Source organism: Marinomonas sp. G8-14, from assembly GCF_055808935.1.
In genome coordinates this window covers 346029-807401 of record NZ_CM147891.1, presented here as the reverse complement: position 1 = coordinate 807401, position 461373 = coordinate 346029, and the positions used below count along the sequence as shown (strand labels likewise).

Below are 461373 nucleotides of genomic sequence, written 5' to 3'. Positions count from 1 at the left end.
TGTTAACAAAGTTGCCGCTAAAATAGGCAACGCAGCGTTTTTCGCACCGGAAGCACGAACAACACCATTAAGCCGAGTACCACCGGTAATCAGAAGCTTATCCATATATTTAATCTCTTATAATCGCATTTATAGCTTGCTTATTTGTTCTGGCGTATAGGTTTTCATTGTAACGGCATGAATGGCGCCACTGGATATAGCCTTTTGAAGGTGTGAGTATACAAGCTGCTGCCTCTTCACTGTTGACAGGCCCTCAAATTCACTTGTCACTACAACCACTTGGAAATTACAACCTTCCCCTTCTGCAACCACTTCACAGTTAGGAATAGAGGATTCTAAAAGTGCTTTAACTTCACCTGCGTTCACAGTCGCTCCAATAGATAAAGATACTTGATCGCACTATTCTACATGAGTACAGCCAACTACTTAACACCCAGATGCCTAACTCTGAATAAAAAACCACTTGTTTTCCAAGATTTTAATCCAGACTGACAATACCAGACAAAAAAACCAAAAAAATCCGAACTCATATAATGAATTCGGATCCTTAGAGAACAAAAAACAAACAACGATAATCGTTAAGACTTTTTCGCCAAAGAGTCACGCCAAGCAGAAATAGCCGCATCAATATCGTTTCTATTTTGTTCCATCATCACCGCAAACTGCTTGCGAAAAGTTAAACCAAAATTAATATTATTAATAACGACATTACTAAGCATCCATTTATTCGCCTTGGACTGCTCCATATAGAAACTAATATTCAACATACCACCAGCTTCCATTTGGAAATCCACATCGACTTTCGTTTCACGCCCTTGACCTTGAGGACCCAGTGGCAAAACATTGATACGATTTGCATCAAGCTCAAGAAGAGAGGCACCATACGTTTTCAATAAGGTATCTTTAGTGACAGTAGCAAAACGAACTCTTTGCTCAGCCGTCGCCCTGCGATAATACTTTCCCATTACTTTCTTTGAAAAATCATCAAAATCCACAACATCTTCAAGAATAGCGTTGACACGCTGCTCAAGCAGAGCGGGATTTGAAGCTAAAACAGTTTTTTCAGCGACAATATCCTTACGAAAAGCATCCACCACATTAATAACGGCATCCCTTGCACCATCCACATTAGACCAGACTAAACTTGAGACTCAGCATGGTAAAAGCAAGCAAAAAACTCATCAAAATTCTAGACATATCTTACTTCTCCGAGTCACCAGCTTTAAACAAAAACTGACTAATCAAGGTTTCCAAAACAAGTGCAGATTGCGTATCGTATATTTCACTGCCATTTTTCAGCATTTCATCGTCCGCACCAATCGATATCCCCAGATACTTCTCACCCAACAAACCGCTGGTTAATACTGCAATTGAACTATCCGTGGGAATATTATTAACATCAGAATGGATATTCATCGTCACCAACGCCATATACAAATCTTTATCAAACGTAATGGACTCAACACTGCCCACCGTTACACCGGATATAGATACTTTCGCTCGACTTGTTAAGCCAGCAATGTCATCAAATCTCGCAACCACTTGATAAGTGTCTTTCTTACTGGAAAAAGCCAAACCACTCACTTGCACTGCCAAATAGACAAGGGCAGCAACACCCAGCACAATAAAACACCCAACCAATAACTCAGCTCGCTTACTTCTCATCCTAAAAATCTCCAAACATAGCAGCGGTCAATACAAAATCTAACGCCAAAATAGCCAATGAACTTAGAACCACAGTACGAGTGGTCGCTTTACCAATCCCCTCAGAAGTAGGCACACATTCATACCCCTGATAAACTGCGATCCAAGTCACAACGACAGCAAAACACACCGCCTTAATCACACCATTCATGATATCAGTGTCAAAATGCACGGATTGCTGCATTGATGACCAAAACGCGCCATCATAAACACCTAACCAACCAACTGAAACCAACTGCCCACCCAGAATCCCAGAAGCAGAAAAAATCAAACTCAACAATGGCAAACAAATAACACCAGCAATAAATCGTGGCGCAATCACTCGCCGAAGCGGGTCAACTCCCATCATTTCATAACTGGATAACTGTTCAGTGGCTTTCATTAAGCCAATCTCAGCGGTCAAAGAGGAGCCAGCCCGACCAGCAAACAAAAGCGCTGTCACAACAGGTGAAAGCTCTCGTAATAGTGACAAGGCCAACAACTGCCCCACCGCCTCTTCAGAGCCAAATTTGGCTAAAATACTGTAACCTTGCAGTGACAGCACCATACCAATAAACGCCCCCGAAACAAGAATAATCACGAGGGACAACACACCAACTGAATAAAGTTGTTTCACAAGCAGATTAACGGACTCGCCAAACCGAACAGGTAAACGACAAACACTTTGCACCAAAAAATGCCAGCGCGTCCGACAGCTTCAAGCCAATTAAAAAGCCACGCCCCCAAAGAAATAATCGCTTTCACTGTACCGCTCCATCTTTATTAGACTTACTAGCAACAGATATAAGGCTGTCGTTCTCACCAATATCGTCAACATTATTATCTTCTGGATAATGAAATGGCACAGGCCCATCCGGCTCACCATTTAGAAACTGACGCACTTGAGGATCTTCAGAAGCACGAATTTCATCAGCGGAACCTTCGGCAATCACACGCCCACCAGCCAAAATACACACATGGTCAGCAATGGAAAGTGACTCTTTTACGTCATGTGAAACCAAAACAGAGGTAATCTTCGCGGAATCATTAAGCTGGCGAATTAACTTCACCAAGACCCCTTTGGATATTGGATCTTGTCCTGTAAATGGCTCATCATACATAACCAGCTCTGGATCTAATGCAATCGCTCTGGCCAATGCAACACGTCTAGCCATACCTCCCGACAATTCTGCCGGCATCATTTTCGCAGCGCCCCGAAGACCAACGCTGTGCAGCTTATCGGAAACAATAGCCGCAATCTCTTTCACGCTCAGCTTCGTATGCTCCTCCATGGGAAAAGCCACATTTTCAGCCACAGACATGTCGGTAAACAATGCACCACTCTGAAATAACATCCCCATTTTTTTACGCACTTTGTAAAGCTCAGAACGAGACAAAGCGTGTATATTTTGACCATCTACAAAAATAGTGCCTGTATTTGGTGCCAACTGTGCCGCAATCAAACGCAACAAGGTGGTTTTTCCCGTTCCACTGAGTCCCCATGACAGCTGTGATTTTTCCTTTAGGTATCGTAAGGGAGACGTTTTCATAAATTGCACGATCTCCCCTAAAAAACTCAGATCATTGACCCTTATATAAGCATCTACCACTGACACACCTTTATCACTGTAAAATATCGTCTGATACTATCACTGCACTCCAATAAATAAAATCATGGCGCCATCAAATGCACCTTGTTTGTTAGATCAAGTCTTGAATTCGAACGTCAAACCTCATTAAATGGTAACTCCTAAAATCTATGAGTAATTTCAATACCATGCTGCTATTCTCTGTTGCCCTCATCGCAGGACTCGTTTTATTAATCATGAGTTCGGATAAATTCATCGAACACTCTGCGTTAGTGGCCGAAAAATTGAATGTCAACCCCATGGTCATAGGGATCACACTTGTTGCATTTGGCACATCGGCACCAGAAATGGTCGTCTCAGCCATAGCAGCATTAGATAACGCTCCAGAAATCGCAGTCGGTAACGTACTAGGGTCAAACATCGCCAACATTGCATTGGTCTTTGGCATCACTCTTTTGTTCTCTGCCGTCCCTATAGCAAAAGGCCTCGCTAAGAAAGAAGTTCCCCTTGTACTAGCAATTACACTGCTTACAGGGGCTTTGCTTTATGATCAAACTCTCGATTTATGGGACGGTATCATTTTGCTGGCCGCCTTTGTTGTTATATTAACTATTTTGTTAAAGGGTAATAAAGATCTTGAAAGTGAACTGGCAGGCGAATTACCTGAAGACGATGGCGCACCTGTGGGAAAATCTCTCCTTATCGCACTAGTCGGGCTAGCCGTGCTCATTGGTAGCTCTAAGTTACTGGTGTGGGGAGCAATAGGAATTGCGACCGCTCTTGGTGTTAGTGAACTAGTCATTGGTCTCACCATCGTTGCTGTAGGCACGAGCCTACCTGAACTGGCAGCCTCTGTAAGCAGTGTTAGAAAAGGCCATCACGATATCGCCATTGGTAATATTATTGGCTCAAATATTTTCAACTTGGCCACAGTATTGCCATTGCCTGCGCTCATTGCACCAGGACTCGTAGACGCCAGCGTTATTAGCCGAGACTACCCTTGGGTTCTTGGTCTAACCGCCGCCCTTGCCATCGCTATCTTTGTCTTCAAAAAAAGCAAAAACAACAGTATTCCACGTTGGATAGGGTTACCCCTTGTCGCGTCATATGGTGTGTATTTGTTTATCATTAGCACAAACGGCTCGGTGTAATGTTTTTTTTGACAAAATTCATTTCGGCACGAAATCTCTTTTTAAGTGGAGCTGCGCTCATTTTGTTCGCTCTCACCTTCTGGTATGGGACGATGCCGACACAAAACCTGGTTGAAACAGACTCTCTGAGAAGCTCGCCTGATTATTTCATTACGGAAGTGAAAGTGAGAGAGTTTGACAATAAGGGCAATCTAATTGAAACCTTAGATGCCGAACAAACGCTTCATTACATAGCAAAGTCCAGGACGCTATTAGAAAAACCCAGCGTTGAACGTCAATCTGCGTCAGGCTCTTGGAGCGCAAAAGCAGATAAAGGGGTTATTGAAGATGGAAGTAATGATATTCTATTAACAGATAATGCTCGAGCTACCAAAAAATATCTTCAATCTGAAGACATAAAGCTTAGCGCAGACAATGTGCATTACCTAGACAAAGATCAATCATTAACCAGTTATGGGAATGCAACCCTGATCTCTTCTCAAGGCGACACTTCTGCTGGCAAAATTACTACTTACATCAATTCAGAAGAAGTCGTTATGACAGGATCGGTAAGAGGAAAATATGAAACAAATCGCTAATATTGGCTTATTGATCACCTCAGTCATGATAGCCCAACACGCTTACGCATTGCCTGACGACGTAAATAAACCCCTAGAAATCCAAGCTGACGAGGCTTCTTTTAACCAAACTACTGGTGAAGCTATTTACAAAGGTAACGTGTTTGTTAAACAAGGCACTATTGAAATTCAAGCGCAATATCTCAAAGTCTCGACCAACGTAAATACAAGAAAGTTCAGTAGTTTAGAAGCAATAGGCAAGCCGGCCAAATTCAGCCAACAAATTGACTGGAGTGGTAATATCGTCATCAGCAAAGGCGCTAAAATCCATTATTTGACCAGTGAATCAAAACTAGAGATCATCGGTGATGGTTACCTAAGCCGCATGCAAAACTCTATTACGGCGGATTACATTCTGTACATGATCAATGACGGCACGTTCAGTGCTGAGAAAAAAGATTCTGGGCGCGTCAATATGACTTTGCAACCACAAGCACCTGAGGCGAAGAAATAGATGGCATTACTAGAAGCAAAACACTTAGCAAAAAGCTATAAAAAACGGCAAGTAGTAAAGGATGTGTCTATTGCCGTCGAATCTGGTGAAGCAGTAGGCCTACTAGGGCCAAATGGTGCGGGAAAGACCACTTGCTTTTATATGATTGTTGGCATGGTAGCCAATGATGCAGGTGGTATTTTTATCGATGGTCAAGATATCACTCACGATGCTATGCACACACGTGCACAAAAAGGCATTGGCTACCTTCCACAAGAAGCCTCAATTTTCAGAAAAATGTCTGTGGAAGACAACATTCTGGCTATTTTAGAAACTCGCAAAGAGCTAAACAAAGCCCAACAATGGGAAAGACTTGAGGAACTATTAGAAGAATTCCATATCAATCATATACGCACCAATCTTGGCATGGCACTATCTGGTGGAGAAAGACGCCGAGTTGAGATAGCCAGAGCGCTTGCCATGAACCCCAAATTCATCCTCCTTGATGAACCGTTCGCAGGCGTCGATCCCATTTCAGTTGGCGACATTAAACTGATCATTAAACACCTTCAAGAAAGCGGAATTGGTGTATTAATCACCGATCACAACGTCAGAGAGACCTTAGATATTTGTGATAAAGCGTATATTGTTGGTAATGGTTATATCATCGCGTCAGGCGATGCCAACACTGTTATCAATAATGAGCAGGTAAAAAAGGTTTATTTAGGCGACGACTTCCGCCTGTAACCCCTTATCATTGCTGTAGAAAGGGAGTAGTATGCATAACTCGTTCCAATTCACTCAAACTGAAAGAGTTGCTCTATGAAGCAGTCTTTACAATTAAAGCTCGGTCAACAGCTGACCATGACACCGCAACTGCAACAGGCCATTCGCTTGCTGCAGCTTTCTACGTTGGATTTAAAACAAGAAATACACGAATTTCTTGAGTCTAATCCACTTCTTGAGGCTCGACGATGATGAGCAAATGCACATCGACATTCCGGCCAGCATTGAAGCAAAAAGTGCAACCGACCAAACAGTAGATCACAATAGTGAAGAAGCTCGCGTAGAGTCAGAATGGACTGAAAGCATCCCTGAAGAACTGTCAATCGACAGTAATTGGGATGACACCTACCAGAGTTCCGCTGCTGTTAGCGACCATAATAACTATGAAGGTGATGGCGACTTCGAAAGTCGCAATGCGCCTGCAGAAAGCATCCAAGATCATTTAATATGGCAATTAAACCTGACTCATATGTCTGATAGAGACATAGAGATTGCCTATGCCATCATTGAATGCGTGCAGCCTGATGGTTATTTAAGCATATCTCCAGATGAAATATGCGAATCACTGGCCGCTGAACTAGAAGATCTAGACATAGAAGAAGTCATTGCTGTGCAGCATAGATTGCAGCGCTTTGACCCTGTTGGTGTTTGCTCAATTGACTTGCGTGATTGTTTATTAGTGCAACTTGAGGCATTTAGTAACCACCCACTTTATAAAAGCACCCACAACATTATTGATCACTATTTACCCTTGTTAGGCAATCGAGACTTTGCACAACTAAGCCGTAAGACTAAGTTAAAAGATGAAGCCCTAAAAGAGGTTATCGATCTTATACAGCAACTCAACCCTCGCCCTGGCTCTGTCATAGATGCGGATGACACTGATTATGTTATTCCTGACGTATCGGTGAAAAAGCGTCATGACGTTTGGCAGGTAGAGTTGAATAATGAAGCGCTACCACCAATAAAAATCAACGAAACCTACTCGGCTATGGCAAGCACCGCTGCGACAGCAGAAGACGCAACTTACATTAAAACGTCGCTTCAAGAAGCTAAGTGGTTTATGAAAAGCCTGCAAAGCCGAAATGAGACGCTTCTTAAAGTAGCAAGCTGTATTGTCAGTCGACAAATCGATTTTTTTGAGCTCGGTGAGGAAGCCATGAAACCTATGGTTCTTCATGATGTTGCTGAAGAAGTAGGCATGCACGAATCCACAATATCAAGGGTGACAACGCAGAAATATATGCATACCCCTAAAGGCATTTTTGAGCCTCAAGTATTTTTTCTCAAGCCACGTAAACACAGCCGCGGGCGGGGAATGTTCTTCTACAGCCATACGAGCTATGATTAAAAAGCTAGTGGCAGACGAACCAGCCAAAAAACCACTGAGTGACAATAAACTAGCGGCTATTTTGGCCGAACAAGGCATCCAAGTCGCAAGACGGACTGTTGCCAAATACCGTGAGGCGATGAATATCCCTCCCTCCAATGAACGCAAACGACTGATCTAAACGGAAAACATTTTATCATGTCCTTGAAATCATTATTAAAAGCGGAACTCGTTCTCGCAAAACAAGATATTGTTAGTAAAAAGCGCGTCCTTGAAAGTATCGCTGAAGTCGCTTCAAATCGCTTACACTGCGATAACGAAGCGGTATATGACGCGCTGCTGGGCCGTGAAAAACTCGGTAGCACAGGAATAGGCAATGGCATTGCCATCCCTCATTGTCGACTAGAGTCAGCAAACCATACCGCCATCGTCGTTATGTCTCTAGACACACCTATCGACTTTGATTCTATAGATAAGAGAGCGGTGGATCTTATATTTGCCCTTATTGTTCCACCTCACGAGTGCGATCAACACCTTGCGACTTTAGCTCAAATCGCAGAGTTAGCTCAGTCACCAGAATCATTAGACAAACTACGCACAGCAAAAACTAATCAAGACCTATTCACTATCTTCGATTCATTAATATAGGAAAAGTACATGCAGGAAGAGTCCATTACCATTATCAATAAGCTTGGCCTGCATGCTCGTGCTGCAGGCAAGCTGATTGAAACGACTACTCGTTTCTCGTGTGATATCACCATAGAAAAAGATGGCCGAAATGTTGACGGAAAAAGCATTATGGCCATGATGATGCTAGCTGCAGGGAAAGGAACAGAAATTCGTATAAAAGCCAATGGTGAAGATGAAAGCGACGCCGTTAAAGCCATTGTTGAACTGATTAATAACCGCTTTGGTGAAGACGAGTAACACTCTTCTATGTCAGAACAAAATACGCTTAATCATCTGCAAACAGTAACCGAATCTCTCGAATCGGGTGAGACCATGCAGATTCGTTATTTGCTTAATGGCGCATTACCCGCACAAGATGTGGCAAGGCTATTAGAGTCCTCCCCACCAAAAGAACGTAAGCTTTTGTGGGAATTAGTCGAAGCAAAAAACGAAGGCGAAGTATTACAGTATCTAAGCGAAGATATTGGCATACAGTTCATGAAAAACATGGATACAGAGCGACTTATCGCAGTATCCGAGCATTTTGAAAGTGATGACCTTGCAGACTTACTGCAACACTTACCAGAAAAAATTGTAAAAGAAGTTCTCGCGTCCATGTCAATACAAGACAGGACGAGAGTCGAAGGATTATTAAGCTATTCGGAAGACTCTGCCGGTGGCTTAATGAATACGGACACAATCACTATCCGTCCCAATATAACCGTGGATATCGCTTTTCGATACTTACGCAGACACGCCTCCCTACCGGACATGACTGACAGCTTACTGGTTGTCAGTCGATCTGATCGATTGCTTGGCACCTTACCTTTGACCAAACTATTGGTCTCTGACCTCAATGCCACAATACGTGACATTATGGAAACAGAGTTTACTGTCATCGTAGCTGAAACGCCCGCCAGTGAAGTAGCACAACTGTTTGAAAAAATGGACCTAGTCTCAGCCCCTGTTATTGATAGCAATACCAAAAAACTTTTGGGGCGCATCACCATCGATGATGTTGTGGATGTCATTCGGGATGAAGCTGAGCACTCTATGCTAAGCATGGCAGGCCTTGATGACGATGAAGACACCTTCTCACCGATTATGAAAACCACAAAACGGCGAGCAGTCTGGCTAGGCATCAATCTCATCACTGCGTTTATTGCTTCTTACGTCATTGGGCTGTTTCAAGCCACGCTTGACCAAGTCGTTGCGCTAGCCATTCTAATGCCAATAGTCGCTAGCATGGGCGGTATTGCAGGCTCCCAGGTACTTACCTTGGTGATTCGCGGGATTGCCCTAAACCAAATTGGCGCAACAAATACGCGCTGGCTACTGAATAGAGAACTGATCGTAGGCCTACTCAACGGCTTACTGTGGTCTACCGTTATTGCCATCCTGACTGCGCTTTGGTTTGACAACATCAAGATTGCCTATATCATAGCGGGCGCTATCGTAATAAACCTGCTATTTGCAGCAGCCACTGGTACACTTCTGCCGATTTTGTTAAAAAGAATAGGCATAGATCCAGCCCTAGCTGGCAGCGTAATTTTGACTACCGTGACCGATGTGGTGGGATTTTTATCCTTCCTTGGTCTTGCTACTATTTTTCTAATATAGGTTCCCATGACAGACTTTGATCAATTTGAAAACGACGACGACATTCCTAAGAGCAAAACCCAGATCAAGCGTGAAATGGAAGCCCTGCAAGATCTTGGAAAAAAATTATTAGGCCTTAGCAAAAATCAGCTTAAAAAAGTGGAAATGTCTGACACATTACGCGAAGCCTTTGTCGAAGCAGGCAGAATAAAGCAACATGAGGCCATGAGAAGACACTTACAGTACATTGGTAAAATTATGCGCACGGAAGACCACGAAGCCATTGCGCACCGTGTAGCAATGTTCGACTCCACTTCTGCTGCTTACAATAAGCTGTTTCATCAGCTTGAAATTCGTAGAGATCTACTTATTGGGGAAAACAGCAAAGAAGCATTGTCAGAGTATTTAGAGGAAAACCCTCAAATTGAAGACATCCAATTACTAAGACAGTTAATCCGCCAGTCTCAAAAAGAAGTTTCGCAAGAAGGCAACACCTCAAACCGCAAAAAACTTTTCCGCTTCTTGCGAGAAACAGAAGAAAAACGCCTTGGTCTAAAAGAGTAAGGTCGCACAAAGATAGTAAAAAGCCCCAATATCCAGGCCTACAATGAAGGCTTGGAAAATGGGGCTTTTTACTTTAGCCAGTTATTTTAACTTAGATCAGCCTTCGATGAGAGAAACAAGGCATTTTTTGTCTACTTTCGCTAATCTGCTGTTTGTCTACAGCAAAAACAAAATAACCCGGCGCTTCACCCAAATTGGCTAAACACTCCCCCCAAGGGGAATACAGTGCACTGTTTCCATAAGTTTGTCGCGTCTCATTATGCCAACCACACTGCCCTACACCCAGAACATAACACTGATTCTCTATGGCCCTCGCAGCCAATAAAATACTCCAATGCGCCTTGCCAGTAACATAAGTAAATGCCGCTGGAACCAGCAATATCTCCGCACCCAATGTAACCAGCGCCCGATAAAGCTCAGGAAAGCGCAAATCGTAGCAGATACTCAAACCCACTTTGAAACCATCCACTTCAACCACTTTTAAAGCAAGCTCTCCGGAGCTCAATGACATCGGATTCTTTATAGGACGCCGCCTTATCATTGACTGTCACATCAAATAAATGAATCTTGTCATAACGTTCCAGTAAGCAACCGTCTGGACGAATCACCCAACAGGTTTGCCGGACTCGTCGATCACTCACTTTGTCACCATTTGGCCTTAGTAAGGATGGATGGGAACCAACAACAAGATAAATAGCATGCTTTATTGCCAGGCCACGCATCTCTTCAAATAATGCTGCTTGATCAGGTGATTCGGCTAAATCCCGCATTCCTTTACCATTAAACAAGAAAACATTTTCAGGCAGCACAACAAGACGAGCACCATCATTTACTGCTGCCGCCACTAGCTGCTTCACCTGATTCAAGTTGTCTTGCCAACAATTGGTACTGGTTAGCTGAATAGCAGCAACAGTTAAGGTAGTAGTCATTATTTTGCTTTTTTCTCTAGGGGGCGATAACGAATCGGAGTCATCACCGGATCATTAAAAGAGCCTTCTACCTTATATTGCACACTGGTCACCTTTGAAAGTTGGTCACCTATGAGTTTGTCCGTTATAAATAACAAACCCGCTAATTGTGGTGTCCCCCATAATAAACCAGCCAAAGGCAAGGTTCCGGATATCGGAAAAGTAGCCGTAAGCCTTTCGTTCAAGGTTTCATTAACAATATCAGCCTCTCCCTCTATAGATAATTCTGCCGTAGGTGAGACAATCGAGATCGGTGAAGTGGTTTTAAGAAGCCCTCTTTCTAAGGAAAGTGTTCCTTTAAACTGGTCATAAGTCAAACCAGGTTCATACACATCGGAAAAATCTAACAGCAGACGTCGACTTAACGCTCCAATATTAAAGATACCTAACGCTTTAAGAAACGCTGGCAACTCATCTACTTTACTGAAATTTCCATTCTCAGCCGAAAAAGCAATACGCCCAGAAACCGACTTACGATCAAAGTAGAAAGGATGACCATCCCAATTCAAACCAACATCAATACTGTATTTTTTCGAAGACACAATAGCCTCGTTGGAAAATTTTCTTGTCAATTCAGCCAAATCGGCACCATTCGCCGCAATGACTAATTCAACACGAGAATCTTTACCTTTGTCTTGCCATATCAGACTACCTTTGAAGTCACCTGTCTGCAATTGTGAGGAGATAGGATCAATACGTACAACATCTCCATTGCGAGAAATAGCCAACTGCCAATCACCATAAGGGCTTTCATTCAAATACAACTGATCAATCGACAGCATCATATTAGGAATTTGCTTTGCCGATATAGGTGCTCCCTTCGCTACCGAAGCATTAGAATCAGAAGTTGCCGTATTCCAACTTAAAAAACCAAAATGCAAATTAGGTGTCCCATTATCATCCAGCAAAGAAAAATTCATCTCGTCAGAGGCTCACAAAAAGTGACCTATTTGTCGCAACATCATAGGCAATCTTGAAGTTATGCCATGTGTTATTGTCGTCAACAATGACATCGTCCACAATCAAATCAACCCTACTCAACCACTTAGGAATCTCAGGGATATCAACCGTCTCGACAGACGGTGCTGATTCTGCTGACAAATCACTAAACAAAGACTGCCAATCTTTAACATAAAAGCGGTCAACACCACCAGACAACACTAGGCCTTTTGGGATCTGCGAGCTCAAAGCCTGATTTTGATTTGCATTTAACAGCACCTCCCCACCAACGAATTCATTACCGTTTTGCAACAACAGCCTTGCTTCTACTAAGGTAGAGTAATCAACATCAACAACCAAATCTTTTTCGTGCTGCATCACCTTAAGTTGCAAAGACTCAGCCTCCCCAATTTTTTTACCAATCGGTTCAGGCAAATCTATTTTTATACCCTGTAAATTACTGTTAATGGTTAAATCAACCTGCCCATCTTGAGATTTATTGACAGATAGCGCACCAGAGTAGGCGGCGTTGCCTGATACTTTGTTACTCAAGGCAACAGGCAATTTATGCCAAGCAGCGACTTTTTTAATATCCACATTGCCTGCTATATCACCATTAACTGCGAGTCCACCACTTGGCGTTGCTTCAGATGACAAGGAAAGATGCGACCTCCCCCTAACGCTTCTACATCAAATTCAGAACCCGTTACACCAAGATCGGAACTGTAATTCAAACGCCCTAATTTAACCCGTGTGGAAAGATCAATATCGCTAATAAGCAAAGGATTGTCCTTAAAATCCAAACTCAATTGCACCTTAGGATCAACTCCCTCTTTGAATGGAACAGCAATATCGAAACGTCCCGCCACATTCCCCTCTAACTGCCAATTCGAAAAAGGCTGTAATACAGAATCAGCCAGAGGAGTAGCCTTCAGCATCGCTAAAATCAATGGAGCGCTGTCACTGACCTCACCTTTAAGGTTTAACCAATCTGCAGAGCCCTTTGAGATAGGAACCGTCAATAACAAATTACTAATCGGCAAATCCAGCATATAACCCGATGCGACTTCGACGCTTACACCCGCCCCATCAAACTCAAAAAAGCCATTCACTTTGTTTGCTGTCGGCCAATTAGGATCAAATGTTACGCTAGCATCACTTACCGCCAACTGAACTCGAACATGAGGCACAGCCCCATCCGACAACTCACTTTGCACCAAAACATCTACAGTCTCTACTTTACCAGTATCTGTAAATGCTTCTTTTATCCAAGTCATCACATCTGGACTAAGCGCCGTTGGCGGAAGATAAGTTAAACGATCGGCAACAGACAAATTGCGACCATGCAAATCCAACGCTATCCAATCAGGCTCTGCTTCACGAATCTCTAATCTAAACCCTCCTTGAATATCCGCATTATTACGCTGAACCAGTAAGTCTCGACCACTTATCAAAAAAGCATCTGAAACTTTTTGCCAACTGACATAACCCGATAAAAAATCAGCAGACCAAGACTCCTCATACAGCGTATCAAAAGCGATATCACTGTTACGTCCACGAAAATCAATATAACCACTATCCTCAGACAAACTAAAAACAGCATTAATATTGCTTGCTTTAGGGATACCGTTATAACTTTGCACAGAGGCTGAACGCAAATTACTTAAAAATTGAAAAGCCAAATCATCGTTTTCACGCCACAAACGAACAGAACCATTCTGAGCCAATCCAGTAGGATTCAACCCCGCTAATATTTGAGCAGCATCCGATTTTTCAGGCAAAAAATACCTAGAAATCTGTTGCGCCAAAGCAATATCGACCTGGTTAAACGCTAGGTTTGACCGATCAGTCACAGAAGACCAATCGAAAGCCATATCGGTTGAAGGGTAAGATCGCCCATCTTGATCTACAACCAACATATTATGCGCATCCACACGAAGGCTAGGCTGCGTTAAAGAGTAATGAAGGCGAAGAGAAGGGGTGATTTTGTATTGCTGACCATCATCAAATGCGACGTTAAGCTGAACAGACTCCGCGCGGACCTCAAGCTCTTTACCAATCAGCACATCTAGCCAAACATCGCCCCCAAGCTCAACAGACGACAATGAATACGCCTCCGCTGGTAACATGTTTTGCAACGGCAATGTAACTTGAGGTGCTCGGAGAAAGGCCTTTACTCGGTAATTACCCAACAAACTACGAGTCTCATCGATACGCGCACTCATCTGAAATGGTGATAAATTGTCATCCAGATAAAAATTAGCGCTCAATAACGATTTAAAAGCTTGTTTAAAAAGATACACATGAGGAATTTTGACAGAATGCTCACCCAGCTGCTCACTAGTAATATGGAGTTTTGCATCGAAAACAGAAAAATTACGCTGCGCGGCAAGATAATCTAACACTCGCTCAACCCCAACATCATTTTGCATGTCACGAGATGGCATCGCACCATTTAAGCGCCACTGCCCCTCACTTTCTTGCAACAGAATAGAGGGACGCACAAATCGAATATAGGTAAACTGAGGACTCAAACTCAAAATGGTCTGGACAATGTCCAAGCGAACACGCATTTCATCTATCGTAATGGCAGGCTGCCCATTGACAAACAAATCAAAGCCACTCACAGAAACGGTCGGATCAATCCCCTCTAAACGCCCATCTATTTGCTCTAAAGAAACGGGGTACCCTGTGATTTGCTGAAGGTTACGCTCTATTTGAGGCCGATAATGATCTAAATAGGGAAGCAATCTCTCAACGCTAACAGCAAATACCGCAAGCAGGGCTATAAAAGCCACCCCACCCCAAAAAAACACCAAGATCAGTTTACGCAATAGCCAACGCATATTAAGACCTTTTACTGCTAACGCAGAACCACATCATATTGATCTTGTGTATAAATAGAGTCCACTTGAAAGCGAATTGTCTTGCCAATAAACGCCTCTAACTCTGCGACCGCCGCACTTTCTTCATCAAGAAAACGTTCGACAACAGGACTGGCCGCCAAGACCGTATAAGTTTGAGAATTATAAGCACGATCCGCCCTTAAAATCTCTCGAAACACTTCATAACACACTGTTTCTGGTGTTTTTACCAAACCACTACCACGACAAGAACGACAAGGCTCACAAAGCGTTTGCCCAAGACTTTCTCGTGTTCTCTTCCTTGTCATTTCCACCAAACCCAACTCAGAAACACCGGTAATTTTGGTTTTAGCGTGATCTGCATCCAATATTTTTTCAAGCATTCTAAGCACTTGACGTTTGTGCTCTTCATCTTCCATATCAATGAAATCGATAATAATAATGCCACCAAGATTTCTCAATCTCAGTTGTCGACCAATAGCGGTTGCTGCCTCAAGATTCGTCTTGTAGATAGTCTCCTCAAGATTCCGACTGCCCACAAAAGCGCCTGTATTTACATCAATGGTTGTCATTGATTCAGTTTGTTCAACCAATAAATACCCACCCGACTTCAATTGCACCTTTCTATCTAGCGCTTTTTGAATTTCATCTTCAACACTATACAGATCAAAAATCGGACGCTCACCCGGGTAATACTCTATACGATCTCGCAACTCAGGAATAAAGTCTTCAGCAAAGGAACGCAATTTGGCATAGTTTTCTTTGGAATCGATGCGAATTTTCTCTGTCGACAACCCCACCAAATCACGCATAGTACGCAAATGCAAAGGGAGATCTTCATAAATAATAGAAGGAGCTTTTGCATGCTGCATACGACGTTTCACAGACTGCCATAGTCGAGTGAGAAATTTAATATCAGCCAATATCTCCTCTTCACCTGCTCTTTCAGCCGCTGTTCGTAATATATAGCCGCTGTTTTCATCAGCATCGGTCAAGGCTTCAGAAACCAGTGACTTAAGACGCTCACGCTCAGCTTCATTTTCGATTCTTTGGCTTACACCCACATGAGATTGGTCTGGCATGTAAACGAGATAACGAGAAGGAATAGAAAGATGCGTTGTCAAACGCGCCCCTTTTGTACTAATCGGATCTTTCGTTACCTGCACCACTAATGATTGCCCTTCACGCAAGTAATCACCAATTTGATCACTTGGGTTAACAGCATCGCGATCTGCTACTTCTGAAACATGAATAAAAGCCGCACGTTCTAAACCTATGTCGACAAAAGCTGCCTGCATACCCGGAAGCACTCGAACCACTTTTCCTTGATAAATATTACCTACAATGCCTTTACGACTAGAGCGCTCAATGTAAACCTCTTGCAACACACCGTTCTCAACCAAGGCAACACGTATCTCCATCGGAGTCACATTTATGAGTACATCTTCACTCATGGGATAATCCCTCTAATGGATGAATTCCAAATTGAGCCAACATCAGTGCCGCCTCATACAAAGGCAAACCCACAATCGCCGAATATGAACCAGACATTGAACGAACAAAAACAGCACCTAATCCCTGAATGGCATAAGACCCCGCTTTGTCATGTGGCTCACCTGTTTTCCAATACTGTTCTATTTCAACATCGGAAATGTCACGAAACGATACATCATTTACAATGCACTTTGTTATGACATGGTCGAATCTAAGATCACTAAGACAAAGAGAAGTAATTACTTGGTGGGAACGACCAGAAAGCCGTCTAAGCATAGAATGTGAGTCGTCAAGAGAAGCCGGTTTACCTAAAATGTCCCCATCAATCACAACACTCGTATCGGATGACATAATAATAGCAGAGGAATCAGCATCCGGTTGCACTTTATATTTATTAATGGCTGCCTTGGCTTTCTCAACCGCCATACGAACGACATAATCTTTTGCTGCTTCTTGATGATGTGGTGTCTCATCAATATCGGCAGGCAGAACCTCAAATTCCTTCACCAAGAGACTAAGCAGCTCTTTCCTTCTCGGCGAAGCGGAAGCCAAAACAAGCATAAACTCTTCCTAAAAACAGCCTAACGGATAGCATAAATGCGTCGCACGCTACGCAAAATAATAAATGACCAAGGCCACAACAAACCAGTAATAACCGCTGGCATAAAAATCATCAAGGTGGGCTCTGCATACCCAAGATAATGATCAATCCAGAAATCCAGTAACTGATTAATACTGACCAACATACAGATAAAAAAACCTTGCTGCCAGCGGTGATACATTCTTAAACGCTTGTAAAAAACAGCACAGGTATAAGCAATGATGACATAAGTTAGGGAATGTTGACCTATTATGCCACCTTGCAATAAATCCACCATCAACCCTAAGAACCAAGCTAAACCGACTCCCACTCGAAATGGCAAAGCGATCACCCAATACAGTATGACCAGCAAAGCCCACTCTGGACGGAACCAAACAAATTGCTCAGGAAAAGGCACAGCTTCAAGCATTAAAGCGGTTAATAGCGTGATACAAAAAACAAAAATTGGCTTCATTCTCGCTCAGCCTCGGGTTTTTCAATCAGCATTACGTGGCGACTACGACCTAACTGAGCCAAAGGAACCACATCAACATCCGCATAAGCTTTTCCTTGGGTGTATTTTACACTTCGTACCACACCAACTGGGTAGCCACTAGGAAAACGCTTATCCAAACCCGACGTTGTCAAAATGTCGCCCTTTTTGATATCCACGGATCGAGGAACACTCATTAACTCCATACGCTTCAAATCCCCTGTTCCCCGCAAAATCCCCCTAAAACCAGTTCGAGATAATTGCACAGGAACAAAATGGCTCGCATCAGCAATCAGCAATACTCGACTACTGTATGCCGCCGTTTCAACGACCTGCCCAAGCACGCCAGTAGCATCTAAAACAGGCTGTCCCACATAAGCGCCAGAAGAAAAGCCTTTATCAATCATCAAGCGATGGCTGTAAGCATTCTGATCAAAACCAATCACTTCTGCCATGACGATTTTTTCATCAACACGTTGAGAGGCGTCCAATAATTCTCGCAATCGAACGTTTTCGGCCTGAAGCGAATCAAGACGTTGCTGACGACTACGCAATAACAATATTTCAGCTTGCAAAGACTGATTTTCCTTAACCAATCCTTCGCGGCTGGCAAGGTGCTCACCCGCCCAATTAAACATTTTTTGCGGCGTATTAACCACCACCTGAATCGGTGTTACAAGCAAGGTCAAATATGGCCTTACTTGCGAAAAAACAGAATAACGAACATCGGCGACAATCATTGCAGCAGACAAAAATACCAACACAAGAAAACGTGCACTGGATACCTTACCGCTAAAAAGAAGCGAATTGTTAATGGGACGCTCCTAACTTTTACTCGTTATCAACAGTAAACAATTCAGACGCATGCTTATCCATTAACTCTAAAGCCATACCACCACCACGAGCAACGCAAGTCAGTGGATCATCAGCAATAATAACAGGCAAACCTGTTTCTTCACTGATTAAGCGATCTATCTCACGCAACAAAGCGCCACCACCGGTAAGTACTAATCCCGTTTCGCCGATATCAGCAGCCAATTCTGGTGGAGATTGCTCAAGAACACCTTTAATAGCCTGAACAATTTGTGCCAGTGGCTCTTGTAATGCCTCTAGAATCTCTGTGCTACTGAGTACAAATGAACGAGGAATACCCTCAGCTAAATTACGACCACGCACATCGATCTGCAACTCTTCACCAGTATGGTAAGCCATACCAATCTCTGTCTTAATTCTTTCAGCCGTTGCATCACCGATTAAACTACCGTATTGACGACGAACGTAAGTCACAATCGCTTCATCAAAACGGTCACCACCAACACGAATAGATTCCGACGTCACGATACCGTTTAAAGATATGATCGCGATTTCTGTGGTACCGCCACCGATATCAATGACCATAGAACCAGACGCTTCAGCAACAGGAAGGCCGGCACCAATAGCCGCCGCCATTGGCTCTTCGATAATATACACTTCACGAGCACCTGCACCCAATGCTGATTCTTTGATCGCACGACGCTCAACTTGAGTCGACTTACATGGCACACAAACCAAAACGCGCGGACTCGGTTTTAGCCAGCTGTTCTCATGAACTTTCGCAATAAAGTACTGTAGCATTTTTTCAGTGACATGAAAGTCAGCAATAACGCCGTCTTTCATGGGTCGAATAGCCGTAATATTGCCTGGGGTACGACCCAACATACGCTTAGCATCTGTACCAACAGACGCCACTGTTTTCTGGTTTCCGTTGTGACGAATAGCGACAACAGATGGCTCATCAAGCACAATCCCGCGATCACGAACGTAAATAAGGGTATTTGCCGTTCCTAAGTCAATAGACAAATCACTTGAAAACATTCCCCTGATTTTCTTAAACATGAATTCTTACACCCTGATAATACGAAACGAACAGCGTCAAAATGTAACAATCACGGGACCATTGGGCAAGTTGATTCCGCGTAAATGTTGAAAAAGTTCCCCAGTATTTCGTTGTTTCCTAAAATTTTTTTGATAAATGAAAAATAAGCTAGATTTTTCACACTGTTAGCTTTATAGCCTTACAACTAAGGGATACAATAAAAGCCATTTACGATAATCAAAATATCAGGTGGAACATGTCCATAGACAAACAAGACGTGCAAAAGATTGCACACTTGGCTCGCCTCGCCCTTACTGAGGCAGACGCCGATCAATACCAACATTCTCTGTCTAGCGTTTTATCGCTTGTCGAGCAAATGCAATCTGTTAATACCGATGGTGTTGAACCGCTTTCCAACCCGCTTGAAATGACTCAAAGATTAAGAGAAGACGTAGTCACCGAGGAAAATCGTCGTGACGCATTCCTAGCGAACGCGCCGCAAGCCGAAGCAGGCCTTTTCCTCGTACCAAAAGTGATCGATTAAGAGAGATAAGCATGTTCGAACAAAGCATCGCGACATTAGCAAAAAAATTACGCAACAAAGACATTTCTAGCGTTGAATTGACCCGTCTTTTCTTAGCGCGCATAGCCAAGCTTGATCCACAACTAAACAGCTTCATCACCGTCAGCGAAGAACGCGCCCTAGAACAAGCAGCGACTGCTGATGCCCTACTTCAAAGCGGAAAAGGCACAAGCCTTACAGGCATTCCTGTTGCCCATAAAGATCTATTCTGCACCGAAGGCACATTAACGACGTGCGGCTCTAAAATGCTGCATAACTTTGTACCGCCATACGAATCAACAGTCACCAGTCGCATCCAACAAGCTGGCGCAGTTATGCTTGGCAAGACCAATATGGACGAGTTCGCTATGGGACTCTTCCAACGAAAACAGTTTTTACGGTGCGGTTAAAAACCCTTGGAATTTAAACATGGTTCCTGGTGGTTCATCAGGCGGCTCCGCTGCCGCGGTTGCTGCTGGTTTAGCGGTTGCTGCGACAGGAACTGACACTGGCGGTTCAATCCGACAACCCGCTTCATTCTGCGGCATCACGGGCCTTAAACCGACCTATGGTAGAGTCTCGCGCTTTGGCATGATTGCCTATGCTTCAAGCCTAGACCAGGGTGGCCCAATGGCAAAAAGTGCCGAAGATTGCGCACACTTAATGCAAGCTATGGCAGGATTCGACGAAAAAGATTCGACATCGGCAGATAAACCAGCCGACGATTATTTAGCAAACCTAAATGCACCATTAACCGGCTTAAAAATTGGCTTACCAAAAGAGTACTTTGGCGATGGCTTAGACCCAAAGGTAGCCGATGTCATTATGTCAGCAGTCAAAGAGTTTGAAAAACTCGGCGCTACAGTGAAAGAGATTTCACTGCCAAATCTACAGTTGAGCATCCCGTCTTACTACGTGATCGCACCCTCTGAAGCGTCTTCCAACCTATCTCGTTTTGACGGCGTACGATTTGGTCATCGCTGCGACAATCCCAAAGACTTATTAGATATGTATATGCGTTCAAGAGCGGAAGGCTTTGGCACAGAAGTTCAGAAACGCATCATGATTGGTACTTACGCCCTATCTGAAGGCTACTACGACGCTTACTACCTTAAAGCGCAAAAAATTCGTCGCCTTATTAAAGAAGACTTTGTTAAAGCCCTTGAAGAAGTCGATGTGATCATGGGACCTGTCGCACCCACTACTGCATTTGGACTCGGCAGCAAAACCAATGACCCTGTTGCCATGTATTTAGAAGATATCTACACATTGTCGGTGAATCTTGCTGGTATTCCAGCCATGTCTGTTCCTGCTGGCTTTGCTGATGGCATGCCGGTTGGCCTGCAAATCATGGGCAACTACTTTGCCGAAGCCAAGCTACTCAACGTAGCGCATCAGTATCAACAACACACTGACTGGCACTTACAAACACCCAACATGGCAAAAGGAGCATAACAATGAATTGGGAAGTCGTTATAGGCCTTGAGATTCATACTCAGCTCTCTACAAAATCAAAATTATTCTCTGGTGCAGCAGTAGGATTTGGCGCGGAGCCAAACACACAAACAACCCTTGTTGACCTAGGTATGCCAGGTGCGTTGCCGGTGTTCAATAAAGAAGCGCTACGCATGGCAGTTATGTTTGGCCACGCCATCAACGCAGAAATTGGTATGAAATCTGTTTTTGCTCGTAAAAACTATTTCTACCCAGATCTACCAAAGGGCTACCAAACCAGCCAAATGGATCATCCCATTGTTGGAAAAGGCTATCTTGACGTTGTGCTAGATGATGGCACCACATCACGCATCGGCATTACTCGCGCCCATTTAGAAGAAGATGCTGGCAAATCCTTGCACGAAGACTTTCAGGGCATGACAGGTATCGATCTAAATCGCTCCAGCACGCCTTTGCTCGAAATCGTATCCGAACCAGACATTCGCTCAGCAAAAGAAGCCGTTGCTTATGTCAAGATGATTCACTCTATCGTCACCTATCTTGGTATTTGTGACGGCAACATGGCAGAAGGTTCTATGCGTTGTGACATCAACCTTTCTTTACGCCCTAAAGGCCAAAAAGAATATGGCACTCGCACCGAAATCAAAAACGTTAACTCGTTCCGCTTTATCGAAAAAGCCATTTACACTGAAATTGAACGCCAAGCCGATATCCTAGAAGACGGCGGTCGCATCATTCAGGAAACTCGCCTATACGATCCGGAAAAAAATGAAACGCGCAGTATGCGCTCCAAAGAAGACGCTAACGACTATCGCTACTTCCCATGCCCAGATTTACTGCCTGTGGTATTAACACAAGAATACGTTGACAACATCAAAGCTAGCCTACCCGAGCTACCAAATCAGAAAGCAGCACGCTTTCAAAGCGAGTACGCACTCAGCGAGTACGACGCCAACGTTCTATCCTCTTCTAGAGCCATGGCTAGCTACTTTGAAAATGCCAACCAAGCGGTTAATGATCCAAAACTAACCGCCAACTGGGTAATGGGCGAACTAAGCAAGCTACTTAACCAAGAACAGATTGACATTGAAAACGCCCCCGTAGATTCAAAGGCATTTGGCGAACTGTTGGTTCGTGTAAAAGACAACACAATCAACGGCAAAACAGCCAAAGACGTACTGCAAGCCATGTGGGATGGCGAAGGCTCTGCCGATGAGATCATCGACAAAAAAGGCCTGAAACAAGTTACCGACACAGGCGCAATTGAAGCTATGATCCAAACTATTTTAGACGCCAATGCTGCTCAAGTTGAGCAATATCGAGCCGCTGACGAAGACAAGCAGAAAAAGATGATTGGCTTCTTTGTTGGACAAGTTATGAAGGCATCACAAGGCAAAGCAAATCCCGGCTTAGTTAACCCAATCCTAGCAAAAATGCTGAAAGGCTAACCACTAAGACGTTTGTCACACAACAACCCCCAGTAATTGCATCATTCAATAAATGGGGGTTGTCTTTTAATCGATTCACAAAGCATCACCGCTATAAATCAGAAACAATCCTGTCTCGACCTTGCCTTTTAGCCTCATAGAGATTCGCGTCAGCCACCCGAACATACTCCTCCAAAAAACCAGAGCCTCGTACACAAACCCCAACACTACAAGTCAGAGCGATTTTCGCTTCCGTAAACTCCTTAGATCTAAGACTCTCTAAAAAACGATTCAATCTAGCCATTAACTCGCCGGCATCAATTTCGGTCATCAAACAAAACTCTTCACCACCGAAACGGCAGGCCAGCATATCAGGAAAAGCACTCGCGATTTCAAGACCCATAAACTTTAACAAGTCATCACCAACGATATGCCCGTATGTATCATTAACCGCTTTAAAGTGGTCTATATCCATCATAACCAACGAAACAGGGCTTGAGGCGTTCCGAATAAGCTGCTCTCCCTGCTCAAACAAATAACGCCGGTTTTTAAGTTTTGTTAATGGATCGACATTCGCTAGATTACGTATGGTTTCCAGCATTTCTTGCGCTTCTAAACTACGCACAATACGACAATGAAACTCTTCATGAAAAAAAGGCTTTTTGAGAAAATCATTGGCTCCAGCTTTGATAAATTTAGCTGACAATGTGTTATCGCCTTCAGCAGATAAACCAATAATAACTAAATCTTGAAAACGAGAGTTGTACCTCAGCATGCGAACCAAATCATAACCATTCACCAATGGCATATTATGATCGGTAATCAACATCCGAATACTCGGATCTCCTTCTAATTTGGCAAGTGCCTCTTGACCATTTTCAACCTCAATAACATTAAAACGATATTGCTGAAGAAGGCTATTAATAAAACGACGGCTAGTCGCAGAATCGTCTGCTACCAAGACCTTAGTACCCTGATTTTTACTGAGTCGCTCCACTACCTTGATAACGTGCCCAAAAGAATAACGACTATCCTTGGTGACGTAATCCAACACCCCTTTATTTAGTAACCGCAACCGCAAGCTATCATCAAAAGTGCCTGTCAACACAATGCAAGGCACTTTGCTCGCTAAAATAAGATCAACAATCTCACCGTTTTGGGCATCTGGCAAATTAAGATCAACGATGGCAGCAAAATACGTGTCCTCTACCCCCGTAAAGTTTTCCTGCGCTTCTTTATAGCAAGCGCATAACACTGGCGTAAAAAGAGGGTTTTGGGACAACAAATGATGCAATACTTTTGACACCATAAGGCTATCTTCGACTACTAGTATTTTCTTTTCTGCCATCATCTGCAAAACTCTACCTTAAAAAACAATATCTGTACGCGCCCAAGTGTATTTTTTTTATTATCCTCTATGACCCAAGATTGCGATACTCTAAAATAGTTAATCAAAGTGTTGTTTTGTAAATATTATGCAAAGCAAACACGAAGAATTGCGACTAAAATCAACGCTACAATAAGAGTATCAACTATGCAATGTCGACCAAGTTGTGGCGCTTGCTGCACGGCACCCTCGATCTCCTCTCCAATTCCCGGCATGCCAAACGGGAAAGCGGCTGGGGAAACTTGCGTGCAACTTTTGGACGACTATCGATGTGCCATTTTTGGCGATCCACTAAGACCCAAAGTATGTTCAGATTTTCAAGCAGAAGAATACACTTGTGGCAACAACAGAACAGAGGCACTCCATATTTTGTCGAATTTGGAAGACGACACAAAACCAATACACAGCCATTTATTTAAAAGGAAAGACAAATGACATTAGCAAAACAACTCCTCCCTATTATTTGCGCCAGCCTACTATTGAGCGCTTGCTCTACTGGCTCAAATAAGTCATTTGTTCTTGTCCCTCCAAGCGAGTCACAAATAGAAGACAGCATTAAAAACCAAGTCTCACTCACACTTAACGCCTTCACCCCCGTTGCCGGCCAAGCACTGCCAAATGAAACCGTTCTTGATGCTTACCAATCACGCGATTATGAACCAGTGTGGATTAAAGATGAAAAAATCAATATGTCTATCTATAAGCTTGTCGACGTACTTGAGCAATCCCATACCCATGGGTTAAACCCTATTCATTATCACTCAGATATCATTAAAGAATATTTAGCACTAAAACAACCCAGTTCCCAACAACTGGCGGAAATGGACGTTATCGCGACGATTGCATTAACAAGCTACGCTCATGACCTAAGTAATGGCCGCTATGAGCCTCAACTTATCGATCCAAATTGGCAGCTAGACGCCCCCAACAATAATTGGAAAGAGGCTCTTATATCTCGACTCTGCAACCGACATGGTAAATGCCCTGCCATTATTTGCTCCACGCAGCCCGCAATACCAAGTACTACAAAAATGGCTCGTGTATTACCAAGAGCTGGCCGCCAAAGAAAAAGATATATTAGTGAGTGCGGGAGTGCCTTTATCAGCTGGCGACACAGGACCCCGAGTTGCACAGCTAAGGGCACGCTTAGTTCAACTCGGCGATATACGCTTCTCTACACGCAAGGTAAATGAAGAGCAATTTGACTCATCCTTAAAAGAAGCATTGATACGTTTTCAACAACGCCACCATATTACTGCGGACGGTGCCGCTGGATCAAAAACCATTGAAATGCTTAACATCCCATTAAAATCTAGAGCAAAGCAAATTGCCTACAATCTAGAAAGATGGCGCTGGCTACCAAGCGAATTAGAAGCAAATCGCATCTGGGTTGACTTAACCAACTACACGGTAGACATGCACTTAAACGGTGAACTCACTTCCATGAAAGCCGTCATTGGCAAGCCTGACCGTAAAACCCCCGTGTTCAAGGGGTTAATGACTTATATGGTCACCAACCCGACGTGGCGTGTTCCCCATCGCATTGCCAGAGAAAATCTACTACCTAAACTTCAGGCGGACCCAAATTATCTTATAAAACATCGCTATAAAGTGTATTCAAGCTGGAGTATCGGTGCAAAAGAGCTGGACTCCACCAAAATAAACTGGAAAGAGATTAGTGAAGACAAACTTGCTTTTCGCTTTGAACAAGAACCTGACGAGGGGAACGCGCTAGGCCAGTTTAAATTCATGTTTCCCAATAAAAATGAAATATACTTGCACGATACACCAGCGAAACATCTATTCCGTGAAGCGGAGCGGGCTTTTAGTTCAGGATGCGTTCGACTAGAAAAGCCTATGGCGTTTGCTGAAGCAATCACCAAAGGCAACAAACAGTTTAATGAAATGAACAACGCACTAAAAACAGGCAGCAACACGGTTATCAGTTTACCTAACTACATTCCGGTTTATTTGGTGTATTTTACCGTTGTGCCAAACGCAAATGGCATGCTGGAATTTCGTAATGACATCTACGCAAGAGACAACCTAATGGAAGAAGCCATGGGATACTCTCCGATCGACCCTAGAGACTCCATCTAATGCAATAAACCCCATGAACCTACTGTGAGGTTATGGGGTTTATTAAGACTTAAAATTGCACGCGTGTTTACGCGTCACTATCTAACCATAATACAAACGGTCACTTCTTCACGATCGTGATAAAGGTGTTTTACCTGATAATGGTAACCCACCCCCGCTTTTTTCAACATCGCCTCAATGGTTTGTAAACACAGCGAGACTTCTTGATATCGCTTTTTCATTGGCAGTTTTAAATTAAAAATCGCACGCCTTGTCCAGCCATTGGCCAACCACTTGGCCATCAGTTCAGCCACCTTCATAGGACGCTCAACCATATCACACACTAACCAATCAACCGTGTAAGGGGGTTCAAACTTAAACCCATCAGCCTTCTCATGCTGCACCAAGCCAGTAGACATGAGTTCTTTTTGCATAGGACCATTATCAATGGCAATTACATGAATGCCTTTTTTAACAAACTGATACGTCCAGCCTCCAGGGGCAGCCCCTAAATCAACCGCCGTCATTCCTTCCGTTAAATCTGCCTCAAGAGTGCGTTCTGGGACAAATTGTAAAAAAGCTTCTTCTAGCTTTAGAGTTGAGCGACTTGGACTCGCTGCGGGAAAGCGCAAGCGACGAATGCCCATGGGAAACTCACTACGGCACGCAGCATAAGACACGCCCAAGTATGCGGATTCTCCATCAAGCATAAACACATGGTGACGCACACCAATCGCTTTGTTACGCAAAACGCCCGATTTTTTCCAGCCTTCCCGTAGGGGTTTTTCGAGTTTTTTAATCAAATTCGATAACGCTTTCGCATCATTAGTATCGGCGGTTTCTATCCAAATATCTTCAGCCAATGGCAACTCACGAGCCGCTTCAAGCAAAGACTCAACTCGACCACCCTGCTCCAATGCAATAACATCATTAACCGCAACAATCTGGCGTGCAAATATGAGACGATTAAAATCCAGCTGCTGAATTAATAGCTCTCCTGCATCCGTCTGATCAAAGTTATACACAACATAACCAGCATCCGGAACAACCTTCGCATAGCCGTAAAACCCTTTGCTACTTGCAATCTCAGACAACTCTGCCGCACAATCTTTTTCGAAACCTTGACGGCAATAAACCAAAACATTTTTCATTACAATTCCTTCTCAAGTAGGCATCATTCCTACCGAGTTATATTAATGACTTTCTAGAGGGCCATTTTACAACAGACTCAGCCAATTGGGCCGTAACAAAAGCAGATAATTCAGGTGAAAAATATGACCCAAATTTAGGCAAGCTAACATAACGCACTTCCTCTCCCTGCCAATCAAACTGCAAAGAATAAGCATGTAAATACCCCCTATCCGCTTCTTCTCCACCATACCTAAGATCTCCTAGAATAGGTGATCCGAGACTCTTTAGCGCCACGCGAATCTGATGGGTTTTGCCAGTCAAAGGCCTGACAAGAAATACTCTATTCCCTTGAAAAGAAAGAGAAAAAAACTGCGTAATCGCCAAATTCTCCCTAGAGTTAGTTAATTTCCATTGCCCTCTTCTACTGGGCACCATACCACCCACAATAGTACCTTGTTTTTTCTTTGGCTTTTTTGCAGACAACGCCAAGTAACGTTTTTCCATCTCATGATTTTCAAACATTTTACCAAACGTGGCGGCAGCTTTAGCATTACAAGCAACAATCAATAATCCAGATGTCATTTTGTCTAAACGGTGCACAGGATAAAAAGAGCACTCAGGGAAGGAGCTGGCCAAAAACTGCATAACCCCAACAGCTTCAGATTCTGCATGAAAACTCATACCCGCAGGCTTTTCAATGACCCAGTAGTCATCACTACGAAACAATACTTCGAGCAAAACGGCCTCATCACGAATAAATAAAGGAAAAATAGATTAGCCAACAAGTTTATCCACAGAGAAAGTGGACAACTCATATGTCAACAAAAAGAAGCGATTATATTTTAGTTTTGATAATTAGAAAGCGCAGAAAGCCTATTTCGACCACTACGCTTAGCTTCGTATAGGCCTTTATCAGCTTGAGCTAATATCTCTTCATAACGAGAAACGCTGGACTCTATTGGCGCCAAACCAATGCTGATAGTGACTGGGATAACAATGCCATGCTCAGTCTCGATCAACATATCTTCGACTGACTGCCTCATATTCTCCATGATCCGCTCAGCCGCACTCAAGGTAGTGTTGGGCAATATGACAATAAATTCTTCACCGCCATAACGACCAATCTTATCTTGGGGGCGAATCACTGACGCCATCAGTGTAGATACCTTGGACAGCACCAGATCACCTGCCTCATGACCAAAAGTATCGTTAATTTTTTTAAAGTGGTCTAAATCCACAATTGCAAACACACAGGATTCTCTATTGATTACCGAGTCTGCAAAAATATTGACTGCATCGGCCAATACCTTCCTTCGATTAGACAGCCCCGTTAACTCATCTTTTTCGGCTAAAATACGCAAGTGTCGATTCACCGACTTAAGCCTGTTCATGACCAGATGGATCACCATGGCAAAATTAAAAGATACGGCAATAAACACCAATACAATCACTATATTTTGATCAATACTAGTAAGATAAATACCCCTTGTGTCTAATAGTTCACAAACTAAAAACAAAAGAGTAGATACACAGACAATCCAATATTTGATTGAGCGCTGATCAGAGCGAAAAACCACAAAAGAATAAGCAATAACATTCACAAAAAGCCAATGAAGACCGCTATCTGTGCCAAAGTAAAACAGACTAAGAATGCCAATCTGTACAATCTTAATAATCGGCATTATTACTTGCGCGCGATAGAAATACCCTCTGTAGTTATAACGCAAACCAATTAAGCCTAAGAGCAATCCAGCAAAACAAAAAATCGCAACAGCAGGCAAGCATCGTGATGTAAAGACAACCAGCATAAGCACTGAGCTAATGCAGAACATCATGTAAGAAAAATTCACCACATGCTTTTGATTAAGATCGTTACCAAACTCATCTTCAAAACCGAGATTCAAAAGCTTTTCTATGATTTTTTTTATTGAAGAAAACACTATACCCCGCACTTACATTCCGTATTATGAGCAATTAGACTCAACCAGAGTATTTGCAACTTTGTGTTCGCAAAAAACAACTAGACTTACAAAAGGTTTCAACTGTCAAAAGACTAAAACTCGTATTCTACAGAATAGCCTTTCTTTTTCCTATTCATTTGAGCAAATAAACATCACTCTAAATAATTAGCATTCTTATAAAACAGTCTAAGACAAACACCTGAAACTTTCGTATTCTACGCCACAATATTTGCCAGCCCCATTGGCATGAATATTGATTAGCATAAAGCCAGTATATCTGTTTCAGACAGCAAACATTAACTAATCGGTCAAATAAGTAAAAAATAAACATGATGCGCACCACAATAGAGCAGACAACATCCAAAAAAGTGCATTCTTTCATCTATGTAACCATGAATAATAAGGTGCCGAAACATTGAAAACACACAACTCGGTATCACGCCTTGAGCTTGCGAACATTACCAAGCAATACCCAGGCTGCCTTGCCAACGACAATATAAGCCTGACTCTGATGCCAGGAGAAATCCATGCTTTACTTGGAGAAAACGGCGCAGGAAAAAGCACCCTGGTGAAAACCATTTATGGTGTGGTCGCACCAGATAAAGGCGACATTATTTGGGATGGTAGAGAAGTCAGCATCAAATCCCCTTCTATCGCTAGAGACCTAGGCATTGGCATGGTATTTCAGCATTTTTCGCTGTTTGAAACGCTGACCGTCAGCCAAAACATTGAGGCTCTGTCTAAGCAAAGCTCAATTGAATAACATTGGCGATTTGGCGGATAGGATCAAAAAACTATCAGCAGAATATGGTTTAAACGTTGATCCAAGTCGCTATATACATTCTCTTTCTATTGGCGAAAGACAAAGAGTGGAAATTATGCGTTGTCTTGTACAGTCGGTGAAACTACTGATATTAGATGAACCGACTTCAGTACTAACACCACAGGAAGTATCTGGACTGTTCGACGTCTTACGCACCCTTTCAAAAGAAGGCTGTAGCATTCTATTTATCAGCCATAAATTGCATGAAGTCACTGAAATTTGCCATAAAGCCACTATTCTCCGTGGCGGAAAAGTAGTGGATACCTGTATCCCTAATGAAGAAACGCCTGCCACCATTGCCAAAATGATGGTGGGCGAGCTGGCCGAACAAGAAGCGGGATACGTCAAAAGAGAAGGGACAAACATTGTATTCAGCATCACCAATTTGTCTCTGCCATCCAAACACCCTTTCGGCACAACGCTAAAAGACATCAATCTTACGTTAAAAGCTGGTGAAATATTAGGCATTGCTGGAGTAGCGGGTAACGGACAAGACGAACTCATGGCCATAATTAGTGGCGAGGACGCTCGCAATGTCAAACAGGCTATTTCACTGAATAACCTCGACATTGGTCATTTGCATGCCGGCGAAAGGCGAAAACTGGGCATGGCTTACGTCCCTGAAGAACGTTTAGGTCGGGGAGCAGTGCCAGATATGAGCCTAACAGAGAACACCCTTTTAACACACAGCGACGGCTTTATTAAAAACGGACTTGTACAGTGGCAAAGCATCAAAAATTACACTCAGACGCTTATCACCAAATACAAAGTGAAATGCCATGGTGAGTTTTCTGAAGCGAAAAGCTTAAGTGGCGGCAATCTACAAAAATTTATTATGGGTCGCGAAATTGGTCAAAACCCAAAAGTATTGATTTGTGCCCACCCAACGTGGGGAGTTGATGTGGGCGCCGCGCTCGCCATTCATCAAGCATTACTCGAGCTTCGAGATCAAGGGGCCGCCATTTTGCTCATCTCAGAAGACATAGACGAGCTGTTTTTATTGGCTGACAGAATGGCCGCCGTTTGCAACGGACATTTATCCCCCTTAGTGAAAACAGAACACACCAACATAGACCAAATAGGTCAATGGATGGCAGGAACTTTTATCAATAACACATCGGTGTGTGCACAAGAACAAGAGGCTAAGGCATGATCCGCATTCAAGCTCGCACTGAGCCAAGCTCATTAATGAAAGTAGCCTCTCCGCTACTGGCTATTTTGTTAACCTTGATTTTTGGCGGCATTCTATTTTCTGCTATTGGTAAATCTCCCTCACAAGCATTACACGTGCTACTGATCGCGCCATTAGCAGACAGTTATAACATTGGCGAAATGTTCGTAAAAATGGGCCCTCTTCTGCTTTGTGCAGTAGGATTATCCCTATGTTATCGCGCAAACATGTGGAATATTGGTGCAGAAGGACAATTATTGGCGGGGGCATTAGGCGGTTCCGCCATGGCCATTTACTTCATCGACTCGGATTCGGCATTGGCTTTGCCCATTACCCTACTGGCAGGCATTGCTTCCGGAATGATTTGGGCCGCCGTTCCTACCTTTTTAAAGCTGCGCTTTAATTCAAATCTCATATTAACCACCATTATGTTCAACTACATCGCGCTGTATTTATTAATTTGGGCGGTGCATGGACCATTAAGAGATCCCCAGGGGTTTGGCTTTCCAGAATCCGCCATGTTTACCGATGCCACTTTACTGCCCACGCTGTTTGAAAATAGCCGCATCCACCTTGGTATTGTTTTTGCCATTCTGTCTGGCATCATCGGATGGTTTATCTTGAGTAAAACTCACCTAGGCTTTCAAATACGCGTCTTTGGTGCCGATGAACCCGCGGCAAGATACGCCGGTTTTAATAGTAAAAAATTAAGCTGGTTCGTCATGCTATTTGCGGGCTCATTGGCTGGCCTAGCAGGGGTCAGCGAAACCATAGGCCCCATCGGACAGCTGGTACCGAATGTGTCCCCAGGCTACGGTTATTCCGCCATTATTGTCGCGTATTTGGGTAGGCTCCACCCGCTGGGGGCTATCATTGCCGCTGTTTTTATGGCCGTTATTTACATGGGTGGCGATCTGGCTCAAATCGAAATGGGCATTCCTGTTGCCGTGGTCAGTATGTTTCAAGGGGTGTTACTTTTCTTCCTCTTGGCCTGTGACTTTTTCATCAATAACCGTCTCAGCTTTTCAAATCAAGCGACAAACTAGGAGCACATCTTGGATTCAGATCTTATCGTACAAATCTTATTTGCCGCTGTTAAAACAGGCACGCCACTGCTCTTTATTGCCCTTGGCGAAGTCATTTGCGAGAAATCAGGAATATTAAACCTTGGTCAAGAAGGCATGATGTTAATGGGCGCTGTAGTTGGCTTTTTGGCCGCCTACTCTACTGGAAACATGGGATTTGGTGTTCTTGCCGCGATAATAATGGGCAGCACCATGAGCCTGATTTTCGCCGTATTAGTCTTGCAGCTTGGTGCTAATCAAGTCGCCACTGGACTGGCCTTAACGATTTTTGGTACGGGCCTAAGTGCTTTTGTGGGGGCTGGCTTTGTCGGTCAAACCATTCAAGGTTTCCCCCATCGCCATCCCATTATTGTCCGACATACCTTACATAGGACGCATTCTTTTTAACCATGATATTTTAGTGTATTTTTCTTTTGGCATGACCGCAGTGTTGTTTTACGTGGTCAATAAAACCCGCATTGGCTTAACGCTCAAAGCCGTAGGGGAGAATCCTAACGCGGCAAACGCGATTGGCATACCGGTACTTAAAGTACGCTATTTAGCCATCATGTTTGGCGGCGCCATGGCGGGGATTTCAGGGGCTTACATGTCGCTTGTTTATACCCCTATGTGGGTAGAGAACATGACCGCTGGGCGAGGATGGATTGCCCTGGCACTGGTTGTTTTTGCCTCATGGCGAATTGGACGAATCATGCTAGGAGCCTATCTATTTGGTTTGGCGAGCATTATGCATCTGGTATTACAAGGCATGGGATGGTCTATTTCTCCCAACTTACTGGCCATGTTGCCTTATGTGGCGACCGTCGTTGTCATGGTGATTATTAGTGCCGACCATTTCAAAGAAAAATTGCTAGCGCCTCGTTCATTGGGCAAACCCTTTGACCCAAGAAACATGGCTTAACCAACACAATTAACGATTACTTCACTATTGAAGACAATAAAGCCTTAGGGCATAAAAGGAGCGAAAAATGAAACTGAAAAGTTTGCTGGTTAGTTTGGGGCTTTTAGCGGGGGCAGCTGCAGTTCAAGCAGAAGAGCCATTAAAAGTTGGTTTCATCTATGTTGGCCCAGTTGGCGATTTAGGTTGGAGCTACGAGCATGACATGGGCCGTAAAGGCTTAGAAGAGTATTTTGGTGATAAAATCAAAACCACTTTTGTTGAAAACGTGCCAGAAGGTGCCGATGCAGAACGTGTTATTACTCAGTTAGCAAAAGCGGGAAATGATCTTATTTTCACAACCTCTTTTGGCTTTATGAACCCAACAGTGAAAGTTGCAAAACGCTTTCCAAATGTGAAATTTGAACACGCAACAGGCTATAAACTAGACAAAAACTTAGGTACTTATGTATTGCGTACCTATGAAGGTCGTTATATCTCTGGTGTAGCGGCAGGAATGATGACCAAAACCAATACCATTGGCTATATTGGTTCTTTCCCAATCCCAGAAGTTATCCGTGACATCAATGCGGCTTACATGGGAGCAAAGAGCGTTAACCCTGATGTAAAAATGAAAATTGTCTGGGCGAACACTTGGTATGACCCAGGTAAGGAAACCGATGCCGCAAATGCACTGATGGACCAAGGTGTTGACGTCATGCTGCAACACACAGACAGCCCAGCTCCGCTCATTGCTGCAGAGAAACGTGGTCTACGCGCTATTGGACAAGCTTCGGACCAAAGTAAATTTGCGCCTAATGCGCACATTTTCTCTGTTCGTGACAACTGGACACCTTACTACATCAAAGAAGTTCAGGCCGTTATGGATGGCACTTGGAAATCTCAGGATTTCTGGGGTGGATTCCATGATGATATGCTAACATTAGCTTCTATTAACCCAAATCTACCAACTGAAGTACGAGCCAAAATTGATGCCACTCACGATGCCATCAAATCCGGTGCATTCAAACCCTTCACTGGACCAATCAAAGACAACAAAGGCAATATCGCCGTACCAGCTGACCACTCATTAACCGATGTAGAACTTGCTCAGGTTAACTGGTACGTGGAAGGCATTACCGACGAAATCCCACGTTAATACGTTTGTAGTAATTTTTTATATACGGCCAGCTCTGCTGGCTGTATATTCCCCTGTTTTTTTAAGCCACACTCACACAACACTGCCAGCCATTCTTTTTCATCTTCGCTTTTATCGCTATATTTAAGAATTCAAGGCACAGCAACGAAAGGGAAACCTATGGAAACACTGATCGAACTATCAAAGAAAATGCCTAAAACGGAACTTCACTTACACATAGAAGGAACCTTTGAGCCAGAGCAGATGTTTGCCATTGCACAACGAAACCAGGTTGAACTGAAATACCATACCGTTGAAGCATTAAAAGCGGCCTATCAATTCACTAACTTGCAAGATTTTTTAGATTTGTATTACCAAGGCATGTCAGTACTGCTTCATGAAGCGGATTTTTACGACCTAACCATGGCATACCTTAGCAAGGTCCACAGCGAAAACGTCGTGCATGTGGAAATCTTTTTTGACCCTCAAGGACACCTTTCTCGTGGCGTCCCTTTTGATACGCAAATCAACGGCATTTATAGCGCCCTCAAAGACGCAGAAACAAAATGGGGCATGACATTTAAACTCATCATGTCTTTTCTCAGACATTTAAGCGAAGAAAGTGCTTTTGAAACCCTTGAACTCGCCAAACCCTTCCTACATTTAATTGACGGTGTAGGCTTAGACAGTTCTGAAGTGGGTCACCCACCAGAGAAATTCTTGCGTGTTTTTGAAGCCTGCAAAAACCTTGGCCTAAAAGTCACCGCCCATGCGGGAGAAGAAGGTCCGCCAGAGTACGTATGGCAAGCAATCGATCAAATCGATGTCGATAGAATTGATCATGGCAATAGAGCACTGGAAGACGACCAACTTATTGAAGAAATCAAAAAGCGCGGCCTAACATTAACGGTATGCCCTTTATCCAATTTAAAGCTTTGTGTTGTTAATGACATGAAAGACCACCCAATTAAAACCATGTTAAAACGTGGTCTGAACGCCACAGTCAACTCAGACGACCCTGCGTATTTTGGTGGCTATATGGCCGATAACTACGCGTCATTAATTACTCATACAGGCATTAGCAAAGAGGAATTATTCCAATTGGCGCAAAATGGTATAACAGGGAGTTGGATGGAGAACAATTTAAAAGAAAAACACCTAGCGCAGTTACGTACACTGTTCGCCTAACATTTTATCCGCCACATTGACTAAAGATAGATTGAATGGATCACTCCTTTTCGTCAATGTGGTAATATTTCGTTTTTTACGACTGAATTGAGACCATCCCATGTCAAACCCAATCCCTCTTGATGATACTTTTTATCGTTTGCCCAGCAGTGAACGCTATGAGCATGTTATAAAACTCGTAAAAAAAGGCTCGTCTGTATGGACACTCGCTGACACTGAAGGCTGCTTGATCATTGATCTTGGCAGCGATAAAGTATTACCCATTTGGCCAACGGAAGCCTTAGCAGTGGCTTGGGGCGAAAAAGATTATACTGGGTTCAATAGTCTAGAAATCAATGCCGTGGATTGGGCCGAAAAATGGCTGCCAGGCATGCAAGGCGATGGTTTTTCAGTAGGTATTGCACCAAATTTTGCGGGTGAATGCATTGTTGCTTCCGCGGAAGAACATGCAGCCGATTTAATCCGTTAACTTTACGCTTTAATCTAAGATAAACACGCCGTGAATTTTCAATTAAAAAGTCTTCCATGCGAAGACAGAAAATTAAAAATGCGTCGAAATAAGCTAACACACTTTGCCATGTGTGTTAGCTTATTTGCTGTTTTTCTTATTTATTTTGGTCCGCTTTTCTCTCAAATAAGCAATGCTATTGCACCCCAATCAAGCATGATGCCGATGGGGGGCGTGTCAATGAACATGCACGCCTCAGGGCACGACCATGCCCAAATGCTTTTAGAGCAAAGCAAAGACAAGCAAGTAGCAACTGTCTCTGCCCACATCAGTCATCATGGACATCACAATCATGGTGAAAGCGCAAACCTTCTAGAGGCTTGTGGTTACTGTTCCCTACTATTTCATTTAAACTGGATAGATGCCAAAACCTTTGAGCCTCATCCCGCTAATACAAGAACGTTACCTAAATAGGGTAACGACGCCTATTTCGCACAAATATAATGTGCCCTTCACTTCCATTCTCCCCAGAGCACCACCAACCATTTCGGTCTAACTCTCAACACTATATCGAAAAAATGACACTGCCAATTCAGGTTCGCCATAGAACCAGCAAAATTATGCATGTCTTTAATAATAATGGAAAAGTGAGCGTTTCGCTCAGAGGCGTTGTTTTTCCCTTTTCCACCAAACGAGAAATAAATAATGTCAATAAAAACCAATAGCAAGACGTCCGAGTCTTCTTCAAACGCAATGTTGCTATTAATTACACGATTGCACTTCTATATTGGTCTGTTCGTCGGCCCCTTTATCTTTGTCGCCGCCCTTACAGGGACGATTTATGTGATTACCCCGCAAATAGAAAACGCCCTCTATAAAGATGTATTAACCACACAAAATATAGGAGAAAGCCAACCGCTTTCCTTACAAATCGCGGCCGCAAAATCGTCTCTGCAAAGTGATTTGACGTTGTTTGCTGTTCGCCCTGCACCAGAACTTGGCGATACGACGCGTATCATGTTTTTAGATGAAACAGCACAACATTCCGGTGCTAGAGCGGTGTTTATCGATCCAATCACACTCGAGGTCAAAGGTAATCTGCCTGTCTATGGAACCAGCGGCGTTTTACCACTTAGAACCACAATAGATTTTATGCATCGTCAACTGCTTTTAGGCGAAGTTGGACGCTATTACAGTGAATTAGCCGCTTCTTGGCTATGGATCGCTGCACTTGGTGGCGTATTTTTATGGTACAAAGGCGGTAAGAAAAATAAGGCCGAATTGGCCAACAAAACAGCGCATCTTCGGAAACGTAGACGCCATTATCAACTAGGTTTGTTGCTTTTTGCCGGTTTAGTCTTTGTCTCCATTACTGGATTAACTTGGTCTAAATGGGCTGGAGACAATATCAGCACATTGCGCAATAGCATTGGCTGGGTCACACCGTCAGTCTCACAAGACCTCACAACCATAGATCACAATATGATGATGTCTGACGAACATGCCGATCACCTAAATCATTCAAGTCACCATAATATGCCGGCAAAGAAACCAGCAGCAGAAAAATTTGAAGATGTTGATGCTCTGTTTGATGGGGTTTTGAAAGTAGCAAGAGACGCTGGAATCGACGCGAATAAGCTCGAAATAAGGCCCTCCTCAACCAAAGATAAAGCTTGGCGGGTGAGTGAAATAGACCGCTCTTGGCCAACCCAAGTTGACAGTGTCGCGGTAGATGCCAGCACCATGACCGTCACCAGTCGTGCTGACTTTGCCACCTTCCCTGTGGTTGCAAAGTTAATTCGCTGGGGGATTGATGCACACATGGGCATTCTGTTTGGCATTACCAACCAGATCATTTTGGCATTTTTTGGACTCTCTTTGTGCCTTATGATTATTTGGGGCTATAAAATGTGGTGGCTACGTCGCCCACAGGCAGGCTCTTCAGCCAAGCCACTGCGACAAGCATGGAAGAAACTCTCCGGCACGCAAAAAACCATCACGCTGCTGATTGCCATTATTTTAGGTGTTAGCATGCCCGTAATGGGCATTAGTTTGCTTGTCTTTTTAATCATCGACGCTCTTCGCTGGAAATATCAACAGTAAGGCTTTCAGTACTCTTATGCTCATCAAACTCCTTGCGAACTTGATGAGCATTATCGATGCTTTAAATCAAGCGGACAGACACCCTAAATGGTTTTTTCTCTGGCCTATTGGCATGTTATCAGTAGAATATTGGGTTAATTTTATCATCTGAACGATTTTTAAAGACATCCAACTGCTTATAAAAGGTGGAGCAAGCCTTAGTCACAATCACCAACGATGGCAACATGACCTAGAAAATACTTTCCAAACTTAAGATTTCTCTCTCATTTTTAAAATGATACATTAGATAAACTTCATAAATACATTATCAATTTGACCGTAAATGCCAAATAGACCATGGGCGAAACAAAATCTCTTTTGCTTAAGGTCAGGGAAGGTCTGATATTTCAAACGTCAACATACATTCATTAACATAGGATACTAATATGTCTAAAACCACCGTAAAATTCGAGTATGAGAAAGAAACTAAAAACAGCGTACGCTATCAAGAAGTACCTGAAGAAGGAAAAGCCCCAATCATGGGGACGCTGTACGTGCAAAAGTGGTTCGCGGGTAGCAGTAAAACATTAGAAATCACCCTAGAGAAAAAAGACTAAGCGCAAATTTTCACTCTTCACTGTATAAAAACACTCTTTTGCCCTTCCCTTCTACTATCCTATTTTAGACATTTCGGAATAAGATAGTAGAGAAACAACCCTTCTATTCGTCTGGAACTAGATGATATCCCATTCACCCATAAAAACGCACTCAATATATGAAAAAAATATAAAAAAATTAACAAAAATAACAAAAACACACCTTAAATATTTTTAAATTCACAAAATAAAATTTGCTATAATTAAATTAGAAACTAAGATTGAGGTGATTGTTGAACTAGTAAAAGCGAAATGGAAAAAATGGAATTTAAATTAGAATCATTATCAATCAAGATTGAAATCACGTATTTTAAATTAACGATATTAACTGCTCTATACTATGCATTAGTTATAAACATCCCATTCTATATACATCTTTATGATGCTTTAGAACGATCAAACTCTATGGATATTGGTCTCTTTTTATGCATGCCAATTTTCATTTTTTTATCACATACATCTTATTCAGTCTCATTAGTTGGCCTTATATCACCAAGCCAATTTTTATTGTCTTATTATTAACATCAAGTATCGTAAGTTATGTAATATATAATTATGGTATCTCCGTCGATTACGGAATGATTCAAAATGCATTTGAAACCGATACTGGTGAAGCTACATCTTATATAAGTTTTTATTCCGTATTTTGGGTGGTTATCACAGGCATTATCCCTTCTTTAATGATAGTAATAGTAAAAATTAGTCCTGAAATTAGCGTGAAAAAAATTTCTTTCCATCTTAGTATCTGTCTTTATCATTTTATCTATCATCTTTTTTTACTTTAAAGATTTAAGCTATATTGGTAGGAAAAACAGTGAATTAAAAGAAATGATAGTTCCAACCTACTACCTTTCAAGTTCTTACAAATACATAAGAAACACCTACTTTTCCAGCCCTGTTATTTACAAAAAAATCGGTGAAGATGCAAAGCAAATCTCTAGCAACTCATCCAAAAAACCAACGCTATTTTTCTTTGTTCTGGGCGAAACAGCACGCTCACAAAACTATCAGTTGAACGGCTACCCAAGACCAACCAATGAGTACACAAGCAAACAAAATGTTATCTCATTTAAAGATGTCGCCTCTTGTGGTACAGCAACTGCCGTATCTGTACCTTGTATTTTTTCCGCTCTATCAAGAGAGGAATACAAGGAATCTATTGCTAAGCATCAAGATAATGCTATCGATATTCTTAAAAGAGCAGGTGTTTCATTACTCTGGAAAGAAAATGATAGCGGCGATAAAGGTGTCGCTGACAATATAACTAAAACAACGTTAAACCGTGAAGAAATAAATGAATTCTGCAATGGCAACAGCTGCTACGATATGGCTCTATTGGAAAACTTAGACTCCGACATTAAAAGCATGAAAGGCAACAGAGTTATCTTCATACATTTGATGGGAAGCCATGGACCAAACTACTTTAAACGCTATCCAGACAATCAAAAAAAGTTCGCTCCAGATTGTCAAAGAAATGATGTTGAAAATTGCTCTTCAGAAAGCATTATAAATTCTTATGATAATACCATTCATTATACCGATTTTGTCATCAGCAAACTTATTGAGAAACTTAAAGGCGTTAGTGACCAGTATAATACTGGGCTTTTATATCTTTCAGATCACGGTGAGTCACTAGGCGAAAATGGCGTATTTTTGCACGGCCTTCCCTACTCATTTGCCCCAATTTACCAGCGCAGAGTTCCGCTCATGCTATGGATGTCTGACGACTTCGTAAAAACCAAAAATATAGACCAAGCTTGCCTAAAAAATGAAGCTCAGAACAGTAGCATATCGCAAGATTACATCTTTCACTCCCTACTTGGCATAATGGATGTGACAACATCAGCCTATAAGCCAGAGTTGGACCTTTACAAAAAATGCCGAACAATCAGGTATAAAGAATAAAAGCATACATCATTTTTACCTTTTTTTTACTTTATATACTATAAATTAGTGCATATATAACAATTTATAGAGATAAGATATGCCAAAAGAAAAAAATGAGGTTACGTGTTCTGTCTCCTCTCAAACCGTATTTATGTTTTTTAGCTCTCGCCCTTCTCTGTTTATCACTTAGTCGTTTGTTGCTAATGACCTGGAAATATGAACGAATCGACAGTGCTGCCGATTGGATCACGTTGCTTGGTTTCGGCTTACGCATTGATATCGCTTCCATCTCATACATAATCGGCATACCTGCAGTCATCAGTTTACTTATTTCAGGCATTCCCTATATCAATCGTATTTGGGATTTCCTCACTCGAATCTGGCTAACATGCACCTTTGTTTTGCTGATTTTTATGGAAGCCTCTACACCTCCTTTTATTGAAGAATACAGCTTAAGACCAAATCGACTTTTTGTAGAATACTTACTCTATCCGAAAGAAGTATTTTCTATGCTTATCGAAGGCCATAAGCTCACTTTACTTTTGACATCAGTAATTTCCACTATCACTGTCATTGTGGCCTACCAGTTTTTCCGTAAACAAAGCATAACCAACACCCCACAACCTAAATGGTTCGAGCGTCCAATATTAGTCGTTATCATTTTCTGTCTTGCCTTTCTTGGCGCTCGGTCTAGCTTGCAACACAGACCAATCAATCCAAGCTATACGGCATTTACTAATGACCCTCTAGTAAACAGCTTAACGCTGAATTCGACTTATTCACTTATGTATGCGGTGAGTCAAATGGCCGATGAAGTAAGCTCATTTGAGCTCTATCCGAAGATGGATCAAGACAGAGTGACCGCCGAAATACATAAAGCAATGGGGATTGAGAAAAGCCAGTTTACCTCAGCAGAATTACCAACTTTGCACACACAACAAGCAACGCTACATTTTGATCGCCCGAAAAATCTTGTCATTATTCTTGAGGAAAGCTTAGGGGCACAATTTGTTGGCAGTTTAGGTGGACTTCCTTTAACGCCTGAGTACGATAAATTAGTACCTGAAGCATGGTCATTCAACAATTTATACGCCACAGGAACTCGCTCTGTACGCGGTATAGAAGCAGTGATCACAGGCTTTGTTCCTACTCCAGCACGTAGCACGGTCAAACTCCCCAATTCACAAACCAACTTTTTCACTATTGCCAAACTGCTCGGCAAGCAAGGTTATGACACAAACTTCATCTATGGTGGTGGGGCGCATTTTGACAACATGAAAACCTTTTTCTTGGGTAACGGCTTCAACTCCATCATCGAAGAAAAAGACTTTGTTAGCCCTGAATTTGTTGGTTCATGGGGTGTGAGCGATGAAGATCTTTTCACGAAGGCCAATCAAGACTTTGTTGAAAAATCCAAAATGGGGAAGCCTTTTTTAGCCTGGTTTTCAGCTCATCAAACCATGATCCGTACGAATTTCCTGACAACAAAATTGAGGCTCTACAACTCACCAAAAGCGACCCGAGAGAACGCGGTAAAATACGCCGATCACGCTATAGGCCACTTTTTTAGACTGGCGAAACAAGAAGGTTATTGGAAAGATACCGTATTTTTAGTGGTTGCAGACCATGATGCTCGCACAACTAGATCAGACTTAGTGCCTATTCCAAGCTTTCACATACCCGCTTTAATCCTAGGCGATGGGATAACACCTAAAAGTGATAGCCGATTGACCAGCCAAATAGACTTGGCACCCACACTTTTATCATTAATTGGTGTTGATTCCGAACACCCAATGATTGGGCAAGACTTAACAAAAGTCGGTGATGATTATATCGGGCGAGCGATAATGCAATTCAATGAAAACCAAGCGTTTTTAAAAGACGGTAAAGTCGTTATTTTACAGCCCAAAAAATCACCCGCTACCTTTACTTATGTAAACTCAACCCTTACCCCAAGCAACAGTATCAGCGAAGACTTAATCAACCAAGCTATCGCGCATCCATTACTGGGCACTTGGCTTTACAATGAGAAAAAATACGACATGCGCAGGAATCATTAAACCGCTTTAGATTTCTGCAACCCTTTTTGATAGGTCAGAACTTGTCCTTTAAAAGGCGTTGACAAATAACCCGTTGTAATCGGCTTTCGCTGATGATGGGAATAGCCCATGGCAACCATTTTCTTACTGAACGGTGCATGATGACCACGACCTGGGTCCACCAGCAATACAGAACAACTGTCTGCGGCGTGCTTTTCAATAAAAGCCGCCAAAAGATCGACGTGAAAACGCTCATACAATATGTCGCTGCCGATAATACAGTCGTATTTTCCTAGATAAATACTCGTGTCTTGCCAACTCGCCCTAATGAAAGGAATCACTCTATCGCCATTTAACAAAGCGTTCGTATTAAGAAAGCCACCTGCTTCTGGGTGATAGTCCGTGGCGGTAATGTTAGCCAAACGATGGTTTAACACCAAGCTTGCCAGACCAATACCGCAGCCCACTTCCAATATTTTTAACCCTTCCACCTGATATTCAAACATAAGGTGCGCCAAGACCTCACCAGAAGGCCAAATCACACCAAATAAAGGCCACACAGCGGATGAAATACCCAAATTCAAGGCGACATCGTCATCATCTGAAAATTCTTGATTATCACGCAACGTGCGTACATGAATATCGGTCTTATCAAATTCAAACGTTTGATAACGGACACGAAAGTGAGACATAAACGTCCTAGCAGTGCTCGAAAATAGCAAACGCTATTAAGCTGAGGCATCATACTAGCTTGCTGATGCATGATTGCCTACGCTTAGTTTGATTAACCGCTTACATCCCTTATTTGCCCGCATTAATCAACAGACCAATGCTCCAACAGAATGTTAATAAACAAATCTGCGGCAGGTGATACCGATGTTGAACTGCGTTTGACAAGGCCAATCGAGCGGTCGATTTTTTGCCCTTTAAGCGGCCTAGAAGTCAACACGGAGGCACTGCTCAGTGGCATGGCGAGCTTAGGAACAATCGATATCCCCAATCCCATTTCGACCAAACCGAGTGATGTCGAAAGGTGTTGCACTTCATAAAAACTGTTTAACTGCACTTGGTCCCTTGCTAAAGATTTATCTAACAAAATTCGGTTACCACTGGCACGCCCAACACTGATTAATTTGTAAGGTTCCATGTCTATCCAAGACACTTCTTCCAACTCGCATAATGGATGATCTTTGCGCAGACACACCACAAAGGGATCGTCCAAAAGTGGGGTAAAAGACACTTCTGGGTGTTGAGCAATAGCCATGTTGATACCAAAATCTGCATCTCCGCGAATAACAGACTCTAAACCATGATTCGCACTCTCATCTAAAATTTGAATACGAATACCGGGATAACGCTCATTAAAAACATTGATAACACTTGGCAAAAAGTAAAAGGCGGCGGTGGGAATACAGGCAATAGTAACCTTGCCTTTTTGCTGTGAAGCCATGTCTTTTATCCCCAAAACAGATAGCTCAAAATCTTCCACCATACGTCGAGCTTTTGGCAAAAACTCACGTCCTACGGAGGTTAGCCAAGTTTTCCGAGTGGTTCTTTCAAATAATTGAGCGCCAAGAATTGTCTCTAATTTTTGCATACGGCGGCTTAAAGCAGGCTGCGATAAAAAGGTCAATTCTGCCGCATCATGAAAGTTTCCCGTTTCTGCAATGCGTATAAAAATAACCAAATCTTTGAATTCTATTTGATGCATCATTCACCCCACTGATTCGTTTTACACATCAATTATGCACTATCTTTGCATTTGATGCACGAATACCGGTTGTGAGACTTTAACCGCATGCTCTTACAACAACAAAGGTTTAATAAGAATGTCACAAACCATATCTTGCATCATAATGCGTGGCGGCACTTCTAGAGGTCCATACTTGCAAATTTCTGACCTTCCTCAGGATCGTAGTGCCTGCGCAGACGTTTTGCTAAAAATCATGGGATCAGGCCATGAACTCCAACTCGATGGCATTGGTGGTGGCAATAGCCTCACCAGTAAAGTTGCGATGGTTGGCGCCTCTACCCACCCCGATGCAGATGTTGATTACCTATTTGCCCAAGTTGGCGTGCTAGACAAAACCGTTGATTTTTCACCCAATTGCGGAAACATGTTGGCAGGTGTTGCTCCCTACGCCATAGAAACTGGATTGTTTCCAGCAAGCCAAGGCACAACCACCGTCCGCATTCATAACCTTAATACGGGTAAAATTATCCATTCGACGGTACAAACCCCGCAAGGCAAAGTAGAATACACGGGCAACACTATTATCAGTGGCACCAATTCACCTGGCGCGCCAATTCAATTGACTTTTCTTAATGTAGAAGGCGCTAAAACCGGTAAATTATTACCGACTGGAAATGCCGTAGATGTTATTAACTCAACAGAGGTAACCTGCATTGATGCGGCAACACCCGTGGTTTTAATTAAGGCAAGCGACCTCGGAAAAACGGGAAATGAGACACCAAGCGAGCTAGATAACGATACTGAATTTATGAGCCGCTTAGAGTCCATCCGTTTAAAAGCGGGCGAACTCATGGGATTGGGCGACGTTGCAAACTCGGTTATTCCTAAGCCAATTTTGCTGTCTCCTGCGAACCATGGAGGCACTATTAATGCCCGCTATTTTGTTCCTCACAAGTGCCATAAATCATTGGCCGTAACAGGAAGTATTGCCATCGTGACCGCCTGCTGCCTTCCCGGCACCGTAGCGGCCAAACTCATCGGTAATAAAGACTCCGAATCTTATTTTACCCTTGAACATCCTTCAGGAAAAATTGAGCTTAATGCTCAACGCAAGGAAGACAATTTATCCGCATTGAATAGCGTATCGGTAATTCGTACTGCCAGAAAAATACTGTCAGGTACGGTTTATCTTAATTAACTATCAATACAACAATAATAAACGTATTGAATATTCATAAAAACAAGAAAGGAAAAAATCATGAAAAAACTTTCTAAGCTCTTAGGTGTTTCCATCCTATCTCTTGGCTGTTTGCTGTCTATCCCTGCAAAAGCGCAGGAAACAGAACTCCCTTCCACAATAAACTGGACGATTCCATTTGGCGTGGGCGGCGGTACGGATGTGTGGGCTCGCTTTGTTGCGCCGCATCTAACAAAAAATTTACCGGGTAACCCAACAGTTGTGATTAAAAACCAACCGGGTGGTGGCTCAATTACAGGGACCAACTTATTCTTCCAACGTGCAAAGAGCAATGGTGAAGATATCCTGGGAACATCAGCATCAACATTGTATCCATTCATGTTAGGCGATAAGCGTGTACGCTATAACTTCGATAAATGGATTCCTCTATTGGCTAGCCCTACCGGTGGCGTTGTTTATGTCCAACCAGATCTTGGCGTGTCTTCAGCTGACGATATTAAGAAATTAGATGGCGTAACGTTGCCATTTGGCTCTCAAAGCCCAACTGGCTTAGAGCTACCTGTCTTTCTGGCTTTCGAAATGCTAGGGCTTGATATCAAACCCGTTTTTGGTATGAAAAGTCGTGGGGAAGGTCGTCTTGCTTTCGAGCGTGGTGAGGCCAAAATTGATTTCCAAACCTCTTCTGCTTATTTAAGTTCTGCCCTTGATCTAGTTAACAATCAAAAAGCCGTACCTTTGTTTTCATTAGGCATTCTGAATAATCAAGGTAAGATCGTACGAGACCCAGCCTTCGCAGATCTTCCAACATTTGAGGAAGTCTATGCTAAAAAGTTTGGCAAGCAGCCTGAAGGGATTGAATATACCGCTTACAAAAAATTCTTAGCGGCAGGTTTTGCCTTCCAAAAAGTGATTTTCATCCCAGCGGATACGCCTAGTGATGTTATCAATACTTACCAAACATCCATTAGAACCATGCTAAAAGACCCAGCCTTCATCAAAGACTCTGAAATCCAAGTAGGGCCTTATGAAAACATTGTGGGTATTGACGCGGCCCAATACCTAAGCGAAGCCATTACTGTTTCTCCTGAGTTATACACTTGGATTTCCTCTTGGTTAAAATCAAAATTTGATTACACGCTGTAATTTTGTAGCAGGAGTTATTGTTAATGATTGAGTTCCTCAGCGCCTTGGATCAAATATTGTCGGTTACCCATCTTACTTACCTAATTGCTGGAGTATTAGTAGGATTAGTTGTCGGCATTATTCCCGGACTTGGTGGCATCGCCGGCATGTCTTTACTCTTACCTTTTTTGTATGGGATGGAACCTTCTGTTGGTCTTGGGATGCTGATGGGACTTGTTGCTGTCATTCCCACCGGAGATACATTTACCTCCGTGTTAATGGGAATTCCAGGTTCAAGTTCGTCACAAGCGACTGTCATGGATGGCTTTCCTCTAGCCAAAAAAGGACAAGCAGCACGTGCACTTTCCGCCGCCTTCCTATCTTCAATGATAGGAGGCGTAGTGGGTGCTATTGTATTAAGTGTGTTTATACTCGTCGCGCGCCCCGTTGTGTTGGCTTTTTCCTCCGCAGAGCTATTTATGCTTACGCTGTTAGGATTGAGTGTGGTGGCAGCGCTTTCAGGTGGCAATGTTTACAAAGGCTTGGCAGCTTGTGGCTTTGGTCTGTTAATCGGTGCCATTGGTGGAGCACCGGCAACAGGAGAGTTTCGTTTTACCCTAGATATTGACTATCTTTACGATGGTATTCCCTTAGTCGTTGTCGGTTTAGGTATTTTTGCTTTACCCGAGATAATCAGCTTACTAGTCAAAAATAGCGCTATCGCCTCTTCGCCAAATAAACTTGGTCACGGCTTAAGACAAGGTTTTAAAGATGTGTTTGCGAATCTTCCACTCGTTGGTAAGTCTTCCATTTTTGGTAGCTTGATTGGCGCGATTCCTGGACTGGGCGGTTCTGTCGTGGATTGGATGACCTATAGCTTTGCCATAAATTCTAGCAAAGACTCGTCTCAATTCGGAAAAGGTGATATTCGCGGTGTCATCGCTCCTGAGTCAGCAAACAATGCTTGTGCTTCTGGCAGCATGATCCCAACTATTCTATTTGGTGTACCGGGTTCTGGTGCAGCTGCTGTATTTCTTGGTGGCATGCTATTGCTGGGTATCCAGCCCGGTGTGTCAATGATATCAACTCACCTTGATTTGACATACACCATTATTTGGTCACTAGCTTTGGCCAACATTCTTGGTGCCCTATTCTGCATCTGCTTTACACGTCCAATATCACTACTAACTTATATCAAGTTTTCAATACTGACCCCCATTATTTTAACCTTGATACTCTTCGCCGCTTATCAAGCGACACGCAGTCTGGGTGACTTTATTTTCTTGGGTATTGTGGCTGCTCTCGGTGTCATGATGAAAGGGGCAAATTGGCCTAGACCCGCTTTTTTGATCGGCTTTGTCTTGTCTTCAGGGGCTGAAAACTACTTTTTCCAGAGCATCCAATTCTATGGCTACGAATGGTTCTTGCGTCCCGGTGTTATTACCATAGCCGCACTCATTATTGTCGGTTTTGTGCTACCTCCGATTCTGAAGAAAAGAAAACAAAAGATGAAGCCAGAGCAGCTCATACAAGAAAAAGAGCAAAACAGTATGGCCAACACTGTTTCTTGGACAGATTTAGGAATCATTACGGTGATGGGAGGCTGTGCAACCTATGCACTAGTGAATATTTGGGATGCCTCAACGCTAACAAAAGCGTTCCCCATTATAGCCATCACGATCGTCTTGTTTTCTATCACAATGGTTGTTAGCAAATACTTGAGAGAGAAACACACTAAGGTTTCATCAGATCTCACCATGAATATGGTATATATTGTAGGCTTTTTTGCGATTGCCTATGGTTATTATCTATTTGGCTTTATTTCAACTACCTTTGTGTTTTCACTCTTATTTTTGAAATTCCTAGCAAAAGCGTCATATGTTAAATCAACAGCCATTGCACTTGGTCTGGTCGTCTTCTTAGTGACGATGGGGAGAGTGATGAACGTAGACTTCCCTGAAGGCCTATTTGACCCGTATCTCTTAAGCACCATTAAAACCTTTATTTAGGCACTCCCGCCTTGAGTCCCGATGCATCGTTCTTTGCATCGGGCTTTTTTTTATGAAATATATAACTTCCTGACCTTTTACAAATAGATCTCATTTCTTTTTCATGCTAAATTTGCCCCACTTAGGTGCACTTTTTATGCGTAATGTTACAAATAGTAAGTGTAAGATTACGCATAATATCAGCGACTATCCCCACAAACGCAGCACCTTAGTAATCAATACAACAACTAAAAAAGCTCTCAGAGCTAATCTTATCGAGGACTATCTATGCAAGCATTCATTGATTTCTTGAACGGAGTCATTTGGAGCCCTGCCCTAATTTACCTATGCCTAGGGGCTGGCTTATTTTATTCAATACTGACGCGCTTTGCTCAAGTTCGTCATTTTAAAGAAATGTGTTCACTTTTATTCAATTCCAACGATTCAGACAAGGGCATCTCTTCTTTTCAAGCGCTTGCAGTATCGTTATCCGGACGTGTCGGTACTGGTAACATTGCAGGGGTTGCGGCCGCTATTGGTTTTGGTGGTCCTGGTGCTGTTTTCTGGATGTGGGTCGTTGCTTTCTTAGGCGCAAGCACGGCTTATGCGGAATCAACATTAGGTCAGCTTTATAAAGTCAGTGAAAACGGTCAATACCGTGGTGGTCCAGCATACTACTTTGAGCGTTGCCTAGGCTGGCGCTGGTTAGGCGTGCTTTTCGCGTTATCTTCTATTATTGCCTGCGGTATTTTCCTACCTGGCATTCAAGCCAACTCAGTCGGTAATGCAGTAACACAAATATTCGGTGAAGGCGTGATTGTTTCCAGCTCGTTTGGTGAAGTAGGTTCCACTAAATTAGTTGCCTTAGCCGTTATCTTGATTGTATTAGCCTTCATTATTTTTGGTGGCATCAAACGCATTGCTAACTTCACTCAAATCATTGTGCCATTCATGGCGCTTGGTTACATCGTAATGGCACTGATCGTTGTTTTCCTAAATCTAGACAAAGTACCAGGCATCTTTGGCTTGATTTTCTCTGACGCTTTCACTGCACAAGCAGGTTTTGGTGCGGCTATCGGTTGGGGGGTAAAACGTGGAGTTTACTCTAACGAAGCAGGTCAAGGTACCGGTCCTCACGCTGCCGCTGCTGCAGAAGTACAACACCCAGCACAACAAGGTCTTGTTCAAGCCTTCTCAGTCTACGTTGATACTCTGTTCATTTGTACCGCAACGGCTCTAATGATTTTGATCACGCAGCAATACAACGTGCAAGGAACATTACCTGATGGTCAATTCATTGTACAAAACGTTGACCCTTCAACTATTATAGCATCTCCTGCTTTCACTCAGATGGCACTAGCAAGCGTATTTGGTAGCTCAGGCCCTGTGTTTGTAGGTATCGCATTGTTCTTCTTCGCTTTTACGACGATTTTAGCGTATTACTATATTGCCGAGACAAACGTCGCATACTTACGTCGCGCATTGAATATCAACGTTTCATTGACTTTCGTAAAACTGCTTATCATGTTCATGGTAGCATACGGTACGGTTAATACTGCAGGTTACATCTGGAACCTAGGTGACGTTGGTGTAGGCCTAATGGCGTGGCTAAACATCATTGGTATCCTAACCATTTTCTTTATGGCAAAACCTACAATGAAAGCCTTGCGTGATTATGAAGACCAAAAAGCAGCGGGTGTAACAGAGTATACTTTTAACCCGAAAGCACTGGGTATCAAAGGCGCTGAATTCTGGGAAAAACGTTACGACAAGCAACAAGCTGAAAAAGCGGCAAACAAATAACGCTCGTCCTATAACTCAGGGTACGATAAAAAGGGTCACACATAAGTGACCCTTTTTTGTGCTATTAAATCTATTTTACAGATAAACGCTTCTAAGGCTTAATATAAGCAAAACCATCCGCCTGCTTCTCGATCAACGACAAAACCCCAACAGGCACCACCGTTACATACTCAGGCAACAAATCATCAGTGATGCCGGCCCCATTCAGTGAATTCTGACACACAACAAACTCAACCCCATTAGCGACCAATTCTTGTATTAAGTCCGCATAATTTAATGAAGCACTATCACCAAAAACCAATACCGCTTTCGAGTTTGACACCACCGTAATATTCGATGAAACAGGATCTACTGCCTTCACAAGATTACGCACGTTCGCCAACAACAAAGACCATTTGTCCACTTCATCAATATGAAATACTACGTTTACTGATTGCATTAATCCTCCTTAATACTTTCCAAAATACACGGTCAATAAAGCCTTATCATAGAAAACAATGCCGCTACCAGAGCATAAGCCAACATAGGGATTATCGTGCGTTTAATAATAAAACCCTCTTTGTTATTCACACCTAGGATCGTCGATACCGCAATAATATTATTAATACATATCATGTTTCCCATAGCGGCACCGGCCGACTGCAACGCAAGCACTAACGTAATGGGCAGGCCCACTTCTTCTGCAATACCTAATTGAATACCACCAAAGGTTAAGTTGGATACCGTTGCCGATCCAGAAAAGAAAGAGCCTAACGCCCCAAGTAACGCCGCTGTGTAGCCCCAGCTATCGCCCAATAACCGAGCAAAAGCTTGGGCTAATAACAACATTGGCGCCTGACTGCCACCCTGCATCATCACATTCACCATGACCAAAGCGCCCATTAGAGACAGCGTAGGCAAGAACAAACGCTGCCCTGTGTCTCGTACGGATGTTAAAACAAGCGCCCGTGACATACCAAACAAAGGAATACACACCAACACCACAAGCAAGAATGGGATCAAGGCAGGCACATAAAGACTTTTATACTGCCAACTCACCTCTGTGCCAAAAATATTATTGAAGCTCAATACTAACGCCTGACTTATTTCAAACTTTGTTGCACCAAATTGCCAAGCCCATAAAGGCGACATTGCATTCAGTAAGTCCTTTATTCCCCACTGTGGGACACGAGTAACAATTAAAATGGCAATCAACAGAGCAAATGGTACAAATACTTTAACAATCTTTCGCGCCGCCAATTTAGTATCGTCTGGTTCTCTTTCTATCGCTAAAGACAAGCCGATACCGCTCTTTGCCAACCAAACGCTTAGCGCCAATCCTATCGCGCCACCAATAAGAGCGGGGAATTCATAATTCCATTGAGCAAAAAAAACATAAGGCACAACACATGAAAGCACGCTCAGTAAAATAAACCCTGCATTGCGTCTAATTTCTGACCATCCAAGAAGAAATCTCAAAGCAATAAAAGGGATAACCAAAGCCGCCGCACTATTCAGCAACGCTGTTTGCATCGCGATGTCCATCAGCTGCACATCAGACAAAGACAAACCAGATAAACCAAACCAAATAGGTGTGCCAACGGCTCCAAAAGACACTGGTACAGAATTCATTGCAAGCGTAAAAATGGCCACAGGAATCGCAGGAAACCCCAGACCAACTAAAATAGGGGCGGCAATCGCCGCCGGTGTACCAAAACCCGATGCTCCTTCAATCATAAAGGCAAACGCCCAACCAATGATCATCAATTGAGCGACTTTATTAGCACTGATACTTTTTAACCATTGACTCAATACTGCTTCCGCGCCAGAAAAATGCAACACCCGATTTAATAAAATAGCGCCAGCTACAATAGAAATAGGTGTCAATACAGACAATAAACCAGCCAAAACGGTTGCCGCCAATAAAACCACATCGGCCTGAAAAAATAGCCATTGAATCAATACAACCATTAGTGCGGTTGCTGGTAAAGCTACATGAGAAGGCACCGCATGACGTTTTGTCATTGCCCAAATCAATAACACAATCGGCAACCCCGATATAAAGATACCCATCTTCATGCAACCTATTAAAAATGTGTAATATCAATCAATACGCTTTACAAGACTGGAAAAATAGCGTCAAAAGCCCTATTGTTTAAGACTGGCATAATCTATTGCCACAGAAAATCAGCCACTCCAAAGTCAGTGCCTAATTTTCTTTTATATTACTGCATAAAGAAAAGAGAACAGGTGACATGAAGCAAAAAGACTTTCGAAAACTTGGCTGCACAGAATGTTCTACAGCTTGCGACTTAGGTTTCGACTTCACTATGGCATTTCAGCCAATTATCAATAGCCAAACCAAAACGGTTTTTGCACAAGAGGCACTTGTTCGTGGTTTAAATCAAGAAGGCGCATTCCACGTTTTCAAAAACGTTAACGACACTAACCGTTATCGATTTGACCAAAGCTGTCGTGTGAAAGCCATCAAACTAGCGGCAGAATTAGGCGTGCATGAAAAGAGCTTTTTAAGCATTAACTTTTTACCGAACGCCGTTTACAAGCCTGAACTATGTATAAGAACGACACTAAACGCTGCTGAAGAGTACAAATTCCCTAAAGAAAAGATTATTTTCGAATTTACCGAAAATGAAAAAATAACCGATAGCACGCACTTAGAATCTATTATTCAACATTACCAACAACAGGGCTTTTTGACCGCGACCGATGATTTTGGCTCAGGATTCAACGGATTAAACCAGCTAGCTGATCTAAAAACTGACATCACAAAAATCGACATGGCACTGATCAAAAATATAGACCAAGACAAGAAACGCCAGATCATTGTGCGTAACTTGGTGAATTTATTTCAGGATCTCGACATGATGATTGTCGCCGAAGGTGTCGAAACAAAGGCGGAATATCACACACTCAGAGACATGGGCATCCACCATTTCCAAGGCTATTACTTCGCTAAACCCAGTTTCGAATCCCTCGCGGAAATCAATTGGGATTAAGCCAACTCTTTATTGAAAAACCACTTCGAATCGTTCTAACACCAACAGCATATCCTCTGTTGGTTCAATACCTAAAGCTTTGCACTCCACGGAAAAAAACGCCCAGTGCGCTTCTCACCGAAAACACTTCCTCTAGAGAAATACCTTCAAATCAATAACATTTTACATACTGTCGCCAATTATGCTGCTCTTTGAAACCAAGCACTTCACGAATTTTACGGTTTGAAAACAATGCCTCATGCTCCCCCATTTCTCGGGTCATAGGCACACCCGGAAAAAGCGCTCCGCTAATTCTTGGGTAGGAATAATCGCGCCATTATGATCGTTTCCGGCGTTAAAAATCTGAAAACCCAAGCCGTCTTTTTGCAAACATAAATCGACAATTTGACCCAGATCTCGAGCATCAATATAACAAAATGCATTGCGACGACGTACTTCAGGGTGTTCAAAATAATTCGGAAACAGCTCAGCGTATTCATGAGGTTCAATCACATTGCCGATACGAAGCGCATAAATATCAATGCCTGATCGACGTTGAAAACTTCGTGCTGTTTTCTCGTTTACGACTTTAGACAGGCCATAGCTGTCCATTGGATCAACATCGTAATCTTCTTCTAATGGCAAAGAATGTGGATCGGTTTGGCCATCAGAAAAACAAATACCGTAAGTGGTTTCTGATGATGCAATCACCACTTTTTTAATACCCAGCTTGACCGCGGCTTCAATCACATTGTAAGTCCCGATGGTATTGACTCGAAACGTTTCATTATCAGGGTTGATTAAGATTCTTGGCACGGCGGCAAAATGCACTACCGCATCAAACACTGGCACTCCGGTCCCTGGCTCTAACTCATCAAATCCTGCATAGGCTGTCATCGCGTTGAACATTTGGCCGGAGTCCGTAATATCAGCCACTAAGTTGTCCACTCCTGGATAATCCAAAGGCACTAAATCAACATTCAACACTCGATGTCCTTGCGCAAGCAAATAAGCAACAACATGCTTACCCGCTTTACCTGAACCACCAGTGAACAATATGCGTTTTGATGTCATATACCTACCTCAATCAATTGGGATATTTGTGGAAAGACGCCACTTCCTTTTGGGTTAAATAACGCCACTGCTCACTCTCTACATCAAGGCAAACATCACCTATTTGCTCTCTATGCAGCCACGCCACTCGATTCTGTACAGCCGCAAACATACGCTTTACCTGATGAAATTTGCCTTCTGTAATGGTCAGTCGCACTTCGTTTGGCGCAATCACCTCTAACATAGCAGGCAATGTTAACTGCGTCTCCCCTTGCAATTTGATGCCTTCTAAAAATCTCTCAGCCACCTCTTCCGCTTGCTCATGGCTTAACGCTTTAGATAAACCAACACGGTAGACCTTTCGGCAGCCATTGCAGGGGCGCGTAATATCAAAAGACCAGCGACCATCGTCCGTAATCAACACCAAGCCTGTTGTGTCCGCATCTAGACGCCCTGCAATGTGTAATTCAGAAACTCGCTCCACCTGTAGATAATTAAACAACGATGGATAAGCTTCATCAATATTAGAGCAAACCGTGTTAATCGGTTTATGCAGAAGAATATAGCGAAAATCGCGAGCCTTCAGCCTGTCGCCATTCAACAACACGGTATTGTTTTCATGCACTTGAACCGACTCATTCGTCACCACCTCACCGTTAACGCTCACTTTCCCAGCATGAATGTATTGGGTGGCAGCGTCCTTGCGTAGCTCGGTACTTTTACAAATAAACTTATCAAGGCGCATACTAAAATTCTTATTTCTTAACCATCAAATCTTCAAGCTTCAACCCTGTGGCTTTATGGATACTGCGCCACAGGTAATAAAATATCGCCATCATCATCACCATAGAAGGAATCGCAATCATAGGATAACTGTATAATGTCATTTGCCCCAGCTCCTCATTGAACGCTTCGGTTCCCGCTGGGCTGGTAACAATCCACTTAGCAAGCACATAATTCATAATCGCAGAGAAAGCAAAAGACCCTGCCACAAAATAAGTGGCCTTCATCAACTTTCTCTCAAAGACCTGAACACTGTTATTTTCTTCTAACTTATTTTGGATCGCCTCTACATCCATTATGGCGGCGTTAAATAACAAAGCTCGCACCAAAGGATAAGGTGTAAAAGTCGACACTAATACCGCAATACCAATAATGGCAGGAATAGACGCTTCTTTAATCGCCAGCCACTTATTATCCAGTTCAAACAAGCCGATACTGCCGGTCAACAACACACTAACCAACCCTAACAAAGCAATAAAATTGAATTTCCTGTATTTGACCAGCTCAAACACCCCCCAACCAAGTGGAAAAGCAAGAGCAAGCATAAGACCACCACTCACCCCCAACTTATCTTCACCGCTTAACTTCATCAAAATAAAAGACGGCAAAATAACACTAACAATAAGGTCCACCATAGGACGCGGTTTATGCTCAGGAGAACGGTTCATAGATTTACGATTCCAAGTTAAATATAAAGACGAATGATCAGGCCATTATACAGAAAAAAACCTGATCGATGCTCAGACCTCAAAGATAAACCTTTTGTTCAGTGATTATTCGCCTATTCAAACAACGCCGCGGCGTTTTTTACGCTATACTGCAGCACATTTGTCTTTTGACAAACCCAACCCCTTACGACAATCTGTCCGAGCGCCTATGCCATTTGCAAAACTGGGATTATCCGTCCCCCTAGTACAAGCCACTAAAGAAATGGGGTATACCACCCCAACACCGATCCAAAAACAAGCCATTCCCGTCATTCTTTCTGGGAAGGATCTCATTGCCACCGCGCAAACTGGCACAGGTAAAACGGCCGCTTTTGTATTGCCCATATTAGAACGGTTAGGCAACCTCAAACAAAACCATGAAAAACCTACCTTACGTGGTAAACGTGTTCGCGTTCTAATTCTGGTTCCAACGCGCGAATTAGCCATACAGGTGGCATCTAGCGTCAAGGACTACAGTAAGCATCTCAAGGTTAGCTCCATGGTGGCTTATGGCGGCGTAGATACTGAACCGCAAAAGCAGCGCTTAATTGAAGGCATCGATATTTTAGTGGCAACACCAGGTAGGCTTTTGGATCTAGCTCACCAACGTGCGGTCCATTTTGACGAGCTGGAAGTGCTGGTTCTAGACGAAGCAGACAGAATGGTCGACATGGGTTTTGTAGGTGACATAAATAAAATCATCGAGCGACTACCTGAAAATCGTCAAAACTTGTTGTTTTCAGCGACAATGACCGACGATGTGCGCGCCCTAGCTTACGATTTCTCCGATAGCAAAATGACCGATCTCGCCGCAGAAATAGCCATTTCTCCGAATATCCGAGCAGCAGCCAATATCAAACAATGGCTCATCACAGTCGATAAAGACACAAAATCAGCCCTACTAAGCCATTTAATCAAGGAACACGACTGGGACCAAGCGCTGATCTTTATTGAGAAAAAACACGGTGCAGCCAAACTTGTCGATCAACTCGCAAAGCGTGGCATTAAAGCCGATTCCATACATGGCGACAGAAGCCAAGCCATGCGCGAAAAGATTTTAGCGCAATTCAAATCCGGTGAACTTAAATACTTAGTCGCCACAGGTGTGGCTGCTCGAGGACTCGACATTGGCGAACTAAGCCGCGTCGTGAATTACGATTTGCCTTTTAAACCAGAAGAATACATTCATCGCATAGGCCGAACAGGGCGAGCCGAGTCCAAAGGGGAAGCCATCTCTTTTGTCGCCATGGGGGATTTCAAAAACCTCTGTGCAATTGAAAGTAGATTGAAACATGTCATTGACCGCAAAGAGATTGCGGGCTTCCCAGTGAGAAAAACTGTACCTGTCTCAATCTTAAATTATGTGCGTAAACACAACCGCTAACACAAAATCAATATCTTTTAGATACAAAAGTTTACAAAGATAGATAAAATGCTGTATATCTAAGAAATACATTATGGCAGTGGTAAAAACTAAGGCATGAAAGATCATATAACAATATCGATTTCTTCAATCCATGGAAGTAAGCACTTTAGTTTGGGAAAAAGAACTCGCCATACTGTTAAATTTATCAGTGGAGTAATTTTTCTTTGCATACTCATAACCGCTGCCATTATTTATTATCTAGTGAATGATGCGGAGTTTTCTAAATTAAAGCTCCGCGAATTAGAAGATAAATCTTTGTCTTTAAGCAAAGAAATTAAATCATTAACCGCACTAAAAATAAATTTAGAACAAGATTTATCTGAACGTGAAGAGCGTATGCAACTCGTCTCAGATCGACTGGATGATCTGGAAAAACTTCTCGGCATGGAAAACCTAGTCGAGGAACGGTTTGAATCGCGCCTAAATGTTGCCACTATTAACTCATCAATACGGGTCGCCATGTTAACCCATATTCCAAGTGGTCCGCCGGTCAAACATGCCAGAACGTCTTCGGGTTATGGTGAACGAAAACACCCTGTCACAGGCATTGCCGCGTTTCATCGTGGGCAAGATTTTGCGGTCAATGTCGGCACCCCTATTTATGCGCCAGCAGATGGGGCAATTGAATCCGTCCGACCAAGCAGCAAAGGCTCTGGCAATTATATTCGCATACTTCATGCCTACGGATTTTCGAGCTCATATTCTCATTTAAGCAAATTCGTCGTCAGCCGAGGCGATTTTGTTAAAAAAGGTGATTTAATCGCCTATTCAGGGAACAGTGGGCTGTCCTCTGGACCACACCTGCATTATGAAGTGAGGTTTATTGGACGACCATTAAATCCAAAGCCCTTTGTGGATTGGAGTGTTGATAATTTTGATACCATTTTCAAAAGCATAAGAGGTATACAATGGGAATCTTTGGTGGGCAAAATAGAGTCAAGAGTCAGTCATCAACTACAACGCTCATCGCAGAAGGTTGTTCAGTCAAAGGACATCTCAAAGTAGCGAACCAGCTGCAAATTGATGGCTATGTAGAAGGTCAAGTTGATGCGATTACTCAATTAAAAATCAGCGAATCAGGAAAAGTACTTGGAGAAATAACCACCGAACGCCTGATTATTAATGGTCATTTCGAAGGCACTTGTCGCGCTAACTACGTTGATATTCTAAGTAACGGACGCATTAGCGGCACGGTTTACAGCGATAATCTAAGCATTGAACCTGGCGGAAAGTTTACTGGAGTCACTCACCCAGCTGAAGCTACCGCACCTAAGCCAGAAGCAAAAGCCAAGGAAACCCAACAGCTAAATAAAAAGATCGCCTTGATTAGTAATGATCCGCCTATTAGCTGAAGAAATGGCTTTATTCAGCAACAAAATGCTCGAGTAACTCAGAATTGGTAGGGTAGGTTTGCAATAAATCCACCAGTTTACTGGCGCCTTCTACAGGCTTCAAATGGGTAAGTGATCGTCGTAACGCTCGTACCTTTTCGATATCCTTGCTATCAATTAGCAACTCTTCACGGCGCGTGCTGCTTTTTGCTATGTCTATCGCTGGGAAAATTCGGTGGCTTGCCACTTCACGTGACAACACAATCTCCATATTGCCCGTCCCTTTGAACTCCTCAAAAATTACCTGATCCATTCGACTCCCTGTGTCCACTAAAATCGTGGCAAGAATCGTTAATGAACCACCATTCTCGATATTTCGTGCCGCACCAAACAGTTTGCGGGGAATTTCCAACGCTCTGGTATCCAACCCACCAGACATGGTGCGACCACTGCTTTTACGATCTGCGTTATGCACACGCGATAATCGAGTCAACGAATCGATCACAATCATCACATCCTGACCAGCACCAGCCTGAGCACGTGCTTTATCAAGCAGCTCATCGGCCACTCGAACATGCTGCGCATAACTTTCATCTGAAGAAGATGCATGTACCTCAGCCGACACCCCACGTCTAAAATCCGTTACTTCTTCTGGCCGTTCATCAATCAGCAAGGCATACAACTTAATATCAGGATAAGCGTCACCAACGGCCTGACAAATATGCTTCAAGATGGTTGTTTTACCAGACCCAGGTGGCGCCACAATCAAACCTCGCTGCCCCAAACCAATTGGCGTAATTAAATCCATCGCTCGCATGGACAACTGCTGAGATGCAGACGCCAAATGAATGCAAGGTGCAGGGTGAATGATCACACCATTTAAAAAACGCTTTTGTGGATCACTTTCAAACACCTCATGCCGCCCCTCTTCTACAGAGTTGACGTCAGAGGCACGTTTGCCTTTCAAGCTTAAGATTTTTCTCGTCATGGTATGGGTTACAGCCTTAATAATGAAATGTTATTGCTAACGTCACGTAATGACGTCATTAAGAACTTAACCTAAAAGAAGATAAAGGTTACTCATCTTCCAATCGATTCAGATGCCGCCCTCTGGGACTCATCTCCAACACGAAGCACAATATCAGAATGCAAAAACTCAGCCGCCGCGGCAGAATCTTTTACTTTCACCGCACTGCGCTCTAGCATTTCGGCTTCAAACTCTGCCAATACAGCTTGTCTAACTCCCACGTCCCGCCAATTGGAACCAATCCTACAACCAGCCGCAATGCTTCGAGCCAGCGCCAGCGCATCCAACAACGCTTGATTCGCCCCTTGACCTTTGAATGGACTCATTGGGTGAGCGGCATCGCCAATCAAGGTAACATTATTGCCCTTTGCCAACCATTCAGGTTGCAGCAAAGTACGGTCATACACAGGATACCCCGACACCAACGATGAGGATGTGGCCGTTAAAATCTGAGGAATCGGAGAATGCCACTGGGTTCTTCGACAAGCCTCTTCTTTCAACGCTTGCGCACCTTGCGCACTCAATGTTTTCGCATCGCTTTCTGACATCGGAAAACTCAATTGCCACATCACGGAATCTGCGGCATAGGGCATAATATAAATTCTTTCGTTGCCATTGGCGGTTTGAAAAACCGTGGCCGAATCCAACAGATCACTCTCAATATCGCCCAGATCCGCCAATGAGCAAATCCCTAAGATGACGATGCAACCTAAGTAACGCAGCGGTGTGGCTTCCTCAGTGATTAGCAAACGACGCACCACACTTCGGATACCATCCGCGCCCACAACGAGATCCGCTTTCGCGCTTTTTATCTCGCCACCGACTTGAAAGCGTAAATCAACACCCCCTTCAGACTCTTGAAAATCAACCAATTGATGACCCCAATGCAACGCATCGTGACCACCAAGCTGATCAAGCAAAGCCAAGCGCAAAGCCTGACGCGCAATATGAATATTGGTTCGCTTCGGCGCGGTTTTCGTACCAGAATGCACCCACTTTCGCATTCCCCACTCACCGACCACGTCACCTTCCGGTGTATGGACCAAATGCCGCGTGGACACCACACCCTCTTCTAAAGAGAAAATCCCCAGACCTTCAATCGCCTTACTCGCCTGCTGCAGGGTCAGTCCATAGCCTTGAGATCGAACATCAAAACCACTATCGCGCTCATAAAGCGTAAAAGGAATACCACGGTGCAGACACGCCACCGCCAGAGCCACACCCCCTATGCCACCACCGATGATAGCAACGTGAGGATAATGTTCCGTGTCTGCCACGGGAAAGTGATCAGACGGCAACAACCCAGAACCTGCACACTTCAAGCACAACTCAAGATGCGCTTTAGGACGAATAGGCGCAGGCCCCTGCCCCTTCATCTGCTCAAACTCGGTTAATTCTTTTAAGTACGATAAACGTACTTTTTTACGTAACCTTCGACTGCGCTTTCCTCGCCCTTGGCAATAGGTACAGGCAATCCAATAACTCTCTTTAACGTCCAATCTATTCACTTCTTCTCAAAAAGAACCAACGCTTTATCCCATAGTACTTAGGCAAAGCCTTACATTAATGCTCGTTGATGCAAATAATAGCCGATACCAGCCAAGCGACCACCACCTTTTTTAACATTCGATCAAATTAATACCCGATCGCCCTCAAAAGGCACGCAGCGGTTTTATCCTGCATTCATCATGTTACTAAGACACCTCATAGGACGCTTTTCAACCGTCAAACTATTTACTATACTCTTCAGTCTATTAATTGGATATAAGGTTTAACCGTTGGAAAATTTTATTGTTACTGCTCTGATACACCCTCTAACTGTTGTTATTGCTAAAGTCCTACTGACCTTTGTGTTTTGGATGGCTGGGGCTCTTTGGTGTATTCAATTTCAAAGTCATTGTTCAAGAAATGGTCGATGTTAACTTACCGTATCCACGTCTTTTTGCTCTGGCCACGATCACCACACAATTAGTAGGCTCATTACTTGTCATTACCAATTTCAGTGGTCTTGGCTGGTTAGGTGCAGGATGGTTGGCGGTATTTCTTCTGCTAACCATTCCGCTAGGCCATGCATTTTGGACATTTGAAGAACCCAAACGAACGCACGAATTCCACATTGCGCTTGAGCATGTAACGGTAGTCGGAGGGCTTATATTGGCAGCTATTCTTTCTGCATTGCCAATGTGACATCCCCTATTTTGACAGGCGAGATAAAACTCAAGGAAAAGATATGGCTCATGGAAGAGGATTATTTGTCATAAATACGCCTAATATGCTGGTTCTGGAGCAAGCTCACGCTCTGTATCGTTCCCGAATCAGCATTCTTTTTTCATTCTTTCAAGGCTTTTAAAGGTCAATATCTGAACAGTAGAACATCACTCCAAATTACCCACCCATCAAATATCCAAATATTATTTTAAAGAGTCTGTTTCTTTTGACTGACGGATTTGATGCTATTATAGGGCTGATATAATGTGTTTAACTTCTGCCATGCTAACAAGGCTTAGTAGACATATATCCCTAGATAGACCAGATCGGAGTGAAAGTGACGTTAGAGAAAAAACAACGAGGCAGGCCAAAAGACAATGCTAAAAAAACCGCCATACTCGACAGCGCCCGCAATTTATTTCTCGCAAAAGGCCCAGATGTCAGTTTGGACGAAATAGCCGCCTCTTCTGGCGTTGCAAAGGCGACCCTGTATGCAAAATTCACCGACAAAAAAGCGTTAATAGAAGCGGTTATTCGTCGTGAATCAGACCTCACCGTGACCGAAGAGCAGTTCACTAACTTCAGCCAAATCCCCATTTCCGATGCGTTGTATGCTTTCGGTCTGCAATATTTAACATTTATTAACAACCGAGACTTATTAAATTGGGATAGGCTAATTTCGTCATTAGAATCACAAAATAGTGATTTGCAAAAACGTATTTTTGATTTAGGTCCCGGTCGTGGTCAGAACCTCCTCACACAATTAATTGAACAAGCTGTGGCCAAAGGGCAATTACCACCATGTGATTCCACTCAAGCCGCGGATATACTAACCGGCCTCTGGCTCGGCTTTGTCAACCTTGAAATCAAGCTAGGTGTTCGTCCACCTCTGACGGATATTGAGATGGAAGAACGCGTGAAACAAGGCATCGAAAACCTCTTAAAAATACTCAAAACTTAGGTCAACTGGGCAGAATACCACTTACACAACCCTACTAGCGACCTTACTCCCCTGCTTAATCAACACGTTTACCTACACTCAGTTGCTTAACATTAGATCGCGCGGTATCAGAAGGTCAGCCAGGATTGACCAAAGAGGCGGGCGTATTCACGGCTGAAATGAGATGAACTGTCATAGGACAACCCAAGACTATTCAGTTAATCCCTTGATATAACGGGGTTCTAGAGATAGGTAGCTTGATAAAATGGTGGCTTAATAAAATGCCTAAAAATCTACACTCTAACCTCCTCCATCTCGGGATGCATTTTTAAATACGTCGCCCAAGACGAATCAATCGCCTTCACTTCCTGTTCAATCCAGCGTTTGAACGTCATGACTTTTTGGTACTTAAAATGCGGCGCTGGCGCAACAAGATAAAAGTCATACTGAGACTTCATGTAAATAGGCAACGGGCAAATCAACTGCCCCTTCTCAATCAGCTCATACACCAAACCATAGCGCATCATCGCCAAGCCTTGGCAAGACAGCAAGGCTTCCACCAACGACGTCGAATCCGCCACATGCAAATGCGACTTCATCGGCATATCATAAAGATCTAAAAAACGCTGCAACACAGGCCACACATGTCGGACATCCGGTCCAGTATCAGTAATAATAGGAATATTGAGCAACTGCTCCTTGATTGGCTGATCAACATTAATCATCGACGGATGACACACCAACACCAAATACTCTTTGAACAACAATTGCGATGTCAGCCCAGCATACTGACCACGACCTAAACGAATGCACAAATCCAAATCACTGTCCGCAAAGGTCGATAAATCAATACTCGGACTTAAACGCAGATTAATCTCCGGCTGCTGCGCCTGAAAGCGCCCCAAACGCGACACCAACCAACGACTCGAAAACGACGGCACCGAACTGATGACCAAGGTATTGGGCGTCGGATCTTCCATAATGCCTTTCACACCTTCTTCCAATAAACCAAATGCCCTCTCAACGTAGTCAAACAAATACTGCCCTTCCGACGTCAGCACCACTTGGCGAGTATGTCGCTCAAACAACTCAACACTCAGCGCCTGCTCAAGGGTCTTAATCTGCTGACTCACCGCCGCCTGCGTCACAAACAAAGACTCCGCCGCCTTCTTAAAACTCAACGTCTGCGCCGCATAACGAAACGCCTGCAAAGATTTCAGCGGCGGTAAAACTCGATTAGAAGACATGGAAGGCACCTTTTATAAGTAAGATTTTCTTAACTATAAAACACTTTTTCTCGTTTGTCGCGGTGCAATGATTAGACGATTATTTGCACATAAAGCAAACAAACTCATTAACATAGAAAAGGATAGCGCTATGAAAAATTGCACCTCAGAAGCATTAAACAATATAGAAAACAGCCAACTAAACGTAAGCCAATGCTGCAAAGACACATTAGATAATCTGAAAGAAAAGCCATGGAAAGGGATCTTCAAAAAAATCGCACATAACTGGCGCACTAGAAGCCGACTCAGCTACCTAAACGAAGCGCAACTGAAAGACATCGGCCTCACCGCTGCGGATGTGGATCACGAAGTGAATAAAGCACTGTGGAAGTGAGTTTTTTGATTGAGTGCGGGATAAGCAAGGGCGCTTTGGGGAGTGCCCTTATTGCAGGGTTGTGGTTTCTATAGACAGATTTGGGTTGTATTTTGACGCCGCGCTCTGCGGAAATTTAGGAGCGCCAGCGAGTAAATTTTCCGTAGCAGCGTTTTGTTAGGCATTCTTGATCCAGTCATAAAACGTTTTAAAGGATTCATCTCGCTCCGATAGTTCTTCAAGGTCTAGGTCGTTAACAAGCTTAGTTAACATCTCGCGCATCTCTGTTCCTCGATACCGGCGACGGAATTCCTTAGGGTGGTCCAAACCAAGCCAAGACTCTATTTCTGGATCTGGAATCGAACACCGCCAGCTATCCAATTCAACTCCTCGGTTTAGCATGTCACGGGTTTTGCCAATGTCATTATCTGAGTCTGTAACGATTAGAACAGGAGCGTTTGTGATGATGTTGCTAGCGGCATTTGCAACACGGGGGATAGTCATTTTACCCATGGCGACAATAATATTGATTTTCTTGGTCAGACCAAACTTATTGAGAATTTTAGTTGCCAAAAGTGACAGTAGTTCTCGGTCAGTGGTTCCTTCACAGACAATGACCAAGTCAGAATTTGCTTCAAAATTTAAATCCTGCTTAACAAGCATTGATGACCTACTGTCGTAAGTGAAGGCTTCGATGATGGTTTGACCATCTTTTGAAACTTGTTCCATTTCAGTTGAATGATAGACAACACCCTCTTCAGCTGCAATTCTAAGCTTAGATTTCAGAACACTTCTGAAACTACTCCCTCCGATGATTGCCGCGTCGATATCTTCCTTGCCGAACAGAATTACATTTAGAGACTTTCCAAGTGTTAAAGCATCAACTGCATCTTTGGAGTAACCAGACATGGAGATAAAAACCCCAATTGTCCCAGCTAGTTTGCCGTCAACTTTTCCCTTGAACTGATAAATTGCTGAAGCTGGCAACTCATTTTTATGCCATTTTGCCTCTAGCAGAAAAACACTGCCATCGAGAAAGAATGATCCATCAATCTGTTCCCCTTCGGCTTTAAAACTTGCGCGAGGATCTAGTTGCTCATGCTCTAAACAGCTTTTAAGTATCTCCTCAAATGCGTAGCCCCTTTTTCGATACCATGTGGGAGGAGCATCGTCAGCCGGTTCAAGCAATTCTTTATATTTTTCTCTGAAATCCATAGCCCTTCATGCTTTCTCTGATGGCTGCCTAACGCCGCAATAAGCGGTGAGTAATAGTTGGCTAAAATGGAGCGAAGCGGAACGAGCCAACTGTTACGAATCCGACTTGATTGCCTTGTTATGTGACTTGTTCTCGACACTTATACATTGTTGGCATTAACCTGACATACAGTTTTTTATTACATCCATCACACTTCAATTCGTGGCTGTAGCGCGTCGCGAAGCTTGAGCATCAAAGCCTAGAATTTTGCGCATTTTATAAAGTGACCAGAATTGTAGACTTAGGGAAGGAAAAGAACAAAGGGCCAAATGGCCCTTTTATTATGCTAGCAAAGCTGGCCATTCAATTGTTGTGGGGAAACCTGCTTGCTGCGGAACATCTGCTAATGCTTGGGCGTATGCGTCCAATGCTGATAACGAGTCTGTTGTCTCAATACCCAACCGCGCCTCGCGCGCGTGTCGCTCGTAGCGCCATGTAAACTGTTCTAACAAAGCATCACGCTGTGCTCTAGCTTTTGCCGCGAGTTGTTCGTCCGAAATCGTGGGATTTAAATGCGCGTAAATCTCGTCATCTGTCATTTCGACAGCGTCTTCCGGAATCCATATTTTTGTTGATTTCAGACGCTCTAACTCAATGTATTCCGGACACGACTCGTACGATAGTTGTGCGCTTTCGACGCGCTGCACTGCAATTTGATACTGTTCAAGAGCTTTTTTATCAGCTTCAAGAGCAATGTATTCATCACACGATTCGTATGCCGCTTTTGCTAGATCAAGAGCAGCTTGATTATCATCAGACTGTTCTAAATCGTACGTGCTTTTCGCCTGCTCAAAATCGTGAGCAAACGTCGAACTGTCTAACGCAGATTGAGCCGCCTCAACATTAATAGTATTAATATCAATCGCGTCTAGCGCTTCCACTGCTTCTTTCCAATCTGAATAATGCGATGTACTCAGCAGATCCGTATTTAAATTCTCAATCCACGCTGCTTTTTGAGAGCACGTTAATTGATCATCACTGACCGCGTAAACCCTACCGCCCACATTTCTGAAATATCTAGTCATCTGATGTAACTCCAACTTCTAATTCCGTCCGGTGCCGCCACGACCTCATATTCTTCCCCTGGTAAAATACATACAGAGATAGAACTCCACGCTGTGACGTCCCCTTGATCAGATACACTTTGCGGTGCTAACTGACCAACCCTAATTGTCAATCTATTAAAAAATACCAACCTCCACTCAATTGCAGCATCTGTCATGTTTATGTATGTAGTACCAACAGCACGAAACGACGGCGTGCCGTCGTCGAACGTCGCCCCTGTATCAGTCAACTCTGCTTGCTGTCGAGTTTGGCCGACTCCGAACAGAATATTGGCATCATGAAGCGATTTTGGCGTAATGTATGTCGTGTCATTCGTGCCTGCTACCACTGCCGACACAGCGGCCTTAGCTAAGTTCGCACTATGATAAACTTCGCGCCACGGCGCACTTAAAACTGTACTTTGGGCCGAATTCTGATGTCTAAAAAGCATTCTATCGCCATTTCTATCAACAAAAATTTCAGCAGATAATGTTTGCGATAATGAATTAATACGATCAGCTGTCTTGTTTACCATCAGCCAGCCGCCCAGACCAGTTGGAGAATCGGGTACTGCATCTGATATGTACCGAGATACACGATGCAATGGAGTATTAAAACTTTCGAACGGGAGATCACCTCCAATCCCAAAATCCCCTACTTTTAACAGTTTACCTTGGGTTGTATCTGTCGCGCTGGATGTCACATCATAGCCAACTGCATTACCTGTGTTGCCTGCGTGGAGGATTTCTCGCCAATCGGACCACACACCGTTGTTTTTGAAGCGAAAAAACGTGTTAGCGTTTTGCATGCGAGTAAATCGCTGTATTGCGTACGTAGTGACCGACGGTGATGCGTTTATATGCTCCAAAACCCCTTGATTTGCACCGTTTGCCCCAGGGTACGGCGATCCAGTCCACGTTGCCGGCACACAGTATAAACCAGCAATAATTAGCGTGTTTGCATCTCCGGATGCCAACAAAACGCCTTTTGTTGACAATAGCCCACCGTCACCCACTTTCAACAACTTATCTGGTGTGCCGTCTGTCGCATTCGTTGTAACTGGCAAACGTGCCAGCGCAACTGTTCCTGCGTTTAGATTTGATGCGTTGCGCAGGGCTTCGACTGTTGATTTTAAGTTGGTGATTTTTGTAGGGTCGTATGTGACACCAGCGGCTGTGACGGCTTGGACGATTTCATCAATGAGGTCATTAAACCAGTCTTGACCTGGATAGCTTGGTTCACCGCTATCGTTACTTTCTGAAAAGTAGCCCGCTGTGCCAGCGGTGATTTTTCGGGCGGGTCGGGTGGTTACTTGCGAGCCGTTTCGTAGTTTAGTCATGCATTGTCTCCATGCTATTCGTAGATGTATTCATAGTATTTACCCGCCATTTTGATCTTCTCTAGAGAGCAAATCAGAGCTGTGGCTGATTGTGATGTAAGCGGCGTTAAGCAGTCGTCTAGGCACGTTGCGTAGGCGTTTGGCACGCCTTTTACAATAACGCGCATTACATGGCGATATTTGGCTTCGTAAAGCGGGTACGTACAGCCACGCAAGCAGTGGTGCGGGTAGATTTCTTGCACTTCGATTGTGAATCCCAGTAGTGCCGCTAGTTCTTCAATTGCCCAGCTCTGTAAGCCGCCTTTACGATGATATTTCTCTACGACTGCATTGCGTCGAGTATCGACTGTTTGGCCTGTCAATGAGCACTCAGGAAGCCCTAAATAGATTTCCCATTCGGCCAATAATTGCTGGGTCGTTTCTGGTCGCATTTCGTCTAAAAGCTGGTCAGCGCTTTGTTCTACACGCTGTAGTCTTGATGCATAGCCAGTCGCATATTTATAAAGCGGCCCTGTCTGATCGCGTGACCAAATATCACCGCGCGGCATTTGCAGCATGATTGCATTTGTCCAATCCGCTACGCTGTGACTCATGCGTTACCCCAGCTAATAACCCCAAGACTATGCAACTCGTTTGCCACCGCTGTTACGTTTGTTGTGAGTGCTAGCGTGTAGTCTGTTAAGCCAGTGACCGCACCAATTGCGGTGCGTAAGCTGCTTAACAATAGTGTTGAGCCTGGGCTTAATGACGCAATGTAATTCGACATTGCCTTGCTGACTGATGAACGTAATTCTGTGGTGTCAGGCACGATGTTTAACGCAGTTGAAAGCGGCTTTAATGTCAGCCCGATATAAATGACTTCAATACCCGCAGGACGACCTACATAAGAACCCGTCGCTGGGTCTTGGTGACGGAAGATATACGCATCCATTGCCGTTGCATCGGTAGACGTTGGGATGATATCGGGGCGACCATCGAACACGAATGCATAACCAACTGTTGAGCCGCCTTGATAAGCGTCATAGGCCCAAGCGCGGGTAACGCCCGACACTTCTCGACACCACGCTACATAATCAGCGACCGCGCCGCCCATTGGTGGGTTGCGCTTGCGGAACAGTAAACGCTCTAGCAATTCGCTGACGTTTTCGATCTCTGCACCACCTGATATAGCAGCGGTAACGCTACCTTGTGGCGATACTCCTGGCACAGTGGAAACCAGTGTTAGCGCTTCACCTTCTGGCACATTATAGCTAACGCCAGTGTCTTCGGATTGCACGACCGCGAGCACGCTAGAGCCATTTAATGACGACGATGTGACGGTATAAACACGACCATCGCTGTGAGTCATTTGTGTGTCTTCTGGAATAGTATTTGTGCCCGAGAATGTCACGGTACCGCTGGCGTACGTTGCCAGCTTACGAACAACGCCTTCGGACTGTGCTGTGTCGATAATGGTCTGGTCGTCGGACTCAGACGTAGGGATGATTTGGCGAACGATCCAGCTTTGATAATCGTACAGATCTCGCACAGAACCGCTTACTGCACTGTTCAATGCTTGCTCAATGCCGAACTTAGGTAAGACGGTATCTAACGAGCTTTGAACGTCGATTAAACCCTGTTCGATAATGGTTTTAAGTGTTGGGACGTTATACGGCATTTTGAGCCTCCCAACGCTGTGACACGCTGACCGTCATAGTTCGGTTGTCTGACTTGGTGATAACGATTGTAAGCGCAAGAGTGTTGATGCGAGGAATAGAACCGACAACCGAAACAGACTTGGCCATGATGCCGTCGCCAGCGTCTACGAGCATCCAAGCAAGGGCATTTTCAGCGTACTTAACAGCAAGGTTTTTTACATCGCTGATCAGTTTTTCGCGTTTGAGCAACCATAATTTACCACCCCAAGGGGTGGTACTGTAGGTATCGCCTGGCCAACCACGCAAGTCACTGGAACCGTCAGGTAATTCGTCAGAATCTGAGGCGCGGGAATCGGTAAAAAGCGAGATCAAAACCAGCTCAGCAACACTACTATCGACAAGATCACCATCGATAATAATGTTTAGTTGTTGCTTGAGTTGATCTAACAAAATACTCATTGTGGCCCTTGAGTTAATTGGTCTGTATCGTAAAGATGTTTATGTCCTAAATAGCTGATGCCGCCCGCTGTTAAATCCGATCCAGATACAACAGCAGACGAGCTAATCGCGCCCGTCGCTGTTACAGATCCAGTTGCCACAATATTGGCGTCGGTTTTAATGTTTTCGGTTACATGCAGCTCACCCTCGATCTTAGTTTTTGGGGAAATAATCGTGGTTTCAGGGGATACAATAGTCACACTCTCGCTAGCAGTTAAATTAACCTTGTTTGCTGTTATATTGATCACGCCATCTTTCGTAAGCTGCACACGATGGCCTTCCATGTGATACAAAAACACGTCTCCCATCTCGCCTTTAGGACGGTACTGTTTGTTCTCTACTGCAATGGCGACAAGTTGACCAAGGTTGCCGCCTAGTGCAGCAAGTATGGCCTCTGATCCAAGCGGTGGGTTGCTGCTTGTACCGTAATTTTGAAAGCGTTCGATGTCGTCCGCTGATTCATCCGCGCGCATTTTCACTTGCAGAGTTTGACGCTTCACACCTTCATTAACCGATGTTACTAGCGCACGAACCAGCATTTGACTGATACGACGACGAAGGGGCGCAAGGGCTTTATCAATCAATCTATTCATTACCAGCTCTTACTAATTGTTGTGGATTTTTCCGCAACAGCGGGGATATTTAGCGCGTCTGGATCGACAACAGACAGCACGACTAGACGCCCCGTGTCGTTGTCTTCTGAGTACAGAATATCGCTAATCAACATATCTTTATTAATACCCATGATGTCGTCAGTGACAGGCACAATACGGTTAATTTGATAAAGATTTCCTGTGTTCGGGTTACGCCACCCCGTTAATGTATACTCGGCTGTATTGCTGGCACTGATCGCCCGTTGTCGTTCCCATTGTCCGCGCAAACTTGCCCCCGCTGCTGTGGTGACTTCGTCGTTCACAATGATTAACGGACGATAACGCTTTACATCCTGGTCTGTGATTGTCGATTTTATACCGCCGACATTTTCAAGCGGCTGATCGTCTTCCCAGCCAGCACCGCCCGTGGCTTTGACGATGTACTCACTAAAGCGTTGCTTGCGTGAAAATCGGCCACGTCCTGCTTTGATATTAACACCCAGTTTCAACGCGACTTCACCGCGCTTTTTACTGGCGCGAGTAATAACGAGTTGGCCTAGTCCGTTAGTCGTAAGCAGTACACCGCGCTGTTGTGCTAGGCGTGTCAAAAACTCGCCAGCGGTTTCACCTTGCTCTACTTGTACGCGCTGGAACGCTGCACCCACGTCTGTTTCGTTAATCACCGATATACCAAACGGGGCCGATACAATGACAGCTATTTGCAGGAGGCTTTGGTTTTTGAATTGGCCGCTTTGCTGGACGACGGAACAGTCGACTAGATCCGCTGTTTTGTCGCGTCCTGTCACGTTTATCGTAATCGTCTCGTCGTCGTAGCTAGGAATAAAATCATCTAAATAGCCAGTTATCAGTCGATCTTTACCAATATCAACGGTGCATTCTGAGCCAGTTAATAGCCCATCAATAAAATCATCATAGCCTTTAACATCGCCTTGAAATTGCCATGTTAGTTCTAAGTCAAACGTGCCAGCCATAGCCGTTAATGAGCGATTGATTCGCACCTTTTGCCAACCTTCGTAAGCATTACCCGCCGCCTTTAAAATGACCTTATCCATTGATCAGCTCCACGGTTTGGCCAGCGGGAACGAACGATGGGTTAGAGATTCCGTTACGACGAATCACGCTTGCGCGACTTTCAGCACTTCCGGTTTGTTGCCAGGCTAAAAGCGCCACTGGCATTGTGACATTTGGGCGAGTCGTAGAAAGATTTGGTAACTGTTGCGCACGAATGCGCGTGTCTTCTAATACTGCAATTCGCAAGGCTCTAAATGTGCGCCATGTGTCACTATCGCCACGCTCCACGGCGGCCTCGGCTGCAATCGCTAAATTACTAGCAATGCCATTGCCGATTGCGGTTAACTGGCTACCAGTAATCACGGCTTGGCGACCCACACCCGTCAGACTATCTATCGTGTCGATGTCTGTATTGACATTAAAATCTGAGTTGGCCATGGCGTCGGCTTTTTCGATTAGCGAACTATCTAAAAGCAGCGTATTAAACGCACTGATATTGTTGTCTTGTGCTGCAATGGTTTCTGCATCCGACACCGTTTGTACTCCACTTGCAAAACCGTCAGCGGATATAATCGAACGACCTAAGCCGCCACGGATCGTCAACTCTGCACGCATACCGTTCCAACGATTGCGCACATTATCGTAAACAGACAGAGCTTGAATTGGGTCTGTGACTAAGCTTTTCACATCTTCAATTAGCCCCATGGCTTCTCGTGCTAAATCACCTGGCTTGGCGAGTAAGTTACCAACAGAGTACTTCAAGTTCGTTAGTCGGTTTGTCCAGGCTTTCAGCTCACTAGGAAGGCTTGGAATAGAGCGAGTAAACTCATCAAAATCTTGCAATGCCTGGTCAAACAAATCGCCCAGTCCAGCGGCTTGTGTGGTGGCTTTTTTATAGCTTAATACCGAGCGAGCGAAGGCGGCTTGTGATGCGGCCCTTGCTGATTCAGCAGCGGCTTTTACTGATTCGCTGGTATCGATAGTGGTATTGGGGAAGAGGCTTTCACCTGCGTTGTATGCGTCAAATGAGAATGTCGCAACACCGTCTTCTTTTAGATCCAACTTGTGCGAGACATTACCGACTTGAATTTGAATCACGCCAAACCACGGATGAACCAATTCACCTGGTCCAGATTGATTCAGGGCAACTAGTAGCGTCTGCAAGCGCGATACATAATCACTGCCAACGATCTTGCCTTCGATCTTCTCTTGTTTGAATACTGCGCCGTTATCTTCTGCATAACCGCTCTCGCGTTTGGGATATGAATGTGCAATGGCACGACGGCCAGACGTGCCATTCACCATATCGAGTTCAAATTTAACGCCTCGAAAACTGGCCATTAAACGATCTTCAAATGCCATATAAAGCTCCTTTAATTTTGCCCAGCGTCGGGGTCTTTCTCGATGCTAATAAATGGGGATCGACTGCGAGCCGTGGCACGCACACGATCATCAGAGACCTGCACATCGACAGCGATCTGACCGTTTAATGGGCTGGTTGCGGCTGGGTTAGCGATGTTCTGAATGATTTGAGTAGCGAACGTGGACACGTCACCATCTTGGCCACCTAGATTGTTGGCCATTTCTGAAATAGAGGGACGGTTGCGAGTTCGTGGTTTAAATTCTCTTTTTGAATCTTCATCCCACCATTTTTTTAAACCGTCATACGCATCTAATAGACCAGGCATACTAGCCACCAGATCATTAGGATCTGCGCCTTCGTCGCGGCGCATTTTCGGCAACGCATCCGGCACCATCGACAAGCCATAGGCCACAATGCCGCCTTTCAACAAATTGTTTACAGCGCCACCCGTTTTGCTGGCGGATTTAGTTTGCTTTCCACTGCCAGCATCGACACCGCCAGTGCCACCATCTAAACCACCTAAACCACCTTGACCCATGTTGACGACATAAACAGGCGTTGCACCAAGGCTATTGATGCCACCTTTGTTACCGCCAGCGATACCGCCAGCGATACCGCCAGTGCCAAAGGTTTTCTTTGCCCACATGCCAGCATCAAGCGCTTTCTTAGCAACAATGACACCACCGATGGCCCACACCGCCGCTTCGCCCCATTTGAGCCAGCTATCAATGGTTTCTTGGTCGACACCATTGATGGCATCAGCCAGCTCTTTGATTGGGCCTGATAGCTTTTCATCTGCGAATTTATCAAAAGAGTTATTGAGTGATGCCATGGCGCTGTTAAATGTTGCTGCATTACGAGCGGCCGCTTGCTGTGTCGCGCCTAGCTCTGCCGTACCGGACACCATTTCTAACAGCAAGTTTTTGTTGTCTTGGCTGTATAAGGCAGCAAGACCTTGCAATGAAGTTTGGTCAAACACGTCGCCCAGTTTAAGCGGGTCGTTTTTCGCTTTGTCTAGCACTTCTAGTAACAGCTCAACAGGCTCACGCAGTTGATTTGTGCCGTCTTGAAAAACCTTGATGCCTTGCTTGTCTAAGAATTCGACTTTCTTTTTATCTGAGAAGGTCGCGAAGATACCTTGGATAGATGTTAATGCCTCGCTGGCATTGCCTTTTGATTTTGCAATGAGCTGGACTAGCGCGCCCATTTGAGTGATCGCACCAGGGCCGTTAGCTTGGTATGTTGCAAACAGTTGCTCACTAATGCCAGCAAGATCTTTTACGCTGACACTACCAACTGCAAACTGCCCATACAATTGATCAAGCACGTTCATGACTTCTTTAGCGTCTTTAATGCCTTTTTCGCGAAACTGTGCGAACAATGCGCCCGTGCTTTCTGCATCAGCACCGAACGCTTGCATAAACACACCCATGTTTTGCAAATTGTCGAGTGTGAATTTTAAATCACCTGATTTACCCAACAAGACATCGACACCCGCTGCGATCTGTGTCGTATCGATACGTACATCTGCTTGGTTAGATACATCTTGTACGGACTTAGTCAGCGCCTTGACTTGCTCTTCTGACAGCTTTGCGTTTGTGCCGATACGCGTCATTTGCTCTTCGAAGTTGCCCACTCCACGCACGGCCGCACCAGTTAATAACGCAGTACCCAGACCCACGTAGCGATTCCCCAAGCTGTCTATACCACGACCAGCGGCGGCAGTCGTTGTACGAACTAACGTCATGGCGCGTTCGTTCTTACGCGCAAAGTCACTCATTGAGTTACCATAGCGTTTGGCTTTCGCTGCTAAGTTACCCGCAAGGTTTACAACAATGTCGGTTTCGAGTTTTTGCGCCATGGGATTCTCTATTTCTGGTTTTTAGGTCTAAAAAAGTCAGCGCATTTAAGCAGCTTGTCGAATGTCATTTTGCGAGTAGTTTCAATGGGGATGCGGGCGCTAAGCGCCCAGGTGAGTTGTTCGCAAACATCACCCATCCCCGCCAGATCGCCCCCGCTGTGCTAGCGCCTCGGCCAGCTGATTGTCCAGATTTTCAGATTCTTCTTGAATCAACTGAAAATCTTCAGGCTCTAATTTACGAAAATCTTTAATCGTGAACGGGCCTTGAACAGAGCCTATGTATTCAACTTGACGACACAGTAATTCAAGCCCCAAGAGCACGTCAGATGTATAAGCCAGCGCTTTACCGTTTTGCACAACAGCTTTCTCAGCAGCTAACTGAGCGTCTATATAGTCGCCCGTTGCTAGCTTACGAAGACCCACTTCCGTGTGTATCGATTCGCCCACTTTGAAGCCATGAATGAGATCAAACGTCATGATGGCCATTAGACTTTCTCCGCCTTCATACCATGAAACGTGCCAGTGATCTCGCCCGCATCGGTCATTGAAAATGGCTCTTGCGGCTCACAGCCCGTCATCATGTAATTAAGCCCATTGTCACCTTCAAACGTTAACGTCACGTTCGTCATGGCGTTAATCTCCATCAGATCAACATCTTCATCCGCCACGATAGTGACCTGCATGGTTGGCTTAACGAATGTTTTCGAAAACCCCCAAATCTTATTTGGACCTGCATGTTCGGTAGAGGTGTAGCCACCCGGACTAAACACAGTGCCTGGCTTGGTTTTTAACTGCTTGCTGTTTGCACGAATTACCGCGCTGCCTAAAATAGCCATATTGAATTACCCCTTATAGCTTGAACTGAGTGAGTGCCGCGAATACGCGCAACTGATTCACGATGTCTGGTTTCCATACGCAGTTGAGGCGGTTCTTATTCGACTCATCACGATAGACAGACAGTGACGCTTTGAAGCCTTCCATATCTTCCATCAAACCCTTTGGCACCCAATCGATACGTGCTTGCTCAATGATTGCGTTACGCATGATTTTTGGAGTAACAATCGGTTGACCTGGATCGATAAAATCAAGCACATCGTCACCCGCCAATTTGTGGCGAGGGAAGCGATTCGTCACCATGGCTTTCAAGGAATAGCGCAGGTAGCCAAGTGTTGCTGGCGTGGTGATATCCAAGTAACTAGGATCAGGATCGCCATAGCTGTTGACTTTATATGTGCTGACTTCACGCTCGATGGCCACTTCGTCACCCGCCGTTACCATGTAAGTGGCAACACCGCTTTGTAATAGCAAGTTGCGCTCTGTCCAGTCCCAACGGTCTGTCTTTGCAGGCGGTAAAATGCCTGTTAACACGAGGGTTTGCAGTGGGCGCGCTGGATCAATCGCCAGCGAGTAGCTAGCACGCGCACCATAAGCGGCGGCAAAGTCCCAAGGCGAACTTGGTGATTTGTTGGTACCCATGCAGGTAATCAGGTAATCGTTTCGACCTTCGCCCCATGTGCTGGTTTCTGAAAACGTGCCGCGCATTGCTGTGTACGCAGTACCTTCCATCATCTTCAGTGGGCCGTATCGATCAACCAGCTCATCACGCAAACCGTTTAAGCTTTGTGTGTCTGAATATGGAATAACGATATGGTTGTACCATTCGTCAGGAATCGCGGCGACGATAGCGCTGATGTCTGGCGTACCCGCACCGCCCGTCATAGCTGTAGTTGTTACCGTTACACCTTTAGCTAGAAGCTCGCCATCGTAGTAGTTGTAACGCACATCAATATCGTTACCCGTTTCGCCTTTCCATTTGCATGTCAGTGTGACCACTCCAGCGGCAGCGGATGCGGTAATAGGCAAATCGGTTTTAGCTGTAACGGCGGCAACGATAGAGGTCGCAATCACTGTGGCATCGTCGCCAGCTTTTACCGCGACTTGCATGCTCACACCGTCGATCAACAAGGCAACAATACCCGCGCTCGCTGTACCCACCGTGACCGTAATGGTTGCAGTAGCGGCTGAGCCTGTCAGATCCGCGACACCAAGTGCATACATATCTGTTGATGGGTTGATCTTGCGAAATCGCTTTAGCATCTTCGCCAGCATAGAGCCTTTGCCATAAGCGTTGTCCATGTCTGCCTCAGACGTGCCGATGCGACGAGTGTCTAGCGCTGTAGCCGTGCCACTCGCCAGCTGCTGGCCTATAATGAGCACTTTGTTTACCAGCGTTGGCGTACCTGTTAGTGCGCCGCTGTTATCGATATCGATGTAAACGAGCGGTACGTAAATGTCTTCTGGAATATTACCAAGTGGCATAGTTACTCTCCTTTCTTAGCAGCGGTTTTCGCTTGCTGTACGATAGCGATATCGCCATCAGATAGACGACGAACCCAAAAAGCCGATCGCTTTACAGTCTCGCCATCATTCGCTAAATGTGTGCCGTCTGGCTTGAGTACGTTCACGCCAGCTTTCGCGGGTTTGATCGTGATCATTTCTTGAGTGCTCATTTTGTTAGTCCTGTTTGCTGGTCAATTTATTTACTGATCAAGAGTAATGTCGCTGTCCATTGTTGGCGCACCATCGGCAATCTCTGCCGTGGCATACATAGTTACAAAGTCGTCTAGGTCTGCGGCGGTAATGGGTTTGTCTAGCACCCAGTTTTGTGTCCAGCTGACTGACCAAATGGCAAGGCCTAAGCCGTCTACATCACCGCTGTACAAGTTGTCCATGTTTAAGCTTTCGGCTTTCTTGTTCGCAGTGGGTACACCTTTGTTTGCTAACAGCAACTTTGCTAATCGCCCCGCGATCACTTCCGCGCGCTGGTCGCGTGAGTAGCCGAACTGCTCGGTACAAAACACATAAGCTACTAAATCCACATCCCCCGTCATCTGTCCGGCTGACTGATCGATATTGCGAACACGTAGAGCGGCAATGCGAATACCGCCATCTTTTCGACTCATCCAATTCTTAATCTCGTCGGGCTTATCAAAGCGCCCAACGTGACGTGTAATTTCTGACACTTTATCAATGTCGTCTTCGTTGCCTGTCAGCTTTGGCGTTAGATAGCTGACGATCTCATTGACGGCGTAGACCGTTGAGCCTGTTGTCACAAAATCAGGACGCATCGCTTAAAACTCCATTCCAAAAATCGCCAACGGTATCAAGCAGCTCGGTTTTGTTACTGCCGCTCAATCCTAAAAATTCGCGCTTCGGCATGTTCATCGCGCGAGTGAATGCGCTGACCGTTTGATTCACTGGGAACTTGAGCGCCTTACCAAACGCTTGTGTAATGCGTCGGTTATGAGCCGATATACTGACAGGCCCATCAAAACCATCTTGGATCGTTCTGGCGTATGGCAATGGCGAACCTACGTGTACTTTGCTGCCTTTGACCTGGTATTGAATTGAATCCAGCAGGTCACCATCGCCTTGCAACAGAGACTGATTGCCATGGCGCGTTTTCGCGTAGCTTGCTGACCAGGCTTGCCAGGGTGTTCCATCCGGTGCGGTTTTCTCTGTGCTAATGCGTCGGCGTGTTTGGCTCTCTGCGACGGCACCAATGGTTTCTAACAACTCACGTTTGTGCGCTGGATTGCCTAGCGCGTCTATCATTCGCTGATAACGTGCCAGCTCTTCTTGGCCGCGAACTTGAACAGAGATACCCATGATTTACAGAATCCCGCCCAATGACTTACGAGTGAACAAACGTTCACCGTCTTGAATGAGTTCCACTTTACCCACCGCGCCTTCGGTCGGGGTTTCCAGCGTTGGCAAACCTAATTCACGCTGACCATTTGAAATCTCTTTCAGTGTTTTTAATGCCGAGTTATAGCGCTCGGTCATCATATTTGTGGCTTGCTGATCTCTGTCAGCCAGCCAATAAAAACTTATAGTAATGGCCAACTTACCCAACAAACTTGGTACCGTCTCAAGCGGCAAAACATAGCGGCGGGCGAGGTATGAATTGATCTCGTCATCCGCTTGCTCTAATGCTTCGTCGATAGCCGTGTCGTTTAGATCGTCAGTGTTTCTATCGATAGCGAGGTTCCATACCATGCTGCTATCACGATCTAATAAGTCTTGCTTGGTTGCGTAAGTGGCCATTGGTTTTCCTATTTCACTTTCAGTTCGTCGAGATCAATCTCGGTTACGACGAGGTTCTTTTCGTTGTAAATACGCTTTGCCTTGGCAGCTGAGAGACAAACAACTTGAGACGACTCGTAACCCACGATTTCCACGTCATCAATCGCGCTTTCGTCTTCTGCCAGCACCAGTACCAAGGTCTTTTCCAAGCGTTTGAACTTGACACCCGAACGCCAAAAGCCCACGTCAGTTTTCGCAGTGACGACAAACGCGCCTTTAAAGTGTTCTCCCAATGCTGCGGAACTGGCATTATCACTAGCGCCATTAATGACAACGTCACTACTAGCAACACTATTCTGTGAGCCATCATTTCCTGTGGCATTAGCGCCCAAATCAGCACCAGCTCCATCAGCACCAATAGATTCTTTATTGAGTTCACCATCGTTATTCTTTCCTTCAATTTTCGAGTCTGCCTTCTCAGCATCTGATTGCTCCAGCTTGTCGGCCTCACCCGTAGACGGGGTCTCTGGCGTAGACTCGGTTGGTTTGGTTTCGTCTACTTTCATAGCCGCGTCCGGTTTGGCTTCCGTTGCTTGCTCGGTAGCACCTTTAGCCACTGTTTTTGTAGCTGTTGCATTGCGCTTTGCTTTAGCTGCTGCGGTTTTGTTAGTTGCTTCACTCACGAAAAACTCCTGTTTTTTTAAAAATGGCGGCGCATTGAACCGCCATTTTTGATTGGCTTAGTTGATCAACGACTTACTTGATGAATGAACTCACTACAACTTCCACATCGTTGTAATAGACGTTGGTATCGCCACCATTTACCAGCTGCGTAAGAATCAGTTTCTTAGCGACTGCATCGTTTGCAGTACCAACGGTAAGGACTTTTGCTTCTGTACCAAGTGGCTTGCCGTTTACGCTAAGCATGTCAGCTAAAAGCTTTTTCGCTGCAATGTAGTTGGCTTCTGTTAGCGGTGCTTTAGAACCCACACACATCTGCGGGAAGCTAAAACCAAATCCCGCACGGCCATCGACGCCCTGGGCAACCATGTTGTTGAACCATGCGTACTCAGACGTTGCGCCCATGAATTCTAATTTCAGAGGGCGGCGATCTTGGTAAATTACGGGTAACAGAATCTGAGTGTTATCAAAAACAAACCAGGGTTCGCCCGTATCCGTTGCCGGATCGCCGATCACGTTTGAATAGGTATCGCCTGTATCACCAAGTGGGTGATCGGTATCAAAGAAATTCTGTCCGTCATGGCAAAGCGTAGTAAAACCAGCTGCTAACAGCGGGAACGAATGCTTGTCTGGGAAGATCGCAGTGTTACGCCCCCATGATTTAGCAATGATCGCGTACTTGCCGATTTTGTCGTCTTCTAAATCATCACGCTTAATTTTGATAGACGCTTCGTAAGTTTTGTTTGGGATGGAATATCCATGACTCGCCAGCTCTTTTAACTGACGTTCAGTGACCCATTCCTTAATCTCTGGAAGGTCTTCAAGCCAGCCATAAAACTCTGAGCTGCCAGTACTTGGAACCTTACTTGCGATCTTGTCCCATTTTGGAGAAACTAGCCCCAGACCCTCGGTAAACGCGGCATTGGAGCCGACGGTTAACGCTTCAATAACTTGTGCTTCAGTAAAAGGCATGATCTAACTCCAATTAATAAGTTGCTTTATGGTGGCGGTTTGCTTTCCACGATTCTTCGCTGACGCCCATCTGACGGCACAAAGCGATTTCATCCTTGGTTAGCTCTTCGCTTTGTTGCTGGGTTGGTACTTTCTTTGGCTTAGCGTCAACGATCTTCGGCGCTGTCTCAGCGAACTTTTCAAACTTTTCACGCCCACCTTCAGTACGACAAAGCGCAACATACATTTCTTTATTCGCTGGGGCGACTTTGCCAGCAGCAATCGCCACATCTACCAGCGCTTCTGTTTCTTTGTCTTCGATTTCCTTCAAAGACGCTTCAGCCGCCGTGGCACGATTCAGCGCAATTTCATACGTGTCGTTCGGTACAAACTTGGTGAGATCAGGTTGAGCCGCACGATTCAGCGCGATCTGTTCAGCAGACTTCAGCGCACCAATAGCGGTGACTGCGTCTTGCTCGGTGGCGTTTTCTGGCAATGCGAGTGCATCGGCCAATGCTTTAGGCAACGGCATGGTTGTATCCTCTTTGTTTTCAGAACGGTTTAAGGCGGGAACTCTAAAGTTCGGTTTGTTTGTTAGGCCTGCGCTGCTCATCGCAACGATGTTGCCTTTGTCGTCATAGCTAAATGCGGGGGAATAGAAACCATAGCGCTTGTCTTTGATCTTATAGATGCCGTTATCATTCCACTCGACACCTGCCCAGATTTCACCATTGCGGTTTTCTAGCGCGACGATCCAGCCGTAAGCATCGGCGTCTTCGCCCTGAGGGCCTTTGATTTCTGTTGAGTGCTCCACATCAAAAGGAAGCTTAGAGTCGAACGCGGCAACCACTGCATCAGGATTGTTGTTAAACCACTTGCGACCATCGCGACCCTCAGCGGTACCCGCTGGAATCATTGGTAACCACTGAATGTCAGAATCCTTTTCCTCGCTTTGAACGAACTGAGGCATTTGGAAACATAAAGCGGTGAGTGCGACTTGCGACATTGAACTGACTCCAAAAATTTATCTATTGGAGTCAGCTTATGAGAGAGGAAGGATTAACTAGAAATAACGTCTGTTGTTCAATTTATGATATTAGCTCTCTAAACCATTTTTGTACTTTTATATAGTCATCATCATTGTCTACTTTACGTTCATTTGTTTGAACGTAAATATATAAATACTGGAGTTCTTTGAAGTGTATCTGTGTAAGTAAATGAATAGGCGCTAAAGTATGAAGCTCTTCATACAAATCCTTAAGCCTTGCCAATGCACTCTCTAAATTCAGATCTTTGTGGGGATGTTTAATGCAACAGAAAATAGAGTTTTGTTCAACAAAGACAGTCTCTTGTTTTTCAGTTGTAATAAGTTTTAGCTTTCCTGATCTATCAAACTGATAGACCTCTGTAGGATTTCTAGCATATACCAACAAGGGATTTTCAAAATACATGCCACACTTTTTGTAGTAGTTTCTCGCTTCCGGCTCGGTACCATAGTAAACCGTATATACATTTTCCACTTTGTTTTCGCTGTTCATAATTTGCTCACTTGTTTTTTTGTATTGGAGCTTGATCATTATCCACGAAACGATTTCATCTGCATTATGTTTTATCGTATGCCACAAACCACATTTAAACCGTGTTTAATTTCTCGTAGAAACGTTTAAACATTTTTTTACGTTGTGACATTGCGCCTAGGTGATTAAATCGCTTAGGCGCGTTCTGAGGCGTTCGGCTCGTTGTTTATTCTGTAGGATCAAACAGGGCTTTTTCTTTGGTTGCGAGGGCGTCTTTCAATTCCTGTTCTCTGTTTATGCCAGGATTGTAATTCCAGCCTGGATCAATTCCGGCTGGTAGTGTTTCCACTTCACCCGTCCGTTTGTTGATCCATTCTTTTGTACCATCGTTTGGGGCTTCTGTTTTGATCTTGCCATCTTTTACGAGCTGCTCGTATTCACTTCGAGACACTTGGCGTACACCACACTTACAACCCCAGCCGTTTGGCGTCATGTGGGTTTTCCACCACGGGTCGTCGATAGGTAAGCAAGTGCCAGCCCATTTCTCGTGCTGGTGCCTATGATTCTCGGACGGGCCAAGTTCATAGATGAGATAAGGCATCACGCGCTTAGTACGTTGTGCGCGTTCCCACTGACCAGCGGCGCGAGCGGTACGCATGTTGGTTTTGTAGATGGTTTTAATACGGCCTGTACTACCAAGCTGTACGGGTTGCGTTTCGTTTGTTAGCGGGTCGACCATTTCTTGAATACCCCACCATCCCTTTTTAACGAGTAGTGGTTTTAGTACATCGCGGAACTGGGCAAAGGTCTGTCCGCTAGCAATAGCGTCGGCAACCATAACCTGCACATCAAGCAGCAAATCTGCATTGGTCATTTTGGCAACCGTGAATGCGTTGCCGTGTTCCGCTTTCCAAACGTCACGGTAATCAAAGCCTGGCTTTAAATCTTTGTCGATTAAATAGCGTAGCGCCTCTTGATTGATGACGTTATCCGGCATTGTTTACATCTCCCAATGCTCGTGCCTGGAACATAACTTTTGCAAGCTGTTCAGTAAACTGCTCCGCTGTTAAGCTCTTTTGCAGCTCTGGCAACAGTGCTTGAAACTCTTCAAAGCTGCTCACAGACTCAGCCGCTTTTAGAATCGGATTCATAAACTCTTCACCACCGACTTCGACCCAGTCAGTCATGACTTCATCTGTCATGTCGTCGATCTCGGTATCGAGATTAGTCTGTGTGCGGTTCATTGCAACAGGGCGAGTAAATCGATTTAACGCTGTGCCGTTTAAGCCCTGTTCACTGCTTGGATAAACAGGCGTTAAACTACCTTCTGGCACCAATACCTCTTCGCCATCGGCTGGCGGCTTCAATCCGAACTTGTCATAGACTTGCTTTGTTGAAATTTTAAATCCGCGATCAATCAATGGCGTGGCAGCATCAACAAAAGCTTTTAGGTCTTCTGGCTTTGGTAGTCTGATTTTGACGCGTGGATAATGTTCTTGTAGACCCCAGTTTAAAATTATGTAGGGCTTGACCAGTTGTTCGTTAATTGTCGCCTCTAACTGTCGTGCGTCCCAGTCTGCAATATCTTCACGTACTTCATTATGCACTTCGGCTTGACTGCGTGAGCTGCCATTATCGCTTGTCATTGTCTGGCCGAGCACAGCTTTACTGATCTGTTCGTCACACCATCGAGCCATGTTCTCGAATAGTGTATCGCCCCCCTTAGCCGCCCCTGACTCGATGATTTCCATTTTCATAGAGTCTGGAATGGCCGCACCTGCATCGCTAGAGATTTTGCCGATGGCGTTAATCAGTGTGGCGATGTCGTCTTTCGTAGCATTCGGGCCATACTTACCGATGCGGATCGGGATCCCGAACACTTCTGCGAATGACCACCAATCTCTAAGCGTGTAGCTTTTCAGCATGTACATAACAGCGACTAAGCGAGCCAACCCATTACGCCACACGCTACCCGATTTCGAGCGCGGTGTGTGGACGATGAATTTGTATGGCTGCAATGGTGCGCCCATTGGCGCATCGTCACTGATCAACAAAATCTCTTGCAGGGTCTCTTGATCTGGACGCAAGTAACGAGGGTCTACCCATTTATATTCGCTCGGTGTCCATGGCATTTTATTGGTGTTCCATAGGATCTCAGATACACCAATGCCTTTACCAAGGCCGTCTAGCAAATCAAAGAACAGCTCTGGCATGGCGTCTTGATGGAGGATCGCACGCACACGATCTGCCATTGCCACATCAGCAGGGGCATCGCTGGCTGCTTCGACGGTTGGCATGATAGACGCAACAACGAGCTTACGCGTTCTAAGCTGTGCTGCGTAATGCAAGTCTCGCTCTTCCATTTCTTCTGCGAGCGTCATGTACTGTTCAGGATCGTTGCCGTCCACCACACCACGCAACAACCCAGCCAAGCGGCTGGGCGTTAACATACTGGCAACACTAGCGGGTCGTGGGTTACGAATGCCAGTTGTATAGGCTCGGCTGACTTGCTCGCTTAACACTTCTTTCTCTGCTTCGAAGGCCTTGCCGTTGTGGTCTAAAATTGGGCTGATCATAATCGTATTCCTTGTCGGCCTGATGCTTGGTCAATGTCATCATATAAGTCATTTTCTTTGGCACTGCCGAAGAAGCGGCGGTTGATATCGTCGCCACGGGTGCCGATGGTGTGGAGTTCGTAACGGGTCATTTCTTGTTTCGAGACGACATAGCCGAGGAAGATGGCGATGGCGCTATCGCCGTGGCGTTTGTTTCCGTCGCTGCCTTTTGTTCGGCTGTCATCTATGCCTGGCACACCGCGAATGATTTGGATTTGTCCCAAGTCGGTAATGATGTCTTCATGCTTTGGCAATAGGATATCGTCGTCTTCAAAGGCCGCTTTAAATATCGGCATGTTCTCGCGGTAGTAACCCACGGACAGCATGACCTCGACCACTTCATCGCCGTATTTGTATTTGGCTTGCTCGGCTAAGTATTGGCCGTTGCCTCGTGCATCCAGTGCGATACCGTCACGCTTAGGCAGACGATCGCAGATAAAATACAGGGCTTGTTCTTGCTGCTTGAATGGCACGTTTGCAAGTTCAACTAAAAAAGGCACGATGCGTTTGGTGTTGGCTTCGACCGTTATCGGGGCGAATACCGTTAAGTCTCCGTTCCTTGCAAAGTCTTCCCCAAGACAGTGGCGTAAATCAGGCGGCAGCTTTTCCAGTTCTGGCAGTACGAACTCTTCTAACCATTCTTGCATTTCACCTTTGCGTGCGTGTTCGCTCGCGGTGTTGAATGTTGCGGTTCCAGTGAATCGTAAAACAGGCGCATCAAGCAAACGCGCAGCACGATCACGCAAGCCGCGAGAGATATAAGCGCCGCCGCCGTTTTTAGGCACACAGTAATATTCTTCTAGGGCGTCTTCTTCTGTCGCCGTGTCTTTGATTAAGTTGGCTTTCCATTCGTCTTCGAGTTCTTGTGTCCATTCTTGCTTCTTGACCTGGCAGATACGTTTGTACAGACCATCAGCACAAGCATCGTCTAACGTAATGGTGTGGATCGAAAAACGTTTCTTACCTGCACGACTGTCTTGGATAAGCTGATTGAATAGATTTTCGATACCGTTATGAGTGGAAATAATGCGGACTTTAGAACCCCACATTGTCAGAGCAAGCGCAGCTTTTAAAACCTCGGCTAACTTTTCATGGAACGCGCCTTCATCGATAACCACCGTCCCTTGCATACCGCGCATATTCTTTGGGTTGGATGAAAGCGCTTTGATTTTAAAGCCCGACGCAAAATAGATCACATAGGTCAGAATGTCTTTATCTTCATCGGTAAAGACTTCTTCACCCACATCGCCACAGGCTAAGTTGTATGCGTTGGCCCACATCGCACAGGCGTCGATAAACTCCCGCGCCATGTCTTTATTGCTGCCGATATAAAAGACATCTTCACCGCCTGCCTCTGCCGACAATGAAGCCGTAAGCGCGTCGTCTGCGGCTTCGGCCCAGGTCAAACCGCAACGTCGAGTTTTCTCTCCAATCTTCAATTGGCTAGTGTCTGCAATCCAACGCTTTTGATAATCCAACAACACTTCATCAGGGTTGAATTCTTTTCTCAGAATTGCAGCGGTGGATTGGTTTGTGAGTTGCTTTTGCTCGGCCGTGATCATACTAACGCCCGAACAGCCGCATCTTTTGACTCAAGCAGCTTACGAAGCGCCACAGCTCTCTCGGCACTGTCGGGCAAGCGCTCAACGATCAAATCAGCCATATCAGAAAAAGGTTTGCTGACTAGCTGCAAGTGCTCTGGCAAGTGCTGCCATTTAAAGAACTTTAAAATCTCAGGTGTCATCATGCGATCCCTAGAATGTGTTTTTTAATGTCGGCGGCGGTATCAGCTGAGATACCGGCTTTTTTAACAACGGCTTCCACTTCGCTGGCGGCTTGTTCTGCAAAGGCTTTACGAATTTCTTTTTCGACTTTTGTGCTCATCATTGCCGCGCTCTCGATGCGCTGTACAACTAGGGCGAGTTGGCCAAGGGCTTTTGGTGGGATAGGTTTACCGCCGTCTGAAGCTTCGTCCATCATTGACATTGAGGTCTCAAACGCCATGGTTCGAATAAACTCTTGCAGTAGTTTGCCGACTTCTGAAACGGGTGCTTCACCAAATTTTGTAACCCAAACCTCTGCCATGGCGCGGGCGTCGCGGATACGCTCGCCATTCTTTTCCATGCGCTGTGCATAGCGGTTGAATGACGTGCGGCTAATCTTTGCGTCTTCGGGCAAGCCTGCTTCGTCGATCATTTCATTGATCGCGGCCAGGATGTCTTTTTGCGTCATATCGCCAGAACGAATCAAAGCGCCGATGCTGGCGCGTATTTCCTCTGGTAACAGTTCTACTTTTGACTTGCGGTTCTTTGCTCGCTTTAACATAGCCGCCCCTTATGCCCGTGGGCGTTTTACGCCTGGCACGATGGCTTGGCCTGTTACTACATCTTGACCGCGACCTGTTAGCTTGGCGATTTGGCAACCGCTCATTTCACGGATTGTTATCAAGTCTTGTTCTTGCAGCCAAGCAAGATGTGTACGAACGGCATCGCGGCTAATGTTATGGCCATAGCTTTCAAGGCAAGTATCTAAAATAGATTCGTTGGCTTCGTAGGCTGGCATCTCTTCGAGAGAGCGCAAGATGACAAGCCGTTGGTCTTCTTTTAAAAGGTCTTTAAACGACATTTAATTACTCCTGTTTATTTGTCATCTTTGAGTCGCTGCTCTAACAGCAGACGAGATAGGTGTTCAACGGGTTGAATCTGGGCGCGTAGTTCTTTCATTTCGCCCCGTGTGTTGGCTAGCTCGATAAGCAGGTCGGTCATTTGTTGTTGTGTCGCCATGCTATCCAGCTTGCCTTCTAAGTGATCGACTTTTTTAGAGACCGCTTGCACGTCTTCTTTTTTGGCGTAGGTCTTCGCTAGAAACGCCATGACGATAATCGCGGCTGTGGTCAGTAGCGCCCAGATGGGTGCCCAATATTTCAACAACAATTCACCCACGCTGGCGCTCCTTTTTGTTTTGACATGACACACAACGCACGGCGGTTGGTACGTACTCGATGCGCTGCTTCGGTATGATGTCACCGCAATCTAGGCAGTAGCGAACGCCGTTGGCGTCTTCGTCTGGAGCTTCGATTGGGCGGTTGCGTTGTGCTGCTAGTGCGCGGTCTCTGTGTTCCTGCTCTAGCTCTGAAGCGCGATCAAACTGGTCGGTCATTTGCGCCCCTTAATTACGTTTGCAATAGCGCCTGTCACTTTGTCGCCACTGCTTTTTGAGTAAGGCGCAAAGCCATCAAGAGAGCGTAAACCGTGATAAGAAAATGCCAGGGCAAACAACGTTAGTGCGATAGCAACATCGGGGCCGTCAGCGGTAAGGCCGAAGGCTTTAGTAAGCGACATTCCAAAAATATAAGTGGTGCCAGCCCAAAAGCTTTGGCGTGCTTGTAATGGTCGTGTATGACGGACGTATTCGTCTGTCGCTTTATCACCTGCACGCACTGTTTCTTGAGTTTCGTGGTGCTCGGCTTGCTTGTCTGTCAAGTCGAGTTCTTGACGGCGGGTAATTTGTTTTTCTAGTTCGACTTTGATTCGTTCTAGTTCAATCATGGCTTCTGGCGGCAAGTTCTGTAACTCACGAGTCACGGCGATCTGCTTAGCGTCTTTGCTTAATCCAAGCACCGCATCGGCTTTCTCTACTGCACTGGCTACTTTCTCGGCTGTATCGCTACCACCAAATAAATGCGCCACACCACGAATAGCCGCTGGGCCAAGATCGACAGCAAGGGACGCAAGCCCTGTAAGTAATGACAACATAATTTACTCCTTGATTTCCCATGCGGCGTTCGTGAGATCGACTAGGCGGTTATGCCAGCCCTCGATAAAACGCACTTGTGATGTGTTGTTCTGGATGATGCGAGCATAGAAGCGCGCACGACGTAGCCCGAAACGGGCGAGTAGATATTCTTGATCTAGCGAGGTAACAGCGGCGCGCGTCTTTGGCCCCACCATGCCGTCGTCTTTACAGCCGCTAATCTCTTGCAGCAGCGTAATGGACGTGATCGCGCCATGTTGAACCGCTGCATCGAACGCATACAGCGCCACGGCTGGCGACCATTCTGGACAATACGCGGCACGCCAATAACGGGTGTGGTAGATACGCACAATGTCATCAAGGGTAAGAGAAGCGATATCAAGATTAGGAAAGGCGCGTTTACTAATGCCGCCTTTTGTTTCACCACCTAAGTCTTTCGGATCGTTAACATAACCAAGGTCTGGCTTTGGAGTACCATCGTTATTCAGTGCGCCTTCTTTGATCAGCACAAAGACAACAGCGAACAGAAAGGCTTCTGAGTAGGGCTTGGTGTTAAAGCAGTAATATGTAGACATAAAAAAAGCACAATCAAATTAGTTCATTTGATTGTGCTTTTTTAAGAGTGAGGACGCGGATTAACCTTGTTTGCTGTTTTATCTCAGTGCGCAAATAGCTAGAGTGCCGCCATTATGTTTCGCTAATTCTGTCTTAAAATGATAACCCCATGCTGGGGTGGTTGCTCTGTTTTCATAAGCCGTTAATGAGCTGTTGAAACTCTCGCGCATCATTTGGCGAAGTGTTGTGTTTTGAGCCATATCAATAGAGTCTAATGCACCAGACACACAAACATTATTTGCTTTAAGAAAAGACAATTCCAATTCGCTGTCGCTAGTTTCGACCAACTCCATTGCAGCCGCAAAACCGTCTTTCGTTATCACAATCGTACCGCCATCAATACGCTGAGCTATGCCATCTTGTGAGTCATTCCATTGACCCACTTTTGTTAGGCCGCTTGCATCTAATCGTGCTTGTATTAACTCTGTCGACGGCATCTCTTTAGCTTGAGATAATGCCGAAAAAGCAAGGCAAGACAATATAAATAGCGTTTTCATTTTTTCAATCCTTAAAAAAGTTGCGCTTGGCGCTTGTTGGTTTCGTGTCGACGCATATTGGCGATCACTCGGTATATTTGCTGCATCGATAGTTTATATTTTTGACACAGCTCTTGCACGTTGTGGCCGTTAAATTCATTCCAGATCCTAAGGTGCTTGAGTTCTTTTTCTAATCTGTGGCCGCGTGGTAAGTAAAACTGCATGCCGCCAAACGCATCACAAATGGCGCTGAGCTGAAGCAGCGCAATGGTTTCGTCTTGCTCTGCTTTATTTAGTTCGTGTTTTAGTATGTCGTAGATTTGGCGCATGGCTTCGGGCCAGCGGCAATTCTCGTCATCAATGTGCTCGATTGCATCAATGGATACATTGCTGTATCCGAATGCATCTATGGTGGTTTCGTCTCGCTCTTGCTGTCTTGGTTTCATGGTTCGCCCCTCAGCTCACACTCAATAAAAAAGCCTTCGTATTAGGAAGGCTTCTATTGTAAGTCCGGCTGGTGTGGGATTCAGTCTTTAGACACCTTTGTAGGGGGCTGTGTATTCTTCATCTTCATAAATACCAGTATATGTAATTTCAATTTCTATTAAACCAATCGTTTTCATGTATTCAGCAAATGGTTTATCAATAACCATATGTAAGACAAGAATTTCTTCATTTACTTTAATCAAGCGGTTGGCTGGTATAATAGTTGAATTCACTCCTGGTTCAGCCCCAAGGAACTCCTGTATAGCATATGTATAATCCTTTTCCCCCTTGTTATCCGCTATGAGAACATTTTCATCTCTGTTGCCTTGCCTATATATTGGATGCCCATCAACATTAAACTTAATATTTTTAACCATTGCTGGTCCAAGACCATCGTTAGCTAGCTTTAAAGAAAAAATCCTCCTATTTGAACCTTGTTGTGCCAGCCTATTTTCATGTTGGAATTGAAGTAGCGGTTTAGCTGATAGTCGATGGTGCTCTCTTGTTTTAATGGCTTCATCGCGTGATAAGTAGTGAGATTTGGCCGCAATAATAACACCAGCGATTGCGGTCACTGTGCTAAAGAATACCCCTGAGATTGTCCACCAATCTGCACCTCTAGACGCCAGTAGATCAGAATTAATGTAAATGCTTTGTCCTACGGCTGACGCTAAGTTCCAGTATTCGTCCATTTGTTTTTGTCCTGCTAGTCTACTTAATTGGTTATAACGACTTTTGATAGTCTGCGCTTAACGCTTCGTAACTTAAACCTGAGTTTACATTGTGACCTTGTTTCTCGAAAGCTTTCTTCATCAATCGATAGTGCCAGCGTTTGAGTGATTCGAGGACGCTTTGTGCTTGCCAATTGTCTAACCAGACTAGGTACTGTACGCCTTGGCCGTTGGTTGTTTTCGTCATGCGTTGGCAATATGTATCTAAAGCTCGGTCACTGCCGTTTTCAATAAAGCCTTGTTTGTGCATGGTGATCCAGATCGCTCTTATCTTACTAGCCGCTGGTGAGCGTGGCTTTGGTTTAGCATTGTTCTTGGTGTTGGCTTTTGGTGGTGCGGGAACAAAGCCAAGGGCGTTTTTAAAATGGTCTAAAACAAGGCTTAACTGATGCTCGGTCATCAATTTTAAACTCTCTTGCCCCGTTAACCTTTTCAGCATTGGGCGATAGATGTCATCGTCTAGCTCTAATGATTTCTTGCCAATACTGATGGCGGCAATCATTCTGTTTCGTCTTGTGCTGTCGTGTTGTGTTTGCATTGTATCCACACTCCCCAAAGGTTTTGTCCTGCGTCGCTTTCTTCTGATATTTGAGCCTGTAAACAGTCAGGTAAAGGCGCGTTAATCTGTACTTGTGAGCCGTTGGGTTTGGCACGTACTGCGATCACGTGCGCCCCCGCTAATTCTAATGTTTTGATCACCCCAGCTGTCTGGGCCATGAGTTCATGCATCGATACCCGCCGCAAGTTTGGCTTGCTTGATATAGTCACCACGCCAGACCAAAGCATTGTTACAAGCTTCTTGATATGTATCTGCATAAATCCATTTATTCATGTAACTACCCCAAGAGATAGAGTAACCATGGCGGCTTATGTCTTTTGGAATAGGTGTCGAAAACCTTACTAAGAACCCTTGTTTCTTCACTTCGTTTCTAAAGTAATCGACAATAAAATCTTCATCTTCATGCTCCGGTTGATCGCAGCCAATAGCTGTAAAAATATTTTCCCAATCAAACTCTAGTGCATCTCTAACTTCAGAAGACACAGCACCATCTATGAACATAGTGCCTATGTGAATTATTACTTCAGCCCTAACAGATTCTTCTAAAAAAAGATCATTTGTTTCTTTTTCAATAGTCATTTCTATCTCCTAAGCGGCGTTGCGCTTTTCTCTGGATTTACCCAACTGACAGGCTTTGCATGTGCTTTGCAGGCCGTCGGGTTTGTGTATTGATATTCCCCAAAACAGGGTGTCTTGCGGCCAGTACTCTTTGCAATCGGGACACCACTTTTGCAAACCCAACTCTGGGTCGAGGATGCCCTTGCCATTTGCTAGCCGCTTACTCAACAACTGCGGCGGCATGAGTGGTGTGTATTCACCAAACATAAAAGCCTCCCGCGCTTAGCGCTGTGCTCTAAGATCTCTTAGCAACTGGTTGGTAATCGGTGCGCTGGATCGTTTGCTAAAATTCAAACCCGCTTCATTGAGAAAGGATTTTTCTAAACGGCCCCAGTTACGAATGATCGTCATCCACTCAGGTGATAGCTTGGCAATTGTCGAAAAATGATCACGCACTTCTGGCACTTCATGAACGAGGTTTAAACAGCGATTAAAGTCACCTGTATCGTATGGTTCTGTTTTGTGGTGACATTCGATATTAGCTGCGCAATACGCCATCGTTTGAGAGCCTCATGCCTGTATCACTAGATGCCATCCATTCCAGTATTTTTCTTTCTAACATTTCATTCTCCTTAGCTGCTCATCAGTGCATGACCACAACGCCATGCAGACGCGGCGGGGCCGCGTTTCGCTTATTAGTTTTAAAGCCTCACAAAGTCAGTTCTCACAAACTCCAAGTCTTCGATCTTTTTGTACTTGCGCTGCATTGATGCGAAAGTTTTAAAGAAGGGTTCGTACCATTCGTACTTCTTATCTAAATCTTCGATCTCTTGCTTAACTCGTCTCTTACCAAATATTTTTATGAACTTTTGCTTTCGAGCTGGGGAATAAACAGAGCGCGATCGTTTATTCCAAATTGGCTCAATAGCTGGATCGTAGTCATCGCCTGGCCACCCAAGTTTTTGATCTAGTTTTCCGTTAATGAAGACACAGATCACCATCACGTTCTCTTTGATGAAGCGTTTTTCGAGCGCGATTTGTTTATCGCCTAACTTGAATTTGACGACTCCCATAGAGCCTTTCAGCGCCTTTTCGATTTCTTCCCATTGGTCTTTTGTGATCATGCTTCTCTCCTTGGTGGCTCGATCATGTAGCCAATGCCATTGAGATAAGCAGCGGCGTATTCTGGTGTTTCTAGTTCGCTAAGGTTTGCACTAGCTAGAGCGATGACATGCATCAAAAACTGTTTGTATTCGCCAACGGCAACGGGCTGGTTAAGCGCGTTTTGTGCGGCATGTTGAACTGCGTTATTAGCCATAAACTGCTCCATTACAGTGATGCGATATCTAACGAGATAGGTTTGTATTGGTCGGTGGTGCCGATGCGTTCGTACACGCGGATATAGACGGCGGTACCGTTGGATTTGAGTGCGTCTTTCAATGCGGCCATGGCTCGGTTCCATTCCTCGTCGTCTATTTCCATGCGCATCAGATCCAGCACTTTGCCTGTGCTGATTTCACCATTACGGTTCTTGCGGAATGCTTGAGATACCACGGCACGAATGTTGGCGTTTGCGCCTTCACTCCAACGGATTAGGCAAGAGTCGATCAAGGCTTTGGCGGCTTCGATCTCTTCTGTAAAAGCGACCACTTCACGATAGGTACGTTGGATTTTGTAGCGACCATCGAACGACACGAGGCTGACGTTGCCTTTCTTGCCGCCCAGTTTTGCGCCGTAGCGATCGGCGGCAATTTCGATCAGATCCGAGATATCGTTGAGGGCTTTTGCTTTGTAAGCGGCCATGTCACGACTAAGAGAAAGTGCCTCTGGTACCAGTGCCATAACGATCTGATCGCGCAATAGATCTTGTTCGCGAATGCTGGCTTCTGGCACGAAGTGTCCATCAGCGTTTACGCGCATTCCGGCTGGTACTTTGATGACGTTATCTTGTTGTTGGCTAGTGGACATTTTTGCTCTCCCATTCGATGTTGCAGTTGTTTAGTTGTGCGCTGTAAACGCTGGTACGAGTACCGTTAAAATTGCGGGTTTTGATGATCGCGCCGCTTAGCTTTTTGGTTTCCGCTGTTGCCAAGACTAAGATCGTCGGGTGTGCGGTACCCATTACTGTGCCTGTGATCGTTATGCCCATTTTTACAAGCTGATGCGTTGTCTTGCTGACGTTCAAAAGACTTTCCAGCATGTGGGCGTTTTGTTGGTTTGGCTGGACGTGCCAGCCGTCATAGCGTGTTGATTTAGTCATTCTGATAAATCCCCTTTAATAAGCTTTCTAATCCACCGAACTTTTCAACTAACGTCTCCCAGTCCGATTCGTCGCAATGTGTTTCATCAAGCGACATCATTTCTATGATTAACTTTGCAGCTTCTAGACTTTCATGCGATGCAATAGCGGCCGCATTCCAGCCTGTTACTTGGTATTGCTCTATATCTGCCATCAGACACCTCACTCGTTACTCGTTGTTTTCTAGTTCATTGAAAGCAGCACGCAGGGCTTTCTCTGTAATGAGTTCGCCTTTGCAAAACATGGCTGCAAGTTTCAAAGTCTTGGTTAGTAGGCGAAGCCCCCTGGGCGCTCGCTGATTTGTTGCATCAAGGCGCGTTCTTTGTCGCCCGTAACGCTCCATGCATCAGCAATGGCTTTCACGTCTGCAATTTTCGTTTTGTGGATGCCACGTTTTTTGGCGATACGCGAAAATAGACGGGCAAAATCCTCATTGCGTCGACCGCCTGTTAGTTGCGTATAGACTCGGTTGTTACCGACTAACACCATTCCGACACCTGTTTCTTCTTGCAGAATGCGAAGCTCTTCTAGAGTCGGATAATCAAGGTGGTCGGCTTCGTCGATGACGATAAGCCCCTCAGTTCCCATTAGACGTTTGCGGATCACGCGAGACAGTGGCCCTTTACGACGTGGGGCTTGTTCCATGTCCAGTTCCATGGCGAGTTCGTATAAGCACTCGGTTAGGCTGCTTCGGCTAGGGCTGGCGGTAACGTGCCAAACGTTGTTGTTATTGCGTTTGTATTCGCGCAATGCTTCTGATTTGCCAACGCCAGACGCACCGAATATGACTACGATGGATTCGCTGATTTGCGCGTATGTCATGTCGTCCATGATTTGTTTGGCGGTTGTTGTCATAACAAAGCCAGGGTTAACCACTGGGCTAGATTTCTTTTCTTCATCCCGTGCTAGCCATTTCGCTAATTTGGTGACGATGGCCGTGGCATCGGCTTGGTATTTGCCGTTAAGTATCTGGCTCACCGTGGCGGGTGATGAACTAATTTCACGAGCAAGCTGGGCGCTGGTTACTTCCTTTGCATCGAGCTTTGCTTTGATGCGCATGAGCACAGTGGTTTGGTCTGCGGCGTTGCTGCTCTGTAGGTTCAATACGTTTGTCATTTTCTGATTTCCTTACAGTTTGTTTTTCTTTAGTTGTTCGCGGTAGTCGGCAATAGATGCCGCGAAGTTTTGTTCGTACTCTGTTTCTTCGTCGTATTGCGGCTGTTGTGCAACGGCTACGTTTCCGTAGGCCACAGCTGGGCGGAACGGCATAACGACCTTAGTGTCTGGAATGATTTCTTCTTCCAGCGGTGACATTTGTGCCGCCAATTCGAGCGCGTCCATTGCTTGATGTGCTTTCGCAGCCACCTTGGTTGCTTTGGTGAACTGAGTGCGGTGGCGTTTTGTTTCGCGAGCGGCTTGAGTGTCGCCAAAGCCCACTTTTTGCTGACACTCTGCACGGCAGATATGAACGCCATCTAGGGTGTAGATCTCGACAGCATCGTGAAGGCGGAGTGGATCAAATCGTGCAACCAGTTTTTTGCCGACCATGTCCATCATTGACTGATGGTAGTAGCGGTTCTTCTGGCCCTTGATCGATCCGCCAGCGTCTAGCGTGATGGTGCCGTGTTTGTCGACAGTGACGGCTTCGGCTTGCAGCATCATCATTTGCAATTGTGCGGTTGTCGCTTTACGAATCGCGGCATGCTGGTAGCTGGTGTTAAACACGTCGTTAAACGACATGAAGCCGTGGGCCATTTCTGTGTTGCGGTTGGCTTTGGCGTTGTACATTTCGACGCCTTTGGCAATCGCCGCCAGGAACACGTCCGCTTCAATGGCTTTCGATCCGTAGTTGTCTGGTTTTGCCATTGGGTTTGGGCCTGTGTAGGCACCCGCAAGGCTTGGGTGTTTGTCGATGTATTCTTCTAAACCGCCCACACCGAATGCGCGCTCGATTGGCTTGGCTTGGCCGTGACCTTTGCCCAAAATCACGCTAGACCAATGCAGCTTCATACCAAGCATGGGGATGATGCCTAGCGGGTCGTCTTCTTTGACTTTGAAGCGGTAACGGTTTGGTACACCGCCCGTCATCCATTTGTTTGCAGCGGCGCGGGTGTTATCTATAGTGACTTCTTTAGGGATGCCGTACTTCTCGCACACGTCCATCATGGATAGACGAATAGAGTCTGTGTTCTCGCTCACATCACAACGCCAGCCCACAATTTTTCGACTGTAGATGTCTTGCCAAAACCATGTTTTAGGGCGAATAACTTCACCGTTAAACCAGCGCACAAACACGTTATGTTGGTAGCCGTCGCCGTTTATCCATTCCATTGCATGTAGATCTGCAACGGTTCGCTCTTGCGGCGGATACAGCATGGCTAAAGCGTGTTCGCCTTTTCGCAAAAGAGTGCGGTGCTCTTGTGGCACTTCAAAGTACATACGACGTTCTAGTGACTTTTTGGAAGGAATAACCCAGTCTGGATTTCTCTTAGCCGCATCTTTCAAGCGCTCATAACAAACGCTAAACGTTGGCTCTTCTTGACGTAGATAATCAGACTTGATGAAGTCCCAAGCGGCTGGCGTGATGAAAGCAAAGCGAGCCTTACGAGCACTGACAGCAGCTTCTTTGTTCTTAGGTAGAAGCACTGGCAACCAGTCTTGCTCTGCGAAGTTTTTAAGGCTGGCGAACTCACGACGAACGCTAGCGAAAGCAACGCCATATTCTTCGCATACGGATTCGTAAGCCGTCATTTTCGGCACGCCGCTATTAACAAGCTGTTGCAATACAGTCAGGTAAGACAGTTTTGCTTTGGCCTTGGCTTGCGCTTTGCTGCCAGCGTTGTTCCAACGTGACCATAGCGCTTCGCGACAATAGCGATCTGATTTTGGTTGTGGCACATCAAAGACTTTTTCACCGACTTTGATTTGACCCGCACGCTTGAACAAAGCCGCCTGAGTGGCAGCGGGTAATATGCTGATGTGATACTCAAAGGCTTTGGTGCCTTCGCGTTTTCTAGCAAGTTCCGGCTGTGACATTGCAAGCTGCTTTAACTTTTCACGAGCATTTCGCTCTGTTGCTGGCATGCCTGCGGCACCCGCTATTTCAGTTGCTGTTAACCACATACTGATCCCCTCACACGGCCGCTTGTAATGCTTGGTAACGGCTAGGCCAAATGTCTTGCGGTGTCACTCCGATCGCGTCGGCAATGATTTTTTCACCTTTTGGCCATGGCGAACGCAGGGCATTGGCGAGGGTGTTTTCGGCAAGGTTCGCATCACGCGATAACTGACGAACGGACAAGTTGCGTTTTTTTAATTCCGCAACAATGTCTGCTCGATGCCAATCGCTGGCGATTTCGTCCGTTTTCTGAGAAACTGCGCTCTTACTCATCTTGGTAACTCCATTGTGTTGCTCAACTTAGTAACTACATAATGGACACAACGGACGAATTTATCAATACAAACGGATGTAATATTTTGTAAGGCATCCGTTTAATGGATGGTTAAAATTAGGGCTTTATATGAAAAACTCAATAAATAACAGCAACTTAATAGAAAAAGATGCAAAGGACGGCAAAACGGATAAACCGTCTTTTTCTTATGGCGACAAACGGATAGAGTGGGTTGTTGCGTCCGAAGTGGCTGGTCACGCTGGTTTTCCCACATCAGACAGGTGGACTAGAGATCAACTAAAAGACCTGGCAACGGACAAACCACATCTGTCTCGCAAGAGGAAAGGGACGAAAGCGTTTGAATATCATGTAAGTCTATTGCCGAAAGAAACACAGGAGAGCTTGCTGGGCGGTCATGTAATAGAGGAACCCGCATCAAAATATGAACAGAATGTATTGCCGATTAGTCAGGGCGATTTTTTGGCAGAGTTCGCTCTGATACCAGGCTACTCGATTCAAGTGTCAGCGGGCAATGGTGCGTTAAATATAGATCAGCTAGAACCCTCTAGATATCTGGCGTTCAGAAGGAAGTGGCTAAAGTTTCGAGGCTTCGCTGAAAAGGATCTCGTGATAGTTTGGGCAAAAGGTGACAGCATGGAATCGACGATAAATAACAACGATACGCTCGTCGTTCACACTGGCCGTAACCGTCCGCAAGATGGGCACATCTACATATTTAGACATGATGATGAACTATTCGTAAAACGTTATCAGAGCATCGTGGGGGCGTGGCGTTTGATTAGTGACAACGCCATGTATGCGCCACTCGAAATCAAGAAAGAAGAACAGCATCAGTTTGAGGTTATCGGACAAGTCGTTCATATTGCCAAAGACATCGGCGATTGATTAAATGTTTAAACGGTGTTTAAAGACTCGTTGCGCATCCGTTGCGGTTGCTCAACTAACAAGACTCAAAATGCTAATTTTAAAACCACTGCTCAAACTAGCGTAATTTTTACACGCTGCTAAAATGCAAACGGGGCCAACGTCTAAACAGACCTCAACCCCGCTAATCCACTGGCTTTCTAGTTTTTAATCCCGTCTAATCTTTCATAAGTCCGGTTAATCCCTAGATTGATCATTTAAGTAGTCCCTATACAGTGGCATTCCTCTACATTCATATTCCTAAATAAATTTTTAGGAACAAGAGATGCCGTACCACAAGTATCACAAGGTACTTCATATACATTGCGAGAGTGAAAGATTTCCCCATCACTTATAGATATTAAGTAACTTTCAATGCACGAATTACAGTGAACTATCTTACCATCGTGTAATGCAGAAACCTTTCGGGTTATTAAAGAATCACATGCTAGACATTGAAACTTGTACTCTGGTCCGATACCTCCTAATACAAGATTACCGCAGCTAACCGCTCTAAGCTGAACAAGAGCTTCTTCTAATTTCCGCTTAATTTTTTTAGCGTCACCATATGTCTGAATTGTTTGATTTTTGGGTACAGAAACATGAAGGGCTAAATTAGATAAAGCTTGGTAAGATCTAGCTAACTTATTTATATCTAACTCTGATTGCGTACCAAGCTTAACATATGACTTTGCCTTAAATTCCTCCAAAGATGGGTTATCATCAGATTCTTCATTAGGCTCAGTTGAAATTGAAAGTCTTAACTCCTGAGTCGCGTTTGGGTTTTCTTCTGCCAAAATTTGTCGGATTACTTTCTTAGGTTGCCAATCGACTTCATTTTTAGACATTTTTCCTATTGATACTTTTAATCTTTCGTAACAAATCAATTCGATTGCTAGTCTACATTCAAGAGCAGCGTAGACTAGGCTTTGAGGTGTATCATCCAAAATTAATTTATCTATTATTTTAATTTTTCCTTTTAAATTCCGCATAAAAACACCTCTGTAAAGAAAGTACTTGGTAGTCACATAACGCCAGTATTTGTGGCGGGTTTGGAGCGCAGCGGAAAACCAGTCCGACAACATGCGTTTGTTATAAGCACGCTACGCCAATGCTCGGCGCAGACTTGCTGAAACATTATATATACGAACCATGCCACCAATAGTTTTGGATAATTTAACATGGTTATTTGACTCTAATACGTTCAATACGTGATTGATAATTAAGATAGGTTTATCAAATTTTTCTTGAATGCCCGCATTTGAATTTACGTCTTCATTGACGATAAGGCTAACGATCTTTTCCAGTGTTTCTGAATAGTCGGGGATATAGGACCTAGCGTAGTTATCTAGACCATATGTAGTTATTTTGAAATGGCATGAGTAAGTGTTTCCACCACCTCCAAGATATCGAGATACATCAAGGTATCCATTCTGTTCCAATACTTCAATGCAGTCTTTGATTTCAGCTCGACTGAATCCTAATTTTTCTCCATCCCCAAACAATGACTCTGGGTTGATCATAAGGTCATCATTTTCAATGGCGTATTCACAAGATTCTTTTAAAACCAAATTATCCGCCTTGGTTAAGCCTCCAATCTCATGATACACAGATGTCGTATGTCCAGGAGTCTTGCCCAGCGCTGGTTTATCTGTAGCGCCAAAAATTGAAGACAAGACTCGCTTAAAGTTTTGATCGTAATTTTTTAGATCAGGAATTGACTCCCAAAGAGTTGATGTTAGCGATTGAGGAACCTCACAATCATCTAATACAATTGGAATTATTTTTGTACCTTTAGATAGTTTGGCAACAATGCTTGCATTTAACTCTTCACGAACCCACGGTTTTTTTATGCTGTAATTTGAAAGCACTATAATCACTGCTTGAGCTTCTTTTAAGCCTTCTTCAAAGATCTTATCAACTAGGCTGTCACCTGGTAGCATTTCCCACTTGTCTAGCCAAGCATCTACACCATTTTCACGCAACTTTGTTGCGAAATTTGTTACGAACCTTTCTTTATCTTCACTTGCGTGACTTACAAAAACTTTGGGATGCATAAATACTCCATTTTGTGCTTATAACGCCGCCAGCAGGGGTGAAAAAACAATAGAGAAGAGGCGGTTTTTGCATCCCTCTGGCTGGCCTTGTTAGGCATTTTCTCTGTTACTTGGATGAATTCGCTCTTTAAGAATGCGGGTTAAATCATCTACAGATAATGGGCCAAAGTTCATGTTTTTTCGAATTTTTTCAAAAACTGAAAGCATTCTTCCATGCCCATCTAAAGATGGGCAATGAGAATTAAAATTTCTACCTTTGAATTCTTCAAATCGCTCTAATTCATTAACAATAAAAGATGCAATTCCCATATAGGAAGATTCATTGTTTCCATCAAACCCAGGAAACTTAGGGTCTTTTCCAAACGGTTTCGCAGCCTCTTCTAGATGTGCTTTTTCTTCTGCTGACAGCTGCTCATAACTATGCTCAATAAAGCTCCACATATCCAGTATATCAAGGACCTCTTTAACAATTTCTGGATCATCTTGATCTTCAAAAGGTATCCCAGAATATTTCCAAGGTATTGCCCATAAGTTATTACTAAAGATTGCAGACTGTATAAATTTAGGCTCAATTTCACCGTCTATTTCTAAATTTTCATACAGCTCACTTAGCATCAGGAGTATTAACTTTTCACCATCTGATATTTTCATATTACCTTCCAAATTATTTAGCTGAGACAGGACGTTCCTGACGCTCGTCAGCGAGATCTTTCACAAAGGGCATGAAGCTATTAATCTTGTAATAAATCCTCTTCCCAACTTCTTTAATGGATTCGGGGTCAGAAGCATCTGATAATGCTTCAATATCCTCATTTAACTCACTACACAGTGAGCTAGCTTTATTTTCAAAAAGTTCAGAGAAATTTGAGCTTTGCTCATTCAGAAACCTTGCATACTCCTCCACTTCCTTTGCAATACCATGAAAGTCGACGCCTTTTAGCTTTTTGATATTACATGAAGGCCCTATCTTCGATACAACGGATAAAATTCTATCTGTTTGGGCATGAACTTTTGAAACCTCAACTAAACGCCTACGATCGATCATCTCGTCTCTAACTTGTACTGCCTGAGACGCGGAATCAGCAGCCTTACCAGCTTCAATAAATGCCCATATCGCAGCCCCAATAGATGCAACCGATCCTAGTATTGACAATATACTTTCCATTTATTCCCCAGGTTGTTCTTTAGGATTGCCTAACGCCGCCAACACGCGCAGTTTTGTAGTGAAGGCGAAGCCGCAAGGAAAAAGCTGTCGCTGTGCTTGGCATTGTTAACCCTTACCACTCATTAAAATTAAGAATTGATTCAAACTGCAACAACTCAACTTTACGACCTATAACCCCTCTCCAAAAACTGAGCCTCTCTGCATTCTTCCCAGTACCATCCCACTCAACAACCCTCACACACCTTGTTTCCGAATAAGGCTGAAGAAGCTTATTCAAGTGCTTATCCAGCCCTGAATATCCAAACAATATAATTTCATCTGACTCCCCGAGGCAAAAGCCAAGATATCGCCAGTATGCAGAAAGAACTTCCGAGCTATTTATGACTGAAACTTTATGCTTTACATGAGTAAGCACGATATGGCGGCCATGCTCTTGCTGATTTACATTTAAGTAGTAACGCGATAGCTTTCTCGTGACACCATTATCATCATAGAATAAAGGGGACCCGTGCAGGTGCATATAGTAACCGAAGTTATTCCCATGACGGCGTTCCAATGCATTTTCTGAAAAACCGCTATCAAGCATCCCATCAATGAGAAATCCATTGTAGCCATTCAAAATACCGCTTTCTATAAACCTATCATAAATCAAAGAATCATAATTAAGCGTCGCAACATGTGATTTAGTTTCTCTCACGAACTCAACAAGAGGATCGGCAAAGAATTCTGGTAAAGAAACGTTTCGCCCATGAAAATAGCTGGAAACTTTATGGATATAATTCCTTGTGGCTACTGGAAAACGTCTACCTATCTCAGACAGCCAATGAATGTTGTGCTCTGGCTCGGCTATGCTTTCAAGCAGATCACAGGACGCAACCGAAAGATGCAAAACATCTAACTCATCTTCACTTCTTGGCGCGCCATCGTGTCTAATACATTTGGAAATCAGCTTTTTATCATCGTCAGTAAGTATGTGCTCTTCATCCCAGACTTCCTGCAATGCGGTACTTAAAGAAAAAGCTCGTGGATTAATTGCCATGCCTAATCCATTGCCAGTTATTATTGTCTTCCTTACCATTCCCTTCACCACATCGCATGATTGTTCAGTCTGGTTAACAATTAAGGGTTATACAGCAGCGTAGCTGCGGCTATAACCCACTGTTGAACGGCTGCGTTGTCTATATAGGGGATTTGCTTTTTTCATGGTAGGACTTCCCTGTTATATAACTCGCTAGATACCAAAATCTGTTTGGACGATGCCGCTTCAGATGGTCTTTGATCGCCGCTATGTCGATTCTTTATTTGCTCTTTTGTAGCGCGATTTAACCAAAGAGGCAAGTAATTCCCTCAGCCAGTATGACCTGATCCGCTTTATACACTGATAGCACCAAGTGCTAACGATTGCTATTTTTCATCTGACCCTAAATTCCGGAAAATAGCTAACACCTCAATAAGGCACCCAAAGAAGCGCAGCGTATTGAGATAGGATGCATTGGTTTGCTAAATACCGTAGTCGCGCTCTACCTTCGATATGCGAGTTTTGAATGATGAGTACCATTTTTCATGGCCAAGTTTTTGGGCTTGTTGATGCTCGGCATGTGCTTTCCACTGCCTGATGGACTCAAGATCAGACCAATATGACACTGTAATTCCAACATCCTCTCGTGCCGATTCTATGCCTAAAAAACCTGGTTGTTTTGAAGCTAGTTCGACCATTCGATCTGCCATTTGACCATAACCGCTATCACCTTCAGTGCGGTGAGATGTAAAAATTACCGCGTAGTATGGCGGATTAGGTGTGTTCGCGATGAGAGACATCTTTGCTCCTTTGGGTATTCAACATTATGTTCATACGCATGCGCGCTATTCTCTTTATCCATTGATACTAAGAGACTTTCTAATCAGTCACCAGTAAAAGCTCGCAGTTTTTGATTACTTATCAAACAAGGCAGTCAAAAACCCTAGTGATAAAGAATCAATTGTATATTCAAGTTGTGCACAAGGATTGAAGATAGCGATTGATGTGATGCAAGGCGAACGCAAAGAGAGAGTTAAAAAAAGCAACATTAACCTTTACTCAAATCCTGGTGGGTATTTTTCCGATACTTCTTTGATGAGTTCTTTGACTTTTTTGATGGCGAGGGTCAATTGCCCGTGCGGTGACATAGATAATGCTAGGTATCGTTTAATGCCTGGTGCAATGATACGAGAAACGGATAAGCCCAATAGATTACGCGCGGATTCACTGGCGTAAGCACCTAGCATTGCATAGCATTTATCAGAAGCGACCGCATGGGTCTGAAGTGATAATGAGTCGGCTTCCAGTACCACATTCAGTTCGATCTCGTATCGTCTTGCTAGTACGTCCAATCTATCTCTCCAGCTACTAGGACGACAAAATAACGTTAGTGGAATGCCATTTATTTCGCTGAACTCAATGGTAGGATTCGCCGTTAATGGGTCATTGGGAGGGCCAACTAAAAAGGTCGCAGTGTCACGTAAGTAAATATCGCCACCTTTATCATCGATGGAATGTCGAAACAGTAACGCCAAGTCAACACGCCCTTCTTCTAGCCAGTTTTCCAATTGATTGCCCTGCGCTTCTCTAACCTCTAGCTGTATTCCTGGGTAGCGCTCTTTGGCAAGTTTATACACTTCTCTTAGCCATGGCGCCGCCGTTGATGGCATAATTGCCAATCTCACTTTGCCAATAGGAATGCCCGAGGTGTTTCGGATGCTGTTTTCAAGCTGTTCCGTATGCTGTAACCAGTTCCTGACCTCGGGTTCTATGCGTTTTCCCAAGTCAGTGAGTTCGACCCCTCTGCCCGTTCGTATAAATAGCTGACAATTAAACGCCTCTTCAATTGTCTTCATTTGGCGACTCACTTGCGGCTGGCTAATACCATGAAGCGACGCCACTTTACTCAAGCTCCCCAGTTCACAAACGTCGACAAAGGTTTTCCATACTTCGTAATTCATGCCCTACAACCCATACGTTTTATACATATCAGAAATACTACTTTCACAGTATTCACATAGCAAAACAAATTCTATCCTAATTTACGTGCTCTTAACCCAAACAGAGCCACACAAAACCAACAACATAATAATTAAAGGTAAATCTAATGAATAAAATTGATATAGACCTTCGTGGACTGAACCCTGCTCCTGTCACTCCTTTTAATCGCGATGGCACTGTCGACTTCAAGGCAATTCAAAAACTTGGTTCATGGCTGAAAAGTGTTGATGGCGTGAAAAGCCTTACTGTTTTGGGGCATGCTGGTGAAGGCACATTCCTATCTGAAAAAGAACAAATGAAAGTGATCGAAGCATTTGTTGAATCGGTTAACGATGAAATCCCTATCATCGCGGGCATCACCAGAGAAGGCACAGAAGTCGCGGCGGCAGAATGTCGCAATGCGGTGGAAGCAGGTGCAAAAGCCGGTTTATTGTACCCTTCACACGGCTGGCTACGATTTGGTTATCAAAAAGGCGCGCCACAAGACAAATACAGAGCCTGCTATGAAGACAGTGGTTTACCGCTAATCCTATTCCAATATCCAGACGCGACAAAATGTACTTACGATCTAGAAACACAGCTTGAAATTTCCGCTCAACCTGGTGTTTTTGCGATGAAAAACGGTGTCCGTAATATGAAAAGATGGGACACTGAAATCCCAGTGATTCGTGCAGAACGACCAGACCTGCAGATTCTAAGCTGCCATGACGAATATCTATTGCACACTATGTTTGATGTCGATGGTCTTTTGGTTGGTTACGGTAACGTGGCACCAGAATTATTGGTTAAACTGATCGAAGCGGGTAAAGCCAAAGATTACCCTACGGCTAGAGCCATTCACGATCAACTTTTGCCAGTCACTAAAAACGTCTATCACCGTGGATCTCACATGGAAGGTACTGTGGCACTAAAACACGCCTTGGTTGCTCGAGGCATTTTGGAGCACGCAACGGTACGTTCTCCGCTTTTACCTCTTGCCGAAGGAGCAGACGTTGAAATTGCGGACGCATTACGCTCTGCAGGTATAATTTAATAGAAAAATTATATTGCCTTAAATACACTGAAATACATTTTCATAAGGGCGGTCACGGCTGCCCTTAATTAAGGAGAACAAGATAATGAAAATAATTAATAAGTTTTCTCTGCTTGCTTCAGCTCTTATTTTTACAAGTGTACTTTCGCTACCTACCCAAGCTGAAGAATTAAAACTAGGCGCAATGCCTGTTGGATCAGGTTGGTATGTTGGCGCTGCGGCCATCCAAAGGATGGTGCAAGAAAAAGATTCCAAATTAAATATTGAGATCATTGCCCGCGGCGGCGGTGTGGCCAATCCCATGGTGGTTGAATCTGGCAAGGCAGATATTGCGTTATCAAACGTGGCCACTTCTCGCTGGGCTTCTGAAGGTATGTTGCTGTACCAAGGAAATTCAGCGACACATATTCGTTCTTTAGTAGGCGGCCTCAATCCTGTTTATATCGGCGCCATCGTTCGCAAAGAATATATGCAAGAAAATGGTTTCAAGTCTTTGGATGATATTTTGAAATCAGACCGTCCAGTAAACATTATGATGAAACCTGCTGGCTCTAATATTCCTCCCGTTGTGGAAGCCATTCTCGCTGCCTATGGCTTAGATAGAGATAAGATTAAATCCCAAGGTGGCAGTATCCTCCAAGTGGATTCCTCACAAATGTCCGGGTTAATCAGAGATAAACGGGTAGATCTTTATTTTGATACCATTTTACAAGGACACCCGTCTATTACTGAAATCAGCTTAACTGGTGACATTGAGTTCTTAGACATGTCAGAAAGAGCGTTGGACGTCATGGCCTCGCTAGGTCTACAAAAAGGCAGCTACGGAAAATGGTTTGATGCACAAACTGACAGTAATATTGGCGGAGATTTTGGTACGCACTTAATCGTCAGTTCGAAAATGAGTGATGATACCGCCTACTCAATCACCAAAATTGTCATTGAAAATATGGACCAGCTCAGCAATGACTTTAAAGCTTGGAAGGCATTTAAGCTTGAAGATGCGGCTAAGCCGGAAAAAAATGGTATTCGTTTGCACCCAGGCGCCATTCGTTATTACAAAGAAATTGGCCTGTTAAAATAATGTCGTGCTAAGCCTCAACAATAAATATAAAAATCAGGTGTAAAACATGCAAAAATTTGTTCGTAGATACATGCTCGACCCTTGTGCTTGGTTAGCACTTGGGTTGTTGGCTTACCAATACTGGATTTTATTTAATCCAGATCTTCCCTTAGTTGAGCGCGCAACGCATTTAGTACTGACTTTAGCGATCGCTTTTCTTTCCACACCCTTTTTAAAAACCAAACCATCATCAACCTTAAACAAAGCCATTTCGGTGCTTATGTTTGCCTTGGTCGTTGTGGTTGGTTGTTACTACTACTTCGAAAGTGAAAGGCTTTCTAGCCGAATTGAAAATGTCTCCCCCATTGAAACTTATGACATTGTCATTTGTACCATCTTGATCGGCTTACTTTTAGAAGCCGTTCGAAGAACCGTTGGCTATGTTCTGTTAATTGTCATTATTACGTTTTTGCTCTATGGCGTGTTTGGCTATTTGCTACCAGGACAAATGAGCTTTAGCAATATTTCGTGGACAGAATGGAGCGAGATTTTTGGCATGACAACCAGTGGCATCTTGGGTGTCACCACCGCAACCTCTACCAACTTTATTTTTTACTTCATCGTCTTTGGCGTGGTTTACAGTTCAGTTGGTGGTGGACGGCTCTTTATAGAGCCTCGCCATTAAGCTGGTTGGAAAATCCAAGGGAGGCGGTGCCAAAGTGGCCATTATTGGCTCTAGCTTGATGGGGACCATTTCTGGCAGTGCGGTCGCCAATGTGACAGCAACAGGCGTATTTACCATCCCATTAATGAAGCGAACAGGCATAACACCAGAAAAAGCAGCGGCTTATGAGGCCATTGCTTCCACAGGAGGTCAACTCATGCCGCCCATCATGGGGATCGCGGCCTTCGTGATGGCAGAAATGCTTGCCACCTCTTATACCAATATCGCATTAGCGGGCATTTTCCCAGCACTTGCCTTCTACTTTTCCTTGTTTGTCTTTGCGGGAATCCATGCCAACAAAACCAATACCGGTACGCTTAATGATGAAGATATCAATGAAATTAAATCCATCTTCCCCAGATTAAACATGCTACTGCCACCTGTGGTACTGGTTATTGGCTTAGTCATGGGATATTCCGCACAAATTTCTGTTGTGTGGGCCACGATAACCTGTTTCATCGCGCCATTTTTAAGCAAGGACACACGCTACGACCTAAAAAACATCCCACAAATGGTACTGGACTCTGGTATTCAAGCGGCAAAAATCGCTTGTCCCATTATGGCAATAGGGTTAGTTGTCTCAGTCGCGATACAATCTAACCTAGCACTGAAATTTGCCTCAGGACTCATTGATATGGGAGGCGGTTCTTACACGGTTTCTTTAATCATGATAGTGCTTGGCTGCATCATCATGGGAATGGGACTTCCTACTGTTGCGGCGTACATTATTGGCGCAGTATTGTATGTTCCAGCCCTTAAAGAGCTTGGTGTTAGTGAGCTGCAAGCGCATTTCTTTGTTATGTATTTTTGCGTCCTTTCGATGGTAACACCGCCGGTATCATTGGCGTCTTTTGCCGCGGCCGGCGTTGCTAATACAGATGCCATGAGAACCAGTGTAGAAGCCTTTAAAATCTGTGCTGTGGCCTTCCTCATTCCATTTGCCTTCCTTGCTGACGAGGCGCTCCTGTTTATAGGAAGTTATGTAGATATTTTATTGGCTGGCGTTGGATTGATATTTTCAACCGTCATCTGGGCAATTGGTGTCATAGGGTTTGCAAAAAGAAGAATGAACAAACTGGAACGCATCATAATGATGGCATGTGGATTCTTCGCAATGATTTCTCAAACAGCAAGTGTTATCTGGCTTATAGCCATTGGAACCAGCCTTGTTTATTTGGCTTATCACTGGTTAACAAAAAATAAGGAGCCCGCATTAACTCATTCGTTAAATCACACTAAATAAAGGGTATATTCAAATAACCTAAAAAAGCCCTTTCGGATTGAAAGGGCTTTTTTTGGATTAGTGTCAGATGAAAATAAAGTTTAATTTACATCTGGCACTAATTGTTATTGGCTGGAATTTAGGGTCAGATGAAAAAACACTATTTTCATCTGAGCTTAAATTCCATTAGTCGCACGACTTATAATTACCAAGTGTATTTTATAGGATTCGAAGCACCTTTTTTTCGGTACTCATCTGGAACTCGCTTACCAACATATTGCTGTTGTATATTTATTGGCGCTTCGCCACCTTTAAAGCCATAACGTCCTTCAACACTTTCCCTGCCTGAGAAATTGTCTGAATTTGCTTCGAGCCACTCTTCTGCAATAAAAGCACCTACAATCAAGCCTTGTACTGTAGCCAGTACAACCTCTGCCTGACTCGCTTTCTTTTGACTCAAGCGCCAAGCATAGCGAGTTGCTTCATAAAGGGAACTGTCCAATGCAGTACGGTTAACACTTATAAGTAGAACCTTGTGCTCAAACTTAGCTGTTTCTGCAGAATAGCGCTTTATAATCTCAGATGAGTGCATCGCACCAAAATCACTGTTTCCATGCCCATCCATGATATTAGTGATTCCAGGATAGGCGTCAATTAGTGCGGCTTCAACCTCAAAGGCTGAGCTTTCGGATAAACCATGTCGATGAATAACATGGGCAACATCAAAACCTGCGAGATGAATAGATCGGATTCTAGTCATTTTCTCCGATAACGAATCATCTTCTATATCACCTCGCACGTGAGCAAAGACACGATTACCTTTTCCCTTACCAATATAAAAAGTTTCTCCATTTCTAGGATCAATCAATCGATAGACATAGTATTGGAGTTTTTCAGCCACTTCTGGGGGAAATGAATCCATTTTTGAGTCTGTCATAAACATCCTTATTCTTTAATAACGTGAAAGCACACTCAACCTGAAAGGATGAAGTAGCCAAATGATTAATTGAAACTCACATTAAACTATTCAAGAAAATCAGTACAGAAAAAAGGTACAGCCGTTTTTAATAAGCCATAAATTAACGAAAAAAGCGCCTTGTAAGCGTTACGTTTATCCAAAAAAACCTTTAAAACACTGGCTCATAAAATAGATTATGGGGTGGTAAAATAACTATTTACATTAAAGAAAGCTTCGCTTTCGCGGCACATTACGCTCCGCTTACGATGCCCTACGGGTGGGTTGGGATGCGAAGTTGTTTGCTTATGTTTCATTTTCTGTCAATTCAAGCTGCCGCTCACTTCGCCAGACGCGTATGAGCACAATCTCTTTAGCTTGTCTGAGGTAGACAACCCGAAATGGCGCGTTTATCAGTTCGCGAATATGATCCATGTTGAATTCAGGAACAATTCGGCCTGCATCGGGGTGAATTTGAAGCATGCCGCAACGCTTCAAGATAGCAGTTACGAAGTCCTCACCGATATGTGGCACACCCTCCTCTCTGTAATACACCTGAATAGCCTGTAAATCTTCAAGAGCAGACTGTGCAATGCGTATTTCCATTTACTTGATACCCAAGGTTTTCTTGGCGTCCTCCAAGGAGACAGTGTTGCCTTCGCGAACATCCATAAGTCCCTTTGCTACCGCTTTTACAAACTGCAGTTCCTCCGCGTTTTTCTCATAATCTTCTAGCCCCTGAACAACCGCTACGCCACGGCCACGACTGGTAAGCAAAATTGGGCGATGCGTTTCCTGCGTTCGACCAACTACCTTTCCAGGGTTGATTTTAAGGTCTGATAGAGGAATGACATCCTCGGAAAATTTAATCTGCATAGTGGCTACCTAGTGGGCAATTAAGTGCTATTAGTAGCACCCGTTAACAGGTGCGGTCAAGGAGCATAATGCTCGCGGAAGTCGGGTCAAAGCCCTTTTCCATAAAGGCTTGTTGTTTCTGATAGTACGTTGGAGGAAAAGGGGACTCGACACTTTGGGTTATTGAAGCACTTTGATACAGATTTTATATTTTGCCATCAATTTTTAATTCACTCAGAAAGTCTTCATAAGACATTTCTGGCTCATCTGAACGCTCTGATATGGCTATAAGGTCTTCTTGATCTTCTCTCATCAGCAAGCGTACCGCTTCATCAATTAGTTCTGAAATAGAGACATCCGATGATGCCGCTCGCATTTTTAGCGCTTTGAGGGTATCTGGTTCAAAATAAACGGTTGAACGCTTTGATAAATTACTCATGTTATGCCTCGACGATTCCTTTGTAGCCTTTACATTGTAGCGTTATAACGTAAAAGCACCAAAGTAATAACCCCTCCCTCGCCCTCCCCTTGGAAGACATAAGGGGAGGGAAAAATTACGTTGTCGGGCTAACGCCGCGACTTACAAAAAAGTTAAATCAACAACTTACAAGGTTGATGTGGAGCAAGGCCAACGCCAAGAACGAGATCAAAAGACTTTAACCACCGCTAAACAAGCTAGAATTGAAAAATGACATTCCTACGAGGTAGGCGGTACTTTTCTTTAAAAATACAGCGAGGAAGGAATGTCATTTGTTTCAATTCAACCCCAAAAGCTCATTTTAATCTGCTAACTAAACCACTGAGCTTTCTTTCACGTCACTTAAAGCGTTGTTGATTTCTTTCCAAGTCAGTCCGCTGCGCTTTTTCGTTTCTGTTTTGGTTTGGGTGATTTGGATAATCTGCCCTGCGATGGAGATGGCGATTTCGAAGGGCTTTTTGCCTGTAATTTCGTTTAGTCCTACTGGGCAATGTACTGAGTCGATTTCGGCTTGGCTGAAGGAGGCGCTGACGAGGCGTTTTTTGAAGCGTAGGGCTTTGGTTTTCGAGCCGATTAGGCCGATGAATCGGCAGTCTTTTCGATCCAATAATGCTTCCACTAGCTGATAGTCCAAGGCGTGGTCGTGGGTCATGACTAAGGCGATTTCGTTATGGCTCATGTGGTCGATGTGTTCCAACATGGATTCATACAAAAACGGTGTGACGTTGCTCGGAAGACCTTTAATATTGTGGTCTTGAGCTAGGTTCTCACGGCTGTCGACCCATGAGATTTTCGCCTGCATGTTGCCCAATACATTGACCAAGGTGGTCGCTACGTGTCCCATACCAAAGATGGTAATTTTGTCGGCGGGTTCTGGAAAATATTCCAACAATACGCTGACCGCGCCGCCGCAACATTGGTTGGTTTTGGCGGCGAGGGGAAAGTGTTCCAGCAGATGAGAAGGCGAAGACGCATCTTGCAACATGGCGCGGGCTTTTTGGCAGACAGCGTATTCCAGCTGTCCGCCGCCGATGGTGTCGAAGCTGTGTTCCTCGGTAATGATCATCTTGCTGGAGGATTCCCGCGGCGCAGAACCTTGGGTGCCGATCACGGTGGCGATCACCCAAGCCTGCCCTGCTTTTTCTACTTCCTGTAAAGCATGAACCCAACTCATGGAAGACATCATAGGCTGGCTTCCTTAGCCGCTTGCATGGCGTAAAATACCGCTTCTGGTGTCGCTGGCACGGCCAATGGTGGCGAGAATTTATGGTCAGCGACCGAAGCACAGGCGTCTTTTAACGCGCACCAAACGGAAATCCCCAGCATCAATGGCGGTTCACCCACGGCTTTAGAGCGATAGACGGATTCTTCGCTGTTGGCACGATCAAAGAGTTTGACGGTGAATTTTTCTGGAATGTCCGCCGAGGTTGGGATTTTATAATTCGCTGGGCTGTTGGTGGTGATACGGCCTTTATCATCCCAGCTGAGTTCTTCTGAGGTGAGCCAGCCCATGCCTTGCACAAACGCGCCTTCGATTTGTCCGATGTCGATGTCCGCGTTAATTGAATCCCCCACGTCGTGAAGGATATCCACTTGAGTGACTTTGTATTCGCCGGTAAAGGTATCGACGATCACTTCTGCCACTGCGGCGCCATTGGCGTAATACAAGAAGGGTCGACCTTTGGCGGCTTTGCGGTCGTAACCAATTTTTGGCGTTTTATAAAAACCGGTAGACGATAAAGACACGCGGTTCATGTAGGCCAGTTTGATAAATTCAGGGAAGCTCATGGTCTCGCTGCCTAAAATGACTTGATCGTCTTCAATAGCGAAGGCATCGGCGGCGATACCAAAATGCTCCATGGCGAATTCTTGCAAGCGACCTTTAATCGTCATCGCTGCATCCAATGCTGCCATGCCGTTCAAATCCGTGCCTGCTGATGCCGCAGTGGGCGAGGCGTTGGGGACTTTGTCGGTACGAGTCGAGCCGACGTTAACGCGCTGGTAATCTATACCAAAGGCTTTGGCAACAATTTGCGCTACCTTGGTATAAAGCCCCTGCCCCATTTCTGTTCCGCCGTGGCTCACATGCACGCTGCCATCGGTGTAAACATGCAGCAAGGCGCCGCCTTGGTTTAGGTGTTTCGAGGTAAAGGATATACCGAATTTTACGGGTGTCAGCGCCAGTCCCTTTTTCAAGAAAGGGTTTTGCTTGTTAAAGGCATTAATCGCTTGGCGACGCGCACGGTAATCCGAGCTGGCTTCCAATTCTTCCATCAGCGTCAGCAACACATCGTCGTCAACTTTTTGCCCATACGGCGTGGTGTCTTTACCGGCTTGATAACAATTCAGTTTGCGAATATCTAAGGCATCTTTGCCTACCGCACAGGCGATTTCTTCGATGACGTTTTCCGCCAACAAAACGCCTTTAGGTCCACCAAAACCTCGGAAAGCAGTATTAGACACCGTATGCGTTTTGCCGCGATAACCACTGATGCGAGCATTCGGTAAAAAGTAAGCATTGTCGGCATGAAACATCGCGCGGTCGACCACGCCGTCGGACAGGTCTGCCGTACAGCCACATTTGCCGACCATGTCGTATTCTGCCGCGAGGATTTCCCCTTCATCGGAAAAGCCCACTTGGTAGCTGTTCCAAAAATCATGACGTTTGCCCGTTTGTACCATGTCATCTTGGCGTGGCATACGGTATTTCACCGGACAACCATTACGCACAGCCAATACGGCAGCGGTACAGCCAAGTACAGCGGCTTGCGATTCTTTACCGCCAAAGCCGCCGCCCATACGACGCACTTCAACAAGCACCTGCGCAACAGGCAAACCCAAAACTCGAGCCACCAGCTTTTGCACTTCGGCAGGATGCTGGGAAGACGCAAATACCTGCACTCCGCCGTCTTCATTGGGAACGGCCACACTGATTTGCCCTTCTAGGTAAAAATGTTCTTGGCCTTTGATATACAAATCCGACTTAATCCGACGCGGCGCCGCTGCCATGGCTTCCGTGGCATTACCACATTGAATGGTATGGGTGGGTAGCACAAACTCTTGGCGCTCTAATGATTGACGAGGATGCAAGGTTGCTTCTCGCGGTTGATAGACAATCTCGGCTAACCGTACGGCTTGTTTCGCCGCGCGCAAACTGGTGGCAGCCACGGCAAAAATCGGTTGCCCAATGTAATGCACGAAATTACCCGCCAACATTAAATCCCCGCTTAATACGGGGGAAACGTCTGGATCACCAGGAATGTCTGCTTGCACAATCACATCCACCACGCCGGGATAGGCACGGACTTTATCCAAATTGATCGACACAATATCCGCGTGCGCTTCCGTCGATAAGCCCGTCGCCACATGCAATTCATTTGGCCATTCCGGCATATCGTCAATGTAAATCGCTTGGCCTGTTACGTGTTTAATCGCCGATTCATGGATCGGCAAAAGGCCTTTTTGAGAAGAGATAGCAAAATCTTGTGGCAGTTTACGCATGAGTGCTTGCCTCCAAACCTGTCGATAAAATTGAGTCACTGACAGCATGGCCTGAGAAAGTCACCACGTCGGTACCATTCAGCTCTAACCATGCCTTGCGAATCAGGTTGCATGCCATGTCTAAACGATATGCCGCGCTGGCTCGCATATCGCTCATGGGGGTTAATTCACTGCGCAATGCTTCGATGGCCTGGTTTAACGCGTGCTCGTCATTAATGCGTTTGCCTGTCAATGCGGCTTCGGCTTTGCGTCCTCGAATCGGCGTCGCTGCCATGCCGCCAAACGCCAAACGCACATCGCTTAATTCGCCATTATCGACTGCAAAACGAACCGCCAACATAACACTGGAAATATCGTCTTCCATGCGTTTCGAGACTTTATAAAAACGATGGAATTGCGCGAGCTTATCGAGGGATACATCAAACGAGGCGATCATTTCATCGCTTGCTAATTGAGTTTTCTTATAACCTAGGTAAAAGTCCGAAATGTTCACAGCTCTGGTGCTGCCGTCATTTTTCAATAATTGGATGTCGGCATCAAACGCCAGCAATAGCGGAGGTAAATCGGCAATCGGTGAGGCGTTCGCCACGTTGCCGCCAATGGTGCCACGGTTACGAATTTGTCGAGAGGCTATGCGACTTAACAAAGCGTTCATCTGTGGATACTGCGTCTTACTGAACGCTTCCAGCTCGCTGTAAGTGACGGATGCGCCGATGGTCAAGGTGGTTTCTGCAACGTGTAGCTGTTTCAGCTCGGCCACGCAAGATACATCGATCAAGGTGTCAAAATCACGATAGCGTTGCGTGTTTTCTAGCATCAAGTCTGTTCCACCCGCAATCAAGGTCGCTGCTGGATTCGCTTTTAATGCCTGAGCAAGTTGTTCTAAATCTGTCGGCTGTAAGTAATTACGACTGTTTTTGAGGCTCTTTTTGCAGGCTTGCTAACTGAGTTTTGACTTGATTATTTTGGCTCATTAGCTCAGTGAAGGGTTCCACTGAGCTTGCCATGTCACTCATAGACAAGCCCGCATCGATGATCGGACGATAGCCTGTGCAACGGCATAGATTCCCAGAAATTGCGTCGCACACCGCTTCGCGGTCGATTGATTGCTCGGCGCGCTGCGCGTTTTCATAAAGCCCCGCCAATGACAACACAAAACCCGGTGTACAAAAGCCGCATTGAGAGCCGTGATGCGTCACCATGGCTTGCTGAGCTGGGTGCAATTCACCAGCTTTTGATAAATACTCCACCGAAACAATGTGTTTACCCGCCAAGGATTGAATCGGCGTAATGCACGAATTGAGTGTCGAGTACCTAAGTTCGCCGTCTTCCAACGCACCAACAAGTAGCGTACATGCACCACAATCGCCAGATCCACAGCCTTCTTTTGTCCCCGTTAAGCCACGCTTTTCTCTTAAGTAGCGCAACGCTGTAAAGTCGCTAGGGAGCGTGTTATCGTCGATGAGGCTCATCGTTTAGTATAAATTGCAAAGCGCTCTCCTTAATTAAAATAGTCTCTATGATGGTGGTTATAATAATAGTCGAAATGCAAAAACCTGACCAATCGTACAAAGTTTAATTAAAAACTAATCTCCTCCCCCGAACAATCAATTTTGCAACGCTAAACACACTATATCCAACCGAAACATACATTGAATGCTCAAAAAAGGTTTACCAACCTAGAAAAAATTGCAAATGAGTTTTATTATCATTAAGTGAATTTAAGCAAGTAACCCAAGGTGGACATGATGAATAAACTTAATATTAGGGAACAATTTGCTCTGCTATCAGAAGAGTGGGCACCAAAAGTCATTGCCAAGCCAAATGGACAATCCATCAGAATTCTCAAAGGCAGCGGTGAACTTGGCTGGCATCAACATGAGAATGACGAAAAAGTCATCATTGTCTTCAAAGGCCAACTCACATTAAAACTCAAATCTTCCCACGACATCATCCTTAATGAGGGCGATATGTATGTGATGCCAAAAGGTGTCGATCATTGCCCAGTCGCACAGCCCGACACACACTTCATGATGATAGAGCCAACTTAGTCTGCACTCCAAGGTGAGCATCAAAGATAAAGCCAGAGCGATAAAGATATAGCACTGTTAAAAATTTAGGTCTAAAATAAGACTTAAATTTAGTACTTAATTGAGGTTCCTATGAGACAAGTCTTAGCCAATTACACAGCCAGTATTTCTGAATTAAAGAAAAACCCAACGGCTTTACTTAACGAATCTGGTGGCTCTGCTATCGCCATTTTAAACCACAATAAGCCAGCGGCTTACCTCGTCCCTGCTGAGGCCTATGAGCTTTTAATGGAGATGGCCGATGATATTGAACTAGCAAAACTGGTTGAAGCTCGCCGTACTGATTTATCCAAAGCCATCGAAGTGAGTTTAGATGACTTATAAATTAAAATTTCTTCCTGCTGCTCTAAAAGAATGGCGCAAATTAGCACCACAAATTCAAACACAATTTAAAAAGAAGCTAGCGGAGCGACTAGAAAACCCGCATGTCCCTGCCTCAAAGCTACGCGGTTATGATTCTGTCTATAAAATAAAACTAAGAACCTCAGGCTACCGCCTAGCTTATGAAGTCATAGACGATGAAGTCGTCGTTTATGTGCTGGCAATTGGCAAACGAGACAACGACGCGGTTTATAAAAAACTCGCCTCTCGAGTGAGTTGATATCGCACCGTTTTGTTTCACCTCCTCGATAAAAAACCTCATAGGTTTTTCTACACCCCGCTATAAATGTCTGTTTATTCCAATGAATTCAATGAGTTAAATAAACGGCTATGATTCTATAAAAATATGGAACGATTGTTGCTACATACAAACCATATGAAACAAGTGGGTCTTTAACCCCTATTAATTGTATGGAGTAAAGCTATGAGTAAGGCAAAGAAAACAGCAATCCGTTTAACGCTTCTAGCCAGTCTTGTCTCCAGTGTTTCTGCCATGGCGGCAGATCAGGTGACATTTCAATTAGATTGGTTACCAGGTGGCGACAAAGCACCTGTCTATGTGGGAATTCAACAAGGTTTCTTTGCGGACGAAGACTTAGAGGTCAAGATCGCCAGCGGTCGCGGTTCCACCGATGCGCTAACCAAAATGGCAACAGGTCAGTCAGACATTGGTAGCTCTGATATTGGAGCGTTAATGGCAGCCAAAGCCCTTGATAAAGTACCTGTTGTAGCGGTTTACCCATACTTCACTCAAGCACCACACGCCTTTTTCGTACTTAAAAGCAGTGGCATCACCTCCATTAAAGATCTGAAAGGCAAAAAAGTCGCCACCTCTCCTTTCACTTCATCCAATGCTTTTTTACCCTTAGTCTTGAAGCAAAATGGCTTAAGCGAAACGGACATTCAATTAGTGAAATCCGATCCGGGTGCGCTCGCGCCAATGATGATAACAGGCAGCACCGATGCCATTATTGCTTGGGTTACTAATACCGCGCTTTATGACGCACAAGCAAAAGGCGCAGGCAAAGAGCTGATCGAAATGCCGTGGTCGAATTCAGGCTTGTCTCTTTATAGTTCGTCTGTTTTGGCTTCTGAGAAATTCTTAACTGAACGTCCAGATGTCGCCAAACGCTTTATCAAAGCCTTTGCCAAATCCATCGAGTTTACTTACGCCAATCCAGACCAAGCCGGTATCGATCTGCACAAAATGGTGCCAGAAGTGGACGCCAGTATTGTTTCTGCACAAATTAAGAGCATTTATAACCTGGTCTACAACGATGTGACGACACAAGACGGCTTTGGTAATTTTACCGATGAACGCATTCAAAAAACCTGGGAGTACGTGGCAGAAGCCAATGGCCTATCAAAAGACGCCCTCGACCCTGCAACAGCAGTAAACAACACTTTTAAGCCGGAGTAACGGCATGGATAACCAAACACCAATAAACGACAACGGCAAAGCGGCTTATGTCAGCATGAAAGGCGTGGGGCATAAATATGACCCACGCCCAGAAACGCCCATGGTAGTGCAAGATATTAACTTGGACATTCATCGCCACGAGTTTGTGGCGGTGGTAGGGCCGTCTGGCTGTGGCAAATCCACCTTATTACGCATGGTGGCGGGATTACTTATTCCGTCTCATGGTCAGGTATCCGTGTTCAATTTGCCCGTGACCGAGCCACGTGATGACGTGGGTATTGTTTTCCAAAAAGCCAATTTATTGCCTTGGTTAACCGTACGCAAAAACGTGCTGTTTCCGCTTAAACACAAATATGGCCGCTATTCTGCCAGCGATGAAAAACGCGCCAATGAACTATTAGAAATGGCCGGATTGACTCAGTTTGCTGACAAGATGCCAGACGAACTCTCTGGCGGCATGCAGCAACGTGTCGGCATTGTCCGCGCACTGTTGCTCAATCCAGACATTCTATTGATGGATGAACCCTTCTCGGCGCTCGATGCCTTGACGCGAGAGCAAATCGGTTTTGACCTGCTCGATATCTGGAAAGAGCATCCAAAAACCGTGCTGTTTATCACCCATTCCATTAGTGAAGCGGTGTTACTGTCTGATCGCATTTTGGTCATGAGCAAACGTCCTGGCACGGTGTTGGATCTGATCGAGGTGGATTTACCACGACCTCGTTCATCTAAAACCATTAACTCGCCACGCTTTGCCGAGCTAACTGACAAAATTAGAGGCTATATTTATGAACCCAACGTACCAGCCTAACTCTTGGCTTGCCCAACAAGCGAATCGCTTTGCACCAGCTTTATTCTTTATCGGCCTCGTGCTGCTTTGGGAACTTATCTGTCGCGTTGGCGGTGTACCCAACTATATTTTGCCATCGCCCTCGGCTATTTTTATGGCCTTTTTCGATGTAGAGTTTTCCCGCTGGTTGACACACCTTTGGGCAACATTACGTGTGGCTTTGATGGGCTTTGCCTTGTCAATCATCATTGCCATCCCACTGTCGATTGGCATGATGCGCTCACAATTGATGAACCGTGTGCTCTATCCTGCGTTGATTGTCATTCAATCTACCCCAGTCGTCGCCGTGGCGCCTTTGATCATCGTATTGCTTGGCACCGATGACCCATCTCGTGTACTCATCACCTGCCTAATCACCTTCTTCCCTTTGGTGGTTTCCACCACAACGGGCATGCTGGAAACGCCACCCGAAATGATTGAGCTGAGCCAGTCCTTGCGAGGCTCCGCGTTATCGTGAAACCTGGCAGATTCGCATTCCGTATGCGATCCCGCACATTTTCAGTGGCCTTCGTGTCTCTATCACCTTGGCGATTATCGGGGCTGTGGTGGCCGAGTTCGTCGCGGCGGAAGAAGGCTTGGGCTATTTCATTCAATTTTCCACGTCATTCTTTAAAATTCCACAGGCGTTTGCTGGGCTGATCTTTTTGTCGATTATCAGTTTGTTACTGTTTAAATCGATCCAGTGGATTCAGGCTTGGTTTTTTCCGTGGAGCCTTCCTAAGAAGAAATAACTTACGATTATTGCGCTCTTAAATACTGCGTTAAAAATGAACTCAAAATGCTCATTTATAGCCAATAGACTCCGCTTTTTCGTTCATTTTTGCCTTGTCTTTAATTCGCTCATGACATCGTAAAAACCTCAACTATAGAGACAGATATGACATTAAATACTAAAGACACAGACTTTTTACGCCAAAGCTTTGCCCTTGCGGATGAAGCCAAACAACAAGGCATTCACCCGTTTGCAGCGATCTTGGTCGACGATGAAGACAATGTGTTGATGAGCCAAGTAAACGGCTACCTGCCCGACTTCGATATGACAGGCCATGCGGAGCGTAAGTTAATGACCCGCGCCAGCAAAGCCTATCGCCCTGACTTTTTGGCAAAGTGCACTATGTACGTTTCCGCCGAGCCTTGCGCCATGTGTGCCGGTGCCGCCTATTGGGCGGGATTAGGACGCCTTGTGTATGGGTTAAGTGAACACAGCTTGAAACAGATCACTGGCAACCATCCAGAAAACCCAACCTTGGCCTTACCTTGTCGTACTGTGTTTGAATCGGGGCAACGAGAAGTGGAAGTCATTGGACCTTGCCTTGAAGAAGAGGCAGCAAAATTGCATGAAGGTGTTTGGTAAGCAATAGAACAATATTACCGTAATACAGAAGTAATCGGAGTAGAAGCAGTCAAGCGCCTCAAAACGCTGGGTCATTGCTCCATTTTCCATTAGGAGGAGACCATAATGACTCATTCATACGTACTTGAAGAACTGCAACGTGAAACCACGTTTGGTGGCGCAGGCGAAGACACCAACGATCGCGAAATTCGTATCATCGACATGAGCGACTTTGACAATCGTCGCACAGAAATCACCGAGCAACTCTGGCTCGCAGCCACTGAAATCGGCTTTTTTCAATTAAGTAACCACGGCATTGATCCACAAGAAATAAAAGCCGCATTCAGCGAATCCGAACGTTTCTTTAACCTTCCAGAAAGCATTAAAAGCCAATACCCAAGACCCAAAGGTGTCAACGCTGGCTGGGAAAGCCGTAGCCAAATTCGCCCTTCCACTGGCACCAAAGATCAAAAAGAATCCTATCAAATCACCCAATACCACATGGATAACTTGTGGCCGACTGAAAAAGAGTTGCCACACTTTCAAGCCAATGCACTGCGCTTTGAAAAACAATGTTGGGAAGTGGGCATGAAGGTGTTGTCTTGCTTTGCGGACAAACTAGGCTTTGATCGAGATTTCTTTACGAAAGCCCATGACCCACGCCTGTCGGATTACCAAAGCACGTTACGTTTGTTGCACTATTACGCCACCGAAGGGGTCACAGAACAGGGCAGTATTTGGCGAGCTGGCGCCCATACGGATTTCGATTGTTTGACCTTATTGTTCCAACACGAAGGCCACGGCGGCTTACAAGTTTGCCCAGGCGCCGAAGCAGAAACCCAACGCTGGACCAGCATTCCTCCCTATGGCGATGTCATCACTTGTAATATTGGCGATATGCTCATGCGCTGGAGCGACGATCAGCTTAAATCCAATCTGCACAGAGTCCGCTTGCCACGAATCGACGAATACTGCGGCAGCCGACATTCCATCGCCTTTTTCTGCCAAGCCAATAAATCACAGATCATCCAAGGTCCAGCGAAACGCTACCAACCTATCAGCGCAGCGGATTTTCTGACTCAACGTATTCAGGCTAACTTTGTCGATAAGTAAGTAGAAAATAAAAAACCATCATAGACACCCTATGATGGTTTTATTAAGACTCGATTCAAAATATCAAATGACAATATCTTCTTGGCTGTTAAATTGTATTAAGGCATTTTCAAACAAAGAAAGGCCTTGTTCAAAATCCACTCTTGAGTTAAATCCTCCTAAAGACACTCTAAAACAATTTATTGAAGGTAAAGATGCCGTAGGGCAACGAAATAAATCCGCGGTTCTAACTTTGATATTCTTCGATGCTAGGAAGTTGTTAAACTGATTCACATTAATATGGTTTGGTAATTCCAACCACGCATTCAAACCACCACTCCGAGAACGAAAACCAAATTTCTCAGCAAGGGCTTGGAAAGCGCCTTGTCTGTAACGCATTTCTTCTTCTAAAAGGGATTGATTGTGTTTGAAATTTTCACTGTTTAAGAAGCGTGTTGCCAACTCAAAGTTCAGCGTCGATACCATCCAGCATTGGCTGTGTATACTCAAGTTAAAAGCTTGTTGCCATTGTTTAGGTACCAAGCAGTAAGCGATTCTTAAACCACCTGCCACGTATTTAGACAAGCTAGAAAGGTAAAATATTCGATCTGGTGCTTGCTGTTGTAAGGGTACATTCCAGTGTTCTGGCAAGCAGTAATTCACATCATCTTCAATGATATAAAAATCATATTTCTCACTCAGTTCTATGATGGCGCTTAGTTGCTGTTGTGAATATTTAATATTGGTCGGATTTTGAATATTGGGGGTTATATACAAAACCTTAGGACTAAATTTCTGACAGTATTCTTCCAGAACCTCTAAGTCCAAGCCTTGTGCCGTCAATGGCACACTTAAGGGGTTTATTCGGCTCGCTTGTGCTGCTCGAAATAATCCAGGGTACGCTAATTCTTCATGAAGAATATAATCATTTTCTTTGGTGAGAATTTGCAGGCAGGTATACATTCCTTGCTGAGCACCTTGAGTGAAAGCAATATCATTGGCATCGATCTTAATCTTTTTAACAGCCAGCCAATCGGTAAAAAATTGCTTGTGCTTTTGTATACCTTGCGGCGAATAGGTCATCACCTGCTCTATTGCAAGAAGATCTTGAGCCAGTTCATTTAGCGCATTTTTGATCAACATTTGCTGACCCAACATGGGCTGCATACTGGATGCAAAATCGTATTCTTTGATAGCAGAATCATTAGTAGCAATGAAGGAACTTGGAAGGTTCACATACGTACCAGCGCCCAGCTTCGCATTCACTAGACCCTTTTTTTCAAGCAAGTCATAGGCTCTTGTTACTGTGCCATGGGTAATTTCTAGCTTATCCGCCAAAAGTCTTTGAGCTGGCAATTTTTGTCGATCGGGTAACTCGCCAGACTGAATCGCTTGCTCAATAAGCAGGGCCAATGCTTTGTACTTTGGATGCGCCAAACAAGCTTTATCGAATGTGTCTTTACTAATTTCTATAATTATATTCATAACAATAAATAAATTGCCCACAATTGTATTGTATGTAAATCTATATAGGTACATTAAACCAATAATTGTATTAATACAATTATTGGCTGAATTTTTCTAAGAAGGAAAGGAAATGATAAATAGCGCCCTATTGGAGCTCGCTCCCGCTCTGATGCTTTTTTGCCTAATAAGCACCATAACACCTGGACCCAACAACATCCTGCTGGCTAACTCAGGTGCCAATTTTGGCATTAGAAGAACCTTGCCTCACGTGATTGGCATTCGTTTTGGCATGACAATACTGCATATAATGATTTTATTTGGCTTGGGTGAAATGTTTAAGCATTGGCCTTACCTTCATAAGGTATTCACCTTTATTGCAGCAAGTTACATTGTTTATATGTCTATAAAAATCGCTTGTTCAAAAATGCCTTCAGACAAAAAGAGCCTTCAACCAATGGGCATTTTACAAGCCGCATCATTTCAGGCAATTAACCCTAAGTCTTGGGCCAGCTTAATGACAGCAAGCTCTGTATTCACATTGACTGGGGAGCTTTATTGGTCATCGGCTTTGCTATGCATCATGATGTTTAATATCGCTACGCTACCTGGGACATTCATGTGGATTACCATAGGCAAGCTCGTATCTAAGAGGCTTCAAGAACCTAAATTCCACCGTTACTTTAGTGTATCAATGGGATTATTACTGCTTGCGACCTTACCTATGATATTTATCTAAAGATCGGCCAATCTAAACCCCGCGATCTTATGCACTTCGCTCATGGCTCGGTCAAACTCGGTTTGCCAGTCATTGGGCGTTCTGGCTTCAAACCCGGCGAGTATTTGCGCCTTGGTAGCGCCTTTCACGGCCATGATGAAAGGAAAGCCAAACTTCTCTCGATAAGTATCGTTCAGCTGTAAGAAGTGCGCCAGTTCTTCCTCTGAACATTGGTCTAAGCCTGCTCCTGCTTGTTCAGAAGAGGATTCTTGCGTCAACTCACCCGCCAGTGCGGCCTTACCTGCCAAATCAGGGTGAGCGCGTAACAAGATCAATTTTTGCTCATCGCTACTGTGTTCTACGATATTGGCCATGGCTGTTTGTATTTTATCGATACTGTCAAAATACTCACTGGGATGCGCGGCTTTTTGACGCCACAGTTCTTCTGCCACCCAAGCAGAGTGCTCATAAATACGGCTGAATAACGCGATAAAATCCGCTTCATTTAAATGACTAAAAGTCGTTAACGGGTCGTGCATAAAAAGACTCCAAATTCCAACAATTCGACAAAAGTTGCACTAACAAACAAAATCTCTTCACCACAGAAACACATGGCACAAATATTGAAGCCTATGAAACAATATTTTCAGGCACTTTTCACTTACTACTGTACTGCTTGCAAAAAACAGGCAAGATAAAGCCATCATTAAAAAAAACCGTTAAGGAAAAACAATGGGATACTTAACCACGCATATTTTAGATACCACAAAAGGCATCGCGGCAGCCGGTGTCAAAATACACCTTTATAAACATACTGCAGACGGTCAACGACAATGGATTCACAGCACGCTGTCCAATAACGATGGACGCTGTGATCAGCCCTTACTGCAAGCCGACGACTTCTCTGTGGGTGTATATGAGCTGGAATTTGCCATAGATGAGTATTTTAACGCCTGCAACCTTCGTAGCGACGGCGAGACCACAACCCCTAACTTTTTGAATACCGTGGTGATTCGTTTTGGCATCAGTGATGAAAACGCCCACTACCATATTCCATTGCTTGTTTCGCCTTATTCCTATAGCACTTATCGCGGCAGCTAGTTCTCGATAACGTAGCAATCACAAACGGCTGAACGAGCCAGAATAGCGCAGCCTTTAAAAGAATCGCACCAAGATACATCACTTTCTGTCTCATCGGTCAAAGAAGAAAATTGACCACCTTCTTCTTTGACTCGACTCTCATAATAATCAATCGCCCTAAAACAATGGTTTCATAAAATAAAACTTAGACTCATTTGTTTCATGGCATATTTATTGCCAATTACTTCTTTAATCAAAGATTAAAAATGCGCCAAGACAGCTCAAACAAGGCGCAAGATTAAAGGAGAATGAGATGAAAGCACTTATTATCGGCGCCGGCATCGGCGGCCTATCTGCGGCAGCAGCACTAAAACAACAAGGCATTGAATGCGAGATTTTTGAAGCTGTAAAAGAAATCAAACCCGTTGGTGCGGCACTCTCTATTTGGTCTAACGGCGTAAAATGCATGAACCATCTAGGCATGGGCAGCATCATGGACGAACTCGGTGGGCCAATGCACCACATGGCTTACCACGATGGCTTCACTGGCAGCGTGATGACACAGTTTAGTCTTGCGCCATTGGTTGACGCCGTGGGTGAGCGCCCTTGCCCGGTATCACGCGCCGACCTACAGAGCCAAATGGTCGATTGGTGGGGGCGCGAGACCATCCAATTTGGCAAACGCATAGAAAAAGTAGATCAAACCGACACAGGAGTCACGGCGTATTTTACCGATGGCACCCACGCCGTTGGCGACTTTATGATTGCCGCCGACGGCACACACTCAGCGGTTCGCGCTGATGTGATCGGCTACCAAACTGAACGCCGCTATGCAGGCTATGTGAATTGGAACGGGTTGGTAGAAATAGACGAAAGCATCGCACCAGCTGAGCAATGGACGACGTTCGTTGGCGAAGGCAAACGCGTTTCCATTATGCCGATTGCTGGTGGTCGCTTTTATTTTTTCTTTGATGTGCCATTACCAAAAGGGCTAGCAGAAGACAGAAGCACCGTGGTGGCGGATCTCACCCGCTACTTTGCCGGTTGGGCAGATCCCGTTCAAAAACTGATTGCGGCCATTGACCCTGACACCACAAACCGTATTGAAATTCACGACATCGAGCCATTTGATACCTTGGTAAAAGGCAACATTGCCCTTCTTGGCGATGCCGCTCACAGCACCACACCAGACATCGGCCAAGGCGGCTGCTCAGCATTAGAAGACGCCGTTGTACTGGGTCAGTGCTTTAGAGAACAGTTTTGGTCAGAAAAAACCAAAACATTATCTGGGGTAATTGAGGCCTTGAAACACTATGAAGAAGCACGTCGCTTCCGTGTCAAAGACCTCGTTTTAAAAGCCCGTAAACGCTGCGACGTTACCCACGGCAAAGACATGCAAGAGACCCAAGCTTGGTACGACGAACTAAGACGCGAAACGGGAGAAAACATTATTGCTGGCCTACGCTCCACTATCGTAGGTGGACCACTGGCTTAATTTAGCGGGATTATTACTGATCGCATTATCTCAAATAATGCGATCACCACTTACTTTCCGTAACAATCTATCAGCAAGTTAAACTTGATAAGAATCATAAAACTCGATATAAATACATCTTCAACTGGAGATAACGATGAGTAAAAAGTTCTTATTGCTTACCCCTGAAGATGGGTCCAATGTATTAAAAAGCTTAGCAGCACCAGCCAGATTGGCGATTCTTACCTTGCTGCATGAGAAAGGCCCCATGAATGTTAATGATATTTCAGACCTGCTAGAACTGCCGCAATCATCGACCTCCAGTCATATCAATTCCCTCGAAAGTGCCGGCTTAATTACTACCGAAAGCCAAAAAGGTCGCAAAGGCAGTCAAAAAATTTGCCGCGCGACACACGAAGAAATCGTCTTATCTTTCAGTCATACCAAGCAGAAACAAAGCAATGTCATCGAAGTCTCCATGCCGGTTGGCTTGTATTCTGAATTTGATGTTATGGCGCCTTGTGGTTTGTGCTCAGACTCCGGCATTGTGGGGTATTTAGACAGTCCAGATACTTACCTCTCGCCAGATCGTATGCGTGCCAGCTTGTTATGGTTCACTAAAGGTTACGTGGAATATCAATTCCCCAATAATGCCCGTATTGCAGGCCAGACAGTAAAAGAGCTAGAGCTGGTGATGGAACTATCATCGGAAGTGCCAGGCACCTCTGAAAATTGGCCTTCTGACATTCATATTTCCATCAATGGAACAACGGCCGCTGTTTGGACAGCGCCCGGTGATTACGGCGACCATCGAGGCAAATACACACCAGATTGGTGGAAATTGGCTGGCAGCCAATATGGTCATTTGAAAAGCTTTCGTGTCACCCATGACGGCACCTATATCGATGGTATTCGAGTCTCCAATGTTTCCTTACAAGATATCGCATTAGAAGACCATAGATCAATTCGTGTACGAATCTCTGTACCAAATGATGCCAAACATCCCGGTGGTATTAATATTTTTGGCAAACAGTTTGGTAACTACGACCAAGATATTATATTACGCCTTCAATCTTAGCCTCATACACAACATCTTATTTTCTGATGTGTATATCCATAATCCTGCTTTAATCAATCAATATTAAAAAAATTATATATTTCAATATCTTAGTAGAATTTCAAATACTTGCCTCATTCTTTTTTCATTACCGCCTCCACTTAGACATACCAATTTTGGTATTTAATCGCACAAAAAATAAACGTCTTATTGATTGACCTCGAGTCAAACATGCTTTTAATATCCACTAATCAGATAAGAAACAAAAAAACAGATACTTAATAAATCTTAATATCCTACAAAAATAAGAAAGGAGTAAGCATGCGCGCTAACGTGACTGCACACAAAGATTATGTGATTGCTAAAATAGACCCTCGCCTTTACGGCTCTTTTATCGAGCATTTAGGACGCGCTGTTTACAGCGGTATCTACGAGCCAGGTCACGCAACTGCTGATGAACATGGTTTCCGTCAAGATGTCATCGAATTAGTGAAAGACATTGATGTACCTGTGACACGCTACCCTGGTGGCAACTTCGTTTCTGCTTACAACTGGGAAGATGGAATTGGACCAAAAGAAGACCGCCCCACTCGTCTCGACCTTGCTTGGCACACATCCGAAAGCAACGAGGTTGGTATCCATGAATTCGCCGAGTGGGCTGAACAAGCAGGTACAGAAATGATGTTGGCGGTGAACCTCGGCTCACGAGGCTTAGACGAAGCCCGCGCTTTTCTAGAATACGTCAATCATCCCGGTGGCTCCTATTGGTCTGACCTACGCAAACAAAACGGTCGCGAAGCACCTTGGAATGTCAAACTCTGGTGCCTTGGAAATGAAATGGATGGCCCTTGGCAAATCGGCCAAAAAACCGCAGCGGAATACGGTCGAGTTGCCTTTGAAACGGCCAAAGCCATGCGCGCTTTTGATAAAAATATTGAGTTGGTCGTTTGTGGCTCGTCTTCCCCTAAAATGGCGACCTTGTATGATGAATTTAATGGTTATTGAGGTGTATTATTTAACCATTATCGGGAGGCCGCGGCGACCTTGAGGCAGTGTACTGACCTCGCGTGTAGAGTGGCTCCCGCCTCATTTACTCATCTCGAAGAGTATCAAGAAGCACACTTAAGTGACTTCGCGTTACAAGGTTGAGCGGTAAAAAAGTGCGAGGTCGGGAACCGATAATTATTATCCAACCAAATTAGCGAGTACGCAAATTATGAGCACATTTGTAGGTATTGATATCGCAGCAAAAACCGTTGACCTTGTCATACGCCATGACAATAAAAATAGTCTAGTAAAAACCTTTGAGCAGACGCCAAATGGGCGAACAGAAATACTTACTCTCCTGCAACAACATGCGCCGCAATCTGTCGTTATGGAAGCCACTGGAATCTATTATTTGGATTTAGCTGTCGCGCTTCATGATGCCGACATACCTATCAGTGTGATTAACCCTAAAAGCTTTAACCACTTCGCTCAAATAAAACTAGAACACAGCAAAACTGATAATATTGATGCTGGCTTACTGGCTGAATATGCACAACGAATGGCACCTGAAAAGTGGACGCCTCCCCAGAAAAATAAATTAAAAATACGAGATATATCAAGGCAGATCAATCGTTTAACAGATGATTGCACCAAAGCGAAGAACCGCTTACATGCTATGAAATCTTATGAAGACACCTCTGATCTAGTCATCCATGATGAGCAAGATGGCATTGCGTACCTAGAAAGTCGTATTCAACGCTTGCGAATGGCAGCCCTAGAAATGATTAAAAGCGATACTGAAATAGCACAGCAATTTAATAATATTCTAGCGGCTAAGGGCATTGGAGAAGTCTCTGCTATTGCGATGCTAGGAGAGCTGATTATTTTACCTGAAACACTTAAGGCCAATCAGGTTAGTCGCTATGCAGGTTTGGATGTCCGACTTAACCAATCTGGTAGCAGTCTCAACCGTCCAGGTAGACTCAGTAAGGCTGGAAATGCTTATTTGCGTAGCGCGCTCTTTATGCCTGCCATGTCGGCTGTACGTCATGACCCAAATGTAAAAGCGTTTTACGAGGCATTAGTCGCACGAGGTAAGAAAAAGATACAAGCCATGTGCGCAGTTATGCGTAAAATGTTAACAGGGATATGGGCGTGTTTAAAATTAAACACACCCTATGACTCCTCAAAATTATTCAGTGATGAGCATAAAAAAGCTTGCGCTTAAACAGAGTATCTACCCTGAATGGGAAAGCACGGTTCTGGATTATACCTATGACACAGTTGACTACATTTCACTGCACATGTATTTCGATAATCACGAAAAAAACATGGCAAATTATTTAGCGAAGGCTTGCCTACTCGATAACTACATCGACACTATCGCCGCTGTAATTAAAGCCACTAAGGCCAAAAAACGCTCCAAACACGATGTGTATATTTCCTTTGATGAATGGAACGTCTGGTACCACTCGAATGAGCAGGACAAGAAAATTCTCGGCGGCAATGATGGCTGGCCACATGCTCCGGCTTTATTAGAGGACATCTACGACTTTGCCGACACCTTGCAAGTAGGTTGTATTCTCAATACCTTTATCCGCCACAGCGACGTGGTCAAAATTGGCTGTTTGGCACAATTGGTTAACGTTATTGCGCCCATCATGACCGTTAAAGGCGGCCCAGCTTGGCGCCAGTCTACTTACTATCCCTATTTATACGCATCACAATATGGTCGTGGCACCGCACTGAATCTTGCGGTGAACTCTCCGAGCTATGACACCGAGTTTGCTAAAAATGTGGCTTACTTGGATATTTCCGCAGTGGTATCCGATAAAGACGGCGCATTGACCTTCTTTATTGTGAATCGCCACCCAGACGAAAACATTGAGTTAGACCTATCTCTGCAAGGCTTCACACATCATCGCATCATTATGGATAAAGTCATATCAGGTCATGCACTCGACGCCAAAAATGGTCCAGAAGCAGAACCCGTCGCGCCAAAAGACGGCCAAGGTGCTGCTGTGACACAACAGAAACTAACGGCAAGCATTGCTCCTATGAGCTACCGCATGATTCGACTTGGGGTGTAATCCCCCAAGTTCTTCCGTTTAACACTGGCTGAGAGAGAAAACCATGTCTGCATCTATCTCTATAAAAAATATAATAAAGCGATATGACAGCGTAACCGTATTAGATGACATCAACTTGCACATTGAAGACGGTGAATTTGTTGTCTTCCTTGGCCCTTCTGGCTGCGGAAAATCTACCCTATTACGCATGATTGCGGGGCTAGAATCCATCACAGAAGGCAGCATTGAAATTGGCGACAAACGCATTGATACCTTGCCACCTGGTCAACGCGGTGTGGCAATGGTGTTTCAGTCCTATGCGCTCTACCCTCACATGACGACCCGTCAAAACATGGCATTTGGCCTCGAAAACGTGAACGTCGCGCAAGACGATATTGACCGTCGCGTCAATGACGCGGCAAGAATCCTCGAAATAGATCATTTACTGGATCGTAAACCTGGAAGACTGTCTGGTGGTCAACGCCAGCGTGTTGCCATTGGCCGCGCCATCGTCAAAGAACCAAAAGCTTTCCTGTTTGATGAACCCTTGTCTAACCTAGATGCCGCTTTACGGGGTAGAACTCGATTGGAACTAGCGCAGCTCCACCAGCGCCTTGGCTCAACCATGATCTTTGTAACCCATGATCAAGTGGAAGCCATGACACTGGCCGATCGCATTGTCATCATGCACAAGCAAAAAATCGAGCAAATCGGTACACCGATGGAAATATATCAACACCCTGTCAGTCGTTTTGTCGCGGAATTTGTCGGTTCTCCACCCATGTCTATGTTGCCGATTAACCATATTGAAAACACAGTGGATGGCGTCACCGTAGAAGTCAGTGGCGCAGGTAAAGTCGTTACCGCGATCACACTACCACAGGATTTCAATGCCAAAGATGCCGTGATCGGAATTAGGGCAGAAGACACCGCCATTGTATCCCCACAAGAAGAAGGACTGGATCTAACCATCAAGGTTGTCGAACGGCTGGGGGATCGAACACTTCTGTATGGCACCTTAATTGATGGCACAGAGCTTATTGCAGAAGATACAGGTCGCTCTAAAGTAAAAGCAGGTGAAACGGTGAGAGTGTCTATTTCCCCCCATGCCGCGCATATTTTTGACGGTAATGGCTTGGCTCATCACAGCCAAAGGGAGGTGTAAGATGGCAGAAAGCTATCGTCGTTCTCGCTGGTCAAATGGCCTATTTGTCGTGCCCTATCTTAGCGTTTTTTTAACGTTACTCGTTTTTCCCCTAGGCTGGGGGATTTGGCTTTCTCTCAATAAAGTCGATCTTTTTGGCGGGGAACGCTTTATTGGCTTAAAAAACTACGCGCGGGTATTGAGCGATCCGATTTTTGCTCAAGCGGTAAAAAACACCGTCATTTTTGTTGGTGTGTCTGTACCGACCTTAGTCATATTGGGGTTATTTCTGGCCTTAGCGCTCAATAAAACCACCAAAGGGTCGTCTTTCTTACGAGGTTTGTTTTTTGCTTCTTCCATCTTATCGGTCACTATAGTCACGCTCATTTGGCGAATCGTTTTCATCCCTAATGATGGCTTAATGGCACTGATCTTTGAATATTTCGGTTGGCAGCCAATTGGTTTCCTCTCAACCACTGGTTGGTCGTTATTTTCGGTTGGTGTCGCAACGGTATGGTGGTGTATCGGTTTGCCCATGATGCTTTTTTTGGCGGCATTGCAGCAAATCCCCAAAGACCTTTATGAAGCCGCAGCACTAGACAACGCCTCCCGCTGGCGGGTGCTCACACGCATCACACTGCCTTCCATTAAATCCACTATTATGCTGGTTGCCGTGATTCAAGTGGTCATGCAATTCCAGTTGTTTGGTCAAGCTCAATTAATGACCAATGGTGGTCCAGCGGACTCCTCTCGCCCAATCGTTATGTACATCTATGAAGTAGGTTTTTTACGCTGGGACATTGGTATGGGTGCGGCGGCATCGCAAATTCTGTTTTTAATCATCCTATGTGCCGCCATGCTGCAATACTGGATCAGCACTCGTAAAGAGGAGGCAGACGCATGAAAACCATGAATTATTCTCCTGAGCATTTAACCTCAAACCGCCATCTGTTTTGGATAGCGGCTGTGCTTGGCGTCATTATGATGGCACCAGTAGCGTGGATCGTCGGCTTGTCTCTAAAAGACAACGCCGAATTGCTCAAAGGCACCGAAGCCGTTTTTGCCATGCCGTATACCTTGGTGAATTACGCCAATATTCTGGAATCATCCAGTGTGTTTGGTTGGTTTATAAATTCGATGATAGTGGCCATCGGCCAAACCATCGGCGTATTGCTGCTGTCTTCTCTTGCTGGCTATGCCTTTGCAAGACTGGAGTTTCCATTCCGCAGAACATTGTTCATCATTGTATTATTTGGCTTAGCGGTACCAGAACAAGCCGTCATTATTGCACGCCATCAAATGTTCAACTGGTTTGATCTGCATAACACGCACATAGGCTTAATATTGCCTAACTTGTCTTCTGCGTTTGGCGTTTTTCTGATGACGCAATTCTTCCGAGCCATCCCCAAAGAAATCGACGAAGCCGCCATGCTCGACAACGCTTCGACCTTTCGTATTTTTTGGAAAGTGTTATTGCCACTGACGCTGCCCGCCCAAGCAACGTTAGGTATTTTCACCTTTTTGCAAGCTTGGAATGATTATTGGTGGCCACTCATCTCAGCGACCAAAGCCGATATGTACACACTCACCATAGGCATCGCCTCCTCGCAAACCAACTTTGCGCAGTCAGAAGGCTTAGGCTTTTTAGGCGCTCAAGCCGTCTTTGCCTCTTTACCTGTGGTGATCGTCTATATCTTTTTCCAACGCCACATCGTCACAGCGGTCTCTGGCGGTGCCGTGAAATAACACACTCACAATGACAAGTAAAAAAAGAAAACAATAACAACCAAGGAGAAAAAAATAATGAAAAGATTACTTCTCGGAACAACAGCAATAAGCTTATTGGCGCTATCACCCTTAGCCAATGCCAATACCACCATAGAGTTACAACGCTTCTTTGGTGCCTGCGAAGCAGAGTACGGTAAAACAACCGACGTATCTGCTGCCGTTGGTGAATGTGGCATTATTACAACGCTCGTCAATAAATTCGAAGCAGACAACCCTGATATCAAGGTCAATGTCACCACCGTAGAATGGCCAGGATACGATCAGTTAAACGCACAGTTAGCCTCTCGCTCTGCTCCAGATGTAGTGTCGATGCATTATTCTGCTATGTCAGATTATCAATCCCGTGGATTGTTGGTGCCGCTTGATGATGTGTTAAAAGGGCAACATATTAAAGCATCCGATTTCACCGATGCCGCTATCTCCAGTGTTACGAAAGAGAACAAAGTCTACGCTCTACCTTTTGACAACTGGACCATGCTCTTTCACGTTAACAACAACCTAATGAAAAAGGCAGATCTGCTGACAGCGGATGGTAAACCCATATTGCCCGACAGCAGCGATACGCTTTTTGCCCAAGGTGAGCAATTCAAGAGCGCGACAAACAAGCCTTACCTTATACAAATTTCAGCCAATGAAACCGCCGCTTATGCACGTATTTTTTATACCCTCATGATGCAACAAAACAGTAAGTTTTTTGATGACCCAAATCGCATCGACTTAAGTGGTAAAGACGCCAAAGCCGCCCTTACATTGATGAAAAACATCATGGACAAAGGACTCAGTACAAAAAATATGGATTACCCTGCTGCCGTATCGGCTTTTGCCAATGGCGACGGAGGTATCGCTGTGAATGGAACATGGCTAATTGGCACGTACGATGCGCAATCAAAAGAGCCGAATAATGCCTTGTCTGATGGCTACAGTGTTTTCCCTGTGCCACAATTTTTCCAACAAAAAGATGCAACCTATGCGGATGGCCACGGTTGGGTTGTGCCTCGCGGGGACCGAACGGATGAAAAAATGGCCGCCATTGGTAAACTGTTTAAGTTTTTCTATGACAACAACTATGAATGGTCTCGAACAGGCCACTTACCAACGGTGAAAAAAGTCATTACCAGTGAGGCGTTCAAATCCTTACCTCATCGCAGTGATATTGCGAAAGTGGCCACAACAGGACAAGCCTTGCCGGCTGAGGTATTACGTCAATTTGCCATCCAAGATATTATCGGAGAAGAGTTGGGTTCTGCGGTTAATGGTGACAAATCGATAGACGATGCTCTAAAAACAGCGCAATATCGTGTTAATGACTTGTTAGAAAATATCTAATTTATTCTTAACGGGGGCTTCGGCTCCCGTTTATTTCAATAAAAGAGCTTTTACCATGAACCTAGCGCCAGACTTAAACCAAGTTCAGTGCATTACACTTACTAACGCACAACTTAAGGTCAACATCTTAACCTTAGGAGCCAGTATCCAATCCATTTATCTAAAAGGGTATGCGCACTCGCTCGTCTTAGGATCATCGAATCTATCCGACTATCTTGGTGACGCCAAGTATTTCGGAGCTGTTGTCGGACGCGTCGCCAATCGGACCGCCAAAGGCCATGCTGTCGTCGATGGTAAAACTTATCAATTGCCACTGACATTACCAGAACCTCATCATTTACATGGTGGTCCTGCAGGCACAGGCAGTAAAAATTGGTCGGTCGTCGAGCAAGCCGATGATAGAGTGCAACTACAGACACGACTTAGCGACGGTGAAATGGGGTATCCCGGTAACATGGTGGTTAATGTTGTCTATCAATTACTCGATAACAGTTTAGAAATGGACATTACTGCGACCACAGATCGCTTAACGATTTGTAACTTTGCAGGTCACAGCTATCTTAACCTAGATGGCACCGGCTCAATTCTGGACCATCAACTTCACATCAAAGCTGACCATTATTTGCCTGTCGATAACGAGCTGATTCCTACCGGCGAAGTCACTCCTACTGAAGGAAGCGCCTTTGATTTTAATCAGTTACGCCGTATTGGTCGTGAAGATTATCCAGGGCTTGATACGAATTTCTGTCTTTCACTTCGCAATCGCCCATTGCAAACCGTAGCGACGCTCAAAGCGCCCATTACTGGGCTAACTCTGGATTACCAAACCACCGAGCCAGGATTGCAGGTCTACGATGGACGACACATTCAGCTCAGTGCAGCATCCAACATCAACCCAGGCAGGCTGACAGCGTACGCCGGTCTTGCCCTAGAAGCACAACATTGGCCAGATGCGGTTCACCAGTCTCATTTTCCGCCTATTTTGTTAGCACCAGAAGATCGCTATCAACAAATTACGCGTTATGTCTTTAGGTAGTTGTAACATTACACCATCCAAAAACGAAAAAGAGACGCTGCGACCGAAATGGTACCAGCGTCCCTTTTTTATCAATGAAAGCTGCGCCTATAACGCTAAGGTAAAAGTACCTTCAGGGGTTACTGGTAGGTACTTTTTATAAAAGTCTAAGTACGCTTGCTCAGGATTTAAATCTGAGAACAATTCTGGATACATGGCTTTTGCATAAAACTCGATCATCGCAGCATCTAAAATAGTACGGCATGCGCCATGATAAGCACCAAATAAACGATTATTTTGCACCGCCGAAATGGAAGACCAACCCAAGCGATCCTTATACCCGGCCAAACGTTTACGAGCTTCCGCTGTGTCAACACCTTGTCCCATCAGCATAGAATCCGTCCCCTTGCCTGTCTCGTAGCCAGTGATAATGATCACATCTGGGTTTGAAGCAATAACTTGCTCAGGATTCAATCGACCCCACCACTCAACAAATGGTGCGGAAATATTATCGCCACCCGCCATGGTTGAAATCGCGCCCCACATGTTTTTACCAAAGGTAAAACCCAGCTCCTGCACACCCGATGCACCAAACTCCGTATACACTTTTGGCTGCGGTAAATTGGCATCGGCAAGACGCTTACTGATGCTTTCTACAGTTTGCTTATACTCAGCAGCAATTTTTGCGGCTCTCGCTTCTTGTCCGGTGATCAAACCAATCAGCTCGGTACTTTTAACATGTCGCTCCACCGTTTGAGCATTATAATCGACCACAACAACGGAGATACCAGCATTCTCAAGACGCTCAATATCTGTACCCAGCCCTTTAAACTGCCATTCAGCTAACATCAACACATCTGGGTTTAAACTAATGGCTTTTTCCACCGAGAAAGTTTGCGTATCAACACGGCCTATTTCAGGAATATCTTGTAATGAAGGACGGTGCTTCACATACATTTCCCAACTAGCGGAGCGCGCTTCCCATATATACTTAGACATGGCAACAACCTTGTCATAAGCCGCTTCCGTACCAATGGCCATATAATCTTCAGGATAAAAACCCACGATAACTCGCTGGGCGGGCGAATTAAACGTCACATCACGGTCAAGAACATCTTTTACCGTCACTTGACCGGCCCAAGACGAACTTACCCATAGAGTAAATACAAACATCACAAACGACTTAATCATGATAATACCTTATACAAGAAACATTAGGCGGGTATGATAATCGTTATCACTTTATTTTAATATTACTTCTTGCTCTTTTTATGCCTAAGTCGACAGAAAAAAGGACATAAAAAAACAAAAGCCACCTTAGGCAGCTTTTGTTTTACAACGCATTTTATAACCGTACAAATTACTCGGTGCGGAAGCGAACCACCATTGAATGCAGCTCTTTGCTTAGCTGGTCTTGTTTACGACACAGTTCAGCAACGTCTCCGGATATACCCGATACCCTATGGGCCGATTCACTGATGGCGTTGATATTTTCATTCACCCCTTCGGTAACAGCACGTTGTTCTTCTGCAGACGCCGCAGTTTGCATGGTCATATCACGCATTTGTTTAACGACCTCTTCAATCTGCTCAAACGAATCAAGCGCTTGATCAGACAAACTAATGGCACTTTCCGATTCAGCCAAACTCGTCACCATAGAATCCGACGCTTGTTTGGTTCGACTAGCAAGCAAGCCTAAAATATGGCTAATCTGTTCCGTCGATTCTTGTGTTCGACCCGCCAAGGTCCTTACTTCGTCCGCGACTACGGCAAAGCCACGACCTTGTTCACCCGCACGAGCTGCCTCAATGGCCGCATTTAAAGCAAGCAAATTGGTTTGCTCTGCAATGCCTTGAATCGTCGACAAAATTTGATTGATATTCGTGGTTTCTTTTTGCAGCTCGGTGATAATCTGATTCGATTCTTTTAAACGCGTGCCTAAACGATTTACGCCTTCCGCACTGTGCTTAAGAAGGTTTTTACCTGCTATCGTGGTTTCCAAACCTTTCTCGGAAAACTGAGCCGAATTCGCACAACTTTCTGCGGCTTCATTAGAGGCAATCAGCATTTGTTGTCCCGCTTCTGCAATCAGCTCAATAGACTGTAATTGGTCTGTCGCAGCTTGGGCAACATCACTTGCTTTGGAAGACGTTTCCGCGGCAATCTTATCAATTTGCATACTGGATTTTTTAATCCCAAGAATCAATGCGCGAGTAGACTCAATAAACTGATTAAACCAATTAGAAAGAGTGCCCGTTTCATCGTTGGTTTCAATGTCAATTTTCGATGTTAAGTCGCCTTCACCTTCTGCTAAAACGCGCAAATGGCTAGAAACAGATTCAATTGGGGTAATCAAACTTTTCGCCATCAAGTAAGCAACAACGGCAAATACCAGTAATAACAAAATACAAACAATGGCCGTGGTTTTGACCAATTCCATAGTACTGGCATAGATTTCAGACGCCGGCATCAAACCGACAAACTTCCATTTAAGATTTGGGGAGGTGTACACATTGGCATAGTAGTCAGCACCATCGAGTGTAAAACGAATTAACCCCTCTGACGTTTGTGCAATTTTTTGATACGCTTCACCAGAGAGGCTCACCAATTTTCTTAAAATTGTTCTCGGCATGCAGTGCATCCACCAAAATTGTACCCGTATTCTCCACAACCATGATGCTACCAGAATTGCCTAGCTTGGTTTTATTGGCCATTTCAGTCAAGGTTTTGATGGACACATCCACCGCAACAACGCCACCGATTGCATTACCCTTATTGTAAGTACGAACAGCAGACACATAAACAGCATCGTCTGGTTCCCAATAATAAGCATCACGCAGAGTTACCCTTCCAGGGGTTTCCATCGCTCTTGAGTACCACCCCCGTTGTTTAGGGTGCCACTCTGCGTACTCATAGGTACCGGGCCATTCTAGATAGCCATCACCGTCATCTCCCATGTAGACATACACATAATTTGAGTTGTTTTTACCAATGGCTTCAAACAAATTAAAAATGTCAGCCTCGCGTCCACCATTTTGCTTAGCGACGCTACTGGGCGCTTTGCCTTGTTTTTCATGATACGTCGTTAATGGCATCGCATTAGGATCGGTAACAGGATCGCTGTCAGCCATAAATCCTACAACCGACTTTATGTCACTCATAAATTGATCAAAAGATTTCTCTACTGCACTTAAGGTTTGCCCACTGTTCTGTGAAAAAGTCTTAAGTGCCTGATCAGAGGCGAGAAAGGCAGTAATCGAACTAACGATTAAAACAGGTAAAACGGTGGCAATTGAAAAAGCAATCAATAACTTTGTTTTAATTTTCATATCATATTTCCAAGTATATTAATGTCCATATTAATAAAATAAATTCGGATCAAAAAACGGGTCATTAAAGAGTTTATAAATCAAAAACCATATCCGATCAAAGAAATAAGGTTATTGATAATAAATTACTATTAAAAACCCACAAACTGATTAAATCTTTACTTTCTAAACAAGGATAAAATACTGGATTCTGAGAATATAAACCATCACTTCCATTAAAAAATATAATGTAAAAAATCGCTTATTGATAATATGTTAAAAAATAAAAAGACACCTTTCGAATTTGCACTTTTTTAGAGCGTGACATCAACATTTAACCAAAAGCCGCCATTACACTAGATACTTCAGGCAAAACCGTCGTGTTGTCTTTTTGCATATCGCGGCAAAGATCTTTTACGAAAGGTGTTTGCTCTGGGTAAGCTTGCAGCCATGCTAAAATGGCAGCCTGCACGTCGGCTAAACTTTGCTCTTGTGTGACAGGTGCACCAAGCGCGATGAGCCTTTCTTTAAAATCGACTTCGTCGATCAAATCTACGATCATCATATTGTATACCTATAAACAAACATTTTATTTTGTTCAATCAATTACTATGGGAACTTATAGCTTATACCTAAGTAAGCTCTTAGCGCACCACTTTTTCTTCAAGTAGCAAATCAAATATGGCCTTGGCTTTTTCCTTTGAGGTTTCATTCTTCATGATCTTACCACCGCCACCAACTGGTTTTGCTGTCGCGGCTTTCATTCGATCCGCTGCCGTTTTCGCTTTTACAACTTTAATACGCTTAGGACGTGGCTTGGCTGCGGTTATCTGCCAGTGACTGGCCTCTTCATCTTTCTCTGTCATAACCGTTAATACATCAAACTCTGCTCGCTGGCCAGGACCGAATGCCGTTTGACGGGCCTCTTGCGCCGCATTATCCACACTGGCAATAAAAGGCAGTGACACTTCTACTGCGCGACGCTGACCTCGTGGCAATGCCATGAGTACTTCCGCTTTGCCATTCTTCACACTCAAAATTTCCGCAATGCGAGGAACCAAAGGCCAGCCAAGTTGCTCTGCCAACAAATACGGCAACATACCAGATGACTCGCCACCTTCTGAACGAACACCTGTCAATACAACCTCTGCTTGGTTTTCCTTTAAAAACGACATGAGTACTGGCAGCGCATCGCAATCACTTTCTTGTGATAAGACCGTTAAGGATGACAAGCCCATACCAGCATATTGCCGCAAAATAGGCTCATCTTCATTGCCCGCGTGAACAACAGTTAAAGCACTACCAGCCAACTTCAAACCCAATTCAACGGCACGACCATCCTGTTCAGCCCGTCTAGCACGACCAGATTGAGGATGGCGACCAATTGATATCAAAGACACCACATTGACATTAGGCTGCATTACTTTTCTCCTCATTAAGCTTAGTGGCTGCATGTTGCTGAGCAAGCTGAATAAGCGCCTCTAGCATCGCTTCGCTATCAGCAATCACAGCTAAATCTGCACGCTTCACCATGTCGCATCCCGCGTCTGTATTGATAGCAACCACCTTATCGCACTGACCAATCCCCTGCATATGCTGAATAGCGCCAGAAATCCCCACCGCCAAATACACCCTTGCTGTAACCCATGTTCCAGAAGCACCTACCTGACGAAAACGTGGCATAAAGCCATCGTCCACCGCCACACGACTGGCACCTTCGGTAGCTCCCAGCGCGGCAGCAGCGGCGTGGAATTGCTCCCAATTGTGAATACCATTCCCTGCCGACAAAATAAATTCGGCTTCCGCTAGCGGTACCGCATTGGCATCCACAGGTATTTGGCCTTTATCCAACACTCGAGGCGTGATACTAGCTGTAAATTCGCCTGTCACATCCAGTGGCAATACTTGATGACGAGTCTCTTCAATGGCATTCGCACACTCTTCCATTAGCATTACAATGCGGGGCGTTTCACGCTGTATATCTTGGCTGGCTGATGCACCACGACAAACGGTTGTCGTACTGTTAACTTGCCATGCTTGCACGGCTGGCCTTTCGCCTAGTTTGGCTGCCAATCGGCTCCCCAAATCCGCGCCCCCGTGGACACTGTCCGGAAAAAGCCAATGTTCAGGTTGGTATTGAGACTCTATTTGCATAAGAGCGGCTAACTTGGCTTCAGGGGCATAACCATCAAAATAGTCAGCGCTTAAATGAATCAAGCGATCCACACCCGCCACATCAAGATGGCTATCTTTCATGTCACCGAAACACACCAGGGTAACCGCACCATTGCGCTTCGCCATAAGCTCATGGGCTAACCCTAAAATGTCTTTATCATGCGCCGTTAAACGTCCACCAATCATATCTGGCACGACCATGATATAGCGCTCTGGATTCTCTACCACATGCAAAGGCAATTGGATTTCTTTTTCTTTATTGCCGCGCTTTTTACCTGCAACATTTGCTGCCGACACATTCGCTCGGTCAATTCTCTTAATACCGTTTGGTCCAATAAATCCCACTAAATGCGGATTTTTTCGCAATAATCCTGATGGCCCTCGCACTTCAGTTTGTCCTACAGACACCATACTGTCATGCAGCGGGTGCAAGCGGTTACGCGCAATCCATTCTGCTCTAGGGTCGCGACGTAGCAAATTATCTAAAGAATCATCATTCATGACACCTACTCCGCTTCTACTATTTGCCCAGCCAGAATTTCAGCAATGTCTTTCACGACAGGTCTGGGTTCAACAACCCCCTCCAGCATCGCTGTACATTGCTGACAACCCACTGCCACCATATCGGCACCTGTGCTAACGACGTCTTCCATGCGCATATCCGCAATACGACGCTCACCTGGAATATCTGTGATGGGCGCACCGCCACCGCCACCGCAGCAACGAGAACGGAATTTTGATCGCTCCATTTCTGCGACATCAATACCCAAACTTGCGAGCAACTCACGAGGGGCTTCATATTCGCCATTGTAACGCCCTAGATAACAAGGATCGTGATACGTCACCTTACCGCCTTTAAACGCATCCAACTGTAAACGGCCTTCTTTTACTAGCCTATTCAAGAAGGTTGTGTGATGCAGTACTTCTACTGGCTCACCAGACAATGACGTCCATTCATTTGAGCCAAAATCACCGTATTCGTTGCGCAAACAATGGAAGGCATGAGGGTCTGTGGTCACAATCTTGTTGAAACGATATTTCGATAAAGTAGCGACATTGCGCTTAGCCAGATTCTGGAAGGTCGCATCATCACCCAATCGACGTGCCACATCGCCACTGTCTAACTCTTCATCACCTAAAATCGCCACATCCACATTAGCCGCTTTCATTAATTTAACAAAAGCTCGAAGAATGCGCTGGCTACGCATATCAAAAGCACCATCCGATACCCAGAATAAGACATCAGCTTGTTTGACGTCCCTCATGACAGGCAAGTTTTGATCCGCCGCCCAATTCACACGACCCGCTGGTGCGTAACCATTAGGGTTATCTGTTGCAATAATGTTTTCGAGAACTTGTGCCCCTTTATTAGGTGTCTGTCCCTTTTCCAAGGTCAAAAAACGCCTCATATCCACGATGGCATCAACGTGCTCAATCATCATTGGGCATTCTTCAACACACGCTCGGCAAGTAGTACAGGACCACAAGGTATCAGGATTCACCAAGCCTTCGGTGATAATTTGATCAGGAGAACCTTTGGCATTTCCTACTTCAATATTAGGATAAGGACTGCCTGCGTATTTCACATCGGTTCCACCCGCAAAGCCAACCACCATGTCTTGTATTAACTTTTTGGGATTTAATGGCTGCCCTGCAGCAAACGCAGGACACACCGCTTCACAACGACCGCACTGTACGCAGGCATCGAATCCAAGTAGTTGGTTCCACTTAAAATCGGTTGGTTTGGCTACCCCGTGAGAAGCGCCGCCTAGTACTGCGGGTTTGAGGCCAGTAGATCGACCACCGCCAAATCGTTCAGGCCGACGATGAAAGGCAAGATGCAAAGCACCAGCAAAAGCATGCTTCATTGGCCCGCCCCACGTCATGCCAAACAGCATTTCACCAAGACTCATTAGGATCAACACTGACAAAGCCAAAGTGAGCAGCCATCCACCAAAACCTGCTGGTAACACACCAGCAGCAGGTAAAGTCAGTACAAAAAAGGTGATCGAAAAGGTCAGCAGACTTTTAGGTAAACGCATCCACGGCCCTTTTGAAAGGCGTGAAGGCGGATTCAAACGGCGCTTATAAACAAACAAGGCACCACTGAACATCATCACCAAAGCAGCTAATAATGCCCACGCCAGAACCTTACTGTCGACACCAAACAGGTGAACAAACAGCACCAGCACCATCGCCAATACAAAACCACCACCCGTTGCAACGTGTGTACGAGACATGTATTTATCTCGCTCAACAACATGGTGAAGGTCATGTAAATAGCGTTTCGGCATGGCGAATAAACCAGCCACAATATGGACTTTTTCAGCCTGCCCTGCACGCCATAAATTGATGCGGCGAACCGCACCAATCACCGCTAACACAAGGAGGACACCAATCAATGTTGGAGGTAACCAATCAAGAATCATCTTAAACCCCTTATTGGATTAGAGGTCTTTACATAGACGCAAAGCATCATACATCGCCGCATGGACATTTCGCTGAGACACACAGTCTCCTAAACGCCATAAGATCATGCCTTCGCCATTCTGATCTTTAAGAACAGGTTGAGGTTTCACATCGAACAGCGCTTCGTTATCAATCTGACCTTTATTACGCGAACTGGCTTTCAAGGCGTAATACAAGTCTTCATTAGGACGTGTACCGTTTTCAACCACGATCTGATCCACCACACGCTCTTCTTTTTGCGCGGTGTATTCGTTTTCCAAAACAGCCACCAGCTTGTCGCCCTCACGGTACACTTTGTCGAGCAACATATCCGATGTCATGATGACTTCTTTTTCATAAAGCGAACGATAGTAAGTTGGGAAAGTCGTACCGCCGATACCCACACCCGGTTTGATGTCGTCTGTTACTAACTCCACCAAAGAACCTTTCGACGCCAAATAGTCGGCAGCCGACATACCAGAGAACTCACAAATGGTGTCGTAAACCAGTACATTTTTAGCTGGCTCAACTTTGCCGCTAAGAATATCCCACGTAGAGACAACCAACCCTTCTGCTGCGCCCCACTCTGGATTTTGCTCTAAGAATGGACGGCCGCCCGTTGCCAAAATACAGACATCTGGATTCAGCTCTTTAATCAAGGCTTCGTCCGCAGCCGTTCCTAAACGAACGTCAACCCCTAAACGCTCTACTTCCATCACCAACCAACGAGTAATACCCGCAATTTGGTCACGCTGTGGCGCTTTCGCCGCAAACACTAATTGCCCACCCAGCTCATCGGCCTTATCAATCAAGGTCACTTTATGACCACGCTCAGCCGCGACACGAGCCGCTTCCAATCCACCAGGGCCACCGCCAACCACAACCACGTTACGAATGACGCCTGATGTTTTTTCAATGATATGAGGCAATCCCATGTATTCACGGGAAGTTGCTGTATTTTGGATACACAATACGTCTAAACCTTGATACTGACGGTCAATACAGTAGTTGGCGCCAACACATTGACGAATTTGATCCACCTGATCCATTTTGATCTTGGCAATAAAGTGAGGATCGGCGATGTGTGCACGTGTCATACCGACAAAGTCCACATAGCCAGCTTCGATAATACGCTTCGCTTGGTTTGGATCTTTGATGTTTTGTGCATGAATGACAGGCACATTCACCACTTCTTTGATACCTGCCGCCAAATACAAGAAAGGCTCTGGCGGATAACTCATGTTTGGAATAACGTTCGCCAAAGTATTGTGTGTGTCACAGCCTGATCCAACGACACCAAAATAATCCACCATGCCAGTAGCATCATAATATTGCGCGATTTTTTTCATTTCTTCATGGTTTAAGCCATCTGGATGAAACTCGTCCCCTGTAATTCGCATCCCCACCACAAAGTCCGGCCCCACTTCCGCACGCACCGCTTTTAGTACTTCCATACCGAACTTCATGCGACCTTCAAATGTACCACCCCATTCATCGGTACGTTTATTCACGCGTGGTGACCAAAATTGGTCAATCATGTGTTGGTGTACTGCGGACAACTCAACACCGTCTAGTCCACCTTCTTTGGCACGACGTGCCGCTTGAGCGAAATCCCCAATAATGCGCCACATTTCTTCAACTTCAATGGTCTTACACGTAGCACGGTGAACAGGCTCACGAATACCAGAGGGCGACATCAAGTTTGGCCAATTTTCACCATCCCAACGGGAGCGGCGTCCCATGTGAGTAATTTGAATCATGATCTTGCCGCCGTGCTTATGCACCGCATCCGCAAGATTTTGAAAGTGTGGGATAATGCGATCTGTCGATAAATTAACAGAGCTCCACCAGCTTTGTGGGCTATCGATAGAAACCACACTCGAGCCACCACAAATACACAAGCCACAGCCACCTTTGGCTTTTTCTTCGTAATACTTAACATAACGATCGGTTGTCATACCGCCGTCAGTCGCATAAACCTCAGCATGAGCCGTACTGACAATACGATTGCGAATGGTTAATTTATTAATGTTAAGTGGTTCGAACAACGCATCATACTGGGACATAACATCCTGCCTTCTTGGAAACGAGGTTTAACTAAATTCTGTTGTGGTCATCACCTGCCCGTGATGACCCCACGCATTTACGTTCTGATAAAAAAACTAAAGTGGAGAAACTTGGAAATACCCTACATCACAGCCTTCCTCGGCTGCACTCTGGGTTTGAATGGCTTTCGTTCGAGTCGCCAAACCTTTACTTTCTAAGATCTGATCCAACGCACCGGCAAACCATCCCGTAAACATGTAGTCCACCTTGCGGTTAACTTTCTTACCGTGGATTTTCTCGTAGTGATAAACAAAGGCCGAGTTTTCTAAACGCACTTTGGCTGTGCCCTTCTCAATGTCTAACTCTTCGGTAATGAAAAATCCCCAGCCACGCTGAGACAATCGCTTCAAATAGTGATGCCAAATCTCTTCGCCATAAATTCCATGGCATTCAGATTCTTGTTCACACCAGAAATAAGCGGACTTGTAACCCGCTTTGTATAAGATTTCTGCGTAACGCTCGGCACCGATTTCATCTTCAATCCCCATGTGATTGTTGACAAAAAAGTGGCGTGGTACGTACAGCATAGGCAACGCATCGGTTGTCCAAACACCGGTTTCGTCATCCACTAAAATTGGCATTTCTGGAGCGTGAGAACTCATATCTAATTCCTTAAATTCTTTTCGTTAAGATCAAATACTGTAAAGCGTTACGAGCGCAGTAGCTTTACTCACCCCAAACTTCATGCAGAAGGTTTACCCAGTTTTCACCCATAATTTTCACCACCTGACGCTCACTAAAACCGTGCTTCAACAACGCCTCAGTCAAGTTCGGAAAGTCCCCAACGGTGCGCATACCCAGTGGGTTAATAATCTCGCCAAAGCGCGTTAGACGGCGTGCGTAACCTTTGTCGTGAGTAAGATATTCAAAGAAGTCGTAACCATGACCTTGAGTAAAGTCTGTACCGATACCGATCGCATCTTCACCCACAATGTTGTAGATGTACTGAATGGCTTCAACATAATCATCGATGGTGGCATTGATGCCGGCTTTTAAGAAAGGAGCGAACATGGTGACACCCACAAAGCCGCCATTATCAGCGATGAATTTCAGTTCTTCGTCAGTACGGTTACGTGGGTGTTCTTTAAGACCTGAGGGCAAACAATGAGAGTACGCGACAGGCTTTTTGGATTCGATGATGACTTCTTTGGCTGTGTTAGGGCCTACGTGCGACAAGTCACACAACATACCCACACGGTTCATCTCTGCTACGATTTCACGGCCATAACCAGACAAACCACCGTCGCGCTCGTAACAACCTGTGCCGACCAAGTTTTGCGTGTTGTAGCACATTTGTACTATGCCGACGCCAAGGTCTTTAAAAATCTGAACATAACCAATTTGATCTTCAAACGCATGGGCATTTTGAAAGCCCATCATCACACCGGTTTTGCCTTCGTCTTTAGCGCGCTGAATGTCTTTGGTGGTGTAAACCTTAAGCAACAAATCGCTATTGGCTTCGATCAACTGATTCATTTCTACAATATTACGAACCGTACCTTCGAAGTTTTCCCAAAACGACACCGTGCAATTCGCCGCCGTCAGCTTACCCTTCGCCATGTCTTCAAATAACTCGCGATTCCACTTCGCACAAATCAAACCGTCAATAATAATGGACTTGTCGTGTAGCTCTGCTGCGTTCATTGTTTTTCCTTACCTATCACATGGGTAAAATATCAATGAACTCAGTGTAATTTTTCGCTACGGGTGGGAGGTGGCTGGAAACGACTAGAGGTAGACTAAAAGCGACTTTCTCTCTTTTGCTTCGTCAAGAAAGAAAACAAGCTCAGCTCCGTAGTACTTCGAGTTTTATTCCGCCCTTGCTGGGCGTGTAACTTTTTGCTAGCGCCCAAAAAGTAACCAAAAATTCGCTTTAAGATCTTTAATGCCTGATTTTCTTCAGAGGCACATAATTGTTACCTACGCTCGTTATATCGTAAGGCATAGATTATTTTTGGTGTGATGAGGAAGGGTATTTTTAACTGACTCTGAAACGCCATAAAGTCGCGCAATCAACTCTCTAACAAAATGACGCGTCGAACTAACGTCATCGGGATTTCAAGCGCAGATGGTAACGTTTACCAATCACTAAGCCCAACAAGACGTAATTTGTTGTGTTTAAATTTTTTGTCGGCATAAATACCGACCTACAAGTGATTGATTTGTAGTGGTTTTTGTAGGTCGCGGCTTTAGCCCGACAACGTAGACTAAGAGACCAAGGGGTCAAAAAAAGCTCTGACCCCAACCTTAGGGACGGGGTTATTTCTTAACGATCAGCTCTTCAAGCGTCAAACCAGTGGCTTTTTGGATGCTGCGCCATAGGTAATAAAAAATCGCCATCAGCATGATCATCGATGGAATGGCAATCATTGGGTAACTGTATAACGTCATCTGCCCTAACTCTTCATTAAAGGCTTCGGTTCCCGCTGGACTGGTCACTATCCATTTTGCCAAGATGTAATTCATGGTCGCGGAAAAAGCGAATGAACCGGCAATAAAGTACGTGGCTTTCATCAGACGTTTTTCGAACATTTCTGTGCTGTTGTTCTCTTCCAGCTTTTGCTTGATCTTATCCACGTCCATGATAGCGGCATTGAAAAACATAGCACGCACCAAAGGATAAGGCGTAAAAGTCGAAATCAACACCGCAATGCCAATGATCGCAGGAATCGCCGCTTCTTTAATCGCCAACCACTTATTGTCTAACTCAAACAAACCAATGCTGCCCGTCAGCAATACACTCACCAAACCCAACAAAGCAATAAAGTTAAACTTGCGGTACTTAATAAGCTCGTAAATCCCCCAGCCCAAAGGAAACGCCAGCGCTGTAATCAAACCACCGGTCGTACCTAACTTATCTTCGCCACTTAACTTCATCAAAATGACCGATGGCAAAATGACACTAACTATAAGATCAACCATCGGACGTGGTTTGTGTTCAGGAGTGCTGCTCATAAATTTCGGATTCCAACTTAAATTCAAATTCTAATGGCGACTATCATAAAGGAAAAATTCGCATGGAAGTGAATAGACAGTGATTTTTGGCAGAAGTGCCGAAGATTTGTGGATGTCATCCCGATCTCGTCAACCTCAGAACCAATGGTTCCCTCCCCTTTTTCTTCCAAGGGGAGGGTTAGGGAGGGGTTAATCTCTTCTTTGAGTTCCATTCGAATGCTTTGTATTCCCGACCTTTATTCCGCTATTTAATTCAGGGAAAGCTGGGCGTGTAACTTTTGCCAAACGATGCAAAACGTTCCCTTAAAAGAAAAGCAAAAAATCTTTTATCGGGCTGTCGCCCAAACGTCTCATTTGCTTTGTTTACGCAACCTTTAGCAAGACGATTTAAACCGTAAGGCATGGATTGTTTATTGGTTGAGAGATAGATCTTCAAACACTGACTCAGAAACTCCATAGGGTCGCGCAATCGGGATTGCGTCGAAGTAGCTTCTTCGTAGCTAATCATAGGCCACAATTAGGGAGGGACGACCTCTTTTCTGAAATAAATAACGCCGCTGAAAGCAAAGCTTTCATGTGCTCATTTATTTGTTGACCACTCACCAGCGTACTCTCCATAGACATCTCATTCCACTTGAATTGAATGTACTTACTGTTAATCAGCCGACAACTTCAAAACTTCGATTCTACGTCCATACTTTTATGAAGTACCCGAACAATAAAGATTGAGTCTCTTTGAATTTCATAAAATATAGTATGACTTTCATGTCGATGTTTCCGTAAGCCTGAGGCTACGTAGTCACATTGCACTCCTGATATAGGATTCTCAGCTAAAAAAAGCATCGCTGAATCTAATTCTTTGATGTAAGTTCTACGCTTGCCTGAACCCCATACTTTCTGTGTATAGGTAGCTATTTGCTTTAAGTCGGCACGTGCCGACTTCGACAGAGTAAACAAATTCATTTACCCAATTCGTCATCAAGTTCTTTCATCAAGCCTTCATAGCTGTATTCGGCAGTGCCACTAGCAATACCTTCTTGTATTAAACTTTGCAGTGTTTTAAGTTTTTGATCATCATCTTCAAGTTTACGCAATCCTGCACGGATGACTTCGCTAGCGGAGGCATATCGCCCATCTGCTATTTGCTGTGCAATAAACTGATCAAAATGACTACCTAAACTAATGCTTGTATTTTTAGGCATTCTTTTCTCCTTTCATACCAATATTTATTACATTTTGGTACAGAGAGTGTAGTAAGTCAAAATCATGATTAAACGTAGATGTGGCACAAACACTTCGATACTACTCCAGCGTTTAACAAACCCAATAACGAAAAAGGCCGCCAATTGCTTGGCGGCCTATCTGGTTTCGCTGGTCATGATGTTATTGAACTACTTTTCCGTCACCCGAATGCAGTTGCGGCCACTCTCTTTGGCTTGATACAAGGCGGCGTCTGTTTGTTGGAATAGTTGTCGCGGGTCTTCAATCAGTTCGGGCCAGCTTGAGATGCCGATGGATATGGTGATATTTTCGAGCAAATTTCCTTCATATTCTATTTGAGTTTTTTCAACAGCAGCTCTTAATTGCTCAGCCTTGCGTAGGCAGGCCTCACTTCTGACTCTCGGCATGACAACGACAAACTCCTCCCCCCAAACGACAAACAATATTGTCTTCATCGAAAAAGTGGCTCAATAAGCTAGCAAGGGTTTTCAGCGCTTCATCACCGGCAGGGTGACCATAGGTGTCGTTGAATTTTTTAAAGTAATCGATATCACAAATCAGGAGGGATAACGCTTCTTGATTTTGTTCAGCCGCTGCCATTTCACATTCCATAACTTCGGAGAAAAAGCGTCGGTTTTTTAATCCAGTGAGCCTCATCTTCATAAGAAAAGCGTTGCAGTTCCTCACGTAAGGCTATATTTGCTAAGGTAATGTTTATTTTTTCGATGGCTCGCTTTAGCAATTTCATAAAGTGAGCAACGGGATAACCATTGAGCGCTTCTGTTGCCTGAACTTGCAGTAGTGCAACATAACAAACAGAACCTTGCTGATTAACGAATCTAAATGGAAAAACGCCCTGCTCGTTATTAAACTTAAGCTTGATCAGCTCCGCATTATCAGGAAGAGATGTGTTCATTTTCTGCCCCCAGCTGTGGGCTTTTTGCCAGCCATCGGTACTCGCTATACTAAATACACCAGCAAAAGGCATGCAAAGTGCTTCGATGCTACTCGCTATCTTTTCAATTCCCATTTGTAATGTATGACAGCTTTCCAGCTCGACGATGACATCACTGACAATTTCATTTTTTTCCTGTTGAAACAACAGCCCATTAGCGCGAAGTGCTTCTTGCTTTACCATAATACTAAGCTGCTCAGTACGCTCATTGACTTTAGACTCTAATGAGATATTCAGCTCCTCTAATCGACGCTGAGTCGATAGATAATGGTTAAAAGATAAGCCAATGATCGCAATAGAAAATAGCAGCGCACCACTGGAAACAGGAACAGAGCTCCACGAGATCCAATTATGGGCAACCGCCATATCAAGCATCATGACAGCGCAAAAACCAAAGTAAGCCAGGATAAGCAGTTTTTGCTCGAACCGAACACGGTTAAACACCAATAAAACAGAGACGACCAACAAGAGTGAAGTCACGATAAACATGCCATCGAATACTGGATAAAGTTGGGTAAGGTGAATAAGGCCAAACACACTTCCAATTGCGGCCACCAACAAAAACAGAACATGAGCGCGCCATAACCAATGAAAATGACGAACCTCTAAACCGGCGTCTGACAACCACTCAGCCAACAACATAAACATAGGAATCGGCAGTAAAAAATACGCATACGCACCAATATAATTCCACAGTAAAGGTTGATCCCAGATAAGCTTCATGGCGGGGATGTCTCCCAATACTAACCCCGCTGCCGCAAGAGAAAAGAGACATACATTCAGAAATTGGCGCCGCTGACCTTTTAACATGACAAAAACAACTGCCATAAAAGCAATAAATATCGTCACACCAGCGACAATAAAACCCTGTAATGATTCTTCAATAACTTGTGAGAGAGCATCAACTCGCTCGGTGAGCTTTAACTCTCCCCAAAAACCAATATTAATATAATCTGAATAGACTCGAAAATAGAGTGTTTTACCCGAAAAATCCTCAGGCAAAGTAATCATATGCCAAGGCCAACCAGCAAATTCTCCTACGCCATTCTGATCTAACTGACCATGTTTATAAATAAGCTCACCATCCAAATACACTTCAGCCAATAAATCAATACTGGATGCGTAAAATACAGGATCTCTATAAACATGTTGCGGAAGTGTTATACGAAACCAAATAATATTATGTCCACCACGAGCAGGTGGATCGGCCGGAAAAGCAATGGAGTGCCAATCAGCCAGGCTATTTTGTTGAGTCCATAAGGGAACACCATCAGAATTAAACGCAGAGTCACCCCATGCATATTCCCAACCATCATCTAGATTCACAGCCTGCGCAGATACATTTGCCGACGAGCATAATAATGCGGTAGCAAAAAACAACGAAATGAAATAAAAACATGCAGTCTGTAATTGCTTCAAAATATTACTCAACCAAAGTGTAAATTAACGAAACGAAATGCATCATATGCATCTCAATACTTTAGTCGCTTTCCTTGCATTAAAAAAATATTCTCCACTATCCTAACTTAAAGTCGATATTAGCATTGTAAAGAATCGTTTACGATTTTAGGGACAAGTTTGAACGAAACACTAGATCAATTTATAAAGCAGCTCAGAGTCAAAATGTTTGATCCTACATAATGTTGACGAATGTTTTCCCTAGCTCTGACAAAGCCTCTGACAAACGAGCTTATCTACATTTGCTTCTAACGAAAGCCCTTCTCTATAATAGCGGTTATTTCCAACAGTCCATGCAGTTTTTTCAAGGCGGTTTTACGATGATGTTTATGAAGGTTTCTTTTAAAGCGGCGCTGGCAGCGGCGCTTGTTGTGATGGTGGGTTGCAGTTCGTCGCCAACAGGACGAAAGCAATTTGCCGTGTTGCCCGACAGTCAGATGGATGAAATGGGGGTTCAGTCTTTTACCGAAATGAAGAAGGAGATTCCTACCTCATCAAACCCCCAACTAGGCAAACAAGTACAATGTGTGGCGGACACCTTGATCGCAGTATTACCAGAAAAATATCGCAACCAAGCTTGGGAAATTGTCTTATTTGATGATGAACAAGTAAACGCCTTTGCCTTGCCAGGTTATAAAGTGGGTGTTTATACAGGCCTTTTAAAGGTCGCCGAAAACCAATCTCAATTAGCCGCTGTCTTGGGCCATGAATTGGCCCATGTGATAGCAAGACACGGTAATGAAAGGGTCTCGACTCAGTTGGCAACAAGCCAAGCGCTGTCATTGGGTTATCAATTAAGCGGTGAGGAAACGCCAGAAAAAATCGCCATTTTTCAGGCATTGGGCATTGGTGCACAAGTCGGGATTATCTTACCTTTCAGCCGTGCTCATGAGTCAGAAGCCGATTTACTGGGTTTAGAATACATGGCCAAAGCTGGCTTTGACCCTAGAGAAAGCGTTGCATTGTGGCGTAACATGAGTGCCGGTGGAGAGAGCAAAACACCAGAGTTGCTGTCCACGCATCCAGCTAACACGACTCGTATCAAAGATTTAGAAGCCAATTTACCAAAAAATCTTGCTATTTATGAACCTCTTGTTGAACAAAACAAACAAGCAAAATGCTACTAATCATTAATTAAAACTCAGCTGAGACAAGCTAACCGCCAAAATGCATTTTTGGCTTGTCTCCGTTGTCTTTTTACAAACTATATTTTCAGACAAGGTTGTCATCTACTACTGCGCGCAACAATTTTCATTAAGTTAATATTAAGGAGACACTCTTTATTGAGTGCTCACCTATATATAAACACTTCCCCTCAATAGATTTAAGACGAACTCTCAGCACCACGTATAATTTATACTGAATGTTCAGTAACATTTAGAAACATTTTTTGTAAATTCTTCATGATACCATCCAGCCTATCTGTAAACCTTTGTGTCATGCCGTTTTGATGCTTATTCCATATTAAAAATACACAAGACAAAACGCTATAAATTTGACGTCGTTTTAGAATCCTAACAGTTCAAAGAAACAATGTTACTAACGCGTATAAGCAAGAGGGAAAAAAGAAATGCACGCTAGTCTGCAAAAAGCACTGCCATGGTGGTTAACAATGGTGTTAATGTGCTCTGCAAATATTGCTCATGCGACAACCCCTCTTGCCGATTACTTCACTGACACTTGGTCTACCCAAGACGGCCTACCACACAACAGTATCAATGCCATAGAACAGACCTCCGACGGATATTTATGGTTCGCCACTTGGGAAGGTGTTGCACGTTATAACGGTCGTGATTTTCGCTTTTATGAACGCTCCGCCCAAACTGGCATCATAGACTCTGGTACGCGAGCATTAGTATCGGATGATCAAAATGGTTTATGGGTTGCAGGAGCCAGAGGAAGTGTAACCTATCGCAAAGATAATCAGTGGCAGCCGCAATCGGTAGCCCGTAGCATGGTGAATCATTTACTCAAAGACAAAGCCGGCAATCTTTGGCTGGCCACAGAAGGTTTGGGCGTTTTTTATCGCGCAAAATCAACAGCGACGACCTATACCGAAGATGATATTTGGCTACTGCCAAATATCAGTGCTTATCGATTAATGGAAGATAGCCAAGGTCGGATTTTTGCTGCAACAGATAAAGGTTTATTTCACTTAAATGGACCAGATAAAAAAGAGCTATTAACACAATATGGTTTGCCTGAGTTACGAGTATATGCCCTTTTAGAAACCCAAGATAACCGTCTAATCATTGCAACCAGCCGAGGGGCTTATGTACTAGAAAACAACCAAGCGTATTTATTACACCCAAGTTTAGCCGGTGAAAGTATTACTTCCTTAATGGAGGACAATGAAAATAATCTCTGGTTAGGCACCATGAATAAAGGCCTACTAAGATTAAATAAACAATTTATTGAAACCTTAAATGTGAAATCTGGCCTGCCGAATAATCGTGTTTTATCAATACTACAAGATTTAGAAGGCAGTATTTGGGTTGGGACGAACGGTGGTTTAATGCGTTTACGCAAAGCGCCATTTACGACCTGGACAAAAGAACGCAGGCTCGTGGGTGACTATGTCCGCAGTATCCTTGAAATAAGCCCTAATATCATATTAGTCGGCTCTAGCGAAGGACTGAGCATCATTGAAGACAACACCGCACACAATGCAAGACTGAATGCAGGTGCTTCTATTTCTGTGCTTAGCCTTGGTAAACGCCGACAAGGTGGCGCATGGGTCGGTACTTATCTGAATGGCTTAATGCTTTGGCAAGACAACCAGCTCTCTCCTTATCTTAATCAACAAAACGGCTTACCCAGCGACGAAGTAAGAGCCGTATTAGAAGACCACCACGGTAACGTATGGATTGGCACCACAAACGGATTGGTCAGACAAGATCTAACAGGACAACAACAAATATTCACCCGTGAGAATGGCCTACCTGATAATTATATTATGGCGCTGGCCGAGGACGATCGCGGGCAACTCTGGGTCGGAACTGGGGTTGGCGCGGCAAAATTGACGACAGATGGATTTGAAAATATTCCCATCAACACCATGGAAGATGCCGAGTATGCCTTTGGTTTCTGGATGGAAAGTGGCTATGTTTGGATAGCGACAGATCGTGGCTTAGTGCGTTATCGTCAAAAAGATGGTCAGTTAGGCTTAGTCGGCCGTCATGCCGGATTACCCATCGATAAGCTCTTCCAAGTTATTTATGATGGTTCAAACAGTTTGTGGTTAACCAGTAATCGTGGCATTTGGCAAATAAGTTACCAAGCCGCCCATGCTGTTGCCGATGGTCGCCAACAACATCTTGAGTTCGAACATTTTACCGAAAGCGATGGCATGGCCAGTGCCCAAGCAAACGGAGGCTCCAACCCAGCCGCTATTGCAATGGCAGATGGTCGATTATGGTTTGCCACCGCCAAAGGCGTTGCCATGGTCAACAGTTCCCGTGTGCTACAAAAAAATACTGCCCGCTTGCCTCTGGTGATTGAATCCATGTCGGCTGATGGACACGCCTTGCCAGTCAACAAAAAACACGTCCTGCCAGCTGGCACCAACCGAGTACTCTTTGATTATGCTGGCTTGGGCTATGTTATGTCGTCGCGCATAGAATACCGCACTCGCCTCGTCGGCTTTGAAAAAAACTGGGCCACCAGAGGGAAAAATACCATTGCCGAATACACCAACCTAGAACCTGGTCACTATCAATTTTTAGTCAGTGCACGTTATCCATACAGTGACTGGCAAAATGCTGAAGATATTTACGAATTCCAAATCTTACCCTATGTCTGGCAACGACTCGACGTACAAATTGCCTGTGCACTGTTCACCCTAATACTCTTAGCTGGCGGACTTCGTTGGCGCTTGCAGCGTTTAAGACAAAGTGAAGTACGTTTAAAAGCCCTTGTAGAATCACAAACCTATGCTCTGCGTCAACAATCAGAAGACTTCCAGCGTCAAGCCAATGAAGATCAACTGACCGGATTACCTAATCGACGTGCTTTTGATCAATGGCTTAGTGAGAAGTTCGTGGAAGCCAAGCAACAGAACACGCCCCTCGCTTTGGTGATCATGGATATCGACTACTTTAAAAGGATCAACGACCAGTATTCGCACCTCACTGGTGATAGGGCCATCCAAGCACTTGCTAAACAGCTAGAAGCACTAATCAATCATCAGGTACATGCCGCTCGCTGGGGCGGTGAAGAATTCACCTTAATGATAAAAGGCATGGATGACACCGACGTAATGGCTTACTGTGAAGCATTACGCCATCGCATAGAAACGTATAACTATCTCGATATCGCTACGAACCTCACCATGACCGTCAGTATGGGCGTCGCGTTTTCTCATCAAGTAGAGAACTATCAGGACCTACTTAAACTGGCAGACCAAGCTCTATACAAAGCCAAGGAACAAGGAAGAAACCGAGTAGAAATGTGGTCGTAATGACTACTCAGAAGAAGGATTACTCAGAAGAGTGTTAGCTCAAGCCATGTTTAGCTGCCCTAAAAGCAGCTAAACATGCACATAGACAGCCAAATCTTATTAAGGCTTTTCTTTCAATACTGGCATACTTTGTTCAGTAACCAGATGCAAAGTACGCTGAGGGAACGGGATAGTTAAACCCGCCTCTTCGATGGATTCTTTCACACGTTTATTTAAATCCCAGTAGGCTGGCCAATAATCTTCGTTTTTTGCCCACGCTCTAAGCTGAAGGTTTACCGAACTGTCCATCATAGACACCACCATAGTCTGCGGCGCGGGATCTGATAACAATCGTGATTCACTTGCGATGATTTTTTGCAGTACAGACAACCCAACATCGATGGAATCTGAATACGATATTCCGACAACAATATCCATTCGTCGCTTACCATTTCGGGTGAAGTTTTTAATACTGCCGCCCCACAAAACACTATTAGGCGAAGCAATATATAAGCCATCAACCGTTTCAAACACGCAGGTAAACAAATTGATTTCTTTTACCGTACCTTGCGTTGAGCCAAACTCAATAAAATCACCCGCCTTAAATGGACGCAATATCAGCAGCATAATACCCGCAGCGATATTGCTTAACGTGTCTTTTAACGCCAACCCGATTGCCAGACCGGCCGCACCAACTAACGCAATAAGACTGGCAGTATTGACCCCAAAAATGTCTAAAATAAACACACCACCAATAATATACACCGCATAACTGGCAACGGTTGAAAAAATTGGTATTAAAGTCGCGTCTAATTTATTTAGCTTAGAATTGGCATTCAATATCGCCTTTCGTACCGCTCTTGCGATGAACGAACTGGCAGTGAATATCACGACAGCTAATACTAAGTTATAACAAAGTGAAATAATCGTATCCGAATGATTTTGCCAAAATTGAATCAGTGTCTCTTGCATAAGCATCTCTTCTTCGTTTTATCCTAACCAATACAGTATTAAATTACACAATAACAGAGGAAACCAACCAAATGTTATAAGCCACAAACGCCAGCAGCAGACCCGCACCTTCAAATCGATTGATACGACCCGCCCGGCGGAAACCATATGCCATAACCAGCAACATCACCGTCATTCCCATCATCACCAGCCAATCCCGAGACAACACCTCGGCAGACAAATTTGTCATCGGCGAAATACTCCCCGCAATCCCTATGACGGCAAGTATGTTAAACATATTCGATCCCACCACGTTACCAATGGCAATATCATGCTCGCCCTTTCTAACCGCAATAATAGACGCCGCCAATTCTGGTAACGAGGTTCCCAATGCCACAATGGTCAAGCCGATAATCAAATCGCTCACCCCAAACGCTTGGGCAATATTCACCGCTCCCCACACCAATACTCGAGAACTGATGATCAACACAACAAGACCAAATACCAACCAAAAAATGGCTCTGGATTTAGACATAGTATGAGTCACCAGCTCTTGTTCCATTTCGTCTTCGAGTGCATCGCCTTTGCCTTTCATCGCAGAGTAAATACTCCAGCCAACCAAAGCAAAAAAACCAACCAACAAAAGCGCAGACTCAAAACGTGTCAACGACCCATTCCAAATCAAATAACCAAATACCAAACCAATTAACAACAACAACGGAAGTTCTTTTCGAACAATATTAGATTGCACCATAATCGGCGCAATCAGGGCCGTCACACCCAGAATAAGCCCTGTATTGACAATATTCGAACCCAGCGCATTACCTAAAGCAAGATCAGGATTTCCATCCATCGCCGCCATGGCAGACACCACCATTTCAGGTGCCGAGGTCCCAAAACCAACAATCACCATACCAATCAGTAAAGAAGGCATACCGGCGTATTTTGCCGTAACCGCCGCCCCTTCCACAAAACGATCGGCACTCCATACCAATAGAACAAAACCGACTAATAAAGCCAGAATAGCAAGCGTCATAACCTTACCTCAGATTTGAAAAAAGAAACGATGCAAAATATCGAGGGTTTAGACCGAACCGATCCAAACAAGATGAAATGAGAATAACAGAGGCGTGTCGCTTTATAAAAAGCCACAGCACAAACATTGACATTATTCATTCCCAACTCCTCCTACGAAGGACAGAGCAAGGCAAACAGTTAAATTAAACACACGAGCGCCCTCGGGGTGGAAGAGACAAAAGGCAAACATTGTTCTCCACCCCGAAAACAACACTTGCCTTAGGTCTTGTCAATCCAAACAAACAGGATATAACCGCCACGAACGACTGTTCGGAGACTGTTGACGATTATCTCAGACAACGCTGAGAGACTACTCCCCTAAGGTTTTAGGAATCATATTCCTATTTATCTCGCTTAACAATACGCGTTTCGTACACAAGCCTGTCTTAAATACAATTGAAACGAAGGGTGTCACCCAGTATAAAAACCCCGTAAAATGCTGCCCCTTGGTACGTATGTACTGTGAAGTGACGTGTGTGCTGTTAAGTGAAATGACATCAATCAATGAGGCTGTAAAATGACCGAACAAGTTCAAGTAATCGCAACGCACAATGGAAACTTTCATGCTGACGACGTATTCGCAATCGCCGCACTGAAAAGCATTTTCCCATCGGTCGAATTGATCCGCACACGTGACTTAGACACCATCGCCAAAGCCGACATTGTGGTTGACGTAGGCGGTATTTACGACGCTGAGCAAGGCCGTTTTGACCACCACCAAAAAGGCGGTGCTGGAGCGCGTGAAAACGGCATTCCTTTTTCGTCCTTCGGTTTGATCTGGCAAAAATACGGCCTAGCGATCTGCGCAGGGGACAAAGAAGTGGCAGACGCGCTGGACAAGAACCTCGTCTCTGTTATCGATGCCATTGATTGCGGACATGTGGAAGGCGTACAAACCGGCGTTAGCCTGAGTCAAACCATCTCTATGTTTAACCCAACATGGCAAGAAGAAAGCGATTTCGATACCTGCTTTGATGAAGCCGTTGCCTTTGCCTCACGCATCTTAGCGCGATTCATCGCCGCAGCCAGCGGTGGTGTAAATGCCAAAGCCATCGTCGCCCAAGCCATCGAAAAAGCCCAAGACCCAAGAGTCATTGTGTTAGAACAGTACACGCCATGGAAAACCACGGTACTCAGATTATCGCAAGACGCCTTGTTCATGGTGTACCCCTCTCAAACAGGCGAATGGCGCATACAAACTGTTCCCGTCGAGCTTGGCTCCTTTGAAGACCGCAAAAAACTGCCTGCGCCATGGGCTGGACTGTCAGATAAAGAACTGCAAGAGGTAACAGGATTAGATGATGCCATGTTCTGCCATAACGGCCTGTTTATCGCTGGCTGTAAGTCTTTTGAAAACACCATGAAAATGGCTGAAATGGCACTGGCGTATTAAGCCATTAACGTCATACGGGGGTTGGAATTTCTCAGCCAGCCCCCAGTTCCTGTGTTAACCATTCATTAACACAAGGGAGTACAAATATGAGTCGTCATTTTGAACAAGCTGAAGGCCTGTGCGAAGAAAAAGACCCAGCAACAAACGGGTTTGTGTTCAACCAAACCATGTTACGCATTGCTGACCCTGTGCGCGCTCTCGATTTTTATACCCGAGTCATGGGTATGACGCTATTAAAGAAACTCGACTTTCCTGAGATGAAATTCAGTTTGTATTTTCTGACTCACGGTGAAGACTTTTCTGATATTAGTGCTGATGATGCAGAGCGAACAGCACAAACCTTTGGCCGCCCTGCTATGTTAGAACTGACCCATAACTGGGGCGATACCCCAGAGAATACGCAATACCACAACGGTAACAGTGATCCCCGTGGGTTTGGGCACATTGGTTTTCACGTGCCCGATCTAGAAGGCGCTTGCCAGCGTTTTGAGGAACTTGGTGTACCATTCCAGAAAAAACTCAGTGATGGCAAGATGAACAACATTGCCTTCATCAAAGACCCAGACGGTTATTGGATTGAAATATTCAATGCAAGCCGCATGGCAGGTTAAGTAACATTAAGCAAAAGGCCCCTTTGAAACATGACAAAGGGGCCTTTTTTCTGAAATATACTTTACTGCTAACCCTTGTTAACACCACCTTTGTTGGTTCTGGCATTTCTCTTCTGCTTCTTACGTTTGTTTTTCTCAGTGACGATTTTGATGGCTTCATCTTTGGTTAAATGAGGATGCTTAGCGATCAATTCTTCCACTTTGGTATCAAATGCGGTCATTTATAAATCTCATGTAGTAAAGTACGAACAAGGTTTGTATTTTAGCTCAGGAAGCGTATAGAAGATAACAATTCTTAGCAGTGACTGATGTGTGTTTTTTGAATCTAGGTAAAAAATGAATATTGTCTTTCTTGGAACCTCGGCAGGCGTTCCCACCAAAACACGCAATGTAACAGGAATCGCGGTGCGCGAAGAAAGAGGCAACGGCTGGTACCTTGTCGATTGTGGCGAGGGCACGCAACATCAGATACTTCATACCAATTTATCGATCAATGCCTTACAAGCCATCTTCATCACTCACATTCATGGCGATCACTGTTATGGCTTGCCAGGCATATTGGCAAGCGCCGCCATGAATGGCCGCAAGGCGCCATTGAAAATTATGGCACCAAGTGGTGTAAGAGAATGGGTGGAAGCGACTCAGCAACATACACAATTGTATCTGCCCTATGACATTGAGTTTGTCTGTACTGATGAGCTACCGTCTGTCGAGTTCAGGAAGATTCGTGTGGAAACGGTCGCCCTATCTCACAGAGTCCCTTCTTATGCCTATTGTTTTACCGAAAAAGACATCAACCCGTGCTTGGATGTGGAAAAACTGGAACGGCACAACATCCCCAGAGGCCCACATTGGGGGCAGCTACAAAAGGGGCAAGATGTTAAATTAAACGGCAAATTAATCCATTGTGAAGACTATTTGCTCTACGATCAAAACCCGCAAAAAATCATAGTGGCAGGTGACAATGACCAGCCAGAGCTATTGGCTCAAATAAGCCATGGAGCCAGTGTACTGGTTCATGAAGCCACCTACACCAAAGACCTCGTTGAGAAGTCAGGCAACAGCTACGGTCACAGTTACGCGGGGCTTGTGGCGACCTTTGCCGAGCAAGCCAGCATCCCCAACCTAGTGTTAACGCACTTTAGTCCTCGCTACCAAGCTAACCCGAACCTGTCCCCTTCCATCGCCGACATTTATCAAGAAGCCAAAGCCCATTATTCGGGCAACCTGTTTCTCGCCAACGACCTTGATGAATATCAGCTAAACAAAAGCAATGAATTAAAAAAGCTTTAAAGAGGATTTACAGACTTGGGCTTTAAATCCCCACACGCTTTTCAACCCAGCCACGGCGGTGTTCAAAGCTTTCGCCAGAAATTGGATCCTCTCCACACAAAAACGCCCTACGAACACAAAGCACTCTCTACAAAGGAATCTACAAAGGAAAATACAGTGATAGTAAGACGTATCGTGGTAACTGACTTGCTGACGTCTGGCTCTTGGCCTAACAAACCTCTCTTCCACGAGAAATGTGCTAGCTAAATAAACGGTATAGAGAGGAATCGTGGTGTGTGTGGAGGTCTTGTTAGTTGTTTACGGAGACAAACATCCGTCTTGAAATCTAGTTAGATTGCTTCGTTAGGAAGCTTCGCTATAATGCTGACCATCTTCAATTTGATGTCGATTTTCCCAGAGCAGAAATGAAACAATTGTTGTTCAGTTTATTCTTCACTTTGAGTCTTTTTACCCTAGCACACGCTGAAGACGAAACGCGTTCCAGTGCGGATCTACGTCAAATCCGCACGGGATATTCTCCCATTCAGCTTAATGCCGTTGGACGTCTTATTGTCACCTTTAAAAACGGCAAAGATTTTACCTGTACCGCAAGTTTATCGGATACCATTCCTGGGCGCGCATCAAGATTATTAACGACTAATCGCCATTGTATTTTTCATCAAACCTCTGGTGAACAGGCAGTAAAGCTAGTGTGGAAAAATCTCCTTGTGGATGGCTCAAGGTTGGAATATCCCGCCTCATTAGTGTATGAGAACAGTGACTACGACACAGCCTTGCTGTCTATTCCCAAAAAGATTCCCTTTAGTCGAATAAAGCCGCTGTTACTCGAAACAGAATTAACACTCGACCCAAATGAGATGATTCTGTATTCGCAAAAAGTCTACGCCGCTGGCTACTCTTCTGATGCAGATTTAGGCTACAACGGAAAAACCTTAACCTATTCAGATATTTCAACCCGCCAATGGTTTAAAAGAGGTGCCCATAACAGCGTTGTTGTTGAAACTTTTACTTTTGGTGGTGCCAGTGGCGGGCCATTATTCTCGATTAGCGATCTCTCTGAAGAAGACATCGAAAATCCCTTCGACCAAGCCTATTTATTAGGCACGCTACATGGGGGGACAAACGTTGCAACCGATGTATTTATCAGTAAGAATGGCGTCTATGGGAGTAACTCTTCGCTGTATACCAATTATTCGAACTTTTTCATTAACGACGGTTTTATTATGTTCGACAAATATAACGCTCCTTAGGTTATCTAAGCCTCCCCCACTCTAGCCTAGAAAAAGCTCTAGGCCCTAATGGGTATAGCTACATGCCACTAAGGCTTTCGTCAGGCGATTCCACCAACGCCATAGCATAATCAGGCAATGACTCACCTCGCATGAATTGCTGAGTAAACACGGTGCCTTTACGTAACTTCTGCCACCTTTGCAAAACCTCTAATGTAGACCACTTCGCGCTTTTCTGCATGGATATGCAACACCACATGCAGATGGTTACTCATTACCGCATAGGCACAAACATCGATAGCAAAGACACTGGCTAAAAATAACAAACGCTTTTCAGCCCAGCCACGGCGGTGTTCAAAGCTTTCGCCAGAAATTGGATCCTCTCCATACAAAAACGCCCTACGAACACAAAGCACTCTCTTCAAAGGAATCTCCAAAGGAATCTACAAAGAAAAATACAGTGATAGTAAGGCGTATCGTGGTAACTGACTTCTGGCTCTTAACATGACAACCCCCTCTTCCATGAGAAATGTGCTAGTTAAATAAACGGTCTAAAGAGGAATCGTCGGGGTTATGTGGGTGTCTTGTTGATTTCTTCCCTAATTATCCACGGAGAGATGTAAAAATCACAGCATAGTAAGGTGGCTTTGGTGTATTTGCAATCAGGGACTTTTTTACTCCTTAGGCATTTGACATCTTAATAAAAATCGCATACTACTCATCCAACCGAAATGCAAAATTAGTTACCTCCCCTAATATCCCCAGTACTAGCAGGCCAGTATATTCAATCATACCGCCTATTAAAAAGTAATTAGAACCATGGTTTTTTCAAACTCTGACTTTTAAATAAGTCACAAATCAGTCTGCGGAGTTCAAGTGTATTTTTTCCTATAGTGTCACTCCGAAATATCATTTCGATCTGCATATTAAAATATCTACCTGGCAATTCGTTAATTCTTATTTTATCACTATAAATTTTACTCAAGGCGCTTCTGAGAACTAACGAAATACCTTTACCCGCTGCGACCTGAGAAAATAATATAGGATATGAGCCACACTCAACTATTTTTTTAGGGCATACACCTTTATCACGTATTAAATGGTTAATGTTTTTTCTAGATGCTGCTTTCTCACTACTTAATAAAAAAACTTGATCTTGCAAATCATAAAAACTAGTTATTGGAGATAGAGAAATTGAATTTACAACAACTAATTTATCTTGAAATACAGGCGTTCTTATAAAATTGGATGAAGCGAACCCAGCACCAATAATTATGATGTCAAAATCCCCCTTTTCAAAAAAGTCTAGAAGATTATGTGAACTTCCGATAGAAACACTAATATTTAAATTGCCGTTGTAATTAAGATCCAATATATTATCAACGATATAAGAAGGAAGACATTCAACGACACCCACCCGTATTCTTTCATTATCGTAGTTACAGCGCTCTATTTTTTCCTGACATTCGCGCATAGCATCAACAATCTTAACTGCATATTCGTAAACCATTACCCCCTGTAAAGTAGGTTTCACACCATCAGCCTGCCGCTCAAGTAAAGTTGTATTTAACTTCCTTTCAAGATTTTGTATACGCTGCGAAATGCTAGACTGAACTCGATTTAACCGAAGTGCGGCTTGAGTGAGGCTTCCTGATTGTACTGCGGCAATAAAAGCCTTCAATTCATTTATATTCATAAACAACCCTCACGGTCTTTCCTTGACATAGGTATCGATTTTTCCGATTTGCTTATCGATATTACTCGCTAGTGCCGCTTTACGTAAAGACATATATTCCAAGTACAGACTACGACCCACCGCGATCATTACCTTTAGATTGGAAGCTTATTTCAACCTAAAAGCAATAAAAGCAGTCTTTTATCAGACTAAATCATATTATCAATATAGTAGTCAGTGTTTCTGAAAAGTTACCAGAATATGAAAAAGGTCGATCATTTTATAGAAGGAAGTACTTATGGATTTAGATAAATTCGACAATGTAATGAAAACACTTGTTGACTATGCTTTTGATGAAACAACGTTTGATGATTACAAACGCTTCTATACGTTAACTGTCCTTTGCTTTTTACGAAGCATTCGGATCAATGGTGACTTAAAAGAATGGAAGGCACCACAATCCCCTAGAACAGCCACACCTTCAGAAATATTATTTTTGGGCCTTCATTATTACCTAGAAAGCCTTCCTGCCAACACACATCAATAGTTATACGTTCATAGACCACTCTATTCTTCGTAAAACTACTATGTAGGGCCTCCACTATCATTAGGGAGGCCTTTACCTACAACGACTAAAGGATATAAGAAATGTCGTCCGCAGAAAAAGCACAAGGTTACCCCACTCCACAAAGATATTACGCAGCAGCAGCTATATTAATAGGCGTTGTCATGGCTGCATTGGATAGCTCTATTGTTAACATCGCATTACCAAATATTGCCGACTCACTAGAGATAAATGCTGCGACTGTAATATGGGTTGCAAATGGCTATCAAACAGCAAGTGCAGCAACCATGCTTATTTGTGCATCTCTAGGTTCCCGAATTGGTGAGCGGCGCTTCTATAAAATTGGCATAATATTTTTCACATTGTCATCAATCGGATGTGCACTCTCGCCAACATTTTCAATTCTTTTAACAATGAGAATTATTCAAGGTATAAGCTATGCCGTGATGATAAGTGTAGGCCTTAGCTTATATAGGGTAATTTTCCCTCCCAAATCCCTAGGTTCAATTTTTGGCCTCAATGCCTTGGCTTTCGCAATTGGAACTGCTACAGGTCCGGTCTTTGGCGGATTAATAATGTCTTATCTATCTTGGCCATGGTTATTCTATATAAATATTCCTCTAGGAGGGATTGCCATTTATTTCGCTATCATGGCACTTGGAAAAGACACTTCGACCAAAAGCGGATTTGACTTTATAGGCGCTATGACATCTGCTCTCGCTTTCGGATTACTCACAATTTCAGTAGATCAAATAGGAAGATGGAATGACATACTTGTATGTTTTTTAATCTCACTTTCGGCAGCGTTAATAGTGTTTTTCGTTTCATGGCAAAAGCGAGCAAAATACCCACTTATGCCGCTTGATATATTTCATTCTAAAAGATATTCATTTGCTGTTCTATCGTCTATTCTGATGTTTATAGCACAAGGCATCGGGTTAATATCCATCCCTTTCGTATTACAATACACCTATTCATATAGTGTACTAGAGTCAGCACTTATTTTTACACCCTGGCCAGTTGCAGTAGCAATTTGCGCGCCTTTATCTGGAAAACTCTCAAACAAAATAAACGCAACTCAAATCTCAACTATGGGGATAATAATATTTTGCGTTGGGCTGGGATCTTTAGCTCTGATTCCTAATAATACTTCCTATCTCGATTTTATATGGCGCGTAGCTATTTGCGGTATTGGATATGGTCTATTCCTCCCACCAAATAACAAAGAAATGTTCTCAAATGTCGAAGAAAAATATACAGTAACTGCATCAGGTATTCTATCGACGGCTCGTACTGCTGGCCAATCATTAGGTGCTGCACTAGTCGCAGTTATAATTGTAGTTCTATCAAAATTTTCTGGAAACTTCGGCGATTATTTCTCTGACTATGCTTTTGGTTTAGCATGCCTAATCGCAGGGGGAGCTTCCATAGCAAGCCTTTTTCGTATCAGCAAATAAAAAAGTAAATTAGAAAGCATCATATGAATTTAGGGTCAAATGAATTTAAGATGAATTTAGGGTCAGATGAAAATAACGTTCTTATCCCTACTGTTTTACCGAAAAAGACATCAATTCTCGCTTGGATTTGGAAAAACTGGAGCGGCATAACACCCCCAGAGACCCACATTCGCTATTTTTCATCTGACCCTGAGGTATCCCCAAAAATTTGATATAAATAACAATTAGTTAACGAAATAAGGGAACGTTCATGGCCCTTGGTGATCAATAATTTCGCCAAAAACAACCAAACACGAGAGCCATGAACGCGACCACTATTCTGAACAAAATCCTTCCGATTGTCAGCCCAAACATGCATAAAACTCGCCGCAAGGCGTTATCGGCTTGTGTACTCAGCTTAGCGCAAGGCAATCTTTGCACCGTGACGAGTATCGGTCGAGGCATCCAATCAAAAGCGTATGAAAAGCACTGCATTAAACGATCAGACCGATTGCTCTCCAATCCGAATTTACGCCGCGAAGCATTATCGATTTACGCTTATATATGCCGACTCTTTGTAATTCAAACGCGTCCAATCATTAGCGTGGATTGGTCTGATTTAGATGCTCGTGGACAACACTTTCTAATTCGTGCCAGTATGGCTTTTGAGGGGCGATCCATTACGCTTTATGAAGAAGTGCATGACAAGCTCACAAAAGAAAAGCCTAAAACACATAGACAATTTTTAAGCGTTTTAAAAGCACTGCTTCCAAGTAAAGCAAAGCCCATCATTGTAACGGATGCTGGATTTAAGACACCTTGGTTAGATGAAGTTGTGAAACAGGGCTGGGATTATGTCGGACGAGTCAGAAGGCCGCGTAAGTACCATGATGACTCGCTTCAAGCCTGGCGTTGCATATCCACTTTGTTCTCTAGTGCTAATCAAAAACCTAAGCATCTAGAGCTTAAACATCGTCAATCTAGCCCAATCACTAATCAGTTTGTCCTTTACAAGAAGCCCACCTAAAGGGCGTCACTCCATCAATCAAAAAGGTAAAAGACGTGCTTCTTTATCTTCGCTTACCGCAGCCAGAGGAGCAAAAGAGCCTTGGTTATTAGTGTCTTCTTTTCCTGTGAACCGTCTTTTTGCGAAGCGTTGCGTCAGAGCATATGAAACGAGAATGCAAATTGAAGAAGGGTTTCGCGATATAAAAAGCAGCCGATTCGGACTAGGATTTGAGTTGAATTTTACATCAAAGATAGAGCGGCTGAGCAACTTAATCCTGCTTACAACTGTCACTGCGCTTCTGCTTGTTTTAATCGGTAAAGTCATAGAACTGGCAGGCTATGCAAAACGCTTTCAGGTGAACACTCTACGTAAGCGAAGAGTTCTGTCACACTTTTACCTTGGGAAACGAGCCATTATGACCCGTTTCCAGATACCAAAAAAGGAATGGCAGGACGGCATAAGGCAACTCGTTCAGCAGCTCGAACAAGGAAGCTATTTATGAGTAAATTCATGGGGATACCTCAGACTCTGACCCCAGTTATTAAATCACCTAGGGACATAAGTGAGGGGCAAGCGTTATCTACGTTTACTTAGGGTAGCGCTTGTAAAATTGAATATTGGAGTGAGTATGGAGTAGATTTTATTTACTTTACCCCTAATTACTTCTGTTTATATTTTAGTCTTTGCCTAAGAAAAGCTACCCCCCAATTGAACATACCACATATAAGTAAAAAATATTTATACCCTTCTTTATCAGGAAAAAAATTTATAATTTTATTAACTGATGACGGCAAAAAAATAAAATTCAACATCAAAAAAATTCCAATAGAAGAAATAACTATCACATTCAAAATAACTATTATTGTTTCCTTTCTTCCTTCAATACACAAAGAATAAAAATAAAAATACAACTTAGCTATAAAATGGCAGATGTAAAAATGTAAGAAAAGAAGTAGTACGCCTATTAACGCCATCATTTTTCTTTATCCTTTTCTTTAATCTTATTGGAGACACTATCTGTTCCACCAACTATAATACCTTGCAATACAGAAGAAGCGGTTGTGCCAACATTACTCAAAGGTAATGGTTTCCCAATAGGAGATTTAAGAATATCTGCAGGCTTCACGTAGATTTGACTTCCAATGGCATTTCCAAATTTCTGTCCACCTACATTAGCAAGGCCTGAAAAAATAGCAACATAAGGATCGATCTCAAAAAGATTTGAGCCATAATCTTTCAGCTTATTACTAGTAACTTGACCTGCGACATTAGAACCGATACCTAGTAGAAATGTATTGACTACCGTAGGCTCACTTATAAAAAAAGACTTGTAAGCGCACCTGAATTTAGGGTCAGATGAAAATAACGCTATTTTTTAACCCTTATTTTTCATCTGACCCTAATAACCCTTTATTTTTTAACCCTTATTTTTCATCTGACCCTAATAACCCTTATTTTTCATCTGACCCTAATAACCCTTATTTTTTAACCCTTATTTTTCATCTGACCCTAATAACCCTAATAATAACCCTAATAACCCTAATATCTACGCTTTGTCAACCTAAACACTATTTTTATCTGGCCTAATATCTAAGAAATAGCTATCCATCACTTCTTATGTCTCATCAATCATTAACGCAGGCCAAAAAGCAGGATTAATGAGATACTGAATATCTCCTTTCTTCTTTATTATTCCTTCCATTAATTTCATGCTGTAATTGAAATCATAAATATACTTAGTTTCATCATTAATTTTCAAACCAAGAAAACCATACCAAAGTAGAAGTTCAAATATCTTTTCATAGAATTGGCTATCAACACCAAATTCTTCTAAAACTAATTTTATTTCATCTTTTTTAACAGTAGCCTTACTTCCAATGAAGGCATAAAGAACATCGTCAATATCATTCTCAACATCATGTATTTCATAACCAATATCAGTCAAAAGATCTGTAGAGTATGCTGCTAGTCCTTTTTCAATATCTTCATCAAAAATACGATCATGATTAAGGTTAATAGCAAAGCTCTTGCATTGACTAATCAAATTTAAAAGAAATCGAGGCCTCATTAAAGATCTTTCAATAAGATATTGAGAGCTTTCCTCCCCAGAATAATGGCTGACACATATTTTCGGCCATAATGAATTAAATGAGTCATCTCCATTAACATTATTAAAAACTATTCTTAAGCGCACTAGTTCTCTTAACAAATCAGGATCAGTCCAATCAAGAAGAACACTAGCCTCTTTTCCTCGATCTGAAGTTTCCTTAACAAGTAACTCATAAACATCATTTCTTAAAAATAATATTGTATTTACAACAACACTTGATTTCGCGAACTGACGCTCAATTTTTTTTGTTGCATCTATTAATGCTCTAATTATTAATAGGTCTTCATGCTCAAGACCTGAAGTCGGCCACCCTTTATCAATGTTGTCAAAAAGAAGCCAACAGACCTCCTTTTGCCTCATATATTCGATTACCTGCTTAGATAGATCTCTAACATCGTGACAATAGAGCATTTCGGTTAAACTAGATGCGTTTAATCGAACATTAGTCTTATCGCCATGCTTTGATCTATATTCTGATGATATTTTTTCCATTAGGGAGGCTCATCCTCTCGGAAAAGTCACCTTCGGTTTCATAGCCCTCAGCGTGATATAAATCAGCTAGGGCACGGTACGGTTCATACAAAGTATGATCATGTTTATGCTGTTCTCGGTCTTTTTCTAATATTTTGTAGCATATTTCTAAAAGTAATACATATTCCCAAAATGCCATAATTGTATGCTGAAATGTACCTTCTTCAAGAAAAGACAAAATCAGCTCTTTAAATTTAATTAGTTTGTATCCATCAGGCTTAAGGTCTAAAACAATATTCCCTTTCTTATTTCTTTCTCTATCTCTTACTTGTAAAAATATTGCCGACTTACCGGAACCTTTTCGCCCTACAACTATATTTGCTTCACCTCTCAAGGACTTTAGAAACTGATCGGTTTTTAAGTAATAGCTTTCTAGAGTGCGCATCTCGTTTTCTGCTGAAGTCGATCCCAAGTCAATAGATTGAAGAAAAGTATCTTCATTAGGCGTGATAACACTCGTATCTTGCTGAAATGCTTCAGCCACTTCTCCTGCAAAACTGGCGATATACTCATTTATGTCGTCCGGATGATATGACATACGAACAAAATCACGATAATCCAGAGGTACTGGATCATCCTCATGCTGAAGAATACAAAGTGCTTTAGACATTCCATCAGCTAATCCAGCAATGAACGCTCCTCTCATATTGTGAACTTCATAGCCAACGGTTGCACTAGATAAAAGTGGAACAACTATGCCATGAGATTGAGCAACTTGATTGATAGCATCATTGGCAGACAACCTTGGCTGTTCATTCGGGTCAAAAGACCTAAACAAATAGCGTGCCTTCTTAATCCGCGAGACTATACGTGTCGCCCAATCCGTCTTGTGCATGCCTTCCAGTAGATATACTGGTGACTTAATATTAATTTTGCTGGGAATACTTAGCGGATCAGCCGGAACGGCTGTAGTAAGAAAACCACTCAATTCTAAAGAGTTCTGATATTCTTTATATCCAAGAGTGTCAAAAATCCCTACTTCTCTAATTGAGGGACTTCCTTCCTGTATGCTCCTATTTTTTGTCAAAAGCACACGCTTTCCTTTACCTATTGCATAACCTATTTCATAAGTGACATTAAAATTCAACACAGAAATATCTGCTACAAGAAAACTGCAAGAGTCAATACCCTCTAAAACTTTCTCTGATATAAAATGACCTGGTATATCTAACGATATCCATGTTTTTATTTCTGAAAGAGAGCTATTAACAGCCTGCTCAATCGTTTGTCCAATTTCAGTTGGAGATGAAGCGTACGCATAAAACCCTGATTTACTTTTTCCCACAAACGACTCCCTTATAAAATTATTATTCGTGAGGCATGGTAGACATAACACCCTCGCCCATCCTTTTACAGGTAAAATAGAAATCTCAAAAAGGAGGCTTCACTGCCATATACTCGACTTGTTAATAAAGTTTTTTAGTTTTTATCCCTGATGAATTCAGCTATCTTGTCATCACTTTTTTTTACTAAGCAAAACTTGGTGTACCACTCTTTTAAATTTAGATCGTTTGAGCCTGATATTTTTGACCTCGTGCCAATATCGGCCAAGCAACGCTTACTAAATCTTTCATGACGATAAACTGACAATACAATGAAAAAAACAGAAAAACCATAAGACCTTTAGGGGATTGTGGAAATTAGAGAGTTGGAACCCCACCTTCCGTCTTCCCCTTGAAGAAAGGGGAAGAGGCTTGGCAGCTGTATTCAATGAGTTATGCGTGTACGAACAATGGCAGATCACGCTTCGCTCATCGTGCCCTACATTTTGGGGTATTTATATTCAGCAGCAAGGAGCAAAGCGAACGCCAAGAGCGAGGTCAAACGACAATTAATACAAGTAATGTCGAGCGGTGGCATTTGTTTTTTTACATGCCAAATCACTAAAGTCTGCCTCACTTTCAAGGCTTGCTAACTACAAGTATCGCCCTTCTAGGTGTTTTCTAAAATGTGCGGCATTCAGCGTCTCGCCTGTGGCGCGTTTGACGAGTTCATCTGTGGTGTGGAGTGAGGCTTGTGTCCAGATGTTGTCGCTTAGCCATTGGAAGATGGGGCTTAGGTCGCCGCTTTGGATAGCTGCCTCGAAGTCGAGGTTTTGTATCATGGTGGCTTTGTATTGGGCGGCGTACATGGCGCCAAGTGTGTAGCTTGGGAAGTAGCCAAATGCGCCATCTGTCCAATGGATGTCTTGCATGCAGCCGTTTTTGTAGTTGTCTTTGGTGGAGATGCCAAGAGACGCTTTCATTTTCTCATCCCACAGCGCTGGTACGTCGGTGTGTTCTATGACGCCGTTGATGAGGTCGCGTTCGATTTCGTAACGCAGGATAACGTGCGCTGGGTAGGTTAGTTCGTCGGCATCCACACGAATAAAGCCTTTTTCTACTTGGGTGTAGATTTTGTAGAGGTTGTCTTCGGCAAACACGGGGTCGTTGTGGGCGTTAAAAGCGTCTGCAGATAAGCGTGATAAGTGAGAGATAAAGGGTTTGCTGCGCCCTATTTGCATTTCAAAAAACAAGGACTGGGATTCATGAATCCCCATGGAACGCGCTTCACCGACTGGTAATCCGGCAAAGGCTTTTGGCAAGCCTTGTTCGTAGCGGGCGTGGCCGGTTTCATGAACGATGCCCATTAAGGCTTGTACAAAGTCTTGCTCGTTGTAGCGTGTGGTAATGCGCACGTCGGTTGGTACGCCGCCACAAAATGGGTGAACACTTTGGTCGAGGCGGCCACGGTCAAAGTCGAATTTCAGTAGTTTCATGACTTCTAAGCCAAGGGCTTTTTGCGTCGCGGTGGAGAAAGTTCCAGACGGTAAAATGATGGATTCAGACTTCTGCTTTTCCAAAACGTTTTCAATCAGTTCTGGCAACCAAGTTTTTACATCGGTAAATAAAGTATTTAGCGACGCGGTGGTGGTGCCTGGTTCGTATTTGTCGAGCATGGCGTCATACGGTGTAAGGCCAAGTGCTGCACCGCGAATTTTTGCTTCTTCACGAGATAAGGCGACCACTTCTTTCCAGTTCTTTTCGAAGCCTGTCCAATCGTTCTCTTGGCGCTGAGTACGCCACGCATGTTCGCATTTGGAACCGGCGATGGATTGCGCTTGTACTAGGTCTTCTGGAACGATGGTCGCTTGCTGCCATTGGCGTTTCATTTCCCGTAGGCTGGCTTGTTGTTCTGTGCTTAAGGATTCTTGCTCGGCATTACCAAACCATTCTTCTAGCTGTGGTTGCGTCGATAAACGGTGAATGTGGACCGATAGTTCCGCCATGGCATTGGAACGGGCTTCGCTACCACCCGATGGCATGTTCGCCGCCGCATCCCAGCCAAGCATGGCTTGAGCATGGTTAAAGTGACTGAGTGTTTGGTAGTGTGACGTTAACTTGTCGTAATGAGACATGGTCGTTTTATCCTTTGTAAGAGTTGTTCTGCTTGTCGGATCGATATAAATGAGTGATAGCAGGGCAAACATTGTCATCAGTTACATTTAGTCTAAATCGTTTTATACTTCTAGACATGAAATATTGCTAGGTGACCATGATGAAACTAAATGATTTAACAGCGAGCGAAAAAGTGACACTAGCTCAGCAGCTTTGGGACTCTGTCGCAAGTGATCAAGATGCCATAAAGCTCACTACAGCCCAAAAAAATGAATTAGACAATAGACTGGCACAATTCGAATCCGATCAAAATATCGGCTCAGATTGGAACACAATAAAATCTAAAATATTAGGCTCATAATGCTATATAAAGTAAGGATACGCCCAGAGGTCGAGGACGACCTGAAAGAAGCTTACTCATATTTCGAACATTGCAGAGCAGGACTTGGCACTGAATTTATGCTTTGTATTGAGGATACGTTGTTAAAAATTTCAACCCATCCAAAACAATACCCGATTACTCACAAGACACTTCATAGGGCTTTAATAAATAAATTTCCATACGGTATTTTCTATACTATTCAGCAAAATGTGGTTGTTATTTTTGCTGTCATGCATTGCGCTCGTGACCCCAAAAAATGGATGTTGAGAAGCTAAACTAAAGATTTAAACTCACAACTTATCAAAAAAAGCCGAGACATCTTTAAAAGAAAGGTCTCGGCTTTTTTGTATTTAATGTTGTTCTAACGCTTATTTATGACAACCACAGCCTTTATGTTCGTGGCTCAGTTCTTGCCAGTTTTTCAGTTTGCTGGTGCCGCCGATGCCGACATTGAAGCGGTTGGTCGGGTCGTTTTTCTGGTAGAACGCTCGCAGTGCGGGTTTGGCTAGGTATTCGTGCCCTACGTTGTGTTCCGCTGGGTATTCGGCACCGCGGGCGTCGTAGCTGGCGAGAATTTGGTTCTTCACGGCTTTGGCGTCGACGCCTTTTTTCATGATGTAGTTTTGGTGCATGACGTGGCAGAAGAAGTGTCCGTAGTACATTTTTACGGCGACTTTTTCTTCAATGTCTTGTGGCAATTCTTCAAACCAGTCGCGCTCATTACGTGGGAAGGCTACGTCGATGGTCATGATGGAACCTAGGTCTTTGCCATTCATGATGTGGTAGCGGGTCAAGGCGCCGCCGGTGACGAAGCGATGCAAGATGGCTTGGTCAGCTTCGCGTTTGGTACAAGCAAAGTAGCCACCTTCGTTGTCTTTGAAGAAGTTGTCGAGGTAGGCTTGTGCTTCGGCAACGCCTTCGTTGCTGGTTTCTACGATCCAATGATGTTCGTATTTTTCACGGTATTCTTCCATGCGTTTCGGCAGGTGATTCGGAAACAGCTGGCTGATGTATTGCATCACGCGGTCAGAAAATTTGTTGGGCATGAATTTGAATTTACCAGCCCATCTGTCGACGGTACGTTTCATGGCAAACATTTTTGGAATGTATTTGGTGCCCAGTTTGTCGATAACTAAAAAGCTGTCTTTGCCGTATTTTTTGCTGATGTCGTAGCTGCTGCTGTGCATGTACTCACCTGACACGGGCAAGTTTTTGAAGGTAGACAACATGTCGCGACGCATTTGTTCCATGACGGCTGGGTCGTTGGTGCCGATGTAGAAGACTTGGTACTTTTCAGGAATGGGGAAAGTGTCGATGCGTACCGCAAATACAGCAAGTTTACCCGCACAGCCTGATGCTTCGTACAAACGACGTGGGTCGTTGTTAAAGCGGGACGGTGTGTCTGCATCCACATCACGAATACGTTCGTGGTATTCGTTGTCAGACGCGCGTTTATCAGGGAAGTGAATGTCTTTTTCTTGGTAGTTTTTGTTTTGTAGGTTGTTCAGGATTTCTTCTGGGTCTGACCCTAAATCAATACCAAGGTTGTTGACCAAGCGCAGTTCGCCATCGCTGGTTACTTGGGCAAACAAGGACATTTCTGTGTAAGCTGGGCCACGTTGAACTAACGCGCCGCCAGAGTTGTTACATACACCCCCAACAATAGACGCACCAATACAGGAGGAGCCGATCACAGAGTGTGGTTCACGCCCGTAAGGTTTCAAGGTGTCTTCTAAGCCAAATAGAGTACTACCCGCAAAGCCGACAATTTGCTTGCCTTGATCCAATAGTTGAATGTCATCAATACGCATGGTGCTGATGATCACGATGGGACGGTCGTAGTCGTTGCCATTGGGTGTGGAGCCACCTGTCAAACCTGTGTTGGCCGCTTGCATGATGACAATCACATCCGCTTTTACGCAGGCTTGCAAACACTTCCAGATCTCAACCAAGCTACCGGGACGCACCACAGCGTATGCTTTACCGCCACCTAGGCGAATACCTTGGCTGTAAGGTTTGGTTTTATCTTCGTCGGTGAGTGTGTATTGGCTGCCTACGATGGCTTTTAGCTCTGCGGCTAACTCTATAGTGGTTTCCGTGGTTGTCATATCAGCTACTTCATAACAGGTTTAGGGGAAAGTGGGCAGTATACTAAACGTAAAAATGACCAAAAAACACCCCAAAGCAATAGATAACCTGTTCTTAATAAGGAATGCTTATGAGTGCTGTAAAGCTACTTATTCACGAAGTGAGAGCAATATAAACCTCAACGCTATGCTCACTGGTATAGCATTCAAAGTCCACCGTATAAGCTCGTTGGTGTGGGCAATTATCACGACTAAAATACGCCCAAATCTCTTCCCAAACAGAAACGACCACTTGTGGCATTTGCCCTTCTCCAGAGAAAACCAAATAGGTTCCTGCTGGCAAAGAGACTGTCTCTAACGCAATGTCTGAAGAAACAAAGTCAGGCTTTGCCCCCACTAACACACTGAAATCACCGGTATAGTCGGATTCGTATTGGTGATAAACGCCATATAGGCAAGCCCCTGCTCATAAGCTACTTTTACTTGCTGAGCAAATCGTTGGTGTAATGTCCCTATTTTGGCCGTAGCAGGCTGCATTTCATTGGCATTATTGGTGCGTACACTCAACCCAACTAGGGAATCTGCATTTAAGGTTACTTCTTTCATTACTGCTCTCCGTGAATGTTTAAGCACCTGTTCACTATATCGACATCTATGACAGTTTATGTCACATTAAAATCATGACACGAGCCAATACCACCCAAAGAATGGACAGATTAGAGCAGCTCACCGCGCTGTTAAAATCGCACGCTGCGCTGACCACTAAAATGGTCGCGGCTGAGCTTAATATTAGCGAACGTACTTTATTTCGAGATATTGCTATTTTGCGTGAGCGAGGCTTACCAATAGAGGCAGATAAAGGTCGCGGTGGTGGGATAAGGCTGCATCATCAATGGGGTGTGGGTCGTGTTTCATTAGGAAACCATGAAATCATCGACTTACTGATCAGCCTTGCCATGGCAGAAAGTATGGGATCAACTCTGTTTGTTGATAACATCAAGTCACTACGCCATAAACTCATGGCCTCCCTTTCGGCACAACAAAAACAACAAATACACCAGCTACGCCAGCGTATTCATGTGGGCGAACAAGCTTCTCCCGATGTCATGGTTTCCTTTAATAAACAAAAACAACATACTGGATTAACAATAAAGGTTTTGCAGGAAGCGTTCTTGTTCAAAAAGCGTCTCAGGATCGTTTATCAAGATTATTACGGACAAGAGACAGAACGGGAGATTGAGCCCCATTACTTGTATTTGGGCTTTCCCGTTTGGTATCTGTTGGTGTGGGATGATCTAAGAAAGGACGTGCGTATTTTTCGTTATGACCGAATTTTGCAAGCGCACATTTTAGACAGGGAGTTTGCGCTAAAACCTTTGTCTGATTTTAGCGCGGTACTCACCAAACAAAAGGTTAAGCAGCTCTAATCGCCATCTTTTACCGCGTTTGCTCCGTTGCGTTGGAAAAAATCGTTTATGTCTTGTGCAATAGGCGCTTTGCTCTTGAAGAACCACATCAGGCTAGAAACCATGCCCACATGATCTACGTCTTCGTATACCTTACTCTCAACTTGCCCTTTCTCTGCCTGTATTTTCTCAATCAACTTGTCCATATTGCTTTTACCCACTAAGGTATCGTCTGCCCCCCAAAGCAGTAGCATAGGCGGCTCGGTTCCATCAATGAAAGTAGGCACTTGCATATTGGGGTAATTCTCTGGTGGCCCAAACATGTCTTTGTAGTCTTCTTCTAATGGAACGAAGTCATAAGGCCCCGACAACCCTGCAAAGCCTTTAATAATTAAGGGAGACAATCCATTTGCTTCTAAATAATGCTTATCGGCAGTGACTAAGGCACCTATGTGCGCGCCAGCAGAATGCCCTGCGATATACAGACGCTCTGGATCACCTTGATAATCAGCAATATTACGATAGGTCCAAGCTACTGCTTGGGCACCATCTTCTACGAAAGCAGGGAATTTTACTTCTGGGTATTTGCGATAGTCAGCAATGACGGTCACATAACCGTGCTTAGCAAAGAGTTCTCCCACAAAGGGATACATGTCTTTGGAGCCATCTTTCCAGCTCCCACCATAAAAGAAGACAATGACAGGCTTGGATTCTTGAGTGTCATTTGGCAGCACATATATGTCTAGCTTCTGCCACTTCTTAGCCCCGTAGGCTATATCTTTTGTTGATTTGGTATCACTAAAGTGACTGGGTAAATTAGCGACGCTCAACCCGACTTTCGTACAGGCAACCAGCAGTAAAGAACTCAGCGCCACACAGACTTTTGTTATCGTCAAAATTGACCTCTTGTGTTTATTGAAATTCATCCATCAAGAAATCATACGCAGCAAAGAGAAAAATAGACCAGAATTCTTATACTGTAATTTGCACCCCAAAATCATCAAACGGTTGAATTATCAAAGCATATTACCTAAAATCCTTAATATGCGGTTGGAAACAACTCAGATTGGCGGGCTGCCTTAATGCGGAGCGCTGAGCGATAGCTCTTTCCCCCGCCTTCTTTTTTGTTCTTCATAACGCAAACACATACTTAGTAAGTATCAACCATTGCTAAAAAGCCGCTCCCCCGAACGGCTTTTTGCTTTCGCCAATCGGCTGCTAGATAAGTAGATCAACCACCAAATACCACGGTGCGTTTGCCATTCAAGAACACGCGTTTTTCCACGTGGCATTTCACGGCGTTAAACAAGGTAACGCGCTCAATGTCTTGCCCTTTCGCCACCAGATCTTCTGGGTAATGCGCGTGGTTTACCACTTGAATGCCTTGGGAAATGATTGGGCCTTCGTCGAGGTCATTGTTCACATAGTGAGCCGTTGCGCCCACCATTTTCACACCTTTTTCCCATGCTTGATGATAAGGACGAGCGCCTTTAAAACCTGGCAGTAAAGAATGGTGAATGTTGATTGCGCGACCATCAAGGTATTCGCACATGCTGGGTGAAAGCACCTGCATGTAGCGAGCTAATACGACCAATTCGGTGTCGTATTGTTCAATCAAGGCACGCACTTGCGCTTCTTGTTCTAATTTCGTCTCAGCGGTAATGGGCAAGTGGTAATACGGAATACCGTGCCATTTGGCGAGGTCTTCCAGATCCGGATGATTGGAGATAATGACTGTGACGTCGATGTTCAATTGCCCAGTCCGAAAGCGATACAACAAGTCATTCAAACAATGGTCGTATTTTGACACCATGATCGCGACTTTTTGTTTATGGTTCGGCGCGGTTAACGACCAATCCATTGAAAACTCTGCCGCACGTTCGGTAAATTCAGCGTTAAAGGCTTCTTCACTGAAGTTTGCGTTCTGAGGCAAAAATTCTATACGAATAAAAAAACGTCCCGACTCTCGATCATCAAAAGAATGAATCTCATCAATGTAATTACCGGCCTGAGCCATGTATCGAGTCACTACATCGACCGTTCCGATGATGCTTGGGCAGCTGGCGGTAAAAATCCAAGGCGCGGTTTTTGATTTCATAAAATAGTCTCTTATTGTCTTAAGCTTTTTACGTCACGAAAAAGGCCGACCACCAAAACAGTGGCCAACCAAAACCGTGAAATACATAAGTGAGTAAGTGAGAAGAAATTAGGCTTTTACGACCAAACCATATTCACGGCTCGCGTCTTGAATCCACAGCCATAGGTAATCTGCAAAACTGCGACGAACCACCAATTCGAATTGGTCCTCTGCCACACGACAAATCATCGCACCGCTTTTAGCAAATACGGTAGACACCACTTTACCGACTGGGAACTCACTCGCATGCAAATCCACTGGCGTGGATTTTTTCAGCATATCCACCACATGGCGGCCAGACACATCAAAAATCGTTGTGCCGCCACTGATATTTACCAATGAATAGTGACCCATTAGCTTTTCAAAAAAGCTCGTTTCCAATTCAAACGCTTTTTCACCCGCCATGATAATCAGCCATTCATCTGGCGATACCCAGCGAACTGAAACCTTACCTATTGGTGAATCATCCGCTGTGACTGACGTCAATGGCTGCATTGGCAATGCCACGCCCAATAAGGATTTGATTACTTCTTGCTGCTCTGCGGAGGGCATGCACCGCAGGGTTAATAATCCCATCAACTTACGTTCATGAAAGTGCACACCGCCCTCTTGTGGGCCATGTTTTGCAACACTTTCTAGATCCGCATGGTGTAATGGGCTTTCCCCCATTATCTCGGCCGCGGGTAATTGGTTTGTTACCAACTTAGGTTCCGTTTTTAACTCAGCCGCTACAGTGACATCAGACATGTTGACGCTCCCCTTTTGGATCTAAAAATACTGGGCTACAAATTTCCGCTTCGATCACTCGACCATCCGCCAATGGGTAAAAGACTTTTTGCCCCATTTTATCTAAGCCGCCTTTGACAAAGCCCATGGCAACGGAACGATTTAAGTTCGCGCTCCAGTAACTAGACGTCACATGACCGACCATTGGCATAGGAATCGGCGCTTTCGGATCGAATACGCCTTGCGCGCCTTCTGGCAATACCACATTTGGGTCTAGGGTTTTCAAACCCACCAGCTGCTTACGATTCTCACGAACGCAGTCTTCACGCTGCATTCCGCGCTTACCGATAAAGCTAAAGGGTTTCTGCATCGACACAGCCCACGACATGCCTAAGTCAAACGGATGCACAGAACCATCGGTGTCTTGACCTGCAATAATAAAGCCTTTTTCCGCCCGCAAAATATGCATGGTTTCGGTGCCGTAAGGCGTTAAATTGAACTCTTTGCCCGCCTCAAATAAGGCTTTCCAAACGTGCATGCCATAGTTGGCTTGAACGTTGATTTCGAACGACAACTCGCCCGTGAAAGAAATGCGGAATACTCGTGCTGGCACGCCCGCGACCGTCATGGGTTTCCAATCCATAAAGGCCATGTTGTCTTTGGATACATCGTAGTCGGTTAATTTTTCCAACAATTTACGGCTATTTGGCCCAGAGATCGTCATGGTTGACCAATGATCCGTCACACTGGTGAAGTAGACTTCCAATTCTGGCCATTCGGTTTGATGGTAAATCTCTAACCAAGACAACACACGGGCGGCACCGCCCGTCGTTGTGGTCATCAAGAAATGATTTTCCGCTAAACAAGAGGTGACGCCATCGTCGAAGACCATGCCGTCTTCACCACACATCAAACCATAACGGCATTTACCGACGGGTAATTTCGCCCAAGCGTTGGTGTAAACGCGCCCTAAGAACTCCCGTGCGTCTTTGCCTTGAATATCAATTTTGCCCAAGGTAGAGGCGTCTAATATGCCGACCGATTCACGCGTTGCCAAACACTCACGATTCAAGGCCTCTTGCATGGTTTCATTGCCTTGCGGGTAATACCAAGCACGTTTCCATTGACCTACGTCTTCAAATTTCGCTCCGCGTTCCACATGCCAAGCGTGCATGGCTGTGTAGCGCTTTGGATCAAACAATTCTCCGCAATCCCGTCCAGCAATCGCACCAAATGTCACCGGCGTGTAGTTAGGACGGAAAATGGTTGTGCCGGTTTGAGGGATGGTTTGCTTAAGCATTTTCGCGGCAATTGCCATGCCGTTAATATTGCCCAACTTACCTTGGTCCGTACCAAAACCCATGGCGGTATAGCGTTTCACATGCTCAATGGATTCAAAACCTTCACGACACGCTAATTCAATACCCGCAGCCGTCACGTCGTTTTGATAATCGACAAACTGCTTAGGCGCTTTTGATGTCGGTTTGGTATGAGGAAGGTGGAACAAAGCCATGGCTTTGCTCTCTTGAATTTGTTCGGCTTCAGGCAATACTCGCTCAGGTTTAGCCAAGCCCAAGTGAGACAAGGCGTCTGATGCGGCGCTGAACCCCTCGGACAGTGCGGCAGCGGTTGAAAAGGCGCCATTAATTGCACCAGCAGTAAGCTGTTTTTGATAGGTCTTACCTGGTGTAAAACCGAGAATATCGTCGTTCCAAACCGGACGAGCGCCCGTATGACAAGACAAGTGAATCACCGGACTCCAACCGCCGGAGGTGGCCACTGTGTCTGCGGCCATTTTGACGATAGGCCCCACCACGGCATCGCCGGCTTCGTTAAGCGGTGCAATAGAAACGCCTGTCACTCGCTTATTGCCGTGCGCTTCAATGACGCCAGACCCCACCAAAATACTGATGCCACGTTCCCGCGCCGCTTCAACAAAGGTCCCTTTTGGGTTCTTACGCGAGTCCACAATGGCGACGACGCGACGGCCTGCGTCGTGCCAATCTAGTGCGGCGCGATAAGCATTGTCATTGGAAGTCATTAAGACCAAATCCTTGCCCGGCACCACACCATAACGGTTGATATAAGTCGATACCGCATTCGCCACCATGCAACCAGGTATATCGTTGTTGCCATACACCAAAGGCCGTTCATGAGCGCCCGTTGCCAAGATCACCCATTTGGCACGCACACGATGCAAGCGCTGAGCGATTTGACCATTGGGCGCACGATCGGCAAATTGATCGGTACAATGCTGTTGAATAGTTAAAAAGTTATGATCGTGATAGCCGTTTACCTGAGAGTTTGGCAGCATCAAAACATCCGCGCAGCCAGACAATTCTTGCACGACTTCTGCGATCCATTCGGTGGCGGGTTTATCGTCCAGCGTTTCTTTGCTGCTTAATAAACTGCCACCAAATTCACTTTGCTCATCGGCAATAATCACGCGAGCACCGGCTCGTGCGGCACTTAACGCCGCCGCCAAGCCGGCTGGGCCTGCGCCAACGATGAGCAGGTCACAATGTTGGTTCATCTTGTCGTAAATGTCTGGATCATTTTCCTTTGGCGCACGACCAAGACCTGCGGCTTTACGAATATAGGATTCGTAGGTTTCCCACATGGATTTTGGGTACATAAAGGTTTTGTAATAAAACCCTGGTGGCATCATTTTCCCACCGACTTTCCCCACCAAGCCCATCAAATCCATATCGACGTTGGGCCAACCATTGGTACTGCTCGCCACTAATCCCGCATACAGCGACTGCTGGGTGGCGCGCACGTTTGGAATTTGCGTGGCTTCGGTCGAGCCAATTTGCATGATGGCGTTTGGTTCTTCCGCGCCCGCAGCGACAATACCGCGCGGACGACTGTATTTAAAACTGCGACCCACAATATCAACGCCATTTGCCAACAAAGCTGAGGCCAAGGTATCGCCTTCGAAGCCTTTGTATTGTTTGCCATTGTAAGTAAAAGTCAGCGGTTTAGCGCGATCGATTCGTCCACCTTCTTGAAGACGATTAGACTGCTTGCTCAAATCTTGTGTCATAATATCGCGCCTCTATTTCACGTCGTCGGCTACAACAGAGGGCTTTTCGCCCACCTTGTAGACTTCTTTGATTTCGTAAGTTTGGGTGTCACGTGTGACGTTAAAGTATTTACGACAACCCGCCCCATGCACCCACAGTTCATGATGTATGCCACGTGGATTCGCACGAAAATACATAAACTCACCCCATTCTTTGTCTGTGCAGGCATCGGGATCTAATGGTCGTGCAATATGCGCCTGACCTGCCACATGAAATTCTTCTTCCTCGCGGTATTCACAACAATGCGGGCAATAAATATGAAACATGGTATTTCTCTCCTAATTCGGTCTTCGCCCGCTTAATGTGCTACGCCAGCCGCGCCGTGTTCATCCACCAGCGCGCCGTTATGGAAACGGAACATGGAAAAAGGTTTCGCCAATGGGTGCATTTCGCCTTTCGCCAAAGACGCAGCAAACACATGACCTGAGCCTGGCGTCGCTTTAAACCCGCCCGTTCCCCAACCACAGTTGAAAAACAAGTTCTTCACCGGAGTCTCGCTGATAATCGGACAGGCATCTGGACAAGTGTCGACGATACCGCCCCATTGGCGGTTCATGCGCACACGACTGAAAACCGGAAACATTTCGACAATCGCTTGAATGGTGTGCTCAATAGTGGAATAAGAACCTCGCTGACCATAGCCGTTGTAACTGTCGATCCCAGCCCCGATCACCAAATCGCCTTTGTCTGATTGCGACGCGTAACCATGTACTTGGTTCGACATGACCACTGTATCGAGAATCGGCTTGATGGGCTCTGACACCAAAGCTTGTAAAGGATGAGATTCTAGCGGCAATTCAAAACCCGCCATTTTTGCCAAGACGCTGGAATTTCCTGCGACGACACAACCCACTCGGTCAGCTCGGATTTCGCCATAACGGGCCGTACGCACACCAACAACGGTGCCATCTTCGATAATGAGATCTTCCACTTCGGTTTGCTGGATCAAATCCACGCCATGGGCATCCGCGCCACGAGCAAAACCCCATGCCACGGCATCGTGACGAGCGACACCCGCACGCGGTTGCCAAGAAGCACCCAACACGGGATAACGTGCGCGATCAGAACAATCCAGCACAGGGACAATTTCTTTGACTTGCTGCGTATCTAACACTTCACCATCAATGCCATTTAAACGGTTGGCGTTGACGCGACGTTGAATATCGCGCATGTCTTGCAAGGTATGACCTAGATTCAAGCAGCCACGTTGAGAAAACATCACGTTGTAGTTCAAATCCTGAGACAGACCTTCCCATAATTTCATGGCATGTTCATAGAGGTGAGCCGCTTCATCCCACAAATAATTAGAACGTACAATCGTGGTATTGCGTGCCGTATTACCACCACCCAAAAAGCCCTTTTCAATCACCGCAACATTGGTGACACCAAACTCTTTCGCCAAATAATACGCTGTCGCCAAACCATGGCCGCCACCGCCTACAATGATCACATCGTATTTCTTTTTCGGGGTCGGATTACGCCACACCCGCTGCCAGTTTTCATGATGGCTAAAACTGTGCTTTAACAACCCAAAGCCTGAATAATGCTGCATCAGATCAGCTCCTTATGTGGACAAAAAAATGTGATGAATGAAAGCGCATTAACCACCTGTTACGACTGATGATAAAGACAATGATTTTTTATCTAATGCTTGGAAGCGTCCAGCGAATGACAAATTACGACAGCGGGCATGACGGCTTTGGATATGGCCATGAACTAGGTGAGTTTATGATTTAATGGCTCATTCTTATGGAAAGCCAAAGCCCCCCATTTGACGAGTCCGTCAGCAGCATGTTTGAGGAATTAACAGAGGCAAGGTAGCCGACAATGTATCAGCTTGTATATTCAACACAGTTCAAAAAAGATTTTAAGAAAATCACCAAAATGCCCATTGCCGACATCATTGAAGTGGGGAATATCATTTCCCGCCTACAGCGCGAAGAAAACTTAGATACTAAGCACGTAATACCAAGTCAGATTACTAAACTATTTCTACCATCAGACAGCTCGATAGAGTGGCAGTAAAATACGCTTTTTCTTTATCGACTACGATACAACGCAGCATGCTCAAGGCCATACTCGCCAGCTAGCTCCTGCATGACCTGCACACCTTCTAGCATTTCTGGTGGTTTACCATAGGCTAGGACAGGTATCTCATCGCCAGTTTCTAGGCAAATAACAGACATTCTCACCTTGCGATAACCATCTGACGCCGTGATTCTTTCCAACGTATCCATTTCCACTAAGACGTCATCTGACACATCAAATACCTGTCCTCTCACACAATGCCCTTCCCCTGCGATCAAAACCAACCACGGCGAAAAACGTTCACCAACAAGGTATAACGGATAGCGTTCTTTGGTTTTAAAATCTCCCCGATAACGAACGCCTTTATTGGTTTCAAAGTTAGGAAAACCTTCTTTCAACGTCCCAAAGACAAAAATCTTGTGCATGTCATAGGCTCCTATAAAATACAACCATCCATATGAAATTGTTTAGGCTATCTAGCAAGATATCCTTTCAACTTAAGCGTTAAATTGTTCCATCAACCAAGTCGAAAATACAGCGATTCTTGCGTCTGACTTTGGGTCTGCCAATGTTAATAAAACATAATCATGTCCCGTGGGCTGCATGCCTAGTGGTGCAATAAGGCGTTGTATTTTTAGGTCATCAGCAACCAAAGGAATAGAACCAATGGCAATGCCAAGTTGGTCTTGAGCTGCCTGTAAGGTGTAAAAAAAATGATCAAAGTGCTGTTCACTTTTTGGCGTCAACTTTTCGATGCCTTGTGAGACTTTCCAATCATCCCATGCATTGGGCCGAGTCCGGCTATGTAGCCAATTGGCTTCGCTTACATCTTGGTGAATATGCTTGTCCCAATAGACTTTAGTACAAACAGGACCTGCCCATTCAGAACAAAGCGTTGTTATTTGATAATTTTCTTTGATACCAAAATCCATACGTCGAATGGCGATGTCACAATTTTCCGACAGCAAATCAATCGGGCCACCTGCCATTCTAAGATCGATATTCAATTCCGGACACCGTTCTCGAAACTCACCTAATCGTGGCATTAACCAACGCATCGCTAAGCTTGGTTCACAAGACACGGTAAGAAATGGCGAAGCACTATCGTGACGATGAATCTCCTCGACAGTGAGACTTAACGCATCTAGGGCTTCAGATGTCGTCTTTAACAATCGTTGCCCTGCTGTCGTGAGGTAAACTCGACGATTACGACGTACAAATAAATCTACCCCGATACGCTCTTCAATTTGGGCTACGGCCCGACTGATCGCACCATGAGTTAGATGAAGTTCTTGCGCTGCGCGAGAAAAGCTTTGATGGCGTGCCGCTGCTTCGAAAGCTGTTAAAGCGCCCAAAGGCGGTAGGCGTCTTTTTATGTGATTATTACTCACAATATCCACCATTAATTATCGATTTTATTTGCTTTCATAGCAATTCATACTCTCATTATTCACAGATAAGAGTATTTTACCATGTTAAATATAGATCAATTTGAATTGTATTCCGTTGCTGTTATCACATTACTAGCGGTAATGAGTTCCAGGACCAGATTTTGCCATGGTGTCGAAGATCTCGTTGTTAAAAGGACGACGAGAAGGCATCTTGTGTGCGTTCGGAATTAGCACCGCCATCAGCGTACACTTGGCTTATACACTCTTGGGACTGGGGGTCGTCTTTGCAAACAATATCTGGGTTCTGAATACCTTACGAGTTCTTGGCGCCATGTATCTTATTTGGTTGGGTATTTCAGCTTTATGGCCAGACATCAAAACAATCATCTTTACATTGAAACATAAGCAACCATCTACGCCATTGAAAAATGAACAAACACCAAAAAATACATTGGCAAAAAACAGTTCAGCTTTTTGGTCTGGTTTCGCCTGTAACGCACTCAATCCAAAAACCATGTTGTTTATTGTGTCTTTATTTAGCCAAGTCATTTCAGCAGACACCTCTTTACTGATGGAGCTTGGCTATGGTGCTTATATTGCTTTAGCGCATTTCGTCTGGTTTGCTTTAGTGGCTTGTTTGCTAACATCCGCGAGAATTCAACAAAAAGTATTCATCTTTAAAATATGGGTTGAACGAGTGACGGGCCTATTAATGACGTCTCTCGGATTAAGGTTATTAATAAGCTGATTCTAAAATGAAATATCTTTGACACCAAACTCGAATGATTAAAAAATGCTCCGATTATTAACAATAACCGGAGCATTTGGGCAACTAAAGCGCTTCACCCAGCGCCATAAAATGACATATTTTCTGCCTCTTAAGGGAAGGCTTAAGCGTCTGCACTCTTTACAAAAACATGCGCTCGTTCTGGATCAAAATGCAGACGGATGTTTTCACCTATCTGAAATAGCTGATCCTGACCAATCGCGGCAATGACTTTTTTACCATCTGTAAGACTAACGTCTAAAATCGTTTCAGTGCCAAGGCGCTCTGTTAATGACACTTGTCCGTGCAAAGAGCCTTTCACATCGCCATGCTGCGGCTGTAGGTACTGTGGACGAATACCCAGCTCGACAGTTTGACCAAACTGTAACGCGAGCTCTGGTTTTGGCAGCACAACAGGGTCCAACACCGAGGAACCAAGGGTAATGGTTTGAGCATCGATCGCCAGTACCTCAGCCTCAACAAAGTTCATCGATGGTGAACCGAGGAACCCTGCCACAAAGCGATTTGCAGGGTGATGAAACAATTCCATCGGGCTGCCAATTTGTTGTACTTCTCCACCTTTTAATACAACTATCTTGTCCGCTAATGTCATGGCTTCCACTTGATCGTGCGTCACATAGATCATGGTCGCACCAAGTTTTTTGTGTAATTTGGCAATTTCCATACGCATGTCCATACGCAATGCGGCATCTAAATTGGAAAGGGGCTCGTCGAATAAAAATACCTTGGGATTACGCACAATGGCACGCCCAATAGCCACACGCTGACGTTGACCGCCTGAAAGCTGGCTGGGTCGACGTTCTAATAGATGCTCCATTTGCAAAACTTTAGCGGCTTCATTGACCTGTTGGTCTTTTTCTTGCTTTGAAATGCCAGCAATCGTCAGGCCAAAGGCCATATTTTCCCTCACTGTCATATGAGGGAAGATAGCATAGGATTGAAAAACCATGGCAATACTGCGGTCTTTGGGCTGTAGGTGATTCACTACCTTACCATCAATCGATAGGGTGCCGTCTGTGATGTCTTCAAGCCCCGCAATCATGCGTAGCAAGGTGGATTTTCCACAGCCAGATGGGCCCACAAATACCGTAAACTCACCATCTTTGATGTCTATGTCCACGCCTTTAATAATATCGGTTTTATCGTAGCGCTTTACCAGCTTATGTAATGTGACGTCCGCCATTAGTCGTTATCCTTTTTGTTCTCTGTGACGTTTAATAGACCCGCTGCGTCCACCTCTATTGCAACTGGATCGAGAATTTCGCCAACAAAACCTTGCTTGTCTTGATCATGAAAACCCAGGATACAGTGGCCCTTTTCGGTTTCTAATATTCTCGCGGCATAGCGGTGACAAGGATTCTCGCCGTCAAAAAAAGCCCCAGGAGCAACTTGCCAAGGTCCTCGCGGATGATCAGCGATCAGGTAATGATTGCCCGTCACTAATTTACCCGCTTGACTCGCCGTATACGCCTCACTCCAGTGTTGGCCAGACGTACAAAACAAACAGTACCAGCGTTCACCAATAGCAAACACTTGCGGCACTTCTAATTGACCAAAGCACCCAACAAATACAGGAGGCTGTAACTCCCAGTCATATAAATTATCGGAGGTAGCAAAACCAATCGCGCCACCGGCGTTGGCTTCATCAATGCCCGGCGCTCTGGCGGTAAAAAACATCAACCAACCCTCCCCTTTTGGGTCTTTCATCACCCAAGGATCGCGCATGGCTCGATCGTGCCAAAAACCTTTTTGATGTTGATGTTCGTAATGAGCGGCATTTTCTCCCACCAAATCTAAACACAAGCCATCGCCGACACGTTGCCAATGATGTAAATCCGTACTGGTGGCATGGCCTACGCGTTGATAAAGGCTATTTTCTGCTAAGCAGGTTCCGGTATAGAACAAATGATATAAGCCTGATTCATCACACACGACACTGCCCGTCCAAGTGGTAGAATCGTCCCAAGCTGGGGACTTCGCTGGCGCAAAACACGTACCATGATGCTGCCAATGAACTAGGTCTGTAGAAGTAGCATGCCCTTGGCTAACGTTTAAATGACGTCGCTCAGGATCAAGTAACGCCTTATCGGCTTTCAAAAAATAACCATGCCATGTGTCGCCTTCACGAAAATACCAACTGTCCCAAATCCACTGATCTTTTAATGCGATTGTCATTATATAACTCCTAAAAATTAACCCTTGACGCCTGTTGAGGCAATGGAAGCGATAAAAGCTCGTTGCAATACCAGATAAAACGCTAAGACAGGCATAGTGATCAGTGTTAAGTACGCCATCACTTCTCCCCACGCGGTATTGAGCTGGAAAAAATACTGTAAGCCGACCAAAACTGGCCGGTATTGTTCTTGTTGTGTGACCATAATCGGCCATAAGTACTGGTTGTACATGACCAAGAATTTCAAAATGGCAGCCGTCGCAATCACGGGGCCAGATAGTGGCATCACAATGCGCCAATACACTTGCCACCAGCTACTACCTTCCACACGTGCCGCTTCAATCAACTCTCTTGGCAAGTCTTTGAAATATTGCGTAAACAGAAAAATAGTTAATCCATCTGCAATAAAGGGCACAATTTGCACTCTATAGGTATTCAACCATCCCCAAGTCAGACCCTCCAAACCCAGCCAAGGCAGCTTAGAAACCATGAGCAGCATGGGAATCGCAATGGTTTCAAATGGCACGATTAATGTGGCCACAATGATGGAAAAAGCCAGCTGTTTACCACGCCAATTTAGATAAACAAATGAGAATCCCGCCATTGAACACAACAACAAGCTCAGCACCACAGTCACAGCGGTGACGAGCAAAGAATTAAACATAAACAAAAAAATAGGAGCCTCGTTCAAACGCCTTGTCGTAATTGCTCAGACTAATATCCCCAACGGGCAAAAATGCTCGCAATGAAGCCGTGTCAGCCAGCAACTGATGATCAGGTTTAAACGAAGAAACCAGCATAAAAATCAGCGGAAAGATAAAAATGAGTGCGATTAATGACAACAAGGTATAACGCACAATAAGACGAAGTCGGTGATTATCTATCGTAATATGAGCCATTTAATGTTTCTCCCGAGTGAAATAGCGTTGTAACAGAGAGATACTCAACACAAGGATAAAGAGCACAACTGAAATAGCCGAGCCGCCGGAAATATCCTGCTTGCCGTAGCCTCGCTCAACCGCTTGAAAAACAATGGTTTGAGTGCTGTCCAATGGGCCGCCGTTGGTCATAACATCAATCTGGGCAAACAACGCAAACGCCTGCATTGTAATGACGATCAAGACTAAAATGGCGGTGTTCTTAAGACCTGGCCACGTCACGTAACGAAAGGTTTGCCAGCCGGAAGCCCCTTCAATTTTGGCGGCCTCGTACAATGTGGGCGAAATGGTCTGTAAACCAGAAAGCCAAATCACCATATGAAAGCCCACCGCCTGCCAAATAGACATCACCATGATAGAACCCAATGCTGTATTTGGGTTACCCAGCCAGTCCACAGGCACAAAATGCCCAAATGACAAGGTGTGCAATAAGTTGTTCAGCAAACCATTTTGGCCGTCATAAATAAAACGCCAGAGAATTGACACCACGACAATCGAGACCACTACCGGCATAAAATAAATCGCTCGATAAATATTAATCCCCTTTAAACGCTGATTAATTAACAAGGCTAACGCCAACGCTAGAGCGCCCTGTAGTGGCGCGACAACAAGGACAAAAAGAAAGGTATTCACCACGGCTTTCATAAAAACCGGATCGCTGGCTAAAACAACGACCTTTTGGTCAGACCATTGCCAAGAGAACCACTCTTTCATACCTTGTAAATGCGCATAATCTGGATTGTTGCGGGTATAAGAACGGATACGTGGGTAGGTAATATCGCCTTGATTGTCGCGCTTTATTTCACCGGTATCCGTCATCTCTGGTGCCAGGACTAAACTATTGACGCTCAATAGTTGTCGATAATTTTCTAAACCTACAAACTGCGTTGGATTGGGTGAAATCAAGCGTTGATTTGTCATCGAAAAGACAATGGCAAACACGAATGGCACCACGATAAATAGCATCATCAGACCGAAGCCGGGCAGAGCAAATAGCCAGCCGCTACGGTTATGTTGCGTGAGTGTTGAACATGTTTTTTGCATAATTGAATAGCCTTTCCTGGCGGTTACTAACCTTGGCGCTGAAGAACACCCATTACTCATGTTCCTCAGCGCCATTTCCGTATCGCTAATGTCCATGTTATTAATGGAATTAATTTATTGAATGGCCATAGCCTAAATTACGGCGGATATCGTTATTGATTTCATCCGCTGCGTTATCCAATGTGTCTGCGACGTCAGCGCCATCAGCTATATCGGCCAATGCTTTCTCTAGCACCTTAGCCGCGACCACATAGCCTGGGGTGACAGGTCTAAGCACAGCTTGTTGTGCTGATAATTCAAAGAAAGTCGCCATCGGAGCACCTTGACGATAATGCTGACTGGTCGCAGCCGCGGTTTTGGTGGGTGGAATAAGCCCAATCGCATCAGAAAACGCCGTCATATAACGATCTTGCGTGGCAAATTTAATAAAGTCAGCGGCACCTTGAGCGTGTGGAGTCGTAGCCGAAACACCAAACTGCCAGCTTGCTGCACCAATTTTAGGTACCTGACCTAAATCAGGTGCGGGTAAAAACAAGACATCATCACCGAATGCCTTAAGCATATTTAAGGCTGTCCAGTTACCATTCCATTGAATCGCGTATTTACCATCCACCAATCCAGTTTCGCGATCAGCGGTATCTTGTGAGTTGCCTGGGGTATAGCCTTCTTGAAACAGCATTTGCCACCACTCTCCAAAGGCGATGGCGGCATCGCCATTCAACACCCCTTCTGCGCTCTGATAGGTGCTACGATCGACAATATCCCCACCAAAGCTTTGCAAGAACGGACTAAACGCGTAAGGAAACCATTCGCCTTTCCAAGCCAAACCAAGATCAAGCGGATAGTCGTATTTTCCCGTTTGTTTTAACGTTTCAAGCGCGGCATTAAATTCATCCAAACTCCAAGGCTGATCTAACGTTGGAATACGAATATTGGCGTCAGTCAATGTAGACTTGCGGGTAATCATGGCGACAGCCGCATCCCACAGTCCCAAGGAATACAATTTCCCATTCCAATATCCCTTTGTACCGGGCAGAAAGTCGGCTATGGCGGCTTCATCAATGTTGAGTGGTTGTAAATAACCTGCCCAAGCCCAGTTAGGCATCACAGGGCCATCCACATCAAGAATATCGGGTAAATTACCCGCTAAAGCGGCCGCAATAACTGAGTCGTTATAGGACTCTTGCGGGAAACTTTGCAACGCCACTTTCCAATCCGATTGGCTGTTGTTGAAGTCATCCACTATCTGATCGATAATTTTTGCCTCCACAGGATTGCCCGCACCGTGATACCACAGCGACAAATTCGTCTGCGCGTATCCATTTATTGCTCCCAGGCTCAACAGCGATGCACTCGCCGTCATCAGCACGTTTTTCATTATTATTGTTTTCATATTTAACGTCTCCAAGTCGATTTATAAAAAATGACATCGATGTCATTTCAATGGATAAAAAAAGACATCAATGTCTTTTTTTATCCATCTTATTCCCTTGTTACTAATGATCTATCATCGTCCGTTGATCGTTTTTTAGTGTCGTATGGCAATACGGAATGACGCCACACAACAGGACTGGCAACACGAATGGGTGCCGCTAGTAATTGAAATTGTTTGTCTTGAATTTGCTTGAGTAATAAACGCGCGGCTTCAGCGCCAATTTCTCGATAAGCCAAATCTACAGTCGTCAGAGAGGGGTACAAACTTTCCGTGATCGATAAATAGTTATCATAACCCGCCACTGAAATCGCTTCCGGAATACGAACCCCACGGGAACGCAATATTCCATAGAGTTTTAAGGCCATTTTATCATTACCACAACATATAACAGACGGAGGCTGAGGCAAGGCTAAAAGTCGATCCACAGCCTGTTCAACCAAGGCTTTATTATCGACTTGCTCTAGTGTATCGGCACACAAAATTAAGGCAGGATCGATATCAATCCCCGCTTCATTGAGTGCTTGGCAATAGCCCTTAGTTCGTAAGTCAGTCGCGACCATCTGTTCATCAAGACTAAGGTACGCAACGCGTCGATGCCCTGCTGACAAGATACGTTTTAATAAATGGTACTGACCCCACTCATCGTCTGGCACCACAGCTGGGGTCTGTTGAGCATCAAAGCAATTTGCCAACACGATGGCCATATCTTTACTGTGGACTGGCAAACTGACTTGTTGATGATAATCTGCAACATAAATAATGCCTTCCACACGATGTTCTTGAAAAGTTCGAATTAAATGCGCAACACGGCGACTATCGTCACCCGTATCAGCAATTAACAGTGTTTTACTTGACGCTTGAATAACAGCCTGAATGCCCTGCACAATAAAAAGATCAGGCAGCCCTGTCGGTCCAGCCGTCGCATTATGGGATATTGCCCCCGTTATAACACCGATTAAACCCGACTTATTAGAGCGCATCGCTCTCGCCGCCGTACTTGGAACATAGCCTAATTGGTCAATAGCGGCTTGAACCTTTAAACGTGTTGCTTCACCCACTGGCGCGTCATTATTCAGAACCCTAGAAACGGTCTTGGGCGACACATTGGCGATTTTAGCCACATCGTAAATAGTAGACATTAAGCATTAACCTTAAAATGACATCGATGTCATAATAGTATTAAAAAAGACCTTGTCAAGAAAAATCTGGGTAAATAACAATCAGGTGTGTCGATACCAATTCGTTAAATGCTCGTTACATCAACAAAACAGCAAAACAAAAATACCCCGATGGGGTTGCACCATCGGGGCTAGAAACGTTATCCGATTACTTTGCTGGACCAGTGCGTAAACCAATAGTCACAGAGATAGCGGCTGCCAACAAAATGATGGCAGCGATGCTGAATACGCCCAAGGCACCACTGATGTCGAACACAAGCCCGCCCGCTGCGGCACCCAGTGCAATGGCCACCTGAATGGTGGCGACCATAAGCCCGCCACCACTTTCCGCTTCGTCGGGAACACTGCGTGTAATCCATGTTGACCACGCGACTGGCACGCCACCAAACGCCATTCCCCAGACAGCCACCAAAATTGCCGTAGGTACAATGCCTTGAAAGCTCACCATGCCTAAGCCAGCCAGCCCCATAATCAATGGCATAAGAGCCAAGGTTAGACGCAATGATCTGCCGATCAACGTACCTGCAATGTGGGTACCGATGAAATTAGCCACACCAAAACCCAACAGAATCCCTGAAATACCCGCCGTCGCTACGCCCGTCACGTTTTCAAGAAATGGTCGTACATAGGTAAATAAGGCGAAATGACCCGTAAAAATAAGCACTAACACAAACAGACCAAACTTCATCCTTGGACGATTCATTACCGCAATCAGCGTACCTAATGTGGCCCGACCTCGCGGAGGAATGCTTGGCAGTGTGAAAAACTGCACCACAAGCGTCAAAACACCCAGCAAGGACGCCAGTAAGAAAACATGACGCCAGCCAATAATTCCTCCCAGATAGCTGCCCAAGGGAGCCGCAAAAATCGCCGCAGCGGACACACCGCTAAACATAATAGCCAAAGCTCGTGGAACACTGCTGTCCGGCACCAACCTTATAACGGTGGCCGCCGCCATGGTCCAAAAACCACCAAGAGCAATACCAAGCAGTACGCGCCCAGCCAGCAGCAGAACAAAGTTCGGCGCGAAAGCAACCAAAATATTCGAGACAATTAGCAACACCGAAAATCCCAATAGGACATAACGACGATCTATCCCACGCGTAACCGTGGCGGTTAAAAGGCTAGCAGCCACGGCAAGAAGTGCTGTCGCGGAAACGGCTTGACCTGCCATGCCTTCTGTAATGGAAAGATCCGATGCCATGGGGGTTAATAGACTAGCAGGCAAAAACTCCGCTGAAACTAGCCCAAAAACCCCTAATGTCATAGCGATTACGGCCCCCCAAGCAGGTACATCTTGTTGTGCCTGTGACGGGGACACATTTACTGTATTCGTCATTAAACGTCCTCTTAACTGAATGTTGATAAATTACGTACAGAATAATATGGACAGGCCGGACGATATATACCAATATATCTTAAATTAATACCATATCGTCCGGAGTAGCTATGTCACTTTCCTCGCTGAACAACACACATCATGAAAACCAACACGATATGGTCAATGCGCTTTTATCTGGTGTTCGTCTTAAGGGGCTTGAATACAGACGAGTCGATATTTCTGCGCCATTTGGCCTACGATTCGGAGAAGGTGCCGATAAGCAATTGGCGTACTTTCATTTTATCGGTCAAGGTTCTGCCTTTTTGCGCACCCGAAATGGCACGGTACAACAACTTGCCTGTGGCGATGCGGTGTTAATTCCTTGTGCTGGAGTCCATGATCTTTACAGCGAAGACGATGTCTCGTTAGTCAGTATTGACGCTTTTGAAAAAGTTCCATTGTGTGACTCCACCGCGGAAATCAGCGCCTGTGACCTTAAAGTCTGCCGCTCAAGAGACAACTTCATTTTCAGCTGCGCCATGGAGTTTGATTTGGGTTGGCTGCACCCGCTAGCGCACTTAAAGCCCGAGGTGATGCATATTGAAACCGTGCCCAATCACGACCCACAAATCCCCATCCTTCTTGATGTCATGACAAAAGAAATCATGGCCAAGCGGCCTGGCTACGGGGTGATATTGACTCGACTTGCCGATGTTGTCGCGGCGGCTATATTACGTCGTTGGGTAGAAACTGGCTGTAATGTCTGTGGCTGGGTCGAGGCAATGCGTGACCCCAAGTTAGCGCAAGTTTTATCCGCTCTACATCGTGACCCCGGAAGACAGTGGTCCGTTGCAGATATGGCCATCGAGATGGGGGTTTCTCGATCTGTGTTTGCTGAGCGATTTACAGAGTTAACTCAATATACGCCCCAGCAATACCTTGGTAACTTACGCATGCGCCTTGCCAGCCAATGGATCAGCCATGACAACCTCTCACTCGATGACATTGCTAATCGACTTGGTTACAGTTCTACGGCGTCATTTAGCCGAGCCTTCAAACGCATGACAGGAATACCTCCCGGTGCGGTAAGACGCGGTGTGTATCCAGAATAAGATACATCCTAAGAAGGTTTACCGACCTCTTTCATAAGCTGCACCTAGCGCCTTACAGACAAATCAATCTAAAACGGCGCTAACAGGCTTCCATGTTAGATTGATTCGTTATTCAAACACGTCAATTAACGGTGATACGAGTGACAAATCATCTTCCAGTATTGCGGCAATACCCTATTGTCTCCAATCACGTCTACCGTTTGGGTGAACAAAATATTGGTGGCAGATTTACCAATCATGATATCGAACTCGCCCGCTTCCACTATGCGCTGGTGTGCTGCGTTAGTGAAGTTCAACATGTCGACAGGTAACTCAAACACGACAGTGGTTGAAGCACCCGCGGCTAACTCAACACGCTGAAAACCTTTCAGTTCACGAATCGGCCGAACCAAAGAACACAGCTTATCTTTCACGTAAAGTTGCACAACCTCACAACCAGATCGATTGCCGATGTTTTCAAGCTCGACTGATACTCTAATCACGCCATCTTCAATCGACACCTGCTTGTTTTCGATCTGCATATTTTTATAGGCAAAGTCAGTGTAAGTCAGGCCGTAACCAAAGTTATATTTCGATCCAAAATGATAGGCAATGGGCGTGCCACCGCTTTTGAGTTTATGGTTATAAAAATACGGCACAGCGCCAGCATTTTTAGGAATCGATAGGGTTAATCGCCCAGAAGGTGATTGTTTACCGACAATAATATCCGCAATCGCTCTTGCGCCTTCTTGCCCCGAGCCCCAACCGAATAACACCGCAGCAGCTTTTTCTTCTGCGCCATTTAAGTTGTATGGCCTTCCACCCGTAACCAAAATAATCACCGGTTTACCTGTGGCAATCGCTTCGTCAATTAACTGCTGTTGCACGCCTGGCAAATCTAAACTGTCGGTATCCGATCCTTCGCCCACGGTGCCTGTTTGGAACAAACCAGCAAGATCCCCCACACATACAATCGCCACATCCGCTTGCTCGACCATTTCAATCGCTTGTTTAATTTGGCTAGTATCTCGTGAGACTGGAGACGTCATGGTTTGATTCATGGCCAAATCCACATCACCAGGGAAAACCGGAGCATTGCTATGACGCTCCGTTAAAATATCGCAACCTTTGCTGTATGAAACCTGTGCAAATTCATTTTGCAGCGCTTCTAAAATAGTCGGACACACCTTGCTACTGTCGTCAACGCTGCTCAAGATAAGATGCACTGGAAAACTGTATCCACCAAGCAAGGCCAATTGGTCATCTGCTGTTGGGCCAATGACGGCGATTTTTTGTTGGCTATTTAAGGGTAAGCCAGCGTTGTTTTCTAACATGACGACCGATTGTAAAGCGACTTGATAGGCAAGCTCTGTGGCTTTTTCGCTTTGGAGGCTCAATGGGAGATTCATCGCAATATGGATGCTCAAATAAGCCCATTTCAAATTTTACTTTCAAAATTCGAGCGACGATCTCATCGATTTTCTGCTCATCAATCAGCCCTCTTTGCAGTGCCGAGGCTAACTGACTGGAACAAGCATCATCTGGCAATTCAATGTCTAATCCAGCATTGAACGCCAACGCCGCCGCATGGGCATTATCCGCTGCAATGCCATGATGACTCGCCAATAACTCAACACCGCCATAATCCGCCACAATTAAGCCATCAAAGCCCCATTGATTTCGCAGCACTTCGGTTAATAAATGGTATGAGGCATGGCAAGCTTCATTATCTATATCGTGATATGCAGGCATCAACGAACCTGCTTTGCCGAGTTTTACCGCCATTTCAAAGGGCAACAAAAAAGTGTCGTTTAACTCTTTAAAGCCCAAATGCACAGGTGCATGGTTGCGTGCGCCTTCGCTAAAAGAATGGCCGACATAATGTTTTAAGGTAGCAAGAAGATCACGTTTTTCGCCTTGCAGGCCTTTAACAAACTCTGTCGCTAACACACCAACATGGTAAGGATCTTCACCCAGCGTTTCTTCCGTTCTGCCCCAGCGTACATCGCGAGATACATCCAACACTGGTGCTAAGCCATGATGGGCGCCAACACGGCGAGTCTGCTCGCCAATCACTTGTGCAACCTGATGAATAAGCGGCGGATTCCAAGTGTGGCCATAGTTAAGAAAGGAAGGAAACAGAGTCGAGCCTTTCGCCATCAGCCCAACTAAACACTCTTCGTGTGACATAGCGGGAATGCCCAAGCGTGTTTCTTCGACGAGATACTTTTGCAATTGATTTAACGCTTTGACGCCATCATTGGGGCTAATGACTTGTGTACCCAATGGACGAGTAATTTGACCTAAACCATGTTTTAGACGCTCTTGAATCGGTTTACGCTCCCCTTGAGCACCCATCTCAAAATCTCGGTCTTTGTGGTCGCCCGTAGGTTCTAAAATTAACCATTGCGCGCCCAGTTGTGCAATTTTTTCCTCCAACGTCATGCGAGCCAGTAAATCGTCAACGCGCTGCGAAACGCTAGCATTTGAATTTTTATAAACGTCCATCTATACGGCACCCTAATAAGAAAACATGAAATCTATTTATATTAATTATCTTATTGCGATAAATTGAAAATCGGCATCAACTTTTTTATTACTCTGCATATTCTATAGACAACACTGTGTGTTGTATTTTAATCAGCAAATGAATAAGAATTTCCCATAAGATTAAAGAGTTTCAAATTATGTTATGTCACATCTTCACTATGTTATTTAACATAAGCAATATGGTATACCTCTTCATTCCCCCTCTCATAAAAAAGCATCACAGCCAACACCACTATCTACCAATAAAAAATATCAACTTTAAAATCAAACCCTTAGTAGAACCATTCACACCACGAGAGACGACTATTTATTAGTCATTAAGCACCATCAACAAATAAATGAACAGGATTATCAAATTTCATAATTGAGCAAAAAACCATATACAGCAATGATCAACTCATTGAAATTTCACTAAAACAAACACCACAAAGAATACTTAATATTAACTTAACATCTTAATATTCGGTTTATTTTTAGATGACGTTTAGATTCATAGTCTTTGAAACCAAGAAATGAAATCTATTCATTTTAAAAAAGTACGATCACATTAATAATAAAAAAGGACGTTCTTTATGCGTTACCAAAATACAAATACCATCCGCAACACTCAAAAAAACTGGAAAAATCTCTTTTATCCAGTTGCCATTGCGGCGTCTTTGACGTCGTCATTCGTTTGGTCTGATACCACTATTCGCATGCTTCACCTTGAAGCCGACCCAAAAGTCGTCGCCATCTGGGAACAAGTGGCCGATGACTACGAAAAAGCCAATCCAGGTCAACACGTCAAATTGGAATATTTAGAAAATGAGGCCTTCAAGCAAAAGCTGCCGACACTGCTTCAATCTGAGCAACGTCCTGACATTTTCTACAGCTGGGGAGGTGGAAACTTTCAAACACGTGTTGATGCGGGATTGTTAAAAGATGTCACCAAAGAAATGAAAGACATTAAACCTAGGTTCTCAGAGGCTAGCTTTAACGCTTTTAATTACCAAGGAAAACAATACGGTCTTCCTTACATGGTTAGCCAAGTCGGCTTTTGGTACAACAAAAGCTTATTTCAACAAGCCGGTGTTGATGCTGAAAAAATCATCACTTGGGATGATTTCCTAGAGGCTATCCAAAAACTCCACGCAGCCGGCATTACTCCCATTACAACCGCTGGTGGTGATAAATGGCCTGTGCAGTTTTATTGGGCGCTACTGACTATGCGCCAAGCTGGTCAACAAGGCATTCAAGATGCCATCGACAAAAAAGGCGATGGCTTCGGTGGCGAAGACTTCATTAAAGCGGGTGAAGAGCTTAAACGGTTAGTCGATTTAAAACCCTTCCAAGCAGGGTATTTAGCCGCTTCCTTTGGCGATTCCTCTGGTAACTTTGGCGATGGCAAAGCTGCGATGCAGCTAATGGGGGATTGGAACTATCTCTTCCAAGCTCAGCAATCCATCAGTGGTAAAGGTGTTGGAGATGACAACCTAGGCTGGATGAATTTCCCTGTTTTAGAAAGAGGCAAAGGCAAAGCCACGGATACTCTGGGTGGTATTGCTGGCTGGGTACTTACTTCTGAGGCCAGCCCAGAAGCGGTTGAATGGCTAAAATATTTTTCTAACATTGAGATGCAAAAACACTTAGCCAAAATCAACATGATCATTCCTGTAGTAAAAGGCGCGGATGTATCCATTGAAAATCCGTTTAAAAAACGGATTGCGCAAAACATCGCTAACTCTTCATGGCATCAATTGTTTTATGACCAAGCATTTGGTGCCAATGTTGGAAGCGTCGTGAATGACATTTCCGTTGGGATTATCAGTGGCTCACTTTCACCTCAAGAAGCCGCTGAACAAGTGCAAGAAGCGTGGGAATTTGAATAACGCTGAATAAGCTTTAATCATCCATACAGCCAACGCAGGTTGGCTGTTTTTATCTTCACGAGGCTTGCTATGAGTAACGATGTCACCACCATTGAGAAGCACCCCAATACGTCTTCAAAACAAAACATTTCCCGCTGGTTCAAAAAAAACAATCACGGTAACCGCTTACTAACCTTGGTTATATTTTTGCCACCTGCTCTATTGCTGTTTACCGTTTTCGTTATGTTGCCTATTGGTGAAGCCGGTTATTACAGCCTATTCCGTTGGAATGGCTATGGAGAGCCTAGCCAATGGGTAGAATTTAGTAATTATGTACGTCTTTTTAATCACAGTGCGTTCGACACTGCAGTATGGAACACACTCAAGATCATTGTTATTTCTTTGGTGATTCAGTTGCCTTTGGCTCTCATTATTGCCCTATCCATTTATAAAAAAAGCTGGAGTAACAGCCTATTCCGACTCATTTTCTTCTTGCCTTATATTTTGGCAGAAGTGGCGGCAGGTCTTATTTGGCGTTTTGTGTTCGACGGTGATTACGGTGTAATGGCAAGATTTACAGAAGCATTAAATACCGATTCTTGGTACATATTGGCCGATAAAAACTGGGCCTTTGTGGCCATTCTTGTTGTGCTAGTTTGGAAGTATTTCGGCTTCCACATGATGATTTACATTGCCGCCTTGCAAGGCGTTCCCAAAGATTTAATCGAAGCCAGTAAACTCGATGGTGCCAGTCGCTTTCAGGCCATTTGGTACGTGAAGATCCCTCTGATCATGTCAGGAATCAGCATCTCCATCTTTTTCAGTATATTAGGAGCACTGCAAACTTTCGATCTCATTATGCCTCTCACTGGAGGCGGGCCGTCCCACAGCACTCATACCTTGGTGTCTTATTTGTATTCATTTGGCATCACTAGAATGAATGTAGGGTTTGGCAGTGCGGTGGGTGTAGTGCTGTTTATTTGCTGTGTGATTTTTGCGTTCACATACCAAAGCACCATTATGAAAGATAAAAAATAAAGGAGCGACTTATGTTAGCAATACAAAAAATGCCTTGGGGGAAATACATCTTCCTCATACTTGTCGCCGGTTTTGTTTTAGTTCCCATGTTTGCCACCGTGCTTGGTGGATTTAAAAGCTTAGGGGAGTTACGAACCAATCCATTCGGCTTACCTGATGTTTGGGAGTTTGAGTATTACGCACAAGTGTTTGCCGATGGCTCTATTTGGTCTCTGATGAAAAACTCTCTGATTATTGCGTTTTTCTCGGTCGTACTCACCTTAATCATCGGTACTATGACCGCGTTTACTTTTTCTCATATCAAGTTCGCTGGCTACAAATACATTTATAACTATTTTTTAATTGGCATGATGTTTCCTGCGGCTGCCGCGATTTTGCCACTGTTCTTAAAGATTCGAGATCTTGGCTTACTTGATAGCCTATCGGGTGTGGTCATTCCACAAGTGGCTTTTGGTTTGGGTTTTAGCATTCTGTTATTCCGAACCTTTTTTGAGCAGTTACCTTCTGAACTCTTTGACGCTGCACGTGTTGATGGCTGCAGCTACATCAAGTTTTACTGGCATGTCATTTTGCCGTTATCCACCCCCATACTCGCTACCGTCGGTGTCTTTGTCTTGGTCGCAAGCTGGAACAACTACTTGCTGCCATTGCTGGTGTTGAACACTGAACAACAATACCCATGGACTCTCGGCATCATGCAATACCGTGGCGAATATGGCATTGAATGGAACCGCATACTGGCCTATGTCACCGTCACCATCACCCCTGCCATCGTATTTTTCTTGTTTGCGCAAAAATACATTGTTGAAGGCTTAACCGGTGGTGCCGTAAAAGGCTAACCCAATTAAATAGAATAATAAGGAAGAATCCCGTGGCTTCTGTTGAATTTAAACATATTGAAAAAATTTACCCAGGCAATGTACACACAGTTAAAGACTTTAACCTAAAAATTAATGACGGCGAATTTATTGTCTTTTTGGGTCCATCTGGGTGCGGCAAATCAACGACATTGCGCATGCTAGCTGGCCTAGAAGACATTTCCGGTGGCGACATTCTTATCAATAACAAAGTCGTTAATGAGCTTGAACCCATTGAACGAGACATAGCCATGGTCTTCCAAAGCTATGCGCTTTATCCGCACATGACGGTGTATCAAAACATTGCCTTTGCACTGAAACTCGCTGGATTAAACAAAACGGAAATAGAAGAAAAAGTACGACCCGTCGCTGACATGCTGCAACTGACGCCGTTACTGGATCGCAAACCTAGAGCACTATCTGGTGGGCAACGTCAGCGTGTGGCAATGGGACGCGCTATGGTGCGAACACCAGAGGTATTTTTATTCGATGAGCCGCTCTCTAACCTTGATGCCAAACTGCGTAATTCAATGCGTACCGAGATCAAAACGCTGCATAAGAAAATGCAGAAAACCACCATCTATGTGACACACGATCAAGTGGAAGCCATGACGCTGGCTGACCGTATCGTGATATTGCGCGATGGCAAAGTCGAACAAGTTGGTACGCCAAGGGAGATCTATCACTCCCCTGCAAATAAGTTTGTCGCAGGGTTTATTGGCAGTCCAGCCATGAACTTTATTCCAGTTGATTTAAGCAAAGAGCAAGGCTGGCATGTTGATCTTGCAGGACAAAAACTCAACTTACTCGGCGATGTTGACGACAACCAAACTGACACAAAAGCGTCCCTTGGAATTCGCCCTTGCGACATTCACATCACGCCAGATTTGCTTACCAATCCATTGGTCATCAAAGGCACAGTCGAGAACTTAGAACTGCTTGGTTCAACCATACAGCTGACAAGTCGGTTAGGGGATAGTCAGATTACCGTTGAAGCACCATCAAGCCACATAGTAACCGAAGACGAAGTGGCCAATTTCTATATTGATGAATCTCGCCTGCACCTGTTCAGTGATCAATCAGGATTATCGATGTACACACCTAAAAATATTCTCAAGTAACGAATCATTATGAACAATGGCAAGTTCCTTAAGAGCTTGCCATTGTGGCATTCCACCAAGATCCGCGCGACAGACCAATTCAAAAATAATGTATCCCATTGAAAATAGTGGAGGAGAGATCACTAAAAATGCACATTAGTGTGGATGATAAGAGCTTAGATAGAGTTCATCCTAAACGACTGGTAGAATTGCTGAGTCTCATTTTTCACAAGGCTTAAATGCATGACTAAATTCATAAAGTACCGTTTTAACCGCATTTCCTTAGGAGGAATCTGCGCCTTATTTATGACTGCATTTCTAACGGGATGCAGTGAACCACCCAAAATAGAAAGCATTGAAGGCTATGCACAAGGCACAACGTACCAGATTCTATTCTGGGCGGAAGATGCACCCCCTGTTAGTGAGGTACAAACAGAGTTTGACACTACTCTTGCGCAAATTGACAAAGAGCCTCTCCACCTATCGTCCAGATTCCTACATCTCTGAATTCAATACCAGCCCCTCTATGGCATGGCAACCTGCTTCGCAAGACTTTATCGACTTAATCAAGATATCTAAAGAAATCCACAATCGCTCGGCAGGTTGTTATGACCCAACGGTTGGTCCTCTGTTTGATTTATGGGGCTTTAAAAAGGCCACGCTTCACGTTCCAACAAACGAAGAACTGGCAATGGTCAAAGCTGAGTTGGGGATAGATAAAATTGAAGTAGATGATAAAAACAACCGTATTCGTAAAACTCGACCATTTTTACAACTTGATTTTTCTTCCATGGGTGAAGGCTATACCATTGGTAAGCTGAGCGAAGTACTCGAATCGAAAGGCTTTCAGAATTATATGGTGCAATTTGGTGGTGATATGAAAGTCAAAGGACACAAACCAAATGGTGATGAATGGCGCATCGCCATTCAGCAACCCATTCCGTCAAAAGATGGCCTACCTAAAATCCATAAAATCATGACAGTAACCAACTACCAAGGCATTACGCTAGATACCTCTGGGACTTATAATCGCCACTTTGACGATAACGGCGTGGAGTACTCCCATATTATTAATCCAAGCACAGGTAAACCGATTAAACATGATCTTGTCTCAGCATCTGTCTTTGGAACCGATGGTAGAGTCAGCGACGCATGGGCAACAGCTATGTTATGCCTTGGCCTTGATGAAGGCGCTAAAATCGCCAAAAACGAAAACTTAGAAGTCTTCTTCATCGAAAGAAAACAAGATAAATTAATCGATTCCAGCAGCACCGCCATGCTAAAAACAGACAAAGTTGAATTTGATTAATTCGTTATTTTATAAAAAAGACTGGGTAGCAATGTTATTTGGTCTTTTTTATTATCTTACTTAATTTTTTTCGTACTAATAAACCATAAAAAATCGAATTATTCCCAAAAATAGACCATTGATTAAAATAAAATATTAGAAATCAATCACCCAGCCCAAACCTACATGCTGGAATAATTATATTCCTTAGAAAAAAGTTAATTAAAAAAGAGCAAGTAGGATAACCACTCACTCTTATCATTATTTCTTAACTACTTACTGTAAAGTCAGCTTTTGTTTTTAAAACTCTACTTATATAAATAAAGTTAAACTAAAGCTTAAAGCGATTCGTTAAACTATTTAAATTTACGGCCAATCTAGCAAGATCTAAACTCGCTGCACTGGATTGATTCGCTCCAGCTACAGCCTCATTTGCAATATCACGAATAATTAATAAGTTTTTATCCACTTCACGCGCAACAAGAGCTTGTTCTTCGGCAGAACTCGCAATGGCAATGTTTTGATCATTAATACGTGATACAGAGTCTGCAATCGATTTAAGCGCTTCTCCAGACAAATTCGCTATATCCAATGTCGCGTTGGCTTTGTCATGACTACGCTGCATAGAACTTACGGCAAGATCAGTGCCAGTTTGCACTGATTGAATCATTGCTTCAATATCCTTTGTAGACTCTTGAGTACGATGTGCCAATGCACGCACTTCGTCAGCCACAACAGCAAAACCTCGTCCTGTTTCACCCGCTCGAGCCGCTTCGATCGCTGCGTTTAATGCCAACAAGTTCGTTTGATCGGCGATACCGCGGATTACATCTAACACTGAGCCAATACTGCTCACTTGCCCTGCTAGATCATTAATACCTTGAGTCGTAATCTTCAACTCTGTCAATAGAGACTGAATGGTTTTTATGGTTTGTTGGACCTGATCACGACCTAATTCAGCGCGTTCATCAGCAATATCTGAATCTTTTGAAGTAGCGACTGCATTACGCGCTACATCTTCAACGGCTGATGTCATTTCAGTAACAGCCGAAACGGCTAATTCTAACTGCTCATTCTGCAGATGCATATCTTGTGTCGATTTTTCCGTGACAACACTTAACTCTTCCGAAGTAGAAGCCAGTTGAGTCGCGGCTTCTTGAATCTCATTTACCGTTTCTGAGAGTTGCTCAACTGTTTTATTGAAGTGGCCAGCTAAGATACCTAACTCATTACGGGAAACATTTTCTAAACGGAAGCTCAAGTCACCACCCGATAAATGTGTCATGGCATTTTGAATATAAGCAACTTGCTGAGTTAATGTACGTGTAATATAAAATGCAATAATAAGCACAGCGACAATAACAGTGACTGCAACGATACTAAGTACAGAAGTCGACTCTTGATAAACAACATCACCATTTTCACTGGCCAACATAGCTCCTTCGCTATTTACGTCTGAAATTTTATCTAAAATAACAATATAATTACGGTAGATATCTAAGCTTGACGTACCAAACAACGTTCGAGCTGCGACTAAGTCTCCTATATGTGACATCCGAAAAATTTCTTTCTGTATGTTTAAATACTCTTGGTACTGTATTTCAAAGTCACTTAATAGTTTTCTTTCTTCAGATGAGGAAATGAGGCTTTTATACTTCTGAATGCTATCTTCTATAGATTTTTTTCTTTTATCAGCCATGCTTTCAAGCATAGTTTTACGTTGTGGATCATCATTTAAAATATGTACTGCTTCAGTATTACGAAAATCCGCTATTTGAGCCTTTATGTTTTCTATAGCTTTAACTGAGGGTAGCCAATTCTCTGAAATAATGGTGGATTGATCATTAATGATACTCATGCGAGTAAAAGAAAATATCAGAATTACTATAAGACCAAAGACAATCAGACCATAACTAGAAAAAAGCAAAACACTTAGCTTAACGTTCTTCATTATATATTTACACTCCATTATTAGAATATTTTTTCCATAGACTCATTTCAAAGAATAAAATGTTTAAATTTACATCCCCATATAAATTTACATTTTGTTACAATGAAATTCTCGCGGATAATATCGTCTAACCTGGCCGTATTCAATAGGTCTTAGAAAAGATACAAGAACCACCTCTTATTGATACTTTTTAGATGCACTTTTAAAAATAGTATTGAAATGCCACAACTATTCGTTGCATTAAATGATTGATATTAAAGAATTTAATAGAGGAGAATTTAGAAAAATGCTTTTTACCTATCGACAAAAAGCATTTTTTGCATTTAAGCTAAATAATTAACGAGATTAAAGTGTGCTTTTTAAGCCCAGTTCTAAGCCACGAACTTCCGCCAAACCTTTCATTCGACCCAGTTTTGAATAACCCGGTTTAGTATTTTTTTCTAGGTCGTTAAGAATTTGGTGGCCATGATCTGGTCGCATTGGAATCAAACTCGGCGCATTGTTGTCATTACGCTTTTTCTCTTCGACAAGAAGCGCACGAACTACGCCCACCATGTCCACATCACCACCAAGGTGAGACGCTTCATGGAAGCTTCCAGCCACCTCTTCACGCTTAGTTGAACGTAAGTGAGTAAAGAAGATACGTGATCCAAAACGGTTCACCATGTCCACTAAGTCATTGTCTGCACGAACGCCGTAAGACCCTGTACATAAGGTAATGCCATTTGCAGGGCTTGGCACTGATGTCACCAGCCAATCAATATCGTCTTTCACAGACACCACGCGTGGTAGGCCAAGAATCGGACGTGGTGGATCGTCAGGGTGAATCGCCAAGCGCAAACCACCTTGTTCAGCAGCAGGTACAATTTCTTCTAAGAAAAGTTTTAGATGCTCACGCAGCTTGTCTTTGTCGATACCTGCGTATTCATCCAATTTTTCACGGAACTGCTCTAGGGTGTAGCTTTCCTCTGAGCCTGGAAGACCCGCAATAATATTCGCGACCAAACGGTCTTTGTCTTCTGGCTTTAGGTTTTCTAGAAACACTTTTGCTCTGGCTTTCTCGTCATCACTGTATTCAGATTCTGCGCCTTTGCGCTCTAGAATGTACAATTCAAACGCAGCAAAAGCGGTTTGGTCAAAACGTAAAGCGCGAGAACCATCTGGTAATTCGTAATCCAAATCGGTACGAGTCCAATCCAGTACAGGCATAAAGTTATAGCATACAGTGTCGATGCCACATTCAGCTAAATTCAGCAAAGTTTGCTTGTAGTTTTGAATGTACTCTTTGTAATTGCCTGTACGCTTTTTAATATCTTCATGGACAGGGACACTTTCCACGACAGACCAACGTAATGAATGAGCTTCTATCATGGCTTTGCGCGCTTTAATCGCTTCCACAGGCCAGACTTCGCCATTGGGGATTTCATGTAAAGCCGTGACGACACCCGTTGCCCCAGTTTGACGAATATCCGTCAAAGTTGTTTCGTCGTTTGGTCCAAACCAACGCCAAGTATGTTCCATTTTATCCTCCGAAATTCGCAGTGTTGTTATTTGATAGTCTGTTGTTGAATAACAGACATTCTGTAACACCGCTTGAAATAATTGTTTGATAAGCATTCAATACAGCACGAGAAAACATCTCGCTTTGACTGAGTGTTGTTGAAAAAATATCGTTCAGTTTTAGCGCTTCGCGCACCAAGCTTTCAGGGTCAGCACAACGACCATGAAGCTCACTTAATGTTTGCGCCATGGGGTCATCAACCTTGTGTTGATTGCCTTCAAGGTCTTCACCGCGCACATAAAATAGCCATGCCGCTACACCTAACACCGTTGCATTTAGATCGCCCTGTTTTGCATCATTCGCCAAACGCTCTTCCGCACCATTTAACCAGCGCTGAGGAATTTTTTGCGATCCATCCATCGCAATTTGCGATAACTGATGCTGCAAACTGTCGTTGGCAAAGCGGCTCACTAAACTGTCAATATAGGTTTGAACCTGTACGTTTTCAGGCAAATCCAAAGTTGGTGCCGCTTCAAAACTCATATAGTGACAAATCAAGTTGGCAAACTTTTCATCCGCAACCGCTTGCGCCACGGTTTTGTATTTGGCCGCTAACCCAACATAAGCAAGCAAAGAGTGACTGCCGTTTAACAAGCGCAGTTTCATGGTTTCAAACGGGTGAACGTCTTTCACCATTTGCACGCCGTCATGCTCCCAATCTGGTCGACCTTGCGGGAAATTATCTTCTACTACCCATTGACTAAAGGCTTCACACATCACGGCATTTTGATCGTGACAATTAAGCTCCTTCTGCAATCGCTCACGGGAAACCTCCGACATGGCTGGCACAATTCTGTCCACCATGGAGCTTGGAAATGCCACGTTGCCTTCAATCCATTGAGCAAACTCTGCTGAACGATGAGATGCCAACTCACAGACCGCACGACGCGTTAAACTGCCGTTATTCGGCATGTTGTCACAAGACAAAATAGTAAACGGCGGTAGATTCAATTCTTTTCTGCGATACAAGGCTTCAACCAAGATCCCCGGTGCCGTTTTCGGTGTCGTTGGGTTCTGGATGTCATGCTGAATACTGGGATCATCCTGACGCAATGTTTTGTCCGCGGGCGCTAGGTAATAGCCTTTTTCAGTAACGGTTAGCGTTACAATTTTGGTCTTTGGCGACACCAGCTTTTCAAACAAAGGCTCTTTATCTGTCCCAGCAAACAAGGCATCACGAATCGCGTTGATTTCACGCAATTCGACATTCTGGCTGTCTTGGTATTCCGCAATATGGTAGCGGCAGCCATTGGCTTTAAGTTCGTCAACCAGTTGGCTATTCGAGCGAATATTCACGGCACAAATACCCCAATTACCACCTTGATTTCGGTTGAGATTTTTCTCTATATAAACGGCTTGATGCGCACGATGAAAAGCGCCCAATCCAATATGAACAATGCCAACATCCACCATTTCTGGTGCGTATAAGGTATTTGTTGTTTTTATGCTAATCATGATGATTCCTTATGTTTTTAGAGACCAGTACCTTAAAAACCAAAGTACTTCTTGGCATTTTCCGAACAAATCCCTTTTACCATCTCGCCCAATAACGCCATGTCTGCTGGCGCTTCGCCTCGTTCAACCCAACCACCAATCATCTCGCACAACAAACGACGGAAATATTCGTGGCGAGTGTAAGATAAGAAACTACGGGAATCAGTTAGCATGCCCACAAATTGGCTCAATAACCCCATTTGCGCGACACTGGTTAATTGGCGCTGCATACCATCGAGCTGATCGTTAAACCACCAGCCAGAGCCAAATTGCACCTTGCCTGCCACACCACCACCTTGGAAGTTGCCAATCATGGTCGCAAGCATTTCGTTATGCATAGGGTTCAAGCAATACAAGATGGTTTTTGGCAGCTCATCAGTTTGATCTAGTGCATCTAAGAAACCCGCCAAAGGTTCTGCAAAAGCGCGGTCATCCATGGAATCAAACCCAGAATCACCACCGACCAACTTAAACATACGAGTGGCATTGTTACGACGGGCACCAATGTGCAACTGCATCACCCAACCACGCTTGGTGTATTCTTTGCCCAGCCACACTTGTACTGCCGCGGAAAACTGGGCGATTTGTAGTTCGCTCAGTGGTTTGTCATCCATACGCTGACGGAAGATAGCATCTAAATCCGCCTCACTCGGCTCTTTCGCAAAGCGCATGATCTCAATACCATGATCCGCACTTCGACAGCCGTGCGCATCAAATACGTCAAGGCGTTGTGCTAAGGCATCGATTAAATCGCGATAACAAGTGATGTTTTTGTTGGCCGCTTTGCCTAACTTTTCCATGTAGTCTTTAAAGCCAACATGATCTACCTTGAAAGCACGATCAGGACGCCAACTAGGCGTTACGGCAATATCAAACGTGGAATCATTAGCAATAAACTTATGATGCTCCAGGCTGTCGGCTGGATCGTCCGTTGTGCCAACCATTTTGACATTCATCTGCTCCATAATACCGCGAGCAAAAAACGCTGGCTGTTGGAGCATTTCATTGCATTGATCCCAAATGGCATCCGCTGTCTTAGGTGAAAATAAGATATTGCTAATGCCAAAAGGACGACGCAGCTCTAGATGTGTCCAATGGTAAATTGGATTACCAATACATTGCGGGACGGTTTTCGCCCACGCTTGGTATTTTTCTTTAAAACTGGCGTTGCCTGTTACTAAGCGCTCTTCAATACCCGCTGTGCGCATAGCGCGCCACTTATAGTGATCGCCTTCTAGCCAGATTTCTCCTAGGTCGGAAAACTGGCGGTTCTCAGCAATTTCTTTTGGGCTTAAGTGACAGTGATAGTCGTAAATTGGCTGGTCAGCCGCGTATTCATGATACAAACGTCTCGCCGTTTCGCTGGTCAGTAAAAAATCTTCGTTCATAAAGGGTTTCATGTCATCTCCTTCGCTTACAACACGTCACTGAATGCAATGTCTTGATTCGGCATGACACGCTTACCATTGACATAGAAAGGACGTCGTTCTGTTTCTGGCAATACAAAACTCACCTCTTTGTAAGCAGGCTGCCACTGCCCTTCACGGGATACCTTCAAATCAATGCGTTCCAAGCTAGAAGAAAGAGTCATATTCAGTTGCAGATATTGACCATCAAGATAATTTGTTGATACACCATCATCATCAAATACCGACAAATCACGCTGCCCCGTTCCCTTGAATGGGAACACTAGAAATTCGCGATGGGTGTCCTGCTCGGCATCCACATGAGCAATACGACGACTGGTGGTAATCACACTGCCGGCGCGCGCCAACAGCGGTAACTCTTCTAGAGCCGCTGACAAGGAGATATCCTGACCGCCCGCATACCAGTTTTTACGGTGGAAGTCATACCAACCGTCGCCGTTATCTGGCAAATACACAGGACGTACCCGCTGGCCTTGCTCAACCACAGAAGCGACCAAAAGGTCTTTACCTAGCATGAAGTCATCGCACTCTTCATAGGTGCGTGCATCGGCTTCGTGATCCAAGAAAGTTGGACGTAGCATAGGTTCGTGGTGTTTGTGAGCTTGCCATAATAAGTCATATAGATACGGCATGAGGCGGTAACGTAGCGTCATGGCATCACGAATGATGGACGTCACTTCTGGATACATCCACGGTTCGTTAACCGTTTTATCGTCGTTCCAAGAGTGAATGGTAAAACGTGGGTGCATGACACCATTTTGTACCCAACGCACAAACAATTCAGGGTCTGGACGATCGCCTGAGAAACCGCCTACGTCATGACCGACGTTGTACAAGCCAGATAAGCTCATGCCGACACCCATGCGAGTGTTGTAGCGTAGGGTTTGCCAGTTAGTGCGATTATCACCGCTCCATGTCTGAACATAGCGCTGCATGCCCGGACAACCAGAACGGGAAATCAAGTAAGGACGTAGGTTAGGTGCAAACTCGGTTTGAGCTTCAAAGGATGCGCGCATCATTAACAAAGGCTGCAAAGGACGAATCAATTTAATAGGGATTTGCTTACCAAAGCCCATACAACGTGCATTACTGTCCCAAACTTCATACTCGTTGTTATCATTCCAAGTAGAATCAATGCCCTTTTCTAGCAATTGTTCGGTGACATTCTTTTTCCACCATTGGATGGTATTTGGGTTAGTAAAATCCAAATGTGAGCCAGAATCATCCCAAAACTGAGAAGACTCAGGTGCGTCGAATTCAGAGTCTTGAATGAATAAATTTTGCGACGCCACTTCTTCGAATCGTGGGTGATCTTGCAACAAACAAGGCTTGATGTTAGCCGCTAATTTAAGACCAGCTTGATGGAAATCTGCGCTCAGCTTATGAGGGTCTGGCACTTTACTGGTATTCCAGTTAAATACGTAACGCTTGTTACCAATCGAGGTGTAACCCGATGACAACTGGAAAGAATCGCATGGCATACTGTGATTATCGCAATGCTCAATAAACTCCCCCAACTGCTCTTGGGCATTGTCGGCGTCGGTATAAGACATAGTAGAACCACTGTAACCAAGGCTCCATTTCGGCCCAAAGATAGTACGCCCTGTTAGACCAACATAGGTTTTAGTGACGTCCACCACCTTTTCACCATACATGAAGTAGAAATCGAGATCGCCTTCTTCTGCATGGTAACTACGGTAGTAACCATGGTAATTGTCTAGCTCATTACCCAAGTCGAACCAGCTAGTGGACAAATTGTCATAAAAAATACCAAAGCTGGCTGCCTCGGTTTTCGTAATGTAAAAAGGAATATGCTTGTACAGTGGATCGGTGTGTTTGGCATCGTAACCCATGGCATCGATATTACGCATTTGGTAGCGAGAGCCATGACGGTTTAGGTCACCAGTTTTTTCTCCCAATCCGTAATACTTTTCAGACAAATCACGCGCCATATAATGATGAATGTCGTTGCTTTGAACACCCAACATATAAGCACCACTATGACGATCTGCAGCAAGATAATGCCAATTGCCAGCCGCGTCAGCGTATTCCCATGTTAACTTCAATGGCTTCGATAAGGTCACACGCAGTGATGCGGTGGTAATGCTGAGCTGGTTATCCTGTTCTGCGACGGTGAATTCTGGACAAGAAAAGCCTTCCGTGCTCATACGGTCGCGGCCTTGCCAGCTCATTTCACTGCCATTTAGACTGTCATTTGGGGAAACACACCAGCTGTTTTCGAGTTGTAGCTTACCGTTCTTTTTCAGTAATACTCGAATCACGTTGGATTCTAAAACGAAAAAATGCAAAACATGACGGCCATCGCATTCAATGTCCACACGGTTATTTTCAGCGCCAAGAAGCTTCCAATTATTAATCGGCTTCATAAAAATCTATCTCCAAACATCGTTAAAATCTGCAAGCTTCTAAACTAGTATCCAAGCAAAAGAGAAGGTAAAAATAGGCTAATTTCAGGAATGAAAGTCACCGCCAACAACGCCACTATTAACAAACCAAAAATAGGCAATAATGGCTTAATCACTTGGTCAATTTTGACACCACTTACCGAGCAGCCAACAAACAGCGCACTGCCTACAGGTGGCGTACAAATACCAATACATAGGTTAAATGTAAGAATGATGCCGAAGTGAACAGGATCGATACCCAGTTCTAGGGCAATGGGTAGAAAAATAGGTGTAAAAATTAACAACGCTGGTGTCATATCCATGAAGATACCGACAATCAGCAAAATTAAGTTAATGATTAACAAAATGATAATTGGATTATCAGACAAGGCCAATAACGCATCGCTCACTGCATAAGGAATATCTGCGTTGGCCATCGCCCATGCCATGGACATGGATGCGCCAATTAGCAACATGATCATCGCTGCCGTCATAACCGAGCCAAGAATGATATTCGGCATATCTCTCAAGCTGACCTCACGATAAATAAGCGCCAACAACAAAGAATAAACAACAGCAATCGCTGAGGCTTCTGTGGCGGTAAAAACACCGCCGATAATACCGCCCATAATGACCACAATAAGTCCCAAACTAGGCAAAGCTCTGAAGGTAATCTTACCGGCCTCCCCTAAAGTAACTTTCTCTGATACTGGATAGTTTTTCTTTTTCGCCACCACAGCAACAGCTAACATTACACAAGCGCCCATCAACAACCCGGGTAAATAGCCACCTAAAAACAAAGCACTGATAGAGGTGCCGCCTGAAATAAGCGAGTAAACAATCAAGGCATTACTAGGAGGGATCAACAGCCCAGCAGGACTAGAAGTAATATTAACGGCCGTTGAAAAAACGGGATCATAACCGCTTTTTTCTGCAATGGCGCCATGGTACCACCCACCGCGGCGGCGGCGGCCACTGCTGAACCAGAAATCGACCCAAAAAGCATGTTTGCAATCACGTTCACGTGCCCTAAAGAACCCGGCAAGCGACCAGCAAGTAACTTAGAAAACTCAATGAGACGAAGCGCCAATCCTCCTCGGTTCATTATATTGCCAGCAAGAATAAAGAATGGAATTGCAAGCAAAGTAAAGCTATCCATGCCCGAAGCAAGCTTTTGTGACACCACCGACAGCGACGCATCAAAAGGCAGCGATACCATGATAGACAATAACGAGGCAATCGCGATGGAAAAGGAAATGGGTACACCAAGTACCAACATAGTAAAAAAACTACCGAATAAAACGAGTGCTACTAACCATTCCACGTTTTTTATCCTTATTATTAGAATTTATGAAGAACTAAACAGGCTACGAAAAGACGCTATTATTTAGCCTGTAAAGCATTTTAATCTTGCGTTGGAGCAAAAATATCCCGTAATAAATAGAGAATCATGCAGATACCGCTGATCGGAATGGCAGAATAAACCAACCCCATCTCCAACCCTAAAACCGGTGAAATCTGCCCAACACTTATCGTTTTAAGCACTAAAGAGCCGCCACCAAACACCATAATCACCAAGGCAAAAAACAAACCAATTAGAGTAATTACCAATTGCAAGATGGCCTTTTTTCGCCCATCCAACGCGAGCAACATAAAGTCCATTGCTAAGTGCTTTTTCTGACCTAAGGTAAACGCCGCGCCTAACAAACCAACCCAAATAAATAGAAATCGAGCCAATTCATCCGTTGACGTACTGGGTGCTCCCAATACATAACGAGAAAACACTTGCCAAACCACACAGGCCACAAGGGTCACCATCAAAGTGACGCAAACAGTCGATAATATGCGGTCTACCACATAAATAAATTTCGTCATTTACCACCTCCAGAAGGGATAAAAAGCCCACAATGGCTTTCACCAATCGACAACATATTGAACCAAACATTAATTTTGGTCAACTAACTAAACCAGATTGGTTGACCAAATTGAATATGCGTGCAATTATGCAGACTCATAACGACACACCCTACTTATCCGAAAACGTTAAAAATAATATAAAAATACTAAAACGGAGATTTACAATATGTTAAAAATCAAAAAAACTAAGCTGCATGTTGCCTCAGCACTACTATTAGGTGGTTTGATGAGTGCTTCATCAATGAGTTTCGCAGAAACTCTAAAGCTGAGTCACAATGGCGACACTAAGTCTCCAGTTCATAAAGCACTTAAATTCTTTGCAGATGAAGTAGAAGAAAAAACCGATGGAGATTTAAAAGTACGTGTCTATCCAAATGGCCAATTAGGTACACAGCGCGAGTCTTTAGAATTGTTGCAAAGCGGCGCACTAGATATGGCTAAGTCAAATGCCAGTGAACTTGAATCATTTGACCCAGTTTATGGCGCTTTCAACATTCCTTATATCTTTAGAGACCGCGAACATTTCTATCGCGCACTAGAGAGTGAAGATGTTGGACAAAAAATTCTAAGCTCTTCTGAAAAATACGGCTTTGTGGGCGTCGCTTATTTTGACGCAGGTTCACGCAACTTTTACACATCGAAGCCTGTTCACTCTCCTGCTGATTTGAAAGGCATGAAAATTCGTGTTCAACCAAGCCCTAGTGCAATCAAGATGATGGAGCTAATGGGAGCCTCTCCTACGCCACTACCATTTGGTGAGTTGTATACCGCTCTTCAACAACGAGTTGTTGATGGCGCAGAGAACAACATAGGTGCAGTAACAACCTATCGACACGGTGAAGTGGCCAAATACTATACTCGTGATGGTCATGCGATGATTCCTGATGTGCTAGTGATTAGTACTAAAACGTGGGAAACACTGTCAGATAAAAACAAAGCTGCCGTTTTAGATGCTGGTAAAGAAGCTACCGCTTACATGAAAAAGATTTGGGGTGAATACACTGAGGAAGAGTTGGTAAAAGCAACTAAAATGGGCGTTGAAATCATTGATGTTGATAAAGACCCTTTCATTGAAGCCGTTGCTCCAATGTTCCAGGAAGCAGAGCAAAACCCTGTTATTGCTCCTTATGTCAAGGCGATAAAAGCACTCGACAAATAAGTTAAATCAAGCGACTCTTATCTTAGTGCTATTGTTGTAGTGGTAAATAAGAGTCGCCCATCATTCGCACGTTTCTTTTTAAAATACAACTGTCTCTAATTTCTTCATCGAATTGGCTAAAGTAAAGTAGAAAGCTATGATAAATACTCTTGTAAAACCAAAGCGCCTATACCAAGAGGTGGGACTTAAGTTATACGAGGAACTTAAGCAAGGCCAATATAAGATAGGAGACCGCTTACCGCCCGAACGCGATATTGCTGAGCAATTAGGCGTGAGCAGAACCTTACTTCGTGAAGCATTAATAATGCTTGAGCTGATGGAGATTGTCGAAGTTCGCAAAGGCAGTGGCATTTATCTTCTAAACCAACCGACTAACATTAAATCATCTAACAAGTTTGAGGAATCTCTAGATAATAATGATGTTGGTCCTTTCGAGATGATGCAGGCAAGACAATTACTCGAAAGCCATGTTGCAGAGTTTGCAGCCACTCAAGCGACCAAAAAAGATATCATAAAAATGCGTGATGCATTAGAGCTTGAAAAACAAAACATTGATATTCTTGATAATGATCATGCCGCTGACAAACTGTTTCATCTAGCCATTGCAGAAGCAACGCAAAACAGTGTTTTAGTTGATCTGGTTGAAAACCTCTGGGAGCGACGCGAAAATAGCCCTATGTGGAAGCAATTACACTCTCATATTACAGATCAAGCTTACCGTAAAAAGTGGTTAGTTGATCATGAGAATATTCTCTTAGCCATACAACAAAGAAAACCCGATGGTGCCCGCATGGCAATGTGGCGACACTTAGAAAACGTGAAAGATACGTTAATGCTATTATCTGAACATCAAGACCCAAATTTTGATGGCTATTTATTTAGCTCTAACCCTGTTCAACCACCATGTGGCTAATCAGATAAACTTCCCTTATTGACTAATAAGGGAAGTTTATCCCTCACCCATCCTTTTTAAGATACTCTTTTTAACAAATCTCGCTCTCCCCTTCATTGCCGTCTATGCATTCTTAGTCTATCTATATTAAAGAGAGATTTTTATAAATGGAATGAATGATGGATCATAATGTAACCACAGAAAATTCCCTTCTTTTTAGTAACAAACAATTAATGGACGATCGCTTCTTACAGCAATTGGTTGGCTGTTTGCCTATGGGTGCTATGATCGTTAACACAGAAGCACACATCCTATTCGTGAATGATTCATTGGCTGAAATATTGGGCTATTCGACCACGGAATTAATTGGTAGGGATATTGATTTTTTACTACCTGACGAACTTAGATCAAGCCACAAACATCTAATGAGTCAGTATTTTAGCCAACCTCGCAAACGGCAAATGGGGGCAGGCCAAGCGCTGCATGCAAAACGTAAAGATGGTGTGTTGATTCCCATAGAAATTGGCCTAAATCCGGTTGAGCAAGATGAGCACACACTGGTATTGGCGACTTTAATTGATCTGACACCAAGACTGCGCGCCAATAATATGTTCCAGCGTTCTATACAGGACGCACCTCATGGTGTATTGGTGGTTGATGAAAGTGGCATCATTCGTGTCACAAATAATATGCTTTGTGAGTGTTTCGGCTACCATCCTGAAGAGTTACTCAATCAGCCTCTTGATCTCTTATTACCGGAACGCTACCGACACCATCACGGTGATTTGCGTCGCTCTTTTCATCAAAACCCAATGCCTCGGATGATGGGCATTGGACGTGATTTAACGGCTTTGCACAAGGACGGGCGTGAATTTCCAGTTGAAATAGGCCTAAGTCCTTTTGAAGATGAGCACAACAACAATATGGTGTTCGTGTCTTTATTAGACATCACAAAACGTAAAAGAATGGAGCAGGAACTGCGTGAAATTAATACCAATTTAGAGGAGTTTACCTATGTTGCATCCCATGACCTACGTTCACCATTACGCGGTATTGCGGATTTATTAGAGTGGATTAAGGAGGACCTAGGAGCAAACACCTTACCAGATGTGAGCAATAACCTAGATCGCATTGGCATTCGTATTCAACGCATGGAGCAGCTGATTGATAATTTATTAACTTATGCCCGTGCAGGAAAAAAAGACGCCACTCCCCAACAAATTGATCTAAATATTCTGTTAGATAACGTTTTTGAGTTACTTGAAATACCAGAAGGTATGCTTTTAGAACGCGATATTCAAATAACACACTTTATTTCGACATGGATTCCGCTTGAAACCGTCATGCGCAATCTTATTAGCAATGCGATTAAACATCATGACACACAAGTAGGAAAAATTTTAATACGCTGCGTTGTAGAAAATAATTTCTGTCATTTTTCAATTTGCGATGATGGGCTTGGGATTCCCACTGCGTCACATGAACGTATTTTTCGATTATTTCAAACAATCACGGCAAGCGAGCGTGGTGGAACAGGTATTGGTCTTTCCGTCAGCCGGCGGCTAGTTGAGTCGCATGGCGGACGCATCAGCGTAGAAGCCAATCAACATCAGCGAGGTGTAACTTTCCACGTCTGGTGGCCCCGTTATTTAAGGAAGGATAACCATGATTAGAGAATTAAGTGTTTTAATCGTTGAAGATGATGACGTCGCTGCAGAATCAATTACTCGTGGACTGCGAAAAGTGGCTCCAGATATCCATTTGGTCTATGCAGAAAATGGTCAAATTGCCATAGACATTTTAAAAAAGCAGCATCCAACTCGGGCCTTAAAAACCCCCTATTTAGTATTATTAGATTTAAACATGCCAATTATGAATGGCTTTGAGTTCTTAGAATACATTCGAGATGATGAGGCATTGCAGGATACTGTTATTTTCATTCTTACCACCTCAAATGATGATAATGACCGATCTCGTGCCTATGACAATAATGTCGCGGGCTATATGGTTAAATCTTCAGTTGGTCCGCAGTTTGCGAAGCTAGCTGCACTTTTGCATGCTTATAAAAATGCAGTCGAACCAAATCGCTGATTCAGGAGGAATCATGGAAGCAACCATAAACGACACTGGGCATATTTTAAAACTTCTGCTTGTTGATGACGACGATGTGGATAGAGAACGTCTTCGCCGCATGTTGTCAAAATCGGACATTGAAACTCATGTATTAGAAGCATCATCGATTGAAGACTCGATGGTCTATTTAAAAGAGGGAGATTTCGACTGTGTCATTGTGGATTATCGATTAGGACTTAATTCAGGTTTAACCCTTCTCAATCATATCCGCACTATTTTAGAAAAACGTTGCGCTGTGATCATGGTAACAGGACTAGGCGATGAAGAAGTGGCCGCCCAAGCGATGCGTCTAGGTGCAAGTGACTATTTATTAAAGAATCATCTGCAAAGTACTCAGCTTATCCGCGCTATTATTAGCTCAGTCCATCGAGCTGAAATAGACAAAAAACTCCACGACATGGCTCATTACGACAATTTAACCGGATTGGCTAGCCGCCCTCTTCTTTTAGAACATTTACAGCAGGCTATTACTCATGAAGAATCGGCTGCGGTCGCCTTTCTTGACTTAGATAACTTTAAGCCGGTAAATGACAACTATGGACATGATACAGGTGACTATGTATTGGTAACCATCGCCAACCGACTAAAAGGTCTTCTTCGCAAAAGTGACACCTTGGCTCGGATTGGCGGGGACGAGTTTGTTCTGTTGCTGCGTGATGTATCAAGCAAAAAAGAATGCGATGATTTCCTCAAACAACTAATTGATTTGGTCAATACGCCAATTGAACTAGAGGCCTTCGATTGCCATGTTCAAGTATCTGCCAGCATCGGTGTTGCTTTGGTTTCAAATGACAGCCTTGATGCTGACACCATTTTACGGCGCGCAGATCAAACAATGTACCAAGCTAAAAACTTAGGCAGTAACAATATTTTATTTTTCGATCCTGAAGAGGAACGTCGTCAATTTGCACGCCGAGCGATGTTACAAGCAGCAGAAAAAGGCATTATAAACAATGAGTTCGAGCTGCATTATCAGCCACAAATCAATATGGTAGAGCATAAATTAATCGGCGTAGAAGCGCTTATTCGATGGAATCACCCAACCATGGGGTTTCTTTATCCGGCTGATTTTACAGAAGTTCTAGAGCACCCTAACACGGGTATATTAATCGGTGAATGGGTTCTACAAGAAGCGCTCAGCCAACATGCCTTATGGAAAATAAAAGATCTCATGATCAGTGTTAATATCTCACCAGCCCACTTACTCAGCAAAGATTTTGCCCAGCGCCTTAGCCTCTTACTACAAAGTATGCCTAACATTAATCCGCAATCATTAGAACTTGAAATCTTAGAAACGGTTTCAATATGCGATATCAACCAAGCCGTAGAGGTGGTAAAAGCCTGCTGTCAATTAGGGGTTCATGTCGCATTAGACGATTTTGGAACAGGGTATGCTTCGTTAAATTATCTGAAAAAATTGCCTCTTAATACCTTAAAAATTGATAAAGGATTTGTACAAAACCTTCTAATAAATCAAGAAGATCGCTCCATTGTGAAATGCATTGTGGCACTAAGCCAAGCTTTTCATTACAAGTTAATCGCCGAAGGCGTGGAATCACTTGAGCACGAGCAAACACTGATTGAAATGGGCTGCCAACTTGGCCAAGGTTATTTCATCGCTAAACCTATGTCTGCTGATAAAATGAGTGATTGGATTCTATCATACAGACAAAAATATCAGCTTCACTAAAAACATGACGCCAAAACCGGGCACTATTTTCCTCTAAGACAAAGATATTTTAACGCCTTCCAATGGACTTAATCATGACAAAATACGCAGCCGATTGTGCAAAAAACCACCAAGACAAAGCATTACAAAAGTTTCAAAACCACTTTTTAGTTTCATTAAAGGAAAAGTAACTTCCGCTTATAAAGAAGGTTGGTAGACTTCCGCGCACATTAAAACAAGCAAAAAAAGAGAGTCTATCATGATCACTAACGATGTTATGACGGTGCAGGATCAGCGCACCAGCAAAATCATATTGGCCATAGCCGCTATCACTATTTTATTAGCTACCTTTGCAGGCAAGATGCCAGGTGGCATGATAGGGGCATTAGGAATTATGGTCATTATTGGCTTTATTCTTAACTATATTGGAGACAGAACTCCGATTATCAACCAATTTTTTGGTGGTGGTGCCATCGTTGTCATTTTCGGCTCTGCTTACTTATTTCACAGCGGCCTATTTCCCTCCAGTGCAGAAAACAATGTCACAACCTTTATGAAAAGTGGCGGTTTCTTGTCTTTTTATGTGGCAAGCCTAGTGACTGGCTCTATCTTTGGTATGGACACTCAAACACTCAAGAAAGCGGCATTAAAATATATCCCTGTCATTTTAGGATCGGCTTTCTTTGCTTGTATATTCACCGGTTTAGTCGGCATGTTGGTCAGTAAAAATTTTTATGACTCGGTTATGCTGATTGCTCTTCCTATCATGGGTGGCGGTATGGGCGCTGGTGCTGTGCCACTTGTTGAAATCATGTCTGGTAAAACAGGAATGAGCGCAGAATCCTTAATGTCGCAGATGGTACCGGCCCTAGCAATTGGTAATGCTATTGCCATCGTCATGGCTGGCTTACTACACAAAGTTGGCCAAATGGCACCCAGTCTCACCGGTAATGGCCAGCTTATTCGTGGTCAAAAGCCAATCGAGGAAGAAGACCAGAAAGGCTCAGAGGCTCAACGTGACCATTTTAGGTGTTGGTGCATTGTTAGCTGTCAGTATGTATTTTCTCGGTACGCTACTATCAAATTATATCAGCATGCACACTTATGCCTTGATGATACTATCGATTGCTTTGATTAAAGTATCAGGCATCATGCCAAAAGCACTAGAACAAGCAGCATTCTCTTGGTACAAGTTTGTAGTTAGCAACTTAACTCCTGCCCTATTGGTAGGTATTGGTGTGGCTTATACGGATCTAAACCAGATCCTTGATGCGCTGTCTCCTATGTACTTCTTCCTAGTACTCATCACTGTACTGGGCGCGGTATTTGGTGCTGGCCTGATTGGTTGGTTAATGGGCTTCTATCCTATCGAAGCGGCCATTACTGGCGGTCTTTGCATGGCAAACATGGGCGGCACAGGCGATGTGGCTGTTCTTGCGGCAAGTAAGCGCATGGAACTAATGCCTTTTGCACAAATATCCTCTCGCATTGGTGGCGCTTTCATGCTGATACTGGCAACAATCGTGGTTCAAGCGATCGCTTAATACCAAACGGGTAAACACATGAAAAGGCAAAACATCCCCTGTTTTTGCCTTTTCTATTTTTGCCTTTTCTATTTTTGCCTTTTGTTTAGCCCTTAGTCTGTATGTTGTATAATCACGCTTCTTTTTTTCATGTTAATGAAGCGCCGATGACACTCAAGTCTTACCTTGCCTTAATAACAATCTCGACTATCACCATTATTGTAGTGGCTGTCGCTTTAGTCTTTGGCTACTCATTACAAAATGCGTATTTAGATGGCATTGGCAAACGCGGATTAGAGCTGGCCCGCGTTATCGCTCAAGATGATAAAGTCATTCAGGCAGCTCGAATCAGCAATAGCGGACAACCAGTCTCTATCGAAAATCATATCGAAAATTTACGCAGCAAAACCGATGCCTCTTATATTGTGGTTGTTGACCAAAATGCCATCCGTCTAAGTCACCCCACAGAATCACTTATTGGTAAAAAGTTTATCGGTGACGATGTCTACCCAACCTTACGGCAAGGCATAGACTCCACCAGCATTGCCAGCGGTTCACTGGGTGAGGCCATTCGTAACTTTACCCCAATCAAAGACGAAACAGGCATTATCGGTGCCGTTAGCGTTGGTTACCTTACAAAGACTACCAGCGAGTTGATACACCAACATCTTCGCGAAGCGGGCTTGTTGGTTATTTTTGTCTATCTACTTGGTGTCATTATCGCCATCGTATTAATTGCCAAATTGAAGCGTACTTTTTTAAGTTTAGAGCCAGAAGAAATTGTTCGAAAATTCAAAGAACACGAATTAATTTTAGACAGTATTCGAGACGGCATTGTGGCGATTGATCATCAACAATATGTGACTGCGATTAATAGCATGGCTATTGAGTGGCTAACGATGAATGTGCTCAGTGCCTCACAAGTGGTAAACAAACCATTAAGCGAACAATCACAAAGCCTCTCCCACTTTGTTTTGGAAGCAAAAGGGCAAATGACTCAAAATAAGTTCAATTTGGGCAAACTGGAATTTATTGCCAATCTATACCCTATTAAAAGTCCAAAAGGTGATATCGGTTATGTGATTGTATTTTTTCCAGATCATGGAAAAAAATCATTAGAACAAGAACTAACGACAACTAAAAACTATGCGGATTTATTACGCGCTAAAACCCATGAATATGCCAACCACCTAAACGTGCTATCAGGAATGCTTCAAGCAGAACGCTACCAAGATGCCATAGAATTTTTACAACAAGAAAGTGATGGAGATCAGGCGGCGTTAAGACGCATCATTAAAACAATAGAAAACAGTGCAGTAGCTGGGCTAATTTTCGCCAAACACAATAAAGCAAAAGACTTAAAAGTGGATATGTTAATCGAAAGTGATTGTCAGCTCGGTAAATATCCACCTAAAGCCAATGAGGCATTGGTAACACTGGTGGGAAATCTAATAGACAATGCTTTACTAGCGGCTTGGTCTAATAGATTACTGACTACTCCATTTGTTAAGTTCTATATTAGTGATCGCAATGCGCACATCATGCTTCAAATAGAAGACAGCGGCGCAGGCGTGGATGAAAAACTAGAAAGCCGTATACTTGACTTTGGAGTCAGTAGCAAACACAACACAGAACAACACGGCATAGGACTGTATTTGGTCAAGAAGGTGGTTGACCAATACCACGGCAGCCTTGATTGGGAGCGCAGTGAGGTGAATACCACTGTGTTTAGTATTTATTTAGATAAACGAGCGCTAACAAGATGAATCGAATTCCTGTGATGATAGTGGAAGATGACCTACGTGCTAGCTATGTATTAGAAAACACCATAAATCAGCGCACGGATTTTACTGTCGTCGCTGTCTGCGAAAGCCTGCTTGAGGCAGAATTAAAAGCAGAGGCCTTCGAACCTGAATTAATTATGGTCGACATTAGTTTGCCAGATGGTAATGGCATTGATCTAATAGCACGGCTTAAAAGCAAGAACATAAAAAGTGCTTTTATCATGACCACAGCAGAAAGAGAAGCCACCACAATTGAAAGAGCCATCCAACTGGGAGTAATGGATTATCTGGTAAAACCCATCCGTATGTCTCGTGTCTTGCAAGCTCTGGATGACTATTTAGACTTTAGAAAGCGCCTAACTAGACACAACAAAATAGACCAACAAGATATAGATGCCTTATTTAGAAAAAACGCTCCCTCTGATGGCAGTAGAAAAACCCCAAAGGGTATCGATGAAAACACCCTTGAAAAGCTAACACAGCACCTAAAAACCCTAGATGAAACGCCCTTTACTGCAGAAGACATAGGTGACGCAATTAAGCTTAGTCGAATTACAGCCAGACGCTACCTTGAATATTTGGAAGCTCAAGGTCAAGTTAGTATGACACTTGATTACAAAACAGGTGGCAGACCCAAACAACGTTATAGTAAAACGGTGTAGCAACGCATGCTGAATCAGTTAAAACGCTTATTTTTCAGCAAACCCAAGCCGACAAAAGTCATTTTTATTGGTATCGATTACCTATGTTTTTCATTGGCTCGAGTCCTATTAGATGATAATAGGCATAGCGAACACACCATCGAAATCACCGCATTTATTGATGACGAGCCATGGAATAACAGAACACAAGTGCATGGCTCAACGGTCTATTCACCTAGCGAAATTTCCGCCCTAGTGCGTAAACATGACGTGAAATTGATCATACAAATTCAGGGAGAATCGATCAGTATTGCCGACAATATTTGGGAAGGTATTTTTAAGACGAAAGCCAAGTTGATAACACTGGAAACAGGACAAGATATAAAGACCATGCAGACAATAGTATATCAGGCACTATAACACCAAATCTTTAAATTAAATGTTTTCATTTTAGTTTAAAGATTTGGTATTAATATCATAAAGATTATTGAACCAAGGCAACTTGTTGGTTCGACAAATTCATAGCAGCCTTAAGAGACTGAGTCGATGACATGGTTAACACATTTAATTGATCTGTGTAGACGTCTTTTGGCAATGCAATATCGCTACGCTGCGCCATCACTGTTTTAAACTTCTCAACATCTATCGAATCAGATCCATTTTTAATCGAATTCAATTCATCATTGGTTAAGCTTGCTACACCACCGCCCGGCAAATAAATAGCTCCTGTGATGAAATCGACACCAAAAGCGACCACACCAGGAACAAAGAAGAACAATAAACCAATTGCGTCTAATGCTGCCACACCCACATCGATTTGACCATTTGTTTGACCACGACGTTCAGGGTAAAGTAACGTACCACATGCCGTAACTTGAGTAATAAATAAGGCGGCTGCAATACCACGTGCCAGATGAGTAAAACCTAGATTGTTCTTTAAACCTATCATACTTATTCCTTATAAATGATTACCAACATGACACTCTACAGTGCTGTTAATCACAACACAAACTTAGCCACCTTTATTTCACAATGCTTTCGCACTACACAGATGTCATTTTCTCATCTAGCTTATCAACGATGTATTCACCAATTGGAAAAGCACTTGTCGCTGCTGGCGAAGGCGCATTACAAACATGCAGCGTTCTCGTGCTCTGAGCAAACAAAAAGTCATGCACTAAACTACCATCTTTCATCACCGCTTGAGCTCGAATTCCAGCAGGATATGCCTGCAAATCATCTAAAGACACAAGGTCACAATACTTTCTTACTTGCGCCAAATAACCCGGTTTATACCAAGAATTTTTTGTTTCCGTTAAACCCGTCCGCCAATGCGACATCAGCAACCGCCAGAAACCAGGAAAACGTATCATGTCAACGATATCTCGCATATTGATATTGATACGGCCATAGCCTTCTCGCTTCCATCCTTGTACCGCATTAGGACCAACCGTCACAGAGCCATCTATCATGCGGGTCAAATGCACGCCTAAAAACGGCAGATCTGGATCTGGGATGGGATAAATAAGGTGGTTAACAATACGATTATGTTTTGCTGGCAACTGATAGTATTCACCACGGAATGGAATGATCTGGAAATCAGTCGGGATATTCAACATCTTAGTTAATCTATCCGCCATCAGACCGCTACAACTGACCAGATAAGACGTACTCACAACATCATTATTTAAGGTAATAGCCACACGCTCATGACTTTCATCAAGGTTCTGCACCTCAGAATTTAAACGTAACTCGCCACCTTTTTGAACAAACAATTCTGCTAATTTTCGGCAAATATTTCGATAATTCACAATGCCAGTCGACGGAACAAATAACGCGCCAATCCCTTTTATGTTAGGTTCACGTTCATTTAGTTGCGCCTGATCCAGCTTATGAACTTCCAAGCCATTATTTTGACAACGAAGAAACAGAGCTTCCATGCGCTCATATTCCAGTGCATTGGTGGCCACCAGTAACTTACCACACTCCTCAAAATCAATATGATGCTGGAGACAAAATTCTTTCGTTGCTTTTGCGCCTCTTTGACAAAAATCTGCTTTAAGACTGCCTGGCGCATAATAAACACCCGCATGGATCACACCAGAATTATGCCCTGTTTGATGCAATCCAACCTCAGCTTCCTTTTCAACCAGCAATATACGATATTTTGGATAACGCTTAAGTAACTGCCAGGCTGTTGACAGCCCTACTATACCGGCCCCGATAACCGCTATATCGTAAACTGAATGTTGAGACATGTTTGCCAGTACTCCCATCTTGTTTTATTTTTTCGCTGATTTATAAGATTGTGCAAATAAACACCTTAGAAGCACATCCATACCAGCATACTTAGTTTGCGTACTTCAAAAGAAAGCCCCGCCGGTCTGTTTTATAAAAGTGAATACAGGCCGAACAAATACAAACCCTTTCTTTTCCTGCTAACCTTGTTGACGTAGAAATCCATTCCAACATGTCACTAGGAATATGAAGAGTAAAACACCAGCATCCATCATGACTGTCTACGGTACAAGCATTATCACCCAAACAAAAAGGACACTTCATTTTTAACACCTATTTTCGTGCCTATAAAGCAAAAAAATCCCCGCCGAAGCAGGGATTTTATAATCAGTCACACTGTAAAGTACTCGCTTACCAGCCAGTGATTTCTTTAAGTGCAGCACCGATGTCCGCTAGAGAGCGAACAGTTTTAACACCAGCGTCTTGTAGCGCTGCGAATTTTTCGTCAGCTGTGCCTTTACCGCCAGAAATGATCGCGCCAGCGTGACCCATACGCTTACCAGCAGGTGCAGTCACACCAGCAATGTAAGAAACAACAGGCTTAGTTACGTTTGCTTTGATGTAAGCAGCCGCTTCTTCTTCCGCTGTACCACCAATTTCACCGATCATAACGATCGCTTCAGTTTGTGGATCGTTTTGGAACATTTCCAATACGTCGATGAAGTTAGTACCTGGGATTGGGTCACCACCGATACCTACGCAAGTAGATTGACCGAAGCCTGCATCAGTCGTTTGTTTAACCGCTTCATAAGTCAATGTACCAGAACGAGATACGATACCTACTTTACCTGGCAAATGAATGTGACCAGGCATGATACCGATCTTACACTCACCTGGTGTGATAACACCTGGACAGTTAGGGCCGATTAGACGTACGCCTAGCTCGTCACATTTAACTTTACAGTCAAGCATGTCAAGAGTCGGAACACCTTCAGTGATACAAACGATTAGTTTGATACCAGCGTTCGCCGCTTCTAAGATAGAATCTTTAACAAAAGGTGCTGGAACGTAAATAACAGACGCTTCCGCACCTGTTTGTTCAACCGCTTCTTTCACTGTGTTGAAAACAGGTAGACCTAGATGAGTTTGACCACCTTTACCTGGCGTCACACCACCAACCATCTTCGTTCCGTAAGCAATCGCTTGCTCAGAGTGGAACGTACCTTGTCCGCCAGTGAAACCTTGACAGATTACTTTAGTATCTTTATTGATTAAAACAGACATTATTATTTGCCCTCCGCAGCTTTAACAACTTGTTCAGCTGCGTCTTTTAGACTTGTTGCAGCGATGATGTCTAGACCTGAGTTTGCTAGAACTTCACGGCCTTTCTCTGCGTTAGTACCTTCAAGACGAACAACAACAGGCACGTTAACACCGACTTGCTCAACCGCACCGATAATACCTTCAGCGATCATATCGCAACGAACGATACCACCGAAAATGTTAACCAATACCGCTTTAACATTGCTGTCAGAAAGGATGATTTTAAATGCTTCAGCAACGCGTTCTTTTGTTGCACCGCCGCCTACGTCTAGGAAGTTAGCAGGTTTACCGCCGTGTAGGTTAACGATATCCATAGTACCCATTGCTAGGCCGGCACCGTTTACCATGCAGCCAACGTTACCGTCTAGCGCTACATAGTTAAGTTCCCATTTAGCTGCATGTGCTTCACGCTCATCTTCTTGAGAAGGATCGTGGAACTCTTGCATCTTCTTCTGACGGTAAACAGCGTTACTGTCGATACCGATTTTGCCATCTAGACAGTGAAGGTTGCCTTCTTCTGTAATAACAAGTGGGTTGATTTCAAGAAGCGCGAAATCGTAATCATGGAACATTTGTGACAAACCAAGGAACACGTTAGTGAACTGCTTGATTTGTGTAGGGTTAAGACCCAATTTAAATGCCAACTCACGAGCTTGGTATGGCTGAGCGCCCACAAGCGGATCAATGATCGCTTTATGGATAAGCTCTGGGGTTTCTTCTGCTACTTTCTCGATCTCAACACCGCCTTCTGTAGACGCCATGAAAACAACGCGACGAGTAGAACGGTCAACTACTGCACCTAGGTACAATTCGTTAGCAATGTCAGTGCAAGATTCTACAAGAATCTTCGCAACAGGCTGACCTTTTGCATCAGTTTGGTAAGTAACAAGATTTTTACCAATCCAGTTTTGTGTAAACGCAGCAACTTCTTCATAAGAATCAACAAGCTTTACACCGCCCGCTTTACCGCGACCACCAGCGTGAACTTGAGCCTTAACAACCCACTTGTCACCACCAATTTTTTTCGCTGCTTCAACTGCCGCTTCTGGCGTGTCTACTGCGTATCCTTTAGATACTGGCAGGCCGTATTCAGCAAAAAGCTGTTTAGCCTGATATTCATGTAAGTTCATTTGATTCTTCCGCTCATCTGAATGATTGACATAAGCTCTGCCTGCTAAGACAGAAATTGCCGGCTCTAGGCCGGCAAATCTAATTTTTATTAACGCTTTTTACGGTTTGCGATATGGATCGCATGGTTGTCTACCGCTAATGCTGCTTCGTGAACCGCTTCACTCACTGTTGGGTGAGCAAAAACAGTCAAAGCGATATCTTCTGCAGTAGAACCGAATTCCATTGCAATAACCGCTTGCGCGATCAAGTCAGCCGCGTGACCACCAATAATGTGGCAGCCTAAAATACGGTCTGTTTCTTCACAAGCAATTATCTTAACGAAACCATCAGTGTCATTTGCCGCCATAGCACGACCAGACGCTGCAAATGGGAATTTACCCACTTTAAACTTAACACCTTCTGCTTTTAGCTCTTGCTCATTTTTACCAACCCAAGCAAGTTCTGGGTGAGTATAAATAACAGATGGGATGCAGTCATAATTCATTTGTGCTTTATGGCCAGCGATGATGTCTGCAACCATAACACCTTCTTCAGATGCTTTGTGTGCCAACATAGGACCACGTACAATGTCACCAATCGCGTATACGCCTGGAACAGATGTACGGCACTGCTCATCAACGAAGACAAAGCCACGTTCATCTAGCTTCACGCCAGAATCTTCAGAGAAACAACCTTGAGTAAATGGCTTACGACCAACGGCAACAATCAGCTTATCAAAGGTTTGCTTCTGCTCGTTACCTTCTTTATCTAGGTAAGTCACTTCCACTTCTTCACCGTTGATTTGGCTGCCAGTAACACGCGCACCAAGACGAATGTCTAAATGCTGTTTCTTGAAGATTTTAGCCGCTTCTTTCGCTACATCCTGGTCACAAAGGCTTAGGAAAGCGTCTTGCGCTTCAAGAACCACAACCTCAGAACCTAAACGAGTCCCATACAGAGCCAAGTTCTAGACCGATAACACCAGCACCGATAACGCCTAGACGTTTTGGCACAGCACGGAAATCAAGCGCACCTTGGTTATCAACGATAATATCACCCGTACGTGGCGCAGGTGGAATATTCACTGGCACTGAGCCTGTCGCTAAAATAACGTTCTCAGTTTCAATAACGGTTACCGTACCGTCATGCGCTGTGAATTCGACTTTTTTGTTCGCTAATACTTTACCAAAACCTTCGAAACTTGTTACACCGTTAGCTTTGAAAAGGCCAGTGATACCACCGGTCAACTGATCTACGATTTTATCTTTACGATCAACCATAGCATCAACGTTCATAGCAACGTCACTCATACTGATACCATGTACGCCAAAAGTTTCTTTCGCATCATGGTATTTTTGTGAAGAGTCTAACAGTGCTTTAGAAGGAATGCAGCCAACGTTTAAACAAGTACCGCCAAGGCGAGGCTTATTGTCTTTGTCTAACCATTTTTCGATACAGGCTGTTTTCAAACCTAGCTGAGCAGCGCGAATAGCGGCTACATAACCACCAGGGCCGCCACCAATTACAACAACATCAAATTTATCAGACATAAGAGATCCCATTTTTCAGTAAAACTGAACGACCTAATCGGGCCGTTCAGTATTCAATTCATACAATTCAGAGGGTACGAATAGTTAGATTTCAAGCAAAAGACGTGCAGGGTCTTCAAGCAATTCTTTGATCGTTACTAAGAATTGTACGGCTTCTTTGCCGTCAATCATACGGTGATCGTAAGACAAGGCCAAATACATCATCGGCTGGATTACGACTTGACCATTAACCGCCATTGGACGATCTTGGATTTTATGCATACCCAAAATAGCCGTTTGTGGTGGGTTAATGATAGGCGTAGACATCAAAGAACCGAAAGTACCGCCGTTAGTGATAGTGAAAGTACCACCTTGCATGTCATTCATTCCCAGTTTGCCATCACGACCACGAAGAGCGAAGTCCATAATAGTCGACTCGATGTCAGCAAGCCCCATTGCTTCTGTATTGCGAAGTACAGGCACCATTAAACCACGATCAGTGGACACGGCTACACCAATGTCTTGGTAGCCATGGTAAACCATGTCATTGCCATCAATCGATGCGTTCACTGCTGGGAAGCGTTTAAGCGCTTCAGTCGCCGCTTTCACGAAGAATGACATGAAACCAAGTTTAGTGCCGTTGTGTGTTTTAGCAAACAAGTCTTTGTACTTAGCACGCAATTCCATGACAGGTGCCATATTGACTTCGTTGTAAGTCGTCAACATAGCAGCGGTTTGCTGAGCTTCGACCAAACGCTTCGCAATCGTGGCACGAAGACGTGTCATTGGAACACGTTTTTCAATACGGCCGTCCGCACCTAGAGCGGCTACTGGCGCAGCAGCTGGTTTAGATGCTGGAGCAGGTGCAGCTTTAGCTGGCGCAGCAGGAGCAGAGGCTTTTGCCTTCACAGCCGCGTCTACGTCTTCTTTTGTGATACGACCACCTTTGCCAGTTCCTTTCACTTGAGAAGCCGTTAAACCCGCTTCAGAAAGTGCTTTACGAGCAGCAGGACCAGCCACACCATCTTCATCACCATCTGCAGCAGAAGCAGATGAAGTGGAAGACGCTGTATTAGCAGGCGCTGCTTCAGTAGCAGACGCTCCAACCAAGAAGTTAGCAAGAACCTCATCACTAAGGACAGTATCACCTTCGTTTTTCAAGATGTCGCCAATTACACCATCAGCAGGCGCTACGACTTCTAAAACAACTTTATCCGTTTCAATGTCAACAATGTGCTCATCACGTGAACACGCTTCACCTGCTTTCTTGTACCAAGTTGCCACGGTGCCATCGGCAACAGACTCAGGGAAAGTAGGCGCTTTAATTTGAACCGTTTCTTTTGAAGAAGACGCCGCTGCAGCTGGCGCTGCTTTCTCCGCTTGCGCTGGTGCTGCAGAAGCCGCACCTGATTCAAAAATAGCCAACACTTCGTCACTTAGTACGATGTCGCCTTCTGCTTTTAAAATTTCTTTCAAAACGCCATCAGCAGGTGCAACAACTTCTAAAACAACTTTGTCTGTCTCGATGTCAACAATGTGCTCATCACGTGCACAGGATTCACCTGGCTGTTTGTACCAAGTGGCAACGGTACCGTCTGCTACCGATTCTGGAAAAGTAGGTGCTTTAATTTCAATGCTCATTTTATACCCTTATCTCTCTGACAGGCTATGGTACTAACCAACTAATGCGTCGTTGACCAGCGCTTCTTGTTCTTCAACATGGATAGACATGTAACCAGCCGCTGGGGCAGCAGACGAAATACGTCCTGCAAAACGGATTTTTAGCTCTGGGTACAGTTTTTCCAATACTCGATTCATACGGTGACGATTGGCATGCCAAGCACCTTGGTTTTTCGGCTCTTCTTGACACCATACCAAACTCTCAACATTGTTGTACTGCTCTAACACAGACTCTAGGTCAGCGTATGGGAACGGATACAACTGCTCCAAACGAATCACAGCAACATCATCTTTTTGCAACTCTTCACGACGGTTAATCAAGTCGAAATACACTTTACCGCTACATAGGATAATGCGTTTCACTTTATCCGCAGCAATGTTTTCATCCGACTCGGGAAGAACCGTTTTGAAACTGCCTTCTGCCAAGTCTTCTAATGTCGAAATCGCTTGCTTATGACGCAACAAACTCTTCGGTGACATTATGATCAGCGGACGACGCATAGGACGAATCGCTTGACGACGAAGGATATGGAAAATTTGTGACGGCGTAGTCGGAACACAAACTTGAATATTGTATTCGGCACACAACTGCAAGAAGCGTTCTAAACGTGCAGACGAATGCTCTGGTCCTTGACCTTCATAACCATGTGGCAACAACATAGTCAGACCGCATAGGCGACCCCATTTATGCTCACCACTGGTAATAAACTGGTCAATAACAACCTGTGCACCGTTAGCAAAGTCACCAAACTGCGCTTCCCATATGACCAAACCTTTTGGAGAAGTGCTGGCATAACCGTACTCAAAAGCCAATACCGCCTCTTCTGAAAGGTAAGAGTCGTAAAGATCCATTGTAGGCTGATCTTCTGACAAATGCTTAAGAGGAATATAGGTACTACCGTCTTTCTGACTGTGAATAACCGCATGACGGTGCGAGAATGTACCACGACCAGAGTCTTGACCCGTAATACGAATCGGATAACCCTGTTCAAGCAAGGTCGCAAAGGCAAGCGTTTCTGCATAACCCCAGTTAAGAGGTAAGGCACCCGCCGTCATCTTGTCGCGGTCTTGGTAAATTTTCTGCACTTGACGCTGAACAACAATACCATCAGGTATATTAGTTAACTTCCTAGCAACTTCCTGTAATTTGGAAAGCGGGTAAGTTGTATCGCCAGCATCTGTCCATTCAACACCAAGGTATGGTTTCCAATCGACAAATGAACCTGTTTGAGATTCAAGAACCAAGCTTTTCGCTACATGACGAGCGTTATCAAGGTCTTCTCTGTTCTCAGCGACCATTTGGTCAGACTTTTCTTGTGTAACCACAGATTCTGCAACGAGACGCTCAGAATAAAGAGTACGTGTCGTTTTTAGATTGTTGATCACATTGTACATTAATGGCTGAGTACCTGATGGCTCATCCGTTTCATTGTGACCACGGCGACGGTAACACACCATGTCAATCACAACATCACGACCAAACTCATAGCGGTAATCTAGCGCAAGCTGAGTGACAAACAACACGGCTTCTGGATCATCACCATTGACGTGGAAAATAGGCGCTTGAATGATTTTAGCAACATCTGTGGCATATTCCGTAGAACGCGAATCTTCTTGACGGTTCGTGGTAAAGCCCACTTGGTTGTTAATAACAATATGAACCGTACCGCCTGTACGATAAGCGCGAGTTTGAGACATCTGAAACGTCTCCATAACCACACCTTGGCCTGCAAAAGCTGCATCACCGTGAATCGAAATAGGCACAACACTTTTACCCGTTGTATCTTTACGACGATCTTGGCGAGCACGAACAGAACCTTCTACTACAGGAGAAACGATCTCCAAATGCGATGGGTTAAATGACAGAGCAATGTGTACTTCTCCGCCAGCCGTCATCACGTTAGAAGAGAAACCTTGGTGATATTTAACGTCGCCAGATGTGTTAACAAGCTTCTTACCTTCAAACTCGTCAAATAAATCTTTGGGATTTTTACCAAGCGTATTAACTAATACGTTAAGACGCCCACGGTGAGCCATGCCGATAACAACTTCTTTGGCACCAAGTGCACCGGAGCGCTGAATCAACTCGTTTACCATGGGGATTAAGCTTTCGCCACCCTCAAGACCAAAGCGTTTTGCACCAGGATAACGACTAGCAAGGTATTTCTCTAAGCCTTCCGCTGCTGTTAAACGTTCCAATAGGCTTTCGCGAGTTTCTTGGGAATATTCTGGACGAGAACGAACGGATTCGACACGCTGTTGAAGCCAAGCTTTTTCTTGAGTATCAACAATGTGCATAAACTCATAACCAATGCTACCGCAATAGGTTTTTTCAAGTTCCGATACAATTTCACTTAATTTAAGCGAATCTTTATTAAAGAATAAAGAGCCAACATTGAATACTGTATCTAAATCAGCGCCCGTTAATTGGTGATAGCCAATATCTAAATCAGCTACTTTCTCACGTTTTTGTAATCCAAGCGGATCAAGTGTTGCATGTTGATGCCCACGAACGCGGTAAGCATTAATCAACTGCAAAACACTAATTTGCTTCTGTTCATGATCAGAACTTGCAACATTACCTGTAGAAACAGGCATTGAGCGAAATTTATTCTTACCAATCTGTAGAAACTGCTCTTGAATCACTGAATGAGGTAGATCAGTTGATTGCGCTTCGCTTACACGAGGCAATTGATCAAAACATTTACGCCATTCTTCCGACACTGAGTTCGGATCGACGAGGTAGCTTTCAAACAACCCTTCAACATATTCCAAGTTTCCACCTGAAAAGTGAGAGGTGCTCCACAGCAACTCCATTAAACTTTCGTGCATTCTCGATCACCCTTATGTTCGAGCCAGCTACCGGGGTCCCGGTATCAACCTATTGATTAAGGTCGATCATTTTATCAGGCCCGTAAGGCTATTAAAGCCTCGATTTTTTGTTTATTTCCAGCCACTTCCGCCCTTCTACGTTTAATACTCAACCACTACAAACACTTCATTCATACAAACAAACAAAGCACTTTGAATCCGTAATCACTAAGGCAGTGGTCTTTCTTAGGCGCTTCCTTGCCCGTAAAGATCGAATTTTAAATCGTTTTTTCCATATTCTCTACATCAGAATATGAAAAAATGGCGGCATTGAACCATTATTCAAGCCGCCGAGTTTATGCGATCACATTAAAACAACACGATGGATCACACAACACATCATCAGGTCGCTCTCTGCAAAAGCATAGAACGAATATTACCAATGGCCTTAGTCGGATTTAATCCTTTAGGACATACATTTACACAGTTCATAATACCATGGCAACGGAAGACACTAAATGGATCATCTAGATCACTAAGACGCTCTTGCGTGGCCGTATCACGACTGTCCGCCAAGAAACGGTAAGCTTGCAACAATCCTGAAGGCCCTACAAACTTATCTGGATTCCACCAGAAAGATGGACATGCAGTTGAGCAGCAAGCACACAAGATACATTCATAAAGACCATCAAGCTTTTCACGTTCTTCTGGGCTTTGCAAACGTTCAATTGCTGGCGCTGGTGTATCATTTAGCAAATAAGGACGAATCTTCTCATATTGCTTGTAGAACTGACCCATATCAACCACAAGATCACGAACCACTGGCAAGCCAGGAAGAGGACGCAATACCAATTTACCTTTTTTTACAGCCTCAGAAACCGGCGTAATACAAGCCAAGCCATTCTTTCCTGACATATTCATGCCATCAGAGCCACATACACCCTCACGACATGAACGACGGTATGAAATACTTGGATCTTGCGCTTTAAGCAAATTCAAAACATCAAGCACCATCAAGTCTTTACCTGCTGGCAACTCAATCTCATAATCCTGCATGTAAGGAGCGTCGTCCTTCTCAGGATTGTAGCGATAGATACTAACTAACATTGACATAACTCCTTAGTATGAACGAGCCTTAGGTGGGAAAGCTTCCATGGTCTTTGGCGCAAAGTTTACATCACGCTTGGTTACAGTCTTACCTACTGGATGGAATAAAGAATGTTTCAACCAGTTTTCATCGTCACGTTCAGTAAAGTCATTGCGAGCATGAGCACCACGACTTTCCTTACGGAATTCAGCCGGAATAGCTGTCGCTTCAGCAACTTCAAGTAAATTTTCAAGCTCTAAAGCTTCAATACGCGCTGTATTGAATGCTTGACTCTTATCTTCAAGATACAAATTTTCAACACGAGTACGAATTTCTTTTAACTGCGCAAGACCTTTTTGCATTGCTTCGCCATCACGAAACACACCAAAATAAAGCTGCATTACACGCTGCAGATCAGCACGCACCGCTGCAACACTTTCGCCGCCTGTGGAACTATTCAAACGATTCAGGCGAACCAATGCTTTTTCAATATTGGTGTCATCAGCATCCAATGAATCAAAACCTTCATCCAATGACTTCTTAACCTGAATACCAACCGCACGCCCAAACACAACTAAATCTAGCAGCGAGTTACCACCCAAACGGTTAGCGCCATGCACCGATACACAAGCCGCTTCACCACAAGCATAAAGACCATCAATAATAACGTCTTCACCAGCTTCGTTAACTTTAATTGCTTGACCGCCAATATTAGTTGGAATGCCACCCATCATGTAATGACAAGTTGGAATAACAGGAATCGGCTCTTTTACTGGATCAACGTGAGCAAAAGTACGAGATAACTCAAGAATACCAGGAAGACGCTTATTCAACGTTTCTTCACCCAAGTGATCCAACTTAAGCAATACGTGATCACCATCAGGACCACAACCACGCCCTTCCAAAATCTCAAGAATCATTGAACGAGCAACCACATCTCGACCGGCAAGGTCTTTTGCGTTTGGAGCATAACGCTCCATGAAACGTTCACCATCTTTATTGATCAGGTAACCACCTTCACCACGACAACCTTCCGTCACTAGTGTACCAGCACCGTAAATACCGGTTGGGTGGAATTGCCACATTTCCATATCTTGCATTGGGAAGCCAGCACGCAAAGCCATACCAACGCCATCACCCGTATTGATGTGAGCATTCGTCGTAGATTGATAAATACGACCTGCGCCACCTGTAGCAATAACCGTTGCTTTCGCTTTCAGATAAACGGTCTCACCGCTCTCGATACAAATCGCGATAACACCAACAACAGCGTCTTCTCTGTTTTTTACAAGATCAGTGGCGTACCATTCGTTGAAGAATGTAGTACCACCTTTAAGGTTGCCTTGATACAGTGTATGTAGCAGTGCATGACCAGTACGGTCTGCAGCAGCACAAGTACGGGCAGCCTGACCACCTTTACCAAAGTCTTTAGACTGACCACCAAACGGACGCTGATAAATACGACCCTGCTCAGTACGAGAGAATGGCAATCCCATGTGCTCTAATTCAAAAACGGCTTGAGGACCGACAGAACACATGTATTCGATTGCATCTTGGTCGCCAATATAATCCGACCCTTTTACAGTGTCATACATGTGCCAGCGCCAATCATCGTTTGGATCATCACTTGCAATGGCACAAGTAATACCACCCTGCGCAGAAACCGTGTGTGAACGAGTTGGAAATACTTTAGTAACGCATGCCGTATTCAAACCAGATTCGGTCAACTGGAGCGCAGCACGCATACCTGCGCCGCCCCCACCAATAACAATGGCATCAAAAGAAATAGTACGAATATTTGCCATTACTTATAGCCCCCAAAGAACTTGAACACCCCATACGATGTAAACAAACATTACAAAACCGCATAGAGATTGAAAGAAGAAACGTGCACCCGTTGCTTTAATATAGTCAGTTGAAACAGACCATAATCCAATCCAAGAATGCATACCAATCGACAAAAGCACCATTAGACTGAATATTCGCATCCATGTCGCTTCAAATAAAGCACTCCACTGATCGTATGTAAGATCAGGATTCAGCAACAAATAACCAATGATAAAAACCGTGTACAAAGACAATACAACAGCAGACACTCGCTGCATCATCCAGTCGTAAAGACCAGAGCGACCAAAACTTGTGATTTGAGTTACCATATCCACACTCCTGCTAACACGATTAGAACGGCAGCAATCGCAATATTTGCAATAGCAGCATTACGCCCACTCTCTAACTCTTCAAAATAACCCATATCCATGAACAAGTGTTTCACACCTGCTACAAAGTGGTACATCAGCGCAGAAACAACACCCCAAATAACAAACTTTACTAGAAAACTAGTTTGTAGTGCATTAACCACCTGATCAAAACCTTCTTGCGACTCTAAAGAAAGATCGAATGCATAAAACAAGAAAGCCAACCCTACAAAAAGGATGATTCCTGTTACACGGTGAAGAATAGACACGATTGCTGTGACTGGCTGAGATATGGTTAAAATATCAAGGTTGACTGGTCTTTTTTTATTCACGACTTTTACACCATTTTGTGTTGATTGAATGGTCAATCACGACCCAATGTCTATACGTGCTATATTCAGCTCTGGATCAGAGTAAAATAATGACGTCATAGGCCTACTTTGAAAATCCCATCGATTTGCAAACAAATGTTTAAAAGCGACTCTCTTTTATCCATTAGCATCAACAAATCAATGAAATCGTCTGAGGCGCAATTATAGACCAGCCAAAAATACTAAGACAAATAGACTGAACGAGAGGTTTTCAATGGTCACCATTCATCAAATGAATGTAACCATAAGCCGAAACAATAATGGTATAAAATTACATAAAAAACCACACTAAAAAAACGACAAAAAACCCATATAATCAACAAGTTAATTGTTTTTGAGCATTTTCTTGACTTTACATCAACCCCTTGTTTTGTCAGATAATTACAAAATAACACAACCTAATGTAAATAGAGTGCAAATGAACAAGATTGACTTTTATAGTCTAGAGACAGTATTTTTTCCGCACCTTCTGGGCCAGGTGGAGTCAACCTACGACGTCTTAGCCCCGAACCAGAATACGAAGGAGACCATAAATGGCTGATAAAAAAGCGCTACTCAAAGTGGATGGGATCGATAAAGCTATCGAACTTCCTGTTCTTTCAGGCACCCTAGGTACAGACGTTATCGACGTTCGAGGCTTAGGTGCGAACGGTGTATTCACCTACGATCCAGGATTTATGTCTACCGGCTCTTGTGAATCCTCTATTACTTACATAGATGGAGATGCTGGCATTCTTTTGCATCGCGGCTATCCTATTGCCCAACTTGCAGAACACTCAGACTATCTAGAAACCTGCTATTTATTACTTTACGGGGAATTACCCGACAAAAAACAAAAAGCAGAATTTGAAAGAACGGTTGGCAAACACACCATGGTCAACCAATCAATGCACAAATTCATTGAAGGTTTCCGAAATGATGCCCACCCTATGGCCATCATGTGCGGTCTTGTTGGAGCTCTATCGGCTTTTTACCAAGATCACATGGACATCAGCAACCCTAAGCATCGTGAAATTGCTGCGTTCCGCCTGATTTCTAAAATGCCAACGCTCGCTTCAATATGCTATAAGTATTCTAAAGACCAACCAGTTATGTACCCACGTAACGACTTGTCTTATGCTGAAAACTTTTTGTACATGATGTTTGCAACACCTTGCGAGGATTACAAAGTAAACCCCGTTTTCGCCAAGGCTATGGATAGAATATTCATCCTGCACGCAGATCATGAACAAAATGCCTCAACCTCCACAGTTCGTCTCGCAGGCTCCTCAGGCGCCAACCCGTTTGCGTGTATTGCAGCAGGCATCGCGACACTTTGGGTACCCAGCTCATGGTGGTGCCAACGAAGCGGTACTAACTATGCTGGAAGAGATTGGCGACGTTGAGCACATCGACAAATTTATCGCCAAAGCAAAAGATAAAAATGATCCTTTCAGATTGATGGGCTTTGGTCATCGTGTATACAAAAACTTTGACCCTCGTGCCAAAGTGATGCGCGAAACCTGTGATCAGGTATTGGCAGAACTTGGTCAATCAGACGATCCTTTACTAAAAATCGCTAAACGCCTTGAACAGATTGCTCTAGAAGATCCTTATTTCGTAGAACGTAAGCTTTATCCAAACGTTGATTTCTACTCAGGCATCATCATGAAAGCAATTGGCATTCCAACCAGTATGTTTACTGTTATCTTCGCCATGTCTCGTACTATTGGCTGGATCTCTCACTGGAATGAAATGATCAGTGGACCTTATAAAATTGGCCGTCCGCGCCAACTTTATGTCGGTAAACCACAGCGCGATTATCCGACTAAAAAGTAATACACCAATATCGTGGTATTACAAAAAACGCGCCTTTCGGCGCGTTTTTTTATCACTCTTTTTTAAATAGCATTCAGTATAGGATACTAAGAATCACTCCTCATCCTCTTCTACAATCTCTGTAACCGTAGAATGACCGCACTTAATGCAGTCACCTTCAATCCAAACTCGATCTTTACTTTCAAATTCCTTTGGGTTGACCATCCCTAAATCCACTTCCATACAATGGTTGCACCAAGTTTGCGCCAAAAAATCTCTTTGCTCTTCTTCAGGACGAGCGAAGAAATCTCTTTCTACTATGTTTTCTTCTAGTTCATCTGTCATTCAATTTACTCCACTGTATTGATAGGATGCGACTCGATTTGCATCAGGATCTAACGCATTTAATGGAGCACTGATTAGCAAACGACTCAAGGATATGCTGTTAAATAGCTTCTGCTTGTCCCCATCAATTTCTAGTGCAAACTCAATGGTATCACCATCCACTTGAAGCAAAGTCACATTACGCACAACGCCAATACTTTCTAAATATGACTGAACCTTACTCATAACATTGTAGCTTTCTACACCTGCCACTCGAACTGTTAACTGACTAACAGAACCACTATTGCGCACGGAAGCGTAGCGAGAAGAAAACACTTTCGCCAATTTAGTCGTTGCTTGATCAACCACCGCTTTTAGAGTATTTCCCGACAATACAAATCGCTCTGACTCCCCTCCCTTCAGTAACACCAACAAATTCCCGCTCATTTGCCCGGCATAATTACTAATCCTTATGGCGGCAACAGAATCTGTTTGATAACGCGTACTCGCTCGGGCAATACTATCCTCAAAAAAGCCCCATACGTCTGCTGTAGAAATGGTTCTTTTGTCAACCTCGTCCTGCAAAGGTGCGTAGATAGGCAAACCTGCCAAATTGGCCGATTGTGCAAATTCATTCAATACAACCGACGGCTCTCTTGAGCCAGACAAACTTCTTACGCCATTGGTTTCACTTACTAACCACACTAAGACAGAAGGTCTGTTTTCCCCCCATACCGGTAAATTATTTTGTGATAAAAAGCGATCAATAGACTCTTGGTAGAACGTGACCCGAACTTGTTTACCAGGCACTAATCCCCCATCAGAGGATATAAGCTCACTGAGCGAAGCAACTGAGTGTTGTGCAACCCACGCTGACGCTTGACGCTTAGCTTGAGCCATCACACTATTGGTGATGGCTTCTTTATCACCTGATACTTTTATCAGTACTTCTTCTGCCGCCAAACCAAACGCTTGGCTTAACATCTGATCTTCTGATTGAGTCACAGGCAAATTAATTTCAGCACTATAAAGCCCCTGAACAGGGACCGCATTGGCTGTCGGAATCAACAAAACACTAATGAGTAATAAAAATATACGAGAATTCATAGCCTTTCCTTCGTTTATTTGCCTATTCTACTGTCTTAATTGCAAAGAACCATAGCCCTAATGCGCCACTATGCTAAAATGCCTTTTTTTCCTCGTACCATGATAAGGCATAGGCAATGACCAAGTCAGATAAACCATCGATTAGTTATAAAGACGCAGGCGTAGATATCAACGCTGGCAATCAACTTGTTGAACGTATTAAAGGCGTAAGCAAAAAAACTCGTCGCCCTGAAGTAATGGGTGGTCTGGGAGGCTTTGGTGCTTTGACACGCCTTCCCACAAAATATAAAAACCCCATACTTGTTTCTGGCACAGACGGTGTCGGTACCAAGTTGCGCTTAGCTATGGATCTTAATCAACACGACACCATTGGTATCGATCTTGTCGCAATGTGCGTGAACGATCTCGTTGTTGCCGGCGCTGAGCCTCTATTATTCCTAGATTACTACGCCACTGGCAAGCTAGATGTTGATGTCGCCGCCAATGTTGTCACAGGTATTGGCGAAGGCTGTATACAAGCTGGTTGCGCACTCGTTGGTGGCGAAACGGCAGAAATGCCAGGCATGTATCATGATGGTGATTATGATCTCGCTGGCTTTTGTGTTGGTGTCGTTGAAGAAGAAAACATCATCGATGGCAGTAAAGTAAAAGCAGGCGACACATTGATCGCATTAGGTTCATCTGGCCCTCACTCCAATGGCTACTCCCTAATTCGTAAAATCCTTGAAGTCAGCAAAGCCGACCTTAACCAAGAAATCGACGGTGTCGCCCTAAAAGACGCTCTAATGGAGCCAACTCGTATTTACGTCAAATCCATTCTTAAGTTGATGGAATCCGTTTCAGTTAATGCTTTGGCTCACATCACCGGTGGCGGGCTGCTAGAAAACATTCCTCGTGTATTACCTGAAGATACCGCTGCTCGTATTGATGCCACTAGTTGGAAACGTCCTGCTGTGTTTGATTGGCTACAAGAACAAGGAAATGTTAAGCAAGAAGAGATGTATCGTGTTCTAAACTGCGGCGTCGGCATGGTACTTTCTATTGATGCAGAAAAAGCAAATGAAGCACTCGCTATTCTAAAAGCAGAAGGTGAAAATGCTTGGATCATTGGTGATGTTTGTCCTCGTAATGGTGGAAAGGAAGTATTAATCTCAGACCTTGAGGCGCAGGCATGAGTTTTCCGATCGTTGTCTTAATTTCTGGCAGCGGCAGCAACTTGCAAGCTTTGATTGATCAAAGCTTGCAAGGAAAACTCGACATCAATATTTGTGCGGTGATCAGTAATAAAGCACAAGCCTACGGACTTGAAAGAGCCAAGATGGCGGGTATTCCCACTCATACACTCGACCATAAGTTATTTGCGAGTCGAGAAGAGTTTGATGCCGAGCTGCAAGCGATTATTGATCAGTACCAACCAAAGTTGGTTGTTCTTGCTGGCTTTATGCGTATTTTGACTGAAACGTTTGCGAAACATTACGAAGGTAGAATGCTCAACATTCACCCATCGCTGCTTCCTAAATACAAGGGTTTGAATACGCATCAACGGGCAATTGATGCAAATGAGAAAGAGCATGGTGTGTCAGTACATTTCGTGAGTCCAGAATTGGATGCTGGTGCCGTTATACTTCAAGCAAGTACAAGTATAGCCACTGACGATACGGCAGAATCTTTGGCTGCAAAGGTCCATGCCCTAGAACATATTATCTATCCTCTGGCCGTAAAATGGTTCAGCGAGAAAAGATTAACATTTGAGAACGGAAAAGCTTTTTTGGATACGAATGCACTACCACAAAGCGGCATTCTATATAATGAAGCGTTAACATGATGTAGGAGAAAGTATGAGAGCCTCGTAAAATTCCAATATTATTAATGGTTATTTTTATGAGTATTCCCATGCTTTCTCTTCTCTCAGCAAAAGCAAATGCCACGCAAACGCAAACGCAAAACACGTTTCTAAAACCCTACTCCGCCGTATATAGCACCATCTGGAAAAAAGGCATTAGCTTAAAAGTAGAAGGCAAGCAAACCTTGTCAAAAAAATCTGGCGACCTGTGGCAGTTTGTTTTTACGGCTGACAGCATGATTGCCTCACTCAACGAGTCCTCTACTTTTCATGTCAGAAATCACCAAATAATTCCAACCAGCTATCATTACAAAAGTTCAGCGCTAGGAAAAAAACGCAGCGCCACCTTGACCTTTGATTGGGACAACAACCTCGTTCGTAACGATATAAAAGACAAACCTTGGAACCTCACCATCCCTTTAAAAACACTTGATAAATTATCTGTGCAACTTCAAGTTAGACAAGACTTAAAGCTGGGGAAAAACGAATTTGATTACCAAATTGCCGACGGTGGATATATTAAAAATTGGCGATTCAAACGTGACAAGACAGAAGATATTAACACCAAATTGGGTCGATTCTCTGCCATTAAAATCATTCGTACTGATAATCTCGAAAAAGGCAAAAAGACATCTTTTTGGTTTGTCCCAACACTTGACTACTTGTTGGTTAAACTAGAACACCAAGAAGATGGCGAATCTTATCAACTTGATATTGAATCCGTTAAATAAACTTAGACTAAGTCTCTAGGTGTATTAACGTTTAACAAGTCAGCGTCGTTAGCCCAAATAACAGACTGACAACCAAATTTCTCATAAAAAGCTGAAACATTATATATCAGAGTTTCCTCTAGAAATTGGCTAAGCGCGTTGTGAGTCCTTTCTACAGGTAAAATAGCATGCAGTGGATGAGTACCAGAGCCACTTTCTAAAAAATGGATTTTTTCTGGAGCCAACAGACTGGCTTGTTTCAGTTTGGCAAAGGCATCACTATTGATACACGGAGTATCACAAGGCGATATCAATAAATGTGACGTTTTCGCAAAGGCCAAACAAGCTAACAAACCTGACAATGGCCCTTTTCCTTGATAAGCCAGATCATCGGCAATCACCTCATAACCAAGCGCGGCATAAGCGTCAAAATTCCGGTTCGCATTAATAAACACGCTATCAGCCACTTGCTGCAAAGCTTGCCCGACCAACAGGGCCATAGGGGTATTCCGAAACAACAGCAAACCTTTGTCTTGACGTGACATCCGCTCAGCGTTGCCCCCCGCTAATACCGCTGCTGATAATGAGATAAACGCCATACAACCTTCTTTTATATCTGAGAATCAAAGTACGCTTTGTCACGTTTTAACCAAATACTGTCTGCTAAAACGAGACACTCTTCATGAGAAGTCACACCATAAAGAAGTCCAGCCACCGACGCAATGGTTTGCCTTACCGCTTGTTGTCCGAATGGGTCCAACTGATCACCACGCCAATGATCGGTTAATCGAGACAAATCTACATTGTCTTTTAGGCGTTTATGCTCTTGTTCTGCTTTGGGCCAATTCGACCAACTCGCCATCCCTTGCTGCCATTTGCCTAGCGTCACATCTCGCTCAGGATTGACCTCTGCTTCCCCATTCCCTCCTCTAAAAACCAAGACGGATGCATCTCCTAACTGTTCGCAGGCAGAAAGATGCAGCTCATCATAACCGCGATGAAAAACACCATGCACACTATGAGCGGCAAAAAATGGATTCATCATACGGACTACAGTATTAACGGGCGAACGCAATCCCAATACGTATTTGAGATCCATCATACTAGCCAACGTTTCATCCACTTTACCCAATGGCATATAAGCAAAACACCGTGTCTCAAGCATTTGGCTTAACTGCTCTCTTGACTGACAGACCTGCAACCCCAATTGCTCAATCACCTCCTCCACGTACAGACGATTTTCCCCTTCAAAGGTATGTCCATGCATGACAATTTTCGTTCCGATATTCGCTAAAGCCACAGCAGCGAGCAAAAACCAAGGTAATTCATTTCGTTTACCAGCGTAGGCAGGCCAGTCTAGGTCAACCTTAATAGATAATGGCTTTTTTTGAGATAAATACCGCCTAGTGGCTTTGGTAAAACCAACCGTTTCGTCTACTGTCTCCTCTCTGATTCGAATCAACATCCAAAAAGCCCCTGATTGCTCTGGTGCGACCTGACCAGACAACATCAAGCCCATAGCATGCTCAGCTTCATCAACCGTTAAACTGCGCGCGCCTTTCTTGCCACGACCCAATATTTTAACGTATTGCGTAAAATCATTACTTCGGATCGTACTACTCATACAGACACCTCCAGCCTAACAGAGAAAAAGCGTTTTAACTCCGGCAAACAAGAACCGCAATTCGTGCCACATCTTAATGTGGAACCCAATCCTTCAACCGAATCAACGCCGTTAGAAACCGCCTTCTCAATCTGCTTAGTGCCCACCTGATAACAGGAGCAAACGATTTCTCCTTTTTCTTCGATATTGGCAGGCATACCCACCAACATAGCCAAACGCTCTTGTGCTGACAGCGCAGTATCAATAGTCAATGTCGAAATCAACCAATCTGCAACAATGGACTCAGGTTGTGAATGCAGGTACATCAGTAAATTCAATTTTTGATCCACCAGCTTCGCCAGTCGAATCTGCTGAGTGACAGGGTTTAAATATTCCAACCACTCCACTGACTCAGCGTCATCTTGATAACCTTGTTTCAGCGTCTCATGGGTTTGTCCGGCAGGCCATACGACTTCATAATGAAAGCCTTGCTCCGAGGGGACATGGCACCAATATAGGCAATCCGATAAGATCAAAGACTCTACAGAAACCACCATGCCGTAACACACGTTCGTAACCGCTTCGAGCCTTACTTGAGCATGTTTCGATTCAGGCTGACCAGATAACGGATCAACAATTTGTGGTATCAGATTAGATACCACAGAGACGTTGGCAAATTGTTGCGTCCAGTGAATGGGAACAAACACATTTCCAGGCGCAACAGCTCGGCTCCATTTGGCTTTTAATAACACCTCACCATTGGCAGAGGTTATACGCACCAAAGTTTTATCTTTGATACCAAGGTGTTGCGCATCTTTGGGATGAATCTCTACATAAGGTTGCGCGGTATGTTTAGCCAGTGACGCGGCATCCCCCGTTCTCGTCATGGTATGCCACTGATCGCGCACACGCCCGGTATTCAAGGTAAACGGCCATTCTTGTGAAGCTTGGGCCTTTGGCAAGCTTGGTGTAATTGCAATAAACCTTGCTCGGCCGTCGGGGGTAAAAAACCGTCTATCTTCAAACATTCGCTTGGTGCCTTCAGGGCGACCTTTTGGAACCGGCCATTGCACCGGAGTCAGCGCATCGTATTCCATCTTGGTCATCTGGCTAAAATGCCCAATATCGAAATCCCGTTTGCCATTATTTTCAAATGCCGATAACGCGGCATGCTCAGCAAAGATCTCATGAGCATGTTGATAAGAAAAGGCTGCAGCAAAGCCCAAACTTTTTGCCACTTCACAGATTGCCCACCAATCATGCCTAGCGTCACCTGGAGCAGGCAACAAACCACGCTGACGCGATATACGTCTCTCCGAATTGGTCACTGTACCGTCTTTTTCACTCCAACCCGTCGCAGGCAATAGAACATCAGCCATGGCGGTTGTGTCGGTATGGGCTTTACAGTCACTGACAATCACCAACTCACATTTTTCCAATGCACGTCGAACTTGAGCCGTGTCAGGCAAACTTACCATGGGATTGGTCGACATAATCCACACCACTTTCACCTTACCTTCTTCCATGGCCTGAAATAAGTCGACGGCTTTTAAACCATTCTCTGTCGCCATATTGGGCGCTTGCCAGAAGCGCTGTACCAAATCTTGGGCGCTCGGTGTGGCAAAATCCATATGAGCTGCCAACTGATTCGCCAAACCACCCACTTCTCGCCCCCCCATAGCATTAGGCTGTCCGGTAATAGAAAAAGGCCCAGCACCTTCTTTGCCAATACGACCAGTGGCTAAATGACAATTGATAATCGCGTTGCATTTGTCCACGCCCGACGATGACTGATTCACGCCTTGAGAGTAAAAGGTGATGGTCCTCGGGGTGTCATGCCACCAACGGACGAAACACGCTAACGCTTGCTCATCAACCCCACAAAAACCTGCCGTGAAAGACAAGCTTGGAGTCGATGCCGTTGCTTGCGCTAAAGCAACCTCAAACCCATTGGTATGATTAGCGATAAAATTACTATCAAGGCTTTTTGCTAATACGGAGTCGTGTAGTAAAAAAGAAAATATCGCCGCATCACTACCGGGCTTAATGGCCAAATGTAAATCCGCAATATCGCAAGTAGCGGTTTCACGCGGATCAATCACCACAACTTTCATGTGTGGTCGCTGCTGTTTTGCCGCCACGATTCGCTGATACAAAATAGGATGTGTCCACGCAGCGTTTGACCCCACCATGATCAATAGGTCGCACCGCTCTAAATCCTCGTAGTTACAAGGCACAGTGTCTGAACCAAAAGCACGTTTATAGCCAACGACGGCAGACGCCATACATAAACGAGAATTGGTATCGACATTTGCCGTCCCGATAAAGCCTTTGGCAAGCTTATTGGCTACATAATAATCTTCCGTGAGAATTTGACCTGAAAGATAAAACGCAAAGGCATCAGGTCCATGGTCTTTGACAACTTGAGCAATTTTTGCGCTCACAGTATCAATGGCTGATTGCCAAGTGACTGGCTGACCATCCACCACAGGCGTTAATAAACGGTCGTCTGATCGAATAGTTTGCGCAAGACTGCTGCCCTTCACACACAAACGACCAAAATTAGCAGGATGATCCATATCACCGGAAACTGATGGCATTCTTACATTTTCTGATTGCGCGTCGATTAAATTGACACCACAGCCAACACCACAATATGGACAGGTCGTTTTCACACTCGTTGCTGTTCTATTTGCTACTGGCATAGACCCTCTTCACTCTTTGTCACGCTTTTTGAGCAAAAAAAAGCCCAATCACTTTTTAAAAAAGTGATTGGGCCTCGTTGCCTTTTGTAATATCTGAATGCTTTATGAGTAAGCCATCGTCGGTTTACGGTGCATCAGTAATATTAATAAAGCAATAAATAAGCCAAGTTTTAAAAGCATCAAAAAATCACACTACTCCTTACACATTATGGATGAGTGGTTAATTTTCCGAACAGTATGCAGTCGCTACAGCGTCAATAAGGCTCCTAAATAGTGCACAAGCACTCTTTTGGTACTGTTATCAATAACTCGCGACGAACACTTCCCCACCTTCTAACTTTGCATCCCAATGAGGGATCTTGATATCCTCTTCAAGACATTGGCCTGATGACAGTACAAAATGTTGTTTGTACAAAGGACTTGCCACCACCCATTGCTCCTGTAGATGAGCGATCAAACCACGCGACAACACATTCGCCTTGCCTATCGGATCCCAATTACTAATAGCAAATACTTTTTGCTCTGATTCTGGAACGTAAAAGAGGGCCACTTGTTCACCACTGACCATAGCCGCTACTCCAGCACCTTCCACCAAATCTTCTTGCTTACAAATCAATTTCCATGGGGTCGTCATTGTATTAGCCCACCTTAGCAATTAATTGCTGTTTTTCTGATTCCGTTGCTGGGCGCATCTGGTTACGCTCTTCAACAAATACCACATTGCTATCACTTCCCTCATAATTCACAAACTGGCGAAATGTTTTTAGGGCCTCTGGATCTTGCAACGTTGTTTTCCATTCGCATTGGAAAGTATCTACGACATGTTGCATCCGCGCCTCCAGCTCGGCACACAGTCCCAGCTTATCGTGTATCACGACATCTTTTAGATATTCCAATCCTCCATCTAAACTTTCCATCCACACAGAAGTTCGCTGTAAACGATCAGCGGTTTTCGTGTAAAACATGAGCACGCGATCGATATATTTAACTAAGGTTTCATCGTCTAGGTCTTTGGCAAACAAATCACCGTGGCGTGGTTTCATCCCTCCATTGCCGCACACATATAAGTTCCAACCCCTTCCGTTGCGATCACGCCGATGTCTTTGCTCTGCGCCTCAGCACACTCTCGCGTACAGCCAGATACCGCAAACTTAATCTTATGAGGCGAGCGCAATCCCTTGTAACGATTCTCTAAATCAATCGCCATTTTCATGCTGTCATTTACACCATAGCGACACCAAGTACTCCCGACACAGGATTTCACGGTACGCAAAGATTTCCCATAGGCTTGGCCTGTTTCAAATCCAGCAGCGATTAACTTTTCCCAAATTTCGGGCAATTGCGACAAGGTCGCACCAAATAGATCAATCCGCTGACCACCTGTTACTTTGGTATATAAACCGTATTCTTTTGCCACTTGCCCCAAAACAATCAATCTATCAGGCGTTATTTCCCCACCGGGAATTCGCGGCACGATGGAATAAGTTCCGTCTTTTTGCATGTTGGCAAGGAAACGGTCGTTAGTATCTTGGAGGCTAATGTGTTCTTTTTTCAACACATAGTCATTCCAGACACTGGCTAAAATTGACCCAACCGCGGGTTTGCAAATCTCACAACCATGACCTTTACCATGCTTCTTAATAAGCTCGCTAAAGGTTCTGATCTCACCCACTTTAATAAGGTTGTATAAATCTTGGCGGGTATAAGCAAAATGCTCACAAATGTCTGTACTGACTTCCACCCCTAAGGCCAGCAACTCATTATCAACGACTTTTTTCAATAACGCCGCACAACCGCCGCACCCTGTCGCGGCTTTGGTGACGCCTTTCACATCACCAACGGATAAGGCTCCATTACACACCGCGTCGCTAATATCTTGCTTAGAGACATTATGACAACTACAAATCGATGCCGTCGCAGGTAAGGCATATACACCTAAACCAACGGATACACCATCCATCGCAGGTAAAATAAGCGCTTGAGCTTGTTCAGGTAAATCAATGGCATTGAGATAGTATTGCAGCAAGGTATCGTAATAATGATTATCTCCCACCAAAACCGCGCCCAATAGCTTCTTGCCGTCTTCAGAGACCACCATTTTCCGATACATTTGGCCAATTTCATCTTGATAAACAAAGACTTTACAGCCTTGAGATTGAGCGTGGGCATCACCAATCGAACCTACATCACAGCCTAACAGCTTCAATTTGGTACTCATGTCCGCACCCGTGAAGGTAACCGCAGCATTCCCCAATAAATGGCCCGCTGCGGATTTCGCCATGGCGTAACCCGGTGCCACCAAGCCAAAGATACGATTATTCCAAAGCGCACATTCACCAATAGCATAAATGTCTTCATCACTGGTTTGGCAATGATTGTTCACACAGATACCGCCACGCTCACCCACCGCCAAACCAGATTGATGCGCCAAAGCATCTTGTGGTCGAATCCCCGCAGAGAATAAAATCAGGTCGGTTTCTAGATGAGAGCCATCAGCAAAGTTCATGCGATGGAAAGCATTCTCACCATCAATTATTTCTTTGGTCGCCGTGTCAGTGTAAACCTTCACATCTAAGCCTTCTATCATTTCTTTTAGAACTGCACCGCCCTTTTCATCAAGCTGGACCGGCATTAACCGTGGTGCAAATTCCACAACACTGGTTTCCAAACCAAGATTTTTCAGCGCATTAGCTGCCTCCAACCCAAGTAAACCACCACCGACAACCGTGCCTCTTGTTACTTGTTTCGCACAAGCTCTAATCGCGTCAAGATCATCAAGAGTACGATAAACAAAGGTGTTATCACGTTTATGACCTGGAATAGGTGGAACAAAAGGATAAGATCCGGTCGCCAGAACCAGTTTGTCATAAGACAAAGATTCACCATCTTGCAATGTTAATTGACGAGCATCGCGGTCAATAGCGATCACCAAGCTATTGGTAAAATAACGCACACCGTGTTCGTAGTATAAAGTGCCATCTGTCATGGCTAAATCAGCCGCGCCCTTACCAGTGAAATATTCACTGAGATGCACACGGTCGTAGGCTAAATATGGCTCTTCACCAAACACGGTTATTTGAAAAACGTCATGCCCACCTTGCTCGATCATTTGTTCCACAAAATGGTGACCGACCATGCCATTGCCAATAACAACGAGATGAGGTTTTGTGGTCAGAAAAGACACTGTAGAAGTCATTGTGTTCCCCTTGCAATATTAGTTTGCCTAACGGCTAGCAACGTCTAAAACACCTTGATTTAGGCCACTTGTGAACAGCAGTACGCTTCACCAAATACCAGTAAATCCAGCATGTCAGAGACATTGGTCTTATTTTGAATTAGCTGGAAATACCAGCTGCCATCGGCGACGTTGCCATAAAGAATTACACCAACCAGTAAGCCGTCGTTGACCACCAGCTTGCGATAATGATTTGCGCTAACATCTTTAAAAAAGATGCAGCTGTCTTCTTTTGAAGGCTGAATCCTGCCTACGGAAAAAAGATTCACGCCTGATACTTTCAACTTAGTCGGGGTGGGCTTCTATCGCAAACGCAGACTCCTCCCCAACTAACACCTTCATCAAAACGTTAATTTGTGTCCAGATTGGCGCAACTAAGCCAAAGGTCTGCTGGTCAAATTCGCAGCACTCCCCTAGCGCATAGACATCAGGATGAGAGGTTTGCATGTGTTGATCGACCACAATCGCTCGGTTAATGTCTAATCCCGCCTGCTTTGCCAGCGTGATTTCCGGCGTAATACCAGCCGCCATAACAACTAAACTCACCGCTAACAACTCGCCATTTTCACAGACAATATGAGAAACACGACCATCGGCTGCTTGTAGACATTCTCTGGGAGATTCCTCCAGACGAAACTCAACCCCCATTTGTTCAAGCCTATTTAGCAAAAGCCCGGCTGATTCCTCGTCCAACTGTCGATTTAACAACCAATTTGAGCGATGAAAGACCACAACCTTGTGCCCACGCTTCACCAACCCCACTGCCGCCTCTAACCCAAGTAAGCCACCGCCAATAACACAAATGGAGTGACTACCTTCTAGCTGAGTCATAACTTCCACATCATCAAGCGTACGAAACCCCATCACATTTGAGGCAGACATTCCTTTAATAGGCAATACACTGGCTCTAGACCCTGTTGCCAAAACTAATTGGTCATACGCTATTCTTTCCCCGCTGGATAAATTCAGGCTTTTCGCTTCTAAATTTAGACTTGCCACAGGATCATTTGAGATAATCTCAACACCATCTTTTTGCATTTTCTGCGTATCAACTAATGGCATATCAGCATGAGAAATATCGTTCGCCAATAACGAAGACAACATGATTCGGTTATAGCCAACGTTAGACTCTTCTCCGATCAAAATAATCTGATAAATGTTCCCATACGCATGGCATAAATCCTGCGCCAATTTACTGCCCGCCATGCCAGCACCGACGATAACGAGGCGGCACTTATCTTTCTGGCTTATAAGATTACGCATTGGCAACCTTGGCATTAGCGGTCATTTTTTTGCTCTTAGCGGCTGCTTGAATCGGCTCTACTTTGCGTTGTTTCTCATACAAAAAGGTCAACACTTGAGTTCGATAATCTACGTATCTTGGGTCATTCGCCAAGGCCAATCGATCACGGGGACGTTCAAGGTCAACATGAAGAATTTCACCTACAGTTGCCGCTGGGCCATTGGTCATCATCACAATACGATCCGATAGCAGCACAGCTTCGTCTACATCGTGAGTAATCATAATCACGGTATTATTTAAGTCTTTTTGAATCTCCATCAACGAATCTTGGAGGTGTGCCCGAGTCAAAGCATCCAATGCGCCGAAAGGTTCATCCATCAGTAAAACACTAGGCTCCATCGCCAAGGCTCGGGCAATCCCCACCCGCTGCTTCATACCACCTGAAATTTCATCTGGTCGTTTGTCCGCTGCGTGAGTCATATGCACCAATTCGAGGTTATGCATAATCCAGTCATGCATTTCTTTCTTTGATTTTGTTTTACGAAATACTTGCTTTACCGCTAATTCCACATTTTGGTAAGAGGTTAACCAGGGCAACAATGAATGATTTTGAAATACCACCGCGCGCTCAGGCCCCGGTCCTTTTACCTCTCGGCCATCCAGTAAAATTCCACCTTCCGTCACATCGTATAATCCAGCGACTATATTAAGAACCGTCGATTTACCACAACCTGAATGCCCGATCAGAGAGACAAACTCGCCTTTCTCGATTTTTAAACTGACATTATCCAGCGCTTTAAACGGCCCTTTTGGCGTAGGGAACTCAATCGAAATGTGACTAATATCTAAATGTGTTGCCATGTTTCTCTCCAATCTGTTTCTAATAAAAATCTACTTAACGCAATATCTGAGTTTTATCCCAAGAAACAAAACGCTGAATCGTCAACATGACTCTGTCTAGCAAATAGCCGATGAAGCCAATCATCAATACTGCCACCATGATTCGACCCAATGAGTTCGAACTACCGTTTTGAAATTCATCCCAGACAAACTTCCCGAGTCCTGGGTTTTGCGCCAACATTTCCGCTGCGATCAACACCATCCAAGCAATGCCAAGCGACAAGCGCAGACCGGTAAACATCAGAGGAATAGCCGACGGAATGACGATTTTCATCACATGTGTCATCCAGCCCAAACGCAATACTTTTGACACATTCAGCAGATCTTTTTCCACAGCTGCCACACCCACTGCCGTGTTAATCAAGGTCGGCCACATACAACACAAGGTGACAGTAAACATAGAAGTTAAAAACGACTTAGAAAACATGGGATCATCAGACACATAACTGGCACTCACCACCATGGTAACTAAGGGCAACCAAGCCAATGGAGAAACCGGCTTAAATACTTGAATCACTGGATTTAATGCACTATAAACGGCGCGATTAAGGCCGATTAAAATGCCTAACGGAATCGCAATCAGACTCGCTAAACCAAAACCTGCTAATACGGTATATAGACTAGTAAATATCTGATCGAAAAAAGTAGGCTTGCCGGTATAATCTCTCAAAGTACCCACGTAGCTTGGGTCTTTGGCTTGGCGCTCGGCGATACGCTCTTCTTGGCGCTCATAAAATTTTTCTTCTTTTACACGCTCTCTCTGATGCTCAGCGACGAGACTATTCCATTGTTCATATACCACGACAGGGCCAGGAAATTCCCCTAAAGAAGTATGAACACGACTCGCTCCCACCTGCCACAATAAGATGAACACTAGAATGCCAAAGACCGGCAGCAAGATTCCTTTCAAGGAAAAGGCGCTGATTTTGTCCTTTAAAGAAGCCATAGTTACGCTGGATATCATCATCTGTTTCTCACTCCATTTAACTCAAGACCCATACGAATAAAGCGACCACATCTGCGGCCGCTTTACCCTATTGGGTTTAGATTTGGTCGTCGCCTTTTAAGCCGATTTTGAAGCTTTTCAAATAATCATTAGGGTGTTTGCCGTCATACGTCACGCCATCAATAAAGTCACTTTGTGGTGGCTTGAATCCATCTTCTTTATCAAAATCAGGAAATTCAGAGGCCATCATCACTCCATCCTCAATCAAAGCTTTGGCGGCTTGTGCATAAATGTCTGGGCGATAAACCTCTTTCGCCGTTTTCATAAACCACTCATCAGATTTTGGTTCGGCAATTTGCCCCCAACGACGCATTTGCGTGAGATACCAAATCGCATCGCTGTAATAGGGGTACGTTGCGTGATGTCGGAAGAAAACGTTGAAATCAGGTATCTCGCGTTTGTCGCCTTTCTCGTACTCAAATGTTCCCGTCATACTGTTGGCAATGACATCATAATCCGCGCCAACATACTGACTGCGTGAGAGTATTTTTACCGCTTCAGGACGATTGGCGTTGTTGTTTTCATCTAACCATTTCGCGGCACGAATCATGGCTTTTACGACACGGATATGAGTATTAGGGTATTTTTCAGCCCAATCACTACTCACGCCAAATACTTTCTCAGGGTTATTTTTCCAGATTTCATAATCCGTAATGACAGGCACACCAATCCCTTTAAACACAGCTTGTTGGTTCCAAGGTTCGCCAACGCAGTACCCCGAAATGGTTCCCGCTTCCATGGTGGCAGGCATCTGTGGTGGCGGTGTCACCGACAACAAAGCATCAGCATTAATTTGACCACTGGTATCCCCTCGCGCTGGTGCGTAATAGCCAGGATGAATGCCACCAGCAGCAAGCCAATAACGCAATTCGTAATTATGAGTAGACACAGGGAATACCATGCCCATTTTGAATGGCTTGCCTTGAGCTTTATAACCATCAATCACAGGTTTCAAGGCACTCGCGCTGATTGGATGAACAGGCTTGCCATCGGGGCCGTTAGGGATGTTTTTTTTCATCTCATCCCATACCTCATTTGATACCGTAATACCGTTACCATTCAAATCCATACTGAAAGCCGTCACAATGTGAGCTTTCGTGCCGTATCCGATGGTCGCACCAAGTGGCTGACCCGCTAACATATGTGCGCCGTCTAGCTGACCGTCAATCACTCGATCCAGTAAAACTTTCCAGTTTGCTTGTGCTTCTAAGGTGACGTACAAGCCTTCGTCTTCGAAATAGCCTTTCTCATAGGCAATGGCCAATGGCGCCATGTCCGTCAATTTAATAAAACCAAATTTGAGGCTCTTCTTTTTCTGCGTAACCTAGTTCAGCATGAGCCACTCCTGACAACAGTGCAGAGCCCACCAACATAGAAAGACTGACTTTTTGAGTGACATTGACGAATGTTGGCAAAGGAATTACCGTTTTCAAAAATCTTAGGTTCATAAACGCGCTCCGCTTAAGGGATTAAAAAGTACAAAAACAAAAAAGGCGCATGCGAATCACAAAAAGTGTGTTCACAGGCGCCTTTGCCATTCAAAGAAAATCCAACATTGGATAATCAATAATGTGGGTGACAATTAACCAACGTTGCCAATTTCACCAGTTTTTTAAAAACTCTATGTTTCCATGTATTTTATACAGCACACACTGTGCCAATAAAACTAACCTTATGATTTACAAGTTTTTTAACTTAATTCCTAGCCTCTAAATGAAATAACTCTGTATATAAAACGCATCTACTCGCCCAATCATCATGCAGAGTGCACTAAAAGAAGACACGTAACACTTTACTCAAACTACTTGTCAAATCCACTTAAAATCCCATCTGGATGCAAACGAATCTTTCCCGACGCGACAGAATCCAGCCAAGTAGACTCATCTTCAATAGACAGATGCCAATCTGTATTGCCTTTTTCTTGAGGCAGCCCCAAAGCTTGGTAATAAAGGTCCTGACGATATACTTGCTCCGCCACATCATTCAGTGACTTAATATCACCTAATTGCTGCCAGCGATGCATTTGCCCCATAATCCACAGGGCGTAACTTGGTAAGGGCTTGTTAATATTAGGGCCAGAAAAACGCTGATAGGCTTTCATCGGCCAATCAAACTGGCCTTTGGGCTTAATGGCACTAAAGCCATAGACTAATTGCTCAACCGTACAATTAAGGTAATCCGGATGACTTAATATGTTTAACAGTTCAGACTGGTTGTTCGCTTCATCCACCCACAAGCAGGCTTTTTCTAATGCACGAATGATAGCAAGGTAGGTTGCTTGATTTTGCTCCGCCCAAGACGAGTTCACGCCAAATACTTTTTCAGGTGTACTACCCCATATTTCATAACCTGTCACCAGCATATGGCCTACGCCCTGTTCAACCGCCAAACTGTTCCATGGCTCTCCAACACAATACCCATCAATTCCCCCTAGTTTTAAACTGTCGAGCATTTTTACAGGAGGAACCACAATAATTTGAACGTCTTTATCAGAGTCGATGCCGGCCCGACTCAACCAATCCCGTAATTGATAATTGTGAGACGAATAAGGATACACAATAGCAAAACGCAGTGGCGCCAGTTCAGGAGAACGACTGTCGATCAACCTTTTTAAAGCCACGCCTGTACGGATGTCTATAGACGAGTTTGCAACACTCTGTAATTGTTCATATAAAGCATTGCCAATGGTGATGCCATTACCATTATGACTGACTGTAAAACTTGTCTGCATGGCTGCTTTTATACTGCCAACACCCAAACTAGCCGCAATCGGCATGGACGCCAACATATGAGTCCCCATCTAATAAATTAAAAGCGACCTTGTCACGAATACTGGCCCAAGATGCTTCTTTCGATAACTCAACGTTCACACCTTCATCCAGAAAGAAACCTTTTTCATGGGCGATAACAAAAGGCGCACAATCAATTAATGGAATAAAACCAATGCGCACAGGCGCTGCGTTTTGAATGATATTAGTCTCCACGTGACTCATTTTGAACCTCCCATCAATTCCATTACCGATATGATATTGCGTGCGACATCGGTCATTCGCTGGCTACGATCCATCGCAAGTTTTCGGAGTGCCTTATAGGCGGCAGGCTCATCACATTGCTGATGTTTCATGATTAATCCTTTTGCTTTCTCAATCAACTTACGATCTTCGAGCTGGCTTTTGACCGATTCCAATTCAGACCTTAACGCCTGAAATTCGCGGAATCGCGCAATGGCAACTTGCAATAAAGCTTTTACGCTACCACTGTTCACACCATCTACTACATAAGCACTGACTCCCGCACGAATCGCGGCTTCCACATGCCTTGAGTCGTCTTCTTCAGCAAACATCACAATGGGACGAGGGTTATCTTTGGTAAGCCGAGACATATTTTCCAACATATCGCGGTCTGGAGATTCAATATCAATAATGACCATATCAGGTTGGAATTCCGTTACGGCCTCGGTTAAATGCTTCGCATTTTCCAATCGCCTGATAACACGATAACCACTATCAATCATGGCTTGCTCTACAATAGCAGCACGCGCTGGCTCATTGTCAACCAGCATCACGGTAAGCTCTTTTTTTGGGGGTGAAGGCATGAGGCATTCTCTTCAAAGCGTAAAGAAACCTTTTCACGACATCATAGGTCTTGTCGTTACACAATGGTCTCGAAAAGTTATGCCCAAATAGGATGCAAGATATGCGCCATTTAGAAACACGCTTCACTCACCCAATAAAACAAAAAAGACCCTATATCAGGGCCTTATGCGGGGTATGCGAAGCACTCAAAGATTAACAGCGACCCAAAAATGGGCAAAAAGATTAAACCAGATCTAAATTACAGCACGGAATGACGAGCCTGTGCTAATAACGCTAATGCCAATCTATCTTTGGTGTTGGTTTTTTTGAAAATAGACGTCAAGTGCGCTTTTACCGTTCGCTCTGTTATGTTCATTTCAAGGGCAATTTGTTTATTCGATAAGCCCTTTGCAATAAACTGAGCAACATCCAATTCGCGTTCAGACAAGTCTTCTAATTCACGGTCATAAGAGGTGGCTGTTGCGGCTGATTGCATAATAAGTTGCTGAATGAACGCTTTGCCCCCCCAAATTTCACCGGAGTCCACAACTGACAACACCAAAGACAATTGTTCTTTCCCTATGTAAGGAGCGCACTGACCGCTCACACCGACTGAGAACAATCTCAAAGCCGCAGATTGACTTGCTTGATTAGGAAACACTATGACTTTTTGTTTGGGAAAAGCTGATCGTAACGCAACGACATCTTCGACCTGCTGCGAAAATGTTTGATCTTCCAAGTAAACAAAACAATAACGAAAATCCGAGGATGCTTGTGTTAGCAAATCATATACTTCAGTTCGGTTTTCAACTCGAACTAATTGTGTATCAGCAGTTACAACCTGACACCAATGTTTCCATACGGCTTCGTCTGTATTCCAACACAAAATTTTCAAAATAAGCCTCGTCCCATCAAGTGCAATTTTATTATTCTAACCAGCAAATAAGAATGGATTGTTAACATTTGTTAACCAGTTGCCTTGCCTAAAGAAATTTTTGTAATTAGCGCTCACGAAGTGCATTTTGCTTTGCTTTCAAGATAGGTTTCAGCAAATAATCCAATAAGGTTTTCTTCCCAGTGATAATGTCAACTGTTGCCTGCATACCCGGAATAATAGGTAATGGTGATACCTCTGTGCCTAAATGATTTTTATCTGTTTTTACTCGCACCAAATAAAAGCTGTTGCCTTCTTCATCCAAAATGGTATCTGCACTGATATTTTCCACTACACCTGGCAAACCACCAAAAATAGCAAAATCGTAAGCAGACAGCTTCACTATCGCATTAAAGCCTGGCTGTATAAAACCAATGTTTTCTGGACGTACTTTCGCTTCAATTAATAGAGAATCCTCTATTGGTACGATTTCCATTAAATTCATACCTGGCTTAATGACACCACCGACCGTATTAATCTGCAGCTGCTTCACGATACCTTTTACGGGCGAACGCACCTGTGTTCTTGAGACTTTATCTTCGAGTGACACACTGGCTTCTCTTAACTGATCTAACTTACTACGTACACTAGTCAGCTCTTCTTGGGCATCAGCACGAAATGTTGCCTCACTTTCTTGTAGCTTACTTTGTGCTTCTTTTAACGCTGAATTGGCCCGTGGAATAGCTAACTGGGTAGCATCTAAGTCACCTTTAAGCTGATTCACTTGTCGCTCAAGTTGCAATAGCTCTACCCGAGACACAGCGCCCTGCTCAAACGCGGGGCGCGTCAAGGTCAATTCTTCTTTTGAAAAGGCATAACTCTGCTTCAAATTCTCCAGCTTTGCCTGAAGCTCAACAATTTCTTGTTTCTTTTGCTCTATTTGTTGCTGAAAGCTCACTTGGTTAGTACGCAACGAGTCCAAGCGGTTACGATATAAATCCAATTCTCGTTGCACAACTGAAGGCGAATCTTGGCGAAAATTGGCATCAAACACAGGTTCGAGACCATAGGATTCGGCTTGCAGACGGATCGCACGAGCTTGTAAATTAACAAACTCTGCCTGTTGCTCTCGTAAAGAAGATAAGGCTTCGGTGTTTTCAATCGTCATTAAAATTTGACCACTATCGACGACTTGACCAACCTGTGCGTTTATTTCTTTTAAAATGCCCCCTTCAAGGTTTTGAATCTGCTGGACTTGGCTAGACGGAATCACCTTACCCTCTCCGACGGTTACTTCATCCAACGAAGTATAGTGAGTCCCAAATTAACGCCACTGTGACGAAAATAAAGATTACCCAAAGAATGATTCTCCCCCCTTGGGGCTTTCAACATCAGGGCGGCATTACGATCCGTCAAATACTCTAAGTCCTGTTGGGATATCGACTTTTTACTACTCATCATTAACTGACCTTCAACTTGCCTTGACGAAGCGCTTCATGCACTTGTGCTTTTGGACCATCAGCAATTAAGCGACCATTATCCATTACGATAATACGATCAACCATGTCTAGCATAGAGGCCTTGTGTGTGATTAAGATAAGTGTCTTATCTTTTACTCCCTCCATTAAACGTCGCTTCATCCTAGACTCCGTCGTATTGTCCATGGAAGCGGTTGGCTCATCTAAGATAAGGATCGGCGGATCAAATAATAAAGCTCTTGCAATCGCAATACTTTGACGTTGACCACCGGACAAGGACATGCCCCGTTCGCCAACGATACTGTCTAAGCCACTTGGTTTACGATTGGCAAACTCTGACACACCAGATAAATCTGCAGCACGGATAATGGCACTGTCATCCATATAGGGAACACCCATCACAATATTGTCTTTAATGGATCCATAGAACAAATTGACATCTTGAGAAACGGCACCAATGTTGCGACGTAAATCAGTGGGATTCACCTGTCGTAAATCCACACCATCGATTCTTATTGCACCACTATCTGGGGTGTAAAGCCCTGTCATTAACTTACCAAGCGTCGATTTACCCGAACCAATACGACCGATAATCGCGACTTTTTCACCTTGCTTAATATTAATATTAATAGCGCTTACTGCGGCTTGCTCTTGCTCTGGATACGCAAAACTCACCGCTTCAAACTGGAACTCGCCCTTAAATACTGGACGATGAACAAACTTCACATTGTCTGGTTTTTCTACCGGAGAAGACATGATTTCATTCAAAGACGTAAAAGCCGACTTGGCTTGGTTGTAACGAGTCGCTAGAGTCGCCACTTGCCCCATAGGACCAAGTGCTCGACCCGTTAGCATCACGGCGGCCACCAAAGCCCCCATACTCATTAGGCCTTCCGATATTTGGTAAACGCCGACGATAACAATAATCACCGTCGTTAATTGCTGAGCCACCATCGCAAAAGAAGAAGAGGATTGTGATAACTGTCGTGTTTTCACCCCCAATCCGCGATATTACCTACGGCATTTTCCCACTGTTTCTGCAATACGCCTTCTGCGTTATTCAGTTTCACACTTTCTGCGTTATAGAGACTTTCAATCAACACCGCGTTTTTTTGCGAGGCGGTTTTTTGACTTTCTTCAATAGAACGACGTAATGGTATCTGAATAATCACGCTATAAAGCAGTATCAAAAAAATGGTGATGATAGGAATGTAGCCTACAGGGCCACCAATCAACCAAATCACCCCGATGATCAAAAACATAAAAGGGATGTCAACGAGTGTGGTAATGGAAGCCGAAGTAATAAAATCTCGAATGCTCTCAAATTCCTGCAGATTTTTCGCGAACGCCCCGACAGACTTTGGTCTAGACGCCATGGTAATATTATTGACCTTTGAAAAAATGGCCGCAGAAATCAAGATATCGGATTTTTTTCCTGCTATATCAATAAAATAAGCTCGCAATGTACGCAATAGAAAGTCGAATAAATAGACGACAGCGGCACCGATTGCTAGGACCCAAAGTGTGTCAAACGCATTATTTGGCACCACTCGGTCATACACGTTCATAACAAACAACGGACTCGCAACCGCAAAAATATTAATCAGTAATGACGCAATGAATACATCTCGGTATATTCGCCAAGACCCTGCAATTGTACCCCAAAACCAATGCCCTTTTTTATGTTCGGCTTCATCACTTTTTTCGGAACGTTTATCAAACTGATAAAGAGGACGAACAAAAAAGCAGTACCCAGTAGACGATTCCTCAAGCGTCTGAAAAGGCAAAGTAATTTCTCCTTCACCTGATTCTGGTCGCAATACTTTCGCCATCCCTTGTGTCTTATCGACCTCAAGTAATATGCAGGCCTGCTTATCTTTCAACAAAAGCACAGCAGGTAACACCATATCCGGAATTTTCTTTAAAGGCCGTTTAACAAAGCGTGAGCTGATACCAATACGCTGAGCCGCACGCTGAAACAGTGCCGGTGTCATGTCATTGTCAGTCAGGGGTAAGCCCGCAGCAATACCATCAGCAGTGTACGGATTATGAAAGTATTTACTTAATAACACTAAGCAGTCTAAAAGCGGATTAGGGTACTCCAGAGTGGCATCGTGGGTATTCCATATACGCTCACTTGATTTGGCATCCTCGCCACTTAATGTTTCTGCTCTTCCCTCGCCGGACTCGTTTATGACGTCATTTTCTTCATAAGAATCATTTTCTAAAGGTGACGAAGAGTTCTGTTCTGAACGACCAGAGTCAGACATACTCTATATTCTCCTACGGGTATTCATGTAAAAAGTGCGAAAACCTAGTTTACAAACCGAAGCACATTTGCTCTGGCCTAGAATAGTGTTTATTCAGTAATATGGGAAGTGAACAAATCACCTAGCTACAAATTGAAACATACAAGGAAATCAATATGCTATACGCAAAAGTCAACGCTAATGGCGAAATCATCGATGTGGCTACCTCCCAATCAGAGGAGTATAAACTGTTAGTTGCACCGAATGAGCCGACCGTCGCTAGCATATTGGAAAAAAAATTCGCCACATCTGATACCAGCACTCAAGAAATATTAGCCAGTTCAGACAGCGACATGATGCGTATTTTAGAAGATTTAATCGATCTTTTGACAGAGAAACGATTAATACAATTTACCGAACTCCCTATCGCCGCTCAGAAAAAGCTATTAAGCAGAAAGTGGGTGCGTGGCGTACACAACCACCATGACGATAGCTTAATGGTAGACAACATCAACGAAGGCGGCGATGACATATTAATTTAATACACAAATAAGACAGGCCACAATGTTGAGGGATTGACGAATCATTCAACAGCTCCGCTTGTCTTACTTTCATTATTAACCTCTCAACACGTCAATCAAAGCCCAATAACTCCGCTTTACATTTCTTGGGACTTCGCCCGATTAAAAAGCCTTGTCCACCCGTGACATCAAAACGCTTCAATGCCGTCAGTTGTTTCTCGCTTTCCACACCAGTCGCAATCACTTCAATATTTAAACTGTTAAACATCTTACAAAGGGTGTGCATGAAAAAGGATTCAGACTCTTTTCCTGCCGCCATACGGGTATAGGATGAATCCACTTTGACATAATCCGGCATAAGTGTTTGTAGATATTGGAATGCAGAAAATTGCTTACCCACATTATCAATACCAAATTTCACACCTTGTTTTTTCAACATTCGAATTAAGGCGCTGGCTTGCTCTTCTTCAACCAAAACGCTTTGCTCTGAGATTTCAAACATAAGCTTTCTTTTCACATCAACAGGAAGTTGGCTTAGTGTTTTATCAAGCCACTCAATAAAGTCAGGCTTAGCGTAAGAAGACGCGGACAAATTCACGGTCAAGGGCGTAGTTACACTCCTTGTTTTAATAAACTCAATCACCCGCTCAATAATGACTTGGTCAATCTGACTGGCCAAATCAAACTGCTCAGCTAAACCAATAAAATAACCAGCATGATACTCTTTACCGCCATGCTCGAGTCCCATAAAAACTTCTTCATGAAGCGTGATTGATGATTCATCTAATGTGGTTATTTTCTGTTTTTTCAGCTTAAAAGAACGATTTTGAATAGCAATTTCCAGTATTCCTTTCCAAGAGCTTCTGTTTATCGCCATACTTTGACCCATATTAAGATCAAACACTTTACTGGTATTTATCCCTTCCCGCTTGGCTTCTCGCAATGCTGCATCCGCCTGAGACATGGCACTTGAACGTTCAACAGACCCATCAATCGTCACAGCACCAATATTTGCCACCGCAACAGAATAACTGATACTCGCGGTATTCAACTCCATCAGCTCTAGCATAATGCCATCGACCACTTGTCGTAATTGACTGTGATCTATATTCGGAATCAATATAACAAAGTCGGCACCGGACAAACGCGCTAACGTGGCAAAAGAAGAAAGCGTCGCTACCTTTTTGGACAAAATATCCGCCGCTGACTGAATAAACATATCCGCGGATTCATAACCACGCTCATTATTAAGTTTCGCCAAATCCGCCAAACTAATCAGCACTAAGCCATCAACACCACGCTCCACTTCGGTAAAATGAGATTTGATCTGACTCTCAAAAAAATGACGATTTCCTAATCCACTTACCGGATCTTTAAACGCTTTCGCCTGAAGCCACTGTGCTGTTTCAACTTCTGAGGCAAACTCTTTTTCTAGCTTCTCAGCCATGCGGTTCATCGATAAAACAACGGATCTTAATTCCCGCGTCTTAGGCACTTTAATCATTTTTATAAAGCGACGCTGCTGTATAGCTTCCGCTTGTTTTTCAAGCTCGACTAACGGCTGAAATAAATAACGCAATGCGATCCCGCCTAATATCAGCGTTATGGTGCCAATCACCAAAAAAGAAAGCAGTAAATCACGGGACGCAAGCCACAATTGATAATAACCATAACCAGCACTACCGGTAACATAGACTTGCCCTAGCTCACTCCACCCATTCGAAATAACCGCACGAGCAACTGGCACTTTAAAATCAATGAGCTGAATAAACCAAGCAGGGACACCATCAATTTTGGTTTCATTAGATCGCACTATGTTTTCATCAGTATCGTAAACATGAATTCGCACCTCCGAAAAATAGCCACTATCAAACACCGCATTCACGCTGCTTTGCACGGACGCGTAATCTTCCAGAGCCATAAAATCAGACACGGACATGCTTAAAGACGTAGCAGAATCTTGTGTTGTCGATTGCAACTGACTGATTAGATAGCCTTTAGTCGTATTAAAGTTGATGCCCATGACAACAGCCAGCATCAATGAGAATATGGCAACGATCGTCATTATTAATTGGCGGAACAGCGTCATCCACGTTCTCCTAATTTGTCATCGTATTAAAACGATTATTTAAATCTGTCCACAAGCTCAATCGTGATGAGCCTCCTACTAGCACACCACGCCCTTTCTCTTTCGACAACCATAAATTCTCAGCATTAAATGAATATATAGGAAGAAGATCATTACGTTTTGACGCAGGCTTTAATTCTTTATCAAGGTTATCCAGCAACACAGGAACAGAAGTCGGTTTATGATAATACGCCAACACCATATGGTGCTGGTTCAAAGTAAGCGCCTTGACATAAACTAAACGAAGCTTTTCGTCTGGCACCCCAAGCTCTCTGAGAGTAAAATATTTAGCAATTGTGAAGTCCTCACAATCGCCGGCACGCATCCCTAAAAATTCAATAGGAGTCGCCCAATAATCTTCTTTACCCCACAAGGTAATATCGTCCACAAAGTCCATTTGATTAAAAAAATCATTAACTTGAGCAAGCTGATCGGTGATAGATAAGGACTTAGCGTCATTAATCAGTCTTCGCCAAGCAAGAATACGCTTTTCGGCATCACTCCCGTAAACACTTCCAGCCTGTTTTGCCAATTTTTGATATTTATCTGACACCTCTGCATAAAGCCACCAATGTGGAATACACAAAACAACAAGAAACACACAAGCCATACGTTTGTGTGTTTCAAGAATAGAAAAAAACGAAGTAATCCGTTTTTTCACTATAATCCTACTGGCCAGTCTTAGACTTTGCATTAAAAGTAGCCAACTGCTCTGCCGTAGCTTCAGGCTGATACTTGGCTTTCCAAGTGTCGTAGGCTTCGCCATAAACAAATTCGCGCGCCTCATCGTAATTTACTTTAACGCCTTGCTGTTCTGCCTCAGCCATATACCATTTACTCAAACAATTACGACAGAATCCCGCTAAGTTCATCAGATCAATATTTTGCACGGACTTATTATCGTCAAGGTGTTTCAAAAGGCGACGCAATACAGCGGCTTCAATTTCAGTTTGTTTGCTCATCATAATTTCAAATTTCTCTACTGCTTTATAAGACATTCACGATTAATCAAGGTGTCGATGCGTCAACGGTTGCTGACGCCACTGCCATTCTTGCGCGGCAACCATAAACGCCCTTAGCGGCTGCATATTTTCACCTGCTATTTGCTCTATGGCATAAGCGCATGCTTCTAGGGTCGACAACGACTGAATATTAGGTGACTTGCGAATAGTGTATTGCCCTATAGGCGGTTGTAAAAAACATACGGCACCAAAGGCATGCAATAAGGACTCGGTGAAATACAACTTCTTCGCCTTTCGCCATGTTGCATCAAGCAAAATGAGTCCATCAATCTCAGCCACTGAGTCTGTTCCTAACGATTCGATAAAAACAGCGCCTTCTACCGGAAACACTAAACGCCATTTAGCTGGATCTTTGTGCGCCAAAACACTTTTTAACCTATCTTGGTTTGCTGTCGAAATACATTCCACTGACGGCAATCCCAAAGACAGTAATGACACGGTGTTTTTAGCGTGTTGTGCTTCTTTAGGGTCTTGCAAAATCAATATTTGTAGTCGTGTAGTAAGCTCTGGGATCCACTGGCAAATACACTGACTCACTAAAAATCACACCGCTTACAATGTACTCTTTTTGCATTTTGCATACTCAAGTTTCAGGTCCCGCCATTGCTTTCTCAAGCCAGTTTTTCTAAATACGCTTTTACCACATTATTCCACCCCAGATCCAACGCCTCAACGGTCAATGCATGGCCAATGGAGACTTCCATGATTCTCCCAAGCTCACACAAAGCCTGAACGTTTTGCAAATCTAAGTCATGTCCCGCATTCACTTCTAAACCGGCATCTAAAGCGGCTTGAGCAGCTTGCTGATACGTTTCAAGTACTTCATCAAAACCGTCTTTGCCAAACGCATTGGCGTACGCTTCTGTATAAAGCTCTACTCGATCAGCACCAACCTCTTTCGCTAACACCATGTTTTCTGGTACTGGATCCATGAATAAAACCACACGGATACCCTTTGCTTTCAGTTTAGCAATAACGGGACGTAGTGCATCTTGATCACGAGCAATATTCCAACCATGATCCGATGTTAGCTGATTTGGATCATCAGGCACTAAAGTACATTGATCTGGTTCCACTTCTAATACAACATCTAAAAATTGCGCATCAGGAAAACCTTCAATATTCAATTCAGCCTTAGGAAAACGCTTCAATAATTCTTTCAAATCATAAGCATCTTGATAAGTCGCATGACGCTGATCAGGTCTAGGGTGGATGGTAATACCAAACACACCAAGCTGTAACGTACGCTCCGCCATAGCAATTAAATTTGGATAATCTCTTCCACGAGAATTTCGAAGTAAGCCAATTTTATTCAGGTTAACGCTTAAGTGTGTCATTCAACTTCTCTCGACAGGGGCATTTATTGGCATTATAGGACAAACACATAGCGTCCATCACTAAAATACCAAACAAGTTATTCGCTCAGTCATTATCTAGGGAAGGTGCGAACAAGTCCTCTTGTCTCAGCATGTGGATAAAAGCCTGTTATTCGAGGCGAGTAGCGAATGTGAATAGTGGTTCTATTTTCGAGGTGCTCAACAAAGAATACAGGCTTTTAGGTCATGCCCTGCGGGTCTTTCAGAGCTTACTATTAAAAATAACAGGCCACATGTCGTTGCGACTCTTTGAAAGGTAACTACATTCCTTCAGAGTCGCGCCTTATTTGACGATTTCTCTGAAAGACTGAGGCTTAGTAGACTTATTCGCACCTTCCCTAGAGCAAAGCTTATGGTAAACTGGCCGCCACAAAATAGGAGTCCAAGATGAAATACGAACTCTTTCAATCTATTTATGACAGAGCCGCCCTTCGACATGGTGGAACAAAACACCTAGAAACCATGCTTTCGACTCCGCTAAGCGCAGCACAGCTTAATCAACACACGGATGATAGATGGCTGGCGGCTTTTTCTCAAAAAGTCTTTCAATCTGGCATTAATTGGCAAGTAGTGCGCAACAAATGGCCTGGTTTTGAAACGGTATTTTTCGGTTTTGACATTGAAAAAATGTTACTCATTCACGATGAAATGTGGGAAGAAAAAGCCAAAGACATACGCATCATTCGTAATTTTGGCAAGGTGATGACGATTAGAGAAAACGCCTTGATGATTAGTGAATGCCAAGCCAGCCATGGAACATTCTCTAACTTTGTTGCTAACTGGCCGAATGACGACATTATTGGTCTCTGGGCCTACTTAAAGAAGCATGGTGCTCGTCTTGGTGGCAACACTGGCCCCTACACATTAAGAACCATGGGCAAAGACACCTTCATGCTCACCAGAGACGTAGAAGGCTATTTGCGTCAGCATGAGATCATTAGCACGGGAAGGGACACTCAGTCCGCGTGGAAAGCAGCACAGGCTGCGTTTAATCATTGGCATCAAGAAAGCGGGCGCTCTTATACCGAAATCAGCCAGTGCATTGCATTAAGCGTCAATTAAATACTTTATAAACTCAGTACTTTATTCTTTAGGAGAACACATGGCCGATCTGCGTATCGACATTATTTCAGATGTTGTTTGCCCTTGGTGCTATTTAGGCTACTCTCGCCTTAAACAAGCCATTGAACAGTTGGGGGATGATTATCGCATCGACATTCGTTGGCAACCTTTTGAACTGCATCCAGATATGCCACTAAAAGGCGCTGACCGAGAAAGCTATTTAAGCAAGCGGTTTGGCAGCCCAGAAAAGCTCAATGAAGCCACGCATGCCATTCAACAGGTAGGTATTGAAGCAGGTATACAGTTCAATTTTTCAGAAAAAGACCGCATCCCAAACACCAAGCTTGCTCATCAATTTGTACTAGCAGCGACAAAATCAAACCTAGCCACGCCCTTTGTATTAGCCTTGTTTCACGCCTATTTTACCGATGGAAAAGACATAGGGAATCAAAGTATTCTTGAGGACGTTGCCTTAAGCATCGGCATGAAAACCTCTGACTTCGAATACGCCCTTAGTGACGAAGCCAAGGCACTCACACAGAAAAAACTACAGCATTTACGTAGCCTAGAGATTAACTCGGTGCCTACTTATGTCATTAATGATAAATACATGGTTCAAGGCGCGCATGATCCAGAGTCCTTCCTGAAGGTGCTGACTGATATCGCCGAAAAGCAACACTGATCCATCCAACTCTTCACTTATAACCAATCAGATCCAACCTATTATCTGATCTGATTGGTTATCCCCTACAGAAAGCAACAAAAAAACTATCAAACCAAGCAAACAGATAAATTATTACCTATTGATAATCATTAGCATTAAAAATAGAATCGCATGACTAGAATATTGGTGAGAGTGATTTTCATTTATGTACGTTTGTATTTGCAATCAGGTATCAGACAAAGCTATCAAAGCGTCCATCCAAGAGGGGGCGACCACCATGCGTGAACTTTATCAAGAACATAGCATTGGTAGCCAATGTGGAAAATGCTGTCAGTGTGCTAAAAAGCTACTGAACAATGAGCTTCTTAAAATAGCAGAAACTCAAGTTCAGGTTGCTTAAAATCCGTCATTGCACGCTAGCAATAACGGAGTGATTACATTTGTGATTGAAGGTAATTTTCAATTCCAGAACTAGCAATTAAATGTTGCTGAGTTTCAAGCCAATCAATCTGTTCCTCTTGCTCTTCTAGGATTTTCTCCAGAGCGTCACGACTAATAAAATCTTTCTTTTGCTCGCACAAATCAATGGCTGATTTTAGAGTTGGCAAGGTATCCAGTTCAAACTCTAGGTTTGCAGAGATCATCTCTTCACTGTTTTCACCAATACGCAAACGACCAAGATCTTGCAGGTTCGGCAAGCCTTCCAAAAAAAGCACGCGCTCGATCAAACGGTCCGCGTTTTTCATTTTCTGAATAGACGTTTTATAGTCAGCTTTGTCCAGTGCGCTAAAACCAAAGTCCTTAAACATTCGAGCATGAAGAAAATATTGGTTAATACCCACCAATTCATTGGCCAATACTTTATTTAAACTCAAAATGACTTCACGATCTCCTTTCATAACGCCCCCTTAATTTGCCATTTGAGATTGATAATAATTTTGCATGCCAATTTTTTCCATCAGGCCAAGCTGTTTTTCTAACCAATAAACATGGTCTTCTTCCGTATCAAATAACAAACGCTCAAGCGTCTCACGCGTTTGGTAATCCCCTTCTGACTCACACACCGCAATGGCGTCTCTCACGCTGCTAACCACTTCTAGCTCAAGAGTTAAATCGTTACTCATCATGGAGCGAACATCTGATCCTATTAGCAAGTCACGGCGTTTCGTCATACAAGGCACACCTTCCAAAAACAAGATACGCTTGATAAGCCAGTCCGAATGCTGAGTTTCTTCTTCCATTTCATGATTGAGGCGCTCATAAAGCTTATTAAGCCCCCAATCTTCATACATACGAGAATGAATAAAATACTGATCAATTGCCGCTAACTCATTCGCCAACAACGAGTTTAAGCTGTCTATTACTTTTTTGCTGCCTTTCATATTCATTTCCTCTTATTGAGAGTCAATTCATCTTTGCATCACAAGGTTATAATTTTATGACCTCGACGCCCATTTATCCATCACTCAAGCAAACTCGGAGTCGTCGGCTCTTCTGCCTTCACCAACTTGCCTTCGCCAATCTTAACTTCAAGGCTGTCAATTCGCTGCAACCCTCGTGGCAGCTTTAATCCCCTACGTCCACGTTCACCCACATATTCTTCAAGCTCTTTGGCTGCAAAAGAAATAAAGCGCTTACCAGCATGAGCCAGTAACAAATCATCAGGCTGTACACAAGCCAACGCAACGACCAATTCCTCTCTGTCCGCAGCGCGCGCACTTGGAATACTGATCATCTTATTCCCTTTGCCTTTTGCCATTTGGGGTAAAGAAGCCACATCAAAGGCCAGCATGCGCCCCTCATTGGAAATCGCTACCACACGACCTTGCTCCGGATTTTGGACAAACACAGGCGCCATCACTTGGGCACCTCTTGGTAACGATAAGGTGGCTTTCCCCGCTTTATTTTTCGCATATAGCTCTTTAAGCTGAGCAACAAAACCATAACCTGCGTCACTGGCCACTAAGTAATAAGCCTCTTCATTATCCAATACAGCAGAGACAATTGTGGCGTCTTTTTCTAGTGTGATACGCCCTGTAATAGGCTCACCCTGACCACGAGCCGATGGCAATGTATGTGCTTTAATCGAGTACGTTCGACCATTAGAGGCCAGTAAAACCAAGGTTTGGTTCGAGCGCCCCTTTGTACTAACAAGAAATTCATCACCCGATTTATAACTCAAACCATGGACATCAATATCATGACCTTTCGCGGCACGAATCCAGCCCTGCTTGGATAAGACGACAGTGATCGGATCATTAGACAATAAATCCTCCTCACTGAACGCCTGAGCTTCTTTACGAGCAACAATGGGGGTACGACGATCATCGCCGAAATCATCAATGGCTTCTTGGATCTCATCAGTAATCAATTTTTTTAATTTACGATCAGAAGACAACAACCCTTCTAGCTGCTTACGCTCTTTTTCCAACTCGTCCTGTTCACCTTTGATGCGCATCTCTTCAAGCTTCGCAAGATGACGCAACTTCAGCTCTAAAATCGATTCCGCTTGCATATCACTCAAACCAAAACGCGCCATCAACTCCACTTTAGGCTTTTCTTCAGTACGAATGATGTCAATGACTTCATCAATGTTTAAATAAGCAATCAGCAAACCTTCTAGAATGTGTAGACGGTTCATGACTTTATCAAGGCGGAATTGCAAACGACGGCGTACAACATCTATACGGAAACGCAACCACTCCGATAAAAAGTTTTTCAATGGCTTCACTTGCGGTAAGCCATCCAAGCCAATCACGTTCATATTGACGCGATAGGACTTCTCCAAATCCGTTGTGGCAAAAAGATGCGTCATCAACGCATCAATATCAACGCGATTTGATTTAGGCACAATCACTAAGCGAGTCGAATTTTCATGATCAGACTCATCACGTAAATCAACAACCATAGGCAGCTTCTTGGCCTGCATCTGCGCGGCAATTTGCTCTAATATTTTACTACCTGACACTTGATGAGGCAGCTCATTGACAACAACTTCGCCTTCTTCAAGAGTAAAGCGGGCTCTTGCTTTAATCTGCCCTTTACCCGTTTCGTATAACTTAACAATATCGCTTCTTGGCGTGATGATTTCGCCGCCTGTCGGAAAGTCAGGACCTTGTACAAAGTTAAGCAAATCCTCTAATTCTGCGTTGGGATTATTCAGCAGATGAATACAGGCACCGCCGATTTCGCGTAAGTTATGCGGCGGAATATCCGTCGCCATCCCTACTGCAATGCCTGTTGTACCATTAAGTAATAAGTTAGGCAGGCGTGACGGCAAAACAGAAGGCTCTTGCAACGTTCCGTCGAAGTTGAGTGTCCAATCAACCGTACCTTGACTAACTTCCCTCAATAATAAGTCTGCGTACTTTGATAACCGAGATTCTGTGTAACGCATAGCGGCGAATGATTTTGGATCATCTGGTGCACCCCAGTTACCCTGACCATCAACCAAAGGATAACGGTATGAAAAAGGCTGAGCCATTAACACCATAGCTTCGTAACAAGCACTATCACCATGAGGGTGAAATTTACCGAGTACGTCACCCACGGTACGAGCGGATTTTTTGTATTTCGCGCTGGATTTCAGCCCCAATTCACTCATCGCATAGATAATACGTCGCTGAACTGGCTTTAACCCATCACCAATATGCGGCAAAGCTCGATCTAAAATAACGTACATGGAATAATTCAAGTACGCTTTTTCTGTGTAGTCTTTTAATGAAAGGGTTTCATTCGACTCGAAATTTGACAACTCACTCAAGGAAACTTTCCTTCTACTATCGTTTGCATGGACATATTATCAGCCATGCGGTTTTCATAAATAAATATGGGACTCAACTATAAAGAAACACCCTAACTCACTGCAACATTACCGTTAAGATTATCATGGAAAGCTCACTATTCTCGTGTTTCAATACACGTGACAATTAATAAGGCATCTGTTGATGAATGTATCAGATCAAAATACCCTCGGCTTAATTTCCTACAGTCTCGGAGAGACGAGTAAGCGCGTCATCATTTGCCAACAGAATGATCTGTTTATTGCCCAAGAATCCCTTTTTCAAAATACCACTCCCACACGCTTCTATCACCACCAAGCCGACACATTTGTTTTTATTATTAAAGGTGACATCTACCTGCAACAATCAACACAACAGAACGCTCATCTTACAGAAAAAGAAACCGTACTAAAAACACACCAAGGAATTTGGCTAGCCGCACACACGATCAATAACATTACCTTACTAACTCCAGCCGTTGAACTTTGTTTGATACGCCTGAGTTCAACCAGACATGTCGAGGAAAATGACGTATTTCAAAAAATATCTTCTGGCACAGTTGAGCCTCATCCCTGGCAGGAATCACATAAAAACTTGGCCGCTATGGCAAGGTGCTTCAGGAAGCATTACTCTTGAGCTGTACCCTGCGCACTTTAAAGAAACACTCTACTACCAAAAAAATGCCACTCAATACCTTCTTCCGTTAAACGGTGTAGCCTTTATATCGAACGGTAAAAAAGCACCGGAAAGCTGCCCTACTCTTGGAAAAGTCATTACCAAACAAGAGCGTCGGGCCGTTTTGAACCCAAGTAAAGACAGCATCACTCTATTGTCCGTCATGACAGCGCAACAAAGCAAAGGACGAATATTGGTGCTAACAAAGCCGAATTGAATACTAAATTTCGTTAGCGCAACACCAAAGCGGTTAAAATATGATCCTCCCAACGACCGTTGATCTTAAGATAATCTCTCGCAACCCCTTCTTTATCAAAACCGAGTTTTTTGAGCACCGCCGCGCTCTTAGCATTTCTTGGCATATAGCTAGCCTGAATTCGATCAATGTGTAATTCTTTATGGATATACTCCAAACCCGCACTAAGAACCTCATGCATAATCCCCTTCCCTTGTTCGCTTTCCCGAAGGCTGTAACCGAGATTACAAGCCTGAAAAACGCCACGGATTATGTTCGAGTAATTGCTATAAGCTAGCATTCTGTCTTCATTGGGCGACAAAAAACAAAACACGACCCCTTTATCCTCCAAGAAGTCTCGACGCATTTCTCGAATTCGTAACTGACACGTCTCAAGAGAATAATAAGCGTCACTACGTTGCGGCTCCCATGGGGAAAGAAAGGCCTTTTCTTGATTAACATAATCGTGCAAAAGCGACGCTTGAGATTCGTCTAATATCGTCAACACCCCCTTTTGGTGATAATTTTAGGGAAACGAGACGCACGCAAAGAGGAATTAGAGTACTTAAATGACATATCGCTCATCACTTCAGACAATTTCAACGAATATTCTTCATACCAAATATTTTCACCTATAGATAGAATTCTGCGCTGCATATCATGATTCAACCAAGCCTCTGCTGCCTCTTTAGTTTGCCAGTAGGTGACCAGCAAATCCATTTCTCCTGCACCGTATTCAGTGCCAAGAAAACCTGGCTGAGCTTGCGCTAGCTCAAGCACTTTTTCAACCATAATGCGATAAGACACATCGTTCGATAACAGTTTGCTGGATAAAAAAACAGCAAAATAAGGCAGCGCACTGGAGGAACTAAATACCTTCATCGACTCTCTAAGACACATACTAAATTGTTTGATAATTATACAATTTTTAAGATTATATCCGCATTTTTAGAAATATCGGACTATAGTTAGGACAGATCTACACTGGCAGGCAAGTGCTCGAGTCTCATTGTAATGCTGTATCAGTACAAGAAGACGTATAACTTGTCATCAGTGACATTTAGGATTGCACTATATTACCTATTATTTTTTTGGCTTGTTAAAAGCCAAGTGCAAATAGATCTCCCTTATTGATGTTCCCCTTCAGTCAATAAGGATAAGGATAGCTTGTGCCCGCATTATGCGGGCACTTTTTTATGCTATCACCGCTATTTCTCCCAAGAACTCCCTGCACCTGCGGTAATCGCTTGGTACTGATCTGGGCGACGATCACGGAACAAACCAAAGGAACGGCGAGCTTTACGAATCGCATCTAAATCGTATTCTGAGTACAGGATTGTACTCTCATCACGACCTGCAACACATTTCATTGCTCCCATTTCATCGGTCATAAAAGAAGAACCATAGAACTGAATAAAGCTATTCTCGCCTTCTTCTCTACCTACGCGATTTGCCGCAATAACAGGCACCATGTTAGCAGCAGAGTGACCTTGCATGGTTCTTTGCCAATGATCCTTAGAATCCCACTCTGGATAAGGTGGCTCAGAACCAATTGCGGTAGGATAAAAAATCAGCTCTGCGCCTTTTAACGCTAACTCTCGAGCCAGCTCAGGGAACCACTGATCCCAACAAATACCACAGCCGATACGACCAAACTGAGTGTCCCACACTTTCACCCCGGTATTACCCGGTGTGAAATAATATTTTTCCTGATAACCTGGGCCATCAGGAATGTGTGTCTTACGATACAAATCCATGACATCACCATTGGCATCAATCATCACTAAAGAATTATAAAAAACATTACCATCGCGCTCGAAAAAGCTGATTGGCAACACAACACCCAATTCTTCGGCAAGCTTGCTCATAGTTTGAATTGCCAAGCAATCATTAACCGGCTGAAGTCCCAATCAAAATATGCAGGCTTTTGATCAATACAAAAATACGGCCCCATAAACAATTCTTGTAACAAAATAATATTGGCATTATTAGCGGCCGCTTCTCTTACTTGTGCCACCGCATTGTCTAAATTTGCTTGAAAATCGGTACCAACCGCCATTTGAACGCAGGCCACTTTTACATTACTCATACTTTACTACCTCCAAAAAAATCTCGCCAAACAAAGCAAAATACTAACTTTATACTTGAGTCAAATAAGTACTACCTGCTAGCACTTTTTTATAGGTTGCTAGCAAAGTGGCTTGCTCTTCTTGGCTAAGCGGACTTGCAGCGATCTTATCTTGATAGCTGTTTAATAATTCTTGCTCATTATAGCTAACGGATTTAAGTACATCCTGCACACTATCGCCTTTTAATACATGGTCGATTCTGAAACCATCATCCGTTAAGTAAACATCTACCGAACAAGTATCACCAAATAAGTTATGTAAATCCCCCAATGTTTCCTGATAAGCTCCAACTAAAAAGAAGCCCATCAAATAATCTTCCCCTTTAGGAGGTGGTGGAGGTAACGGCAGAGACGATTCTATCCCTTGACCATCCACATAGCTGTACAAACAACCATCAGAGTCACAAGTAACGTCTTGTATCTTTCCTCTAAAGGAAGGCGCTTGATCTAATCCTTGCAGTGGCAATACAGGGAACAATTGATCGATACCCCAAGCATCTGGCATAGATTGAAACACCGACAAATTGACAAATAATTTCTCAGCCAATCGCTCATTCAACTCATCAATCACCGCACGATGACCTCGATTACGATTGTCTAAACGCGGCAATAAATTACGGCATGCGGACAAAAATAGGTTCTCCGCTTGCGCTCTTTGCGACAGATTAAGCTGCCCATGATTGTAGAGTGTTAGGCTATCATTAAAGTCATCTAGCAAATCATGATAAATCTCTACAAGTGAACGACTTTCTTCTTCATTCTGCCCTTTCAAGCTTTGATAACACGCCCAAAGACGTTGCAACTCAAGCTCACTGTCTTCTGCGGCTTCTTCAATGGGTAATAGCTCAGCGCCGTGAGAGAAAACATCCGCGATCATCATGGCATGATGGGCAGTAACGGCACGACCCGATTCAGAAATCAAATGGGGATGAGGAAGTTCATACTGTTCGCAGACATTATGGAAAGCGAACACCACATTATTGGCATATTCACCAATACTGTAGTTTGCCGAAAAATCGTTTTGACAGCGCGTTCCTTCATAGTCGACACCTAGACCGCCCCCTACATCCACCCATTTTACTTTTACATCCATTTGATGAAGTTCAGCGTAATAACGAGCGCATTCTTTTAAGCTGTTTTGGATATCTCGAATTCGAGTGATTTGTGATCCTAAATGGAAGTGAATTAACTCAAGGCAGTGTAGTAAATTCAACTCACGCAGGCGCTCAATAGCACGCAGCAATTGTGAAGTCGTCAATCCAAATTTCGATTTTTCACCACCGCTGTTACCCCAGTGAGTCGTGCAAGTAGACGCCAAGCGAATCCGGATACCAATACGAGGCTGAACCCCAATTTTATCTGCCTCTTCTAAAATCCAATCAAGCTCATGCATTTTTTCAACGACAATAAACACTTGATGACCCATTTTTTCGGCCATCAAGGCAAGATGAATAAATTCACGATCTTTATAGCCGTTACACACAATAATGCCATCAGCATTTTTATGCATAGCCAACACAGCCATCAGTTCTGGCTTACTACCTGCTTCCAAGCCAACAGTAGACGCATTATCAGGTTGGCATGCAGCAATTTCTTCCACAACACGACGCTGCTGATTTACTTTTATTGGATACACAATGGCATATTTTGCCTGATAGTCGTAATGATCTATGGCCTGCTGAAATGAATTGGTAATTTTTTCTATACGTGAGTGAAGGATATTCGGGAATCTAACCAAACAAGGGTAAGGGATACCTTGCTGTTTTAGCGCGACAGACAGCTCTGTTAAATCAATGCTATTTTCCCTATCAGGTAATGCAATAACACGCCCTTTATCGTTAATTGAAAAAAAACCACTACTCCAGTGACCTACGTTGTAAAGTTCCATTGAGTCTTTGATTGACCAAGGCTTCATATCATCTCCAAAAGTCTAAATAGCTGCAATTAGCGCCGTTTATAAAAGGCACAACATAATGAAACACAGACATTTTTTAGGTTTAGTTCAAATAAAAAAAGCGGTGCTAAGAAATCTCTTAACTCCGCTTTATTATAACGAACGAACAAATTAAGAAACGTGTTCGCCATGTGCTTGCTTATCTGCATGGTAAGAAGAGCGAACTAATGGTCCACACGCTGCATGCTTAAAGCCTAACTCTTTTGCGACTTGCTCATAACGCTCAAATTCTTCGGGCGGTACAAAGCGCGCCATAGGAAAATGATGCTTTGATGGTTGTAGGTACTGCCCAATGGTTAGCATATCAACATTATGAGCACGTAAATCTTTTAACACTTCAACAATTTCTTCAAATGTTTCTCCCATTCCAACCATTAAACCGGACTTGGTGGGTACATTTGGGCAACGATCTTTAAAATTTTTCAAAAGATCTAAGGACCACTGATAATCAGATCCAGGTCTCACTTGACGATACAAGCGTGGAATAGATTCCAAGTTGTGGTTAAACACATCTGGCGGTGCAATTGACAGTGTATCAATTGCGACCTCCATACGACCACGGAAGTCTGGAACCAATGTTTCGATTTCAATATGCGGACTTGCAGCACGTGTTTCAGTAATGCAATCAACAAAATGCTGGGCACCACCATCACGAAGATCATCACGATCTACTGAGGTAATAACCACATATTTCAGCTTCATATCACGAATTGCTGCCGCCAATTCTTTTGGTTCATCAGCACTAAGCGGATTAGGGCGACCATGCGCCACATCACAAAAAGGGCAACGACGAGTACAAATTTCACCCATAATCATAAACGTCGCTGTACCGTTACTAAAGCACTCTCCCAAGTTTGGGCAGTTAGCTTCTTCACATACAGAGGCAAGTTTATGCTCACGCAAAGTCGCTTTAATACGAGCAATTTCTGGCGACGCTGGCATACGAACACGAAGCCAATCTGGCTTGCGTGGAATTTCTTCAGTAGGAACAATTTTAATAGGGATACGCGCCATTTTATCGGCACCGCGTAATTTTTCCCCTTGGACAACGCGCTTGCGTTCTGCTGTCATTCTATTTCCACCCTTGTTGGATAGCCGGATAACTGTATCCGAGTTGCTCAGCTAACTGATTCGCCAACTGAACCTTTACATTTGATAAAATAGCGTCTTTGTTAAGTCGCTTCATATCCACCATCTGCAAGCCTTGATAGCCACACGGGTTGATACGATTAAATGGGGTGAGATCCATATCAACATTTAAGGCTAGCCCATGAAAGGAGCAACCTCTGCGTACACGTAAACCCAACGACGCAATTTTCCGTTCATCGACATACACACCTGGAGCATCAGGCTTTGGATACGCTTTTATTGAGTTCTGTACTAAAGTACCAACCACAGCATTTTCCAATACGCTAACTAGATCACGTACCCCTATTCCCAAGCGTTTTAAGTCTACCATAACATAAGCCACTAGTTGCCCTGGCCCATGGTAGGTAACTTGGCCACCACGATCAACCTGAATGACAGGAATATCACCTGGAGCCAAAAGGTGCTCTTCTTTTCCCGCTTGACCTTGCGTAAACAAGGAGGGATGTTCTAACAGCCAAATTTCATCAGCATCGTCTTTAGTACGAGTCTGAGTAAACTGTTTCATCCGCTCCCATGTTTCCGTATAGTCAATAATCCCTAAATCACGGCAAATTAAATCACGTTCCATTTACATGACCATCTTAACGGCTTCAATTGACATTAAGTCATGATGCAATGCCGATAATTGATCCTCACTTTGAGCCACAATACGAAAACTAAAACTGACAAACCGGCCTTTGCTAGAGCGATTAGTGTTTTCAGCTTTTGTATCCATTTCGGGTGCATGTATAAGCAAACGTTCTGTTATCTCGGTATGAATACCATCAACATCAAGAGATACCACCTTGATAACGTAATTTTCGCAAGGAAACTCAATTTTAGGTGCATCAACTGCTTTTTCAGCTTGATCACCATTTTTTGTAATTAACGCCATTAATTTAATCTACCATCAGCCTATTGGGGCTTAAAACAAGTTCATAAAGAATAGTTTAATTTTATCAAACATTCGTTTAAAGAAACCACCTTCTTCTACTGCTTCTAATGCAACCACTGGGCGTTCTAGTAGTACACCAGCCTCGGAGCCTACTACAATCTTACCAAGCACATCACCGATCGCGATAGGTGCAACGATTTCAGGCTGCATGTCTAACGTTGCTGACATAGCATCACCTTGCTGACGAGGCATAGTAACCAGCACATCTTCTGCAAAACCGACTTTCACACTAGATTGGCTGCCTCCCCAAACACGGGCATTGTTAACCACTTGACCACGGCTATACAGCTTACGTGTTTCATAGTATCTAAAACCAAAATCTAATAGCTTTTGCGCTTCAGCCGCTCGTGCTTCATCGGATTTAGTTCCCATTACAACTGTAATCAATCGTGTCCCATTACGCACTGCAGAAGCAGCCAAACAGTAACCTGCCGCTTCTGTATGTCCCGTTTTCAAACCATCAACAGTTTTATCACGCCACAACAAACGATTACGATTAGGTTGGCGAATATCATTGTATGTAAACTCTTTTTCCGCATACATGGTGTAGTTTTCTGGAAACTGCACAATGGTCGCACGAGATATTTTGGCGATATCATGGGCACTTGAGTAATGATTTTCTGCTGGAAAACCAGTCGAATTGACAAAGTTTGTATTTGTCATGCCCAATAGCTTAGCGTGTTGATTCATCAAATCAGCAAAAGCCGACTCACTTCCGGCAATATATTCTGCAGCAGCGACACTTGCATCATTACCTGATTGAATGATAATTCCACGAAGCAAGTCTTCTATAGATACTTGCGTACCTTCGCGGATAAACATACGTGACCCTTCCATGCGCCAAGCGTTTTCACTCACTGTAACTTTATCTTCCAAAGACAAGTTTCCACGAGCAAGTTCATACTCAACAATATAGGCCGTCATCAATTTAGTCAGACTCGCTGGCGGCAAAGCCTCATCAGCGTTATGTTCCACCAACACATCACCAGTATAGGCATCCATCAAAATATAACTGCTTGCCGATAACTGGGGAGGCGTCGGTATCAACGCAGGTGCGGCGAATACAGAGCCACTAATAAAGCCAAACACAAGGGATAAAGTAACCAGAAGTTTTTTCATACTCAAAAATATCGTCTTCTAAAAAATGTGGGTAAATGATACTAGAGCATTCTATGAATCTCTAGCCTAAAAAAAGTAACACTAAGGCAATAAAGCCACCCTTACGGGGCTACCAAAACCTTCCTGTTGTAGTTTTTGCTGCCATTCGGTCAATGAATCTTGGCTTTCAAAAGGACCGACCAACACTTTATACAAGCCGTCATCTTGCTTATTTATAACGACTTTAATACTGGTATCAAATGCCTCAAAGAGCCGCCGCTTTAATTTATTTGCCGATTCTTCGGCACTGAAAGCAGCAAGCTGAAGATGGGAAAAAACCATATCAGATGATGTATTTGATGACTCTCTTGGTGACGAAGAAATACTAGGCGAAGCCTTAGCAGGCAAGCTTTTTACTTGTTTAGCCGGCGTTTCAAGAACCGCTTTAGAGGGTCGATATACATCGCCTTTTGCTGGCGTGATTGCTTCGACTCGCACTCGTGCGACACCTTTTTTATGATAGTCCAGTCTCGCTGCTGCCGCATAAGAAAGATCTATCAGGCGATCACCATGAAATGGTCCCCTATCATTTACTCTAACAATAACAGAGCGATGATTATCGAGGTTGGTGACTTTGACATAAGTGGGTAGCGGCAGAGATTTGTGCGCAGCAGAAAACCCATACATGTCATATGTTTCCCCATTTGACGTCTTATGACCATGGAATTTGTTGCCATACCAAGAAGCTTTACCCTCAGCAACATAACCTTGGGCTGAAGCCATTACCCAGTACTTATTTCCCCAAACCTCATACGGACTCTTATTGCCACCTCGACTTCTTGGCTCCCACTTTGGAATCGGCTCAGGAATATTATCAGCATCAAAATCACCGTCCGGACCGTGGTCTTGCAATATAGAATAGCGCCCACCGCCTGACGCTTTTTCGTAGTCGATTTCATCTTTTCCCAGCACATGACGCGTACTCATACATCCATTCAGTACCAGCAAGCTTAAGCCAGCAACCAATAGTATGTTAATGATTTTCATAGCTTCCTATACTCTTAGCGAGGCTCCAATACCGACATGGCATATCGCCTACTTGGGTTGTAATCCATAATGGTAAAAAAATTCTTATATCCTAACCAGTAAGACATCTCTTCCGGCCCAGTTCTCAGAGCAATCAAACCCGTTTTCTGAGGAATAAAAGGCTGAGTAGGCAGCACAGTCAGTGCCGACCAATCGACCATGTCTTTACTAGGCTCTCTACCACGATTGATTTCATCTTTGACTTTCTCAGGATCACCAACAGAAGCCATCACAAACCACGGCTGGTCTTTCTGCCAACCGTGATGTTTAAGATAGTTCGCAACACTGCCAATAGCATCCGCAGCAGAACCCCATAGATCAATATGACCATTTTTGTCGTAATCTATAGCCAATTTTTGATAGTTACTGGGCATAAACTGCACCATCCCCATCGCCCCACTATATGACCCCTTTGTTTGCCCAATGTTCCATCCTTCTTGACGAGCTAGCAATAAATAAGCTTCAAGCTCACTTTGAAAGTACGCTTTACGTCTGGGATAATCAAACGCTAGAGTCGTCAGTGAAGTAAAAACATCATTAGAACCTGTAATACGTCCGTAATACGTTTCCACTCCAATGAGTGCAACAATTACATTTGGGTCAACACCAAATTCTTGCTCGGCTTTATGTAACCATTCGAGGTTGCTCTGAGCAAATTGATAGCCAAGTTTGGCTCTTTCCTCGTTCACAAATCGCGTTTTGTATTCATAATAAGGTATCAACACTTCCGGCTGGTTATCGGACTTCTCAATCACTTTAGGGCGCACCTTGATGTGAGAAAATGCCAATTCTAGACGGTTTCTATCGTAATTATGCTCTTTTACAAGACGCGAAATAAAACTCTGCACCTCTGGATTACCAGCGTAAGAATCTACCCATTCTGCTGGCATATCCTCTAGAAGCGTTTCACTAACGCCAGAATGTAAAGGCAACGTAGAATGATCCACACTACTACACGCAGTTAGACCAAGCGTTAAAAATACCAATGCAGCTTGCTTAATCATCATCTCGCTCTTTTATGTGTTTGTACTGACATCAAAATCCCAAATGTCGCCATGATAGTAATAATAGAAGTACCACCATAACTGACCAGTGGTAAGGGTACCCCAACAACCGGCAGAATGCCTGATACCATGCCAATATTTACAAACATGTATACAAAAAAAGTAAGCGTCAAACTACCGGCTAACAAACGTGCATAATTGTCCTCAGCATTCGCCGCAATATACAAACCACGAGCAATAACAAGAGAATAAGCAAGGATCAAAACACCACACCCTACCATCCCAAACTCTTCAGCCAAAACGGCAATAATAAAATCGGTATGACTTTCAGGCAAAAAATCCAACTGAGCCTGAGTCCCTTCTAAAAAACCTTTGCCATACAGACCACCAGAACCAATAGCCGTTTTAGACTGAATAATATTCCAACCAGAGCCAAGAGGATCACTTTCCGGATTCAAAAACGTCAACACTCGCTGACGCTGATACTCTCGCATAAATTGCCACAATGTATAGCCCGCAATGGGTGCCAATGCCGCTGCACCGATAATATAACGCCAACCAAGTCCTGCAAGAAAGAGGACAAAGATCCCCGAAACCGCCACCAACAAAGAGGTTCCCAGGTCTGGCTGTTTTGCAATTAATACCACTGGAATAGCGATCAATACTATGACAGTCATTATTTGCTTAAAGGTGGGGGGCAGCTGCCTATCTGAAAAATACCATGCAATCATCATAGGCATCACAATTTTCATGATTTCCGAAGGTTGAAAACGCAAACCTCCAGGCAAAGCCAGCCAACGCTGAGCCCCTTTTGCTCCGACACCAAACAACAATACACAAACCAATAATAACGTAATAAAAATAAACAATGTAGGCGAAGCTCGCCGCATGTATTTTGGTGGTAACTGCGCCAATATTAGACAAACAAACATCCCAACTGCCAAGCGAAACACTTGCCGTTCTACCATCGCTACGTCTTGCCCTGACGCTGAGTACAGAATAACCAAACCGCCGCTAATCAGTAATAATAAAGACCCTATCAACAGAATATCGACATGCACCAATAGCCATAAACGCGCATTGGTAAAAGATATCGCCCTGCGATAAAAGCTATCCTTCATTTTTATTACCTTTTAAATAGTCATATTCGGCAGGATAATCATCGTAGAGATAAGCATCGAATAATTTCTTGGTTAAATCCGCAGGTTTCGAGCTGCTTCCGCCATTCTCAAAAATGGCAAATACTGAAATTTTAGGTTTTTCGGCCGGAGCAAAACCGATGAATAACGCATGATCATGCAAACGTTTCTCCAACGAATCCGCGTCATATTCTTGGTCTTCTTGAAGACTAAACACCTGCCCTGTCCCTGTTTTTCCTGCAATGTCATAGGGTGTACCTTGCAGGCGTCGTGCTGTCCCTTGAGAGTCCGTAATGACTTTGCGCATCGCCTCAATCATTCTCTCCCAGTTACGTTGATCTTTCAGAACGATATCGTGTTCATCACCAAGACCATCTTCAAACTCAGCCGGTTTATCCCCCACCATAGCAGTCATTCTTGGATAAAAATAATGCCCTCGGCTTGCCAGTGCAGACGTTGCTGAAGCAATTTGCATAGGAGTCGCCACCATAAAGCCCTGACCAATACCGACGTTGACCGAGTCTCCCGGATACCAAGGCTCTTTATACTTCGCTTTTTTCCATTCATTTGAAGGCAATAAACCAATACTGTCGCCATTCAAATCAAGCAAAGTACTGCGTCCAAAACCAAATCGCGACAAAAAATTATGAATGGGTGTGATGCCCATTTTATTGGCTAACTGGTAATAATAAGTATCAACCGACTCAATAATAGAGCGCTCCAAATCAATCCACCCATGCCCCGTTCGCTTCCAGTCACGATAACGGCGTCCATCCGGATTAATTTGATAATAACCTCTGGCGAAATAACGTTCTGTCCAAGTAGAGAAGCCGTATTCTAGTCCAGCCAACCCCATGAAAGGCTTAATTGTTGAAGCTGGAGGGTAGCCTCCGCGAAGCGCGCGGTTGAAAAGAGGTAACTTTGGCGACTTCCGAAGTGCAGAGTAATCATCATACGAAATGCCGCGCACAAACAGATTTGGATCAAAACCTGGCTTAGAAACAAGTGCCAAAATCCCTCCAGTTGCCGGGTCTATTGCCACAACTGACCCTGTATAATCCCCCAAAAGATCATAGGCATACTGCTGAAGCCTTGCATCCAAATATAAATGCAAATCTTTACCTGGCGTGGGATTTTGTCGATCCAATTCAGACATAATACGGCCACGAGCGTTTACTTCAACCTTGCTTAGACCTGCTTCGCCAAATAACGTTTTTTCGTAAAAACCTTCAACACCTGTTTTACCAATAAACAAAGCACCTTGATAAGCAAGACGATCCACCCGTTCCAAATCGTCCGTTGTAATTCGACCAACGTAGCCAATTGCATGGGCAAAAGCTTCACCGTAGGGGTAGTATCGCGTTAATTGCGCTTCTACTTGAACCCCATCAAGCTGATAAAGATCAACAGATACCTTAGCCCACTCTTCATCAGTTAATTGTGACTTTAACGTAAGTGATTGATAAGGTCTGCGGTACTCTTTCAACCGACTATCAAAGTCATCCCATTCGCTATCACTAATATTAACTATGCCGGCAAGCATTTGTCTTAATTTAGCAAAATCGTCAACGCGCTCAGGAATCACAGTCAAACTGTGTATTGGTCGATTATCAGCCAGCACCAAACCATTACGGTCATAAATTAATCCTCGCGGAGGCGGCTCGGTAACCAACATAACACGATTATCGTCCGCCTTGGTTTGGTAGATTTCATGCTGAACAACTTGAAGGTAAAACAATCGTGCCATCAACACCAATGCCATTAACATAACAAAAATAGCAGACGCAATAACACGCCCCTGTGTTAGTCGCTGTTCTTGGCGGTAATTACGAAAATTTTGATGTCGACGGCTCACCAGGTTTACCTTATCTGTGATACGGATGATTATTCATGAGCGTCCAAGCACGATAAATTTGCTCTGCCAAAATAATTCTCACCATAGGATGTGGCAATGTCAAACGCGATAAAGACCAAACTTGATCAGCGCGAGCTGTACATCTAGGGTCTAAGCCATCTGGCCCACCCACCAACAAACTCACATTGTGACCATCCATTCGCCACTGTTCGGTCTGGTCAGCCAGCTGATCGGTGGACCATTCCTTGCCAAGCACTTCCATTGCAATGACTTTATCACCTGAGGGGATAGCCTCTAACATGCTATCTCCTTCTTTACGAATGGCTTTCAATATATCCGTATTTTTCCCGCGAGGTGACATGGGTATTTCAACCAGCTCTAAAGCAAAATCCTTAGGTAAGCGCTTTGCATACTCATCGTAACCTTCAGTCACCCACTTTGGCATTTTGCTACCAACAGCAATCAAACGAACGCGCATTAAAAAAACCTTACATTATTTCTGGTTTAATATCCCATAACTTCTCGAGATCATAAAACGCTCGCGCTTCTTCTGTCATGACATGCACAACAACGTCATGTAAGTCGACCAATACCCAATCACTGCCCATACCACGACCTTCTGAACCAAGTGGCTGAAGACCTTGCGCTTTCAAATGTTCAAATACATTTTGACCCAAAGCATTAACATGACGCTTTGACGTGCCAGTACAAATCACCATGTAATCCATCATATCAGTATGATTTCCTACGTTTAGTACGGTGATTTTATCACCTTTCACATCTTCCAATGCTTCAACAGCAAAAGCCAAAATTTGATCTGCTGTTAAGTTAAGCTGACTCATATAATTACGTTACCCTATCGATATAATTGATGTTGTTCTATATATTTTTGGACTGGCTCCGGCAATAGGTAAGCAATCGACTCGTTTTTACGAGCAAGCGCCCTGATCATGCTAGAGGATATCCCCAAAGGAGTAAGAGTCTCGAACCAGACCCGCCCTGAGGGCGCGCATTGTAACTCATGCGACGATGCGGCACGATAGTTTTCGCAAAAACCACTCAATTCAGAGATTAAATCGGGCTCCCAACCAGGTCGAGAGACAACCAGCAAGTGAGCATACTGGATTATCTGCTGCCAATCATGCCACGTTGGAAGAGATAAAAAGCTATCCATTCCCAACACCATAATTAGCGATTCATCAGGACCGATTTCCTCACGCAGGTCTCGCAACGTATCGATACTATAACTTGGACCTTCCCTATCAATTTCACGAGAATCAACACTCAATCGATCGTCACCAGATACAGCAAGCCTTGTCATTTCAAGTCTTTGTTCAGGCAGAACACTTGGTCGGTCTTTATGAACGGGCTGAAAACAAGGTATTAGCTTCATAGTCGAATAATGATAACGATCTAAAATCTCAACCGCTGTTCTTAGATGGCCATTATGAACGGGATCAAATGTCCCACCCATAATAGCCAACCCAGAAGTCTTTACGTTATCGTTAACTCTAGTTGTCACGAGTATGACCATCGCCAAGGACAATGTACTTTTGACTGGTCAGCCCCAATAAGCCAACGGGGCCACGAGCGTGAATTTTGTCGGTCGATATGCCAATTTCAGCCCCAAACCCATATTCAAAACCATCAGCAAAAGATGTCGATGCATTCACCATAACGGATGATGAATCCACTTCGGTCAAAAACGCACGTGTTTTAGAATAATTCTGCGAAACAATTGCATCAGTATGATGAGAACCATACTGATTGATGTGACTGATCGCTTTATCCATATTGGCTAAAACCTTAATAGACAACTTAGGCGCTAAATATTCTGTATACCAATCTTCCTCTGTCGCTAACTCAACAGAAGAATCAATAGCACGAGTTTGCTCACACCCTACTAAAGACACGCCTTTCTCTTGCAAAGCGCCTATTAACTTGGGCAAAAATTTATCAGCAACAGCCGAATGCACTAGCAAGGACTCCATCGCATTACACACACCGTAACGACGTGTTTTTGCATTCATAGCAATAGCAAACGCCTTTTCCAAATCAGCCTCATCATCGACATACACATGACAGTTGCCATCTAGATGCTTTATAACGGGGACACGAGCATCCTTACTAATACGTTCTATTAAACTCTTGCCGCCTCGAGGAACGATCACATCAACAAACTCTGGCATAGAGATCAACATCCCAACAGCATCTCTGTCAGTCGTATTAAGAACTTGCACCGCATGCTCAGGCAATCCTGCCGCAACAACCCCCGAAGTAACGGCCTCCGCAATAGCTTGGTTGGAATAAAACGCCTCAGACCCTCCACGCAAAATAGTCGCATTACCCGATTTTAGGCATAAGCTCGCTGCATCAATCGTCACATTTGGGCGAGACTCGTAGATAATACCAATTACACCTAAAGGAACGCGCATTTGCCCACGTTGAATACCTGATGGTAAATACACCATATCAGATATTTCACCAATCGGGTCAGGCAAAGCAGCTACCTGTTTTAAACCTTCAATCATGCTATCGATACGCTTATTATCCAAAAGCAACCTATCAAGTAATGCCGAGTCCAAGCCCTTAGCACGGCCATTATCCATATCTTTAGCGTTCTCAGATATCAATCGAGGTCGAGCACTCTCCAAAGCGTCAGCCATAGCAAATAAAGCCATGTTTTTTTGCTTTGTGGATGCTTTAGCAAGCAGACGAGAAGCCGCCCTAGCTTGCTGACCAATTTGATTCATATAAGATTCTAAAGACATTTTTACTCTCTGATAAAAGTTAAAAAGAACAGAACAACGAATCGCTAAATTAAATCGCAGTTCGTTTCATGTAAGCAGTATACTATCACAATATTTTTATTCGTTTAGCGCAGATTTATATCAAAGGATCGCTCATTGTCATCCCATAATTCTTTTAACTTAACCACTATTGGCGTAATACATTCTTGCTACAAAGAAAAGTTCGGCATTCCACGCCAACCAGGGCTTGTCACAGAAGCTACAGCGCGCTTAGAGCCTCATCCCACCCTACAATAGACTAGACGCTTTAGAAGGGCTCGACGGTTTTTCACACATCTGGATACAATTCATTTTTCACGCTTGTATGACGGAAAACTGGAAAGCAAAAATACGACCTCCGCGCCTAGGTGGAAAAACGAAAATGGGCGTATTTGCTACGCGCGCAACCCATAGACCCAACCCTATTGGACTCTCTGTCGTCAAAATTGGACGAATCTACCAAGAAGACAAAAAAACCTTTATTGATCTGCATGGAGCGGATTTACTAGATGGCACTCCCGTTCTAGATATAAAACCCTATCTACCTTATGCAGATAGTATCACTGACGCAAAAGGTGGTTTTGCTCCGACACCAGCACAAACAATGAAAAAGCCCGTCTTATTTTCCGAACTCGCAAAAAGCCAATGCATGCAATACCAAAACTTGCATAACAAAGAAATAGCCACTTTAATAAAACAGATTATTGAACAAGACCCTAGGCCTTCTTATTTATCAGAACAACTTGACAGAGAGCACGGCATCAAACTTTGGAACATTAATGTGAAGTGGTGCGCAAGAATTGATCACTTTGAAATACTTCGAATTGAGCAAACATAAGAGAGTAAGAAATGAATAAGAAACAGTTCTTAAACACTTACAAAAAAATCGATGCTCTTGAGAAAAAAAGGCACAAGCGAGCGAAAAACCAACACTTTATCGCTCGGAGCACGATGAACGCCTTATAAAAGACTTTCATTATGCAAAGTTTCAAAAAAACCTTCACAATGCACAACAGAGCAAAGCCCTAAAAGCATTACTGGAAAAAGACAACTGGACCGAAGAAGACACCGAAAAGCTACTGAACTCGCTACGCTAGAAAAACATACACCGAGTCTATACCCATGGTTATCCACATGTTATGTGTATAGTTTTCTTGTCAATAAATTCGGAAAGAATCGACAAAAAAATCAAAAAAAAAGCGGACCTAGGTCCGCTTTTTATCACAACTAAAAATCAAATCTTAGTTTTGGTTTTCTAGTTGTGCTTTGATCAAATCGCCAATGGTAGTAGGGCCATTTGATTCCGCTTGTTGCTTCTCAGAATGAGATTTCAACGCAGCTTTCTCTTCAGTCGCATCTTTCTGCTTGATAGATAGAGTGATAGTACGAGCTTTACGATCAACGTTAATGATCGCAGCTTCTACTTTATCACCTTCTTTCAATGCTGTAGTTGCATCTTCGATACGCTCACGGCTGATTTCAGACACTTTCAATGTCGCTTCTACGCCTTCAGCAAGAGCAACAACCGCACCTTTTGCGTCTACTGATGAAACAGTACCGTTTACAATAGTGCCCTTGTCATTTTCTGCAACGAAAGCAAGGAACGGATCTTCTTCAAGTTGCTTAACACCCAAAGAAATACGCTCACGCTCAGCATCGATAGACAATACAACTGTTTCTAGCATATCGCCTTTCTTGTATTGACGTACGGCTTCTTCACCCGTTTCATCCCAAGATAGGTCAGACAAGTGAACAAGACCATCAATACCGCCATCAAGACCAATGAACACACCGAAGTCAGTGATAGACTTGATTGCGCCAGAGATTTTGTCACCTTTGTTGAAAGAAGTTGCAAACTCTTCCCATGGGTTCATTGTACACTGCTTGATACCCAAAGAAATACGACGACGCTCTTCATCAATGTCAAGAACCATAACTTCAACTTCGTCACCGATCTGAACAACTTTAGATGGGTGAATGTTTTTGTTAGTCCAATCCATTTCAGAAACGTGTACTAGACCTTCTACGCCTTCTTCAAGCTCTGCGAAGCAGCCGTAATCAGTCAAGTTAGTCACTTTCGCAGTAACTTTAGTGTTTTCTGGGTAACGGGCTTTGATAGCAACCCATGGATCTTCACCCAACTGTTTAAGACCTAGAGACACGCGGTTACGCTCGCGGTCGAACTTAAGAACTTTAACATCGATCTCATCACCAACAGCAATGATTTCGCTTGGGTGCTTAATGCGTTTCCAAGCCATATCAGTGATGTGTAGAAGACCATCAACACCACCAAGATCAACGAACGCACCGTAGTCAGTAAGGTTCTTAACGATACCTTTAACTTCTTGACCTTCTTCAAGAGAAGCAAGTAGCGTTTCGCGTTCAGCGCTGTTAGTCGCTTCCATAACGGCACGACGAGATACAACAACGTTGTTACGTTTTTGATCAAGCTTGATAAGTTTGAACTCTAGATCCACACCTTCCAAATGAGATGTGTCGCGAATTGGGCGAACATCTACCAAAGAACCAGGCAAGAAAGCACGGATATTAGCGATATCAACTGTGAAGCCACCTTTGACTTTACCATTGATAACACCGTGAACAATGGCGTTTTCTTCGTAAGCTTTTTCTAGAACAGACCAAGTTTCTGCACGTTTAGCTTTTTCGCGAGACAATTTAGTCTCACCGAAACCATCTTCAACAGCATCAAGCGCAACTTTAACTTCGTCACCGATTTTTAAGTTGAACTCACCACTTTCCGTTAGGAACTGAGAACGAGGAATTACGCCTTCAGATTTAAGACCTGCATGAACAGTTACCCACTCACTGTCAATATCAACAATGATACCAGTAACAATTGAGCCTGGCGCCATTTCGACGGTTAATAGGCTTTCTTCAAACAGTTCTGCGAAGCTTTGAGTCATTGTATTTCCTATATAGTCGGCCTATGCAAATAACTAGGCCATATCCACATTGCCAGCGAATGCGGGTCAGTTTTTTTGGATGATGCGATAAAAGCTTGCTGGCACTTTTATCGACTTGAATAACATTTAAACTATTATAGCACATTCTAATTACAAAAAAGTAGACGCAAAAAACAACAGATTACACAAGACCCGCCTTCACAGCTTCTGCAAAAACAATCTCAACAACCTGCTCTATCGTCAACGTCGTACTGTCTATTACCAAAGCGCCTGCCGCTGGCACAAGAGGGGCAATTGCCCTATTCGCATCCCGCTCATCTCGCTCTTTGATGGTCTTAACCAATTCATCCAGATTAACCGTTTCACCTTTTTGCTGCAATTGCTGCAACCGACGCTGTGCACGCTCTTCTGCGGAAGCGGTTAAGAAGATTTTAATCTGCGCGGAAGGGAACACCACCGTCCCCATATCTCGGCCATCCGCAACCAACCCTGGCGCTTGCGAAAAAGCACGCTGACGCAACAACAATCCCTCTCTAACTTCTGGAATAGCTGCCAATTTTGACGCACAATTTCCAACACCTTCGGTGCGAATAGCTTGAGTTACGACTTCGCCTTCAAGAATAATTTCAACCTTACCTTCTGCTGATTGTTGAAACTGTATATCTAAATGTTCAGCTAGCACCTTTAAAGTATCAACATCATCAGAAGACATACCATGATGAGATACAGCCAGTGCGAGCAGTCGATATAAAGCGCCACTGTCCAATATATGCCATCCCAGCTTTTCTGCGATTAACTGACTTACAGTGCCCTTACCTGCACCACTTGGACCATCAATCGTAATAACTGGGCCTTGGTTGATCATAACTATTCCTCTTAAAAAACTACTGCGTCACTGAACAATGAAAACCTAATTGCACAGTAACACTCTCCAACTCGTTAAATTCTTCTAATAATTTTTGACAATCATTAACTTTCGTTATGGATTGACTGCGCGCACCTAACGCCAACATAGCAAGCGCTAATTTATCATCACCAGCGCAATCCAACTCGCCACCTTGAGGCAATCCACCCTTGATTCGCAAATCACCATTTTCATAAACACAAGCGATTTTCATCTGTTTAAGTGCATCAATAAACGCTAACACTCTATCTTCATGATAATAAGGCAGAGAACCGACTCCCTGAATAAAACTTTCGCCTCTAGCGTATGCCGCTGCGACACACAACAAAGGTAGCTGATCTCTAAAGCGATAACTTTGCTCAGACGGCAAATGAAACGAACGAAGCTCTGCAAAACCGACTTGCACCTTACCCTCGAATAACCCAGAACCACTTTGCACAGGAATAGTCACATCGGCACCAATTGACTGCAAAAAAGCCAACAATGCAAAGGACACTGAATCTAAACCAGCATTCTCAATAGATAAATCCGAACCTGGCAAAAGACTTGACAACAATACGAGCCAAGCCAATTCGTACTCATCACCCGACAGCACTATATCTGCACCGACGAATGGAGCCGGAGCAACCTTAAACCCTTCGACCTGGTCAAATATTTTCACACCAAAATGTCGCAACAACACTTCACAATGAGACAAGTCTTTAGACAATGTTGTCACAACACCCTCAACAGGCGAATACAAGGCGGCCAAAAAAGCAGACATACGCAGTCTCTCAGAACCCGCCTTTAAATTAACCGACACATCCAAAGACTTACCTGGCAACAGATTAACAGGCAAACAATCCGCCATTTCAGATATGACACTCCCACCCATTTGGCGCACCAAAGAAAATAAATCCGCCATTGACTGATTTAGCAGCTTGCCTTCAGCAATCACAGAAACAGGGAACGACTGTCCAGCCAAAACTGGCAACAATAAATACAAACTTTCTCTGGATTGATGGACATTAATAGGGGCAATCGGTGCTTTTAACCCTCTAACACCCACACCATGAACACGCAAATGATCAACCGAGGCCTCTTCTATGACAACCCCCATATCTCGAAAAGCTTGCATGGTAATGCGCACATCACCCGTTAAATCAATATTCTTTATTTCACTCACACCTTCTGACAGCGCGGCTATGGTAATCGCTTTATGTGACAAAGATTTGTCACCCAACAAAGACACCTCACCTTTAATCGCAGAAGCTGGTAAAACGGAGACAGACACAGGACGAACTTCTTTGGTAGAACCAATTGTACGTTGCTCTAACAAGCGAAGAAAATGATCTCGCGCAGATTTTGCTCGAGTAAACACACCAAACATACTAGCGCCATCACCCTTCTCTATAGCAGCTCGCATGTCAGCCAACCGATCAGTAAAGTGATCTAGAGTCGCTAGCGTTGCATCTTTGTTGGCTAAAAAAACATCTCGCCACATAACCGGATCACTGGAAGCGATGCGAGTAAAGTCACGAAAGCCGCCCGCCGCAAACCTGAAGATATCCTGACTACGCTCCCCATTGGCCAGCGCATCGACCAAAGTATAGGCCAGCAAGTGAGGCAAATGACTTGAAGAGGCGAGCACATGATCATGATGATTAACATCCATGCTCACCACATCCGCACCAACCGCACGCCAAAGACGGTGCAAGCGATCCAATAACACAGGATTGCTATCCGCCAAGGGAGTCACTATCGCCATGTGTTTTTCGAAAAGCTGTGAATTAGAGGCCAACACCCCACTTTTCTCTGCGCCAGCAATAGGATGACCAGGAATAAAATTAGCCGGAACATGCCCAAAGACACGACGCACAGCCTCAACCACACTACCTTTTGTCGACCCCACATCCGTCACTAGCGTCTGCTCAGACAAAAAAGGCTTAAGATCGGCCAAAACAGACTCCATTGCTCTAACAGGCGTTGCCAGAACAATAACATCCATTTTTGAGACAAACTCAGCAGACAACTCGGCAGGATAATCAATCACTCCTGTCGACACACCCAAAGCCAGTTCGCCGTCACGACGATCCACCGCATACAGGGTCGCTAAACCGCGCTCTTTCAACGCCTTAGCGAACGAACCACCGATCATACCAAGACCGATGATCATGACATTGCCAAACTTCTTTTTTTCCTGAGACGCCATATCAACGGACGCCTGAAAATCACTTTCACCAATCAAAGCATAACACTCTTAAATAATTGCTAAAGCACAGCCACAGGATAGGAACCCAACACTTTCACTTCCGAAGCTCGTTCACGTAAATCATCAATCACAGCGCGACAGTCGTCGTCCAAATAATGACCAACGAAGTCAATATAAAAAATATAACCCCATCGACTCATTAAAGAAGGACGAGTCTCCAAACGTGTCATGTCAACACCGTGACGCTCGAAGGCTTCAAGTAATCGATACAAAGCACCCGGCTCATTTTTAGCACTAATGAGCAATGACGTTTTATCCTTACCGCTGGGCGGTACATCCTGATTACCAACAATCAAAAAGCGCGTCGTATTATCAGGGCGATCTTCAATATTAGAGGATACTTTTGATAAGCCATATAATTCACAAGCCACTTCACCTGCAATCGCTGCAATCGCTCGACCACTTCGCCCCGCATCAGCCGCAAGACGAGCCGCTTCAGCATTCGAACTCACCGCAACACGCTCAACGTGTGGCCAATAACGATCTAACCAAGCACGACATTGCGCCAAAGACTGCTGATGGGAATAAATGTGCGTAACATCATCCGCGTTAATATTTGGAGCTTCACCAAAAGATGGTGATGAATGCGCTCTTCTACTTCGCCACAAATTTTTAAACGTGAATCGCGAAAACTATCTAAGGTATGGTTCACCACACCCTCTGTCGAATTCTCAACCGGCACGACACCATAATTAGCCGCACCAGACTCAACTTCACGAAACACTTCATCAATGGCTGCCATAGGCGCACTGATAATAGACTTACCAAAGTGCTTTAATGCGGCCTGCTGTGTAAACGTACCCTCAGGCCCCAAAAAAGCAATGCGCATTGGCTTCTCAAGCGCAAGGCAAGAAGACATCACCTGACGAAAGATCTTCGCCATTTCCTCATTCCCCAAAGGCCCCTCGTTACGCTCCATCACTCTACGTAACACTTGCGCTTCGCGCTCTGGACGATAAAAGACGACCGCGTCTCCGCCCTGCTCAGCCAATTTTACTTCCGCTACTTTTTGAGCGCATCTAGCACGCTCATTTATCAGCATTTGTATTTGCGAATCAATAGAATCGATACGATCACGCAATAAAGGCAGCGTATCGGGTACTGTTTGCTTAGAGTTTGACATGCTATTTGTTATCCGTGGTTCTTATTGCTTATTAGGTATCTATTATCCGTGACGCTTCTCAAAGGCACGCATAAAGTCAATCAAAGCTTCAATCCCTTCCATCGGCATAGCGTTATAGATACTCGCGCGCATGCCGCCAACTGAACGATGCCCAGCCAATGTGCGCAAGCCTGCGGCTTCAGACTCTTGCAAGAAAAGAGACTCTAAAGACTCATCCGCCAGAATGAACGGCACATTCATACGCGATCTGTAAGCAGGGTCAACAGGGTTTGAATAAAAATCACTTGAATCAATAAAGTCATACAAAGCTTGCGCCTTGCGAATATTAATGGCTTCGATCGCCTCAACACCACCCTGAGCTTCCAGCCACTCAAACACCAAATCCGCCAAATAAATCGCAAAGGTTGGCGGCGTATTGATCATAGAATCATTTGCCGCCAAATTGGCAAAGTTCCATATTGACGGCAACTCATCACTGCTGCGCGCCAACAGATCCTTACGAATGATACAGATAACCACACCCGCTGGACCGACATTTTTTTGCGCACCAGCGTAAATAAGACCATATTTACTGACATCGATTTTTCGAGACAAAATAGTAGAAGACAGATCAGCAACGATAGGAAGATTAGTCTCTGGCAAATCAGAAAACTCTAAGCCACCAATGGTTTCATTAGGACAAAGATGTAAATACGCAGCACTTTCATCCAATGATAAAGTTGAAAAGTCAGGAACCGTAAGATAGTTCTGCTCCTTTGATGAACCCACAACATTAACCTTAGTGTATCTTTTTGCCTCTTTAATGGCTTTTGAAGACCATGCACCTGTATCTAAAAAGCAAGCAGAATCAAATCCGTTTACTAGGTTTGCAGGAATTTGAGCAAATAAAGTAGACGCACCACCTTGAACAAACAAGATTTCATAGTCGTCACTGATATTCATTAAACGCGACAAGCGCGCTTTAGCCGATGCCAAAATAGACATAAACTCAGCACTACGGTGACTCATTTCCATTACAGAAACACCCGCACCATGCCAATCTAACATTTCAGCCTGTGCTTTTTTCAAAACCGCTTCGGGAAGCGCTGCTGGACCAGAACAAAAATTATATACTCGGCTCATCCTGCTTATTACCTCTAGTATTTTCAGGACCTATCTACAACAAAAGCGACGCACCTAGGTGCGTCGCTTTATTTTCTATTCCGTATCGGAATCTAGATTATCGGGTGACTCTTCGCCATCATTTGTCGATTGATCGATGACAACTTCGTCCGCCTCATCTATCTCAACATCACCTTCATCGTGTTCAACGACACGCTCAATACCAACCAGATGCTCATCATTAGTCAAACGAATCAAGGTCACACCTTGAGTATTTCGTCCCTGACAAGACACTTCGGTCACGCGAGTACGAACCAAGGTTCCTTGGTCAGTAATCAAGATAATCTCATCCGTTTCATCAACCTGAGCAGCACCAATTACCGGGCCGTTACGCTCTGACACCTGAATACCGATAACACCTTGACCGCCACGACCATACACAGGGAAGTCTTCTACCAAAGTACGTTTGCCATAACCATTTTCACAGGCCATCAATACCGCTGAACCCTCTTGAGGGACGATAAGCGATACCACCTTAGCACCCTCACCCAAACGAATACCACGAACGCCTGCTGCAGTACGCCCCATGGCGCGAACATCAGATTCTTTGAAGCGAATTGTTTTACCAGAAGAAGAAACCAACATAATATCGTTTTCACCATTGGTCACAGACACGCCAACCAACTCATCGGTTTCATCCAAGCTAAGCGCAATCAATCCCGTGGAGCGAGGACGAGCAAAGTGCTGCATCGCTGTCTTTTTAACCGTTCCGTTTGCCGTCGCCATAAAGATATAGCTACTTGCCTCAACAATAGCATCATCAGCAACGTCATCATCCGACTCCGAATCAGCTTCAACCGCTTCAACAACCGGCAAAGGCAATAGCGCAGAGATAGATTCGCCTTCTCTCAACGGTAACAGGTTAACAATGGGGCGACCTTTCGCACTACGGCTAGCGACCGGAATTTCAAACACACGTAACCAGTAAACCTTACCAAAATTACTAAATAGCATGATGGTGTCATGACTACTGGTAACCAATAGATGCTCGATGTGGTCTTCATCTTTCATGCTAGCAGAAGACTTACCACGACCACCACGACGCTGCGCTTGATACTCAACTAATGGCTGAGATTTCGCATAACCAGTATTCGAAATTGTCACCACCATAGGGGCTTCATCAATCAAATCTGCGATCGTCAAATCCTGACGAGACGTTAAGATCTCAGTACGTCGCGCATCACCGAACGTGTCTCTAACTTCTTCTAATTCTTCGCGGATGACTTCCATCAGACGATCAGGGTTAGACAAAATGTTCAGCAACTCACCAATAGTCTCAATAAGCGCCTTATACTCACCAAGCAACTTGTCATGCTCTAGACCAGTCAAACGATGTAAACGTAAATCCAAAATCGCTTGCGCTTGGTCTGGTGATAAATGATAAGCACCATCAACAAAGCCATAAGCAGCATCCAAATCATCTGGACGACATGCATCAGCACCAGCACGCTCAAGCATGGCCATGACATTGCCTGGCTGCCAAGACTCATTCACCAACTTATCTTTGGCCTCAGCCGAAGTTGGCGAGGTACGAATTAGTTCAATAACACGATCAATGTTCGCTAGGGAAACCGCCAAGCCTTCAAGGATATGACCTCGTTCGCGCGCTTTACGAAGCTCATAAATAGTACGACGAGTAACAACTTCGCGACGGTGCTTAACGAAACATTCAAGAATTTGTTTAAGATTTAACAGTTGAGGACGGCCATCAACTAAGGCAACCATGTTCATGCCGAACACAGACTGTAACTGAGTTTGCGAGAAAATATTATTAACAACAACGTCTGGGTTTTCACCACGGCGCAACTCTATTACGATGCGCATACCGTCTTTGTCGGATTCATCACGAAGCTCACTAATACCTTCCAGTTTTTTCTCTTTAACTAGCTCAGCGATTTTTTCAATCACCTTCGCTTTGTTCAACTGATAAGGAATCTCAGTGAAAACGATGGATTGGCGATTGCCTTTTTCCATGTCTTCGAAATGGTGACGAGCACGCATATAAATACGACCGCGACCAGTTTTGTAAGCTTCAATAATACCAGCACGACCATTAATAAACGCCCCTGTTGGGAAGTCTGGCCCTGGTATATGATCAATAAGTTCATCAATAGTAATGTCAGCGTTATCAATCACCGCCAAACAACCATCAATAATCTCACCAAGATTATGAGGTGGAATATTAGTCGCCATACCTACTGCAATACCAGCCGAACCGTTCACTAACAGTCCAGGCACACGTGCAGGCAATACTTCTGGCATAAATTCAGTGCCATCATAGTTAGGCACAAAGTCGACGGTTTCTTTCTCTAAATCCATCAGAAGATGATGAGAAATTTTCGCCATACGGATTTCTGTGTAACGCATTGCCGCGGCACTGTCACCATCAACAGAACCGAAGTTGCCTTGACCATCGACCAAGGTATAACGCATTGAGAAAGGCTGCGCCATACGAACAATCGTATCGTATACAGCAGAATCACCATGTGGGTGATATTTACCGATTACATCACCGACGATACGCGCCGATTTTTTGTACGGTTTATTCCAATCATTTTTAAGTTCATTCATCGCAAATAGAACGCGACGGTGAACAGGCTTTAACCCGTCTCGTACATCAGGTAATGCTCGACCGACAATAACGCTCATTGCGTAATCTAGGTAAGATCCCTTAAGTTCATTTTCGATACTGACGGGAATAATTTCTTTGGCTAATTCACCCATAGATACAATCGATCCTTATGCCTTGGAGTCAAGAAGACTCCCTAATATCTTTTTATAAGCGCCGTATTGTAACATAAGGAAATAAATAACACCCCTTTGAGGAGCATGTTTTGTAGCTCAATCTAACAATTATGCTCTCCCCAATCTCAATTCAACGCCTCCCATTTCACCCAAGCGCGCTAAGTGGTTATACTATTAGGACAAAAGAAGTTTACTATTGGTCACCTGCAGGGTTGGCGCTATACTGTCAAAATAAACTTTATCCATATACAACATCACTTTACTCCAACCTCAGCAACACTGAAAAACGGAAGCCAAACAAATGACAAACCCTCAGCAAAACAATGTAGATCTAGATGAAGTTGCCAAGTTTGAAGCGCTCGCGAGCCGTTGGTGGGATACAGAAAATGAATTCAAGCCACTGCACGACATTAACCCTTTGCGCACCAACTATATAAATGAACGCTCAGAAGGCTTACAAGGTAAAAAAGTTATCGACATAGGCTGTGGCGGCGGCATTTTATCTGAAGCAATGGCAAAGCTAGGTGCCGATGTCAAAGGCATCGATATGGGCGAAGCTCCTCTAGCCGTTGCCAAACTGCATCTGACAGAATCCAAGCTCAATATTGATTACGAGAAAATCACCGCAGAAGAAATCGCACAACGCGAAGCTGGCCAATACGATGTCGTTACCTGCCTTGAAATGCTAGAGCACGTACCAGACCCCGCCTCTGTAATAAATGCCTGCATGGCGTTAGTAAAACCAGGTGGTCACGTATTTTTCTCTACCATAAACAGAAACCCCAAAGCTTACTTATTCGCTATCATCGGGGCTGAATACATACTCAAAATGCTACCTAAAGGCACCCACGATTATGCCAAATTCATCCAACCGGCCGAACTCAATAATTACGCAAGACAAGCGGGAATCGAAGTCACCCACATGACAGGCATGACTTACAACCCGTTGAGCAAAGTGTACAAATTGAATGACAAAGACGTGTCAGTCAATTACCTAATGCATACTCAAAAAATCAAAGTCTGATAAAGACGCAAGGAGGAGATATGTTTGATTATCAAGCCCCGAGCCAACTACTCAAAGACAAAGCAATCCTTGTTACAGGCGCAGGTGACGGCATAGGAAGAGCCGCCGCCATTACTTATGCAAAACACGGTGCAACTGTTATTCTGTTAGGGCGCACCACCAAGAAACTTGAAGCAGTTTACGACTATATAGAAAAGCAGCAATATCCCCAGGCAGCCATTGTCCCACTAAACTTGGATGGTGCCGCAGGACACGACTACATAGAGCTTGCCAATACCATTGAAAGTGAGTTTGGCCACCTTGACGGCATTCTTCATAACGCCAGCCTACTTGGTGAGCGCACCAATCTAGCAAACTACGACCCAGTACTGTTTGAACAGGTGATGCGCGTTAATGTCACCAGTCAATTACTGCTAAACCAAGCCCTACTCCCTCTTTTACAGAAAGCAGATAACGCATCTATTATTTTTACCTCCTCAGGCGTAGGGAGAAAAGCCAAAGCCAACTGGGGCGCCTATGCCATCTCTAAATTCGCCACAGAAGCAATGATGCAACTGCTCTCTAGTGAGCTACAAAGCCTCTCACCAAATGTCCGGGCAAATGCCATAAACCCTGGAGCCACAAGGACGAATATGAGGGCAAACGCCTACCCTGACGAGGATCCAACAACCCTGCCTGCTGCAGAAGATATTATGCCACTTTATCTTTATTTAATGGGTGATGACAGCCTGAATGTAAACGGCCAATCTTTAGACGCTCAATAAAGTTGGCCCATTTTTAGCAATGGACAAAAACTTGTCCATTGCATCTCATCACAGGCTTAAGTAATCTGAAGCCATGATAAACACTATTAGAAAAATCATCCCCTATTGGTTTGCACTCACTATCGCACTTGCCTGTTTTTCGATTCAAGCAGGCAATTCTATCTCCACAGAAACCCACCTTCAGCCAAATATAAGCAACGCCATAATGACAAGCATCACACCAGCACGTTCGACACAGACGAGCAACGAAATAAACAGAGCAAAAGACGATGATCTCTCCACTTCTCCAACAGGCATGAACATGCTAGAGATCCCCAACAAAAGCCTAACAGACAAAAATGACTATCGCCTTATAACACTGCCTAATCACCTCAAAGTACTACTGGTCAGCGACCCTCAAGCAGAGCGCTTCTCAGCCTCGTTAGCCGTCAATGTTGGCAGCTTTCAAGACCCAGACAATCAACAAGGTTTAGCACACTTTTTAGAACACATGCTGTTTCTTGGCACCGAAAAATACCCAGAACCGGGCGACTACCAATCCTACATAAACCATCATGGCGGCTCAAATAACGCCTACACCAGTACAGATACAACAAATTTTTATTTCGACATTAAACCTTCGGCATACGAAGGCGCTCTAGATAGGTTTGCACAATTTTTTACGACCCCCTTATTTAGCGAGTCCTTAACTCAAAGAGAAAAAAACGCTGTTGATTCAGAGTATAAAGCAAAACTGAAAGACGAAAGTCGCCGCAACAACCAAGCTTTTAAAACACTACTCAATCCCAAACACCCGTACAGCCGATTTACCGTTGGCAACCTTGAAACATTAAAAGACAGACCTGAAGCCTCCCTAAGAAAACAGCTCTTAACACTCTATAACGAACACTATTTCAGTGAGAATATGGCACTTGTACTCGTTACCAATCTATCCCACCAAGACATGGCCACTCTCGCCAAACAATACTTTTCTGACATACCCAGCAAACAGACACCAACAAAACAACATTACCCAACATTAATGAAAACAAACCAACCACAGCTACAATTTGTTCAATCCCTAATAGACAGCAATACACTATCCTTCCAATACCAAATTGACGCCCAAGAAAATCATTACAAAACCCGACCCACTCGCTACTTATCGTATATTTTAGGCAACGAAAATGAGGGCTCTCTGTATGCCTCACTCAAAGCAGATGGACTGATCAACAGCCTCTCTGCAGGCGTTAGTCCAGACTATGGAAACAATGCTTTTTTCACCGTCACGGCACACTTAACAAACAGCGGATTAACAAATATAGATACTGTTGCGAAGCGCATTTTCGCCACAATAGGCCTATTACAATCAACACCAATCAACCCCATGTATCAATTAGAGGGGGTGCAACTTAGCCAACTTATGTACAACAATCAAAACTACACCGCTCCACAAAACCTTGCTCGCACGCTGTCAGCAAAACTACTTAAAATTCCAGCTATTGACATACTAAGCAGCTTTCGCATTGAAAAGACCGCCGACAATAAACAGGTTCGCCAACTACTAAAACAACTCGATACAAAACATCTATTAGTGCAGGTTGCTACCAACAAAGCCTTCCCCAAACATTGGGCAAAGCAAAAACCAACATGGCAGACTGAACCTTGGTACCAAAGCACCTATAGCAACAATGAGTTCAGCTCTGCATTTTTGGACTTCATCAACCTATCCGTAAAAAATACCCATGTCACTCTTCCAGAAAAAAATCGCTTTATTCCAGAACACCTAGACCTAATCACCGAAAAAGACACCACACCAAACATTGTCTTTCATCAACAAGGCTTCACTTTCTGGCACAAGTCCGACCCAAGCTTTGGCAAACCCACAGCAATGAATTTTATTGCAATACGATTTAACCATGCCGCCGACTCCCCCCAAAACGCCCTACTGAATCAACTATGGAGCCGACTCTATAACGACAGCATAAGCGAATTAACCTATTCACCCTATATCGCTGGATTAGGCTATCAATTTTACCCGCATGCAAACGGCATGACCTTACGCACAAGCGGCTACTCAGATAAGCAAAACACCTATACCACTTGGCTAATAGACCAAGTTTTTTTATTTCGCCCAAGCGCCGAACGCTTTGCTCAAATAAAAACCCAATTAGCTAAAGACTTTGCCAATCAAAAAAGTAGACAGGCCTACAGTAATGCCTATAGCACCTTTAGCACTCTTATTACAAAAGACAGCTTCACAATAGAACAACTAGAAAACGCCCTGCCCCACCTGTCATTTGAAGACTTACAACAGTATATAAAAGAGGCCCGCGCAAGCTTTGATCTAGTTGGCTATAGCACAGGCAACGTCACCAAGGAGCAAACTCAGGCCCTCGCCCACTCCTTGCATCAGCGCTTTGTTGGACGATTGGTCCCCAAAAACCAATCGAGATACAAACCAAACCCATCCCAGCAAATCAAAAAATGCACTATCCATTTACATCAACTAGCAGCGACAATGTAGTGCTGTATACCTTGATTGACACAAGCCCAGAAACGTCAACATCAAACAAGGCCATCACTGAAAAAGCTTACTTCGCCATGCTAAGAAAGCTCGTCAACAGCCGATTCTACCAAGAACTTAGAACCCAAAAACAACTAGGCTACATCGTTGGAGCACAAGACCTAAGCATTCGAAACACCCCAATTCTAGGGCTGCTGGTGCAATCACCAAACCAAGACATGGCAACCATCATCAGTACTATTGAAGATTTTTTAAAGGAAGAGGAAAAACGACTTCTCGCCTTAACTAAGGAAGAATTTGACACCACAAAAATTGCACTGCTAGACGAGGCTCAATATGACCGCCAAAAATCTAAGCGACAACGCCTTAGAGGAATGGCATCAGATAGCCAAACCCACTCCTGATTTTCACACCAAGAAAGAATGGATAGACAGTGTAGAAGCCATAGACAAAACAGACTTCATAGATTTTCTAGAGAACAAACTGCGGTCAGAGAGTATTAGCAACATCATCATTCACAACAAAGCCTTTCCAGCAGCATTAACGTCGCAAGGCTGGATAGAAACCTCTCCGGATAAATTAACCGCCAATTAACTGCTCAAGCCTCTCTTTATCCGTAGCGGGTGCACTTTTTGCCCCATTAGGCTGATCTGCCCCGCCAGACTGGACTGCCTCGCTAGATTGGCCAGAAGAAACACCTTTCCCGATAGGAGAGAAATCACCAACATTGGGAGCAGAGCCATCTACAGGCTCTTTTTTAGGTTCAACTTGGTCACCAAAAATCCCAATTTCAGGCATCATCCGAAGACGTTTCTCTTGAATCTCTTCGGGAATATTACCTGTAAACAAAACCGTAAAAGGCGCCTCTTCGGTTCGCTTATTTACTTCATCGTAAATAGCTTGCTCGCGATCAGCGATCGCGTTTTCTTCCAAATAAGACAATCCCTGACCATCCGCCGTTATGACAATATTTGGCCCCAAACCATCTCTTACCTTTTCTGCCGGAATAACGGCCACTTCGTCTTTCGAGTCTCACGACAACTTGATGTTGAGTGCGGATTATCTGATTACCATAAATAATATCCACTGGTTGACGCTCAATTGTCTGAGCATTCGCAAACATAGAAACAGCACAGAACAACACCATTGAATATCTCATATACACTCCAAAGCCTAATCCCCTTCACTATAGGAGATAACAAGCCATAAAAAAAGGAGCTGAAAGCTCCTTTTAGTCTTTACTATCTAAAACTCACAACACTTAAAGTGTCACAACATCAAAGTCAACTTCTGGATTGACATCAGCATCATAATCAACGCCATCCAAACCAAAACCAAACAACTTCAAAAACTCATCTTTATAAAGTTGGTAATCGGTTTCGGCAAAGAGATTAGCGTCATTTACCTGCGGCCAAAGATCACGACACGCTTGCTGAACATCTTCACGCAATTCCCAATCATCCAGACGAAGACGGTTTTTATCATCGGTCAATTCTGCTGGATTATGATTGTTGTACAAACGTTCTGCAAACATACGATAAATCTGATCCATACAGCCTTCATGAAGGCCTTTTTCACGCATCACCTTGAACACCATTGCCAAGTACAAAGGCATAACAGGAATAGCGGAAGATGCTTGCGTCACCACAGACTTCAATACTGCCACATTCGCGCCACCACCAATCTTAGCCAATTGAACATCGATAGCCGCAGAAGCGCGATCTAAATCTTCTTTTGCTTTGCCAAGCGCACCATGCCAGTAAATTGGCCAAGTAATATCAGAACCAATGTAAGAATAAGCTACTGTACGAGTCCCCTTGCGCTAACACGCCCGCCTCTTGCAAAGCCGACATCCAAAGCTCCCAATCTTGCCCACCCATTACCGTCGTTGTTGCAGCAACCTCTTCTTCAGTAGCTGGCTCAATTTCCGCTTCGATGATCACATCTTTATTGGTATCAATGGCCGTAGAACGGTATGGCTGCCCAATCGGCTTAAGAACAGAGCGCACTACTTCCCCTGTATCTGGCATTTTGCGAACCGGAGAAGCCAAAGAGTAAACCACCATATCCACTTGACCAAGATCTTGTTTAATCAAGTCAATCACGGTATCACGTGCTTCATTTGAGAAAGCATCACCATTAATACTTTTCGCGTACAAACCCTCTTCTTTCGCCACTTTATCGAATGCTGCAGAGTTGTACCAACCCGCTGTCCCTGGCTTTTTATCTGTGCCTGGTTTTTCAAAGAAAACACCAATGGTTGCCGCACCAGAACCAAATGCCGCAGCGATACGAGAAGATAAGCCATAACCACTTGATGCACCGATTACGAGTACTTTTTTAGGACCATTTACAATCGCCCCTTTGCTTTTAGTAAAAGCAATTTGATCTCTTACATTTTGCTCACAACCTACTGGGTGTGTTGTTGTACAAATAAATCCGCGAATCTTTGGTTTTATGATCATAATATCTTCTCAACGTCATGTTTTGCTTACATCTTGCCCGACTATCCCGTCAAATGAGGTAGGCAAGACAAATCTGTGCGTCATGATACAATAGCCAGACGAATATGTCCTGATTCTCGTTAAAATACAGAACCAAATGCTCACAGAGGCCAAGAAAAATCACCGTGCACCTACTTATCATCGGCTACGTCTGGCCTGAACCCAACTCTTCTGCCGCGGGCAGTAGAATGCTGCAACTGCTACAGTGCTTTTATAAACAGCAATGGCAAATATCCTTTGCGAAGCCCTGCTCAACAAACCGAGCACATGACAGATCTTTCCAAATTAGGCATAAAAGCCGAACGTATTGAACTTAACAGTGCCTCATTTGACACCTACATTGCAGACAAAAAAGCAGACATTGTAATATTTGATCGCTTTATGATGGAGGAGCAATTTGGCTGGCGAGTAGAAAAGTTCAGTCCAGATTCACTACGCGTACTGAATACGGAAGACCTTCACTCATTACGACAAGCTAGGCATGATGCGATTAGACAAAATAGGCCATTTGCGCCTGAAGACCTTTTTAGTGAGCATGGCATTCGTGAAATAGCCGCTATCCACCGTTGCGACTTGACCTTGATGATTTCCGAAGTCGAAACAAAACTATTAGTGGATAAGTTTCACGTACCAGAAACTCACGTATTTCATCTGCCATTTATGCTGCCGAAACCACAAGACATCGATTCTTTACCCTGCTTCGAAGAGCGCCAACACTTTATTAGCATCGGCAACTTTCGACATGCACCCAATTGGGATGCCGTTTTGCAGTTAAAAACGGAAATTTGGCCAAAGATTCGCAAACGTCTGCCAAAAGCAGAAATGCATATTTACGGTGCTTACCCTCCACCAAAAGCCACGCAATTACACAACACAAAAGAAGGCTTTTTAGTAAAAGGTTGGGCTGAAGATGCTCAAGCTGTGATGCAACAAGCGCGACTTTGCCTAGCACCATTACGCTTTGGCGCGGGAATCAAAGGCAAATTAGTGGAAGCCATGCAAGTCGGCACACCGAGCATCACCACCAGCATTGGCGCAGAGTCGATGCACGGGGAATTACCATGGAATGGCGTCATCACCGATGACATGGAAACCTTTGTCGACGCCGCTGTCTCTCTCTATCAAGACAAAGAAAGCTGGCTATTAATGCAACACAATGGCATTAGAATCCTAAAAAACCGCTATCAAGCAGATGAATGGGAACCGAAATTCATCAATAGACTGAAGCTGCAATATCAGCTAAAGGAAAGCTTGAGAAAGAAACACTTTTTGGGATTAATGCTGCGACACCACAGCCTTAAAAGCACACAATACATGTCGCAATGGATTGAGCTGAAAAACAAAAATCAAGAAGACCAACACTAGCAACTCGAAGCAGCTAGTCAGAAACCAAGCTGCTTTTGGCCTCTCGCTCACGAACCTTCTTCATCACCGCCTGCTGCGAAGCTTTATTCATACTTCCCCACTGGCTGATTTCTTTACCTGTTCGATAACAGCCAACACAGATATCTTCATCATTAAGAAGACACACATTGACACAAGGAGATTTTAACTGAGGCTTAGGCTTGGTCATTTTTACCAACATACAAAAAGATAAAAGGCCTTGGAGAAATACTTCACCAAGGCCTTTGATGCTAATATTCAGCGTTATGATAAACGCGCTGAACATCGTCCAAGTCGTTCAAAAGATCCAAGAAGCGATCAAACTGCTCAACTTCTTCACCTTGAATTTCTGTTGTATTTTGCGCGACAAACTGAATTTCATCGACCTCAAATTCGATATCGCCAAACGCATCGGTTAACGCCGTTTTTGCTTTACTATAATCAGTATGTGGCGCAAATACCGTTACTTTGCCATCTTCTAGCTCAATATCCGTCACATCCACATCGGCCAACATCAAAGCTTCTAATACCGCTTCTTCATCAGTGCCAGCAAAAACAAAGATAGCGCTGTGATCAAACATATGACTCACACTGCCTTGGCTACCGATTTTGCATTTTACTTTGTTAAAACAGGTACGCACGTCACCAAAAGTACGGTTTGGGTTATCAGACAAACAATCCACAATCACCATGGTGTTGCCAGGACCAAAACCTTCATAGCGAGCCGTGTCGAAATCCTCTCCACCGCCACCTTTCGCCTTATCAATCGCTTTATCGATAACGTGAGTAGGCACCTGATCTTTTTTCGCACGCTCGATCAGTGAACGCAACGCCAAATTACCATTAGGATCAATACCACCGGACTTTGCACATACATAAATTTCACGGCCGTATTTGCTGTAAACCTTGGCTTTTTGGTCAGACGTTTTTGCCATGGACTCTTTGCGGTTTTGAAAGGCTCTGCCCATTACATATTCCTATTCTATACAATCTTAAAAATAAGATTCTAACGTGTCGCCGAAAAAGAAGGAACTGCTAGCCAAGCATAAATACAATAAAAAGCCAGCCTTACCACAACAAAAATGCTATGGAACAAAAAACCTAGCCAATATAGACACTCAACCGGCAGCGTCAACACGCACACGAGCGACTGATAGCTAAATAAGCCGTCGAATCACTTTCGCAAGAACAGCAATCGCTTGATGGATTTGCGCTGGTGAAACACGAGCAAAGCTCAATCTTAGAAACGAATCATCAAGTGGACTCTTGCAGGGAAAAAAGGCGTTCCAGGAAGAACCAAAACTTTATCTTTCAACGCTTCTGTTAGCACTAATTGCGATGAAACACCTTTGGGCAATTTCACCCAAAAGAACATGCCGCCAGCCGGAAGTGAAAATTCAACGAGATCCCCAAGCTGCACACTCAAAGCCTCCGCCATTACATCTCGCTTTTCTTTATAGGCTTGTTGGAGCTTGATAACGTGATCTGGATATTGTCCAGACTTAAAGAACTGCGTAATCATACTCTGACTAAGACGGTTGGTATGAAGATCAACCGCTTGCTTTACTTTAACCAAGTAAGGAGAAAAAACCTCACAAGAAACGATATAGCCAGTACGCAATCCTGGCCACAAAACCTTCGAGAAACTCCCCATATACAGCCAGGGTGCTTGTTTTATCAAAGTTGAAATAGGCGTAAGGTCGACATTGTCATAACAAAGATCACGATACGGATCATCTTCGATCAACAATATGTTTTTCTCGTCAAGCAAAGCAGCTATCTCGCGTCGACGCTCCAAGCTATAACAATGCCCTGCTGGATTCTGAAAATTGGGAATCAAATAAACCGCTTTCGGATGGTGCTTTTCAATCGCATCGCGCAAAGCTGAAACAGACATTCCTTCTGCATCCGATAGGACATCTTGAACCTTCGCTCCTTGCAATTTAAACACCTGACAAGCAGCGAGATACGTCGGCTGCTCGGTTAAAATGGTCGAGTTTACGTCCAAAATCAAACGACTAACGATATCTAAACCTTGCTGAGAGCCATTGGTTACCAGCACATTATTTGCTGATGTTTGGATGCCTCGATCTGCAACAATAGATACAATACATTCTCGTAGATCTTTTTCACCTTCGCTTGGGCCATATTGTCGGCTGTCTGTTAATTGCTTCAAGTCTGGGTAAACTGGCATCAGATTTTCATCAGGCAAACCACCCGCCAAAGATAGAATATCTGGCTGTTGACTATAATGCAGCAGCTCACGAACCAAAGAGGCTTCCATGCTTCGTGAATGAGAAGTCAATAAATGAGAGATATCCATACCAAGCGCCTCGACAAATTAAGAGTTGAGAAAATAGAGTCAGACATTTTAAGAAAAGAGAAAAGATACAATTCTCGAATGATTGAAGGATACAGAAGAAAGTCTGTTCTTCACTGATCGAGATGCTCCGCCTCGGCCTGTAATAAATATTCGAACTGCTGATCTTTTTGCTGCCAAAGATCATTAACCCAGCGCTGAAAATAGGTTCGATAAGCGCCATCATTTTGATAATCACCAAGCAAGGCGCTCTCAATCGGCATAACTCTAACGTGCACTCTTATTAAGGACACCTTGCCACAAAGATAATCAAAAAAACTCGGAATACCGTTGGGGTAAACAATGGTCACATCAATCAATTGATGCAACTTCCCATCCATAGCATTTAAGGCAAAGGACAAACCTCCTGCTTTAGGCATAAGAAGATGCTTATACTGACTAGATTGCTGGTCATGTTTTTCTGTTGTGAAGCGCGTCCCTTCTAAAAAATTCATAATCGACACAGGAAAATACTGGAATTTGTCACAAGCTCTTTTTGTTACCTCAATGTCTTTTCCCTTTAGTTCTGGCTTTTTTTAAGCAACTCTGCGCTGTAACGTTTCATAAATGGAAATTCTAATGCCCACCAAGCCAAACCGATAAAAGGTACCCAAATAAGCTCTTTTTTTAAAAAACTTAATAAAGGGAATGCGGCGATTAAAAAGTCTCTGCAGAACAAGGATATCCACCCAAGATTGGTGATTAGCCGTTACCATATACCAATCATTTAATGCAAAATCATTGACCCCAGACACATCAATAACCGAACGACCAAGGTAACGCTGGTTGATATTATTTGCCCCTATCCAGAACGTAGCAATGTTATCCAACATCCTATTTAACAATGCGCGTACCGATGCCAATGGCAAAATACATTTCAGCAGCGCCAAAAGCATAACAGGCACAAAACAAACCAAGGTGTTTAAGACAATCAAGGCAAACGAAACTAACCCTTTGAACACAGATAAAACAGCCATAAATAGACCTAAAATACAAAATTGACGCATAATACTAAAGGAAACTCTTGATTGGAAATCCTCATTATTTACACTCCAACCAAGTAGCCAGCTTTCACTCAAAAACTGTATAGTAAACAGACGATTAGAATTGCTCATAATTTTGCTTTGCATAAGTAATTGTTTATCGATTTTTTTCATCCCCTGTCTGCGACACCTCAACAGGACATAATAGGATTTCAGCCCCAGCCATGACCATTACCAAAGGGTTAAAGATTCGTCATAAACTATTCGCTGTATTTGTTTTGAGTAATATTTTGCTTATTGTTTCTATGTGGCAAGTCTTTCAGTGGAGCTTTGACAGAGGATTTGTATCCTATGCAACAGAACGCGATCGTGACTTTTTAGAACAAATGGCAAACAGAACGGCTAACCTATACATCTATTACGATGACTGGTATTTTCTTGTTCAAGAAAGCCGTATGGAAAGCGAATGGCATCAAGCCAAACTGGACAACTTACGCGATCTAATCCCGCCGCCTAGCACACCGAATTTGGATTTGATTTATCCATCACAATATTATCGTCAGCGTTTCCTGCTCTATGATAGCCAACAAAAACCTATTATTGGTAAGGTACGTTTCACCGATGCTGAAACACATGCTGTAAAAGTAAATAAAAAAATAGTGGGGTATGTTGGACTGCGCTCCATTAGAGAGCTTGTGCAAGATCAAACGCTACGATTCGTGCGTCAACAAGGTGAAGCATTTTTACTCATCTCTGCATTTATGCTGGCTATTGCAGCCTTACTCACTTGGCCTTTGGCGCAATGGTTGAGTCGGCCCATCACGTCTATGCAACAAGCGACAAAAAAATTGGCCGCAGGAAAATTCGAAACTCGAATTGCAGTAAAAGGCTCAGATGAGCTGGCAAAGCTAAGTTGTGATTTTAACAACTTGGCCTGCACCCTTGAGCATACCCGCGAAGCCCGTAAGCGCTGGGTAGCCGACACAGCGCATGAACTAAGGACCCTGGTGGCAATTCTTCGTGGCGAAATAGAAGCCATGCAAGATGGCATCATTAAAGTCACACCGGAAAGTCTTGCATCATTGCAGCAAGAGACACTTCACATCGCGCGTCTAATTGATGACTTAAACCAGTTATCTATGCATGATATGGGGAATTTAAGCTACCAAATGGAAGACACGTCGTTAAATGAGATTATTGAACAAACCGTTCAATCTATGACGTTACCCTTCAATGAGGCTGGCCTAGAATTAGCATTTGAATATTCGCAAAAAAGCCCTATTGTTATGAATGCGGATTCTGATCGATTGCATCAGCTTTTTGCGAACTTAATGAATAATTCATTAAAATATACAAACGCACCAGGAAAGCTCACAATTAAGTTATCCAAAAAGAATAAAAAAGCCATTATTCTTTTTGAAGACACGGCCCCAGGTGTCGATGAAAACGATAAAGACAAAATTTTCGAACAATTTTTCCGTGTCGAAAATTCAAGGAACAGAGCAACAGGTGGTAGAGGTTTAGGCCTTGCTATTTGCTCTAATATTGTGGATGGGCATCAGGGCACGATCAGTGCTTATCACTCCCCTGCTGGTGGCTTAGGAATAAGAATAGAATTCCCTTTAAACTAGTCCCTTAAAATGAATAGGAACGAATAAGATTATGAGCAAAGTACTGATTATTGAAGATGAACCAAAACTAGCGGAATTAATGGCAGCCTATTTAGATCAAGCGGGTTACGAGCACCATCACCTTGATCGTGGAGACATCGCCGTTAATTACATCAAAAACAACCAAGTTGATATCATTTTGTTGGATTTGATGCTTCCAGGCTTGGACGGCGTAGAAATATGCAAACAAGTTCGTCAATTTAGCGGTGTTCCTATCATTATGGTGACTGCAAAAGCGGAAGAAATCGATCGTTTAATTGGCTTAGAAATGGGCGCTGACGATTATGTATGCAAACCTTTCAGTCCACGTGAAATCGTGGCGCGCGTTAAAGCCAACTTACGTCGCGTTGAATTGGATCAAGCTGAATCCCCTAGAACAGATGGCTTTGATCTAGATGTTGATCGTCTACGTGCGACCTACAAAGGTGATTTGATCGACTTAACGACCGTCGAATTCCAGCTACTTCAATTACTGATCAAAGAACCTGGTCGTGTATTTGGTCGAGACCTCATAATGAAGAGTATTTATGCCGACAGTCGTGTCGTCAGCGACCGCACTATTGATAGCCACATCAAAAAACTGCGTAAAAAAATCTCTGCAGTGGCACCTGAATTAAATGTTATTCATTCTGTTTACGGCGCAGGCTACCGCTTCGAAAATAACGATTGACATTTTTTGTAAGGAATAACGTTGAGCAACTTTTTAGACGTACTGGTATTTTCCTTCTCCATTACTATGCCAATATTCTTGATATTGGCATTAGGAGTTGTTCTTTACCGAGTAAGAATTATTAATGACAATTTCATTGATACTGCCTCTAAACTGGTGTTCAACGTCACCCTCCCTGCACTGCTTTTTATTAGCATATCGAAGACCGATTTAACCCGTGACACAGATTATTCTTTAGTGCTCTACGCGATGATTGCGGTCACCGTCACCTATATTGCACTCGAACTACTGCTGTCTATCTGGTTTCCAAATAAAGCCGAACGTGCTGTCTTAGTACAGGGGGCTTTTCGCTCTAACATGGGCATCATTGGCTTAGCATATTGTGTAAACGCTTATGGTAATGATGTGTTTGCTGTCGCATCAGTTTATCTAGGTGGTGTCACAATATTGTTTAATATCTTATCCGTGATTGGCTTAAGTCGTGCTTTGGGCGCCAATGCCAACCTAATTAGCATTCTAAAAGGAATCGCTAAAAACCCACTAATCATTGCAATCTCTGCGGCCTTTATTAGCTCTTTTACTGGCCTTTCTCTACCATCCACTCTATATAAAGCAGGCGATTATTTCGCACAAATGACACTACCATTAGCACTACTTTGTGCGGGCGCTTCTTTGAGTTTCAGTTCCTTAAAAAATGGTATGCTAGGAGCCATTGTCGCTTCCGTTGGTAAGCTTATCTTTATCCCTTTTACACTCACGTTTGGCGGTTATTTACTAGGTTATCGAGGCGTGGAACTTGGTGTACTTTTTTTAATGTCATCCGCCCCGACGGCGTCAGCCAGTTACATTATGGTTCGCGCGATGAAAGGGAACTCTGCACTGGCTGCAAACATCATTGTTATTACTACCATCGTATCCTTACTTACCACTAGTATCGGGGTGACTTTATTACGTAGTTTTAATCTCATCTGATTGACTAAGTGCGTTACAAAGCCATGGCTTTACTATTATTATGTGAAAAACAAAAACGATAATAAAAGCCTGCGAGATTTTTTTGATTTCACAATTCCGTAAACATCGTCTATTTTTCCTGTCAGCGGGTTGCACCATATTGACGGCATTATTTTTTGCTGTAAACAGTATAGCTTACCAAGCACTGATTATAGACAAACACTCAGAGGGACAAGATCAACTACTCAGCTATGTTATAGATTTGCGCAATGAATTAAAAAATTATCACATACTGCCTTATGCATTAGCAGACAACCCTACCCTGCTGAACTTTATGAACAATCCAGACGACAACAAGCTAACACAGCTATTGCAGCGTCAACTGGAAGATTTGACCCACGTATCTAAGACCCAAGATTGGTTTATTCTCTCGGCTCAAGGCGACCTGCTTGTTTCAAGTGAACAGTCCCCCAACTTTGAGTTAGACGACTATTTCAGCAAACAAAACCTAAGCAATGTACTAAAAGAACAACAAGGTGAATACATGCTGGTCTCTGGCTACAATCCTATGCAGTCCAAATCTGCCCACCTTGTACTGGCACCTGTTTATACTTCTACAGGATTAGCGGGGGCTGTCGCCGTTCGAATTAATGTCAGCAACTTAATAGAACGCTGGAATCTTTTAGAAGATCTTGTGGTGATGACAGATCAAAACAGCCTGCTGTTTTTAGCCAGTAAATTAAACGGCCTATTAGTCAGTAACTGGTTAGACAACCACACAGACATTGAATTTCTAAACAATACTCGTTCTAAAATCTACCACCTTAAAGACGAAAACTATTTGTTACAAAATGTCACTCTAGACGACCTTAAATGGCAAATTCACTATCTGTCTAATTTGAAAGGCATTCAAAAAAAAGCACAAAATATTGCCTTTATCAGCTTGGGGATATTTGCCTTACTGTTTCTCTTCTGGCTATACCGTCGTGAACGTGCCTTAAAAATTGCCTCGAAACGAGAAAACGAAATACTGATAGCGAACAGTGCCCAGCAACAGCGTGTGCTCATAGAAAACACGCATGTAGGATTGCTACGACTGACTAAATACGGTGAAATTTCCTTTGTTAATCCAATGGGAATACGCTATTTCGGCCAAAGAGCACAACTTAACACACATTATCTCTATGAGTTTTTGCCAGACTGTCCAGAAAATCAAACCGCATTGTCTTTTATAAAATCATTACAAACACAGACATTAGACAATGCTCAAACACGTAATTTACTTGAACAAGAAGTCGTCTTACAAAAAGACAATGGCCAAGTTTTCCCTGCCCTTTTATCAGTGTCTTCTTTAAAGTGGAGCGGTTCACAAGGCTATCTAGTCACACTACTCGACATCAGCAAACGTAAAAAAGCAGAGCTAAATTTATTGGAAGCGAATACCCGCTTAGAAGAACGAGTATTGGAAAGAACCAAAGCCCTAGAGGCCGCACAAAAAGAACTGTTAAGAACCGAAAAGCTAGCTGCCATCGGACAGATGTCGACAGCCATTGCCCATGAACTCAATCAACCCCTTACGGGAATTAGGACATTGGCTTACACCGCCGAGCTTTTATTAAAACGCCAAGATGCAGAACAAGCGCTAAAAACACTCATCGACTTAGAGTCCTTGGTAGTAAGAATGCAAAAGCTTACCAGTGAATTAAAAGTGCTTGCCTACCGCAGACCAGAACAACTGACTTCAACGTCCATAAAACTCGCTGTACACAAAGCAATAGAAAGCCTTGGCGAGGAAGCACAAGACATAGAGTGGCAAATAACACTCAGTGATTTGGACAAAGTGATGGCCGAACCCACTCGACTCGAAAGAATCTTTTCAAACCTGATTAGCAACTCAATACAAGCCTGTACTGAGCATAAAATCATTCCTAAAATTCACATCGCTATTCATGAGCAAAACGACACAATAACCATTTGCTATCAAGATAATGGACCAGGCATCGAAAAAAGCAAATTGACTCATATTTTCGAGCCTTTTTTCACCACTAAACCTATTGGCAAAGGCTTAGGCCTTGGGCTTGCTATCAGCGCAAATTTAGCAAAAGATATGAACGGGACACTAACCGCGAACCATAACGGAGACTCGCAGTTGGTCTTCCTCTTAACACTGTTAAAGGCCTAATATGGAAAACCATAACACTGACCAACAGATTGAAATCTGGTTACTTGACGATGACGACATCGTTCGCTCAACCACAGCACAATGGCTGCGTTTATCCGATTATGTCGTAAAAGAATTCCACCACGCGCAAGAGGCTCATCAACAAGTTCAGTATCGGCTTACCCTGCATCATTGTCAGTGACATCCGCATGGCCCCTATTGATGGCTTAACACTCATGACGGACTGTCTGACAAAAGAGCCAGAAATCCCTTTTATCCTGATAACAGGCCATGGTGATGTAGATACAGCCGTTAATGCACTGCGGGATGGGGCTTTTGACTTCCTCGAAAAACCGTTTGATCCCAATCGACTGCTTAAAACTGTCGAAAAAGCCATTCAGCTCAGAAAAGTTCAACGCCAACATGCCAATCAATCTCAGTACCTAGGGGATTTGCACGGCCTAGAGGAAACCATCATAGGACAAAATGAACAAATCATTAGAGTAAGACAGCAGATTCGAACCTTTGCCAGTATGGACACTCACGTGATTGTGTATGGTAAAACCGGCTGTGGTAAAGAACTGGTTGCAAAAGCACTGCATGATTGCAGCCCGAGAAGCAACCACCCCTTTGTCGCCATTAACTGCGCAGCCATTCCAGCAGATTTATTTGAAAGTGAACTGTTTGGACACGAAGCTGGCGCTTTTACCAGCGCCAACAAACAACGTATCGGCAAACTTGAGCACGCCAGCGGTGGCACCTTATTTCTGGATGAAATTGAAAGCATGCCTCTCGCCATGCAAATAAAATTATTGCGCGTTCTACAAGAGAATCAATTGGAGCGAATTGGCAGCAATAACACCATTCACATTGATTTACGTGTCGTAGCAGCCGCAAAAAACGACTTACAGACTTTGGCGGATTTTCGACAGGACTTATTTTTTCGCTTAAACGTCTCTCAAATACATTTGCCCGATTTACGCCACCGTGGATCTGATATCCCACTGCTATTCGAACATTTTTGCCGTATAGCGGTCAAAGAGCGTGGCAAGGACTTTAAGCAACTTAGCCCAATAGACCACGAGACACTCACCCTTTATGGCTGGCCTGGTAATGTCCGCGAATTAAGAAACGTCGCACTCCGTTATGCACTAGAACCAAATACCAGCGTGGCAAAAATATTAGCCGGCTATCAAGCACAAGACGACATCGACACCATCACCCCACTACCACTTAGTGTAAAAGTTCAAGAATTCGAACGTAGCCTAATTGAAGCAAGTATACGACAGCAAAAAGGCAATATTCAGTTAGTCTTAGAGCAACTTCAACTGCCGCGCCGTACTTTAAACCAAAAGATGCAGAAGTATGGTCTTAACAGAGCAGACTATTTAGACTAACCCTCGCCGTCGCCACACTCATTTAAAATCTTTTCACCAAAAGATATCAGAGAAAGATATCAAAAAAGTGATTCTCATATAAAATATTTAATGAGAATCACTTGCATTGAAAATAAAAAAGACCTTTAATGATAACCATTATCAGATTAGAGGCGACATACGATGCAAATAAGCATGCGCGATGTGTATGACAATACCGGAAGAATCAAAGAGGCAGTCGCACCATGGCTATCCGGTCATAAGCAACTGCTTACTCTTCTCCCCAATTTACACTGGTTAAACCAACATTTAAGTAGCAATACAAATCTATCTATACAGGAAGAAGCACAATCAGGTTTGTATTTTTCTTTTTTAGGGAACGGCCCAATCAAGTCAGCACATGATATACATTCCGTGCAGATTGCTTATCAGCCAAGAAATATTAGCGGTCATTTTTTTGTTGCAAAAGATGAACAGTACAGCCTTTTGCAAGCTCGTATCAGCCCTGCACACTTAGCGGCTATCTTGGGAGAAACAGAAGATCAAATCATTCAGCATTTTGTGACTATGCGAGATAAACTTGGTAACGACAATGCAGTTATTCAATTACCCGTAACTGAAAAAACACTGAATGCTCTTGCCCCTATTCTCGCTCACAAGGGGCATTCAATAAGTCTTGCAGGGCATCTATACTCACTCATATTCACGCTTATTGAACAGTTACAAATACTCAGTCATCTATCGCAATGCGAAGACTGCCAAAGAAAACTGTTTCATGTGCAAAATCTCATAGAAACACCGCAACACGACGCTCTGAATATTCAACACCTAGCCCAACAAGTTGGACTCAATACAGAAGCCTTGGCAATTGGTTTCAACCTCATCGTTGGACAATCTATCGAGAGCTATTGCACTCGTAGTCGTATTAAGTCTGCCGCCGCTAAACTCAGACAAGACCCTGCGGCAAAACCCTATATTGTTGCTCAAAGCGGTTTTTCCGAAGACCAATTTGAAGCGGCATTTATTCAACACTTTGGTGTCAGTAGTCACCAATACGGACAAATCCATTAGTAATAGGAAAACCATGGCGAATTCATCCATAGCCCTTATTTACGGCACAGACACAAACAACACCGAAGAAGTTGGCCATAAAATAGCCAAACAATGGGAAGAGCTTGGTGAACAAGTTGATTTATTTAACATTAAGGACATAGAGCTGAGCCAGCTTGAACAATATTCTATGCTTATTCTGGGTATACCGACTTGGGACTTCGGTGGCATTCAGTCCGATTGGGAAGATATTGGAGACGACCTAGCCAGTTTGACGTTAGACGATACCGTTATTGCATTGTATGGCTTAGGTGATCAGTTTGGTTACGGTGACTATTTTGTCGACGCCATGGGATGGTTATACGAAAAATTACTACCAACGGGTGCAACCTTTATTGGCCAGTGGTCAACAGAAGGCTATGAGTTTGAGGCTTCCAGAGCTTGTGTTCATAACAAAGAGCATTTCATTGGGTTAGCAATCGATGAAGATCAACAATTTGAACTTACTGATCAACGCATTGAACAGTGGGTTATTCAACTTTACGCAGAAAGAGCAGTAGAAGCCGCATAAATTATCACCTGACTGGCCATTGAACTTAAGTAAACGACTCAAATTTGGTTCCCACACATTCGCTGCCCCGAATGCCCAAATTTAGCTTATTTTCAATGCGATAATTATGAGACTTGCTCTATATTGCGTGAGGAACGTGGCTACCTCTCCTTTCTCTCCTGCTTGGAGGTAGCCACGTATTTCTTTTCCTAACCACAATTCGTTATGATGCTATCACTTTGATTGATCTAGCATTGGCGCCTATGAACCTACAACTTACCGATATTGTGATTATTCTAATTCTTGCAGCCTGTATCTATGCATGGTGGCGAAATACATCCATTCGAGAACAAGCACTGATTAGCGCAAAAAAACACTGCGAATCATTAAACCTACAGCTGCTTGATGACAGTGTAGCAGGAGCAGAATGGCGACCAATTTGGTCACAAGGTCAGATTAAAGTAAGAAGGAGCTATAAATTTGAATTCAGTTCCAGTGGTATAGCGCGCTACCAAGGAAAGGTGACCTACCTAGGAAATCATCAGTTAAACATTTGGCTAAGCCCACATGATTTTTAAAAAAAGAAAAAATTCGAGGGAGAAAAATACGCCATTTCTACCTTTCTTAACAAAGCCTAACTTGCAGATCTATCAATTCATTGCAATGATATAGATAAGTGCCATATTTTTGTGTCATTTAATTGCAAATAAGGCCATAGTAGAAATAGAATGCTTACGTAAATATTTGTAACGTTTTAGATAGGCTAGGCCGTAAAAATAAATGCGTACTAACTGATGTCCGAATGCCTATCAGTTCAATCTATAATAAAAAATGCAGGATATAATATGTTGGCAAATCTTAGTTTTCGTACCAAGTTACTCTCTTTGCTCATCGCAGCTATTCTTGGATTCGTTGTTGTAACTGCTGTTGCTTTACAAGGATTGAATGTCCAAGAAACTTCATCTGCAAAATTTGAGCGCCTCACAAAAGTAGATAAAGACCTATCGTCTCTCATCATCACCTTAATGGATGAATATGAGACTTTATCCAGTATCGATAACAGTACCTATGCCAGTTTTCTTGAGCAATTGAACGCTAACAACGAAAAATTCATGGCAACACTAAGTGAAGACACTGAACTCCTTAAAGAAGATCCTGAAGCACAAAAAAACTTAAGCAACATCACTGAGTCTTTAACTAACTATAATGCCGCTTTAAAGCTATTGGTTAACCAAAGACAAAAAGTTGGCTTTAACGGTTCTTCTGGTCTAAAAGGAGAAATTTCTCAGTTAGGCGAAAAAGTCACCGAAGAAATTTCTTTTCTTAGTCTAGTAAAGCAAGAGTTTTTGCCTGTACGTGAAGCAGAAAAGAATTTCATTTTTGAACCCATTCCAGATAATAAAGCGGCCTTTATGGATCGCTACGACAAATTTTATAAGCGCGTTACAAATTTCGGTTTAGAAGAGCGCTTTGGTCAAGTTATTAATCAGTACTTCTCTGCTGTCGAAAACTTCGATAAAGAAAACCAGCAGCTTAGAAACTTACAATCACAGTTTGCTGCAAGCAAAGAGAACTTTAACCAGACCCGCTTGGCCGCTGTTGATTACATGCAAAATGCGGTAGTAGAAGCTCGTCAACAAGCGTCAGCTAGCTCTCAACAAGCCAGCATTAGTTTAATTATTGTGAGTATTGTAGTTGCCATCATTGCCGCACTTATGATGATGGGGATAGGCAGCAGCGTTAACAAAACACTTAACCAAATCATTAAAGACCTTGGCAAAGTAAAAAGTGGTGATTTAACCGCTCGCTTACATGTAAACAACAAGCGCAACGATGAATTCGATTCGCTATGTAGCTCAGTAAACGAAATGACCAATGGCCTTGGCTCTGTGATTGGCGAAGTGGTGAGCACAACCCAGGGCGTAAACGACATGGTTTCAGAGCTTAACATCTCTGTTAGCAACATTGCACAAAGTAACCGCTCTGTCAGTGAACAAACCAATTCGCTAGCGGCTGCTACAGAAGAAATCTCCACCACGATTTCGAGTATTTCTAGCACAACGGAAGACTTAAGCAGCCAATCTCAGCACACATATGAATCTGCTAAAGTGGGCGCTGAAACAATCAAAGGGGCGCTATCTAACCTTTCCAGTACAATCAGCGTAGTGAACAAAACCAGTGAGCAATTGAATGAACTGGGTCAACTGTCGAAAGACATTGATAACGTCATCGCCATGATTAATGACCTAGCAAACCAGACCAACCTTCTTGCGCTGAACGCAGCTATTGAGGCAGCACGAGCAGGTGAAGCAGGTCGTGGCTTCTCTGTGGTCGCCGATGAAGTCCGCTCTCTTGCAGAAAAAACGGTTGATGCAACAGCAAAAATTACGGATATCGTCAGCACGATTCAATCATCAACGCAAACGGCTATTGAAACCATGCACAGTGGTCAAGAAAGCTTGCATTCGATTGAGGAGTTTAGCGAAAAAGCCGAATTGGCTATCCGCGAAATTGAGCGAAACGCTCAAACAAGCTCAGCGTCTTCTATTGATATGGCGCGCTCTATTCAAGAAGTGGCCAAAACAGCCGTTCACATGAGTGAAGAAATGGACAAAATTGCCCAACAACTTCAACGTGATAATAGCTATATCAATAGCATCGAAGGCAACACTCGAGACATTCACAACCAAGTAAGCAGTTTAGATAAGAAAACCAGCGTGTTTACGACTCGCTAATTTAATGAGCAAACCATAAAAAAACCGGCACATATAGCCGGTTTTTTTTCATTAAGCGTTTGTTTCATTATGAACGCTTAGCGCAGAAACGCTGATCTTTTATAGATCAGCGAATTCTTTTTCCCAGCGCTTAGCTTCTTTTTTAGAAGGCCCACCTAATACATTGACTGCCGTACGCATACGCGCACGAGAAATGTCAGAGCCTAAAATCGCCATAGAATCAAACACAGACACCGACGCTGTGGTACCAGAAATCGCCACAAACAAAGGCGCAAAAAAGTCTTTCGGTTTGATATCCATCGCTTGCGCTAACGCTTTCATCTCATTAAATATGTTGTCTTTTTCCCATTTACTTAACGCTTCCAAACGCCATAAAGCAAATTGCATGGCCTTACGAAGCGTATCTTCCTCCATCTTTATGGAAGCAAAATCTTCTTTGGTTATAGGCAACAAACCTTTTAAGAAAAAGCCTGCCACATCCGCCACATCAGAAAACGTTTCCACGCGCGGTATTACCAAGGGTAGAATCTTCATCAAGTATTGGGGATTAAGTGCCCACTCAACGTATTTCTGTGCAAAACTTTCTGGGGTTAAATTCTCACGAATCCACATACCATTTAACCAGCTAAGTTTTTCAACATCAAAAACGGGTCCGCCCAAAGAAACACGCTGAATATCAAAATGCTCAACCATTTCATCTAATGTGAACTTTTCACGCTCGTCTGGCATGGACCAGCCCATACGACCAAGATAATTGATCACCGCTTCCGCCATATATCCCATGCGCTGATAATATAAGATACTGGTTGGGTTTTTACGTTTTGATAACTTAGATTTGTCTGGATTACGCAACAAAGGCATATGACATAACGTTGGCATGTCCCAACCAAAATATTGGTACAGCAAAATATGTTTAGGCGCCGAGTTAATCCATTCTTCACCACGAATAACATGGGTGATTTTCATCAGGTGATCATCTACCACGTTAGCCAAATGGTACGTAGGCATACCATCCGCTTTTAGTAGCACCTGCATATCCACTTGCGCCCAATCAATTTCGATTTCGCCGCGAAGCATATCTTGTACAACACAAGTTCCCTCTTCAGGTACTTTCATGCGAATCACATAAGGCACACCTGCATCCAGTTTTGCTTGCACTTCTTCAGGCGTCAGTGCCAAAGCACGACCGTCGTATTTTTGCGGCAAGCCTTGCTCTTTTTGCTCAATGCGCATTTGATCCAATTCTTCTGTTGTCTCAAATGCATAAAAGGCATGCCCTTTATCAATCAATTCTTGAGCATATTGACCGTAAATATGGCCACGCTCACTCTGACGGTAAGGACCATATTGTCCACCGACATCTGGACCTTCTGCCCAATCAAGACCCAACCAACGCAACGCATCCAAAATCATTTTTTCAGATTCTGGTGTACTCCGTGTCTGATCAGTATCCTCAATTCGTAAAATAAACTTACCGCCCATTTTACGGGCAAAGGCCATATTAAACAGTGCAATATAAGCTGTCCCAACATGTGGGTCACCCGTTGGTGATGGCGCAATACGTGTTCTTACCTCTGACATAAAACTCTCATTTATCCGTTGCCTGAAATGCCGTTATTATAAGCCTCTCGCCACTCATGGGTAAGAGGCTCAAGTCAACTTTTGTGTTTAGATGTTTGATATTCACCCAACTTTACGTGGGTTATATCGAAGTTGTGAAAGGCGCACCCCAATATCAACATCGGTTTTTAAAGCAACCAGAGAGCGCGATTGCAGACATTGCTCGTAACCACCCGCGAGCAATGACTGAATCCGCTCAGAAAATGATGATACATTGGCGTAAATTTCTTCTATTGTCGGGAAAGCATCGATTATGGTTAATGCCGTTTTAGGACCGATTCCTTTCACACCGGGAATACGATTTGTGGTATCACCTACCAATGCCCAGTAATCCACTAATTGATGAGGCTCAACGCCATATTTTCCTGGCACCCAAATTTTGTCATAACCTAACTTAGCAAAATAATCGTACTGCAGAATGCGTTCATCACCCAACAATTGAGTAAAGCCTTTATCTGTAGATACGATGTAGGACTTTATATTATGACTCGAAGCTTTGACGGCCAAAGTAGCAATTAAATCATCGGCTTCCCAGCCGTCAATTCTCAGACAGGGCAAGTGGTTAAAGCGAAAGACACGAGCAAAATCAGGCAAAGACTCTAATAGATTATCATCCATGGGAACACGACCTAATTTATATTCGGGGTACATTTGATGGCGCCAAGTTTTACCATGTGAATCAAACACAACCACAGCATAAGAGGGAGAGAACTGATGAGTTAATTTCGCCAACGCTTCAACCGCAATGCTTTGAGTACGCTCAACCCTTCGCACAGAGTCTTGTTCCGACTCCAAGGCTGCATAGAGCCGTCGAATCAAATTCAAACCGTCAATTATGAGTAATTTTTTCTCCACTCTAAGCCCTTATTTTTACTACATTGCATTGCTGTTAAATTGTCTAGTTAGGATATCATGTACCAAGACTCATCACGACAACCAGTTCACAGTACAAGGTTTCAGCGAACGAAGTGTTGTATAGATAAACAAGCAAGAAGGACGCTATTATGAAAAATTCAACTTATTTCTGCTTTGGTATTCTCATAGGTACAGCCGCACCGATGGCGTTTGCCTCACCCGTAAATGCCGTTATTGGACTGAACAACAGTCAAGTCGTACAAAACAGCACACAGCTAAGTTTTCAGCCAAACCTAGGTACATTACTCCCGCTACAAGAAAACTTTTCTCCCATTACTCACTTACAAAACAACCTTGACTCTCAATGGTTCGATCAAATTGGCCAAAAAGTGAGAGTGGAACACAAGCAAAGAGACTTAAATTATACAGGGACATTGACAAGCATTGAGCAAGATAACCGCACATTTCTAATCTTGATCGATGAGCGACCAACCACTCTGCCACTAGACGATTTTTATCTAATTCCATTAGAAAAAATGAGCACAACGGCCACGCCAAAGACAGATTTAATGGTGAGCTATCAGACCAATCAGTTGTCATGGACACCTCAACTCAGCCTCATTTTCGAAGGCAACAACGTCAGCGTATCTCAGCAAGCCCTCATACACAACCGCTCTAACGTCGCCGTTACCATAAAAGATAGCCTGCTCCACTACGCTAGCAACACCCCCACTAGACTATTTAAAGCAGAGCGAAATAGCCTAGCCATGAGTGCTGACCAACAGTCAATAGACTATCAGGACAACGAAATTAGCTACTCACTTGGCAACAAGGATCTTATGATGGCCCCCTATTCTAACGCCCTAATTCCTTTACCAAGCAGCACCAGTAAAGTAGAAAAACAAACCCACACAGCTAGCCTTTACACCCATGAAAACAGCTCCGGAAAAATGGAGCTTAGTTTTTACAACAACATCCGCTTCACTTTCCAAAAAGATGGATTACCAGGAGAATACAGAACCTTCCAAAAACGAGGTAATTTGCTTATCCCAAGCAACACTGTCTTCTTAAAGACCGTACGTGCAGATTATCCAATGAATGTTGTCGCAAACAAAAGCCAAGATATAACCGGTTCGCTAACCTTGATTAACGCCTCTTCACAAAAATTACCTGCCACACAAACTTGGCAGGCCACTATTGAAAACCTTTCGAACCAAGATCAAGATTATTCAATAGAGCAAAATACCAACGGCATCATCGACGCACTGGAAGGAAACGAGGCTACAAAAATCACGGCAAATAGCCTGACTCTAGACGGTAAAATCAAAGCCCATTCGAAAAAAACCATCACATACACAATTGAGCAAAAAAACTAGTTAGGAAAAAACCTTCACATTGAGCCGAAAACGTTCAGCTCTTGCATCAATTTTCCACATTGAAGGTCTATTTAAAATATTTCGTTATGATATGGTCAATAGTCATAATAGATATAGCGAGAATGGCACTGCCACAAGCGAAAAACTTGAGGTAGTATTATAACTATATTTCATACTACGAGTTCCACAGAGATCTATGAAAAAGCATATTATATCATCACTCATCGCTGCAGCCGTCCTAAGTAGTACGACTGCTCATGCAGAAAGCATTTACGAAGTATACAAGCTTGCTAAACAACACGATCCAGGCTTAAGGGCGGCTGCCGCTACTTACCGCGCTGAAAATGAAAGCGTGACTGTCACTAAAGGTAACCTTTACCCTAACATCAGTTTTAGTGGTAATCTTGGTTACAGTAAAGTAGACGGACCTTCGAGCGATTACAGCAATCAAAGCAATTCCGTATCGTTAGATTTGAATTACCCTATTTACTCCCCAGCACTAGGTTATGCGGTAGATGCGGTAGAGCCTCAGCTATGAAAGCGCTGGGATTAGCTTTGACAATACAGAAGAAGACCTTGCTTTAACTACTTTAACTGAATATTTCAATCTATTGATTGCACAATCAACATTACAAACCACCCAAGCTTTAGTAAAAAGTACAGCAAGCCAGCTTGATCGTGCTAAAAAGCAATATGAAGTGGGTTTGGCGTCTATTACTGACCTACAAGACGCTCAGGCAGAATACGACTCTGTTCGTGTAACAGAGCTAAGCGCTCGTTCTGACGTGTCTTATGCGCAAAAAGCACTTTATCAAAGAACCGGGCGAGAAATTCAAAACATTCCTCAGCTATCAAAAGATTATCCCATTCATCTTGACCCTAACATGACCGTGGATTCATTGATAGAAAAAGCACACCGTGATAACAAAGAGCTGCGCATACTCAACCTTTCTGTCGCCAGCGCTGAAAACAACATCAATATCCAAAAAGCCAACGGCCGAACGCCAACGGTTTCTATAACAGGATCGCTATCTCGGGCAGATGACAACTACAATGACGCTCCTGCGTCAATGCAAGATGGCGCTACAAATACGTCGTCTATTGGCCTAGGCGTTAGTATCCCGCTCTATCAAGGCGGCGCCATTAATGCCTCTGTAAGACAAGCTGTCGCCGAAGCCGAATCTGCCACAGAGCAAAGAGCAAGTTCATTACAAAGCATTGAACTGAATATTCGTAGCCTTTACCTTGATCTGCAAACTGCTGTCGCTCAAATCGAAGCGCAACAACAGTTAATTCGTTCACGTGCCAGCGCGCTTGAAGCGACTACAGCAGGCTATGATGTTGGCACACGCAACCTTGTTGAATTGCTTGATGCACAATCAAACCTGTTCGATGCTCAAAATACCTACGAACAGTACCGCTATAATTTTGTGGTAAAAAAACTCAGTCTACTTGAAGCAACCGGCGATCTTACCGAAGATAAGATCAAAGAGTTAGACAAGTGGTTAATAGCAAAAAACTAATACTACGTTCATAGAGAAAGAAAAAGCCGCCGATCAAATGATGGGCGGCTTTTTTATTGACCTATCCGTGCCAATTAACGAGTCATTAACTTCTCTCGCTGAGTAAAACGGGTCAATACCTTATACAAGCCGTAAGCATCACGACTTCCTGCCAGCTCACGAATAGAGTGCATACCAAACGTCGGTAAACCAATATCAATCGTTGGCACACCAATCTCACCAGAGGTAATTGGCCCAATAGTACTGCCACACGCCATATCGCTACGCACCACAAAACATTGCACTTGGTAGTTTTCTTCTGCTGCGATATCACGATAGATACTGGCTGTTTCACTATTGGTCGCGTAACGTTGATTAGCATTTACTTTGATCACGGCCCCTTTATTAATTGCTGGCGCATGATTCTTATCATGTTTATGTGCATAGTTAGGATGTAAGCCATGAGCATTATCAGCGGACACCAGCATGGAACGCTGAATAGCTTGTACATATAGCTCTGGATTAGGCGTCAAACGACGTAAAACATCGTCTAGAAACGGGCCATTTGCACCACACGCCGACAAACTTCCAATTTCTTCATGATCCGTGCAAATCAGCAAACTTGGACGCTGCAAATCAGAACTTAGTAACGCTTGCAAGCCAACATAACAACTCAATAAATTATCCAACCTTGCTGAGCAAATATACTCTTTATGTAACCCCACCAAAGCCGCTGGCTGAGTATCGTATAGGCTCAACTCGAAATCCAAAATCACATCAATATCTAAATCAGTATATTGCTTTTGAAGCTGAGAGATTAATAACGTATGTAAATCAAAATCGTTTTCAGCACCACATAAGATTGGCAAAATTTCCTCTTGAGGATTAACGGAAAAACCTTCATTTGCCTGACGATTCAAGTGAATAGCTAAATTCGGAACAACCGCAATCGGGTCTTTGAAGTCCACCAGACGACTTACAATGTCACCAGACCGTGTCTTTAAGGTAACACGACCTGCGATAGATAAATCTCGGTCCAACCATGTATGAAGCAAGACACCGCCATACACTTCAACACCCAATTGATGATAACCAAAGCGGTCCACCTGCGCATTAGGTTTTAGTTTTAAGCATGGGCTATCTGTATGGGCTCCAATCATTCGCCAGCCACTTTGACTAAAACTAAGCTGCGGTGTTGTAAACGCAATCAAAGAAGATTCATTACGTGTAACAAAGTATCGCCCCCCTCTTCGATGACCCAATTATCCTCTTCCAATAACTCAACAAAGCCTTCTTTAAGTAAGGCATTACGCATACTATCTGTTGCATGAAAAGGAGTGGGAGAAGAATGAAGAAATGACAGTAAAGCATCATTAAAATATGAAAATTCCATAATGTCCTATAAGCACAATTGCTTTAAAAAAGTGACTTTTTAATACTTAGACTAGCCTTACAGCCCAGTGTCTAATATGATTTTACCAGTGACGCATAAAACAGACAGAGAGAGCCCCATACCGGATGAACTATAAACGCCTTTTGCTTTGCCTTCTAATTGGCTACACCTTTACCTCAACATCGGCGTCGGCTTATCAGGAGCTACAACCTCCTCATGAATACGACAAAGTCTCCAAAGAGCCTCGTTGAGATGATCGAGGGCATACATTATAACAGACCTCACATTGACGATGCCATTTCGTCCAAGGCGTTTGACTACTATATCGACGCTCTCGATCCGAGCAAAAGCTTCTTTTTACAAAGTGACATCGACGAATTATCTCAATACCGCTATAGCTTTGACGATGCCCTTAGAAATGGTGACACACAAGTTGCCTACACAATTTATAACATTTACTTAAAACGCTTGGAGACCAGACTCAACCATATTCAGAAGAATTTACCCAATATGGTAAAAAGCTTTGATTATAAAGTCGATGAAACTCTCAACGTCGACCCAGACGCACAAAAATGGGCAACCACTCAAGCCGAGTTGGACGATTACTGGCGTAAACGTCTTAAAAACCGCGCCCTGACGCTAAAACTAAATGGCGAAAGTGAAGAAAAGATCATTTCCACCATCGAACGTCGCTATAAAAATCAGCTCAAACAAGTGGATCAAACCAATGCCACTGACGTTTACCAGATTTTCGCAAACTCCATTACGGCGGCACTTGACCCACATAGCAACTACTTTGCCCCACGTGCTTCCGAAACCTTTAACATCAACATGAGCTTGTCTCTAGAAGGCATCGGTGCCGTCTTACAAATGGACGATGACTACACCAAAGTCGTGCGCCTTGTTCCCGGTGGCCCAGCTGCAACACAAAGTGACCTAGCCCCTAACGACCGCATCATTGCTGTAGGACAAGAAGGCAAACCCATGATCGATGTCGTGGGAATGCGTCTCGACGACGTCGTGGATATGATTCGTGGAGAAAGAGACACCACAGTCATATTGGAAGTTACCCCAAGCAAAGGTGACACCCAAACCAGTAAACGCATTAGCATCGTGCGCAAAAAAGTAAAGCTGGAAGACCAATCAGCTAAAAAAGAAATCGTTGAAATTGAACGTGATGGTGAAAAATACAAAGTTGGCGTTATTACATTGCCCACTTTTTATTCTGACTTTGCCGCTATACAAGCTGGCGACAAAAACTACAAAAGCTCCACCAGAGACACCAAACAGTTAATTGATGAATTACGCGAAGAAGGTATTTCAGCTCTGATTCTCGACCTAAGAAACAACGGAGGCGGTTCTTTACAAGAAGCCAATGCCTTAACAGGGCTATTTATCCCTTCAGGTCCGACGGTACAAATACGTGATCAAAGTGGACGCGTTACCCCTTTAGGCGATACCGATACCGCCATCGCTTACAGTGGCCCTATGGCGGTTTTGGTTAACCGCATGAGTGCATCTGCCTCTGAAATCGTGGCAGGCGCACTGCAAGACTATGGGCGCGCACTGATTCTTGGCGATCAAACGTTTGGTAAAGGCACTGTGCAGGTATTGCAAGAGTTGGACAAAGGACAACTTAAAATCACGCAAGCGAAGTTTTATCGTGTTTCTGGCGAAAGCACTCAACATAAAGGGGTGATGCCAGATATTACTTTCCCTTCTTTAATCGATAAAGAGACCATAGGCGAAAGTGCTCTAGATAACCCATTACCTTGGGACAAAATCCATGAGACTCGTTACCCTGTGTATTGGAACATACCAGCATACTTGCCGATTTTAGAACCACGCCACGAAGCCAGAATGGCCAAAGATCCTAATTTTGTGGCAATTAACGACCAAATCAGTGAATTTAAATCATTGGCGGAAAGCTATAAGACCGTATCATTACAGGAAAGCACTCGAATAAAGCAACGAGAAGAAAGTAAAAAAAGAGAGCTTGAACGCGAAAATACGCGCCGCAAAGCCCTTGGTTTAGAACTGCTAACTTCAGTTGAAGACATCGTGCCAATTGAAGAGGACACCTACGCGAAAGAGGCCTCTGAGATACTACTAGACTTTATTGCTACCAATCAGGTCGCACAGCAACAAGCCGATAAACAAACCGCGCAAAAGTAAGTCAATAAGCCAACAACAAAATGTACAAATCACGTTTTGTTGTTGGCTTTTTTTATATAAAATCTTCCTCCCACATCAATACGAATTACATGAATCATGGCAAAAGCGTCATCCGATCGGAATACAATTGATTTATTCGGCAAATCCCCTGGCCGTCCTCGTACGCAGCCGCTAACCAGAAAAGATCAGCTCAAACTAAACAAGCGTGCCCAACGAGAAAAAGAAAAAGCGCAAGGATTAAAACGTTTAGAGCTTATTGTGGAGCAAGACATTATTGATAAATTAGATGAGTTGTGTGAACTGAATGGCCTCAAGCGCGCAGAATGGCTAACCTTACAAATCGCCAAAAGTCTCGCCAAATCAAAAACCATAAGGTCCTCTAGAAAGGCCACCAAAGCAATAGACACTACGATAAGCGCAAAATAAGACAACGGCACTCTTCTTACAAAGATCTCTCATTCACTATAGTGATTTGCTATACTAATTGGCCCAATTCACCAGTGAACAAATAAACAGACCTGATATGGCTAAACTGTACTTCTACTACTCGGCGATGAACGCAGGAAAATCCACCGTTCTATTGCAATCCGCTCATAATTATCGCGAGCGAGGTATGCGAGTTTTACTCCTTACAGCATCAATAGACGACCGGTTTGAAACAGGGCAAATCGCTTCCCGCATTGGCATATCAGCAAACGCCAGCCTATTTGATAATCACACCAACCTCATCGCATTAGTCAAAGAGGAACATCAAAATAAGGCATTAAGCTGCATACTGATCGATGAAGCGCAGTTTTTAACCAAAGAACAGGTCTACGACCTTTCTGAAATCGTCGATCAACTACACATTCCTGTTCTGGCGTTTGGCATTCGAACCGATTTCCAAGGCGAACTATTTGATGGCAGTAAGGCATTACTCGCTTGGTCAGACAAACTGATTGAATTAAAAACCGTGTGTCATTGTGGCAGTAAAGCCACCATGGTCATTCGACTCAATGCACAAGGAATCCCAGTTAAAGAAGGCGCACAAGTAGAAATCGGCGGCAACGACCGCTACTTGTCCGTTTGCCGAAAACACTTTAAAGAAGCCGTGAGAGACTAATTATGTGGTTCAAAAATGCCCAGATTTTCCAATTAAAAGACACCGAATCACTAGATACGAATGAATTGATCAATAAAATTCCTGAGTTTCCATTAAAAGAATGCGGCTCTCAGGAAGAGTTTTCTTTCGGCTGGCTGCCGCTTATCCGCAACAGCGAACAATGGAGTCTAGCCAGCGACCGCTGCTTATTGTTCCGTGCAGGCAAAGAAGAAAAAGTCCTGCCTTCTGCTGTGGTGCGAGAAGAACTGGAAGCCAAGGTTGCCGAAATCGAATTGATAGAAGGTCGTAAAGTTGGCCGTAAAGAAAAATCCGATATGAAAGATGAATTGGTTTTTACCCTACGTCCAAAAGCCTTTTCGAAACGCACCGATATTTGGGCATACATTGATCTACAAGCTAAAATTTTGGTTCTCAACAGCACCAATGCCAGCATGACAGAGCTGCTCTTCAAACATTTACAAACTACGCTTGGCAGCTTCCCCATGACACCGTTGCAAGCGCAAGTTTCACCTTCTTCATTGATGACAGATTGGTTAGTAAAAAATGAAGTTCCAGCAAGCCTAGAGACGGGTGACGAGTGTGAAATCCAAGACTCATCCGAAGACAAAGCGACGATCCGTTTTAAATCCCTAGAGCCGCTATCTGAAGACGTGACACGTCACTTACAACAAGGTATGGCGGTCAAAAACCTTGGTCTTCGCTGGACAGACAAACTCAGTTTCGTTCTGCACGATGACCTAACATTGCGCAAAATTAAATTTGACGACGCCTTAAAAGAAGCCGCCTTTAATGATTCACAAGGTGGTGGCTTATCTGACATGGACGCCAATTTTTCTCTAATGTCATTGACTATGAGAGAATTTTTCAGCTCTTACTGCTTGTGGTTTGAAATCAATTAAACCCCGTCTTTTCTTAGCTCCCCAACCTTTTCCACAGATATCGTGGATAAGGTTGGGGAGAACATCGGGTAAGCTAGGCAACAAGGCGCTCTTGCCATAAAGCCTCAAAATGCACCAATTTAAACAGACATTAACCCGTCTTATTTGTAAAGCAATATTGCATAAAAAAACCTATACACTTTCCATTTAGTTTGGCTTAAATTTTCCTGCGCTTAATAAAAATTTAAGCAAAATTAAGTAAGCTCTATTGTGTTAACTAATTCGCGTCCTTAAATATTCACTATAGGTTAAAAAAACCTCATGACAAAACAGAAGCAAGAACAAGACATAGCAATAAAAGTCACCCTTGTCGGCGCCGTATGGGATGCCCTACTCGGTCTGGCGAAGATTGTGGCAGGGTATTTTTCTCAATCACAGGCCTTAATCGCGGATGGTATCCACTCGTTATCCGACTTAGTCACAGATGTCTTCGTCTACTTTGCTTCGGCTAATTCCCGTCAAGGGCCAGATGAAAATCACCCCTATGGCCATCTGCGTTTTGAAACATTAACCACCGTGTTTCTTGGTATTGTCCTTATTGTTGTTGCCCTTGGTATTGCTTATGAATCGATTACCTCACCCGCCTCACAAGCGCAATTAACATGGTATGGTCTTGCTGCATTGGTTGCGACCATTGCCATTAAAGAAGCTATTTTCCACTATACAAAAAAAGCTGGGGATAAAATTGGCAGCAAAATGCTAATTGCCAATGCATGGCATAGCCGCAGCGATGCACTGTCTTCTGTTGCCGTATTGATTGGCCTAATTGGCGTGTATTTTGGCTACGGCTGGGCAGATATGGTGGCATCAATTGTCGTTGCTCTACTAATCGGCAAAATGGCCGTCATCATGGTGTGGGAAAACTTGGCGGAACTGGTAGACACAGCTCCCGATCCAAAGCTTATTGCACAAATCAAAGAAACCGCTAACAGCTTAAAACACGTCATGGCGCCTCATGATGTCAGAGCAAGATCCATGGCAGGCAAAATTTATCTAGATATGCACATTCATGTGCCAAGCCATGCCAGCGTCAGCGAAGGACACTATCTTGGTGATTTAGTCGCCTACACTATCAAGAAGGCCCATTCGCAAGTACAAGATGTCATGGTGCATATCGATACAGATGACAAGATTCAAACGGAAAGTTTCATTCATGAATCTGGCAAACCGCCGCATTTAAAACTGCCGGCTCGCCATCAAATACTGGCTGACTTGGGCTTTTTACTGCGCCAACATACGACCTATGTGGACATTCCAAATTCACGTTTGCACTATCTAAACAATCTGCTTGATTTAGAAATCATCGCCAATTCAGCAAAAATCCCTGAAGGCGCTGACCTAAAACAGCTGACAGCAAGAATTCTTCAGGAACTACAAACAACAAACTATATAAACAAAGCCACTGTGCTTTGGGTCTTTCCTGAATGACAAAGAAAGTGCATCAGCTAAGGCTTTTGTAGGTCGCGGCTTCAGCCCGACAAAACCTTATATATCCTTATGAGCTTATTGGGGCGTGCTTTAGCGCAACAAAATGTCATTTCTCGTGAAGAAGGTTTTGATTTCGTGTTGGGAGTTTTTTTGTCGGCCTAAAGGCACGACAATTTACGCCAAAAACGACGAGTAATAAAACACGGAAAGATTCAATTACTCGTTCGGTTCATCGGTAAAAACATCATCGTTTAGATACTCCACTGGCAGCGCTTTACTGGTCTTCGCGCCCATCAATTTGAGTTTTTCCGCTCTTGCTACCAAGTTTCCACGTCCTGCCGTGAGTTTTTTCAAGGCCGAATCATGCGTTCGACTCACCGCGTCTAATTTACTGCCAATGTCATCCATATCCTGAACAAAGCTCGAAAACTTGTCGTACATCGCGCCAGCCTGACGGGCAATCTCAATGGCGTTTTGACTTTGTTTTTCATTACGCCAAATGTTCTGAATGGTGCGCAGGGTCGCTAATAAATTAGACGGCCCAACGATAATAATATTGTGCTCAAACGCCTCGCTAAACAAACCATTGTCAGCCTGCAGCGCCAAACCAAACGCCGCTTCAATGGGGATAAACAACAACACAAAATCCAGCGAAGTGACACCCGGTAAATCGTGATAAGACTTGGCACTCAATTCCTTCATATGACGGCGCACAGCGTCTAAATGCTGTTTCAGCGCACGATTTCTATCTTCATCAGATTCTGCTTCCATGTAAGCCAAATAACTGACCAACACCATTTTCGAGTCAACAATAATTTGTTTACCTTCCGGCAAATGAATCACCACATCCGGCTGCAAGCGTCGCCCTTCTGCGGTTTGATACGATGCTTGCGTCTCATATTCTCGGCCTTTTTCCAAACCAGAGCGCTCCAAAATCCGCTCTAGAATCACCTCGCCCCAACCGCCCTGCAGCTTATTCTGACCTTTAAGTGCATGAGTCAAACTCACCGCATCGTCGCTGATTTTCTGATTCAGTAGCTGCAAACCTTTGATTTCTTTTACCAAAGAAAAACGCTCACGGGCCTCTTCTTGATAACTCTTCTCAACACTTTCTTGAAATTTCTGAATTTGTGAGCCAAGTGGCGTTAATAACGACCCTAATTGGCGCTCATTTTCTTTCGCCAACCGCTGCCCTTGCTGGCTCATAATTTCCTGAGCCATTTGCTTAAATTCGGTTTCGTTTTGCTTTTTTTGCTCGCGGTAAAAGGCTTCTTTTTCTTGCCAGACACTTTGTGCTGCAGCGAATTGTTGTTCTAAAGTCAGGGACTCTTTTTCCAAATAATGAATATGATCTTTCGATTGCTGCAAAAGACGCTGTAATTCTTCATTTTGTTGCTGCATTTTTTCCTGTGTGATCTGCCACTGACGGCGCATAGCCTGTACAATAGCGCCAGCAATACCAGATAGAAGAATCGCGCCGATACAAAAGCCCGATAACACCCAAACTGATTGCGAAAGCCAATCTGTCATATTAATTAAAACTCGCTAATAAAATGTTTTTTAACAAAGTGAGGTCTTTACATGACGTCGCGAACAAAAATAAAACGAGTCTATTTTTAACACTGTATTGGCGCGCGCAGCGATCATGCTAAGGTTTCAATAAGTTTACATGGATTACTACCTAAGCCCAACACACACGCAACGCTTTGATCTAGAAATAAAAAACAGTCAGTTTATTACGACCGTTTGCCGCACCAACGGCCGTGATGCAGCCAAGGCTTTTATCGAAGAGACACGCCAGCGTTACCCTGATGCGAACCATCACTGTTGGGCGTTTATTGCCGGTATGCCGAATAATGCCCATTTGTGGGACCAAAGCGACGATGGCGAACCCAAAGGTACGGCAGGGAAACCCATGCTCAATGTGTTGCAGCATTCAAACTTTGGCGAAACCACCGTGGTCGTTACACGCTTTTTTGGTGGGATAAAACTTGGTGCAGGCGGCTTGGTCAGAGCCTATAGCCAGGCGATACAAGAAGCACTTTCGCAGACCAAATATGAAAATGTGTACCCACGCTGCCCCGTTCAGCTAAAAATCGCCTACCCTTTATTAGGTAAGGTTGAATATTGGCTAGAACAGAGCGATATAGAAATAACCAACAAAACCTACAGTGATAGCATTGTTATAGACCTTGCTGTCATCGAACGTACTTGGCCTGAGCATAAAGTCACATTGACTGATTTATGCCAAGGCAGTTTAACTTTAATTGAACCGGACAACGCATAACTATGTACCAAACTGGACAAAGATGGAGTAGCCGCAACGAGCCTGATCTCGGCGTAGGCATGATAGTAGACACACAAAATAAGTCTTTTACCTTGCACTTCCCAGATGCGGAAGCGGATCGTCAATACTCAAATGACCAGACCAGTCTTGTTCGACGCACCTTAACCGTCGGCGATCAACTGCACTTCCAGGATGAAACCTTCACTGTTTTGGAAGTAGAAGAAATTAACGACCTGATCGAATACCGCATCAGCGAAGACGACGATTGGTTAGAAGAATCGGTTATTCAATTTCCACGTAACGACAAAAACGAGCTAGATTCATTATTGGCATTGTCGCCCGCTCGCCGCATGTGGTTTGACTTGCGTCGTCATACCCTCGAACACCAAGCAGCCAATGCCGCATCACCAGTACGCGGTTTGATGGGCTTAAAAGCAGAACTTCTGCCACACCAGATTTATCTGGCGCATGACATCGCCAACCGCCCGAAAGCGCGCGCCCTTTTATGTGATGAAGTGGGTATGGGTAAAACCCTAGAAGCCGGCTTAATCTTGCATCAACGCTTACTAAATGGCCTGTGCAAGCGCGTACTTATTCTGACACCAACCAACCTGCAACATCAGTGGTTGGTTGAAATGCTGCGTCGCTTTCACCAGCCTTTCTCACTGATCAACGAATCCGTGTACGAAGACTTCATCGAAGGCGACGACAACCCGTTTGAACAACAACCGTTTGTGATCTCACCAATCGATTGGGCGAGCCAACACCCAAAAGCCACTCAACACATGTTGGATGCGGAATGGGATATGGTCATTGTCGACGAAGCCCACCACCTTGCTTGGCATCCAGAAACACCTAGCATTGGCTATCAAGTCGTGGCGCGTTTAGCCGCCAAAACAGAATCGATCTTATTGCTTAGTGCGACGCCGGAACAAACGGGCGAGCGCGAACACTTCTCTCGTCTGCAGCTATTGGATGCGGATCATTACCATGATTTCGACCACTACCAAGCCCAGCAACAAGAATTCAAACAAGCAGCAGAATTGGCCGAAGCATTGCTACCGTTTAGCCAAGAAAACAGCTCACCAGAAGCACTTGATTGGAACAATGCCTTCAGCTCTTACTTAAAAGAAGTGAATGCCAAAGAATGGTTCCAAACACTCACCACCAAAACAGGGGCTGAGCAAACGCAGGCAGCTAAAGAAGCCATTAGCTGGTTAATTGACCGCCATGGCACAGGCCGTGAAATGTTCCGTAACACCCGCGCGGCTGTGGGTGGTTTCCCAAACCGTTACCTGCATTCTTATCCATTAGACAACAATGAATACTTCGAATCCGCTGATCGTCATGTGCAACCAGAAACCGAAGTCGCTGATGGTTTATGGGAAAAAGATCCACGCTGGGTATGGTTAAAAGAGTTCCTCGAATGCCAAGCTGACAAGGTTCTAGTGATTTGTCATACCGCCGACATGGCACAATGGCTAAACGATCAACTGACTTTTGCCGGCTTCCAAAGTGCCGATTTCCACGAGCAAATGCCACTGATTCACCGTGACCGTGCTGCGGCTTATTTCGCCGACGAAGACGGTGCACAAATACTTGTATGCTCTGAGATTGGTAGTGAGGGTCGCAACTTCCAATTCAGCCATCACATCGTCATGTACGATCTACCAGAACACCCAGATTTACTTGAACAGCGCATTGGTCGTTTGGACCGTTTAGGTCAATTGAACGACGTACAAATCCACGTACCTTATATCAAACAAAGTGTACAAGAACGCTTGTTTAACTGGTATCACCATGCGTTAAACGCCTTTTGTCGTACCACCGGCTCTGGCGACAAGGTCGAAGAAGCCTTTGGTGACAGCCTACATGCCTATTTGCACGGCCAAGATGATGATACGGATTTGTTGAGTGAAGCCCGTATTTACCACGAAGCACTGCTAAAGCAGATGGAAGAAGGTCGTAACCGTTTACTAGAAATGAGCCTCGTGCCGACCAGAACAAGCTCGTGCATTAATCGATCAAATCAACCACCAAGCAACAAAAGGCTTACATCACTACATAGAGCAAGTGACTCACGCCTTTAATATTTACGCAGACTGCATCAACGACGATCCAGAGCGTGCAGCTTGGTTCATACGTCCTTCTACCGACATGATGCTAGAAGCACTTCCTGGCATCGAAGAAGAAGGCAAAATGCTTATGCTCGATCGCCGTCAAGCCAGCCAGCGTGAAGACGTAGCGTTCGCAACTTGGGAACACCCGTTAATCACCATGCTCATGGACGAAGTGCAAGGCTTTGACTCTGGCAAACTTACCTCTGCTATCCTGCCTATCGCAGCATTACCAGAAGGCACCGTTTTGGTAGAAAGCATGTTTGTCATCGAAGCGACTGCCCACCCACGTTTGAAATTGGCGCAATCCCTACCAATGACCCCAATGTGGCAGCTATCAGACTCCAATGGCAAATTCCTCCACCAGCAATTTACCGCTGATAAATGGGCGGAGAAACTCAAAGGTGTGCCAAACCGCGTCGCGGAACAATGGGTAGCCGCCTTGCGCAAAACCTTGATCGAAGTGCTGCAAGCTCACCAACTGAAAGCCCAAGATCAAGCACGTCCTATCGTTCAGGCCGCGAAAACGTCTTACCAACATCGTTGCCAGAATGAAATCGAACGGTTAGTGGAGTTAAAAGCCTTCAACGACACCATTCGCGACGAAGATATCGAACGGCTTGAAATCAACATGCAAGAAGGTTTGACGCGCATCGACGAGCACCAAATCCGCTTGGATGCGATTCGTATCATCTTAACCACTAAGCCTGAATAACACCCTGTGCAGGATGTTGTGCCGAGTTTAGAGCTATCTCGCTTAGAGATATTGTACGAAGATGAATGGTTTGCCGTCATAAACAAACCTGCTAATTGCTTATCTGTGCCCGGTCGAGGCACAGATAAGCTCGATTCTATCTTGCATCGAGCAGAATGTTTATTTGGCGAAGCCTTTGCGATTCACCGCTTGGACGAAGCCACGTCAGGCTTAATCCTCGTAGCGAAAACCCACGAATGCCAAAAACGCATGTACGCGCATTTTCGTGAACGCGAAGTCCAAAAAGAATACCGCGCCCTACTGCGCGGTCATCTTTTGGGTGAAAAAGGCGAAGTGCGAAAACCACTGCGCTGCGACTGGCCCAACCGACCCAGACAAATCATCTGCACCGACGAATGGAGCAAAGATTCCGTCACCTACTGGGAAAAAATGGCTTACGAAGACAACACTACTCGTGTTCGACTCGTACCCTTTACTGGCCGTTCTCACCAACTGCGTGTCCACATGCAAAGCCTTGGACACTCCATTATTGGCGACGAATTCTACGACCCAGAATATCAGCGCGATCCTCGCCTGCTACTCCACGCCTACCGGCTGGAATTTAGGCACCCGTTTACAAACGCCTGGGTGGCGTTTGTCGCGGCTTGTCCTTTCTAGATTCCGCCCCTCGCTAGAATCCAAGCAACGCCCTTCCCGCGAAAGCGGGAATCAAGCTCGGTAGGTCGCGGCTTTAGCCCGACACGGAATTCACGTTCCATTCAAATGCTTTGAGCAAGGAGCTTTTTTCCGCTCTGCTGAGCGGGTAACTTTTGCCCAGATCCGCAAAAGTAACCAAAAGGTCTCTTTAAGATCTTTAATGCCTGATTTTTGTCATCGAAGAATAGCTTTACCGACGCTCTAGGGCAGTAAGGCATAGATTGTTTTTGATGCTTTTAGAAAGCCTATTTTTAACTGACTCTGAAACTCCATAAAGTCGCGCAACTTCGTCGCGTCGAACTGACTTCTTCATAGAAGCCGATAATGTTGAGGGACAAGCACAGAAGGTAACGACTACTGATCACCAAGTCCCTTCCCCTTTTGTCTTTTCCAAGGGGAAGGCGGAGGATGGGGTGCTCTTTGGGTCTTCAAGTGTGTTTATTTCCTCTCAATGGCTTTTAGCTGAAAGAAGCGAGTGAAAAAGAGGAAATGATTATTTTGTGAATACAGGTATACTTATTTTCAAGAAACCGAACAAAGGAGCTTGGTATGTTGATTGACACGAAAAAAATCGCAGAACTACCACTCGACGGGCAAATTGAATTAATGGAAGCCGTAATGAGTGCATTGGCTCAGAACCAAGCTGAATTTGACTCACCCAAATGGCACCTGCAAGAATTAGAAACTCGCAAGCATGAGCTTAATAAAACTGAAAAATGGCGCAGTTTTGAAGAGGTACGAGCAAGACTTAAATCGTGATATTTAACATTTTCTTTACGCCATCGGCCGAAAAAAATTGCTCAATGCGAAGCAATTCTATACAAAAATAAATACGGCACTTGGTCAATATTGTGTTGACAGTTTGATGTTAGATATTGAACGGTTGCGATTTTTCGCAGGTATTCATCCTAACATTAATGGCAGATTCCGAGTTCTTGCCCGCAGCTTTCCTTTTTCAATCTACTACCAAGTTATAGACGATCAAGTCTTGATTTTAGCCGTATTAGATAATCGCCAGAATCCCAAAAGCATTGAACATAGACTTACCAATAGTTAAATCCAATACCGTAGGCCAGATGAGCAGCATAGATTGGTTTTGTTGATGTGCGAAAGGATATTTTGGAATGACTCTGAAACGCCATAAAGTCGCGCAACTTCGTCGCGTCGAACTGACGTTATAGTAGCTACTCGTAGGGCGTGATAAGGGAGGTACGACCGCAATCCGCCGCTGAAAGCGAAGCTTTCATAATCCGCAGAATCCATCTACACATCGCTTGTGCCTTATGAATAGCTAATAAGAAACTAGACAGATATACAGTCTATTTTTACGATTGCCAATTTTTCGCTTGGATTGTGTAAATAATAATCATAATTTAGCCCGTTTGCACTGGTAGCGAATCAGAAAGTCTTTTAGTATCAACGAATAAGATTATCACCAGCGGAAATAACCCGCTGTGGATAAAAGACATAACCCGCAAGCTCGGATTTCCAGTGATGAAAAGTGTGGATAACGCATAAAATCGGTATAAACACCGTACTTTGCAAAGGTTTTTATCCGTTTTTAAAACTGTGTAGATACGCATGCGGACTATTAAAATAATGAAATGGACACCCCCTTCTATACTGAGTAGGTCAGTTTAAAAGGAGGACGTTATGGATACGATTCATACAATTGGTATTGATTTAGCCAAATCAGTTTTTCAGATATGCGCTTTTAATCGAGCTGGAAAAAAACTGTTTAATAAAATGCTACGTCGCAATCAGCTTCTTCGTTTCTTAAGTAATATAGAGTCATGTTTGATTGGAATGGAAGCGTGCGGTAGCTCCCATTATTGGGCTAGAGAGATAGGTAAACTAGGCCATACTGTGAAGTTGATGCCACCACAATATGTAAAGCCTTATGTTAAAACGAATAAGAATGATGCAGCGGATGCCGAAGCCATTTGTGAAGCGGTTAGCCGACCAAATATGCGTTTCGTTTCTGTTAAAAGTGAGGAGCAGCAAGCTTTGCTTTTACTCCATCGAGAACGAGATGGTGTTGTACGAGACCGAACGGCTTTAATTAATAGAATTAGGGCAAGTTTGCAGGAGTTTGGTGTCAGTATCCCAGCAGGAAGGTTTCGTTTACAGATATGGTTTAGAGAGGATTTTGCCTTAGTTGAAGATTGTCTTCCTAAGATGTTGTGTAATCATATTAAGTCAATGCAATCTAGATTAATGGATTTAGAGAAATACCTAGATGGCTTAGATACACAAATTGATAGAGCGAGCCAAGAAAGTCGCCAATGTCAGGCTATTAGAGAAATTCCAGGTGTTGGTCGATTAACCTCATCAGCGTTAGTGGCAAGTATTGGTGATGCAAGAGAATTTGATTCTGGTCGTCAACTATCTGCTTGGTTGGGTTTGGTGCCGAGCCAACACTCAAGTGGAGGAAAGTCACTTTTACTAGGTATTAGTAAACGAGGCGATTCGTATTTAAGGCGAATGTTTATTCATGGTGCTAGGGCGGTTATAAGACATAGTAAACCGGGAAAACCTTATTATGAGTGGATTACAAACCTGTTAAACAGAATGCATAAAAACAAAGTCATTGTGGCATTAGCCAACAAATTGGTAAGAGTTGTTTGGGCGATACTTGCACGAGATCAAAAATATCAGGCTCAAACGGTCTAAATTTAAAAGAGTGATACATCAAGTTTTGCTTAGTAAAAAAGAGTGATGACAAGATAGGTAAGACCGTGACTTGGAAATTCTGGGACTAACATCGTTTCGTTGAAAACGCCAAAATGATTAGAACCAAGTCAGCGGAGTTCATCATGGATAAAAGCTAAAAAAGCTTTACGAAAAATCCGAATAGATGGCTGCAAAACTGTTCTTGTTAGATCTTGATTTTACTTGCAAAAATCGGGGTGTCCATAGATGTTAGGCAACATCGGCGAACTATGAATAAATTTGAAAAGGTTGTTATGTCAGGTAAAGAGTTAGGTGGTTATAAATTTGGAGTTGAACATGCAATGGACTTGTATGCTAGCAGCTTTGTTCATCTTCCAGCTGAGTATATATATGAAAAAGAGAAGCTTGCTCAGTTTCAAAAAGTGATTGAGAGCTGTCATATTTATTTTATTGGCTATCAACCTCGAATAGACTTTACTGGCGCAAAACAAGTTGACAATACCATGGTTCTTGATTTTCTTGTTGCAAATGAGCCAAGACAGTTGAGTATTGGTCCGATGCCGGAAGGTATGACATTTGTCGAAGAAGATGAGCTACATTATTTCCTTAAACCAAGTGGAGAACGCTTCTGGTTCGGTGATAATGAAATAGTCAAAATGCTTAACTCACAGCCTTTGGGGATACAATTTGAGGTAAAGTATATTGGTCAGGCTTATGGAAAAAACGGCTCTCGAAATGCGTTAGATCGACTAGTTAAACATGAGACTCTTCAAAAAATTTCACTAAAAGGTATACCTGATGGTTACAAACTGTCTTTGTTGCTTTTAGAAGTTGAACCTAGTAATCGATTAATTACTGCACTCACACCTAACTCCCAAATTACTGGTGACGAAGATGGGCGAATAAAAGCTGGTTTAGATAAATTACATGGAACAACCGAGGCGGAGCAAGTTTCTCTCTTTGAGGCCGCTATGATTAAATACTTTTCGCCGAAATATAATAAGGAGTTCAAAAACAGCTTCCCATCTACCAATCTAAAAGTACTTCAAGAGTGCTATGAAAAAGACATCTTAGCTGTTTTTGCTCAAATCTGTATCGACGAACTACCATTTAAGCTGTTTTCAGAATCTGTAAAACCGAAACAGTACCATATATCAAAACATGATTTGCATAACGACTCTGAGCGCAAAGTTTTCTTTGGGTTTTAATGTTGCCTAACAAGCCAATTCAAAGGACAAAAAACAGCTGGTTATTGCTCCTTTTTCGCTAATTTTAACCAGCTATTTTATTGCCTCTGATTGGGGCGTTAGACATTTAAGGAGATTGCGTGACAAAGCGAACATTTGATTTTTGTGCTCTCCAGTTCCTAAATCAATGGTTAGAAAAAGAAAAGAGCTATTGTGAGATGCTTGCATCACCCGACAGAGATACACAGAGGTTGGCGCTTGCTAAAGCCGGTGGTCATTTCCGTGTCGCGCGCAATTTACCTACAAAGTACGAAAAAGAAAAAAGCTTCCCGAGATATCAGCCTGTACTTGAGGTGCTTGATGGTATTGATGAGGTTAGTGTAAGTAATGTAACCAATTTAGTGAACCAGGCACGAGAACGAATCTCAGGTCAATATGGAGGCAGAAGCGTTCTTTCGTTAACTACGAAGTTTTTATGGCTCAAGGTTAAAAGCCCGATTCGGATTTACGATAAGCAAGCCCGTATTGCACTGCAAACCGAGAGCGGCGACTTTAGTGCTTTCAATGATGCCTTTTCTGAACGGTACTCTGAATGCGAAGAACAGATTGTAGAAGCATGCTCGAAGTTGAAGAATGTATTGTCATATTCTGTCCGGCCAAAAATTAGGCAGGACGAAGTCGAGGATATGATTTCTGAGCGTTGGTTTCGTGAACGTGTTTTGGATATTTACCTTTGGAATCAGGGCAATGTCTAACAATCGCAGGCAATGGGACAAAATTTCCGCTGTGTTACAATTTTGCCCGCGCTGCGGGCGGTTATGTAACTAGTTAAATTTTGGAGAAAAAATGAAAGCAGTAATTCCTGCGAGTGAAAGAGTTTTCAGGCTTTATCACACGCATTGTTTAAGTCCATCTTTGGACACGTTGTTTAACTTATGCAATTCATAGCCTTAATGACAAATTAGGTAAGGCGAAACTGGGAGGTTTTTTCGATATTCAAGTAGTTAACAAGCCACCCATCTCTGTAACCCAATAAAATCAAGGGATTGGCTTTATCACTCACACAAGCGTTACATTCCCCCCAACAACAATCACTACGCTTATCTAAGTTCAATGCAAGCAAATTGGTGTGATATTGCTATACCCTACTTTACTGGAAGCAACCATTATGAGCATGTATCAAAAAACCATCACTCTGACTGAACAGCAGGATAAATAGAGAAATTAAGCCTATTGATATAGCAGTTATCAAAGCAGCTGGTCGTAAACAAACGAAGACTGAGTAGTTAGACTGACCTTCTGGATTAACGAATCACACTTTTCATATCAAGGGCTAAAAAACTAGATATAAGGGATAAATATATAACTTGTTATGCATGCAATTCTTCTTTCTTACCCACCACCAAAGGCTTTACCAGTTTCGCTTCTTCTTGGTAGCGGTTTCGTGCATCCCAAAGATCGACGGCGTGTTGAATGTTTAACCAAAATTCTGGTGTATTGCCAAAGGCAGCTGCTAGCTTTATTGCGATTGGTGCGGTTAACACACCACCGTTAATAAGGCTGCTGACGGTATTACGATGCACACCCATGGCATCTGCCAACGCTTTGGAGGTAATGTTCATCGGTTCTAGAAACTCAATTTTAAGTATTTCACCAACGCTAACTGGGCGACGTTTTGTTTTACGCATTTGTTGGTACCTCAATATTTGTGCGGGTCAAGTAGGTGTTTAAACTCTAATGACATTCGCACTGCCTTACTGTGCATCAATACACAAATCATATCGCACAGTATTGCTGTGCGAAACTACTCAAAAGATTAGTCTAGTCAGGCTAAATGACTCAAACCTAATTAAAGAAGTCTGCCCCCCCTTTTAACATCCAAAAACGCTGCTAAACTTTGAACGATGCTTTTTCATAGTAAGGAGGCTTTGCCCCATGTCTGACGTAAATTTAAAGTGCGCGTGTGGAACAGTTAGAGGAAAGATCTCTTCCGTCAGTTCAAGGACTGGTACTCGGATTATTTGTTGTTGCCATGACTGCCAAGCATTTGCTCATTATCTGGAACAAGGTGAGAGTGTTTTAGATCAGTACGGTGGAACAGATATTTTTCAAACCCCTATGTCGTCTCTTACGATCACGGAAGGAAAGTCGCAGATTGCTTGCCTAAGGCTTACTGCTAAAGGTTTGCATCGCTGGTATGCAAGTTGTTGCAATACACCCATTGGCAATACACTTGGCGCCGGTGGGCCATTTATTGGGGTAATTCATAGCTTTATGGACAACTCACAAACACAAGATGTGGATTTTGGAAAAAGCAGAGGATATGTTTTTAGTCAGTTTGCTAAATCGCCCATTCCCGAGGATCTCAAAGCATCCCCTCTCAACATTAACTTTCGAATGGTGACAAAAATCCTTACATGGAAATTAAAAGGTTTCAGCAAGCCGTCAGCATTTTTCAATGAAGATGGCACGCCAATTTGCGTACCTCATGTCCTTGAGAAAAAGCGGTAAAAGACGTAAACCCATCAAAAATATTCCTGCCAGACCTGATTCGCTGCTTGATGTAGCAAACTATGGCGCCATGCGACTCTCTCTTCCTGTCTGTCGTAACCGCCACCAATGACACAAGCAGTGGGGAGTTTAAGACCGACGCAGGTTTCGATGACGTATTTATCTCGCTCTAAAATACCTTGATCGGTGAGATTAACGTAGCCGAGTCGGTCGTCTTGATGGACATCGACGCCCGCGTCGTAGAAGATAAAATCTGGCTGATGTTCCGCCAATATCATAGGCAAGGTACTTTTCAGAATGGATAAGTATTCTTCGTCATTGGCACCTTTGGGGATGGCAATATTAATGCCGTCGATTTGTTTGATGGACGGGTAGTTTTCTTCGCAATGCCAAGAAACGGGAACAATGTCGTGTCTGTCTTTGAAGAAAGCAATAGTGCCGTCGCCTTGGTGTACGTCGCAGTCTAGGATGAGTATTTTCTTCGCCCTGCCCGATTCGATCATAGCAAGTGCTGCGACGGCTAGATCATTGAAGATGCAAAATCCCGATCCATGAGTAGGATGGGCGTGATGCGTGCCTCCCGCAAGGTGGCAGGCTAAGCCATGTTGGAATGCGAGTTCGCTGGTGAGTATGGTGCCGGAAACCGCACGTAAGGTTCGTTCAACTAGCCATTCAGACCAAGGTAAACCAATGTCTTTTTCCTCCTGTTTGCTGAGGCTCCCCACGAATAAAACGCTGCACATATTCTTTGTCATGGGCTGCCATGAGCACTTTAAGCGACAAGGGGGCGGGCGTATGCTCGTTTCTGTCCGTTAAAATCCCCTGTGCTCTCAACGTCTCTGCAAGCAAGCCAAACTTCGCCATTGGGAAACGATGCCCGGCAGGAAATGGGATACTGTAATGGGGATGGAAAACAAGCGGTAACAAGGCGGCCTTCATAAAACAAACAACTTAACATTCTGGAAAAGGCTCATGCTAACAAGGGGAACTAATATTAGGCTACTTCCTTTTACTATTTGCTCTTGGCAACAAGTACTTTACGAATCGCACTATTAAAAGACTCAACAAGATGTGGAGGAAAACCTTTACCACTTTCAAAATTCACCATCTGCACAGCTCGCATGGCACTTTTATTGTATTCACTACCCGATTTTCCCCAAACAGCGTCAATAAACATCACCGCCATGGACAAAATAAAAGCCCCTTGCGGGATCAATGAGCCAACCAAACCTTCAGGAAACCCCGTACCATCAAAACGTTCTTTATGGGTTTTGACCATCTCAACCGCCTCTTCCCATCCTTTATGTTTGGCCAATAACTTGGCGCCCACCATAGGATGATTATGTTCAGCTTGACGTTTTGCTTCTTCATCGTCTTTGCAATTTAGTATCACTGCCATCCCCATATTATGCATATAGGCCGCAGCACTCAGTTGCGCAGGATCGACTGGCTTTTTACATTCGACGTTAATTAACTGGCAAAGCTTGAGAATACGCTCACTGCGTTCAGCTGAATAGCCCAGCAAACGATTGAGCTTTTGACTAAAACCAACAAAGAGGCTCGATGTCATGTTTTTGCTGCTCCGTGAAGTCAACTTTCACTATCACCGATGTCGCGGCTACTGGCTCTTCCTTTGCCGCTTCTACTATTTGATGGCTTTTATGCAATAACGCTGCCGCCATTTCTGGTCGTTTACTGTCATCTTCTTCAGAGTAAATATTATCTAAACCGAGCTGCAATTCGTCGCGCAAAGCACTTTCTGCCACATGAGAACGATAAATCTGTTGCAGTAAATCGTAAACTTTTTCAATAACGACAATAATCAATTCCCCCAAATAGGGATGATATTGAATGTACCCACCGCGCATACCGTCAACGATTTCTTCTAGCTTATGGAGCACCCCAACTAAAGGGTCAAGAAAACATACCGAGCAGTTCCCCTTCATGCTGTGTAACGAACGAAAGAGTTTGTCTAATTTATCAAATGAAAAGCCATCCCCTTCAATACTATTGATGGTTTCTTCAATTTCTTGCTGTGCCTCTACATAGCACTCTAATAAATCATCCTTGAGCCTCTTTCTCTAACGCTGAAAACGCTTTACAAGCAAAATGGCTCATTCTTTATCTTCCATTACTGGGCACTATTGGCCTAAAAAACATTGAGGCCGGTCAAGTCATTCTGTAGTCTCATGGCATTACTATTCTTATTGTAGATAGAATTATTGTAAGCATGAACACATAGAATGTTTCTTTGTGTAGTGTTTTCTGTGGCGCTGTCGAGGTTCCTATGTCAAATTACTGGTTAATGAAATCAGAACCAGATACGTTTTCAATAGACGATCTGAAACGGTTAAAAACATCCCCATGGGATGGTGTTAGAAATTACCAAGCTCGAAACTTTATGAAAGAAATGAAGAAAGACGATTTGGTGTTTTTTTACCATTCAAGCTGCTCCCCTCCTGGTATCGCCGGTATAGCTAAAATAAGTAAGGAAGCCTATCCAGATCATACTAGTTGGGACCCAACCCATACTTACTTTGATAGCAAGTCTACTGAGTCTAACCCTAAATGGGTGATGGTTGATGTAACGTTTGTTGAGAAATGGTCTTCCATTTTAACCTTAGCAGCATTAAAGCAAAGTCCAGCGCTTGCCGATATGCTATTAACTAAGAAAGGCAGCCGCCTTTCCGTCATGCCAATCACTAAAAACGAGTGGGAATACATTATCACCATGCTAAAAAAATAAACGTCCATTAGCGGGCCAAATAGCGACTTATCACCAGTAGTGAATCATCCGCTAATGCATGATTGGAAGGAACGTACATCATGCAGCAAGTACAATAAGAATGATCTCCACCATTACACGAACAGCTATTATTTATTTTACCTTAGGTAGCAGTCTGGCGACGGGGCAGATATTGTATCCAACTTTGATTGAGTCATTAAAAGACTTAGACAAAGATGGTGTTATTGATGTCAGAGATTTATGCTCAAATACGCCACAAGGGACAGATGTCGATAATGATGGCTGTCCGCTGACTAAGCTTGAATATTTTCGTTTTAACTTTGCAGCGCAATTTGAAATAGGCAGCTATCGTCTTAAAGACGAATTTCACTCATCGCTTCATAGTCTTGCTTCACTCTTACAAGACAACCCAGAAACACTGGTGCTATTAGAAGGTCATACGGACAACATTGGCACAGCTCAATTTAACCTTACCCTTTCACAAAAACGCGCTCAAGCTATCGCAACGGCATTAACATCCGTTTTCAATATTTCACCAGATCGCATTAGAGCCTTTGGTTACGGCTCAAATCGACCTATAGCGTCAAATGAAACAGACAGTGATCGATTACTTAATCGTCGAGTTAGTGGTGAAATTGTCAAACCTTTGCAAAGCAAGAATTTGGAAGCAACCATCCGATTTAGAATGAATCGTGACAATATAAGCAAAGAGGATTACTCATTATTAAAAGACGTAGGACAGCAATTACGAGACAACCCTAACGCCCTAGTACTTATAGATGGTTATACAGACAGTACAGGTAGCCTGCATCAAAACACCCTATTATCAACCAAACGAGCCAATAAAGTAGCAGATATTCTTCGCACTGAGTATAACATTCCACAAGAAAGGCTAAAAACACTAGGCCATGGAGAAGCCTATCCTATTGCCTCAAACCGCACTCTTGAAGGCAGACAAAAGAACCGTCGAGTGACTCTTAAGGTTGTCGCACCGTTCAAATCAACAACAGAAACCTTATTACCTAAATGGACTATATGGAGTGTTGATCGAAACTAATAAATATTATCTGTATTAATGAAACTCCCGCTCACGCTGCTTCAAAGAGACAGCATAATCGAAATAGTATTGCACCACCATGCCTAGATAATCGTAGTCTTTTCCTGTCCTTGCTATAACCCCCACACTGCCCATTTGTTGATACTTCTTCGGCTGAAAGTGGGTCTCAAAACGCCAGCCGATGTCATCCACATTGTATTTTTCTCGATACAAAGACGTTCGTAGATCTTCATTAATGTAGTAGCTCAATCCAATTCGAGAACTGGTGATGTTGCTCAATGTCGTGTCTGTTGAGATATAGTTGGTCGTCAAAGAGAATGCCCCCATAAACGCTTCACCAATAAATTGCCCAATGACATCACGCTGTCCTTCAAGCTCATCGTCCATAGGGTCTAACTCTGACACGCCAATTCCCAATCCCAATCGGCCATAACCATTATGCAAAAACCAATTTGAGGAAAGCTCAGACTGAGCAAAACTGTCCCTCGATGAGTCCCGTAATTAAGTAATTACTGTTCAACAGCACTTGCGTGGAGACATGCTCACTAATAGGAATATTCACTTTAAAATCAATGTTCAATAATGATTTTTGATCCAAAAGCCCATACCCTAAACCAAAAACAAAGTTAGGCGAATCTTTATCAGAAGTAGCCGTGTCTTTTGCCTGAACAACAGTACTCAATAGCAAAGACGAAAGAAAAAAACGAGAAAATAAGTTCAAAACACATCCACACTGAATTGCAAATTGTAAGACTATTGTGACGGGTCTTGAGCAAAAGCTCCAGTCAGAAAAAGAAGTCGCTATTTCGACAGACTTTTTACTTTAAATGACAGGGAATTGAGAACACCCCTGTGATTCGAGAGCAAAGCCCAATATAATAGTATCAAAGTCGATTAGACGAACACATTTTAGGTTAATACGTTACATGGCAAAAAAACTTTTTATCCAAACTCATGGCTGTCAAATGAACGAATACGATTCCTCTCGTATGGCAGATTTACTTGGCGAAAGCCATGATATGGAACTCACAGACAATGCAGAAGAAGCAGACGTTTTGCTGCTTAACACTTGTTCTATTCGTGAAAAAGCCCAAGACAAGGTTTATCACCAGTTAGGACGTTGGAAAAAGCTCAAGCAAAAGAACCCGAATCTTGTCATCGGTGTTGGTGGTTGTGTCGCAAGCCAAGAAGGCGATGCGATTCGAAAACGTGCCAAACATGTAGATATGATTTTTGGCCCTCAGACGCTGCATAAATTACCTGAGATGGTCAATGCGGCAGGAAAACACATCCCAATCACGGATGTCACCTTCCCTGAAATCGAAAAGTTTGACCACTTACCCGCGCCTCGTGTTGATGGCGCAGAAGCGTTTGTTTCAATTATGGAAGGCTGTAGTAAATATTGCACTTTCTGTGTGGTACCTTACACTCGCGGAGAAGAAGTCAGTCGTCCTTTCGATAGCATATTGAAAGAAGTAATGCAGCTTGCTGAACAAGGCGTACGTGAGATCCATTTACTTGGGCAAAACGTTAACGCCTACCGAGGAGATACTGCCGAAGGGGACGAAGCCGATCTTGCTGACATCATTCATGCTGTAGCACAAATTGATGGCATCGAGCGTATCCGCTTTACAACCTCTCATCCAGTGGAGTTTAGCGATAGCTTAATTGAGGCTTTCCGAAACGAACGGAAACTAGTAAGTCACTTACACCTACCAGTGCAGAGTGGTGCCGACAACATACTGAGTGCAATGAAACGTGGCCATGATCGTCAATATTACATTGACAAGATTAACCGCATAAAAGAAGCTCGACCCGGTATTAGTTTGTCCTCTGACTTTATTATTGGCTTTCCTGGTGAAACGGATGAAGACTTTGTCGATACGATGAATTTAATTCAAGAGATCGGTTTTGATCACTCGTTCAGTTTTGTTTACAGCCAACGTCCTGGTACGCCTGCGTCGAATCTAGAAGATGACACGCCGGAAGACGTGAAAAAAGAACGCTTGTCCATTTTGCAGCGTCGTATTAGCCAACAGGCCTATGACATTAGTTTGTCCATGGTTGGTGAGATACAACGCATATTGATCAGCGGCTATTCACCTCGCGATCCTGGACAACTTCAAGGTCGAACAGAAAACAATCGGATTGTTAATTTCCGTGCGTTCGATCCACAACTGATTGGTAAATTCGCTGATGTCGTCATCACGGATGCTTACCCTAACTCTCTATTAGGTGAGTTGGTCAGCTCCGAACTCGACTCCGATTTTGTACTACAATAAAAGCGTACTTCAATAACAAAGGTAACTCTTGGAAACCACACAGACAACTCAGCAAATCCGTTTAGCCCCAGCCGAAGCCAACGCTTTGGTTGGGCTATGTGGACAACTCGACGAGAACATCAAGTTAATCGAAAAAAGACTGGATGTGACTATTAAATATCGCGCCGAACTCTTTGACATTACTGGCAACAATTCTGATCATGTGGCGGCTACTAAAACGCTGCTTCAGAACCTTTACAGGGAAGCGTTAGCGAGTAATGACATCACGCCTGAAACCATTCACCTCTATCTGCAAGAGTCGGCGATTGAATCACTCACTAACAGCAAAAGAGAGAATACAGATCAGCTGGTGATAAAAACCCGCAAGGCTTTTATCAAACCCAAGGGTAAAAACCAGCAAGGTTACGTCAAACAAATCCGTAAACACGATATCAATTTCGGCATCGGCCCTGCTGGTACGGGTAAAACCTATCTAGCCGTTGCTTGTGCCGTTGAAGCCTTAGAAGCGGATCGAGTTGAACGCATCATGCTTGTCCGTCCTGCGGTAGAAGCCGGCGAGAAACTTGGATTTCTACCAGGTGATTTATCACAGAAAATCGATCCATACCTACGCCCGCTTTATGATGCTTTGTACGAAATGCTTGGCTTTGAGCTGGTTGATAAGCTGATCGAAAAAAACGTCATAGAAATTGCTCCGCTTGCCTTTATGCGTGGCCGTACCTTAAACAATGCCTTCATCATTCTAGATGAAAGCCAAAACACCACACGCGAGCAGATGAAGATGTTTTTGACGCGGATTGGTTTTGGCTCAACAGCCGTTATTACAGGCGACACGACACAGGTAGATTTGCCGCGCGGCACCACATCTGGATTAGCACAAGCTATGCACGTTTTAAAAGACGTAAGTGGCATCAGTATGACTTTATTTAGCTCGTCTGACGTGGTTCGTCACCCATTGGTTCAGCGTATTGTCGAAGCCTATGACAAATTTGATGTAGAAGTCGAAGCGGAGAAAAAAGCCCGCTCTGAAGCTCGTTTAACCGCACAAGCAGAACAATCTGCAGGTAGTAAATAATAATGGCGCACCTAGAACTTGACCTACAAATTGCCACAGAAGACACCGCTCGCTTACCCAGCGAGGCGGATTTTAGGTTGTGGGTTGAAAAAGCCCTACCTGACTCAGATGAAGAGTTTGAAGTGACTATTCGTATCGTTGATGAAGAGGAAAGTCACGCATTGAATCACGAATATCGTGGCAAGGACAAACCAACCAATGTGCTGTCCTTCCCATTCGAAGCGCCGCACTGGCACTGAATTACCGCTATTAGGCGATTTAGTGATCTGTACGCAAATTGTGGCAAAAGAGGCAGAAGAACAAAATAAAGAATTACTGCATCATTGGGCACATATGACTATTCATGGGATCTTGCATTTACGCGGCTATGATCATATAAATGACGATGAAGCAGATGAAATGGAATCGATAGAAACAAAGCTACTGGCTTCCTTATCGATTTCCGACCCTTATTTGATTAAAGAGTGAGCTAATACCCTAATGAGTGATGACCGATCGAGCTTATCCAACGATCAACAAAAATCTTGGTTTGAACGCTTAACCCAAGCATTTAATGATGAACCGCGTAGTCGTGGCGATATCGTTAAACTTCTAGAAGCCGCTGTAAAATCCGACATTATTGATCGCGATGCCTTCACTATTGTTGAAGGTGCGCTAGAGGTGTCGGAAGTGCAAGCGCGTGACATTATGATTCCGCCTTCGCAAATGGTGGTTATCAAGTCCGAAGATGACCCTAAAACGTCTATCCGTAAAATTATAGAATCCTCACATTCAAGATTCCCTGTCGTTGGTGAGGACTCGGATGAAATTCTCGGCGTCTTACTGGCCAAAGACTTATTGCCTTTATTATTCAAAGATGGTGTCGTCACTATAGAAGACATTTTGGCGCGTCTTCGCCCAGCTAACTTTATTCCAGAAAGCAAACGTCTAAACGTTCTGCTCAATGATTTCCGCACCAAGCGCTATCACATGGCATTGGTACTAGACGAATACGGCAGCGTTTCTGGCCTAGTCACCATAGAAGACGTGCTTGAACAAATCGTTGGCGAAATTGAAGATGAAACAGACAAGCTCGATGACGAAGGTATACAAGTAACCGCTGAACCAGGCGTGTATCTGGTACCGGCATTGTGCCCTGTTGAAGACTTTAATGAGTTCTTCAAAGTCGAACTGAATGAAGAAGAATTCGATACCATTGGCGGCATATTGGTGCAACAATTTGGTCACGTTCCGTTACGTGATGAAGAATTGTTATTTAATGACTTTCATTTTCGCGTGGTTAAATCAGATGGCCGTCGCATCAAGACCATTCAAGTAACCAAACCCACTTTAAACACCAACCTATCAGATTGATATGACCATGCCTCACCCCGACTTTACCAATATCAAAACGGGGTGGGAGCCTCGTTTTAGCGCAAAATTGTCTCAACTTCCTCCCATTGTCATTGGCGTTATTGCCATCATTGCTGGTGCACTAGGTGTCACCAGTTTTGCGCCATTTCATTTTTGGCCTGGCTATTTCATCAGCTTAATCGTCTTCAGCCTTCTGATGTTAACCAGTACCACGTCAAAAGCCGCTTTCTGGCGAGGCAGCGCTGTCGGATTAGGCTTCTTTGGTGCAGGCGTCTCTTGGGTCTACGTTAGTATTGCCGAGTATGGTCAGGTTGGCAGCATTATCGCAGGGCTTATTACGTTTGCTTTCATCTCAATATTAGTGACTTTCTGGGCCTTTTCCGCTTGGGCATCTTGGCGATTGAGTCGGCGCTTTTCGCAAATACCAAGCAGCCTGTGGATTACCCTTGGACTGCTTTTGGGCGAGATGGCGAGAAGCTCGCTTTTTACCGGCTTCCCTTGGTTACTACCAGGCTACGCAATAGAAAACACTTGGCTGTTTGAGCTTTTGCCCATTGGTGGCATCTGGCTAACGAGTGCTTGTGTGGTACTCACCGCCAGCGTTATTGCCAGTTTATTAATGAGACAAAACAATCAACCTAGCCTGATTCTGGTCGTGATTATCATCTGGGGCGGAGCGGCTTTTTTACACTATGCGCCTATTTCATGGGTGCAACAAACCGGCACACTCAAAACCACGTTAGTACAGGGTAATGTAAAACAAGATGAAAAATGGTTAGCACAATCGGCTGGACAATCTCTTGCCTATTATCAGCAAGCCACCATTGAGCATTTGGACAGCGAGCTGGTCGTCTGGCCTGAAACAGCCATTACCTACACCTACCCTCAAATAAAACCCTACTTTGCTTCCTTCAGCAAAGAACTGGAAAACACGAACACGACACTAATCACTGGCATTCCGGACGTCAGTGCTGATAAACAGAACTACTATAATGCCATATGGGCAACCGGCAATGGCTTTGGCCTATATTACAAACGCAGACTGGTCCCCTTCGGCGAATATATCCCCTTTGCAGAATACATAGGTCCGATCCTCGATGTCTTCGGCATGCCCATGTCGAGCTTTAAGTCAGGTGATGAAAACCAGCCTGTACTGCAAGTTGGCGAATGGGGAGTCGCCCCCTTTATTTGTTATGAAATTGTTTACGCGGAACAAGTAAGACGCATGGTAAGGGACAGTGATTTCTTAATTACCATTAGTAACGATGGTTGGTTTGGTACCTCTTTTGGTCCTTGGCAGCATTTGCAAATTGCACAATTTAGAGCAAAAGAAGCGGGTCGTTATGTTATCCGCGCGACGAACACGGGTGTAACCGCTTTTATTAACGAGAAAGGCGAAGTGGTGGCTCAAGCACCACAATTTGAAAGAACCACATTAACCGCAGAAGCCAAAGCGTTTACGGGCAATACGCCTTATGTGCAATGGGGCTACTGGCCAACACTGTTACTGCTGGGAATTTGCGTGGTATTTACCTATTTAAACGGCTTAATTCTAAACCGCAAAAATAGATAACCAATAAAAGAAATGAACCTTGGTATTTGATTCACGCTGACGCTTGGATCTTGCGAAACAGGCGCAAGTATTTTTTATTTTAAGACCTGAATACCAAGGCTCATGGTATGCATTACCACTTGGGAACAATGAATTACTCAGCTTTATTGGTCTGATCATCATGGGTCGACATCAAACCATAATGACAAATTTCACAAGGCTGCAAAGCTTGCTTAGTTTCGATGAGATTATCGTGCCCACAAGACATACAGTGATAAGTGCCAGGCTCTACCATAGTGCCGACCACATGACACTCTTCAAGTGGTACAGGATTGTTGTTAGCGTGATTGATTAACCATAGCAAGGCGGCATCTTCTTTTTCATCTAACTCTTCGACCAGCTCATGCCCTTCATCAAGCACATAATGCCAATTTGCATCTATCCAAGCTTCGGTATAGCCCATTTTGTCATGCCAATAGGCTTTCATCAGCGCAACGTCTTCTAAAAACCAATCTTTTGCTCCAAGCAAAGTTTTGCGTGCTTCTTCGACCAAATTAGAATCGATTTCACTTTTTGATGGATCTTTTTTCATAGATTTCATAACTCCCCCTCTATGCAGCTTCTAATTAGAGCGTCATCTCTATAAAATAGCGGATATTTTCAGACTCTGTTAGTCAAAGCACTGGTATCTTGTGCTATGTCGCTATAATAACACCCCTCTTTACAATAAAGAGAATACAGGTCTACCAACCTTACGTCGATCACGGGATAAGAATACATTATGCAAGAGCAATATAATCCGCAGCAAATCGAACAAGCTGCTCAATCTTTTTGGGACCAAAACAAAGTCTTCAAAGCTGTCGCGGACTCTAACAAAGAGAAGTTCTACTGCCTGTCTATGTTCCCTTACCCAAGTGGCCGCCTGCATATGGGTCACGTACGTAACTATACAATCGGCGATGTGATTTCTCGCTACCAACGCATGCAAGGCAAAAACGTACTGCAACCAATGGGTTGGGACGCTTTCGGTCTTCCTGCTGAAAACGCGGCCATCAAACATAAAACCGCACCTGCTAAGTGGACAACAGAAAACATCGCCTACATGAAAGGCCAACTGAAAGAACTTGGTTTTGGTTATGACTGGGACCGCGAGATCGCTACTTGCACACCAGAATATTACAAATGGGAACAGTGGTTCTTCACGCAATTAGTCGAAAAAGACCTAGCCTACAAAAAGACCGCAGCAGTGAACTGGTGCCCAGAAGACCAAACGGTTCTCGCAAACGAACAAGTAGAGGAAGGCTGCTGCTGGCGCTGTGGTACAACCGTTGAGAAGAAAGAAATCTCTCAATGGTTTATTCGTATCACCAACTACGCAGAAGAACTGCTAAACGATCTTGATCAACTTGATGGTTGGCCTGAAAAAGTAAAAGCCATGCAACGCAACTGGATAGGCCGCTCTGAAGGTCTAGAGTTCAGTTTTGCGGTTGATGGCAAAGCTGATCGCCTATCGGTTTACACCACTCGCCCAGACACCATTATGGGCGTGACTTATGTGGCAGTAGCGACACAGCATCCACTGTCACTAGAAGCAGCACAAAATAACGCAAAACTTGCGGCCTTCATTGAAGACAGTAAAAAAATGTCCACCACCGAAGCCGACATGGCAACGGTTGAGAAGAAAGGCATGGATACGGGCTTCAAAGCCATTCACCCTATTACGGGTGAGGCTGTACCTGTTTACGCAGCAAACTTCGTGTTGATGGATTATGGTTCAGGCGCAGTCATGTCTGTACCTGCTCATGACCAACGCGACTTTGAGTTTGCACAAAAATACAGTCTACCGATTAAGCAAGTGATTGAGCCAGTGGGAGATGATGCTATCGACCTAGACAAAGCGGCTTACACAGAGAAAGGCATACTATGTAACTCGGGTGAGTTTGATGGTTTGGATTTCAAACAAGCCTTCGATGCAATTTCAACTTGGATGGTTGAGCGTAAATTAGGCGAAGTGAAAGTAAACTACCGTCTACGCGATTGGGGTGTCAGCCGTCAACGTTACTGGGGTACACCTATCCCAACCATCAACCTAAAAGACGGTTCTGTGGTTCCTGTTCCTGCGGATCAACTGCCTGTTGAACTACCAACAGACGTAATAATGGACGGCGTGAACTCGCCAATCAAAAACAACCCAGACTTCTCTTCAATCATCTTTAATGGTGAAGAAGCTGAACGTGAAACAGATACCTTTGACACCTTCATGGAGTCATCTTGGTACTTTGCGCGTTACTGCTGCCCAGAAGCAACCGATGCCATGCTGACAGAAGAAGCCAACTACTGGTTACCTGTTGACCAATACGTAGGCGGGGTTGAGCACGCCATTCTTCACTTGCTGTACTCACGTTTCTTCCATAAATTGCTACGTGATGCAGGTCTTGTGAATTCAGATGAACCGTTCAAACGTCTACTCACACAAGGCATGGTAAACAAAGACGGCACCAAGATGTCGAAATCCAAAGGTAACACCGTTGATCCTCAAGAAATGATTGAGAAATACGGTGCCGATACCGTTCGTTTGTTCATGATGTTCAGTGCACCACCAGAGCAATCTCTTGAGTGGAACGACGCCGGTGTAGATGGCGCGTCGCGCTTCCTACGCCGTTTATGGGCATTGTGTTACCGTCATACCAATGCGGGTAAAGTGGCCGAACTAAACATTGCCGAATTGAATGGTGCTCAAAAAGCTTTGCGCCGTAAAGCGCATGAAACCATCCAGAAAGTCACTGACGATATCGAACGTCGCCAAACGTTTAACACTGCTATTGCAGCGGTAATGGAACTTTGTAATGACATTAGCAAATTCGAAGACACGTCTGATCTGGGTCTTGCAGTACAACAAGAAGCGTTAGAAGCGGCGACCTTGTTATTGTCTCCAATCGTGCCTCACATTGCCCATCAGTTATGGAGCGAATTAGGGCATGATGACAATATCGTTAATACACCATGGCCAACGCTCGATGAAGATGCGTTAATAAAAGATGAGTTAACCATTGTCGTGCAAGTCTTAGGTAAAAAACGTGCTGAACTGACGGTTTCTGCCAACGCTGACAACAAAACGATTGAAGCGGAAGCGCTTGCTCACCCAAGTGTTGTTAAATATCTTGAAGGCAAAACAGTACGTAAAGTCATTGTCGTTCCAGGTCGCTTGGTCAATATTGTTGCCAACTAATCCAAGCACAATAAGGGATGGCATAGCCATCCCTTATGCTTTCACTCGATTACAGGGATCACGAATATGACGATCACATTGACACAAACCATTCGCTTATTTTTATTAGCCTTGCTCACCATGAGCGTTGTCGCTTGTGGCTTTCATCTTCGAGGAAACGGCAGTGTCCCAAGCAAACTTAAAGTATTAACCCTCACTTCTGAAAGTGGATCAGACAGCTTTGATAGAGCATTGCGCATTGCGTTGGGTAAAGCGAATGTCGTGATCCTAGACAAGAACAAAGCAACAAAAGACACACTAGATTTAAAAATCAATTCAATCACGACTTCTGATACTGAGTTGGCTAGAGATGGAAACAATGATGTCTCACAGATTCAACGTCGTCTCAGCAGTGCTTACTTTATCCGTCAAGCAGATGGAAAGTCCGTTTATGGTCCACGAACTATTACTACGACAAAGACATTAACGAATCAGAATGCCGAAGAAAGCGCTAAAATATCTTATAACCAAGCACAAGCAGAAAGCATGAGTGAAGATCTTGCTAAGCAGCTAATTTACGACCTAACTTATGCACCATTTTAGTCGTATTGTGGTTAGGCCAATACAATGAAAATTAAACCTGAGCAACTACAACAGCAGCTCAAAAAAAGCCTCGCCCCCATTTATATTATTTCTGGTGACGAGGTGTTGCTCTGCCAAGAAGCAGCCGATCACATTCGCAAAGCCGCTCAAACTCATAGCATCGATGAACGCCTGCGTTTTGTTGCTGACGCACAGTTTGATTGGCAAGATGTCATAAATGAAAATCAAAGCTTATCGCTATTCTCTTCTCGTCGCATGTTTGATATTCAAATAGACAAGATGGGGGAAAAACACACAAAAGCACTGACTCAATTAAGTCAATCGCTTAGTGAAGATAACGTTATTCTATTGACTTTACCTAAAATCGACGCGCGAACGCAAAAAGCCAAGTGGTTCACGCAACTTGAATCGCAAGGTGTATTTGTTCAGGTCTGGCCAATAGACGCAAACCGCTTACCGGCATGGGTGCAACAAAGAGCACAAAATCTTAATTTATCCCTCACCCGTGACGCTGCCAGCATTGTCTGCGAACGTGGCGAAGGCAATCTACTTGCTTTGTCTCAAGAATTAGAAAAGCTCGCATTATTATACGGGCGAGACGCTAAAATTGATGCGGAACAAGTGGTCGAATCCGTCGCAGACAGCAGCCGTTATTCTATTTATGATCTTAGCGACCGGTTGCTAATGGGAAACACCAAAAGCGCAATGCATTGTCTAAACCAACTCATTGGCGAAGGTGTGGAAGCCAGTATCCTTCTTTGGTTATTTAATCGAGAAATTCAAACACTGGCAAATCTACTGCAAGCCATGCAATCCTCTAGCTTTAGACAGGCCTGCCAGAGTGAAAAAATCTGGGACAAGCGCGTGCCATTTTATGAAAGCGCCATGTCACGACACAACAAAATTACCCTACCTTACATGCAAAACTATTTAGCTTTGTTAGACAAAAGCATCAAAGGATTAGAAGGCCCAGACAGTGAAACGGGATTTCGCAATCTCGTCATGATGTTTTGTGGCTACAAACCAGTGGCAACTGAATTAGATTTGCCATAAATTAAATTTATAAAATCATTATTACTATCAATAAGTTACATATTTAAACCAATACAAACATAAAGCCGACATTGTTCTAACATTAATGATGGGATGATAACAAAAACAATTTAGCTTTATGGAGACCTCTATGTCTTGGTTTAAACGAAAATCAATAACGTTACCTAATAGTACAAATCAGGGCATCAAAATTCTTCAGCTAACTCATGCTGAACTGTCTGAAACTACCCTGTCTGAATTGATGTTTCCAGAAAAGAAAACACAATTAATCCTTGCCTTTGTATCCTCTAATCTAGACTTTGAAAGCACTGTTGAAAAGATTCAGCGATTCACACCTTACTGTGAAAAAGTCGTTGCTGTGATGACAGCAGGCGAACTTAACAGCCAACAAGCAAACTTTTATCAAACGACCGATGGAAAATGGGACTCAATTGTCTTGCAAAGCTACAGTGAAGAGCTTCTAGCATCCACTGAAATAAAAACCATCCCACTGCATTGTGAAGACTTAAAACAAGGCAAAGCAACCAAAAACAAGCAAGATAGAATTCAAGCTATTCAATCCGAGATAGAAAAGATAAATGTAAAAATGGCCATCAACTACCAAGATACTATTGCCATTACATTTATGGATGGATTGTCGTCTAGCGAAAACTTCTTTATGAAAGCCCTATATGATAGCCAGCGTTTTCCTTGTCATTTCATTGGAGGCTCAGCAGGAGGGAAGTTAGATTTCAAACAAGCGTCTGTCTACGACGGCAACAAAGTTGCTCATAACTGTGCTGTGGTTATTTTTACTAAGCTAGCAGACAATATCCGCTACGGCATACTAAAAACACACAACTTTAAAAAGACTGATCGCTCTTTTTATATTGCAGAATCAGACCCACAAAAGCGAACTGTTACGACAGTCATTTCTAAATCTACTGGCAAAATCGTCAACATGGTTGACCACCTTTGTGACTATTTTAAATGCCAACCAAACGAGCTAAATACAAAGTTAACGAACCACTCTTTTGCAGTTGAAATTGGTAATGAATTATTTATACGCTCCATCGCCAGCATTGATTTAGATAACAAGATCATTCATTTTTTCTGCGACCTAGATTTTGGCGACGAGCTTATTCTGGTGGAAGCTAAAGGATTTGCCGATAGCACCAAACAAGCCTTTGACGCGTTTATGAAAGGCAAGCCTCAACCCATAGCGATGCTGGCTAATGACTGTATTTTACGTCGTTTAAATAATGCAAAAGCCCTCAAAGAGCTAACCGCCTTCCAGAACATTAACGCCGCGGGTTTTTCTACTTTTGGCGAGCTATTAGGTGTACATATGAACCAAACCCTAACGGCCTTATTTCTATTCAAAGTGTCAAAAAACGAACCATTTTCGGACCCTATTGTCGATAATTTTCCGATTCACTACAGTTATTTCAAAGAATTTTTTACCTTATCTAGATTGAATAGCTTAATGCAAATCAATCGTTTACAGGCAGACCTGATTAACTATCTATCTGAATATCGCCCTTTACTTGAACAAGTGGTCGTCAGTTTTAATAAAATCACAAAGTATTCACAGCAAACAGAAGCGATTATTAGCGATGTAAGCGGTACTTTCCATGAACTAAGAAATGATATTAATGCGCAAGAAGATGGCCGCAAAGCACTGAATGGAAACGTGGCTCAGCTGAAAAACAACTCGGAGCAAGTGCTTGCCATTTTGAAAGTTATTTCGGGAATTGCTGATCAAACTAACCTTCTCGCACTTAACGCTGCGATTGAGGCCGCGCGAGCAGGCGAAGCTGGTAGAGGTTTTGCTGTCGTTGCCGATGAAGTTAGACAACTATCTAAAAACACTCAAGACAGCTTAAATAAAACGGGAGAAACGATCTCATCTGTCACCAAATCAACTGGCTCTATCAGTCAGTCGATCGAAAGTATTGAACAGTTCATGTCTCGACTCACCAATAATACTGGCGAGTTAACGGCACAAATTCAATCCCTAGGTGATGCTTCTAACATAGCAAGTAGAGATGTCAGCGAGAACATACAAGCGATTCAAGATATGACTGCTCGCATGTCTGAAATAGATAAAGAAGTCGAAGTAATCGAAAGTCTAAAGCAGGCTAATAACCTGTAACTCGATAAAGTGAAGTTTACTTTGCTAGACTTCACTTATTCTCGCAGCCTGTTATTATGCGGCCTCACCATGTCCTGGGTAAAAAATAAATGAATAATGAATCCGTTGTCTTGGAAGAACTTACCGTCTGGAGCACACCGCTCTTTATCACACAAATGCCAGACCATGACTTTCTAAAAGAAGCGTTACTTGCTGCGGTTTACCAACAAAAGGCGATTCAAACCACCGCCATTGAAAGTAACATCGCCCCAAAAGCTAAATATGCCTTACACGAAAGCACCTTGGATTTTTTAGACTTGGCTGACGCCAACATAATGGAAGCTAAACGCGCTTTAGAAGAATTGATTCTAGAAATTGCCACTTCCGTCAACCAAGCTTTCTGGCCCGACGACATGGAAGCTGACGCACATATTATCGAATCTTGGTACCACGTTACACAAAAAGGCGGTTACCACGATGCCCACTCGCACCCAAATTGCTCTTGGTGCGGCATTTATTATTTAGAACCTGGCGATGCTCATATCGAAGGCAACGGTGGCCTAAATCGCTTTTATGATCCCAGAGTGAATGCCGAACACTACGCAGACCCAGGTACCGCTTACCTTGGAGGGCATGGCGTATGGGATTTCACACCAACAGACGGACAGGTCATTATATTTCCTTCCTACCTAAAACACTCCGCCTTACCGTATTTTGGAGAAAAAGATCGCGTCGTCATTGCTTTTAACAGCATTATTGAAGCGTATTAATCACTCGAACAATATACCTCGACCAAGACTGAGCCTATTTATACAGTAAATTGGCTCTTCCCTTGCCTCTTTTTACGCCCCCTTTTTACAATAAATTTCATAAGTTTCTATTCAAAGATTCACAATGGAATGCTATTTGTAGTAATTTAACAAGGAATGTTTCATAACCACGGGGAAGTCTATGCGTTTCCAGTTTGATCAACTCAGCGGCAGTCAGCGCTATCATCTGATCACACAAACCATCACGCCGCGCCCCATTGCGTGGATCATGACAAAAAATGAGAACGACAGTTTTAATCTTGCTCCGTTTTCTTATTTTGCTCCAGTTTCTTCTGATCCAGCCCTTCTCATGGTGTCTATTGGTAACAAGACCGCAGAAATAACCAAGGACACAAAATACAACCTCCAGCGAGAAAAGGAATGTGTTTTGCATATTCCAAGTGGAGATGTCATGAACGCCGTTAACGAGAGTGCGGCAACGTTACCGTACGGTGAGTCAGAGTTACCTGGGGCAGACCTGTCCCTGACCGATTTCACTAACACATTGCCTCGTATTGCACAGGCAAAAGTGGCATTTCACTGCAAACTATTCGACCTGCATACATTAGGACATTCATCATTCGATGCGATTTATTTAGAAATCATAGATCTGTATCTTGATGACGATCTGATGATGCAAAAAGACAATCACTTTGTCATTGATAACAAAAAGCTTAATCCCCTTTCACGACTAGGTGGCAATGATTATGCCCTCCTAGGTGAGACAGTCACGATCAAACGTCCTAGCTAGGGCAATACAGATTTGAGGTACTAAAGATGGACGTAACAAAACAAGTACAAGCTTTCCCCTTTATGGCAAACGTTGACGCAGAATTAGCGACGGCAATGACCAGTATGGCAAGCATAAAAACACTCAAAGCCGGTGAAATACTCGCCAAGCAATTTGAAATTGGCCAGCACCTCTATTTTCTTATTGAAGGTGAAGTGGCTATTTCTGTTCCACTTCAAGATACAGGAAAGTCTTACAATGTGGGCCTAATACATAACCCTCTTTCTCCTATAGGGTGGTCTGCGTTCCGACATCCATCACGCTATGCCACAACATTTACTGCCACAAAGTCTTCCACTTTACTCTTTTGGCCCATTGTTGAGCTACAAAAAATTCTCGACGCCAATTTAAACTTTGCCAACAAGTTTTTACAATTTGTCTATCAAGAGTCTTTACCTGTTCTCACCGACATTCAAAACCAAACTCGCCCTTTTTTCTCTAACGAATCTTTGGCGTTTGAAGAAACTCGCCCACTAGTTGATTCAGAAACACAAACACATGCTCTCAAAGATGCCATCAGCTTGCTCAATTACGCACCGTTCTGCGAAACATTTACGCAAGCTGAAATACACACTTTGGCGAAAAAATCTTCTATATTATTAGCTCATCAAGGGGATATCATAAGCCAACAAGATCAGCTTGCTGATGGCTTATATCTGCTCATAAAAGGCAAGGTGGTTATCAGCTATCAGACGGAGTCTGGCGATATTATAACAACTCGTACAATCGCACGTGCGGGTACTGTGTTAGCGTGGGCCACTCAAAATGGTAGCATGAAAAACCGCACGTCAATTATCTCCTCACGAGACAGCAGCATCTTACGCATTAAACGAGAAGATTTATTAGACATATTTCAAGATAACCCTAAATTTTCAGTAAAATATCTCTATCGCCTCATTTGGTTAGTCGGTGCCCACCTGCTTGCAGCCCGCATGCGTTATCTTTCTCAGATAGCCAATGACGAAGTTCTTGCGGTCAGCAATGTCATCGAACAAAATGCCGCACTATTACCCGTTAGCTCACCTTTGTATAAGGTTAGTGAACTATTAAAAAGCGCCATTACAACAGATGAAGCCTTTGGCGTCCTCTACAAATGCCTGCATTTTGGCTGTGTGCTAGAACGTACTATTTCAGGTATGTGCTTAGATATTTTGAAAGACTTACAGCGCGAAAACGCTTTTTATCGCCATCTGCAAAATGTCTATGACACCATCAACAACCTACCTAAAGACACACCTGCCCTTGATGCGAGACGTTTTGGAACAGAGCTATTTAAGCAAGCATTTCAGCAAGTTCCCTATGTGATCAAAGGGCTAGAAAACTTACCGAAAAAAGCGGGATCTTTATTTATTTATAACCACTTACTTGGTTCCCCAACCAATCGCCTACCAAATGGTTTCCGTTTTTCTATGGACGCGCAATTTATCAGCGCGATGATCATAGACAAAGAATATGGTATTTCTGGACAACGAGTCGTGCGTCGAAGCAAAGAAAGTGAGTTTTGGCGTGATGATTTTTACGGTCGCTTTGGCAATATTTTTATTAATAGCTGGGACAATCTCACCAAAGACACGCCAGAATACGATGAGTTCATTAAACAATCACAACAGACCTTACAAAACAACTTTCCGCTGATGATATCGCCAGAAGGCCAGAGTTTTGGCACACATCAATCACCTGGCACCTTTTTACCTCATGCTTTTGAACTCGCTGGCTCTATGGGCTCTGACGAGCCATGGATAGTTCCTATCGTTGTTGCGAACTTTGATAAACGAGCGGATCACAATTTATATACCGTCATTATCAAACCCGCGTTTAAGCTGTCTAGCCGAGTCGACTACAAAGATAAAGCCGCTTTAAATCAATTCCTTATGGCCTATCAAGAAGAATACAAAGGCTACGTCGAAGAAGCCGTCGAACTATCCAGAGAGATACGACAATACCCGATATTCAGCGGTAAAAATGGCTATCGTTCTAACGTGATGAGCTTAAATCAGATTGATATCGAGTTCGAATCCGATGTCCGTGAACTAGAGTTTCATCTTGCTCACCAGAAATATAAAGAGCAGCCAGTCGCGTTTTATGGCTCATCAACCATGCGTTTATGGCACGATTTCACCCATCACTTCCGCGACAAGGATGGTATAAACCTTGGCTTTGGCGGGGCGACTCTAGAAGCTTGTGTGTACTATTTTGAACGTATCATTTTGCCTCATAAGCCTCGTTCTATGGTGATTTATGCAGGCGATAATGATATCGGCAACCATTGCGACAGCAATAAAGTGGTGGACCTCTATATCGAACTGTTACAAAAGATAGATCGTCATTTGCCTGGCATTCCCGTCACACTCATTAGTATAAAATGCAGCCCGGTTCGCTTGAAAATGCGCAAAACCATAGAAATAGCCAATCAGCAACTAGTTAGATTGGCAAAAACTCGACCTAATACACAATATTTGGACTTGTTTTCTACGCTGTTAGACAGAAAAGGAGACATAAAGGAAAACCTTTTTGAAGGAGACAAACTGCATTTGAACCACAAAGCGTATGAGCTTTGGACCAATAAATTGTTGGAAACAGAAGACTTCATCTTTAAAAAATAGTGCCTTCTACTAACGATAAAAACGCTCACTGACTGTTTAATCACTATCCCACTATTGGTTAAACAGTAAGCGAGCGTTTTTTATTGCGAAAAAAACACTAGACAAGGCGGAAATACCATCCAATAAAAAGTCGGCCATGTATTGACCTTTCGCGAAAAAAAGGTGAGCATAGAAAAACACTCTATGTTAAGAATTCAAATTAATTTATGTATAACAATATCTTAAACAAACATAACGGCGATAAACGTAAGGCGAAGAAGCTTTGCGGCGCTGACGTGTGGAAATAAGATTCAAACAACTCCTGGCAGCATTCTCGCTGACGGTTTACCTATCTTTTCAGCAGAATGCATACCGGCCTAAATGAGGCAACAGTATGTTTTACGGTGCAATAACAGCATTAGTCACTCCTTTTCGTAACGGTCAATTAGACGAAGATGCCTTGCGTAATATCGTACGCTGGCAAATTGATCAAGGCATCAATGGTTTAGTACCAGTTGGCACAACGGGGGAATCGCCCACATTAAGCGAACACGAACACAAACGTGTTATTGAAATTACCGTACAAGAAACCAATAAAGCCGTACCCGTTCTTGCTGGGGCAGGTTCCAACAACCCTGTCGAAGCCGTTAACTACTCAGAGTTTGCTTATCAAGCTGGTGCGGATGCAACATTGCACGTTGCAGGCTATTATAATCGCCCAAATCAAGCTGGCTTGTATGAACACTTTAAACACGTACACGACAACAGCAAACTCCCGATCATTCTCTATAATATTCCGCCACGCTCAGTTGTTGGCTTGGAAGTAACGACTATGGCTCGCCTTGCTGAATTACCAAGAATCATTGGCGTTAAAGATGCAACTGGCGACTTAACCCGACCTATTCGTGAACGCGCCTTAATCAATAAACCTTTTAATTTCTTAAGTGGGGACGATATTACTACGGTGGCTTATAACATCGGTGGCGGTAATGGCTGTATTTCGGTGACATCAAATGTAGCCCCGAAACTCGTTGTCGAGTTACAACGTTTGTGCCGAGAAGGCAAATATGTAGAGGCCGCCCAGTTGCAAGATAAATTATTTGCCCTACATACCGCGCTGTTCATTGAACCCAACCCAACAGGACCAAAATATGCCATGTCATTATTAGGCCTGTGCACCGAAGAATGTCGTCTGCCTATGGTGCCACTGCAAGACAGTACAAAAGCGACAATACGCCGCATCATGGAAGAATTAGAACTCATTTAACAACGAACAAACTAATAAGACAGCCCATACTAAAAAAGTTGGGCTGTCTTATTAAAACCCCTTATGACTAGGACTTCGCCAAACGAACCACATAAAGTAAGATAATCGCTCCCACTGTTGCGGTAACAAGCGACCCTAAAAAACTACCTGAATACAAACCTAATAGTTGAAAAGTAAAGCCGCCAACAAAAGACCCCACAACACCAATAACAATATTACCGACCAAGCCGAAACCCGCTCCTTTCACAAACTGACCAGCTAACCAGCCGGCTAATGCACCAATCAACAAAAAAGCTAAAATTTCCATAAAGTCATCCTTATATTGTGTATAGCATAGTCTTTTAGACTAGCATCTATTTGTTTACACACCTAGAAAAGCACTTAAATTCTCCATACTGCTACCGCGTTTATTCTTTTTTCTGTTACTTTGTCATGAAAGCATCATGCTTTTTCAATAAATATTGATACAGTGTCTACGGGTTACTCGAACTCTCTTTTAAACATGGTTACGTTAAGCTTTGATGAGGAAATCTAAATGGGTAAGGTACATTTCATAGGTGGAGAAAAAGGCGGTGTAGGCAAATCCATGACCGCGCGAGTATTGGCACAATATTATATCGATAACAATCAGGCCTTTTTAGGATTTGATTGTGATGCTTCGCACGGTACCTTCTCACGCTTTTACAATGAATTCGCCTCTCCTATTTTAATTGGCGAAGAGGACAGTTTAGATGGCATGCTAGCGGCTATCGAGGAATACCCAGATCGTGATTTAATCATCGACTTAGCCGCTCAAGCAGCTCAGCCACTAGGTAAATGGATTAAAGAAACGGATGTTTTTGGCTTACTAGACGAAATGGGATATCAAGTCTGCCTATGGCATGTTATGGACGATGGAGCGGACTCAGTCACATTGTTAGACAATTTGCTCGATCGCTATACACAACCTTCTGTTGACTTTGTTGTTGTGCAAAACCTCGGACGTGGCAGTGACTTTTCTCGCTTCCAAAAATCAGAGACGTTTAAAAAAGCCATGAGTCGTGACGCTTTAATCATCGAATTACCCAAACTGCAAAGCAAGCTAACACAAAAAATTGACTTCAATAACAGCAGCTTTTGGGCCGTAGCCAATGATAAAAGCATCATGAACATTGCGGAACGTCAGCGCATGAAAGTCTGGCTGCGCAATACTTATGAGCAGCTAGCACAACTTGGCTGATAGTTATCGGTTTGAGTATCACAAAAAAGCCAACAGACGTTGGCTTTTTTGTTTTAACTATCGATGAATAGAAGAAATTACTCTTGAACATCCATATACTTATTCGCCCATACACGGTTTTCTTCTAGTGTAGAATAACGCGTGGAAAGCTCAGAAGCATTCAAGGTCCCTTCAGCAATACCGCGCTGTTCACGCAGGCAATCGTAGGTCGCTTTAATCGCCGCAAAATATGCAGCGTGACCATTGACTACAATACGCACGCCATTGGCGGCTAAACGTTCGCGATCACGCAATTCCGGGTTGTCGTAAGCCACCAACATAATTGGAATAGAAATATGCTGGCTAATTTCTTCTAGATGCGCAAAGTCACGAATACCCACCATACAGATACCATCAACACCAACGGCTTGATACGCCTTAACACGCGCAATGGTTTCTTCCGTCGTCAACTGACCTGCATTCGTGCGCGCAATGATACTCATAATCGGATCAATACGCGCTTCTAACGCCGCTTTTAATTTACCAACAGCCTCTTCTACTGGAATCAAGTCTGTCGATTTATGACCATATTTTGCTGGCAACAAAGTGTCTTCTATAGTCAATGCTGCTACGCCAGCACGCTCCAGTTCCACAATAGTTCGCATCACGTTCAGCGCATTACCATAACCGTGATCCGCATCGGCAATGATTGGCAAACGGGCAACACGACCAATTCGAGTGGCTTGCTCAGTAAATTCACTTAACGTAATCAAAGCAAAATCTGGTGCAGCTAAAACCTGCAAAGATGCAACAGAGCCACCTAAAATCCCTACTTCAAAGCCAAGATCTGCTGCAATACGAGCCGACATAGGATCGAATGTCGAAGCAGTGTAGTAACATTTACCGCTTGCTAGTAATGCTCGAAAATCATTACGCAAATCGTGCTGGGAAGGTGTTGCCATAAATATACTCCTAAAAGATGTCACTAAATGTCATATTGAGTACCTTTCACGCTGTCACAAGCAAAACCAAAACGAGGCAAAAACAAACAACAAAGCGAACACTTACATGGAGATAAGTGATATGGCGTCGCAGGACACTAAAGCCATACTCATGGCGTATAAATGAGCATTTCGGGATTGTTTTTAACAAAGTATTGACGAGAGCAGTAGTCGTGCAAAGATCTCATATAGTGTAAATGCGGCATATTATACTCCCCTTGCGCTTTTGCTTCATCTGTAACAAACCGATTGGTTAGGTTTTGTAAGTAAATTACGACTAAAAAAACGAAGTTTTTTGAAGAAATGAAAGGAATTTACAATCTATAAAAAAAGAGATGCCATTGCTACTGATTAAAAGCTCTACATCATAACAAGCTGAGTGTCTAAATAAAAAAGACCTGCCTATGTTTATAAGCAAGTCTTTCTGTCTAAAAATTCATATAACGATCTAAGAAAACACATTACTACATGCTTTGAGGAACCTCACATACAAAGCTTTTCGCACTTTCTACGTCCCCCTTACCATCATAGATCGCTATACTAGGATAAGGACACAAAGGACGAGTTCGCGTTGCACTCCAAGAAGCTGGCAGTTCTTCATTAACGCCACCAGGGTTTCCTACCCCACGTGCTGTGGCAATCACTTCTTTAGGTTTCTCCCCTTTTTCAACCCAAGCCACTAAAGGCGTCAGCATGTCAAATTGATCTGTAGACTGTCCGCCGCGGCAATGGCCCATACCAGGCACTGGATAAAATTGAGCAAAATCGCCAGCCTGCCCATTATTTTCGACATCTAACGCCTGATACCAAGCTTCGGTGTCCTGCACAGAAAAAATAGCATCGGACACACCGTGATACACCATAATTTTGCCGCCCTTGTTTCGCAAAGCAGACATATCTTCTGGTGCAGGCGGTGTCATAAAAGACATCGCAGATTCCTTATAAACCGCTGTTGTTGCATTTACTTTTGCCACTAAGTCGTCAATATTGGCATTCCAAACAAAATCCGCGCCATTGAAATTGCGAATACTGTAGTCTTTTAATTCAACTGGCGGCGTATTAAAAATCATGGCTACCGCCCCTGAATCTCGCTCAATGGGTGACGAATATTCCCAAACCAATTGGTCTCTATTATTGATACCGGCATCATATGGAAAAGAGGAATAGACACGCTTACCCTTACTCGTAGTCACCCCTTTAAAAATACTATCTATGGCATCTTTTTGTGGCTGAGTAAGGCAAGTTCCATCACGATCTACCTGACAGGTTGCCACGTCGGTTTGAATACTAAAAGCCGTTTGACAAGCCTTATAGTCTTGAATCATGTCATCTTTAAGACCGTCAAGTGCATCACATTTAGCCAAAATAGCGTTTGAAACGGTGGCACGTTCAGTCGGTGTAAAAGCAGTTTGCAAATCAGCTTTATTGGTATTTGGGATCGAAGCATAGACATGCGCTCCTGCAATACTAGCTACCGCGGCAAGTGGTAAACGATAGCCTGGCGCTCCCACTAAAATACCATCATATTCATCAGCATATCGTGTTGCTGCAATCATGGCGTGTCGACCACCATTCGAGCAACCCGCAAAATAACTACGGTCTGGCCCTTTGCCGTAAACTTGGTTAATGACCGTTTTTGCCATCGGCGTTAACTTCGCCACAGCCTGATAACCATAATCAAGCCGTGCTTGTGGATCATAAGCAAATGTCGGCAGCGGTTTATCATGACCCGCATCGGAACTAATTACCGCAAAACCTTGCAACAAGGCGCCCGTTAACGGACCGCCACCTAATGCGCCATCAGCGGTTCTAACAGCACCATCTAAACCACCGTTTGCTTGGTATAAGAATCGCCCATTCCAGACTTTCGGTAAACGTAACTCAAACCCAATTGCATATGGCTTACCATCAATCTCACCGATTCGCTCATGCATTTTACCTTTCACTAAACAATGCTCTTCAATATCAGTATCGCCTTGTTTCAATGCGCCTTTAAGTACGGTTTCAACAGAATCTATTACGGTATCTTTCGCAACCAAAAGTGAAGAAAAACCTTCACAACGAGTCGCTAGAACGGAGGACGTTGCTTCACTCAACGATGGGATATGCGCTGCAGATGCTGCATTAGTGGTACCACTATAAACAGTCAGACCGCCAAGAGCGAGAGCCAATACGCTTGGTTTACATAAAAACGGATGCATGGTTCACTTCCTTATAGTTTTAATAATTATTGTTTTACTACTTTATTGTTTTCCACCACAACAGAGTATAAGAAAGCGACACCAAAACGACATCATTTTTTTTGCTCAAAGCATTCAAAAAATGCACAAATTAAAGGGTTTAATGTTGTAATTTTCCTACATAAAAAACCATAAAATGTACTTGAAAGCTGCGTTTTGAAATAAAATTTCCTATTTTGTGAAAAATCGCTCTATTTAGGGCTACTTTTTGTACAGCGAAGCAGTGACAGAGACAAATTCTAGGGATAACATACTGCCCCAGCATCCCCCGTGCGCCCTTTTATGGTTTTCAATCCTATTGATAATGTTAAGGTTCTCAAATGAACGCTTGGTATCTCATCTGCTTCCTCTCGGCACTAGCGGTTTTCATCGCTTTTACCAACCAATATATACTCAAAATGCAAACAACAATTGCCATCACTACAGGCTCCGTTGTTATCTCTTTACTGCTGATTCTTGCGGTCAAAATGCTCGGTGACGAAACAGCGGTTTTCATCACACAAGTGGTTTCCGACATAGACTTTAATCAGCTACTTCTAAAAGGCATGTTAGGCTTTTTATTATTTGCAGGAGCATTAGAGATTGACCTTGCGGCGTTAAAAAGACAACGCTGGGAAATCACTATTTTGGTGTTATTCTCTACGTTAGCCTCTACTTTTATTGTCGGTTATCTAAGTTATTACGTGTTTGCTCTGCTCAACTTCCCAGTACCACTTATATACTGCTTACTATTTGGTGCTTTGATTAGCCCGACTGACCCGATTGCAGTGTTAGCGATTATCAAACAAATGAGCGCACCACAAGGTATCTCAATTCAGGTTGAAGGAGAGTCTCTGTTTAATGACGGTGTTGGCTTAGTGATTTTTACCACTATCTTTGCCGTGGCTTTCTACGGTACAGAAGCCAGCTTTCAAGAAGTCGCCGAGCTATTTTTAATCGACGCCATTGGCGGTATCGTGTTTGGTCTTGCTATCGCTCTTGTGGGTCACTTTGTGATTATCAACTGCAAAGACATAAACACTCGTTTACTCGTAACTCTCACTATTCCTTCAGCTGGCTTCGCTTTGGCAAATATCTGGGAAATATCTGGTGCTCTTGCCATGGTGACCAGCGGCATCCTACTTGGCAATATTACACGAGCAAAAGCGTCTAAACGCAGTGGACCAGATGGAACCCGTTATGTAAAAGATTTTTGGCATGCGACCGACAGCTTTTTAAATGCTCTACTTTTCCTAATCATAGGCATGTTGATCGTAACTATGCCTTTGACATGGGAAATTATCGGTTTAGGCTTGGTTATGGTACCAGTCGTTCTACTTGCCCGTTTTATTAGTGTTGGCAGCCCATACCTAATTTTCAAACGCTATCGTGAATATGATAAACACTCCGTGAAGATTTTAACTTGGGGTGGTTTACGAGGCGGTTTGGCTCTGGCGATGGCAGCGGCTATTCCAACCAATAAAATGATGATTGAAGGTATGGATCTACACGACGTCATCGTTATTATTACCTATGTCGTGGTGATATTCTCAATCATTGTGCAAGGCCTCACTATTTCACCTTTGATACAAAAAAGCATCATAGCCGCGAAAGAAAAAACAAAATAGCTTCATGCCTACAGGGTAACCGTCATAAGGCCAGCCCAATGCTGGCCTTTTTATTGGTTCTGTTTCTGTAAACCTTGCCCTAGATCATAAAAAGCCATAACAAACTATTATAAAATATTGTTATGGCATTCGATTGAATGTCATGTTTTGCGTATTTTACTACTTGCTGAATAGGAAGAAGCACCTTAATGCCACCTGAATCAAACTGCATCCTACAACGTAATAATGTCAAGATTTCTGGTAAGGGTGAGAAAACCGTGATGCTGGCACACGGTTTTGGCTGCAATCAAAACTTGTGGCGCTTCATACTTCCATATTTAGAAGAAACCTACCAAGTCGTCCTATTTGATTACGTTGGGTGCGGTAATTCTGATTTTTCAGCCTACCAAAAAGACCGCTATGAGCATTTAGAAGGTTACGCTCTCGATATTATTGAGATCTGTGACGCTCTGAATCTTAAAGACATCATTTTTGTTGGTCATTCTGTTAGCTGCACCATAGGCTGGATTGTTGCCACGCAACGTTCTGAGCTTTTTTCCCATTTAATCGCCGTTTGCCCTTCTCCTTGTTTTTTAAACATTGGAACAGAATACCAAGGGGGTTTTGATAAGCAAGACTTAGAGCAGCTCATGCAATTGATGAACAAAGATTACATTGGCTGGGGGAACTATTTAGCGCCCATTGTTATGGGCACTGACTTGTCACCAATTGGGCCAGGCAAAGATAAGAACGAAGTATTAGTACATGAATTGCTCAACAGTTTTTGCTCGACCGATGTCACCTATTCTAGACCTTTTGCACGGGCCACTTTTTTTCTGACTATCGAAACATACTCCCTGAAATAGGCCATCCCTGTCTCATCTTACAAAGCTCAGAAGACTCCTTGGTTGCGATATGCGTCGGAGAATATACACAGCGTCATTTACAAAACGCCGAACTGAAAATCATAGAAGCGAAAGGGCATTGTTTACATATGACTCGCCCCATGGACGTTTTCAAGCATATGAACGCGTTCCTTGGTAAAAACTAACCCGTGACAAAACCTTACTGGTATTTCAATTACTATCCTTATGCCAATTTGCATTGAATAGTTAAAAAATCCGTCTAAAATCACGTCACACTCTAAAATAGGATAGGATTTTTATGACTTCATTCACCATTCTTGATGGCGGCATGGGCCGAGAGCTTGAGCGCCGTGGTGCACCTTTTAAACAACCAGAATGGTCAGCTTTGGCTATGATGGAAGCGCCAAGCATAGTGAAAGCAGTACATCAGTCTTATATTAATAGTGGCTCACGCGTTATTACAACAAACAGCTATGCGCTCGTTCCTTTTCACATCGGTGAAAAAGTCTTCAAGGAACGCGGCAAAGAGCCTCGCCATCTTGTCTGGAAAGGTCGCCCGTGAAGCCGCCGATGAAAGCGGTACAGATACCAAAGTTGCGGACTCACTTGCCCCTTTGTTTGGTTCCTATCGTGCAGATCTTTATCAAGCTGACCGTGTTGAAGAACTCGCTGTGCCATTAATCGAATCCCTAAACCCTTATGTGGATCTTTGGTTATCTGAAACACAAAGTTTGATCGATGAAGTAACGCGTGTAAAAGCGCTTGTTGATAAAATCGACTCTGATAAAAAACCTTTCTGGGCGTCTTTTACGCTTGAAGATTCAGAGCCAACCAGCGAACCCTTATTACGCTCTGGCGAGACGGTAGTAGACGCGGTAAAAGCTATGCACGCCATCGGTGTAAGTGCCATTTTATTTAACTGCAGCCAGCCCGAGATCATTGGCGAAGCCATTCAAGTCACGCAAAAAACATTAGCATCATTAAATGCACAATCAATACAAATAGGTGCCTATGCTAATGCCTTCCCACCACAACCTAAAAATGCCACGGCCAATGACGGTCTAGACGAACTCCGTGCGGACTTAACCCCACCAGCGTACCTAACTTGGGTAAAACAGTGGCAAAAAGACGGTGCTACCTTGATCGGTGGTTGCTGTGGAATTGGTCCAGAGCACATTGCCGCTATTTCGGCGTATTGCGAAACAAAATAAGCCTATCATCCAAAAAGATGACGTCTTTGTTCACGTCATCTTTTTGTTTAATCATTCATTAAAGACCCGAGCAATCTCTTGCACCATTGGGTTAAGCACTTGGTCAAACCAACTTCTTGATAGTGCTTGCACCATACTGCTATAGCCGTCTGACTGCAGTTCAGTCTTAACATTGAACGTGTTCGAGGCGGATAACTCACCTAATGCCGAGATAACTTGCCAACGCCCAGATATATGAATAATGCCATTCAAATCCGCGTAGAAATTATCCACCTCTATGTTCAGTAACGCTGTCGCGCTAGCGGGCAAACGTTGTCCACCAAACCATGTAATATTGGGCAGCACTTTCTCAAAGCGCTGTTGAGTCAAACGAGTTAATTGGCTCGATAAAGACTCAGCCCACAGGTTATTCTGCGAACGAAACACATCCCCTTGCTCGGTGACCAAAACAATCTCATTACCTGCCAAATAATGGGCAACAACAATGGGCATTAACCTTACCGCTTTTTCTTTCGTCGCTTGAAGCTGGCTTTTTTCCAGCCCATTGTCCATTAACAAGTATTCATTGCTGGGCACTGTCGGTGTAGCACAAGCGGCTAACAGCCAACTCAGTATCAGCAACAACAAAACACGCTTATCCATTCTCATATGCATTTTATTCCTACACTATTTCGCGGCTTTTGGTTGTACATCTACACGAGGCTTACTATCAAATATCAGAGTATTTGGGTTCTCTCTCACTTGACGAAGTAAAGGCTGCAACTCATTTAATGCCCGCCCTAATGACTCCATATTTTCCTTTAATGGTCGACCAATCTGACCATTCGCCTGATAACTTTGTAAGGTCAAATTTAACTCATTAATAGTGGCAACCAAGTCTGCAGGCAGTTGCTGAGTTTCTGATTTATCGAGCAACTGTTTGACACTTTTACTCAGTGCTTGCAACTGACGCAATGTTTCATTCGTTTCCTCCATGGTTTGGCCAAGCTGCTTAAACGTACTGTCTAAAGGCAGTTGCGATAAATTATCCAAAATAGTGACAACTTTGGTTTCAATGTTGGCAAAAGCATCAGGAGCAGTCGGAAAAATCTGATATCCCTCAAACTCTTTCCATTTTATTGGTGACGGGTTCTCAACAAAATCTATGTTAATGACTTTTGCTGCGTTCAAATAGTTGCCAATTTTCAATGACGCACGTAAACCTTTATTAATACGTTCTTCAATAAGTTCATTCCATTTTTGCAAAGACAACGCCCCAGAAGTACTGGCCGCATTTAAACGCTGAGGCTCAATACGAGCTCTAACTGGAACCAAGGGAGTATCCAAAGAAGTCAATGCATCCATTGAGATACCATTAAAAGGCACATCCAGCACCGTACCAATTCGCACACCTCGAAACTCCACCGCCGCCCCTGGCACCAAACCACTTACATTGCTATCAAACAAAAAGACATAATTAATAAATTCATCGTAAACATTATTATTCGCGCTTTCTTTGCTCGAAAATAAACGAAACTGTGTCATGTCGGCAACGGGTTCTCCGGGTGGGCGGCCAACGGGCAAACCAAATGAAATGCCACCCGCTAAAAAGGTTTCTAAAGAATCAAGACGAACTTCAAAACCACTGGCCGAACTCTTCAATGAAAGCCCTGGTGTCATCCAGAATTGTACGTCGCTGTTAATCAATGCATCATAGGGCGAGCGAATGACAATACGATAAGTGATCGCGCCTTTATCTGAATCAAAACCCACTTTCTCGACGTAACCCACTTCGTAACCACGAAAATGCACCAAGGCACCCACATCTAACTTAGAGCCTTCCGTACTCGATAACATAAGACGCACACCCTCGTTTTCGGTAGACAGTGGAGGCTGATTCAATATGGTAAAGTTCGTTTGCTGCTTTCCTTTTACTCCCGGCGTCATATCAATATAAGCACCCGACAGTAAGGTCCCTAAACCACTCACCCCTTCTTTACCAATTCTAGGTTTTACGACCCAAAATTTCGCATCATCACGCAACATTTGCTCAGTACCATGATTCATGCGCACTTTAATAACCGCACTTTCATAATCTTCACTAAGACGAATATCAATCACTCTTCCAACGTCTACGTTACGGGATTTAAGCTTCGTCTTACCCATCTCCAAACCTTCTGCATTTGAAGCAATCAGCGTAATAACAGGGCCTTGCGTTGACCAGTTTTGATAGAGCATCCAAGCTGCTACCAAAAGCGCGATCAAAGGCACTAACCAAATAGAATTAAACCGAACTTGTCGCATATTCTCGATCTGCTTAATGGGCTCGCTCACTCTTCTCTCCTCTCAGAAAAAGACACACTGCGTGCCTCATCTTTATCCCATAATAATCGTGGATCAAACGTCATTGCTGCCAACATGGTTAAAACAACCATCGCGGTAAAGGACAACACCGCAGTCCCCGGTAAAATCGACATAAAATTGCCCATTTGTACCATACTCGTCAAAATGGCCACCACAAACACATCAATCATTGACCAACGCCCCACAAACTCAGTAATACGATACAGCTTGATTTTTTGTTCCGTTAACCGCTTGCTCGGAAAATGACACTGCCAACAAAGCCAGCTTAACGACAGCACTTTCGCCAGAGGAATCACCACACTAGCAAGCAAAATAATCAAGGCAACAGGATAAGAACCTAAGGACCAAAGCAGCAACACCCCACCCATAATCGTTGATGGTTCAGTATTCCCTAAAAAAGTGGTTTGCATAATGGGAAACACATTGGCAGGAATATAAATTATAAGAGACGCCACTAACAAAGCCATCGTGGAACTCAAACTCTTTGGACGACGGCTGTAAACAGAATGACCACAACGATTACAGTGGTGTTTGTGTGCCGATAAAGTAGCGCCACAAAAATGACAACCTATCACTCCCTGTTCCCTCGCTGTTCCTGTTACAACAGGCTGATCACTGGCTTTTCCAGCGACTTTATTCCATAGCCATCGCTTATCGACCAAGCTCTCTGTTTTAAGCAATAAGATGACATAACCACAAAAAGCCCAAAAAGACAGTTCAAATGAAATATCCGCTAAGCTGTTCATCTTCACTAACGCAACCAAAATCCCCACTAAAAACACATCCACCATTAACCATGGTTGAATCACAATAACCCAACGAACACAGTAACGCTGAGCAAAATTCAATACATACTTATGCTGAAAAGACCAAACCAGAAATAAAATAGACAAGAGATACACTAATGGAAAAACAAATAGAGCGAGGCTAATAATAGCCCCTAGTAGCAAATGACCTTGGCTAAGCAATAAGCTCAAGGTGTGAAACAATGTCACCGTACGTTCAATACCATTCGTAGAAAAGCCAAGGAAAGGAAAGCTCATTGCGAGTGCCAACATCAGTAGTGATGACAAGCCAGCCGCGATAATTCTTCCAGCTGCGTGTCTATGCACACTCACTAATATATGACCACAATGTTGGCAGCGAAAACGCTCGCCACTCTTTAAAGGTGGGATTGGATTGATAAAATCACATTCTTCACAAGCCGTCACATTTTCATAAAACACATAATGGCTCATCTCAACACCGTGACTCAATCGAGCACTCCAATAAAAAGATCTAAAAAACCATATAACACGAGAATACTGATCATAATCAAGCTATTAAAGATATTCACTACATAGTAACTCATTCATAATGAACATCAGAACCATGAAGTAATGCCTTCAAACCACCTTGTTAATGAAAACCGAAATCCTCAACAGACGAAGCGCTAAAACGATACCTTTCTACACCGCTAGTTTGTCAAGCTTCATCTGTGCACACCACTCTTCAAATGCCCATTTAGACGCTAAACTTGCTACGAAATGCAAAATACACCGCCCCAACCAAACACAAGCCAGCCCATAGGTAATCAAGCTTTAATGGCTCTTTTAGGTAATACACAGAAAATGGTACAAACACCATTAAAGTGATCACCTCTTGCATGATTTTCAACTGACCAACATTCAGTGCCGTATAACCGATACGATTGGCGGGCACCTGCAACAGATACTCAAACAGAGCAATACCCCAGCTTATCAAAGCGGCAATGACCCAAGGCTTGTTGTTTAGCTCTTTCAAATGAGCATACCAAGCAAAAGTCATAAAAATATTGCTACAAATTAACAATGAAACACTCAACGCAATGGGATGCATAAGCTTTACCAGATAGAAATAAGACAGCGAGTAAAAACAGCTAATTAAACCATATCACTAGAATAAACGCCTTAGGAACTTGTCTACTAAGCAAGGCTAATGACAACCCATGGATTGGCTTAATGACGCATTGTCGGACCGCCATTACCATGCCCACCATGAGGCCCACCATGAGGTCCACCCGGTAGCATAACGCACGCCGTCAATGTGAACACGACCAAGCTCAGTAACAAAATTTGAAACATCTTATTAATTATTCGCATGATTCCACCAACGATCTTATAAAGGAACAAGCAGCATAAAAACTTGTTCTGCCTATTACAAACGACCAAAATACATTTTTGTGAAAATCCTTAATATTCCCTTATAAGGTCGGCACAATAGATAAAAAAATAAGACTAAGAGAAACAACACCTCATCAAAAGCTACGCATTGACCTGACACTGTATGGCCAGCCAATATTTTTACTCAAAAACGAAATCCCCCCTTTACTTGTTCAGTAATAAGCACATACTTAACTTGCTATGTGACAATTGTTGTTCCAAGGTTCGTAGCAACAGCCCTTAAGTTGATACAAGTCAACTAAGGTTACATGTAATGGCTAATGGTGAACATCATGAGTAAAAGTCAAGACAGTAAAAAAGAGACCAAAAAGAAACCACTTTTAACAGCAAAAGAAAAGAAAGCAGCGAAGGCAACGAAAAAATCCACAACCAATACATCCGGTAATTAATTCTTTACGCTAGCCAACATACATAATGATGGCAGTACACTCGAGTCGTCTAAGCCCTAACTTATGTTAGGGCTTTTTTATAAAAATCGACCTACTCATAATGACTACGGACGTGATGATTTTTGTGGCCCTTTGCCCTTTGTAGGGCGCTGGCTTTTTACAGCAGACTTACCCTTGTTTTTTGGTGATCCACTTGCTCCCCCATTCGATCGATTACTGCCTCCTGAACCATTCGAAGCAGGCTTCTTAGCGTCACCAAAAGGACGTCTGTCTTTGCCTTTAGACGCAGCAGGTTTTCTGCCATCCTCTTTAGGGTGTTTGGTATTCCCTTTGGAGGCCGTCTTAGGCTGAAGAGGCGTATTAGGACGAGCATTTTTACGCGGCGCTTGGCGGGACTTTTTCGCTGGTGCCTTGGCTTCTGAAGAAGAATCTTCAACCGATTTTAGCAAAACAGACAACTCTTTTTGTGTAAGGTCTCGCCATTCACCAACAGGTAACCCCTTAAGGCTTACGTTCATGATACGTGTACGCTCTAGCTTCATCACCTCATAGCCAAAGTATTCACACATGCGACGAATCTGACGGTTCAAACCTTGAACTAACGTGATATTAAACACATTTGGTGCCACCTTAGTCACCGGACACTTCTTCGTCATGGTTCCCAAAATAGGCACGCCGCCCGCCAAACCGGCAATAAAATCATCCGTAATCGGTTTGTTTACCGTTACCACATACTCTTTCTCGTGATTGTTACCCGCTCGCAATACCTTGTTAACCAAATCGCCGTTATTGGTCAAAAAGATCAAACCTTGAGAGTCTTTATCCAAACGACCAATCGGAAAAATGCGCACTCCATGGCTAACAAAATCAACGATATTATTTTTTTCAGAACTTTCCGTGGTACTCACAATACCAACAGGCTTATTCAACACAATAAAAACAAAATCATCCGCGTCTTGAGGCTCAATGATCTGACCATTCACCCGCACCGTGTCACCGGCCACCACCTGATCCCCCACCGAGGCACGCTTGCCATTGATGAACACATTACCTTGTTCAATAAAGCGGTCAGCGTCTCTTCGAGAGCAGATACCGCTTTCGCTGATGTATTTATTTAGACGAGTAGAAGATGCATTAAACATAAAGTGCCGTTTTACCTAATAAAAAGCCTTTCTGACTGAGAAAAAGCCTGAACAAAATGAATCGTCAACAACGAGATGGTGCATATTATATAGGAAACACGATAAGCATTTTAGGATCATGCAACAGAAAGATCAGAAAAACATCACAAACCATAAAGGTTAAGAAAACCTTAATATTGCCTACCTACACTCCATACATCAGACAACATCACCATGGAGAGTCATCAATGCACACAACAAAGCGATCCTATAATACCGCCCAAATCCTATTACACTGGGCTATTGCAGCGTTGATTGTTTTCAATTATTTCGTCAGTGATGGAATGGGACGCGCTTTTCGTCAACACCTAAACGACAGCAATTCAGGCTATAACCTAGTCGCATCACTGCATGTATATGTTGGGTTGGCCATTATCGCCCTAGTAGTAGTTCGTATTATTGTTCGCTTCATGTCTAAAAAAACCAAAACAGCCTCAACGAACGTATTCGACCGAGTCTCTCTTATCGTCCATGAGATCTTATATTTACTGATGTTTTTAGTGCCCGTTTTTGGCACAGTCGCTTGGTACTTGGGCATTCATATTATGGGAGATGTCCATGAAATAGCGATGAACATCATGATGGCGTTAGTCTTACTACACGCCGCTGCGGCACTATTCCATCAATACGTTTTAAAAGACGGAACCTTGATGAAAATGTTTGGACAAAAATAGCGACCAATAAATGGTTACTGGTAAAGGGTCATTGATGCGTCTCTAGATAGCATTTCTCCTGTTCAAGAATACGATCTGAATTAAGAGACGCAATGCTCACTTCATGGGAATGAGGCAGCATACCAATGGTTTGCAAATGCAGATAACGCATGGCACAAACCCGAAGAAAAGACGTAAAATTATCCAAATCATGACCCGCATCCAAAGCTTCATGATTGAGCTTGGCGATAATTTGCGACAAAGACAACTTGTCGCGTTGGGCAATCTCTTCCAGCGTAAACCAAAAGAAACTCTCCAATCGAATACTGGTGACCATGCCATCAATACGCAAAGAACGAGTGACATTTTCCCACAGCCTAGGATCTGAATTCACAAAGAGCTTACACATTGTATTTTCCCTACTGAATGACGTTTTTTATTATTGGAATGAAATAACTCAATGCAAACAGTCTAGCCGAAGATAGGGAAAAATAGTCGGGTGAGTTTGCATTTTTACACTTACCATACTCACCCGAATTCACTCATTACATTCGATTTAGTTTTCTAACAACACATAAAACTGAGCAAGCCAAGCCGGATGTGCAGGCCACGCTGGCGCTGTCACAAGATTACCGTCTGTTACCGCTTGATCAACAGGGATATCCATAAACTCACCTTTCGCAAGCTCCACCTCAGGCTGACACGCTGGATACGCAGAACATTTTCTGCCTTCCAACACACCTGCCGCCGCAAGCAACTGCGCACCATGACAAACCGCCGCTACTGGCTTATTCGTATCAAAAAAATGCTTCACCATCGTAATCACCGTTTTATTCAAACGCAGATACTCAGGCGCTCGACCACCAGGAATCACCAAAGCATCGTAATCTTCCACCTTAATATCCGCAAACGTCGCATTCAACGCAAAACGATGCCCTGGCTTCTCCGTATAGGTTTGATCACCTTCAAAATCATGAATCGCCGTCGCCACCGTATCGCCAGACTTCTTATCTGGGCAAACCGCATGCACCGTATGACCAACACTCATCAACGCCTGAAACGGCACCATAGTTTCGTAGTCTTCCGTGAAATCCCCCGTGATCATTAAGATTTTTTTATTCGACATGACACCTTCTCCTGTTTTGGTTAAAACGTCCTATGTTGTAACAGCTAGAGAAAGGGAAAAGGTATTAACAGGTTATTACATTGAGGTTTCGCCGTTGGCGATTTGGTTTTCTTTGATTCCATTCAAACGCTTTGTATTCCCAACCTCTATTCCGCTCTACTTAGCGTGTAACTTTTGCCAAACGACGCAAAAGTTACCAAAAGGTCTGTTTAAGATCTTTAATGCCTGATTTTCTGCGTAGGAATATTAACTAGGACACACACTTTAACTATTAACTAAGACACACACTCTAATAATCAAAGATTACTACCAGAGCACACAGATAAAATAGCAACAATTGACGATATAAGTAAGCGAAACGTGGGATGACAATCTTCAACTCTAGAAAAAGTGCATTTAATAGGATTTCAGACAAGGCAAGACAAGGCGGTTTTGAAAACAACCCTAATACATGATTGGCAGTTTAAGGTTTTATTTAAGCAAGGAGCTTAGCGCTACCTCGAGGTTTACGCTGCCGCTGATGCGCTTCACAATAATAGGCGATTGAATGTTCCTTACCGACGACATGACCTGTTTTTTCACCAAACTGTGTCGTAATGCTCAGCCAATTCTCTGATGATATATTGAGCCGTTGAAGAATGGACAGTAATGACCCATCTATTACACCTCGTTTATCATCTCGAATGATGCGTCCCGTCGTATCGACCAATTCTAGGTAATCAGATAAGAAAAATGGCAAGCCATTAGGCATGTTTTCTCTCGGATTACCAATAAAAGGCAACAATCGCTTTGGCTGCCTTTGCATCTTAGCTGAGTCCACACGTTTTTTAAGACTGGTAAAGTCGGCCTCTTCTGGCGTATCGCTTAACTTGGCTCGTATTGGGTTGAGGTCCACGTAAGCCATACAGGCAATCAATGCTGCTTCATCCAGTAACGCTTGAGATTTAAAACGGCCCTCCCAGAATCTTCCTGTACAGTTGTCTTCGGCGTTAGCTTGTCGTGCAATTGGCTCATTAAGCTCTTTCATAAACCAACTGATGTCCATCAGCCGATTGCGAAATGTCTCTGCTGAAGCCTCGACTAGGCTTAACGCAAACTCAGGCAACACCTCACCTTTTACGTATTGTTGCGTAAATACAGTACCTTTATGAAGCTTATGCCAACGCTCTAACACCTCTAATGTCGACCACTTCGCCGCTTTTTCAACGTCAATATGCAGTACCACATGAAGGTGATTGCTCATCACAGCATAAGCGCATATATCGATAGAAAAGAGACTGGCTAAAAACAGCAACCTGTTTTCAACCCAGCCACGACGGTGCTCGAAACTGTCACCTGAAAGCGGATCTTCACCACACAAAAAGGCCCGTCGCACACAACGAGAAACACAATGGTAGTATGGCGTATCACTAACGTTGATTTGCTGACTTCTTGGCTGCGGCATAATGGCTCCCTCTTCCTGAGAAAATATACTGTAATTATATACAGTATATTTATGATTCAGCAAGTCAAAACTCAACTCCTTGATTTAACTGGCTTGCAAAGGTGGGTGGCTTAATTGCTGTTTTAAACAAAGCAAACGAGACGTTTGGGCGAAAGCCCGATAAAGAGACTTCTTGGTTCCTTTTACGTCGTTTGGCAAAAGTGACCCGTTCAGCTTTTTCCTAAATTAAAGAGCGGAACCAAGCTATCAACCTAGGAAGCATTTGAATGGAAACCAAATAAAAACGCCTTCTCTTTCTTCAAAGAGAAGGCGTAAAAACAAGTTTTGAACAGTTTTTTAAAAGCCCTACTCCCCGATGTGCCAACCATTGGTAATCGGGTAACGACGATCTCGTCCAAACCCACGGGCAGTGATGCGAACGCCGGTTGGCGATTGACGACGTTTGTATTCATTCACGTCAACAAGGCGAAGCACGCGGTAGACAGTTTCTCGGTCAAATTGTTGGGTCGCGAGAATGGCTTCGGCGCTTTGATCTTCTTCGATGTACATGCGTAAAATTTCATCGAGGATGTCGTAGCTTGGCAAGGAGTCTTCGTCTTTTTGATCTGGCGCCAATTCTGCTGAAGGTGGTCGGGTGATGACGCGCTCAGGGATGACGTAGCCCAAAGTATTGCGGTAACGGCAAAGCTTGAATACCAAGGTTTTAAAGACATCTTTTAGGACGGAATAACCGCCTACCATGTCGCCGTAGAGTGTGGCATAACCAACCGCCATTTCGCTCTTGTTGCCTGTGGTTAGGACCATGTAGCCTTTCTTATTGGAAATCGCCATTAAGGTGACACCACGGGTGCGCGCTTGTAAGTTTTCTTCTGTGGTGTCTTTACCGTAGCCTTCGAACTCTGGCGCTAACACATCGGTAAAAGCCGACACCATCGATTCAATCGGCAACACGCTGTATTTCACGCCCAGCAAGTTGGCCTCTTCTTCGGCATCGTGCAAACTGATGGAAGACGTATAAGTGTACGGCATCATCACCGCTTGTACTCGTTCAGCGCCGATGGCATCGACTGCGACCGCCAAGGATAAAGCCGAGTCGATACCACCACTCAAGCCCAGCACAATGCCTTTAAAACGATTTTTGGTGATGTAATCCCGTAGGCCAAGCACCATGGCTTGATAGACGCTCGCCTCCAAGCCCAATGCAGGAGCAATGGTGCCCGCAACAGGCTCTACCTTGTTGGGTTGGCTTTCATCAACGATCATATCGATGCTGTATAGACCAGCTTCAAACCAAGGCGCTTGCATGATTTTCTCGCCTTTGGCGTTGACCACAAAAGAGCCGCCTTCATAAACCAATTCGTCCTGCGCGCCCATGTAGTTCACGTAGACAATTGGTAAGGTAACTTCCGTCGCACGCTGATGAAGTAGTTCTTCACGCTCGCCCATTTTTTCAATGTGGTAAGGCGAAGCATTTAAGTTAAGAATTAGTTCCGCGCCAGCCGCTCTGGCTTGCGCAATAGGCTCAGGATGCCAAATATCTTCGCAGATACTTAAACCTACTTTAACGCCTTTGATATCAACAAGGCCCGCTTCGCGGCCTTCACTGAAATAGCGTTTGTCATCGAACACCAAAAAATTAGGCAACTTTTGTTTGGCGTATTCCACCAGCAAATCACCTTGGTAAATCACACCCGCGCAATTAAACAGTTCGCCATCAATACGGCGAGGATAACCAACAACGACATAGATATCGCGGATCTCGGCCAATAATGTCGCCAAGGCCGATTCGATACGCTGATCCAAACTTGGACGCAATAATAAGTCTTCTGGTGGATAGCCAGTTAAGGTTAATTCTGGAAAAACCACGACATCTGCGTGCTCTTCATCACGCGCTTTACACGCCGCATCGATAACAGATTGGGTGTTTTTGGTAATGTCGCCGACCAGCATATCCAGCTGGGCCATTGCAATTCGTAATGTCATACAGTTGCTATCTCATGAACTCTGTTAGAATATGCCCGTTATTGTCTGGAATTACCCAAGCTAGGTAAAGTATATGATCGTACGTTTGATCGTTTTTGTTGCTATTTTCTTTATTGGTTGGTGGTTGTACCGCCAGTTTGTCGCTTTTAAGCGCAGTCAGTCACCCGAGGAAGTGAAAAAAAGGCGTCTAGCAAAAAAGACGAGGCACAAGAGAGCATGGTTCGGTGTGCAGAATGCAAAACGTTCACACCGCGCTCCCATGCGATTCATGACCAAGAAGCGCGTGCATTTTGCAGTGCCGAGCATTTGAAAATCTTCAATCAGAAGCACTGACCCAACCGCTGGCAAGCAAGCGATGTTCGTGCCACCACCAGCAACGGTATTGTTGCTGGTTTTGTGTGGCGCACAGTCGATAGGATCTTTGGGTATTGTCCATTTCGTCGGGAGCAGAAGTGTAGCGTTCCCAGCGATAATACAGTTGTTGATTACGGGTTTGCCAAATAGACTCTAACCTCGACTCATGTAAAGCACAAAAGCCGATACATGTGCTCGCCTGCGCGGCGGAAAAATGTGCAGATACCACCCAAGCTTGATAAAAATCCGTCCATATTTCTTGCTCTTCTGTCACATCATTCAGCTGACTACGCCACTTAAAGCCTGCCTGTAATCCTTGTTGGTAATGCGCAGATAACGTCGACAATGCTAGTAACAAAGCAATAATCGGCAAGGACACCCAACCTCGTTGACCGCTAAGATAAATATTCGTCATATCGGCTAAAGTCCCTTTAACACAATGATTTGATTGCCAACCCCCTGACAAGGCGAGAAATAACGCCACGTTTCTCCGCGCATAGAGCGATAATCTTGTGCCAATTGTGTATCCCGCTCAGACTTGCAATCATGAAGTCGATATTGATACTCCACCCATAGGCCACGGACCTTAGCGAGAGAAAATTGCCCATAGCCAGTATCTAAAGCGTCGACCATTCCATCCAGGTTGTCATCTAATAACGGAAACACAGACAAACGCTCAATCCCACTCCATAACTCTAATGAGTTGCCACTTTCTCTTGGTGTACGCCAAAAAGCATTTTGCCCACCTTTACCTTCAGAAATATACCAATAGAACTCATCTTGGCTTTCTATGATCCCAGATTGCCCAATCGCGTCTTCCACAAACTCACCACCGATAAGCTCAATTCGGCTATGTTGTGCCGAAACACTTAATATTTGGCCAGGGAAGTAAGACTCACAAGAGGAAAACCTCACACTATCACCCGCTTTCCAATGGCAGGACAAAGAGGTGTCTAAAGGGTTGCCATTCACCTTTACTGTACCGCGGCACAACCCATAATCTACCGCTCTTAACCAATCGGATTCTTTATCAATCGTCCGAGTTGCTAAACGAAGGGGGGCGACATGCCCGATTCAATGATTAAAAACAAGGATTCATCTATCAGGCAGCTAGCGGGTCTTAAACGTGACCATTGTGCTTGGAAATGCGCATCAATTGCTGCCTTAATCACTTGCTGATCTTGATACGTTTTTATCAATAAATGACGTTCTTGCATGCGAACCAAAGCAACGACTAAAAAAGGCAATAAGAGAGCCACTAAACTACAGACGACTAACAGTTCAATGATAAGACTGCCTTGTAAATTATGCCGTTTACTCACTTTCTCCCTCCTCAGACGACAAGCTTGAATGTCGATCTAACGTATCCATCTGGGAGCTATGAAACCATTGCGCTAATTGATCTCCTGTGCATTTTTGGCAATCGGGATACCCTTGCTCTGTGGTTTCTTGCTGATGATTCAACCACGCCACAGAGCCAACTAATTGCATCATCGCGGCGTGTTTTTGTTCGTAATCAGATTGTTTTCGATGTTCTTCTGTTTGCTGAAATACATGCCACTGCGTTTCACTCTGACGCTGTAATACATGCAATACCACCGCGAACAAACTCAAACACAACATAATCTCTAACATAATCCAACCCCGTTGACGTGGCGCTGATAGTAAACGATAGATTGTCTGTTTCTTCATCCGCACACCCCACTATTCATAGCACTTTGTGGGTCGGTTAAATAAAAGCGTCCACTTTGGTTCAATACCACATCCGCCTGCCATGCCCCCAAGCAAAACTCAAACGTCCCATTTTGATAACTTGATAAGCCGTTGGATTGAAATTCGATCTGTTGTTTTTTGATAGGAAAACCACGCCAAGAAACCGCCAAGGAGTGATCAAAAAGGATTTGCCGATAGATTTTTTCAACGCCGTTTGTGGATGCCATTTGATAAAGCTTAAAACCATCAGACCAATGCCCATCGCAATCGACACCACCACATAGATAACTGCTTTGTCCGCTTATCACAGCCAGTTGACGTGCTTGTGTTAGCGCCGCTGCTAGACGCTTCATTTCGCTTTTAAGGGTGTTTTTGTCTCGGGTCTTTTGGTTTGCACTAAAAAACTGTGCCGAACCTGCATGGGCTAGAATACTAAGAATTGCGAGCACACACAGTAGCTCTAGTAGTGAAAAGCCACGTTGATGATGCATGGAAAACCTCCTTGTTTTGTTTAATCAGGCACCAGACATCCTATCTAGTGCATTTTTTACTCGAATAATCCTAGACTAAACTGTCTTGAACCATTTGTTAATATGATTTGCAATTTGCCTTGGTTTTTGAAATGGCAAAGAATGATCACAGGCACTGAGAACCTTATGTTGCCAAGCAGAGTTGCGTTCACTTAATAAATCATAATGCTGACGCAGAGCCTCATGACTTAATTCGCCTGAAAACAAAAAAACATGCTCTGAGGCGTCAATCATCGACTGACGCAAAGACGGCTCCTGTGCCATTAATGCCACATGATCTGTCACCGCATCCAGCGCATAAGCAAAACCAAAGGGTCGATGAGCAAGACGAGATTGTGTGGTCGCTTCCGCGACAGGATGTTTGCGTCGATTCGGCGAGACACCATCCATAAAACTCGCTACACCAAGCTCTACATCCCCCGTGTCACGAATCAGTTTCGAGGCATGACGATACTTTTGACGCACTTCCATCAAGGTAGCTAAGTCCTCACGATCCAAAGAAGCGGCCTCTAGCAGAGCCATTTTCATTTTCTTTTTGCCTTGCAAGCTACGCTGATAATTCAGATTTAACGCCACCAAGCCACCAAGGGAATACGCCACCACATCAAAGTCATTCCATTCCAAATGGGACAATAATGCTTCAACTTCATCGGTTAACTCACCTATCGACACTGCCCCCTCTTCACCATGATGATGAAAAGAATCCCCCATGCCTTTTAGGTCAGGCACCAGCATCCAACGCCATTGAGTAAAATACGGCAACATAGGGGAATAAGTAATGCTACCTGCCACACCAGCACCGTGTAAAAGCAAACAAACACGCTCGCTCTCAGACTGCGAATTCTCGTAAAGACGATACGCAATACGCGCATTGGGCAAAGAAAGAAAAAAATGTCAGACACTTGTAATTAACCTGTGAGGACCCTTATTAAAAGCATACAATGTTTGCTCGTTGTGAAAGCAACCAAACCGTGTCTCGTTTATATTTAATCCCCTATTGGGTATAAACAGGATGGGTAAGCGCAGACTTAATATTACTAGGTATTAAAATAAATGTCAGAAATCAAAAAAGTAAATCTCCCTTATCAGGCGTCATTACTGTCTTTCTTTTCTGCTGTACGAGACTTACCCTATCCTGCGTTACTCGACAGTAATCACCAACATTTTCCAGACACTAACTTTGACATTCTAGTTGCCAACCCACTGGCTCGAATTCACCCTGTCGCGAATGGACAACCCATTAGTTGGTACACCAAACCTTTTTATTCACTTAGCGCAACCCACAATCCAATGGCGCTGATGAATGAGTTAATGAGTCTAATTTGCCAAGAAGCTTGGGCTAAGTCCGCCCCGAAGGATTTGCCATTCGTTGGTGGTTTATTAGGTTATTACGGGTATGAAAGCGGTCATTTTGTCGAGCAACTACCGGATACCGTAGAACATGATGTGCAACTAGAAACCTTAAGTGTGGGTCTTTACAGCTGGGCGGTCATTACCTGCCATAAGAAAAAAACCACTCAATTGATCACCTCGCCTTGGTGTCCTTCGGAAGACGTTGCTGATTTGATCAATCGCTTCACCAGTGCTTGTGATGATGTATTGGTAAAACACGACTTAAACGAAGCAAGACCTTTTCGTTTGCAAGCCCCTTTTTCCTCGAACATGACTGAGGCGGAATACGCGCAAAAGTTTTGCAAAGTCCAAGACTACATTCAGTCTGGGGATTGTTATCAAGTCAACTTAGCACAGCGCTTTTCAACCCGCTATCAAGGCGACACCTTTACGGCGTATCACAGACTAAGAGAAGCATGCCCGACACCTTTTTCGGCTTATATGGAGATTTCTGCTACGCAAAGTATTTTAAGTCACTCGCCTGAACGATTCCTCTTGTGTGACCAAGGTCGAGTAGAATCCAAACCCATAAAAGGCACGGTGGCCCGTGGTGCCACAGCGGAAGAAGACAAAGCCAATGCTGACTGGTTACAAACGTCCGAAAAAGACCGCGCTGAAAACCTCATGATTGTCGACCTGCTGCGCAACGACTTAGGGCGTACCTGCTTAACCGGTAGCATCAAGGTGCCTAAGCTGTTTGCTTTAGAAAGTTATGCCAACGTCCATCATCTGGTGTCTACTGTAGAAGGGAGAATTGACCAAGCTGACCAAGCGATTCGAGTGTTCCATCAAAGTTTTCCAGGTGGCTCCATCACTGGCGCCCCCAAAATTCGCGCCATGGAAATTATTGATGAACTAGAGCCTCACGTACGTTCGGCCTATTGCGGCTCAATTGTTTACTTCAGCGCCAACGGTCAAATGGATTCTAGCATCACGATTCGCACACTGGTCGCAGATCATGGCAATCTTCATTGCTGGGCGGGTGGTGGTTTGGTTGCCGACTCAAAATGCCAACAAGAATACCAAGAAACCTTTACCAAAGTGGGCAAATTAACCCATACTCTAGAACAAGACTTTTTGAAATAGGCCGTATCATGTCTGACATAGAGCAGTTTTTGAGTGCTCCTCCCATTGACCTGAACTTGGATGATATTCGCGCAGCATTAGACAACGAACCGTATGCGCAACAAATCCATAACCCAGATGAGGAAATGTTTCCCAGTGGTTATGATTTAAAATACCGTTCTGCTGCCGTGCTGATTCCTATTTGGAAAGAGCCAGAAAATGGTGAGTTGTACGTACTATTAACTCAACGCGCACTTCACATGCGTAACCATCCGGGCCAAATTGCGTTTCCGGGAGGTAAGCATGATCCAAATGACGCCAGCATACAATACACAGCACTGCGCGAGACACTAGAAGAAGTTGGGCTTTCACCCGATTGCTTCGACCTATTAGGAGAACTGGGGGAATACTGCACCATCTCAGGATACTGCATCAAACCCATTGTGGCTGAAATGACGCGCCGGAGTGAGCCTCAGTCTCTGTGAAGAAGAAGTAAAGTCCGTACATTGGGTGCCATTACGCTACTTATTGAACCCACAAAACTATCGTTTTAAAAAGAAGGCACTCGATACCATTTCTCGCGGTTATTTCGAGATTGACTACGAAGACATTCGAATTTGGGGCGTAACAGCTGGAATCTTGTATGGACTTTATCAAACATTAGCAAGACACATTCGCTAAGCGTTTTCGTGCTTTTATTAACCACTTTCTTTCGAATTATAAGGTTAGTGTTCTTTCGTCTTTTGTTTCATCACCGCAAATTGTTATTGTACAGCTAACGTAACTCAAGAACATGGTAACTCTCCCTATGTCAGCATTTGATTTAGCGTCTTTTATTGCCAACAACAAAGAAGACGAAGCACAAAAAATCATTCACAACGCGATGAAAGAATTCGACAACATCGCCATTTCTTTTAGTGGTGCAGAAGATGTTATACTCATCGACATGGCCGTCAAAGCCAAAAAAGACATTAAGGTATTTTCCCTTGATACAGGCCGTCTGCACGCCGAAACCTATCGTTTTATCGAACAGGTTCGTAAACACTACAAGATCAATATAGACATTCTGTCCCCAGACCGTGAAGCCCTCGAAAACTTCACCCGCGAAAAAGGCCTATTTAGCTTTTTTGAAGATGGTCACAAAGAATGCTGTGGCATTCGCAAAGTCCAACCACTTAAACGTAAGCTGGCCACACTGGATGCCTGGATCACTGGACAACGCAAAGACCAAAGCCCTGGCACACGCAACGTTCTCGCTTTTGCTGAAAAAGACAGTGCATTCAGTACGGATAAAAAAGACCTGTTTAAATTCAATCCATTGGCAAACTGGTCTTCTGAAGACGTGTGGAACTACATCAAAATGTTTGACGTGCCGTACAACGAATTGCATTTGAAAGGGTTTACCAGCATAGGTTGCGAACCTTGCACACGCCCTATTTTGCCAAATCAGCACGAACGTGAAGGTCGCTGGTGGTGGGAAGAATCAGAACACAAAGAATGTGGCTTACACATTGGCAATCTGATACCGACAGCCCAGCAATAAACACCATTTTGAATTCAAAGTGCCTGTGACGATCAGGCACTTTTTGTTACAGTGACGACGTCATCTAACTGACGATCAAGATGACTTTTCCACGATGCCATAAAATTGGCATAGCAAGCTTCCAAATCGTATATGTGTTGCAGCAATACTTCCCCTGCTGGCGTCATATTGGTTGTCCGACCATGTCGAATCAACAAAGCCTCGCCCATTTCTCGTTCTAATTTTTGAATGTGCTGGCTCACCGCAGGCTGAGTTAAACCCAACAGCTTCGCCGTCTTAGTAAAACTACCAGTATCAACCAACGCCTTAAATGTAATGAGATGTTGTGTATTAAGCATAAAGATTCCTTATAGTTAATTCTATTATGCCCAATGCCAATCTTATGAACATTGACCTATATCGTGTTTTCGTGAAAGACTGAGAATTATTAGCCCTATGGATTAACAACATGACAAATGCACGAGACGAGATGTTACCTTGGCACGAAAGACAATCTGGTCATCAAGAATCACGCGATAACGATTACCGTACTCCTTACCAACGGGACCGAGCACGAATCATACACAGCGCTGCGTTTCGTCGCTTACAATCCAAAACACAAATCCTCGCCATTCGACAAAACGACTACAGCCGTACACGCTTAACGCATTCCCTAGAAGTCGCCCAAATCGGCAACGGCATTGTCCACCAACTGAAACACAGCTATCCTTCAGAGGCGGCTTTTCAGCCTTGGTTGGCCGACGATGCCTTAATAGAAACCGTTTGCCTAAGCCACGACATCGGCCACCCACCCTTTGGCCATGGCGGCGAAGTCGCGCTCAATTACATGATGCAAGCCTATGGCGGTTTTGAAGGTAACGCCCAGTCACTGAGAATCCTTGGTAAACGCGGTTCCTACTCGCCCACCTACGGCATGGACGTCACGCGTCGTACTTTATTAGGGATTTTAAAATATCCTGTTTTACACGCCAACGTGGTTGGCAAATACCCAGAAAAACCAGCCAACTTCCGCCAATTCAAGGCATCTAATTGGGCACCACCAAAATGTGTCTACCAAGAAGAACAAGACCTGCTCAATTGGATAATTGAACCTTTTAGCCAAGCCGACAAAACCTTATTACAAGAAGTCCACCAGACCAATAATGACAATCACGCCAAAGCAAAACACGCCAGCTTCGATACCAGCATAATGGATCTCGCTGACGACATCGCTTACGGTGTACACGACCTAGAAGACGCCATCGTCCTCGGCATGGTCACCAAAGACATGTGGTTAGAACACCTAGAACCCAAACTGGCCGCCTTGGCGTCTCCGTTTTTGGCCGAGCACCTAAATGACATTCGCACGCAACTGTTCAGCCGCCAAAGCCATCTTCGTAAAGAGGCTATTGGCAGCCTGGTCAGTTGGTTCATCACCTCTTGCCAAGTGGTCGAAAAAACAGCGTTCGAACACCCCTTGTTACGCTTTCAAGTGGGTTTGCCAGAAGGTCAGCGCCAAGCCTTAAACTTGTTAAAACAATTTGAAATGCAACACATCATCCAGCGCCCAGAAGTGCAAATGCTTGTCTACAAAGGCCAGCAAATGCTATTAGAAATGTTCGAAGCCTACTCCGCCGACCCCGCCCGCTTGCTGCCCAGAGAAATCGCCAAAGAATGGCAAAAAAGCCAAGAACGCGGAGAAAACGGACTGCGCATCATCTGCGACTACATGTCCTCCATGACCGACGACTACGCCAGCCGCATGTACAACAAATTGTTTGTTCCAAGCTTAGGCTCAGTGTTTGAGCCAATGTAGTTTGGTCCCCTCCCCTTTTGTCTTCCAAGGGGAGGGTTAGGGAGGGGTTGCAAGCTTTGGCTCCGTTCAAACGCTTTGTATTCCCAACCTTTATTCCGCTCTTTAATTCAGGAAAAAAAGCTGAGCGGGTAACTTTTGCCAATCGATGCAACGCTTTCATTTAATAGGAAAGCAAAAAATCTTTTGTCGGACTTTCAGCCCAAACGTCTCTTTCACGTTGGCTAACTTAACGTTTAACAAGACGACTTATATCGTAAGGCATAGATTGTTAATTTGGTGAGGAGATAAAGACTCAAACACTGACTCTGAAACTGCATAAAGTCGCGCAATCGGGATTGTTAACCATCATTCCCAATTCTCAGCTGGAAAATATTCCCCTCACAATCGTGCGCATCGCAAACCTGTCGGCCGCCAAACGTCCAATTTTTAGGTGAGAATACAACGCCACCTTTTGCTTTGATCTTTTCTTCTATGAATTCAAGCGGCGTGTTCACAAAGAATGTTGGCTTTAGTGCGGTGTTCTCTCGCGCTTCAAACGAGACTCAACCCCTTTTTAGACACGTCTGTTTCAAGCAACACCAACTCAAAATCACCACCAACCAATAGCGCACAGGAACGGTCACTTTCGATCATCTGCATGTCAAAAACATGAGCATAAAATGTTGCCAATTTTTCTATCGATGACGTATAGATCACCAAACCTGTTTTCATGCATTTTCCCTATCAAGTTTATGAGCAATAAGCACACTGTTAAACCAAAAAAGAGCGCTATCTATTCATCTGTGTTTTCTATTTTTTCCATGACAAAATTCGTTAATGTCTGACCTCGAACATCAATCTGCTGCGTCTTCACCACCTTAAAACCAAAATGTTCGAAAAAAGGACGCGCCGTGATACTGACATGAGAATAATAGCGCTTTATCCCTTGTGAACGCCCTACAGCAAAAATATGCGCCATCAAAGCTCGCCCTATGCCTCGGCCTTGGTACTGATGATGGCAAAAGAAATGATCAATCAAACCGTTTGACTGCAAATCAACATAGCCTACTATCTGATCATCCATTTCAGCCACAAACGGCGATATTTCTAACATCTTCTGACGCCAGACAGCAACATCGAATGATTGTGGCGCCCATGCTTCTACCTGAGCCTGAGAATAATCACGGATGTTAATATGACGAACCGTGTGAAAATAAATAGCCCACAACACACTGGCGTCAGAGTCTTTATAAGGTCGGATAATACACAAAACTTGCTTCTCTTTATTAAATTAATAGAGCGATTTAAAGCATTTTCTATGCTTACCGCTTTGGACGACGCCCTCCGCTTTCTAAACACGCTTCCATTGTTTGATATGCAGTAAAGTTCTTAGTTTTAGAATAATAGGTGCTTCCTTTCGCATGACAAATCCCACTCTTACTCTTCTTAACTGGCGGTTCATCGGCGAATGCAATTTGCGTAGAAAAACTAAAGCATAGGGCAAAGATCGCAAACCATAGCTTTTTGTTAAAAGCGACTTTCATGAACTATCCCTCAGTAAACATAACACCGCCAGCTGACGACCATTTGTAGTAGAGCAAAGCACAACGAAAAATAGAGTGCAGCTAACAAGCAAAAAATCTTCGAAAAAGTGTCGGGATGAATCAACACCAAGATATTTCACTTTAAGTAAACTCCACTTTACTCGTAAGAACAGCAAATAATCGTTAATTGTGCAGAGACATGTTGTATGTTGCCATTGATAGGTACTTTATCTCCTTAGACATAACGCCACAAACAGCAGGGAGCATAGCGAATCCGCTACTTTGTTTTGTTATAAATTTTTCTCATTTTCCTTGCTGTGCCAAACTCTCAAAATATAAACAATACCACTGGTGATTAAATACCGTACGGTATAATCACCAATATATAGATCTCGGATTTTTTCAGGATCAGGCGCTTTTATAACCGGCAAGCCAATTTCAGGGAATTGCTTTAGTTTGAAAATTCCTTCTTGAAGATCAATTGCGATTCTTCGTGCAGCGTAAGGATTCTTAACCTCAACAAACTCAACAATCCGTTGAAGGTCTTTCATCGACTCTGGGGAATATTCAACCTCTATCATTTCGGTGGCTCTTTGCGCTCAACAGTGCCCCAGCTGTTTAGCCAGGCATTCACATCTGCTTCAGCAATGGATTTACCTGCTTTAATAGACTCTAGAGCCTCCAGAGTGTCTGCCCACCTAGACTCCTCTACGGACTGCCTTGCCAAAAACTCTTTAATTGCTTGATTTATAAGATAATTTTTACTTCTATCTAGCTTGCTAGCTAAAATCTCAAGTGGCTTATCTATATCATCTGCTAGCCGAATACTGGTAATACCCATTGAAACGCTCTCCTGTACTAGTTTGTAATACACTTTAGTACATACGAGTACTCAAGGCTAGAGTGATTTGTAATGCTCGGTTTTGCGACTGGTTTGGAGCGCAGCGGAAAACCAGTCCGACCACATGCGCTTGTTAAGCATGGCTTTTATCAAGCACCCTTAAGAGCAAACTGCCAATAACAGATGCTAGAAACAGCCATACCGTTGTAGTTGCGATTAGGACAGCATACCCGAGTACCTGCCACAATAATTCTGGTTCTCCTGGATACGGCAGTAGCTTTGAAAAAGGAAGCCCAGGCATATTAAGAATATAAAAGGCCATTACCGAAACATAACTGATTGCACCGCCAACCAACGGAATTACTTTTTCAGCAACGATTCCGAGTACAAGGAGAATAAGGGACGAGCCAAGATGAATAAAAGCAAGTCGCGAACCCAAAAGTCCGTTATGCCCGAGATTTTTGCCAATAAGCAATGCATAGATTGTGATTAGCGCCACACCATAAATAAAGGCAGTAATTGCAGTCGGGATTTCGTGAAAGATGCCTCCGAGTACCACGAAGAAAATAACGAGGAAGCAGTGAGCAAAAAATGCTACAAAAGCTGGCCACTTGTCCATTTTCATCGTACTCCTCAGACTGATCTTAGTGTTTAACACCGCCATAATTTGCCGCCTGAAGCGCAGCATAAGACGGTCAAATTGATGACGTTGTTAAGCATAACGCTCTGAGATTACTTCTAATGCAGATATTAACTCCAGGGCTGTATTTCTTACAAAATCAACTTGCGCCGGAGAAACATCTTCGCCGTGTATGGCTGGCGAGCAAACAGAATAAACTTCTCTAATAGCATTGCCCATTTGAGGTGCGATTAGCTCATTTTTTATCAAATACTCTACAATGCGAAAAACCGGTTCTGGCCTACGCCTTTTGTCTTCTGCTATAGAGTTAAATATTGTTCTAAGTGATTTTTCTATTGAATAACGTGCCCTGAATAATATGTCTAGGTCGGTAGTAGCAGGATTACTGTAAAACTGGGATACATCTGAATTCCTTGGCGCATACCCTTGCATTGCAGATTCGACAGCTTTTTTGACCTGCTCTTCAATATTGTGAAGTTGTGAGTCTGGCGGAGGTGGATAACCGAACATGAAGTTGGGGCTCATTGACTGTGAATTATCACTAGTCACTTTAACTTCGTTTCTTATAGACGCTATTTCTTTAGAAACGTGCTCTTTGACCTCTTCAATCTGATTTTTAAATTTAAGACCAAACAACTCCATTTCGTTAAAAAAGGGCACCAAACACAAAACAACCCATATTATAAAAACAAGCGCATCAAACCACTGGGCCTGTGATTTCTGTAACTCTGGATACCTGTCAAATAGATAGAAACCTATGGAGAATATAAGGACAGCCCACCAGAACGTTTTAAAATTTTTCGTTAAGAATTCCATGCTATGCCTTAGTGTTGCTTAACAATTAAGGGTTATACGGCAGCGTAGCTGCGGCTATAACCCACTGTTGAACGGCAGCGTTGTCTGTATAGGGGTTTTGCTTCTTTCATGGTAGGACTTCCCTGTTATATAACTCGCTAAATGCCAAAGCCTGTCTGGACTATGCTGCTTCTGATGCTCTTTGAGCACTGTTATGTTGGTTCTTTGTTTGCTCTTTGTAGCGCGATTTGACCCGCGAGGCAAGCGATTCGCTCAGGCCTTATGGCCTTACTTACTCTTCTCTGTCGATCCGCGAAGCGGCTTATCTCAGTAATTAGACTTAGTTCAACAATTAATAGTGCGCCTGCACGTTTAGTTTTTTGTCGCCCTGAAGGACGACCTACATGTGAAAGCTTCGCTTCCAACGGCATTTTTTTAATTAGAGAGTCGCTGCGCTCATGATGCCCTGCGGTTTGCCTTTACACGAATAGTCACGAAGAAGTCCGTTCGACGCGTTATTTCACCCAATAGACAGCTCAGCAGAGCGGAATAAAGGTTGGGAAAACAAAGCCCTTGAAAGGAAACAAATATACCTGAAGAACTAAAACTCTCGTCCCAATAAAAGCACGTCTTCTTTGATCTGTTCATTCTGGGCAATGTTGGGCAGTAGCCCCCATTGCTCAAATCCTTGGCGTTTAAAGAAGCCTTGGCTTTCTAGGTTACTGGCGTATATGTATGCGATAAGGTGGGTAAAACCAATGTGGTGACGTTCTTTTTCTAGATAATGAAATAGCGCAGTACCAAGGCCCTTTCGGTGCTGTGTTGGCAATACATACAAGCTGATTTCGCTAGCAGCGTCGAAAGCTGGCAGTCCGTAGAAGGGCTCAATTGAGCACCATGCTATCACGTCACCCTGCTCTTCTAATACGAACATGGGATGTTTATCCGTCGCATTTTCCAGCCAATCGATAACATCTAATAAGCCGATGCTCAATTGGCGATGAGCAGAGTTATCGAAGAGATCGCACTGTTGGAATATGCTTAGAATAGCAGGGGCATCGTCCAGTATGGCGCGACGAATCCCCTGACTTACAGTAAATGGCATACGGTGTGATTACCCCTGTTGGAGCAAACGACGTAAATCAATGACCGCGGTGTTAGCACGAGCGATGTAAGAAGCCATGACTAAAGAGTGATTTGCCAAGACACCAAACCCACTGCCATTTAAGATAAACGGCGACCAAATGCTGGCTTGTGTTGCTTCTAGTTCACGGATAATTTGACGCAAGCTAACCAAGGCATTTTTATCTTGCAAGGTAAAAACAAAATCCACTTCTACCGCACGTAACATGTGAATCAAAGCCCAACTGGTGCCTCGCGCTTCGTAGAAAACATCATCGACTTTAGACCAAGGAGTTCTGACATAACGCGTGTTTTCATCCGACTCCAATTGTGGCTTGTCGTCAATAACACTGGCCGATAATCGCTGAGAAAGGCTACCTAACCGAGTACTGACATCCGATAGCCAATCAGCAAGGTTATCAGCACGGGCATAAAACTGAGCTTTATTATTAGACTCGCTCGACAAGCGATCAAGGTATTCCATTAACTCTTTATTGCCACGACGATATTCACTTTCACTGGATGGTAAGGCCCAACTTTTATTATCAAAATTAAATTGCGGCTCGGCTATTTTTAAGTTCACATCCTCTGTGGACTGAGATTGCGAACGGCTAAATTCTTTACGAAATGCTCTGGCAAGATCTCGTGACTGGACCAATACGCCAAACTCCCATGCTGGCATGTTATCCATGAACACTCCTGGCGGCATAATATCATTGGATATAAAGCCACCCGGTTTTTCCAACAAAGTATCTACTATAGAATGCAAAGTACTGGCTGTAGTGTAACCAACGGCGAGTTTTTTGCTGTTATTTAAATAACCTCGTTCAGCTGCTTTTTCTTTTGCGGCAGCCACAACGTCAAATTGATCTGGCTCACGGCTCCAGTACATACCTAAAAAGCTCAGTAACACCGCCATTATCAGTACAGCAAAAAAAACGATTTTCCCCATACCGGACATATTAATGTTTGGTTTTAAACTCTGCATTTTGCCCTTGAACCGTGACATCATCGACCTACCTTAATCTTGTTGTAATTCCACCATGTTATCAGCACGATTATACGTCATCGCACGAACACGAAACTCTGTAACACGACTATTAATGATCTGATAAAGCAAACGTGCTTCTTTGTCATTGGGCCAATAAATATTAATTGACTGCTGTGTCTTTGCCACGTCATCTATAATAGGCTGAATATTGGCAAGTATTTCTTTTTCACTTAGGCTGAAAAGATTACTAGGCAATAAGTACTGCCCTTCTTTTAATGCTTTCTTAACGCCCTGCGTGTTCGAATTTCTATTGGTATTGCCACGCTGACTTTTTATGCGAGAAGACATTTCCGTAATAGACGGATCTTCTGGATTAACAGAACGTGCATATTCTAAATACAGTGCAGATTTTGCATAGTCTTTACTCTGTGCCGCTTTCCACGCCCATTGGGTATAAATATCAACAATGGCGCTTATACCTTGACTGGCTCTAAAGTTGCCAGGATCTCGACCTAATGCGGCCTGAAAATATAAATTGGCATTATCATCCACTGGGGTCAAAAGGCGCTCTTCGGCAAGAGCCTCTTCGCCCATGGCAATCAAGTTAAGTGTAATACGCTCAAAAGCTGTTGGTGTTTTTACCACTTTCGGCTGCTGAGTCGGTGTTGTCGCTGGCGCCAAAGGCTTACTTGCAGACACTTGTTTTGGTGCTGTCTGCTGGGATTGTATTTTTGGTGCGGGCTGACTTTTCTGTGTCGGCTTTACGTTTCCCTGACAACCTGTCAAGAATACTACAGCAATTAGAAAAGAAACTAGGTTTTTACTCAATTTATCCCCTTGTGATTGGCAACTTAAAGATGGGTTGGTAGTCTACACCTTATACTCAGCGTGATGAAATATGGATTTACACAACTCGCCTAACTTGATTGAAGATATTTATGCGCCCACTCGCTCTACTGTTCTTATTGCTATTTCACAGCCTTTGCCAAGCGTTCACTTTCGGCCCGACGTCAAGACTTTCAGAACCAGAGTTCTTACCAGTGGATCAAGCCTTTCAATTATCCATTTCCGCGCCTATAGATGGCAAACTCACAGCAACGTGGCAGATTCAAGATGGCTACTACTTATACCAAGAACAGTTCAGCTTGTCTGGTGAACAAGCTCATAAATTACACTTTTCGCCTTTCCCAGCTGGTGAATCTCAACAAGACCCTTATTATGGTGACGTAATCGTCTATCGAGAGCAATTAAGCTTGCCGATTTACTACGACATTACGCTGACACCAGGCACAGAGATTAACGCTATGTTAACGTATCAAGGCTGTGCTGATAAGGGATTATGTTACGCCCCTCAGGCCATGCCCATTCAGTTTACCGTACCCGCTCTATCGCCTGAAATTACAAATAATAATGCACAAAATCTCCCACAAGGTAACAATACCTCTACTGTCCAAGATAAACCTCTCCAGCTTTCAGAAGCACAAACGGTAAGCCAATTGATCAGCACCAATACCTTATGGACCACATTGGCCGTAGTGTTTGGTTTAGGGTTGCTGCTTTCTTTTACGCCCTGTGTCCTACCGATGATCCCTATCGTTAGCGCTATTGTGATCGGATCTCGCCATTCAAAGCTAGGCGGTTTTTATTATAGCGCGGTTTATGTTTTTGCCATGGCGCTAACGTACGCCATGATAGGTGGATTAGTGGGTGTTTTTGGTATTCAACTGAATATGCAAGCTCAACTGCAAAACCCCGTATTATTAATGATCAGTGCCTTGTTATTTGTGTTACTTGCTCTCGCTATGTTTGGCGTGTATGAGCTAAGGCTACCCAGTGCTTGGCAACAACGTTTGCAAACGTCGAACTCTGTCTCTAATTCTACGTGGCGATCAAGTTTGAGTATTTTTGTCGCTGGTGTGCTGTCCACTCTTATTGTTTCACCTTGCGTATCGGCACCACTCGCTGGTGCCTTGCTGTTTATAAGCAGCCAAGGCAATGCTTGGTATGGGGCAATGATACTCTTTGTGATGGCGCTTGGAATGGGGGTTCCTTTACTGCTAGTCGGTGCATTTGGCCCTAAAATACTGCCCAAAAGCGGTGAATGGTTGCAGGATATAAAAGTACTAATGGGGTTTGGGTTACTTGCTATGGCCATCTGGCTACTCACTCGCTGGATACCTTCAAACAGCCATTTGTATCTTTGGGGCGCACTCGCGATAGCAATAAGCGGCTATTTTTTTCACCGAACGCGACAGGCCCTCTCTCATCCCGTTCGCTGGTTTTTTGCTTTACTATTCTTCATTGTAGGCAGTCTTCAGTTTATCGGTGCCACCACAGGTAGCAGTACCCCATTATCCCCCTTGAAAAATATGTCGTCATCCTCAATAACAAACAAAGAGGTTGTTTTTGATGCCACCATTACCAGTTTAGATGAACTTAATAACATCATCGCCAATCAAGACACTCGACCTATTATGCTGGACCTTTATGCTGATTGGTGTGTCAGCTGTCGGGTACTAGAAGAGATGTTTGTGGCTCCAGACGTCTCACCGCTGATCAAAAAGGTGCAATTGATTAGAGTCGATGTCACGAAAAATTCAGCACAAAATCAAGCATTGATGCAGCATTTCCACCTGTTTGGCCCCCCATCATTGGTATTTTTAGACCAAGAAGGTAACGAACGCAAAGCGCTGACCTTGATGGGCGAACCTACAAAATCCACCCTGATAAACAGATTGGAAGCCATTACCTTGCCGTGATTTAGATTGAAAAAGGAAGGGGTTTACTAGAGATCACAAAACAACCAAGGCAAACATTTTTAGGTTTTTTTGCCGCATAACTGGACAATATCCAGCTTTTTATCGATAATTTCCAGTTACATGCTTTTACAATTCTTATTTTTCATAAAAGCGCGATTTGCAGATCACAGCAAACTGTACACAGAAATTTATACATAGAGAATTTTGCACTAGGTACTAACAGATCTGGGTGAAAGCAAGAATAGACGCAGAAGCCGCATTTATAACTGTATAAATTCGTCTTTTAAGTATATTTAAGCCATACCTTAATAGTCAGTGATCCTGTACAAAACCTCTAATAGTCAGCGACCTAAGTATCGCTGATATCATCCATACAGACAGAAGAGAGTAACCATGGACATTCGTAAAATCAAAAAACTAATCGAACTATTAGAAGAATCTAACGTCTACGAGATTGAAATCAAAGAAGGCGAAGAAGCAGTTCGTATTAGTCGTGGTGGTGCGCCAGTTCAAGCACCTATGATGCATGCTCCAATGATGGCAGCCCCTGCTGCTGCCCCAGTTGCTGCTGCTTCGACTGCAGCGCCAGAGGCTCCAGCTGCAGTTACTGGCCACACAGTAAATTCTCCAATGGTTGGCACTTACTACAAATCTTCTGCACCAGGTGCCAAGCCTTTCATCGAAGTAGGCCAAAAAGTTAATGTAGGCGATACTATCTGTATCGTTGAAGCAATGAAAATGATGAACCAAATCGAAGCCGACAAATCTGGTACGATTGGTGCCATTCTTGTAGAAGATGGTGAACCAGTTGAGTTTGACCAGCCTCTTATTACTATCATTTAATCCAACGCAAAGGTTTCATCATGCTCGATAAGGTATTGATTGCTAACCGAGGCGAAATCGCACTGCGTATTTTACGCGCGTGCAAAGAGACTCGGTATCAAAACCGTTGCGGTTCACTCAAAGATTGACCGTGACTTGTTACATGTGCGCCTTGCAGATGAGTCTATCTGCATAGGACCCAACCCATCGTCTCAAAGTTACTTAAACATCCCTGCGATTATTAGCGCAGCAGAATTAACAGACACCTCTGCCATTCACCCAGGCTATGGTTTCCTTGCAGAAAACGCAGACTTTGCAGAACAAGTTGAAAACTCAGGATTCGTTTTTATCGGCCCGAAAGCAGAAACCATTCGCCTAATGGGTGACAAAGTTTCAGCTATTCGAGCCATGAAAGAAGCAGGCGTGCCGACCGTTCCTGGCTCAAACGGCCCAGTGCCTTCTGATCCAGATGAATGTTTACGTGTTGCAAGAGAAATCGGCTTCCCTGTGATTGTGAAAGCTGCTGCAGGTGGTGGTGGTCGTGGTATGCGTGTTGTTCATAACGAAGGCAGCCTACTAAAATCCATCAGCATTACTCAATCTGAAGCTGGCTCTTACTTTGGTGATAGCACGGTTTATATGGAGAAATTCCTACAAAACCCTCGTCACGTTGAAGTACAAGTATTGGCCGACGGTCAAGGCAACGCGATCCACTTATACGATCGTGACTGCTCTTTACAACGTCGCCACCAAAAAGTATTGGAAGAAGCTCCGGCTCCAATGCTTAACGAAGAATCTCGTCAAGCGTGTTTAAAAGCCTGTGTTGATGCTTGTATCAAGATCAACTACCGTGGCGCAGGTACGTTTGAATTCTTATACGAAGACGGCAATTTCTACTTCATCGAAATGAATACTCGTGTTCAAGTAGAGCACCCTGTGACTGAAATGGTAACAGGCGTAGATATCGTTAAAGAACAACTTCGCATCGCAAGTGGCTTGCCATTGTCCTTGAAACAAGAAGACATCAAGCTAAACGGCCACGCCGTTGAATCTCGTATCAACGCAGAAGACGCGAAAACCTTCATGCCTTGTCCAGGTAAAGTGGATTATTTCCATGCTCCAGGCGGCATGGGTGTTCGTGTTGACTCGCATTTGTACAGCGGCTATACAGTACCTCCTACGTATGACTCAATGATTGCCAAAATCATCTGCCATGCACCGGACCGTACGGCTGCACTAAAACGCCTTTCTGGCGCTCTAGATGAAACCTTCATCGATGGTATTAAAACCAACATAGAGCTACAAAAAGACCTAGTAAATGATGCTAATTTCATTGCTGGTGGCGTTAATATCCATTATTTGGAGAAAAAACTCGGTCTATAAAGGCCGCAGTTTTACCCCTAGTGATAAGATAAATCACTAGGGGTAATCATTTTCCTCTCGCCTCTCGCTTCAAGCTTCGCTATTCTATTCCTGTTTGTTTTATTGTTGGACTCCACTTTATGCCTTGGCTTCAAATACGTATTCACACCACGCCCGATCATGTCCCAGCTTTTGAAGATACCCTTCTTGAGTGCGGCGCCTTGGTTGTCACTTTTGAAGATGTCCATGACGATCCGGTATATGAGCCAGACCTTAACACTACGCCGCTATGGAAAAACACCAAAGTAACAGGATTGTTCGAGGCTGATGCCGATGTTGAACACATTCGCCCCGTTGTAGAACACAAAGCCGTGTCTCTAGGCGAAACAGATATCGATATGAAAATTGAAATACTGGAAGACAAGGACTGGGAAAGAGAATGGATGGATAACTATCATCCCATTCAGTTTGGTGAACGCCTTTGGGTATGCCCAAGCTGGCGTGAAGTCCCTGATCCAAATGCTGTTACGCTAATGCTAGATCCTGGCTTGGCATTTGGCACAGGTACCCACCCTACTACCGCATTATGCCTACAATGGCTAGACAGCATTGATTGCCAAGGCAAAATCATCATAGATTACGGCTGCGGCTCAGGCATTCTTGGCATCGCAGGCTTATTGCTTGGTGCTAACAATATGGTGGGCATTGATATCGACCCACAAGCCGTGCAAGCAACCGAGGCCAATGCAGAACGCAACAACATCGACCCTAGCCGTCTAGAAGTAAAGCTTCCGCCTTACGAATCCGATCTACAAGCCGATATTGTGGTAGCAAACATCCTTGCAGGCCCATTAGCGAACCTAGCACCGACTATTTCTGCGCTAGTTAAAACACAAGGTCAACTAGCCCTTTCGGGAATACTGGCCAACCAAGCACAGGAAGTGATAGAAGCCTATCAAGAATGGTTCACCATTGATTCCATTACAGAAAAAGAAGAATGGGTTCGTATCGTTGGCACTAAACACGCATAATAATCCATTAACCCAGTCAAGATTTAAACAGGAAGACAGCACCCCATGGCCAATAGCCTAATAACCCGTTGCCCAAAATGTTCAACCGCATTTCGAGTAAGCGATGAAGTATTAAGCATGGCCAAGGGCAAAGTCAGATGTGGCCAATGTTTTCACATCTTCAATGCTAGCGACTCCATCAACCACAAGGCAAAAGTTGAGCCGTCAATATCATCGGCTTCCCCAATCGTACAGACAGATAAGGCAAACATACAAACCGGCGATGTGGGCACACAGGTAGAAAAACGAGTGCCACCAACAGAAGAAATTGTCAATCCAGATTGGCTGGATACATTATTTGACGATAAAGATCTTAATCCTTTTGATGAAAACAGCTTAGTCACGACACTGGATCCTTACCAAGATGAGACCTCATCTCCTAAAAGTATCGACCAGAAAACAGCCAACAAACCATTAGATCCTCCTAGACCGGCCACAAATGCTAAGCGCTCAATGGCGGCGAATCGGTCTGACGAACCAGCCCCTTGGGAAGTTGAGCTTGCCGAAGTTGAGGCCGCTCTTAAAGCCACACCAACAGTCAATATACAGACCAATAACACCCCAGCGAACAACAACACGATAGCAAGAACACTCTCACCAGAGAGCATAACGGCAAAGCTGACAAACATCGAACAGCCGTCAGCAACGCAAAAAGAACCCGATTACATGACAGCACTGCATTCGCTAGCGCAAAGTGCAGCAGAACAAACACGGCCATCTGACCTCAAGTACCAACACAGCATTCTTGAGCAATTGTCTGCCCAGCAAAGCCTTGCTCCTTTACTCGGTGAAAATGAATCCAACTCACGCCGCAAAAACGGTCATCCATGGTTGTGGTTTTTCGCATCGCTCTTAGGTGCAGCACTACTTGCCTTGCAGATTGCCATGCACTTTTTTGAAGAAGGCAGCAGATCTTCTAACTTTCGATCCTTTTACAGGACTATTTGTTCTTATTCTGGCTGCGTTTTACCACGATTTGAGGATGTCAGTACCATCACTATCCAGCATGTGCGCATACAAAGCCACCCAACCCTCCCCAACACATTATTAGTCAATGCGATTATCAACAACATCAGCCGTTTTTCTCAGCCGATGCCCAAAATCGCACTAGAGTTTTTTGATTTAAATGGTAAGCCAGTTGCCGCTAGACTCTTTTCACCCAGCGATTACCTTCACAAAGATTTTCTAGATATTACTTATATGCCACCAAGTACGCCCATTCATCTTGTTATTCCCATACAAGATCCTGGAGCGCGCGCAGTGACCCACCAACTCAAAGCCTTCCCAGCAGACACTCGGTCCTACTAGTTTTGGAGTCTTTTTCTATAAAGGGCTAAAAAAGGACAAAAAATAGTCAGTTTTTAGCCTGTCAAGACTTCAAAAACAACGATTGCATAGGTATTATTCACGCCCGCTCGACACTGTCGACGATCTTTAACATTCAATCCAGTATTCAGGAACATCATGGCATTTGCTATTGGCCCATATTGCGTTGACAAACCTGTCATTCTAGCCCCTATGGCTGGCGTCACAGATTTGCCATTTCGCCGCCTTTGTCATGACCTAGGTGCAGGCTTAGTGGTATCAGAAATGGTTACTTCTGACGTTCGCCTGTGGAACTCGACCAAAAGCCGTCATCGCTTAATTCATGATGCAGAAGTCTCGCCGAGATCCGTTCAAATTGCTGGTGGCGATCCCCAAATGATGGCTGAAGCAGCCCAACAAAATGTTGAGCTAGGCGCACAAATCATTGATATCAACATGGGATGCCCCGCCAAAAAAGTATGCAACAAAGCGGCAGGCTCTGCATTACTGAAAGATGAAGCGCTTGTTCGTGAGATACTGGAATCAGTTGTAAATAGTGTGTCTGTTCCAGTCACTCTAAAAATTCGTACGGGATGGAGCCTCGATCAAAAAAACGGTCTTGCGATTGCAAAAATGGCAGAAGACATTGGCATTCAAGCCCTAGCCATTCATGGGCGAACGCGGGAATGCAAATTCCAAGGACAAGTTGAATACGACACGATTGCAGAGATTAAGCATCATTTGAGTATCCCTATTTTTGCGAATGGGGACATTAAAGACGCGCAATCAGCAAAATTTGTGAAAGATTACACCAAGGCGGATGGCATCATGATTGGTCGAGCTGCCCAAGGAAGACCGTGGATTTTTCGCGAAATAAACCACTATTTAGAAACAAACGAATTGTTAACACCTCCCTCTTTATCTGAGGTGAGACAGCTTGTTATTAACCACGTGCACGCCCTACATCAATTTTATGGTGATTATTTGGGTGTGCGTATTGCTCGCAAGCATGTTGGTTGGTACCTGCAAACGTTAGCGGATAACACACAATTTCGCAGCCTGTTTAATCGTATTGATAATACGCAAGAACAGCTTGATAAATTGGAAGAGTTCTTTGTTTGCCAATAGGCAAACGAACCTTACACTTAATGTAATGAACATCAAAAAAGAAGAGTTAGATCGCCCTTCTATACGATGCTCAATATACATTAACAAATGGTTAGCTTTAAAAATAGAAGGTCATTCTGTGGTAGAACAAACTCATACTCATACGTTTCAAGCCGCTTCTTCAGAGCAGTCACAAACACTACGTGACAACGTTGAAAAAGCCCTACAAAACTATTTCGCTCATCTTGATGGGCAGCCAATAACAGACTTATACCAGTTGGTCTTAGCCGAGGTTGAGGCGCCTTTGCTAGAGTCTGTCATGAGCTACACAAAGGATAACCAAACCAAAGCATCCACCATCCTTGGGTTAAATCGAGGAACACTTCGTAAGAAGTTAAAGCAATACGGCATGCTATAATCACAAAGAAAAAAAGGGCGAATTCGCCCTTTTTTTCGTCTTATCTTCCCCTTGTTTATTTAGTGTTAAATTAACTGCGAGAACCATGATGGCAAATCAAAATACCGTAACTCCAATCAAACGAGCGTTAATCAGTGTTTCCGACAAAACAGGCATTGTCGAATTCGCGCGCGAACTGACCGCTCAAGGTGTTGAAATTCTTTCAACCGGTGGAACTTACCGTCTTTTATTGGACAGCAACGTTAAAGCAACAGAAGTGTCTGATTACACAGGCTTCCCAGAAATGATGGATGGACGTGTAAAAACACTGCACCCAAAAGTGCACGGTGGCATTCTTGGTCGTCGTGATATCGATGGCGCTGTAATGAAAGAGCACGGCATTGAAGAAATCGATATGGTGGTGGTTAACCTGTATCCATTCGAAGCAACGATAGAACGTCCTGATTGCGATTTACCGATGGCGATTGAAAATATTGATATCGGTGGCCCTACCATGGTTCGCTCTGCTGCCAAAAACCACAAAGACGTAGCTATCGTGGTCTCACCTTCCAGCTATGAAAGCATCTTAGCGTCTCTTAAAGCAGATGGTGGCTTGACGTTTGAACAGCGTTTCGACCTTGCGGTTAAAGCATTCGAACACACTTCACATTACGATGGCGCCATTGCTAACTTCCTAGGTAAAAAAGTAGAAGGCGGCAGCGAAGAGTTTGCACGTACATTTAACCTACAATTCCACAAACAAGAAGAAATGCGCTATGGTGAGAACCCACACCAGAAAGCGGCTTTTTATGTAGAAGCGAACCCGAAAGAAGCCTCTATCAGCACGGCTAAACAAATCCAAGGTAAGGCGTTGTCTTACAACAACATAGCTGACACTGATGCCGCCCTTGAATGCGTAAAAAGCTTTGATAAACCTGCTTGTGTTATCGTTAAGCACGCTAACCCTTGTGGTGTCGCTACAGCAGCGACTCAATTTGAAGCCTATGATCTTGCTTTCCAAACAGACCCAACGTCTGCATTTGGTGGCATCATTGCCTTCAACCAAGAGCTAGACGCTAAAACAGCACAAGCGATTGTTGATCGTCAATTCGTTGAAGTGATCATTGCCCCAAGCGTTAGCAAAGAAGCGGCCGACATTGTGGCGACAAAACAAAACGTTCGCCTACTTGAGTGCGGCCAATGGTCAAAAGACAAGCCAGCAGCACTAGATTACAAGCGCGTAAACGGTGGTTTATTAGTTCAGGACCGTGACGATGGTGTCATTACGTTAGACGATCTTAAAATTGTCTCTAAACGTCAACCTAGCGAAGAAGAGCTAAAAGATCTATTGTTTGCTTGGAAAGTGGCAAAATTTGTTAAATCTAATGCCATTGTTTATGCCAAAGCAGAACAAACCATTGGCGTTGGCGCAGGCCAAATGAGCCGAGTATACAGCGCTAAAATTGCGGGCATTAAAGCCGCTGATGAAAACCTAGAAGTCGCTGGCTCCGTCATGGCGTCTGATGCCTTCTTCCCATTCCGTGATGGTATCGATGCAGCAGCACAAGCCGGTATTACAGCGGTTATTCAGCCAGGTGGCTCTATGCGTGACGAAGAAGTCATCGCGGCGGCAGACGAAGCTGGTATGGCAATGGTCTTCACAGGTATGCGTCATTTCCGTCATTAAAGAGCCGTCATTAACACATCGTTATTAGACACGCTAAAAAGACGTAACGCTTTAGTTAGTCGCCAGAGACCTAAGTCTCTGGCTTGCAATACAAAGGATTAGATAATGAAAGTTCTTATTATTGGTAACGGCGGTCGTGAACATGCTCTAGCATGGAAAACCGCTCAATCGAACCAAGTCGAAAAAGTCTATGTTGCCCCAGGTAACGCAGGCTCTGCCACTGAAAATAAAGTAGAGAACGTCAACATCGGTGTCACTGATATTGCAGATCTTGTGGCCTTTGCAAAACGTGAGAACATTGATCTAACGATCGTTGGACCAGAAGCGCCTTTGGTCATCGGTGTAGTCGATGCCTTTGAAAAAGAAGGTTTGGCGATCTTTGGCCCCACAGCGGCGGCAGCACAGCTAGAAGGCTCTAAAGCCTTCACAAAAGATTTCTTAGCGCGCCACAACATTCCAACGGCTGCTTACGGCAACTTCACTGAGATCGAGCCAGCGGTTGCTTACATCAAGCAACACGGTGCCCCGATTGTGGTTAAGGCCGATGGTCTAGCCGCTGGTAAAGGCGTTATCTTGGCGCAAACGGAAGCCGAAGCCATTGAAGCGGTTGAAGACATGCTACAAGGCAATGCCTTTGGCGATGCGGGCAGCCGTGTAGTGATCGAAGAGTTCTTGGTAGGCGAAGAAGCCAGCTTTATCTGTATGGTAGATGGCGAAACGGTATTACCGATGGCGACAAGCCAAGACCACAAGGCACGCGATAACGGCGACAAAGGCCCAAACACAGGCGGCATGGGGGCTTATTCTCCTGCTCCGGTTGTGACACCAGAAATTCATGATCGCATTATGAATGAAGTTATCATGCCAACGGTTAAAGGCATGAACGCTGAAGGTAACCGCTACCGTGGATTCTTATACGCTGGCGTGATGATCGCACCGGATGGAACACCAAAGACTCTCGAATACAACTGCCGTTTTGGTGACCCAGAAACACAACCAATCATGATGCGCTTGCGTTCTGATTTAGCACAAATGTGTTTGGCTGCCATCAATGGCACACTGGATACCATTGAAGCAGATTGGGATCCACGCGCAAGCTTAGGTGTTGTTCTTGCTGCTGGCGGCTACCCTGCCGATTACCCTAAAGGCGATGTCATTTCTGGTTTGGACACAGTCCTTCCTGAAGGTCAGAAAGTCTTTCAAGCCGGCACAACACTAAAAGACGGCCAAGTAGTAACCAACGGCGGCCGTGTTCTTTGCGCTGTTGCTCTTGGCGATACGGTTGCTCAAGCACAAGCGTCTGCTTACGAGGTTGTCAAAACTTTGTCTTGGGATAAGGTGTATTTCCGTACCGACATCGGCCACCGTGCCATTGCTCGCGAACAAAAATAGCCTTCTATAAAATACACAAATTGCTAAAAAGGCCTCTCTGAGGCCTTTTTCTTATCTAAATACGCAATATATACACTGTATGCTATTTTTTTAGCTGAGACTCTTTCTTATCCAACCACGCCTTGAATAAACGCCCAACTTCCAATACCAACAAACCAAATATAATACCGGCCACCCAATCAAAACCAAGGACGAAGCCTAATGTGGCGATCATCCCATAGCCATACATGAGATTTGTTCGTGTTGCAGGCTTCGACTGTCTGGCAAACCAAGTGACCCCCAACAGCAATAGACTAAACCAAACATAATGTTCCACCAAAATTGGATATAGCATTCAATCCCCTATCTAGTTAATAATGATAGCCTTCATAGAACTTGTTTGGGCTAGCGTTTTGTTTTACCAATTGATTTTACTATTTTTACTCGGCACCTCCAACATAGTGTGGAGCTCAAACACGATCGCCATTATTGATGATTCAAACAGTGTCTTCAATATTGGTAAAAGTGGCACCTATTTTATTGATGCCGATAAAAACCTCTCATTTGACACCATTTCATCGGATCTATACGCAAAACGTTTTCGCCCACTGAATCGAAACTACCTGCAGTTTGGCTTAGTCAAAGGCAATGTTTGGATACGCACAGACATTGCCATCCGGACCACCAGCAACATGCCTATCTTGCTGGAAATAAACACCCCCAGACTACAATACCTTGATATATACCTTCCTAACTTATACGAAAATCAGGTCCAAGCAGAACTCGGTGGCGCACGCCCCTATAACAATAGACCAATTAAAGCGCCCCACTATGTGTTTAACATCCCAACGAACTCACCACCTGTTTTTACCTTGTATTTGAAGCTTTCTTCTGATTTGCCGATTAACGCTAAAATTGAACTCAAAACCCTTTCACAAATGAGCCTAGATGCCCAAAAGAACCTAACCTTTACCGGCATCTTAATTGGCATACTCATCACTCTGTTTGTTTGTAATGTGTTCTTTTTTATCAAAACCTCACATCCTATGTATCTCATTTACAGTGGCTTGCTAATTGGTATCACAGCATTGCATCTTTCGATTCATGATCAGATATCCGCCTTTTTTCCGGATCAGATAAATATTCAAGAGCGCATCTACAATCTAGCGGCGCTATCATGCCTGTGCGCTATTGTGTTTTTTTCTCGGCTCTACATAGACACTAAAAACTATCTACCTAGAATAGACAAAGCATTGCTTATCATTGGTTCAATTAATGCCCTATTTGCGGTTGTATTTACCCTTTCTCCAGAGCAAATAAACATAGTGATTCTGTCCTCGATGGTGGTAATCACACTGACGCTACTGACCATTCACGCTGTTGCTGCGTTTATTTATAAAGTCCCTTTTTCTGGGTATTACTTGGTTGCCAGACTAATATTGCTTATAGGACACTTTGCTTGGATATTGTCCGTTTATGGCATTATACCCAGTGCCATGCTATTGGAGTGGGGGCTAACCATCACGATTATTATTGAAGCGATGATCCATTTCACTGGCATCATTGCACAAACAACCCCTTTATTGCAGCGACATGCCCACAGAACCAAACATTCTCAAACTGAGATCGCAGACCTTTTGTCTGATCTGTCCAGTCGTTTGCGTCGTCAAGTCAATATCATTGGCGGGGGGCTCACGCACCTTGAACAAGCCGCTACATCAAACGAAACAAGACTGTTTTTATCGAGCAGCCTAACGGCCAACAATAATTTAAAAAATCTGATTGAACGAATTGATCTACTGAATGACGTAAGAGAAAACTCACCACCAGAACAATCTTATCCGATACCACTCGATCAACTAATCGACAACGCATACAACAATGTGCAACGCTTAGACCAAGACAATGCTTTAATAGAAATCAATAGCAACAAAACGGCCCAAGTGGAAATATTGCAGCATGCCTCTATCTTGCAACACCTTATTGAAAGCCTCGTTCAGGAGTTCAAACACTTTACGGACCAAGTGCTTACTCTTGATATTACTCGACACGATCTGAATCGAGAAGGCATCACAATATTAGAACTCAGCTGTTACCCTCTACCTAAACGTATCCACACAAGTACAGCAAGCTTTGACCTGGGCATGCACTACATCACACTGCTTATTCAACACATAGAGGGGGAAATGCAAATATCTGAGAGCAACCATTATCGACGTATTGATATTCAACTCCCGATACGTGCGCACATTCGTCCAGCAAACAGCGAGATCGGCCAGCACAACCACTTTGATATTATACTTTTTGGTCAAACAGACCATGATTTGCAAAAAGCCCTCACGCTGCTGCAAAGTCATATCAATAAAATAGAACACTTTACTACCTTAGAGAGTCTACTCGATTACTTAGAACTACCTACCAAAAGAGAGTCTGGGTCCATTATTTTAGTCTTCGACAATGGGGGACATATCCCCCATGTCACACAACAGAGACTACTTCCATTAATGCGCCATGAAGATCAGTGCTTACTCATCAGCAACAATGTTAAAATGTCATTAGATTACGCCAAGAAACTGGGGTTTGATGAACTGATCGCCTGCTCAGAATTAGAGAGCCAACTGCAGCAGAGAATATCGCGCCTTATACAAAAGGGAGAGAGGCTAAGAAGTACATCCTTGTCACGGATCAAGCCTTTGCGCAAAACACCTTGAAGCAACACAACTAACCTTGAATAATACCAATGAAAGGAGATGATATGGACTGTTTATTTTGCAAAATAGTGAACCGAGATATTCCGGCGACCGTTTTATATGAAGACGATGATGTTCTGGCCTTTGAAGACATCATGCCTCAGGCGCCAACCCATCTCCTAGTTATTCCTAAGCGTCATATAAGCACTTTAAATGATCTCACAGATGCTGATGCTGCGGTAATAGGAAAACTGCCTATCACGGCGGCCAAGATAGCAAAACAAAAGGGCATTAGTGACGCAGGTTATCGCGTTGTGATGAACTGCAATGAGATGGGCGGACAAACCGTTTATCATATTCATATGCATGTACTGGGTGGCCGCGCCATGACATGGCCTCCAGGTTAGCAAGAGGAAATACAATGATCTCTTTTTTAGATAAAGCCGTATTGCAATTTGATCGTGCACTGCAAACGCTGGTACCTCATGCCGCTAAAGCATCGCGCCCTTCTCCTGCAAATTTGCTGGAAGAAGGTACTCTAGACCTTTCTGAGCGTAAGCATTCATCCGGTTTGATGCGCATCAACCACACAGGAGAAGTCTGTGCCCAAGCACTGTATGCGGGACAAGCCACCACAGCAAAACTTGCTGCAGTGCGCGAAGAAATGGAACATGCGGCAGATGAGGAGATCGATCATCTAGTATGGTGTGAGCAACGACTTTATGAACTGGGCAGCAGACCTAGCCTGTTTAATCCATTTTTTTATGGTGCATCTTTTCTTATAGGTGCAGGAGCAGGATTGATCAGCGATAAACTAAGCTTGGGATTTGTTGCCGCAACAGAAGATCAGGTTTGTATTCATCTTCAAAAGCACATGGCAACCTTGCCAGCACAAGATGAAAAGAGTAAAGCGGTGTTAGCACAAATGCATACAGATGAAGCCAAACACAAAGCCATGGCTCTGGCTGCAGGCGGATACGAGTTTCCTAAGCCTATTATGGCTATCATGACACAAGTATCTAAAGTCATGACCACAACAACTTACCGGATTTAATCATGAACAGAGATCTTCATTCTATTCGACGCGACTATCAGTTCGATGACCTCCTAGAAGAGCATGTCGGACATGATCCGCTTACCTTATTTGACAATTGGCTCGAAAAAGCCATAGATTCCTGCCCTGACGACCCAACAGCTATGGTATTGAGTACGGTTGGTAGCGATGGCTGGCCACATTCCCGTGTGGTGCTGTTAAAACAACGTAATGACGCTGGTTTTTCTTTTTTCACTAATTACGATAGCGAAAAAGGCCAACAATTAGCCCTTAATAATAAGGCCAGCATGACTTTTTTTGGCCTGCCCTGTCACGCCAAATTCGTATCGAAGGCCATGTTGAAAAAGTCGCTCGCCATATATCAGAAACCTATTTTGCTAGCCGCCCTCGAGGCAGCCAACTCGCCGCCAGAACATCCAAGCAAAGCACTGTTATTGCCAATCGCGACGCGCTGCAGACGGCGTTTAACGAAGAAGAGCAAGCTTTTAATGGTCAAGATGTGCCCTGCCCTGAAAACTGGGGTGGCTATGTATTAAAACCCAAATTTATTGAATTTTGGCAAGGTAGACCCAGTCGTCTTCATGATCGCATCTGCTTCACACAACAAGACAACAACTGGATCATCACCCGCAAAGCCCCATAGCGATCCAATACATTTCGGTCACTAACAGAACTCGCATTCAAAGCAGGAGACGAAAGGTTAAACTCACTCGCTCCTCTTTGATGCGTTTTCTTACAGGCAAAGAATGCTGCCAAAGCACCTGTGTAGAAGCAGACATTACTAGCCAACTGCTATCTTCCAACTCAAGACTGTGCTTAATCTGGTGATTCGCTTTCAAACGAAATAGGAAAGATCGTTGCGCGCCAAGACTGAGCATGGCCACGACAGGCGCAGGACCCAATGACTTCTCATCATCAGCATGCCAACCCATGTATTCGTCACCGTCTTGATACCAATTCAATAACAAAGCATTAAAAGGCTGCTGCGCTAACGATTCAGCCTCCTCTTTGACGGGTACCAGCCAATCGGGCCAGCCGGTGCCAAAATGATCCTTTCCTGAGTAGCGATAACATATACCCGCATCCGCAACGAAAGCCACCTGACGGGGCACTACAATAGGACGACCAAACATCAACAAACTCTCTCGCTCCCACGGCAAATCTCCCTTAAGTCGCGGCAATAGGTGCTGTAAACTTGAGCTAGAAAATGAGTATCGGTATGATGGCCGAACTTCCACCCCATTTTTTACTTTGGACTTCAATGCAAACCTCTCCTGTTTTTGACCCAACCAAACGCAGCGCATTTTTAGATGTTTATCGTGGCTTTGCTGTTTTACTGATGATGATATTCCATTTTTGTTGGGATTTACGTAATTTTGGTTTCATGGAGTTTTCCATATACGACCCTTTTTGGGTATATTTCCGCAGCCTCATCCTCACCCTATTTCTGACTGCGGTTGGCTGGTCCGCCTACATAGCCTACAATCAGTTTAGCAAGCCATTCACTTGGAAACGCGACATTAAGCTGCTTCTTTCCGCTGGGGCTATTTCACTGGCCACCTACTTAGCTATGCCGAATCAATGGATTTATTTCGGTATCCTGCATTTTATTTTTGTCGCCTCCATCCTCGTAAGACCTGCCGCGAAATGGCCTATTGCTTGTGCCATACTAGGCATAACCATTGTTATGATTTACCACCTCACTCAATGGCTTCACTTCCCTAACGCTTTCTCAACGATCACTCGCTATGTCCCACTCCCTGATCGAACACTGGATATCGTTTTTCCATTTCCATGGATTGGCGTTGTGTTTATTGGCCCTTTGTTGGGTTATTTAAACTGGCACCAATGCCCAACCCCCAATCATATCGTCACTCATGCATTAGCGTTTATGGGACGTTACGCCCTACCTATTTATCTTAGCCACCAGATTATTTTATTTGGCCTTGTGGCGGCGTTCAAAATGGTGCTTTTGCAATTTTCTTGATCACTTTTCGTGCATACCAAACCGTTCGACTTCGTCCTGAAAAAATAGATGAAATTTGATTTTATAGCCTTGCCAATTGCTAACTTTACGCTTCTTCTGGCAAACAAAGTAAGTGACCACTTAGGCATTATTTGTTTCTGAATTTAGAGTTTTTTTCAAGCCTTGATTTTCAATTGAATGCGCACTATTGTTCGTGACAAATCATTAGCAAAAATACTACATATAGTGTGTCAGACAAAAAACACACACTATATAGAGTAGTTTACCTCTTTTTTACAATGCACTAATGGGAAGTTAAGGCATGAGCACTCTCACAGTTACTAAGCGTAACGGGTCGACCGAAAACATCAACCTAGAAAAGATCCATAAAGTCATCGCCTGGGCGGCTGAAGGTCTAGAAAATGTCTCTGTATCCCAAGTGGAGCTAAAGGCACGAATCCAATTTTTGAAGGCATTCGTACTACAGATATACATGAAACCTTGATCAAATCTGCTGCCGACTTAATTTCTGAGCACACACCAGATTACCAGTACCTCGCTGCGCGCTTAGCTATTTTTCATTTGCGTAAAAAAGCCTTTGGCAATTTTGAACCGCCACATCTTTATGCACATGTAAAAAACCTAGTCCAACAAAAGCGCTACGACTCACATCTGCTTGAAGATTATTCAGAAGATGACTTCAATCAAATGAATGATTTCATTGACCACTCACGTGATATGAATTTCTCATACGCAGCGGTAAAACAGCTTGAAGGTAAATACTTGGTACAAAACCGAGTAACGGGGGCCATCTACGAAAGCCCTCAGTTTATCTACATACTCGTTGCGGCTTGTTTATTCGCAGGCTATGACAAGCACGAGCGTTTGAACCTAATCCGTCGTTTTTATGATGCTGTATCTAAGTTCAAAATTTCATTACCCACACCGATCATGTCTGGGATTCGTACTCCGACTCGTCAGTTCAGTAGCTGTGTATTGATTGAATGTGGCGACTCTTTAGACTCGATCAACGCAACGTCCAGCGCCATCGTAAAATACGTTAGCCAACGTGCTGGTATTGGTGTAAATGCTGGTGCTATTCGTGCTCTAGGTAGTCCAATTCGTGGTGGTGAAGCTTTCCACACAGGTTGTATCCCATTCTACAAACACTTCCAAACTGCGGTGAAAAGCTGCTCTCAAGGTGGTGTGCGTGGTGGTGCCGCCACTGTGTTCTACCCTATTTGGCACCTTGAAGTCGAAAGCCTATTGGTACTCAAAAACAACCGTGGTGTAGAAGAAAACCGCGTTCGTCACCTAGATTATGGCGTGCAGTTTAACCGCTTGATGTATCAACGCTTAATCAAAGGCGGTAACATCACGCTGTTTAGCCCATCAGACGTACCAGGTCTATACGATGCCTTCTTCGCCGACCAAGAAGAATTCGATCGTCTATACACCCTGTATGAGCAAGATCCTACTATCCGTAAGCAAACGATCAAGGCAACGGAGTTATTTACTTTGTTTGCTTCTGAGCGCGCCAGCACGGGCCGTATATACCTGCAGAACGTGGATCACTGTAATACGCACAGTCCATTCGATCCAAAAGTAGCGCCAGTTAAACAAAGTAACTTGTGTTTGGAAATCGCCCTTCCAACCAAGCCACTGAACAGTATCGATGACAAAGAAGGCGAAATCGCCCTTTGTACTCTATCGGCATTCAACCTAGGCGCGCTTGAAAACCTAGATGAACTAGAAGAGTTAGCAGAACTGATTGTTCGCGCCTTGGACAGTTTATTGGATTACCAAAACTACCCGATTCCAGCAGCACAACGTGCAACGGAACTACGTCGTACCCTAGGTGTGGGCGTTATTAACTACGCGTATTACTTAGCGAAAAATGGCGTTAAATACTCTGACGGCAGCGCCAACGAGCTAACACATAAAACCTTTGAAGCCATTCAATACTTCCTATTGAAAGCGTCTAACAAGTTAGCAAAAGAGTTTGGCCCATGCTTGGCTTTTAATGAAACCACTTATTCTAAAGGCATTTTACCAATCGATTCTTACAAAAAAGAAATCGACAATATCGTTTCTAACGAATTGTTCTACGATTGGGAAAGCTTGCGTACAGAGATCGTGACTCACGGTCTACGTAACTCAACGCTAACCGCCTTGATGCCATCTGAAACGTCTTCTCAGATCAGCAACGCAACGAACGGCATCGAGCCGCCTCGTGGTTTTGTTTCTGTGAAAGCCAGTAAAGACGGTATCCTAAAGCAAGTCGTGCCTGAGTTCGAACGCTTGAAAGAAAACTATGAATTGTTATGGACCATTCCATCAAACGATGGTTACCTGCAATTAGTGGGCATCATGCAAAAGTTTGTTGACCAAGCGATCTCTGCAAATACGAACTACGACCCACAAAAATTCGAGTCGCAAAAGGTACCGATGAAGGTCATTTTGAAAGATCTGCTGACAGCTTACAAACTAGGGGTAAAAACCCTGTACTATCACAATACTCGTGATGGCGCTGACGACAAGCAAGAAGACATGGATGATTGCGCTGGCGGTGCTTGCAAGATTTAATTCATCTGTCGTCGTACATTTTTTTGCACGATAGACAAGCAAAGCCTCATCCAAATGAGGCTTTGCTACGTTTAATGCTTTAATGAAATACCCAAATCTATTAATAACTAAGACATTTTTATTTGGAAAATGCCTTATGCTTTTGAGGAATCCCCTAAGACATGAGTTACTCGACTTTCAACCGTAAGCACTTCGATAGTATGAAAGAACCTATGTTCTTTGGCGAAAATGTCAATGTTGCTCGTTACGACCAACAAAAACATCCTATTTTTGAAAAGCTGATTGAAAAGCAGCTGTCCTTTTTTGGCGTCCAGAAGAAGTCGATCTTTCAACCGATCGCAAAGACTTTCAACGCCTAGAAGAACACGAGCAACACATTTTCTTGAGCAACCTAAAATACCAAACCTTATTAGACAGCGTACAAGGTCGTTCACCCAACGTTGCTTTCTTGCCCATTGTTTCTTTGCCCGAGTTAGAAACTTGGATTGAAACCTGGTCTTTTAGTGAAACCATTCACAGCCGTTCTTACACACATATCATCCGTAATATTGTTAACGATCCGACCAAGATTTTTGACGACATCGTTACTAATGAAGAAATTACCAAACGCGCTGACAGTGTGTCGATTTATTATGACCGCCTTATTGAAATGGTGAATCTTTATAACACCATGGGCATGGGCACATTTAATGTTCCTGGCAAAGGCGACATTGAAATCTCCATGCCTAAGCTCAAAAAAGCGCTTTACCTAACTATTGCCTCTGTCAACGTATTGGAAGCCATTCGTTTTTACGTTAGCTTTGCCTGCAGCTTCGCCTTCGCAGAGCGTACGCTCATGGAAGGTAACGCCAAAATTATCAAACTGATCGCTCGCGATGAAGCTCTTCACTTAACGGGCACTCAGCACATGTTGAATTTAATGGCTTCTGGTAAAGATGATCCAGAAATGGCCATCATTGCTGCAGAATGCCAAGACGAGGTCCGTCAAATCTTTATCGAAGCCGCGGAACAAGAAAAAGAATGGGCCACTTATCTATTCAAAGACGGCTCAATGATTGGTTTGAATGCTCAAATCCTAGGTCAGTATGTTGAATACATCACCAACGTACGCATGCAAGCCGTGGGTCTAGAAACCTGCTTTGCAACCAAACATAATCCAATCCCTTGGATCAACGCTTGGCTAGTCAGCGACAATGTTCAAGTGGCGCCACAGGAAGCAGAAATCAGCTCTTACCTAGTGGGTCAAACGGACAACAATCTAGACGACTCAGATTTCGATGACTTTGATCTCTAAGCCAGCAAACAAAACAGCAAGCGACAAAGTTCACCGTGTCTTATTGGGGAAAAAACAAATCCTTGTCACAGAAGACGAGCCCCTATTGATACAACTGGAACGTGCTGGTATTCATGTTGAATACCAGTGTCGTGAAGGCTATTGCTCTTCTTGTTCTATCAAACTTTTATGGGGCAACGTCAGTTATCCCTTTGAGCCTTTAGCATGGGTACAAAGTGGCTACTTATTGGCTTGCTGTGCCATTGTCAAAAGCGATATTGAAATTGCTTTTTTTGACTAACGCAACGTACAGTAACCCGCATAAATCCGGGTTACTGTTGTTATCCAACAGATCACACCAAACAAATAGGCCATAACGGCAAAGTAACTGGGTAGTAAGCAAATCAAGACTAAAAATGCGATGGTTTCTGTCCCTTCGGCCAATCCCCCCAGAAAATAAAGTGACTTATGTCCGTATTCTAGACGCTCAATCTTGCGTTTTTCCGCCATAATGGCAAACGCCAGAAAACTACTGCCCGTTCCCATAAAGGAAAAAATTAGAAAGCTCGCCGCCAACGCGTTATCGACAGGATTCATTAGGGCAAAGCCAAAGACCACCGCCGAATAAAAAATGAAATCCAAGGTAATGTCTAAATACCCCCCAGATCCGTAGGGCCTTGTAGCCTAGCTACCGCACCATCTAGGCCATCCATGACCCTATTTATAATCACAAGCACCAATGCCAAAGAGGTGTTTCCAAAGTACAAAGCAGGCAGCACCATCATGCCTATCACAAAACCTAACAAGGTAATCCAATTGGCTTTTACACCTAGCTTATCAATGACAACCGCCGCTAAACGCAAGGGATGTTTCAGCGTTTTAATAAACAATGTATCTAACATTCAGACAACTACCTTGATTCTTTAGGGACGAAACTTTCAAAGACTTGTTACAATATAAACAAAGCCGCGCTCATCGCGCACCTACTTATTCACTTCCCTGCATGATAAGGCTTCTATGATATACGCAAAACAATACGGCTCCGCAGGCCCTAATCTTATCGTTATCCACGGACTATTTGGCAACGCGGACAATTGGCACTCCATCGCACAAAACTTATCGGAACACTTCACGGTACATTGCATTGATCTTCCTAACCACGGGAAATCAGACAGTATGACAGACGCCAACTACCCAAAAATGGCAGAGGCAGTACTTGATTGGGCAACACTTAATAATATCGGCGCTTTTTATTTGCTAGGACACTCTATGGGTGGCAAGGTTGCCATGCAAATGGCAGCGATGGCAACACCAGGCAAAATAGAAAAACTCATTGTCGTTGACATAGCCCTGGTCGATTATCAGCCTAGCCATACTCGCATCTTAGAGGGATTGAAAGCCGTTGAGGAATCGCAGCCAGCGTCACGAAAAGCGGCTGATACACTGTTAAGCCAATACGAACCACAGTTAGCCGTGAGACAGTTCCTATTAAAAAATCTGGTGAAAAGTGAACATGGCTTTACATTAGAACTCTCAATAAAAAACATCGCTGAAAGCTACGCCACCATCTTACAAAAACCCATCATTGAAAACGCGATAAACACACCCACTTTGTTTATCAAAGGCGAAAATTCAGACTACATTATCGCCGCATACCAAGAAGAAACGGCCACACTCTTCCCTAATGCCAGTGTAAAAATAATACCCGGTGCAGGTCACTGGCTCCATGCCGAAAAACCCCTTCCTTTTACCAGTTTGGTAAGACGATTTTTACAATGATCAATCACATAGTGTTTCGGAACATAAGCCATAGCGGTCTTTCAAGAAAGAGGCCGATGGCGGCACCACACCATGGGCTTTAATAAGATAGGGATTAAAACTGACTCTTAGCTTTTCGGGGTACACAGCGTCTAGCAGTACCCCTTTGGTACGCCACATCGTGATCCGCTCTGCTAATCCCTCTAATTTCGTGTCTGTATCGGAATAAATGGCGAACAATGAGCCTGCGCGTACAAAAGCAAAAGAAGGACCTATCATGACTTGCTGCTTATGAAAAAGTAGCTTGAGAATATCTTGTGCAATGCCATTTTTATAAAGCTCGGTATCCACTAACGAAAAAATCATCGTAGATTCATCCAAAACAAAGTTTACTGACCTTAAAATAGAAAGGCGGTCCGTCTCTGTTCTTAAAAACTGAAACTCAAAGCCATATTGCTCAGCCTGACGCGACATCTCCTGCTCATCAACTAAAAGATGTTCACTATAGATCACGGCCAATGGTTTTTTATCAAACCAAATCGCTTCCAATAAAGCCAAACGCTTTTCAATAGGGGCGCCAGAAAAAACCGCACTGGTCGGAACCGAGCACTGTGGTTGAGCCTTCAAATATTCTTCTTTGCCAATAAAAATCGACACCACCATGCCTTCAGACACTGATGAACATACCTGCCGAAAACTGTCCGCCCCAAGGGTGATGAAGACATCTTTATCATTAGAATAGCCGATGTTTTGCATAAACAAAGCACGTCGTACTGGTGTTAACTGAGTATCGGAAGGCAACAATTTAGACAATTGGAAAATCAAAGAACGTACCGAACTTTCTTCAATATCATGGACCACATAAACCGATGCCGATACATTCATTGAGGCAAGCAATATACATATAAGAGATAAAATCCTTTTCACGTTCCTACTCACCTTGATTAGAACGTAATATTGGTAAAGACATAGGCAAACGTGTCTTTAGTCAAATTGTTGTGTCTAGAGACAAGTGCGTTATCGTCTAAACGCGTTTCCATCCCAACCCCCATCGTTGCTTTAGAGTACCCACCTAAAGCCAACTTATAAGACAACCAGGAGTTAAGGAATTTATACTCCCTATTATTTAGTTCACTACCGTACCAAAAGTAGCCATTCACAGCGAATCTATCACCTAGTGGTTGACTACCAAAAAACGACATCATGATTGGTGTTGTTGCGTCTTTGAGTTTAACGTTATCGGTTTGAGTGTCCTGATAGGCATAGGTAAAGCGGGTAATGGCGCCAGACTGGAAGCGCCAATCCAACTCAAGTTCGACACCATTTATATTGACGTCTTCCACCACACCTTCTTCAATAGGACTATCGACAGTATAGGCTGTAAATAGTTTCTGGCTTAACACCATATCCTGCACTTTATCGTGATACAACTTTATATCTGTGGACAAGCCTTGATTTGACCAATAATGATAGTAGCCTATTTCGTAAGACGTAATTTTTTCTTCTTTTTCCCCCTTCACTGCATAGGTAGTTGGCGACACTTCACCACTAAACAGAACATAGTGCCATTTGAAATATTGATCTGCTAAGTCAGGCGTACGAACCGCCTCAGAGACATTAAAACGAAACGACTCCTGCTCTGACAGTTTATAGGCCACACCGAATTTGGGAGACAAAAAACTCCCTCCCATTTGGCTGCGCTCAAACATAGCGCCGGTATTCACTACCCAGCGATCACTGGCTCGATATTCCAGATTACTAGAAAGTCGAAACACCTCATCATTGGCTTTACCAGATAAATAATGTTCTGAATCGGCTTCATCCCAACGATACCCTACCGCCGAAATCAAACGTAGATTTTTTGCAGCTTCCCACGTGCTCTGTAGTTCGAGATCATGGCGAGTCTCCAATAAATCGACTTCAGAAGAAGCGTATACAGGGGCAGTAACAGAACCACCAAATAGCAAATTATAAAATGATGGACTGAGTACAGCTTGATGATATTCCCCCATATCTGATTGGTCATAATAATACTGCACTTTTACTTCATGATCGGCTGAGACTTGCTGGCGATAGCTCACTTTAATATGTTCACGGTCAATCAATCGCATCGGCTTATTAATATCATACGAATCTAAACCATAATCTGCGGGCTTCAACCTTATCCTTTAAATGGCTCGCTCCGATGTCTAAATCAAAAGAACTATTGACTGTTTCCTTTTGTATAAGCATGTTTCCCATGGACGAGCGATGACCATCATGTCTGTCATTGCCATCGAAATCTTCATCAAAGCCATGGACGGCACTTGTCGAAGCCGACGCCCGATAACTCCAATCGCCATTCAACCCACTGTGCTGCCCGTAAAGTCGATAATCCCCACGGGAGCCAGAATAAGCCGACATACTATTGCCCAAGGTTTCTAAAGGCGACCGGGTAATAATGTTCACAACGGCAAAAAAGGAGTTAATACCATAACTGGCTGCATTGGGGCCGCGGTTAACCTCTACCCGAGCAACATCTTCTATATTCAATGGCAAGGTTGCCCATTCCACCCGCGCGAGTCCCCGTACTGTAAACAGAACGACCATTAACAAGCACTTGAATACGACGATATTGATCCAGTTGCGTGCCGTGATAGGACGCCACTTTTTGACTCGACGTTTTATAAGGTACAACAGAAAAACCAGGGACAAATTGCAGTAAATCTTCTACATATTGCATATTAACACGACGAATAAACTCGCCATCTAATACAGACAAAGAGGAAGAAACATCCACTCGCGGCTGAGGCATTTTAGACGGTGTTACCACAACAGGGATACTATCTATAAAAGACTCGTATACTGTCTCATCAGAAAGTTCAGTAGCCAATAGAAAATTATCAGTCTCGGCACTCGCCGGCATATTCAGAGAAAGAAAAAAACCGCGCACATCCATCGCTTCATAACGTTTATTTCAACCTATAATCATCAGCAAGATAGGTCCCTAATACACGAACATCTTCAGAGAAGAAGCGTAATTCTTCAATAGCCGACTGCATCGAAGAAGATTGAAAATGCGCTTCAACATCGACATAAAATTGAGTCGCGGTAAAATTTCCATTCACCATGTAACTCTCTAGTTTCAACATATTAATCCCTTGTGTCGCAAAACCGCCCATGGCTTTATAAAGCGCTGCTGGTATATTGCGCACGCGAAACATAAAAGACGTGATGTACGTTCGCCCTTCTTCATAAACAGGCATTTTTTGCTGACGAGAAAACACCAAAAAACGTGTTGTGTTGCCGACCGAGTCATTAAAATAGGTTTTCAGTACTTTCAAACCATAAAGCTCGGCTGCCAGCTCTGATGAAATCACCGCCAAACCAGGTTCTTCAAATTCCGCAATATGTTTGGCGGCCCCAGCCGTATCATACATAGCTTGGCTTTTTGCCCCTAAGGCCTTAATGTTACCGTCACATTGGGCCAACGCCTGAGGATGGCTGCCTATCCGAGTAATTTGCTCTAGTGTCATAGAGTGACGCGCGATCAAGCAATGATTCACTGGTTCAAAATGCTCTTTCACGACATAAAGTTGAGTCCGCTTTAATTCGCGATATATTTCCTCAACCCGCCCTGCGGTAGAGTTTTCAACCGGAATCATAGCGTAATACGCATCCCCTCGTTCGACCATTTGTAAAGCGTCGACAAACGTCGCACAATTGACACTGGTCCAATCAGGAAAAGTGTGTTTACAAGCCAAATGAGAGTAAGCACCAGGCTCACCCTGATACGCCACTATCTGTGTCGCATCGAGTGTTAAATGTTGGTCAGGCATAAAATAAAAAGCTCTATCATATATTTCTTTTAGATTAACAAATAGACGCTACTATATACACTAAAATGACGCCTGCCGATTCGCCAATGTCCCTCACAAAAAATAGTATGATAAAAAATGGTTAGAAAAATATTTATTCAACTGGTAAAAGGCTACCAATTCTTTATTAGCCCACTATTGGGAAACAACTGTCGTTTTTATCCGAGTTGCTCTCAATACATGATTCAGGCAATTGAAATGTATGGGGTAATAAAAGGCGTGTATCTTGGACTGAGACGATTATCGAAATGTCATCCATGGCACGAGGGCGGTATTGACCCTGTTCCTGCATGCCAATGCAACAAAGAAAAGACCAACAAGATAGAGGAAAAAAGTTAACTCTGTGACGACGACATGTGTAGTTTCAAGTCACTGGCAACCAACACAGCTTGTGTTCTGTTATTGATTTCCAACTTACGAAAAATCGCGGTAATGTGTGCCTTAACCGTCGCTTCCGAGATAGACAACTCGTAGGCAATTTGCTTATTCAACAAGCCTTCATGCAAATAGCACAGCACTTTGTATTGTTGAGGCGTCAATTCTGCCACTTTATTTTGCATTGATAGATCAGGCTTGGGTTGATTAGCAACCACTAGCCTGAGATCCTCCGGCAACCAGATATCGCCCGCCAAAATAGCATGAATAGCTTGCACATAAGTTGCGGCTTCGCTGGTCTTCGGAATAAACCCAAGCGCACCAGCATCAATGACTTTTGCGACCATTGTGCTGTCTTCACTGCCAGAAATGACTGCCACGGGAACATCTGGAAAGTCTTTGCGAATTCGAACCAATCCATATAAATCGCCACTACCAGGCATATTTAAGTCCAGCAGCAACAAATCAAGATCGTTTAGATTGCCCAAACATTGCAAAGTGGAATCCAAATCATGGGATTCCACTATAACAATACCTTCTATCTCCGCCCGTAGCGCACCAGATAGCGCGCTACGGAACAAGGGATGATCATCCGCGATAACAAGTGAAATCACTCTCTGTCCTTTTTAAACATGTAAACGGTCACACATTTAAACGGTTTTCGATTAAATCATCAACCACACTTGGATCAGCGAGTGTACTTGTGTCACCAAGTTGATCATGTTCATTAGCAGCAATCTTCCTTAGAATGCGTCGCATGATCTTACCAGATCGCGTTTTTGGTAATCCTTTACTCGCCCACTGAATCAAATCTGGCGTGGCAATCGGACCAATTTCTTGGCGGACAAATTGTTTCAGCGACTTAGTCAATTCCTCATCCGGCACGACACCGGCGACAGCACTGACATAAACATAAATACCTTGCCCCTTAATGTCATGAGGATAACCAACAATAGCGGCTTCCGCGACCGCAGGGTGCGCAACCAACGCGCTTTCTATCTCAGCGGTGCCTAAACGGTGACCGGACACGTTCAGGACATCATCCATGCGCCCAGTGATCCAATAATGTCCGTCCGCATCTCTTGACGCACCATCACCAGTAAAATACATCCCCTCAAACGTACTGAAGTACGTCTGCTCAAAACGATCATGGTCACCGTACACGGTACGAGCTTGGCCAGGCCAAGAATCCGTGATCACTAAGCCCCCGTCCACTTGCACGCCTTGCTCATTTAGCAAAGTACCTTGGGCATCCACTAACGCTGGCAGCACACCATATAAAGGACCAGTACAAGGGCCTGGTTTCACATCCGCTTGGACTATCCGTGGCGACATCATCATGCCACCCGTTTCTGTTTGCCACCAAGTATCCACTATAGGACAAGAAGATTTACCAATCTCACTGTAATACCAAGACCAAGCTTCAGGGTTAATAGGCTCGCCCACACTACCTAGCACTCGCAATGAATCACGATGACTAGAACAAGTCGCCTCATCGCCTTTTGCCATCAACGCACGAATAGCCGTTGGCGCCGTATACAGAATGGTGACACCAAATTTGTCAACAACGCGACCAATTCTGCCAGAATCGGGATAAGTCGGTACCCCTTCAAACAAGATACTGGTCGCGCCATTCGCTAATGGCCCATAGACCATATAACTGTGGCCTGTAATCCAACCGACATCAGCGGCACACCAATAAATGTCATCAGGCTTAAGATCAAACACCAACTCATGAGTTAAAGACGCATAAACCAAGTAACCGCCAGTGGTGTGTACCACGCCTTTTGGTTTGCCCGTTGAGCCAGAAGTATAAAGAATAAAGAGTGGATCTTCCGCGTTCATCGGTTCAGCTGGGCACTGGGTACTTTCGCTTTTAACTTCAGCTGCCCAGTCTAGATCTCGCCCTTCAAACCAAGGCACGTCCTTTTGAGTATAGCGATACACCACAACCGCTTCTACTGATGGACAAGCATTGTTACTTAATGCCATATCAACATTATGCTTAAGGGGAATGGTATTGCCAGCTCGTCGACCTTCGTCGGCGGTAATCACTAACTTCACTTCGCAATCGTTGAGTCGATCGGCAATAGCATGAGCAGAAAAGCCGCCAAAAATAACCGAATGGATAGCACCAATTCTAGCGCAAGCCAGCATGGCGTATACGGCCTGTGGAATCATCGGCATATAGATAGCGACACGGTCGCCTTTTTTGACACCCTGACGCTTTAAAAGATTGGCTAAGCGACCGACTTCATCGTGCAACGTTTGATAGGTAATCGCTATTTTGTCATCACTTTCTTTATCGCCTTCACAGTAATAAGCGACTTTGTTAGCAGACAATGCTAAATGGCGATCAATGCAATTGTAGGCTACGTTAAGCTCACCATCTTCAAACCATTTAATGCTTACTTGACCACGTTTAAAAGAGGTATTTTTGACTTTTGTATAAGGTGAGAACCAATCCAAACGCTTGCCTTCTCGACCCCAAAATTGATCTGGGTTTTCAATCGACTCCTGATAGCGTTTTTCAAATTCTGCTTGACTCACATTGGCATTTTTTGCCGCCTCATTTGAGGTTGCGCTATATGATGACTTCATAACCCGCTCCATTGTTAAATTTGTTATTCGGATGCTGAACTACTATAACCCGCCAAGCATGACAATCTATTCCACTTTAGTCTTATGACAAAATAGAATCAGGTAAACCGTCCAGCCTTGACAAAAAATGGCAAACGCACTTCTTGTTTCTTACTCGGCTCTGACCAAGCGTCGCGAATAATGGGTGATGCGTTTACTAAAAAATCCTCGCCTTGCTCTTGTATGCGTAATTGAGAGGCTGACCAGGTTCGAATAAAGTCCAAGGTTTGCGTAACAGTCCAATGGCAATTGAGCCTCAAACTCAGGAACATCCATTAAGGCAAAAGGAAATTGAATATCCCGATACTGATTCCATAATAAACGGCTCTGAGGGGGCCAATAAGTCGTCAAATGCGGCAACACAGACTCTGCAATGGCTTTGTCCTCAGCCTCCCCTACCTGCAACCAGTTATATCCCCAGCAAACGAACATCCCACCAGGCTTTAAAACACGTTTAAGCTCTGTCCAAAAAGCCTCTAAATCAAACCAATGCAATGCATGAGCCACACACACTACATCAAAATAATGATCTGGATAAGGGGTCTTTTCAGCTGGGCAAACTTGATAATTCACTTTGCGATGCGGTGTCGCTGCGGTGATTTGTGATTCGCTTATGTCAGATGCTTCTACACGATCAAAATACGCCGCCAGATCAACAGAAGCCTGTCCCGTGCCACAAGCACAATCCCACACCACGCTAGGCGAAGTTACTTGCTGAGATAACCAATAATAGAGCCTCAGCCGGATACAAAGGCCGAGTGCGTGAATAATAAGTAGAAGATTGCCCATCAAAAGTACGCATAGAAACCCCAGGACTAAATAGCATTCACACCCCAACCGCTTAATGAAGGTTCAAAGCAACATGGCTTTTGCCATCTCACTATCTTTACTAAATAACTCCGTATCGATAAAGCACATCTCGAGCTTCATCAACCCCCTTTACTCGATAGGCCTGCATGCCTAACCGATTCGCGGTATCGATATTCACTTGATTATCATCAATAAACAAAATTTGTTCAGGCAAAACCTGTAACTGCTCAATAACATGCTGATAAATGGCGTCATCAGGCTTCACAAAGCCCACCAAATGAGAAGCATAATAACTGTGAAATTTACCTGCGAGTGCCATTTCATCCATGAGCCTAGGCCAGTGCGCCGCATTTGTATTCGATAGAATAGCTCGATGATATTCCGGCTTAACCGACTCAACCAACTCAAGCGCTCCTGCAAACAAGCCTCTGGGCCATGCCTTAAAAGACGCCTTAAATGTCTCCTTGTCTATATTACTGTTTACTTCCTTTAACAGTCTATCTGCAAATTGGTCAAAGGTAATTTTACCAGAATCAAAGGCTGCTACGGTTGGTGAACGTAACCACTTCAGCCAAATCTCAGACTCTTCACCTTGAGTATTCAACATAGCATGCATTTCGGAAATGTCGCCTAAATCAACCAAAACATTGCCCAAATCGAACAGTACAACACGAATATTATGGCTTTCTCTCATCATTTCCTTACCTTACCCCATCGGCAAAAAATTGCTCATGTAAAAAAGAATAAAGGCTTTAATACCCTGCTATGGTCTGTCTTTACTCGCTTTTATCATAAGCAACTTTTTGCCGATATGGAAACCTCATCTATAAGCAACAAATAGCGCATATGTGCACAAAAAATGAAAGATCACTGACATTATTAAAATAAAGCCATAAATATCAAATAGATAAATATCTGGCATGAAAATCGCTATAGGTTATTTAACTAACCCCACTAACTAGGAGAAAAATAATATGAAATTGGGATTTGTTACCAAAACGCTTCTTTCTACTGCAACGGCAGCAGCGATTGCCCTATCAGCAGGAAACGTATCCGCTGCGGAGAACCGCAACTACATTTTAGCAACGGCCTCAACAGGTGGTACTTATTATCCTGTTGGTGTGGCGATAGCCACGCTAAGTAAAGTCAAACTCGAGCCTAAATTTGGCCTTTCTGTATCAGCAATCAGCTCGGCTGGATCCGGTGAGAACATCAAGCTTTTGCGTGAAAATCAAGCTCAATTCGCTATTCTACAAGGGCTTTATGGTGCTTGGGCGTGGGATGGAGAAGGTCCATTTGAAAGCTCAGGCAAGCAAACCGAACTTCGCTCTGTCTCTATGTTGTGGCAAAACGTCGAGCACTTTGTACTCAAATCCGATTTAGCCAAAACAGGCACAGTCGCCGACTTGAAAGGCCTTGAGGATACCAATCATAAATTCTCAATTGGCACTAAAAACTCAGGAACAGAAGGCTCTGGTCGCCAACAACTCAAAGGCTTAGACATTGACCCAGACAAATTTGCCCTTGCTTATATGGGCTATGGTGCCAGCGCAGATGCCATGCAAAATGGCAACATAGATGGTATGAACACTCCTGCAGGTGTACCGGTCAGCGCAGTGACACGTCTTTATGCTTCGATGGGCGACAAAGTCAAAGTACTAGACTTTACCGATGAGCAAATCAAACAAGCAAACGGCAATTACGAGTTATGGACTCGCTACGTCATCCCTGCCAACACCTACCCAGGTCAAACCAAAGACATTAATACAGTCGCTCAGCCTAACTTCTTAGCAACGCGTGCAGATTTATCAGAAGAGGATGTCTACGAACTGACCAAGTCACTGTATGAAAACCTCTCCTACCTCAGTGCTATCCATAAAGCAACGTCGGTGATGTCGATAGAAAAAGCCATCGAAGGACTGCCTGTACCCTTGCATCCAGGCGCCGCACGTTATTATCGTGAACGCGGTATTAATATACCAACTCGCCTAATCGCAAAATAACAGCGCAAAATAACAAGACATACAAGGGTTATCGCGTCGTACGCCTGTGCGGCGCGACACTTTTCTTCTTGCTCAACACGTTCTTTTGCTCTTATAAAGGTAGCTTGTCTATGACTGCTTCATCGCAACCCACCGCACCTCAAGACATCAATCTTGACGATTTCGAAACAAAATACCGTTCTGGCCCTTGGCTAAATAGGTTCGTTTTTATCCTGTCGATTTTTTTGGCAACGGCACATATTTATATTAACACTATCGCCACACTGCCTGAACTTTGGGTCTCTGCTTTTCATTTTTCTGGCTTCGGTATCCTATGTGCTTTGCTGATTCCAGCCAACCCTAAATGGCGAGACAGCAAAACCGCGCTATGTATCGACGGCGCCATCGTATTTGCGCTAATTGGCATGGTGCTTTATATCGTCTTTTTTGAAGACGCACTTTATGCCAGAGGAGTAACGTTCAACACCTCCGATTGGATTGTATCCAGTATGGCGGTGTTATTGTCGCTTGAGCTTATTCGCCGAACCAGCGGCTGGTTTATCCCTTTCCTTATCCTTGTCGCATTGACCTATGTCGTCCTCTGGGGAAGTTGGCTAGGAGGCATGTTTAATTTTCCTGGCCTGAGCCTTGAAACCTTACTGTATCGCAGTTTTTTCAGCACAGACGGTATGTTTGGTTCCATCTCTAGGATCTCATGGAGCTTTGTCTTCATGTTTATTTTGTTCGGCGCTTTTTTAGTCAAGTCTGGTGCAGGCGATTTTATCATTGATCTATCTCGCTCACTTGCCAGCAAGATGATTGGTGGACCAGGTTTTGTTGCCGTACTCGGCTCGGGCTTAATGGGCTTCAGTATCAGGCTCCTCTGTTGCCAATACAGTATCCACTGGTGTCATTACCATTCCATTAATGCGTAAAGCTGGATTCCCAGCACGCTTTGCCGCAGGCGTAGAAGCGGCGGCTTCTACAGGTGGACAACTTATGCCCCCAGTTATGGGGGCCGGTGCCTTTATTATGGCATCCTATACACAAGTCTCCTACGTGACGATCATCAGTGTCGCGGCCATTCCAGCGCTACTTTATTTTCTTTCCGTCGGGTTCTTTGTGCGTGTGGAAGCCAAACGCAGTAAAGTGATCGCGACAGAAAGTGACAATGCCGTCGACATACTCCAAGTTCTCAAAGATGGCTGGCATCACATCGTACCGCTTGGCGTGTTAGTAACATTGTTAATCCAAGGCTTTACCCCAACTTACGCCGCAGGCATCAGCATTCTAGCCGTAATTGCCGCTTCATTTTTATCTAGCAAACACCGAATGGGACCTGCTGCCGTTCTTGATGCCATGGCGCAAGGGGCAAAAAACATGTCAACCACCGCGGTGTTGCTTGTCGGTATTGGTTTAGTCGTTAATGTGATCAGCACCACCGGTGTAGGCAATACCTTTTCTATTTTGATTACCAATTGGGCGGGCGGAAGCTTGCTCTTCACCATTATTCTGGTGGCGATTGCGTCCTTAATTTTAGGCATGGGTCTGCCTGTAACGGCCGCCTATATTGTACTGGGCACACTCTCTGCACCAGCCTTGTTCAACTTGATTGCCGAAAGCCAATTATTAGAGATGATGACGACAGGCAATTTACCCGAAGCAGCCAGTGCGGTGTTTATGCTGGTCGATCCTTCCGCCATCGCAGCATTGGCCCAAGGTATGCCGATGGAGCAAGCGCAAGCTTTACTAACACAAGTGCCTAACGATTTCAAAAGCATGCTAATGGATCAAGCGCTAGGGGCGCAAAGTGTTGCCATGATATTGGTCACTGCCCATATGATCATATTTTGGTTGTCCCAAGACAGTAACGTCACCCCGCCAGTCTGCTTAACCGCTTTTGCTGCGGCCGCCATTGCCAAAACACCGCCAATGCTAACAGGGATGACAGCATGGAAATTAGCAAAAGGGTTGTACATTGTGCCTCTTTTAATGGCATATACCCCATTAATTGGTGGTGATAGCGAAACATTACTACGCCTGTCATTCTTCGCTATTTTTGGTATGTATGCTTTGGTTGGCGCCATGGAGGGATATTTAGAAGACAAACTGTCCTTACTAACTCGACTGATTGCATTGATCGCTTCTATCATGATGCTATGGCCGGATTTGGCCCTTTGGATTCAATTTATCGGTCTTGGTATTTTCTTGGCGCTGTTTGTGATGGGGAATAGATCTTTTAAAAAGACGGCCTAAAACGTTCTGCGCGGCCAAAAACAAAAGGCACCTCATGGTGAGAGTGCCTTTTTTCACTTAATCAGCGTCACCCATATGGCTGACTCATTATGGTTTTATGCTTTTGCCTTCGCTTTTGTCACCAGACATCAAAGTTAGCCAACGTTTAACGTTCGCATCATATTCAACCCGCTCGGCTTTAGAGATGGACTGAGTGGTCGGTATTTCAGCAGTCATTGGATTAACCGGACGTCCTCTGACATGCAACTCATAATGTAAATGAGCACCTGTTGTACGCCCCGTATTACCAGACAAAGCAATAACTTGACCACGTTTAACTTTTTGACCTTGCTTCACTAAAATTTTGCTTAAATGCAAGAAGCGTGAGCTGTAAGGTCCAGTGTAATCCACCACCACATATTTGCCTGCATACTTATGAGTGGCAATACGTGTCACTATGCCATCACCAGTCGCTAACACTTCCGTTCCTGTTGGCGTCCCCAGATCCACGCCATTATGGGGCGCTGGATGGCCTGTGATAGGGTGCAAGCGGTTAGCATTAAAAGGCGAAGTAACTCGATATTCCTTACGGGTAGGCCAACGCAGTAGAGCCGGTGTTAAGCTGTTGCCATTCTGATCATAAAAACGACCATCTGAGTGCAAAAAAGCACGATAAGTTTGTCCCTGAACCGTAATTTCCAACGCTTCTAATTGGCTTTCGCCAACTTTTACATTATTAATACTGCCGTTTTTAACCACAAAATTAAAAGTGTCATTGGCTCGAACATCTTTTCGAAAATCTACTCGGCCTTTTAAAACATCATTAATTATGAGGATGTTTGCATCAGATAAGCCGGCTTTTTTAGCCGAAAGATAGAAGTTACCGACTATTTTGCTATGAACCACTTTGTCTTTATAAGTGATAGGCTTAATGTGTTCTTCATAAACAAAACCACCGCTGTCATGCTGAACATAAGAAACACTTTTACTAATATCAATACGTCGGGTAAGAGAGAGCAATTCGCCGTTTTCATCTAGTTTAAAGGTGAACTTATCATTCGGCAGTAAAGGCTCAAGTACCAGATATTCTTGATCTGCTTCAAGCACAGCATACATAGACTCTCTGGACAACCCAAGACGCGCAAAAATACGCTCTAAAGTATCACCAGACTTAATCACATAGTCTATTGAAGGAAGTGGCGCTGTGACTGTTTCAACATTTTTCAGTGGATCCGTTGTCACCAAAGAGTCATAGTCGTTGTCTTCATCCGTATTGGTATCTTCCTTAACAACGGGTTTTCTAGTCGTTGCTTCTTTTCGAACTGTTGTCTCTTTTTTACTGTTGGGTAAAGTAAAATCTTTTACATCCTGAGTTGGTGATACAAGCGATTCATAGACAAACAACAAGATAACAAAAACAACAAATATAAGAGATAACCAAACTCTGGGACCAGACAAGATCCAACGCGAGAGGCGTGTTATAAATTGCATAAATAAAAACTCATTAAACGAAGATATGGCCCATAAAGAACCTAACTATGCACTAACCCATAGTTCGTACATACTCTCAAATATAGGACAAAAACAAAGCCATGCTTTGTAGCATATGCTTATTTTCTTGCCACTGGTGGAATGAAAATAATCACAATCCATGCCCTTTTATCCCATGGTTTTACACAACCCATACGGATAGGACATTTAACACTCAATTTTTCGGCGTAGGATACGGCATTTACCCAGTCAAAGAAACACTCACCCTATTGAAAGCATCTTCACACTGTTTTTCTAAGATATTTTTTAGATTAGCCATTTTATTAGCTAAATTTCTGTCGTTTTCTTGCATATAACACAGGCAAAATGATTGGACGCTTATAGTGACTCTACGTAGTATTAAAAGATCACTATTGAACCCTAACTCTACTGAATTAAATTATGCAGTATTCGCCTTTGTCTTTTGCCAGTTCGCAACGCGTATTTTTTAATCGTTGTGACACATCAAGTCCATTAGAGTCGACTGAGCTGGTGGAAGAAATGCCACTTGCCATCAGTATTAATGATATTTCTTATGCCGTGATGATGGCCACCCCAACCCACTTGGATGCCTTTGTCGTCGGTTTTGCTCGTAGTGAAGGCCTGATTGAACAGATTAACGATATACGGGATTTGAATATTCAGCGCACGCAAACACCACCTAGCATCGACAGTATTGCCATCAATGTAGAGCTAAGTCCACGTAGGTTTGCTCAGTTCAAACAAAAACGACAAACTCATCTTGGTGCCACAGGCTGCGGATTATGCGGCATAGAATCCTTAACTCAAGCTATCCCCAATCTAGCAACACTTCCCCCATGCCAAGTCATGGAAGAAGCGGCGCTAATCGCATTAAAATCACGTTTGTCTGAGTTCCAAATATTAGGTAACAAAACCGGGGCGGTGCATGGTGCCCTATTAATCTCACCTGACGGCAGCCCAATAGTCTGCATGGAAGACATTGGACGACATAATGCCCTTGATAAGGTAATTGGCTATGCACTGCAACAGGATATAAACTTACAGAATCACAGTGTTTTGATGTCAAGCCGATGCAGCACTGAGCTGGTACAAAAAGCCGTTCGTGTAGGACTATCCAGATTGATTCACCTAGCCTCACCAAGCACATTGGCCGTCAAGCTTGCTCAACATTACGGACTAACATTGATTCATTTACCCAAGCAAGATGCGCCTCGAGTATACGCGTCTTCAATCCAGTCAAAGGACTCAAACGATGAGTAAAAAAACCGATTTTTACACACCATACAAAGGACCGGCTGGAGGCTGGGGCGCATTACAAAGCACCACCAAACACTGGCTAAAAAGTGAAAATGCCGTACGCAATATTCACACGTTACTAAAAACCAATCAGCCCCATGGTTTTGATTGTCCAGGCTGTGCTTGGGGAGAAAAACACGACCCTGCGAAAATTCGCTTTTGTGAAAATGGCGCCAAAGCTGTTAACTGGGAAGCCACCTCTCGCAAAGTCGATGCCGCATTCATGGCCGAACATAGCGTTAGTTGGTTAAACACGCAAAGTGATTACTTCTTAGAATATCAAGGCCGACTCACAGAACCCTTGCGCTACAACCGAGAAACCGATCACTACGAAGCCATTTCTTGGGAAGACGCTTATCGACACATTGGCGAAACCCTAAAAAAACAAGCCGATCCTAACAATGTGGCCTTTTATACCTCTGGACGCGCCAGTAATGAAGCCGCGTTCTTGTATCAGCTATTCGCTCGTGCCTATGGCACCAATAATTTTCCAGATTGCTCAAATATGTGCCACGAAGCCAGTGGTTATGCGCTTACCAGCAGCATTGGTATCGGTAAAGGCACAGTGGAAATAGACGACTTCGAACTCGCAGATGCCGTCTTTGTGTTCGGGCAAAACCCGGGCACTAACCACCCTCGTATGCTAGAAACCTTAAAAGAAGTCGTGCAACGTGGCGCCCAACTACTCACCTTCAATACGCTACGGGAACGGGGTTTAGAACGTTTCCAAAACCCTCAAAGTCCAGTGGAAATGCTCACCAATGGTTCAAAACCAACCAATACCGGCTACTTCTGTCCAAAAATTGGCGGCGATATGGCAGTGGTGCGCGGTATGGTCAAGGTGCTTATCGACTTAGAAGAAGCTGCTCAACAACAAGGCAAAGCCGTTTTTGATCATGACTTTATCAAACAACATACCCAAGGCTTGGATGACTATCTTGAGCAGGTCAAACAAACCTCTTGGCAAGACATTATTGATCAATCAGGCCTAAGCAAAGAAGACATCACTCACGCTGCCAACGTTTATGCCCAAGCAGAAAGGGTTATTTTAACTTGGGCGATGGGCATCACTCAGCACCACCATTCTGTGGCGACCATCCATGAAATGGTCAACTTGATGGCATTACGTGGCAATTTGGGCAAACCAGGCGCCGGTGTTTGTCCTGTGCGCGGCCATAGTAATGTGCAAGGTGACAGAACCATGGGCATTAATGAACGCCCTTCTCAGGCATTCCTTGATGCCTTAGAAAAACGCTTCCACTTCACGCCACCACAAGAACACGGTTTGGCCGTTGTGGATACCATCCGTGCTATGCGTGATGGCAAAGTCGGTGTCTTTATCGCTCTTGGTGGTAACTTTGCCGCTGCCACACCGGACACACAAGCCACAGTGCAGGCATTAAAACAATGCCAACTTACGGTTCAAATCAGTACTAAACTCAACCGTTCTCACCTGATTACGGGCACCGAAGCGATTATACTGCCTTGTCTTGGCCGTACCGACATAGATCATCAAGCAAAAGGCCAGCAAAAAGTCACCGTAGAAGACTCTTTCAGCATGATTCATGCTTCTGGCGGCGTATTAGAACCCTTAAGCAAAGAGCAAAAATCTGAACCCGCCATTATCGCAGGCATCGCCGCGGCTACATTAGGCAATTTCCCGATCGATTGGAACGAAGTGGTCAGCGACTACGACCTAATTCGTGAGCACATCGCAGCAGTCGTTCCGGGCTTCAATGATTTTAACCAGAGAATTTTACAAGATGGTGGGTTCTATCTCGGCAACAGCGCACGAGAAAGAAGCTGGAAAACCCCTTCAGGAAAAGCCATTTGCCACAGCCATGTATTACCTGAGTCCATTTTGCCAAAACGTGCGCAAGACTTGCTGTCAGATAAAACCCTGATATTACAAACACTGCGTTCACACGACCAATACAACACCACAATTTATGGTATGAACGACCGGTACCGTGGCATAAAGGGCGAACGCAAAGTGGTCTTTATCAATCCAGCCGACATACAACGTCTCGGCTTTGAAGAAGGCCAAAGCGTGACATTGCGCTCAATTTGGGATGATGGTGTTGAGCGAAAAATCAGTGGCTTCAAACTGGTTCCTTATAGTATTCCAGCGGGCAACATTGCCGCTTACTACCCAGAAACCAACCCATTAGTTCCGCTCGATAGCCATGGGGAATTCAGCAATACGCCAACCTCAAAAAGTATTGCCATAGAGTTAGAAGCTTTCGAAGAAGAAAGCAACGACATCGCGGTTGCTACACTTTAAGTAAGACTAACTTGTTTATACGTCACTTCCTCGGAAGAGGTAGTGACGTTAAAGGTAATCACCTGTAAATCGACGGCATTCGTTTTGCGACAGCCTCTGAAGAGAAAATGACGAAGGGTTGTTAGCGGCAGAGAATGCCCCTAAAAGATGAAAAATAAAACACGGGTCAATGACGCCACATAACCGGAAAGAAAAGCACCAACACGGTAAAGTATTCTAATCGCCCTAAAATCATCGCAAAACTCATCAACCATGTCCCGGTATCACTCAATGGCGCAAAGTTGCTACCAAGTTCAGCAAACCCTGGACCCAATACATTTAAACAAGCGGCAGTGGCACTTAGAGACGCCATAAAGCTCATTCCGGTTGCCATCAATAAAAGCGTAAATACTACCGTCACAATAGCCGCCAAACACATAAAACCCATTATCGAATGGCGCACAGACTCACTGATGGTTCGCCCCTGAAACTTCATCGCAAACACGCCATTTGGATGCACTAAACGCTTGATTTCCAAACCGATTGATTTAAACGAAATAATATTACGGATGACTTTATTCCCGCCTGCCGTCGAGCCAGCGCAGCCACCAATATAACCGACAAAAATTAACACTATCGAGGTAGCAGCAGGCCAAGCACCAAAATCCGTTGCGGCATAACCTGTACTGGTAATAAATGAAATTACATGAAAAAAAGATTGGGTTATCGACACCCAAAAACCCGCTTCCGACTTTGTCTGGAAAAGAAACAAAGCCAATAGCAAGGCCACGACGGTAATAATCCATAAAAATCCGTGGGTTTCTTCGTCTTTCCAATACAGCTTAATACTACGGGCAATATAGACACGATAATGCAAAGCAAAATTGACCGCCCCCAACACCATAAAAAGGTTACAAATCCATAGAATCAGTGGACTCTGAAAATACCCCATACTGGCATCGTGGGTAGAAAAACCGCCCGTAGAAACCGTGGTAAAGCTATGACCAATTGCATCAAACGCCGACATGCCTGCCACGTAATAACTCATTGCACACAATACCGTAATCGCTAAATACACCATCCATAAGTAATGCGTCGTGCTGGACATGCGGGGAGAGAGTTTGTCGTCTTTAATCGGCCCCGGTGTTTCCGCTTTTAAAAGGCGCATGCCTCCTATATTAAGCATGGGAAGAATAGCGACCACAAAAATCACCACACCAAGGCCCCCCATCCACTGTAAAAACTGGCGATACATCAAAAAAGTGGGTGACATATCATCCAATCCAGATAAGACAGTGGCCCCAGTAGTCGTTAACGCGCTAATGGACTCAAACACCCCATCTGTAAAAGAAACCTGCGCAATCGTGATAATAGGAATGGCACCTAATATGCCAACACACAACCAAGTTAAACTGGCAAACAACATCGCCTCTCGAGTGTTTACCGAAGGCAAGGGAATCTTCTTAAAACCTACCAACAGAATCAAAGAAATAATAAAAGTAACAATAGCTGGCGTAACAAAGGCACGGCCTACACCATCCTTAAAAAACATAAAGGACAACTCGCCAAACACAAACTGGACCACGCTCATCCAGATACAAGGCATGGTCAGCAAACGCACAATCAACAATGGGCGAATCATCGGAAGCGGCCACTCCTATAAACAATCAATATCGTACAACATGATAAAATGAACGGCCAAGCCGCCTAACAGAAATGTGATTCAACCCGTGCTTTTTTAAAGACAAACCGACACAGAGTGAATTAATGCGCACACTATAAGACAATCAGACCTTTGACTCTAGGCTCAACCTTTTTCATCCGTCCAAAACATCAAAAAAACTTAAATATGTAAACAGTGTGGACGAATTGCGCATCCTGTGCTTTTATTAAACAAAACAATAAATACTTCAGAAAGGAACCGCTATGGAAAACATAATTCTCGTTGATTTTTTTCACCTCACTGCTCTTGCCACCACGGTTTGCTGTTTTTTAGTGATCAGCAGCAAACGTGTCATTGAATTGTGTTCTCAAACCCAGTCAGGCAAATAAAAAAAACCGAGCCTAAGCTCGGTTAATATCACCAAATTGACAGTTAACGGTCTTGTAGCACAGACCGTTATATTCTTATTTAAGCGCTCTCACTTTAAAGCTTACTTGTCATCTCAGGCAGAACCACAAACAGATCCCCAACCAAACCATAATCGGCCACTTGGAAAATTGGGGCATCTTCGTCTTTGTTGACCGCCACGATAACCTTAGAATCCTTCATACCCGCCAAATGCTGAATCGCGCCAGAAATACCAAATGCCATATACAGTTCTGGTGCAACGATCTTACCGGTCTGCCCAACTTGCAAATCATTCGAGACAAAACCTGCATCCACCGCCGCACGAGACGCCCCCACCGCCGCGCCTAATTTATCGGCTAAAGCTTCCACTAGCGCGAAGTTATCGCCACTGCCCACACCACGACCACCTGACACTATGCGACTGGCACTGGCAAGGTCCGGACGAGTTGACTCCGTGATGTCATCCGATTGCCAGCATGACAAAGTGTTATCTACACTAAAGCCCACCGACTCAATCTCACACGCTTGAGCACTTTGTTGAGTCGTTTTATCAAAGGCAGAGGCTCGCACGGTAATGACTTTTTTATCGTCCAATACCGTCACCGTCGCAATAGCGTTCCCCGCATAAATCGGACGTTTGAATTGCTCGGCACTCAATACCGCGCAAATATCCGACACCTGACCCACATCCAACAAGGCTGCCACTCTGGGCATAAAATCTTTCGATTCAGAGTTAGATGGGGCAATAATGTGTGAATAATGCTCGCTCAAGTGAACAATGAGATCTCCCATAGATTCTGCTAAAGCATGCTCATAGCAACCAGCGTCCGCACAGAGAACCTTACTCACGCCAGACAAACGTGCCGCCGCGTCAGCTACTGAGGCAATATTGTTACCCGCAACCAAAATATGCACGTCATTACCGATCTGATGAGCGGCGGTCAACGCAGACAAAGTAGACGAGGCCAAGGTAGTTGAAGTATGTTCTGCTACTAATAACGTAATCATGAAATCACCTTTGCTTCGTCTTTTAGTTTACTGATCAATTCATCCACCGACGCCACTTTTACGCCCGCACTTCGCATGGCTGGCGCTTCGACTTTATCTAATCGGCAATGGGCTTTTGGTGTCACGCCCAAATCTGCCATAGTCAGAGTCTCTAGAGGCTTACGTTTGGCTTTCATGATGTCTGGTAATTTGGCATAACGGGGTTCATTAAGGCGTAAATCCGTTGTCACAATCGCAGGAAGTGTCAAAGCGATCGTACGTAGACCACCATCAATCTCACGCGTCACTAACGCCGTGTCGCCGTCAATAACCAGCTGAGAGGCAAAAGTTCCTTGTGGACGCTTGGTCAACGCCGCCAACATCTGCCCCATTTGATTATTATCAGAATCAATCGACTGCTTACCCAGTATCACCAGTTCAGGCTGCTCTTTTTCAATCACTGCAGCAAACGCTTTGGCGACATTTAAAGGCTCTATTTCGCCTTCGGCCTCAACTAAAATACCACGATCAGCCCCCAATGCCATGGCATTACGCAACTGCTCTTGGCTTTGAGTGGTTCCCACACTCACAACAATGACTTCCGACGCCACACCGGCTTCCTTGAGACGTACCGCTTCTTCAACCGCAATTTCACAAAATGGGTTCATCGACATTTTAACATTGGTTAAATCCACATTACTTTGATCGGCTTTCACGCGCACCTTAACGTTGTAATCAATCACGCGCTTAACACCCACTAGTATTTTCATCTTTCTCTTGCCTTATCAATACTGTCTAACCATTTTCAACTCAACATCCGCGCTTTGACTGCTTCGGGAATGGCTTTGGCTTTTAATACTCCCGACGCATCGTGACACGCCCATACACGTTTTTCGAGGCATTCAACCGCCAGATCTTCACCATTAAATAGCTGATGACGAATGCCAAAACTGGCTCGTCCCACCTGAGTAAACTCACTCTTAATCGTGACCTGATCACCATATTTAGATGGCTTAAAAAACTGTGAGCGAGTGTCCACCATGGGAAAACCCACGTCTTTTAACTCATCACGAATATAACGAAGCGTGTAACCCATGGCCTCAAATAACGCCCCTGTTGACGCATCAAAAAAGGCAAAATATCGTGGATAAAACACGATATCGGCGGGGTCGCAATCCCCCCATTCAATGTGTAATTGACGCTCATTTTTAAACATGACGCGCCCCCTTACAGACTGATTACCAAATCCGATAGAGGCTCTTGATACAGTAATGCAATTTGATCTTCACGATGAGCTTGCACTGCACGTTGATTCAAAGAGCCTTTATCCGTAATTTCATGAGCATCAATACTCGGTGGCACAGCCTGCAAGAGAATGCGCTCAACAACGGTAGAGCTTCCCGTACTCTGTTTTGCAAACGCCACCAGCTTCTGTTTAAAGGCTTCACGTACCGCGCTATGAGCAATAATGTCTTCGTTAGTTTCCTGCAAATCATGTGGCAGAATAGCCTGACAATGGGCCCAATCAGGAAAAATTAACGCGGTGATATAACTACGATTAGTCCCGCATAACACAACATCTTGCACAAAGGGCGCAAAGGCACTGATGAATTTTGCCCGCAAGGTTCCCGCACTCACCCAAGTACCGCTGTCCAATTTAAAATCTTCGGACACTCGGCCATCAAAACGAAAACCACGCTGTGGCGCGTTTTCATCAAGATAAGCAATGGCGTCACCTAAACAATAATAGCCTTCTTCATCAAATGCTTTCGCTGTCAATTCTGGTTGACGCCAGTAACCCGGCATCACGGTTTCCGCTTTGACACGCGCTTCTAACTTACCTTCATTTGGCACCAACTTGATAGAAACCCCAGGAGCTGGCACGCCAATCACACCGGACGTGGATTCTTCAACCGAGGCAAAGGTCGCAGAAGGCGCGGTTTCCGTACAACCCAACCCAGTCACCATGGGGATTTTCTTGCCCGTATATTGAATCGCCAAAGCATCCAAATCATCCCAAATATGCTGAGCCAAACCCGCTGCGGCAAAAAAAGTAAACTGTAAACGGGCAAAAAACTTCTCTGCAAGCTCACTGTCGGCTTTTAAATGTTTCACCAACAACTCAAAGCCTTTTGGCACGTTAAAGTACACAGTAGGCGAAACCTCGGCCAAATTACGTAAGGTCTTGGCAAACAGTTTTTCGGTTGGTTTACCGTCATCAAGATACAGACTGCCGCCGTTATACAAGGCAATCCCGATGTTATGGTTGCCACCAAATGTATGATTCCAAGGCAACCAGTCCACCATAATCGGCGGCTGATCTTTCAAAAACTGCATAACCTGATGAATCATCACCTGATTAGCACAAATCATACGCTGAGTATTGATCACGCCTTTTGGCATGCCTGTGGTGCCAGATGTAAACAAAATCTTCGCAATCGTATCACCAGTAACCTGAGCGTTCTGTACATCAACCGCCGTAGATTCTGGGTAATCCCAAGCAGATTGAAAGGAGATAATAGGATTAGCAATCTTTGCCGCTACTGCGTTTTCAAGAGTATTCCCTTTCAACACCATCACGGGGATTTGATCATCATGACATACAGCTTGAATGGCAGATTCATAAGGCGCTAATTCATCAACCACTATCATACCAGGGGTCAAAATATCAAAAATCCCCTGCAGTTTTGTGTAGTCCGTCGCAATAAGAGAATACGCGGGAGAGAGCGGCGAATGAGCAATGCCAACATACATGCCCGCTAAGGCCAGCATTAAATGCTCCAAACTGTTGCCACACAGAAAGACAATTGGACGCTCAACCGAAACAGGCTGGGTCAATAGCCAAGAGGCGATTTTACGCACTCTGGTCACCGCCTGTGCATAGGTTACCTTATGCCAATCACCTTGTTCATCGCGTTCTGCAACAAACAATTGGTCTGGTGTTTTTTCCGCCCAATATTCAAGCTGATCCGTCCAACAACGCGCGTAGTCATCTAACGCCTTTTGACTATTAATGATTTGCACACCATCCTCTCGTTTCTCAATATCAATAGGATGGGCAACGACTTTAATAGGATGAAATTCACCGTTCATTTTTTGCTCCCACAACCACTTTGGTTATTTTTATGCGGCTAGAGTGTTAGGGCGTGATTTATTAACCACGGCCGAATTGTTATTGTTTTCTCGACTTCAGACCTTACGGCCTATTTTAAAATTCATATTCGCTAAGACCTAAGCCAGCGTTTTCAACGACCTTCAACGCCGCCATGGCTGACGGCAAACGGTAAGCACCATAAAAAGCCACCATGGCCTTAATATTTTGCTCGTAAGAGGCATCATAACTGCCCTCTACTTGCTGATAAGACAAGGTGTTACAAAGCTGCCAAATACAACACAGCACACCCATCGCTTCTAAAAATGGCACAGATACGGCATGCAGAGTCTCAGCATCAGAGTCATCGTTTAACAAGCGCGAGGCTCAATACAGCTTTCACCGCAGCAACCACTTGCAAGGCTTCTTTCGCCATAGGCGCCAACATCACGTCTGACTCAAAAGGGCGAATATATTGAGCCATTTCTGCCAACAACTCAGTTACCGCCTTACCCTGATCACCACGCACTTTTCTAAACACCAAGTCTCGGGCTTGAATCCCCGTTGTGCCTTCATAAATCGTCGTAACCCGTGCATCACGCATGATTTGCGCGACGCCGGTTTCTTCCACAAAGCCCATACCGCCAAACACCTGAACCACTTGCCCCGCCATCACATTGGCGCGCTCGGTGGCAAAGGCTTTAAAAATCGGTGTCAACAAAGCGACTCGTTCTTTTTTCGATTGACTGTTTTTCGAGGAATGATCAGCCGCCTCGGTCGCATCAATTTGCGCCGCAATCTGATAACCCAAAGCACGTAAGGCAAAGGTTTCCGAACGCATCTCTAGCAACATGCGCTTCACATCAGCGTGTGCAACAATGGCCACTTTTTCGCCTTGTTTATTTGTCCCTTGGGTGCGCTCATGGGCGTAGGCCAAAGCACGTTGATAACCTAATTCACCTAAGGCCACGCCTTGCAAACCACAACTTAATCGGGCTTCGTTCATCAACACAAACATCGCCATTAAGCCTTGATTCAGCTCCCCCACTAACTCGCCAATACAATTGTCTTGATCGCCATAACTAATGGAGCAGGTTGGGCTGCCATGAAGTCCCATTTTGTGCTCAATGCCAGTGCAACGAATATCGTTAAATTCTCCTAACGCCCCGTTGTCCGTCACCCGATATTTGGGCACGATAAATAACGAAATGCCGCGACTCCCTGCTGGCGCATCAGGGGTTCTCGCCAATACCAAATGAACAATATTGTCAGTTAGATCATGCTCACCATAGGTAATGTAAATTTTCTGGCCTTTAATGGCATAAGTGCCATCCGCTTGCGGAATCGCCTTAGTGTTAAGTGCCCCTAAGTCCGATCCGGCATTAGGCTCAGTCAACGCCATTGCCACGGTCCATTCACCACTGACAATGTTGGGCAAATAGCGGTTTTGAATGGCGTCGCTGGCAAAGTTCAATAGAATCTCTGAACCGCCTTGAGCCAAGGCTTGAAACATCACAAAGGCCAAATTAGCCGACAGCCACATTTCATTAACCGGCTGAGCGATGTACTTAGGAAGACCTTGTCCACCAAATTTTTCTGGCAACGCCAGACCAATCCAACCTGATGCAGCAAATTGCTGATACGCCTCTTGCCAGCCATCTGGTGTGATGACTTTTCCCTGTTGCCCATGGCCGTCTTGAAAACGACAGCCTTGCACATCGCCAACGGAATTCAATGGCGCAAGCACGCCAGCGGCGAATTTCGCCGCTTCTTCCATCACCGCATTGGCCAATTCAGGATCAAAACCGTCTAGCGACTCCAGCGTCGCTAAACCTTGTTGATGATAGGCTTGTGCCACCAGCCGTTGCATATCTTTATAAGGCGCTTGATAGGTCATCATCGACTCCAGAATACAATCATCAAACTATTTCGCAGCCATACGAATCGCACCATCAAGACGAATCACTTCGCCATTGAGCATGCCATTTTCAATGATATGTTGCGCTAACGCAGCGTATTCATCTGGCTCGCCAAGACGCGGTGGGAATGGTACAGATTCGCCCAAAGACTTTTGCACCTCTTCTGGCAACACATCCATCATGGGAGTTTTGAATAAGCCTGGCGCTATGGTCATCACACGAATACCAAAGCGTGCTAACTCACGGGCAATCGGTAACGTCATGGCACAAACCCCACCTTTAGAAGCCGCATAGCCTGCTTGACCAATCTGACCATCAAACGCCGCCACAGACGCCGTATTAATAATCACACCACGCTCTAAATTCGCTTCTGGCTCGTTGTGCTGCATCTTGTCAGCCACCAAACGAATCATGTTAAACGTACCGATTAAGTTTACTGACACCGCACGCTGAAACGACGCCAAACGATGTGGGCCTTCACGACCAACAATACGTTCTGCGCCTGGAATACCCGCGCAGTTGACCAAACCACTGATCGGACCAAACGCCTCAACCGCTTGATCAATCGCATTTTGCACCGAATCTTCGTCAACGATATCCGTCACACAACCTTGCACACGCTCACCTAAAGCCGCTTTCACACGGGTCAAGCCCGCTTCATTCACATCGGCTAAAGTAACTTTTGCGCCTAAACCATGTAAACGACGCGCAACCGCCTCACCAATACCCGAAGCCGAACCGGTCACCACAAAATGTTTGTCTTGAATTTGCATCTAAATACTCCTGATCTTGCTGTTATTTTTATTACCAAGGGCAAACTTACTTCGCTTTTTTACGGTTCAAAAACGCATCAATACGTGCTTTAACTTCGTCGCTGGTTTGCGTAATACCGCAAATCAATGACTCGGTGTACAAACCTTCTTGTGCCGACATGTTGCTAATACGACCAAGCCCAGTCGTCATTGCCCAATTAGAATATTTTGAGTTTTTGCCGATGCCTTCTGCTATCTCAAAGGCTTTCGCTAACGCTTCACCGTTGCCAACCACATAATGCGCTAAACCAATACGTAGACCTTCGTCGGCTTTGACATCTCGACCCGTCAACATCATTTCTGTCATACGACTAACACCGATCACATTCGCCACGTTGACGGACGCACCACCACCGACAAAAATGCCATGCTTGCCTTCAGGTAAACGATAGAAAGTATTTTCTTCACTGACTCGCACGTGAGCACAAATTGCCAGCTCCAAACCACCACCAATCACAGCACCATGCATAGCAGCGACAACCGGAATACCAGAATCACTAATATGACCAAATACCCGATGCCACATGTTGGAATGCTTCACCACTTCAAAAGGCTCACGGGCTTTGTGCTCTTGTAAATCAAGACCAGAGCAAAATTCAGGGCCATTACCAGAAAACACAATGACATTGACATCATCGGTTAAATTCAAAAACACCTGCTCAATCTCAAGACATAAACTGTCATTGATCGCATTTTTCTTCTCAGGGCGATTCAGCTGCAGATGCGCAATGCCATTTTCTACGGAGTAATTAATAAATTGATAAGTCATCTTGGATTACCTTTAAAATTTTATAATGAGCGATCTGAAACCTTGATAACCACCGCCATACCGGTATCACCTGCCGCACAACCGGTAAACAAACCATAACCGCCGCCTTTTATGACCAGCTCTTCAATCAGCTCAATAATGGCGCGCATACCGGTTGGTCCTTGAGGGTGCCCCCAAATCAACGAACAACCATAGTTATTCATCGTCATCACATCGATGCCCATGGCTTTCGCCAAAGCCACATCATTCACCGCAAATGGGTTGTGCGTTTTAATGGCGGAAACTTGTTTGATATCAATACCCGCTACCGCTAGGGCGCGTTTCGCCGCCTCAATGGGCGCGGCTGGCATATAAGCAAGATCATCACGAGCTTGCCCAAAACCTAGCACTTCAATTCTGATTTCAGGACGAGCCGTCAGGGATGCCACATCTTCGGAGCGACAAAGAATCGCCGACGCATTACCGTCAGCGGGATGCGTTTGGTTACCGTAGGTAATGACTCCGCCTTCTTGAATTGGCTTCAGCTTCTGCAGGCCTTCTAGCGTCGTTGGGAACACCCCTTCATCACCCGTAATGACCGTTTCTTCTTTTTTGAAGTTAGCGGTTGGCACAGACAACGGCAGCGTCATATAACGCTTTTGAAAAGCTTGATCGTCTTTTAACGCATCTTGATACTGCTCATAACGACGGAAAGTAACCAGATCCAATTCTTCACGGGTGATATCAAAACGCTTAGCGACGTTTTCACCGGTTTGCATCATCGAATGACCGCCCACACAATCGTTCATCATGTTGTAAGTCACTTGATCTTCTGACGCGCCAGCTGGGCCTTTGGCATTCGGATAATAAATATGTGGGCCATTTGAGCAACGATCTGCTGTGATCAACAAAGACACATTCGCCATGCCACAAACAATTTCGGATGCGGCAGCAAACAAACCACGAGCACTGGTCGCACACACTTGATTCACCGCATGGCCTGCGGTGTTTACCGCACCAATGTCATACAAAGGCCAAGGCGCACCGTTGAAAGATTGGTACTGGTTCACCGTCATACCCAATACGCCTGAGTCAAAAATCAACGGATCGATATGACGTTTGGCTAACTCGGCTTTCGCCACATGGGCGGCAAACTTCATTGAATGCAAATGCTGTAATGAGCCTTGCCACTTAGTGAACGGCGTACTCCAATAAGCGCCGTAAGGAATTTCGACATTCTTGATAGACATAAAATTTTCTCGCTTATCGATTATTGTTGTTTTTATAACTGAACGTCTGATGCCATGATGCTGGCCAAGCCACCCCATTGTTCGGCAAAAATGGCTTCTGGCATGGTTTTAAGATCGTCTGCTATCACAGGTCTAAACGCCATGGCACTCAATACGTCTTTTTCTAGATCCAAACCCGGGCGATTTCAGTCAGCACCATACCTTCTTGACGCAACTCAAGAACACAACGCTCTGTGACGAACACCACAGGCTGATGATTGGCACGCGCCACCGCACCACTAAAGGTAATGTGATCCACCGCTTCGACAAACTTCTGCACCTTGCCTTCTTCTAGCACTTTCATCTTGCCGTTTTCGAAACCAAGCTTAGCGCCGTTCACCAAGGTGCCGCAGAACACCACTTTTTTAGCGCTCTGGGAAATATTGATAAAACCACCCGGCCCGACGACTTTAGGACCAAATTTACTGACGTTTAAATTGCCATCTTTGTCTGCTTGCGCCAGTCCCAAGAAGGCAATATCCAAACCGCCACCGTCATAAAAATCGAACTGTGCTTCGTGTTCAATAATGGCATCCGCATTCCACGCGGCGCCAAAGTCACCGCCAGAGGCTGGAATACCGCCATAAGTGCCAAGCTCGGTTGTTAAAGTAAACAAATGAGAGACTTTTTCTTCTGCTGCAATAGCGGCAACACCGTCAGGCATACCAATACCAAGGTTCACCATAACGTTGGCTTTCAACTCCATGGCTGCCCGACGGGCAATCACTTTTCGATCACTAAATGGCATAGGCGGCAACGCGTTTAATGGCACCCGTGAGTTACCTGCTAAGCCTGGGTTATAGGTGGTTGTAATGGTTTGTTTGTGATCTTCAGCAGGCGCGACGGTGATGTAATCTACCAATACGCCCGGCACTTTGACTTCTTTTGGATGAATTGAGTGTCGTTCAGCGATGTATTTCACTTGCGCAATGACAATACCACCGCTGTTTTTAGCGGCTTGGGCCATAGGTAAGATTTCCGCTAACATAGCTTCTTCTTCTACGGACAAATTGCCATTTTCGTCAGCGGTTGTGGCGCGAATGACCACCACATCTAATGGGAATTTTTTATATAGTAACCACTCTTCGTCTTCAATCGTGATGCGCTTGACCAAGTCTTCCGTGGTTAAAGACGTGACCTTACCGCCGCTAATTAAAGGATCAACATAGGTCCCCATGCCGACTTTAGTAATGACGCCCGGTTTATTCCCTGCAATCTGACGCCACATAGTCGTCAATACGCCTTGCGGCAACAGGTAGGCTTCAATGGCATTATCTGTGATCATCTGCGCCATTTTGGGCGCTTGACCGGTATGACCAGAGATCAAACGCTTCACCAAATTCGGATGCGCCATGTGCGACATGCCAGCCTCTTTACCATTACCACAACCACAGTCATGAATTAACGTTAACTGTTGTGGGTGCCCTGTCTCGATGAAGCGTTGCTCAACGGCCTTAGCAACACCTTCGGCAAAATACGACATGCCCACTGTAGACCAAGCTACATTGGCACCATCAGGGATCAAATCGGCGGCTTGCGCTAGGGAAATAACCTTACTCATTTTTACCCTCACATCTGTTTTATATTTGTTTAATTAGTTGGGGATTTTTTAATGTTGTACATTACAACTATTTTTATTACAAACTTTTTTTGAGGGCGTTACTTTTTTTGAATACCTTGAGTGAAAATTCTATAAAGACGATTGTTGAAAAGCACAACAATTTGTGTCAAAAAGGTATTATTCTTAGGAAGGAATGTGAAAAAGAATGGCGGATATCATTATTTGTCATCGCTTTAACAATAAAAAAAGCACTTACATAACAAAAACAATCAGGTGATTAAAATGAATAAAATAAAACTAAAAAGCTTGGCGCTTCTTGCGGGCTCAATCCTGTCAATCAATGCCATCGCGGCGGATCCTGAATATACATTCAAGCTGCACCACATGCTGCCACCAGCATCTAATGCGCACGCCAACTTCTTGCAGCCTTGGGCTGAACAAGTTGAAAAAGATTCAAACGGTCGTATTCACATTGAGCTTTACCCTTCTATGCAACTAGGCGGTAGCCCTCCACAGTTATTCGACCAAGTCCGCAAAGGCATCGTTGATCTAACATGGACGGTCGGTGGTTATACACCTGGACGTTTCCCTAAAGCCACCGTATTTGAACTGCCTTTTGTGCCAGTTAATGCTCGCGTTACCAGTATGGCCTTACAAGAATACGCCGAAACAGAAATGCAAGATGAACTAAAAGATGTTCACTTGCTTGCAATGCACACGCATTTCCCTGGCTCTCTTCACTCTCGTGAAAAAGACATTAAAACACTAGAAGACCTAAAAGGTCTTAAAGTACGTGCGCCGAACAAAATGCTTGCTGACGCCTTAAACATCATTGGTGCCAATACGGTATTCATGCCTGTACCAACCATGCCAAGCGCCCTTTCCAAAGGGGTTATTGATGTCACTGCGCTACCATTTGAAGTCGTTAAACCACTTAAAATTCAAGAGTTGGCGACACACCAAACCGAGTTTAAAGGCGACCGAGGCTTCTATACTCAATTCTTCATTTTCGCGATGAACAAAGACAGTTACGCCAAATTGCCTGACGATCTTAAAAAGGTCATCGATCAAAACTCTGGTGTTCCTTTAGCAGGTTTCATTGGCGACGCCTTTGATGCTTATGAAGTTGTAGCTTCGTAAAGAAGCGGTTGATCGTGGCAATACTTTCAATACCATCGAAGGCGCTGAATACGAACATTGGAAAACAACACTGGCGCCTGTTACGACACAATGGATAGAAGATATGAACAAGGAAGGCTACGAGGCTCAACGTCTTTTGGATAAAGC

At 43.9% G+C, this 461373-nt stretch carries 446 protein-coding genes, 1 other RNA gene and 27 pseudogenes (1 of these 474 cut by a window edge); 190 read left to right on the top strand and 284 right to left on the bottom strand.

Translation table 11 applies throughout. The features are described 5' to 3' along the window. From murA to AC0L6V_RS04035, 6 genes and pseudogenes are all read right to left on the bottom strand, one after another. Positions 1 to 105: the 5' portion of a UDP-N-acetylglucosamine 1-carboxyvinyltransferase gene (gene murA / locus AC0L6V_RS04060; protein ID WP_111606029.1), read on the bottom strand. 1158 nt of this gene lie to the left of the window's left edge; only the first 105 of its 1263 coding nucleotides appear in the window; it begins with the start codon at positions 103 to 105; its stop codon lies off the left edge, out of view. A 24-nt stretch (positions 106 to 129) separates the two neighbouring features. Continuing rightward, the gene (locus AC0L6V_RS04055; RefSeq protein ID WP_111606030.1) at positions 130 to 366 is read right to left on the bottom strand and encodes a BolA family protein; all 237 of its coding nucleotides are present in this window, start codon (positions 364 to 366) and stop codon (positions 130 to 132) included. Between the two features lie 212 nt (positions 367 to 578). Next, positions 579 to 1097 (bottom strand): MlaC/ttg2D family ABC transporter substrate-binding protein, encoded by a 519-nt coding sequence (locus AC0L6V_RS04050; RefSeq protein ID WP_265217567.1) that lies wholly within the window; start codon positions 1095 to 1097, stop codon positions 579 to 581. 103 nt (positions 1098 to 1200) lie between these two features. Continuing rightward, positions 1201 to 1665 (bottom strand): outer membrane lipid asymmetry maintenance protein MlaD, encoded by a 465-nt coding sequence (mlaD, locus tag AC0L6V_RS04045; RefSeq protein ID WP_111606032.1) that lies wholly within the window; start codon positions 1663 to 1665, stop codon positions 1201 to 1203. Position 1666: 1 nt separating this feature from the next. After that, a pseudogene (mlaE, locus tag AC0L6V_RS04040) lies at positions 1667 to 2448 on the bottom strand (lipid asymmetry maintenance ABC transporter permease subunit MlaE). Continuing rightward, positions 2445 to 3233 carry an ABC transporter ATP-binding protein gene (locus tag AC0L6V_RS04035; protein ID WP_418138783.1) on the bottom strand — a complete coding sequence of 263 codons (789 nt, stop codon included), beginning with the start codon at positions 3231 to 3233 and terminating at the stop codon, positions 2445 to 2447. Before AC0L6V_RS04035 ends, mlaE begins: the two are co-directional and overlap by 4 nt. Positions 3234 to 3442: 209 nt before the next feature. On the opposite strand from AC0L6V_RS04035, the gene AC0L6V_RS04030 reads away from it, so the two are divergent. The 9 genes and pseudogenes from AC0L6V_RS04030 to yjgA all read left to right on the top strand — a co-directional run bounded on the left by AC0L6V_RS04030 (position 3443) and on the right by yjgA (position 10421). Next, entirely contained in the window at positions 3443 to 4423 is a 981-nt protein-coding gene (locus tag AC0L6V_RS04030) for a calcium/sodium antiporter (protein WP_265217565.1), read from the top strand. A 92-nt stretch (positions 4424 to 4515) separates the two neighbouring features. Continuing rightward, positions 4516 to 5001, top strand: coding sequence for an LPS export ABC transporter periplasmic protein LptC (lptC, locus tag AC0L6V_RS04025; protein WP_265217563.1), 486 nt, complete (start codon positions 4516 to 4518; stop codon positions 4999 to 5001). After that, a complete protein-coding gene (lptA, locus tag AC0L6V_RS04020) occupies positions 4985 to 5494 on the top strand; it encodes a lipopolysaccharide transport periplasmic protein LptA (RefSeq protein WP_265217562.1) in 510 nt (169 codons plus the stop codon). Before lptC ends, lptA begins: the two co-directional genes overlap by 17 nt. After that, a complete protein-coding gene (gene lptB / locus AC0L6V_RS04015; RefSeq protein ID WP_265217561.1) occupies positions 5495 to 6220 on the top strand; it encodes an LPS export ABC transporter ATP-binding protein in 726 nt (241 codons plus the stop codon). It abuts the gene before it with no gap. 75 nt (positions 6221 to 6295) lie between these two features. Beyond that, positions 6296 to 7770 (top strand): annotated as a pseudogene (locus tag AC0L6V_RS04010) (RNA polymerase factor sigma-54). A gap of 17 nt (positions 7771 to 7787) precedes the next feature. Continuing rightward, on the top strand, positions 7788 to 8237 hold the full coding sequence (ptsN, locus tag AC0L6V_RS04005) for a PTS IIA-like nitrogen regulatory protein PtsN (protein WP_265217560.1): 450 nt from the start codon (positions 7788 to 7790) through the stop codon (positions 8235 to 8237). 9 nt (positions 8238 to 8246) lie between these two features. Next, positions 8247 to 8516 carry an HPr family phosphocarrier protein gene (locus tag AC0L6V_RS04000; protein WP_265217559.1) on the top strand — a complete coding sequence of 90 codons (270 nt, stop codon included), beginning with the start codon at positions 8247 to 8249 and terminating at the stop codon, positions 8514 to 8516. Between the two features lie 9 nt (positions 8517 to 8525). Continuing rightward, a complete protein-coding gene (gene mgtE, locus AC0L6V_RS03995; protein WP_265217558.1) occupies positions 8526 to 9878 on the top strand; it encodes a magnesium transporter in 1353 nt (450 codons plus the stop codon). A 6-nt stretch (positions 9879 to 9884) separates the two neighbouring features. Beyond that, positions 9885 to 10421, top strand: coding sequence for a ribosome biogenesis factor YjgA (gene yjgA / locus AC0L6V_RS03990; protein WP_265217557.1), 537 nt, complete (start codon positions 9885 to 9887; stop codon positions 10419 to 10421). A 91-nt stretch (positions 10422 to 10512) separates the two neighbouring features. Here yjgA and AC0L6V_RS03985 read toward each other — a convergent pair whose 3' ends face one another. The 10 genes from AC0L6V_RS03985 to AC0L6V_RS03940 all read right to left on the bottom strand — a co-directional run bounded on the left by AC0L6V_RS03985 (position 10513) and on the right by AC0L6V_RS03940 (position 19634). Further along, positions 10513 to 10932, bottom strand: coding sequence for a nitrilase-related carbon-nitrogen hydrolase (locus tag AC0L6V_RS03985; protein WP_418138782.1), 420 nt, complete (start codon positions 10930 to 10932; stop codon positions 10513 to 10515). Then, positions 10892 to 11350 carry a nitrilase-related carbon-nitrogen hydrolase gene (locus AC0L6V_RS03980; RefSeq protein ID WP_418138781.1) on the bottom strand — a complete coding sequence of 153 codons (459 nt, stop codon included), beginning with the start codon at positions 11348 to 11350 and terminating at the stop codon, positions 10892 to 10894. The genes AC0L6V_RS03985 and AC0L6V_RS03980 overlap by 41 nt, the downstream gene beginning before the upstream one ends. Further along, positions 11350 to 12309, bottom strand: coding sequence for a YhdP family protein (locus AC0L6V_RS03975; RefSeq protein WP_418138780.1), 960 nt, complete (start codon positions 12307 to 12309; stop codon positions 11350 to 11352). The genes AC0L6V_RS03980 and AC0L6V_RS03975 overlap by 1 nt, the downstream gene beginning before the upstream one ends. Before the next feature lie 4 nt (positions 12310 to 12313). Next, positions 12314 to 12985, bottom strand: coding sequence for a YhdP family protein (locus AC0L6V_RS03970; RefSeq protein ID WP_265217554.1), 672 nt, complete (start codon positions 12983 to 12985; stop codon positions 12314 to 12316). Next, entirely contained in the window at positions 12934 to 15174 is a 2241-nt protein-coding gene (locus tag AC0L6V_RS03965) for a YhdP family phospholipid transporter (protein ID WP_418138779.1), read from the bottom strand. Before AC0L6V_RS03965 ends, AC0L6V_RS03970 begins: the two co-directional genes overlap by 52 nt. Before the next feature lie 17 nt (positions 15175 to 15191). After that, a complete protein-coding gene (gene rng / locus AC0L6V_RS03960; RefSeq protein ID WP_265217551.1) occupies positions 15192 to 16646 on the bottom strand; it encodes a ribonuclease G in 1455 nt (484 codons plus the stop codon). Then, positions 16639 to 17247, bottom strand: coding sequence for a Maf family protein (locus AC0L6V_RS03955; protein ID WP_265217549.1), 609 nt, complete (start codon positions 17245 to 17247; stop codon positions 16639 to 16641). Before AC0L6V_RS03955 ends, rng begins: the two co-directional genes overlap by 8 nt. Positions 17248 to 17267: 20 nt before the next feature. Then, positions 17268 to 17741 (bottom strand): rod shape-determining protein MreD, encoded by a 474-nt coding sequence (mreD, locus tag AC0L6V_RS03950; RefSeq protein ID WP_111638994.1) that lies wholly within the window; start codon positions 17739 to 17741, stop codon positions 17268 to 17270. Beyond that, positions 17738 to 18523 carry a rod shape-determining protein MreC gene (gene mreC / locus AC0L6V_RS03945; RefSeq protein ID WP_265217547.1) on the bottom strand — a complete coding sequence of 262 codons (786 nt, stop codon included), beginning with the start codon at positions 18521 to 18523 and terminating at the stop codon, positions 17738 to 17740. The genes mreD and mreC overlap by 4 nt, the downstream gene beginning before the upstream one ends. 67 nt (positions 18524 to 18590) lie before the next feature. Further along, entirely contained in the window at positions 18591 to 19634 is a 1044-nt protein-coding gene (locus AC0L6V_RS03940) for a rod shape-determining protein (RefSeq protein WP_111606050.1), read from the bottom strand. A gap of 236 nt (positions 19635 to 19870) precedes the next feature. Here AC0L6V_RS03940 and gatC point away from each other — a divergent pair, with 236 nt between their 5' ends. The 3 genes and pseudogenes from gatC (at position 19871) to gatB (ending at position 23079) form a co-directional block, all read left to right on the top strand. Beyond that, on the top strand, positions 19871 to 20158 hold the full coding sequence (gatC, locus tag AC0L6V_RS03935) for an Asp-tRNA(Asn)/Glu-tRNA(Gln) amidotransferase subunit GatC (protein ID WP_111606051.1): 288 nt from the start codon (positions 19871 to 19873) through the stop codon (positions 20156 to 20158). Positions 20159 to 20169: 11 nt separating this feature from the next. Continuing rightward, positions 20170 to 21631 (top strand): annotated as a pseudogene (gatA, locus tag AC0L6V_RS03930) (Asp-tRNA(Asn)/Glu-tRNA(Gln) amidotransferase subunit GatA). A gap of 2 nt (positions 21632 to 21633) precedes the next feature. Beyond that, the gene (gene gatB, locus AC0L6V_RS03925) at positions 21634 to 23079 is read left to right on the top strand and encodes an Asp-tRNA(Asn)/Glu-tRNA(Gln) amidotransferase subunit GatB (protein WP_409419400.1); all 1446 of its coding nucleotides are present in this window, start codon (positions 21634 to 21636) and stop codon (positions 23077 to 23079) included. Positions 23080 to 23170: 91 nt separating this feature from the next. On the opposite strand, the gene AC0L6V_RS03920 is transcribed toward gatB, so the two are convergent. Beyond that, positions 23171 to 24409 (bottom strand): diguanylate cyclase, encoded by a 1239-nt coding sequence (locus AC0L6V_RS03920; RefSeq protein ID WP_265217546.1) that lies wholly within the window; start codon positions 24407 to 24409, stop codon positions 23171 to 23173. Positions 24410 to 24592: 183 nt separating this feature from the next. On the opposite strand from AC0L6V_RS03920, the gene AC0L6V_RS03915 reads away from it, so the two are divergent. From AC0L6V_RS03915 to AC0L6V_RS03905, 3 genes are read left to right on the top strand one after another with little or no spacing between them, the layout of a single operon-like run. Further along, positions 24593 to 24880 carry a YkgJ family cysteine cluster protein gene (locus tag AC0L6V_RS03915; protein WP_265217545.1) on the top strand — a complete coding sequence of 96 codons (288 nt, stop codon included), beginning with the start codon at positions 24593 to 24595 and terminating at the stop codon, positions 24878 to 24880. Beyond that, a complete protein-coding gene (locus tag AC0L6V_RS03910; protein ID WP_418138778.1) occupies positions 24877 to 25638 on the top strand; it encodes a L,D-transpeptidase scaffold domain-containing protein in 762 nt (253 codons plus the stop codon). The genes AC0L6V_RS03915 and AC0L6V_RS03910 overlap by 4 nt, the downstream gene beginning before the upstream one ends. Beyond that, the gene (locus AC0L6V_RS03905; protein ID WP_418138777.1) at positions 25526 to 26545 is read left to right on the top strand and encodes a L,D-transpeptidase family protein; all 1020 of its coding nucleotides are present in this window, start codon (positions 25526 to 25528) and stop codon (positions 26543 to 26545) included. Before AC0L6V_RS03910 ends, AC0L6V_RS03905 begins: the two co-directional genes overlap by 113 nt. A gap of 77 nt (positions 26546 to 26622) precedes the next feature. Here AC0L6V_RS03905 and rlmM read toward each other — a convergent pair whose 3' ends face one another. The 3 genes from rlmM to AC0L6V_RS03890 form a co-directional block, all read right to left on the bottom strand. After that, the gene (gene rlmM, locus AC0L6V_RS03900) at positions 26623 to 27675 is read right to left on the bottom strand and encodes a 23S rRNA (cytidine(2498)-2'-O)-methyltransferase RlmM (protein WP_418138776.1); all 1053 of its coding nucleotides are present in this window, start codon (positions 27673 to 27675) and stop codon (positions 26623 to 26625) included. Between the two features lie 37 nt (positions 27676 to 27712). Next, positions 27713 to 28393 carry a TIGR01621 family pseudouridine synthase gene (locus AC0L6V_RS03895; protein ID WP_409419398.1) on the bottom strand — a complete coding sequence of 227 codons (681 nt, stop codon included), beginning with the start codon at positions 28391 to 28393 and terminating at the stop codon, positions 27713 to 27715. Between the two features lie 104 nt (positions 28394 to 28497). Beyond that, positions 28498 to 29559, bottom strand: coding sequence for a GGDEF domain-containing protein (locus AC0L6V_RS03890; RefSeq protein ID WP_409419397.1), 1062 nt, complete (start codon positions 29557 to 29559; stop codon positions 28498 to 28500). Positions 29560 to 30031: 472 nt separating this feature from the next. Between AC0L6V_RS03890 and AC0L6V_RS03885 the strand changes: the two are divergent. The 12 genes and pseudogenes from AC0L6V_RS03885 (at position 30032) to AC0L6V_RS03830 (ending at position 43031) form a co-directional block, all read left to right on the top strand. Further along, positions 30032 to 31592 (top strand): annotated as a pseudogene (locus AC0L6V_RS03885) (ABC transporter ATP-binding protein). After that, positions 31589 to 32656 carry an ABC transporter permease gene (locus AC0L6V_RS03880; RefSeq protein ID WP_409419395.1) on the top strand — a complete coding sequence of 356 codons (1068 nt, stop codon included), beginning with the start codon at positions 31589 to 31591 and terminating at the stop codon, positions 32654 to 32656. The pseudogene AC0L6V_RS03885 and the gene AC0L6V_RS03880 overlap by 4 nt, the downstream one beginning before the upstream one ends. A gap of 9 nt (positions 32657 to 32665) precedes the next feature. After that, a pseudogene (locus AC0L6V_RS03875) lies at positions 32666 to 33596 on the top strand (ABC transporter permease). 67 nt (positions 33597 to 33663) lie between these two features. Continuing rightward, positions 33664 to 34731, top strand: coding sequence for a BMP family ABC transporter substrate-binding protein (locus AC0L6V_RS03870; protein WP_265217539.1), 1068 nt, complete (start codon positions 33664 to 33666; stop codon positions 34729 to 34731). A 159-nt stretch (positions 34732 to 34890) separates the two neighbouring features. Next, complete coding sequence (locus AC0L6V_RS03865; protein ID WP_265217538.1) at positions 34891 to 35898, top strand: adenosine deaminase; 1008 nt, start codon at positions 34891 to 34893, stop codon at positions 35896 to 35898. A 100-nt stretch (positions 35899 to 35998) separates the two neighbouring features. Then, entirely contained in the window at positions 35999 to 36367 is a 369-nt protein-coding gene (locus AC0L6V_RS03860; protein ID WP_265217537.1) for a DUF2750 domain-containing protein, read from the top strand. 78 nt (positions 36368 to 36445) lie between these two features. Continuing rightward, entirely contained in the window at positions 36446 to 36820 is a 375-nt protein-coding gene (locus AC0L6V_RS03855; RefSeq protein WP_265217536.1) for a DUF2946 domain-containing protein, read from the top strand. A 231-nt stretch (positions 36821 to 37051) separates the two neighbouring features. Next, positions 37052 to 38449, top strand: a complete 1398-nt coding sequence (locus AC0L6V_RS03850; RefSeq protein WP_265217535.1) for a PepSY-associated TM helix domain-containing protein — start codon at positions 37052 to 37054, stop codon at positions 38447 to 38449. 425 nt (positions 38450 to 38874) lie between these two features. Continuing rightward, positions 38875 to 39045, top strand: a complete 171-nt coding sequence (locus AC0L6V_RS03845; RefSeq protein WP_265217534.1) for a hypothetical protein — start codon at positions 38875 to 38877, stop codon at positions 39043 to 39045. Positions 39046 to 39509: 464 nt separating this feature from the next. Next, positions 39510 to 39906: pseudogene (locus AC0L6V_RS03840) on the top strand (phosphoethanolamine transferase domain-containing protein); the annotation flags it as partial. Positions 39907 to 39912: 6 nt separating this feature from the next. Next, complete coding sequence (locus AC0L6V_RS03835; RefSeq protein ID WP_265217533.1) at positions 39913 to 40989, top strand: phosphoethanolamine transferase; 1077 nt, start codon at positions 39913 to 39915, stop codon at positions 40987 to 40989. A gap of 185 nt (positions 40990 to 41174) precedes the next feature. Then, a complete protein-coding gene (locus AC0L6V_RS03830; protein WP_418138775.1) occupies positions 41175 to 43031 on the top strand; it encodes an LTA synthase family protein in 1857 nt (618 codons plus the stop codon). On the opposite strand, the gene AC0L6V_RS03825 is transcribed toward AC0L6V_RS03830, so the two are convergent. Together AC0L6V_RS03825 and AC0L6V_RS03820 are read right to left on the bottom strand one after the other, a co-directional pair. Continuing rightward, the gene (locus AC0L6V_RS03825; protein ID WP_265217529.1) at positions 43028 to 43702 is read right to left on the bottom strand and encodes a class I SAM-dependent methyltransferase; all 675 of its coding nucleotides are present in this window, start codon (positions 43700 to 43702) and stop codon (positions 43028 to 43030) included. The two genes, AC0L6V_RS03830 and AC0L6V_RS03825, sit on opposite strands and share 4 nt — an antisense overlap. A 122-nt stretch (positions 43703 to 43824) precedes the next feature. Then, on the bottom strand, positions 43825 to 44721 hold the full coding sequence (locus AC0L6V_RS03820) for a LysR family transcriptional regulator (protein WP_111606069.1): 897 nt from the start codon (positions 44719 to 44721) through the stop codon (positions 43825 to 43827). 118 nt (positions 44722 to 44839) lie between these two features. On the opposite strand from AC0L6V_RS03820, the gene AC0L6V_RS03815 reads away from it, so the two are divergent. From AC0L6V_RS03815 to AC0L6V_RS03800, 4 genes are all read left to right on the top strand, one after another. Beyond that, positions 44840 to 45901 carry a 4-oxalomesaconate tautomerase gene (locus AC0L6V_RS03815; protein ID WP_265217528.1) on the top strand — a complete coding sequence of 354 codons (1062 nt, stop codon included), beginning with the start codon at positions 44840 to 44842 and terminating at the stop codon, positions 45899 to 45901. A gap of 60 nt (positions 45902 to 45961) precedes the next feature. Continuing rightward, entirely contained in the window at positions 45962 to 47044 is a 1083-nt protein-coding gene (locus AC0L6V_RS03810; protein ID WP_409419391.1) for a Bug family tripartite tricarboxylate transporter substrate binding protein, read from the top strand. Between the two features lie 23 nt (positions 47045 to 47067). Continuing rightward, positions 47068 to 49032, top strand: coding sequence for a tripartite tricarboxylate transporter permease (locus tag AC0L6V_RS03805; RefSeq protein WP_265217524.1), 1965 nt, complete (start codon positions 47068 to 47070; stop codon positions 49030 to 49032). A 267-nt stretch (positions 49033 to 49299) separates the two neighbouring features. Beyond that, positions 49300 to 50814 (top strand): alanine/glycine:cation symporter family protein, encoded by a 1515-nt coding sequence (locus tag AC0L6V_RS03800; RefSeq protein ID WP_409419390.1) that lies wholly within the window; start codon positions 49300 to 49302, stop codon positions 50812 to 50814. Positions 50815 to 50905: 91 nt separating this feature from the next. On the opposite strand, the gene AC0L6V_RS03795 is transcribed toward AC0L6V_RS03800, so the two are convergent. Together AC0L6V_RS03795 and AC0L6V_RS03790 are read right to left on the bottom strand one after the other, a co-directional pair. Next, complete coding sequence (locus tag AC0L6V_RS03795) at positions 50906 to 51253, bottom strand: DsrE family protein (protein WP_265217523.1); 348 nt, start codon at positions 51251 to 51253, stop codon at positions 50906 to 50908. Between the two features lie 32 nt (positions 51254 to 51285). Then, the gene (locus AC0L6V_RS03790) at positions 51286 to 52866 is read right to left on the bottom strand and encodes an L-lactate permease (protein ID WP_265217522.1); all 1581 of its coding nucleotides are present in this window, start codon (positions 52864 to 52866) and stop codon (positions 51286 to 51288) included. Between the two features lie 182 nt (positions 52867 to 53048). Between AC0L6V_RS03790 and AC0L6V_RS03785 the strand changes: the two genes are divergently transcribed. After that, positions 53049 to 53810 carry an EAL domain-containing protein gene (locus AC0L6V_RS03785; RefSeq protein WP_265217521.1) on the top strand — a complete coding sequence of 254 codons (762 nt, stop codon included), beginning with the start codon at positions 53049 to 53051 and terminating at the stop codon, positions 53808 to 53810. 258 nt (positions 53811 to 54068) lie between these two features. On the opposite strand, the gene AC0L6V_RS03780 is transcribed toward AC0L6V_RS03785, so the two are convergent. Genes AC0L6V_RS03780 through AC0L6V_RS03770 form a run of 3 tightly spaced genes read right to left on the bottom strand, consistent with a single transcriptional unit; the run spans position 54069 to position 56293 of the window. After that, on the bottom strand, positions 54069 to 54863 hold the full coding sequence (locus AC0L6V_RS03780; RefSeq protein WP_418138774.1) for an NAD-dependent epimerase/dehydratase family protein: 795 nt from the start codon (positions 54861 to 54863) through the stop codon (positions 54069 to 54071). 13 nt (positions 54864 to 54876) lie between these two features. Continuing rightward, entirely contained in the window at positions 54877 to 55587 is a 711-nt protein-coding gene (locus tag AC0L6V_RS03775; RefSeq protein ID WP_265217519.1) for a pseudouridine synthase, read from the bottom strand. Positions 55588 to 55597: 10 nt separating this feature from the next. Then, positions 55598 to 56293, bottom strand: a complete 696-nt coding sequence (locus AC0L6V_RS03770; protein WP_265217518.1) for a VC0807 family protein — start codon at positions 56291 to 56293, stop codon at positions 55598 to 55600. 208 nt (positions 56294 to 56501) lie between these two features. On the opposite strand from AC0L6V_RS03770, the gene AC0L6V_RS03765 reads away from it, so the two are divergent. From AC0L6V_RS03765 to AC0L6V_RS03755, 3 genes are all read left to right on the top strand, one after another. Continuing rightward, a complete protein-coding gene (locus AC0L6V_RS03765; RefSeq protein ID WP_265217775.1) occupies positions 56502 to 57716 on the top strand; it encodes a DEAD/DEAH box helicase in 1215 nt (404 codons plus the stop codon). 96 nt (positions 57717 to 57812) lie between these two features. After that, positions 57813 to 58763, top strand: coding sequence for a peptidoglycan DD-metalloendopeptidase family protein (locus AC0L6V_RS03760; protein ID WP_409419388.1), 951 nt, complete (start codon positions 57813 to 57815; stop codon positions 58761 to 58763). Continuing rightward, positions 58667 to 59110, top strand: coding sequence for a bactofilin family protein (locus tag AC0L6V_RS03755; protein ID WP_265217515.1), 444 nt, complete (start codon positions 58667 to 58669; stop codon positions 59108 to 59110). Before AC0L6V_RS03760 ends, AC0L6V_RS03755 begins: the two co-directional genes overlap by 97 nt. A 10-nt stretch (positions 59111 to 59120) precedes the next feature. Here the strand turns inward: AC0L6V_RS03755 and rho are convergent, their stop codons facing one another. Both rho and AC0L6V_RS03745 read right to left on the bottom strand, forming a co-directional pair. Then, complete coding sequence (gene rho, locus AC0L6V_RS03750; protein ID WP_265217514.1) at positions 59121 to 60077, bottom strand: transcription termination factor Rho; 957 nt, start codon at positions 60075 to 60077, stop codon at positions 59121 to 59123. A 92-nt stretch (positions 60078 to 60169) separates the two neighbouring features. Beyond that, positions 60170 to 61615, bottom strand: a complete 1446-nt coding sequence (locus tag AC0L6V_RS03745; protein WP_418138773.1) for an FAD-dependent oxidoreductase — start codon at positions 61613 to 61615, stop codon at positions 60170 to 60172. A gap of 349 nt (positions 61616 to 61964) precedes the next feature. On the opposite strand from AC0L6V_RS03745, the gene AC0L6V_RS03740 reads away from it, so the two are divergent. Beyond that, positions 61965 to 62303 carry a DoxX family membrane protein gene (locus AC0L6V_RS03740; protein ID WP_473482685.1) on the top strand — a complete coding sequence of 113 codons (339 nt, stop codon included), beginning with the start codon at positions 61965 to 61967 and terminating at the stop codon, positions 62301 to 62303. 358 nt (positions 62304 to 62661) lie between these two features. Continuing rightward, positions 62662 to 63285: a TetR/AcrR family transcriptional regulator gene (locus AC0L6V_RS03735; RefSeq protein WP_409419385.1), complete on the top strand. Its 624-nt coding sequence runs from the start codon at positions 62662 to 62664 to the stop codon at positions 63283 to 63285. Between the two features lie 272 nt (positions 63286 to 63557). Here AC0L6V_RS03735 and AC0L6V_RS03730 read toward each other — a convergent pair whose 3' ends face one another. Beyond that, complete coding sequence (locus AC0L6V_RS03730; RefSeq protein WP_265217508.1) at positions 63558 to 64511, bottom strand: LysR substrate-binding domain-containing protein; 954 nt, start codon at positions 64509 to 64511, stop codon at positions 63558 to 63560. A gap of 130 nt (positions 64512 to 64641) precedes the next feature. Here AC0L6V_RS03730 and AC0L6V_RS03725 point away from each other — a divergent pair, with 130 nt between their 5' ends. Then, positions 64642 to 64884, top strand: a complete 243-nt coding sequence (locus AC0L6V_RS03725; RefSeq protein ID WP_265217507.1) for a DUF1127 domain-containing protein — start codon at positions 64642 to 64644, stop codon at positions 64882 to 64884. A 156-nt stretch (positions 64885 to 65040) separates the two neighbouring features. Here the strand turns inward: AC0L6V_RS03725 and AC0L6V_RS03720 are convergent, their stop codons facing one another. The 48 genes and pseudogenes from AC0L6V_RS03720 to AC0L6V_RS03485 all read right to left on the bottom strand — a co-directional run bounded on the left by AC0L6V_RS03720 (position 65041) and on the right by AC0L6V_RS03485 (position 98203). Beyond that, a complete protein-coding gene (locus AC0L6V_RS03720) occupies positions 65041 to 66078 on the bottom strand; it encodes a TOPRIM nucleotidyl transferase/hydrolase domain-containing protein (RefSeq protein ID WP_265217506.1) in 1038 nt (345 codons plus the stop codon). A gap of 321 nt (positions 66079 to 66399) precedes the next feature. Continuing rightward, positions 66400 to 67143, bottom strand: a complete 744-nt coding sequence (locus AC0L6V_RS03715) for a phage tail assembly chaperone (RefSeq protein WP_265217505.1) — start codon at positions 67141 to 67143, stop codon at positions 66400 to 66402. Then, positions 67140 to 68501 carry a pyocin knob domain-containing protein gene (locus AC0L6V_RS03710; protein WP_265217504.1) on the bottom strand — a complete coding sequence of 454 codons (1362 nt, stop codon included), beginning with the start codon at positions 68499 to 68501 and terminating at the stop codon, positions 67140 to 67142. Before AC0L6V_RS03710 ends, AC0L6V_RS03715 begins: the two co-directional genes overlap by 4 nt. A 14-nt stretch (positions 68502 to 68515) precedes the next feature. Continuing rightward, the gene (locus AC0L6V_RS03705; RefSeq protein WP_265217503.1) at positions 68516 to 69094 is read right to left on the bottom strand and encodes a YmfQ family protein; all 579 of its coding nucleotides are present in this window, start codon (positions 69092 to 69094) and stop codon (positions 68516 to 68518) included. Beyond that, positions 69091 to 70158 (bottom strand): baseplate J/gp47 family protein, encoded by a 1068-nt coding sequence (locus AC0L6V_RS03700; protein ID WP_265217502.1) that lies wholly within the window; start codon positions 70156 to 70158, stop codon positions 69091 to 69093. Before AC0L6V_RS03700 ends, AC0L6V_RS03705 begins: the two co-directional genes overlap by 4 nt. Then, positions 70148 to 70597: a phage GP46 family protein gene (locus AC0L6V_RS03695; protein ID WP_265217501.1), complete on the bottom strand. Its 450-nt coding sequence runs from the start codon at positions 70595 to 70597 to the stop codon at positions 70148 to 70150. The genes AC0L6V_RS03700 and AC0L6V_RS03695 overlap by 11 nt, the downstream gene beginning before the upstream one ends. Further along, positions 70594 to 71229 carry a phage baseplate assembly protein V gene (locus AC0L6V_RS03690; protein ID WP_265217500.1) on the bottom strand — a complete coding sequence of 212 codons (636 nt, stop codon included), beginning with the start codon at positions 71227 to 71229 and terminating at the stop codon, positions 70594 to 70596. Before AC0L6V_RS03690 ends, AC0L6V_RS03695 begins: the two co-directional genes overlap by 4 nt. Further along, complete coding sequence (locus AC0L6V_RS03685) at positions 71229 to 72302, bottom strand: phage baseplate assembly protein (protein ID WP_265217499.1); 1074 nt, start codon at positions 72300 to 72302, stop codon at positions 71229 to 71231. The genes AC0L6V_RS03690 and AC0L6V_RS03685 overlap by 1 nt, the downstream gene beginning before the upstream one ends. Then, the gene (locus AC0L6V_RS03680; protein ID WP_265217498.1) at positions 72295 to 73623 is read right to left on the bottom strand and encodes a DNA circularization protein; all 1329 of its coding nucleotides are present in this window, start codon (positions 73621 to 73623) and stop codon (positions 72295 to 72297) included. The genes AC0L6V_RS03685 and AC0L6V_RS03680 overlap by 8 nt, the downstream gene beginning before the upstream one ends. Positions 73624 to 73634: 11 nt before the next feature. After that, positions 73635 to 75485 (bottom strand): phage tail tape measure protein, encoded by a 1851-nt coding sequence (locus tag AC0L6V_RS03675; protein WP_409419384.1) that lies wholly within the window; start codon positions 75483 to 75485, stop codon positions 73635 to 73637. A gap of 129 nt (positions 75486 to 75614) precedes the next feature. Beyond that, on the bottom strand, positions 75615 to 75971 hold the full coding sequence (locus AC0L6V_RS03670) for a phage tail assembly protein (RefSeq protein ID WP_409419383.1): 357 nt from the start codon (positions 75969 to 75971) through the stop codon (positions 75615 to 75617). Next, positions 75971 to 76321: a phage tail tube protein gene (locus tag AC0L6V_RS03665; RefSeq protein WP_409419382.1), complete on the bottom strand. Its 351-nt coding sequence runs from the start codon at positions 76319 to 76321 to the stop codon at positions 75971 to 75973. The genes AC0L6V_RS03670 and AC0L6V_RS03665 overlap by 1 nt, the downstream gene beginning before the upstream one ends. Before the next feature lie 13 nt (positions 76322 to 76334). After that, positions 76335 to 77804, bottom strand: coding sequence for a phage tail sheath subtilisin-like domain-containing protein (locus tag AC0L6V_RS03660; protein WP_265217494.1), 1470 nt, complete (start codon positions 77802 to 77804; stop codon positions 76335 to 76337). Between the two features lie 2 nt (positions 77805 to 77806). Next, on the bottom strand, positions 77807 to 77995 hold the full coding sequence (locus AC0L6V_RS03655; RefSeq protein ID WP_265217493.1) for a DUF2635 domain-containing protein: 189 nt from the start codon (positions 77993 to 77995) through the stop codon (positions 77807 to 77809). Positions 77996 to 78025: 30 nt separating this feature from the next. Continuing rightward, entirely contained in the window at positions 78026 to 78613 is a 588-nt protein-coding gene (locus AC0L6V_RS03650) for a hypothetical protein (protein WP_265217492.1), read from the bottom strand. After that, complete coding sequence (locus tag AC0L6V_RS03645; protein ID WP_265217491.1) at positions 78603 to 79154, bottom strand: phage virion morphogenesis protein; 552 nt, start codon at positions 79152 to 79154, stop codon at positions 78603 to 78605. The genes AC0L6V_RS03650 and AC0L6V_RS03645 overlap by 11 nt, the downstream gene beginning before the upstream one ends. Positions 79155 to 79157: 3 nt before the next feature. After that, positions 79158 to 79592 carry a gp436 family protein gene (locus AC0L6V_RS03640; protein WP_265217490.1) on the bottom strand — a complete coding sequence of 145 codons (435 nt, stop codon included), beginning with the start codon at positions 79590 to 79592 and terminating at the stop codon, positions 79158 to 79160. Between the two features lie 8 nt (positions 79593 to 79600). Then, positions 79601 to 80254: a hypothetical protein gene (locus AC0L6V_RS03635; RefSeq protein WP_265217489.1), complete on the bottom strand. Its 654-nt coding sequence runs from the start codon at positions 80252 to 80254 to the stop codon at positions 79601 to 79603. Positions 80255 to 80327: 73 nt separating this feature from the next. After that, the gene (locus AC0L6V_RS03630; protein ID WP_265217488.1) at positions 80328 to 81224 is read right to left on the bottom strand and encodes a Mu-like prophage major head subunit gpT family protein; all 897 of its coding nucleotides are present in this window, start codon (positions 81222 to 81224) and stop codon (positions 80328 to 80330) included. Between the two features lie 13 nt (positions 81225 to 81237). Beyond that, positions 81238 to 82209 (bottom strand): phage protease, encoded by a 972-nt coding sequence (locus tag AC0L6V_RS03625; protein WP_265217487.1) that lies wholly within the window; start codon positions 82207 to 82209, stop codon positions 81238 to 81240. Between the two features lie 82 nt (positions 82210 to 82291). Further along, positions 82292 to 82741 carry a hypothetical protein gene (locus AC0L6V_RS03620; RefSeq protein WP_265217486.1) on the bottom strand — a complete coding sequence of 150 codons (450 nt, stop codon included), beginning with the start codon at positions 82739 to 82741 and terminating at the stop codon, positions 82292 to 82294. A 205-nt stretch (positions 82742 to 82946) separates the two neighbouring features. Next, positions 82947 to 83717 carry a phage head morphogenesis protein gene (locus tag AC0L6V_RS03615; RefSeq protein WP_265217485.1) on the bottom strand — a complete coding sequence of 257 codons (771 nt, stop codon included), beginning with the start codon at positions 83715 to 83717 and terminating at the stop codon, positions 82947 to 82949. Beyond that, positions 83707 to 85296 carry a DUF935 domain-containing protein gene (locus tag AC0L6V_RS03610; protein ID WP_265217483.1) on the bottom strand — a complete coding sequence of 530 codons (1590 nt, stop codon included), beginning with the start codon at positions 85294 to 85296 and terminating at the stop codon, positions 83707 to 83709. Before AC0L6V_RS03610 ends, AC0L6V_RS03615 begins: the two co-directional genes overlap by 11 nt. After that, positions 85293 to 86897: a terminase large subunit domain-containing protein gene (locus tag AC0L6V_RS03605; protein WP_409419381.1), complete on the bottom strand. Its 1605-nt coding sequence runs from the start codon at positions 86895 to 86897 to the stop codon at positions 85293 to 85295. The genes AC0L6V_RS03610 and AC0L6V_RS03605 overlap by 4 nt, the downstream gene beginning before the upstream one ends. After that, a complete protein-coding gene (locus tag AC0L6V_RS03600) occupies positions 86894 to 87082 on the bottom strand; it encodes a hypothetical protein (RefSeq protein ID WP_265217479.1) in 189 nt (62 codons plus the stop codon). Before AC0L6V_RS03600 ends, AC0L6V_RS03605 begins: the two co-directional genes overlap by 4 nt. Further along, positions 87079 to 87660, bottom strand: a complete 582-nt coding sequence (locus tag AC0L6V_RS03595; protein WP_409419380.1) for a DUF3486 family protein — start codon at positions 87658 to 87660, stop codon at positions 87079 to 87081. The genes AC0L6V_RS03600 and AC0L6V_RS03595 overlap by 4 nt, the downstream gene beginning before the upstream one ends. 9 nt (positions 87661 to 87669) lie before the next feature. Continuing rightward, entirely contained in the window at positions 87670 to 87960 is a 291-nt protein-coding gene (locus AC0L6V_RS03590; RefSeq protein WP_265217477.1) for a VpaChn25_0724 family phage protein, read from the bottom strand. A 14-nt stretch (positions 87961 to 87974) separates the two neighbouring features. Beyond that, positions 87975 to 88277, bottom strand: coding sequence for a DUF2730 domain-containing protein (locus AC0L6V_RS03585; protein ID WP_265217475.1), 303 nt, complete (start codon positions 88275 to 88277; stop codon positions 87975 to 87977). Further along, entirely contained in the window at positions 88270 to 88494 is a 225-nt protein-coding gene (locus AC0L6V_RS03580) for a TraR/DksA family transcriptional regulator (RefSeq protein WP_265217474.1), read from the bottom strand. The genes AC0L6V_RS03585 and AC0L6V_RS03580 overlap by 8 nt, the downstream gene beginning before the upstream one ends. Then, the gene (locus AC0L6V_RS03575) at positions 88491 to 89090 is read right to left on the bottom strand and encodes a hypothetical protein (RefSeq protein WP_409419379.1); all 600 of its coding nucleotides are present in this window, start codon (positions 89088 to 89090) and stop codon (positions 88491 to 88493) included. Before AC0L6V_RS03575 ends, AC0L6V_RS03580 begins: the two co-directional genes overlap by 4 nt. A 3-nt stretch (positions 89091 to 89093) precedes the next feature. Beyond that, on the bottom strand, positions 89094 to 89663 hold the full coding sequence (locus AC0L6V_RS03570) for a glycoside hydrolase family 108 protein (protein ID WP_265217470.1): 570 nt from the start codon (positions 89661 to 89663) through the stop codon (positions 89094 to 89096). A 78-nt stretch (positions 89664 to 89741) separates the two neighbouring features. Then, positions 89742 to 90200 carry a hypothetical protein gene (locus tag AC0L6V_RS03565; RefSeq protein ID WP_265217468.1) on the bottom strand — a complete coding sequence of 153 codons (459 nt, stop codon included), beginning with the start codon at positions 90198 to 90200 and terminating at the stop codon, positions 89742 to 89744. 11 nt (positions 90201 to 90211) lie between these two features. Beyond that, the gene (locus tag AC0L6V_RS03560) at positions 90212 to 90625 is read right to left on the bottom strand and encodes a Mor transcription activator family protein (protein WP_409419378.1); all 414 of its coding nucleotides are present in this window, start codon (positions 90623 to 90625) and stop codon (positions 90212 to 90214) included. Positions 90626 to 90712: 87 nt separating this feature from the next. Beyond that, positions 90713 to 91357 carry a hypothetical protein gene (locus AC0L6V_RS03555; protein WP_265217465.1) on the bottom strand — a complete coding sequence of 215 codons (645 nt, stop codon included), beginning with the start codon at positions 91355 to 91357 and terminating at the stop codon, positions 90713 to 90715. Positions 91358 to 91388: 31 nt separating this feature from the next. Continuing rightward, positions 91389 to 91934, bottom strand: coding sequence for a gp16 family protein (locus AC0L6V_RS03550; RefSeq protein WP_265217463.1), 546 nt, complete (start codon positions 91932 to 91934; stop codon positions 91389 to 91391). Beyond that, positions 91895 to 92125, bottom strand: coding sequence for a hypothetical protein (locus AC0L6V_RS03545; protein WP_409419377.1), 231 nt, complete (start codon positions 92123 to 92125; stop codon positions 91895 to 91897). Before AC0L6V_RS03545 ends, AC0L6V_RS03550 begins: the two co-directional genes overlap by 40 nt. Beyond that, on the bottom strand, positions 92118 to 92534 hold the full coding sequence (locus tag AC0L6V_RS03540) for a hypothetical protein (RefSeq protein WP_409419376.1): 417 nt from the start codon (positions 92532 to 92534) through the stop codon (positions 92118 to 92120). The genes AC0L6V_RS03545 and AC0L6V_RS03540 overlap by 8 nt, the downstream gene beginning before the upstream one ends. 9 nt (positions 92535 to 92543) lie before the next feature. After that, positions 92544 to 92780 carry a hypothetical protein gene (locus AC0L6V_RS03535; protein ID WP_265217456.1) on the bottom strand — a complete coding sequence of 79 codons (237 nt, stop codon included), beginning with the start codon at positions 92778 to 92780 and terminating at the stop codon, positions 92544 to 92546. 15 nt (positions 92781 to 92795) lie between these two features. After that, entirely contained in the window at positions 92796 to 93071 is a 276-nt protein-coding gene (locus AC0L6V_RS03530) for a hypothetical protein (protein ID WP_265217454.1), read from the bottom strand. 72 nt (positions 93072 to 93143) lie between these two features. After that, an RNA gene (locus AC0L6V_RS03525) (hammerhead ribozyme type II) lies at positions 93144 to 93207 on the bottom strand. Between the two features lie 7 nt (positions 93208 to 93214). Then, a complete protein-coding gene (locus AC0L6V_RS03520; RefSeq protein ID WP_265217452.1) occupies positions 93215 to 93637 on the bottom strand; it encodes a hypothetical protein in 423 nt (140 codons plus the stop codon). Beyond that, positions 93634 to 93831: a hypothetical protein gene (locus AC0L6V_RS03515; protein ID WP_265217451.1), complete on the bottom strand. Its 198-nt coding sequence runs from the start codon at positions 93829 to 93831 to the stop codon at positions 93634 to 93636. The genes AC0L6V_RS03520 and AC0L6V_RS03515 overlap by 4 nt, the downstream gene beginning before the upstream one ends. An 11-nt stretch (positions 93832 to 93842) precedes the next feature. Then, a complete protein-coding gene (locus tag AC0L6V_RS03510) occupies positions 93843 to 94481 on the bottom strand; it encodes a DUF3164 family protein (RefSeq protein ID WP_265217450.1) in 639 nt (212 codons plus the stop codon). Next, positions 94471 to 94773, bottom strand: a complete 303-nt coding sequence (locus AC0L6V_RS03505; protein WP_265217449.1) for a hypothetical protein — start codon at positions 94771 to 94773, stop codon at positions 94471 to 94473. The genes AC0L6V_RS03510 and AC0L6V_RS03505 overlap by 11 nt, the downstream gene beginning before the upstream one ends. After that, the gene (locus tag AC0L6V_RS03500) at positions 94766 to 94966 is read right to left on the bottom strand and encodes a hypothetical protein (protein WP_265217448.1); all 201 of its coding nucleotides are present in this window, start codon (positions 94964 to 94966) and stop codon (positions 94766 to 94768) included. Before AC0L6V_RS03500 ends, AC0L6V_RS03505 begins: the two co-directional genes overlap by 8 nt. A 15-nt stretch (positions 94967 to 94981) precedes the next feature. Further along, positions 94982 to 95634: pseudogene (locus AC0L6V_RS03495) on the bottom strand (AAA family ATPase). Between the two features lie 306 nt (positions 95635 to 95940). Beyond that, on the bottom strand, positions 95941 to 97935 hold the full coding sequence (locus AC0L6V_RS03490) for a transposase domain-containing protein (protein WP_265217446.1): 1995 nt from the start codon (positions 97933 to 97935) through the stop codon (positions 95941 to 95943). A gap of 10 nt (positions 97936 to 97945) precedes the next feature. After that, positions 97946 to 98203, bottom strand: coding sequence for a helix-turn-helix domain-containing protein (locus AC0L6V_RS03485; protein WP_265217444.1), 258 nt, complete (start codon positions 98201 to 98203; stop codon positions 97946 to 97948). Between the two features lie 130 nt (positions 98204 to 98333). Between AC0L6V_RS03485 and AC0L6V_RS03480 the strand changes: the two genes are divergently transcribed. Then, positions 98334 to 99110 (top strand): helix-turn-helix domain-containing protein, encoded by a 777-nt coding sequence (locus tag AC0L6V_RS03480; RefSeq protein WP_265217443.1) that lies wholly within the window; start codon positions 98334 to 98336, stop codon positions 99108 to 99110. Positions 99111 to 99346: 236 nt separating this feature from the next. On the opposite strand, the gene AC0L6V_RS03475 is transcribed toward AC0L6V_RS03480, so the two are convergent. The 7 genes from AC0L6V_RS03475 to AC0L6V_RS03445 all read right to left on the bottom strand — a co-directional run bounded on the left by AC0L6V_RS03475 (position 99347) and on the right by AC0L6V_RS03445 (position 105329). Next, positions 99347 to 100120: a hypothetical protein gene (locus AC0L6V_RS03475; protein WP_265217442.1), complete on the bottom strand. Its 774-nt coding sequence runs from the start codon at positions 100118 to 100120 to the stop codon at positions 99347 to 99349. 111 nt (positions 100121 to 100231) lie between these two features. Continuing rightward, complete coding sequence (locus AC0L6V_RS03470) at positions 100232 to 101185, bottom strand: toll/interleukin-1 receptor domain-containing protein (protein ID WP_265217441.1); 954 nt, start codon at positions 101183 to 101185, stop codon at positions 100232 to 100234. Between the two features lie 90 nt (positions 101186 to 101275). Further along, a complete protein-coding gene (locus AC0L6V_RS03465; protein ID WP_265217439.1) occupies positions 101276 to 101836 on the bottom strand; it encodes a YfbU family protein in 561 nt (186 codons plus the stop codon). A 13-nt stretch (positions 101837 to 101849) separates the two neighbouring features. Beyond that, positions 101850 to 102350 (bottom strand): hypothetical protein, encoded by a 501-nt coding sequence (locus tag AC0L6V_RS03460; protein WP_265217438.1) that lies wholly within the window; start codon positions 102348 to 102350, stop codon positions 101850 to 101852. 112 nt (positions 102351 to 102462) lie between these two features. Then, on the bottom strand, positions 102463 to 103389 hold the full coding sequence (locus AC0L6V_RS03455) for a hypothetical protein (RefSeq protein ID WP_265217437.1): 927 nt from the start codon (positions 103387 to 103389) through the stop codon (positions 102463 to 102465). Positions 103390 to 103850: 461 nt separating this feature from the next. Continuing rightward, the gene (locus tag AC0L6V_RS03450; RefSeq protein WP_265217436.1) at positions 103851 to 104168 is read right to left on the bottom strand and encodes an antibiotic biosynthesis monooxygenase family protein; all 318 of its coding nucleotides are present in this window, start codon (positions 104166 to 104168) and stop codon (positions 103851 to 103853) included. A 255-nt stretch (positions 104169 to 104423) separates the two neighbouring features. Beyond that, positions 104424 to 105329 (bottom strand): LysR family transcriptional regulator, encoded by a 906-nt coding sequence (locus AC0L6V_RS03445; protein ID WP_265217435.1) that lies wholly within the window; start codon positions 105327 to 105329, stop codon positions 104424 to 104426. A gap of 146 nt (positions 105330 to 105475) precedes the next feature. Here AC0L6V_RS03445 and AC0L6V_RS03440 point away from each other — a divergent pair, with 146 nt between their 5' ends. The 4 genes from AC0L6V_RS03440 (at position 105476) to AC0L6V_RS03425 (ending at position 109429) form a co-directional block, all read left to right on the top strand. Beyond that, positions 105476 to 106402, top strand: coding sequence for a dihydrodipicolinate synthase family protein (locus AC0L6V_RS03440; RefSeq protein ID WP_265217433.1), 927 nt, complete (start codon positions 105476 to 105478; stop codon positions 106400 to 106402). Between the two features lie 85 nt (positions 106403 to 106487). After that, the gene (locus tag AC0L6V_RS03435; RefSeq protein ID WP_265217431.1) at positions 106488 to 107483 is read left to right on the top strand and encodes a TAXI family TRAP transporter solute-binding subunit; all 996 of its coding nucleotides are present in this window, start codon (positions 106488 to 106490) and stop codon (positions 107481 to 107483) included. A 46-nt stretch (positions 107484 to 107529) separates the two neighbouring features. Then, complete coding sequence (locus AC0L6V_RS03430; protein WP_265217429.1) at positions 107530 to 108147, top strand: hypothetical protein; 618 nt, start codon at positions 107530 to 107532, stop codon at positions 108145 to 108147. Between the two features lie 34 nt (positions 108148 to 108181). Continuing rightward, the gene (locus AC0L6V_RS03425) at positions 108182 to 109429 is read left to right on the top strand and encodes a TRAP transporter permease (protein ID WP_418138772.1); all 1248 of its coding nucleotides are present in this window, start codon (positions 108182 to 108184) and stop codon (positions 109427 to 109429) included. Positions 109430 to 109613: 184 nt separating this feature from the next. On the opposite strand, the gene AC0L6V_RS03420 is transcribed toward AC0L6V_RS03425, so the two are convergent. From AC0L6V_RS03420 to AC0L6V_RS03380, 9 genes and pseudogenes are all read right to left on the bottom strand, one after another. Continuing rightward, the gene (locus AC0L6V_RS03420) at positions 109614 to 110345 is read right to left on the bottom strand and encodes an LEM-3-like GIY-YIG domain-containing protein (protein WP_265217425.1); all 732 of its coding nucleotides are present in this window, start codon (positions 110343 to 110345) and stop codon (positions 109614 to 109616) included. Between the two features lie 324 nt (positions 110346 to 110669). Then, a complete protein-coding gene (locus tag AC0L6V_RS03415; RefSeq protein ID WP_265217424.1) occupies positions 110670 to 110969 on the bottom strand; it encodes a type II toxin-antitoxin system RelE/ParE family toxin in 300 nt (99 codons plus the stop codon). Further along, the gene (locus AC0L6V_RS03410) at positions 110970 to 111239 is read right to left on the bottom strand and encodes a type II toxin-antitoxin system Phd/YefM family antitoxin (RefSeq protein ID WP_265217423.1); all 270 of its coding nucleotides are present in this window, start codon (positions 111237 to 111239) and stop codon (positions 110970 to 110972) included. It abuts the gene before it with no gap. Between the two features lie 184 nt (positions 111240 to 111423). After that, positions 111424 to 111657 carry a ribbon-helix-helix domain-containing protein gene (locus AC0L6V_RS03405; RefSeq protein ID WP_100185614.1) on the bottom strand — a complete coding sequence of 78 codons (234 nt, stop codon included), beginning with the start codon at positions 111655 to 111657 and terminating at the stop codon, positions 111424 to 111426. Positions 111658 to 112009: 352 nt separating this feature from the next. Then, on the bottom strand, positions 112010 to 112882 hold the full coding sequence (gene xdhC / locus AC0L6V_RS03400) for a xanthine dehydrogenase accessory protein XdhC (RefSeq protein WP_265217422.1): 873 nt from the start codon (positions 112880 to 112882) through the stop codon (positions 112010 to 112012). Then, positions 112879 to 115197 (bottom strand): xanthine dehydrogenase molybdopterin binding subunit, encoded by a 2319-nt coding sequence (gene xdhB / locus AC0L6V_RS03395; RefSeq protein WP_409419372.1) that lies wholly within the window; start codon positions 115195 to 115197, stop codon positions 112879 to 112881. Before xdhB ends, xdhC begins: the two co-directional genes overlap by 4 nt. Continuing rightward, positions 115190 to 115537, bottom strand: coding sequence for a hypothetical protein (locus tag AC0L6V_RS03390; protein WP_418139067.1), 348 nt, complete (start codon positions 115535 to 115537; stop codon positions 115190 to 115192). Before AC0L6V_RS03390 ends, xdhB begins: the two co-directional genes overlap by 8 nt. A 141-nt stretch (positions 115538 to 115678) precedes the next feature. Continuing rightward, a pseudogene (locus tag AC0L6V_RS03385) lies at positions 115679 to 116044 on the bottom strand (FAD binding domain-containing protein); the annotation flags it as partial. 58 nt (positions 116045 to 116102) lie between these two features. Further along, complete coding sequence (locus AC0L6V_RS03380; RefSeq protein ID WP_265217419.1) at positions 116103 to 116669, bottom strand: 2Fe-2S iron-sulfur cluster-binding protein; 567 nt, start codon at positions 116667 to 116669, stop codon at positions 116103 to 116105. A gap of 276 nt (positions 116670 to 116945) precedes the next feature. Between AC0L6V_RS03380 and AC0L6V_RS03375 the strand changes: the two genes are divergently transcribed. The 9 genes from AC0L6V_RS03375 to AC0L6V_RS03335 all read left to right on the top strand — a co-directional run bounded on the left by AC0L6V_RS03375 (position 116946) and on the right by AC0L6V_RS03335 (position 122384). Continuing rightward, the gene (locus AC0L6V_RS03375; protein ID WP_265217417.1) at positions 116946 to 117248 is read left to right on the top strand and encodes a cupin domain-containing protein; all 303 of its coding nucleotides are present in this window, start codon (positions 116946 to 116948) and stop codon (positions 117246 to 117248) included. A gap of 111 nt (positions 117249 to 117359) precedes the next feature. After that, positions 117360 to 117611, top strand: coding sequence for a type II toxin-antitoxin system Phd/YefM family antitoxin (locus AC0L6V_RS03370; protein ID WP_219703656.1), 252 nt, complete (start codon positions 117360 to 117362; stop codon positions 117609 to 117611). Beyond that, complete coding sequence (locus tag AC0L6V_RS03365; protein ID WP_265217415.1) at positions 117601 to 117888, top strand: type II toxin-antitoxin system RelE family toxin; 288 nt, start codon at positions 117601 to 117603, stop codon at positions 117886 to 117888. The genes AC0L6V_RS03370 and AC0L6V_RS03365 overlap by 11 nt, the downstream gene beginning before the upstream one ends. Positions 117889 to 118092: 204 nt before the next feature. After that, positions 118093 to 119088, top strand: coding sequence for an ABC transporter substrate-binding protein (locus AC0L6V_RS03360; protein ID WP_265217414.1), 996 nt, complete (start codon positions 118093 to 118095; stop codon positions 119086 to 119088). 4 nt (positions 119089 to 119092) lie between these two features. After that, positions 119093 to 119899: an ABC transporter ATP-binding protein gene (locus AC0L6V_RS03355; protein WP_265217412.1), complete on the top strand. Its 807-nt coding sequence runs from the start codon at positions 119093 to 119095 to the stop codon at positions 119897 to 119899. Continuing rightward, positions 119877 to 120395 (top strand): ABC transporter permease, encoded by a 519-nt coding sequence (locus AC0L6V_RS03350; protein ID WP_418138771.1) that lies wholly within the window; start codon positions 119877 to 119879, stop codon positions 120393 to 120395. Before AC0L6V_RS03355 ends, AC0L6V_RS03350 begins: the two co-directional genes overlap by 23 nt. A 10-nt stretch (positions 120396 to 120405) precedes the next feature. Continuing rightward, on the top strand, positions 120406 to 120669 hold the full coding sequence (locus tag AC0L6V_RS03345) for an ABC transporter permease (RefSeq protein ID WP_418139066.1): 264 nt from the start codon (positions 120406 to 120408) through the stop codon (positions 120667 to 120669). A 146-nt stretch (positions 120670 to 120815) separates the two neighbouring features. Beyond that, positions 120816 to 121292: a nucleoside deaminase gene (locus tag AC0L6V_RS03340; protein WP_265217409.1), complete on the top strand. Its 477-nt coding sequence runs from the start codon at positions 120816 to 120818 to the stop codon at positions 121290 to 121292. 105 nt (positions 121293 to 121397) lie between these two features. Further along, positions 121398 to 122384 (top strand): isopenicillin N synthase family dioxygenase, encoded by a 987-nt coding sequence (locus AC0L6V_RS03335; protein WP_265217408.1) that lies wholly within the window; start codon positions 121398 to 121400, stop codon positions 122382 to 122384. A 63-nt stretch (positions 122385 to 122447) separates the two neighbouring features. On the opposite strand, the gene AC0L6V_RS03330 is transcribed toward AC0L6V_RS03335, so the two are convergent. Next, on the bottom strand, positions 122448 to 123848 hold the full coding sequence (locus tag AC0L6V_RS03330; protein ID WP_265217407.1) for an aminotransferase-like domain-containing protein: 1401 nt from the start codon (positions 123846 to 123848) through the stop codon (positions 122448 to 122450). A 112-nt stretch (positions 123849 to 123960) separates the two neighbouring features. On the opposite strand from AC0L6V_RS03330, the gene AC0L6V_RS03325 reads away from it, so the two are divergent. Beyond that, positions 123961 to 124566 (top strand): LysE family translocator, encoded by a 606-nt coding sequence (locus AC0L6V_RS03325; RefSeq protein WP_409419370.1) that lies wholly within the window; start codon positions 123961 to 123963, stop codon positions 124564 to 124566. On the opposite strand, the gene uraD is transcribed toward AC0L6V_RS03325, so the two are convergent. Beyond that, positions 124563 to 125084, bottom strand: a complete 522-nt coding sequence (gene uraD / locus AC0L6V_RS03320; RefSeq protein ID WP_265217404.1) for a 2-oxo-4-hydroxy-4-carboxy-5-ureidoimidazoline decarboxylase — start codon at positions 125082 to 125084, stop codon at positions 124563 to 124565. The two genes, AC0L6V_RS03325 and uraD, sit on opposite strands and share 4 nt — an antisense overlap. A gap of 193 nt (positions 125085 to 125277) precedes the next feature. On the opposite strand from uraD, the gene uraH reads away from it, so the two are divergent. The 11 genes from uraH (at position 125278) to AC0L6V_RS03265 (ending at position 136506) form a co-directional block, all read left to right on the top strand. Then, complete coding sequence (gene uraH, locus AC0L6V_RS03315) at positions 125278 to 125646, top strand: hydroxyisourate hydrolase (protein ID WP_265217403.1); 369 nt, start codon at positions 125278 to 125280, stop codon at positions 125644 to 125646. Positions 125647 to 125938: 292 nt separating this feature from the next. After that, positions 125939 to 127120, top strand: coding sequence for an FAD-dependent urate hydroxylase HpxO (hpxO, locus tag AC0L6V_RS03310; protein ID WP_265217401.1), 1182 nt, complete (start codon positions 125939 to 125941; stop codon positions 127118 to 127120). A 136-nt stretch (positions 127121 to 127256) separates the two neighbouring features. Next, positions 127257 to 128177 carry an ArsR/SmtB family transcription factor gene (locus tag AC0L6V_RS03305; protein ID WP_265217400.1) on the top strand — a complete coding sequence of 307 codons (921 nt, stop codon included), beginning with the start codon at positions 127257 to 127259 and terminating at the stop codon, positions 128175 to 128177. A 300-nt stretch (positions 128178 to 128477) separates the two neighbouring features. Further along, on the top strand, positions 128478 to 129161 hold the full coding sequence (locus tag AC0L6V_RS03300; protein ID WP_321160252.1) for a hypothetical protein: 684 nt from the start codon (positions 128478 to 128480) through the stop codon (positions 129159 to 129161). A 211-nt stretch (positions 129162 to 129372) separates the two neighbouring features. Further along, positions 129373 to 130371 carry an IS110 family RNA-guided transposase gene (locus AC0L6V_RS03295; RefSeq protein ID WP_265218470.1) on the top strand — a complete coding sequence of 333 codons (999 nt, stop codon included), beginning with the start codon at positions 129373 to 129375 and terminating at the stop codon, positions 130369 to 130371. 103 nt (positions 130372 to 130474) lie between these two features. Then, positions 130475 to 131233, top strand: a complete 759-nt coding sequence (locus tag AC0L6V_RS03290) for an alpha-L-arabinofuranosidase C-terminal domain-containing protein (RefSeq protein WP_409419369.1) — start codon at positions 130475 to 130477, stop codon at positions 131231 to 131233. Positions 131234 to 131276: 43 nt separating this feature from the next. Then, positions 131277 to 132377, top strand: coding sequence for an ABC transporter ATP-binding protein (locus AC0L6V_RS03285; protein ID WP_265217396.1), 1101 nt, complete (start codon positions 131277 to 131279; stop codon positions 132375 to 132377). A 1-nt stretch (position 132378) separates the two neighbouring features. Continuing rightward, entirely contained in the window at positions 132379 to 133260 is an 882-nt protein-coding gene (locus AC0L6V_RS03280; protein WP_418138770.1) for a carbohydrate ABC transporter permease, read from the top strand. Further along, positions 133257 to 134102 (top strand): carbohydrate ABC transporter permease, encoded by an 846-nt coding sequence (locus tag AC0L6V_RS03275; protein ID WP_265217392.1) that lies wholly within the window; start codon positions 133257 to 133259, stop codon positions 134100 to 134102. The genes AC0L6V_RS03280 and AC0L6V_RS03275 overlap by 4 nt, the downstream gene beginning before the upstream one ends. A gap of 57 nt (positions 134103 to 134159) precedes the next feature. After that, positions 134160 to 135470: an extracellular solute-binding protein gene (locus tag AC0L6V_RS03270; RefSeq protein WP_265217391.1), complete on the top strand. Its 1311-nt coding sequence runs from the start codon at positions 134160 to 134162 to the stop codon at positions 135468 to 135470. Between the two features lie 55 nt (positions 135471 to 135525). Then, positions 135526 to 136506, top strand: coding sequence for an aldose epimerase family protein (locus AC0L6V_RS03265; protein WP_265217390.1), 981 nt, complete (start codon positions 135526 to 135528; stop codon positions 136504 to 136506). Positions 136507 to 136593: 87 nt separating this feature from the next. Here the strand turns inward: AC0L6V_RS03265 and AC0L6V_RS03260 are convergent, their stop codons facing one another. The 15 genes and pseudogenes from AC0L6V_RS03260 to AC0L6V_RS03190 all read right to left on the bottom strand — a co-directional run bounded on the left by AC0L6V_RS03260 (position 136594) and on the right by AC0L6V_RS03190 (position 153072). Continuing rightward, a complete protein-coding gene (locus AC0L6V_RS03260; RefSeq protein ID WP_265217388.1) occupies positions 136594 to 137676 on the bottom strand; it encodes an ABC transporter substrate-binding protein in 1083 nt (360 codons plus the stop codon). A gap of 169 nt (positions 137677 to 137845) precedes the next feature. Beyond that, positions 137846 to 139117 carry a methyl-accepting chemotaxis protein gene (locus AC0L6V_RS03255; RefSeq protein WP_418138769.1) on the bottom strand — a complete coding sequence of 424 codons (1272 nt, stop codon included), beginning with the start codon at positions 139115 to 139117 and terminating at the stop codon, positions 137846 to 137848. Then, complete coding sequence (locus tag AC0L6V_RS03250) at positions 139074 to 139814, bottom strand: cache domain-containing protein (RefSeq protein WP_418138768.1); 741 nt, start codon at positions 139812 to 139814, stop codon at positions 139074 to 139076. The genes AC0L6V_RS03255 and AC0L6V_RS03250 overlap by 44 nt, the downstream gene beginning before the upstream one ends. A 313-nt stretch (positions 139815 to 140127) precedes the next feature. After that, positions 140128 to 140358: a hypothetical protein gene (locus AC0L6V_RS03245; protein WP_265217384.1), complete on the bottom strand. Its 231-nt coding sequence runs from the start codon at positions 140356 to 140358 to the stop codon at positions 140128 to 140130. A 79-nt stretch (positions 140359 to 140437) separates the two neighbouring features. Continuing rightward, the gene (gene etfB, locus AC0L6V_RS03240; RefSeq protein ID WP_265217383.1) at positions 140438 to 141214 is read right to left on the bottom strand and encodes an electron transfer flavoprotein subunit beta; all 777 of its coding nucleotides are present in this window, start codon (positions 141212 to 141214) and stop codon (positions 140438 to 140440) included. Then, complete coding sequence (etfA, locus tag AC0L6V_RS03235; protein WP_265217382.1) at positions 141204 to 142469, bottom strand: electron transfer flavoprotein subunit alpha; 1266 nt, start codon at positions 142467 to 142469, stop codon at positions 141204 to 141206. The genes etfB and etfA overlap by 11 nt, the downstream gene beginning before the upstream one ends. Before the next feature lie 5 nt (positions 142470 to 142474). Beyond that, on the bottom strand, positions 142475 to 144397 hold the full coding sequence (locus tag AC0L6V_RS03230; RefSeq protein ID WP_321160251.1) for a (Fe-S)-binding protein: 1923 nt from the start codon (positions 144395 to 144397) through the stop codon (positions 142475 to 142477). A gap of 18 nt (positions 144398 to 144415) precedes the next feature. Next, positions 144416 to 146482, bottom strand: coding sequence for a dimethylglycine demethylation protein DgcA (dgcA, locus tag AC0L6V_RS03225; protein ID WP_409419366.1), 2067 nt, complete (start codon positions 146480 to 146482; stop codon positions 144416 to 144418). A 96-nt stretch (positions 146483 to 146578) separates the two neighbouring features. After that, complete coding sequence (locus tag AC0L6V_RS03220) at positions 146579 to 147124, bottom strand: DUF5943 domain-containing protein (RefSeq protein ID WP_265217379.1); 546 nt, start codon at positions 147122 to 147124, stop codon at positions 146579 to 146581. 64 nt (positions 147125 to 147188) lie between these two features. Then, a complete protein-coding gene (locus AC0L6V_RS03215; RefSeq protein ID WP_265217378.1) occupies positions 147189 to 148166 on the bottom strand; it encodes a dipeptidase in 978 nt (325 codons plus the stop codon). Positions 148167 to 148781: 615 nt separating this feature from the next. Then, positions 148782 to 149477: a VC0807 family protein gene (locus AC0L6V_RS03210; protein ID WP_265217377.1), complete on the bottom strand. Its 696-nt coding sequence runs from the start codon at positions 149475 to 149477 to the stop codon at positions 148782 to 148784. Positions 149478 to 150149: 672 nt separating this feature from the next. Continuing rightward, positions 150150 to 150440 carry a type II toxin-antitoxin system RelE/ParE family toxin gene (locus AC0L6V_RS03205; protein WP_409419365.1) on the bottom strand — a complete coding sequence of 97 codons (291 nt, stop codon included), beginning with the start codon at positions 150438 to 150440 and terminating at the stop codon, positions 150150 to 150152. Further along, positions 150437 to 150679, bottom strand: a complete 243-nt coding sequence (locus AC0L6V_RS03200) for a type II toxin-antitoxin system ParD family antitoxin (protein WP_265217376.1) — start codon at positions 150677 to 150679, stop codon at positions 150437 to 150439. The genes AC0L6V_RS03205 and AC0L6V_RS03200 overlap by 4 nt, the downstream gene beginning before the upstream one ends. A gap of 189 nt (positions 150680 to 150868) precedes the next feature. Next, positions 150869 to 151298, bottom strand: a pseudogene (locus tag AC0L6V_RS03195) (GGDEF domain-containing protein). A 1-nt stretch (position 151299) separates the two neighbouring features. Further along, positions 151300 to 153072, bottom strand: a complete 1773-nt coding sequence (locus tag AC0L6V_RS03190; RefSeq protein WP_418138767.1) for a GGDEF domain-containing protein — start codon at positions 153070 to 153072, stop codon at positions 151300 to 151302. A 359-nt stretch (positions 153073 to 153431) separates the two neighbouring features. Here AC0L6V_RS03190 and AC0L6V_RS03185 point away from each other — a divergent pair, with 359 nt between their 5' ends. Together AC0L6V_RS03185 and AC0L6V_RS03180 are read left to right on the top strand one after the other, a co-directional pair. Then, the gene (locus tag AC0L6V_RS03185) at positions 153432 to 154238 is read left to right on the top strand and encodes a M48 family metallopeptidase (RefSeq protein ID WP_428981152.1); all 807 of its coding nucleotides are present in this window, start codon (positions 153432 to 153434) and stop codon (positions 154236 to 154238) included. A 443-nt stretch (positions 154239 to 154681) separates the two neighbouring features. After that, positions 154682 to 157570, top strand: a complete 2889-nt coding sequence (locus AC0L6V_RS03180; RefSeq protein ID WP_265217371.1) for a ligand-binding sensor domain-containing diguanylate cyclase — start codon at positions 154682 to 154684, stop codon at positions 157568 to 157570. A 99-nt stretch (positions 157571 to 157669) separates the two neighbouring features. Here the strand turns inward: AC0L6V_RS03180 and AC0L6V_RS03175 are convergent, their stop codons facing one another. Together AC0L6V_RS03175 and AC0L6V_RS03170 are read right to left on the bottom strand one after the other, a co-directional pair. Next, entirely contained in the window at positions 157670 to 158521 is an 852-nt protein-coding gene (locus AC0L6V_RS03175) for a mechanosensitive ion channel family protein (protein ID WP_265217369.1), read from the bottom strand. 43 nt (positions 158522 to 158564) lie between these two features. Further along, on the bottom strand, positions 158565 to 159536 hold the full coding sequence (locus AC0L6V_RS03170) for a calcium/sodium antiporter (protein WP_265217368.1): 972 nt from the start codon (positions 159534 to 159536) through the stop codon (positions 158565 to 158567). A gap of 558 nt (positions 159537 to 160094) precedes the next feature. Here AC0L6V_RS03170 and AC0L6V_RS03165 point away from each other — a divergent pair. Together AC0L6V_RS03165 and gloA are read left to right on the top strand one after the other, a co-directional pair. Beyond that, positions 160095 to 160970 (top strand): MYG1 family protein, encoded by an 876-nt coding sequence (locus AC0L6V_RS03165; protein ID WP_265217367.1) that lies wholly within the window; start codon positions 160095 to 160097, stop codon positions 160968 to 160970. Between the two features lie 86 nt (positions 160971 to 161056). Then, positions 161057 to 161581 (top strand): lactoylglutathione lyase, encoded by a 525-nt coding sequence (gene gloA, locus AC0L6V_RS03160; protein WP_265217365.1) that lies wholly within the window; start codon positions 161057 to 161059, stop codon positions 161579 to 161581. Between the two features lie 68 nt (positions 161582 to 161649). Here the strand turns inward: gloA and AC0L6V_RS03155 are convergent, their stop codons facing one another. Further along, positions 161650 to 161802, bottom strand: a complete 153-nt coding sequence (locus AC0L6V_RS03155) for a hypothetical protein (protein WP_265217362.1) — start codon at positions 161800 to 161802, stop codon at positions 161650 to 161652. Positions 161803 to 161917: 115 nt separating this feature from the next. Here AC0L6V_RS03155 and AC0L6V_RS03150 point away from each other — a divergent pair, with 115 nt between their 5' ends. Continuing rightward, entirely contained in the window at positions 161918 to 162874 is a 957-nt protein-coding gene (locus AC0L6V_RS03150) for a ribonuclease Z (RefSeq protein ID WP_265217361.1), read from the top strand. 404 nt (positions 162875 to 163278) lie between these two features. Further along, positions 163279 to 164124: a S1 family peptidase gene (locus AC0L6V_RS03145; RefSeq protein ID WP_265217359.1), complete on the top strand. Its 846-nt coding sequence runs from the start codon at positions 163279 to 163281 to the stop codon at positions 164122 to 164124. 158 nt (positions 164125 to 164282) lie between these two features. On the opposite strand, the gene AC0L6V_RS03140 is transcribed toward AC0L6V_RS03145, so the two are convergent. Continuing rightward, positions 164283 to 164528, bottom strand: a complete 246-nt coding sequence (locus AC0L6V_RS03140) for a hypothetical protein (RefSeq protein ID WP_265217358.1) — start codon at positions 164526 to 164528, stop codon at positions 164283 to 164285. 386 nt (positions 164529 to 164914) lie between these two features. After that, entirely contained in the window at positions 164915 to 165799 is an 885-nt protein-coding gene (locus tag AC0L6V_RS03135; protein WP_265217356.1) for a LysR family transcriptional regulator, read from the bottom strand. 277 nt (positions 165800 to 166076) lie between these two features. Here AC0L6V_RS03135 and AC0L6V_RS03130 point away from each other — a divergent pair, with 277 nt between their 5' ends. From AC0L6V_RS03130 to AC0L6V_RS03115, 4 genes are all read left to right on the top strand, one after another. Beyond that, positions 166077 to 166325, top strand: coding sequence for a hypothetical protein (locus AC0L6V_RS03130; protein ID WP_265217355.1), 249 nt, complete (start codon positions 166077 to 166079; stop codon positions 166323 to 166325). Positions 166326 to 166426: 101 nt separating this feature from the next. After that, positions 166427 to 167800 carry an MFS transporter gene (locus tag AC0L6V_RS03125; RefSeq protein WP_265217354.1) on the top strand — a complete coding sequence of 458 codons (1374 nt, stop codon included), beginning with the start codon at positions 166427 to 166429 and terminating at the stop codon, positions 167798 to 167800. A gap of 301 nt (positions 167801 to 168101) precedes the next feature. Further along, on the top strand, positions 168102 to 168806 hold the full coding sequence (locus tag AC0L6V_RS03120) for an IS4 family transposase (RefSeq protein WP_418138766.1): 705 nt from the start codon (positions 168102 to 168104) through the stop codon (positions 168804 to 168806). 154 nt (positions 168807 to 168960) lie between these two features. Then, a complete protein-coding gene (locus tag AC0L6V_RS03115; RefSeq protein ID WP_346433244.1) occupies positions 168961 to 169290 on the top strand; it encodes a hypothetical protein in 330 nt (109 codons plus the stop codon). A gap of 471 nt (positions 169291 to 169761) precedes the next feature. Here AC0L6V_RS03115 and AC0L6V_RS03110 read toward each other — a convergent pair whose 3' ends face one another. From AC0L6V_RS03110 to AC0L6V_RS03095, 4 genes are all read right to left on the bottom strand, one after another. Then, positions 169762 to 169914: a hypothetical protein gene (locus tag AC0L6V_RS03110; protein WP_265217352.1), complete on the bottom strand. Its 153-nt coding sequence runs from the start codon at positions 169912 to 169914 to the stop codon at positions 169762 to 169764. Between the two features lie 489 nt (positions 169915 to 170403). Further along, positions 170404 to 171390 carry a P-loop ATPase, Sll1717 family gene (locus AC0L6V_RS03105; protein WP_265217349.1) on the bottom strand — a complete coding sequence of 329 codons (987 nt, stop codon included), beginning with the start codon at positions 171388 to 171390 and terminating at the stop codon, positions 170404 to 170406. Beyond that, positions 171365 to 172714 (bottom strand): P-loop ATPase, Sll1717 family, encoded by a 1350-nt coding sequence (locus AC0L6V_RS03100; RefSeq protein WP_418138765.1) that lies wholly within the window; start codon positions 172712 to 172714, stop codon positions 171365 to 171367. The genes AC0L6V_RS03105 and AC0L6V_RS03100 overlap by 26 nt, the downstream gene beginning before the upstream one ends. Before the next feature lie 630 nt (positions 172715 to 173344). Then, entirely contained in the window at positions 173345 to 174826 is a 1482-nt protein-coding gene (locus tag AC0L6V_RS03095; protein WP_265217346.1) for a carboxypeptidase M32, read from the bottom strand. 140 nt (positions 174827 to 174966) lie between these two features. Here AC0L6V_RS03095 and AC0L6V_RS03090 point away from each other — a divergent pair, with 140 nt between their 5' ends. Next, positions 174967 to 175167, top strand: coding sequence for an addiction module protein (locus AC0L6V_RS03090; protein WP_409419361.1), 201 nt, complete (start codon positions 174967 to 174969; stop codon positions 175165 to 175167). Beyond that, entirely contained in the window at positions 175167 to 175463 is a 297-nt protein-coding gene (locus AC0L6V_RS03085; protein WP_409419360.1) for a type II toxin-antitoxin system RelE/ParE family toxin, read from the top strand. The genes AC0L6V_RS03090 and AC0L6V_RS03085 overlap by 1 nt, the downstream gene beginning before the upstream one ends. 93 nt (positions 175464 to 175556) lie before the next feature. Here the strand turns inward: AC0L6V_RS03085 and dld are convergent, their stop codons facing one another. From dld to AC0L6V_RS03070, 3 genes are all read right to left on the bottom strand, one after another. Then, positions 175557 to 177296: a D-lactate dehydrogenase gene (gene dld, locus AC0L6V_RS03080; protein ID WP_409419359.1), complete on the bottom strand. Its 1740-nt coding sequence runs from the start codon at positions 177294 to 177296 to the stop codon at positions 175557 to 175559. 133 nt (positions 177297 to 177429) lie between these two features. Beyond that, a complete protein-coding gene (locus AC0L6V_RS03075) occupies positions 177430 to 177678 on the bottom strand; it encodes a GyrI-like domain-containing protein (RefSeq protein ID WP_265217342.1) in 249 nt (82 codons plus the stop codon). After that, complete coding sequence (locus AC0L6V_RS03070) at positions 177672 to 177881, bottom strand: hypothetical protein (protein ID WP_265217341.1); 210 nt, start codon at positions 177879 to 177881, stop codon at positions 177672 to 177674. Before AC0L6V_RS03070 ends, AC0L6V_RS03075 begins: the two co-directional genes overlap by 7 nt. A gap of 74 nt (positions 177882 to 177955) precedes the next feature. Between AC0L6V_RS03070 and AC0L6V_RS03065 the strand changes: the two genes are divergently transcribed. Next, positions 177956 to 178702, top strand: coding sequence for a helix-turn-helix transcriptional regulator (locus AC0L6V_RS03065; RefSeq protein WP_409419357.1), 747 nt, complete (start codon positions 177956 to 177958; stop codon positions 178700 to 178702). Here the strand turns inward: AC0L6V_RS03065 and AC0L6V_RS03060 are convergent. The 6 genes from AC0L6V_RS03060 to AC0L6V_RS03035 form a co-directional block, all read right to left on the bottom strand. Continuing rightward, entirely contained in the window at positions 178699 to 179577 is an 879-nt protein-coding gene (locus AC0L6V_RS03060; RefSeq protein WP_409419356.1) for an alpha/beta hydrolase, read from the bottom strand. The two genes, AC0L6V_RS03065 and AC0L6V_RS03060, sit on opposite strands and share 4 nt — an antisense overlap. Before the next feature lie 335 nt (positions 179578 to 179912). Continuing rightward, the gene (purU, locus tag AC0L6V_RS03055) at positions 179913 to 180779 is read right to left on the bottom strand and encodes a formyltetrahydrofolate deformylase (protein WP_265217335.1); all 867 of its coding nucleotides are present in this window, start codon (positions 180777 to 180779) and stop codon (positions 179913 to 179915) included. Positions 180780 to 180887: 108 nt separating this feature from the next. Further along, on the bottom strand, positions 180888 to 181565 hold the full coding sequence (locus AC0L6V_RS03050) for a sarcosine oxidase subunit gamma (RefSeq protein WP_265217333.1): 678 nt from the start codon (positions 181563 to 181565) through the stop codon (positions 180888 to 180890). After that, positions 181558 to 184590, bottom strand: a complete 3033-nt coding sequence (locus tag AC0L6V_RS03045) for a sarcosine oxidase subunit alpha (protein WP_265217332.1) — start codon at positions 184588 to 184590, stop codon at positions 181558 to 181560. The genes AC0L6V_RS03050 and AC0L6V_RS03045 overlap by 8 nt, the downstream gene beginning before the upstream one ends. 12 nt (positions 184591 to 184602) lie before the next feature. After that, positions 184603 to 184896: a sarcosine oxidase subunit delta gene (locus tag AC0L6V_RS03040; RefSeq protein ID WP_111606149.1), complete on the bottom strand. Its 294-nt coding sequence runs from the start codon at positions 184894 to 184896 to the stop codon at positions 184603 to 184605. A 32-nt stretch (positions 184897 to 184928) separates the two neighbouring features. Next, positions 184929 to 186182, bottom strand: coding sequence for a sarcosine oxidase subunit beta family protein (locus tag AC0L6V_RS03035; protein WP_111639533.1), 1254 nt, complete (start codon positions 186180 to 186182; stop codon positions 184929 to 184931). A gap of 275 nt (positions 186183 to 186457) precedes the next feature. Here AC0L6V_RS03035 and AC0L6V_RS03030 point away from each other — a divergent pair, with 275 nt between their 5' ends. Then, a complete protein-coding gene (locus AC0L6V_RS03030) occupies positions 186458 to 186655 on the top strand; it encodes a hypothetical protein (RefSeq protein ID WP_265217329.1) in 198 nt (65 codons plus the stop codon). A gap of 14 nt (positions 186656 to 186669) precedes the next feature. On the opposite strand, the gene AC0L6V_RS03025 is transcribed toward AC0L6V_RS03030, so the two are convergent. Continuing rightward, entirely contained in the window at positions 186670 to 187083 is a 414-nt protein-coding gene (locus tag AC0L6V_RS03025) for a gamma-glutamylcyclotransferase family protein (protein WP_265217327.1), read from the bottom strand. Between the two features lie 72 nt (positions 187084 to 187155). After that, complete coding sequence (locus AC0L6V_RS03020; protein ID WP_409419355.1) at positions 187156 to 188049, bottom strand: LysR substrate-binding domain-containing protein; 894 nt, start codon at positions 188047 to 188049, stop codon at positions 187156 to 187158. Between the two features lie 166 nt (positions 188050 to 188215). On the opposite strand from AC0L6V_RS03020, the gene AC0L6V_RS03015 reads away from it, so the two are divergent. Beyond that, positions 188216 to 188797, top strand: coding sequence for a LysE family translocator (locus AC0L6V_RS03015; RefSeq protein WP_265217325.1), 582 nt, complete (start codon positions 188216 to 188218; stop codon positions 188795 to 188797). Positions 188798 to 188939: 142 nt separating this feature from the next. Here AC0L6V_RS03015 and AC0L6V_RS03010 read toward each other — a convergent pair whose 3' ends face one another. From AC0L6V_RS03010 to AC0L6V_RS02975, 8 genes are all read right to left on the bottom strand, one after another. After that, the gene (locus tag AC0L6V_RS03010) at positions 188940 to 190019 is read right to left on the bottom strand and encodes an ABC transporter ATP-binding protein (protein WP_409419353.1); all 1080 of its coding nucleotides are present in this window, start codon (positions 190017 to 190019) and stop codon (positions 188940 to 188942) included. Beyond that, positions 190019 to 191011, bottom strand: coding sequence for a glycoside hydrolase family 68 protein (locus AC0L6V_RS03005; protein ID WP_409419352.1), 993 nt, complete (start codon positions 191009 to 191011; stop codon positions 190019 to 190021). Before AC0L6V_RS03005 ends, AC0L6V_RS03010 begins: the two co-directional genes overlap by 1 nt. A gap of 17 nt (positions 191012 to 191028) precedes the next feature. Next, the gene (locus AC0L6V_RS03000) at positions 191029 to 191673 is read right to left on the bottom strand and encodes a carbohydrate ABC transporter permease (RefSeq protein ID WP_418139065.1); all 645 of its coding nucleotides are present in this window, start codon (positions 191671 to 191673) and stop codon (positions 191029 to 191031) included. After that, positions 191666 to 191908, bottom strand: a complete 243-nt coding sequence (locus tag AC0L6V_RS02995; RefSeq protein WP_418138764.1) for an ABC transporter permease family protein — start codon at positions 191906 to 191908, stop codon at positions 191666 to 191668. Before AC0L6V_RS02995 ends, AC0L6V_RS03000 begins: the two co-directional genes overlap by 8 nt. Then, positions 191909 to 192991 (bottom strand): carbohydrate ABC transporter permease, encoded by a 1083-nt coding sequence (locus tag AC0L6V_RS02990; RefSeq protein WP_265217320.1) that lies wholly within the window; start codon positions 192989 to 192991, stop codon positions 191909 to 191911. Between the two features lie 109 nt (positions 192992 to 193100). Further along, positions 193101 to 194384 carry a sugar ABC transporter substrate-binding protein gene (locus AC0L6V_RS02985; RefSeq protein WP_418138763.1) on the bottom strand — a complete coding sequence of 428 codons (1284 nt, stop codon included), beginning with the start codon at positions 194382 to 194384 and terminating at the stop codon, positions 193101 to 193103. A gap of 89 nt (positions 194385 to 194473) precedes the next feature. Then, positions 194474 to 195565 carry a LacI family DNA-binding transcriptional regulator gene (locus AC0L6V_RS02980; RefSeq protein WP_409419349.1) on the bottom strand — a complete coding sequence of 364 codons (1092 nt, stop codon included), beginning with the start codon at positions 195563 to 195565 and terminating at the stop codon, positions 194474 to 194476. A gap of 187 nt (positions 195566 to 195752) precedes the next feature. Next, positions 195753 to 196943 (bottom strand): MFS transporter, encoded by a 1191-nt coding sequence (locus tag AC0L6V_RS02975; RefSeq protein WP_265217316.1) that lies wholly within the window; start codon positions 196941 to 196943, stop codon positions 195753 to 195755. A 110-nt stretch (positions 196944 to 197053) separates the two neighbouring features. Here AC0L6V_RS02975 and AC0L6V_RS02970 point away from each other — a divergent pair, with 110 nt between their 5' ends. Next, positions 197054 to 198037 (top strand): AraC family transcriptional regulator, encoded by a 984-nt coding sequence (locus tag AC0L6V_RS02970; protein ID WP_265217315.1) that lies wholly within the window; start codon positions 197054 to 197056, stop codon positions 198035 to 198037. 125 nt (positions 198038 to 198162) lie between these two features. Here the strand turns inward: AC0L6V_RS02970 and AC0L6V_RS02965 are convergent, their stop codons facing one another. After that, entirely contained in the window at positions 198163 to 199413 is a 1251-nt protein-coding gene (locus AC0L6V_RS02965; RefSeq protein WP_418138762.1) for a glycoside hydrolase family 3 C-terminal domain-containing protein, read from the bottom strand. Continuing rightward, the gene (locus AC0L6V_RS02960; RefSeq protein ID WP_418138761.1) at positions 199316 to 200524 is read right to left on the bottom strand and encodes a glycoside hydrolase family 3 protein; all 1209 of its coding nucleotides are present in this window, start codon (positions 200522 to 200524) and stop codon (positions 199316 to 199318) included. Before AC0L6V_RS02960 ends, AC0L6V_RS02965 begins: the two co-directional genes overlap by 98 nt. Before the next feature lie 614 nt (positions 200525 to 201138). Between AC0L6V_RS02960 and AC0L6V_RS02955 the strand changes: the two genes are divergently transcribed. From AC0L6V_RS02955 to AC0L6V_RS02935, 5 genes are all read left to right on the top strand, one after another. After that, positions 201139 to 202434, top strand: a complete 1296-nt coding sequence (locus AC0L6V_RS02955; RefSeq protein WP_265217312.1) for an ABC transporter substrate-binding protein — start codon at positions 201139 to 201141, stop codon at positions 202432 to 202434. Positions 202435 to 202503: 69 nt separating this feature from the next. Next, a complete protein-coding gene (locus AC0L6V_RS02950) occupies positions 202504 to 203451 on the top strand; it encodes a carbohydrate ABC transporter permease (RefSeq protein ID WP_409419347.1) in 948 nt (315 codons plus the stop codon). An 11-nt stretch (positions 203452 to 203462) separates the two neighbouring features. Further along, the gene (locus AC0L6V_RS02945) at positions 203463 to 204290 is read left to right on the top strand and encodes a carbohydrate ABC transporter permease (protein ID WP_265217308.1); all 828 of its coding nucleotides are present in this window, start codon (positions 203463 to 203465) and stop codon (positions 204288 to 204290) included. Positions 204291 to 204322: 32 nt separating this feature from the next. Then, a complete protein-coding gene (locus tag AC0L6V_RS02940; protein ID WP_265217307.1) occupies positions 204323 to 205429 on the top strand; it encodes an ABC transporter ATP-binding protein in 1107 nt (368 codons plus the stop codon). A 418-nt stretch (positions 205430 to 205847) separates the two neighbouring features. Beyond that, positions 205848 to 206717 carry an FAD:protein FMN transferase gene (locus AC0L6V_RS02935; protein ID WP_265217305.1) on the top strand — a complete coding sequence of 290 codons (870 nt, stop codon included), beginning with the start codon at positions 205848 to 205850 and terminating at the stop codon, positions 206715 to 206717. 310 nt (positions 206718 to 207027) lie between these two features. Here the strand turns inward: AC0L6V_RS02935 and AC0L6V_RS02930 are convergent, their stop codons facing one another. The 7 genes and pseudogenes from AC0L6V_RS02930 to AC0L6V_RS02900 form a co-directional block, all read right to left on the bottom strand. Beyond that, positions 207028 to 208647, bottom strand: coding sequence for a methyl-accepting chemotaxis protein (locus AC0L6V_RS02930; RefSeq protein ID WP_265217304.1), 1620 nt, complete (start codon positions 208645 to 208647; stop codon positions 207028 to 207030). 345 nt (positions 208648 to 208992) lie between these two features. Beyond that, entirely contained in the window at positions 208993 to 210168 is a 1176-nt protein-coding gene (uxuA, locus tag AC0L6V_RS02925; RefSeq protein WP_265217302.1) for a mannonate dehydratase, read from the bottom strand. 1 nt (position 210169) lies between these two features. Further along, on the bottom strand, positions 210170 to 211663 hold the full coding sequence (locus tag AC0L6V_RS02920) for a mannitol dehydrogenase family protein (protein ID WP_409419345.1): 1494 nt from the start codon (positions 211661 to 211663) through the stop codon (positions 210170 to 210172). Positions 211664 to 211695: 32 nt separating this feature from the next. Further along, positions 211696 to 213102 carry a glucuronate isomerase gene (uxaC, locus tag AC0L6V_RS02915; RefSeq protein WP_265217301.1) on the bottom strand — a complete coding sequence of 469 codons (1407 nt, stop codon included), beginning with the start codon at positions 213100 to 213102 and terminating at the stop codon, positions 211696 to 211698. Between the two features lie 14 nt (positions 213103 to 213116). Continuing rightward, complete coding sequence (locus tag AC0L6V_RS02910) at positions 213117 to 215516, bottom strand: glycoside hydrolase family 31 protein (protein WP_265217300.1); 2400 nt, start codon at positions 215514 to 215516, stop codon at positions 213117 to 213119. 44 nt (positions 215517 to 215560) lie between these two features. Then, positions 215561 to 216813: pseudogene (locus AC0L6V_RS02905) on the bottom strand (TRAP transporter large permease). A gap of 125 nt (positions 216814 to 216938) precedes the next feature. Continuing rightward, positions 216939 to 217409, bottom strand: a complete 471-nt coding sequence (locus tag AC0L6V_RS02900; protein ID WP_265217299.1) for a TRAP transporter small permease — start codon at positions 217407 to 217409, stop codon at positions 216939 to 216941. Between the two features lie 208 nt (positions 217410 to 217617). On the opposite strand from AC0L6V_RS02900, the gene AC0L6V_RS02895 reads away from it, so the two are divergent. From AC0L6V_RS02895 to AC0L6V_RS02850, 10 genes are all read left to right on the top strand, one after another. Then, positions 217618 to 218610: a TRAP transporter substrate-binding protein gene (locus tag AC0L6V_RS02895; protein WP_265217298.1), complete on the top strand. Its 993-nt coding sequence runs from the start codon at positions 217618 to 217620 to the stop codon at positions 218608 to 218610. 136 nt (positions 218611 to 218746) lie between these two features. Beyond that, a complete protein-coding gene (locus AC0L6V_RS02890; protein ID WP_265217297.1) occupies positions 218747 to 219523 on the top strand; it encodes an FCD domain-containing protein in 777 nt (258 codons plus the stop codon). Between the two features lie 158 nt (positions 219524 to 219681). After that, positions 219682 to 221175 carry a sensor histidine kinase gene (locus AC0L6V_RS02885; protein ID WP_418138760.1) on the top strand — a complete coding sequence of 498 codons (1494 nt, stop codon included), beginning with the start codon at positions 219682 to 219684 and terminating at the stop codon, positions 221173 to 221175. Beyond that, positions 221168 to 221593, top strand: coding sequence for a response regulator (locus AC0L6V_RS02880; protein ID WP_265217295.1), 426 nt, complete (start codon positions 221168 to 221170; stop codon positions 221591 to 221593). Before AC0L6V_RS02885 ends, AC0L6V_RS02880 begins: the two co-directional genes overlap by 8 nt. A 13-nt stretch (positions 221594 to 221606) precedes the next feature. Beyond that, entirely contained in the window at positions 221607 to 223325 is a 1719-nt protein-coding gene (locus tag AC0L6V_RS02875; protein ID WP_265217294.1) for a GGDEF domain-containing response regulator, read from the top strand. A 238-nt stretch (positions 223326 to 223563) separates the two neighbouring features. Beyond that, positions 223564 to 224442, top strand: a complete 879-nt coding sequence (locus AC0L6V_RS02870; protein WP_418138759.1) for a 2-hydroxycarboxylate transporter family protein — start codon at positions 223564 to 223566, stop codon at positions 224440 to 224442. Then, positions 224360 to 224848: a 2-hydroxycarboxylate transporter family protein gene (locus AC0L6V_RS02865; protein ID WP_418138758.1), complete on the top strand. Its 489-nt coding sequence runs from the start codon at positions 224360 to 224362 to the stop codon at positions 224846 to 224848. Before AC0L6V_RS02870 ends, AC0L6V_RS02865 begins: the two co-directional genes overlap by 83 nt. Positions 224849 to 224994: 146 nt before the next feature. After that, positions 224995 to 226593 (top strand): ATP-binding protein, encoded by a 1599-nt coding sequence (locus tag AC0L6V_RS02860; RefSeq protein ID WP_265217292.1) that lies wholly within the window; start codon positions 224995 to 224997, stop codon positions 226591 to 226593. Beyond that, positions 226590 to 227273, top strand: a complete 684-nt coding sequence (locus tag AC0L6V_RS02855) for a response regulator (RefSeq protein WP_265217290.1) — start codon at positions 226590 to 226592, stop codon at positions 227271 to 227273. The genes AC0L6V_RS02860 and AC0L6V_RS02855 overlap by 4 nt, the downstream gene beginning before the upstream one ends. 6 nt (positions 227274 to 227279) lie before the next feature. Continuing rightward, complete coding sequence (locus AC0L6V_RS02850) at positions 227280 to 227672, top strand: nucleoside-diphosphate sugar epimerase/dehydratase (protein ID WP_418138757.1); 393 nt, start codon at positions 227280 to 227282, stop codon at positions 227670 to 227672. A 64-nt stretch (positions 227673 to 227736) separates the two neighbouring features. Here the strand turns inward: AC0L6V_RS02850 and AC0L6V_RS02845 are convergent, their stop codons facing one another. From AC0L6V_RS02845 to sdhC, 12 genes and pseudogenes are all read right to left on the bottom strand, one after another. Further along, complete coding sequence (locus tag AC0L6V_RS02845) at positions 227737 to 228201, bottom strand: hypothetical protein (RefSeq protein WP_409419342.1); 465 nt, start codon at positions 228199 to 228201, stop codon at positions 227737 to 227739. Between the two features lie 94 nt (positions 228202 to 228295). Continuing rightward, positions 228296 to 229510, bottom strand: a complete 1215-nt coding sequence (gene lhgO / locus AC0L6V_RS02840; protein WP_265217286.1) for an L-2-hydroxyglutarate oxidase — start codon at positions 229508 to 229510, stop codon at positions 228296 to 228298. Positions 229511 to 229601: 91 nt separating this feature from the next. Further along, the gene (locus tag AC0L6V_RS02835; RefSeq protein WP_409419341.1) at positions 229602 to 229814 is read right to left on the bottom strand and encodes a cysteine-rich CWC family protein; all 213 of its coding nucleotides are present in this window, start codon (positions 229812 to 229814) and stop codon (positions 229602 to 229604) included. A gap of 87 nt (positions 229815 to 229901) precedes the next feature. Then, positions 229902 to 230774: a succinate--CoA ligase subunit alpha gene (gene sucD, locus AC0L6V_RS02830; protein WP_265217285.1), complete on the bottom strand. Its 873-nt coding sequence runs from the start codon at positions 230772 to 230774 to the stop codon at positions 229902 to 229904. 2 nt (positions 230775 to 230776) lie between these two features. Then, positions 230777 to 231943, bottom strand: a complete 1167-nt coding sequence (gene sucC / locus AC0L6V_RS02825; protein ID WP_265217284.1) for an ADP-forming succinate--CoA ligase subunit beta — start codon at positions 231941 to 231943, stop codon at positions 230777 to 230779. Between the two features lie 89 nt (positions 231944 to 232032). Continuing rightward, a pseudogene (gene lpdA / locus AC0L6V_RS02820) lies at positions 232033 to 233473 on the bottom strand (dihydrolipoyl dehydrogenase). A gap of 84 nt (positions 233474 to 233557) precedes the next feature. Continuing rightward, positions 233558 to 235093 (bottom strand): 2-oxoglutarate dehydrogenase complex dihydrolipoyllysine-residue succinyltransferase, encoded by a 1536-nt coding sequence (gene odhB / locus AC0L6V_RS02815; RefSeq protein ID WP_265217282.1) that lies wholly within the window; start codon positions 235091 to 235093, stop codon positions 233558 to 233560. Between the two features lie 33 nt (positions 235094 to 235126). Beyond that, on the bottom strand, positions 235127 to 237964 hold the full coding sequence (locus AC0L6V_RS02810; protein ID WP_265217281.1) for a 2-oxoglutarate dehydrogenase E1 component: 2838 nt from the start codon (positions 237962 to 237964) through the stop codon (positions 235127 to 235129). A gap of 381 nt (positions 237965 to 238345) precedes the next feature. Continuing rightward, the gene (locus AC0L6V_RS02805; protein ID WP_111638517.1) at positions 238346 to 239050 is read right to left on the bottom strand and encodes a succinate dehydrogenase iron-sulfur subunit; all 705 of its coding nucleotides are present in this window, start codon (positions 239048 to 239050) and stop codon (positions 238346 to 238348) included. 12 nt (positions 239051 to 239062) lie between these two features. Further along, entirely contained in the window at positions 239063 to 240835 is a 1773-nt protein-coding gene (gene sdhA, locus AC0L6V_RS02800; RefSeq protein ID WP_265217278.1) for a succinate dehydrogenase flavoprotein subunit, read from the bottom strand. Between the two features lie 3 nt (positions 240836 to 240838). Then, positions 240839 to 241186 carry a succinate dehydrogenase, hydrophobic membrane anchor protein gene (sdhD, locus tag AC0L6V_RS02795; protein ID WP_110571770.1) on the bottom strand — a complete coding sequence of 116 codons (348 nt, stop codon included), beginning with the start codon at positions 241184 to 241186 and terminating at the stop codon, positions 240839 to 240841. After that, positions 241180 to 241593, bottom strand: coding sequence for a succinate dehydrogenase, cytochrome b556 subunit (gene sdhC, locus AC0L6V_RS02790; protein ID WP_346433222.1), 414 nt, complete (start codon positions 241591 to 241593; stop codon positions 241180 to 241182). Before sdhC ends, sdhD begins: the two co-directional genes overlap by 7 nt. Positions 241594 to 242129: 536 nt before the next feature. Here sdhC and gltA point away from each other — a divergent pair. After that, positions 242130 to 243414, top strand: a pseudogene (gltA, locus tag AC0L6V_RS02785) (citrate synthase). A gap of 93 nt (positions 243415 to 243507) precedes the next feature. On the opposite strand, the gene AC0L6V_RS02780 reads toward gltA, so the two are convergent. Continuing rightward, complete coding sequence (locus AC0L6V_RS02780; protein WP_265217277.1) at positions 243508 to 243738, bottom strand: hypothetical protein; 231 nt, start codon at positions 243736 to 243738, stop codon at positions 243508 to 243510. Then, entirely contained in the window at positions 243739 to 244824 is a 1086-nt protein-coding gene (locus AC0L6V_RS02775) for a DUF2066 domain-containing protein (RefSeq protein ID WP_265217276.1), read from the bottom strand. Between the two features lie 116 nt (positions 244825 to 244940). Between AC0L6V_RS02775 and purM the strand changes: the two genes are divergently transcribed. From purM to AC0L6V_RS02760, 3 genes are read left to right on the top strand one after another with little or no spacing between them, the layout of a single operon-like run. Continuing rightward, complete coding sequence (gene purM / locus AC0L6V_RS02770) at positions 244941 to 245999, top strand: phosphoribosylformylglycinamidine cyclo-ligase (protein ID WP_265217275.1); 1059 nt, start codon at positions 244941 to 244943, stop codon at positions 245997 to 245999. After that, positions 245996 to 246649 carry a phosphoribosylglycinamide formyltransferase gene (gene purN, locus AC0L6V_RS02765; RefSeq protein WP_265217274.1) on the top strand — a complete coding sequence of 218 codons (654 nt, stop codon included), beginning with the start codon at positions 245996 to 245998 and terminating at the stop codon, positions 246647 to 246649. The genes purM and purN overlap by 4 nt, the downstream gene beginning before the upstream one ends. Positions 246650 to 246705: 56 nt before the next feature. Beyond that, positions 246706 to 247398 (top strand): DUF3108 domain-containing protein, encoded by a 693-nt coding sequence (locus AC0L6V_RS02760; RefSeq protein ID WP_265217272.1) that lies wholly within the window; start codon positions 246706 to 246708, stop codon positions 247396 to 247398. 2 nt (positions 247399 to 247400) lie between these two features. Here AC0L6V_RS02760 and mobA read toward each other — a convergent pair whose 3' ends face one another. The 16 genes and pseudogenes from mobA to AC0L6V_RS02680 form a co-directional block, all read right to left on the bottom strand. Next, positions 247401 to 247976 carry a molybdenum cofactor guanylyltransferase gene (gene mobA, locus AC0L6V_RS02755; protein WP_265217271.1) on the bottom strand — a complete coding sequence of 192 codons (576 nt, stop codon included), beginning with the start codon at positions 247974 to 247976 and terminating at the stop codon, positions 247401 to 247403. An 11-nt stretch (positions 247977 to 247987) separates the two neighbouring features. Continuing rightward, complete coding sequence (locus tag AC0L6V_RS02750) at positions 247988 to 249001, bottom strand: glycosyl transferase family protein (protein WP_265217270.1); 1014 nt, start codon at positions 248999 to 249001, stop codon at positions 247988 to 247990. Then, positions 248998 to 251685: a nitrate reductase gene (locus AC0L6V_RS02745; protein WP_409419337.1), complete on the bottom strand. Its 2688-nt coding sequence runs from the start codon at positions 251683 to 251685 to the stop codon at positions 248998 to 249000. The genes AC0L6V_RS02750 and AC0L6V_RS02745 overlap by 4 nt, the downstream gene beginning before the upstream one ends. A gap of 301 nt (positions 251686 to 251986) precedes the next feature. Further along, the gene (gene nirD / locus AC0L6V_RS02740) at positions 251987 to 252319 is read right to left on the bottom strand and encodes a nitrite reductase small subunit NirD (RefSeq protein WP_265217269.1); all 333 of its coding nucleotides are present in this window, start codon (positions 252317 to 252319) and stop codon (positions 251987 to 251989) included. 4 nt (positions 252320 to 252323) lie between these two features. Continuing rightward, positions 252324 to 254881, bottom strand: a pseudogene (nirB, locus tag AC0L6V_RS02735) (nitrite reductase large subunit NirB). 59 nt (positions 254882 to 254940) lie between these two features. Then, positions 254941 to 255189 (bottom strand): hypothetical protein, encoded by a 249-nt coding sequence (locus AC0L6V_RS02730; protein ID WP_265217267.1) that lies wholly within the window; start codon positions 255187 to 255189, stop codon positions 254941 to 254943. A gap of 16 nt (positions 255190 to 255205) precedes the next feature. Next, positions 255206 to 256183 carry an NAD(P)/FAD-dependent oxidoreductase gene (locus AC0L6V_RS02725; protein WP_265217266.1) on the bottom strand — a complete coding sequence of 326 codons (978 nt, stop codon included), beginning with the start codon at positions 256181 to 256183 and terminating at the stop codon, positions 255206 to 255208. Then, complete coding sequence (locus AC0L6V_RS02720) at positions 256176 to 257024, bottom strand: ABC transporter ATP-binding protein (RefSeq protein ID WP_409419335.1); 849 nt, start codon at positions 257022 to 257024, stop codon at positions 256176 to 256178. Before AC0L6V_RS02720 ends, AC0L6V_RS02725 begins: the two co-directional genes overlap by 8 nt. 34 nt (positions 257025 to 257058) lie before the next feature. Continuing rightward, positions 257059 to 258030, bottom strand: coding sequence for an ABC transporter permease (locus tag AC0L6V_RS02715; RefSeq protein WP_409419334.1), 972 nt, complete (start codon positions 258028 to 258030; stop codon positions 257059 to 257061). A 76-nt stretch (positions 258031 to 258106) separates the two neighbouring features. After that, positions 258107 to 259442 (bottom strand): annotated as a pseudogene (locus AC0L6V_RS02710) (CmpA/NrtA family ABC transporter substrate-binding protein). A 428-nt stretch (positions 259443 to 259870) separates the two neighbouring features. Then, positions 259871 to 260857 carry a CmpA/NrtA family ABC transporter substrate-binding protein gene (locus tag AC0L6V_RS02705; protein WP_265217264.1) on the bottom strand — a complete coding sequence of 329 codons (987 nt, stop codon included), beginning with the start codon at positions 260855 to 260857 and terminating at the stop codon, positions 259871 to 259873. Further along, positions 260829 to 261062 carry an ABC transporter substrate-binding protein gene (locus AC0L6V_RS02700; RefSeq protein ID WP_265217263.1) on the bottom strand — a complete coding sequence of 78 codons (234 nt, stop codon included), beginning with the start codon at positions 261060 to 261062 and terminating at the stop codon, positions 260829 to 260831. Before AC0L6V_RS02700 ends, AC0L6V_RS02705 begins: the two co-directional genes overlap by 29 nt. Next, positions 261059 to 261664: an ANTAR domain-containing response regulator gene (locus AC0L6V_RS02695; protein ID WP_265217262.1), complete on the bottom strand. Its 606-nt coding sequence runs from the start codon at positions 261662 to 261664 to the stop codon at positions 261059 to 261061. The genes AC0L6V_RS02700 and AC0L6V_RS02695 overlap by 4 nt, the downstream gene beginning before the upstream one ends. Before the next feature lie 239 nt (positions 261665 to 261903). Then, entirely contained in the window at positions 261904 to 262539 is a 636-nt protein-coding gene (locus AC0L6V_RS02690) for a response regulator transcription factor (protein WP_418138756.1), read from the bottom strand. Between the two features lie 106 nt (positions 262540 to 262645). Further along, positions 262646 to 263821, bottom strand: a complete 1176-nt coding sequence (locus AC0L6V_RS02685) for an HlyD family type I secretion periplasmic adaptor subunit (protein ID WP_265217259.1) — start codon at positions 263819 to 263821, stop codon at positions 262646 to 262648. A 157-nt stretch (positions 263822 to 263978) separates the two neighbouring features. Continuing rightward, positions 263979 to 266266 (bottom strand): annotated as a pseudogene (locus tag AC0L6V_RS02680) (type I secretion system permease/ATPase). A 155-nt stretch (positions 266267 to 266421) separates the two neighbouring features. On the opposite strand from AC0L6V_RS02680, the gene AC0L6V_RS02675 reads away from it, so the two are divergent. Beyond that, a complete protein-coding gene (locus tag AC0L6V_RS02675; protein ID WP_265217257.1) occupies positions 266422 to 266787 on the top strand; it encodes a hypothetical protein in 366 nt (121 codons plus the stop codon). A gap of 91 nt (positions 266788 to 266878) precedes the next feature. Here AC0L6V_RS02675 and AC0L6V_RS02670 read toward each other — a convergent pair whose 3' ends face one another. The 5 genes from AC0L6V_RS02670 to AC0L6V_RS02650 form a co-directional block, all read right to left on the bottom strand. Then, the gene (locus AC0L6V_RS02670) at positions 266879 to 268855 is read right to left on the bottom strand and encodes an EAL domain-containing protein (protein WP_418138755.1); all 1977 of its coding nucleotides are present in this window, start codon (positions 268853 to 268855) and stop codon (positions 266879 to 266881) included. Between the two features lie 10 nt (positions 268856 to 268865). After that, on the bottom strand, positions 268866 to 269555 hold the full coding sequence (locus AC0L6V_RS02665; RefSeq protein ID WP_265217254.1) for a transglutaminase-like cysteine peptidase: 690 nt from the start codon (positions 269553 to 269555) through the stop codon (positions 268866 to 268868). A 7-nt stretch (positions 269556 to 269562) separates the two neighbouring features. Further along, positions 269563 to 269856, bottom strand: a complete 294-nt coding sequence (locus tag AC0L6V_RS02660) for a DUF1244 domain-containing protein (RefSeq protein ID WP_418139064.1) — start codon at positions 269854 to 269856, stop codon at positions 269563 to 269565. A 42-nt stretch (positions 269857 to 269898) separates the two neighbouring features. Continuing rightward, positions 269899 to 270453: a tRNA-uridine aminocarboxypropyltransferase gene (locus tag AC0L6V_RS02655; RefSeq protein ID WP_418138754.1), complete on the bottom strand. Its 555-nt coding sequence runs from the start codon at positions 270451 to 270453 to the stop codon at positions 269899 to 269901. A 74-nt stretch (positions 270454 to 270527) separates the two neighbouring features. After that, the gene (locus AC0L6V_RS02650) at positions 270528 to 271253 is read right to left on the bottom strand and encodes a pyridoxine 5'-phosphate synthase (RefSeq protein ID WP_418138753.1); all 726 of its coding nucleotides are present in this window, start codon (positions 271251 to 271253) and stop codon (positions 270528 to 270530) included. Positions 271254 to 271679: 426 nt separating this feature from the next. On the opposite strand from AC0L6V_RS02650, the gene AC0L6V_RS02645 reads away from it, so the two are divergent. The 3 genes from AC0L6V_RS02645 to AC0L6V_RS02635 all read left to right on the top strand — a co-directional run bounded on the left by AC0L6V_RS02645 (position 271680) and on the right by AC0L6V_RS02635 (position 273418). Next, the gene (locus AC0L6V_RS02645) at positions 271680 to 272354 is read left to right on the top strand and encodes a DNA-3-methyladenine glycosylase I (RefSeq protein WP_265217251.1); all 675 of its coding nucleotides are present in this window, start codon (positions 271680 to 271682) and stop codon (positions 272352 to 272354) included. Between the two features lie 40 nt (positions 272355 to 272394). Further along, positions 272395 to 273036 (top strand): DsbA family oxidoreductase, encoded by a 642-nt coding sequence (locus AC0L6V_RS02640; RefSeq protein ID WP_265217250.1) that lies wholly within the window; start codon positions 272395 to 272397, stop codon positions 273034 to 273036. A 187-nt stretch (positions 273037 to 273223) separates the two neighbouring features. Further along, positions 273224 to 273418, top strand: a complete 195-nt coding sequence (locus AC0L6V_RS02635) for a (2Fe-2S)-binding protein (RefSeq protein WP_111606635.1) — start codon at positions 273224 to 273226, stop codon at positions 273416 to 273418. A 34-nt stretch (positions 273419 to 273452) separates the two neighbouring features. Here AC0L6V_RS02635 and bfr (AC0L6V_RS02630) read toward each other — a convergent pair whose 3' ends face one another. The 3 genes from bfr (AC0L6V_RS02630) to parC form a co-directional block, all read right to left on the bottom strand. Then, the gene (gene bfr, locus AC0L6V_RS02630; RefSeq protein ID WP_265217248.1) at positions 273453 to 273917 is read right to left on the bottom strand and encodes a bacterioferritin; all 465 of its coding nucleotides are present in this window, start codon (positions 273915 to 273917) and stop codon (positions 273453 to 273455) included. A gap of 9 nt (positions 273918 to 273926) precedes the next feature. Continuing rightward, positions 273927 to 274400, bottom strand: a complete 474-nt coding sequence (gene bfr, locus AC0L6V_RS02625; protein WP_111606633.1) for a bacterioferritin — start codon at positions 274398 to 274400, stop codon at positions 273927 to 273929. An 80-nt stretch (positions 274401 to 274480) separates the two neighbouring features. Next, positions 274481 to 276781, bottom strand: a complete 2301-nt coding sequence (parC, locus tag AC0L6V_RS02620) for a DNA topoisomerase IV subunit A (RefSeq protein WP_409419325.1) — start codon at positions 276779 to 276781, stop codon at positions 274481 to 274483. Between the two features lie 545 nt (positions 276782 to 277326). Here parC and AC0L6V_RS02615 point away from each other — a divergent pair. Then, positions 277327 to 277692 (top strand): hypothetical protein, encoded by a 366-nt coding sequence (locus tag AC0L6V_RS02615; RefSeq protein WP_418138752.1) that lies wholly within the window; start codon positions 277327 to 277329, stop codon positions 277690 to 277692. 13 nt (positions 277693 to 277705) lie between these two features. Here the strand turns inward: AC0L6V_RS02615 and AC0L6V_RS02610 are convergent, their stop codons facing one another. The 17 genes from AC0L6V_RS02610 to AC0L6V_RS02530 all read right to left on the bottom strand — a co-directional run bounded on the left by AC0L6V_RS02610 (position 277706) and on the right by AC0L6V_RS02530 (position 292828). Further along, positions 277706 to 278215, bottom strand: a complete 510-nt coding sequence (locus AC0L6V_RS02610) for a GNAT family N-acetyltransferase (RefSeq protein ID WP_418138751.1) — start codon at positions 278213 to 278215, stop codon at positions 277706 to 277708. Continuing rightward, a complete protein-coding gene (locus tag AC0L6V_RS02605) occupies positions 278212 to 278592 on the bottom strand; it encodes an antibiotic biosynthesis monooxygenase family protein (protein WP_418138750.1) in 381 nt (126 codons plus the stop codon). The genes AC0L6V_RS02610 and AC0L6V_RS02605 overlap by 4 nt, the downstream gene beginning before the upstream one ends. Positions 278593 to 278918: 326 nt before the next feature. Beyond that, entirely contained in the window at positions 278919 to 279578 is a 660-nt protein-coding gene (locus AC0L6V_RS02600) for a nitrilase-related carbon-nitrogen hydrolase (protein ID WP_473482604.1), read from the bottom strand. Further along, positions 279575 to 279799 carry a nitrilase-related carbon-nitrogen hydrolase gene (locus AC0L6V_RS02595; protein ID WP_265217242.1) on the bottom strand — a complete coding sequence of 75 codons (225 nt, stop codon included), beginning with the start codon at positions 279797 to 279799 and terminating at the stop codon, positions 279575 to 279577. The genes AC0L6V_RS02600 and AC0L6V_RS02595 overlap by 4 nt, the downstream gene beginning before the upstream one ends. A 49-nt stretch (positions 279800 to 279848) precedes the next feature. Next, on the bottom strand, positions 279849 to 281753 hold the full coding sequence (speA, locus tag AC0L6V_RS02590) for a biosynthetic arginine decarboxylase (RefSeq protein ID WP_418138749.1): 1905 nt from the start codon (positions 281751 to 281753) through the stop codon (positions 279849 to 279851). 150 nt (positions 281754 to 281903) lie between these two features. Further along, the gene (gene lipA, locus AC0L6V_RS02585; RefSeq protein ID WP_265217241.1) at positions 281904 to 282863 is read right to left on the bottom strand and encodes a lipoyl synthase; all 960 of its coding nucleotides are present in this window, start codon (positions 282861 to 282863) and stop codon (positions 281904 to 281906) included. A gap of 1 nt (position 282864) precedes the next feature. Then, complete coding sequence (lipB, locus tag AC0L6V_RS02580; protein ID WP_265217238.1) at positions 282865 to 283509, bottom strand: lipoyl(octanoyl) transferase LipB; 645 nt, start codon at positions 283507 to 283509, stop codon at positions 282865 to 282867. After that, complete coding sequence (locus tag AC0L6V_RS02575) at positions 283510 to 283815, bottom strand: YbeD family protein (RefSeq protein WP_265217237.1); 306 nt, start codon at positions 283813 to 283815, stop codon at positions 283510 to 283512. 30 nt (positions 283816 to 283845) lie between these two features. Further along, the gene (locus AC0L6V_RS02570; RefSeq protein ID WP_265217236.1) at positions 283846 to 284994 is read right to left on the bottom strand and encodes a D-alanyl-D-alanine carboxypeptidase family protein; all 1149 of its coding nucleotides are present in this window, start codon (positions 284992 to 284994) and stop codon (positions 283846 to 283848) included. An 81-nt stretch (positions 284995 to 285075) separates the two neighbouring features. Next, complete coding sequence (locus tag AC0L6V_RS02565; RefSeq protein WP_265217235.1) at positions 285076 to 286020, bottom strand: septal ring lytic transglycosylase RlpA family protein; 945 nt, start codon at positions 286018 to 286020, stop codon at positions 285076 to 285078. Positions 286021 to 286034: 14 nt separating this feature from the next. Continuing rightward, positions 286035 to 287066, bottom strand: a complete 1032-nt coding sequence (gene mltB / locus AC0L6V_RS02560; protein ID WP_418138748.1) for a lytic murein transglycosylase B — start codon at positions 287064 to 287066, stop codon at positions 286035 to 286037. Next, a complete protein-coding gene (gene rodA / locus AC0L6V_RS02555; RefSeq protein ID WP_409419320.1) occupies positions 287063 to 288184 on the bottom strand; it encodes a rod shape-determining protein RodA in 1122 nt (373 codons plus the stop codon). The genes mltB and rodA overlap by 4 nt, the downstream gene beginning before the upstream one ends. After that, the gene (gene mrdA, locus AC0L6V_RS02550; protein ID WP_265217233.1) at positions 288174 to 290057 is read right to left on the bottom strand and encodes a penicillin-binding protein 2; all 1884 of its coding nucleotides are present in this window, start codon (positions 290055 to 290057) and stop codon (positions 288174 to 288176) included. The genes rodA and mrdA overlap by 11 nt, the downstream gene beginning before the upstream one ends. Before the next feature lie 10 nt (positions 290058 to 290067). After that, positions 290068 to 290535, bottom strand: coding sequence for a 23S rRNA (pseudouridine(1915)-N(3))-methyltransferase RlmH (rlmH, locus tag AC0L6V_RS02545; protein ID WP_265217232.1), 468 nt, complete (start codon positions 290533 to 290535; stop codon positions 290068 to 290070). A 10-nt stretch (positions 290536 to 290545) separates the two neighbouring features. Beyond that, complete coding sequence (gene rsfS, locus AC0L6V_RS02540) at positions 290546 to 290899, bottom strand: ribosome silencing factor (protein ID WP_265217231.1); 354 nt, start codon at positions 290897 to 290899, stop codon at positions 290546 to 290548. Positions 290900 to 290913: 14 nt separating this feature from the next. Further along, entirely contained in the window at positions 290914 to 291579 is a 666-nt protein-coding gene (gene nadD, locus AC0L6V_RS02535) for a nicotinate-nucleotide adenylyltransferase (protein ID WP_265217230.1), read from the bottom strand. Then, positions 291569 to 292828 (bottom strand): glutamate-5-semialdehyde dehydrogenase, encoded by a 1260-nt coding sequence (locus AC0L6V_RS02530; protein WP_265217228.1) that lies wholly within the window; start codon positions 292826 to 292828, stop codon positions 291569 to 291571. The genes nadD and AC0L6V_RS02530 overlap by 11 nt, the downstream gene beginning before the upstream one ends. Positions 292829 to 293087: 259 nt before the next feature. Here AC0L6V_RS02530 and tsaA point away from each other — a divergent pair, with 259 nt between their 5' ends. Then, on the top strand, positions 293088 to 293684 hold the full coding sequence (tsaA, locus tag AC0L6V_RS02525; protein ID WP_418139063.1) for a tRNA (N6-threonylcarbamoyladenosine(37)-N6)-methyltransferase TrmO: 597 nt from the start codon (positions 293088 to 293090) through the stop codon (positions 293682 to 293684). A 403-nt stretch (positions 293685 to 294087) separates the two neighbouring features. Here the strand turns inward: tsaA and rpsA are convergent, their stop codons facing one another. The 6 genes and pseudogenes from rpsA to gyrA all read right to left on the bottom strand — a co-directional run bounded on the left by rpsA (position 294088) and on the right by gyrA (position 303933). Continuing rightward, on the bottom strand, positions 294088 to 295770 hold the full coding sequence (rpsA, locus tag AC0L6V_RS02520; RefSeq protein ID WP_409419317.1) for a 30S ribosomal protein S1: 1683 nt from the start codon (positions 295768 to 295770) through the stop codon (positions 294088 to 294090). 181 nt (positions 295771 to 295951) lie between these two features. After that, complete coding sequence (gene cmk / locus AC0L6V_RS02515) at positions 295952 to 296635, bottom strand: (d)CMP kinase (protein ID WP_265217226.1); 684 nt, start codon at positions 296633 to 296635, stop codon at positions 295952 to 295954. 19 nt (positions 296636 to 296654) lie between these two features. After that, positions 296655 to 298901, bottom strand: a complete 2247-nt coding sequence (locus tag AC0L6V_RS02510; protein WP_409419316.1) for a bifunctional prephenate dehydrogenase/3-phosphoshikimate 1-carboxyvinyltransferase — start codon at positions 298899 to 298901, stop codon at positions 296655 to 296657. 23 nt (positions 298902 to 298924) lie between these two features. Continuing rightward, positions 298925 to 300048: pseudogene (pheA, locus tag AC0L6V_RS02505) on the bottom strand (prephenate dehydratase). 42 nt (positions 300049 to 300090) lie between these two features. Next, complete coding sequence (gene serC, locus AC0L6V_RS02500; RefSeq protein WP_265217224.1) at positions 300091 to 301170, bottom strand: 3-phosphoserine/phosphohydroxythreonine transaminase; 1080 nt, start codon at positions 301168 to 301170, stop codon at positions 300091 to 300093. Between the two features lie 75 nt (positions 301171 to 301245). Continuing rightward, positions 301246 to 303933, bottom strand: coding sequence for a DNA gyrase subunit A (gyrA, locus tag AC0L6V_RS02495; protein WP_265217223.1), 2688 nt, complete (start codon positions 303931 to 303933; stop codon positions 301246 to 301248). A gap of 322 nt (positions 303934 to 304255) precedes the next feature. Here gyrA and ubiG point away from each other — a divergent pair, with 322 nt between their 5' ends. From ubiG to AC0L6V_RS02470, 5 genes are all read left to right on the top strand, one after another. Further along, entirely contained in the window at positions 304256 to 304978 is a 723-nt protein-coding gene (ubiG, locus tag AC0L6V_RS02490) for a bifunctional 2-polyprenyl-6-hydroxyphenol methylase/3-demethylubiquinol 3-O-methyltransferase UbiG (RefSeq protein ID WP_418138747.1), read from the top strand. A gap of 20 nt (positions 304979 to 304998) precedes the next feature. Continuing rightward, entirely contained in the window at positions 304999 to 305742 is a 744-nt protein-coding gene (locus tag AC0L6V_RS02485) for a YciK family oxidoreductase (RefSeq protein WP_265217221.1), read from the top strand. 73 nt (positions 305743 to 305815) lie between these two features. Next, positions 305816 to 308248 (top strand): insulinase family protein, encoded by a 2433-nt coding sequence (locus AC0L6V_RS02480; protein WP_418138746.1) that lies wholly within the window; start codon positions 305816 to 305818, stop codon positions 308246 to 308248. Then, complete coding sequence (locus tag AC0L6V_RS02475) at positions 308209 to 308652, top strand: insulinase family protein (protein ID WP_418138745.1); 444 nt, start codon at positions 308209 to 308211, stop codon at positions 308650 to 308652. The genes AC0L6V_RS02480 and AC0L6V_RS02475 overlap by 40 nt, the downstream gene beginning before the upstream one ends. Then, positions 308585 to 308842, top strand: a complete 258-nt coding sequence (locus tag AC0L6V_RS02470; RefSeq protein WP_265217219.1) for a hypothetical protein — start codon at positions 308585 to 308587, stop codon at positions 308840 to 308842. The genes AC0L6V_RS02475 and AC0L6V_RS02470 overlap by 68 nt, the downstream gene beginning before the upstream one ends. Here AC0L6V_RS02470 and AC0L6V_RS02465 read toward each other — a convergent pair. Together AC0L6V_RS02465 and fabV are read right to left on the bottom strand one after the other, a co-directional pair. Further along, positions 308828 to 309265 carry a hypothetical protein gene (locus AC0L6V_RS02465; protein ID WP_418138744.1) on the bottom strand — a complete coding sequence of 146 codons (438 nt, stop codon included), beginning with the start codon at positions 309263 to 309265 and terminating at the stop codon, positions 308828 to 308830. The two genes, AC0L6V_RS02470 and AC0L6V_RS02465, sit on opposite strands and share 15 nt — an antisense overlap. 244 nt (positions 309266 to 309509) lie before the next feature. Beyond that, positions 309510 to 310713: pseudogene (gene fabV / locus AC0L6V_RS02460) on the bottom strand (enoyl-ACP reductase FabV). Positions 310714 to 310989: 276 nt separating this feature from the next. Between fabV and AC0L6V_RS02455 the strand changes: the two are divergent. Further along, positions 310990 to 312117, top strand: a complete 1128-nt coding sequence (locus tag AC0L6V_RS02455) for a glycosyltransferase family 4 protein (protein ID WP_418138743.1) — start codon at positions 310990 to 310992, stop codon at positions 312115 to 312117. Positions 312118 to 312130: 13 nt separating this feature from the next. Here AC0L6V_RS02455 and AC0L6V_RS02450 read toward each other — a convergent pair whose 3' ends face one another. The 5 genes and pseudogenes from AC0L6V_RS02450 to AC0L6V_RS02430 form a co-directional block, all read right to left on the bottom strand. Continuing rightward, positions 312131 to 312337, bottom strand: coding sequence for a DUF1289 domain-containing protein (locus AC0L6V_RS02450; RefSeq protein WP_265217217.1), 207 nt, complete (start codon positions 312335 to 312337; stop codon positions 312131 to 312133). Positions 312338 to 312386: 49 nt separating this feature from the next. Further along, positions 312387 to 313103, bottom strand: coding sequence for a YebC/PmpR family DNA-binding transcriptional regulator (locus AC0L6V_RS02445; protein WP_265217216.1), 717 nt, complete (start codon positions 313101 to 313103; stop codon positions 312387 to 312389). A 272-nt stretch (positions 313104 to 313375) separates the two neighbouring features. Then, positions 313376 to 314458, bottom strand: a complete 1083-nt coding sequence (locus tag AC0L6V_RS02440) for an aminotransferase-like domain-containing protein (RefSeq protein ID WP_418138742.1) — start codon at positions 314456 to 314458, stop codon at positions 313376 to 313378. A 110-nt stretch (positions 314459 to 314568) separates the two neighbouring features. Beyond that, positions 314569 to 315018: pseudogene (locus AC0L6V_RS02435) on the bottom strand (acetyltransferase); the annotation flags it as partial. Between the two features lie 12 nt (positions 315019 to 315030). Further along, positions 315031 to 315651: an acyltransferase gene (locus tag AC0L6V_RS02430; RefSeq protein WP_418138741.1), complete on the bottom strand. Its 621-nt coding sequence runs from the start codon at positions 315649 to 315651 to the stop codon at positions 315031 to 315033. A gap of 50 nt (positions 315652 to 315701) precedes the next feature. Here AC0L6V_RS02430 and AC0L6V_RS02425 point away from each other — a divergent pair, with 50 nt between their 5' ends. From AC0L6V_RS02425 to AC0L6V_RS02380, 10 genes are all read left to right on the top strand, one after another. Next, complete coding sequence (locus AC0L6V_RS02425; protein WP_418138740.1) at positions 315702 to 317108, top strand: ATP-binding protein; 1407 nt, start codon at positions 315702 to 315704, stop codon at positions 317106 to 317108. Between the two features lie 31 nt (positions 317109 to 317139). Continuing rightward, positions 317140 to 317817 (top strand): response regulator, encoded by a 678-nt coding sequence (locus AC0L6V_RS02420; protein WP_111606598.1) that lies wholly within the window; start codon positions 317140 to 317142, stop codon positions 317815 to 317817. A gap of 21 nt (positions 317818 to 317838) precedes the next feature. Continuing rightward, on the top strand, positions 317839 to 318789 hold the full coding sequence (locus AC0L6V_RS02415) for an AEC family transporter (protein WP_265217212.1): 951 nt from the start codon (positions 317839 to 317841) through the stop codon (positions 318787 to 318789). 82 nt (positions 318790 to 318871) lie between these two features. Further along, positions 318872 to 320950: a PAS domain-containing sensor histidine kinase gene (locus tag AC0L6V_RS02410; RefSeq protein WP_265217211.1), complete on the top strand. Its 2079-nt coding sequence runs from the start codon at positions 318872 to 318874 to the stop codon at positions 320948 to 320950. 1 nt (position 320951) lies between these two features. After that, positions 320952 to 321131, top strand: coding sequence for a response regulator (locus AC0L6V_RS02405; protein ID WP_265217210.1), 180 nt, complete (start codon positions 320952 to 320954; stop codon positions 321129 to 321131). Positions 321132 to 321138: 7 nt separating this feature from the next. Then, positions 321139 to 322326 (top strand): sigma-54-dependent transcriptional regulator, encoded by a 1188-nt coding sequence (locus AC0L6V_RS02400; protein ID WP_418138739.1) that lies wholly within the window; start codon positions 321139 to 321141, stop codon positions 322324 to 322326. Positions 322327 to 322488: 162 nt separating this feature from the next. After that, positions 322489 to 323376 carry a helix-turn-helix domain-containing protein gene (locus AC0L6V_RS02395; protein WP_265217206.1) on the top strand — a complete coding sequence of 296 codons (888 nt, stop codon included), beginning with the start codon at positions 322489 to 322491 and terminating at the stop codon, positions 323374 to 323376. Positions 323377 to 323389: 13 nt separating this feature from the next. Further along, a complete protein-coding gene (locus AC0L6V_RS02390; RefSeq protein ID WP_265217205.1) occupies positions 323390 to 323926 on the top strand; it encodes a flavodoxin in 537 nt (178 codons plus the stop codon). Positions 323927 to 324168: 242 nt separating this feature from the next. Next, a complete protein-coding gene (locus AC0L6V_RS02385) occupies positions 324169 to 324483 on the top strand; it encodes a DUF3301 domain-containing protein (protein WP_265217202.1) in 315 nt (104 codons plus the stop codon). 267 nt (positions 324484 to 324750) lie between these two features. Further along, positions 324751 to 326640, top strand: a complete 1890-nt coding sequence (locus AC0L6V_RS02380; RefSeq protein ID WP_409419305.1) for a methyl-accepting chemotaxis protein — start codon at positions 324751 to 324753, stop codon at positions 326638 to 326640. A gap of 99 nt (positions 326641 to 326739) precedes the next feature. Here AC0L6V_RS02380 and gltX read toward each other — a convergent pair whose 3' ends face one another. Both gltX and xni read right to left on the bottom strand, forming a co-directional pair. Next, on the bottom strand, positions 326740 to 328221 hold the full coding sequence (gene gltX / locus AC0L6V_RS02375; protein WP_265217200.1) for a glutamate--tRNA ligase: 1482 nt from the start codon (positions 328219 to 328221) through the stop codon (positions 326740 to 326742). A 102-nt stretch (positions 328222 to 328323) separates the two neighbouring features. Continuing rightward, entirely contained in the window at positions 328324 to 329115 is a 792-nt protein-coding gene (gene xni, locus AC0L6V_RS02370) for a flap endonuclease Xni (protein WP_265217199.1), read from the bottom strand. A 149-nt stretch (positions 329116 to 329264) separates the two neighbouring features. Here xni and AC0L6V_RS02365 point away from each other — a divergent pair, with 149 nt between their 5' ends. The 3 genes from AC0L6V_RS02365 to AC0L6V_RS02355 all read left to right on the top strand — a co-directional run bounded on the left by AC0L6V_RS02365 (position 329265) and on the right by AC0L6V_RS02355 (position 332014). Then, on the top strand, positions 329265 to 330491 hold the full coding sequence (locus AC0L6V_RS02365; protein ID WP_265217198.1) for a hypothetical protein: 1227 nt from the start codon (positions 329265 to 329267) through the stop codon (positions 330489 to 330491). Positions 330492 to 330687: 196 nt separating this feature from the next. Beyond that, the gene (locus tag AC0L6V_RS02360; RefSeq protein ID WP_418138738.1) at positions 330688 to 331029 is read left to right on the top strand and encodes a TolC family protein; all 342 of its coding nucleotides are present in this window, start codon (positions 330688 to 330690) and stop codon (positions 331027 to 331029) included. 73 nt (positions 331030 to 331102) lie between these two features. Next, on the top strand, positions 331103 to 332014 hold the full coding sequence (locus tag AC0L6V_RS02355; RefSeq protein ID WP_473482582.1) for a TolC family protein: 912 nt from the start codon (positions 331103 to 331105) through the stop codon (positions 332012 to 332014). Between the two features lie 74 nt (positions 332015 to 332088). Here AC0L6V_RS02355 and AC0L6V_RS02350 read toward each other — a convergent pair. Next, positions 332089 to 333386 (bottom strand): annotated as a pseudogene (locus AC0L6V_RS02350) (M18 family aminopeptidase). Positions 333387 to 333602: 216 nt separating this feature from the next. On the opposite strand from AC0L6V_RS02350, the gene AC0L6V_RS02345 reads away from it, so the two are divergent. From AC0L6V_RS02345 to AC0L6V_RS02325, 5 genes are all read left to right on the top strand, one after another. Further along, positions 333603 to 335561: a carboxy terminal-processing peptidase gene (locus AC0L6V_RS02345; protein ID WP_418138737.1), complete on the top strand. Its 1959-nt coding sequence runs from the start codon at positions 333603 to 333605 to the stop codon at positions 335559 to 335561. A 96-nt stretch (positions 335562 to 335657) separates the two neighbouring features. Further along, positions 335658 to 335987 carry a LexA regulated protein gene (gene ybfE / locus AC0L6V_RS02340; protein ID WP_265217194.1) on the top strand — a complete coding sequence of 110 codons (330 nt, stop codon included), beginning with the start codon at positions 335658 to 335660 and terminating at the stop codon, positions 335985 to 335987. Positions 335988 to 336084: 97 nt separating this feature from the next. Continuing rightward, positions 336085 to 336663: a thymidine kinase gene (locus AC0L6V_RS02335; RefSeq protein WP_111606654.1), complete on the top strand. Its 579-nt coding sequence runs from the start codon at positions 336085 to 336087 to the stop codon at positions 336661 to 336663. Positions 336664 to 336665: 2 nt separating this feature from the next. Continuing rightward, entirely contained in the window at positions 336666 to 337562 is an 897-nt protein-coding gene (locus AC0L6V_RS02330; RefSeq protein WP_265217193.1) for a recombination-associated protein RdgC, read from the top strand. Positions 337563 to 337862: 300 nt separating this feature from the next. Then, positions 337863 to 339029, top strand: a complete 1167-nt coding sequence (locus AC0L6V_RS02325) for a cation diffusion facilitator family transporter (protein WP_265217192.1) — start codon at positions 337863 to 337865, stop codon at positions 339027 to 339029. A gap of 216 nt (positions 339030 to 339245) precedes the next feature. On the opposite strand, the gene AC0L6V_RS02320 is transcribed toward AC0L6V_RS02325, so the two are convergent. After that, positions 339246 to 340559: a DNA recombination protein RmuC gene (locus AC0L6V_RS02320; RefSeq protein ID WP_409419301.1), complete on the bottom strand. Its 1314-nt coding sequence runs from the start codon at positions 340557 to 340559 to the stop codon at positions 339246 to 339248. Positions 340560 to 340698: 139 nt separating this feature from the next. Between AC0L6V_RS02320 and AC0L6V_RS02315 the strand changes: the two genes are divergently transcribed. From AC0L6V_RS02315 to AC0L6V_RS02280, 8 genes are all read left to right on the top strand, one after another. Continuing rightward, positions 340699 to 341316, top strand: a complete 618-nt coding sequence (locus tag AC0L6V_RS02315; protein ID WP_265217189.1) for a YigZ family protein — start codon at positions 340699 to 340701, stop codon at positions 341314 to 341316. A 59-nt stretch (positions 341317 to 341375) separates the two neighbouring features. Next, positions 341376 to 343406 carry an RNA polymerase-associated protein RapA gene (gene rapA / locus AC0L6V_RS02310; protein WP_418138736.1) on the top strand — a complete coding sequence of 677 codons (2031 nt, stop codon included), beginning with the start codon at positions 341376 to 341378 and terminating at the stop codon, positions 343404 to 343406. Further along, the gene (locus AC0L6V_RS02305; RefSeq protein WP_418139062.1) at positions 343336 to 344148 is read left to right on the top strand and encodes a hypothetical protein; all 813 of its coding nucleotides are present in this window, start codon (positions 343336 to 343338) and stop codon (positions 344146 to 344148) included. Before rapA ends, AC0L6V_RS02305 begins: the two co-directional genes overlap by 71 nt. Positions 344149 to 344166: 18 nt before the next feature. After that, complete coding sequence (locus AC0L6V_RS02300) at positions 344167 to 344805, top strand: RluA family pseudouridine synthase (RefSeq protein ID WP_418138735.1); 639 nt, start codon at positions 344167 to 344169, stop codon at positions 344803 to 344805. Positions 344806 to 345393: 588 nt separating this feature from the next. Further along, the gene (locus AC0L6V_RS02295; RefSeq protein ID WP_265217185.1) at positions 345394 to 345603 is read left to right on the top strand and encodes an addiction module protein; all 210 of its coding nucleotides are present in this window, start codon (positions 345394 to 345396) and stop codon (positions 345601 to 345603) included. Between the two features lie 894 nt (positions 345604 to 346497). Further along, on the top strand, positions 346498 to 347517 hold the full coding sequence (locus AC0L6V_RS02290) for an IS110 family RNA-guided transposase (RefSeq protein WP_265217183.1): 1020 nt from the start codon (positions 346498 to 346500) through the stop codon (positions 347515 to 347517). 269 nt (positions 347518 to 347786) lie between these two features. Further along, positions 347787 to 348725 (top strand): hypothetical protein, encoded by a 939-nt coding sequence (locus AC0L6V_RS02285; protein ID WP_265217182.1) that lies wholly within the window; start codon positions 347787 to 347789, stop codon positions 348723 to 348725. Between the two features lie 119 nt (positions 348726 to 348844). Continuing rightward, the gene (locus AC0L6V_RS02280) at positions 348845 to 349459 is read left to right on the top strand and encodes a hypothetical protein (protein WP_265217181.1); all 615 of its coding nucleotides are present in this window, start codon (positions 348845 to 348847) and stop codon (positions 349457 to 349459) included. Positions 349460 to 350074: 615 nt separating this feature from the next. Here the strand turns inward: AC0L6V_RS02280 and AC0L6V_RS02275 are convergent. Then, positions 350075 to 350392: a HigA family addiction module antitoxin gene (locus AC0L6V_RS02275; RefSeq protein WP_265217180.1), complete on the bottom strand. Its 318-nt coding sequence runs from the start codon at positions 350390 to 350392 to the stop codon at positions 350075 to 350077. Positions 350393 to 350639: 247 nt separating this feature from the next. Here AC0L6V_RS02275 and AC0L6V_RS02270 point away from each other — a divergent pair, with 247 nt between their 5' ends. After that, entirely contained in the window at positions 350640 to 351215 is a 576-nt protein-coding gene (locus tag AC0L6V_RS02270) for a DUF6151 family protein (RefSeq protein ID WP_265217179.1), read from the top strand. A gap of 14 nt (positions 351216 to 351229) precedes the next feature. On the opposite strand, the gene AC0L6V_RS02265 is transcribed toward AC0L6V_RS02270, so the two are convergent. The 5 genes and pseudogenes from AC0L6V_RS02265 to AC0L6V_RS02245 all read right to left on the bottom strand — a co-directional run. After that, entirely contained in the window at positions 351230 to 351940 is a 711-nt protein-coding gene (locus AC0L6V_RS02265; protein ID WP_265217177.1) for a histone deacetylase family protein, read from the bottom strand. Continuing rightward, positions 351888 to 352154, bottom strand: coding sequence for an arginase family protein (locus AC0L6V_RS02260; protein WP_265217175.1), 267 nt, complete (start codon positions 352152 to 352154; stop codon positions 351888 to 351890). The genes AC0L6V_RS02265 and AC0L6V_RS02260 overlap by 53 nt, the downstream gene beginning before the upstream one ends. Positions 352155 to 352227: 73 nt before the next feature. After that, on the bottom strand, positions 352228 to 352785 hold the full coding sequence (locus AC0L6V_RS02255; protein WP_418138734.1) for an HD-GYP domain-containing protein: 558 nt from the start codon (positions 352783 to 352785) through the stop codon (positions 352228 to 352230). Further along, a complete protein-coding gene (locus AC0L6V_RS02250) occupies positions 352757 to 353083 on the bottom strand; it encodes a hypothetical protein (protein ID WP_418138733.1) in 327 nt (108 codons plus the stop codon). Before AC0L6V_RS02250 ends, AC0L6V_RS02255 begins: the two co-directional genes overlap by 29 nt. Before the next feature lie 24 nt (positions 353084 to 353107). Continuing rightward, positions 353108 to 353221: pseudogene (locus AC0L6V_RS02245) on the bottom strand (phosphohydrolase); the annotation flags it as partial. Positions 353222 to 353502: 281 nt separating this feature from the next. On the opposite strand from AC0L6V_RS02245, the gene AC0L6V_RS02240 reads away from it, so the two are divergent. After that, positions 353503 to 353961 (top strand): EVE domain-containing protein, encoded by a 459-nt coding sequence (locus AC0L6V_RS02240; protein ID WP_409419297.1) that lies wholly within the window; start codon positions 353503 to 353505, stop codon positions 353959 to 353961. Positions 353962 to 354061: 100 nt separating this feature from the next. Next, positions 354062 to 355018, top strand: a complete 957-nt coding sequence (locus tag AC0L6V_RS02235; RefSeq protein ID WP_265217169.1) for an OmpA family protein — start codon at positions 354062 to 354064, stop codon at positions 355016 to 355018. A gap of 15 nt (positions 355019 to 355033) precedes the next feature. On the opposite strand, the gene AC0L6V_RS02230 is transcribed toward AC0L6V_RS02235, so the two are convergent. Both AC0L6V_RS02230 and AC0L6V_RS02225 read right to left on the bottom strand, forming a co-directional pair. Further along, positions 355034 to 355423: a hypothetical protein gene (locus tag AC0L6V_RS02230; RefSeq protein ID WP_265217167.1), complete on the bottom strand. Its 390-nt coding sequence runs from the start codon at positions 355421 to 355423 to the stop codon at positions 355034 to 355036. A 58-nt stretch (positions 355424 to 355481) separates the two neighbouring features. Further along, positions 355482 to 355739, bottom strand: a complete 258-nt coding sequence (locus AC0L6V_RS02225; RefSeq protein ID WP_418138732.1) for a hypothetical protein — start codon at positions 355737 to 355739, stop codon at positions 355482 to 355484. A 205-nt stretch (positions 355740 to 355944) separates the two neighbouring features. On the opposite strand from AC0L6V_RS02225, the gene miaB reads away from it, so the two are divergent. The 5 genes and pseudogenes from miaB (at position 355945) to lnt (ending at position 361301) form a co-directional block, all read left to right on the top strand. After that, a complete protein-coding gene (gene miaB / locus AC0L6V_RS02220) occupies positions 355945 to 357300 on the top strand; it encodes a tRNA (N6-isopentenyl adenosine(37)-C2)-methylthiotransferase MiaB (RefSeq protein WP_265217164.1) in 1356 nt (451 codons plus the stop codon). Between the two features lie 28 nt (positions 357301 to 357328). After that, the gene (locus AC0L6V_RS02215) at positions 357329 to 358375 is read left to right on the top strand and encodes a PhoH family protein (RefSeq protein WP_265217163.1); all 1047 of its coding nucleotides are present in this window, start codon (positions 357329 to 357331) and stop codon (positions 358373 to 358375) included. A 2-nt stretch (positions 358376 to 358377) separates the two neighbouring features. Continuing rightward, positions 358378 to 358843, top strand: a pseudogene (ybeY, locus tag AC0L6V_RS02210) (rRNA maturation RNase YbeY). Positions 358844 to 358855: 12 nt separating this feature from the next. Next, entirely contained in the window at positions 358856 to 359728 is an 873-nt protein-coding gene (locus AC0L6V_RS02205; RefSeq protein WP_265217161.1) for an HlyC/CorC family transporter, read from the top strand. A gap of 7 nt (positions 359729 to 359735) precedes the next feature. After that, positions 359736 to 361301, top strand: a complete 1566-nt coding sequence (gene lnt / locus AC0L6V_RS02200; RefSeq protein ID WP_265217159.1) for an apolipoprotein N-acyltransferase — start codon at positions 359736 to 359738, stop codon at positions 361299 to 361301. 133 nt (positions 361302 to 361434) lie between these two features. Here lnt and AC0L6V_RS02195 read toward each other — a convergent pair whose 3' ends face one another. Further along, entirely contained in the window at positions 361435 to 361881 is a 447-nt protein-coding gene (locus tag AC0L6V_RS02195; RefSeq protein ID WP_265217157.1) for a hypothetical protein, read from the bottom strand. A gap of 180 nt (positions 361882 to 362061) precedes the next feature. Here AC0L6V_RS02195 and leuS point away from each other — a divergent pair, with 180 nt between their 5' ends. The 8 genes from leuS to dapA all read left to right on the top strand — a co-directional run bounded on the left by leuS (position 362062) and on the right by dapA (position 373705). Continuing rightward, a complete protein-coding gene (gene leuS / locus AC0L6V_RS02190) occupies positions 362062 to 364509 on the top strand; it encodes a leucine--tRNA ligase (RefSeq protein WP_265217155.1) in 2448 nt (815 codons plus the stop codon). 66 nt (positions 364510 to 364575) lie between these two features. Further along, positions 364576 to 365091: an LPS-assembly lipoprotein LptE gene (locus AC0L6V_RS02185; RefSeq protein WP_265217154.1), complete on the top strand. Its 516-nt coding sequence runs from the start codon at positions 364576 to 364578 to the stop codon at positions 365089 to 365091. Positions 365092 to 365115: 24 nt separating this feature from the next. After that, positions 365116 to 366144, top strand: coding sequence for a DNA polymerase III subunit delta (holA, locus tag AC0L6V_RS02180; protein WP_265217153.1), 1029 nt, complete (start codon positions 365116 to 365118; stop codon positions 366142 to 366144). Between the two features lie 130 nt (positions 366145 to 366274). After that, on the top strand, positions 366275 to 368278 hold the full coding sequence (locus AC0L6V_RS02175) for a methyl-accepting chemotaxis protein (protein WP_265217151.1): 2004 nt from the start codon (positions 366275 to 366277) through the stop codon (positions 368276 to 368278). A gap of 89 nt (positions 368279 to 368367) precedes the next feature. After that, positions 368368 to 369027 carry a 2OG-Fe(II) oxygenase family protein gene (locus tag AC0L6V_RS02170; protein WP_265217148.1) on the top strand — a complete coding sequence of 220 codons (660 nt, stop codon included), beginning with the start codon at positions 368368 to 368370 and terminating at the stop codon, positions 369025 to 369027. Positions 369028 to 369208: 181 nt separating this feature from the next. Next, complete coding sequence (locus tag AC0L6V_RS02165) at positions 369209 to 369817, top strand: flavin reductase family protein (protein ID WP_265217146.1); 609 nt, start codon at positions 369209 to 369211, stop codon at positions 369815 to 369817. 26 nt (positions 369818 to 369843) lie between these two features. Then, the gene (locus tag AC0L6V_RS02160) at positions 369844 to 372459 is read left to right on the top strand and encodes a cyclic nucleotide-binding domain-containing protein (protein WP_409419294.1); all 2616 of its coding nucleotides are present in this window, start codon (positions 369844 to 369846) and stop codon (positions 372457 to 372459) included. A 373-nt stretch (positions 372460 to 372832) separates the two neighbouring features. Then, positions 372833 to 373705, top strand: a complete 873-nt coding sequence (gene dapA, locus AC0L6V_RS02155) for a 4-hydroxy-tetrahydrodipicolinate synthase (protein ID WP_265217142.1) — start codon at positions 372833 to 372835, stop codon at positions 373703 to 373705. Between the two features lie 67 nt (positions 373706 to 373772). Here dapA and AC0L6V_RS02150 read toward each other — a convergent pair whose 3' ends face one another. Continuing rightward, complete coding sequence (locus tag AC0L6V_RS02150) at positions 373773 to 374012, bottom strand: GlsB/YeaQ/YmgE family stress response membrane protein (RefSeq protein WP_111606559.1); 240 nt, start codon at positions 374010 to 374012, stop codon at positions 373773 to 373775. Between the two features lie 228 nt (positions 374013 to 374240). Here AC0L6V_RS02150 and AC0L6V_RS02145 point away from each other — a divergent pair, with 228 nt between their 5' ends. Continuing rightward, positions 374241 to 374924: a P-loop NTPase family protein gene (locus AC0L6V_RS02145; RefSeq protein WP_265217139.1), complete on the top strand. Its 684-nt coding sequence runs from the start codon at positions 374241 to 374243 to the stop codon at positions 374922 to 374924. Between the two features lie 77 nt (positions 374925 to 375001). Here the strand turns inward: AC0L6V_RS02145 and AC0L6V_RS02140 are convergent, their stop codons facing one another. Next, positions 375002 to 375865: an isocitrate lyase/PEP mutase family protein gene (locus AC0L6V_RS02140; protein ID WP_111638628.1), complete on the bottom strand. Its 864-nt coding sequence runs from the start codon at positions 375863 to 375865 to the stop codon at positions 375002 to 375004. 503 nt (positions 375866 to 376368) lie between these two features. Next, on the bottom strand, positions 376369 to 378105 hold the full coding sequence (locus AC0L6V_RS02135; protein WP_265217137.1) for a tannase/feruloyl esterase family alpha/beta hydrolase: 1737 nt from the start codon (positions 378103 to 378105) through the stop codon (positions 376369 to 376371). Positions 378106 to 378464: 359 nt separating this feature from the next. On the opposite strand from AC0L6V_RS02135, the gene AC0L6V_RS02130 reads away from it, so the two are divergent. The 3 genes and pseudogenes from AC0L6V_RS02130 to AC0L6V_RS02120 all read left to right on the top strand — a co-directional run bounded on the left by AC0L6V_RS02130 (position 378465) and on the right by AC0L6V_RS02120 (position 381807). Continuing rightward, positions 378465 to 379751, top strand: coding sequence for a cation:proton antiporter (locus AC0L6V_RS02130; RefSeq protein WP_265217136.1), 1287 nt, complete (start codon positions 378465 to 378467; stop codon positions 379749 to 379751). Positions 379752 to 379939: 188 nt separating this feature from the next. Then, entirely contained in the window at positions 379940 to 380596 is a 657-nt protein-coding gene (locus tag AC0L6V_RS02125; RefSeq protein ID WP_418138731.1) for an alpha/beta fold hydrolase, read from the top strand. A gap of 298 nt (positions 380597 to 380894) precedes the next feature. Further along, positions 380895 to 381807 (top strand): annotated as a pseudogene (locus AC0L6V_RS02120) (homocysteine S-methyltransferase family protein). A gap of 51 nt (positions 381808 to 381858) precedes the next feature. Here AC0L6V_RS02120 and AC0L6V_RS02115 read toward each other — a convergent pair. The 6 genes from AC0L6V_RS02115 to rluF form a co-directional block, all read right to left on the bottom strand. Continuing rightward, positions 381859 to 382455 carry a PqiC family protein gene (locus AC0L6V_RS02115; RefSeq protein WP_265217131.1) on the bottom strand — a complete coding sequence of 199 codons (597 nt, stop codon included), beginning with the start codon at positions 382453 to 382455 and terminating at the stop codon, positions 381859 to 381861. Positions 382456 to 382473: 18 nt separating this feature from the next. Continuing rightward, positions 382474 to 384120 (bottom strand): intermembrane transport protein PqiB, encoded by a 1647-nt coding sequence (pqiB, locus tag AC0L6V_RS02110; protein WP_418138728.1) that lies wholly within the window; start codon positions 384118 to 384120, stop codon positions 382474 to 382476. Beyond that, complete coding sequence (locus AC0L6V_RS02105) at positions 384117 to 385406, bottom strand: paraquat-inducible protein A (protein ID WP_265217126.1); 1290 nt, start codon at positions 385404 to 385406, stop codon at positions 384117 to 384119. Before AC0L6V_RS02105 ends, pqiB begins: the two co-directional genes overlap by 4 nt. 247 nt (positions 385407 to 385653) lie before the next feature. Beyond that, positions 385654 to 386007 carry a DMT family protein gene (locus AC0L6V_RS02100; RefSeq protein ID WP_265217124.1) on the bottom strand — a complete coding sequence of 118 codons (354 nt, stop codon included), beginning with the start codon at positions 386005 to 386007 and terminating at the stop codon, positions 385654 to 385656. Positions 386008 to 386126: 119 nt separating this feature from the next. Next, a complete protein-coding gene (locus tag AC0L6V_RS02095; RefSeq protein WP_265217123.1) occupies positions 386127 to 386270 on the bottom strand; it encodes a hypothetical protein in 144 nt (47 codons plus the stop codon). 574 nt (positions 386271 to 386844) lie between these two features. Further along, positions 386845 to 387882 (bottom strand): 23S rRNA pseudouridine(2604) synthase RluF, encoded by a 1038-nt coding sequence (gene rluF / locus AC0L6V_RS02090; protein ID WP_409419290.1) that lies wholly within the window; start codon positions 387880 to 387882, stop codon positions 386845 to 386847. A 227-nt stretch (positions 387883 to 388109) separates the two neighbouring features. Here rluF and AC0L6V_RS02085 point away from each other — a divergent pair, with 227 nt between their 5' ends. After that, positions 388110 to 388595: a cytochrome b gene (locus AC0L6V_RS02085; RefSeq protein ID WP_265217121.1), complete on the top strand. Its 486-nt coding sequence runs from the start codon at positions 388110 to 388112 to the stop codon at positions 388593 to 388595. 28 nt (positions 388596 to 388623) lie between these two features. On the opposite strand, the gene AC0L6V_RS02080 is transcribed toward AC0L6V_RS02085, so the two are convergent. The 4 genes from AC0L6V_RS02080 to AC0L6V_RS02065 form a co-directional block, all read right to left on the bottom strand. Beyond that, on the bottom strand, positions 388624 to 388983 hold the full coding sequence (locus AC0L6V_RS02080; RefSeq protein ID WP_265217120.1) for a ribbon-helix-helix domain-containing protein: 360 nt from the start codon (positions 388981 to 388983) through the stop codon (positions 388624 to 388626). A gap of 147 nt (positions 388984 to 389130) precedes the next feature. Further along, a complete protein-coding gene (locus AC0L6V_RS02075; protein WP_265217119.1) occupies positions 389131 to 389700 on the bottom strand; it encodes a DJ-1/PfpI family protein in 570 nt (189 codons plus the stop codon). A 475-nt stretch (positions 389701 to 390175) separates the two neighbouring features. Next, positions 390176 to 391144, bottom strand: a complete 969-nt coding sequence (locus AC0L6V_RS02070; protein WP_265217117.1) for a transposase — start codon at positions 391142 to 391144, stop codon at positions 390176 to 390178. A gap of 345 nt (positions 391145 to 391489) precedes the next feature. Beyond that, positions 391490 to 393127, bottom strand: coding sequence for an NAD+ synthase (locus AC0L6V_RS02065; protein WP_265217116.1), 1638 nt, complete (start codon positions 393125 to 393127; stop codon positions 391490 to 391492). Between the two features lie 216 nt (positions 393128 to 393343). Here AC0L6V_RS02065 and AC0L6V_RS02060 point away from each other — a divergent pair, with 216 nt between their 5' ends. Then, positions 393344 to 393460 (top strand): hypothetical protein, encoded by a 117-nt coding sequence (locus tag AC0L6V_RS02060; protein WP_418138727.1) that lies wholly within the window; start codon positions 393344 to 393346, stop codon positions 393458 to 393460. Here AC0L6V_RS02060 and AC0L6V_RS02055 read toward each other — a convergent pair. The 6 genes from AC0L6V_RS02055 to AC0L6V_RS02030 all read right to left on the bottom strand — a co-directional run bounded on the left by AC0L6V_RS02055 (position 393444) and on the right by AC0L6V_RS02030 (position 396603). Continuing rightward, positions 393444 to 393896 (bottom strand): hypothetical protein, encoded by a 453-nt coding sequence (locus AC0L6V_RS02055; RefSeq protein WP_265217114.1) that lies wholly within the window; start codon positions 393894 to 393896, stop codon positions 393444 to 393446. The genes AC0L6V_RS02060 and AC0L6V_RS02055 overlap by 17 nt on opposite strands. 5 nt (positions 393897 to 393901) lie before the next feature. Next, complete coding sequence (locus AC0L6V_RS02050; RefSeq protein ID WP_418138726.1) at positions 393902 to 394453, bottom strand: hypothetical protein; 552 nt, start codon at positions 394451 to 394453, stop codon at positions 393902 to 393904. 74 nt (positions 394454 to 394527) lie between these two features. Continuing rightward, the gene (locus AC0L6V_RS02045) at positions 394528 to 394803 is read right to left on the bottom strand and encodes a type II secretion system protein (RefSeq protein ID WP_265217110.1); all 276 of its coding nucleotides are present in this window, start codon (positions 394801 to 394803) and stop codon (positions 394528 to 394530) included. Then, positions 394796 to 395173, bottom strand: coding sequence for a hypothetical protein (locus AC0L6V_RS02040; RefSeq protein WP_265217108.1), 378 nt, complete (start codon positions 395171 to 395173; stop codon positions 394796 to 394798). Before AC0L6V_RS02040 ends, AC0L6V_RS02045 begins: the two co-directional genes overlap by 8 nt. Beyond that, a complete protein-coding gene (locus tag AC0L6V_RS02035; RefSeq protein WP_265217106.1) occupies positions 395170 to 395685 on the bottom strand; it encodes a GspH/FimT family pseudopilin in 516 nt (171 codons plus the stop codon). Before AC0L6V_RS02035 ends, AC0L6V_RS02040 begins: the two co-directional genes overlap by 4 nt. Positions 395686 to 395760: 75 nt before the next feature. Then, a complete protein-coding gene (locus AC0L6V_RS02030; RefSeq protein WP_418138725.1) occupies positions 395761 to 396603 on the bottom strand; it encodes an alpha/beta fold hydrolase in 843 nt (280 codons plus the stop codon). A 174-nt stretch (positions 396604 to 396777) separates the two neighbouring features. Here AC0L6V_RS02030 and pabB point away from each other — a divergent pair, with 174 nt between their 5' ends. From pabB to AC0L6V_RS02010, 4 genes are all read left to right on the top strand, one after another. After that, positions 396778 to 398202 carry an aminodeoxychorismate synthase component I gene (pabB, locus tag AC0L6V_RS02025; RefSeq protein WP_409419287.1) on the top strand — a complete coding sequence of 475 codons (1425 nt, stop codon included), beginning with the start codon at positions 396778 to 396780 and terminating at the stop codon, positions 398200 to 398202. 8 nt (positions 398203 to 398210) lie between these two features. Beyond that, complete coding sequence (locus AC0L6V_RS02020) at positions 398211 to 398666, top strand: NUDIX hydrolase (protein WP_418138724.1); 456 nt, start codon at positions 398211 to 398213, stop codon at positions 398664 to 398666. Then, positions 398647 to 398862, top strand: coding sequence for an NUDIX hydrolase (locus tag AC0L6V_RS02015; RefSeq protein WP_265217098.1), 216 nt, complete (start codon positions 398647 to 398649; stop codon positions 398860 to 398862). The genes AC0L6V_RS02020 and AC0L6V_RS02015 overlap by 20 nt, the downstream gene beginning before the upstream one ends. Before the next feature lie 127 nt (positions 398863 to 398989). Continuing rightward, a complete protein-coding gene (locus AC0L6V_RS02010; RefSeq protein ID WP_265217096.1) occupies positions 398990 to 399724 on the top strand; it encodes a phosphoadenylyl-sulfate reductase in 735 nt (244 codons plus the stop codon). Positions 399725 to 399756: 32 nt separating this feature from the next. Here the strand turns inward: AC0L6V_RS02010 and AC0L6V_RS02005 are convergent, their stop codons facing one another. After that, a complete protein-coding gene (locus tag AC0L6V_RS02005) occupies positions 399757 to 400062 on the bottom strand; it encodes a LysR family transcriptional regulator (protein WP_265217094.1) in 306 nt (101 codons plus the stop codon). Positions 400063 to 400172: 110 nt separating this feature from the next. Between AC0L6V_RS02005 and AC0L6V_RS02000 the strand changes: the two genes are divergently transcribed. Continuing rightward, on the top strand, positions 400173 to 401519 hold the full coding sequence (locus AC0L6V_RS02000; RefSeq protein ID WP_265217092.1) for an anti-phage deoxyguanosine triphosphatase: 1347 nt from the start codon (positions 400173 to 400175) through the stop codon (positions 401517 to 401519). A 531-nt stretch (positions 401520 to 402050) separates the two neighbouring features. Here AC0L6V_RS02000 and AC0L6V_RS01995 read toward each other — a convergent pair. The 10 genes from AC0L6V_RS01995 to AC0L6V_RS01950 all read right to left on the bottom strand — a co-directional run bounded on the left by AC0L6V_RS01995 (position 402051) and on the right by AC0L6V_RS01950 (position 408259). Beyond that, the gene (locus AC0L6V_RS01995) at positions 402051 to 402230 is read right to left on the bottom strand and encodes a hypothetical protein (protein ID WP_418138723.1); all 180 of its coding nucleotides are present in this window, start codon (positions 402228 to 402230) and stop codon (positions 402051 to 402053) included. A gap of 61 nt (positions 402231 to 402291) precedes the next feature. Next, positions 402292 to 402768 carry a GNAT family N-acetyltransferase gene (locus tag AC0L6V_RS01990; RefSeq protein WP_265217088.1) on the bottom strand — a complete coding sequence of 159 codons (477 nt, stop codon included), beginning with the start codon at positions 402766 to 402768 and terminating at the stop codon, positions 402292 to 402294. A 52-nt stretch (positions 402769 to 402820) separates the two neighbouring features. After that, a complete protein-coding gene (locus tag AC0L6V_RS01985; protein WP_265217086.1) occupies positions 402821 to 403042 on the bottom strand; it encodes a hypothetical protein in 222 nt (73 codons plus the stop codon). A 290-nt stretch (positions 403043 to 403332) separates the two neighbouring features. Continuing rightward, positions 403333 to 403623, bottom strand: a complete 291-nt coding sequence (locus AC0L6V_RS01980; protein WP_265217084.1) for a type II toxin-antitoxin system RelE/ParE family toxin — start codon at positions 403621 to 403623, stop codon at positions 403333 to 403335. Then, positions 403620 to 403883, bottom strand: coding sequence for a CopG family ribbon-helix-helix protein (locus AC0L6V_RS01975; protein WP_265217082.1), 264 nt, complete (start codon positions 403881 to 403883; stop codon positions 403620 to 403622). Before AC0L6V_RS01975 ends, AC0L6V_RS01980 begins: the two co-directional genes overlap by 4 nt. Before the next feature lie 133 nt (positions 403884 to 404016). Further along, positions 404017 to 404508: a hypothetical protein gene (locus AC0L6V_RS01970; protein ID WP_418138722.1), complete on the bottom strand. Its 492-nt coding sequence runs from the start codon at positions 404506 to 404508 to the stop codon at positions 404017 to 404019. Between the two features lie 87 nt (positions 404509 to 404595). Beyond that, the gene (locus AC0L6V_RS01965) at positions 404596 to 405339 is read right to left on the bottom strand and encodes a hypothetical protein (RefSeq protein ID WP_418138721.1); all 744 of its coding nucleotides are present in this window, start codon (positions 405337 to 405339) and stop codon (positions 404596 to 404598) included. A gap of 580 nt (positions 405340 to 405919) precedes the next feature. Further along, on the bottom strand, positions 405920 to 406423 hold the full coding sequence (locus tag AC0L6V_RS01960; RefSeq protein ID WP_409419283.1) for a GNAT family N-acetyltransferase: 504 nt from the start codon (positions 406421 to 406423) through the stop codon (positions 405920 to 405922). Between the two features lie 9 nt (positions 406424 to 406432). Beyond that, positions 406433 to 407449, bottom strand: a complete 1017-nt coding sequence (locus AC0L6V_RS01955; RefSeq protein WP_409419850.1) for a DUF2333 family protein — start codon at positions 407447 to 407449, stop codon at positions 406433 to 406435. Positions 407450 to 407461: 12 nt separating this feature from the next. Continuing rightward, complete coding sequence (locus AC0L6V_RS01950) at positions 407462 to 408259, bottom strand: SPOR domain-containing protein (protein ID WP_265217077.1); 798 nt, start codon at positions 408257 to 408259, stop codon at positions 407462 to 407464. A gap of 110 nt (positions 408260 to 408369) precedes the next feature. On the opposite strand from AC0L6V_RS01950, the gene dsbD reads away from it, so the two are divergent. The 9 genes and pseudogenes from dsbD to purD all read left to right on the top strand — a co-directional run bounded on the left by dsbD (position 408370) and on the right by purD (position 419332). Beyond that, entirely contained in the window at positions 408370 to 410190 is a 1821-nt protein-coding gene (dsbD, locus tag AC0L6V_RS01945; RefSeq protein WP_265217076.1) for a protein-disulfide reductase DsbD, read from the top strand. A gap of 393 nt (positions 410191 to 410583) precedes the next feature. After that, positions 410584 to 411033, top strand: a complete 450-nt coding sequence (gene accB, locus AC0L6V_RS01940) for an acetyl-CoA carboxylase biotin carboxyl carrier protein (RefSeq protein WP_265217075.1) — start codon at positions 410584 to 410586, stop codon at positions 411031 to 411033. Positions 411034 to 411053: 20 nt separating this feature from the next. After that, positions 411054 to 412395 (top strand): annotated as a pseudogene (gene accC, locus AC0L6V_RS01935) (acetyl-CoA carboxylase biotin carboxylase subunit). A gap of 119 nt (positions 412396 to 412514) precedes the next feature. Next, complete coding sequence (gene prmA, locus AC0L6V_RS01930) at positions 412515 to 413405, top strand: 50S ribosomal protein L11 methyltransferase (protein ID WP_265217073.1); 891 nt, start codon at positions 412515 to 412517, stop codon at positions 413403 to 413405. Between the two features lie 45 nt (positions 413406 to 413450). Next, positions 413451 to 414752: a zinc-ribbon and DUF3426 domain-containing protein gene (locus tag AC0L6V_RS01925; protein WP_265217071.1), complete on the top strand. Its 1302-nt coding sequence runs from the start codon at positions 413451 to 413453 to the stop codon at positions 414750 to 414752. Between the two features lie 156 nt (positions 414753 to 414908). Beyond that, on the top strand, positions 414909 to 415877 hold the full coding sequence (dusB, locus tag AC0L6V_RS01920; protein WP_473482543.1) for a tRNA dihydrouridine synthase DusB: 969 nt from the start codon (positions 414909 to 414911) through the stop codon (positions 415875 to 415877). 118 nt (positions 415878 to 415995) lie between these two features. Then, on the top strand, positions 415996 to 416274 hold the full coding sequence (gene fis / locus AC0L6V_RS01915; RefSeq protein WP_012070668.1) for a DNA-binding transcriptional regulator Fis: 279 nt from the start codon (positions 415996 to 415998) through the stop codon (positions 416272 to 416274). Positions 416275 to 416362: 88 nt separating this feature from the next. Next, positions 416363 to 417940: a bifunctional phosphoribosylaminoimidazolecarboxamide formyltransferase/IMP cyclohydrolase gene (purH, locus tag AC0L6V_RS01910; RefSeq protein WP_265217763.1), complete on the top strand. Its 1578-nt coding sequence runs from the start codon at positions 416363 to 416365 to the stop codon at positions 417938 to 417940. A gap of 105 nt (positions 417941 to 418045) precedes the next feature. Further along, positions 418046 to 419332 carry a phosphoribosylamine--glycine ligase gene (purD, locus tag AC0L6V_RS01905; protein ID WP_265217069.1) on the top strand — a complete coding sequence of 429 codons (1287 nt, stop codon included), beginning with the start codon at positions 418046 to 418048 and terminating at the stop codon, positions 419330 to 419332. A gap of 82 nt (positions 419333 to 419414) precedes the next feature. On the opposite strand, the gene AC0L6V_RS01900 is transcribed toward purD, so the two are convergent. After that, complete coding sequence (locus AC0L6V_RS01900; protein WP_265217067.1) at positions 419415 to 419666, bottom strand: hypothetical protein; 252 nt, start codon at positions 419664 to 419666, stop codon at positions 419415 to 419417. A gap of 58 nt (positions 419667 to 419724) precedes the next feature. On the opposite strand from AC0L6V_RS01900, the gene AC0L6V_RS01895 reads away from it, so the two are divergent. The 5 genes and pseudogenes from AC0L6V_RS01895 (at position 419725) to AC0L6V_RS01875 (ending at position 423698) form a co-directional block, all read left to right on the top strand. Continuing rightward, the gene (locus tag AC0L6V_RS01895) at positions 419725 to 422022 is read left to right on the top strand and encodes a 7TMR-DISM family protein (protein ID WP_418138720.1); all 2298 of its coding nucleotides are present in this window, start codon (positions 419725 to 419727) and stop codon (positions 422020 to 422022) included. A 44-nt stretch (positions 422023 to 422066) separates the two neighbouring features. Beyond that, positions 422067 to 422408 carry a histidine triad nucleotide-binding protein gene (locus tag AC0L6V_RS01890; protein ID WP_265217063.1) on the top strand — a complete coding sequence of 114 codons (342 nt, stop codon included), beginning with the start codon at positions 422067 to 422069 and terminating at the stop codon, positions 422406 to 422408. Between the two features lie 14 nt (positions 422409 to 422422). Beyond that, on the top strand, positions 422423 to 423055 hold the full coding sequence (gene coq7 / locus AC0L6V_RS01885) for a 2-polyprenyl-3-methyl-6-methoxy-1,4-benzoquinone monooxygenase (RefSeq protein WP_265217062.1): 633 nt from the start codon (positions 422423 to 422425) through the stop codon (positions 423053 to 423055). 2 nt (positions 423056 to 423057) lie between these two features. Further along, positions 423058 to 423297: pseudogene (locus AC0L6V_RS01880) on the top strand (pyridoxamine 5'-phosphate oxidase); the annotation flags it as partial. Between the two features lie 65 nt (positions 423298 to 423362). Then, positions 423363 to 423698 carry a pyridoxine/pyridoxamine 5'-phosphate oxidase gene (locus tag AC0L6V_RS01875; RefSeq protein ID WP_321160263.1) on the top strand — a complete coding sequence of 112 codons (336 nt, stop codon included), beginning with the start codon at positions 423363 to 423365 and terminating at the stop codon, positions 423696 to 423698. Positions 423699 to 423735: 37 nt separating this feature from the next. Here the strand turns inward: AC0L6V_RS01875 and AC0L6V_RS01870 are convergent, their stop codons facing one another. Continuing rightward, on the bottom strand, positions 423736 to 424293 hold the full coding sequence (locus AC0L6V_RS01870) for an alpha-ketoglutarate-dependent dioxygenase AlkB family protein (RefSeq protein WP_265217762.1): 558 nt from the start codon (positions 424291 to 424293) through the stop codon (positions 423736 to 423738). Between AC0L6V_RS01870 and AC0L6V_RS01865 the strand changes: the two genes are divergently transcribed. The 4 genes and pseudogenes from AC0L6V_RS01865 (at position 424275) to yfaE (ending at position 429181) form a co-directional block, all read left to right on the top strand. Continuing rightward, complete coding sequence (locus AC0L6V_RS01865) at positions 424275 to 425042, top strand: heparan-alpha-glucosaminide N-acetyltransferase (RefSeq protein WP_265217061.1); 768 nt, start codon at positions 424275 to 424277, stop codon at positions 425040 to 425042. The two genes, AC0L6V_RS01870 and AC0L6V_RS01865, sit on opposite strands and share 19 nt — an antisense overlap. A gap of 301 nt (positions 425043 to 425343) precedes the next feature. Then, positions 425344 to 427607, top strand: a pseudogene (gene nrdA / locus AC0L6V_RS01860) (class 1a ribonucleoside-diphosphate reductase subunit alpha). A 161-nt stretch (positions 427608 to 427768) separates the two neighbouring features. Further along, positions 427769 to 428901, top strand: a pseudogene (nrdB, locus tag AC0L6V_RS01855) (class Ia ribonucleoside-diphosphate reductase subunit beta). After that, complete coding sequence (yfaE, locus tag AC0L6V_RS01850) at positions 428885 to 429181, top strand: class I ribonucleotide reductase maintenance protein YfaE (protein ID WP_265217059.1); 297 nt, start codon at positions 428885 to 428887, stop codon at positions 429179 to 429181. Before nrdB ends, yfaE begins: the two are co-directional and overlap by 17 nt. Here the strand turns inward: yfaE and AC0L6V_RS01845 are convergent. Then, positions 429178 to 429522, bottom strand: a complete 345-nt coding sequence (locus AC0L6V_RS01845; RefSeq protein WP_418138719.1) for a hypothetical protein — start codon at positions 429520 to 429522, stop codon at positions 429178 to 429180. The two genes, yfaE and AC0L6V_RS01845, sit on opposite strands and share 4 nt — an antisense overlap. Positions 429523 to 429530: 8 nt before the next feature. Beyond that, positions 429531 to 429782, bottom strand: a complete 252-nt coding sequence (locus tag AC0L6V_RS01840) for a CDP-alcohol phosphatidyltransferase family protein (RefSeq protein ID WP_418138718.1) — start codon at positions 429780 to 429782, stop codon at positions 429531 to 429533. A 115-nt stretch (positions 429783 to 429897) separates the two neighbouring features. Here AC0L6V_RS01840 and AC0L6V_RS01835 point away from each other — a divergent pair, with 115 nt between their 5' ends. Further along, complete coding sequence (locus tag AC0L6V_RS01835) at positions 429898 to 430659, top strand: alpha/beta fold hydrolase (protein WP_265217058.1); 762 nt, start codon at positions 429898 to 429900, stop codon at positions 430657 to 430659. Here the strand turns inward: AC0L6V_RS01835 and AC0L6V_RS01830 are convergent, their stop codons facing one another. Genes AC0L6V_RS01830 through AC0L6V_RS01810 form a run of 5 tightly spaced genes read right to left on the bottom strand, consistent with a single transcriptional unit; the run spans position 430660 to position 434456 of the window. After that, positions 430660 to 431565 (bottom strand): hypothetical protein, encoded by a 906-nt coding sequence (locus AC0L6V_RS01830; protein WP_265217056.1) that lies wholly within the window; start codon positions 431563 to 431565, stop codon positions 430660 to 430662. Between the two features lie 17 nt (positions 431566 to 431582). After that, the gene (locus AC0L6V_RS01825) at positions 431583 to 432797 is read right to left on the bottom strand and encodes a TonB-dependent receptor plug domain-containing protein (RefSeq protein WP_418138717.1); all 1215 of its coding nucleotides are present in this window, start codon (positions 432795 to 432797) and stop codon (positions 431583 to 431585) included. Further along, positions 432763 to 433176, bottom strand: coding sequence for a hypothetical protein (locus tag AC0L6V_RS01820; RefSeq protein ID WP_418138716.1), 414 nt, complete (start codon positions 433174 to 433176; stop codon positions 432763 to 432765). Before AC0L6V_RS01820 ends, AC0L6V_RS01825 begins: the two co-directional genes overlap by 35 nt. Then, a complete protein-coding gene (locus tag AC0L6V_RS01815) occupies positions 433136 to 433570 on the bottom strand; it encodes a TonB-dependent receptor plug domain-containing protein (RefSeq protein WP_418138715.1) in 435 nt (144 codons plus the stop codon). The genes AC0L6V_RS01820 and AC0L6V_RS01815 overlap by 41 nt, the downstream gene beginning before the upstream one ends. A 19-nt stretch (positions 433571 to 433589) precedes the next feature. Then, entirely contained in the window at positions 433590 to 434456 is an 867-nt protein-coding gene (locus AC0L6V_RS01810; protein WP_265217047.1) for a prephenate dehydratase, read from the bottom strand. Positions 434457 to 434573: 117 nt separating this feature from the next. Between AC0L6V_RS01810 and yidD the strand changes: the two genes are divergently transcribed. Next, entirely contained in the window at positions 434574 to 434834 is a 261-nt protein-coding gene (yidD, locus tag AC0L6V_RS01805) for a membrane protein insertion efficiency factor YidD (protein ID WP_265217045.1), read from the top strand. Here yidD and AC0L6V_RS01800 read toward each other — a convergent pair. From AC0L6V_RS01800 to AC0L6V_RS01785, 4 genes are all read right to left on the bottom strand, one after another. Then, a complete protein-coding gene (locus AC0L6V_RS01800) occupies positions 434831 to 435484 on the bottom strand; it encodes a LuxR C-terminal-related transcriptional regulator (protein WP_418138714.1) in 654 nt (217 codons plus the stop codon). The two genes, yidD and AC0L6V_RS01800, sit on opposite strands and share 4 nt — an antisense overlap. A gap of 28 nt (positions 435485 to 435512) precedes the next feature. Beyond that, the gene (gene acs, locus AC0L6V_RS01795) at positions 435513 to 437471 is read right to left on the bottom strand and encodes an acetate--CoA ligase (RefSeq protein ID WP_418138713.1); all 1959 of its coding nucleotides are present in this window, start codon (positions 437469 to 437471) and stop codon (positions 435513 to 435515) included. Between the two features lie 150 nt (positions 437472 to 437621). Then, complete coding sequence (locus AC0L6V_RS01790; protein ID WP_418138712.1) at positions 437622 to 438299, bottom strand: class I SAM-dependent methyltransferase; 678 nt, start codon at positions 438297 to 438299, stop codon at positions 437622 to 437624. A 100-nt stretch (positions 438300 to 438399) separates the two neighbouring features. Beyond that, positions 438400 to 439017 (bottom strand): HAD family hydrolase, encoded by a 618-nt coding sequence (locus AC0L6V_RS01785; protein ID WP_265217035.1) that lies wholly within the window; start codon positions 439015 to 439017, stop codon positions 438400 to 438402. Positions 439018 to 439294: 277 nt separating this feature from the next. Here AC0L6V_RS01785 and AC0L6V_RS01780 point away from each other — a divergent pair, with 277 nt between their 5' ends. Together AC0L6V_RS01780 and AC0L6V_RS01775 are read left to right on the top strand one after the other, a co-directional pair. After that, a complete protein-coding gene (locus AC0L6V_RS01780; protein ID WP_265217033.1) occupies positions 439295 to 440323 on the top strand; it encodes a TAXI family TRAP transporter solute-binding subunit in 1029 nt (342 codons plus the stop codon). Between the two features lie 110 nt (positions 440324 to 440433). Then, positions 440434 to 442558, top strand: a pseudogene (locus tag AC0L6V_RS01775) (TRAP transporter permease). A gap of 87 nt (positions 442559 to 442645) precedes the next feature. Here the strand turns inward: AC0L6V_RS01775 and AC0L6V_RS01770 are convergent. Then, a complete protein-coding gene (locus tag AC0L6V_RS01770; protein WP_265217032.1) occupies positions 442646 to 444028 on the bottom strand; it encodes a peptidoglycan DD-metalloendopeptidase family protein in 1383 nt (460 codons plus the stop codon). A 441-nt stretch (positions 444029 to 444469) separates the two neighbouring features. Here AC0L6V_RS01770 and fdhD point away from each other — a divergent pair, with 441 nt between their 5' ends. Continuing rightward, positions 444470 to 445309, top strand: coding sequence for a formate dehydrogenase accessory sulfurtransferase FdhD (fdhD, locus tag AC0L6V_RS01765; RefSeq protein ID WP_409419272.1), 840 nt, complete (start codon positions 444470 to 444472; stop codon positions 445307 to 445309). Next, positions 445302 to 447629 (top strand): FdhF/YdeP family oxidoreductase, encoded by a 2328-nt coding sequence (locus AC0L6V_RS01760; RefSeq protein WP_409419271.1) that lies wholly within the window; start codon positions 445302 to 445304, stop codon positions 447627 to 447629. Before fdhD ends, AC0L6V_RS01760 begins: the two co-directional genes overlap by 8 nt. Before the next feature lie 166 nt (positions 447630 to 447795). Here the strand turns inward: AC0L6V_RS01760 and AC0L6V_RS01755 are convergent, their stop codons facing one another. Then, complete coding sequence (locus AC0L6V_RS01755) at positions 447796 to 449250, bottom strand: TrkH family potassium uptake protein (RefSeq protein WP_265217029.1); 1455 nt, start codon at positions 449248 to 449250, stop codon at positions 447796 to 447798. Between the two features lie 284 nt (positions 449251 to 449534). Between AC0L6V_RS01755 and AC0L6V_RS01750 the strand changes: the two genes are divergently transcribed. After that, positions 449535 to 449660, top strand: coding sequence for a hypothetical protein (locus AC0L6V_RS01750; protein ID WP_409419270.1), 126 nt, complete (start codon positions 449535 to 449537; stop codon positions 449658 to 449660). A 94-nt stretch (positions 449661 to 449754) separates the two neighbouring features. Here the strand turns inward: AC0L6V_RS01750 and AC0L6V_RS01745 are convergent, their stop codons facing one another. The 10 genes from AC0L6V_RS01745 to AC0L6V_RS01700 form a co-directional block, all read right to left on the bottom strand. Next, on the bottom strand, positions 449755 to 450687 hold the full coding sequence (locus AC0L6V_RS01745; protein WP_265217027.1) for an electron transfer flavoprotein subunit alpha/FixB family protein: 933 nt from the start codon (positions 450685 to 450687) through the stop codon (positions 449755 to 449757). Then, positions 450684 to 451436, bottom strand: a complete 753-nt coding sequence (locus tag AC0L6V_RS01740) for an electron transfer flavoprotein subunit beta/FixA family protein (protein ID WP_265217026.1) — start codon at positions 451434 to 451436, stop codon at positions 450684 to 450686. Before AC0L6V_RS01740 ends, AC0L6V_RS01745 begins: the two co-directional genes overlap by 4 nt. 35 nt (positions 451437 to 451471) lie before the next feature. Beyond that, on the bottom strand, positions 451472 to 451882 hold the full coding sequence (locus tag AC0L6V_RS01735) for an acyl-CoA thioesterase (RefSeq protein ID WP_111639332.1): 411 nt from the start codon (positions 451880 to 451882) through the stop codon (positions 451472 to 451474). A gap of 11 nt (positions 451883 to 451893) precedes the next feature. Beyond that, positions 451894 to 453759 (bottom strand): feruloyl-CoA synthase, encoded by a 1866-nt coding sequence (locus tag AC0L6V_RS01730; protein ID WP_409419269.1) that lies wholly within the window; start codon positions 453757 to 453759, stop codon positions 451894 to 451896. A gap of 115 nt (positions 453760 to 453874) precedes the next feature. After that, the gene (locus AC0L6V_RS01725; RefSeq protein WP_265217016.1) at positions 453875 to 454135 is read right to left on the bottom strand and encodes an acyl-CoA dehydrogenase C-terminal domain-containing protein; all 261 of its coding nucleotides are present in this window, start codon (positions 454133 to 454135) and stop codon (positions 453875 to 453877) included. Next, a complete protein-coding gene (locus AC0L6V_RS01720) occupies positions 454122 to 455654 on the bottom strand; it encodes an acyl-CoA dehydrogenase family protein (RefSeq protein ID WP_418138711.1) in 1533 nt (510 codons plus the stop codon). The genes AC0L6V_RS01725 and AC0L6V_RS01720 overlap by 14 nt, the downstream gene beginning before the upstream one ends. Before the next feature lie 27 nt (positions 455655 to 455681). Continuing rightward, positions 455682 to 456449, bottom strand: a complete 768-nt coding sequence (locus tag AC0L6V_RS01715; RefSeq protein WP_265217014.1) for a 3-hydroxyacyl-CoA dehydrogenase — start codon at positions 456447 to 456449, stop codon at positions 455682 to 455684. A 46-nt stretch (positions 456450 to 456495) separates the two neighbouring features. Beyond that, the gene (locus AC0L6V_RS01710) at positions 456496 to 457257 is read right to left on the bottom strand and encodes a crotonase/enoyl-CoA hydratase family protein (protein WP_265217012.1); all 762 of its coding nucleotides are present in this window, start codon (positions 457255 to 457257) and stop codon (positions 456496 to 456498) included. Positions 457258 to 457277: 20 nt separating this feature from the next. After that, positions 457278 to 458486, bottom strand: coding sequence for a thiolase family protein (locus tag AC0L6V_RS01705; RefSeq protein WP_265217011.1), 1209 nt, complete (start codon positions 458484 to 458486; stop codon positions 457278 to 457280). Positions 458487 to 458649: 163 nt separating this feature from the next. Beyond that, a complete protein-coding gene (locus AC0L6V_RS01700; RefSeq protein WP_418138710.1) occupies positions 458650 to 460086 on the bottom strand; it encodes an acyl CoA:acetate/3-ketoacid CoA transferase in 1437 nt (478 codons plus the stop codon). A 282-nt stretch (positions 460087 to 460368) separates the two neighbouring features. Between AC0L6V_RS01700 and AC0L6V_RS01695 the strand changes: the two genes are divergently transcribed. Next, positions 460369 to 461226, top strand: a complete 858-nt coding sequence (locus AC0L6V_RS01695; protein ID WP_418138709.1) for a TRAP transporter substrate-binding protein — start codon at positions 460369 to 460371, stop codon at positions 461224 to 461226. Positions 461227 to 461373 lie beyond the last annotated feature (147 nt).

What these genes read in the sequence shown, in the direction of transcription:
- mlaD (WP_111606032.1), bottom strand. Translation starts at nt 1,665, where the DNA reads ATGAGAAGTAAGCGAGCTGAGTTATTGGTTGGGTGTTTTATTGTGCTG.
- AC0L6V_RS04035 (WP_418138783.1), bottom strand. Translation starts at nt 3,233, where the DNA reads ATGAAAACGTCTCCCTTACGATACCTAAAGGAAAAATCACAGCTGTCA.
- AC0L6V_RS04030 (WP_265217565.1), top strand. Translation starts at nt 3,443, where the DNA reads ATGAGTAATTTCAATACCATGCTGCTATTCTCTGTTGCCCTCATCGCA.
- lptC (WP_265217563.1), top strand. Translation starts at nt 4,516, where the DNA reads ATGCCGACACAAAACCTGGTTGAAACAGACTCTCTGAGAAGCTCGCCT.
- lptA (WP_265217562.1), top strand. Translation starts at nt 4,985, where the DNA reads ATGAAACAAATCGCTAATATTGGCTTATTGATCACCTCAGTCATGATA.
- lptB (WP_265217561.1), top strand. Translation starts at nt 5,495, where the DNA reads ATGGCATTACTAGAAGCAAAACACTTAGCAAAAAGCTATAAAAAACGG.
- ptsN (WP_265217560.1), top strand. Translation starts at nt 7,788, where the DNA reads ATGTCCTTGAAATCATTATTAAAAGCGGAACTCGTTCTCGCAAAACAA.
- AC0L6V_RS04000 (WP_265217559.1), top strand. Translation starts at nt 8,247, where the DNA reads ATGCAGGAAGAGTCCATTACCATTATCAATAAGCTTGGCCTGCATGCT.
- mgtE (WP_265217558.1), top strand. Translation starts at nt 8,526, where the DNA reads ATGTCAGAACAAAATACGCTTAATCATCTGCAAACAGTAACCGAATCT.
- yjgA (WP_265217557.1), top strand. Translation starts at nt 9,885, where the DNA reads ATGACAGACTTTGATCAATTTGAAAACGACGACGACATTCCTAAGAGC.
- AC0L6V_RS03985 (WP_418138782.1), bottom strand. Translation starts at nt 10,932, where the DNA reads ATGTCATTGAGCTCCGGAGAGCTTGCTTTAAAAGTGGTTGAAGTGGAT.
- AC0L6V_RS03980 (WP_418138781.1), bottom strand. Translation starts at nt 11,350, where the DNA reads ATGACTACTACCTTAACTGTTGCTGCTATTCAGCTAACCAGTACCAAT.
- AC0L6V_RS03975 (WP_418138780.1), bottom strand. Translation starts at nt 12,309, where the DNA reads ATGAATTTTTCTTTGCTGGATGATAATGGGACACCTAATTTGCATTTT.
- AC0L6V_RS03965 (WP_418138779.1), bottom strand. Translation starts at nt 15,174, where the DNA reads ATGCGTTGGCTATTGCGTAAACTGATCTTGGTGTTTTTTTGGGGTGGG.
- rng (WP_265217551.1), bottom strand. Translation starts at nt 16,646, where the DNA reads ATGAGTGAAGATGTACTCATAAATGTGACTCCGATGGAGATACGTGTT.
- AC0L6V_RS03955 (WP_265217549.1), bottom strand. Translation starts at nt 17,247, where the DNA reads ATGCTTGTTTTGGCTTCCGCTTCGCCGAGAAGGAAAGAGCTGCTTAGT.
- mreD (WP_111638994.1), bottom strand. Translation starts at nt 17,741, where the DNA reads ATGAAGCCAATTTTTGTTTTTTGTATCACGCTATTAACCGCTTTAATG.
- AC0L6V_RS03940 (WP_111606050.1), bottom strand. Translation starts at nt 19,634, where the DNA reads ATGTTTAAGAAAATCAGGGGAATGTTTTCAAGTGATTTGTCTATTGAC.
- gatC (WP_111606051.1), top strand. Translation starts at nt 19,871, where the DNA reads ATGTCCATAGACAAACAAGACGTGCAAAAGATTGCACACTTGGCTCGC.
- gatB (WP_409419400.1), top strand. Translation starts at nt 21,634, where the DNA reads ATGAATTGGGAAGTCGTTATAGGCCTTGAGATTCATACTCAGCTCTCT.
- AC0L6V_RS03920 (WP_265217546.1), bottom strand. Translation starts at nt 24,409, where the DNA reads ATGATGGCAGAAAAGAAAATACTAGTAGTCGAAGATAGCCTTATGGTG.
- AC0L6V_RS03915 (WP_265217545.1), top strand. Translation starts at nt 24,593, where the DNA reads ATGCAATGTCGACCAAGTTGTGGCGCTTGCTGCACGGCACCCTCGATC.
- AC0L6V_RS03910 (WP_418138778.1), top strand. Translation starts at nt 24,877, where the DNA reads ATGACATTAGCAAAACAACTCCTCCCTATTATTTGCGCCAGCCTACTA.
- rlmM (WP_418138776.1), bottom strand. Translation starts at nt 27,675, where the DNA reads ATGAAAAATGTTTTGGTTTATTGCCGTCAAGGTTTCGAAAAAGATTGT.
- AC0L6V_RS03880 (WP_409419395.1), top strand. Translation starts at nt 31,589, where the DNA reads ATGATCCGCATTCAAGCTCGCACTGAGCCAAGCTCATTAATGAAAGTA.
- AC0L6V_RS03870 (WP_265217539.1), top strand. Translation starts at nt 33,664, where the DNA reads ATGAAACTGAAAAGTTTGCTGGTTAGTTTGGGGCTTTTAGCGGGGGCA.
- AC0L6V_RS03865 (WP_265217538.1), top strand. Translation starts at nt 34,891, where the DNA reads ATGGAAACACTGATCGAACTATCAAAGAAAATGCCTAAAACGGAACTT.
- AC0L6V_RS03860 (WP_265217537.1), top strand. Translation starts at nt 35,999, where the DNA reads ATGTCAAACCCAATCCCTCTTGATGATACTTTTTATCGTTTGCCCAGC.
- AC0L6V_RS03855 (WP_265217536.1), top strand. Translation starts at nt 36,446, where the DNA reads ATGCGTCGAAATAAGCTAACACACTTTGCCATGTGTGTTAGCTTATTT.
- AC0L6V_RS03850 (WP_265217535.1), top strand. Translation starts at nt 37,052, where the DNA reads ATGTCAATAAAAACCAATAGCAAGACGTCCGAGTCTTCTTCAAACGCA.
- AC0L6V_RS03845 (WP_265217534.1), top strand. Translation starts at nt 38,875, where the DNA reads ATGTCTAAAACCACCGTAAAATTCGAGTATGAGAAAGAAACTAAAAAC.
- AC0L6V_RS03835 (WP_265217533.1), top strand. Translation starts at nt 39,913, where the DNA reads ATGATAGTTCCAACCTACTACCTTTCAAGTTCTTACAAATACATAAGA.
- AC0L6V_RS03830 (WP_418138775.1), top strand. Translation starts at nt 41,175, where the DNA reads ATGACCTGGAAATATGAACGAATCGACAGTGCTGCCGATTGGATCACG.
- AC0L6V_RS03825 (WP_265217529.1), bottom strand. Translation starts at nt 43,702, where the DNA reads ATGTCTCACTTTCGTGTCCGTTATCAAACGTTTGAATTTGATAAGACC.
- AC0L6V_RS03820 (WP_111606069.1), bottom strand. Translation starts at nt 44,721, where the DNA reads ATGCATCAAATAGAATTCAAAGATTTGGTTATTTTTATACGCATTGCA.
- AC0L6V_RS03815 (WP_265217528.1), top strand. Translation starts at nt 44,840, where the DNA reads ATGTCACAAACCATATCTTGCATCATAATGCGTGGCGGCACTTCTAGA.
- AC0L6V_RS03810 (WP_409419391.1), top strand. Translation starts at nt 45,962, where the DNA reads ATGAAAAAACTTTCTAAGCTCTTAGGTGTTTCCATCCTATCTCTTGGC.
- AC0L6V_RS03805 (WP_265217524.1), top strand. Translation starts at nt 47,068, where the DNA reads ATGATTGAGTTCCTCAGCGCCTTGGATCAAATATTGTCGGTTACCCAT.
- AC0L6V_RS03800 (WP_409419390.1), top strand. Translation starts at nt 49,300, where the DNA reads ATGCAAGCATTCATTGATTTCTTGAACGGAGTCATTTGGAGCCCTGCC.
- AC0L6V_RS03795 (WP_265217523.1), bottom strand. Translation starts at nt 51,253, where the DNA reads ATGCAATCAGTAAACGTAGTATTTCATATTGATGAAGTGGACAAATGG.
- AC0L6V_RS03790 (WP_265217522.1), bottom strand. Translation starts at nt 52,866, where the DNA reads ATGGGTATCTTTATATCGGGGTTGCCGATTGTGTTATTGATTTGGGCA.
- AC0L6V_RS03785 (WP_265217521.1), top strand. Translation starts at nt 53,049, where the DNA reads ATGAAGCAAAAAGACTTTCGAAAACTTGGCTGCACAGAATGTTCTACA.
- AC0L6V_RS03780 (WP_418138774.1), bottom strand. Translation starts at nt 54,863, where the DNA reads ATGACATCAAAACGCATATTGTTCACTGGTGGTTCAGGTAAAGCGGGT.
- AC0L6V_RS03775 (WP_265217519.1), bottom strand. Translation starts at nt 55,587, where the DNA reads ATGCGCCTTGATAAGTTTATTTGTAAAAGTACCGAGCTACGCAAGGAC.
- AC0L6V_RS03770 (WP_265217518.1), bottom strand. Translation starts at nt 56,293, where the DNA reads ATGAACCGTTCTCCTGAGCATAAACCGCGTCCTATGGTGGACCTTATT.
- AC0L6V_RS03765 (WP_265217775.1), top strand. Translation starts at nt 56,502, where the DNA reads ATGCCATTTGCAAAACTGGGATTATCCGTCCCCCTAGTACAAGCCACT.
- AC0L6V_RS03760 (WP_409419388.1), top strand. Translation starts at nt 57,813, where the DNA reads ATGAAAGATCATATAACAATATCGATTTCTTCAATCCATGGAAGTAAG.
- AC0L6V_RS03755 (WP_265217515.1), top strand. Translation starts at nt 58,667, where the DNA reads ATGGGAATCTTTGGTGGGCAAAATAGAGTCAAGAGTCAGTCATCAACT.
- rho (WP_265217514.1), bottom strand. Translation starts at nt 60,077, where the DNA reads ATGACGAGAAAAATCTTAAGCTTGAAAGGCAAACGTGCCTCTGACGTC.
- AC0L6V_RS03730 (WP_265217508.1), bottom strand. Translation starts at nt 64,511, where the DNA reads ATGTCTTCTAATCGAGTTTTACCGCCGCTGAAATCTTTGCAGGCGTTT.
- AC0L6V_RS03725 (WP_265217507.1), top strand. Translation starts at nt 64,642, where the DNA reads ATGAAAAATTGCACCTCAGAAGCATTAAACAATATAGAAAACAGCCAA.
- AC0L6V_RS03720 (WP_265217506.1), bottom strand. Translation starts at nt 66,078, where the DNA reads ATGGATTTCAGAGAAAAATATAAAGAATTGCTTGAACCGGCTGACGAT.
- AC0L6V_RS03715 (WP_265217505.1), bottom strand. Translation starts at nt 67,143, where the DNA reads ATGACTAGATATTTCAGAAATGTGGGCGGTAGGGTTTACGCGGTCAGT.
- AC0L6V_RS03710 (WP_265217504.1), bottom strand. Translation starts at nt 68,501, where the DNA reads ATGACTAAACTACGAAACGGCTCGCAAGTAACCACCCGACCCGCCCGA.
- AC0L6V_RS03705 (WP_265217503.1), bottom strand. Translation starts at nt 69,094, where the DNA reads ATGAGTCACAGCGTAGCGGATTGGACAAATGCAATCATGCTGCAAATG.
- AC0L6V_RS03700 (WP_265217502.1), bottom strand. Translation starts at nt 70,158, where the DNA reads ATGCCGTATAACGTCCCAACACTTAAAACCATTATCGAACAGGGTTTA.
- AC0L6V_RS03695 (WP_265217501.1), bottom strand. Translation starts at nt 70,597, where the DNA reads ATGAGTATTTTGTTAGATCAACTCAAGCAACAACTAAACATTATTATC.
- AC0L6V_RS03690 (WP_265217500.1), bottom strand. Translation starts at nt 71,229, where the DNA reads ATGAATAGATTGATTGATAAAGCCCTTGCGCCCCTTCGTCGTCGTATC.
- AC0L6V_RS03685 (WP_265217499.1), bottom strand. Translation starts at nt 72,302, where the DNA reads ATGGATAAGGTCATTTTAAAGGCGGCGGGTAATGCTTACGAAGGTTGG.
- AC0L6V_RS03680 (WP_265217498.1), bottom strand. Translation starts at nt 73,623, where the DNA reads ATGGCATTTGAAGATCGTTTAATGGCCAGTTTTCGAGGCGTTAAATTT.
- AC0L6V_RS03675 (WP_409419384.1), bottom strand. Translation starts at nt 75,485, where the DNA reads ATGGCGCAAAAACTCGAAACCGACATTGTTGTAAACCTTGCGGGTAAC.
- AC0L6V_RS03670 (WP_409419383.1), bottom strand. Translation starts at nt 75,971, where the DNA reads ATGGCCATCATGACGTTTGATCTCATTCATGGCTTCAAAGTGGGCGAA.
- AC0L6V_RS03665 (WP_409419382.1), bottom strand. Translation starts at nt 76,321, where the DNA reads ATGGCTATTTTAGGCAGCGCGGTAATTCGTGCAAACAGCAAGCAGTTA.
- AC0L6V_RS03660 (WP_265217494.1), bottom strand. Translation starts at nt 77,804, where the DNA reads ATGCCACTTGGTAATATTCCAGAAGACATTTACGTACCGCTCGTTTAC.
- AC0L6V_RS03655 (WP_265217493.1), bottom strand. Translation starts at nt 77,995, where the DNA reads ATGAGCACTCAAGAAATGATCACGATCAAACCCGCGAAAGCTGGCGTG.
- AC0L6V_RS03650 (WP_265217492.1), bottom strand. Translation starts at nt 78,613, where the DNA reads ATGCGTCCTGATTTTGTGACAACAGGCTCAACGGTCTACGCCGTCAAT.
- AC0L6V_RS03645 (WP_265217491.1), bottom strand. Translation starts at nt 79,154, where the DNA reads ATGGGTATCTCTGTTCAAGTTCGCGGCCAAGAAGAGCTGGCACGTTAT.
- AC0L6V_RS03640 (WP_265217490.1), bottom strand. Translation starts at nt 79,592, where the DNA reads ATGGCCACTTACGCAACCAAGCAAGACTTATTAGATCGTGATAGCAGC.
- AC0L6V_RS03630 (WP_265217488.1), bottom strand. Translation starts at nt 81,224, where the DNA reads ATGCCTTTTACTGAAGCACAAGTTATTGAAGCGTTAACCGTCGGCTCC.
- AC0L6V_RS03625 (WP_265217487.1), bottom strand. Translation starts at nt 82,209, where the DNA reads ATGTCGCAAGTCGCACTCACCGCTTTATGTTTCCAAATGCCTCAGTTC.
- AC0L6V_RS03620 (WP_265217486.1), bottom strand. Translation starts at nt 82,741, where the DNA reads ATGAACAGCGAAAACAAAGTGGAAAATGTATATACGGTTTACTATGGT.
- AC0L6V_RS03615 (WP_265217485.1), bottom strand. Translation starts at nt 83,717, where the DNA reads ATGCCGGATAACGTCATCAATCAAGAGGCGCTACGCTATTTAATCGAC.
- AC0L6V_RS03610 (WP_265217483.1), bottom strand. Translation starts at nt 85,296, where the DNA reads ATGATCAGCCCAATTTTAGACCACAACGGCAAGGCCTTCGAAGCAGAG.
- AC0L6V_RS03605 (WP_409419381.1), bottom strand. Translation starts at nt 86,897, where the DNA reads ATGATCACGGCCGAGCAAAAGCAACTCACAAACCAATCCACCGCTGCA.
- AC0L6V_RS03600 (WP_265217479.1), bottom strand. Translation starts at nt 87,082, where the DNA reads ATGATGACACCTGAGATTTTAAAGTTCTTTAAATGGCAGCACTTGCCA.
- AC0L6V_RS03595 (WP_409419380.1), bottom strand. Translation starts at nt 87,660, where the DNA reads ATGTTAAAGCGAGCAAAGAACCGCAAGTCAAAAGTAGAACTGTTACCA.
- AC0L6V_RS03590 (WP_265217477.1), bottom strand. Translation starts at nt 87,960, where the DNA reads ATGTCGTTTAAAGACCTTTTAAAAGAAGACCAACGGCTTGTCATCTTG.
- AC0L6V_RS03580 (WP_265217474.1), bottom strand. Translation starts at nt 88,494, where the DNA reads ATGACCGACCAGTTTGATCGCGCTTCAGAGCTAGAGCAGGAACACAGA.
- AC0L6V_RS03575 (WP_409419379.1), bottom strand. Translation starts at nt 89,090, where the DNA reads ATGTTGTCATTACTTACAGGGCTTGCGTCCCTTGCTGTCGATCTTGGC.
- AC0L6V_RS03570 (WP_265217470.1), bottom strand. Translation starts at nt 89,663, where the DNA reads ATGTCTACATATTACTGCTTTAACACCAAGCCCTACTCAGAAGCCTTT.
- AC0L6V_RS03565 (WP_265217468.1), bottom strand. Translation starts at nt 90,200, where the DNA reads ATGAAAACGCTATTTATATTGTCTTGCCTTGCTTTTTCGGCATTATCT.
- AC0L6V_RS03560 (WP_409419378.1), bottom strand. Translation starts at nt 90,625, where the DNA reads ATGAAACCAAGACAGCAAGAGCGAGACGAAACCACCATAGATGCATTC.
- AC0L6V_RS03555 (WP_265217465.1), bottom strand. Translation starts at nt 91,357, where the DNA reads ATGGACGAATACTGGAACTTAGCGTCAGCCGTAGGACAAAGCATTTAC.
- AC0L6V_RS03550 (WP_265217463.1), bottom strand. Translation starts at nt 91,934, where the DNA reads ATGCAAACACAACACGACAGCACAAGACGAAACAGAATGATTGCCGCC.
- AC0L6V_RS03545 (WP_409419377.1), bottom strand. Translation starts at nt 92,125, where the DNA reads ATGCATGAACTCATGGCCCAGACAGCTGGGGTGATCAAAACATTAGAA.
- AC0L6V_RS03540 (WP_409419376.1), bottom strand. Translation starts at nt 92,534, where the DNA reads ATGACTATTGAAAAAGAAACAAATGATCTTTTTTTAGAAGAATCTGTT.
- AC0L6V_RS03535 (WP_265217456.1), bottom strand. Translation starts at nt 92,780, where the DNA reads ATGTTTGGTGAATACACACCACTCATGCCGCCGCAGTTGTTGAGTAAG.
- AC0L6V_RS03530 (WP_265217454.1), bottom strand. Translation starts at nt 93,071, where the DNA reads ATGGCGTATTGCGCAGCTAATATCGAATGTCACCACAAAACAGAACCA.
- AC0L6V_RS03520 (WP_265217452.1), bottom strand. Translation starts at nt 93,637, where the DNA reads ATGATCACAAAAGACCAATGGGAAGAAATCGAAAAGGCGCTGAAAGGC.
- AC0L6V_RS03515 (WP_265217451.1), bottom strand. Translation starts at nt 93,831, where the DNA reads ATGGCTAATAACGCAGTTCAACATGCCGCACAAAACGCGCTTAACCAG.
- AC0L6V_RS03510 (WP_265217450.1), bottom strand. Translation starts at nt 94,481, where the DNA reads ATGTCCACTAGCCAACAACAAGATAACGTCATCAAAGTACCAGCCGGA.
- AC0L6V_RS03505 (WP_265217449.1), bottom strand. Translation starts at nt 94,773, where the DNA reads ATGACTAAATCAACACGCTATGACGGCTGGCACGTCCAGCCAAACCAA.
- AC0L6V_RS03500 (WP_265217448.1), bottom strand. Translation starts at nt 94,966, where the DNA reads ATGGCAGATATAGAGCAATACCAAGTAACAGGCTGGAATGCGGCCGCT.
- AC0L6V_RS03490 (WP_265217446.1), bottom strand. Translation starts at nt 97,935, where the DNA reads ATGTGGTTAACAGCAACTGAAATAGCGGGTGCCGCAGGCATGCCAGCA.
- AC0L6V_RS03485 (WP_265217444.1), bottom strand. Translation starts at nt 98,203, where the DNA reads ATGAGTAAGAGCGCAGTTTCTCAGAAAACGGACGAAATCGCCAGCGAT.
- AC0L6V_RS03480 (WP_265217443.1), top strand. Translation starts at nt 98,334, where the DNA reads ATGAAAAACTCAATAAATAACAGCAACTTAATAGAAAAAGATGCAAAG.
- AC0L6V_RS03475 (WP_265217442.1), bottom strand. Translation starts at nt 100,120, where the DNA reads ATGCGGAATTTAAAAGGAAAAATTAAAATAATAGATAAATTAATTTTG.
- AC0L6V_RS03470 (WP_265217441.1), bottom strand. Translation starts at nt 101,185, where the DNA reads ATGCATCCCAAAGTTTTTGTAAGTCACGCAAGTGAAGATAAAGAAAGG.
- AC0L6V_RS03465 (WP_265217439.1), bottom strand. Translation starts at nt 101,836, where the DNA reads ATGAAAATATCAGATGGTGAAAAGTTAATACTCCTGATGCTAAGTGAG.
- AC0L6V_RS03460 (WP_265217438.1), bottom strand. Translation starts at nt 102,350, where the DNA reads ATGGAAAGTATATTGTCAATACTAGGATCGGTTGCATCTATTGGGGCT.
- AC0L6V_RS03455 (WP_265217437.1), bottom strand. Translation starts at nt 103,389, where the DNA reads ATGGCAATTAATCCACGAGCTTTTTCTTTAAGTACCGCATTGCAGGAA.
- AC0L6V_RS03450 (WP_265217436.1), bottom strand. Translation starts at nt 104,168, where the DNA reads ATGTCTCTCATCGCGAACACACCTAATCCGCCATACTACGCGGTAATT.
- AC0L6V_RS03445 (WP_265217435.1), bottom strand. Translation starts at nt 105,329, where the DNA reads ATGAATTACGAAGTATGGAAAACCTTTGTCGACGTTTGTGAACTGGGG.
- AC0L6V_RS03440 (WP_265217433.1), top strand. Translation starts at nt 105,476, where the DNA reads ATGAATAAAATTGATATAGACCTTCGTGGACTGAACCCTGCTCCTGTC.
- AC0L6V_RS03435 (WP_265217431.1), top strand. Translation starts at nt 106,488, where the DNA reads ATGAAAATAATTAATAAGTTTTCTCTGCTTGCTTCAGCTCTTATTTTT.
- AC0L6V_RS03430 (WP_265217429.1), top strand. Translation starts at nt 107,530, where the DNA reads ATGCAAAAATTTGTTCGTAGATACATGCTCGACCCTTGTGCTTGGTTA.
- AC0L6V_RS03420 (WP_265217425.1), bottom strand. Translation starts at nt 110,345, where the DNA reads ATGACAGACTCAAAAATGGATTCATTTCCCCCAGAAGTGGCTGAAAAA.
- AC0L6V_RS03415 (WP_265217424.1), bottom strand. Translation starts at nt 110,969, where the DNA reads ATGGAAATACGCATTGCACAGTCTGCTCTTGAAGATTTACAGGCTATT.
- AC0L6V_RS03410 (WP_265217423.1), bottom strand. Translation starts at nt 111,239, where the DNA reads ATGCAGATTAAATTTTCCGAGGATGTCATTCCTCTATCAGACCTTAAA.
- AC0L6V_RS03405 (WP_100185614.1), bottom strand. Translation starts at nt 111,657, where the DNA reads ATGAGTAATTTATCAAAGCGTTCAACCGTTTATTTTGAACCAGATACC.
- xdhC (WP_265217422.1), bottom strand. Translation starts at nt 112,882, where the DNA reads ATGATGTCTTCCATGAGTTGGGTTCATGCTTTACAGGAAGTAGAAAAA.
- xdhB (WP_409419372.1), bottom strand. Translation starts at nt 115,197, where the DNA reads ATGCGTAAACTGCCACAAGATTTTGCTATCTCTTCTCAAAAAGGCCTT.
- AC0L6V_RS03390 (WP_418139067.1), bottom strand. Translation starts at nt 115,537, where the DNA reads ATGTTGGCGGTTCGTTTTGCAGTCGATAATGGCGAATTAAGCGATGTG.
- AC0L6V_RS03380 (WP_265217419.1), bottom strand. Translation starts at nt 116,669, where the DNA reads ATGAGCCTCATCGACGATAACACGCTCCCTAGCGACTTTACAGCGTTG.
- AC0L6V_RS03375 (WP_265217417.1), top strand. Translation starts at nt 116,946, where the DNA reads ATGAATAAACTTAATATTAGGGAACAATTTGCTCTGCTATCAGAAGAG.
- AC0L6V_RS03370 (WP_219703656.1), top strand. Translation starts at nt 117,360, where the DNA reads ATGAGACAAGTCTTAGCCAATTACACAGCCAGTATTTCTGAATTAAAG.
- AC0L6V_RS03365 (WP_265217415.1), top strand. Translation starts at nt 117,601, where the DNA reads ATGACTTATAAATTAAAATTTCTTCCTGCTGCTCTAAAAGAATGGCGC.
- AC0L6V_RS03360 (WP_265217414.1), top strand. Translation starts at nt 118,093, where the DNA reads ATGAGTAAGGCAAAGAAAACAGCAATCCGTTTAACGCTTCTAGCCAGT.
- AC0L6V_RS03355 (WP_265217412.1), top strand. Translation starts at nt 119,093, where the DNA reads ATGGATAACCAAACACCAATAAACGACAACGGCAAAGCGGCTTATGTC.
- AC0L6V_RS03350 (WP_418138771.1), top strand. Translation starts at nt 119,877, where the DNA reads ATGAACCCAACGTACCAGCCTAACTCTTGGCTTGCCCAACAAGCGAAT.
- AC0L6V_RS03340 (WP_265217409.1), top strand. Translation starts at nt 120,816, where the DNA reads ATGACATTAAATACTAAAGACACAGACTTTTTACGCCAAAGCTTTGCC.
- AC0L6V_RS03335 (WP_265217408.1), top strand. Translation starts at nt 121,398, where the DNA reads ATGACTCATTCATACGTACTTGAAGAACTGCAACGTGAAACCACGTTT.
- AC0L6V_RS03330 (WP_265217407.1), bottom strand. Translation starts at nt 123,848, where the DNA reads ATGAATATAATTATAGAAATTAGTAAAGACACATTCGATAAAGCTTGT.
- AC0L6V_RS03325 (WP_409419370.1), top strand. Translation starts at nt 123,961, where the DNA reads ATGATAAATAGCGCCCTATTGGAGCTCGCTCCCGCTCTGATGCTTTTT.
- uraD (WP_265217404.1), bottom strand. Translation starts at nt 125,084, where the DNA reads ATGCACGACCCGTTAACGACTTTTAGTCATTTAAATGAAGCGGATTTT.
- uraH (WP_265217403.1), top strand. Translation starts at nt 125,278, where the DNA reads ATGGGATACTTAACCACGCATATTTTAGATACCACAAAAGGCATCGCG.
- hpxO (WP_265217401.1), top strand. Translation starts at nt 125,939, where the DNA reads ATGAAAGCACTTATTATCGGCGCCGGCATCGGCGGCCTATCTGCGGCA.
- AC0L6V_RS03305 (WP_265217400.1), top strand. Translation starts at nt 127,257, where the DNA reads ATGAGTAAAAAGTTCTTATTGCTTACCCCTGAAGATGGGTCCAATGTA.
- AC0L6V_RS03300 (WP_321160252.1), top strand. Translation starts at nt 128,478, where the DNA reads ATGCGCGCTAACGTGACTGCACACAAAGATTATGTGATTGCTAAAATA.
- AC0L6V_RS03295 (WP_265218470.1), top strand. Translation starts at nt 129,373, where the DNA reads ATGAGCACATTTGTAGGTATTGATATCGCAGCAAAAACCGTTGACCTT.
- AC0L6V_RS03290 (WP_409419369.1), top strand. Translation starts at nt 130,475, where the DNA reads ATGGCAAATTATTTAGCGAAGGCTTGCCTACTCGATAACTACATCGAC.
- AC0L6V_RS03285 (WP_265217396.1), top strand. Translation starts at nt 131,277, where the DNA reads ATGTCTGCATCTATCTCTATAAAAAATATAATAAAGCGATATGACAGC.
- AC0L6V_RS03280 (WP_418138770.1), top strand. Translation starts at nt 132,379, where the DNA reads ATGGCAGAAAGCTATCGTCGTTCTCGCTGGTCAAATGGCCTATTTGTC.
- AC0L6V_RS03275 (WP_265217392.1), top strand. Translation starts at nt 133,257, where the DNA reads ATGAAAACCATGAATTATTCTCCTGAGCATTTAACCTCAAACCGCCAT.
- AC0L6V_RS03270 (WP_265217391.1), top strand. Translation starts at nt 134,160, where the DNA reads ATGAAAAGATTACTTCTCGGAACAACAGCAATAAGCTTATTGGCGCTA.
- AC0L6V_RS03265 (WP_265217390.1), top strand. Translation starts at nt 135,526, where the DNA reads ATGAACCTAGCGCCAGACTTAAACCAAGTTCAGTGCATTACACTTACT.
- AC0L6V_RS03260 (WP_265217388.1), bottom strand. Translation starts at nt 137,676, where the DNA reads ATGATTAAGTCGTTTGTGATGTTTGTATTTACTCTATGGGTAAGTTCG.
- AC0L6V_RS03255 (WP_418138769.1), bottom strand. Translation starts at nt 139,117, where the DNA reads ATGCCGAGAACAATTTTAAGAAAATTGGTGAGCCTCTCTGGTGAAGCG.
- AC0L6V_RS03250 (WP_418138768.1), bottom strand. Translation starts at nt 139,814, where the DNA reads ATGAAAATTAAAACAAAGTTATTGATTGCTTTTTCAATTGCCACCGTT.
- AC0L6V_RS03245 (WP_265217384.1), bottom strand. Translation starts at nt 140,358, where the DNA reads ATGATGATCGTAGATTTGATCGACGAAGTCGATTTTAAAGAAAGGCTC.
- etfB (WP_265217383.1), bottom strand. Translation starts at nt 141,214, where the DNA reads ATGCAGCCTAATGTCAATGTGGTGTCTTTGATATCAATTGGTCGCCAT.
- etfA (WP_265217382.1), bottom strand. Translation starts at nt 142,469, where the DNA reads ATGAATGATGATTCTTTAGATAATTTGCTACGTCGCGACCCTAGAGCA.
- AC0L6V_RS03230 (WP_321160251.1), bottom strand. Translation starts at nt 144,397, where the DNA reads ATGATTCTTGATTGGTTACCTCCAACATTGATTGGTGTCCTCCTTGTG.
- dgcA (WP_409419366.1), bottom strand. Translation starts at nt 146,482, where the DNA reads ATGTCCCAGTATGATGCGTTGTTCGAACCACTTAACATTAATAAATTA.
- AC0L6V_RS03220 (WP_265217379.1), bottom strand. Translation starts at nt 147,124, where the DNA reads ATGAGTTCTCACGCTCCAGAAATGCCAATTTTAGTGGATGACGAAACC.
- AC0L6V_RS03215 (WP_265217378.1), bottom strand. Translation starts at nt 148,166, where the DNA reads ATGAACGCAGCAGAGCTACACGACAAGTCCATTATTATTGACGGTTTG.
- AC0L6V_RS03210 (WP_265217377.1), bottom strand. Translation starts at nt 149,477, where the DNA reads ATGAGCAGCACTCCTGAACACAAACCACGTCCGATGGTTGATCTTATA.
- AC0L6V_RS03205 (WP_409419365.1), bottom strand. Translation starts at nt 150,440, where the DNA reads ATGAATTTGTTTACTCTGTCGAAGTCGGCACGTGCCGACTTAAAGCAA.
- AC0L6V_RS03200 (WP_265217376.1), bottom strand. Translation starts at nt 150,679, where the DNA reads ATGCCTAAAAATACAAGCATTAGTTTAGGTAGTCATTTTGATCAGTTT.
- AC0L6V_RS03185 (WP_428981152.1), top strand. Translation starts at nt 153,432, where the DNA reads ATGATGTTTATGAAGGTTTCTTTTAAAGCGGCGCTGGCAGCGGCGCTT.
- AC0L6V_RS03180 (WP_265217371.1), top strand. Translation starts at nt 154,682, where the DNA reads ATGCACGCTAGTCTGCAAAAAGCACTGCCATGGTGGTTAACAATGGTG.
- AC0L6V_RS03175 (WP_265217369.1), bottom strand. Translation starts at nt 158,521, where the DNA reads ATGCAAGAGACACTGATTCAATTTTGGCAAAATCATTCGGATACGATT.
- AC0L6V_RS03170 (WP_265217368.1), bottom strand. Translation starts at nt 159,536, where the DNA reads ATGACGCTTGCTATTCTGGCTTTATTAGTCGGTTTTGTTCTATTGGTA.
- AC0L6V_RS03165 (WP_265217367.1), top strand. Translation starts at nt 160,095, where the DNA reads ATGACCGAACAAGTTCAAGTAATCGCAACGCACAATGGAAACTTTCAT.
- gloA (WP_265217365.1), top strand. Translation starts at nt 161,057, where the DNA reads ATGAGTCGTCATTTTGAACAAGCTGAAGGCCTGTGCGAAGAAAAAGAC.
- AC0L6V_RS03155 (WP_265217362.1), bottom strand. Translation starts at nt 161,802, where the DNA reads ATGACCGCATTTGATACCAAAGTGGAAGAATTGATCGCTAAGCATCCT.
- AC0L6V_RS03150 (WP_265217361.1), top strand. Translation starts at nt 161,918, where the DNA reads ATGAATATTGTCTTTCTTGGAACCTCGGCAGGCGTTCCCACCAAAACA.
- AC0L6V_RS03145 (WP_265217359.1), top strand. Translation starts at nt 163,279, where the DNA reads ATGAAACAATTGTTGTTCAGTTTATTCTTCACTTTGAGTCTTTTTACC.
- AC0L6V_RS03135 (WP_265217356.1), bottom strand. Translation starts at nt 165,799, where the DNA reads ATGAATATAAATGAATTGAAGGCTTTTATTGCCGCAGTACAATCAGGA.
- AC0L6V_RS03130 (WP_265217355.1), top strand. Translation starts at nt 166,077, where the DNA reads ATGGATTTAGATAAATTCGACAATGTAATGAAAACACTTGTTGACTAT.
- AC0L6V_RS03125 (WP_265217354.1), top strand. Translation starts at nt 166,427, where the DNA reads ATGTCGTCCGCAGAAAAAGCACAAGGTTACCCCACTCCACAAAGATAT.
- AC0L6V_RS03120 (WP_418138766.1), top strand. Translation starts at nt 168,102, where the DNA reads ATGAACGCGACCACTATTCTGAACAAAATCCTTCCGATTGTCAGCCCA.
- AC0L6V_RS03115 (WP_346433244.1), top strand. Translation starts at nt 168,961, where the DNA reads ATGCAAATTGAAGAAGGGTTTCGCGATATAAAAAGCAGCCGATTCGGA.
- AC0L6V_RS03105 (WP_265217349.1), bottom strand. Translation starts at nt 171,390, where the DNA reads ATGGAAAAAATATCATCAGAATATAGATCAAAGCATGGCGATAAGACT.
- AC0L6V_RS03095 (WP_265217346.1), bottom strand. Translation starts at nt 174,826, where the DNA reads ATGTCTCATTACGACAAGTTAACGTCACACTACCAAACACTCAGTCAC.
- AC0L6V_RS03090 (WP_409419361.1), top strand. Translation starts at nt 174,967, where the DNA reads ATGAAACTAAATGATTTAACAGCGAGCGAAAAAGTGACACTAGCTCAG.
- AC0L6V_RS03085 (WP_409419360.1), top strand. Translation starts at nt 175,167, where the DNA reads ATGCTATATAAAGTAAGGATACGCCCAGAGGTCGAGGACGACCTGAAA.
- dld (WP_409419359.1), bottom strand. Translation starts at nt 177,296, where the DNA reads ATGACAACCACGGAAACCACTATAGAGTTAGCCGCAGAGCTAAAAGCC.
- AC0L6V_RS03070 (WP_265217341.1), bottom strand. Translation starts at nt 177,881, where the DNA reads ATGAAAGAAGTAACCTTAAATGCAGATTCCCTAGTTGGGTTGAGTGTA.
- AC0L6V_RS03065 (WP_409419357.1), top strand. Translation starts at nt 177,956, where the DNA reads ATGACACGAGCCAATACCACCCAAAGAATGGACAGATTAGAGCAGCTC.
- purU (WP_265217335.1), bottom strand. Translation starts at nt 180,779, where the DNA reads ATGAAATCAAAAACCGCGCCTTGGATTTTTACCGCCAGCTGCCCAAGC.
- AC0L6V_RS03050 (WP_265217333.1), bottom strand. Translation starts at nt 181,565, where the DNA reads ATGTCTGATGTCACTGTAGCGGCTGAGTTAAAAACGGAACCTAAGTTG.
- AC0L6V_RS03045 (WP_265217332.1), bottom strand. Translation starts at nt 184,590, where the DNA reads ATGACACAAGATTTGAGCAAGCAGTCTAATCGTCTTCAAGAAGGTGGA.
- AC0L6V_RS03040 (WP_111606149.1), bottom strand. Translation starts at nt 184,896, where the DNA reads ATGTTTCATATTTATTGCCCGCATTGTTGTGAATACCGCGAGGAAGAA.
- AC0L6V_RS03035 (WP_111639533.1), bottom strand. Translation starts at nt 186,182, where the DNA reads ATGCAGCATTATTCAGGCTTTGGGTTGTTAAAGCACAGTTTTAGCCAT.
- AC0L6V_RS03030 (WP_265217329.1), top strand. Translation starts at nt 186,458, where the DNA reads ATGTATCAGCTTGTATATTCAACACAGTTCAAAAAAGATTTTAAGAAA.
- AC0L6V_RS03025 (WP_265217327.1), bottom strand. Translation starts at nt 187,083, where the DNA reads ATGCACAAGATTTTTGTCTTTGGGACGTTGAAAGAAGGTTTTCCTAAC.
- AC0L6V_RS03015 (WP_265217325.1), top strand. Translation starts at nt 188,216, where the DNA reads ATGGTGTCGAAGATCTCGTTGTTAAAAGGACGACGAGAAGGCATCTTG.
- AC0L6V_RS03010 (WP_409419353.1), bottom strand. Translation starts at nt 190,019, where the DNA reads ATGGCGGACGTCACATTACATAAGCTGGTAAAGCGCTACGATAAAACC.
- AC0L6V_RS03005 (WP_409419352.1), bottom strand. Translation starts at nt 191,011, where the DNA reads ATGACAATCGCATTAAAAGATCAGTGGATTTGGGACAGTTGGTATTTT.
- AC0L6V_RS03000 (WP_418139065.1), bottom strand. Translation starts at nt 191,673, where the DNA reads ATGTTTAATTCTTTGCTCGTCACCGCTGTGACTGTGGTGCTGAGCTTG.
- AC0L6V_RS02995 (WP_418138764.1), bottom strand. Translation starts at nt 191,908, where the DNA reads ATGGCTCATATTACGATAGATAATCACCGACTTCGTCTTATTGTGCGT.
- AC0L6V_RS02990 (WP_265217320.1), bottom strand. Translation starts at nt 192,991, where the DNA reads ATGCAAAAAACATGTTCAACACTCACGCAACATAACCGTAGCGGCTGG.
- AC0L6V_RS02985 (WP_418138763.1), bottom strand. Translation starts at nt 194,384, where the DNA reads ATGAAAACAATAATAATGAAAAACGTGCTGATGACGGCGAGTGCATCG.
- AC0L6V_RS02980 (WP_409419349.1), bottom strand. Translation starts at nt 195,565, where the DNA reads ATGTCTACTATTTACGATGTGGCTAAAATCGCCAATGTGTCGCCCAAG.
- AC0L6V_RS02975 (WP_265217316.1), bottom strand. Translation starts at nt 196,943, where the DNA reads ATGACGAATACAGTAAATGTGTCCCCGTCACAGGCACAACAAGATGTA.
- AC0L6V_RS02970 (WP_265217315.1), top strand. Translation starts at nt 197,054, where the DNA reads ATGTCACTTTCCTCGCTGAACAACACACATCATGAAAACCAACACGAT.
- AC0L6V_RS02960 (WP_418138761.1), bottom strand. Translation starts at nt 200,524, where the DNA reads ATGGACGTTTATAAAAATTCAAATGCTAGCGTTTCGCAGCGCGTTGAC.
- AC0L6V_RS02955 (WP_265217312.1), top strand. Translation starts at nt 201,139, where the DNA reads ATGCGTTACCAAAATACAAATACCATCCGCAACACTCAAAAAAACTGG.
- AC0L6V_RS02950 (WP_409419347.1), top strand. Translation starts at nt 202,504, where the DNA reads ATGAGTAACGATGTCACCACCATTGAGAAGCACCCCAATACGTCTTCA.
- AC0L6V_RS02945 (WP_265217308.1), top strand. Translation starts at nt 203,463, where the DNA reads ATGTTAGCAATACAAAAAATGCCTTGGGGGAAATACATCTTCCTCATA.
- AC0L6V_RS02930 (WP_265217304.1), bottom strand. Translation starts at nt 208,647, where the DNA reads ATGAAGAACGTTAAGCTAAGTGTTTTGCTTTTTTCTAGTTATGGTCTG.
- uxuA (WP_265217302.1), bottom strand. Translation starts at nt 210,168, where the DNA reads ATGGAACATACTTGGCGTTGGTTTGGACCAAACGACGAAACAACTTTG.
- AC0L6V_RS02920 (WP_409419345.1), bottom strand. Translation starts at nt 211,663, where the DNA reads ATGATTAGCATAAAAACAACAAATACCTTATACGCACCAGAAATGGTG.
- uxaC (WP_265217301.1), bottom strand. Translation starts at nt 213,102, where the DNA reads ATGAAACCCTTTATGAACGAAGATTTTTTACTGACCAGCGAAACGGCG.
- AC0L6V_RS02910 (WP_265217300.1), bottom strand. Translation starts at nt 215,516, where the DNA reads ATGAAGCCGATTAATAATTGGAAGCTTCTTGGCGCTGAAAATAACCGT.
- AC0L6V_RS02900 (WP_265217299.1), bottom strand. Translation starts at nt 217,409, where the DNA reads ATGACGAAATTTATTTATGTGGTAGACCGCATATTATCGACTGTTTGC.
- AC0L6V_RS02895 (WP_265217298.1), top strand. Translation starts at nt 217,618, where the DNA reads ATGTTAAAAATCAAAAAAACTAAGCTGCATGTTGCCTCAGCACTACTA.
- AC0L6V_RS02890 (WP_265217297.1), top strand. Translation starts at nt 218,747, where the DNA reads ATGATAAATACTCTTGTAAAACCAAAGCGCCTATACCAAGAGGTGGGA.
- AC0L6V_RS02885 (WP_418138760.1), top strand. Translation starts at nt 219,682, where the DNA reads ATGGATCATAATGTAACCACAGAAAATTCCCTTCTTTTTAGTAACAAA.
- AC0L6V_RS02880 (WP_265217295.1), top strand. Translation starts at nt 221,168, where the DNA reads ATGATTAGAGAATTAAGTGTTTTAATCGTTGAAGATGATGACGTCGCT.
- AC0L6V_RS02875 (WP_265217294.1), top strand. Translation starts at nt 221,607, where the DNA reads ATGGAAGCAACCATAAACGACACTGGGCATATTTTAAAACTTCTGCTT.
- AC0L6V_RS02870 (WP_418138759.1), top strand. Translation starts at nt 223,564, where the DNA reads ATGATCACTAACGATGTTATGACGGTGCAGGATCAGCGCACCAGCAAA.
- AC0L6V_RS02865 (WP_418138758.1), top strand. Translation starts at nt 224,360, where the DNA reads ATGTATTTTCTCGGTACGCTACTATCAAATTATATCAGCATGCACACT.
- AC0L6V_RS02860 (WP_265217292.1), top strand. Translation starts at nt 224,995, where the DNA reads ATGACACTCAAGTCTTACCTTGCCTTAATAACAATCTCGACTATCACC.
- AC0L6V_RS02855 (WP_265217290.1), top strand. Translation starts at nt 226,590, where the DNA reads ATGAATCGAATTCCTGTGATGATAGTGGAAGATGACCTACGTGCTAGC.
- AC0L6V_RS02850 (WP_418138757.1), top strand. Translation starts at nt 227,280, where the DNA reads ATGCTGAATCAGTTAAAACGCTTATTTTTCAGCAAACCCAAGCCGACA.
- AC0L6V_RS02845 (WP_409419342.1), bottom strand. Translation starts at nt 228,201, where the DNA reads ATGATAGGTTTAAAGAACAATCTAGGTTTTACTCATCTGGCACGTGGT.
- lhgO (WP_265217286.1), bottom strand. Translation starts at nt 229,510, where the DNA reads ATGTCTCAACATTCAGTTTACGATATAGCGGTTATCGGGGCCGGTATA.
- AC0L6V_RS02835 (WP_409419341.1), bottom strand. Translation starts at nt 229,814, where the DNA reads ATGAAGTGTCCTTTTTGTTTGGGTGATAATGCTTGTACCGTAGACAGT.
- sucD (WP_265217285.1), bottom strand. Translation starts at nt 230,774, where the DNA reads ATGTCTGTTTTAATCAATAAAGATACTAAAGTAATCTGTCAAGGTTTC.
- sucC (WP_265217284.1), bottom strand. Translation starts at nt 231,943, where the DNA reads ATGAACTTACATGAATATCAGGCTAAACAGCTTTTTGCTGAATACGGC.
- odhB (WP_265217282.1), bottom strand. Translation starts at nt 235,093, where the DNA reads ATGAGCATTGAAATTAAAGCACCTACTTTTCCAGAATCGGTAGCAGAC.
- AC0L6V_RS02810 (WP_265217281.1), bottom strand. Translation starts at nt 237,964, where the DNA reads ATGCACGAAAGTTTAATGGAGTTGCTGTGGAGCACCTCTCACTTTTCA.
- AC0L6V_RS02805 (WP_111638517.1), bottom strand. Translation starts at nt 239,050, where the DNA reads ATGTTAGTTAGTATCTATCGCTACAATCCTGAGAAGGACGACGCTCCT.
- sdhA (WP_265217278.1), bottom strand. Translation starts at nt 240,835, where the DNA reads ATGGCAAATATTCGTACTATTTCTTTTGATGCCATTGTTATTGGTGGG.
- sdhD (WP_110571770.1), bottom strand. Translation starts at nt 241,186, where the DNA reads ATGGTAACTCAAATCACAAGTTTTGGTCGCTCTGGTCTTTACGACTGG.
- AC0L6V_RS02780 (WP_265217277.1), bottom strand. Translation starts at nt 243,738, where the DNA reads ATGACAGATGAACTAGAAGAAAACATAGTAGAAAGAGATTTCTTCGCT.
- AC0L6V_RS02775 (WP_265217276.1), bottom strand. Translation starts at nt 244,824, where the DNA reads ATGAATTCTCGTATATTTTTATTACTCATTAGTGTTTTGTTGATTCCG.
- purM (WP_265217275.1), top strand. Translation starts at nt 244,941, where the DNA reads ATGACCAAGTCAGATAAACCATCGATTAGTTATAAAGACGCAGGCGTA.
- purN (WP_265217274.1), top strand. Translation starts at nt 245,996, where the DNA reads ATGAGTTTTCCGATCGTTGTCTTAATTTCTGGCAGCGGCAGCAACTTG.
- AC0L6V_RS02760 (WP_265217272.1), top strand. Translation starts at nt 246,706, where the DNA reads ATGAGTATTCCCATGCTTTCTCTTCTCTCAGCAAAAGCAAATGCCACG.
- mobA (WP_265217271.1), bottom strand. Translation starts at nt 247,976, where the DNA reads ATGGCGTTTATCTCATTATCAGCAGCGGTATTAGCGGGGGGCAACGCT.
- AC0L6V_RS02750 (WP_265217270.1), bottom strand. Translation starts at nt 249,001, where the DNA reads ATGAGTAGTACGATCCGAAGTAATGATTTTACGCAATACGTTAAAATA.
- AC0L6V_RS02745 (WP_409419337.1), bottom strand. Translation starts at nt 251,685, where the DNA reads ATGCCAGTAGCAAATAGAACAGCAACGAGTGTGAAAACGACCTGTCCA.
- nirD (WP_265217269.1), bottom strand. Translation starts at nt 252,319, where the DNA reads ATGACGACCCCATGGAAATTGATTTGTAAGCAAGAAGATTTGGTGGAA.
- AC0L6V_RS02725 (WP_265217266.1), bottom strand. Translation starts at nt 256,183, where the DNA reads ATGCGTAATCTTATAAGCCAGAAAGATAAGTGCCGCCTCGTTATCGTC.
- AC0L6V_RS02720 (WP_409419335.1), bottom strand. Translation starts at nt 257,024, where the DNA reads ATGGCAACACATTTAGATATTAGTCACATTTCGATTGAGTTCCCTACG.
- AC0L6V_RS02715 (WP_409419334.1), bottom strand. Translation starts at nt 258,030, where the DNA reads ATGATGATATCCAGCGTAACTATGGCTTCTTTAAAGGACAAAATCAGC.
- AC0L6V_RS02705 (WP_265217264.1), bottom strand. Translation starts at nt 260,857, where the DNA reads ATGTTGGCGTCCATGCCGATTGCGGCTAGTTTGGGTGTTGGCAGTATA.
- AC0L6V_RS02700 (WP_265217263.1), bottom strand. Translation starts at nt 261,062, where the DNA reads ATGAGTCACGTGGAGACTAATATCATTCAAAACGCAGCGCCTGTGCGC.
- AC0L6V_RS02695 (WP_265217262.1), bottom strand. Translation starts at nt 261,664, where the DNA reads ATGCCTTCACCCCCAAAAAAAGAGCTTACCGTGATGCTGGTTGACAAT.
- AC0L6V_RS02675 (WP_265217257.1), top strand. Translation starts at nt 266,422, where the DNA reads ATGCTATACGCAAAAGTCAACGCTAATGGCGAAATCATCGATGTGGCT.
- AC0L6V_RS02670 (WP_418138755.1), bottom strand. Translation starts at nt 268,855, where the DNA reads ATGACGCTGTTCCGCCAATTAATAATGACGATCGTTGCCATATTCTCA.
- AC0L6V_RS02660 (WP_418139064.1), bottom strand. Translation starts at nt 269,856, where the DNA reads ATGAGCAAACAAACTGAAATTGAAGCCGCTGTATTGCGTCGCCTTTTG.
- AC0L6V_RS02650 (WP_418138753.1), bottom strand. Translation starts at nt 271,253, where the DNA reads ATGACACACTTAAGCGTTAACCTGAATAAAATTGGCTTACTTCGAAAT.
- AC0L6V_RS02645 (WP_265217251.1), top strand. Translation starts at nt 271,680, where the DNA reads ATGAAATACGAACTCTTTCAATCTATTTATGACAGAGCCGCCCTTCGA.
- AC0L6V_RS02640 (WP_265217250.1), top strand. Translation starts at nt 272,395, where the DNA reads ATGGCCGATCTGCGTATCGACATTATTTCAGATGTTGTTTGCCCTTGG.
- AC0L6V_RS02635 (WP_111606635.1), top strand. Translation starts at nt 273,224, where the DNA reads ATGTACGTTTGTATTTGCAATCAGGTATCAGACAAAGCTATCAAAGCG.
- bfr (WP_265217248.1), bottom strand. Translation starts at nt 273,917, where the DNA reads ATGAAAGGAGATCGTGAAGTCATTTTGAGTTTAAATAAAGTATTGGCC.
- bfr (WP_111606633.1), bottom strand. Translation starts at nt 274,400, where the DNA reads ATGAAAGGCAGCAAAAAAGTAATAGACAGCTTAAACTCGTTGTTGGCG.
- AC0L6V_RS02615 (WP_418138752.1), top strand. Translation starts at nt 277,327, where the DNA reads ATGACGTATTTCAAAAAATATCTTCTGGCACAGTTGAGCCTCATCCCT.
- AC0L6V_RS02605 (WP_418138750.1), bottom strand. Translation starts at nt 278,592, where the DNA reads ATGAAGGTATTTAGTTCCTCCAGTGCGCTGCCTTATTTTGCTGTTTTT.
- AC0L6V_RS02600 (WP_473482604.1), bottom strand. Translation starts at nt 279,578, where the DNA reads ATGAGCAAGCTTGCCGAAGAATTGGGTGTTGTGTTGCCAATCAGCTTT.
- AC0L6V_RS02595 (WP_265217242.1), bottom strand. Translation starts at nt 279,799, where the DNA reads ATGAGTAATGTAAAAGTGGCCTGCGTTCAAATGGCGGTTGGTACCGAT.
- speA (WP_418138749.1), bottom strand. Translation starts at nt 281,753, where the DNA reads ATGAAGCCTTGGTCAATCAAAGACTCAATGGAACTTTACAACGTAGGT.
- lipA (WP_265217241.1), bottom strand. Translation starts at nt 282,863, where the DNA reads ATGACAGCAGAACGCAAGCGCGTTGTCCAAGGGGAAAAATTACGCGGT.
- lipB (WP_265217238.1), bottom strand. Translation starts at nt 283,509, where the DNA reads ATGGAACGTGATTTAATTTGCCGTGATTTAGGGATTATTGACTATACG.
- AC0L6V_RS02575 (WP_265217237.1), bottom strand. Translation starts at nt 283,815, where the DNA reads ATGGCGTTAATTACAAAAAATGGTGATCAAGCTGAAAAAGCAGTTGAT.
- AC0L6V_RS02570 (WP_265217236.1), bottom strand. Translation starts at nt 284,994, where the DNA reads ATGAAAAAACTTCTGGTTACTTTATCCCTTGTGTTTGGCTTTATTAGT.
- AC0L6V_RS02565 (WP_265217235.1), bottom strand. Translation starts at nt 286,020, where the DNA reads ATGAAAATCATTAACATACTATTGGTTGCTGGCTTAAGCTTGCTGGTA.
- mltB (WP_418138748.1), bottom strand. Translation starts at nt 287,066, where the DNA reads ATGATGATTAAGCAAGCTGCATTGGTATTTTTAACGCTTGGTCTAACT.
- rodA (WP_409419320.1), bottom strand. Translation starts at nt 288,184, where the DNA reads ATGAAGGATAGCTTTTATCGCAGGGCGATATCTTTTACCAATGCGCGT.
- rlmH (WP_265217232.1), bottom strand. Translation starts at nt 290,535, where the DNA reads ATGCGCGTTCGTTTGATTGCTGTTGGTAGCAAAATGCCAAAGTGGGTG.
- rsfS (WP_265217231.1), bottom strand. Translation starts at nt 290,899, where the DNA reads ATGAGTCAGCTTAACTTAACAGCAGATCAAATTTTGGCTTTTGCTGTT.
- AC0L6V_RS02530 (WP_265217228.1), bottom strand. Translation starts at nt 292,828, where the DNA reads ATGTCTTTAGAATCTTATATGAATCAAATTGGTCAGCAAGCTAGGGCG.
- rpsA (WP_409419317.1), bottom strand. Translation starts at nt 295,770, where the DNA reads ATGACTCAAAGCTTCGCAGAACTGTTTGAAGAAAGCCTATTAACCGTC.
- cmk (WP_265217226.1), bottom strand. Translation starts at nt 296,635, where the DNA reads ATGATCAACCAAGGCCCAGTTATTACGATTGATGGTCCAAGTGGTGCA.
- serC (WP_265217224.1), bottom strand. Translation starts at nt 301,170, where the DNA reads ATGAGCCGAGTATATAATTTTTGTTCTGGTCCAGCAGCGCTTCCCGAA.
- gyrA (WP_265217223.1), bottom strand. Translation starts at nt 303,933, where the DNA reads ATGGGTGAATTAGCCAAAGAAATTATTCCCGTCAGTATCGAAAATGAA.
- ubiG (WP_418138747.1), top strand. Translation starts at nt 304,256, where the DNA reads ATGACAAACCCTCAGCAAAACAATGTAGATCTAGATGAAGTTGCCAAG.
- AC0L6V_RS02485 (WP_265217221.1), top strand. Translation starts at nt 304,999, where the DNA reads ATGTTTGATTATCAAGCCCCGAGCCAACTACTCAAAGACAAAGCAATC.
- AC0L6V_RS02480 (WP_418138746.1), top strand. Translation starts at nt 305,816, where the DNA reads ATGATAAACACTATTAGAAAAATCATCCCCTATTGGTTTGCACTCACT.
- AC0L6V_RS02475 (WP_418138745.1), top strand. Translation starts at nt 308,209, where the DNA reads ATGCACTATCCATTTACATCAACTAGCAGCGACAATGTAGTGCTGTAT.
- AC0L6V_RS02470 (WP_265217219.1), top strand. Translation starts at nt 308,585, where the DNA reads ATGACCGCCAAAAATCTAAGCGACAACGCCTTAGAGGAATGGCATCAG.
- AC0L6V_RS02450 (WP_265217217.1), bottom strand. Translation starts at nt 312,337, where the DNA reads ATGTTGGTAAAAATGACCAAGCCTAAGCCTCAGTTAAAATCTCCTTGT.
- AC0L6V_RS02445 (WP_265217216.1), bottom strand. Translation starts at nt 313,103, where the DNA reads ATGGGCAGAGCCTTTCAAAACCGCAAAGAGTCCATGGCAAAAACGTCT.
- AC0L6V_RS02440 (WP_418138742.1), bottom strand. Translation starts at nt 314,458, where the DNA reads ATGGATATCTCTCATTTATTGACTTCTCATTCACGAAGCATGGAAGCC.
- AC0L6V_RS02430 (WP_418138741.1), bottom strand. Translation starts at nt 315,651, where the DNA reads ATGAAAAAAATCGATAAACAATTACTTATGCAAAGCAAAATTATGAGC.
- AC0L6V_RS02425 (WP_418138740.1), top strand. Translation starts at nt 315,702, where the DNA reads ATGACCATTACCAAAGGGTTAAAGATTCGTCATAAACTATTCGCTGTA.
- AC0L6V_RS02420 (WP_111606598.1), top strand. Translation starts at nt 317,140, where the DNA reads ATGAGCAAAGTACTGATTATTGAAGATGAACCAAAACTAGCGGAATTA.
- AC0L6V_RS02405 (WP_265217210.1), top strand. Translation starts at nt 320,952, where the DNA reads ATGGAAAACCATAACACTGACCAACAGATTGAAATCTGGTTACTTGAC.
- AC0L6V_RS02400 (WP_418138739.1), top strand. Translation starts at nt 321,139, where the DNA reads ATGGCCCCTATTGATGGCTTAACACTCATGACGGACTGTCTGACAAAA.
- AC0L6V_RS02395 (WP_265217206.1), top strand. Translation starts at nt 322,489, where the DNA reads ATGCAAATAAGCATGCGCGATGTGTATGACAATACCGGAAGAATCAAA.
- AC0L6V_RS02390 (WP_265217205.1), top strand. Translation starts at nt 323,390, where the DNA reads ATGGCGAATTCATCCATAGCCCTTATTTACGGCACAGACACAAACAAC.
- AC0L6V_RS02385 (WP_265217202.1), top strand. Translation starts at nt 324,169, where the DNA reads ATGAACCTACAACTTACCGATATTGTGATTATTCTAATTCTTGCAGCC.
- AC0L6V_RS02380 (WP_409419305.1), top strand. Translation starts at nt 324,751, where the DNA reads ATGTTGGCAAATCTTAGTTTTCGTACCAAGTTACTCTCTTTGCTCATC.
- gltX (WP_265217200.1), bottom strand. Translation starts at nt 328,221, where the DNA reads ATGTCAGAGGTAAGAACACGTATTGCGCCATCACCAACGGGTGACCCA.
- AC0L6V_RS02365 (WP_265217198.1), top strand. Translation starts at nt 329,265, where the DNA reads ATGAAAAATTCAACTTATTTCTGCTTTGGTATTCTCATAGGTACAGCC.
- AC0L6V_RS02360 (WP_418138738.1), top strand. Translation starts at nt 330,688, where the DNA reads ATGAAAAAGCATATTATATCATCACTCATCGCTGCAGCCGTCCTAAGT.
- AC0L6V_RS02345 (WP_418138737.1), top strand. Translation starts at nt 333,603, where the DNA reads ATGAATACGACAAAGTCTCCAAAGAGCCTCGTTGAGATGATCGAGGGC.
- ybfE (WP_265217194.1), top strand. Translation starts at nt 335,658, where the DNA reads ATGGCAAAAGCGTCATCCGATCGGAATACAATTGATTTATTCGGCAAA.
- AC0L6V_RS02335 (WP_111606654.1), top strand. Translation starts at nt 336,085, where the DNA reads ATGGCTAAACTGTACTTCTACTACTCGGCGATGAACGCAGGAAAATCC.
- AC0L6V_RS02330 (WP_265217193.1), top strand. Translation starts at nt 336,666, where the DNA reads ATGTGGTTCAAAAATGCCCAGATTTTCCAATTAAAAGACACCGAATCA.
- AC0L6V_RS02325 (WP_265217192.1), top strand. Translation starts at nt 337,863, where the DNA reads ATGACAAAACAGAAGCAAGAACAAGACATAGCAATAAAAGTCACCCTT.
- AC0L6V_RS02320 (WP_409419301.1), bottom strand. Translation starts at nt 340,559, where the DNA reads ATGACAGATTGGCTTTCGCAATCAGTTTGGGTGTTATCGGGCTTTTGT.
- AC0L6V_RS02315 (WP_265217189.1), top strand. Translation starts at nt 340,699, where the DNA reads ATGGATTACTACCTAAGCCCAACACACACGCAACGCTTTGATCTAGAA.
- rapA (WP_418138736.1), top strand. Translation starts at nt 341,376, where the DNA reads ATGATAGTAGACACACAAAATAAGTCTTTTACCTTGCACTTCCCAGAT.
- AC0L6V_RS02295 (WP_265217185.1), top strand. Translation starts at nt 345,394, where the DNA reads ATGTTGATTGACACGAAAAAAATCGCAGAACTACCACTCGACGGGCAA.
- AC0L6V_RS02290 (WP_265217183.1), top strand. Translation starts at nt 346,498, where the DNA reads ATGGATACGATTCATACAATTGGTATTGATTTAGCCAAATCAGTTTTT.
- AC0L6V_RS02285 (WP_265217182.1), top strand. Translation starts at nt 347,787, where the DNA reads ATGAATAAATTTGAAAAGGTTGTTATGTCAGGTAAAGAGTTAGGTGGT.
- AC0L6V_RS02275 (WP_265217180.1), bottom strand. Translation starts at nt 350,392, where the DNA reads ATGCGTAAAACAAAACGTCGCCCAGTTAGCGTTGGTGAAATACTTAAA.
- AC0L6V_RS02270 (WP_265217179.1), top strand. Translation starts at nt 350,640, where the DNA reads ATGTCTGACGTAAATTTAAAGTGCGCGTGTGGAACAGTTAGAGGAAAG.
- AC0L6V_RS02260 (WP_265217175.1), bottom strand. Translation starts at nt 352,154, where the DNA reads ATGAAGGCCGCCTTGTTACCGCTTGTTTTCCATCCCCATTACAGTATC.
- AC0L6V_RS02255 (WP_418138734.1), bottom strand. Translation starts at nt 352,785, where the DNA reads ATGACATCGAGCCTCTTTGTTGGTTTTAGTCAAAAGCTCAATCGTTTG.
- AC0L6V_RS02250 (WP_418138733.1), bottom strand. Translation starts at nt 353,083, where the DNA reads ATGCGCGGTGGGTACATTCAATATCATCCCTATTTGGGGGAATTGATT.
- AC0L6V_RS02240 (WP_409419297.1), top strand. Translation starts at nt 353,503, where the DNA reads ATGTCAAATTACTGGTTAATGAAATCAGAACCAGATACGTTTTCAATA.
- AC0L6V_RS02235 (WP_265217169.1), top strand. Translation starts at nt 354,062, where the DNA reads ATGATCTCCACCATTACACGAACAGCTATTATTTATTTTACCTTAGGT.
- miaB (WP_265217164.1), top strand. Translation starts at nt 355,945, where the DNA reads ATGGCAAAAAAACTTTTTATCCAAACTCATGGCTGTCAAATGAACGAA.
- AC0L6V_RS02205 (WP_265217161.1), top strand. Translation starts at nt 358,856, where the DNA reads ATGAGTGATGACCGATCGAGCTTATCCAACGATCAACAAAAATCTTGG.
- lnt (WP_265217159.1), top strand. Translation starts at nt 359,736, where the DNA reads ATGCCTCACCCCGACTTTACCAATATCAAAACGGGGTGGGAGCCTCGT.
- AC0L6V_RS02195 (WP_265217157.1), bottom strand. Translation starts at nt 361,881, where the DNA reads ATGAAATCTATGAAAAAAGATCCATCAAAAAGTGAAATCGATTCTAAT.
- leuS (WP_265217155.1), top strand. Translation starts at nt 362,062, where the DNA reads ATGCAAGAGCAATATAATCCGCAGCAAATCGAACAAGCTGCTCAATCT.
- AC0L6V_RS02185 (WP_265217154.1), top strand. Translation starts at nt 364,576, where the DNA reads ATGACGATCACATTGACACAAACCATTCGCTTATTTTTATTAGCCTTG.
- holA (WP_265217153.1), top strand. Translation starts at nt 365,116, where the DNA reads ATGAAAATTAAACCTGAGCAACTACAACAGCAGCTCAAAAAAAGCCTC.
- AC0L6V_RS02175 (WP_265217151.1), top strand. Translation starts at nt 366,275, where the DNA reads ATGTCTTGGTTTAAACGAAAATCAATAACGTTACCTAATAGTACAAAT.
- AC0L6V_RS02170 (WP_265217148.1), top strand. Translation starts at nt 368,368, where the DNA reads ATGAATAATGAATCCGTTGTCTTGGAAGAACTTACCGTCTGGAGCACA.
- AC0L6V_RS02165 (WP_265217146.1), top strand. Translation starts at nt 369,209, where the DNA reads ATGCGTTTCCAGTTTGATCAACTCAGCGGCAGTCAGCGCTATCATCTG.
- AC0L6V_RS02160 (WP_409419294.1), top strand. Translation starts at nt 369,844, where the DNA reads ATGGACGTAACAAAACAAGTACAAGCTTTCCCCTTTATGGCAAACGTT.
- dapA (WP_265217142.1), top strand. Translation starts at nt 372,833, where the DNA reads ATGTTTTACGGTGCAATAACAGCATTAGTCACTCCTTTTCGTAACGGT.
- AC0L6V_RS02150 (WP_111606559.1), bottom strand. Translation starts at nt 374,012, where the DNA reads ATGGAAATTTTAGCTTTTTTGTTGATTGGTGCATTAGCCGGCTGGTTA.
- AC0L6V_RS02145 (WP_265217139.1), top strand. Translation starts at nt 374,241, where the DNA reads ATGGGTAAGGTACATTTCATAGGTGGAGAAAAAGGCGGTGTAGGCAAA.
- AC0L6V_RS02140 (WP_111638628.1), bottom strand. Translation starts at nt 375,865, where the DNA reads ATGGCAACACCTTCCCAGCACGATTTGCGTAATGATTTTCGAGCATTA.
- AC0L6V_RS02135 (WP_265217137.1), bottom strand. Translation starts at nt 378,105, where the DNA reads ATGCATCCGTTTTTATGTAAACCAAGCGTATTGGCTCTCGCTCTTGGC.
- AC0L6V_RS02130 (WP_265217136.1), top strand. Translation starts at nt 378,465, where the DNA reads ATGAACGCTTGGTATCTCATCTGCTTCCTCTCGGCACTAGCGGTTTTC.
- AC0L6V_RS02125 (WP_418138731.1), top strand. Translation starts at nt 379,940, where the DNA reads ATGCCACCTGAATCAAACTGCATCCTACAACGTAATAATGTCAAGATT.
- AC0L6V_RS02115 (WP_265217131.1), bottom strand. Translation starts at nt 382,455, where the DNA reads ATGAGAATGGATAAGCGTGTTTTGTTGTTGCTGATACTGAGTTGGCTG.
- AC0L6V_RS02100 (WP_265217124.1), bottom strand. Translation starts at nt 386,007, where the DNA reads ATGCATCCCATTGCGTTGAGTGTTTCATTGTTAATTTGTAGCAATATT.
- AC0L6V_RS02095 (WP_265217123.1), bottom strand. Translation starts at nt 386,270, where the DNA reads ATGCGAATAATTAATAAGATGTTTCAAATTTTGTTACTGAGCTTGGTC.
- rluF (WP_409419290.1), bottom strand. Translation starts at nt 387,882, where the DNA reads ATGTTTAATGCATCTTCTACTCGTCTAAATAAATACATCAGCGAAAGC.
- AC0L6V_RS02085 (WP_265217121.1), top strand. Translation starts at nt 388,110, where the DNA reads ATGCACACAACAAAGCGATCCTATAATACCGCCCAAATCCTATTACAC.
- AC0L6V_RS02080 (WP_265217120.1), bottom strand. Translation starts at nt 388,983, where the DNA reads ATGTGTAAGCTCTTTGTGAATTCAGATCCTAGGCTGTGGGAAAATGTC.
- AC0L6V_RS02075 (WP_265217119.1), bottom strand. Translation starts at nt 389,700, where the DNA reads ATGTCGAATAAAAAAATCTTAATGATCACGGGGGATTTCACGGAAGAC.
- AC0L6V_RS02070 (WP_265217117.1), bottom strand. Translation starts at nt 391,144, where the DNA reads ATGCCGCAGCCAAGAAGTCAGCAAATCAACGTTAGTGATACGCCATAC.
- AC0L6V_RS02065 (WP_265217116.1), bottom strand. Translation starts at nt 393,127, where the DNA reads ATGACATTACGAATTGCAATGGCCCAGCTGGATATGCTGGTCGGCGAC.
- AC0L6V_RS02060 (WP_418138727.1), top strand. Translation starts at nt 393,344, where the DNA reads ATGGTTCGGTGTGCAGAATGCAAAACGTTCACACCGCGCTCCCATGCG.
- AC0L6V_RS02055 (WP_265217114.1), bottom strand. Translation starts at nt 393,896, where the DNA reads ATGACGAATATTTATCTTAGCGGTCAACGAGGTTGGGTGTCCTTGCCG.
- AC0L6V_RS02040 (WP_265217108.1), bottom strand. Translation starts at nt 395,173, where the DNA reads ATGAAGAAACAGACAATCTATCGTTTACTATCAGCGCCACGTCAACGG.
- AC0L6V_RS02035 (WP_265217106.1), bottom strand. Translation starts at nt 395,685, where the DNA reads ATGCATCATCAACGTGGCTTTTCACTACTAGAGCTACTGTGTGTGCTC.
- pabB (WP_409419287.1), top strand. Translation starts at nt 396,778, where the DNA reads ATGTCAGAAATCAAAAAAGTAAATCTCCCTTATCAGGCGTCATTACTG.
- AC0L6V_RS02020 (WP_418138724.1), top strand. Translation starts at nt 398,211, where the DNA reads ATGTCTGACATAGAGCAGTTTTTGAGTGCTCCTCCCATTGACCTGAAC.
- AC0L6V_RS02010 (WP_265217096.1), top strand. Translation starts at nt 398,990, where the DNA reads ATGTCAGCATTTGATTTAGCGTCTTTTATTGCCAACAACAAAGAAGAC.
- AC0L6V_RS02005 (WP_265217094.1), bottom strand. Translation starts at nt 400,062, where the DNA reads ATGCTTAATACACAACATCTCATTACATTTAAGGCGTTGGTTGATACT.
- AC0L6V_RS02000 (WP_265217092.1), top strand. Translation starts at nt 400,173, where the DNA reads ATGACAAATGCACGAGACGAGATGTTACCTTGGCACGAAAGACAATCT.
- AC0L6V_RS01995 (WP_418138723.1), bottom strand. Translation starts at nt 402,230, where the DNA reads ATGAAAACAGGTTTGGTGATCTATACGTCATCGATAGAAAAATTGGCA.
- AC0L6V_RS01985 (WP_265217086.1), bottom strand. Translation starts at nt 403,042, where the DNA reads ATGAAAGTCGCTTTTAACAAAAAGCTATGGTTTGCGATCTTTGCCCTA.
- AC0L6V_RS01980 (WP_265217084.1), bottom strand. Translation starts at nt 403,623, where the DNA reads ATGATAGAGGTTGAATATTCCCCAGAGTCGATGAAAGACCTTCAACGG.
- AC0L6V_RS01975 (WP_265217082.1), bottom strand. Translation starts at nt 403,883, where the DNA reads ATGGGTATTACCAGTATTCGGCTAGCAGATGATATAGATAAGCCACTT.
- AC0L6V_RS01970 (WP_418138722.1), bottom strand. Translation starts at nt 404,508, where the DNA reads ATGAAAATGGACAAGTGGCCAGCTTTTGTAGCATTTTTTGCTCACTGC.
- AC0L6V_RS01965 (WP_418138721.1), bottom strand. Translation starts at nt 405,339, where the DNA reads ATGGAATTCTTAACGAAAAATTTTAAAACGTTCTGGTGGGCTGTCCTT.
- AC0L6V_RS01960 (WP_409419283.1), bottom strand. Translation starts at nt 406,423, where the DNA reads ATGCCATTTACTGTAAGTCAGGGGATTCGTCGCGCCATACTGGACGAT.
- AC0L6V_RS01955 (WP_409419850.1), bottom strand. Translation starts at nt 407,449, where the DNA reads ATGTCACGGTTCAAGGGCAAAATGCAGAGTTTAAAACCAAACATTAAT.
- dsbD (WP_265217076.1), top strand. Translation starts at nt 408,370, where the DNA reads ATGCGCCCACTCGCTCTACTGTTCTTATTGCTATTTCACAGCCTTTGC.
- accB (WP_265217075.1), top strand. Translation starts at nt 410,584, where the DNA reads ATGGACATTCGTAAAATCAAAAAACTAATCGAACTATTAGAAGAATCT.
- prmA (WP_265217073.1), top strand. Translation starts at nt 412,515, where the DNA reads ATGCCTTGGCTTCAAATACGTATTCACACCACGCCCGATCATGTCCCA.
- AC0L6V_RS01925 (WP_265217071.1), top strand. Translation starts at nt 413,451, where the DNA reads ATGGCCAATAGCCTAATAACCCGTTGCCCAAAATGTTCAACCGCATTT.
- dusB (WP_473482543.1), top strand. Translation starts at nt 414,909, where the DNA reads ATGGCATTTGCTATTGGCCCATATTGCGTTGACAAACCTGTCATTCTA.
- purH (WP_265217763.1), top strand. Translation starts at nt 416,363, where the DNA reads ATGGCAAATCAAAATACCGTAACTCCAATCAAACGAGCGTTAATCAGT.
- purD (WP_265217069.1), top strand. Translation starts at nt 418,046, where the DNA reads ATGAAAGTTCTTATTATTGGTAACGGCGGTCGTGAACATGCTCTAGCA.
- AC0L6V_RS01900 (WP_265217067.1), bottom strand. Translation starts at nt 419,666, where the DNA reads ATGCTATATCCAATTTTGGTGGAACATTATGTTTGGTTTAGTCTATTG.
- AC0L6V_RS01890 (WP_265217063.1), top strand. Translation starts at nt 422,067, where the DNA reads ATGGACTGTTTATTTTGCAAAATAGTGAACCGAGATATTCCGGCGACC.
- coq7 (WP_265217062.1), top strand. Translation starts at nt 422,423, where the DNA reads ATGATCTCTTTTTTAGATAAAGCCGTATTGCAATTTGATCGTGCACTG.
- AC0L6V_RS01865 (WP_265217061.1), top strand. Translation starts at nt 424,275, where the DNA reads ATGATGGCCGAACTTCCACCCCATTTTTTACTTTGGACTTCAATGCAA.
- yfaE (WP_265217059.1), top strand. Translation starts at nt 428,885, where the DNA reads ATGACTTTGATCTCTAAGCCAGCAAACAAAACAGCAAGCGACAAAGTT.
- AC0L6V_RS01840 (WP_418138718.1), bottom strand. Translation starts at nt 429,782, where the DNA reads ATGTTAGATACATTGTTTATTAAAACGCTGAAACATCCCTTGCGTTTA.
- AC0L6V_RS01835 (WP_265217058.1), top strand. Translation starts at nt 429,898, where the DNA reads ATGATATACGCAAAACAATACGGCTCCGCAGGCCCTAATCTTATCGTT.
- AC0L6V_RS01810 (WP_265217047.1), bottom strand. Translation starts at nt 434,456, where the DNA reads ATGCCTGACCAACATTTAACACTCGATGCGACACAGATAGTGGCGTAT.
- yidD (WP_265217045.1), top strand. Translation starts at nt 434,574, where the DNA reads ATGGTTAGAAAAATATTTATTCAACTGGTAAAAGGCTACCAATTCTTT.
- acs (WP_418138713.1), bottom strand. Translation starts at nt 437,471, where the DNA reads ATGAAGTCATCATATAGCGCAACCTCAAATGAGGCGGCAAAAAATGCC.
- AC0L6V_RS01790 (WP_418138712.1), bottom strand. Translation starts at nt 438,299, where the DNA reads ATGGGCAATCTTCTACTTATTATTCACGCACTCGGCCTTTGTATCCGG.
- AC0L6V_RS01785 (WP_265217035.1), bottom strand. Translation starts at nt 439,017, where the DNA reads ATGATGAGAGAAAGCCATAATATTCGTGTTGTACTGTTCGATTTGGGC.
- AC0L6V_RS01780 (WP_265217033.1), top strand. Translation starts at nt 439,295, where the DNA reads ATGAAATTGGGATTTGTTACCAAAACGCTTCTTTCTACTGCAACGGCA.
- AC0L6V_RS01770 (WP_265217032.1), bottom strand. Translation starts at nt 444,028, where the DNA reads ATGCAATTTATAACACGCCTCTCGCGTTGGATCTTGTCTGGTCCCAGA.
- fdhD (WP_409419272.1), top strand. Translation starts at nt 444,470, where the DNA reads ATGCAGTATTCGCCTTTGTCTTTTGCCAGTTCGCAACGCGTATTTTTT.
- AC0L6V_RS01760 (WP_409419271.1), top strand. Translation starts at nt 445,302, where the DNA reads ATGAGTAAAAAAACCGATTTTTACACACCATACAAAGGACCGGCTGGA.
- AC0L6V_RS01755 (WP_265217029.1), bottom strand. Translation starts at nt 449,250, where the DNA reads ATGATTCGCCCATTGTTGATTGTGCGTTTGCTGACCATGCCTTGTATC.
- AC0L6V_RS01750 (WP_409419270.1), top strand. Translation starts at nt 449,535, where the DNA reads ATGGAAAACATAATTCTCGTTGATTTTTTTCACCTCACTGCTCTTGCC.
- AC0L6V_RS01745 (WP_265217027.1), bottom strand. Translation starts at nt 450,687, where the DNA reads ATGATTACGTTATTAGTAGCAGAACATACTTCAACTACCTTGGCCTCG.
- AC0L6V_RS01740 (WP_265217026.1), bottom strand. Translation starts at nt 451,436, where the DNA reads ATGAAAATACTAGTGGGTGTTAAGCGCGTGATTGATTACAACGTTAAG.
- AC0L6V_RS01735 (WP_111639332.1), bottom strand. Translation starts at nt 451,882, where the DNA reads ATGTTTAAAAATGAGCGTCAATTACACATTGAATGGGGGGATTGCGAC.
- AC0L6V_RS01730 (WP_409419269.1), bottom strand. Translation starts at nt 453,759, where the DNA reads ATGAACGGTGAATTTCATCCTATTAAAGTCGTTGCCCATCCTATTGAT.
- AC0L6V_RS01720 (WP_418138711.1), bottom strand. Translation starts at nt 455,654, where the DNA reads ATGACCTATCAAGCGCCTTATAAAGATATGCAACGGCTGGTGGCACAA.
- AC0L6V_RS01715 (WP_265217014.1), bottom strand. Translation starts at nt 456,449, where the DNA reads ATGCAAATTCAAGACAAACATTTTGTGGTGACCGGTTCGGCTTCGGGT.
- AC0L6V_RS01710 (WP_265217012.1), bottom strand. Translation starts at nt 457,257, where the DNA reads ATGACTTATCAATTTATTAATTACTCCGTAGAAAATGGCATTGCGCAT.
- AC0L6V_RS01705 (WP_265217011.1), bottom strand. Translation starts at nt 458,486, where the DNA reads ATGTCTATCAAGAATGTCGAAATTCCTTACGGCGCTTATTGGAGTACG.
- AC0L6V_RS01700 (WP_418138710.1), bottom strand. Translation starts at nt 460,086, where the DNA reads ATGAGTAAGGTTATTTCCCTAGCGCAAGCCGCCGATTTGATCCCTGAT.
- AC0L6V_RS01695 (WP_418138709.1), top strand. Translation starts at nt 460,369, where the DNA reads ATGAATAAAATAAAACTAAAAAGCTTGGCGCTTCTTGCGGGCTCAATC.